The following is a 426,544-nucleotide window of genomic DNA, read 5'->3' as shown; positions in this document are numbered from 1 at the left end:
CCCCGCGCGGCGGCGGACTCGGGGCCCTGGGCATCCCGCGCGGCGGCGGACTCGGGGCCCTGGGCATCCCGCGCGGCGGCGGACTCGGGGCCCTGGGCATCCCGCGCGGCGGCGGACTCGGGGCCCTGGGCATCCCGCGCGGCGGCGGACTCGGGGCCCTGGGCGTCCCGCGCGGCGGTGTCCCCGTGGGCTGGGGTGTCGTCCTGGGGGCCGTCGGTTCTCGCCGCCGGTGTGGTGCGGTGGTGGGTCATGGGGTGCTGCTCCCTTCAGGGGTGGTGGAGGGAGCGCCGTGGGGTGGCGCGGCCTGCTGGAGGGCCGGAGCAGGGTGCGGCGAGACCGTGGCCGCGGTCTGCTCGGCGTGGCGGAGGAACGGGAGGGAGTGTCCGGCGTAGTGGGGGCCGGCGTGGGAGTGGCGAGGCAGTTCGACGACGGTCAGGCCCTGGTAGCCGGTGGCGGCGAGGGCCGCCAGGACCGGTGGGAAGTCGATCTCCCCGTCCCCGAAGGGGAGGTGCTCGTGGACACCTCGTCGCATGTCCTCGATCTGGACATGACGCAGCCAGGGTGCGGCGGCGCGCACGCAGTCGGCGGGAGGGAGGGGTTCGAGGCACTGACAGTGGCCGATGTCGAGGGTGAGGCCGAGAGGTTCGGGGTCGCCGAGCATGCGGCGGAGGTGGTGGAAGTCGGCCAGGGTGGCGAGGAGGTGCCCCGGTTCGGGCTCGACGGCGAGCGGAACGCCGGCGGACGCGGCGGCGTCCAGGACGGGCGTCAGGGCCCCGGTGAGGCGCTTCCACGCGGTGTCCGTGTCGGTACCGTCCGGGACGATCCCGCTGAAGCAGTGGACCGCGTGGGCGCCGAGGTCGGCCGCGACCCGTACGGCCCGGAGGAGGAGGTCGGCACGGCGGGCCCGGTCGCCGGGGTCCGGGTCCAGCAGGGACGGACCGTGCTTGCGGCGCGGGTCGAGCACATAGCGGGCGCCCGTCTCCACCGTGACACCCAGTCCGAGCGCGGCCAGCCGGTGTGCGACCCGGCGGGTGCGGGCGGCGAGGTCCGGGGCGAGCGGGTCGAGGTGCATGTGGTCGAGGGTCAGTCCGACGCCGTCGTATCCGAGGTCGGCGAGAAGGGTGAGCGCGTCGTCGAGCCGGAGGTCGGCGAGACCGTTGGTGCCGTAGCCGAAGCGGAGGGAGGAGGGGGCCGGCTCTGCCGGAGTGGCTCGACTGGCGGAGGCTCGGGCATCGGAGCTCATGTGACGCTCACCTTCTTCCCGAACCTCGCTCCGAGTGGGGCGAGGGCCGCGATGAGGAGGGCGGTGGCCGTGCCCCGGGAGCGGGCGGTCAGGGTGGCCTGGAGGGGGATGGTCGCGCGGATGCCGGCGCCGACTGCTCGCTGGGTGAGGGGAGGTGAGGGATTGAGAGCGGCGTGGAAGTAGGGCCGGGCGGTGGTCGCGGCGTAGGCGGTCGCGAGGGCGGTGGTGAGGTGTGCCGCGCGCTGCCGACCCGGTTCAGGTCGTCGGGGATGGGCGGATCGCCGGCCCGGCGCGACGTGGGCGGCTGCTTCCCGGCGGTCTTCCGGAAGGCTCGCGAGGCGGTGCGTGACCAGGCGGGTCAGCAGGGCCGTCGTCGCGAGTGCCGCCAGCGGAGCCAGGGGTGAGCCGCCCCGGGCCTCCTGGCGGGAGACCGTCGTGACGGCCAGGGTGTGGGTGCCGAGGAGGGCGGCGGAGGGCAGTGCCCGGCAGGTACGGCCGGTCGTGGCCGCGGCTCCCAGGAGCAGGTCCAGTCCGCGGGCCGCGCCCATGGCTACGGGCCCGGCCGGGGTGTGCTTCAGGGTGAGGTCGTACGCCCACACGGTCGCCGCCAGGGGCGCGGCGACGGCCAGGGCCGGGCGGCCGGCGCGGGCGGCCAGGGCCAGTCCGGCGCCGGTGAGGGCACAGGCCGCCGTGAGCGCGGCGGCGGGGCGGATGCGGCCGGAGGGCAGGGGGCGGTGCGGGCGTTCGACGGCGTCCACCTCGCGGTCCGCCCAGTCGTTGAGGGCCATGCCGGCCTCGTACAGGCAGAGGGAGGAGCCGATGGCGAGCAGGGTGCGGGCGTTGGGCGGTGCGCCGGCCGCGGCCGTGCCGGCGAGTGCGTCGCCGGGCACGCTGATCAGGGCCGGGAGACGGAGGAGTTCGGCCCAGGCGCGTCCCCGTGCCGGGCGGCCCCCACAGCCGCAGGGCGTTGTGGCGCCGGCGTCCCCTTCCTGGAAGGTGTCACGCGTACTGCCCGAGCCTCCACAACGGCACTCGCGTCGCCTCACCGGAGGTCCCCCATCCCGTTGGTCCGCTCCTCCCGGCCGAGCTCGCGGCCCTCTCCGGCGCCCTGCCGGAGACCCGTGCCCTCCCCCGGGCCCGCCGCCCGAAGGCGCTGGGCGAAGCCGGTCAGTGCCTCGTACTGCTCGGCCAGGCCCGAGGGCGCGTCCCCCACCGGGTCCTTGAAGTAGAAGGCGAGGGCGTCGAGCGGGCCGGACAGGCCCGACTCGTGGGCACGGGCGGTCAGCCGGGCGAGGTCGAGGACGAGGGGTGCGGCCAGGGCGGAGTCGCAGCCCTGCCAGGTGGTCTGGAGGATCATGCGGGTGCCGAGGAAGCCGTCGAAGGCGATGTGGTCCCAGGCGGTCTTCCAGTCGCCGAGGGCGGGGACGTCGTCGATGTGGGTCTCGCCCTGGGGGGTGGTGCCGAGAGTGTCGGTGAGGACCCGTTCCTTGCCGGCATTCTTGGCCGCCGCGGCGGCAGGGTCGGCCAGGGCGGCGCCGTCGCCGCCGCCGAGCAGGTTCGTGCCGGACCAGGCGCGGACGGTCAGCGCCCGCTGGGCGAACATGGGGCCGAGCACCGAGCGCAGGAGGGTCTGGCCGGTCTTGCCGTCGCGGCCGGCGTACGGCAGGCCGCTGCGTTCGGCCTCGCGGGCGGCGGCGGGGTGGTGCATGCCCTCGGAGGGCGTGAAGTTGACGTAGGGGCAGCCCGCGCGCAGGGCCGCCAGCGCGTACAGGGTGCTGGCCGGCAGCGGTGCGTCGGGCCCCTGGCAGGCGGGTTCGGTGGAGGCGACGTTCACCACCACGGCCCGCTCCAGCTCATGTCGGTGGACGAAGTCGCGGATGTCGTCGGCGAAGGCCGTGATCAGTTCGGCCTCACTCCTGGTGTCCCCGGGAGTGGGGCCACCGGGCCTGATCTCCCGTTCGGCGGCGGTGAGTTCGGCGGCGACTGCGGTGGCGACGCCCGGCGGCAGGACGCCGCCGGCGGTCAGGGTCTCGGCGCGTTTGGGCAGGGGGCAGTCGACGGTGTCGTGGCCGCCGAAGACGAGGTCGGACAGCGCGGGCAGACCGCTGTCGGTGAACGCCGGTGTCTCGGTCACCATGCCGGTGGGCGGATGCAGTCCCGCGGCGACGGCGGCGCACCCCGTGACGACGGTGGTGGCGACGGAGCCGCGGGCTCCGATCAGCCACACCCCCACACGCGGTCGGGAGAGGGACGCGGACATGTGCAGCCTCCTGATCGTGCGCGAACCCGGGGGGAGGGACAGGAGACGGCGGGCGGGGGTCCGGCGTCCCCCGCCCGCCGCCGTTCAGTCGCCCTTGACGGGCAGTTCCTTCAACTGGATGTGGCGGAAGGAGACCTGGTCGTCGGCGCCATGGTTCTGGAGGCCGATGTAGCCGTCGGTCAGGCTCCGCTGCGGGTCCTTGTTGGTGAAGTCGTTGATCTTGACTCCGTTGAGGAACACCTGGAGGCGTTCGCCCTGGACCTTGATCTCGTAGGAGTTCCACTGGCCGGGTGGCCGCAGAACCTGGTCACGGGCCTTGATGTTCGCCGACTTGAACGAGTAGACGGAGCCCGTGGTGCGGTCGGCCGCGTCCGTGGCGTCGATCTGGATCTCGTAGCCCTTGTTCACCGCGGACCAGGGGTCGTCGGAAGCGGGGAAGCCCACGAAGATCCCGGAGTTGTCGTCGCCTCGCATCTTCCAGTCGAGCTTGAGGGAGTACGACTTCAGCTCCTTGGCCTGGTACCAGAGCAGGCCCATGCCGCCCTCGGACTCCATCACGCCGTCCTTGACGACGAACTTTCCGGGGCCGGCCTGCTTCCAGCCGTCCAGGGTCCGGCCGTTGAAGATCTTCCGGTAGTCCTTGCTCGGCTTGCAGTCCGCCTTCACCTGGCCGGTGGCGTACTGCAGGCCGCCGAGCAGATGGGCGCGGAAGGCCTCGTCGGCGTAGGACTCCTTGGTGTGGCCGCCGCCGGTGTAGAAGGACCGGCCGCCGCCGTAGCTCTGGCACCAGGCGATCGGGTGGTCGCCCTTCATGTTCCCGCCCTGGTAGGTGGTCTCGTCCAGGGTGGCGAGGACTTTGGCCTGCTCACGCGGGTTGGTGCGGTAGTTGTACCACTCGTCGGTGCGCTCCCAGGCGTCGCCCAGGTGCGCGGTGGAGGGGTGGTCGTGGTCCTCGACGCGGACGGTGGCCTTCTGGATGGCCGGGTGCGAGTCGAAGTAGGCGCCGACGAGGCCGCCGTAGAACTCCCAGTCGTACTCGGTGTCGGCGGCGGCGTGGATGCCCATGTAGCCGCCGCCGTTCTTCACGTAGTTCTCGAACGCCTTCTGCTGCTCGGCGTTGAGCACGTCACCGGTGGTGGACAGGAAGGCCACCGCGTCGTACTTGGCGAGGTTGGCCGTGGTGAACTGCTTCGCCTCCTCGGTGGCGTCGACCGTGATGCCGGCCGGCCCGCCGAGCTCCTTCAGCGCGGCGATGCCGGCCGGGATGGAGTCGTGGCGGAAGCCGGCGGTCTTGGAGAAGACCAGGACCTTCTTGCCGCCCTTGAACGGCTCCTTGGAGAACTCGAAGTCGTCCAGGTCGTACAGCGCGCCCGCGCCGCCCTTGAAGACCAGGTAGATGTCCGTGGTCTTCTTGGGCAGCGACCGCAGCGGCACGTCGACGTTCTGGAAGGTGTCCCAGCCGCCGGTCGGCGGGATGTACGCCGATCCGTGCAGCGGTCCGTCGGGCGAGCCGGTGCGCAGTTCGATGAAGCCGCCCTCGCCTCCGGAGGAGGCCCGCACGGTCATCTTCTTCTGTCCGTCGAACCGGTAGGGGCTGAAGGAGATCCAGTCGCCGTCGTCGATGTCGCCGACGGTCTTGCCGCCGTTGGCCCCGGTCTTCTCGATCACCGAGACGCCCGACTGGGTGGTGAAGTGCTCGCCCTGGCGGTGCAGCGGCTGGAGGACGGTGCGGGCGGTGCCGGTCAGGGCCTCCTGGCCGTTCGCCCCGCCGTCGGTGTAGCTGGCGCCGACGACGCCGTAGATGTCGGCGTTGGGGTCGTGGCCGCCGTCACCGGGGGGCGGCTTCAGGGTGCCCTCGCAGCCCATCTCGCTGGTCAGCTCGTGGGCGTGGGAGTCGTGGCCGAGGCTGTAGACGACCTTGACCTTGGAGCAGTCGACCGTCTCCTCGGGGTCGGTGACGGTCACCTTGAACGGGACGGGCTTGCCGAATTCGGCCAGGGTGCCGTTGCCGGGTACGTCGATCCTCACCTTGGGCTCGGTGTTGCCGACCACGATCCGGACGCTGGCGTTGCCGGTGTTGCCCTCGGGGTCCTTCGCGGTGAAGGTGGCGCTGTAGGTGCCGACCTTCTTGTACCTGTGCGTGGGGTTGAGGCCCTCGCCCTTGGTGCCGTCGCCGAAGTCCCAGCTGTAGGTGAGGTCCGGGGAGTCGGCGTCCTTGGCGGAGCCGGTGAACTTGACCTTCAGGCCGGCCGCCCCGGACGTCTTGTCGGCGCTCACCTCGGCGATCGGTGAGAAGCCGTCCTCGGCGTTCTCGATCCGGTACAGCGCGGAGTTCTCGTCCCCCTGGAACCAGGAAACGCCGTAGTCGAGGACGTAGAGCGCGCCGTCGGGGCCGAACTCCATGTCCATGATCTGGGTGCCGGTCCACGGGAATTCGTTGATCTTCGCCACGGAGCCGTCGTCGTTCTGCTCGATCCGCTTGATCCAGCGGCGGCCGAACTCACCCGCGAAGAAGTCGCCGTCGTACGCCTCGGGGAACTTCACGCTGGAGTCGAGCTCGGGGTCGTAGCGGTAGACCGGGCCGGCCATCGGGGACTCGGAGCCGTCGCCGAACTCGGGCAGGGAGCCGCCGTCGTACGGGATCCAGGCGGCCTGCGCGGGCGGCAGGTCGACCAGGCCCGTGTTGTACGGCGAGGTGTTCTTCGGGGCGGCGCAGTCGAACTTCTCGCCGGATTCCTTGGTGGCGAAGTCGTAGTCGACGTAGGCGTCGTTGTCGCCGGTGCAGAACGGCCAGCCGAAGTTGGCCGCCTTGGTCACCTTGGCGAACTCGACCTGTCCTGCCGGGCCGCGCTTGGGGTCGGCGGCGCCCGCGTCGGGGCCGTAGTCGCCGACGTACACGATGCCGGTCTTGTCGTCGACGCTCATCCGGAACGGGTTGCGGAAGCCCATCGCGTAGATCTCGGGACGGGTCTTCTCGGTGCCGGGGGCGAAGAGGTTGCCCTCCGGGACGGTGTACGAGCCGTCCCCGGCGACCTTGATGCGGAGGATCTTGCCGCGCAGGTCGTTGGTGTTGGCGGAGCTGCGGCGGGCGTCGAAGGCCGGGTTGCGGTTCGGCCGGTCGTCGATCGGCGTGTAGCCGTCGGAGGCGAAGGGGTTGGTGTCGTCGCCGGTCGACAGGTAGAGGTTGCCGTCCGCGTCGAAGTCGATGTCGCCGCCGACGTGGCAGCAGGTGCCGCGGGAGGCGGCGACGTCGAGGACCTTCTTCTCGCTGGCCATGTCCAGCGTGCCGTTGGCCTTGAGGACGAAGCGGGACAGGCGGTTGACGCCGTCGAACTTCTTGAAGTCCTCGGCGGTGCCGGTCTCCGGGGCGTCGCCCGCGGGAGTGTCGAGGGGCGGGGCGTAGTAGAGGTAGATCGCCCGGTTGTTCTTGAAGTCCGGGTCGATGCCGACGCCCTGGAGGCCTTCCTCGTCGTGGCTGTAGACGGGGATCTTGCCGGCGACCTTGGTGACGCCGCCCTGGTCGGTGAGGCGCAGCGTGCCGTCGCGCGAGGTGTGCAGGACGCTGCGGTCCGGGAGCACGGCGAGCGACATGGGCTCGCCCGTCTCGGGTTCGCCCTTGGCGAGCGGCACCTGCTGGAACTGGCCCTCTGCGGCGGCCGGTTCGTCCTGTTCCGCTTGGCCGGGTTGGGCCCCGGCGACGGTGGCAGGGGTTCCCACGGCCAGCAGCAGGCCGGTGAACAGGGCGACGGCGGTGCGAAGCCTGGGGCCTCTGGGGGTGCGGGTGCTTCTTGGTCTGGTTCTGTGCACGAAGTCCCTCCGGGAACGGGGTGGGCCGTACGGAACGGGTGCGAAGACGTGCGGTGCGGGCGCCGGGGTGCGCCGTCACCCCGGAAGTGCGTGTGTCCTGAACGCTTCAAGGAAGGTAACCGCGTCCGTCCGGGGCGAACACCCCTTGTACCAGGATCGGTTGAGCTTTCCCCCTGCACAGGACAAAGCAGGATCCGGGCAGGTCGGAGGGGGGACCGGCCGGTGGAACCGGTCCCCGTCCCGACCAGCGCCGGGTGCCTGGTTCAGCTGTTGAACGCGGCGTCGAAGGACGCGCTGGGCGGCTCGAAGTCGAAGGCCTTGAGGCGGGTCAGCGCCTCGGGCGCCCCCTGGAGCCGGTCCATGCCGGCGTCCTCCCACTCGACCGAGATCGGGCCCTGGTAGTCGATGGAGCGCAGCATCCGGAAGACGTCCTCCCAGGGGACGTCGCCGTGCCCGGCGGAGACGAAGTCCCAGCCGCGCCGGGGGTCGCCCCAGGGCAGGTGGGAGCCCAGCCGGCCGTTGCGTCCGTCGAGGCGCTTGCGGGCCTCCTTGCAGTCGACGTGGTAGATCCGGTCGCGGAAGTCCCAGAGGAAGCCGACCGGGTCGAGGTCCTGCCACACGAAGTGGCTCGGGTCGAAGTTGAGGCCGAAGGCGGGGCGCCGGTCGACGGCTTCGAGGGCCCTCTGCGTGGTCCAGTAGTCGTAGGCGATCTCGCTGGGGTGGACCTCGTGCGCGAACCGCACGCCCTCCGCGTCGAAGACGTCCAGGATCGGGTTCCAGCGGTCGGCGAAGTCCTGGTATCCGCGCTCGATCATCGCGTCGGGGGCGGGCGGGAACATGGCGACCAGGTGCCAGATGGCGGAGCCGGTGAATCCGATGACGGTGTCGACGCCGAAGGCGGCCGCGGCGCGCGCGGTGTCCTTGATGCGGTCCGCCGCCCGCTGCCGGACCCCTTCCGGGTCTCCGTCGCCCCACACCTCTCCCGGCAGGATCGCCTGGTGGCGTTCGTCGATGATGGCGTCGCAGACGGCCTGTCCGGCCAGGTGGTTGGAGATGGCCCAGCACTTGAGGCCGTACTTGTCGAGCAGCGCCCGGCGGCCGTCGAGGTACCCGGGGTCGGAGAGTGCCTTGTCGACTTCGAAGTGGTCGCCCCAGCAGGCGAGTTCGAGCCCGTCGTAGCCGAAGTCGCGGGCGAGCCGGCAGACCTCTTCCAGCGGCAGGTCGGCCCACTGGCCGGTGAACAGCGTGAACGTACGCGGCATGCGCGTCAGCCTCCTCAGGCCGCGATCGGCGTGTAGACGGAGTTCTTCTCGGCGCTCTCCTCCACGGCCGCGAGCACGCGCTGCACCTGGAGCCCGTCGGCGAAGGAGGGTTCGGGGCGGCGCCCCTCGGCGATGGCGTGGACGAGGTCGCGGGCCTGGTGGACGAAGGTGTGCTCGTAGCCGAGGCCGTGGCCCGGCGGCCACCAGGCGTCCAGGTAGGGGTGGTCGGGTTCGGTGACGAGGATGCGGCGGAAGCCCGCCTCCGCCGTGGGTGCGGTGCCGTCGTGGAAGGACAGCTCGTTGAGCCGTTCCAGGTCGAAGGCGAGCGACCCGCGCTCCCCGTTGAGTTCGATGCGCAGGGCGTTCTTGCGGCCGGTGGCGTAGCGGGTGGCCTCGAAGGAGGCGAGGGCGCCGGAGGGGAAGCGGGCCGTGAACAGGGCGGCGTCGTCCACGGTGACCTCCCCCGTGCCGGCGGCCGAGACGGCGGACAGGCCGCTGGTCGCGCCGGTGGGCAGGGGCCGCTGACGTACGAAGGTCTCCGTCAGTGCGGACACCCCCGCCAGCCGCTCCCCGACCAGGTACTGCGCGAGGTCGATGATGTGCGCGCCCAGGTCGCCGAGCGAGCCCGAGCCGGCCTGCTCCTTGCGCAGCCGCCAGGTCAGCGGGAACTCGGGGTCCACCAGCCAGTCCTGGAGGTATGTCACGCGGACGTGCCGGAGCCTGCCCAGGCGGCCCTCGGCGACCATGCGGCGGGCCAGGGCGGTGGCCGGCACCCGGCGGTAGTTGAAACCGACCATCGCCACCTGCCCGCGCCGGTGGGCCTCTTCGGCGGCCCGCACCATCGTCGTGGCTTCCTCGACGGTGTTGGCGAGGGGCTTCTCGCACAGGACGTGCTTGCCGGCCGCGAGGGCGGCGAGGGCGATCTCGGCGTGGCTGTCGCCGGGGGTGCAGATGTCGACGAGGTCGACGTCGTCGCGCTCGACGAGGGCACGCCAGTCGGTCTCGGTGGACGCCCAGCCGTGGCGGTCGGCCGCCGCCCGCACGGCGGCGGCGTCCCGGCCGCAGATCACGGCCTGCACGGGGTTCAGCGGCAGATCGAAGACACGGCCCGCGGTGCGCCAGCCCTGGGAGTGGGCGGCGCCCATGAAGGCGTAGCCCACCATCCCCACGCGCAGGGGTGGCTTGCCTGCCTCGGTCCCATCTGACTGCTGCTGCGGCTGTCCCATACGGGTGTCCTCCTCGTCGTGGTCGGGGTGGCGCACGTGGGGGGTGCGGGCGGAACCGGTCACCGGAAGCCGGTGGGCATGTACTGGTCGACGTTGGTCTTGTCGACGACGGCCGAGTAGAGGGTGATGGACGCGGGGATCTCGAACTCGGCCATGCCGCCGATGCCCTTGCCCTGGCCGAGGGCGCGGGCGAGGTCGATCGCGGACGCGGCCATGGTCGGCGGGTAGAGGACGGTCGCCTTCAGCACGCCGTTGTCCTGCTTGATGGCCTGGAAGGCGGACAGGGCGCCCGCGCCGCCGACCATCAGGAAGTCGTCGCGCCCGGCCTGCTCGATGGCGCGCAGCGCGCCCACGCCCTGGTCGTCGTCGTGGTTCCACAGCGCGTCGAACTTCGACTGCGCCTGGAGCAGCTGGGCCATCTTGGCCTGCCCGGACTCGACGGTGAACTCGGCGGCCTGACGGGCGACCTTCTTGATGTTGGGGTAGTTCTTCAGGGCGTCGTCGAAGCCCTGGGTGCGCTGCTTGGTCAGCTCCAGGTTGTCCAGGCCGGCCAGTTCGATGACGCGGGCGCCCGACTTGCCCTTGAGCTTCTCGCCGATGTAGTGGCCGGCGTTGAGGCCCATGCCGTAGTTGTCGCCGCCGATCCAGCAGCGGTACGCCTGCGGGGTGTTGAAGATCCGGTCGAGGTTGACGACCGGGATGCCCGCGCGCATCGCCTTCAGCCCGACCTGGGTGAGGGCCTTGCCGTCGGCCGGGAGCACGACCAGGACGTCGACCTTCTTGTTGATGAGGGTCTCGATCTGGCCGATCTGCTGGGCGGTGTCGTTGGAGCCCTCGGTGATCTCCAGGGTGACGTCGGAGTACTTCTCGGCCCGCTTCTTGGCGTTGTCGTTGATGGCGTTCAGCCAGCCGTGGTCGGCCTGCGGTCCGGCGAAGCCGATGGTGACCTGCTTGCCGGGCTTGTCGTCGGCGGCCGGCTGGTTGTCGCCCGCCGGCTCGTCCTTCGATTCGGACGGCTCGTTGCTGGTGCACCCCGTGAGGAGGGCACCGGCGGAGACGGCGGCGGCTCCGAAGAGCAGTCCTCTGCGGCTCGTGATCTCGGTCATGGCGGTGAACCCTTTCCTCAGGTCGTGCTCGCGGTACGGCGCTGGACCAGCACGGCGGCGACGATGATCGCGCCCTTGGTGATCTGCTGGACGTCGCTCTGCAGGTTGTTCAGGGCGAAGATGTTGGTGATCGTGAAGAAGATCAGGACGCCGAGGACGGAGCCGGTGATGGTGCCGCGGCCGCCGGTGAGCAGGGTGCCGCCGATGATGGCGGCGGCGATGGCGTCGAGTTCGTAGAGGTTGCCGTTGGTGTTCTGTCCGGAGCCGGACAGGACGATCAGCAGGAAGGCGGCGATGCCGCAGCACAGCCCGGACAGCAGGTAGAGGTAGAGCCGCTGGCGGCGGACGTCGATGCCGGCGAGCCGGGCGGCCTCCGGGTTGCCGCCGACGGCGACCGTGCGGCGGCCGAAGGTGGTGCGGTTGAGCACCAGCCAGCCGATGACGGTCACGACCGCGAAGACCAGGACCAGGGGCGGGATGCCGAGGACGTAGGCGTCGCGTTCGCCCAGGTCGAGGACGGACGGCACGGTCACGATCTGCGTCTTGCCGTCGGTGATCTGGAGCGCGAGGCCGCGGGCGGAGGCCAGCATGGCGAGGGTGGCGATGAACGGCACCATCGCGCCGTAGGCGATGAGCACCCCGTTGACCAGGCCGCAGCCGACTCCGACGATGAGCGCCGTGAAGAGGATGCCGGCGAAGCCGTACTCCTGGGTGGCGACCGTGGTCGCCCACACCGAGGCGAGCGCGACGATCGCGCCGACCGACAGGTCGATGCCGCCGGAGATGATGACGAAGGTCATGCCGACGGTGACGACGCCGACCACGGAGGCCTGGGTGAGGACCAGTTGCAGGTTGCGGGTGTCGAGGAACTCGTCGGGCTTGGTGATGCCGCCGACGAGGATCAGCACGGCGAGCACGCCGAGCAGGGAGAGGGTGCGGACGTCGGCGCGGGCCATCAGGCCGCGCCAGGCGGGGGGCTGGGCCTGGGGCACCTTGTCGGTGCGGCTGTCCCGCGGCGGGGAGACGGGCTGCGTCATGACGCCGGACTTCCTTCCATGACCAGGTCGAGTACGCGGTGTTCGTCGAGTTCGCGCGCGGGCGCCGTGTGGACGACACGGCCTTCCCGCAGCACCAGGACGCGGTCGGCGAGGCCGAGCACCTCCGGCACCTCGCTGGAGACCAGCAGCACGGCCAGACCTTCGTCGGCCAGCCGGCGGACGACCGCGTACAGTTCGGCGCGGGCGCCGACGTCGACGCCGCGGGTGGGTTCGTCGAGCAGCAGCACCCGGCAGCCGCGCAGCAGCCAGCGGGCCAGGACGGCCTTCTGCTGGTTGCCGCCGGACAGGGTGCGCACGGGCACCGACGGGTTGTCGGGCCTGAGCGACAACTCGCGGGTCGCGGCCCGGGCGGCGCCGAGTTCGGCGCCCCGGTCGATCCAGCCGCCGCGCGAGAAGCGGGACATGGAGGAGACCGACACGTTGCGGGTGACGGACTCCAGCATCAGCAGGGCCTGCGCCTTGCGTTCCTCGGGGGCGAGCCCGAGTCCGGCCCGGACGGCGGCCCGGACGCTGCCCGGCTTCAAGGGCTTGCCGTCCACCAGCACCTGACCGGACGTCGGTTTCCTGGCGCCGTAGACGGTCTCCAGGATCTCGGATCGGCCCGAGCCGACGAGTCCGGCCAGGCCGACGATCTCGCCCGGCCGGACCTCCAGGTCGAGGGGTTCGAACTCCCCGGCGCGGGACAGGCCCCGGACGGTGAGCACCGGTTCGCCGGGCGGCGGGGAGACGGGCCGGTCGGGAAAGACGTACTCGACGTTGCGGCCCGTCATCAGCGCGACGACCTCGCGGGTGGGGGTCGTCTTCGCGGGCAGTCCGTTCGCCACGGCCCGCCCGTCCTTGAGCACGGTCACCCGGTCGCCGATGCGGCGGATCTCCTCCAGGCGGTGCGAGATGTAGACGACGGCGACACCTGCGGCGGTCAGGTCGCCGACGATGCGGAAGAGGTTGTCGACCTCGTCCGGGTCGAGGGCGGCGGACGGTTCGTCCATCACGATGAGCCGCACGTCGTGGGAGAGAGCCCGGGCCATGGACACGATCTGCTGCTGCGCCGCGGACAGCTCCCCGACGAGCCGGGCCGGATCGATCTCCGGGTGCCCGAGTCGCTTGAGCAGGGCGGATGTCGACTCCTTCGCGGCCTTCCCCCGGACGACGAACCCGGCGGTGGTCGGCTCGTGGCCCAGGTGGACGTTCTCGGCGACCGACAGGTGCTCCACCAGGTCGAGTTCCTGGTAGATGGTGGCGATGCCGAGGCGCATGGCGGCGATCGGAGAGCGGAGTGTGACCGCCTCGCCGCGCCAGCGGATCTCGCCGGTGTCGGGCTGGTGGGCGCCGGCCAGGACCTTGATGAGGGTCGATTTCCCGGCGCCGTTCTGGCCGAGCAGGCAGTGCACCTCTCCGGCCTGGACGTCGAGGTCGACGCCGTCGAGGGCCCGGACTCCGGGGAACGACTTGGTGATGCCGGACATGGTGAGCAGCGGTGGTTCTGGTGCCATGCGGATTCCCCTTGGCGGGCGTGCGGGCCGGTTGCAGGGCGCTGTTCGGGCAGGCGTGTTCGAGGCAGGGCGGAGCAGGAAGCTGTGCTGGTGAGCCGTGCTGTCGAGAAGGACTACGCGGGTGAGAACAGGTGGTCGCTGATGAGCCGGGCCGCGCCGATGACTCCGGCGGCGGGTCCCAACTCGCCCAGGACGATGGGCAGGTTGCCGGTCGCGAGGGGCAGCGACTGGCGGTAGACCTGGGTGCGGATCGCGGCGAGCAGGGTGTGGCCGAGGCCGGTCACCCCGCCGCCGATCACCACCAGGCCCGGGTTGAAGAAGCTGACCAGGCCGGCGATGACCTGGCCGGTGCGGTTGCCGCCCTCGCGGATCAGGTCGAGCGCGGTGGCGTCGCCGGCGGCGGCCGCGGCGGCGACGTCGACGGCGGTGAGCCCGCCGTTGGTCTCCAGCCGCGAGGCCAGTTCGGCGGAGAGCCCCTGCTGGGCGGCCTCCGTGGCGTCACGGGCGAGGGCCGCCCCGCTGAAGTGGGCCTCCAGGCAGCCCCGGTTGCCGCAGGCGCAGGGGCGGCCGTCGGGCACGGCCTGGATGTGCCCGATGTCGCCGGCGCTGCCCGTCGTACCGCGGTAGACCTCACCGCCGACGACGATGCCGCAGCCGATGCCCGTGCCGATCTTGACGCAGAGGAAGTCGGCGACGGTGCGGGCGACACCCGCGTGCTGCTCCCCCATCGCCATGAGGTTCACGTCGTTGTCGACCATGACCGGGCAGCCGAGTTCCTGGCTGAGCGCCTCCCGCACGGGGAAGCCGTCCCAGCCCGGCATGATCGGCGGGGCCACCGGGATGCCCTCGGGGAAGCGGACCGGGCCCGGGACGCCGATGCCGGCGCCGTCGAATCCTTCCGCGAGCCCCGAGGCCTTCAGCTTGGCGGCCATGGCCAGGACCTGCTCGAAGACCGCGACCGGGCCTTCTCGCACGTCCATGGGGTGGTTGATGTGCCCGAGCGTCTCCAGTTCGGCGTTGGTGACGGCGACGTCGACCGAGGTCGCGCCGATGTCGACGCCGAGGAAGCGCAGCCCGGGGTTGAGCCGGATGTTGTGGGAGCGGCGGCCACCGCGCGAGGCGGCGAGTCCGTCGGCCACGACCAGCCCCGTCTCCAGCAGCCGGTCCACCTCCACGGCGAGCTTGGACCGTGAGAGGTCGACCTGGTCACCCAGCTGGGCGCGGGAGTTGGGGCCGCCGTCGCGCAGCAGCTTGAGCAGTCGGGCCTGGTGGGCGTTCCCGGGTCGTGCGGTCATACGTCTCACGAGCCCCTCCCCGCCTCAATCGGCCTGTGCGCGCCGGTTTTCCGCCACATCAGTGGCTTGCTTTCGGAGGGAACGTAGCAGCGGCTGCCGAAGGTGGGAAGAAGTCGCGCAGGAATTGCCCTCTACTTTTTCCACTCACAGGACAAAGGCGCGGTGCTGTCTGCCTTACCTCCCAGGTAATGGACCGTCAGAGCGGCCCGGGTCAGGGTGGCATCAGTCCTGGTCACCCCAGAGGGAGGTCCCGCATGACCGGCACCCCTGCTCCCGAATCACTGCTGAAGGCGGTGCCCTTCGCCGACGGGCTGGGCATCGCTCTGGAGGAGGCCGCCCCCGCCCGGGTCAGGGTCGCGCTGCCCTGGGCCGCGGAGTTGTGCACGGTGGGCGGCGCCCTGCACGGCGGTGCTCTGATGACGCTCGCCGACACGGCCGGCGCGGTCTGCGCGTTCCTCAACCTGCCGCCCGGCGCGAGCACCTCGACCGTGGAGTCGAAGACGAACTTCTTCCGCGCCGTGCGGTCCGGCACCGTCCACGCCGAGGCACGACCCGTGCACGTGGGGCGCTCCCACATCGCCGTGCGGACGGACCTGCGCGACGAGGACGGCACCCTGGTGGGTCAGACGACGCAGACCCAGGCGGTGCTGACGGCCGGCTGAGGCCCAGGGGGCTGGCCGCAAAGTCCCGTCGTCCGCCCGGAGGGCGGGCCCTGCGGCGGGCGTCGCGGGGCAGGCGGGACTTTGCGGGACACCCCCTAGGAACGCGCCCGCGCGTGGTACGAGCGCCTCGTGTGCTCCGTGTGTTCGCGCATCAGGCGGGTGGCCAGCTGTTCGTCGCGGTCGGTGATCGCGGCGATGAGCGCGCGGTGTTCGATCCAGGACTGGTGGCCCCGCTGCCGGGCGACCGGCGTGTAGTACCAGCGGACGCGGCGGTCGACCTGGGCGGCCAGTTCGGCGAGGACGGCGTTGCCTGCGAGCTCCATGACCTTCGCGTGGAAGCGGGCGTTCATGGCGACGGCCCCGTCCACGTCGTCCGCCTCGACGGCCTTCTCGCCCTCCGCGCACAACGCTTCCAGCGCGGCGATGCCGGCGCTGTCCGCGCCCGCCGCGGCGAGCCGGGCCGCCTCGGCCTCCAGGAGCGTACGGACCGTGAGGAGCTGGTCGGCCTCCTCCTCCGTAGGCTCGTGCACGAACGCGCCCTGGGCGGGCCGCAGATCGACCCACCCCTCGGTGTTGAGCCGCTGCAACGCCTCGCGCACCGGCTGCCGGGAGACCCCCAGATGCCCCGCGAGCTCGCTCTCCACGAGGTGCTGGCCGGGCTGGAGGGCGCGGGTGGTGATGAGTTCGAGCAGTGCCTCGTAGACGCGGTCGCGCAGCGGACCCGGGCGTTCCAGCTTGGGTACCGCCCCCTGGGGCAGTCCTGTCGACAGCATCGCGGTCCCCCTCCTCGGCAGGGCCGTGCACAGCGCGGCGGAAGCCGGTGTCGCCACAGACTCAGTATCGATTGTCTTTCGTCTACAGTCTACGGCGCACAAGAGCCAGGGCTTCGGGGAGTTGACCGCGTCACACCACAAGGGGGGCTCACGGGCAGCGGACGACCTGCCCGGCGTAGGACAGGTTCCCGCCGAAGCCGAACAGCAGGACCGGGTCGCCCGCGTCGACCGCACCCTGCTCGACCAGCTTCGACAGGGCGAGCGGGATGCTCGCGGCCGACGTGTTGCCGGACTCCGTGACATCGCGCGCGACGACCGCGTTCACGGCGCCGATCTTCTCCGCGAGGGGTTCGATGATGCGCAGGTTGGCCTGATGCAGTACGACCGCCGCGAGGTCGGCCGGCTCCAGCCCGGCCCGCTCGCACGCCCGTCGCGCGATGGGCGGCAGCTGGGTCGTCGCCCAGCGGTAGACGCTCTGCCCCTCCTGCGCGAAACGCGGCGGCGTGCCCTCGATCCGCACCGCGTTCCCCATCTCGGGCACCGAGCCCCACAGCACCGGCCCGATGCCGGGCTCGTCGGCGGCCTCCACGACCGCGGCCCCGGCCCCGTCGCCGACGAGCACGCAGGTCGTGCGGTCGCTCCAGTCGGTCACCTCGGACATCTTGTCGGCCCCGATGACCAGGGCCCGGCTCGAGCCCCCGGCGCGGACGGCGTGGTCGGCGGTGGCCAGGGCATGGGTGAAGCCGGCGCACACGACGTTGAGGTCCATCGTGGCGGCCTGCGGAATGCCGAGCCGGGAGGCGACCCGGGCGGCCGTGTTGGGCGAGCGGTCGACGGCGGTGGAGGTGGCGACCAGCACCAGGTCGATGTCGGCGGGGGCCAGCCCGGCCGCCGCGAGGGCCTTGGCGGCGGCGTGGGCGGCCAGCTCGTCGACGGGTTCGTCGGGGCCGGCGATGTGGCGCGTGCTGATGCCCACCCGGCTCCTGATCCACTCGTCACTGGTGTCGACCATGCCCGCCAGGTCCTCGTTGGTGAGTACCTTGGCGGGCTGGTAGTGGCCGACGGCGGCGATGCGCGAGCCGTTCATGTGGGCGGTCCCCCTCGTGGAAACTTGGGTAGCGGGATCCACCAGTCTGATCAGTGACTCGCGGGTACGGCGGCAGCCAAGACGACAGGAAACAGGTGCCCCCGTTGTCAGCTTCGGTCAGGACCTCGGACGACCGAGCACCTGTCGCACGTCTAGCCCGTGAAGAGCTGCGTCGCTTTCCGGACGAGTTCGTACAGCCCGTAGGCGAGCGGCACGCCCACCCACACCCAGGCGAAGGCGATCAGCCACCGCCGGTCCGGGCTAGGCGGACTCTGGCTGCTGTCGCTGGACATGGGCGGCCTCCTTCGGTGCCGGGACATGATGACGCGGGTGGACGGGCCGGACGAGTTCGTTGGCGACGAAGCCGACGACGAGCAGCCCGATCATGATGACGAACGACATTCCGTACAGGGACGCGCCGTGCCGGCCGGCCTCCTCCTGCCGGTCGGCGATCCAGTTCACGATCAGTGGTCCGAGCACCCCGGCCGTGGACCAGGCGGTGAGCAGCCGCCCGTGGATGGCGCCCACCTGGTACGTGCCGAACAGGTCCTTCAGGTACGCCGGAACGGTCGCGAAGCCGCCGCCGTAGAAGGACAGGATCACCAGTGCGCACAGGACGAACAGGGGCTTGGAGGAGTCGCCGAACAGGGCGATGAGCGCGTACATCAGCGCGCCGACGCCCAGGTAGACGCGGTAGATGTTCTTGCGGCCGATCAGGTCGGACGTCGAGGACCAGGCGATGCGTCCCGCCATGTTCGCCGCCGACAGCAGCGCGACGAAGCCGGCGGCGGCCGTCACCGACACGGGCGTGGAGGTGTCCGCGAAGAAGTCCGTGATCATCGGGGCGGCCTTCTCCAGGATGCCGATGCCGGCGGTGACGTTCATGCAGAGCACGATCCACAGGCACCAGAACTGCGGGGTGCGGATGGCCCGGTTCGCTGAGACCTGCGGGCCGGCGAGGACGCTCGGCCCGCTGTCCACCGGCTTCTCCGTGCGCGGCACCCGCACCAGCAGCACGCCGAGCAGCATGAAGACCGCGTACGTCAGCCCGTGCACCAGGAAGGCCAGCGCGATCCCGGAGCTGTCGGCGCCGAACGACTTCAGCATCTGCGCGGACCACGGCGAGGCGATGAGCGCGCCGCCCCCGAAGCCCATGATGGCGATGCCGGTGGCCATGCCGGGCCGGTCCGGGAACCACTTGATCAAGGTGGAGACCGGTGAGATGTAGCCGATGCCGAGGCCGATGCCGCCGACGAAGCCGTAGCCGAGGACGATCAGCCAGTACTGCTCGGTGGCCGCGCCCAGCGCGGAGAGCAGGAAGCCGGACGAGAAGCAGACCAGGGCGACGGTCATCGCCCAGCGCGGCCCGTTGCGCTCGACGAGCGTGCCGCCGAACGCGGCGGACAGGCCCAGCATGACGATGCCCAGCTGGAAGGGCAGCGCGCTCTGCGTGCCGCTGAGGCCGAGCGCGGACTCCAGGGGCGGCTTGAACACGCTCCAGGCGTAGGCCTGGCCGATGGAGAGATGTACGGAGAGAGCGGCGGGCGGAACGAGCCAGCGGCTCCAGCCCGGGGGCGCGACTGGGGGACTCATGAACCCGGAACGGTAGGCAGTCGCAGGGGGGTTGAGAAGGCGGCGCGTCGACCGTATGCGGTGAGCGGTATCCAGCATGCGACGAACGGTCGTCGCACGGACCCTTGCTGACCCAACGTCCATACTGTAGACAATATTTCGTCGACACAAGCTGGCACCGGCGTGAGCCGGCCACTCGGCAGTCACCTCCGCGGTATCCCTCAAACCGAACGGAGTGTTCCCGTGAAAGTCGCAGTTCTCGGCGCCGGTGCCATCGGCGCCTACGTCGGCGCCGCGCTCCACCGCGCGGGTGCCGATGTGCATCTCATCGCCCGTGGACCGCACTTGGCGGCCATGAGGCAGCACGGAGTCCGGGTGCGCAGCCCTCGCGGCGACTTCACCGCGCACCCCCACGCGACCGACGACCCGGCCGAAGTCGGCCCGGCCGACTACGTCTTCCTGGGCCTGAAGGCCAACGCGTACGCGGCGTGCGGGCCGCTGATCGCGCCGTTGCTGGGCGACACGACGGCGGTCGTGGCCGCCCAGAACGGCATCCCCTGGTGGTACTTCCACCGGCACGGCGGCCCCTACGACGGCCACCGCGTCGAGAGCGTGGACCCGGACGGCGCGGTCAGTGCGGTGCTCGCGCCCGAACGGGCCGTCGGATGTGTCGTCTACGCGGCGACCGAGCTCGAAGGGCCGGGCGTCGTACGGCACTTGGAGGGCACGCGGTTCTCCGTCGGCGAGCCGGACCGCAGCGTGTCCACGCGGTGCGTGGCGTTCAGCGAGGCCATGCAGGCGGGCGGGCTGAAGTGTCCGGTCGAACCGGAGCTGCGGGGCGACATCTGGGTCAAGCTGCTCGGCAACATCTCCTTCAACCCGATCAGCGCGCTGGCCCGCGCGACCATGCGGCAGATGTGCCTGCACGGCGGCACCCGCAGGGTCATCGAGATCATGATGACCGAGACGCTCGCGGTCGCGAACGCCCTCGGCTGCGAGGTCGGCGTCTCCGTCGAGCGCCGGCTCGCGGGCGCCGAGCGGGTCGGCGACCACCGGACCTCCACGCTCCAGGACCTGGAGCGCGGCAAACCGCTCGAACTCGACGTACTCCTCGCGGCGGTCGTCGAGCTGGCGGACATCACCGGCGTGGAGGTGCCCACCCTGCGCACCGTGCACGCCATCTCGGACCTGCTCGCGCTGAGGAGCGCCGCATGAGCAAACGCGACCGAAGCCCGAAGACCTACACCCGGCTCACCCACCCGCTGGTCAGGGACTCGCGCGACGAGCCCTTCCGCCGGGCCACCTGGGAGGAGGCCCTGGACCGGGCCGCCCGGGGACTGGCCCGCAACCGGGGCGCGTTCGGCATGTTCTCCTGCGCCCGGGCGACGAACGAGATGAACTACGTGGCCCAGAAGTTCGCCCGGGTCGTCATGGGCACCAACAACGTCGACTCCTGCAACCGCACCTGCCACGCCCCGAGCGTGGCGGGCCTGTCGGCGGCGTTCGGCTCGGGCGGCGGGACGTCGTCGTACGAGGAGATCGAGCACACCGACGTCATCGTGATGTGGGGCTCCAACGCCCGCTTCGCGCACCCGATCTTCTTCCAGCACGTGCTGAAGGGGATCCGGAACGGCGCCCGGATGTACGCGGTCGATCCGCGCCGGACCTCGACCGCCGAGTGGGCGGAGAGCTGGCTGGGCCTCAACGTCGGCACCGACATCCCGATGGCGCACGCGATCGGCCGCGAGATCATCCACGCGGGCCTCGCGAACGAGGCGTTCATCGCGCGGGCGACCACCGGCTTCGAGGAGTACAGGGCGCTGGTCGAGCCGTGGACGCTGTCGCTCGCCGAGAAGGTGACGGGCGTACCGGCGGCCGCCATCCGCGAGCTGGCGCACGCCTACGCCCGCGCCGAGCGCGCCCAGCTCTGCTGGACCCTCGGCATCACCGAGCACCACAACGGCACCGACAACGTCCGCGCCCTGATCAACCTGTCCCTGCTCACCGGGCACGTCGGCCGCTACGGCGCCGGCCTGCAACCCCTGCGCGGGCAGAACAACGTGCAGGGCGGCGGCGACATGGGCGCGATCCCCAACCGCCTGCCCGGATTCCAGGACATCCTCGACCCGGACACCCGGCTGAAGTTCGAGTCCGCCTGGGACACCGTCATCCAGCCCCACTACGGGCTGAACCTCACGGAGATGTTCGAGGCCATGGAGGACGGCACCCTCAAGGCCGTCTACTGCGTCGGCGAGAACCCGGCCCAGTCGGAGGCCGACAGCGAGCAGGCCGTACGGCGTCTGAAGGCCCTCGACTTCCTCGTCGTACAGGACATCTTCCTCACCAAGACGGCGGAGCTCGCGGACGTCGTCCTGCCGGCCACGGCCGGCTGGGCGGAGACCGACGGCACGACGACCAACAGTGAGCGGCGCGTGCAGCGCGTCCGCAAGGCCGTCACCCCGCCCGGCGAGGCCCGTGAGGACATCGACATCATGTGCGACCTCGCGGCCCGCCTCGGCCACGACTGGAAGTACGCCGACGCCGAGACCGTGTGGAACGAGCTCAGGTCGGTCTCGCCCGACCACTACGGCATGACGTACGAGCGTCTGGAGGAGCACCAGGGCATCCAGTGGCCGTGCCCGGGCACGGACCGGCTCGAACCGACCTATCTGCACGGCCGGTTGTGGGAGCCGGACCCGGAACGGCGCGGTCGGCCGGCACCCTTCGGGATCGTGCAGCACGACCCGCCCGTGGACCTCACCGACGAGGAGTACCCGATCCGGCTCACCACCGGTCGGCGGCTCGACTCGTACAACACCGGTGTGCAGAGCGGCGGTTACTCCTCGCCGCTGCGGCGCGGCGAGTACATCGAACTGTGCCCTGAGGACGCCGAGCGCTACGGGGTGGTGGTCGGCGAGCAGGTCCGGGTCACCTCGCGGCGCGGGTCGGTGACCGCGCCCGTGTGGGTGGACACCGCGCTGCGGCCCGGGCTCGCCTTCATGACCATGCACTTCCCGGACGAGGTGGACACCAACGCGCTGACGATCGAGGCGAACTGCCCGATCGCGGGGACGGCGGAGTTCAAGGCGTCGGCGATCCGGATCGAGAAGCTGCCCGTCGCGACCATCGTGAGGTGACGTAAGTGGACCTGCACTTCGGCGACAGCAAACCGACGGACGACGAACGGGCGGCCGTCGACGCCCTGCTCGGGCCTCCGGAGTCCTCCTGGGAGGGCGCCGACCGCTCCGACGCGGATCTGAGGTGGGCCCGCGGCGGGCGCGAGGCCCGGGACCGCCGCGACCTGCTGTTGCCGGGGCTGCACGCGATCAACGACCGGGTCGGCTGGATCAGCGACGGCGCCCTCGACTACCTGTGCCGGCGGCTGACGGTGCCGCCGGCGGAGGCGTACGGGGTCGCCACCTTCTACGCCATGTTCTCCGTGAAGCCGCGTCCGGCGACCGTGCTGCACGTGTGCACGGACCTGGCGTGCGCGGCGGCCGGGGCGCCGGAGCTGTGCGCGGGGATCGAGGAGCGGCTGGGCCCGGGCAGCGGGGTCGCGGTCGAGCGCAGCCCCTGCCTCGGCCTGTGCGAACGCGCCCCGGCCGTGCTCGCGATCAGGGCCGGGGACCCGGTCCGGACGGCGGTGTCGGCACCGGCGACCGTCGAGGAAGCCGTCCTCGCGGCGAGCGCCCCCGATTCGGCGCCGGAGGAGCCCCCGGCCGCGCTCGCGGTGCCCCAGGCCGGACAGGACGGTCTGATGCTGCTGCACCGCGTCGGCGTGGTCGACCCGGCGTCCCTGGACGACTACCGCGCCCACGGCGGCTACACCGCCCTGCGCCGGGCCTTCGAGCTGGGTCCCGCCGGAGTCATCCGCGAGGTGACCGACTCGGGCCTGGCCGGGCGCGGCGGCGCGGCCTTCCCGACCGGCCGCAAGTGGCAGGCCACGGCGTCCCAGCCGGACCGTCCGCACTACCTCGTCTGCAACGCCGACGAGTCCGAGCCGGGCACCTTCAAGGACCGCGTGCTCATGGAAGGGGACCCGTACGCGCTGGTCGAGGCCATGACGATCGCCGGGTACGCGACGGGCGCCCACAAGGGCTACCTCTACCTGCGCGGCGAGTACCCGCGCGCCCTGTACCTCCTTGAGCACGCGATCGCGCAGGCACGCGCGCGTGGACTGCTCGGCGACGACGTCCTCGGCCAGGGCTACGCCTTCGACATCGAGATCCGGCGCGGTGCGGGCGCCTACATCTGCGGTGAGGAGACGGCCCTGTTCAACTCCATCGAGGGCTACAGGGGCGAGCCCCGCTCGAAGCCGCCGTTCCCCGTGGAGAAGGGCCTGTTCGGCAAGCCGACGGTCGAGAACAACGTCGAGACGCTGGTCAACGTGCTGCCGATCCTGACGAGGGGCGCCCCGGCGTACGCGGCGATCGGCACGGGCAGGTCCACCGGGCCGAAGCTGTTCTGCGTGTCGGGGAGTGTGGAGCGGCCGGGCGTCTACGAGCTGCCGTTCGGTGCGACGCTGGGCGACCTGCTCACCCTGGCCGGGGTGCGGGACGGGCTGCGGGCGGTGCTGCTCGGCGGGGCGGCGGGCGGTTTCGTGCGGGCCGACGAGCTGGACATCCCGCTCACCTTCGAAGGGACACGGGAGGCGGGCACGACGCTCGGCTCGGGGGTCGTGATGGCCTTCGACGACAGCGTGCCCCTCCCCCGGCTGCTGCTGCGCATCGCGGAGTTCTTCCGCGACGAGTCGTGCGGGCAGTGCGTGCCCTGCCGGGTCGGGACCGTGCGGCAGGAGGAGGCGCTGCACCGGATCGTGGAGCGCACCGGCGCCGCCGCCGCCGGGGACATCGCCCTGCTCAGGGAGGTCGGCCGCGCGATGCGGGACGCCTCGATCTGCGGTCTCGGGCAGACCGCCTGGAACGCCGTGGAATCCGCCATCGACCGTCTGGGGGCGTACGAATGACCGTCACACCGCTGGGGATCCCGCGCCGCATGCTGGAATTCACGATCGACGGGGAGGAGGCCAGGGTCCCCGAGGGCTCGACGATCCTCGACGCCTGCCGGGCGGCCGGGAAGGACATCCCGACCCTGTGCGAGGGCGACACCCTGCGGCCGAAGAACGCCTGCCGGGTCTGTGTCGTCGAGGTCGAGGGGGCGCGCACCCTGGTCCCGGCCTGCTCCCGCGAGGCCGAGCCGGGCATGGAGGTCCGCACCGACACCGAGCGCGCCCGGCACAGCCGGAAGATCGTCCTCGAACTGCTCGCCTCCTCGGTCGACCTGTCGACGACACCGCGGGTCGCCGAGTGGCTCAAGGAGTACGAGGCGAAGCCCGACCGCTTCGGCCCGGACGCGGCCCGCCTCAACGAGGAACCGAAGGTCGACAACGACCTGTACGTCCGCGAGTACGACAAGTGCATCCTCTGCTACAAGTGCGTCGACGCCTGCGGCGACCAGTGGCAGAACACCTTCGCGATCTCGGTCGCCGGGCGCGGTTTCGACGCCCGGATCGCCGTGGAGCACGACGCCCCGCTGACCGACTCGGCGTGCGTGTACTGCGGGAACTGCATCGAGGTGTGCCCGACGGGCGCGCTGTCCTTCAAGTCCGAGTTCGACATGCGCGCGGCGGGTACGTGGGACGAGTCGCGGCAGACGGAGACGACCACGGTGTGCGCGTACTGCGGAGTGGGCTGCAACCTGACGCTGCACGTGCAGGACAATGAGATCGTGAAGGTCACCTCGCCGCACGACAACCCGGTGACCCACGGCAACCTCTGCATCAAGGGCCGCTTCGGCTACCAGCACGTACAGAACCGGGGCTGATCAGGACATGGGACGAGTCACGGAACGACGCAAGGTGCTCCGCATCCGCGACGGGGCGGTCTCCAGCCGTCCGGACACGCTCGTCGCCGAGGAGCCCCTGGAGATCCGGCTGAACGGCAAGCCCCTGGCGATCACCATGCGCACGCCGGGTGACGACTTCGCGCTGGCGGCGGGCTTCCTGGTGAGCGAGGGGGTGCTGGGCGGGCAGCAGGACCTCCGGAACATCGTCTACTGCGCCGGGGCCACGGCCGACGGCTCGAACACGTACAACGTGGTCGACGTGCAGACGGCCCCCGAGGTGGTGATCCCGGACATCACGCTGGAGCGGAACGTCTACACGACGTCCTCCTGCGGTCTGTGCGGCAAGGCGTCGCTGGACGCGGTGCGCACCACGGCCCGCTGGCCCATCGCCGACACTCCCCCGGTCCGGGTCACGCCCGAGCTGCTCGCGAGCCTGCCCGACCGGCTGCGCGCGGCCCAGCGGGTCTTCGACCGCACCGGGGGCCTGCACGCGGCGGCCCTCTTCTCGCAGGAGGGCGAGCTGCTGGACGTCCGGGAGGACGTGGGCCGCCACAACGCGGTCGACAAGCTGGTCGGCCGCGCCCTGCAGAACGGCGACCTGCCCCTCTCGCGGACGATCCTGCTCGTCTCGGGCCGGGCCTCCTTCGAGCTGGCGCAGAAGGCCGTGATGGCCGGTATGCCGGTCCTGGCGGCGGTGTCGGCCCCGTCCTCGCTGGCGGTGGACCTGGCCGCCGAGACGGGCCTGACGCTGGTGGGCTTCCTGCGGGGCAGCTCCATGAACGTGTACGCGGGTGAGGACCGTATCGCCCTGCGGGCCGCGGCCGCCCAGGGCTGAGCAGGTTCCCCCGCGACACGGCGGCGGGGCCCCGACCGGCGGGGAGCGCCCCCTGCGCCGCAGGGGCCCCGTCTCGGCCCGGCCCCGGCGGAGCAGCCGTCAGTCGTCCGTGCCGGATATGCGCCGCAGCATGCCCGTGAACTGCTCGCGTTCGGCCTCCGACAGCGGGGCGAGCAGCTCGTCGTTGGCCGCGCGGGCCGCCTTCTCGCAGCGTGTCAGCAGCCGGGCTCCCCGGGCGGTGAGGGACACCGCGTTCTTCCGCCGGTCCTTCGGGTCCGGCTCGCGCACCACCAGGCCCGCGGCCTGGAGGTCGTTCAGAATGCCGACCAGGTCCTTGGGGTCCAGCCCGACCCCGCGCCCGAGGTCGGCCTGGGCGACGGGGGCCAGGTCGCGGACGGCGGACAGCACCACGTGGTGCCACATCCGCATGTCCTGCTCGGCCAGCGCCTCGGCCACCAAGGAACGGCCGCGGGCGGCGGCACGGCCGAGCAGCCAGCTGGGCAGGGAGCGGATCGCGGGGAGGGGAGCTTCCGACATGGCCGCAGCCTAGCCAAGAAATCGTTGGTTCTCCCTATGATCGTCCTATACCGTTGGGCACCCCAACGATTACGTCGGGGTGCCGAACGACAGCCGGAGGTGCGATGCGCCGCGTCCGCTACGAATCCCGAGGCGGCCCCCTGTTCACGGAGGAGGCACCGGTCCCCGAGCCCGGCCCCGGGGAACTGCTCGTGCGCGCGGAGGCGATCGGCGTCACGCTCCCGGTCGTCCGCAAGGTCACCGAGGCGGCGGAGCCGGTCCCGCTCGGCGGCGAGATCGCCGGGGAGGTCACGGCCGTCGGCGAGGGCGTCACCCGCTTCGCCACCGGCGACCGCGTGACAGGGCTCTGCTTCGGCCATGGTTACGCCGACTTCGCGCTCCTGCACGAGGCCATGGCCTCCCCGGTCCCGGCGGACGCCGACGCCGTCACGGCCGTCGCCCTGGTCCGCAGCGGCCTGGTCGCCCTCGGCGCCCTGGAGGCCGCACGGCCCGAGCCGGGCGAGGCGGCCCTGGTCACCGCCGCGGCGAGCGGCGTCGGGCACCTGGCCGTGCAACTGGCCAGGACGCGGGGCGCCGGGTGGGTCGTGGGGGCCGTCTCCGATCCGGCCAAGGCCGGCTTCGTCCGCGGCCTCGGCGCCGACCACGTCGTCACCTACGGCGACGACACCTGGGGCGCCCCGGTCGACTACGCCCTGGACGCGGTCGGCGGCGAGCTGCTCACCGCGGCCCTCGCCGCACTCGCCCCGGAGGGACGGCTGGTGGCGTACAGCTCGGGCGGCGGCACCGTCCAGGCGTACGACCTGCTCGTGGGCGCCAAGTCGGTGATCGGGTTCCAGATGGCCCGTATCGCCCGCGGGAAGCCGGAGTTGTACGAACAGTGGCGGGAGGAACTGTGGCGGCTGTTCGCGGCCGGAGAGGTCCGGCCCGCCGTGCACGGGGAGTTCGCCCTTCAGGACGCGGCGAAGGCACACGGGGAGATCGAGGCGAGGGCCAACCTCGGCAAGGTCGTCCTGATCCCTTGACGCACGCTTCTTGTAGGGGTCTGTGAAGCCAAGTACCGTCTGTGGCCCCACACATGGGACGTGGGATGTCCGGTTGACCGAATGTCCGCTCCCCGGACTTCTGTCCCCGGATTTCTGTTCCCATGCCTCGGTGGTCCAGCCGACAGACGCATGAAGGGCAGGTCGCACCATGCCGTCAAGTCTTCGCGCACGTCTGAGATCCACCCTGACAGCCGTTCTCACCGCCGCGGCGCTGCTCGCGCCCGCGAGCCCGGCCCATTCCCAACCCTCCCCAGCTTTACCGGAGTTCGACCAGCAGGTCCTCTTCAAGGCCTCCCAGGACCCCGGCTACGCGTGCTTCCGGATCCCGGCGATCGTGCGGACCACGGCCGGCACGCTGCTCGCCTTCGCCGAGGGCCGCGTCCTCAACTGCGGTGACGCGGCCGACATCGACATCGTCCTCAAGCGCTCCACCGACGGCGGCCGCACCTGGGGACCGCTCCAGGTCGTCAACGAGGGCGCGGGCGACACGCACGGCAACCCGGCGCCCGTCGTGGACCGCACGACCGGCCGGATCCTGCTGGCAGAGACGTACAACACGGGCCGTACGGACGCCGGCAACTGCACCGTCCCCTGCGACCGCACCCCGCACCTCCAGTACAGCGACGACGACGGCCGGACCTGGTCCGAGCCGCGCGACCTGAGCGACCAGATCCTGCCCGGCCACTGGAACTCCTGGTACGCCACCGGTCCCGTGCACGGCATCCAGCTCACCCGCGGCAAGCACGCCGGGCGGCTGGTGTTCGGCGTCAACACCGAGACCTGGAACGGCAGCCGGGTCAGCGCCAACCACGCCGCGCTCATCGTCAGCGACGACGGCGGCGACCACTGGCGGATCGGCGCCACGGACTCCTGGCCGATAGCGCAGGACGGCATGTTCCGGCAGAAGCCCTCGGAGGTGACGCTCACCGAACGGGCCGACGGGGCCGTCCTCGTCAGCGGACGTGAGCAGGACGGCACCGATCTCGGGCACCGCTCCCAGACCCTCAGCCTGGACGGCGGCGACAGCTTCGTCACTCCCTTCCGCGCCCTCCCGGACCTCTACACCCCGCAGGTCCAGGGCGCGACGCTGCGCCTCGGCGACCGGCTGCTGCTGTCCGCCCCGGCCGATCCCGACCGCCGCCGGACGATGATGGTCCGCTCCTCCTACGACGGCGGGCGCACCTGGGACAGCGTGGACCGGGGCACGGTCGTCACCACGGACTGGTCGGGCTACTCCGACATGGCGGCGGTCGACTCCTCGACGGTGGGCCTGCTGTACGAGGGCGGCGCGGTCGACGCCCGCGACGAGATCCGCTTCGCCCGTTTCACCGAGGACTGGCTGGAACCGCGCCGTGGCGCCGACCCGACGACCCGCGACGCGGCACCGGGCGCGCGGCCCGCGGCCGTGCTCGGCGATGCCGGGCGGACGGCCGGTGTCCGCGGCGGCGCGCTGTCCTTCGACGGCGCGGACGACGCCGTACGCCTGCCGTACCGGTCCCGACTGCCGCTCGGCGAGGGGGACTTCACGGCCTCCCTGTTCTTCCGCTACACGGCCACGACCGGCGAACAGCCCTTCCTGTGGATGGGCGGCATCGGCACCACCCAGCCGCAGGTCTGGCTGCGCGGGGAGCCGGCGAGCGACCGGGTCCGGGCGCTCATCACCACCCGGTCGGGCGCGGCGACCGTCCTGACGGCCTCGGTGTGGACCGCCGGCGCCCACAACGACGGCCGCTGGCACCACCTGGTCCTGCGCCGGGGCGGCGGGCAACTGACCCTCTTCCTCGACGGCACGCCGATCAGCACCCCGGACGTGCCGGGCTCGGTCAGCCGTAACTCCCCGTTCGGCGTGCACATCGGCCAGCGCATGGACAGCCGGGCGTTCCTGACGGGGGCGATCGACGACGTCCGCGTCTGGAACCGGGCCCTCACCGACAGGGAGTTGGGCGCCGGGAGGAACACGGCCGCGAGGGGCACAGTGCTGTGGCTCCCCATGGACCAGGTGAGCGGCAGCAACTAACGTCACGGCACGTGCCCGACGACGCAGAAGCAGCACGAGCACGACAGCGCACGGGAACCGGGATCGGCCTGCTGCTGGTCCTGGTTCTCGGGGCCGCGCTGCTCATCGCCCTCCCGGAGGACGAGAGTCCGGACGACGCGGCCGCCTGCCGGGCGCGCACCGTCCGCTCCTGGCGGGCGGACGACGGCCTCACCGCCGAGTTCGCCCGCTACGGCGACGACGCGACCCGCACCGACGACTGGACCGGCGGCGACGGCACCCACTCGGTGCGGCTGCCGGACGGCCGGGTGCTGTGGCTGTTCTCGGACACCTACCTGGGCCGGGTGTACGGCCCGCCCAACCCGGCCGGCGAGTCCCACGCCTGGCGGGACACCACCGCGCCGCTGGTGCGCAACTCGGCCGTGCTGATGCGCGACGGCCGGCTGGAGACCACCCTCCCCGCCCCGCTCTTCGCCGACCCGGCGCCGGGCCAGTGGCGCTGGCCGGTCGCCGCCCGCGTCGAACCCCGCTCCCCCGGCTCCTCGGAGCAGGTCGTCCGGGTGCTGCTGTGGGTGCGCACGGCCGGCCAGGCCCCGTGGATCTACGGCGTGCCCACCGCGACGGAGGTGGCCACGCTGTCGCTGCCCGATCTGCGCCTCGAGTCGGTCGTCAAGGTGCTCGACCAGCAACTGGTCCCGGACCCGTCCCGGCGGGTCCTGTTCGGCACGACGCTGGTCGAGGAGGACGGCTGGACGTACGTCTTCGGCGGCGACGACGGCCAGGCCGCCTCCCGCCCGGCCTCGCACGCGTACGTGGCGCGGGTGCCGGAGGGCAGGCTCGGGGACCCGGCGGCCTGGCGCTACTGGACCGGCTCGTCCTGGGCGGCCGCCGCCCGCCCCCGGCCGGTGCTCGGGGACGGGCAGCGCAGGGGCGTGGGCAGCGCGTTCTCGGTCGTCCGGGACGGCGGGACGTACGTGCTGTTCACGATGGCCGCGGGCACGAAGGGCCTGACCACCGTGGCCTCGTACTGGGCGTGCTCCCCGTCCGGGCCGTGGCACGGGCCCGCGAAGGAGTTCAGCCCGTCGCTGCCGCAGGGCCAGGTGGCCGCCTACAACCCGCAGGCGCACCCGGTGCTGAGCGGCGACGGGCGTCTGGTCCTGAGCTACGACGTCAACTGGCTGGAGACGACGGGCGCCGCCGCCCAGCTCAGCCGGAACGTGTCCCTGTACCGACCGCGGTTCGTGACGCTGCGGCTGGCTCCGGCCCGGTGACCTCCGGGCGGGGGTCGTGGGAGCGGCGCTTGGCGATCACCGCGCAGACCATCAGTTGCATCTGGTGGAAGAGCATCAGCGGCAGCACGGCCAGCGAGGCCTGCGGGCCGAACAGGACGCTCGCCATGGGCAGTCCGGCGGCCAGGGACTTCTTCGAACCGGCGAACTGGAGGGTGATCCGGTCCTCCCGGACGAAGCCCAGCGCCTTGCCGCCGTACCAGGTCAGCAGCAGCATCACGGCGAGGATCACGGCCTCGACGACGAGGAGCCCGCCCAGCCGGAGGGGGCTGACCTGCTGCCAGATGCCCTGGACCATGCCCTGGCTGAACGCGGTGTAGACGACGAGCAGGATCGAGCCGCGGTCCACCAGCGCCAGGACCTTCTTGTGGCGGGTGACGAGGCCGCCGATCCAGCGGCGCAGGAGCTGCCCGGCGAGGAACGGCACGAGCAGTTGCAGCACGATCTTCAGCAGTGAGTCGGCGGAGAACCCGCCCCCGCTGCCGCCGAGCAGCGAGGCCGCGAGCAGCGGGGTGGCGATGATGCCGACGAGGGAGGAGAAGGAGCCCGCGCAGATCGCGGCGGGCACGTTGCCGCGGGCCATCGAGGTGAAGGCGATCGAGGACTGCACGGTCGACGGGACGAGCGTGAGGAAGAGCAGGCCCTGGTACAGCGGGTCCGTCAGGATCACCGGCACCAGTCCGCGGGCCGCCAGGCCGAGCAGCGGGAAGACGAGGAAGGTGCAGGCCAGGACCGTGACGTGGAGCCGCCAGTGGCGCAGCCCGTCCAGGGCCTCACGGGTGGACAGCCGGGCGCCGTAGAGGAAGAACAGCAGGGCGATCGCCGCTGTGGAGGCACCGGACGCGACATCGGCGACCGTCCCGCGTGCAGGGAACAGCGCGGCGACACCCACCGTCGCGAGGAGGAGAAGGATGTACGGGTCGATCGGCATCCGACGCGGCCGGCGCAGGCGTTTCACGGTGCTCCACTTGCTCGGGACTTACGGGCGGTACATACGTGCGGTACTCACGTGCGGTACGGGGACGGTACGGCCCCCTTCCATCCTGCTCCCCGCGTCGGCGATCGGGAATCCCGCATACCGCTCTCACTGTCATCACGTTCCGCGATAGCCTGACAGGCATGTACGAGCCCTCCCATCTGCGCACCTTCCTCTCGGTGGCGCAGACGCTGAGCTTCACGCAGGCCGCCAGGCGGCTCGGGCTGCGGCAGTCCACCGTCAGCCAGCACGTGCGGCGGCTGGAGGACGCCACCGGGCGGACGCTGTTCACGCGGGACACGCACTCGGTGGAGCTCACGGAGGACGGCGAGGCGATGCTCGGGTTCGCGCGCCGGATCCTGGAGGTGCACGAGCAGGCGACGGCGTTCTTCACGGGCACCCGGCTGCGCGGCCGGCTGCGCTTCGGCGCGTCGGAGGACTTCGTGCTGACCCGGCTGCCGGAGATCCTCGAAGGCTTCCGGCACGACCATCCGGAGGTCGACCTGGAGCTCACGGTCGAGCTGTCGGGCACGCTGCACGAGCAGCTCGCCGCCGGGAAGCTGGACCTCGTCCTGGCCAAGCGGCGGCCGGAGGACCCGCACGGCGAGCTGGTCCGGCACGACAGGCTGGTGTGGATCGGCGCGGAGCGCCTCCGGCTCGACCCGGACCGTCCCGTGCCGCTCATCGTCTATCCGCCGCCGGGCATCACCCGCGCGCTCGCCCTGGAGGCGCTGGAGCGGCAGGGCCGCGAGTGGCGCGTGGTGTGCACGAGCGGCTCTCTCAACGGCCTCGTCGCGGCGGCCCGGGCGGGGCTCGGCGTGATGGCCCACTCCCGCGGCCTCATCCCGCCGGGCCTGGTCCGCGTCCCGGACCGGGCGGGGCTGCCGGAACTCGGGCAGGTGGACTTCGTCGTGGTCCACGGCCGGCGCCGCCCCTCAGCCCAGGGGGCGGCGGACGCCCTGGCCGCGGCGATTCTGTCGGGCGGTGACCGACTGAACCGGAGTGACGAAATCCGCCTCCGGGGCGCTGACAGAAGAGACGGCCGGGCACCGCGCACGAGGAGCCTCGGGCCGTAACGGGTCGTACAGATTCGGTGGAGATTACGGCTCCGAAACTTACTCAACCGTCAGGATTCTGTCCGACCCTTCCCCATGTGAGCGCATTTTCCCTCCCTGACCAGCGCGGACAAGAGCGCTGCTCGCCTTCGCCACCCCTCCCGCCCTCTGCCCGGTTGGGGTAGCTTTCACCGCGCTGTGCGGAGCGTCACTCGACAAGAGCGCTGAGGAGCGGGGAGCGGGGTTTGCGCGAGTTCACCAACCCTCCGTTGGCGTTGGCACCTCCGGTGGGCGGTCTGGCCGACGTGGTCTTCCAGCATGCCCAGGAGGACCCGCTGCACATCGCGCTGGGCCGCAAGGACGAGTCCGGGCAGTGGCGGGACGTCACCAGCGCCGAGTTCCGCGACGAGGTGCTCGCCCTGGCCAAGGGCCTGCTGGCGAGCGGCATCCGGTTCGGCGACCGCGTCGCGATCATGTCCCGTACGCGCTACGAGTGGACGCTGTTCGACTACGCGCTGTGGACGATCGGCGCCCAGGTCGTGCCGGTCTACCCGACGTCCTCGGCCGAGCAGTGCTTCTGGATGCTGTACGACGCCGAGGTGACGGCCGCGGTCGTGGAGCACGAGGACCACGCGATGACGATCGCCACCGTCATCGACCGGCTGCCGCAGCTGCGCCGCCTGTGGCAGCTCGACTCCGGCGCCGTGCACGAGCTGTACGACGCCGGCGCGAGCCTCGACGACGAGGTGGTGCACCGCCACCGGCAGGCCGTCACCCCCGACTCGGTCGCCACGATCATCTACACCTCGGGCACCACCGGCCGCCCCAAGGGCTGTGTCATCTCGCACGGCAACTTCATGTACGAGGCGGACACCGTCATCGAGCGCTGGGAGCCGGTGTTCCACTCCAAGCGGGGCGACGAGGCCGCCACCCTGCTGTTCCTGCCGCTCGCCCACGTCTTCGGGCGGATGGTCCAGGTCGCCGGGATCCGCGGCAAGGTGAAGTTCGGCCATCAGCCGCAGCTCAACGCGGCGGCCCTGCTGCCCGACCTGGCCGCGTTCAAGCCGACGTTCTTCCTGGCCGTGCCGTACATCTTCGAGAAGGTGTTCAACGCGGCCCGCCGCAAGGCCGAGAAGGAGGGGCGCTCCGGCCCGTTCGAGAAGGCCGTCGACGTCGCCATCAAGTACGCGGACGCCATCGAGGCGAAGGCCTGGGGCATCGGCCCCGGCCCCTCCGCCGGTCTGCGCATGCAGCACCAGCTATTCGACAAGCTCGTCTACGCCAAGATCCGCGCCGCGATGGGCGGGCGCATCAAGCACGCCATGTCGGGCGGTTCCGCCATGGACCGGCGGCTCGGCCTGTTCTTCGCCGGGGCGGGGGTGCACATCTACGAGGGGTACGGCCTGACCGAGTCCACGGCCGCCGCGACCGCCAACCCGCCCGGACGCACCCGGTTCGGCACGGTCGGGCAGCCCATCCCGGGCATGACCGTGCACATCGCGGACGACGGCGAGATCTGGCTGCACGGCCAGAACGTCTTCCAGGGCTACCTCAACAACCCCAAGGCCACCGACGAGACCCTGCACGACGGCTGGCTGGCAACCGGCGACCTCGGCGCGCTCGACGAGGACGGCTACCTCACCATCACCGGCCGCAAGAAGGAGATCCTGGTCACATCGGGCGGCAAGAGTGTTTCCCCCGGCGTGCTGGAGGAACGCGTCCGTGACCATCCACTGGTCAACCAGTGCATCCTCGTCGGCAACGACCGTCCGTACATCGCCGCCCTCGTGACCCTCGACCAGGAGGCCGTGGAGCACTGGCTGACGATGCGGGGCAAGCCGCAGATGTCCGCGGCGGAGCTGGTGCGCGACGCGGATCTGGAGACGGAGGTGCGGCGCGCGGTGGTCGCGGCCAACACCCTTGTCTCGCAGGCCGAGTCGATCCGCACCTTCCGCATCCTGGCCCAGCCGTTCACCGAGGAACACGGGTTGCTGACCCCGTCCCTGAAGCTGAAGCGCAAGGCGATCGAAAAGGCGTACGAGAAAGAGGTCGAGGCGCTGTACCGGGCGTGAATTGCCAGGTGACAGGTGAATCGCACGCCTGAATTCTCCCGTCAGGAATGCATCACGGCTCGTGATCGTTGACGATGGGATGTACACCTGACCACAAACCGAAGGATCGAGAGCTCGTGAGCAAGGTCCCCCCGATCATCCTGAACAACGGCGTCGAGATGCCCCAGCTGGGCTTCGGCGTCTGGCAGGTGCCGGACGACGAGGCCGCATCGGCCGTCGCGACGGCGCTGGAGGCCGGGTACCGCAGCATCGACACCGCGGCGATCTACGGCAACGAGGAGGGCACGGGCAAGGCCATCGCCGCGTCCGGTCTTCCGCGCGAGGAGCTCTTCGTCACCACGAAGCTCTGGAACGCCGACCAGGGGTACGACTCCACGCTGCGCGCCTTCGACACGTCGCTGGAGAAGCTCGGCCTGGACTTCGTCGACCTGTACCTGATCCACTGGCCGCTGCCGGCCCGGGGTACGTACGTCGACACGTACAAGGCGTTCGAGAAGCTGCACGCCGACGGCCGGATCCGGGCCATCGGTGTCTCCAACTTCCTTCCCGAGCACCTGGAGCGGCTGATCGGCGAAACGTCGGTCGTCCCGGCCGTGAACCAGATCGAGCTGCACCCGCACCTCCAGCAGAACGCCGCCCGTGAGTACCACGCGGAGCAGGGCATCGCCACGGAGGCCTGGTCGCCGCTCGGCCAGGGCAAGGGCCTGCTGGAGGTCCCGGCGATCGTGGCCATCGCCCGGAAGCACAACCGCACCCCGGCCCAGGTCGTCCTGCGCTGGCACATCCAGCTGGGCAACGTGGTCATCCCGAAGTCCGTGACGCCGGCACGGATCAAGGAGAACATCGAGGTCTTCGACTTCAGCCTCGACACGGAGGACCTGGCGGCCATCAGCGCCCTCAACGAGGACCGCCGCCTGGGCCCGGACCCGGCGACGTTCGACGGCGCCTGAGAGTATCCGCCCCTCACCCTACGACTGCCCGCAGCTTGCTGAGCTGCGGGCAGTCGTGCCTCCCCCAGTGCCTTGAGGGCCTGGGAGGTACCCCCAGGGCGGCACGGGTGGGCGCAGCGGCACCCCGCTACGCCGGGCTGCGCACCCACCCGCCCCCAGCACCAACGCCCAGCACCCGTGTCAGGCAGGTCCTAGCCCGCCCGAACCGCCGTGTGCACCGTATGGGCCTCCAGCACGAACACGTCCGCCCGACGGTGCAGACTCGCCTCGTCGTCCGGGTCGAGCAGCCGGTCGAGGGTCGCGAGATCCTCCGCGTCGAGCCCGTCCGTGAGCCTCTCGCGCATGTGTGACAGGGTCGCCACGACATAGCCCCGGGCCCGCTCCGAGGCGGGTGCGGGCAGGTCGAGCAGGAACGTGTGCGTCCTGGTGTGCTTCAGCCCCGCGGCGGCGAGCAGGGCCGGCCAGTCCTCCGTCACCGCGACATGGCCCGGCAGCTCCGCACGCATCCGCGTGAACCACTCCGCCTCCACCGCGTCGATCCGCGCCTGGAGCCCGGGCCGGCCGATGCCGATGTCGCGCGGCAGGTACCGCGAGGGCAGACCGCCCTCCATCAGGGCCAGCGTGCCGCCGGGCGCCAGCCGCGCCGCGAAGGCGGTGAGCGCGGCCCGCTGGTCGCCGAGGTGGTGCAGGCTGCGGCTCGCCCACAGCAGGTCGGCGGGGTAGTCCAACTCGTCCAGCACGTCGGGGAGTTCACCGGCGATGGTGCTGAAACGGTCGGCGACCCCCAGCCGCTCGGCCCGTGCCCGCGCCCGTTCCAGCAGCGGCTCGGAGCCGTCCACCGCGACGATCCGGGTGCCCGGGAACGTCTCGGCGAACAGACACGACACGACGCCCGGCCCGCTGCCCGCGTCGACGATCAGGCCCGGCTCGGTCACCTCCTGCGCCAGCCAGGCCATGGCCCGCTCGTACAGGGACGCGAACAGCTCCGCCTGCGACTCCAGCCTCGGGCCCATCTCGGCCCAGTCGATGTCCGTGGGGCCGTGGTGGTGGCCATGGCCCTGCCCGTGCGCGTGGTTGTGGTCGTGATCGTGGTCGTGCGCCATGGTGGTCAGCCTCTCCCTCGGATGCCGCCAGCCTGCGCCGACGCACCGGGAGAAGGCCACTGCTCTTGCCGCTCCCGCAAAAGGGATCCGCCGGGGCCGTAGCCCCGGCGGATCCGTGGGGACGAGGTGTCAGCCGGTCAGGACAGCGGCGGGTACGCGTTCTGCATCAGCTGCCGGAACTGGGCGGAGAACCAGTGCCCGGACAGCGGGGCGTCCGGCAGGGCACCGGACGGGCTGTTGCCGTTGCGCGGGTTGCCCTCGTACGTCGGGTCGCACATCCGGTCGAAGCCCTTGCCCTCGGGGTTCGGGATCTCCTTGCTCGCCCCGTCGGACTCGCCCGGCGGCTTCATCCACACGTAGGCGTCGATCCCGGCGGCCGGGCTGGCCTGCGGGCGCTCGCCGAGGCCGGCTCCGGACTGGTTGCACCAGTTGCCGGGGTTGATGCGGCGGTCGTAGCGGCCGCCGTCGACGTAGGTGTCGACGGTGGTCTGGGCGCCGGGGCCGGTGGGCCGGGCGGTGCCGCCCCAGCCGTTGCGGGAGGTGTCGATCAGCATGCCGATGCCGGAGTTGAAGCCGACCGAGACCAGTTGGTTGCGGAAGGCCTGGGCGAAGGACAGCTCGTCGACGTAGCGGTTCCAGTCGACCCACTTGGACTCGCGGACGGACTTGCCGGCCACGTTGTCGCTGATCGAGAAGTGGTCCTCCTTCAGGGCGCTGTAGTTCGCCGTGTTGGTGATGAAGCCGTGGACGTCGTTGACGGTCGCGCCCTCGGCGGTCGCCGCCTCCTTGAACAGCGTCGCGGAGGGACCGAAGTTGTCGTCCCAGCCGATCCAGCCGTGGTGGCCGGCGTCGACGTAGTTGTAGACGTTCGGCACGTCGCCGAGCTTGTTCAGCGCGTAGCCGACGCCCTTGATGTAGTTGCCGTTGGCCTTCATCACGTCGCACTGCGGGGTGGCCGTCGGGCGACTGCCAGTGTTGGTGACGAGGTTCGGCAGCGAGTCGATCTCGACGGTGGTGACGATCCGCAGCGAGGAGTACTTCGAGTCGGCGAGGATCGCCTTGATCGGGTCGATGTACTCCGTCTTGTAGCGGCCGATCTCGTCGGGCTTCAGCTCGCCGTTGGAGGCGAGGGCGGCGCAGTCACGGCCGGGCAGGTTGTAGATCACGAGCTGGACGACGAGCTCGCCCGAGCCCTTCTGCCGTAGCGCCTCGTCGAGGTGGGCGCGCAGGCCCATCTTGCCGCCGGCGCCGTTGATCGCGGCGATCCGGTCCAGCCAGACACCGGTCGGCTGGTTGGCGATCCGGCTGCCGCCCGGCTCGGCGGCGGCGTTCGCGGACCACTCGGGGTTCACGTACACCTTGGCGCCGTCGTAGGGGTTGTTCACCCGGTTGGCGGGGCCGCCCGGGTCCGGCGGATCCGTGGGGCCGCCGGGGCCGCCGCTGTCGACGTTGCAGGTCACACCGTCGAGGGTGAAGGTGGCCGGGATCGCGTTGCTGCCGCTGTAGGAGCCCTGGAAGCCGAAGCTGACCGAACCGCCCGTCGCGAGCTGGGCGTTGTAGCTCTCGTTGGCCACGGTGACGTCGGCACCGCTCTGGCTGATCTTGGCGTTCCAGCCGCTGGTGACCTTCTGGTTGCCGGCGTACGACCACTTCAGCGACCAGGACGACTTCGCGGCACTGTTGTTGGTGATGGTCACGGCGGCGGTGAAGCCGGTGTTCCACTGGTTCTGCACCTTGTAGTCGACGGTGCAGGGGACGGCGGCGGTGCCGATGCCGTCCGGGTCGACGGCGAACGCCGTGCCGGTCGCTCCGGCGACCAGGGCCATGGCGGCCAGTAACGCTGTTCTCGTACGGCTCATGAGTGCGGGTTTCCCTTTCGGTGGTGGGGGTGTCAGCCGTTCAGGGCGCGCTCCGACAAGGACATGAGGAACCCGGCACCGGCACTCGCGCAGCCGGGGACGACCGCGAGGTCGTGTCCGCGAAGTCCCGCCTGCCCTGCGGGCGGACGACGGGATTTCACGGACGCGCCCTAGGGCGGCGGCTATAAGTACTGAACGCGAGGGGTGTCGCATGAGCGACTCCGTGCAGGTCGGGCCCGCCGTGACGGACGCGTCGACTGATGGAACCGCTCCCACTGGTGTCAAGGAAGGTAGCGCCAAGTGTCGGCAAAGAACAGGGGAGTCACTGACTTTCGCTCAACACACGACGTCGAATCTTTTCGACTCTTCAAGGACCTTGACCGATACCAGACCCGTCCTCACTATGGGAGCGCTCCCACTGGTTCAAGCCTTGACTTCTCCGAGCCGCAAGGAGGAACCAGCACCATGCATCCCCCACCCCGGAGGCGGAGAGCGGTGCGGCGTCTGTGGACCGCCGCGCTCGCAGCTCTCGCACTTCCGTTGACGATGCTCTCCTCAGGGTCGACCACCGCGCAGGCGGCCGCACTTCAGTGCAGTGTCGATTACAAGACGAACGACTGGGGCTCCGGCTTCACCGCGGACCTGACCCTCACCAACCGCGGCACGGACGCCATCGACGGCTGGACGCTGACCTACGCCTACTCCGGCAACCAGAAGCTGGGGAACGGCTGGAACGGCACGTGGTCGCAGTCCGGCCAGAACATCACCGTCAAGAACGCCCCGCACAACGCGCGGGTCGCCGCGGGCGCCGCCGTCTCCACCGGCGCCCAGTTCAGTTACAGCGGCAGCAACACCGCGCCCACGTCCTTCGCGGTCAACGGCACCCCCTGCACCGGTGCCCACCAGCCGCCGATCGCCGTGCTGACCAGCCCGGCCGCCGGCGCCGTCTACACCCAGGGCGAGTCGGTCCCGCTGGCAGCCACCGCGGCCGCCGCGGACAACGCCACGATCAGCAAGGTGGAGTTCTACGACGACACCAAGCTGCTGGGCACGGACACCAGCGCGCCCTACGCGCTGTCCGTCTCAGATTTGACCGTGGGCAGTCATTCCCTGGTGGCGAAGGCCTACGACAGCATGGGCGCCTCCGCCGACTCCACCCCGGTCGGCATCACCGTCGCCTCCGGACCCACCGTCGTCGCCTCACCGCTCCAACTGGGCGTCCAGTCGGGCAAGTCGGGCACGTACGAGGTGAAGCTGTCCAAGCAGCCGGCGTCCAATGTGACGGTGACGTCGGCCCGGGCGAGCGGCAACTCGGGCCTGTCGGTCACGGGTGGCGCCTCGCTCACCTTCACCCCGCAGAACTGGAACACCGCACAGAAGGTGACCGTCACCGCGGCCGGCTCCGGCACCGGCTCGGCCGTGTTCGAGTCGACGGCAGCGGGTCACGCCAAGGCCTCGGTCACCGTCACCCAGCTCGCGGCGAGCAAGGCGTACGACGCCCGCTTCCTCGAGCTGTACGGGAAGATCACCAACCCGGCGAACGGCTACTTCTCCCCCGAGGGCATTCCCTACCACTCGGTCGAGACGCTGATCGTCGAGGCGCCGGACCACGGCCACGAGACCACCTCGGAGGCGTACAGCTACCTCCTGTGGCTCCAGGCCATGTACGGCAAGGTGACGGGTGACTGGTCCAAGTTCAACGGCGCGTGGGAGCTCATGGAGAAGTACATGATCCCCACCAAGGCCGACCAGCCGACCAACTCCTTCTACAACGCCTCCAAGCCGGCGACCTACGCGCCCGAGCTGGACACGCCGGGCGAGTACCCGGCCAAGCTCGACACCGGCGTCTCGGTGGGCCGGGACCCGATCGCGGCCGAGCTGAAGAGCGCGTACGGCACGGACGACGTCTACGGCATGCACTGGCTCCAGGACGTCGACAACGTCTACGGCTACGGCAACTCGCCCGGCAAGTGCGAGGCAGGCCCGTCGGACACCGGCCCGTCGTACATCAACACCTTCCAGCGCGGCTCGCAGGAGTCGGTGTGGGAGACGGTGCCGCAGCCGACCTGCGACGCCTTCAAGTACGGCGGCAAGAACGGCTATCTGGACCTGTTCACCGGTGACGCCTCCTACGCCAAGCAGTGGAAGTTCACCAACGCGCCGGACGCCGACGCGCGTGCCGTGCAGGCCGCCTACTGGGCGGACCTGTGGGCGAAGGAGCAGGGCAAGGGCGGGCAGGTCTCCGGGACCGTCGCCAAGGCGGCCAAGATGGGCGACTATCTGCGCTACTCCATGTTCGACAAGTACTTCAAGAAGATCGGCAACTGTGTCGGACCCTCGACCTGCCCGGCGGGCACCGGCAAGGACGCCTCGATGTACCTGATGTCCTGGTACTACGCCTGGGGCGGCGCCACCGACACCTCGGCCGGCTGGTCCTGGCGCATCGGCTCCAGCCACGCCCACGGCGGCTACCAGAACCCGCTGGCCGCCTACGCGCTCGGCAACTACGCCCCGCTGAAGCCCAAGTCGGCGACGGGCGCGGCCGACTGGGCCAAGTCCATGGACCGGCAACTGGAGTTCTACCGCTGGCTCCAGTCGGACGAGGGCGCCATCGCCGGCGGCGCGACCAACAGCTGGGCGGGCCGGTACGCGACCCCGCCCGCCGGGAAGTCGACGTTCTACGGCATGTACTACGACGAGAAGCCCGTGTACCACGACCCGCCGTCCAACCAGTGGTTCGGCTTCCAGGCGTGGTCCATGGAGCGGGTCGCCGAGCTGTACCAGCAGACGGGGAACGCGCAGGCCAAGACGGTCCTCGACAAGTGGGTCGACTGGGCGCTGTCCGAGACCACGTTCAACCCGGACGGCACGTTCCGTGTCCCCTCGACGCTCCAGTGGTCGGGCCAGCCCGACACCTGGAACGCCTCCAGCCCCGGCTCCAACAGCGGGCTGCACGTCACCGTCGCCGACTACACCAACGACGTCGGTGTGGCGGCCGCGTACGCCAAGACCCTGACGTACTACGCCGACCGCTCCGGTGACACGGAGGCCGCGGCGGCGGCGAAGAAGCTGCTGGACGGTATGTGGGCGAACCACCAGGACGACCTCGGGGTCGCCGTCCCGGAGAACCGCGCGGACTACAACCGGTTCGACGACCCGGTGCCCGTCCCGAGCGGCTGGACGGGCACGATGCCGAACGGCGACGCGATCAACTCGTCGTCGACGTTCGAATCGATCCGGTCCTTCTACGAGGACGATCCCGCCTGGTCGAAGATCGAGAGTTATCTCGCGGGCGGTGCGGTGCCTTCGTTCACGTACCACCGGTTCTGGGCTCAGGCGGACATCGCGTTGGCCATGGGCTCGTACGCGGAGCTTCTCGAATAGTCCCCGCCGGGCGCTCCGCGGGTTCGGCGGTTGTTGTCTGCGCGCCAGTGTGTGGCTGGTCGCGCAGGGCCCCGCGCCCCCAGAACAGCGTCCGAAGCTCTGCGTACTCGGCCCTGCACCTGACGCGGGGCCACGGCCGGGCGACTCCACCCGCACGGGAGCCGCCCGGCCCTCGCACGTTCTCTCCCCTCACGGAAGGACCCCCACCGTGCGAAGAACCCGCATACTCACCGCCGTGCTCGCCCTGGCGGCCGGATTGTTGTCGGGCGCTCCTACAGCCCTGGCAGCCGACCCGCCGTCGCCGAAAATCACCGCCGACACGTACACGTGGAAGAACGCCCGCATCGACGGCGGCGGTTTTGTCCCCGGCATCGTCTTCAACCGGTCCGAGAAGAACCTCGCCTACGCCCGGACCGACATCGGCGGTGCCTACCGGTGGCAGGAGGCCTCGAAGACCTGGACGCCCTTGCTGGACTCCGTCGGCTGGGACGACTGGGGGCACACGGGGGTCGTCAGCATCGCGTCCGACTCCGTCGATCCGGACAAGGTGTACGCGGCGGTCGGTACGTACACCAACAGCTGGGATCCGAAGAACGGTGCGGTCATGCGCTCCTCCAACCGGGGAGCGAGCTGGCAGAAGGCGAACCTGCCGTTCAAGCTGGGCGGCAACATGCCGGGGCGGGGCATGGGCGAGCGGCTGGCCGTCGATCCGAACCGCAACAGCGTGCTGTATCTGGGCGCGCCCAGCGGCAAGGGGCTGTGGCGGTCGACGGACTCGGGTGTGACCTGGTCGCAGGTGGCGAACTTCCCCAACGTCGGCAACTACGTGCAGGACCCGAGTGACACCAGCGGCTACGCGTCGGACAACCAGGGCATCGTCTGGGTCACCTTCGACGAGTCCACGGGGACGTCGGGCAGCGCCACGAAGACGATCTATGTGGGGGTCGCCGACAAGGACAACGCGGTGTACCGCTCGACGGACGCGGGCGCGACCTGGCAGCGGCTGGCCGGGCAGCCCACCGGCTACCTCGCCCACAAGGGCGTGCTGGACGCGAAGAACGGCCATCTGTACCTCGCCTACAGCGACAAGGGCGGACCGTACGACGGCGGCAAGGGCCAGCTGTGGCGGTACGCGACCGGGACCGGGACCTGGAAGGACATCAGCCCGGTGGCGGAGGCCGACACGTTCTACGGCTTCAGCGGGCTGACGGTGGACCGGCAGAAGCCGGGCACGGTGATGGCCACCGCGTACAGCGCCTGGTGGCCGGACACGCAGATCTTCCGCTCCACGGACAGCGGCGCGACCTGGACCAAGGCGTGGGACTACACCTCGTACCCCAACCGCGAGAACCGCTACACGATGGACGTCTCGTCCTCGCCGTGGCTGACCTGGGGCGCCAACCCGCAGCCGCCCGAGCAGACGCCGAAGCTCGGGTGGATGACGGAAGCCCTGGAGATCGACCCGTTCGACTCGAACCGCATGATGTACGGGACGGGCGCGACGATCTACGGTACCGAGAACCTCACGAACTGGGACAGCGGCGGGAAGTTCGCCGTCAAGCCGATGGTGCAGGGGCTGGAGGAGACGGCGGTCAACGACCTGGCATCACCACCGTCGGGCGCGCCGCTGCTGAGCGCGCTGGGTGACATCGGCGGCTTCCGGCATACGGACCTGACGAAGGTCCCGTCGATGATGTTCACACAGCCGAACTTCACGACGACCACGAGCCTGGACTTCGCCGAGTCGAACCCGAACACGGTCGTCCGGGTCGGCAACCTGGACTCCGGCCCGCACATCTCGTTCTCGACGGACAACGGCGCCAACTGGTTCGCGGGGACCGACCCCTCGGGCGTGAGCGGCGGCGGCACCGTCGCGGCCGCGGCCGACGGCAGCCGGTTCGTGTGGAGCCCTGAGGGCGCCGGCGTGCACCACACGGCGGGCTTCGGCACCTCGTGGCAGGCATCCGGCGGGATCCCCTCCGGGGCGATCGTCGAGTCGGACCGCGTCGACCCGAAGACCTTCTACGGCTTCAAGTCCGGCAAGTTCTACGTCAGTACGGACGGCGGCGCGACCTTCAAGGAGTCACCGGCGACGGGGCTGCCCGGCGGTGACAGCGTCCGCTTCAAGGCCCTGCCCGGAGGGAAGGGCGACGTCTGGCTGGCGGGCGGCGCGAGCGACGGGGGGTACGGCCTGTGGCACTCGACGGACGGCGGCACGAGCTTCACGAAGCTGTCGAACGTCGAGCAGGCCGACACCATCGGCTTCGGCAAGGCCGCCCCCGGCGCCTCCTACCAGACGCTCTACACCAGCGCGAAGATCGGCGGCGTGCGCGGCGTCTTCCGCTCCACGGACAAGGGCGCGAGCTGGACCCGCATCAACGACGACGCCCACCAGTGGGGCTGGACGGGTGCGGCCATCACCGGTGACCCGAGGGTGTACGGCCGGGTGTACGTGGCGACCAACGGCCGTGGCGTCGTCTACGGCGACAGCTCCGACGGCGGCACCACGGGCCCCGGGCCCGGACCCGACCCGGCCGGTGCCTGCAAGGTGACGTACAAGGTCACCAGCCAGTGGTCGGGCGGCTTCCAGGCGGACGTGCAGGTCACCAACACCGGCACCGGCCCGTGGAACGGCTGGTCCCTCACCTGGTCCTTCACCGACGGCCAGAAGCTGACCCAGGCATGGAACGCCGAGGCAGCGCAGTCGGGTTCGACGGTGACGGCGAAGAACGTCGGCTGGAACGGCAACGTGGCGGCGGGCTCGTCCGTGAGCTTCGGCTTCACGGCGAACGCGTCGGGCGCGAACGCGAAACCGACCGCGTTCAAGCTGGGTGACCAGGGCTGCACGGTGGCCTGACCCCGCTGCCGAGGGCGTATGCCGGAGACGGCATACGCCCTCGGCCTTCTCAGGGGGTGTGGACCGTCGGCCTGGGAGCCGTCGGCATGTTGTTCCCGATGAAGAAGCTCGGGTGCGGGGGCTGGTTGTAAGCCGTGTTCTGCCACGCAAGGGCGGTGCGGTACTGCGTGTCGTGGAGCAGGGTCGTGATCTTCGTGCTGGTCTCGTGCGGGGTCGAGTAGATGCGCAGGGCCTTGTTGTCGCTGGTGCGCCAGACGACCTCCTCGCGCCAGTCACCGAGGATGTCGCCGGAGAGCGCCGGTGTGGACTTGGTGCCGTTGTTGGAGGAGACGCCGGACCCGGTCAGCAGGCGGGTGTCGCCGGAGGTGCCGTACTTGTCGATGCGGGTGCCGTCGAGGAGTTCGCGGACGGGGTCGCCGTCCCACCAGGACAGGAAGTTGATGCTGGACGGCTCCCGGCCCAGGGACGCGCCGGTCGCCGAGCGCAGGGTCGTGTCGGCGGCGGACCAGGCCTCGGCGCCCGCGCTGCCCGCGTACACGTCCGCGGCGACGCCACGGCCGTTGTCGGAGCCCGACGCCGTCTGCCACAGGACCTGGCCGGTGCGGGCGTCGGCCATCCAGGAGCCCGGCTTGCCGGAGTCCTCGGAGACCTTGAAGTACTCCAGACCCGCGCGGGACGGATTGAGGTCGCCGACATGACCGGCGTCGCCGTGGCCCAGCTTCGTGGTCCACAGACCGTTGCCGTTGTCGTCCACGGTCATGGCGCCGTAGACGATCTCGTCCTTGCCGTCGTTGTCGACGTCGGCGACGGACAGGCTGTGGTTGCCCTGGCCGTCGTAGCCCTTGCCGCTGTTGGTGGAGGAGCTGGTGTCGAAGGTCCAGCGGCGGGTGAAGGAGCCGTTCCGCCAGTCCCAGGCGGCGATCACCGTGCGGGTGTAGTAGCCGCGCGCCATGATCAGGGAGGGGCGCGAGCCGTCGAGGTAGGCGGTGCCGGCGAGGAAGCGGTCGACGCGGTTGCCGTAGTTGTCGCCCCAGGAGGAGACGTTGCCGCGGGCCGGGACGTAGTCGACGCTCTGCATCGCCTTGCCGGTCTGGCCGTTGAACATGGTCAGGAACTCGGGGCCGGAGAGCACGTAGCCGCTGGAGTTGCGGTGGTCGGCCGAGGAGGACCCGATGACCGCGCCGGTGCCGTCGCGGGTGCCGTCGGCGGTCTTCATGGCGACCTCGGCCTTGCCGTCGCCGTCGTAGTCGTAGACCTGGAACTGGGTGTAGTGGGCGCCGGAGCGGATGTTGCGGCCCAGGTCGATGCGCCACAACCGGGTGCCGTCGAGCTTGATGCCGTCGACGATGGTGTTGCCGGTGTAGCCGGACTGGGAGTTGTCCTTGGCGTTGGTCGGCTGCCACTTCAGGACGATGTCCAGGGCGCCGTCCCCGTCGAGGTCGCCGAGGGAGGCGTCGTTGGCCTCGTAGGTGTACGCCGAGTTGCCCGGGGCCGTGCCACCGGCCGGCGGGGAGAGGGGGACGTCCTTGTAGCCGGTGCGGAACTGGATCGCGTGCACCGAGTCGCCCTGCTCCACGCCGTTCACGATCGCGCGGACGGTGTAGTCGGCGTGCGAGGGGGCGCCGGAGTGGAAGTAGTTCGTGGAGCCGGTGACCGGGGTCGGGTTGACCTTCGTACCGGCCCGGTAGACGTTGAACGACACGTCGTTCGGGTCGGTTCCCAGCCAGCGCCAGCTGACCAGGTTGCCGCTGCCTGTGTGGACGCTGACCACGCCCCGGTCCAGCTTCTCGACCTGGCGGGCGGTGGCGGCCGCTGCCGTGTCGTCGGTGGCGAACGTGGTCAGGCCGGCGCCGACGAGCGCCGCCGTGGCCGCGGCGACGGGGAGGAGCAGACGGCGTCTGCGGTGCCTGTGCGGGTGCTTCACGGGACGGACCTCCTGGAAGGACGGGCGGGTTCCGCCTCTCAGTCGCCGCCGGGTGCACGGGAGTTGCCGTACCGCTGCGCCAGTTCGGCCACGGTCCGGGCGATCTTCGACCGCAGTTCGTGCGGAGCCAGCACCTCGATGGCCGTGCCCAGGCGCAGGAACTCGGCGTGGGCGTGGTCGACGGACTCGATGGGGACCGTGGCGCGTGTCCAGCCGTCGTCGTCCGCACGTCCGTCGCGCCGTACGGCCTCCCCCGCCGGGCCGGTGAGCGTCGTTCCCGGGGCCAGCCGCACCACCGCCTCGCCGCGATGGAGCCGGTCGTGGAAGCCGCGCTGGTACGCCGCCCAGTACGCGGCCAGGTCGAAGCCCTCGGGACGGGTGAACTCCTCGCCCTGGGCGGCGAGTTCCAGGATCTGGTCGACCCGGTAGGTACGTGGTCCGGGCCCGGCGACGACGTACCAGCGGCCCGCCTTCAGCACCAGCCCGTACGGCTCCAGGCGGCGCTCCACGTCGGTGGGCTCGCGCCAGCGGCGGTACAGGACGTGCAGCACTCGGCTGCTCCAGACGGCGTCCGCGACGGCCGGGAGGTGAGGGGTGTCGTCGGCGTCCGCGTACCAGCCGGGGGTGTCCAGGTGGAAGCGGCCGCTGATCCGGTCGGCGTGCGCGCGCAGCTCCGCCGGCAGGGCGGCGCGCACCTTGAGCTGGGCGGCGGCGAGCACGGAGCCGAGTCCGAGCTGGGCGGCGGGGCCGGGGGCGCCCGCGAGGAAGAGGGCCTCGGCCTCGTCGGCGGTGAGGCCCGTCAGCCGCGTGCGGTAGCCGTCGAGCAGGCGGTATCCGCCGTCGTGGCCGGCGTCGCCGTACAGCGGGACCCCGGCGGCCCCGAGGGCCTCGACGTCCCGGTAGACGGTACGGACCGAGACCTCCAGTTCCTCGGCGAGCTGTGCGGCGGTCATCCGGCCGCGGGTCTGGAGCAGCAGGAGGATCGAGACGAGCCGGCTGGACTTCACTGACACAGGATGTCAGGGAAGCGGCTCTAGCGTTCCGCCATGCCCTTCACGGAGAAACTCCTGACCGTGCCGCCGCCGATCGAGGTGGCGGGCCGGTGGATCAAGCGCTATCACGTCACCGCCGACCCGGAGGGCATCGCGCCCGAGGTGGAGAAGGCGGCGTACGCGCTCCTGCCCGAGCTGCTGCCGGAGCCGGACGGCACCCCGCCGGCGACATTCGTCGTGCTGCACCGGGGCGGTGACGACGGCGCCTATCTGAACGCGTACAGCTGGGTGTGGGACAACGTCCTGCACTTCGGCGGCGCGGCGGCGGGCCAGCCGGTCCTCGGCTGCCCGGACCGCGACCCCACGCACTTCGTCAGGCCCGGCATGCCGTGGATCGGCTGTGTCTGGGAGCTGCCGCCGATCCTGCACGAACGCGACGCCTGGGTACGGCACATGCTCGCCCCGGACGTCCCCGACCTCGACGCCTATCTGGCCGACCGTCTGCCCGAGGGAACCACTGGAGACCGCTCATGAGCAGCCCGCACGACTTCGACTTCTTCCACGGCACCTGGAACGTGCTGCACCGCCGCCGCACCGGCTTCCTCGACCCCGGCAGCGACTGGGAGGAGTTCCCGGGCCGGAGCGAGTGCCGGCCGCTGTTCGACGGGGCCGCGAACATCGACGAGATGGACGTGCCGCACCTGGGCGCGAAGGGGCTGACGCTGCGGCTGTTCGACCCGGTCCGCGAGGAGTGGTCGCTGAACTGGGCGTCCAGCCGCAGCGGGACCCTCTCCCCGCCGGTCTTCGGCCGTTTCCAGGGCCCGAGGGGCGAGTTCCAGGGCGACGACACCTACGACGGCGAGGACGTGCGCGTGCGGTTCGTCTGGTCGGGCATCTCCCCGGCCACCGCCCGCTGGGAACAGGCGTTCTCCGTGGACGGTGGAGAGACCTGGGTGACCAACTGGATCATGGAGTTCACCCGGACGCGAGCCCCCCTCACGGCTTCCGGAACGCCCGGAGCGTGAAGAACGGGTCGGGGCGGGGTCTGTCCTGGTCGGGGAGTTCCCCCAGCCGGGTGGCGAAGCCGTCGGCGAGCGGGTGACCGGGCGGCAGGGTGACGAACCAGCCGCGCCGCAGGTCGGCGACCGCACGGCGCGGGCTGCGGCCCTGACCGTGTCCGCGGAAGCGGGCCTGCCCGGCCGGGACCAGGCCGTGGCCGGCGGCGTAGGACTCGACGTCCGCCGCCGCGTCCTGGACCGGGCTGGGCGGGCGGGAGGACAGGACGACATCGATGTCACTGCCCACGTTGTGGGAGGCGGCCTTGTCGACCGTGGTGACGTAGACGCCGCCGGGTCGCAGCACCCGCGCGCACTCGCCGATGATGGTCCGGACGTCGGCGGGCCCGGCGGCCAGGTGCAGCAGCCACACGCTGCACACGGCGTCGAACTCGCCGTCCCGGAAGGGCAGCCGGCGGCTGTCGCCGAGCACCACGGCACCGGGCAGCCGGGCGGTGGCCTGCCGGGCCATCGCCGGGGCGAGGTCCACGCCGGTCACCCGCATGCCCTCGCGCGCGGCCGCGAGCCGGCGGGTCACGATGCCGGTGCCGCAGGCGACGTCGAGCAGGCTGCGCGTGTCCGGCGGCACGAGACCCAGCACCGCCGCCGCGGCGGCGGCCGCCCTGGGCTCGCCGCCGCGCGAGGCGTCGTACCGCTCCGCTTCCTTGTCGTAGTCGAGCACCCGGTCAGTGTGCCCCGTGCCCGGGCGCCAGGTCCTCCACCCTGCGGGCGAGCTCGAAGTCCTTCTCGGTGACGGCGCCGCCCGCGCTGTGGGTGTGCACGGACAGGGACACCGAGTTGTAGCCGAGCGTGAGGTCGGAGTGGTGGTCGAGCTCCTCCTGGACCTGGGCGATGTGCACGACCATCGCCGTCGCCGCGAAGTGCGAGCCGAGCCGGTAGGAGCGGGTGAGGCGGTCCCCGTCGAGCGACCAGCCCGGCAGCTCGGCCAGCCGGTCCTCGACCTCCTTCTGCGACAGCGGTTCGACGGGCATGGGCAGCGCTCCTTCCCTGGCTCCGGTTTCCTCTTCTCCCTCCTCAGCCTGCCACAGCGGGGCGTGCGAGGCCCTGGTCGGAGCGGCGTGCCTGTCCGCCGCGACCGGTTCTCGATTACGGTCCCGGCATGACCACTCATCCGTCCACCACCGACCAGGGCGTGGGGCCGCTGCTGCGGGCCTGGCGGGAGCAGCGCCGGGTCAGCCAGCTGGAGCTGGCCCTGCGCGCGGACTCCTCGGCCCGGCACATCAGCTTCATCGAGACGGGCCGCTCACGGCCCAGCGAGGAGATGGTGCTGCGGCTGGCCGAGCACTTGGACGTGCCCATGCGCGAGCGCAACGCGCTGCTGCTGGCGGCCGGTTACGCCCCGCGCTATCCCGAGACGCCCCTGGGCGACCCGGCGCTGGGCGCGCTGCGCGAGGGCATCGAGCGGCTGATCGGGGGCTACGAGCCGTATCCGGCGCTGGTGGTGGACGCGCTGTACAACGTCGTGGCGGCCAATCGGGGGATCATGACGCTGATCGACGGCGTCTGCGAGACCCTGCTCGAACCGCCGCTGAACGCGATGCGGCTCGCCCTGCACCCGCGGGGCCTGGCGCCGCGCATCCGCAACCTGCGCGCCTGGCGCGGGCACCTGCTGGAGCAGATGGAGCGGCAGATCGCGCTGCACCGCTCCGAGCCGCTGCGGGCGCTGTACGAGGAGGTGGCGGCGTATCCGGTGCCCGCCGCGGATCCGGCGGAGGAGCCCTCGGAGCCGGTGCCGTACTTCGCGCTGCCGCTGCGGATCGAGCACGAGGGGCGGACGCTGTCGTTCATCTCCTCGATCTCCACGTTCAACACACCGATGGACGTGACGGTCGCCGAGCTGGCCATCGAGACGCTGCTCCCGGCCGACCCGGCGACGGTCAAGTACCTTCAGTCGCTCCTGCCCTGACGGGCCCTCAGCGCCGAGTACTGGAGGGCGGCGAACGCGGCCACGACCAGGGACTGGAGCACCGTCCACACGGCGCCCGCCGTGCTCGGCGTGAGCCACAGCGCCAGGGCCACGAGGCTCACGGCCGTCCAGGCGAGGTTGGCCTCCACGACGGCCCGCACGCCGAGCGCCGGCGGCTGCGGGCGGGAGGCCAGCACGCCCACGCCCGCCGCGTAGGCGGTGAGGAACGCGCCCAGGGCGAGCAGCAGCGTGGAGTCCACCCCGAGGAAACGGCCGAGCGGGCCGGAGAACGCGAGGTAGGCGAGCGCGTTGGCGCCGGTCACCGCCGCGTCCAGGGCGAGGAAGAGGCGCAGCGCCGACTGCGGCGCGCTGGTCCGGGCGAGCGTGGCGAGGGGGGTCGCGGACATGGTGCATCACTCTCCGTCAGGTCGTGGTGCGGCGGCAGGTACCCGCGTCCCGGGCCGGAGTGCGCCGGCCCGGAACCCGGTGCGTTCACGATCCCGTCCCGGGCGCGCCCGGTCGATTACCCCCGGGGTAATGCCCCGGCGACACGTCCGTTTCCCGCGATCTTCTCGCCCGCGGCCCTGTGGAACCGACGTCGGAACGTGACAGACTGATCGCAGGCTTGGGCACGTTGGGGAGGCGTGGCGTGAGTGAACGGCGGGCCGCACCGACCGTGGGCCAGGTGGTGCTGGGCAAGAGGTTGCAGGAGCTGCGCGAGGCCGCGGGCCTCAGCCGTGACGAGGCCGCCCGGGTGCTGCGCGTCGCCCCGGCGACGGTCCGGCGGATGGAGACCGCCGACGTGGCGCTCAAGATCCCGTACGTGCAGATCCTGCTGACCGCCTACGGCGTGCCCGAGGACGAGGTGACCGCGTTCGTCGAGCTCGCCGAGGAGGCCAACCGGCCGGGCTGGTGGCAGCGGTTCCACGACGTGCTGCCGGAGTGGTTCAGCCTGTACGTGAGTCTGGAGGGCGCCGCCCGGATCATCCGGTCCTACGAGCCGCACTTCGTGCCGGGGCTGTTGCAGACCGAGGGGTACGCGCGTGCGGTCCTGAAGGCCGGCACCATCGGCAACTCCGGGCCGGAGGCCGTGGAGCGGCACGTGTCGCTGCGCATGGAGCGCCAGCGGCTGCTGGAGCGGCCCAACCCGCCGCACCTGTGGGTGATCATGGACGAGACGGTGCTGCGGCGCCCGGTGAGCATCGACGGCCAGGTGATGCGGGACCAGCTCGACAAGCTTCTGGAGTACTCCGAGCGGGACCGCGTCACGCTCCAGATCGCCGAGTTCAAGGACGGCCCGCACCCGGGGACGTACGCGCCGTTCTCCCTGTTCCGCTTCGCCGAGCCCGAACTGCCCGACATGGTCTTCACCGAGTACCTGACCGGCGCGCTCTACCTCGACTCGCGCAAGGAGGTCTCCGCGCATCTGGAGGTCCTCGACCACATGACGGCGGGTGCCGCCTCCACGCAGCGCACGGAGAAGCTCCTTCGGGAGTACCGCGAGACCTACTGAGCTTCAGCGCCGGGCCGGCCGTGACAGCCACAGCGCGACCGCCTCCGAGATCGGCTGCCCGGTCTCCAGTTCCACGAAGCCGAACTGGCCGCTCTGGTTGCACTCGAGGAACCACCAGAAGCCGTCCTCGTCCTCGGCGAAGTCGAAAGCGGCGTACGCCAGTCCGGCCCTGTCGAGGTAGTCGTGCACCGACTTGCGGATGCGGTCGGGCACCGGCACCGGCTCCCAGGTGTGCTCGGTGTCGCCGTAGCGTCCGTCGACCTGGTCCGGTTCTGCCGTCTTCCGTGCGGCGAACAGGCTGCTGCTGACGCAGGTCAGACGAATGTCCGCACGCTTGGGGACGTACCGCTGCAACAGCGCGGGCCCGGCCGCGACACCCGAGAAGTCCGAGTCGGGTCCGATCAGGGTGGTGGGCAGGGCCAGCGGGGGCTCACCGGGGGGTGGCCCCGAGGCGGACTTCACCACCACCTCCCCGTACTCCTCGGCGAACTGCCGTGCCAGCCGCGGGAAGGTGGTGACGACGGTCGGTGGTACGGCGAAACCGCTGAGCTGAGCGGCCCTCAACTGCCACGGCTTCAGGCGGGCCCGGTCGGCGTCGCGTGGGTGGTTCATCCATCGCGCGGAGGCGGAGTAGAGCATGCCGAACAGCGCCTGGCGGGTCTCGGCAGTCAACCACGGGGAGGGCTCAGCCGCGTGTGCGGCCGGCTCGCCGGGTCTGCGCACCCATACCGATCGCAGACCCCCCATGCTGACCACATGTCCGTTCGCCGACAGGAGGCCCTCGAAGTCGCCCCGGGTGTAGTGGGCGGACAGCACGGTGTCGTTCGGCAGGTCGGCGGGGTCCAGCCGCATGACGGGCACCGCCGCCTCGTGCAGCTTGGTCACCACCATGTCGGCGGTGACGTCTTCCTTGGACGTGAGGATCAGTACGGTCATGGGGACGGGTCGTCAGTCGTCGAAGTGCGTCTTGGAACCGGCGGTGGATGCCGTCGTACCGACCACCAGGAGGAGGTCCGGGTCACTGACGGCCGGGCGGCCGTCGGGAAGCACGTTCAGCTGGAGCGACTCGTCGAAGCGGTAGGGCGTCACGGCCGTGGGACGTGACCTGGGGCGGGCGTAGTTGAGGGTGAACGGTCGCACTCGGTACCTCCGGGTCTCATCCACACCGTCGGCATCAACGGCGTGCAATTTCTTCACTACTTACACACCGAAAGAGGCGCCGGAATCGTCACAGGGACATGCGGGAGTGCGGCGACACCTCCCAGGAGGTGTCGTCACACTCCCTAGCCCTTGCCCCCGTCCGCCGGGCCGTTGCCGGGGTTCCCGTTGCCCGGCGTGCTGCCGCCCTTCCCGACCGTGCCCGCGCCTTCGGGGGGCCTGCCCGGGACGCCGGACCTGCTCGGCGCGGTCGTCGGCCGGGCCAGCCGCGCCGCGCAGTACCCGTCGACCTCGTCCTCTCCGCCCGCCGCCGCGACGAGCCGCTGCCATGCCGTCGCGTCGAGCGTCCTGCCGCGGTCCTCGACTCGTTCGAATGCCCGGCAGTGAGCCTCGGTGTCCTGTGCGGAGGGCGAGCCGTCGCGCCGTCCCGGGACGCCGGAGGAGGCCGACGAGGACTCGTCTCCCGGCCGGGCGGGGGTGAGCACCGAGGGGTGCGTCCCCTCCCCGGTACCGCTCACCGACGAATCGTTCGAACCGATGGCCCCGACCGCGACACCGCCCAGAGCGATGCTGGTGAACACGGCGGCGGCCGTCGTCTTCACCGGGTGCCCGGTACGCCGCCGCGCGGGAAGCCGCCAGTCGTCCCGGTACCGGGTACGCGCCCGGTGCTCTCCCGTGTCGCGGGCGGTCCGGAAGGCTGCCACGGCCCGGCGCTCGGCTTCGGGGTCGGGATCCCCCGCGAGCAGGGCGGCGACGAGGACGGTGTGCAGCGCGGTGTCGTCCCGCGGATCCCACGGGCCGGCCACGGCCTCGCCGGGGCACACGCGTCGACGGCCTGTGATTCCGTCGCGGCTCAACCGATCACCCATGTCCGTTGTCCGTTCCTGCCTGAGCTGTTCGATGAGTCCGGCATGCCGGTGTGTGATGCCGGGGTGTCCGACCACTGACGTCGCCGTGACGGATGTCGATCCTCCGGCGTCCGGGAAGCTTCGTCCGTCACCCCCTCGGCGGCCTCCGTCCCGAGGCGCAGTTGGCGGGCGAGGCGTTTCAGCCCCCGGTGCGTGGCGGTGCGCACCGCGCCGGGGCGCTTGCCGAGGACGCGCGCGGCCGCGGGGCCGTCCAGGCCGACGATGACGCGCAGGAGCACGGCCTCGGCCTGGTCCCGCGGCAGCCCTCGGACCAGGTCCAGTGCCCGCTCGGTGGAGACGGCCTCCAGCGCCTAGTCATGGGTGCTGTGCGGGCCGGGCAGGTCCAGTACGTCCTGCCCGATCGCCCCGGGCCGGGGTCGCGCGCGCTGGCGGCGCACATGGTCCAGTGCCCGGTGCCGGGCGATGGTGGCCGTCCAACCGCGGAAACCCGCCCCGTCCCCCTTGAACCGTCCGAGGTCCCGGGCGATCTGCAGCCAGGCGTCGGACGCCACGTCCTCCGCGTCGTCGCCGACGAGTCCGCGCAGATAGCCGAGCAGTCCGGGCTGCACCAGCCGGTAGGCGACCGCGAAAGCGGTCTCGTCCCCGTCCTGGGCCCGCGCGACGGCCGCGCCCAGTTCCCCGTCTTGGGCCTGTGCGTAGCTCGGTTTCCGTTCCTGACCCAAGATCGTCCTCGTTCGCACCGGGTTCGTTGCGAGTCTGTGCCGGCCGACGCACCCCGCCCGCCGCGACACCCTCATGGACACAAGCGCGCGACTTCACAGAAGTGTCACCGCGCACCAGATGTCCCTCCCCTCACACCGTGTCCCCCGGCCTCTCTCGGACTCCCGTACGATCCGTCAGCCCGGCTCGTCGATGCTCACCGGCCGGTCGTCGCGCAGCTCGGCGAAGAGCTTGTTCGCCTTCGCCTCGTCCCACGTCAGGGCACTGCTGCCGGCCGTGACGGAGCCGGGGCCGGCCACGGGGACGTTCAACTGCCTGCCGCTGCCACCCGAAACGCTCTTCATCGCCCGGAACAGCGAGAGGAGCGTGGGCAGTTCCATGTCCTTGTCCACCACGAGGGCATCCAGTCCCGCGCTCAGGGCCGGATACGTACGGAACGGGTCGAGCACGACGCCCGGCGCGGCGGCCTTGCGGGCCAGGGCGGAGAGGAACTGGCGCTGGTTCCGGGAGCGCCCCAGATCGCCGTCCGCCTCCTGGTGCCGCTGGCGGACGAAGGCCAGCGCCTGGGAGCCGGTCAGGTTGTGACAGCCCTTCTTCAGCCGCAGTCCCGACTTCGGGTCGTCGATCGTGCGGTCCACGCACATCTCCACGCCACCGACCGCGTCCACGACACCGACGAAACCCCCGAAGCCGATCTCCGCGTAATGGTCGACGCGCAGCCCCGTGTTCCGCTCGACGGTGCGGACGAGCATCGCGGGACCGCCGAGGGAGTAGGCCGCGTTGAGCTTGTTCTTCGCCGCCCGGTGGAACTTGCCGGTGTCCGGGTCGACGTACGAGGGGATGGTCACCCAGGAGTCGCGTGGCAGGCTCACCATCGAGGTGCCGTGGGCGCCGGTGTGCAGGAGCATCATCGAGTCGGTTCGGCTGCCTCCGGCCGTGCCGGTGTGCAGTTCCTTCCTGGCCTGCTCCGACAGGCCGTCCCGGCCGTCCGAGCCCACGATCAGGTAGTTCGTCCCCTTCCCCCGCAGCGGACGGTCCGCGGCCCCGCTCAGATCGACGGACCGGTCGAGCCGGTACTCGGCCCAGGCGCACGTGCCCGCGCCGGTGAGGGCCAGGGCGCACAGCAGTGCCGCCAGCAGGCGCACGGTCCGGCGGGCCCGGCCGGGGCGCTCCCGGGGCGGCCGGGTACTGGTGGTACGGCCACCGCGCTCGGCCTCACGGACCTGGTCCCGGTCCGTCTCGTCGACAGGACTGCCGTACGTCGTCACCTCCGGTTCCGGATACGGAGACGGAGACGGAGACGAAGGCGGACGGGGTGACGGAGACGACCCGAGGCTCGCACCGTCGTGACTGCCGTACGGGTACGGCCCGAGGTCGGAACCGTCGTAGCTTCCGTACGGGTACGGCCCGACGATGTACCCCTCGTACGGCCGGACCGGCTCCTGGAGCGGTGGCGTACCGCCCTGCCACACCGGTCCCGTGATCACCCGAGGCACGTGTGCCTCCCCGGTGTCGTTCCGCCGGCCGGTTCCGGGCCACATGCCCGGCCCGTCGCTCATGGGACGAACCACTCCTTCATCACCTCGATGACAACTGTCGTTCGGCTTCCGGCCTCCTGAGCTGCTGGGTGGCAGCCGTGCCGGAACGCTGCATGCGATGCCACTTGAGCCGGGTGCCGAGCAGCAGGGCGACCACGGACTGGATGACGACCAGGTACATCAGCTGCCGGTAGACGAAGAGCTGGAACGGCATCGACCACAGCACCCGCAGCCGCTCGCCGTCGAGTCTCAGCGCGTAACCGGCACAGGCCAGTTGAACCCCGAGGAAGGCGAGCCACACGCCCGTCGCCTGCACGGGGTCGGCGAAGAGGGCCCCGTACACCGCGAAGAGGTCGACGACCGGTGCCAGCAGCGGCAGGACCACCTGGAAGACGGTCAGATAGCTCAGCCCGCGGCGGGCGAAGCGTCCGGCCGCGCCCACTTCGACGACGGCCCGGCGGTGCTTCCACATCGCCTGCAGGGTGCCGTAGCACCAGCGGTAGCGCTGCCGCCACAACTGCCGCAGCGTGGTGGGGACTTCGGTCCAGGCGACGGCCGACTCCTCGTAGACCACCCGCCAGCCGGCCCGCCACAGGGCCATCGTCAGGTCGGTGTCCTCGGCGAGGGTGTCCTCGCTGACCCCGCCGACGCCCATGAGCGCGTCCCGGCGGAAGGCCCCGATGGCTCCGGGAACCGTCGGCATGCACTCCAGCACCTCGAACATGCGCCGGTCGAGGTTGAAGCCGAAGACGTACTCCAGGTGCTGCCATCTGCCGAGCAGTCCGCGGCGGTTGCCGACCTTGGTGTTGCCGCTGACGGCACCGACGGCCGGATGCGCGAGCGGCTGGACGAGCCGGTACAGGGCGTCGGGCTCGAAAACGGTGTCGGCGTCGACCATCACCACGATGTCGTGGGACGCGTGGGCCAGACCGGTGTTGAGCGCCGCCGCCTTGCCCGAGTTGGGCTGCCGGATCACCCGTACCCGGGGGTCGTCGATCCACGTGGCGAGATCCGCCGTCCGGTCCGTGGAGCCGTCGTCGATCACGACGACCTCGAGGTACGGCTGCGTGGAGGCGAGCAGCGAACGGACGGTGGACTCGATGCCGGCCTCCTCGTTGTAGGCGGGCACGAGCACCGTCACGGGCGCGTTGACCTCCCGCAGCCACGGTGCGCCGGGGCGGGGGCGGGTGAGGCGCCGGACATGGGCGCGAGCGAAGACGGTGAGTGACAGCAGCCGCAGCAGGCCCAGCGCTCCGGCCACGACCAACACCCAGGTCATGATGTGCGTGAAGGTGTTTCCGGTTGCCACGGCCCAGTTGAGGGCCTTGCCCTGCCATCGCTCGGCGGTGGACACCGGGGTGTCCGCAGGCGGCATGCCGACGGCGTCCGTCACGGTGGTGAACCGGTCGGCGTGCGGGTCGTCGAGCAGTTGCTTCGTCTCGTCGTACGCCAGTTCCGTCTGGCTGAACTGCCGGATCAGCCCGTGCGCCGGATCACGGGCCGGACGGTCGGCGGCGACCAGCACATAGCCGTCCGCGGCGGCCTTCCGGGCCGCCTGCCACTCGGCGCCGCACAACGTGTCGACCTCGCTGGTCATCGGCATCCGCAGCAGGTCGGTGCGCACGCCCGCCGTGCCCGCGAGCGTCTTCCGGGTGAGGCCCAGTTCCATCGCGAAGCGGACGCGCGACGACGAACCGAGGTCGGCTCCCGTGTAGGTGTTCGAGCCGATCTCGTGGCCCTCGTCGAGGATGCGCCGGATGAGGTCCGGGTGGCGTGCCGCCTGGGCGCCGAACACGAAGAAGGTGGCGTGCGCGTGGTGCTCGCGCAGCAGATCCAGCAGGCGGGGTGTCCACTCGGGATCGGGTCCGCCGTCGTAGGTGAGGGCGACGGTGCGCGCGGGCGCCGCGGCGGACGACACCTCGTCCCCGTCGATGGCGCGCAGGACTGGGCCGCTCTCGTCCACGGACCTCGGCGCCGGCTCGGTGCACGGGCGGCGCGTCTTGGCGGCGTCCACCTCGTGAACGGTCCAGCCCTCGAAGAGCAGGATGGCGAAGATGACGGGCAGGGTCAGAGCGAGCAGCCGCCAGTGTCCGCGGGGGTCGCGCGAACGGGCGTGCCGGCGATGTGCCGAGCGGCTCACGCAGCCGCCCCGGGTATGGCGTTAATCACAGGTGAGCCGGGGCGGGTTTCGCGGAGGCCGACGACCGTGGTGACCGCTGCGCGAGCGGCGGACCGGGGCAGAACCTGGACGGGGCGAGCGGTACCGCCTCGCCGGACCGCTGCCGCCCGGCGTCTCCCCGCGGTGCACGCACGGCTCTGTCCGCGCCCGCTCCCAGGAGTCCGCCCGAGACCGCAGGCATCGGCGCCGCACGTCGGCCGGACCGCGTGGGCGACGGATTCGGCCATGGGCCACGCTGCCTTCACATACAGGTCGGCAACGTCGAGACCCGATGAACGGGCATGAGATTTCTGGTGGTTTGTCTTGTGGTCGTGCTCGTGCATGGGCGGCGAGTGTAGCCACATCCGACGCTCCGGGTGGGCCGGAAACAGGCGGCGCAACGCCCCGAGGCGGGGACGGTGACACTCGGCGCCGCCGGTGCGCTGGACTGAGTGGGTGCGGCGAAGTCTGTCTTCACATCCGGCGCCTCCCGCAACGGTCCTTCGAGTGCCACGTCTCGCCCAAGCGGCGGTTTTCAGCCACTCTGCCCCGGACGGACCCCGCCGACGGGTGTACCTCTCGGCCCGCCCCTAGCGTCGGGATCGCGGGGCGCACGGGAAGGAGGTCCGATGCCCGGATTCGAGGTGCTGTACCAGGCGGCCGCGCTGTGCCTGATGTTCCCCGACGACGACTTCCGCGCCCGGCTGCCGCTGCTGCGCGAAGCCGCCCCGCAGCTACGGGAGTTCGCCGACCACGCGGCGCTCAGCCCACCGCGTGAGCTGGCGGCGCACTACGTCGAGGTCTTCGAGGCGCAGCCGGACCACAGCCTGTATCTCAGCGCCTGGCGCGAGGCGGCACCGACGCCCTCCGAGGAGCTGTACCGTGCGCACGGCCTGGAGACGACCGGCGAGGAACCGCCGGACTTCCTCCCCGCGGTCCTCGAGTGCGCGGCCCGCACCGGCGACACCGGGCTCCTGACGGACCACCGCGACGGTCTGGACCGGCTCCGCTCCAGGCTCACCCGCTTCGGCACGCCGTACGCGACCGTCCTGGACGCGGTGTGCGTGACCCTGCCGCGCGACGCGCCGGGACGCTAGCTCCCCTCGTCACCTAAGCGGCGCCGCCCTTCTCGTCCCGCCGGTCCTTCTCCTCGTCCACGATCTCCGCGTCGACGACTCCCTCCTCTTCCCCTTCCTCGTGCCGGGCGCCGGAGGATTCGTCGGTGGGTGTCTGCTGGGCCTGGGCGTACATGGCCTGGCCCATCTTCTGGCTGACCGAGGCGAGTTTCTCGACGCCGGTGCGCAGGGCGGCGGTGTCCGCCTGCTGTTCCAGCTGTCCCTTCACTTCGGTGATGGCCGACTCGACCTCGCTCTTGGTGTCGGCCGGGATCTTGTCGCCGTTGTCGCGGAGGAACTTCTCGGTCTGGTAGACGAGTTGCTCGGCCTGGTTGCGGGTCTCGGCGGCCTCGCGGCGCTTGCGGTCCTCCTCCGCGTACTGCTCGGCCTCGCGCATCATGCGGTCGATGTCGTCCTTGGGCAGGGCCGAGCCGCCGGTGACGGTCATCTTCTGCTCGCGGCCGGTCGCCAGGTCCTTGGCGGAGACGTGCATGATGCCGTTGGCGTCGATGTCGAAGGCCACCTCGATCTGCGGCACACCGCGCGGCGCCGGCGGCAGGCCCGTCAGGTCGAAGACGCCGAGCTTCTTGTTGTACGCGGCGATCTCCCGCTCGCCCTGGTAGACCTGGATGCCGACCGAGGGCTGGTTGTCGGCGGCCGTGGTGAAGATCTCCGAACGCCGGGTGGGAATCGTCGTGTTGCGTTCGATGAGCTTCGTCATGATGCCGCCCTTGGTCTCGATGCCCAGGGACAGCGGCGTGACGTCGAGCAGCAGTACGTCCTTGACGTCGCCGCGCATGACACCGGCCTGGAGCGCGGCACCGAGGGCCACGACCTCGTCCTGGTTGACGCCCTTGTGCGGTTCCTTGCCGGTGAGTTCCTTGACCAGGTCGGTCACCGCGGGCATCCGGGTCGAGCCGCCGACCAGGATCACGTGGTCGACCGCGGAGAGCTTCACACCGGCGTCCTGGACCGCCTGGTGGAAAGGCGCCTTGCAGCGGTCGAGCAGGTCGGCGGTGAGCTCCTGGAACTGGGCCCGGGTCAGCTTCTCGTCCAGGTGCAGCGGCCCCTCGGCGGAGGCCGTGATGTAGGGCAGGTTGATCGTCGTCTCGGTGGAGCTGGACAGCTCGATCTTGGCCTTCTCGGCGCCCTCGCGCAGCCGCTGCACCGCCATCTTGTCGTTGCCCAGGTCGACGCCGTACTGCCCCTTGAAGCGCTTGACCAGGTACTCGACGATCCGCTGGTCCCAGTCGTCGCCGCCGAGGTGGGTGTCGCCGTTGGTGGCCTTCACCTCGATGACGCCCTCGCCCATCTCCAGCAGCGACACGTCGAAGGTGCCGCCGCCGAGGTCGAAGACGAGGACGGTCTGGTCGTTCTCCTTGTCCAGGCCGTACGCCAGCGCCGCCGCCGTCGGCTCGTTGATGATCCGCAGCACCTTCAGGCCCGCGATCTCACCGGCCTCCTTGGTGGCCTGCCGCTGGTTGTCGTCGAAGTACGCCGGGACGGTGATCACCGCGTCGGTGACGTCCTCGCCGAGGTAGGACTCCGCGTCCCGCTTCAGTTTCTGGAGCACGCGCGCGGACAGCTCCTGCGCCCGGTAGCGGGTGCCGTCGATGTCGCCCTGGTCGGGGAAGCGCCAGTGCGCGTCACCCATGTGGCGCTTGACCGAGCGGGCGGTGCGATCCACGTTCGTCACGGCCTGCCGCTTGGCCACCTCCCCGACCAGCACCTCTCCGTTCTTGGCGAACGCCACGACCGAGGGTGTGGTTCTGGCTCCTTCCGCGTTGGCGATGACAGTGGGCTCGCCGCCTTCCAGCACGGCGACCACCGAGTTCGTGGTTCCGAGGTCGATCCCGACCGCACGTCCCATCGCTGTCCCCTTCCGCCAGGGCGCTCTCACAATCCAGCACAAAACTTGAGTGCGCTGTTGTCAATGGCGCGAGGGGGTGAGGGGCCCGCGGAGCGCCACGGCCCGCCGGGGCCGGTCGGTGACGAGGACGTCCACGCGCGGGTGGGCGAGGAAGGCCCGCATCAGGGTGTCGTCGTTGACGGTCCACACCATGGTGAACAGGCCCTGCCGGGTCGCCTCCCGCAGCACGGTGGTCCTGGCCAGCCGCTGGTGCACGGCGACGCCGTGGGCCCCGCAGGCCCGGATGCGGCGGGCCGGGAACAGCTCGCTCAGCCGGGTCCCGGGCAGCCGGGCCAGGGCCAGCTCCCTGCGGTCGCGTCCCAGGGACAGCGCGGTACGCACCCCGGGGAAGGCCTGCGCGACGGCGGCCACGGAACAGTCCTCCAGCGTCGTCACGACGAGCCCGTCCGCGCCGAGCAGGGCCACCGCCCGGTCGATCACCTCCCGCTCGTAGCCCACCTCCTTCAGGTCCAGGTGCGCCACGAGCTTCCCGGCGATCAGCGCCATGACCTCGTCCACCACCGGCACGTCGTATCCGGCCCGCTCGCTCAGCTCGGCGTGTGTGAGCGCGGCCAGCGGCGGCCCGGTGTGCCCGGCCCGGGGGTCGTGGTAGACGACGAGGACGCCGTCCCCCGTGCGGCGGATGTCGAACTCGACGTACTCCGCGCCGGACTCCAGCGCGTCCTCGTACGCCTGCCAGGTGGCGGGTCCGGCGCGCTCGGAGCCGCCCCGGTGGGCGGAGACGGCGGGGCGTGGCGTCATGGTCGTCGGCTCCCGGAGGGCGAGCGTGGCGGCGGGACGGGTACGGCGTCGTCGTCGGACGCCGGCAGCAGCGAGCCGGAGCGGGTGCGGATCCGTCTGAGCAGGACGTAGCCGATCAGGACCAGGGTCACGAAGGGGAGCCAGGCCAGCGCGTAGGCCGTGCCGTAGGCGCGCAGGTCGAGGATGGAGCGGTGCTCGTCGACGTTCGTGCCGTTCACGCCGAAGAAGGCCAGCAGCAGGGTGGGCGGCAGGGCGATCAGCGTGGCGGCGGCGACCAGGCCGGAGACGGTGCGGTCCCGGCGGTCGTCGCGCTCGGCGAGTTCGGCGTCCAGGGCGGCGGAGCGGGCGCTGATCACCGAGGTCAGGCGCTCGACCATGCGGGCCGAGTTCTCCAGGCTGTCGCGGATGCCGAGCGCGTCGCCCAGCGAGGACTGGAACGCCTCCATGACCATCTCGGGGATCAGCAGGCTGTCGACGTAGGCCTCGACGCCGAAGGCGAGGTCCAGCTGGAGTTCGTTGACGCCCGCGGAGAGGCGGGTGATCAGGGAGCGGATCTCGGTGGGCGAGTCGGTCAGGGCCCGCTCGTTGGCCTTCATCGTCGCGAAGGCCGCGAGGCGGGTGCGCTGGAGCACGGCCAGGGCGGAGATCATGCCGATGGCGACGAGCATCAGGCCGTTCTCGACGTGCGGGGCCCAGCCCGCCTGGACGGAGACGCCCCGGCCGAGGGCCGACAGGGTGACGCCGTGGTTCCTGACGTGCGGCGCCAGGCTCGCGTCGTACGGGGTGGCGGGGTTCCAGGGCATCCGGCCGCGGTAGACGATCTCGTTCAGCAGGATGGCCTTGCGGGCCTCGTCGGCGCTGAGCAGCTCGCGCTGTAACCGGCCGCCGGGGAAGACGAGTTGGTGCACGTTCTGGCCGAGGGCGAGCGGCCGGCCGCCGAGTTGCCCGGTCAGCACCGTCAGGAGCGGGCGGTCGTCGAGTTCGATCCGCTCCCGGTCGAAGCAGGTGGTGGCCAGCCAGGCGGCGAGGTCGCCGGCCGTGGTCTCGCCCGCGAAGGCGCAGTCCAGGACGAGTGTGGCGTCGCCGCGCGGGGTGGTGACGACGAGGATCCGCAGGGACGCGAGGCCCAGGCCGTGGTCGCCGTGCGGCAGCCGCAGCCGGCGTGGCGCGACCTGTTCGTCGAGCACCGGAACGGGGAGCACGTCCTGGCTGGTCATCAGGTGGGAGGCGAAGCGGCCGTAGTCGTAGCGGTCGACGAGGGCGCCGAGGACGGTGTCGCGGGGGCGCAGCCGGCCGGAGAGGCTGAACAGCAGCAGGACGCGGGTCCGGTCACGAGTGGCGGAGTCGAGCACCGTCGCGCTGGTTGACGTTCCCGGCAGCATCGCGTTCCTTCCGGACCGTCGGCGTCAGAGCGTCTGGTTCATACCCCGGGCGCGATGGGCGAATCGACGACGTCGCGCGGACCGCCCCTGGTGGGCGGGCCCGCGCGACGCGGGTGGGGCTGTTTCAGGCGAGCTTGGCGGTCAGGGTGATGGGCGTGGCCTTGAGGGCCTGGCTGACCGGGCAGCCGACCTTGGCCTCCTCGGCGGCGGCGAGGAAGGCCGCCTCGTCCATGCCGGGGACGGTGCCCTCGACGGTGAGGTGGATGCCGGTGATGCCCTCGCCGGGCTGGAAGGTGACGTCGGCGGAGGTCACCAGCTTGGTCGGCGGGGTGCCGGCCTTGTCGAGGATGTTGGAGAAGGCCATCGAGAAGCAGCTGGAGTGGGCGGCGGCGATCAGCTCCTCCGGGCTGGTCTTCCCGCCCGGCTCCTCGGTACGGGCCGCCCAGGAGACCGGCTGCTCGGCGAGGATGCCGGAGGAGTCGAAGGTGACGACGCCGTTGCCCTTGAAGAGGTTGCCTTCCCAAACGGTGTGTGCGGAGCGCGTGGCTGCCATGTCGCATCCTTTCGATGAGTATCCGGAACCGTGACCGGTTCCTGGCCACCATCCGATCACACTCCGGTTCAACTCACGCGGAAGACCGGACCTCTGGCGCTGAACGGCAGCCGTGCTCCCCGCGGGATCAGGTACGCGTGTTCGCGCCGCACGCGCAGGACGTCGCACCAGCCGTCGGTGATGATCAGGACGGGCGCGCCGGGCGGGAAGTCGTCCGCGCGGTGCAGCAGGTCGATGCCGGGTTGCAGGACGGTGCCGCCGCGGCCGTGCACGCGCACCCGGCCGGCGATCTCGGTGACCGGCAGGTAGCCGGCGTCGTGCGGGGCGGCGTCGCAGAACACGACCCGGGCGGCCGGTACGTCCCGGGCCTCGGCGTAGGAGGCGATGGCGCCCAGTGCCTTGCCGAGCAGGACGCGGTCCATGGAGCCGGAGGTGTCCAGGACCACCCCGAAGGTGCAGCGGGCGATCTCCTCGGGCGGGAAGTACCGCCCGGCGCGCGGGATGCCGGGCGTGGCCGCCTGGCGCCGTGAGGGACGGGCGAAGGAGCGGACGGGCTCGGGGCGGGGCACGAACTCGTCGAACCAGCGGGCGAGCCGCGCGTCCCACGGCAGCGGCGGGTGGCTGAGCGCGCGGATCTCCTCGACCAGGCCGCCGGGCAGGAAGCCGCGCTCCTGCCGCTGGTGCAGGTCGAGGCCCTGGGCGAGGCCCCGGCGGTAGAACTCGTCGAGGTCGACGTAGTCGCGGGGCGAGCCCAGCGGGGCGCCGAGGATGTCGCCCACGCCCTTGCCGCGCAGGGTGGCCAGGCGGCGCTTGCGGCGCAGGTCGCCGGCGATGCGGTCGTAGACCTCCTCGGCGGACAGGCCGGAGAGCTGCGGGTCGTGCAGCAGCCCCTCGGGCATGGTGCCGATCTGCATCTCGGTCAGCCAGCCGTTGATCACGTAGTCGCAGGCGACATTGAACAGGTAGGGGTCGCGGGTGCCGCAGCGGTCGCCGTGGCGCAGGGCGGCGTGCAGCATCTCGTGGGCCAGGACGAACCGCCACTCCTCGTCGTCGAACTGCCGCAGCGGGTTGACGTAGATCTCGCCGGCCTCGGCGTTGACGGCGGCGATCGCGATGCCGTGGGCGCGGGCGAGTTCGGCGTCGGCGACCAGCTTGACGCCGGACGCGATGCCGCCGAGCAGCGGGTAGGAGGAGATGAACCAGCTCAGCGCCCGCTGCCAGGGACGCAGCAGGGGCGCCTCGCCGTCCAGGCTGTCGCGGCGGCCGCCCGCCATGTCCATCGCGGCGGACACGGTCCGGGTCAGGGCGCCGGCGAAGGCCAGCTGCCAGTCGGGCGGCCGGGACCAGCCCACCCAGGGCACCAGCACCTGGTCGGGCGCGTCGCCCGCCGTACCGCAGCGCTCGTACACGGGGGGCAGGCCGTCGCGCCGCCAGCGGGCGGCGAGCTGCTCCTCGTCGCCGTCCGGGTAGGAGGCGGGCAGGTGCTCCGGGGTCTCGCCGACGGTGAAGCCGAGCAGGAAGCGGTTGACGACGACGCAGCGGGCGGCGAGGTCGTGGCGGTCGGGCTGGACGCGGTCGCCCTTCACCGCCGGGACGTGCCCGAAGCCGAGGTGGAGGACGGCGTGGGCGAGCGCCCAGGCCCAGGCGGCGGGCTCGGCGAGCCGGTCCGGGTGGACGTGCAGATCGCCGTCGGAGTCGACGACCACGAGTCCGTGGCGGGGCGCGAGGCGGCACTCCTCCTGGCGGCAGACGTCGAACTCCACGGCGGCGAGGGCGGGGTTCGTCCGCATCAGCCGCATTCCCTCGGCGAAGGCCTCGCCCGCGAGGTCCCGCTTCTTCTTCCGCTGGTCCTTGCCGCGGCCGCGGCTCACCGGCGGGCCTCCACCAGCCGCGGCATGTCGCGCGCCGCCTCGACGAGGAACCAGGAGGGCAGGACGGGGTTGCCGTCGCCGTCGGAGGCGATGACGGTCTGGGCGACCTCGACGGATATCTCGGCGAGCTGCACCAGCAGCGACTTGGCGCGGTAGGCGGTCTGGCGGCCGTTCGCCGACATGTGGTCCTTGCTCGCGGGCAGTTCCTTGATCAGGCGGCCCCTGAAGGAGTCGGCGAGGTAGAAGAGCAGGTCGCGGTCCTCCGGGCGGTTCGGCCAGCGGGCGTCGCCCTTGAGGATCGCCTCGATGCCGAACCGGCTGCGCACGATCTTGACGTAGCCGCAGAAGGCCTGCGCGTGCGCGGGCGTCAGCGTGCCGTGCGCGAGCACCCGCAGCGTCTCCTCGTCGAGGTCGCGGCCGAAGGAGTGCAGGGCGTCGGAGAGCATGTGCCAGGAACGGGGCGTGGAGAACGGCTCCTCCGTCTTCGGCGGCTTGGACCACAGGTGGTCGGGCCGGTCGGTGAGGTGGTCCACGACCCAGGGGTGGATGCCGTTGCCGCCGGCCCACGTCAGCCAGTCCTTGACGGAGGCCTCCAGGTGCACGTGGGTGAGGCGGTTGACGAGCGCGGAGGCGATGGGCCGGGCGAGCGCGTTGTCGGTGGCACGGTTCCCGGCGCCGATGACGATCGAGCCCTTGGGCAGTTCGTAGGTGCCGATACGGCGGTCGAGGATCAGCGAGTAGAACGCCTTCTGCACGTCCGGCGTGGCCGCGTTGAGCTCGTCGAGGAACAGGCAGTACGGCTCGTCCCGGGCGATCGCCTCCGGCGGGCAGAACACCGAGCGGCCGTCGCGGATCTGCGGTACGCCGATGAGGTCCTCCGGCGCCAGCTGGGTGCCCAGCAGGCTCACGCACTCCAGTCCGAGCGACTCGGCGAACGCCCGTACCAGGGAGGACTTCCCGATGCCGGGTGCGCCCCAGATGAAGACCGGCCGGACGGTGGCGAGGCCGAGCAGCAACTCCGGGATGCGGGCGGGAGTGACGGTGACGGCGGCCTGCAACGCAGGTTCTCCTCGAAAAGGGATGCGGGAAGACGAACCGCACCAGTGTGTGCGTACGGCTCCCCGGGCGCAGCCCAATTTCAGGCGGCGCGTTCCTCGCTGCTCTCCAGCGGCACCTGAGGGCCGTCCGACTCGCGCATCCAGCGGCGCAGTACGCGGTGGACGTGTTCGGCGCCGACGAGTTCCTCCCCCTCGTCGACCGGCGGGGAGAAGCCGAGCGGCGACAGCAGGAAGGGCTTGCCCTGTTCGCCGCCGAGGCCGCCGTGGGAGCCGATCTGTTCCTCGAAGGCGAGGACTTCGCCGTCGGCCGGGTCGTGGAAGGAGTTGACCATGATGTCGGCGGTGTGCGGGAAGGAGTGCGTACGGCGTACCGCGTCGGCGGCGCCCGGGCCGAACGGGGCGAGCGGGCCCGGGTTGTCGTCGAGGTCGGCCAGCGGTATCTCGGCGCCGTACGCGCCGAGGACGACCCCGCCGTGCTCGTCGCTGCGCACCAGCAGGAAGCCGATGCCGGGGTGGTTGGCGAGGGTCGGCAGCAGCGCGGGGTGGCGGGCGTCGATCTCCTCCTTGCTCATGCGGTGCGTGACGTCCGGGAAGGAGACCAGGCCGAGGTTGCCGGAGGCCAGCACGATCGGCTCCGAGCGCCGCGTGGGGCGGTGCTCCTCGCCGTGCTCCGCGACGGGGATGCGCAGTGCGGCGCGCACCGCCGCGCGGGCCTCCGTCCCGCTGCGGGTGCGCTCCGCCCGGCGCGGCACGGGCAGCCCGCAGCCGGCCCGCACCAGGTCGCCGAGGGTGAGGCCGTAGCGGGAGCGGAAGGTCTCTCCGGGGCTCTGGCCGTGGTCGGACAGCACGACGATCCGGTAGGGGCGCGGGGCGTGCTCGGCGACGTTCTCGATCAGGGCGAGGGAGCGGTCGAGGCGTTCGAGGACCTTCTGCGCGTCGCGGCTCGCCGGGCCGGAGTGGTGGGCGACCTCGTCGTAGGCCACGAGGTCGGCGTAGACGGCGGTGCGGCCGGCGAGCATGTCGCCCGTCACGGCGGCCACGACGACGTCCCGCTCGACGACGGTCGCGAAGGCCCTCACGAGCGGGTAGAGGCCGCCGCGGGAGACACGCGGGCGTTGTTTGCCGAGGCGGGTCCGGGTGGACTGGCCGATCTCCCGGCCCACCTCGGCGACGAAGGACAGGGCCGTGCGCACGGCGTTGGCCGGGTCGGAGAAGTAGGCGAAGTAGCCTGCCCGGGAGCGGTTCTCCCGGCTGCGGCGGCCGGCGATGGACAGCACGAGGGCCTGTTGTCCGGCGCCGCCGCTGAACAGGTTGCCGCGGCTGGCGCCGTCGACGGCGAGCAGGCCGTCGTGCCCCGCGTATCCGGCGGCGCGGCGCTGGAGCTCGGCGGCACTGGTCGGGCGGTTGCATACGACCACCTCGCGGGTGTCCTTCTCGTACCAGCGGAACGCGGGGACGTCGTGGTTGCTGCCGTGCAGGATGCCGAGCTGGCTGGCGCCGGTCTGGCTGGACCAGTCGGTGCGCCACGGGGTGAGCCGGTGGGTGGTGCGGGCACCGTCTCCGATGCCGAGCCAGCGGGCGACGGTGGGCATCAGGCCCTTGGCGACCGCGTCCAGCAGGACGTCGTGGCCGACGCCGTCGAGTTGCAGGAAGACCGTGCCGGGGGTGGGCGGGCAGGGCGGTCCGGACCTGCGGCGGCGGTCCGAGAGGCGGTACAGCCTGCGGCGGTAGGCGTCGTCGTCGCGCACGGCCAGGGCGGCGCCGGTGGCGGACGCCACGGCGGACATCACGGCGGCGACCACGACGGCGGTCTCCGGGGCGGCGGTGCCGCGCTCCCCGGGGTCGAGGCGCAGGGCGAGCAGCAGCAGCGCGCCGTTGAGGAAGAACACCAGCAGCCCCAGCACGAGCGCCGGTACGAGGAGCAGGAGCCGGACGAGCAGCGGCCAGACCACGGCCGACAGCAGACCGAAGGCACCGGCGCCGAAGGCCGCCTTGACGGCGATGTCGGTCGCGCTGTCACCGTCGGCCGACCGGAGCCGGAAGTCGGGCAGGATCCCGGCGAGCACGAGCATGGTGAGGGTGGAGACCGCCCACACGGCGACGCTCCGCCCCACCTGACTGGCGACCCGCCGCCACCGCACGCCCCGCACGCCCAGCCACCTCACGTCCCGGCCCGTCGCGACCACGGCCCCTCACCCACAGTGCCACAACGCACCGGGGACGCCCCGTGTCCCCCGGACCGTCGCGTCAGCGCCCGTCGTAGCCGGCGGTCGGCATCGACAGCCTGCGGTGCACGCACGCCTTCATCGCCGCGTCGTACGCCGGCTCCGCGTGCCCCACGGTCTCGACCCGCACCCCGCGCCGCACACACTCCGCGGTGAACTCCTCGACGGAGGAGAGCGCGCTCTCCAGCACTCTCCGGCTGGGTGCCACGAACAGGTCGAGGCCGGGCCGGACGCCGTCCCACAGCGCGCCGTGGTCGGGACGCAGCCCCCGGACCAGTAACTCCCGGCTGATCACATAGCCCCGCTCGGCGGCCCAGCGGGCGCACATCGCGTGCTGGCTGCGGGAGTCGACCAGGAACGGATCGTCGTCGAGCTCCTCCAGCGGCGTCAGACTCGCGATCGCCGTGACCCGGACCGGCACCATGGCGTCCCCCCTCACCTCCGGTTTCGCCGCCGACCCTACTCCTGCACGTAGGCTTCGGGGAGTCGCGCGAAGGGGGCAAAGAAGTGCCGGTGGAGATCACCTGGTGGGGTCACGCCACTTGCACGGTCGAGGACTCGAACGTACGCGTGCTCACCGATCCGCTGTTCGCACGCCGGCTCGCGCACCTGCGCCGCCGGCGCGGGGACCTGCCGCCTCCCGGCGCCCGCCAGGCGGACGTCGCGCTGGTCTCGCATCTGCACGCCGACCACCTGCATGTGCCGTCGCTGATGCGGCTCGCTCCGGACACGCGCCTGCTCGTGCCCCGGGGCGCGCACCGGGCGGTGCCGGGACTGCGCCGGCTCGCGCACCTGCGGGTCACCGAGGTGGCGCCCGGGGACGAGACACCGGTCGGCGACATCGTCGTACGGGCCGTGCCCGCGCGGCACGACGGGCGCCGGCTGCCGCTGGGACCGCACCGCTCCCCCGCGCTCGGCTACGTCGTCGCCGGTGAGGCCCGGACGTACTTCGCCGGGGACACCGGGCTGTTCGACGACATGGCCGAGGAGGTCGGGCCGGTCGAGGTGGCGCTGCTGCCGGTGGGCGGCTGGGGGCCGTACCTGGGCGAGGGACACCTGGACGCGGGCCGGGCGGCCCAGGCGCTGGCGCGGCTGGGGCCGCGCAGTGCGGTGCCGGTGCACTACGGCACGTACTGGCCGATCGGGATGGACGCCGTGCGCCCCCACGAGTTCCACGCGCCGGGTGACGAGTTCGTGCGGCTCGCGGCGCGGCACGCGCCCGGCGTGGCGGTGCACCGGCTCGGGCACGGGGAGAGCGTGCGCCTCGAGGTCGCGCGGTGATCCCGACCGCGCCCGTGGCGCAGGCCGCGATACCCCTGCTCGCGGCGTCCGCCGTCACCCCGGCGTCCGTCGTTCCGGAATCCACGCAGCAGGCGATCGGCTATCCGTCGCTCTTCCTGCTGGTGCTCATCGGGGCGCTGGTGCCGGTGATCCCGACGGGTGCGCTGGTGAGTTCCGCGGCCGTGGTCGCCGTCCACCAGACGGCGCCGTTCTCGCTGGCGATGGTGTTCGTGACGGCGTCGCTGGCGGCGTTCCTCGGGGACGCGGCGCTGTACTGGCTGGGGCGGCGCGGGATGAAGTCGAAGAACGGCTCGCGCTGGCTGGAGGCGCTCCGGGCGCGGGCCCCCGAGGACCGGCTGGAGCAGGCGCAGACGAAACTCGCCGAGCACGGTGTGGCGGTGCTGGTGCTGTCCCGGCTGGTGCCGGCGGGCCGTATCCCGGTGATGCTGGCCTGCCTGATGGCGAAGTGGCCGATGCGGAGGTTTTCCCGGGGGAACTTTCCGGCCTGTCTGGCTTGGGCCGTGACGTATCAGTTGATCGGAATTCTCGGGGGGTCGTTGTTCGATGAGCCCTGGGAGGGTGTCGTGGCGGCGATCGGGCTGACCTTGCTGATCAGTGTGGTGCCGAGTGTGGTGCGGCGGGTTCGGTAGCGCCGTACTGATTTGCGGTTGTTCTCGGGGTGCGGGTTGTGGGGGTTGATCGCGCAGTTCCCCGCGCCCCTCACCTACCTAAGCACCCTTGAAGCGCCCACCGGCATGTCCCACAGGTTCTCCCGGGGCAGACCCGTCTTCTCCCAGGCCGCCCGTACCCGCGTGAGGGGCTCCAGGACCGGCTCCGCCGAGAGGACGAAGGTGGCCCAGTGCATGGGGGCCATCCTGGTCGCTCCCAGGTCCTGGGCCGCGCGGACCGCCTCCTCCGGGTCGCAGTGGACGTCGCTGAGCCACCAGCGGGGGTCGTAGGCGCCGATGGGGAGGAGGGCGAGGTCGATGCCCGGGTAGCGGCGGCCGATGCGGGAGAACCAGTGGCCGTAGCCGGTGTCGCCCGCGAAGTAGACGCGCTGCCCCTCCTGGTCGGTGAGGACCCAGCCGCCCCACAGGCTGCGGCAGGTGTCGGTGAGGGTGCGCTTGGACCAGTGGTGGGACGGGACGAAGTCGAAGCGGACGCCGTCGAGTTCGGCCGCCTCCCACCAGTCGAGCTCCGTGACGCGGGTGAAGCGGCGGCGGTGGAACCAGCGGGCGAGACCGGCCGGGACGAACACGGGGGTGTCGCGCGGGAGCCTGCGCAGTGTGGGGGCGTCCAGGTGGTCGTAGTGGTTGTGGCTGATGACGACGGCGTCGACGCGCGGCAGCTCCTCCCAGGGGACGCCCACCGGGGTGATGCGGGCCGGGGTGCCGAGGATCCGGCGGGACCAGACCGGGTCGGTGAGGACGGTCAGTCCGCCGATCCGCAGGACCCAACTGGCGTGGCCCGCCCAGGTGACGGCGACCGTGCGGGCGTCGACGCGGGGCAGCGGGCCGGGTGCGTAAGGGAGCCGGGCGATGTCGGCGAGGCCTTCCGGGCCCGGTCGCACGGCGCCCTCGCGGGCGAAGCGGGCCATGGCCCTCAGGCCGGGGAGCGGCGCGGTCAGCCGGTCGTGGAAGGTGCGCGGCCACACCCGGCGTTCGGCCAGTGGTCTCGGCTCGGCCGGCGGCGGGTACGGGGGCGCGAGGGGGGACGGGAGGGCCGTGTCGCCGGCTTCCCGGGTGGTCGTGCTCGCGGTCGACTCGGACTGCTGCGTCATCGAGGAGGCTCCCATCGCTGAGCTTCATCGCGGAGATCGTCGAAGGCCGACTTCAGTTGGATCAACGAGCGTTGCACGTGCGGCAGTTCCAACGGCGTGGGTGAGGTGAGGCATTCCGCGCGTTCCGTGTCGGAGCCGGCCAGCAGTGCGCCGGTCGAAAGCCGCACGCGCGGGGCTTCGAGCTCGTCACCGAAGCGGTGGCCGCCCGGCGCGGGCATACCGAGCCGGGCGGCGAGGAAGTCCTCCAGTTCCTGGGCGTCGCCGACGTCGTGCGCGGTCAGCGCGGGGCGCAGCGGGGAGAGGTCGACGTACAGATGGCGGCCGGCCTGCGGGGGCCGGGCGAGGGCGCCGGCCGCGACGACGGCGGCGTGCGCCTCGGCGGCCAGGCGCGCGTGCAGGCGCACGGCGGTGGCGACGCGCGCCGTGACCGCTTCCGGTTCCGCCAGGGCGTACGCGGCCGCCGCGGCGATGGGAGCGGCGACCCGGGCGTCGAGCGCGGTGAGCACATCGAGCACGCGCGCGTGGAGGCCGTCGGCGTCCTCGCCGGCCGGGAAGCGGACCGCCGCGGCCGGCCAGCCGGGCGGGAGCAGGGCACCGGCCAGGTCGGTCACGACGGTGACCCGGTCGGGCAGCATCTCGGCGGGGCTGAGCAGCACGGTGTCGTGCGGGTCGTGCAGGGTGTCGCGCCAGGTCTCGTCGCTGACCAGGTGCAGGCCCTCCCCCTGGGCGGCCTCGACGGTCTCGTGCAGCAGCTCGGGAGGGGCGACGGTGCCCGTCGGGTCGTCGGCGACGGACAGGACGAGCAGGCGGGGATCACCGCCCTCGGCACGGACCCGGCGCACGGTCTCCAGCAGGGCGTACGGGTCGGGCACGCCGCCGCTCTCCGGCGGGGTCGGCACGTGGAAGGCGGGGCGTCCCAGCAGGCGGGCGTACGGCGCCCACCAGGCGGCGCAGGGTCTCGGCACGAGGACGTCACCGCCGAGGGCGGCGGTCAGGGCGAGCAGCAGCGCGGGCGCGCCGGGCCCGGCGGCCACGCGGCCGGGGTCGCAGTGCAGTCCGCGCCGGTCCCAGTAGCCGCAGGCGGCCTCGCGCAGAGCCGGTCCCCCGCCGACCGGCTCGTGGTCGCCCCGGGACGCCGCGGCGGCGAGCACCGCGGACAGCTCCGGCAGTACGGGCAGTCCGTCGTCGGGGAGCGGCGGCCCGAACCGGACGGGGCCGTGGCCTTCCGGGTCCGTCCGCCGCATCCGTACCTCCGCAGTGCCTGGTGCCGTGTCCTGTCGGCCTCGCCCGTACCCTCGGCCACTGAGTACCCACGGTGCCGCCGCCCCATGGGCGCCCGGGCGGTTGTGACGGTCACAGCATGAGCAGGCCGGGCCGGGGAAACATGGGGGCTTCCGAAGCGGTGGTGCGCGCCGTGCGTCAGCGGTACGGGTCGCTCTCCCGGTTGCGCAAGCGGTGCACGGCGGCGCCGAACGCGCCCGCGATCAGCACCCCGCCCGCGACCAGGGCGGGGACCGAGTCGGTGAAGGCACCGCCGTCGCCGGCGCGTACCCCGCGCGGTACGACCGCTTCGCCGCACTCGGTGTGGTGGTGGCGCGGTTCGGCGCGCGGTTCCTCCGGGCAGGGCTCGTGGGTGGGCTGGTGAGGGGGCTTGTGCGTCGGCTTGTGAGAGGGCTCGTGGTGGCCACCGCCGTGGGCCACCGTGAACGTCGCGCTCCACTCCTTGCCCTCCCCGCCGGGAGCGGCCGGGCAGGTGCCGTCGACGGTCCACGCCGAGTCCTCGCCGAGGGCGTCCGGATCGCCCTCGAAGTTCTCCGCGGGAGCGATTCGGGCCGTCCCCCGGTAGGCCGGGCCGGACACCTCGTCGTCGTTGCCGGTCACCTTGCGCAACGGGACGGTGCCCTCGTCGAAGGCCTGCGAGGTCGCGTCGATGCTGTCGGGCGGCGGCCCCCCGGTCGGATCACAGCTGACCGAGATGGTGAGCGTCCCCCCGGGCTCCACGGCGGCCGGGCTGACCTCGGCGGCGGGTTCGGCGGCCACGACCGGCGCGAAGCCCAGCAGGGCGGAGCCGGCCAGGACGGCGAGGGAGAGTGCGTGGCGGGTGCGGCGCATGGAGCGAGCTCCTTCGGGCGACGGCAGAAAAGCCCTCCTGCCATCACAGCCAGCCCGCTACGACGCCGCGCGCGGCCGTGCCCCATTCGCGGGACAGTGCCACCCCATCAGGTGAATCGGAGCAGCTCGGTGTTACGCCACATCCCGCATGACCTGCTCCCGGACCCGACCGCAGCACCGGCTGATCAGCCGGGACACATGCATCTGCGAGATCCCCAGCTCCTCGGCGATCCGGCTCTGCGTCATGTCCCCGAAGAAGCGCATGTACAGAATCGCCCGCTCCCGCTCCGGCAGCGCCGCCAGCCGCGACTTCACCGCCTCACGGTCCACGACCGTGTCCAGCGCCGGGTCCGGCGACCCGAGCGCGTCGCTCAGGGAATACCCGTCCTCGCTGCCGGGCAGCTCCGCGTCCAGGGACAGGGCGGTGAAGCTCTCCAGGGCCTCCAGTCCGGTCTTGACGTCCTCCTCGCTCAGCTTCGTGTGCTCGGCGATCTCCGCCATGGTGGGCCGCCGGCCGGAGATGGTCTGGGACAGCTCCTGGGAGGCGAACCGAACGCGGTTGCGCAGGTCCTGGACCCGGCGGGGTACGTGCAGGGTCCACATGTGGTCCCGGAAGTGGCGCTTGATCTCGCCGGTGATGGTGGGCACGGCGTAGCTCTCGAAGGCGTTGCCGAGCTCGGGGTCGTACCGGTCGACGGCCTTGACCAGGCCGAGGGCCGCGACCTGGCGCAGGTCCTCGAAGCTCTCGCCGCGGCTGCGGAAGCGTCCGGCGAGGCGGTCGGCCATGGGCAGCCAGGCCTCGACGATCTCGTCGCGGAGCGCGTCGCGCTCGGGTCCGTCGGGGAGTGTGGCGAGCCTGCGGAAGGCGTCGGCGGTGTCGGGGGCGTCGTCGTGGGGGTGCTGCTTCGCGCTGGTGTGGATCGGCATGATGCGTCGCAATTCCCTTGAAGGTGCTCTGGGTTGGACGGTCACCGTGGGAGCGCATCACCTGCACGGACCAGGAGCGCCGGTGGCGGCGCGATCGGCCGCTCCCACGGACGTGCCTCCTGTCCGAAGCACTGAGGTGCGCCTGCCCCCGGCCCCCGCCCGCAAACCCGGAGAGGTTTTCCGCCGTCGCGCAGGGTGACTCGTACCGATGGCTCTGTCCCCATACGTCCGGGAGGTCGTACATGAGCACCAAGGTCTCCGACCACGTCCTCGAGCGGTTGCGCGAATGGGGGGTCGAGCAGGTCTTCGGCTATCCGGGCGACGGGATCAACGGCCTGCTCGCCGCGTGGGGCCGGGCCGAGAACGAGCCCCGTTTCGTGCAGTCGCGGCACGAGGAGATGTCGGCTTTCCAGGCGGTCGGGTACGCCAAGTTCAGCGGCCGTCTCGGGGTGTGCACGGCCACGTCCGGACCGGGCGCGATCCATCTCCTGAACGGCCTGTACGACGCGAAGCTGGACCATGTCCCGGTGCTGGCGATCGTCGGCCAGACGCACCGCACCGCGATGGGCGGCTCCTACCAGCAGGAAGTGGATCTGCACACGCTGTACAAGGACGTCGCCTCCGACTTCGTGGAGACGGTGACGGTGCCGGAGCAACTGCCCAACGTGCTGGACCGGGCGATCCGCACCGCGTACGCGCGTCGCTGCCCCACCGCGATCATCATCCCCGGTGACGTCCAGGAACTCGACTACTCGCCGCCGACGCACGAGTTCAAGATGGTGCCCTCCAGCCTGGACCGCAGTTCGTGGACGGCGGTTCCCTCCGACGACTCGGTGCGCCGGGCCGCCGACATCCTCAACTCCGGGGACAAGGTGGCGATCCTGGTCGGCCAGGGCGCGGCCGGCGCGCGGGCCGAGGTGGAACGGATCGCCGAGCTGCTCGGCGCCGGTGTCGCCAAGGCGCTGCTCGGCAAGGACGTCCTCAGCGACGAACTGCCGTACGTCACCGGCTCGATCGGGCTGCTGGGCACGCGTCCGTCGTACGAGCTGATGCGGGACTGCGACACGCTGCTGACGATCGGATCGTCGTTCCCGTACACCCAGTTCATGCCGGAGTTCGGCAAGGCGCGGGGCGTGCAGATCGACATCGATCCGCACATGGTCGGGATGCGCTACCCGTACGAGGTGAACCTGGTCGGCGACGCGAAGGCCACGCTGGAGCGGCTGATCCCGTTGATCGAGGAGGGCCGCGGGCGCGAGTGGTACGACACGGTGTGCGCCAACGTGACGCGCTGGCGGGACGTCATGGAGCGCCGGGCCGGACTCGACGCCGACCCGATCAACCCGGAGTACGTGGCCCGCGCCCTGGACCCGTTGCTTCCGGACAACGCGATCGTCGCCTCCGACTCGGGTTCGACGGCCAACTGGTACGCGCGGCACCTGACCATGCGGCCGGGCATGCGGGGTTCGCTCTCCGGCACGCTGGCGACGATGGGGTGCGGGGTGCCGTACGTGATCGGCGCGAAGTTCGCCCACCCGGACCGGCCCGCGATCGCGCTGGTGGGCGACGGGGCGATGCAGATGAACGGGATGGCGGAGCTGATCACCGCGGCGAAGTACCGCCACCAGTGGGAGGACCCGCGGCTGGTGGTCGCCGTGTGGAACAACCAGGACCTGAATCAGGTCACGTGGGAGATGCGGGCCATGGAGGGCGCGCCGCAGTTCCTGCCGTCGCAGCAGCTCCCGGACGTGCAGTACGCCGCGTTCGCGCGTTCCCTGGGGCTGACCGGCATCCGGGTGGAGAAGCCGGAGGACGTCGAGGCGGGCTGGCGTGCCGCGCTGGAGGCGGACGGTCCCGCGGTGGTCGAGTTCCTGACCGATCCGGCCGTCCCACCGATCCCGCCGCACGCCACCTGGGAGCAGATGGAGGCGACCGCCGCGTCGATCCTGAAGGGCGACTCGGACCGGGGATCGGTGGTCAAGCAGGGCTTCAAGGCGAAGGTGCAGGAGTTCCTGCCGGGGCGTGAGAGGAAGAAGTAGCGGTCGCCGCGGCCGTGTGGGGCACGCCGGCCGGTTCGCGCCGGTCGGTGTCGTCCTGCGGCAGCAGCAGTTCCTCGTAACGGCCCAGCACCAGCACCACTCCGAGCATGAGTAGCGGAATGAGCACAGCGAGCATCGCCATGACGTGTCCTTCCCCAGAGAGGTGTGGGGGGGTGTGATCCGGGTCTCCCGCAGGCCGTGGCGCAAACCAGTGCGGACGGCACCGATCCGGGGCGGCGAACCCGTGTCGGCTCCCGGTGTTCGGGTACGCGGTGCGGACCCCCGACCGTCTGGAGGGAGACATGCAGCGAGGCAGCGACCGGCTGAGCGTCCACCGAGACGACGAGATGAAGCACGAACTCCAGGGGCTGCTCAGGTCCGGGCACCCCACCCGCAGTGAGGAGTGGCACGACCCGGAGCCGGCCGCCGAGGACGACCCCGAGGTCGCGTACGGGCCGGTGACGCCGAGCCGTGCGCCGACGTCCCTGGAGTCGGTGCGCCTGGAGCTGGCCCGGATCCTGGGCCGCCGGGTGTTCCCGGCGAGCGCGCGCGAACTGGCCCGCGAGCTGCGCGGCCACCAGGCGCCCGACGCCCTCGTCGAAGCCCTGGAGCGGCTGCCGCGCCAGGAGCGCTACGGCAATGTCCAGGAGCTGGCCCAGGCCCTGATCCGGGCCCGGGAGACCGGGCCGGAGGAGTACGCGTAAGGACCGCACCGGGGGCACCGCGGGCGGGTCGGCCCGCCCGCGGTGCCCCCGCCGGAGGGGGAACAGAGGGAGGGCCTTCAGTGATGGCCGAGCTGGTGAAGGACGTGATGACCCCGGGTGTGGTCGCCGTACGCCCGGACGCCTCGCTCGTCGAGGCGGCGCAGTTGATGCGCACCCAGAACATCGGCGACGTGGTGGTGGCGGACGGGCAGGACGTGGTCGGCGTGCTCACCGACCGTGACATCACGGTGCGGGCGGTGGCCGACGGCGCCGACCCGATGACGGTGAGCGCGCAGTCGGTGTGCACGTCGGACCCGGTGACGGTGACCCCGGACGACCCGGTGTCGACCGCGGTCAGGCTGATGCGCGAGCACGCGGTGCGCCGGCTGCCGGTGGTGGAGAACGGACTGCCGGTGGGGATGGTGAGCCTCGGCGACCTGGCCGAGGCCGAGGACCCCGCGTCGGCGCTCGCCGACATCAGCCGCGCCGATCCGGACGCCCGGGGAGGTGCGTGAGCATCGACCAGGCGAAGGAGATCAGTGCCACGGGGGTCACCGTCGACGTCGGGGACGTCACGACCCGCTACCTGCTGTACGGGCTGCTGCCCGGCTGGTTCGTGCCCGGGGTGGCCGACTGGGTGATGCACCGGCGGACCCGCATCGAGGAGACCGCCGGCGCCAAGGAGTCATTGATCCACTCGCTGATGATGGCCGAGGTCGGCATCCCGATCGCGCTGACGCTGCGCTACGAGGTCAACCCGCTGCTGCTGAGCGTGCAGCTGGGCGGGGCCGCGGTGCACGAGGCGACGGCGCTGTGGGACGTCCGTACGGCCGTCGAGAGCGAACGGGAGGTCAAGCCGGTCGAGCAGCACATCCACAGCTTTCTGGAGTCGCTGCCGTTCGCTGCGCTCGCCTCCCTGATGTGCCTGCACGCCGACCAGGTGAAGTCGCTGCTGCGCGGCGGCCGCGGGGACCCCGACGCGTGGCGGCTGGTGCCGCGCCGGCGGCCGCTGTCGCGCGGCTACCTGGTCGGCATCGCCGCGGCGATCGGCACCTGCGTGCTGCTGCCGTACGGCGAGGAGTTGCTGCGGTGCGTGCGCACGGGCCGCAGGAACCGCAAGAACGACAAGAACGCGAGGAGCGACGCGGCGCGCTGGAGCGCCGCACGCTCCGGGAAAGGACGTTGAGCATCATGCGTATCGCATTTCTGGTGGCACCCGAGGGCGTCGAGCAGGTCGAGCTGACCGATCCGTGGCAGGCCGCGAAGGACGCCGGTCACGAGCCCGTGCTGGTGTCGACGAAGCAGGGGGAGATCCAGGCGTTCAACCACCTCGACAAGGCGGACACCTTCCCCGTGGACGAGGTCGTGGGCGAGAGCGCCCCGGGCTCGTTCGGTGCTCTGGTGCTGCCGGGCGGCGTGGCCAACCCGGACTTCCTGCGGATGGACGGCAAGGCCGTCGCGTTCGTCCGGGACTTCTTCGAACACGGCCGTCCCGTGGCCGCGATCTGCCACGCGCCGTGGACTCTGGTCGAGGCGGACGTCGTACGCGGCCGGACGCTGACCTCCTGGCCGAGCCTGCGGACCGACATCCGCAACGCGGGCGGCACCTGGGTCGACGAGCAGGTGCAGGTCTGTGACCACGGCGCGAACAAGCTGGTCACCAGCCGCAAGCCGGACGACCTGAAGGCGTTCTGCGAGACCTTCCTCGACGTCTTCGCCGAGGAGGCCGCCTGATGGCCTCGCCCGCCGACCGGAAACAGGAACAGCGCGAGGCCTTCAAGGCGGACGATCCGGCCGGCGGGCCGCTCACCACCGACCAGGGAGTCGAGGTCGACCACACCGACGACTCCCTGGCCGCGGGCGAGCGCGGTCCGACGCTGATGGAGGACTTCCACTTCCGGGAGAAGCTCACCCGCTTCGACCACGAGCGGATCCCGGAGCGGGTGGTGCACGCACGGGGCGCGGGGGCGTACGGCTATTTCGAACCGTACGAGTCCTGCGCGGAATTCACCCGTGCGGCGTTCCTCCAGGACCCGGCCGTGCGGACGCCCGTGTTCGTACGGTTCTCGACCGTGCAGGGCCCGAAGGGCTCGGCGGACACCGTGCGGGACGTGCGCGGCTTCGCGACCAAGTTCTACACGTCGGAGGGGAACTACGACCTGGTCGGGAACAACTTCCCCGTCTTCTTCATCCAGGACGGCGTCAAGTTCCCCGACTTCGTGCACGCGGTGAAGCCCGAGCCGCACAACGACATCCCGACGGGCGCGTCCGCGCACGACACCCTGTGGGACTTCGTGTCGCTCCAGCCCGAGACGCTGCACGCGATCATGTGGCTGATGTCGGACCGGGCGATCCCGCGCAGCTACCGCATGATGCAGGGCTTCGGCGTGCACACCTTCCGGTTCGTCGACGCCGACGGCAAGGGCACGTTCGTGAAGTTCCACTGGAAGCCGCGGCTCGGCGTGCACTCCCTGGTGTGGGACGAGGCGCAGGAGTGCCAGGGCCGCGACCCGGACTTCAACCGGCGTGACCTGTGGGACGCGATCGAGGCGGGCGAGTACCCCGAGTGGGAGCTGGGCGTACAACTCGTTCCGGAGGAGGACGAGTTCGCGTTCGACTTCGACCTGCTCGACCCGACGAAGATCATCCCCGAGGAGCAGGTTCCGGTGCGGCCGATCGGCCGGATGGTGCTGGACCGCAACCCGGAGAACTTCTTCGCGGAGACCGAGCAGGTCGCCTTCCACACGGCGAACGTCGTCCCCGGCATCGACTTCACCAACGACCCGCTGCTCCAGGCGCGGAACTTCTCCTACCTGGACACCCAGCTGATCCGGCTCGGCGGGCCCAACTTCTCGCAGCTGCCGGTGAACCGGCCGGTCGCGCCGGTGCGCAACAACCAGCGGGACGGCTACCACCAGAGCGCGATCCACTCCGGCACGAACTACTTCCCGAACTCGCTCGGCGGGGGCTGCCCGGCCCACGCGGGCGCCGGCGGAAGCGCCTACACGCATTACGCCGAACGGGTGGACGGCCACAAGATCCGGCGCCGCAGTCCCAGTTTCCAGGACCACTACAGCCAGCCGGCGCTGTTCTGGAACAGCATGGCGGACTGGGAGAAGCAGCACATCGTCGAGGCGTTCCGGTTCGAGCTCGGCAAGGTGGGCGCGCGGACCGTGCGGGCGCGTACGGTCGAGCACCTGGCCAAGGTCGACGGGGAGCTGGCCGTGCAGGTGGCACGGGGGGTCGGGGTACCGGCTCCGTCCGGTGTGGAGTCTTCTGACAAGCCGGCCTCCCCCGCGCTCAGTCTGGAAGCGCTGCGCGGGGACGGTTCGATCCGGACCCGGCAGATCGCGGTGCTCGTCACGGACGGGGTGGACGCCGAGCAGATCACCTCCGTGCGGGAGCGGCTGGCCGCCGAGGGGGCGATCGTCGAGGCGCTGGCCGCGACGGACGGAACGATCACCGGGTCCGACGGCGAGACCTACGCCGTCGACCGTGCGCTGCCGACCGTGGCGTCCGTGCTGTACGACGCCGTGCTGCTGCCCGGCGGGCCCGTCGGCACCCCGCCGACGGCGGCCGACCCCGACGCGGTGCGGTTCGTGCGGGACGCCTTCCGGCACGGCAAGCCGGTGGGCGCGCTCGGCTCGGGCGTGGGCGTCCTGTCGGCGCTGGAGCCCGAGGGGCTGAAGCTGTCGACGGAGTTCCAGCGCGTGGTCACGGACCAGGGCGTGGTGACGGACACCTCGCCGGGTCCGGCGAGCGAGGAGTTCCTGAACGCGTTCGTGGACACGATCGCGGCGCACCGGCATTGGGGACGAGGGCCGGTGCGGCACTGAGCCGGGGGCCGGAGCAGGGCCGGGCCGCGCTTGTGGGGGCGCGGCCCGGCTCGCTTTGTGCTGCGAGGGGGGGCGTCTGGTGGCGCGGCGGTTGGGGGGGGCGGCTCGGGTTGTGCCGATGCCGACCCGCTCGCGAACCGCCAGTGCGCGCCGGATCGCGGGGTTGTGCGGTGCGGGCCCGGCGTCTTGCGCTTGTGCGGTGCGGGCCGGGTCGCGTTGTGCCGGTGCGGACCCCCGCGCGAGATGCGCCGGTACGGGGCGGGGGGCGCGCTTGTGCGGTGCGGATCAGGCCCGGTGGCGGCAGTGCGGAGCAGCTCGCCTCATGACGGGGCGAACCCGGTCGTGACGGGCGGTGCCGGCCCGCGCGCAAAGCGCCGACGGGGCCGGGGGCACTTGTACGGTGCGGATCAGGCCCGGTGGCGGCAGTGCGGAGCAGCTCGCCTCATGACGGGGCGAACCCGGTCGTGACGGGCGGTGCCGGCCCGCGCGCAAAGCGCCGACGGGGCCGGGGGCACTTGTACGGTGCGGATCAGGCCCGGTGGCGGCAGTGCGGAGCAGCTCGCCTCATGACGGGGCGAACCCGGTCGTGACGGGCGGTGCCGGCCCGCGCGCAAAGCGCCGACGGGGCCGGGGTCCGCTTGTGTGCTGCGGGCCAGGTCGGGCTGTGGCGGCATGGGCCGGGACCCGGTGTGCCGCGGTGCCGGCCTGGGGCGCGTTATGCCGCTGCCGGCCGGGGTGCGTCGCTTCCGTGCTGGTCCGGCAGGGTTCAGGTGCCGGGGGTCGTGGGAGTCGTCGACTCCCCGCTCCCCCGCTCCCGGGCCCCTTCGCGTGTGCGGCCCGCGGCCACCGGGCGGCGCGGGTTGCGGCGCAGGAACTCGCCCTCGAGCTGCGCCATGCGTTCGTTGTGGGCCCGCAGCGCGTCGTTCGAGCCGTACAGCAGCGTGTCGTGGCGCGTGCGGTGGATGGTCTCCAGCTCCTTCATGAGCTGCTGGTCGTCCAGCCGGTCAGGGTCCACTCCGGTCATGGTGTTGCCCCGCTCGTCGTGTTCGTTCATGCGGTCCGGGTACCCGCCCCGGGAGCAACTGAGCACTACCCCCGAGCGGCATCCGGGAGGGAGCCATGGATCTCGCCTTTCTGCACCCACTCTACGAACACCCCGGGCCTTGGGCCTCGGTGTACGTCGACACCTCCCGGCATACGGAGGACACCCCCCACGAGCGTCAGCTCACGGCCCAGGCGATGGCCAGGCAGCTTTCCGAGCAGGGCGCCGACGAGGCGACCTGCCGGGCCGTACAGAGCGCCATCGAGGACCTGAAGCACTCCTCCGACCTGCACGGCCGGGCGCTGTTCGCCCGCGCCGGCGAGGTGGTCCTCGACCCGCCGCTGGCCCGTCCCCCGCAGGGTGGCGACTGGGCCGAATGGGCCCCGCTGCCGCGTGTCACGCCGCTGCTGGAGCTGGTCGGCGAGGACCCGGTGTGCGTGGTGGCGTACGTGGACCGCAAGGGCGCGGACTTCGAGCTGCGCAGCGGACTGGGCAGCGAGGGCGCCGGAAGCGTCACCGGGCGCCAGTGGCCGGTGCACCGGACGAGCTCCGTGGACTGGTCCGAGCGGCATTTCCAGCTGCGGGTGGAGAACACCTGGGAGCACAATGCCGCGGAGATCGCCGACGCGCTCGCCGTGTGCCAGGAGGAGACCGGCGCCGACCTGCTGATTCTCGTCGGTGACGACCGTGAGCGGCGGTCCGTGCACGAGCGGCTGCCCAAGCGGCTGCACGACCTCGTCGTCGAGGCGCCGCACGGCAGCGGCAGCCGGCTCCTCGACGCGGACGTGGAGCGGGCCCGCGCCGAGCATGTGGCGCGGCAGGCCGAGGCGGAGCTGGAGCGGTTCCGGGCTGCCCGGAGCCCGGACGACGAGGGCCGCGCCGGAGCCGTGGAGGGCGTGCCCGCGCTGGTCGAGGCGGCGCGCGAGCGCCGTATCGACGAGCTGCTGATCAGGCCGGACGGGCCGGACGCGCACCGCGAGGTGTGGATCGGCGAGGACCCGGACCAGCTGGCGGTGCGGCGTACGGACCTGAAGATCCTCGGCGAGCAGCACTCCTGGCCGGCCCGGGCGGACGACGCGCTGATCCGGTCGGCCGTGGCCACGGACGCGTCGGCACTGGCCGTTGCGGAGCGCGAGGTTCCGGTCGGCGGTCTCGGGGCGCTGCTCCGCTGGAAGTGAGCGGGGAGCCGGGCCCCTAGCGGGCCCGTTCCACCCGGCGTTCGTCCCAGACCGGGTCCGGGGTCTCCCGGACCCGGCCGTCGCTGCCGAAGACGAGGTAGCGGTCGAAGGAGCGGGCGAACCAGCGGTCGTGCGTGACCGCGAGGACCGTCCCGTCGAAGGACTCCAGGCCCTCCTGGAGCGCCTCCGCGGACTCCAGATCCAGGTTGTCGGTCGGCTCGTCGAGCAGCAGCGCCGTCACGCCCTGGAGCTCCAGCAGGAGGATCTGGAAGCGGGCCTGCTGGCCGCCCGACAGGCGGCCGAACGTTTGCTCGGCCTGGTTCGTCAGCTCGTAGCGGCGCAGCCGCGACATTGCCGCACCGCGGTCCTGTGCGTACTCCTTCCACAGGATGTCGAGCAGCGTGCGGCCCTCCAGCTCCGGGTGCGCGTGCGTCTGTGCGAAGTGACCGGGGACGACCCGGGCCCCCAGTTTCCAGTTCCCCGTGTGCGCCACGTCGTCTCCGGCGAGCAGACGCAGGAAGTGGGACTTTCCGGAGCCGTTGGAGCCGAGGACGGCGACGCGTTCGCCGTAGAAGACCTCCAGGTCGAAGGGCTTCATCAGGCCGGTCAGTTCCAGGTTCTCGCAGGTGACGGCCCGGACGCCGGTGCGGCCGCCCTTGATCCGCATCCTGATGTCCTGCTCGCGGGGCGGCTCCGGGGGCGGGCCGGCCTCCTCGAACTTGCGCAGGCGGGTCTGGGCGGCGGCGTAGCGCGATGCCATCTCATGGCTGACGGCGGCGGCTTGACGAAGCGTCAGTACCAGCTTCTTCAGCTGGGCGTGTTTCTCGTCCCAGCGCCTGCGCAGTTCCTCGAAGCGCTCGAACCGCTGTCGGCGCGCCTCGTGGTACGTGTCGAACCCGCCGCCGTGCACCCAGGCGTCGGCGCCCGCCGGGCCCGGCTCCAGGCTCACGATCTTCTGGGCGGCGCGGGCCAGCAGCTCCCGGTCGTGCGACACGAACAGCACGGTCTTGCGGGTCTCCTTGAGCCGCTCCTCCAGCCAGCGCTTGCCGGGAACGTCGAGGTAGTTGTCCGGCTCGTCGAGCAGCAGCACCTCGTCGGTACCGCGCAGCAGCGCCTCAAGGACGAGCCGCTTCTGCTCACCGCCGGAGAGGGTGCGCACGAGCCGCCACTGCGCCTTGTCGTACGGGATGCCCAGGGCGGCCGTGGTGCACATGTCCCACAGCGTCTCGGCCTCGTAGCCGCGGGCCTCCGCCCAGTCGGCGAGGGCCTGGGCGTACTTCAGCTGGGCGGCCTCGTCGTCGACGGTCATGATGGCGTGCTCGGCGGTGTCCACGGCGCGGGCCGCCTCGCGGATGCGGGGGGTGGCGACGGACACGAGCAGGTCCCGTACGGTCGTCTCGTCCCGTACGGATCCGACGAACTGCCGCATCACGCCGAGGCCGCCACCGACGGTGACGGTTCCGCCGTGCGGCTTGACCTCACCGGCGAGCATCCGGAGCAGGGTCGTCTTCCCGGCCCCGTTGGGTCCCACGAGGGCGACGACGGCCCCCTCCCCCACCCGGAACGAGACATCACCCAGCAGCGCCCTTCCGTCAGGCAGGTAGTACTCCAGGTGCGCGGCTTCGAGGTGACCCATGGGCGCGATTCTGTGGGGACGACGGCACGCCGGGCAAACGCATTTCCGAGCCCGCTGCGCCGGGGGCAGCCGGTGCCGCCGTCAGACCCGGTCCAGCGGCCGGTGCGGACCGGTGGGCAGTTCCGCCTCGATCGTGTCCCCGGGACGCACCACGCCCCCTTCCCGCACCACGCTCATGATCCCGGCCTTGCGCACGACGTTCCCCGCCTCGTCGCGGCCGACGACCCGCTTCAGCAGCCCGTCCTGGTAGTTGTCGATCTGAATGCACGGATTGCGCAGACCGGTCACCTCAAGGACCGCCGTGTCGCCGATGCGCAGCAACGTGCCGACCGGCAGACCGAGCAGGTCGATGCCCCGCGTGGTGATGTTCTCGCCGAGTTCGCCGGGCGCCACCTTGAACCCCTCTTCACCGACCTCGGTGAAAAGTTCCTCATGCATGAGGTGCACTTGGCGCAGGTTCGGCTGGGTGGGATCCTGTGCGACGCGCGATCGGTGTTTGACCGTCACACCGGCGTGCACGTCCCCCTCCACCCCGAGGCCGGCGAGCAGCCTGATGCTGTCCCGGTTCGGCTTGGTGAACGAGTACTCCCCGTTGCTGCTGACCGCCGTCACTAGCCCGCTCATGCCTCGGATCCCCCTCTTCGGTCACGATGATCACCCCGAGCCTGCCCGTGGACGGCCGGTGTGTCCACCCCCTCGGGGTACCCGCATGCCATGACGCCCGCCGTTCCGGACCCCGTCCTGCCCCGCCCGAGCCTGAGCGCGCCCCGCGGCGCCCTGTGGTGCGCGGCCGCCGCCGCCCTCGCCGCGACCCGCACTCCCCGTGCCCGCCGCGCGGCGATCCGAGGACTGGCCTCGCTCGGCCTCGCCTCCCTCACCGTCAGCGCCCTCGGCAAGCGCACCCTCCACCACGCCCGCCCGGCCCCGGTCCCGCTGATCGGGCAGCTCAAGCGGCGGCCGACGAGCATCTCGTTCCCCTCGGGGCAGGCCGCGGCCGCCGCGGCCTTCGCGACCGGTATCGCCTTGGAGTCCCCCGCCTGGGGCACGGTCGTCGCCCCGGCGGCCGCCTCCGTCGCCCTCTCCCGCGGCCACGGCGGCGCGCGCTTCCCGAGCGACGTCCTGACGGGCGCCGCCCTGGGCGTGGGTGCCGCGTTCGCCGTGCGGGGCATGGTGCCGACGCGTGGCCAGGTCGCCCCGCCGGCCCGCCCCCGCGCCGAGGTCCCGGCACTGCCGGACGGCGCGGGACTCGTACTGGTCGCGAACACCGCCGCGGGGAGCGCCGAGCGTGCCCCCGCCCTGCGGGACGCCCTTCCCCGGGCCGAGGTCGTCGAGTGCGAGCCGGGGGACGTGCCCGCCGAGTTGGAGAAGGCGGCCGCCCGCGCCAGGGTCCTCGGCGTGTGCGGCGGCGACGGCACGGTGAACGCCGCCGCCCGCGTCGCGCTCCGCTTCCGCCTGCCCCTGGCGGTGCTGCCGGGCGGGACGCTGAACCACTTCGCCTACGACCTGGGCATCGAGGACGTACGCGATCTCGCCCGCGCGCTGCGTGCGGGCGAGGCCGTGCGGGTGGACGTGGGCCGGTACTCGTGCGGCGGGAAGCACGGCGTCTTCCTCAACACGTGCAGTGTCGGCGTCTACCCGGAGCTCGTGCGCGAGCGGGAGCGCTGGTCGCACCGGATCGGCGGCTGGCCCGCCGGCGTGCTCGCGGCCCTGCGCGTGCTGCGGGCCGACCGGCACCCGCTGGAGGCCGAGTTCCAGGGCCGTACGCGCCCGCTGTGGCTGCTGTTCGCCGGGAACGGCACCTACCACCGCATGGGACTGGCGTCCGGGCGCCGGAAGGACCTCGCGGACGGGCAACTCGACGTGCGGGTCGTGCACGGCGGACGCCGGCCGGCGGTCCGGCTGCTCGCCGCCGCCCTCGCGGGGCCGCTGACCCGCTCCCCCGCCCACGCCGCCGTCCAGGTGGGGCGGCTGCGGCTGGACCACGTGGCGCCCGGCACGCTCCTCGCCTACGACGGTGAAGTCATCGAGGTGGAGGGCCGCGTGACCCTGGAGAAGCTGCCCGAGGCACTGACCGTCTACCGCCCGATCCCTTCCATCTGACCAGCTGACAAACCGTCAGTCCATATAGCGGGAATACGGTCTCACCATGCGGCCGGACTGCGTACGGTGATCCCCTGCCGACCCGAACGGAAGAGGGGGCATCCGCCATGCCGGAACCACGGGAGACCGCTGTCTACACGCACGGGCACCACGAATCGGTGCTGCGTTCGCACACCTGGCGCACCGCCGCCAACTCGGCCGCGTACCTGGTGCCGTCGCTCCGCCCCCACATGAAGATCCTGGACGTCGGGTGCGGACCGGGCACCATCACCGCCGACCTGGCCGCGCTCGTGCCCGACGGACAGGTCACCGGCGTCGACCGGGAGCCGGAGATCCTGGAGCGGGCGCGTGACACGGCTGCCGAACGGGGGCTGGCCAACGTCGGCTTCGCGGTCGCCGACGTGCACTCCCTGGACTACCCGGACGACACGTTCTGCGTGGTGCACGCCCACCAAGTGCTCCAGCACGTGGGCGATCCGGTGCGGGCGCTGAGCGAGATGAGGCGGGTCGTGAAGCCCGGGGGCCTCGTCGCCGTGCGGGACGCCGACTACGAGGCCATGACCTGGTTTCCGGCGTCCGAGGGGCTCGACGACTGGCTGGACCTCTACCGCCGGGTCGCCCGGGCCAACGGCGGTGAGCCGGACGCCGGGCGCCGGCTGAAGGCGTGGGCGCTGCGAGCCGGGTTCACGGACGTCACGGCGACCTCCGGCACCTGGACCTTCGCCACGCGGGAGGAGCGGGCCTGGTGGAGCGGGCTGTGGGCCGACCGGACACTGGCGTCGGCGTACGCGGACCGGGTCCGGCTGGGCGGGCACGCGAGCGAGGCGCAACTGCGGGCCGTGGCCGACGCCTGGCGGCGGTGGGGGGAGCGGGAGGACGGCTGGTTCAGCGTTCTGCACGGAGAAATTCTCTGCCGAAAGGACGCCTGAAATACAGATTCGGGGACACCCTAAAAGCAGGAGGTTCGAATTATGGTTCCCATCCTGCTGGTACTGCTTCTGGCTTTGATCCTTTTCGGTGCCGGATTCGCAGTAAAGGTACTCTGGTGGATCGCGTTGGCGGTTCTCGTTCTGTGGCTGCTGGGATTCTTCGTCCGTGGTACGTCGGCGACCGGAGGCAGGGGCCGGTGGTACAGGTGGTGAATTAGCCCCCGTCCCGGGGAAGCAGCGGTCCGAGCGGCCCGAGGTCCAGATTGAGGTCCTCGGGCCGCAGTCCGTAGCGGTCGCGCAGTTCCGCCATCCGCTCCTCCAGCAGCATGAGCGTGAGCCCGATCCGCTCCTCCTGGTCCTCGCTGAGGTCCCCCACGTCGAACCGGCGCAGCGCCTGGCGCTCCATGAGCTGGCGCAGCAGTTCCACCACCGTGAGCACGAGTTTGACCAGGTCACGCTCGACGGTGTCGGGTTCCAGGTCCAGCCGGTTGCGGCGCGGCCGCGGATCCTTCTCGGGCTGGTCGGACGACGTCACAGCAACTCCTCGAACGGGGAGGGCACCTGGGCGTTCACCGAGCTGATGAGCGCGTTGAGGTCGATACGGACGAGGTCGACGTCGGCGATGCGCAGGGTGATGTCCCCCGTGATCACGACGCCGCCGGCGAGCAGCCGGTCGAGCAGGTCCACGAGGGCGACCTCACGGCGTTCCACTACGGTCACGGCTTCTTCCCGTCGGTCATGTGGCCTCCCCGGCGAACGAATAGGCCGCCCAGGGGCCGGTGAGTTCGACGCGCATTCCCGGCATCTCGCCCTTTGTGCGGTCCACCATTTCCACGAATTCCTCGGAATGCGCGCGCGGTACGAGATATGCGGCGTTCAGTACGTTCCGCCCGGTCGCTTTGGAAAGCGCCGGGTTCTGCGGGGGATGCAGCCGGGAATCCTCCGCGAAGGCGGAAAGCTCCTCGTGCAGCCTGTTCGAGAAGCTTTCCGCCTTCTGCCACATCTCCTCGTGCGACCTGGTCTGCATACGCCGCTGCCGCAGGTAGTCGCGACCCGACGCGGCTTTCTGCGCGGGCCGGGGGGTCTCCTGCGGTTCGGACTCGGCGTACACCTTCACGCCCCACTCGACCCGGCCCTCCAGCCGTTCGAGGGTGCGCCGGAAGTCCTCTTCGCGGGCCTCGATCATCGTCCGTACGCCGCTGTCGTCCCGGAAGACGGTGCCGAGCCGCAGCGGCAGCGGGGTCGTGACGGTGGTGAGCGCGTCGATGACGCCCTGGTGGGCGCGGGCGGTCTCGGTGAGCCAGTCGAGGTCCTCCAGATGGGCCCGGAGCGGTTCCTCCGCGAAGTCCCGCTCCGGTACGTGGCTGACCACGGCGACGAGGCCGTGGTGGTTCAGCGCTCTGGGCGGATCACCCGCCACCCCCGACAGCTGGGACTGGAGCGGCGTGCCGAAGGGGCGGCAGACGGCGTAGACGTACCGCAGTCCGGTCACGGTGCCTCCTTCTTCTGCGCACGGCCGGGCTCCAGTTCCTCCAGCCGGGCCAGCCTCTCGCGCAACTCAGCGTTCTCACGGGTCAGTTCATCACGGCGGGCCCGCGAGCTCAGTGCCGGGTCGGTTTCCCACCAGTCGATGCCCATCTCCTTCGCCTTGTCCACCGAGGCGACGATCAAACGCAGCTTGATGGTGAGGAGTTCGATGTCGAGCAGGTTGATGCGGATATCGCCAGCGATGACGATGCCCTTGTCGAGCACCCTCTCCAGGATGTCGGCGAGGTTGGCGCCGCTTCCGTGGCCGTAGGGTTCGGGCATCCTGCTGGGCGTTGTCATCGACGGCTCCCGCCTTCGGCGTACTCGTCCTCGTCGGCCTCGGCCTCCTCGGACTCGCCTTCAGGCTCTTCCTCGGCTTCTTCCTCGGGCTCTTCCTCGTCGTACTCCGACTCGGCTTCGTCCTCGTACTCGCCCTCGGGTTCCTCCTCGTCTTCCTCTTCCTCGTCCTCGGCGTACTCGCCCTCGGGTTCCTCGTCCTCGGGTTCCTCGCCCTCGGGGCGCTCCTCCTCGGACTCCTCCTCGGCGACCACGTCCTCATGGCTGCGGACGACCTCGCCGTCGCGGATCTCGCCGCGCCAGCCGTCCTCCGCCTCGCCCTTGATCGTGATGAAGCGGACGAAGTTCTTCAGGTCGAGCCGGGCGCGGCGGCCCTGGGCGCGCCAGATGTTGCCGGTCTTCTCGAAGAAGCCGGAGGGGTAGTACTCGATGACCAGCAGGACGCGCGTCAGCGTGTCGGTGAGCCGGTGGAAGGAGACGACGCCCTTCGTGGTGCCCTTGGCGCCCTCGGAGGTCCACGCGATGCGGTCGTCGGGCACCTGCTCCGTCGTCTGCGCCTTCCAGCTGCGGTTGGACCAGAAGACCTTCAACTGCCAGTCCGAGGTGGTGTCGTCGGCCTTGCTCGCGGCCTTGACACCTTTCGCGAAGGTGCTGAAGTCCTGGTACTGGGTCCACTGGTCGTACGCCGTGCGCAGCGGCACGCCGACATCGATGTGCTCGATGATGACGGTCGGCTTGTTGCCGGAACGGCCCTTGCCCTTGCCCTTGCCCTTGCCGCCGCCCAGGTTCTTGAAGGCACCTGTGACCTTGTCCTTGAGGCGCGAGCCGCCGGTCTCCAGTGCGGCGCGCACCGGGCCCTTGCCCTCGGCGAGCTTGCGGCCGCCGTCGAGGGCGAGCTTGGCGAAGCCCGGGCTGTTGCCCTCGGCGATGTCGTTCAGTCTGTTGGTGGTGTTGCCGAGCTTGCGGCCCACGCCGGTCAGCATGCGGGTGGCCTGCGCGGCGACGTACTCCTGCAACTCGGCCTTCAGCCGGTCGGCGGCCTCGCTGTGGGCCACGTCGGTGAGCGGGTTCTTCTTCGCTCCGTTCGCGGCGGAGGTCGCAGATCCGATGGTGTCGGTCATCCCTCACCGCCTCCCTTCGGCAGCCGGGTCCGGGAGCTGCCGCCCCTGTTCCCGGCCGTGGTCTTCTTCGCCGCCGTCTTCTTGCCCGCGGTCTTCTTGGCCGGGGCACTCTTCGTCGGGGCCTTGCGCGCCGTCTTCTTCCCGGGTGCCTTCTTGGCCGGGGCCTTCTTCACCGCCCCTTTCGGGGCCGGCTCCGACTCCTCGTCCTCCTCCGATCCGGAGTCCTCGGCCTCGGCCTCGGGCTCCTCGCCCTCGGCGTCCTCGGCGTCGCCCTCAGGCCCTCCGGGAACCACGCCCGACAGCTGGTCGCGCACCTGGGCCGTACGGCCGTGCAGCCGGTCGGCGAAGGCGTCGATCTGCCGCTCGACCATGGCGCCGGAGGCCGCCTTGCCGACACCGCGCAGGTCCTGCCGCAGCTGGTCCCCGATCTCCTTGAACTGCGGGTTGTTGCGCAGCTGCTGCTGGACCACGTCCGCGACCATGCGCGGACTGAGGTTCATCTTCTTCCCGGCCACCAGGCCGCCGACGGCCACCGCCATCTTCAGTTTCTTGGTCCGTCCCAGGAGGTATCCGGCCCCCACGGCGAGACCCAGTCCCACTCGGTTCATTGTGTTGTCCCGTTGCCCGTTCCCGCGCTCCCGCGCGAAGCGATCTCCAACCGGTCGAGGAGGTCGTCCTCAAGGCTGTCGAACTCCTCCTCCGTGATCTCACCGGCCTCCAACTGCTCCTCCAGGCGGGCCAGTTCGGCCCGGATGGTGGCGGGGTCGTAGTAGATCCGCTCGGCCTCCTGGAGCACCTGTCTGATGGCCCAGGCGCTGCCGCGCACCGGTGCGAACGGCAGCAGCAGCACCTCCGAGATCAGGCCCACGTCGTCACCCCACTCCGGTGTCCGTGCCGCTCGCCACGGTGCTCGCCGGCTCGGTCGGGCCGGGCTCGACGAAGCTGTACGGCGGCAGCGGTCCGTTGATCCGCACCTCCAGGTGCGGCAGTTCCTTGCGGGCCTCTTCCACGGCCGCCAGGAAGTTCTCGGCTGACTCCCGGTCCACCAGGAACGACACGTTGGCCAGCCAGCCGGTGGACTCGGGGCCCACGCTGACGGCATCGGCGGACGGTTCCAGGAGGCGCTGGAGCGCGGCGGCGTCCTCGCCCTCCCGGGCCTTGACCGCGGCCGCGACCATCTCGCCCAGCCGGATCTTGTCGTCGTAACTGCCGCCGCCGGACTGCCGGTTGGCCTCCGCGAGACCGCGGATGTCCGGGTTCTCGGCCATCACCTGGTGCAGTACGGCCTCTTCGACGTGGTTGGCCTTGACGTTGTACTCGACCCGGCCGTCCAGGGCCCGCAGGCGCTCCTTGTAGTGCTCGGCACGCTCGGCGAGGACCGCGGTGATCGAGTTGTCGTCCGGGGCGACGCTGCCGAACCGCATGGGCAGCACACACCCGGCCGCGCCCGCCTCGCTGAGCACGTTCTGGTGGGCGAGCAGGTCCTTGCGCTTGGGCCGCAGCCCTTCGGGCGCCTCGCTGACGACGGCCGCCAGGTCGCCCTCGCGCAGGATGCGCACCGGGCGTGGCGGGTCGCCGACACCGCCCATGCCCTCGGGGAGCCCGGCGTGCGAGCTCGCCGCGATGCCGTAGACGTAGGTGCTCACTCCTGCTCCTCCTTCCGGCGGGCGGACGTGCTCTTACGGGCTCGCGGACGGGACTCGGTCTCCTGCTCGGAGCCTTCGGAACGCGCCTGCTTGAAGGCGTCGGAGATGGTTTCGGCGGCGCCGGACAGCGCCCCCTTGGACTTGCCGCGCGCGCCGGACTCGGTCATCTCCCCGACCAGGTCGGGCAGGCCCGGGTCCTTGCGCGGCCCGGCCTCCAGGTCGAGCCGGTTGCACGCCTCGGCGAAGCGCAGGTAGGTGTCGACGCTGGCGACGACGACGCGAACGTCGATCTTGAGGATCTCGATGCCGACCAGGGAGACTCGCACGAATGCGTCGATGACGAGCCCCCTGTCCAGAACAAGTTCAAGCACGTCGTAGAGACCGCTGCTGCCGCCTCCGCCGCCGGTCTGCTGTGCCGGTACGACTGTCATGCCGGATGTCCCTCCTTGTCTGTGGGTGCGGGTCCGGTCGGGCGGTCTAGTGACCGCCGGTCCTTCGCGGGTCGGACCGCCCCCGCTCGTAGCGGCGGACGCGGCGATAACCCGTGAGCTGTCCCTGGGCGTCGAGCTCCACCTGATAGCTCGCCATCAGGCTCATCGTGTCGGGCACGCGCTCGAGTTCGAGGACCTCGACCTCCAGCGCCCAGCCCTGGTCGGTCTGCTCGAAGGACGACACGGACTCGGCGGTCATGCCGGTGAGCTCCGCGAGCTGGCCGCGCGCCTGGCGCAGCACCTCCATGGGGCTCGGCCGGTCGGCCGCGTTGTCAGTGGGTTTGCGCGCGTTCTCAGATGTTTGGGACTTCTGTGAATCTTGTGACTCTTGCGTGTTTCTTGTGTTCGACATGGCCACCTCCCCCTCCGTGTGGCCGCAAGAGTGTTCGCCAAACCTCTACGGGCGCATGCATCTGCCACCCGTCGGCGGCCACGGGTGTGGCTCAGCCGCGCAGGGCGTTCAGCCGCCGCCGGGCCGGGCCCAGCGCCCGGCCGCGGTTCAGCAGGCCCGACCAGGGGTTGGTGCGGGCCTGCTCCACGGCGTCGGCGATGGTCCAGCGGCGGGCGTGCAGCTCCGGGTCGTCCAGCTGGTCCCAGGTGACGGGGGTCGCCACGGGGGCACCCGGCCGGGGCCGGACCGTGAAGGGCGCCACGGCGGTCTGCGCGTAGGCGTTGCGCTGCACGTCGAGGTAGAGCCGCTCCCCGCGGTCCTTCTTGCGGGCGGCGGTGGTGAGCCGGTCGGGGTGGGCGTCGGCGAGGGTGTCGGCCACGTCCCGGGCGAAGGAGCGCACCTCGTCGAAGTCGTGCCGGCCGTTCAACGGCACGATCACGTGCAGTCCGCGCGATCCGGTGGTCATCAGCGCCGAGGGCAGCTCCAGCTCGTCCAGCAGCTCCCCCAGCAGCCGGGCGGCCTCGCGCACGGCGTCGAAGTCGTCCTCCGCCGGGTCGAGGTCGAAGACCAGCCGGTCGGGGTGGTCGACGCTGTCGGCGCGGGAGAGCCAGCGGTGCAGGGTGACGCTGGCCTGGTCGGCCAGATAGAGGAGGGTGGCGGTGTCGTCGCAGACGACGTGGCGGACGGTGCCGCCCTCCTTGGCCACCTCGACGCGGGTGATCCACTCCGGGTAGTGGTCCGGGGTGTTCTTCTGCATGAACGTGGGCCCGTCGAGCCCGTCCGGGTGCCGTTCCAGCATCAGCGGACGGCCGCGCAGGTGCGGCAGCATGAAGGGCGCGACGGCCCGGTGGTAGTCCACCAGGTCGCCCTTGGTGTACTCCTTGGCGTCCCCGCCGCCGGGGAAGAGCACCTTGTCCGGCCGGTGGACCTCCACGGTGCGCCGGCCCGCCCGCACCCTGCGCGTGCCGTCGCCGCCGCTCACGGCACGACCGCCTCCTCCACGAGCAGCCGCCCGGCCGCCGCGATCGACTCGGCGTCGATGCCCGCGGCGTGCAGCTGCTCGTCCGGCGAGGCCGAGCCCGGCATGCTCCGCACGGCCAGCCGTACCAGGCGCGGTACGGGGCGTCCGTCGCCGAAGGCCTCCAGGACCGCGTCGCCGATGCCGCCTTCCGGGTGGTGGTCCTCCACGGTCACCAGGCAGCCGGTCTCCTCGGCGGCCTTGCGCAGGGCGGCCCGGTCGACGGGCTTGACCGAGTACAGGTCGATCACCCGCGCCTGGATGCCCTCCCGCTCCAGGGCGTCGGCGGCGGCCAGTGCCTCGTGCACGGTGACGCCCGCCGCGACGAGGGTCAGCCGGTCGCTGTCGGAGGAGCGCAGCACCTTGCTCCCGCCGACCGGGAAGTCCTCGTCCGGGCCGTAGATCACCGGGCTCTCGCCGCGCGAGGTGCGCAGGTAGCGGACGCCCTCCAGACCGGCCATCGCGCCGACGAGCCGCGCGGTCTGGTTGGCGTCGCAGGGGTACAGCACGGTCGAGCCGTGCACCGCCCGCATCATCGCCAGGTCCTCCAGGCCCATCTGGCTGGGCCCGTCCTCGCCGATGGCGACGCCCGCGTGCGAACCGACGAGGTTGATGCCGGAGCCGCTGATCGACGCCATCCGGATGAAGTCGTACGCCCGGGTCAGGAAGGCGGCGAAGGTGGCGGCGTAGGGCACCCAGCCGCGGGCCGCGAGCCCGACCGCCGAGGCGACCAGCTGCTGCTCGGCGATGTAGCACTCGAAGTAGCGGTCGGGGTGCTCCTTGGCGAAGAACTCGGCACGGGTGGAGTCGCCGACCTCGCCGTCCAGGGCGACGATGTCGCCGCGGCCGGTGCCGAGCGCGGCCAGCGCCTGCCCGAAGGCGTTGCGGGTGGCGACCTCCTCGCCCTTGTCCCACGTCGGCAGTTCGAAGTTCCCGGTGTGGACCGAGTGCAGCATGCGGGCGGCGGGCGGCTCCTGCACCCGGACGCGGATGTCGCGGGGGCCGCCGAGTTCGGCGATCGCCTCGTCGGCCTCGGGCAGCGGCTTGCCGTGCAGGCCCTCGCGGTCCTGGACGCCCTCGACGCCCTTGCCCTTGAGGGTGCGGGCCAGGATCGCGGTGGGCTGGCCCTTGGTGGACGCGGCCTCTCCGTAGGCGCGGTCGATCGCGTCCACGTCGTGCCCGTCGACCTCGATGGTGTGCCAGTCGAAGGCCTGGAAGCGGCGGGCGTACGCGTCCAGGTCGTGGCCGTGCCGGGTCGGGCCGCGCTGGCCGAGCCGGTTGACGTCGACGATCACCGTCAGGTTGTCCAGGTGCTCGTACCCGGCGTGCTCGGCGGCCTCCCACACGGATCCCTCGGCCAGTTCGCTGTCGCCGCACAGCACCCACACGCGGTAGCCGGTGCGGTCCAGCCGCTTGCCGGCCAGCGCGATGCCGACACCGACCGGCAGGCCCTGCCCGAGCGAGCCCGTGGCCGTCTCGACCCACGGCAGACGCTGGGGCGTGGGGTGCCCTTCGAGGCGGCTGCCCAGCTTGCGGAAGGTGAGCAGTTCCTCGTCGTCGATGGCGCCGGCCGCCTTGTACGCGGAGTACAGCAGCGGCGAGGCGTGTCCCTTGGAGAGGACGAAGCGGTCGTTGCCGGGGTGGGCGGGGCGGTCGAAGTCGCAGCGGAAGTGGCGCGCGAGCAGGACGGCCATCAGGTCCGCCGCGGACATGGATGACGTCGGGTGCCCGGAGCCCGCGGCGGCGGCAGCGCGGACACTGTCCACGCGCAGCTGCTGTCCGAGGTCGGTGAGTTCACCGGTGTTCATGAGTCTCCTTTCGCGGAGTCGTCCGGGGCGTCGGATCGCTTGACGGGGCCGGGGGCGGTGTCGGGACCCGGGGGCGGCTGGTCGGCCGGGGGCTGTGGGGTGGGCCCGGGCTGCTTCTTGGCGGGCTCACCGCCGGGCTGGTTCCTGGCGGGCTCACCGCCGGGCTGCCCCTTCGCGGGCTCGCCGCCGGGCTGGTTCCTGGCCGGTTCCCCACCAGGCTGGCTCTTCGCGGGCTCACCGCCGGGCTGGTTCCCGGCCGGCTCCCCACCGGAGCGCCCCTTCGCAGGCTCACCACCCAGGTGCCCCTTCGCGGACCCGCCCCCGACCGGTCCCTTTGCAGGCTCGTCGGTCGGCCAGTTCCTGGCCGGTTCGGCGCCGGGGCGGCCCTTGGCCAGTTCCTCTTCCGACCGGCGCTGCGCGGTCCCGGATCCGGGCCGGTCCTGCGTCGCCCTGGATCCGGGCTGCCCCTTCGCGGGTTCTTCTCCGGCCCGGCCCTGCGAGGATCCGGCGCCGGTCCCCCCGTCGTGGGTGTCGGCCGCGATCGCCGCCCCGGGCCCCGACCGGGCACTCTCCTCCTGCCGCCGCTCCGGCCCGCCCGGCACCCGGGCCAGCTCCGGCGAGGAGGTGTCCAGCGGCACGGACCAGGACCGGACGAGTCCCAACTGCACGGCCTGGCGCGGCAGTACCGCGTCCAGCAGCCAGTCGGCGGCGACCCGGACGCGGTTGCCGGGCATCGCGGCGAGGTGGTAGCCCCGCGTCACCGCACCCGCCGGCACCCCGGACAGGGGCACACCGAGCGGGTTGGCGGCGGCCTTGGCACCGCCCAGGTCGACGACGAAGCCCAGGTCGCGATGGCGGTAGGGCTTGCGCGCGCCGCCGAGGCCGAGCGAGGCGGCGACGTTCTCCGCCGCGACCTTGCCGTGCCGCCAGGCGTGCTGCGCGGTCATCGGCGTGTAGCTCCCCGGCTTGTCCAGATCCGGCACGGCGGCCACGTCACCGCAGGCGAACAGCTCGGGCCGGCCCGGCACCTGGAGGTGCGGGTCGACGAGCAGCCGCCCCTTCTCCATCGGCAGCCCGAGGGACTCGACCAGCGGGTCGGGCCGTACGCCCACGCACCACACCAGCGTCCGGGTCTCGACGAACTCGCCGTCGGTCAGTACGACCCCGTCGGGCGTGGCCTCCTTCACGGAGGTGCCCATCCGCACGTCCACGCCCCGCTGCCGCAGCACCCGGTCGGCGGTGGTGGACAGTTTCTCGTCCATCTCGGGCAGCACCCGCGGCGCCACGTCCAGCAGCATCCAGCGGGGCCGCATGCCCTGCCGCAGCGGGTGCTTGCGGACCTGCGCGTCGGTGAACATCTGCCCGTGCGCGGCGACCTCGGTGCCGGTGTAGCCGGCGCCGACCACGACGAAGGTGCACCGGGCGGCGCAGCTCTTGGGGTCGTCGGCGGCGGCTGCCAGCTCCACCTGCCGGGTCACGTGGTCGCGCAGGTACAGCGCCTCCGGCAGCCCCCGGAAGCCGTGCGCGTACTCGGCGACGCCGGGGATCGGCAGCAGCTTGTTGACGCTGCCGGCGGCGAGCACCAGCCGGTCGTAGGCGAGTGTGCCGCCCTCGCCCTCGGGGCCGGTGTAGTGCAGGGTCTGTCCGTCGAGGTCGATCCGGTCGGCCTCGCCCAGCACCAGCCGTACATTCGGCAGCGTGTCCGAGAGGGAGACCGTGACCCGGCGCGGCTCCAGGACACCGGCGGCGACCTGGGGAAGCAGGGGCAGATACAGGAAGTAGTCGGTCGGGTTCAGCAGGGTGATGTGCGCCCGGCCCCGGGTCATCCGGGACAGGGTGCGTGCCGTGCGGTACCCGGCGAATCCGGCACCGACGATCACGATGCGGGGTCGACTCACGGTTGGCTCGCCTCCGGCGCTGTCGCGTAGCTCGGGAGCCTTCCGCGTCCCCCTGGCCAGGGCACCCAAACGTGCGCCGGGGCCCTCTCGGCCGAACGCCGCCGGTTTCCGGACCCGCGCCCGGGTACCCGGTGCGGGATACGGACCGCCGATGTCGCGGAGGCACTCCCCCATGCCCGAGTACGGTTATTTCCTCTCGTGCGAGCAGTACGGACCCGCCGAGCTGATCGAGCAGGCGCGGATGGCCGAGCAGGCCGGATTCCAGGCGCTGTGGATCTCGGACCACTACCACCCGTGGAACGACGAGCAGGGCCAGAGCCCGTTCGTGTGGTCGGTGATCGGCGCGCTGTCGGAGGCGGTGTCCCTGCCGGTCGAGACGGCGGTGACCTGCCCGACCGTGCGGATGCACCCGGCGGTGGTGGCGCAGGCCGCGGCGACCAGCGCGGTGATGACGGACAACCGCTTCCGGCTCGGCGTCGGCTCGGGCGAGGCACTCAACGAGCACATCCTGGGCGACCACTGGCCGCCGGCCCATGTCCGTCTGGACATGCTGGAGGAGGCCATCCAGGTGATGCGCCGGCTGTTCACGGGCGAGGAGGTCAACCACCACGGCCCGCACTACACGGTGGAGAACGCCCGCCTGTACACGGTCCCGGACGAGCCGATCCCGATCGACATCTCCGGCTTCGGCCCGGCGGCCACGCAGCTCGCGTCCCGCGTCGGCGACGGCTACATCACCATCCAGCCGGACGAGGCGATGGTGGAGCAGTACCGCAAGGGCGGAGGCGGCGGAAAGCTGGTCAGCGGCGGCACGAAGGTCTGCTACGACACCGACAAGGACGCGGCCGTGAAGACCGTCCACCGGCTCTGGGCGAACGAGCAGCTGCCCGGTGAGCTGGGCCAGGTGCTGCCCTCGCCGAAGCACTTCGAGCAGGCGCAGCAGCTGGTCACCGAGGACATGGTGCGTGAGAACCGGGTGTGCGGCGACGACGTGGACGAGCACGTGGCCGAGCTGAAGCAGTTCGCCGACGCGGGCTTCGACCGGGTCTACGTCAACCAGATCGGCCCGGACCTGCGCGGCTTCTTCGACTTCTACCGCACGAAGGTGCTGCCGCAGCTCCAGCAGGCGGTCTGACGGAGGGCCGGACAAGCGTGGACACCCCCCACTGCCCTAAGGCGTGGGGGGATTCCTACCGGCGAGCCTGCCCGGCCAGTTTGCGTGCGGCCAGGACTCCCGCCGCCCCCACGGTCAGGGCCGCGCCCATCCGCCGCCGGTTCCGTGAGATCCACTGCTGCGGGCTGTCGTGCACGGCCTCGTCGTCGAACCGGCCGTGCGCGCCGAAGTCGTGGCCCTGCGGCCCGTCCGCCGGATCCCACAGGTTGGCCGGCTCGTCGTGCCGCTCCTCGTCCTGCTGCGACGAGAAGCCCGTGCGCGCCAGATAACGGTCCAGCAGCCCGGGGGCCACGGCGTTGGCGAGGAGCGTGGCGGCCGTGGTGGCACCCACCCAGTACTCGCGGCGCCCCGCGTGCGACGCCGCGTACACGATCGCCCGGGCCGCGATCTCCGGCTGGTACACGGGCGCGACCGGCCGGGCCCTGCCCTTCATGCGGTTCAGCACCCACTCGAACTGCGGGGTGTTGACGGCGGGCAGCTGCACCATCGTCGTACACACCCCACTGCGCGCGTGCAGCAGCTCGCAGCGCAGGGACTCGTTGAACCCCTGGATCGCGTGCTTGGCGCCGCAGTACGCCGACTGGAGCGGGATGCCCCGGTAGGCGAGCGCGGAACCGACCTGCACGATCGTGCCGCGGTCGCGCGGCAGCATGTGGCGCAGGGCTGCCCGGGTGCCGAACACATAGCCCAGGTAGGTCACTTCGGTCACGCGGCGGAACTCGTCCGGGTCGATCTCCGTGAAGGGCGCGAAGACCCCGGTGAAGGCGTTGTTGACCCAGACGTCGATGGGCCCGAACGTGTCGACGACCTGCTGGGCGGCATCGTCGACGGCCTTGGCGTCGGAGACGTCCACGCCGATGACGAGGGGCTCGCCCCCGGCGCTCCGCACGTCGTCGGCCGCGGCGGCGAGCCCTTCACTGCCCCGGGCCAGCAGGGCGACCCGGTCGCCCCCGGCGGCGAAGGCCCGGGCCGTAGCCCGTCCCACGCCGCCGCTGGCGCCGGTCACCACGACGACGCGGCCGGGCGGTGTTTCTGCCGTGCTCACTTCGGATCACGCCCCGCGGGGAGGCACGTCGGGGTCGTCCGCCGGCCGCGGGGGCACGACGCCGGGGGCGGGTCCACCGGCGGCTCCGGCGACCGGGCCGGCGGCGGGCGGGGCCGGCGGCACGGGCGGCACGCCGCCGGGCACTCCGGTGCCCGGTGCGGTGGTGCTCCCGTGTCCCGGCGTCATGCCGACCGCGTGCGCGGGGCCGGGCGGGGAGGCGGACGGCCGGGCCATGCCGCGCAGCACGTACGCCGCGACACCCAGGATCGCGGCGGTGATCAGCGCGGCGGCCCAGTCGGGCAGGCCGAGGGCGAGGGCCAGTCCCACGGCGAGCGCGAGGGCCGCGCCCGCGTACAGGGCGAGGGCGCCGGACGCGGCGTACAGCGCGGCCTTGCGGCGCTGCTTGCGCGTCTGCTCGCGCAGTTCGTCCCGGACGGTCTCGCGCGCCACCTGTGCCAGCTCGTCGACCAGATGCTTGTCCAGATGCTCCAGGTGATCCAGCGGCTTCATGCCCGGCCGGGTACCCTCGCCCCCTCGCGCGTAACTAGGCTCCTCCCCATGGAGATTCTGGGTGCCACACTGCGCGTCTGCGTCGACGACCTCGAGACCGCGATTCCCTTCTACGAGCGGCTGGCGGGCGGCAGAGCCCAGCGCTTCGAACGGGGCGGTGTCCAGGTGGCGGCGATCGGCTGCTTCCTGCTGATGAGCGGGCCCCCGGCCGAACTGGAGGTGCTGCGCAAGGTGGCCGCGACGATCGCCGTGACGGACGTCGAGGAGACCCACAAGGTGCTGACCGAGGTGGGCGCCCACATCATCGCGGGCCCCATCGCCTCACCGGCCGGACGCAATCTGATCGCCTTGCATCCGGACGGGTCGGTCTACGAGTACGTGGACCGCCAGGCGTGATCCCGGCCGGGGCCCGGCTCAGCGCCGCCGCCCCGGCTCCTTGATCATCTCGGCGGTGATCGCCCAGCGCTCGTGGTCGCGCCAGTCGCCGTCGACGAAGAGCATCTTCGGCGAGAAGCCCTCCAGGCGGAATCCGCAGCTGCGGGCCAGGGCGATCGACGCGGCGTTCAAGGGCTGGACGTTGATCTCCAGCCGGTGCAGCCGCATCGGGCCGAACGCGTAGCGGACGACGAGGTCCAGCCCCTCGCGCATCAGCCCGCGCCCGGCGGCGTGCGCGAAGGCGCCGTAGCCCAGCGTCCCGCACTGGAAGCCGCCCTCGACGATGTTGTTGACGTTGATGAAGCCGCCGATGGCCCCGTCGCTCTTCTCACAGACCAGGAACCCGGCCTTGGAGTGATCCTCGATCAGCCGCCCGGCGTACGCGGTGTACGCCGGGGTGGTGTCGGGCGGGAAGAGCCAGGGGTGGTGCAGGTCCTTGCTCTCCCGCGCGCGGGCGGTGAACTCGGCGGCGTCCTCGTAGGTGAAGTGGCGTATGCCCACCCGGGGGCCTTCGGCGAGGTAGCGGGATGCGTGGTGCGGCATCCCGCCACAGTAACCGCGCCGGCTGTGTCTCCTCAGGACCCGGCGACTCAGGACCCGCCGACTCAGGACCCGCCGACTCAGGACCCGGCGACTCAGGACCCGGCGACCGGCAGCCGGAGCACCCCGGGCTCGCGCGGCCCGCCGACCACGGTCACCGGCTTGATCCCCCGGTTGCCGAAGTACGCGTCGTCGCTCGCCGCGATGACGAACCGCAGCCGGTGCCCGGTCTCGTACCGGTGCACGATGCCGGGCAGCGTGACGGTGAAGCTCTTCGTCACGTCCGGCACCCGGACCGGCGCGACCAGGCGGCGCACGAGGGTACGGGCGCCGTCGGGCGCGACGTCGTAGATCTTGGCGAAGAGGACCAGCTTGTCGGCCGCGTCGCCGGAGTTCTGCATGCGTTCGGCCTTCGGCGAGTGCACCTTGAGCGTGGCCCGGGGTGCGCCGACGACGTCGAGGGGGCGGTCCAGCGGCTCGCTGGTCCAGTCGAGGTAGGTGCCCTTGGTGTCGCGTGGTGGCGAGTCCGGCACCCCGATGAGACCGGCCAGCGAGCTCTCCGAATGGCTCGTGGGGATCGCCCAGTTGGTGTAACCGCGAGTGCCGCGGGCGATCTTGTTGCGGTTGTCGACGAGCTTGCCGTCCCCGGAGAGGTAGAGCGTGCGGTTGAGCGCCGGGAGGCGGTCGGCGGTGGCGTAGGTGCGGTTCGGGTCGGTCACCCAGTCGCGGTAGTAGGCGAAGGCCGGGCCGGTGTCGGCGTGCGTCCGCTTGCGCAGGTGGCGGTCGAACCAGGCGAGGACGCGCCGGCCGACATAGCTGGTCTCCAGGTTGCCCTTGGACAGGTCGAATTCACCGGTGGCCGGGCCGGTGGGCCCGCCGCTGTGCCCCCAGGACTGCCAGATCATCTTCACGGGGGTGCCCTGGGCCCGGAGCGTCCGGTACGTCGCCGTGGCCTCGTTGAGGTTGAAGAGGGTGTCGGCCTGCCCCTGGATGAGCAGGGTGGGCGTCCTGACGCGGCGCAGGTACGACACCGGGGAGACGCGGCGGGCGAAGGCGAGCAGCTCGGCGGTCCGGTCGGCGGGGTAGCTGCCGGAGTTGAGGGTGTGGATGGTCCGGCAGGCCTGGGTGACGAAATGCAGACAGGTCAGGGAGTTGATGCGGGAGGGGTCGAGGCTGGGCTGGAGCAGGGGCTGGCCTTCGCCGATGAGGTAGAAGCCGTTGGTCCACTGCCATTTGAAGACGCCGGGGACGCCGCTGCCGCCGACGGCGTTGTTGGGGTCCAGCGAGTACGCCAGGTCGTGCCAGGTGATCATGGGGACCAGCGCGTCGAGGCGGTGGTCGACGGAGGCCGTCGCGAGCTGGACGGCGCCGCCGTAGGAGCCGCCGATCATGCCGACACGCGGGTCGCCGGGGGCGTCGAGGGTGACGAAGTCGGCGGTGCTGCCGTCGTCGGCGGCGCGTTTGCCGCCCAGGAAGTCGACGAGCTGCGCGGCGGCCGCGCCGTCGATGTCCGGGTCGTCCAGGGAGATGAGGCAGCCGCTGCGGCCGAAGCCGAGCCCGGAGTAGACGAGGGAGACGTAGCCACGCTGGGCGAAGGCCTTGCCGATGCTGTCCGTCGAGCCGTCCGACTTGCTGCCGCCGAAGCCGTTCGTGCCGAGCACGGCGGGTGCCGGGTGTTCCCGGTCCACGCCCGCGGGGCGGTACAGGTCGGCGTCGACCGTGCAGGAGCGGCCGCCGGCCTGGACGGTGAACTTCAGCGGGGTGACGGTGTAGGGGTCGGCCGCGGAGGCGGGTGGGCCGATGGCGAGGGGGGCGGCCAGGGCGGCGCCCAGAGCGAGAGCGAGGGGAGCGCGGGATCTGGGCACACGTCGGGACACACGGACCTCCACGGTGAGGGGCGACGACAACCTGGACAACCCGGATACCGACCAGTAGGCACAGGCCGGTAGCCATGGTGTGACACGTGTCAGGGAATCTCAATCACCGAAACGAGGGTTCTTGACAGGATTTCAGTAGCGGCGTGCTCAGCTCAGGGCCGGCGCGTCGAACGTCAACGTGCCCGTGGAGGCGTCCAGTTCGGCCGGGACCCCGAGGGGTATCGTCAGCGCGCCCTCGCGGTGTCCGAACCCGAACTCCTCCACGACCGGGACGCCGAGGTTGCCGAGCCGGTCGGCGAGCACCGCGCGCAGCTCCTCGTACGGGCCGCATGCCGCCCAGGACCCGAGCACGATCCCGGCGACCCCGTCCAGCCAGCCGGTACGAAGGAGTTGGGTCAGATACCGGTCGACGCGGTACGGGCTCTCGCCCACGTCCTCGATCAGCAGCAGCCCGCCCCGGGCACCCGCGAGGGCGTGCGGGGTACCGAGGTCGCTCGCGAGCAGGCTGAGGCAGCCGCCCAGCGTGACGCCACGGGCCCGTCCGGGCACCAGCGCGGAGCCGCCCGGGGGCAGGGCGGTGACGGTCCGCACGGACTCGGGCTCGAAGAGGGTCGCCCGGAGGTGTTCCTGCGCCCGGGCGTTCTTGATGAAGTCGACACCGGCCGCCGCCGGGCCGTGCAGAGTGGCCAGTCCGAGGCGGGTGGCGAAGGCCTGGTGCAGGACGGTGATGTCGCTGAACCCGGCGAACACCTTGGGGCCCGCCGCCCGCATCGCCTCCCAGTCGAGCAGGTCGGCCATGCGCTGCGCCCCGTACCCGCCCCGGGCGCACAGCACCGCGGCGACGGCCGGGTCGCACCAGGCGTTCTGGAGGTCGGCGGCCCGCTGGGCGTCCGTACCGGCAAGGTAGGCGAACTCCCGGTGGCGGCCGAGCACATGGGGCGCCACGACGGGGTCGAGGTCCCAGCCGCGCAGGACGTCGAGCCCGGCCTGGAGCCGCTCCTCGGGCACGGGCCCGCTGGGAGCGACGACGGCCACGCGGGCTCCGGGGACGAGCCGGGGCGGTCGCAGCAGGGGTCTCACTTGGCGAGCTCCAGGATCGGGACGCCGGGTGTATTCAATCCGAACACCTGGGCGTACAGGGAGAGTTCGGCTTCGAGGGCGCGCACCATGGTCTCCACCCTCCGGAACCCGTGTCCCTCCCCCTCGAAGGCGAGGTAGGCGTGCGGCACCGGCCGGTCACCGAGCCGGGCCAGGAACCGCTCGCACTGGACGGGCGGGCAGATCACGTCGTCCAGGCCCTGGAGGAGCAGGAAGGGCACGTCCAGGCGGTCGGCGTGGGTGGCGGGGGAGCGCTCCGTGTAGCGCGCTGGCACGTCGGCGAGCGGCCCGATCAGGCTCTCCAGGTAGTGCGACTCGAAGTCGTGGGTCTCGCCCGTGCCCCAGCCGGTGAGGTCCAGGATGGGGTACTTGATCGTGCCGCAGGCGTAGACGTCGGTCGTGGTGAGCGAGGCGGCCGCGGTCCAGCCGCCCGCGCTGCCGCCCCGGACGGCGAGCCGGTCGCGGTCGGCGGTGCCCTCGTCGGCGAGGGCCAGGGCGACGGCGGCGCAGTCCTCGACGTCGACCACGCCCCACTGCTCGCGCAGCCGTTCGCGGTACGCGCGGCCGTACCCGGTGGAACCGCCGTAATTGACCTCGGCGACGCCGATGCCGCGGGAGGTGAAGTACGCGATCTCCAGGTCGAGCACGAGCGGTGCGCGTCCGGTGGGCCCGCCGTGCGCCCAGACGACGTACGGCGGCAGCTCGTCGGCGGGGGCGACGCAGCCGGGGTGGTGCGGCGGGTAGATGTGGGCGTGGATGTCGCGTCCGTCGGGGCCGGTGAAGGTGCGGATCTGCGGCTCGGGGTAGTAGGCGGGGTCCACGGCGTCGTCGTGCTCGGCTCCGACGACGCGGGCGTGGCCGGTGCGGGCGTCCAGCTCGACCACCTCGTAGGCGCTGCGCGGACTGGCACCGACGGCGACGACCCGCTCGCCGTGCGCCGCGAGGGTGGCGGCGAACTCGGTCCAGGGCCCGGCCGCGTCGACGACCTCACCGGTCTCGGGGTCCAGGATGCCGAGGGCGGTGGCGCCCCGGCCGTGCACGACGGCGATCAGGCCGCTGTCGAGCGGCGCGAACCATCGCATGCCCGGTTTCCACAGCGCCCCGGCGAACTCCTCCTCGCGCGGGCACAGGGGCTCCCCGTCGAGGTACAGGTTCCACCAGCCGCTGCGGTCGCTCGCGTGCAGCAGGCGACCGTCGTGGGTCCACTCGGCCTGGGCGACGGACTCGCCGGGCCCGCCGGCGACGGTCCGGGCGCCGTGCAGAGTACCGTCGGGCCCGACGTCGGCGAGGAGCAGCTCCGTGCCGTCCCACGGCATGCGGGGATGGTCCCAGGCGAGCCACGCCGCCCGCCGTCCGTCGGGCGACAGCTTCGGCCCGGTGACGAACCGGTGCCGGTCGTCGGTGAGTTCCCGTACGGCGTCGCGGTCCCGGGCGGCGGAGCCGTCCAGCGGTACGGCGGCCAGGACGCGGCGCACATCGGCGGGCCCGGGGCCGGTGAACTCCTCCAGCACGCACCACACCTCGCCCCGCTCGGGCCGCAGTCGCGGCTCGGCCCAGCGCAATCCCGCGCCCACGTCGGACACGGGCGTGAGCGGACGCGGCTCGCCGCCCGGCTCGAACCGGTACAGCCGCTGGTCGGCGAAGTTCACGAACACCACCAGCGGGCCGTTCTCCCCCGGGAGTGCGGCCCACGGATGTCCGCCGTACTCGACGACCCGGCTGCGCACGTTCCACGGCGCGGGCAGCACCGACTCCTCCGTGCCGCCCGCCCGTCGCCCGCCACCACCCCTCCAACGAGGCGCTTCGCGCCCCACCTCCTGATTGTGCCGCCGCACCAGAGTGCGCCGGCCCGCCTCGGCGGGGCGCGGTTCGGTCCACCACACCTCGTCGCCGACGAACCCCACGTACTCCGGGTGCCCGTCGTGCGCGGCGGCCAGGGCCGCGTCGATGGGCGAGGGCCACGCCCCGTACGCCAGTGTCCGCACCGTCTCCCCCGCTCCCCTAGGCCGTCCGCAGGAACCGGTCGAGCACGCGGACGCCGAAGTGCAGCGCCTCGACGGGGACCCGCTCGTCGACGCCGTGGAACATGGCGTTGTAGTCGTAGCCCTCCGGCAGCTTCAGCGGTGTGAAGCCGTAGCCGGTGATGCCGAGGCGGGAGAACTGCTTGGCGTCCGTGCCGCCGGACATGCAGTACGGCACCACGTGCCCCTCCGGGGCGAACTCCTCGACGGCGGCCCGCATCCGGGCGAACGTCGCCGAGTCCACCGGCGCCTGGAGGGCCACCTCGTGGTGGTGGAACTCCCACTCCACGTCCGGCCCGGTGAGCAGGTCGAGGGTGTCGCGGAACTCGTCCTCCCCGCCGGGCAGATACCGGCCGTCCACGTGGGCCACGGCCTCCCCGGGGATCACGTTGATCTTGTAACCGGCGTCCAGCATGGTCGGGTTGGCGCTGTTGCGGACGGTCGACTCGACGAGCCGGGCGGCCGGTCCGAGCTTGTCGAGCAGCCGGTCCACGTCGGTCAGGTCGGGCTCGATGCCGTAGAGGGCGGCGAGTTCGGTGAGGGCGGCGCGCACGGTCGGGGTCAACCGCAGGGGCCACTCGTGCTCGCCGATCCGGGTGATCGCGGCCGCGAGCCGGGTGACCGCATTGTCCGTGTTCACCTTGGAGCCGTGCCCGGCCCGGCCGCGCGCGGTGAGCTTCAGCCAGGCGGTGCCCCGCTCACCGGCCGAGAGGGGGTAGATCTGCCGGCCGGCGCCGTCGTGGAAGGTGAAGGCGCCCGACTCGCTGACGCCCTCGGTGCAGCCCTCGAACAGCGCGGCGTGCCGGTCGGCGAGGAACCCGGAGCCGTCCTCGGCGCTGGCCTCCTCGTCCGCGGTGAAGGCGATGACGATGTCCCGCCGGGGGCGGACGCCCTGGCGCGCCCAGGCGCGGACCACGGCCAGGATCATCGCGTCCATGTTCTTCATGTCGACGGCCCCGCGCCCCCAGACGACCCCGTCGCGGATCTCCCCGGAGAACGGGTGCACGGTCCAGTCGGCGGCCGCGGCGGGTACGACGTCCAGGTGGCCGTGGAGCAGCAGCGCGTCGGCCGAGGGGTCGGTGCCCTCGATGCGGGCGACGACGTTGGTGCGGCCCTTGGTGCGCTCCAGGAGCGTCGGCTCGATGCCGGCCTCGGCGAGCCGCGCGGCGGCGTACTCGGCGGCGGGCCGTTCCTGGCAGTCGCCCCCGCCCCGGTTGGTGGTGTCGATCCGGATCAGGTCGGACGTGAACGTCACGACCTCGTCCAGCGCCTGCCCGTCCGCCTGCTCAGCCATACTGCTCCTCCACCGCGGCCGAGACGATCGTGGTGACCGCCTTGAAGGCGCGGATGCCCTCGTACATGGTCTCGCTCGTGTAGGCCACCTTCCGCTCCCCGATCCGGTCCACACCCGGCACGACGGTGGCGGCCATGGCCAGGTGCTCGGCGTCGAACTCCACGGCGACGGTGAACGGGCCGCCGCGCACGGGTTCGTGACGCACCGCCAGCGACGCCGCCTCCTTGGCCGCCGCCCGGATGTCGGCCGCGGTCCTGGCCGGCGTACGGCAGACGGCGGCGTACCGCGAGACATGGTCCTTCACGGCGACCTTCAGCGCCTCGGGCGCGTACCCGAGCGCGTCCTCGCAGGCGACGTCGTCCCCGGTGACCAGCACGACCGGCACCCCGAACTCGGCGACGACATGGGCGTTGAGCAGCCCCTCGCTCGCGGGTACGTCGTTCAGCCACACGCCGGTGATCTGGTTCGCGAGGTAGGTGTGCGCGAGGACGCCCTCCATGCCGGCGCCCGCGTGGTAGCCGACGAACGCGATGCCGTCCACGTCGCCGTGCTGCACGCCCTCCACCATGGACAGCGCCTTGTGCCGGCCGGTGAGCAGCTGGGTCCGTTCGTCCAGTTGCTCCAGCAGCAGGTTGCGCATGGTCCAGTGCGCCTCGTTGACGATCACCTCGTCCGCGCCGCCGTCGTAGAAGCCGAGCACGGCGGCGTTGACGTCCGAGGTGAAGAGCGAGCGGCAGCGCTCCCACTGCGAGGCGCCCGGCAGCACGTCGTCGGGCCAGGTGACGCCGGTGGCGCCCTCCATGTCGGCGCTGATGAGGATTCTCATGACGAGCCGTCCCACCGGATGGAGATCTTCATGGTTCGTCACGTTACGCGCTGCGGGCGGAACCGGCTACGACATGTCACCACCGTATCGGCAGGTCGGTGATGAACGCGGTGAGCCGGTCGGCGAGCAGGCGGTTGTCACGGGCCGAGTAGTGCCAGTGGCAGCCCGTGTGGTCCAGGCCCGTGTCGTCGAGGCGCCAGTAGCGGACCCGGCGGTCGCCGGCGGTGGTGCGTTCCTCGACTACCTGCTCGACGTGTCCGGCGAACGGCCCGGCGCCGACGGCCAGGAGGGTGGTCCCGGGCCCGTAGCGCGTTCGCAGCTTCTGGAGGAAGCCGCTGTAGGCGCTCCGGTAGGCGGCGGCGAGGCTCTCGTCCGTCCACGGCTCGCCCGGGTTGACGGGCGTCGAGAAGTCGTTGGTGCCCAGGTGGACCACGACGAGCCGCGGCCGCCAGGTGCCCGGGTTCCGCCAGACGTCACCGGGCACGTTCAGCAGCGCGCGGTCGTAGAAGGAGCGGTAGTTCACCTCCGGCGTCCCGCCGTTGTAGTTGCGCACCATCCCCAGGCCCGAATACGCGTTGATCTGGTAGTCGGCGCGCAGCCGCCGGGCGGTGAGGGCGCCGTAGCTCACATCGGCGTTCGTGGTGCGCGCGACCTGCTCGCCGGTGCAGTCGCGGGAGGTCGAGAGGTTGCCGTAGCCCGCCGTGAGGGAGTCGCCGACGAACTCGATCTGGCGGCTGCGCGCCGCCGGTCTGCCGAGGACGGCACCACCGGGCGCGGCGACGAAGCCGCCGAACGAGCTGGTGCTCCAGGGGGTGTCGTTGCGCTTGACGAGCCGGACGGTGTGCACCCCGTCGCGCAGACCGTCGACCCAGTGGGTGGTCCTGCCCGGCGTGACGAGGGTCGCGACGGTGGCTCCGTCGATCTGGACGTCGTAGTCGGCGGCCGGGTCGTCGAGCACGACGCCCACACCGGTGCCGCGGAACCGGCCCTCGAAGTACACGCCGGGCCAGCTGTACTGGAACACGTCTCCGGCATCTTTGACCCGCCCGGCGGTGTGCACGCCCGCCCGCACTCCGTCCTGGTCCGGCGGGGCGGCGGTGGCGACCGCGGTCGGGCCGGCCAGCGCCATCGCCGCCGTAGCCGCGACGAGCATCCGCAACCAGGGCATCGGCATGACTGTCCTCCGGGGGACGAGGCAGGTGCACGGATCGGGGCGACATGACCGTACACCGACAAAAACCCCGCCCACCAGACCGCGTAGCGCTCAGCTCCGCAGCCGGTCGAAGCCGAAGGGCACGAGGGCCTCGGGCCGCCGCCCGGTGGCGACGTACTGGGCGAGCCGGTGACCGGTGACCGGGCCCAGGGTGACCCCGAGCATGCCGTGGCCGGTGGCGGCGTAGGCGTTGTGGTGCCCCGGGACGCGGTCGATCACCGGGAGTCCGTCGGGGAGGAACGGGCGCCCGCCGACCCAGGGGTCCCGGATCAGGCCGACCAGGTCGTCCGGGTCGTCGAACCAGCGGCCCAGGTAGTGCCGGCTCGCGAGGGCGACCGCGGCGATACGGCGCCAGTCGAGACGGTTGTTGTTGCCGCTGAACTCCATCGTGCCGCCGATCCGCGTGGTGCCGGCGATCGGTGAGGCGACGGCCCGGCGCTCGCCGAAGTACAGCGTGTGCCGGGGCGCCGGATCCAGGTCCACCGAGAAGCTGTAGCCCTTCCCGGCCTGGAGGGGCAGGCGGTGCCCCAGGAACCCGAGCAGATCCGGCGAGCGCATGCCGGCGGCGACGACGACCGCCGAACAGGGCGTTTCGGTGTCGGCGGTGCGCAGGGCGGTGACCCGGCCGCCCGCCGACCGGAACCCGGTGACCTCGGCGTTCTCGTGGATCTTCACACCCGCGGCGGCCAGTGCCTCGCCGAGGGCACGCGCGAACGCCTCCGGGTCGACGACCCCCTCCCCGGCGACGAGGTAGGCCGCGCGCACGGCCGGTGAGAGCGCCTCGTCCAGCAGGTGTGCCTCGGCGCCCGTGACGATGTCGTCGGGCACCGGATAGTGCCCGTCCGCCATCTCCCGCTGGATCGCGAGGTGGTGCCGTGCCTCGGACGGCGACAGGAAGGCGTGCACCATCCCGGGCCGGGTCAGCGTCGTGTTCACTCCGGCCCCGCGCATGCCGTCGAACAGGTCGAAGGTCTCGCGGTTCAGCTCGGCGACCGCCGCGTAGCCGCGCTTGAAGACGGCCGGTGTGCTGCTGCGCCAGAACCGCCACAGCCACCGTACGAACGCCGGATCAGGGAGCGGCCGCAGGTAGAGCGGGGAGTCCGGGCGGCCCAGTGAGCGCAGGGCGTAGCGCACCACGCCCGGGGCCGGCACCGGCGTCGAGTGGCTGAGGCAGACCCAGCCGGCGTTGCCCCGGGACGCCCCGGACCCGAGCCGGCGCCGCTCGACCACCTCCACCGGCAGCCCCGCGGCGGCCAGGTAGTAGGCGGTGCACAGCCCCACGACACCGCCGCCCACGACGACGACCGGGTCCGCCGTACCCGCCACGGCGCTCATGTGGCGTTCCCGTACGACGCGAGGAACTCCCTGGTGCGGGCCTCGGCGGGAGTGTCCAGGACGTCCTGGGGCCGGCCCTCCTCCACGATCCGGCCGCCGTCGACGAACACGACGTGGTCGGCCACCTCCCGGGCGAAGGGCAGTTCGTGGGTGACGAGCAGCATCGTCATCCCGTCGGCGGCCAGTTCGCGCATCACGCTCAGCACCTCCCGGGTCGCCTCGGGGTCCAGGGAGGAGGTGGGCTCGTCGAAGAGCAGCACCTCGGGCCTCAGGGCGAGGGCCCGCGCGATGGCGACGCGCTGCTGTTCGCCGCCGGAGAGCTGCTCGGGCTGGGCGAGGGCGCGGTGGGCCACCCCGACCCGGCGCAGCAGCGCCACGGCCCGCTCCAGGGCCTGCGCTTCGGGCACTCCCGCCTTGCGCTGCGCGAGCACCACGTTCTCCACGGCGGTCAGGTGCGGGAACAGGTGGAACCGCTGGAAGACCATGCCGACCGTGCGGCGCAGCCGGGGCAGGTCGCGGCAGACCATGCGGCCGCCCTGGTGGACGACCTCACCGGCGACTTCGACGGTGCCTTGGTCCGGGCGTTCCAGCAGGTTCACGCAGCGCATCAAGGTCGTCTTCCCGCCCCCGCTCTGCCCGATGACGCTGACGATGCTGCCCCGGCCGACCTCCAGGTTCACCCGGTCGAGCACGAGCCGGCCGTCGAAGGACTTGCACAGCCCCTCGATCCGTATGACGGCCTGGGAGGAGGCCCGGGCGGCGGGCGTCGCCGCGGCCACTGACTCGGTCATGCGGAAACCTCCTTCACGGGAACGGCGGCGGCCGGCTCGGCGGCCAGCAGGGCACGGGCCGCCCGCAGGCGCCGCCGTCGCCACGGCGACAGGGGCACTCCCGACCGGACCTTCCGCTCCAGGAGCAACAGCAGCTGGGACAGCGGGTAGCAGAGAGCGAAGTAGATCGCCGCGATGACCAGGTACACCTCCAGGGCCCGGAAGGTGGCCGAGGTGATGAGCCGCCCCTCGGACATCAGCTCCGCGGCGGAGACGGTGACGAGCAGCGAGGTGGACTTGAGCAGGTCGACGAGCATGGTGTTGGTGCCGGGCAGGGCCAGGCGGAGGGCCTGCGGCAGCACGATGTGGCCGAAGATGCCGGTCCTGCCGACACCCAGCGCCTCGCCGGCCTCGGTCTGCCCGGCGTGCACACCGCTGATCGCGGCGCGGAAGATCTCGGACAGGTAGGCGGCGTAGAAGACGATCAGGCTGAGGCAGCCGGCCGTGAAGACGTCCAGCCGGATTCCGGCCGAGGCGAGGCCGAAGTAGGTCAGGAAGATGATGGCGAGCAGCGGGATGTTCTTGAACACCTCGGTGTAGACGGCCGCGAGGGCACGCGCCGGCCAGGCCTTGCTGAGCCGGAGCAGCGCCACGGCCAGGCCGAGCAGCACCGCACCCGCGAAGCTGACGACCGTGTAGGACACGGTGCGCCCGAGCGCGGAGATCAGATCGGGCCGGTAGTCGGACCAGGGGACCTCGAAGAGACCGGACATGGCGGCTGCTTTCACTGGGCGATGGACGGGGGCGTCCAGTCCTTGGGCCGGTCCACGCCGCGGCGGGCCGTGGCGACGTCGGCGGCGGGCACGAGGAACTGCTTCGGGTCGCCGCCGTACTTGCGGACGAGCTTGTCCAGCTCGCCGTTCTCGTACATGGCGTCGATCTGCGCGGAGATCGCCCGCTCCAGCTTCGTGGCCTTCTTCGGCAGGTAGAAGCCGGTCTGGTACGGCTGGAAGTACGCGTAGGCGGGCTTGGCCTTCACCTGCGCGGCGGTCGGCGGCGTCAGGTACTGGGTGTCGATCTTCAGTTCCGGGCGCTGCTTCTGCGCCGCGATGATGATCAGCGGGTCGAGGAAGCCGACATCGACCCGGCCGGCGCCCAGGTCGTCGAAGACGCCGTTGGCGTCGGGGTAGGCGTGCAGCTTGCCGCCCGGCACGGCCTGGATGGACTTGACCCAGACGTAGCCCTCGACGGTGCCCAGGTTCAGGCCTTCCAGGTCACCGACCGTCTTGTACGTCTTGCCGCTGCGCACGGCCATCGCCGGGGGCGAGTAGTAGGGCGGATCGGTGAACAGCCCCTGTTTCTGCCGGTCGGCGGACCAGGCGACGCCGCCGATGGTGATGTCGACCCGGCGGGACTGCACCCCGGCGAGCATGCCGGCGAAGTCCGTCACCTCGGGCTCGATCTTCAGGCCCAGCTTCTTGGCGGCGGAGGCGAGAATGTCGCCGTCGAGTCCGACGATTCTGCCGCCCTGGACGCTGGTGTAGGGCGCGTAGGGCTGGACGGCCACCTTGATGACGCCGGGCGTGAGCGTGCCCAGTGCGGCGGTGTCGGCGGACACGTTCTTCGGGGCGTCGTCCCCGCCCGAGCCGCAGGCGGCGGTGGACATCAGGAGCATCGCGGACAAAGCGAGAGCAAGCGAGCGCGCACGGATCATCGGCCCGGGCCTTCCGTCTCGGTGCTGAAGGATTCCGCCGATTCACCACACTGGTGCCCCCCGGCGGGGAGGTGATTGGGCCCATACGCTAGGCACAGGTCCGCCGCGCGTCACCGTTCACTTCGTACGAACTTGTCGCCGGAATGCCTGCCTCCCCTGTACGGTGCGTCCAACCCGGACCGCCCCTGGCGGGAGGAATCGCCCATGCTGAGCCCGTCACTCGCGCAGGAGATCGCCGGCGACACCTCCGCGGTCATCGGCTTCAACGTGCTGATCACCGACGCGGAGGGCATGGTCATCGGCAGCGGCGACAGCAGCCGCGTCGGCAGCTTCCACGAGGCGTCCGTCGAGGTCGTCCGCACCAAGGAACCCGCCACGCACAACGCGTCACAGGCCCAGTCGCTGCGCGGGGTCCGGCCCGGGATCACCCTGCCCCTGGTCACGGACGGGCGGGCGGTGGGAACCGTGGGGATCACCGGCACCCCCGCACAGGTGGGCCGCTTCGGTCTGCTGGTGAAGCGGCAGACGGAGATCCTGATCCGGGAGTCCGTGATGCTGCGCTCCCGGCTGCTCGCCGAGCGGGCGGCCGAGAAGCTGCTCACGGACATCGCCTCCTACGACCCGCTGGTCGTGGAGGGCGACCTCCTGATGTTCCGGGCCGCCGACCTCGGCTTCGACCTGCGGCTGCGCCGGGTCGCGGTGGCCTTCGAGGTGACGGTGCCCGACCCTGGCGCCCGTCGCGGCGCCAGGCCCCGGGACGTGGCGCTGGTCCGCTCCGAGCTGCTGCGTACGGTCCGGGACGTCTTCGCCGATCCCCAGGACATCGTCGCCGGGACGGCCCCCGGCTGGATCGGCGTCCTGCACCGGCTCCCGGCCCGGGCCCCGGCGGACGCGCCGGCCGCCGACTGCCGCCGGGTCACGGACGTCATCGCCTCCCAGGACGGGCTCACCGCCCGCGCGGGCATCGGCGAACCGGCCACGTCCGTCGGCGCTCTGCACGACTCGTACCAGGACGCGTGCGACGCGCTGCGCCTGGGCGCCCGGGTGGACGGCGGCTCCACCGTCCACTCGATCGGCGACCTGCGGGTCCACCAGCTCCTGACGGCGGTGAGCCAGTCCGCCCGCACCCGGCTGCTCGACCTGACCGCCGCGCGGCTGCGGGAGCAGCCGGACTGGCCGGCCCTGCGCGACACGATCACCGCCTGGTGCGAGAGCGGATTCAACCTCGTACGGGCGTCCGCGGCGCTGCACATCCACCGCAACACCGTCGTCTACCGCATGAACAAGATCGAGCAGCTCACCGGCCGCCCGCTGCGCGAGCACCGGACGGCCATGGCGCTGTACCTGGCGTGTCTGGCCGACCGGCTGGGCGGCCCGGACCGCTGACCGTCCGTCTCAGGCCGTACGCCCCGCCACCAGCCACCTGGAGGGCAGCTCGACACGCCTGCCGTCGGGGTGGAACTCCGTGGTGACCAGCGGCAGTTCACCGCTGGCCAGGACGGTGAGACCGGCCGAGCGCAGATATTCGGGCACGGCTTCGTCGGAGACCTCGCCGGGTGCGAGGCCGTGCCGGAACACGGGCGCGAGCTTGGGCGGCGGACCGGCCGGGCCGCTCGCCAGCCCCAGCAGCACCGCCTTGGCCGCCCCCGAGAGCTCCACGAGGAAGGCCCTGCCCCGGTCGCCGACCAGCGTGGCGATCCCGTCGACCAGCGACTGCCGGTCGTCCGGCTCGCACTGGTGCAGTACGCCCCGCATGTAGACGTTGGTGTCGCCGAACTCCGCGTGCAGGGCCTGCGCCGCGCTCTTCTCGGCGGCGTCCAGCTGCCGGTAGGAGGCCTGCCCCGCCGGGTCGGCCCGCCGGGCGTGGTCGAGGGCCGCGGCGGACAGGTCGGCGCCCACGACGCGCGGGAAGCGGTCGGCGAGGAAGCGGGTCTGGGTGCCGTTGCCGCAGCCGAGGTCCACCAGCGGCAGCGCGGGATCGGCCAGGTGCGGTTCGAACAGGGCGAGATGCGGCCCGACGGTCACGGCCGGCTCGGCGTCCCACATCACGGCCCCCGGCTCGGCGGACGCCTCCCGCCAGAACCCCTCCCAGGCCTCCCGGTACCGACTCGTCACGCTCATGCCCAACTCCCCAGGGTGTCGACGCGGTGCTGTTCAGCGGCGCGGCAGGGTCAGTTCGAACCAGACCGTCTTGCCGGTCCTGGTCCGGCTGGTGCCCCATGCGCGGGACAGCGTGCTGACGATCCGCAGACCGCGCCCGGCGTCGTCGAGCGGGCCCGTGCCGAGCAGCGTCGGCAGCTCGTGGTCGTCGTCGTCCACCTCGCACAGCAGGGCGTCGCCGCGGACCAGGCGCAGTTCGACGGGGCGGGCGCGGGAGTGCCGTACGGCGTTGGTGACGAGTTCGCTGACCATGAGCTCGGCGGGCGCGGCCAGCTTGGCCAGGCTCCAGTCGTGCAGTTGCTCGCGGACCGCCGCGCGGGCCCGGCCGACCTCGGCCGGGTCGAGGGCGAGCCGCCACTCGGCGACGTCGTCCGGCTCGATGCCGTTCAGGCGGGCCATGAGCAGCGCCACATCGTCCTTGCGGCCGCCGCGCCCCGCTTTTGAGAACGTCACGGCGAGGGCGCGGATGATCGTGTCGCAGGCGTCGTCCATGGAGGCGGCCGGATGGGCGGCCGATGCGCAGAGGGTCGCCAGTCCCACGCCGATGTCCTCGCCGCGTACCTCGACCAGTCCGTCGGTGCACATCACCAGCCGGTCGCCGGGCTCCACGCGCAGCCGGACCGCCTCGAAGGGCACGCCGCCGACACCGATGGGCGCCCCGGTGGGCAGGTCCAGCAGTTCGCTGCGCCCGTCGTCGGCGCGGACCAGGACGGGCGGGATGTGACCGGCGTTGGCGAGGTGCAGTTCGCTCGCGATCGGGTCGTAGACGGCGTACAGGCAGGTCGCGAGGTAGCCGTCGCCGAGGCGCTGGGCGAGGTCGTCGAGGTTGCGCAGCAGCTGGGCGGGCGGCAGGTCGAGCCCGGCCATGGTCTGCACGGCCGTGCGCAACTGGCCCATCATGGCGGCGGAGTTCAGTCCGTGGCCCATGACGTCGCCGACGACGAACGCGGTGCGGCCGCCGGGCAGTTTCACCGCGTCGAACCAGTCGCCGCCGACCCGCCCGAGCAGCGTGCCGGGCAGATAGCGGGTGGCGATGTCGCAGCCGGCCATGCGGGGCGGGATGTGCGGCAGCATGCTGTCCTGGAGCGTCTCGGCGACGTTCTCCTGGAACGTGTACATGCGCGCGTTGTCGAGCACGAGGCCCGCGCGGGCGGCGAGTTCCGCGCCGGTGACCCGGTCCATGTCGTTGAAGACGGGCCGTTCCGGGTGCCGCAGCAGGATCATGAAGCCGAGCACGACCTGGCGGGCCTTCAGGGGTACGACCAGCATGGAGCGGCCCGTGATGAGCGGCCGGATGTCGCGCTTCTCGAACTGCGCGGCGATGGCGTGGCCCGTCTCCTCGCTGATGCGCGGCACGAGCACGGGTTCGCCGGTCGTCATGCACTGGAAGAACGGTGTGTGCGCCGGGAACGGCATGGCCTCGCCGACGGGCACGACGTCGTCCCAGCGGCCGGGTTCGTCGGTGTGCTCGACGGCGACCCGGTGCCACATGGTCGTCGTGTCGGGCACGCCCTCGGGGAACCCCTCCCCGGCGACGACCTGTTCCCGCAGGTAGGTCCCGGCGACGTCGGTGAAGCGGGGCACGACCGCCCTGCTGACCTCGATGATCGTGCGGGACAGGTCGAGGGAGGTGCCGATGCGGCCGCTGACCTCGTTGAGGAACTCCAGTCGCTCGCGGACGGCGGCGTACTCGAGGTCCTCGCCCTCGTCCCGCAGTTCCCGCGGCACGGGCTCCCCGGCGGCCAGGGCCCGCGCTGCCCGCTCGCGGCGTGCCTTACGCTCGGCGCGCCGGGCGACGCCCCAGTCGGGGGTGACGGGCACCCGGTCGTTCTGGCTGAACTCCAGCACGGGGTAACCGAGTTCGAGGACCTGCCCGACGATGCGGGCGCTCTCGCCGACGCTCATGCTGGGCAGGATCTCGGGCAGCCGGCGGGCGAGGTCCCCCGCCCCGGGCAAGTCGGTGTGCGGCGCGAAGCCGGGCGCTATCCGCTGGAACCCCCCTTCGCCGGTGTCACCGGCGTGCAGCCCGTCCCCGTCGGCGGCCAGCACGAGCAGCCGCTCGGGTCCGGGGCCGACCAGCGGGTAGGCCCACCACAGGACGTCGACCCGCTCACTGCCGGGTGCGCCGAGCCGGGCGCGGCCCGCCGCGGGGTAGGACAGCCCGCCGTCGAGGGACGCTTCGAGGCCGGGGCCGGGTCCGTCGTCGGCCTCGTACGGGGTGGTGTCCTGGTCCTCGGGGAGTGCGCCGGAGACGGGGAGCAGGTCGAGGGCCGCGCGGCCGATGGCCTCGTCCTTGGGGACACCGAACAGGCGCCGTGCGCCCCTGCTCCAGTGCGACACGAGGCCTTCGCGGTCGACGACGACCACGGCCAGGGGGACACGGCCGGGGGCGGTGGCTTCCGTCACCGCGCCCTGCCCGGCTCCGCGGCCGGCGGGTGTGTCCCTCTCGGTGCCACGGTCCATGGCCCAGGCCCTCTCTCCCCACGGATCCGCAAGATCTGTGCCAGCGTCACCACCGTACGGCGACCGCCGGTTGCCATGTGCGGCAATGCGGGAATTCCTCGCGCGGGGTTCGCACCGGCGTGCGACCCCGCGCGCCGTGCGGCTTCAGTCCTCGTGTCCGAGCTGGAGGTCCCGCTCGGTGCGGCCGCCCCCGGCCACCTGGAGCACGGTGGCGACGGGCGGGTAACCGGCGGCGATGACGGTGTACTCGCCGGAGGACAGGTCGACGAACCGGAATGTGCCGTCGGGGCCGGTGGTGAGCGTGTCGACGACGTTGCCGGCGACGTCCAGCAGGGTCACGCGCGCGTCCTCGACGGGCCGGCCGCCGCCGGCCCGGACGGTGCCGCGCAGGACGGCGCCGCCGGCCAGTTCGATGTCCCGGCGGGTCTCGCGGGCGGCCTGGACGGTGACGGGGAGCGCGGCCGGGCGGAAGGCGGGGGCGCTGGCGGCGAGGGTGTACTCGCCGGCCACCAGATCGGTGATGACGTACCCGCCCTCGCGGCCGCTGCGGGTGGTGGCCACGACCTCGCCGTGCACATTGGTGAGCGTGACGCCGGCGTCCCGCACGGGGGTGCCGTCGGCGGTGACCACACTGCCGACGAGGTTCCCCGCACCGCCCAGGACGATGTCCAGTTCGACGGGGCGTTCGCCGACGGTCACGGAGACCGCCTGCGGCTGGTGGCCGCCCGCGGCGGCGATCAGCACGTACGCGCCGGGGCCCGGGGTGGCCAGCGCGTAGCGCCCGTCCTCGCCGCTGGCGCCCCGCCCGGTCTGCTGTCCGGTGACGTCGATGAGCGTGAGCGCCGCGCGGGGCACGACGGTCCCGTCGTGGTGCTGCACCGAGCCGCAGACGGGAACCCCGGCGCTGTGGGCAGCGCGGGCCTGCGGGATCGGGGTGCTCCCGGGCGCCGTGTCCGGGTCGGTGACGGATGCGTGGTGGGACACCAGGGGTTTCTCCTTGAGGAAGAGGGCGATGACCAGCCCGAGGGCCAGCACCGGCACCAGGCAGAGGAAGATCCGCGGCATGGCGTCGGCGTACGCCCCGATGTAGCCCTCGCGCAGCGCCGGGGGCAGGCCGTGCACGAGCTGCGGGGTGATGGACTCGGGGTCGGGGAGCCGGTCGCCCGCACGCGCGGGCAGGTCGCGGGCCAGGGCGTGGGCGAGCCGGTCGGCGAGGAGGGTGCCGAAGACGGCGGCTGAGACGCCGCCGCCGATCTGCCGGAAGTAGTTGTTGGCGCTTGTGGCGGTGTCGAGATCGGCCGGGCGCACCGAGTTCTGCACGGCGAGGATCAGCACCGGCATCACCATGCCGATGCCGGCGCCGAGGACGGCCATCCAGATGCTGTAGTGCAGCCGGGGCGTGTCGGCGTCGAGGCGGGACAGCAGCCACATGCCGGCGACGGAGAGGGCGCCGCCGAGGATCGGGTAGGCCTTGTAGCGGCCGGTGTGGCTGATGAGCTGTCCGGCGATGACCGAGGCGCCGACGATGCCGGCCATCATGGGCAGCATGAGCAGGCCCGACTCGGTGGCGGAGGCGCCGTCGACCATCTGGAGGTAGGTCGGCAGATAGCTGGCGGCACCGAACAGCCCGGCTCCGGTCACCAGCCCGATCAGACCGGTGACGTTGAAGACGGAGTCCCTGAACAGCCGCAGCGGGATGAGGGGTTCGGCGGCGAAGCGCTCGGCGACGAGGAAGCAGACGGTCGCCACGGCCGCTCCCGCACCGAGACCGAGGATCATCCGCGAGTCCCAGGCGTACGTGGTGCCGCCCCAACTGGTCAGCAGGACCAGGCAGGTGGAGGCGGCGGTGAGCAGCAGCGCGCCGAGGGCGTCCAGCCGGGCCTTGCCGGCCGGTTTCGGGAGCTTCAGGGCGACAGCGACGACGACCAGCGTGACCAGGCCGAGGGGCACGTTGACGTAGAAGCACCAGCGCCAGGAGAGGTGGTCGGTGAAGTAGCCGCCGAGCAGGGGTCCGGCCACGGAGGCGAGTCCGAAGGCGGCGCCGACCAGGCCCATGTAGCGGCCGCGCCGCCGGGCGGGCACGATGTCCGCGATGATCGTCTGGACACCGATCATGAGCCCGCCCGCACCGACGCCCTGGAGGGCCCGGAAGGCGATGAGCTGGTCCATGGTCTGCGCCCGGCCCGCGAGCGCGGAGCCGGCGACGAAGACGACGATCGCGAACTGGAAGACGCCCTTGCGGCCGAGCAGGTCGCCCAGCTTGCCGTAGATCGGCAGTCCGACGGTCGCGGTGAGCAGGTAGGCGGTGATCGCCCAGGACATCCGGTCCAGGCCGTGCAGCTCACCGACGATCTTCGGGAGCGCCGTGGCGACGATCATCTGCTCCAGGGCGGCGAGGAGCAGGGCCAACATGAGTGCGACGAAGACCAACCGCACCCTGCGCGGGCTCAGTTCGGCGGTCGGGGCCGGTGGCGGGGAGGGGGGTTCGGGAGGTGCCACCGCCGGTTCGTCCTGCGCCAGAGTGATCCCGCCCACCTACCGCTCCCCTCGTCGCGCTGCCGCACAATTCCCGCGTAAAAGCGACAACTACGAGCAAGCGCGACGAGTTACGGCACACGACGGAGCCGAAGGGAGATCACCCGAACCGGTGAGGGTCACAACGACCCCTGGGAATTCCCGGTTTGGGGAGGCTGCGCATCGGCCTCCCGTTTCGAGGGAGGCTACTTCTCGACCTCGGCGGCGAGCCGGGCGAGCAGCGCGTCGTAGATCCGGCCGAGACCCTTGGGCGCGAAGGTCTTCTCGAAGAAGCCGCCGATGCCGCCGGCGCCGGTCCAGGTGGTGGTCACGACGACCCGGGACTTGCCGTCACCGGCCGGGGTGACGCGCCAGGTGGTGACCATGGAGGAGTTGCGGTCCTTCTCGACCAGCTCGCCGTCGGTGGGCTCGCTGACCTCCAGGAGGCAGTCGCGCACGCGCTTGCTGGTGGCCTGGAGCTTCCAGTGGACGAGGGTGCCCTCGCCGTCACCGCCCTCCCGGACCTCGTACTCGCTGAACTGCTCGGGCAGCAGCTTCGCGCGCGTGCCGCTGTAGTCGGCGATGGCGTCGAACACCGTCTCCGCGTCCGCCGCGACGATCCGCTCCGTAGTGGCCTCGACCTGCGCCATCGCTTTCCTCCAGGACATGGGTTCTCGGGGGTCGGGGGCAAGCCAACCACCCCGCTGCCCGGCCCCCCAAATCGGGGTCGCCCAACCCGGTCGAACACGTTCGGAAAACACCCTCGCACGATCAAGGGAACATGTGTTCTATTCTGTGAGCAGTGCTACCGAGGAGGCGTCATGCGCTGGGACAACCTCACAGAGGACTCCGAACACAGCCGGGCCGACTCCGCGCTGTTCGGCGTGGACGCAGTCACAACAGTCCAGTTCGACACGCCCGAGTTCCGTGGAATCACCTTCCACGAGATCCGGGCCCGCTCGATCATCAACCGGGTGCCGGCGGTCTCCCGGATGTCGTTCCAGTGGACGGTCAATCCCTATCGCGGCTGCTCACACGCGTGCGTGTACTGCTTCGCGCGCAAGACGCACAGCTACCTCGACCTCGACACGGGTCTCGGCTTCGACTCCCAGATCGTGGTCAAGATCAACGCGCCGGAGCTGCTGCGCCGCCAGCTCGGCTCGCGCCGCTGGCAGGGCGAGCACATCGCGATGGGCACGAACGTGGACTGCTACCAGCGCGCCGAGGGCCGCTACCGCCTGGTGCCGGGCATCATCTCGGCCCTGCGCGATCACGCGAACCCCTTCTCGATCCTGACCAAGGGCACGCTCATCCTGCGCGACCTGGACCTGATCAAACAGGCCGCGGAGGTGACCGATGTGGGCATCTCCGTCTCGGTCGGCTTCACCGACCAGGAGCTGTGGCGCACCGTCGAACCGGGCACGCCCGCGCCGGAGCGGCGCCTGGAGGTCGTACGGACCTTCGGCGAGCACGGCATCGGCTGCGGTGTGCTGATGGCGCCGGTGATCCCGTTCCTCAGCGACCAGCCGGCACAACTCCGGGCGACCGTGCGGGCGATAGCGGACTCCGGCGCCACGTCCGTCACCCCGCTGGTGCTGCACCTGCGGCCCGGTGCGCGCGAGTGGTTCATGACCTGGCTGGAACAGCACCATCCGCACCTGGTGGCGCGCTACCAGCGGCTCTACGCGGAGGGCTCCTACGCCCCGAAGTGGTACCAGCGCCGGATCACCCGTCAGGTGCACGAACTGGCCGAGGAGTACGGCATCGGGCCCACGCGCGCGGGGATGCCGCGCCGGATCCGGCCCCCTGAGCCGGCCGAGGAGCCGCCGGTGTCCGGTCCGACTCAACTCTCGCTCATCTAGGAGCCTTTCTCCCACGGCGGCGGCTTGACCTTGCGCGTCGAAAACCGATCGGTTTACAGTGAGGTGAAACCGACCGGTTTCTCGCCCTGGAGGCGAGCTGCGACGAGGCCCACCAGGGAGTGTCGGATGACTACCGCGCGCGACGCCGAGGAGCAGTCGGCAGAACTCAGGCTTCCGGCGAAGCTGGCCGCACATCCGTCGGTGCGGGCCCTGCTCGCCCGGCGCGCGGCGGGTGACGTCGCGCGCCCGCCGGCGGTGATCGACGCGGCCTGGCTGCGCGAACTGTGCCTCGCGGCCGGTGCGGACGACGCGGCCGCTGTCAGCCTGGACCACCCCGACCTGGCCGGCGAGCGCGAGCACGCGCAGTCCGCACTGCCCGGCACCCGCACCCTGATCGCGATGGCGTTCCGGATGAACCGCGACAACTGCCGGTCCCCCGCCCGCAGCGTGGCCAACCAGGAGTTCCACCAGGCCGACGAACAGGCCAACCACGCCGCCCGCAGCGTCACCCAGGCACTGCAGGACGCCGGATACCGCGCACTCAATCCCTCGGTCGGCTTCCCCCAGGAGATGGACCGCTTCCCCAGCGAGCGGATCTGGGTGGTGGCGCACAAGACGGTCGCGGTGGCCGCGGGGCTCGGCGTGATGGGCCTGCACCGCAACGTCATCCACCCGAAGTTCGGCAACTTCATCCTGCTGGCGACCGTCCTGGTGGACGCCGAGGTGAGCAAGTACGGGCAGGCGCTGGACTACAACCCCTGCATCGACTGCAAGCTGTGCGTCGCCGCCTGCCCGGTCGGCGCCATCAGCAAGGACGGGTCGTTCGACGCGCTGGCGTGCACCACGCACAACTACCGTGAGTTCATGAGCGGGTTCACCGACTGGGCGCAGACGGTGGCCGACAGCGAGGACGCCGCCGACTACCGTTCCCGGGTCTCCGACTCCGAGAGCGCCTCCATGTGGCAGAGCCTGACCTCGCCCCCCGGCTACAAGTCCGGCTACTGCATGGCGGTCTGCCCCGGCGGCGAGGACGTCCTGGGCCCGTACCTGGAGGACCGCAAGACGTTCATGGACACCGTGCTGCGACCGCTCCAGGACAAGGAGGAGACCCTCTACGTCCTGCCGGGCTCACCCGCGCAGGAATACGCCCAGCGCCGCTTCCCCCACAAGCCCGTCAAGGAAGTCACCGGCGGCTGGCAGCCCCCGGCGAAGCGAACGCCCTGATCCGCCGGAGTAAGTCATGAGCGGCATTCACCCCTTCCGCGTCCTGCGCGCCGGACCTCTGTGGATCACCAACGGCGTCATCACGGGCGTCCTCGCGCTGCTGTTCGCCGTGCTCTACGTCGGTGCCAACATCGATCCGGTCGACCACATGAAGAAACTGCCCGTCGGCCTGGTCGACGCCGACAAAGGAGCCACTGCCGGGGGCGAGCACATCAACCTGGGAACGCGGATCACCGAGTCGATCATCAAGTCCCCGGCGAGCGGGGGCGGGATCGACTGGAAGGTGATGGGCGAGAAGGAGATGAAGGAGGAGCTCGGCGAGGGCAGGCTGTACGGCGCGCTCGTCGTCCCCGCCGACTTCTCCTCCTCGGCCACCGCACTCACCAGCACCGCGGCCACCGGAACCACAGGCACATCGGCTCGCCCGACGCTGACGGTGCTGACCAACCAGTCCGCCGGCAGCATGGGCTCCAGCCTGGCCCGGGCGGCGACGACGCAGGCGGCCGAGAGCGCCTCGCGCCAGGTGGGCGAGGAACTGACCGCGCGGAACGCGGCCGGGCAGGCGAAGCTCCCCGTCGCGGCGCGCGTCCTGCTCGCCGACCCGGCCGCCGTCACGGTCAGGGACGGGCATCCACTCGACTCGCACAGCGGTCTGGGCCTGACGGCGTTCTACTACGCGCTCGTCCTGGTGGTCTGCGGCATGCTCTCCGCCAATGTCATCAGCGGCCAGGTGGACCACGCCCTCGGCTACACCCACAACGACATGGGCCCGCTGCGCCTGCACCGCCCGCTCGTCCGGGCGACCCGGGTGCAGACCCTCGCCATCGGCAGCACCGTGATGATCGGTCTGTCCTCGCTGATGGGCACCCTGGTCATGGCGGGCGCGATCGGCCTCATGGGGATGGACGCCGCCCATCTGCCGCTGCTGTGGCTGTACTCGGTGTGCGCCATCGCGGTGTGCGGGATCGGCGCGCTCGCCCTCCTCGCCGTCTTCGGCACGCCCGGCATGCTGGTGGTCACGCTGGTCTTCATCGGGATGGCGGTGCCGACGGCCGGCGCCACCACCCCCATCGAGGCACTCCCCGGCTTCTACCGCTTCCTCGCGGAGTTCGAGCCGCTGCGGCAGATCACCGGCGGCCTCCGCTCGATCCTCTACTACGACGCCCAGGCGGACGCTGGCCTGACCCGGGGCTGGGTGATGATGGGCGCCGGCCTCGCGGTGGCCGCGCTGTTCGGTTTCGGCGTGACCGCTTGGTACGACCGCACGGGGATGGACCGCATCCCGGTCGAGACCAAGCCCGGGAAGACCGCCGTCCCGGCCCAGGGGGCCGCCCGCCCCGGCACACCCTGAAAACCGATCGGTTTTCATTTCCTCCACATCGAGTTAACCTCGCGGTATGACCACCGAGGTGAAGGCAAGTACCAGAGAGCGGCTGCTGGAGGCGGCGGCCACGCTCACCTACCGGGACGGTGTCGGCATCGGCGTCGAGGCGCTGTGCAAGGCGGCGGGGGTGTCGAAGCGCTCCCTCTACCAGCTCTTCGAGAGCAAGGACGAGTTGCTGGCAGTGAGCCTGGAGGAGCGCGCCTCCGCCTTCGTGGCGACCCTCCTGCCCGCGGCGGACGACGGCCGGTCGCCCCGCGAGCGGATCCTGCACGTCTTCGAGCAGGTCGAGTCGCAGGCGGGGACGCCCGAGTTCCGAGGCTGCCCGTACCTGGCTGTTCAGATCGAGCTGAAGAACCAGAACCACCCCGCGAGCCGGGTGGCCCACCGGATCAAGGCGAACCTCACGGAGTTCTTCCGCTCCGAGGCCGAACGGGGCGGAGCCGGCGACCCGGACCTGCTGGCCCGGCAGCTCAGCCTGGTGTTCGACGGCGCCAGCGCCCGCGCGGGGATCGGAGCCGACAAGCTGACCGGGCTCGTCGCCCCCACCGTGACCACCCTGCTCGACGCGGCAGGCATGCGCTGATCCACGCCGGAGGCCCACACGGGCGACCTGGCACGACTTGCACGAGGAAACCGATCGGTTTACGGTGGTGAAACCGATCGGTTTTCCATGTTCTGGAGGTAGTCGTGACAGCGATCAAGGGCGCCAACGTCTTCGTCACCGGAGGCAGCCGGGGTATCGGCAAGGTGCTGGTCGAGGAGCTCTACGCGCGCGGCGCCGGCAAGGTCTACGCCACGGCCCGCGACCCGCGCTCGGTGACGCACCCCGATGCCGTTGCGCTGGCCCTCGACGTCACCGACCCGGCATCCGTGGCAGCCGCCGCCGAGCAGGCCCAGGACGTCACCATCCTGATCAACAACGCCGGCGCCTCCGCCGGCGCTTCGTACCTCGACTCCCCGATGGACGACGTGCGCCGGGATCTGGAGACCAACTTCTACGGCCCGTTGCTGGTCACCCGGGCCTTCGCGCCGGTCATCGAGCGTAACGGTGGGGGCCACATCCTCAACGTCCACTCCGCTCTGTCCTGGCTGGCCGACGGCACGCCCTACAGCGCCTCCAAGGCCGCCCTGTGGTCGCAGACCAACTCCCTGCGCCTGGAGTTGCAGCCGCGCGGCATCGCGGTGACCGGGCTCCATGTGGCCTACGTGGACACCGACATGACGTCGGGCATCGACGCACCCAAGGCCGACCCCCGCGACGTCGCCGTGGCCGCGCTCGACGGCATCGAGTCAGGGGCGCACGAGGTACTGGCCGACGACACCACCCGCTGGATCAAGTCGCAGCTGTCCGCAGACCTGGAAGCCATGTACGCCCAGCTGAAGCGCTAGGCCTTTGCAAGGAACCGGTCCCGGGAGCCGGCGGCGGCCGGTTCTGAGCACACACGTCGGTGCCATGGTCCACGATGGACCGATGAGTGAGCTGACCAGGATTCCCGCGCCCGACGGCGTCGCCGCCGCGGCCCAGTACAGCCATGTCGTCATGGGCACCGGCCGTTTCGTGGCGATCGCGGGGCAGCTCGCCCTCGACGAGCAGGGCCGGCCGGTCGGAGAGGGTGACCCGGTGGCGCAGGCCCGTCAGGTCTTCGAGAACCTCCGGCGCTGCCTGGCCGCCGCCGGGGCGACCTTCGACGACGTCGTCAAACTCACCTACTTCGTCACGGACATGGCCCACATGCCCGCCATCCGAGCGGCCCGTGCCGAGCACATACCCGACGACCGGCTGCCGGCCGCGTCGGCGGTGCGGGTCGCGGGGCTGGTCGGGCCCGAATTCCTGCTGGAGGTCGAGGGGTTCGCGGTGGTGGCGAAGTGAGTTCTTCGACAAAGGTGCTTCGCGTACGGGAGATGACGCTCGCCGACTGCGACCGCGTCGCGGAGATCCGCATCCGCGGCTGGCAGAGCGCGTACCGGGGGCTGATACCGCAGTCGTACCTGGACGGGCTCAGCGTCGCGGAGGACGCCGAGCGTCGTCGCGAGCGCCTGGCGCAGGCCGACGGCAGCGTGGTGAACCTGGTCGCCGAGGACACCGGCGGCGAGGTCGTGGGCTGGGCCTGCCACGGACCGTACCGGGGCGGCGAAGCCGTCACCGGCGACGCCGAGTTGTACGCCATCTACGTCCATCCGGAACACCTGGGGCAGGGCGCGGGGCAGGCCCTGCTCGCGGAGGCCGTCGCGCGCTGCACCGCCGCGGGCCACGGCCGTCTGCTCCTGTGGGTCCTCAAGGGCAACGGCCGGGCCCGCCGCTTCTACGAACGGGCCGGCTTCGAGGCGGACGGCGCGGAGGAGCCCTTCGAGGTGGACGGTGTCACGGTCCCTGAGGTGCGGTACGCACGCGCACTCCCCCGCTGATCTCACCTCTGCTTCGGAATCCTCCCCAGGGCCCGCACCGCCGCCTCCGCCAGCACCGGATGCGCGAGGGCCTCGTCCAGCACGGGTCTGGCCCGGGCGTCGCCCAGCGTGCCGAGCCCGTCCACGCAGGCGAGGGCCACGCGGCGGTACGGGTCGTGCGGGCGCAGCCGTCGCCGGAGGGTGGTGATCAGGGCGGGCACCGCCTCCGGGGCGCGCAGTTCGACCAGGAGCCGGACGGGGTGGAGGGCGTAGGCGACGCGCAGTTCGTTGGTGGCGAGGGCGGCGGCGGCGCGGGCGGTGCGCGGGTCGCCGAGGCGGGCGAGGGCGTAGGCGGCGGAGGCGCAGCGCGGCGGATCACGGTGGTTGAGCAGCAGCACCAGGGACTCGAAGGCCCGCCGGTCCTGGGCGAGTCCCAGCCGGAAGGCGGCCAGCTCCCTCGCCCACAAGGGCTGCCCGGGTTCGGTCAGCACCGCGGCCAGGGCGTCGAGGTCGTCGGTCGCCACGAGCCGCTCGAAGGCGGGCGACGCCCCCGACTCCTGCCGTAAGCGCTCCGTGAGTGATCGCAACTCTTCGTCCATGACTCAGAGATTAGAGGCGGCGCGAGCTGCTCGGGACGTACATCACAAACACGAGGGCTGGCGCGCTCGTTACCCGCCAGTTAAGCTCAGACGAGCGAGTTACCCACTCGTATCTCCTCGCGGCGGTCTGGTGACGCGGCCGTCGTGAGAGCAGTCGGTTCGGTACTTCAGGTACCGCAGTACGGCTCGGCCCCGGGACAGGGCCGGTCGGACCCGCCGTTCCCCGGGCGTGTGCACGCCCGCGGCGACGGCACCGGGCGTGTGCGCTCGCAGCCCGGCCAACACCCGCATTCCTCACGTACCCGGTGCGCCCGGGATCCGGCTCACGCCGGTCCGTCTTCGGCGCACCCGGGCGCGTTCCGAAGTCGTCACCCTCATTCCAGGAGTCCCGCGATGGCCACTCCCCTTTCCGACCCGTCCCTGTCCCCGCTGCGCACCATCGCAGTCGTCGGCCTCGGCACGATGGGCACCGGCATCGCCGAGGTCCTCGCCAAGGCCGGCCGCGTGGTCGTCGGCATCGACATCAGTGAGGCCCAGGCCGCGAAGTGCGTCGCCGCCCTGGAGGCCTCCACCGCCCGTGGCGTCGAGCGCGGGCGGCTGACCGAGCAGGACCGCGCGGAGATCCTGGACCGCGTCCGCACCTCCACCGACCTGCGGGCCGCGGCCGACGCCGACCTGGTCATCGAGGTCGCGCCGGAGTCGTACGAGATCAAGCAGCAGATCTTCCGGGAGCTGGACGGGATCGTGCGCCCCGAGACCATCATGGCGACCGGCACCAACGCCCTGTCCGTCACGCGGCTCGCCGCCGACTCGGCCCGTCCTGAGCGGGTGCTCGGCCTGCACTTCTTCAACCCGGCCCCGGCGATGCGGCTGGTCGAGGTCGTCTCCTCGGTGCTGACCGCGCCGGCCGCCGTCACGGCGGTCACCGATCTCGCCCTCGACCTGGGCAAGGAGCCCGTCGCCGTCGGCGACCGCCCCGGGTTCGTCGCCGACGGGCTGCTGTTCGGCTACCTCAACCAGGCCGCCGCGATGTACGAGGCGAAGTACGCCTCCCGCGAGGACATCGACGCCGCGATGCGGCTGGGCTGCGGCCTGCCGATGGGCCCGCTGGCGCTGCTCGACCTGATCGGGGTCGACACCGCCCGCACGGTCCTGGAGGCGATGTACGCGGCGTCCCGCGACCGGCTGCACGCCCCGGCGCCGATCCTCAAGCAGCTGAGCGAGGCGGGCCTGACCGGCCGCAAGGCGGGACGCGGGTTCTACACGTACGAGACGCCGGGCAGCGGCACCGTCGTGCGGGACGCGCTGACCCCTCTGGAGGGCGGCGACCTGGCCCCCGGCCGGGAGGTCCGCTCGGTCGGCGTCGCGGGGTCGGGCACCATGGCCTCCGGTATCGCCGAGGTCTTCGCCAAGGCCGGGTACGGGGTCGTCCTCGCCGCCCGCAGCGAGGAGAAGGCCCAGGCCGCGAAGGCCCGCATCGGCAAGTCCCTGTCCCGCTCGGTCGACAAGGGCCGGATGACCGCCGAGGCCGCCGCGCAGACCCTGGACCGGATCACTCCGGCGGGCTCGTACGACGCCTTCGCCGACGTCGACCTGGCCGTGGAGGCCGTCGCCGAGGACCTGGAGGTCAAGCGGCAGCTGTTCGCCGCGCTGGACAAGGTGTGCAAGCCGGGCGCGGTGCTGGCCACCACCACCTCGTCCCTGCCGGTCGTCGCCTGCGCCCGGGCCACCTCGCGCCCGCAGGACGTGATCGGCATGCACTTCTTCAACCCGGCCCCGGCCATGAAGCTGGTCGAGGTCGTCCGCACGGTGCTGACGGCCGACGACGTCCACGCGACGGTCCGCGAGGTCTGCGGCCGGATCAGGAAGCACGCGGTCGACTGCGGGGACCGGGCGGGCTTCATCGTGAACGCGCTGCTCTTCCCGTACCTGAACAACGCGATCAAGATGGTGCAGGAGCACTACGCGTCGCTCGACGACATCGACGCGGCGATGAAGCTGGGCGGGGGTTACCCGATGGGCCCGTTCGAGCTCCTGGACGTCGTCGGGCTCGACGTCTCGCTCGCCATCGAGAAGGTCCTGCACCGCGAGTTCCGCGACCCGGGGCTCGCCCCGGCACCGCTCCTGGAGCACCTGGTGGCCGCGGGCTGCCTCGGCCGCAAGACGGGCCGTGGCTTCCGCGAATATGCCAAGCGCTGAGGGTCCCGGCGACTGGTTCCGGTCCGGCGCGGAGTGGGGCGGCCTGCTCGGCCCGGACCGGCTCCACGAACCAGGTCACGCGCAGCGAGCTGCGCACATGCAGTACGTTCAGGGCATGTCCCAGCCCGCCAAGTCCTCACGTACATCGGCCACGACCGACGCGCCGGAAAGTGCCGCAGGCTCTCGCGCCGCCGCCCAGCGGCTCAAGATGCGCCGGGAACTGGCGGCCGCCGCGATGGAGCTGTTCGCGACCAAGGGGTACGAGGCGACCACCGTCGACGAGATCGCGGCCGCGGCCGGGGTCGCCCGCCGCACGTTCTTCCGCCACTTCCGCTCCAAGGAAGAGGCGATCTTCCCCGACCACGACGACACCCTGGTCCGGGCCGAGGCGGTGCTCAACGCCGCGCCCGCGCACGAGCATCCGCTCGACACGGTGTGCCGCGGCATCAAGGAAGTCATGAAGATGTACGCGGCCCGTCCGGAGATCTCGGTCGCCCGCTACAAGCTGACGCGCGAGGTGCCCACCCTGCGCGAGGCGGAGATCGCGTCGGTGGCCCGCTACGAGCGCCTGTTCACCCGCTACCTCCTCGGCCACTTCGACGAGCGCGCGCACGCCGACGACGCCAACGACGACCCGCTGCTCGCGGAGGTCGCCGCGTCCGCCGTGGTCACCGCCCACAACCACGTCCTGCGGCGCTGGCTGCGGGCGGGCGGACAGGGGGACGTGGAGGCGCAGCTGGACCACGCCTTCGCGATCGTGCGCAAGACGTTCGGCACGGGCATCGGGGCCGGGCGCTCCACGGAGCCGCAGCCGGCCGCGGCCACGGCCTCGGCGCAGGGCGAGGTGCTGGTGACGGTCGCCCGCACCGACGCCCCGCTGGACGAGGTCATGCGGACGATCGAGCAGGCCCTCAAGGAGCGCTGAGTCCCCTTCTCCGTGTGATCTCCCTGTGATGACGGCCACCCCCCGGGGTGGCCGTTTTGGCATGTCAGGAGCCGTTTTGAGGGCCCTCAGGGATACCGTTCGATCGATCATCGCTCATTTGTCAAGTAAAGATTTCATCTGAGAGAAACTTCTGGCACTCAGTGCCTTGCGGGGTGACACGCGGTGTCATACGTTGAAGAGGTCCGGGCGATGTCCCAGCAAGCCCAGCGCCTGCCCGTCCGGACGCCTGCGTCACAGGCAACCTCCCGCGCCACCAGCGCTGCCGAACAGCACCACCGCCGAACCGACGGCACACCCTCGACCCTCAGCAGCACCGACGTAACCATCGGCGCCCCTCCCTCAGGGCGCTCACCGCCGGAGGCAACACCGTGACCGTTAAGGACATCCTGGCCGCGATCCAGTCGCCCGACTCCACGTCGGAGGACTTCGCCGCCCTCCCGCTCCCCGAGTCGTACCGCGCGATCACCGTGCACAAGGACGAGACGGAGATGTTCGCCGGGCTCGCCACGCGCGACAAGGATCCCCGCAAGTCGATCCACCTGGACGAGGTGCCGCTGCCCGAGCTGGGCCCGGGCGAGGCCCTGGTGGCCGTCATGGCCTCCTCGGTCAACTACAACTCGGTCTGGACGTCGATCTTCGAGCCGCTGTCGACGTTCGGCTTCCTGGAGCGCTACGGCCGCACCAGTGAGCTGGCCAAGCGCCACGACCTGCCGTACCACATCATCGGCTCCGACCTGGCGGGCGTCGTCCTGCGCACCGGCCCGGGCGTCAACGCCTGGCGGCCCGGCGACGAGGTCGTCGCGCACTGCCTGTCCGTCGAGCTGGAGTCCAGCGACGGCCACAACGACACGATGCTCGACCCCGAGCAGCGCATCTGGGGCTTCGAGACCAACTTCGGCGGCCTCGCCGAGATCGCGCTGGTCAAGTCCAACCAGCTGATGCCGAAGCCGGACCACCTGAGCTGGGAGGAGGCCGCCGCCCCGGGCCTGGTGAACTCCACCGCCTACCGCCAGCTGGTCTCCCGCAACGGCGCCGGCATGAAGCAGGGCGACAACGTGCTCATCTGGGGCGCGAGCGGCGGACTCGGCTCCTACGCCACCCAGTTCGCGCTGGCCGGCGGCGCCAACCCGATCTGTGTCGTGTCCTCGCAGCAGAAGGCGGACATCTGCCGGGCCATGGGCGCGGAGGCGATCATCGACCGCAGCGCCGAGGGCTACAAGTTCTGGAAGGACGAGAACACCCAGGACCCGAAGGAGTGGAAGCGCTTCGGCAAGCGCATCCGCGAGCTCACCGGCGGGGAAGACATCGACATCGTCTTCGAGCACCCCGGCCGCGAGACCTTCGGCGCGAGCGTCTTCGTCACCCGCAAGGGCGGCACCATCACCACCTGCGCCTCGACCTCGGGCTACATGCACGAGTACGACAACCGCTACCTGTGGATGTCGCTCAAGCGGATCATCGGCTCCCACTTCGCCAACTACCGCGAAGCCTGGGAGGCCAACCGGCTGATCGCGAAGGGCAAGATCCACCCGACCCTGTCGAAGGTGTACTCCCTGGAGGACACCGGCCAGGCCGCCTTCGACGTGCACCGCAACCTCCACCAGGGCAAGGTCGGCGTGCTGTGCATGGCCCCCGAGGAGGGCCTCGGCGTGCGCGACCACGAGAAGCGCGCCAAGCACGTCGACGCCATCAACCGCTTCCGGAACATCTGAGGTCACAGATGACTGAGCGTCAGCCCGCCGAAGGCAAGCGGGAGAAGGACCGGCCGTGGCTCATGCGCACCTACGCCGGTCACTCCACGGCCGAGGCGTCCAACGAGCTGTACCGGCGCAACCTCGCCAAGGGCCAGACGGGTCTGTCGGTGGCGTTCGACCTGCCGACGCAGACCGGCTACGACTCCGACCACATCCTCGCCCGCGGCGAGGTCGGCCGGGTCGGCGTGCCGATCGCGCACGTCGGTGACATGCGGCGGCTGTTCCAGGACATCCCCCTGGAGCAGATGAACACCTCGATGACCATCAACGCCACGGCCATGTGGCTGCTGGCGCTCTACCAGGTCGTCGCCGAGGAGCAGGGTGCGGACATCACCAAGCTCCAGGGCACGACCCAGAACGACATCGTCAAGGAGTACCTGTCCCGCGGCACGCACGTGTTCCCGCCGGTGCCGTCGCTCCGGCTGACGACGGACATGATCGCGTACACGGTCTCCCACATGCCGAAGTGGAACCCGATCAACATCTGCAGCTACCACTTGCAGGAGGCGGGCGCCACACCGGTCCAGGAGATCGCGTACGCGATGTCCACCGCGATCGCCGTCCTCGACGCCGTGCGCGACTCGGGACAGGTGCCCCAGGAGCGCATGGGCGACGTCGTCGGCCGGATCTCCTTCTTCGTGAACGCGGGCGTCCGCTTCATCGAGGAGATGTGCAAGATGCGCGCATTCGGCCGCATCTGGGACAGGGTCACCCGCGAGCGGTACGGCATCGAGAACCCCAAGCACCGCCGCTTCCGCTACGGCGTCCAGGTCAACTCCCTGGGCCTGACGGAGGCGCAGCCGGAGAACAACGTCCAGCGGATCGTGCTCGAGATGCTGGCCGTGACCCTCTCCAAGGACGCACGCGCGCGTGCCGTGCAGCTCCCCGCCTGGAACGAGGCGCTCGGCCTGCCCCGGCCCTGGGACCAGCAGTGGTCGCTGCGCATCCAGCAGGTGCTGGCGTACGAGAGCGATCTGCTGGAATACGAGGACATCTTCGAGGGCTCGAAGGTCATCGAGGCGAAGGTGGACGAACTGGTCGAGGCCTCGCTCGCGGAGATCGACCGCATCCAGGAGATGGGCGGCGCGATGGCGGCCGTCGAGTCCGGCTACCTCAAGTCGCAGCTGGTCGCCTCGCACGCGGAACGCCGGGGCCGGATCGAGTCCGGCCAGGAGAAGATCATCGGTGTCAACGCCTTCGAGGGCACCGAGCCGAACCCGCTGACCGCCGACCTGGACACCGCGATCCAGACGGTCGACCCGGAGGTCGAGGCCCGCGTCATCGCCGCGCTCCAGCAGTGGCGCGACAGCCGCTACCAGCCGCCCTTCAACCACCCGCGGCCCTGCAAGGCGCTGGAGAAGCTGAAGGAGGCCGCCCGGGGCACCGAGAACCTCATGGAGGCCACCCTGGAGTGCGCCCGCGCCGGGGTCACGACCGGCGAGTGGGCCGGGGCCCTGCGCGAGGTGTTCGGCGAGTTCAGGGCGCCCACGGGTGTCTCCTCCGCGCCGGTGGCCGTCCCCGCCGAGGAGGGCAGCACGCTGGCCCTGGTGCGCCGCAAGGTGGACCTGACGGCCAAGGACCTGGGGGTGGGCAAGCTGCGCTTCCTGGTCGGCAAGCCGGGCCTGGACGGACACTCCAACGGCGCGGAACAGATCGCCGTACGCGCGCGTGACGCCGGCTTCGAGGTGGTCTACCAGGGCATCCGGCTGACGCCCGAGCAGATCGTGGACGCGGCCCTCGCCGAGGACGTGCACGCGGTCGGCCTGTCCATCCTGTCCGGCTCGCACGCCCAGCTGGTGCCGGACGTGCTCGAACGGCTGCGTGTGGCCGGTGCCACAGACATCCCGGTGATCGCCGGTGGCATCATCCCGAACGGGGATGCCGAGCAGCTCAGGGCAGCCGGAGTGGCCGCGGTCTTCACCCCGAAGGACTTCGACATCACCGGAATCATCGGCCGCATCGTCGACGAGATCCGGAAAGCGAACAAGCTCGACCCCCTGGAGGTCTCCGCATGACCACGGTCAACCGCCTTCGCCCCCGGCGTTCCTGCCTGGCGGTACCGGGCTCGAACCCCCGCTTCCTGGAGAAGGCGCAGGGCCTCCCCGCCGACCAGGTCTTCCTCGACCTGGAGGACGCGTGCGCCCCGCTCGCCAAGCCGGAGGCGCGGCACACCATCGTCAAGTTCCTCAACGAGGGTGACTGGACGGGCAAGACGCGGGTCGTGCGCGTCAACGACTGGACGACCGAGTGGACGTACCGCGACGTCGTGACGGTGGTCGAGGGCGCCGGCCAGAACCTCGACTGCATCATGCTGCCGAAGGTCCAGGACGCCCAGCAGATCGTCGCCCTCGACCTGCTGCTGACCCAGATCGAGAAGACCATGGGCTTCGAGGTCGGCAAGATCGGCATCGAGGCGCAGATCGAGAACGCCCAGGGCCTGAACAACGTCAACGAGATCGCGCAGGCTTCCCAGCGCGTCGAGACGATCATCTTCGGCCCGGCCGACTTCATGGCGTCCATCAACATGAAGTCGCTGGTCGTGGGCGAGCAGCCGCCCGGCTACCCGGCGGACGCCTACCACTACATCCTGATGAAGATCCTGATGGCCGCCCGCGCCAACAACCTCCAGGCGATCGACGGCCCCTACCTCCAGATCCGCAACATCGACGGCTACCGCGAGGTCGCCCAGCGCGCCGCCGCCCTCGGCTTCGACGGCAAGTGGGTGCTGCACCCGGGCCAGGTCGAGGCGTCCAACGAGATCTTCTCGCCGTCCCAGGACGACTACGACCACGCCGAGCTGATCCTGGACGCGTACGACTACTACACGTCCGAGGCGGGCGGCAAGAAGGGCTCCGCGATGCTCGGCGACGAGATGATCGACGAGGCCAGCCGCAAGATGGCCCTGGTCATCGCGGGCAAGGGACGCGCCGCCGGCATGCGGCGCACCAGCAAGTTCGAGATCCCGGAGGCCTGAGCGCGATGCAGTTCGGACGCACCTACGAGGAGTTCGAGGTCGGGGCGACGTACAAGCACTGGCCCGGCAAGACGGTCACGGAGTACGACGACCACCTGTTCTGTCTCCTCACCATGAACCACCACCCGCTCCACATGGACACGAACTATGCGGAGAAGACGACGGATTTCGGCAGGAACGTCGTCGTGGGGAATTACATCTACTCGCTGCTGCTCGGCATGTCCGTGCCGGACATCTCCGGCAAGGCGATCGCCAACCTGGAGATCGAGTCGCTCAAGCACGTGGCGCCGACCTTCCACGGCGACACCATCTACGGCCAGACGACCGTGCTCGACAAGTGGCCGTCGAAGTCGAAGAACGACCGCGGCATCGTGCACGTCGAGACCAAGGGCTACAAGCAGGACGGCACGCTGGTCTGCGTGTTCCGCCGCAAGGTCATGGTGCCGACCGAGACGTACATCAAGGAGCGCGGCGGCGAGCAGCCGGGCCGCCCCGAGCTCAAGGAGCAGGAGAAGTAGCCATGGCGCGACTCGCCCAGACCGCCGGTCTGACGGACATCCAGCAGGAGATCCTGTCCACCGTCCGGGACTTCGTGGACAAGGAGATCATCCCGGTCGCGACCGAGCTGGAGCACCGCGACGAGTACCCCCAGCAGATCGTCGACGGGCTGAAGGAATTGGGCCTGTTCGGCCTGATGATCCCCGAGGAGTACGGGGGTCTGGGCGAGTCGCTCCTGACGTACGCGCTGTGCGTGGAGGAGATCGCCCGCGGGTGGATGTCGGTGTCCGGCATCATCAACACGCACTTCATCGTGGCGTACATGCTCAAGCAGCACGGCACGCAGGAGCAGAAGGACCACTTCCTGCCGAGGATGGCGGCCGGCGACATCCGCGGCGCCTTCTCGATGTCGGAGCCGGCCCTCGGCTCGGACGTGTCGGCGATCACGTCGAAGGCGGTGAAGGACGGCGACGAGTACGTCCTGAACGGCCAGAAGATGTGGCTGACCAACGGCGGGACGTCGTCCCTGGTGGCCGTTCTGGTGCGAAGTGACGAAGGTCACCCCGAGGGCACCGCGCCCCACAAGTCGATGACGACCTTCCTGGTCGAGAAGGAGCCCGGTTTCGGCGAGGTCCGCCCCGGCCTCACCATCCCCGGCAAGATCGACAAGATGGGCTACAAGGGGGTCGACACCACCGAGCTCATCATGGATGGCCTGCGGATTCCCGCCGACCGCGTGCTCGGCGGGGTCACCGGCCGGGGCTTCTACCAGATGATGGACGGCGTGGAGGTCGGCCGCGTCAACGTGGCGGCGCGTGGCTGCGGTGTCGCTCAGCGTGCGTTCGAACTGGGCGTCCAGTACGCGCAGCAGCGTCACACCTTCGGGAAGCCGATCGCCCAGCACCAGGCGATCCAGTTCAAGCTGGCCGAGATGGCTACCAAGGTCGAGGCCGCGCATGCGATGATGGTGAACGCGGCACGCAAAAAGGACTCCGGAGAACGAAACGACCTTGAGGCTGGGATGGCGAAGTACCTCGCCTCCGAGTACTGCAAGGAGGTCGTGGAGGACGCCTTCCGGATCCACGGCGGCTACGGCTTCTCCAAGGAGTACGAGATCGAGCGCCTCTATCGTGAGGCACCGATGCTGCTGATCGGTGAAGGTACCGCCGAGATCCAGAAAATGATCATCGGTCGGCGATTGCTCGAGGAGTATCGATTCCAGGGCTAGATGTCCGGATACGGGGTGTTTTCTTGGAGAAGAAGATCACACCCCGTCAGCACTCTTCGGCCGCCGACTCGGCTGCCTGGCTTACCCAGTTAGGGCCCCGAGCCGCTACGATCGCCGGAAAGCCGCCGTCCCCCGTCAGAGTGCGGCATCATCCGCTACGAAGGTCATCCATGCCCCACAGCCAAACCTCTGCATCTCGCGACAGCCGGGCCGGCGTACGCCTCGCGCGCGGAGCATCGCCGTGGCTCCTGCCGACCGTCGCCACCGCAGCCCTCAGCCTGGCCCGTGCCCGCCGCTCCGGCGCGGCCAAGGCCGTCGCCGTTCCCGCCACCGCGCTCGCGGCGGGAATGCTGTGGTTCTTCCGCGACCCCGAGCGCGAGATCGGCGAGGGCCGGGTCATCTCGCCCGCCGACGGTGTGGTGCAGAGCATCATGCCGTGGAAGGACGGCCGCACCCGCGTCGCGATCTTCATGAGCCCGCTCAACGTCCACGTCAACCGCGCGCCGCTGGCCGGCACGGTGACGTCGGTCGAGCACGTGCCCGGTGGCTTCGTTCCCGCCTTCAACAAGGAGAGCGAGAACAACGAGCGTGTGGTGTGGCACTTCGACACCGAGCTCGGTGACATCGAGATGGTGCAGATCGCCGGCGCGGTCGCGCGACGGATCGTCCCGTACATCCCGCAGGGCACCAAGGTCGAGCAGGGCGAGCGCATCGGCCTGATCCGCTTCGGATCGCGCGTTGACATCTACCTTCCGGAAGGTGTCGACGTCGCTGTCGAGGTTGGTCAGACCACGACTGCGGGGGTGACTCGAATTGACCGTGATTGATCCCGACACACAGGCCACGAACTGGGTCGCCGAGGACGAGGACGACGACGCGGAGGAACTGCCGCTGTCTCTCCGGCTGTCGATAGCGGACACGCTCACGCTCGGTAACGCGACGTGCGGCTTCATGGCGGTGTACTTCACCACCACCGGCATCCTCATCCCGCACCTCTCGGGTGACAACTCGGGCATGGCCCGCAACAGCGCGGCCACGGCCGTGATACTGATGCTGTGCGCGGCTGTCTTCGACCTGTTCGACGGCCTTGTCGCCCGCAAGCTGCGGTCGTCGCCGATGGGTGCGGAGCTGGACAATCTCTCCGACCTGATCAGCTTCGGTCTGGCGCCCGCTTACTTCGTGCTCGTGTACGGCATGGTCGCGAGTGACGCGCATGAGCGGGTCGCGGCGGTGGGCGCGATCGTTGTGCTGTTGGCGGTGGTGCTGCGGCTTGCCCGCTTCTCGTGCGTCACCGTGAAGGACGGCACGTTCCAGGGCATGCCCTCACCGTTCGGTGCGCTCACGGTCGTCTCGATCGTGCTGCTCGAGCTGCCGTTCGAGGCGACGCTGCTGGCGGTCGTCGGTACCGCATGGCTGATGGTGAGCCGGGTCGAATACCCGAAGCCGCGGGGCATCCTCGCGGTGGCGGTGCTCGCCTGGATCGTGTCGGCCATGGGCATGCTGGCGGCGTGGGCGTTCGACGCGCCGGGCGGCCAGGTACTGCTGCAGATGGGCTGCGCGCTGCAGATCGTGATGGCGGCGACGATCCCGCTGTTCGCCACGGCGCGCCGGGTGAACACCTTCCGCGACAACCGGAGGGAAGCGCGGGCGGCGCAGCTGCCCTGATCTCGTCCCTCCACTGACGGGTGTGGCCCGAGCCTCCGAGGCTCGGGCCACACCCGTTTCGCGTTCAAGGGCATCCCCTTCATTGCCCTTTACTGGTCAACTACCTCCACTTTAGGCCGATTTGCGGGAGAAACGCAGGAAGAGGAGGGTGGAACAGGGGGTTGTCAGAGAGTTTCTCCCCCTTCCAGACCGGGAGACGGCCATGCCCGCACCCACCCTCAGAGAGCACCAGGTCACGCTCAAGTCCAAGATCCCCGCGAACGTCGACGACACGGTGACACTGCCCGTCCGGGAGTACGACGGCACCAAGCCGAGCCACCCGCCCAAGACGGTGCTGATGCTGCACGGCAGGAGCGTGCCGGGACTGGCGGCGTTCGACCTCGCCCCGGTGCCCGGCGGCTCCTCCACCCGGTACAGCTGGGCACAGGAACTCGCGGACGACGGCTACGACGTCTTCCTCATGGACCTGCAGGGCTCCGGCCGGTCGCCACGCCCCAGGATGGACGATCCGTGCAACGCCAACCCGACGCAGCAGCAGGCCCTCGTCCCCAACCCCCTCCAGGCGCCCTGCCCTCCCCCTCCCCCGTACCCGCGCCAGCTCGGCAATTCGGAGAGTGAGTGGGCGGAGCTGGACGCGGTCGTCAAGTTCATCAAGGGCCTGCCCGGCAGGAACAAGCCGATCCGCTTCATCGGCTACTCCCTGGGCGCGGCCATCATGGGCTCCTACACCCTCCAGAACCCCGGCAACGTCGAGAGCCTGCTCCTGCTCGCCCCCGTCTTCCCTCCCAAGGGACGGTGGTCGGGCAACCCCGCCGACCCCTTCGGACGCCCGGCCGAGGCCCAGACGCTGCCCGTGTCGACGCCGGCCCTCACCTGGGGCTTCCCGATGCACGTGGGCACCAAGACGGGGTTCAGGACGGGGCTGGACGGCAACCCCGCCCTGCGGGAGCCCGGCATCGTGGACCTCGCCTGGGAGGCCTGCATGGAGAACGACCCTCTCGGCAGCAAGTGGGGCCCCGAGGTGGCACCGGGTGAGTACGAGGGCATCCTGCGGTACCGGAACACCTACTGGTGGGGCTGGACCAACGAGACGGTGCCGCACCAGAACCCGGCCGGCACACCCGTCCTCGGTGAACGGGTTCCCGTGCTCATCATCTACGGGGAGCAGGACCGGACCGCCAACAGCCCCGCGACCCTCCCCGACGCCGTCCGCTTCTCGGTGCCGGCCCTCTACGCGGCCGTCCCGGGACCCAGGAAGCTGATGTTCTGCCTCGCCGGCTCGGGCCACACCCTGGTGTGGGAACTCACCGCAAAGACCGTGCACCACATGTCGAAGCAGTGGTTCAAGAACGGCCAGGTGGAGGGTCTCGGCAGCGGCAGCTACTTCAGGGAGCCGGACGGTGACCTGATCCCCCTTCCGTGACGGGTCAGGTCAGGAAGTCCCGCCCGATCCGCTCCGCCACCCGCTCCAGGATCGGCCCGGCCTCGGCGATGCACTTCGCCACGTCCGGCTCCGCGTCCGTCAGGGGGTAGGCCCGCCGGATTCCGGCTCGGCCCAGGGCCTCCGGGGGGAGGGCGAGGCGGCCGCAGACCGCTACGACCTCCTTGCCGGCCGCGCGGGCCGCCGCGGCGACGCCCGCCGGGGCCTTGCCGTGGAGGGTCTGCTCGTCGAGGGAGCCCTCGCCGGTGATCACCAGGCCGGCGCGGTCCAGGGCGGGGGCGAAGCCCAGGACGTCCAGCATGACCTCGATGCCGGGGCGGAAACGGGCGCCGAGGAGCAGCGCGCCGTAGCCGATGCCGCCCGCCGCGCCCGCGCCGGGCGAGGCGGCGTACCGGGCGGCCTTCGGTCCGGCCGGCTCCTCCAGCACCTTCGCGAAGTGCGCGAGGGCGGCGTCCAGGGCCGCCACGTCGTCCGGCGAGGCGCCCTTCTGCGGGCCGTAGACCGCGGGCGCGCCCTTCGGGCCGGTCAGCGGGTTGTCGACGTCGCTCGCGAGGACCAGCTCGATGCCGGTGAGGCGGGGGTCGAGGCCCGACAGGTCGGCGGTGGCCAGACCGGCCAGGCCGCCGCCGCCCGGGGGTACCGGTTCGCCGTCCGGGTCAAGGAAGCGCGCGCCCAGCGCGGACAGCATTCCGGCGCCGCCGTCCGTGGTGGCGCTGCCGCCGACCCCGAAGACGATCGTGCGGGCACCCGCGTCCAGCGCGGCCCGCAGCAGCTCGCCGGAGCCGTACGTGGACGCCGTGAGCGGTGCGAAGACCCCGGCGGGCAGCCGCTGGAGACCGCTCGCCTCGGCCATCTCCACGACCGCGGTGCCGTCGCGCAGCGCGAAGGCCGCCGTCACCTCGTCGCCGAGCGGACCGGCGACCCGTACCTCCCGGCGCTCGAACCCGGCGGCGACCGCCGCGGCGACCGTTCCGTCGCCGCCGTCGGCCACCGGCAGCGCCTCGACCTCCACGTCCGGTACGGCCCGGCGCAGCCCGGCGGTCACCCGTTCGGCGACCTCCACGGCCGTCAGCGACCCCTTGAACTTGTCCGCGGCGACGAGCACCCGCTGTGTCTTCCGGGCATCGCTCACTGCAGCGTCCGCCACTTGCACTCCCCTTGCTCTCCGGGCCCTCACGCACGTCAAGGCCAGTCGCGCCGCTGCGACCTTAACCGGAGGACGCCCCGGCCGTCAGCTTCTGCCCACCCCGTGGACCGATGCCTCAAGGGGCGCGGGGCTGTGTCATACATGCGGCTGCCGCCGCGCGGGCGCGACCGACCACGACGCACCGGCAGCCGCGAGCACACCGCAGTCCCCCGCCCCTCAGGCGCGCCGAAAACGGGTAGACCATAACCATGCCCCCAGCGCACACCCGGACAGACCTCCCCGACCGCATCCTCGGCGGCTGGCAGGGCCGCATCGCGGGCAACATGCTCGGCAAACCGGTCGAGCAGGGCGAGGTCTGGACGCGCGACCGCATCGACCGCTACCTCCGGCAGGCCGCCGCACTGCCGCTGACCGACTACCTGCCCGAGCCGATCAGCGAGAGCGACGGCTTCGAGCTGCGGCCCGAGTGGCGCCAGTGCGTGCGCGGCCGCATCCACGGCAGTTGCCGTGACGACGACGTCGACTACGCGATCCTCGGCCTGGACCTGCTGGAGACCCACGGCTTCGGGTTCAGCACCGAGCAGGTCGGAGACCTGTGGCTGCTGCGGCTGCCGTATCTCCAGACGTTCACCGCCGAGCGGGCCGCGTACCGCAACCTCGCGAACGGGCTCAAGCCGCCGCTGACGGCGACGTACGACAACCCGTACCAGGAGTGGATCGGGGCACTGATCAGGGCCGACATCTTCGGCTGGACCTGCCCGGGCGCGCCGCGCCGGGCCGCCTCACTGGCCCGGCGGGACGCGGTGCTGTCGCACACCGGCAACGGGGTCTACGGGGCGATGTGGGCGGCGGCGCTGATCGCGGCGGCGTTCACGGCGCCCACGGTGCGGCACGCGGTCGACGAGGCCCTGGCCGTGATCCCGGCGAGCAGCCGTCTGGCCCGCACGGTGCGCCGGGTCGTCGCCCTGCACGACACCCGGATGTCCTGGGAGGACACGCTCGCCACGGTCACCGACGAGACCACCGGGATGGGCTGGATCCACACCGTCCCGAACGCCGCCGTCCTCACCGCCGGCCTGCTCTACGGCGACGGCGACTTCACCCGCACCATCACGCTGACCGTCCGCGGTGGCCTGGACACCGACTCCAACGGCGCGACGGCGGGGTCGGTGGCCGGGGTGTTCGGCGGGGCGGGGGCCATCGCGGACCAGTGGACGGTCCCGCTGGAGGACACGGTCCGCAGCGCGGTGTTCGGCTTCGACGGGGTACGGATCAGCGAGCTGGCCGAGCGGACGCTGCGGCTGGCGGAGCAGGACGCCTGACCGGATCGAACCGGCCATTCCCGGGCCGGGCCGGGGCGGCAGGCCCGTTCTTCCGCTTCACGCCACGGACCCTGCGAGGGCTCAGCAGCGGCCGCTGCCGCCGAGTGCACAGGCCGTTCCGCTTGAAAGCGCTTCCATCCGGCTGTTTCCGGCCACTTGACCGTGATCCCGGCTATACCGATCAAACCCGAACGTAAAGTGATCCAACCATCGGCTAGCTCGATCATTTCCAGTCATTAGGTAGGCGCCCCGCGCCCGACAGAAAGCGTCTGATTGTCATGTCTCGTCTCAGAACCGCTCTTCGTGCCACCGCCACCGCGACCGTCCTGACCGCCGCCGTGCTCGCCGCGCCGGGGGCCGTCGCCGCCGAGCAGTCCCCGGCCTCGGCCGCCGCCAACGTGTGCGGCAGCGGCTACACGCTGCGCAAGGCGATCCCGCTGCCCGTCGGCGTCGACCCCGACCTGCGCAAGGCGACCCTCTTCGCCTACGAGAACGGCGGCAAGGGCTGCGCCATCCTCGACAACAACGTCGGCAGGGCGCAGTACATGTCCGTGCAGGTCTGCAAGGTGGACGGCTCGGCCTGCGACGCCGACACGGGCACCTTCAGCGAGTACGCGGGCCCGGTGTACGTCTCCAGCTTCGCCTGCGCCCCGGTGACCGCCAAGATGGGCTCGTCCTCCACCAGCCTCTACGTCAACTACAAGTCCAGCTACGTCTTCCCCTGCGGCTGAGCCGTCATCGGGTGGTTACCCTGCCCCAATGACCACCTCTTCTGACTTCGCCGCCTACATCGCGTCCCTGCCCCGGGTCCTGGCCGGCGCCGCCGCGCTGTTCCGGGACGGCGAGGGCCGGGTGCTGCTCGTCGAGCCCAACTACCGGGAGGGCTGGGCGCTGCCCGGCGGCACGATCGAGTCCGACGACGGCGAGACCCCGCGGCAGGGCGCGCGGCGCGAGACGGCCGAGGAGATCGGGCTGGACCGGGAGCTCGGCAGGCTGCTGGCGGTGGACTGGGTGCACGGCACGGGGCGTCCGCCGCTGGTGGCGTACCTGTACGACGGCGGGGTGCTCGGCGAGGACGAGCTCAAGGCGATCCGCCTCCAGGAGGAGGAACTGCTGTCCTGGCGGCTGGTCCCGCGCGAGGAGCTGACCGAGTACCTGCCGGGCGCCCTCGGCCGCCGTGTCCTGGCCTGCCTGGACGTCCTGGCGGACGGCTCGGGCACGGCGGAGCTGGAGAACGGGCACCGGGTGCACTGACCGGATGCGGCCGTTCACCCTCGACGTCCCGTTCGATAACCGCTCGCCGCTGTCGTACGGCCCGGCCTACCCTCGGTGCCATGGCCAAGCCCCTCGTCGCGCTCCTCACCGGCGCCGGTATCAGCACGGACTCCGGGATCCCGGACTACCGCGGACCGAACGGGCTCTGGCGGCGGGATCCGGAGGCCGAGAAGCTCGTCACGTACGAGTACTACATGGGCGACCCGGAGATCCGCCGCCGGTCCTGGCGGATGCGGCGCGAGAACCAGGCCCTTCAGGCGGAGCCCAACGCCGCGCACCGGGCGGTGGCCGAACTGGAGCGGTCCGGGGTGCCCGTCCGGGTGATCACACAGAACGTGGACGGGCTGCACCAGCTCGCCGGTATGCCCGCCCGCAAGGTCCTCGAACTGCACGGCACGGCACGGAGTTCCGTGTGCACCGGCTGCCACGCCCGCGGCCCGATGGCGGACGCGCTCGCACGGGTCGAGGCCGGGGAGGACGACCCGCCGTGCCTGGAGTGCGGCGGCGTCCTGAAGCCGGCGACGGTGATGTTCGGCGAGCGGCTGGACCCGGTCGTCCTCGGCGAGGCGGCCGCCATCAGCAAGGCCTGCCAGGTGTTCGTCGCCGTCGGTACGAGTCTCCAGGTCCAGCCCGCCGCCGGCCTCGCCGGCGTCGCCGCCGACCACGGGGCCCGGCTCGTCATCGTCAACGCCGAGCCGACGCCGTACGACGACCGTGCCGACGAGATCGTCCGCGAACCCATCGGCACGGCGCTGCCGGAGCTGTTGCGCGGCCTCACGGCCGAGACGCCGCCAGCAGATCCTCCAGGCGCGTGAGCGTGTCGCGGGCCTGGTCGCGTTCGGCATCGGTGAGGTCGAGCGCGGCGGCCCGGGCGAGGGCGGTCGCCGTCGTCTGCTCGTCGCCGAGCCGCCCCGCGATGTCCGCGCGCAGGACGAGGAGCTGAAGCAGCTGTAGGCGCGTCGGCGTCTCGTCGGTCAGGCGCAGCACCCGGTCGACGACCTTGGCGGCGCCCGCCGCGTCCCCCTTGGAGTCCGCCAGGAGGGACGCGTGGTGCAGGGCCCGCGCGAACGTCTCCTCGGGGGCGGGCCCGTGGTGCCGCTCCCCGCCCGTGCGCTGACCGACCCGGACGCAGTTGCCGCCCGGGTCGGTCATGAGGAACTGCCGCACGCCGTACGACATGTCCTTGAGCGGCCCGACGCGCGGCAGGCCCCGGGTGGGAATCCGGCCGTACGCCGCCTTGAGCCCGGCCCGGAACGCCCGGTACAGGCCGTCGACGTCGTCGGTCAGGACGTAGCAGGTGCTGATCGAGCCGGTCGGCTCGTAGTGCTTCATCGCGAAGAACTGGAGCTCGATGCCGCCGTGTTCGACGACCGCGTACGGGTTGGGGCTGCGCTGCTGGTACGTCACCTCGAAGCCGAGGGCGGTGTAGAAGTCGAGGACGGGTTGGAGGGTCTGGCACGGCAGGATCGGGATCGTCTTCTCCGGCATGAGCCCACTCTAGTCAAATTTGACCAACCGGGTGCCTGAAAGAGTGGTGCCTAAAAGAGTGCGGCCCCCCGCTCGAAGTCCAGCAGGCGCTGCTTGCGCTCCAGCCCGCCCCCGTACCCCGTCAGGCTCCCGTTCGCGCCGATCACGCGGTGGCAGGGGACGATGATGCCGATGGGGTTACGGCCGTTGGCGAGGCCGACGGCGCGCGAGGCGGCCGGGGCGCCGAGGGCGTCGGCGAGTGCGCCGTAGGTGCGGGTCTCGCCGTACGGGATGCGGCGCAGCCGGTCCCAGACGCGGCACTGGAACGGCGTGCCGGTCAGGCGGAGTTCGACGGTGAACTCCTTGAGCTCGCCCGCGAAGTAGGCCTTCAGCTGTTCCTCCGTCTCCGCGAACAGGGTGTCGTCGCGCGTGCCGAAGGTCTCCTCCGGCGGGCGGTGGCGCTGGTCGGTCATGTAGAGGCCGCACAGGACGCCGTCGTCGGCGACGAGGGTGAGGGGGCCGTAGGGGCTGTCGGTCACGGTGTGGTGCTTCATCGAACGTCCCTAAACCGGTAGGAAGTTGATCGGGTGGCTGTCGGTCGCCCAGAGGTACTGGACGGCGTAGGCACGCCAGGGGCGCCAGGCCGCCGCGCGGGCGGTGAGCGCGGCGGGTGTGGAGGGCAGGCCGAGTTCCTTGGCGGCGCGGCGGATGCCGAGGTCGGTGGGGAGGAAGGCGTCGGGGTCGCCGAGGGCGCGCATGGCGATGACGTCGGCCGTCCAGGGGCCGAAGCCGGGCAGCGCGAGGAGCTGGGCGCGGGCCCGCGGCCAGTCGCTCTCCACGCCGAGGTGGAGGTCGCCGTCGGCGAGCCGGCGGACGAGGGTGGTGAACGTCGTGCGGCGGGTGCGGGGCATCGCCAGGGTCTCCGGGTCGAGCGCCGCGAGGGCCTCGGGGGCCGGGAAGAGGTGGGTGAGGCCGCCCTCGGGGTCGTCGACCGGTTCGCCGTGCGCGGCGACCAGGCGGGCCGCGTGGGTGCGGGCGGCGGCGGTGGAGACCTGCTGGCCGAGCACGGCCCGGACCGCGAACTCCGCCTCGTCCACCGTGCGCGGGACGCGCCGGCCGGGCGCCTTGTCGACCAGCGGCGCCAGGACCGGGTCCGCGCGCAGCTGCTCGTCGATCGCGACCGGGTCGGCGTCCAGGTCGAGCAGGCGGCGGCAGCGGCTGCCGGCGACGGTCAGATCACGCAGGTCGCTGAGGGTGAGGCGGCAGGCGATGTGGTCGGGGGTGGGAGTGAGGGCCACGATGCCGTGGCCGTACGGCAGCCGCAGTGTGCGCCGGTAGGAGCCGTCCCGCCACTCCTCCACGCCGGGTACGGCCGTGGCGGCGAGGTGGCCGAAGAGGTTGTCGGGGTTGAGCGGGGCGCGGAACGGCAGCCGCAGGGACAGCGCGCCGGGGGTGCTCGCGCCCTGCCGCTTCGGGGCGCGGGCACGCAGCTCGCTCGGGGACAGGGCGAAGACCTCGCGGACGGTGTCGTTGAAGGTGCGGATCGAGGCGAAGCCCGCGGCGAAGGCGGTCTGCGCCATCGGCAGGGTGGTCGTCTCGATGAGCAGCCGGGCCGTCTGGGCGCGCTGGGCGCGGGCGAGCGCGAGCGGCCCCGCGCCCAGTTCGGCGAGCAGCTGGCGCTCGACCTGCCGGGCGCTGTAGCCGAGCCGGGTGGCGAGGCCGGGCACGCCCTCGCGGTCCACGACGCCGTCGGCGATCAGCCGCATGGCGCGGGCCACCAGGTCGGCGCGCTGGTTCCACTCCGGGGAGCCGGGGCTGGTGTCGGGCCGGCAGCGCTTGCAGGCCCGGAACCCGGCCTGCTGGCAGGCCGCCGCGCTCGGATGGAAGACCATGTTCTCCGGCTTGGGCGGCACGACCGGGCAACTGGGACGGCAGTAGATGCGGGTCGTCAGGACGGCCGTGAAGAACCATCCGTCGAACCGGGCGTCCTTGGACTGGACGGCGCGTACGCAGCGCTCGGTGTCGGTGTGCATCCCCATCTGCATGCGTCCAGCATCGGGCACCGGGCGTGGCGGGTCTGGCGAGAATCCGACATCGACGTGCCCGTGCGGCGCCCCGCGGAGACCGGCGAAGACGGAACGGATGAAGATTCATTCATGTGTTCGTGCGGGACCGGTACGATGAGGTCATGGGTCATGGAGCCGTCATTCCCGCGCAGGACGCCACCGAGCGCGTACGCCTGGACGCGGACAACGTCACGAAGGTCGCCACCACGCTTCAGGCCCTGTCCACGCCCTCCCGCCTGCTGATCCTGGCGCGGCTGCGGGAAGGCCCGCTGCCGGCCACCGAGTTGGCCGCCGAGGTGGGCATGGAGCAGTCGGCCTGCTCGCACCAGTTGCGGCTGCTGCGCAATCTGGGCCTGGTGGTGGGCGAGCGGCGGGGCCGTTCGGTCGTCTACGCGCTGCACGACCACCATGTCGCCGAGCTGCTCGACCAGGCCGTCTACCACGTGGAGCACCTGCGTCTGGGCATCAGCGACGCCGCCGACTGAGGCGGCGCCGCCGTTTACCGCTCGCCTACTCCGTGGCCGTCGGCCACCGCGACGCCGCCATCGCCTCGCTCACGCGCGTCAGCGGACGCAGCCGGTAGGTGTACGCGTAGTCGCGGTTGGCGAAGAGCTTGAACTCGTCGTGGGGGTGCGCGCCCCAGCTGTTGTCGCCGCCCACGCCCGTCTGGCGGTGGTTGACCCGGAGGACCACCGCGTCCCTGGGGTTGAGCTGGTAGTCGTGGCGGGCCCCGACCGACAGGTCCTCGGGGGTGAAGTGCGAGGCGTTGACCTCCAGCAGCGGCTCACCGGACACGAGCAGTCCGCGTCCGCTGCCGTCGGTCAGCGCGGCCCAGCGGACGTCGGTCTTGTTGCCGTTCTCCTGGGGGCGCAGGTAGGAGGTCCACTGCCCGGAGACGGTGCCGGAGTACAGGCCCACGTCGGTGGCGTTGTTGCGGTCCCACATGTTCTCCTCCGGGCCCCGGCCGTAGTAGTGCAGCCGGTCCAGGCGGCGGGGCAGGAACAGCAGGGTGCCGACCTCGGGGATGTACGGCAGGTTCGGCGCTCCCGGGTGGAGGGTGTTGTCGACCTTGATCTCGCCGTTGCCGAAGACGGTGTACGTCGTGCTGTACGTGGACTCCGTGCTGGTGGGCAGCGTGCCGGTGAACGTGACCTCCACGGCCCGGTCGTCCAGCGGCCGCACCCGTACGTCCGCCACCTTCCGCTTCGCTCCGGCGTCGCGCCACGTCTGGTTGCGGGTGTGGTGGCCGTTGCCCCGGTCGTTGTCGGTGGGCGCCCGCCAGAAGTTCGGGACGGGGCCGGAGGTGATGAGCCGGGTGCCGCCCGCCTCGTACGACGTGATGGTGCCCGTGCTCTTGTCGACGGTGACCGAGAAGCCCTTGCCCCTGACCGTGACGTCCTCGTCCCGGTCGGTGTACCGCAGGGCGGGGACGCTGCGCAGCGGCAGCGGTGTCACGGCCGGGCTGTCCGTGTCGAGGGCGAGCTGCTGCTTGGCCACCTCGAAGCCGGCTTTCGCCCACTTGGTGGGCTCCCTGGTGGTGAAGGAGAGCTGGAGGAAGTACTCCGTGCCCGGTTCGGGCTTCGCCGGCAGCCGCACCGGCACCTTGATGTCCTTGCCGGTCAGCGGCGCGACGTTCAGCTGGTCGCGGGTCAGCCTGCCGCGCTGGACGACCTTGCCGTCGGCGACGAGGGACCAACGGCCGTCGAACTCGCGGAGGTTGGTGAACAGGTACTCGTTGGTGAGGGTGACGGCGCCGGGGCCGCCGGAGGCCGGGGCGGCGTTGATCGCCTGGTAGATCTGCTTGACCTCGGCGGACTTGCCCGTGAGGCCGCGGTCGGCGGTGATGATGCCGTCACCGGCGAAGGCGCCGTCGTTGGGGTTGTCGCCCCAGTCGCCGCCGTAGGCGTAGAACGTCTTGTCGCGCGGGCGCTTCTCGCTGAAGCCGACGGTGGCGGCGTCGAACCAGAACCGCACGCCCTCGTCGTCCGGGCCGCGGCTGTCCGAGGCCAGCTCCGCGGCGCTCAGCGCGCGGGCGTAGACGCGGGCCCGCCGGATGGTTCCGCTGAACTCCCGGGTCGGGTTGTCGACGTCGGTGGCGAGCGTGAGGGAGGCGGTGTTGTTGCCGGGACGCCTCGTGGTGGTCCGGGTGCCGCGCACCTGGCCGTCGACGTACAGGGTGAGCGTCCCCGCGTCCGCGTCGAAGACACCGGCGACGTGGTGTTCCTTGCCCGTCCAGCCCTCGGGCAGCGCCCAGCTCGCGGTGACCCACTGGCCGCCGCCGTGGATGAAGAACTCCAGGTTCTTGTCGGTCTGTTTGAGGGCGTACTGGGTGTCGCCCTTGGCGATGAGGGGCTGGTGCCCGCCGGTCACGTGCGGGGTGACCCAGGCCTCCAGCGTGAGGGAGCCGGTGAGGTCGAGGCGGGCGTCGCGGGGGAAGACGGTGCCGCCGGAGACGCCCTTCGCGCGGTCGAAGCCGGCGGCGGGTGCGATGACCTCGCCGCGCAGTGCGCCCGGGCCGGACTCGGTCAGCAGCTTGCGGGTCGGGACCGGCCAGCTCAGGGCCTGGTCGACGAAGTCCCAGATCCAGCCGCCCTGGAGGACGTCGTAACGGCGGACGATGTCCCAGTACTTCTTGAAGTTGCCGTTGGAGTTCCCCATGCCGTGGGAGTACTCGATCATCACGTACGGCCGGGTGTCACCGGTGTCCTTGGCGCGCTGCTCGACCCGCTGCGGGCTGTCGTACATCTCGGAGCGGATGTCGCTGATGCCCGGGCGGTCGTCGCCCTCGTACTGGATGACGCGGGTGGGGTCGTAGGAGCGGATCCAGTCGTACATGGCGTTGAACGTCGTGCCGCCGCCCGCCTCGTTGCCGAGGGACCAGATGACCACCGAGGCGTGGTTCTTGTCGCGGTGGACCATGTTCTGGGCGCGGACCACGCACGCCTCGGTCCACTCGGGATGGCCGCTGCCCGGGAACTCGTCGCGGATGCCGTGGGTTTCGAGGTTGGTCTCGTCCACGAGGTACAGGCCGTACTCGTCGGCGAGTTCCAGCCAGAGCGGGTTGTTGGGGTAGTGCGAGGTGCGGACGCTGTTGATGTTGAGCCGCTTGATGATCTCGATGTCCTCGATCATCTGCGCCCGGGTGAGCGCCGAGCCGGTGACGGGGTGCATCTCGTGCCGGTTGGTGCCGCGGAAGGAGACCGGCTTGCCGTTGATGCGCATCAGGCCGTCCTTGAGCGCGAACTCGCGGAAGCCGACCCGGTGCGAGAGCGTCTCGACGACCTTGCCGGACGGGTCGCGCAGTCGCAGCACGGCGGTGTAGAGGTTCGGGTGCTCGGCCGACCAGAGCTTCGGCGAGGGGACGGCTCTGGACGCCTCGGCGGTGGCCTCGTCGCCGTCCGGGACGTCGACGGGCTGGTTCAGGGGCCGCGACCAGACGGCGTGGCCGCGCGCGTCGTACAGCTGGGTCTCGACCGTGTAGCGGCCCGCGCCCTTGCCGCCGTAGTCGCGGACGTGCGCGGTGACCTTGAGCTCGGCGGAGGCGTAGTCGTCGCCGAGCGGGGTGTCCAGTTTGAAGTCGCGCAGGTGCACGTTCGGCGTGGAGTACAGGTGGACCGAGCGGAAGATGCCGCTCAGCCGGATCATGTCCTGGTCCTCCAGCCACTCGGCGTCCGAGTAGCGGTACACCTCGACGGCGATGTGGTTGGTGCCCGGCTTGAGGTGGGGGGTGATGTCGTACTCGGCGGAGGTGTAGGAGTCCTCGTGGTAGCCGGCCAGCTCGCCGTTGATCCACACGTAGTGGGCGGACTTGACGCCCTCGAAGTGCAGGAAGGTGCGGCGGCCCGACCAGTTCCGGGGGACGGTGAACGTACGGCGGTACTGGCCGACGGGGTTGTAGCGGGTCGGGGCGGCCGGCGGCTGGGCGTCCTCGCCGCCGCCGTTGGGGCCCCACCAGGGGTAGGTGATGTTGACGTAGATCGGGAAGTCGTAGCCGTGCAGCTGCCAGGCCGAGGGCACGGGGATGGTGTCCCAGCCGGAGTCGTCGACGTCGGTGCGGTAGAAGTCGGCGTCCCGGTCGTCGGGGCGGTCGGCGTAGGCGAACTTCCACTTGCCGTCGAGGCTCAGCCGGTACGGCGAGCGCTCGCGGTCGCCGGCCAGGGCCTGCCCGAGGTTCGCGTACGGCATGAGCGTGGTGTGCGGCGGCTCGGTGCCCACGCGGTACACGGCCAGGCCGTCGTTCCACTCCGGAGGGCCGTCCGCCGCCGGGCGCCGGCCCGCTGCCCGCGCGGCGGCGGGCGACGCGGACAGGGCGAGCGCGCCGAGCACGGCGGCGCCCCCTTCGAGCAGACGGCGACGGCTGACGACGGGCCGGTCGGCGGGGGACGAGAGCGGGTGCGGCATGACCGTGGCCTTCCTCGGTTCGACAGGGTGCTGCACGGACTGAGGGCACGTCAGATGTGATCCCCAACTCCCGTGATGGGCGTTTCTGTTGGGACGCATGCAACTGACGGTGACGAAGCAACTGCTGAGCAGGCACACCCTAGGACTCGAACACAACCGAAGCAATGACCCCGTCGGACTTTGTGCGGTCCTGATGGTTCTCTGGAGCCAAGCGCCTTCAGACCCCGAGGAAGGTGAGCACCTCGCTCGTCAGCCGGGCGGGGGCGTCAAGGGGGACGAGGTGGCCGGACTCCGGGACGGGCACCAGCCGCGCGCCCGGGATCAGCCCGGCCAGCTCCTGCCCCTTGGCGAAGGGGATCCAGGTGTCCTCGGTGGCCCAGCAGACCGTCACGGGCAGGTCGACGGTGGGATAGAGCGGCTGGATGTCGTCGGTGTAGCGCTGGTCGGCCTGCGCGATCTGGCGGTAGAAGGCGGCCCGGCCCCGCTCCCCCGTCCAGGGCCGCACGAGCGCGTCCAGCGCGGCGGGCCGCAGGCCGATGTGGCTCGCGGACGTGACGTACTCGCGCACCAGGGCCTGGTGCAGCGCGGCCGGGAGCTGCTCGAAGACATGGCTGTGCTCGCGGACCAGCCGGAAGAAGGGGGAGCCCCAGGGTTCCAGGGCGACCGGGTCGACCAGGGCGAGCCGCCGGTAGCGGGCCCCGTGCAGCAGATGGGCGCGCAGGGCCACGCACCCGCCGAAGTCGTGCGCGACGACGGACGGCTCCTCCAGGCCCCAGTGCGCCAGCAGCTCGGTGAAGATCCGGCCCTGGGCCCCCAGTGAGACGTCCTGGTCCGGGTGCATGTCGGAGGTGCCGTAACCCGCCATGTCCCACACGTGCACGTGGTGCCCGGCGGTGGCGAGCGCGGGAGCGATCTCGTGCCACACGTACGAGGAGAAGGGCGTCCCGTGCAGCAGCACGACCGGCTCGCCGCCGGGATCCCCGAGCCGGTCCCAGCGCACGGTCCCCGACGTGGTGGCCAGGCTCTCCCGCAACGTCCAGTCAGCCAAGATTCCCGCTCCCTCTGTCCGTGTACGGACCCACGAGTATTTGTCATTCGGCGCGACAGTGTCGCTTCTCCGACCGTAATGTGACCTCATCGGACAGCTTGCGCAACAGATCTTGGCCGGACCTTTTGCCGCGCCGGAAGGAGCGGCTCGGATGAACGGGTATGCGACCCCGGATCACGACGCCGTCACGGCCGCGCCCGGGGGGCTGCTGGACCTGCTGAAGGTCGCGGCCGTGGTCCTGGACGGCGGCGGGCACATCGCCCTGTGGAGCCCCGAGATCGAGCAGCTGCTCGGCTACACCGCCGAGGAGGCCCTGCGGCAGCGCGCCGACAGGCTCCTGATCGCGCCCGAGAACCGCCCCCGGGGCAGGGAACTGTTCGCCCAGGTCAGATCGGGCGACCGCTGGGCCGGAGTCTTCCCGCTGCGGCACCGCGACGGCACGGAACGCGCCGTGGAGTTCCGGACGATGCGGCTCCTCGACAGCGAGGGGCAGCCCCACCTGCTGGGGCTCGCCACGGACGCGACGACGGTGAGGAAGGTGGAGCGGGACCTCGCCCTTTCCCACAGTCTCGTCCACCAGACCCCGCTCGGCATCGCCGTCTTCGACAACGACCTGCGCTGGGTCGGGGTCAACCCCGCGCTGGAGCGGATCAACGGCGTGCCCGAGGAGGCGGTGCTGGGCCGCCGGCTCGGCGAGGTGCTGCCCGGCCTGGACGTCGAGGTCATCGAGGCCCGGATGCGGCACGTCCTCAAGACCGGCAGACCCCTGCTCGACCAGCAGACCGTCGGCCGCACCGCGGGGGACGAACAGGACCGCGCCTACTCGGAGTCGTACCACCGCATCGAGGACACCGACGGCCGGGTGCTCGGTCTGGCGATGGCCGTGCTGGACGTCACCGAGCGCCAGCAGGCCGCGGCCGAGGTCGCGCAGGCACGCCAGCACCTGTCGGTGATCGCCGACGCCGGGGGGCGGATCGGCACCACGCTGGACCTTCAGCAGACCGCCCGGGAGCTGGCCGACGTGGTGGTGTCGCACCTCGCGGACCTGGCCGCCGTGGACGTCCTGGAGTCGGTCGTGGCCCACGGCACCATCGCGCCGGTGTCGGGCGGCGCGCCCGCCGAGTTCCGGGCGCTGGCCGTCGCGGCGGGCTACCCGACCGACGCCATCCACGCCGCCGACCCGGTCGGCGAACTGGCCACCTACGGTTCCTCGCGGATCATCACGCAGTGCGTCCGCAGGGCCCGCCCTGTCCTGGTCGAGCACGTGGACACGAAGATGATGCGGCGCATCGCCCGGGACGCGCGGGCCGCCAAGACCTTGCGCGAGGCCGGCGCGCACTCCTACATGGCGGTGCCACTGATGGCCCGGGGCAAGGTGCTCGGCACCCTCACCCTGTACCGCACGGTCGACGAACGCGCCTTCGACGACCGGGACCAGGTGCTCGCCTCCGAGCTCGCCGCGCGCGCCGCGATCTGCATCGACAACGCCCGCCTCTACGGCCGGGAACGCGGCACCGCCCTGACGCTCCAGCGCAGCCTGCTCCCGGCCACGCCCGCCGAGCGGGAAGGGCTCGACATCGCCGCCCGCTACCGCCCGGCACTCAGCGAGGTCGGCGGCGACTGGTACGACGTGCTGCCGCTGGGCCCGGGCCGCACCGGGCTCGTGGTGGGCGACGTCATGGGCAAGGGCGTCCAGGCCGCGGCGATCATGGGGCAGCTGAGCACGGCGACGCGGGCGCTGGCCCGGCTGGACCTGCCGCCCGCCGAGCTGCTGCGGCACCTCGACGACATCGCCGGTTCGCTCGGCGACGCGATCGCCACGTGCGTGTACGCGGTGTGCGACCTGCGGGCCGGCATCTGCTCGCTGTCCAGCGCCGGTCATCTGCCGCCCGTGCTCGCCGGGCCGGACGGCGGCGCGACACTCGTCGACGTGCCCGGCGGCGTGCCGCTGGGCGTGGGCGGCGTGGAGTTCGGCACCGTGGAACTGGAGCTCGCGCCGGGCTCCCTGCTCGCCCTGTACACCGACGGGCTGGTCGAGAAGCGCGGGGAGCCGATCGACTCCGGCCTCACCATGCTGACCCGCCTCCTGGGGAACGCGGGGCCCAGCCTGCAACGCACCAGTGACAGCCTCCTGGGCGCGCTGAGCCCGGAGCCCGACGACGACGTCGCGCTGCTGCTGGTCCGCACGCGCCCCTGAGCGCGCGGTGGCAACTGTTGGCGTCTTCTTGTGAGTTACGTGTTTCTACATCTGATCCGGGCCACCGGCCAGGGGATCGAGGAACGTCAGTACCGAGGCGTCCTCCTCGATCAGCGGGGTGAGGGCGGCGTTGAACGGGGCGCCGTACGGGGCGTCCAGGTGTGCCTTGAAGGCGTCCTCGTCCCGGTAGACCTCGAAGATCCAGTAGGCGCGCGAGTCGGCCGACTTGGTGTAGACGTCGAAGGCCAGGTTGCCTTCCTCAGCGCGTACCTTCACGGCGTAGTCCCGGATCAGGGCGGCGACCTCGTCCTCCGCTCCCTCTCGGGCGGTGAACTCGGCGAGCAGGGTTTTCGTCATGGTTTCCTGTCCTTTCAGTGGGTGGCGTCGAGGTGCCGGACGAGGGCCTCGTCCGTCGCGAACCGCGCCGGCGGGTCGTGCCACGGCGGGTTCGGGCCGGCAACCGAGCACGTCTGGGCCGCGACTCGCGTGGCGAACAGACAGGCTGCTTCGACATCGCCGAGGCACAGGTCCGTCAGCCTGCCGCCGAGGAGTCCGCGGGTGCCGAGGTGGTGCAGCAGTCCCGCGGTGAAGGAGTCCCCCGCACCGACCGTGTCGACAACCTGCGTCGCCACCGCGGGCACCTGCACCCGTGCTCCGTCGAGTGAGGCGAGAGCACCATCGGCGCCGCGCGTGATCACGACGAGCCGCGCCCCCGCCGCATGCCAGGTGTCACACGCCTGCTCGGGCGACGTCCCGGGCAGCAGGAGCTCCAGGTCGTCCTCGCTCAGCCGCAGCACATCCGCGAGGCCGCACCAGTGCGCCAGCCGGGCGCGGTAGACCTCGGGGCGCACCAGCAGGGGGCGGACGTTGGGGTCGATGCTGATGGTGGCCCGGGGCGCTGCCGCTGCCAGGAAGTCCTCCACCACGCTTGCTCCGGGGTCCTTGACCAGGGCGAGTGACCCGGTGTGGACGCAGGTGGTGCCGTCCAGATCCACCCCGGCCAGTTCCGCGCTCGTCCACTGCCAGTCCGCGGTGGCCTGCGCGTGGAAGGAGAACGTGGCCTGCCCCTGGGCGTCCAGTTCGGCCACGGCCAGCGTGCTGGGCTCGGCGGCCTCGACGGCGTGCGACAGGTCCACGCCGGATGCCTCGAGGTGGGTCCGGAAGAGGCGGCCGAACACGTCACCGGACAGCCGTGCGAGGAAGCGGGCCGGGGTACCCAGCCGCGCCAGGGCCACCGCCGTGTTGGCTGGTCCGCCGCCCGGCAGGACGCGCAGGGCGAGTTCGTTCCGGGGTCCTGCGGATTCGGTGAACGCGTCGGCGACGCACTCCCCCAGGACGGTGATCCGACGCGGGCACATGGGCGGCTCTTCTCTTGGGACACGCCGGCGAAACGGGCACGTTGCGGGCGGTCCCTGGACCGGTTCGGGCGGGTGGCGGCCACGGCGTTGCCGATTTGTGACGGGTGCAAGGCATTGACGTTGCCTGGAGGCGGAGTCCATCATCCTCGCCAAGCAGTGTCAACGCTGACATGAGTCAACGATGACACCTCGGGCGGCATGCGCCCGATGCCGGCCGCTCGTCCGCAATCCCGCAGGAGTCGTCCATGCCACGTATCTCTCGTCTGCCTTCCTCCTTGCTCAGAGCCGCCGCGTGCACGGGCATCGCGGCCCTCACCCTGACCGCCTGTGGATCCGGATCCGGATCGGGCACGGCGAACGCCGGATCGGGCAGTGTCAAGGTCGGTCTGATCACCAAGACCGACACCAACCCGTTCTTCGTGAAAATGAAGGAGGGCGCGGAGAAGGCCGCCAAGGAGAACGGTGTCGAACTGTCCACCGCGGCCGGCAAGTTCGACGGGGACAACGCCGGTCAGGTCACCGCCATCGAGAACATGGTCGCCGCCGGAGTGAAGGGCATCCTGATCACGCCGAGCGACTCCAAGGCGATCGTGCCGGCGATCGAGAAGGCCAAGGCCAAGGGGGTCCTGGTCATCGCCCTGGACACCCCGACCGACCCGGAAAGCGCGGTAGACGCCCTCTTCGCCACCGACAACCTCAAGGCGGGGGAGCTGATCGGCCAGTACGCCAAGGCCGCGATGAAGGGCAAGACCGCGAAGATAGCCGCCCTCGACCTCGCGCCGGGTGTGTCCGTCGGCGTTCAGCGGCACAACGGTTTCCTCAAGGGCTTCGGCGCCACCGACAAGGACGTCGCCTGCGCTCAGGACACCGGCGGCGACCAGTCCAAGGGCCAGACGGCAATGGAGAACTGTCTCCAGAAGGAACCCGGCATCAACGTCGTCTACACCATCAACGAACCGGCCGCGCTGGGCGCGTACACCGCGCTGAAAGCCAAGGGCCGGGAGAAGGACGTGCTGATCGTCTCCGTCGACGGCGGCTGCACGGGCACCCAGGCCGTCAAGGACGGCAAGATCGCCGCGACCTCGCAGCAGTACCCGCTCAAGATGGCCGCCGAGGGCGTCAAGGCAGTCGCGACGTACGCCAAGGACGGCAAGAAGGCGTCGGGTTACACCGACACCGGCGTCACCCTGATCACCGACAAGGCGCAGGACGGGGTCACGTCCAAGGACACCGCCTACGGCCTGGACAACTGCTGGGGCTGAGCCACCGACACCCAGCGGGCGCCGTAGCCGCCGCTGTTCAAGACCCCTCAGCGGGGCGGCCGGCCCCTCCTCCCCGACCGGGGACGGCCGCCCCCTCGTCCTCCTGCCGTCCGACAAGGACCGACAAGGACTTCTGTCTTCCGACAAGGACCTCGCATGACCGCCACGTCCACGCCTCCGTCCACGCCACCCTCCACGTCCACGCCGTACGCCGAGCTCAAAGCGCCGACCACGGTCCGCAGACTGCTCACGCAACCGACCACCGGCCCGCTGGCCGCCCTCCTCCTGGCCTGTGTCTTCTTCTCCGTCTCGACCGACCAGTTCCTCACCGGCGGGAACTTCTCGCTGATCGTGCAGCAGGTCATGGTCGTCGGCACACTGGCCATCGGCCAGACGCTGATCATCCTCACTGCGGGCATCGACCTGTCCTGCGGAGCCGTGATGGCGTTCGGCAGCATCGTGATCGCCAAGATGGCGGCCGAGGGCTCCCTGCCGCCGCTCGCCGCGATCGCGCTGGGCCTGGTCGTCTGCGGAGGCTTCGGCCTGCTCAACGGCGCGCTGGTGCAGAGGATCCCGCTGCCGCCGTTCATCGTCACCCTCGGCATGCTCAACGTGGCGTTCGCGCTGACCCACATCTACTCCGAGGAGCAGACGGTCACCAACCTGCCGGGCCCGCTGACGGCTCTCGGGCAGACGTTCCCGCTCGGGAACACCGACATCACATACGGCTCGTTGGTCACCATCGGCCTGTTCCTGCTCCTCGCCTACGCGCTGAGCAGCACCGGCTGGGGCCGGCACGTCTACGCCCTGGGCAACAGCCCGGAGGCGGCCCGGCTGAACGGCATCCGCACCTCCCGCCTGACCATCGGCGTCTACACCGCGGCCGGCATCCTCTACGGCATCGCCGCCCTGCTGCTCATCTCCCGCACCGGCGTGGGCGATCCCCAGGCCGGCCAGACCGACAACCTCGACAGCATCACCGCCGTGGTCCTCGGCGGAACCAGCCTCTTCGGCGGACGCGGCTCGGTCCTGGGCACGTTCATCGGCGTCCTCATCGTCGGCGTCTTCCGCAACGGCCTTCAGCTGATGGGCGTCGCCTCCATCTACCAGACCCTCATCACCGGAGTCCTGGTGATCCTCGCGGTGACCGTGGACCAGATCTCCCGGAAGAAGGCCCGATGACCACCACCACTGAGACCCCCGTTCTGCAGGCCCGGGGTCTGGTCAAGCGCTACGGTCACGTCACCGCGATCGACGGCGCCGACTTCGACCTGCTGCCCGGCGAGGTCCTCGCCGTCATCGGCGACAACGGCGCCGGCAAGACCAGCCTCATCAAGGCCCTCACCGGCGCGGTGGTCCCCGACGCGGGCGAGATACGCCTGAACGGCGAACCCATCACCTTCTCCGGTCCGCAGAGCGCACGCGCCCACGGCATCGAGACGGTCTATCAGGACCTGGCCGTGGCCGCCTCCATGGACATCGCCTCCAACATGTTCCTCGGCCGCGAACTGCGCCGTCCAGGCATCCTCGGCAGCGCCTTCCGCATGCTCGACAAGAAGCGCATGCGTCAGGAGGCCGCCGAACACATGGCCGACCTGAAGATCGGCCTGCGCTCGCTGACCCAGTCGGTCGAGACGCTCTCCGGCGGGCAGCGGCAGGCCGTCGCGGTCGCCCGCGCCGTCGCCTGGGCCCGCAGTGTCGTCGTCATGGACGAACCCACCGCCGCCCTCGGCGTCAAGGAGTCCGGACAGGTCCTCGACCTCATCCGCCGCGTCCGCGACAAGGGCATGCCGGTCGTCCTGATCAGCCACAACATGCCCCACGTCTTCGAGATCGCCGACCGGATCCACGTCCACCGGCTGGGCAGGCGCGCCGCCGTGATCAAGCCCTCCGACTACTCCATGGCGGAGGTCGTCGCCATCATGACCGGCGCGCTCACCGTCGATGAGGCCGGAGATACTGTCGTAGCGGATTCCGCGGCAGCGAAAGCCGCCGGAGTCCAGGCCACCTGACAGCCCAACCCCGCTCTCGCATGTTCCGGCCGAGGCCGCGGCCGGAGCCCGGGAGCACTCAGGAGACGGTTTCCTCCATGGCAGCGAGCCGCCGCCCCACCCTTGCCGATGTCGCACGAGAAGTCGGCGTCAGCGCCAAGACCGTTTCGCGCGTCCTCAACGAGGACGGTCCCGTCTCGGCGCAGACGCGGGAACAGGTACTCGCCGCGGTGGCCAAGCTGGGCTTCCAGCCGAACCTCATGGCACGCAACATGCGCGTCGGCGGCCCGGACACCACCATCGGACTGGTCATCCCCGACCTCGGCAACCCCTTCTTCGGGGCCGTGGCCCGCGCCATCGAGGACACGGTCCGCGAACGCGGGCTGACCCTGCTCATGGGCTCGTCCGCGGACGACCCCGACCGCGAGCGCGCCCTGACGGACAAGTTCCTCGCCCGTCGCGTCAGCATCCTCATCGTCGTGCCGTCCGTCGGCGCCGACCACTCCCACCTCACATCCCACCGCACGGCGGGGCTGCCCATCGTCTTCCTCGACCGCCCAGGAGTGGGCCTGCCCACGGACAGCATCGTCAGTTCCAACCGTGCCGGGGCCCAAGAAGGCGTCGCCCACCTCATCGCCCACGGCCACCGCCGCATCGGATTCGTCGGCGACCTGCCCGTCAAGCTGTACACCCGCCGCGAACGCCTCGCCGGATACCGCGCGGCCCTGCGGGCAGCCGGCCTTCCTCACGACCGCTCGCTCGTCGCCAACGCCCACGACCAGCCAGGGGCCGAGGCCGCGACCGCCCAACTCCTCGAACTGGCCGATCCTCCCACCGCCCTGTTCGCCGGGAACAACATCATGGCGCTCGGCATCGTCGCCGAACTCGCCCGCAGCAAGCGCAAGGACGTGGCAGTCGTCGCCTTCGACGACGTCTCACTCGCCGAGGCACTCGAACCGGCCCTGACCGTCGTCGCGCAGGACCCCGAAGAGCTCGGCCGCAATGCCGCGGCCACCGCCCTGGCCCGCCTCGACGGCGACTCTTCCCGGGCTCGCACCATCACCGTTCCCACTCGGCTGATCGTCCGGGGCTCGGGCGAGCAACCTGCGCCCAAGCCGTAGGGCCGTGGGCGTCAGCCCAGTTGCCGGGCGAACGCCTCGTACGCCCGCTCGTCGAAGAGGACGAACCTGACCTCCTCGACGTCCGTCCGCGCCGCGCGCACCGTGTCCACCGCGATGCGCGCGGCGTCCTCCAACGGATAGCGGTAGACGCCGGTGGAGATCGCCGGGAAGGCGACGGTCCGGGCGCCGAGTTCGTCGGCGACTCGGAGGGACTCGCGGTAGCAGGAGGCGAGGAGGGAGGAGCGGTCCTCGGTCGCGCTGAAGACCGGGCCGACCGTGTGGATGACCCAGCGGGCGTCCAGGTCGCCCGCGGTGGTGGCGACCGCCTGGCCGGTGGCGAGGCCCTTGCCGTAGTGGGAGGCGCGCAGCTTGCGGCACTCCTCCAGGATGGCGGGGCCGCCGCGCCGGTGGATCGCTCCGTCGACCCCTCCCCCGCCCAGCAGCGAGGAGTTGGCCGCGTTGACGATGGCGTCGACGCTCTCGCGTGTGATGTCGCCCTGGACCAGTTCGATGGCGGTCATGTCTGCCTCAGTCGCTTCCAGACGGCCTTCGCCGCGTTGTGCCCCGACATGCCGTGTACGCCGGGGCCCGGCGGGGTCGCCGACGAGCAGATGAAGACGGCCGGGTGGGGCGTGTGGTACGGGAACAGGGTCGGTTTCGGGCGCAGCAGGATCTGGAGGCCGGAGACGGCACCGGAGGCGATGTCTCCGCCGACGTAGTTGGCGTTGCGGGCGGCGAGTTGGGGCGGGCCCGCGGTGGCGCGGGCCAGGACGCGGTCGCGGAATCCCGGGGCGAACCGCTCCAGTTGGCGCTCGATGGCGTCGGTGAGGTCGCCGGTCCAGCCGTGCGGGACGTGGCCGTAGGCCCAGAAGACGTGCTTGCCCGCCGGTGCCCGGGTGGGGTCGACGACGCTCGGCTGGACCGTGATCAGGAACGGTTTGTCGGGGGCCCGGCCCTCCCTGGACGCCGCGCGCAGGGCCGTGGCGATCTCCGCGCGGTTGGCGCCGATCTGCACCGTGCCGGCGACCCGGGCCTCCTTCGCGGTCCACGGCACCGGGCCGTCCAGCGCGTAGTCGATCTTGAAGGCGCCCGGTCCGTAGCGGTAGTCCGCGTAGTGGCTGCCGAAGCCGGCGATGCGGGCCAGGGCGGTGGGTGACGTGTCGAAGACGTACGCGCGGGCCGGCGGCAGGTCGTCGAGGCGCTTGACCTCGTAGTCGGTGTGGACGCTGCCGCCGAGGTCGCGCAGGTAGGCGGCGAGCGCGTCGGAGATGGCCTGGGAGCCGCCGCGGGCGACGGGCCAGCCGCGGGCGTGTGCCGCCAGGGCGAAGACCAGGCCGATGGCGCTGGTGGCGAAACCGCCGAGCGGTGCCATGACATGCGCGACGAGCCCGGCGAACAGCGTCCGGGCCGGTTCGTCGCGGAAGCGGCGCATCAGCAGGGTCGACGGGGGCAGGCCGACCAGGCCGAAGCGGGCGAGGGTGACCGGGTCGCGGGGCAGCGCGGTGAGCGGCAGGGACATGAAGTCGCGGACCAGCGCGTCCCACCTGGGCAGGAAGGGCTCGACGAGCCTGCGGTACGCCCCGGCGTCGCGCGGCCCGAAGGAGGCGGCCGTCTCGCCCACCGACCGGGCCAGTACGGCCGCCGAGCCGTCCGGGAAGGGGTGCGCCATGGGGAGCTCGGCGTGCAGCCATTCCAGGCCGTAGCGCTCCAGCGGCAGGGCGCGGAACGCGGGTGAGTTGATGGCGAGCGGGTGCGCCGCTGAGCACGGGTCGTGCCGGAAGCCCGGCAGGGTGAGTCCCTCGGTGCGGGCGCCGCCGCCCACCGTGCCCTGGGCCTCGAACACGGCGACGGAGAAGCCGCGGCGGGCCAGCTCCACGGCCGCGGTCAGTCCGTTCGGCCCCGCACCCACTACGACGGCATCGAGCATCGACGGCACCTTCGGACCCCTTCGTCAGCCGACGGCCACTGAGGATCAGGATAGGCCCGGGGACTGACGGTCACCGGCCGCGGGTGGATTCGCGCGGGAAGGACGACCGGAGCGCCGCTCGGGCAACCGGACGCGCACGGTCCGTGACGGTCAGGCCCCGCCCGCCAGCAGCGCCACCACCCGGCGGGCCGTGGCCGCGTCGCGGGCCGCGGTGAAGGGCAGGGCGTTGCCGCCCGTGATGCGGAAGGGCTCGCCCGCGAGGGTCAGGTGGGCGCCGCCCGCCTCCTCGACCAGGAGCAGACCTGCCGCGTGATCCCATGCGGCCTCCCACGAGAAGGCGGTGGCGTCGGACTCGCCCTGTGCGATGGCGAGGTACTCCAGCCCGGCCGAGCCGCACGAGCGCGGAGCCACACCGTCGGTGCGCAGGCCGAGCAGGGCGTGCTTCTGCTCGTCCGTCGTGTAGTCCGGGTGGGAGGTGGCCACGCGCAGGTCCCGGCCGGGCTCGGGCACGCCGGCGAACAGCCGCTCCCCGTCGAGGTGGGCGCCCTTGCCCCGCTGGGCGGTGGCGAGCCGGTCGGTGGCGGCGGCGTAGGTCCAGGACGCGAGCAGGGTGCCGCCGTGGGCCAGCGCGACCAGGGTGCAGAAGCCCGGCTCGCCGCGCACGAACTGCCGTGTCCCGTCGACCGGGTCGACGATCCAGACCGGGGCCTCGCCGCGCAGCGCTTCATAGGACGCCGGATTCGCGTGGACCGCCTCCTCGCCGACCACGACCGAGCCGGGCAGCAGGGCGACCAGTGCCTCGGTCAGGTACAGCTCGGCCTTGCGGTCGGCGTCCGTGACCAGGTCGTGCGGGCCGGCCTTCTGGTCCACCTCGTGTGCGGCGAGCCGGCGCCAGCGGGGCATGATTTCGGTGGCGGCCGCCCTGCGGATCTCCTCCTCGACGTCGGAGGCGTGCCGTGCGAGAAACTCTTCGATGGTTTCGGTGCTGTCGATCACCTCTCCATCACAACACGCGGCACTGACAATCCCCACCCGCCCCGTGCACTCCGGGTGGCATGGCGATGAACAGCGACGGGTCGGCGCGGAATCCACAGCCAGAGGGGCACGGCAGCCAGAGGGACACGGCGGGATCACCGCCCGACCGCGTACCCCTGCATGCCGCGCGGGTTCGCCGCCGCCGACAGGACGCCCGTCCCCGGGTCCCGCGCGACCGCGCACAGCCGGCCCTCCGACCAGGGGCCGCCGACGGTCACCTCGTGGCCGCGCCGCCGCAGCTCCTCCACGACGGCCGGGTCCGTGCGGGACTCCACGGTGACGCTCCCCGGGCGCATGCCGCGCGGGTAGAAGGAGCCGGGGAAGCTGTCGTTGTGCCAGTTCGGGGCGTCGATCGCGCCCTGGAGGTCCAGCCCGCCGCGCACCCGCGCGCGCAGCGCGACCGCCAGGAGGAAGTGCAGCTGCCACTGGTCCTGCTGGTCGCCGCCCGGTGTGCCGAACGCCATGACGGGCACGCCCTCGCGCAGGGCGATCGAGGGCGTCAGCGTGGTGCGGGGGCGGCGGCCGGGGGTGAGGGAGTTCGGCAGGCCCTCCTCCAGCCAGGCCATCTGGAGCCGGGTGCCGAGCGGGAAGCCGAGTTCGGGCACGACGGGGTTGGACTGGAGCCAGCCGCCGCTGGGCGTGGCCGAGACCATGTTGCCCCAGCGGTCGACGACGTCGAGGTGGCAGGTGTCGCCGCGGGTGGTCCCGTCGGCGGTCACCTCCGGTTCGCCCGGCACGGGGGACGTGGGGCTCTTGGCGACCGTCGGCTCACCGACGCCCAGGGCGTCGAAGCCCTCCTGGGCGGCGGCCGCCACACGCGCGTGCGCGCACAGTCGCGGGGTGCGTCCGCCCGGGCTGCCGGGCCGCAGGTCGTGGCTCGCCTCCTCGCCGACGAGGGCGCGGCGGGCCGTGTTGTACTCGGCGGACAGCAGGTCGTCGAGCGGCACGTCGGCGGCGTCCCCGTACCAGGCCTCCCGGTCGGCCATGGCGAGTTTGCAGCCCTCGACCAGCAGGTGGACGTAGTCGGCCGAACCGTACCGGGGCAGCTCGGGCGGGAGGAGGGCGAGCTGCTGGAGGAGGACCGGGCCCTGGCTCCAGGGGCCCGGCTTGCACACGGTCCAGCCGTTCCAGTCGTAGGACACCGGTGTCTCGTAGGTCGCGGACCAGCCGGCGAGGTCGGCGGCCGCGAGGGTGCCGGTGTGGCGTTCGCCGCTGGTGTCCATGGTGGGCTGCCCGGCCTGCCGTACCAGGGCCTCGGCTATGAAGCCGGAGCGCCACACTTCCCGCGCGGCCTCGATCCGCGCCTCCCGGCTCCCGGCCCCGGCGGTCTCGGCGAGCAGGCGCTTCCAGGTGGCGGCGAGCGCGGGGTTGCGCAGCAGTTCGCCGGGGCGCGGGGCCTTTCCGCCGGGCAGGTAGACCTCCGCCGAGGAGGTCCATTCCGTCTCGAACAGATCGCGCACGGTCTCGACCGTCTCGCCGACGCGCTCCACGGGCGCGTGCCCGTGCTCGGCGTATCCGATGGCGTACTGAAGGACGTCGGCGAGGGACTTGGTGCCGTGGTCGCGCAGCAGCACCATCCAGGCGTCGAACGCACCCGGCACGGCGGCGGCGAGCGGCCCGGTGCCGGGGACGAGGTCGAGGCCGAGGCCCCGGTAGTGGGCGACCGACGCCCCGGCCGGTGCGACGCCCTGCCCGCACAGCACCCGTACCTCGCCGCCGGACGGGGCGAGCAGGATCGGCACCTCGCCGGCCGGGCCGTTGAGGTGCGGCTCGACGACATGCAGCACGAACGCGCCCGCCACGGCCGCGTCGTAGGCGTTGCCGCCGCCCTCCAGGACGGCCATCGCCGACTGCGAGGCTAGCCAGTGGGTGGAGGACACCATGCCGAAGGTGCCCTGGAGGGTGGGGCGGGTCGTGAACATAGGGCCTCTCGTCTCGTTCACCTGTTTGCCGGTGATCTCCCTTCTCTACCCGGGCTGACGGAGCGGATAGCGGGATGCTGGTGACACCATGCGGATGTTCTGTGTCCTGGCCGTCCTGGTGGCCGCGAACCTGCTCAACAATTGGCTCGCGCCCGGCGCCTACGTGCCCACCTGCGTGGCCGCGGCTGCCGCGCTGCTGCTGATCGCCCGGTGGGACGGTCTCACCCGCGCCGATCTCGGGCTCGACAAGGTTGCCCTCTACCGGGGGCTGCGGTGGTCGTCGGTCCTGGTGGGCGCGGTTCTCGCCGTGTTCCTGGTCGGGCTCGCCCTGCCGGTCACCAGGGAGGCCTTCGAGGACGAACGCGCCGCCGGCCTGACCGTGGGGGAACTGCTGTGGCGGGTGCTGATCCGGGTGCCGGTCGGCACCGTGCTGCTGGAGGAGATCGCCTTTCGCGGCGTCCTGTGGGCCATGGTGCGGCGTCGGCGCGGTACCGCCTGGGCCACCGCGGTGTCGTCATCGCTGTTCGGGCTCTGGCATGTGCTTCCCTCGCGCGGGCTGAGCCGGGCCAACGAGGCCGTGGCGGTCCTCGGCACCGGACCGGCGGGCACCGCACTGTCGGTCGTGGCCGCCGTGGTCGCCACGACCGCCGCCGGGGTCGTCCTGTGCGAGCTGCGGCGCCGGTCCGGGAGTCTGCTGGCGCCCGCTGCGCTGCACTGGGCCCTCAACGGCTTCGGCTACGTGCTGGCCTGGGCCGTACCTCGATGGAGGGGCGCGGGGGACGTGCCGTGAACCTCGGACAGCCCCGCGTCAGCCGTGGGATGTCGTGCCGTTGAGGACCTGCTCGCGGAGGATGTCGGCGTGGCCGCAGTGCTGGGCCAGCTCGCGCAGCGTGTGGAGGTAGACCCAACGCAGCGGCAGCGGTCCCCGGCGGTTGCCCCGGAGGAGGTCGTCCAGCGTCAGCTCCGCCGTGGCGCGACGGGATGCCGCGCATGCCTGCTGGTAGGCGTGCTGGACCGAGGCGACCGTGTCGTCGTCGTGGAGGTCGAACGACTCGTCGGGCGAGTCGGGAATGCCGATCTCGGCACGGGACCGGCAGGTGATCCCCTCGTCGAACCAGACCTTCTCGACGAACGTGGCGTGCTTGACCAGGCCGAGCAACGTGGTCTTGGACGTGACCAGCGACCGGCGTGCCTGCTCCTCGGTCAGCCCGTTCAGACTGTCGTGCAGCGCGGAGCGGTGCTCATCGAGGAACGTCTCGAACTGGTCGCGGAGCGTTGCGTGGAAGACGGCGGGTTCCGTCGACTGCTGGAAGACCATGTCCGCAACGATAGGCCGCCCGGCCTCTGTGCGACCCGTGCGATGACAAACCGCCCAGTGACCGCTGAACCGACCGAAACCACAACCGTCGACAGTGAGTCACCGTCACCACGCAGCCACGGAGCGAGTTCACACTTTCGCACCACACAGAGTCATGTGAAACTGTCGTCCCGTCCGCCGTGCGGACCTGATCCGCACCGTCCGTCCCCCACCAGAAGGGCGCCGTGCGTTCCCTACCTCTGCCCCTGGCCCTGACCGCACGCCTGTCCCCGGTGGCCGTGCTCGCCGCGGCGGGCTGGGCACTGTCGTCCGGCCCGCTCGCCGCGCCGCAGGCCGCCGAGCACAAGCCGGCCGACGAGAAGACCGAGACCCAGTCCGCGTCCGCCCCGTCGACGTCGACGGTGTCGAAGACCTACTCGGCCGCGCCCGCGCCGTGCGACAGCGTCGCCAAGAAGACGGTCGAGTCGCTGGTGCCGGGTGCCAAGACGGCGGGGAAGGAGATCCCGTCCACGGACTCGGAGTTGCGCCGCACCTGCTCCTGGAACGCGCTCAAGGGGTACAACTACCGCTGGCTCGACGTGTCCTTCGAGGTGATGGGGTCGGACGAGGCGGCGGAGAAGGCCTACAAGGGGCGCATTGAGGAGAAGAGCGGCGGAGGCGCCGTCCCCGGTCTTGGCGACACCGCGTACTCCATCGTCAACCTCACCACCGAGGACAAGCAGGAGACCCGCGAGGGCCAGGTGTTCGTCCGCGCGTCCAACGCGCTGGTGGTCATCACGTACAACGGCAGCGACTTCGAGTCGAAGAAGGCCCCGAGCACGGACACGATCAACAAGGGCGCCATCAAGGCCGCGAAGGAAGCCGTGGCCGCGCTGGAGGGCGGCAAGGGCTGACCGTCCTCCAGCGTTCGAATGGGCGGTCAGACGATGGTCCGGTCCCTGCCCCGTGCCGCCATCAGCACCAGGTACAGCAGCATCGACGTGCCCAGGCCCACCGCCCAGCCGTAGTCGGCCAGGCCGGCCAGGGCCGGGATGGGACGGCCGTCGATCAGCGGCTTGAAGCTGGCGCCGCCGACGGCGAGGACACCTCCGGCCACGAAGGCGACGACGGCCCGCCAGTTCCAGCCGCCCTCGTACCAGTAGCGGCCGCCCGTGCGGTACAGGTCGGCCAGGTCGAGCCGGGCGCGGCGCAGGATCCAGTAGTCGGCGATGAGGATGCCCGCGACCGTGCCGAGCAGGCCGCCGACCAGGCCGAGCCAGGTGAAGATGTAGCCCTGCGGGTCGGAGTACAGCTTCCACGGGAAGATCAGTACGCCGAGGACACAGGTGGCGAGGGCTCCGGCGCGGAAGCTGATCTTCCGGGGCGCGATGTTGGAGAAGTCGAACGCGGGCGAGACCAGGTTGGCCGCGACGTTGACGGACAGCGTCGCCACCAGGACGGTGACGAGGGCGAACAGCAGGCCCACCGTGTTGTCGGTCTTGGCCGCGAGCTGTACCGGGTCCCAGATCGCCTCGCCGTAGACCGCCTGCGAGCCGGAGGTGACCATCACGGAGAGAAACGCGAACAGCGTCATCGTCGTCGGCAGACCGAGGGCCTGACCCCACGTCTGCGCCTTCTGGCTCTTGCCGTAGCGGGTGAAGTCGGGAATGTTCAGCGACAGCGTGGACCAGAAACCGATCATGCCCATGAGCGCCGGAGCGAACAGCTTCCAGAAGTCCGGGCCCCAGCCGAGCTTCGACGGCTGGTCGAGCAGCGGGCCGAAGCCGCCCGCCTTGTCGCTCATCCACCACAGCATCACGAACGCGCCGACGAGCACGAAGGGCGCCGCCCAGTTCTCGAAGCGGCGGATGGTCTCCATGCCGCGGTAGATGATGACCACCTGGAGCGCCCAGAAGATCGCGAACGACAGCCACATGGTCCAGGCGTAGCCGCCGACCTTCGCCGCGTCCGTCCAGCCGCTGCCGACGAGCTTGCCGGCCAGGAAGTAGATGGCCTCGCCGCCGATCCAGGTCTGGATGCCGAACCAGCCGCACGCCACCAGCGCCCGTACGACGGCGGGCAGGTTGGCCCCGCGGATGCCGAAGGAGGCACGGGCGAAGACCGGGAAGGGTATGCCGTACTTGGGTCCGGCGTGCCCGGTGAGCAGCATCGGTATCAGCACGATCACATTGGCCAGGGCGATGGTGAGCACCGCCTGCTTCCAGTCCATGCCGACGGCGATGAGTCCGGAGGCCAGGGTCCAGGAGGCCGTGTTGTGGGCCATGCCGACCCACAGCGCGGAGAAGTTGTAGGTGGTCCAGGTGCGCTTCTCGACGGGGACCGGCAGCAGGTCCTCGTTGGCGTAGGGACCGGTCGGTGCCGGGGCGCCCGGGGCGATCTCCACCCGGCCGTCGGCGGTGGTGACTTGGGTGGGCGGCGGTGGGGCCGTGGGAGCGGTATCGGTCATGGGCCAGGCCAATCAGGGGAGGTGGGACGGGAAAGGCCATGCGGGTGATGCCGATTGGGGGGTGCGCTCGGGAGCGTCCTGGCCCCCTTCCCCCCGGGCCGGGGGAAGGGGTGGATCCGAGGGGTGCCGCGAAGGGGATCAGCCGTTGACGGCCGGGATCACCCGTGATCCGTACGCGTCGATCACGGCTTCCTGCGCGTCGTGCATGTCGTAGACGGCGAACTGGTCCACGCCGAGGGCGCGCAGCGCGGTCAGCTTCTCGACGTGCTTCTCGACCGGACCGATCAGGCAGAACCGGTCGACGATCTCGTCGGGCACGAACTGGGTGTCGGGGTTGTCGGCGCGGCCGTGGTGGGAGTAGTCGTAGCCCTCCCGCGCCTTGATGTAGTCGGTGAGTTCGTCGGGGACGGCGGCGGAGTGCTCGCCGTACTTGGACACCAGGTCGGCCACGTGGTTGCCGACCATCCCGCCGAACCACCGGCACTGGTCGCGCGCGTGCGCGAGCGCCTCGGGCGAGTCGTCCTCGGTGACGTAGGCCGGGGCGGCCACGCAGACGGTCACCGCCGAGGGGTCCCGGCCGGCGGCGACGGCCGCGTCCTTCACGGCCTTGACCATGTACTCGGTCAGATACAGGTCGGCCAGCTGGAGGATGAACCCGTCGGCCTCCTCGCCGGCCATCTTCAGGGCCTTGGGGCCGTACGCGGCCATCCACACGGGGAGTTCGGCGCCCGGCCCGATCCACGGGAACCGGACGACCGTGCCGCCGCCGAGGTCGGCCTCCTGGCCGCTGCCGAGGGCCCGGATGACCTTCATGGCCTCGCTGATCCGGGCCAGGGTGTTGGGCTTGCGGCCGGCCACGCGCATCGCCGAGTCGCCGCGGCCGATGCCGCAGACCGTGCGGTTGCCGTACATGTCGTTGAGGGTGGCGAAGGTGGAGGCGGTGACCTCCCAGGTGCGGGTGCCCGGGTTGGTCACCATCGGCCCGACCTTCAGTTTCGTGGTGTTGGCCAGGATCTGGCTGTAGATCACGAACGGCTCCTGCCACAGCACGGCGGAGTCGAAGGTCCAGCCGTAAGAGAATCCGTTCCGTTCCGCGCGTTTCATCAGGCTGATCACCCGCGAGGCCGGCGGGTCGGTCTGCAGGACGAGTCCGAAGTCCATCCGCACCACTCCTAGTTGAGGTACTGACAGGTGGAACGCGGGGTGAAGACGCCGTGCCCGGCGTGCCCGGTGTACTCCCGCTCGGTGATGACTGGCTCGCCGCGCGAGAGGACCGTCTCGACCCGGCCGGTGACGCGTGTGCCCTCGTACGCCGAGTAGTCGACGTTCATGTGGTGCGTCTCGGCCGACATGACCTGCTCGGCGTGCGGGTCGTAGATGACGACGTCGGCGTCGGCGCCCGGCGCGATGGTGCCCTTCTTCGGATAGAGGCCGAACATCCGGGCCGGGGTGGCGCAGGCGATCTCGATCCAGCGGCGGCGGGAGATGTGCCCGTCGAGGACCGCCTGGTGGAGCAGGTCCATACGGTTCTCGACGCCCGGGAGGCCGTTGGGGATCTTGGAGAAGTCTCCGCGGCCGAGTTCCTTCTGGCCGGTGAAGCAGAAGGGGCAGTGGTCGGTGGAGACGACCTGGAGGTCGTTCGTGCGCAGCCCCCGCCACAGCGCGGCCTGGTGCTCCTTCGGCCTGAGCGGGGTGGAACACACGTACTTCGCGCCCTCGAAGTCCGGCTCGGCGAGGTTGTCGGTGGACAGGAACAGGTACTGCGGGCAGGTCTCGCCGAAGACGGGCAGTCCCTCGTCGCGGGCCCGGGCCAGCTCGGCGACCGCCTCCGTCGCCGAGACGTGCACGACGTACAGGGGCGCGCCCGCGACCTGCGCGAGCTTGATGGCGCGGTGGGTGGCCTCGGCCTCCAGCAGGGCCTTGCGGACCTCGCCGTGGTAGCGCGGGTCGGTCTCGCCGCGGGCCAGCGCCTGTTCGACCAGGACGTCGATCGCGATGCCGTTCTCGGCGTGCATCATGATCAGGCCGCCGTTCTCGGCGGAGCGCTGCATGGCGCGCAGGATCTGGCCGTCGTCGCTGTAGAAGACGCCCGGATAGGCCATGAACTGCTTGAAGGAGGTGACACCCTCCTCGATCAGCAGGTCCATCTCCTTGAGCGTCTCCTGGTTCACGTCGGAGACGATCATGTGGAAGCCGTAGTCGACGGCGCAGTTGCCCTCGGCCTTGGCGTGCCAGGCGTCCAGGCCTTCGCGCAGGCTGTGCCCGACGCTCTGCACGGCGAAGTCGATGATCGTGGTCGTGCCGCCCCAGGCTGCGGCGCGGGTGCCGGTCTCGAAGGTGTCGGAGGCGAAGGTGCCGCCGAAGGGCAGCTCCATGTGGGTGTGGGCGTCGACGCCGCCGGGGATGACGTACTTTCCGGTGGCGTCGATCGTCCGCTCTGCTGTGAAGGCCTCGGCGGCGGGGGTGCCGGAGGCTGCGAGGGCGGCGATTCGGCCGTCCTCGATCAGGACGTCGGCGTGGATCTCGTCGGATGCGGTGATGACGAGGCCGCCGCGGATGACTGTACGGCTCATGTCGTGGTCGCTCCTCGCAGTCGGTACGTGCCGGTTCTGTGTGGCTGGTCGCGCAGTTCCCCGCGCACCTGACGTCGCTCCCCTCGCGGGCGTTCTAAGGCGCTGTCAGCGGCCCGTACGCCCCCGGCGCCCGGTCCCTGTAGAACTGCCAGCGGTCGCGGACCTCGCGGAGTTTCGCCATGTCCAGGTCGCGGACGACCAGTTCGGGCTCCTTGTCGCTCGCCACCTCGCCGACGAACTGGGCCTCCGGGTCGACGAAGTACGACGTCCCGTAGAAGTCGTTGTCGCCGTACTCCTCGACTCCGACCCGGTTGATCGCACCGATGAAGTACTCGTTGGCGACGGCCGCCGCCGGCTGCTCCAGCTGCCACAGGTAGGCCGACAGGCCGCGCGAGGTGGCCGAGGGGTTGAAGACGAGCTCGGCGCCCGCGAGGCCGAGCGCCCGCCAGCCCTCGGGGAAGTGGCGGTCGTAGCAGATGTAGACGCCGACCTTGCCGACGGCGGTCTCGAAGATCGGCCAGCCGCTGTTGCCCGGACGGAAGTAGAACTTCTCCCAGAAGCCCCTGACCTGCGGGATGTGCGTCTTGCGGTACTTGCCGAGGTAGGAGCCGTCCGCGTCGATCACGGCGGCGGTGTTGTAGAGGACGCCGGGCTGTTCCTCTTCGTACATCGGCAGGACCAGGACGATGCCCAGTTCCCTGGCGAGGGCCTGGAAGCGGCGGACGATCGGGCCCTCGGGGATCTGCTCGGCGTACTCGTAGAAGGCCGGGTCCTGGACCTGGCAGAAGTACGGTCCGTAGAACAGCTCCTGGAAGCACAGGACTTGAGCACCCTGGGCGGCCGCGTCGCGGGCCGCCTGCTCGTGGACCTGGATCATCGACTCCTTGTCGCCGGTCCAGGCGGTCTGGAAGACGGCGGCGCGGATCACTCGGCTCATCGGGACCTCCGGTCGCTCGGTGTGCCGTGAGCCTAGGAAGCCGGGACGTGCTCTTTGAGTTGCACCGTGTCACGTCTGCGGGCGTGCGGCGTGTCACCGTGTCACTCTGTTGTGAGCCCATGTTTCACCGCCGTTTTCCCAGGTGGTCGGGTGTTTCACTGCTGTTGCGCGTCGTGCGCGAGGAGTGCGATGTGCACCGAGGCGGCCTGCTCGAAGTCGTCCAGGTCCACTCCGAGGCGGACCTGTATGGATTCCAGGCGGCGGTAGAGGGCGGGCCGCGAGACGTGGTGGAGCTGGGCGGTCCGGGACTTGTTGCGGCCGGTGGCGAGGTAGGTGCGCAGCACGGACAGCAGGTCCTCCTCGGTCTCGCACAGCAGCCCGTCCAGCTCCCGCTCGGCGAAGGACTGCACGTGCGGGTCGTCGCGCAGCAGGCGGATCAGGCCGCGCAGGTGGACGTCCCGCAGGCGGACGACCGGCGGGAGGTCCAGGGCGGCGGCGGAATCGGCGACGGCGTCCGCCACGTGCCGGGCCTCGCGCAGTCCGGCGGGGACGTCGTCCCAGGCGACCCGGGGGTCGGCCGCGGCGACGACCGTGCGGGCCCGGCCGGACTCGGTGCGCAGCCGGGCCGCGAAGTGCGCGGCGAGGGCGCCCGCGTCCTGGTCGCGGGGCAGGCTGAGCAGCACGGCGGTGGCTCCGTCGGCCAGTTCGGCGACCAGCCCGGGCAGGCCCAGCAGGCGCAGCAGCCGGTCGAGCCGCGGGGTGTCGCCGTCGCGGACGACCAGCGGCACGAACGTCCGCCGGTTGACCGGCAGCCCGGCCGCGCGCGCCCGGGGCAGCAGTTGCCGTGCCGGTACGACGCCGCTGACCAGGTCGGTGAGCAGGCTCTGCGCGGACTGCTCCTCCCAGGAGCACGCGGCGCCGCCGCCGAGCATGCGGTGCAGGACGAGGGCCTCGGCGGCGCGGTCGGCCAGCAGCCGTCCGGTGGCGGTGTCCCCGCGGTAGCCGCACAGCACGATCCGGCCCCAGCGCTCGCCGCGTCCGCCCAGTTCGGCCCGGATCCAGCCGTCGCCCTCGGTGCCGCCGGCCTGGCGGGCGATGCGCTCCCAGTCGCGCAGCACGTCGTCCACCGCCGGCCGCTCCCCCGCCGTGCCGAGGACCCGGTGGGCGAGGTTGGTGACCACGACCGGGCAGGCGCTGTGCCGGGCGACCTCGTCGAGCAGGCGTTGCAGCGGGGCGCCCGCGGTGATGAGGGCGGTGAGTTCCGTGCGGACGGCCTCGGAGAGGCTGACGGCGGCGAACTTGCGCCGTACGAGCCGTGACTGGACCTCCTCGGTCAGTTCGGCGAAGGGGAAGGGCCGGTGCAGGACGACCATCGGCAGCCCGCACCGCTCGGCCGCCCGGCGCATCACGGCCGGTGCGGCGGGGAAGGCGCGGCCGAGTCCGAGGACGACGGCGGCGGCGTCCGCGCGGTGCAGCGACCGGACGTACTCGGCCTGCTTCTCCTCGTCGCCGGCGAGCAGCACGCCGGTGGTGAGGACCATCTCGCCGCCGCTGAGCATCACGCCGACGTCGGCGGCCTCGGCGACGTGCACCCAGCGCACCGGCCGGTCGAGATGGCTCGCGCCGGCCACCACCTCGGGCTCCCCGGCGAGCACCCGCTCAAGGGTGAGGACCTGGCGGACCGACAGGGCCGGTTCCAGGGGCTCCCAGATGTCCGGGGTGGTGGTCATGGCGGACTTCCCTTGTCTCAGGTCACTGCTACTGGATGCTCCTCAGAGCGTTCTCGAGGATCGCGGCGCCCTCCTCGGCCTCCGCGACGTTGAGGGACAGCGGCGGCGCGACGCGCAGCGAGCTGGTGTTGTGGCCACCGCCCTTGCCGATCAGCAGACCGCCCTCGCGGGCCGCCTCCAGGACGGCCGCCGCGGCCTGCGGGTCGGCCTCGTCGGTCCCCGGCCTGGTGATCTCGATGCCGATCATCAGCCCGCGGCCGCGCACCTCCCGTACGGCCGGCACCTGCGCGGCGGCGGCCCGCAGCCGCTCGATGAGCAGGCCGCCGACGCGCCGGGAGTTGCCCTGGAGGTCGTGTTCCAGCAGGTAGGTGAGGTTGGCGAGGCCCGCCGCCATGGTGATCTGGGTGCCGCCGAAGGTGGAGATGCTGTTGGAGTCCAGGCAGTTCATGATCTCGGAACGGGCGACGACACCGCCGATGGACATGCCGTTGCCGATGCCCTTGGCGAAGGTCATGATGTCGGGCGGCCCGTTCCGCCCGTGGGCCTGCCAGCCCCAGAAGTGCTCGCCGGTGCGGCCCCAGCCGGTCTGCACCTCGTCGGCGATCCACAGGATGCCGCGCTCGTGCAGCACCTCGCGGAAGGCGGCGTACAGCCCGTCCGGCGGTGAGGTGAAGCCGCCGACGCCCTGGATGGGTTCGGCGATCAGCGCGGCCGGCGCGCGGGTGTGCCCGAGCAGGTCCACCAGGTCGTCGACGCAGGCCGCGATGAAGTCGTCGTCGCTGAGGGAGGCGTACGGGCCGCGGGTGCGCACCCCGCCGTGGACGTAGAGCGTCTGGAGCGGGGACAGCGAGGTCGGGGACCAGCTGCGGTTGCCGGTGATGCCCACCGAGCTGAAGGAGCGGCCGTGGTAGCTGTTGCGCATGGCCAGGATCGTGTTGCTGCGCCGGTAGGCCGTGGCCAGCAGCAGGGCGGTGTCGTTCGCTTCGGTCCCGGAGGTGGTGAAGAAGACGCGGGCGTCCGGGATGCCGCTCAACTTGGCCACCCGCTCGGCGAGTTCGACCATCGGCCGGTTGAGGTAGAGGGTCGAGGAGTGGACGATCCGCCCGGCCTGCTCGCTCACCGCCTTGGTCACCTCGGGCAGGGCGTGCGCGGTCATCGTGGTGAGGATGCCGCCGAAGAAGTCGAGGTACCGGTTGCCGTGGGCGTCCCAGACGTGGCGGCCCTCGCCGTGGGTGATCTCGAGCGGGTCCTCGTAGTAGAGGGCGAGCCAGTCGGGGAGCACGGCCCGGTGGCGGCCCAGCAGGTCGTCGGTCACGGCTGCACCAGTCCTTCGTAGGCGTCGGGGCGGCGGTCGCGGTAGAAGGCCCACGTCTGCCGCACTTCTTCGATCAGGTCCAGGTCCAGGTCCCGGATCACGAGCTCCTCCTGGCTGTCGCCGGCGAGGTCTCCCACGAACTGCCCGCGGGGGTCGACGAAGTAGCTCGTCCCGTAGAAGTCGTTGTCGCCGTACTCCTCCTGCCCGACGCGGTTGATCGCGGCGATGTAGTACGCGTTGGCGACGGCCGCCGCCGGCTGCTCCAGCCGCCACAGGTGGGACGACAGGCTCCGGTGGGTGGCTGAGGGGTTGTAGACCAGCTGGGCGCCGGCCAGGCCGAGCTCCCGCCAGCCCTCGGGGAAGTGGCGGTCGTAGCAGATGTAGACGCCGACCTTGCCGGCCGCCGTGTCGAAGACGGGCCAGCCGAGGTTGCCGGGCTTGAAGTAGTACTTCTCGCGGAAACCCTTGAGCTGCGGGATGTGGTGCTTGCGGTACTTGCCGAGGTAGGTGCCGTCGGCGTCGATCACGGCCGCGGTGTTGTAGTAGAAGCCGGGCTGCTCCGCCTCGAACACCGGCGCGACGATCACCATGCCGGTCTCGCGCGCGAGCGCCCGCATGCGCCGTACGGTCGGCCCGTCGGGCACCGGCTCGGCCCAGCGGTAGTGTTCCGGCTCCTCGACCTGACAGAAGTAGGGGCTGTTGAAGACTTCCTGGAAGCCGATGATCTTCGCGCCCCGGCGGGCCGCCTCGCGGGCGTGCTCCTCGTGTTTCGCCACCATGGACTCGGTGTCGCCGGTCCAGGTGGCCTGGACCAGGGCGGCACGTACGACGTTGGCCATGAGCTGCTCCTTCGACGCGACGTCAGCGCCTCTACGCCCGTAGAAGCGGGCCGTAGAGCCACGAACGTAAGCCTCTCGCACGGGCTTGCCAAGACCATCGTCCCCAACCCGCGGCGCCGGGCGCGATTCGCACTCCTGTGGGTGAGTCGCCGGGGGCGCGGCCTCCCCGGTCAGGCGGGGAATCCGGCGACCCGGAGGGCGTGCAGGAGGTCCCAGCGGCGCTCGTCCGACACGCCCCGCGCGGCCTCCAGCAGGAGCGGTACGAGGGTCTGCGGGCCGGGCTCGGCGCTGCGGGCCGCCTCCTCGGGGGTGCGGGCTCTGACGTACGCGTCGAGCAGCGCCCGCACCTCGCGGTGACGCCCCTCGGTGACGAGTCCGAGGACGGCCTGCCCGATCTCGCCCGGGGGCCGGGCGACCCCCTGCCGCAGGATCTGGCGTCCGTCTGCCGTGCGCCCTGCCGCGCCCAGCGCGTCCGCCGCGGCGACCAGCCGCCCGGCGGGCAGCGAGGCGGCCTCCCACAGCAGGGTCTGCCAGTCCGCACCCAGCCCGGCCCGCTCCAGCTCGTGCGCGAGCAGCGGGAACCGGGCCGGGGCCCAGGTCGCGGCCTCGACCAGCAGGGCATGCGCCTCGCCGCTGCGCCCCTCCTTGCGCAGCCGCGCGAGCGCCTCGACGGCTCGCACGACGTCCCTCCGCTCCGCACCGCCGTCGGCCACGGCCCGCGGCTCCGTCCGCTCCTCCCCCACCTCTTCGGCGGCCCCGGCGAACCGCGCACCACGCGGCTTACGGCGGCCGGTCACGGGGGCGGGTTCGGGGAGCAGCGGCACGGCAGCGGGCGGCACGACGACGGGTGCGGCGTCCTCCTCGGCCATCCCGGCGAACCGGGCACTGCCGCGGCGGCGCTTGCGCTGCTTGGGGGTGACGGGCTGGGGGGCCGGGGGCTCGGGGGCGGCGGGCGAGCCCTCAGTGGCGGCTTCCCATGAGGTGTGGCCGGTTTGAGCAGGGCCGCCCTGGAGGGCGTCGGCGGCGTGGCCGACTGCGGCGGCCCGGGAGGCGGCCCCACCTGCCGGATACGCACGGCTCTGGGCCTCGGCCCCGCCGCCCGAAACCCCGAAGACACCGGACGCCCCACCGACCCCGGCTTCCCCAGAGACAGCCCGACCCGCCGCATACTCACCGCCACGGGCATCCGCCCGGCTGCCCGGAGCCGCGAACGCACCGGACGCCCCACCGGACGTCCCTTCCCGGGACGTGGCCCCGCCCGCCGGATGCGCACGGTCCTGGGCCTCGGCCCGGCGTTCCGCCTCCGCGCTCGCGTCCGAATGCCGGGGGTCATAACGACCGGCGGAACCCGTCACGGCTGACGGCGGCTCCTCGCGGTGCCCGGGCGTGGCAGGCGCTCCGGTGTCGTACGGGCCGCCAGGAGCCGATCGCATACGGCCCCGGTCCGATACCGGGCCACCACCCTCATGGCCGCGGGTGCTGTCCGACGCCGGACCATCACCCTCGTACCCACGGCCACCGCCCGACGCCGGACCATCACCCGCATACCCACGGCCACCGCCCGACGCCGGACCATCACCCGCATACCCACGGCCACCGCCGGATACCGGCCAGTCGTCCGTATACGCACGATCCCCTGCCGACCGACCACCATCCGCCGCCACACCGGGACTCGCCCCCGTGCCGGGCCCTGGTCGCGAACTGCCGTCCGCCGCCGTGGAATCACCGCCGTTCGGCCTGCGCCATGCGCCCGACCACGTGCCGTCGTCCTCGGAAGAGCCGCCGCCGCGCGGGCCGCGCCGTCCGCCTGAGGTCGCGTCCTCCGTCGTGCCCGCGTCGCCGGGCAGACCCGCGGCGGCCCCCGGCACGCCGGCACCCCGTCCGTCCCCGGAGCCCCACGCCGAGTGGGACACCTCGCGGCGGTCCAAGTCGGCCATCCGCGCCCGGAGTTCCGCGCAGCGCGCTGTCGCGCGCTCATGGTCGTCGTGGGCCCAGGCGAAATCGAGGCGGAGGGCGTCGGCCTCCTCGCGGGTGGCGGCGGTGGCGAGGAGGCGGATCAGGTCCGCCTGGCGTTCGGCGGCGTATTTCTGCTCGCGGAGCATGACGTCGAGCCGGTCCCGGAGGGCGTCGCGGCCGCCGGGCCCGGCGTCGTACGCGGCGAGCGCGGCGGCGTGCAGGGACCGGGCGCGTTCCGTCTCCGGGCCCGCGCCCCCGGGGCCGTACTGCCCGGCGAGGTCCTGCAACAGCGCCTCGACCACGTCCCAGGGCGGCATCTCACGTCCGTCGAGACAGGCCCGCATGCCCTCGGGGTCACGCTGCCAGAACACCGCACACCAACCCCCGGACGGGTCCAGGCGTGCCAGCAGACCGTCCAGGTAATGCGCGAACTCCCGTACTTCATCCGGGAGCCGATCCGCCGCCATCGCTCAACTCCCGCTAGACCGGAGCACTCCGGTCAGTAGGCAACACCAGTCGTGTTACAGCGGTGCTACGGGGAGTTTTCACACGGGGCGCAGGAGCCTCATCGTCACGTCGTCAGACGGGCACCAGCACGCACTGCCCGGCCAGTTCGTCCATCGACAGCCCGAGCGTGCCCGCCAGCGCGGCCACCGTGAAGAAGGCCGGGGTCGGAGCCCGCCCGGTCTCGATCTTGCGGAGCGTCTCCGGCGAGATGCCCGCTCTCGCGGCGACCTCCGTCATGCTCCGGTCGCCACGCGCCGCACGCAGGAGCCGGCCGAGCCGCTCGCCGCGTTCGCGCTCTTCGGGGGTGAGAGGGGTGCGCACCATGCCCCCATTCTAATACCGGTATAGTAATTGGCATGGTTGAGCTGAAGACCGATACCTCCATCGACGCGATGTACGAGGCGGGCCAAGTCGTCGCCCGCGCCCTGACGGCCGCACAGAAGGCCGCTGACGTGGGCGTCTCCCTGCTGGAGCTGGACGAGGTGGCGCATGACGTGCTGCGCGAGGCGGGAGCGACCTCGCCCTTCCTCGGCTACCGGCCGTCCTTCGCGCCGACCCCCTTCCCCGCCGTCCTCTGCGTCTCGGTCAACGACGCGATCGTGCACGGCATCCCGACCCGCTACCGGCTGCGCGACGGCGACCTGGTCTCCATCGACTTCGGCGCGGAACTGGGCGGCTGGGTCGGCGACTCGGCGCTCAGCTTCGTCGTGGGCACCCCGCGCGAGGCCGACCTGCGCCTGATCGAGACCGCCGAGCGGGCCCTGGAGGCCGGCATCGAGGCCGCCGTCGTCGGCAACCGCATCGGCGACATCGCCCACGCGATCGGCACCGTCTGCCGCGCCGCGGGTTACGGCATCCCCGAGGGTTTCGGCGGCCACGGCATCGGCCGCCGGATGCACGAGGACCCCGGAGTTCCGAACGAGGGCAGGCCGGGGCGTGGGATGCGCCTGAGGCACGGCATGGCGCTGGCGATCGAACCCATGGTCATCGCGGGCGGCATCGACACCTTCCACCCGGCCCCCGACGGCTGGACCCTGATGACGGACGACGGCTCCCGCGCGGCCCACGCGGAGCACACGGTGGCGATCACGGACGCGGGCCCGAGGATCCTGACCGCACGTTGAGATCGTCCTGACCGCACGCTGACGCTGAGATCTGCCAGGCTTACCCGGATAAGCCCCGAAGGTGCCCCTTGTCCACGATCGTGCGAAGGTGTTCTACGAGCGCGCCCCAGGTGTAACCGGCTGCCACCCGGGTTACCCGACCCCGGCACGTCGACCAGCGAGGGCGTCCCCCGCCCGCGCGCCGGGGACGCCGGGAACGGAAGGCCCATGAGCAGCGGCTTCACCAGCCCGGAGGGCTACGGCTCGGATCCCTTCGGAGAATTCCTCGCACGCTTCTTCGGCGGACCGCGTCCGGGTCCCCGGCAGATCGACATCGGCCGGCTGCTCAGCCAGCCGGCCCGGGAGCTCGTCCGCGGCGCCGCCCAGTACGCCGCCGAGCACGGCAGCCGGGACCTCGACACGGAACACCTGCTGCGGGCGGCGCTGGCCACCGAGCCCACCAGGACTCTGCTGACCAAGGCCGGCGCGAACCCCGACTCGCTGGCGTCGCAGATCGACGAGCGGTCGGGCCCGGCCCAGCACACCCCGGACGACGCACCGCCGCCGACCGCGCTCTCCCTCACCCCGGCCGCCAAGCGCGCCCTGCTGGACGCGCACGACATGGCCCGGGCCCGCGGCTACGGCTACATCGGGCCGGAGCACGTGCTCAGCGCCCTGGCCTCGAACCCCGACTCGGCCGCCGGGCACATCCTGAACGCGGCCCGCTTCGCCCCCTCCAACCCGCCCGAGGCACCGGAGGCCCCCAAGGCCGAGCGGCCACGCCCGACGAACACGCCGACCCTCGACAAGTACGGCCGTGACCTCACAGACCTGGCCCGGCAGGGCCGTATCGACCCGGTGATCGGCCGGGACGAGGAGATCGAGCAGACCGTCGAGGTGCTCTCCCGCCGCGGCAAGAACAACCCGGTGCTTATCGGTGACGCGGGCGTCGGCAAGACCGCCATCGTGGAGGGGCTGGCGCAGCGCATCTCCGAGGGCGACGTGCCCGATGTGCTGACCGGGCGCCGCGTGGTCGCCCTGGACCTGACGGGCGTGGTCGCGGGCACCCGTTACCGGGGTGACTTCGAGGAGCGGATGAACAACATCGTCGGCGAGATCCGCGCCCACTCCGAGCAGTTGATCATCTTCATCGACGAGCTGCACACGGTCGTGGGCGCCGGTGCCGGTGGCGGCGACGGCAGCTCCATGGACGCCGGGAACATCCTCAAGCCGGCCCTCGCCCGCGGCGAGCTGCACATCGTGGGCGCCACCACGCTGGAGGAGTACCGCCGGATCGAGAAGGACGCGGCGCTGGCCCGCCGCTTCCAGCCGATCATGGTGCCGGAACCGACCGCGGCGGACGCGATCGAGATCCTGCGCGGCCTCCAGGACCGCTACGAGGCCCACCACCAGGTCCGCTACACGGACGAGGCCCTGGTCGCCGCCGTCGAGCTGTCCGACCGCTACCTCACCGACCGGCGGCTGCCGGACAAGGCGATCGACCTGATCGACCAGGCCGGTGCCAGGGTCCGGCTTCGCGCCCGCACCAAGGGCACCGACGTACGGGGCATGGAGCGGGAGCTGGAGCAGCTGACCCGGGACAAGGACCAGGCGGTCGCGGACGAGCAGTACGAGCAGGCCACCCAGTTGCGCGACCGGATCATGGACCTGAAGCTGCGGATCACCCAGGCGGGCGGCGACCACGAGATCGACGAGGGCCAGGACCTGGTGGTCGAGGCCGAGGCGATCGCCGAGGTGGTGTCCCGGCAGACCGGCATCCCGGTCAGCAGCCTCACCCAGGAGGAGAAGGACCGCCTGCTGCGCTTGGAGGAGCACCTGCACGAGCGGGTGGTCGGCCAGGACGAGGCCGTGCGGGTGGTCTCGGACGCGGTGCTGCGCTCCCGCGCCGGGCTCGCCAGCCCCGACCGGCCGATCGGCAGCTTCCTGTTCCTCGGCCCGACCGGCGTCGGCAAGACGGAGCTGGCCCGGGCGCTCGCCGAGGCCCTGTTCGGCAGCGAGGACCGCATGGTCCGCCTCGACATGAGCGAGTACCAGGAGCGGCACACGGTCAGCCGCCTGGTCGGCGCCCCGCCCGGCTACGTCGGCCACGAGGAGGCCGGCCAGCTCACCGAGGTCGTCCGGCGGCACCCGTACTCGCTGCTCCTGCTGGACGAGGTGGAGAAGGCCCACCCGGACGTCTTCAACATCCTGCTCCAGGTCCTCGACGACGGCCGGCTCACCGACTCCCAGGGCCGCACGGTCGACTTCACCAACACCGTCATCGTGATGACCAGCAACCTCGGCTCCGAGGTGATCACCCGCCGCGGCGCCTCCGTGGGCTTCGCGTCGGGCGGCGCGGACGCGGACGAGGAGGCCCGGCGCGAACAGATCCTGCGCCCCCTGCGCGAGCACTTCCGCCCCGAGTTCCTCAACCGCATCGACGAGATCGTCGTCTTCCGCCAGCTCAGCACGGAACAGCTGCGCCGGATCACCAACCTCCTGCTGGACCGCACCCGTTCCCTCGTACAGAGCAAGGGCATCTCCGTGACCTTCACCGACCGAGCGGTGGAATGGCTGGCCGAGCACGGCTACCAGCCGGAGTACGGCGCCCGCCCGCTGCGCCGCACGATCCAGCGCGAGGTGGACAACGAGTTGTCCCGGCTGTTGCTGGACGGCAGGGTCGCGGAGGGCGGACAGGTGACGGTGGACGTGGAAGACGGCCGCCTGACGTTTCAAACGCAGGTGAGTGCAACGTCCTCATAGGGGCGCGGGGCTGTATCGAAGTGCGGCTCCGCCGCGTGGGCGCGACCAGCCCCCACGCCCCGTCGGACGGCCCTCAACGCACAGACCGCACCACCATCGCCGATCCCCCACCCCGCCGCACAGTCTCGGCCGCGGCCAGCCACTTACCACCCGGCAACCGCTGAACCCCCGTGGCCGCCCCGATCTCCGGGTTGGCCTTGAAGGAGTGCCCGATCGCTTCGAGCTGCTTCCTCACGCCACTGTCGAGACCCGGCTCCAGCTCGGTCTGCGCGGCATTCCGTTGACTGGCCCGCGGCGCCGCGATCGCGTCGACGAGCGGCAACCCCCGGTCGAGGAACCCGGTGAGCGTCTGCAGAACCGTCGTGATGATGGTCGCCCCACCCGGCGACCCCAGCGCCACCACGGGCTTGTCATGCCGGTCGAGAACGATCGTCGGCGACATGGACGATCGCGGCCGCTTCCCCGGCCCCGGCAGGTTCGGGTCGTGCACCGCGGGGTTCGCCGGGGTGAAGGAGAAGTCCGTCAACTCGTTGTTGAGGATGAATCCCCGCCCCGGCACGGTGATCCCGCTGCCACCCGTCTGCTCGATGGTGAGGGTGTAGGCGACGACGTTCCCCCATTTGTCGGCCACCGTCAGGTGCGTCGTGCTGTCCCCCTCGTACGTCGTCGGAGCGGCCGTACCACCGGAGCCGCACGCCTTCGGGTCGCGCGGATCACCCGGCGCCACAGGGCTCGTGAGCACCGCGTTGTCCTTGATCAGGCACTCGCGCGAGTCGGCGAACCGCTGGGACAGCAGTCCCTTCGTCGGTACGTCCTCGAAGGCCGGGTCGCCCACCCAGCGGCCCCGGTCCGCGAAGGCGATCCGGCTGGCCTCGATGTAGCGGTGCAGATACTTGGCCTGGTCGGCCTTCGACAGGTCGGTCCGCTCCAGGATGTTGAGCGCCTCGCCGACCGTCGTACCGCCGGAGGAGGACGGTGCCATGGAGTAGACGCCGAGGCCGCGGTACGAGGACTTGGTGGGTGCCTGGAGCTTGGTGCGGTAGGCGGCCAGGTCCCTCTCGGACAGGTCGCCGGGGCGGGCGTTCCAGCCGGAGGACGGGTCCACGGGGGGTTTGTTGACCGTGTCGACGACGTCCCGGCCGATGTCCCCGCGGTAGAGGGCGCCCACGCCCTTGCGGGCCAGCTCCGCGTAGGTGCGGGCGAGGTCGGGGTTCTTGAAGGTGGAGCCGACGACGGGGAGCCGTCCGCCGGGCAGGAACAGCTCGGCTGTGTCGGGGAAGTAGCGGAAGCGGGTCTCGTTGGACGCCGTCTGCGAGCGGAAGGTCTCGTCGACCGTGAAACCGTCACGGGCGAGCCGCTCGGCCGGCTTCAGGACGCTCGCGAGCCGCTTGCTGCCCCACCGGTCGAGCGCCGTCTGCCAGGTGGCGGGCGTGCCCGGGGTGCCGACGCTCAGGCCGCTGCTGACGGCCTGGGCGAAGGGGACGGGCTTGCCGTTCTCGACGAACAGGTTCTTGTCGGCGGTCAGCGGGGCGGTCTCCCGGCCGTCGATGGTGCGGACCGTACGGGACTTGGCGTCGTAGTAGACGAAGTAGCCGCCTCCGCCGATGCCTGCCGAGTAGGGCTCCGTGACGCCGAGCGCGGCGGCCGTGGCGACGGCCGCGTCGACGGCGTTGCCGCCCTTGCGCAGGACCTCGATCCCGGCCGCGGAGGCGTCCCGGTCGACGCTGGAGACGGCGCCGCCGTAGCCGACTGCCAGGGGCGTTTTCTCACCGCCGGTGCTCTGCGCGGCGGGCGGCGCCGCCCCTCCCACCGACACCACCACGGCGGCAGAAACCGCCAGGATTGTCAGATTCCGTGCGACAGGGCGACGCATCCGCACCTCCAGTCAAAGGCCGTTCGCGCAGCTTAATTCATCGCCATGGCCGCGTCAGGGATGCCTCGAACACCGGTGCGTCGAGCCCGCTACCATGCGCGCCCATGAATGACGACGTGCGCAACATCGTCCTGGGCGTGGTCGCGGCGGGTATCAGCGCCGCGCTCGGCTGGGTGGCCCGCACCTACCTGTGGAAGCGCAAGCTCCGCCGGAAGCAGGCCTTCTTCGGACTGCCCGACAACTCGGAATCGCTGCTGGTGGTGAACCGGGGCGCCGCGGGGCCCGAGTTCGCCGTGATGCGCTACGACGTGTTCGCACTGCTCGAACTCGCCGCGCTGATCAAGGACTGCAACGCCCACGCCCAGATCCTGCCGCACGACACGGCACGTCAGGGCTTCGGTGAGCGCACCGAGTTCTGCGTGGGCGGACCTGCGTCCAACCGCCGCATGGCGGCCCACCTGTCCTCTCTGCTTCCCGGTGTGCGGGTGAACGTCGACGCCGAACCGAGCCCGGACCGGGGCTCGTTCCTCATCGGCTCCGAGCGCTACCGCGTGGAGAACGGCAGGGAGGAGTACGCGCTGCTCGCCCGGCTCACCGCCGAGCGGAGCCCGCACACCCGTCCCGTCTTCCTCTTCTGCGGCCAGACGTCGATCACCAACCAGGCCACCACCCGCTATCTCGCCCGCAACCACGAGCGGCTGTCCCGCAAGCACGGCAACAACTCGTTCGTACTGCTGCTGAAGGTGATCAACTCGCAGGCGTACGGGCCGGACGTCGTCGAACTGGTGGAGGACGTGACGCGCGCGGCACAGACGCCGCTCCCGGCCCCGGCTCCACGCAACAGCCACCGGGCCTCCTGAAGTCCTCCACTTCTCAACAATCGTTACTGGCACGTAACTTACCGACGGGTTACCACTGGTAAGGGGGCGAGGTTACCGTTCGGTCACTTTGCACTGACACGAGTGAGGAGTGACCCGTGGGACTCCACCGCAAGGCCCTGCGCACCACCGCCGTAGGCGCCGTCTCGGCGACCCTGGTCGCCGGCACAGCCCTCGGAATCGCCCCCACCGCCCAGGCGGCGCCGAACCCCATCCGGTTCGTCGACATCACCGGCGACGGCGGCACCGTCCTGAAGGCCAACGTCGTCACCCCGGCCGGCGCCGACGGAACGCACCGCTACCCGCTGCTCGTCATGCCCACGAGCTGGGGTCTGCCCCAGGTGGAGTATCTGGCCCAGGCCCAGAAGCTCGCCGACTCCGGGTACGTCGTCGTCACCTACAACGTGCGCGGCTTCTGGCAGTCGGGCGGCGAGATAGAAGTCGCGGGCCCGCCCGACGTGGCCGACGCCTCGAAGGTCATCGACTGGGCGCTCGCCAACACTCCCTCGGACGCCGGGCACATCGGCATGGCGGGCGTCTCCTACGGCGCCGGCATCAGCCTGCTCACCGCCGCGCACGACAAGCGAATCCGCGCGGTCGCCTCGCTGAGCGGCTGGGCCGATCTGATCGGCTCGATCTACTCCGGGCGCACCCAGCACGTCCAGGCCGCCGCCCTGCTGGACGGCGCGAGCGTGGTGACGGGCCGGCAGAGCGCCGAACTCCGGCAGACCTTCGACGACTTCTACGCCTCCAACCTGGCGAAGGAGCCGGAGCTCATCGCCTGGGGGAAGAAACGTTCCGCTGCGACCTACGTCGACCAGATCAACAAGAACGGCGCGGCGGTCATGCTCGCCAACGCCTGGGGCGACACCGTCTTCCCGCCCAACCAGTACGCCGACTTCTACGAGAAGCTGACCGGCCCGAAGCGGCTGGAGATGCGGCCCGGAGACCACGCCACCGCCGAGCTGACCGGCCTGTTCGGGCTGCCCAACGACGTGTGGAAGGACACCGAGCGCTGGTTCGACCACCACCTCAGGGGCGAGGACAACGGCATCGACCGCGAACAGCCCGTCCAGCTCAAGTCCCGCTCCACGGGCGGCTACGAGGGCTACCCCGACTGGAAGTCGGTCGCCGCGACGAACCGGAAGATCGACCTCGCGGGCACGACCACGATCCGCACCAACGTGAACTCGGGGGCCGACGGCGGCGTCGTCTTCCTGTCCAGCATCCTCGACCAGGTGGCCCAGCTTCCCCCGGTCGCCTCCATTCCGCTGCTCCCCCGCCGCTGGGCCGCCGTGTGGCAGTCGGAGAAGTACGCCACGGCCCAACAGGTCCGCGGAACGGCGAAACTGCACACGACCCTCACCCCGACCAAGGAGAGCGGCACCCTCGTCGCCCACCTGTACGACGTGGGGCCGCTCGGCCTCGGCAAGCTGGTCTCCCACGCGCCGTACACCTTCCACGGGCGCACCCCCGGAAAGCCGTTCGGCGTCGACCTGGAGCTGTTCTCCACGGCCTACGACGTCCCGGCCGGGCACCGCCTCGCCCTGGTCGTCGACACGGTCGACCCGCTCTACATCGAGCACAACCCGTCCGGCGCGCAGCTGACCTTCTCCTCGCCGGCGAACGACCCGTCGTACGTGTCGGTTCCGCTGCGCGAGCAGTGATCTCCGGCTGCTGCCGGACGGGCCTGGCCGATGTGAACCGCCGCCCCCGTGGCCTACAGGGCCGTGGGGGCCGCACCCGGCGGGAGTGGCCCGCGGAGCGGGCGGGCGGTCTGCTCACCCCGGGCGGGATCGGCGGAATTCGGCGAAGTCCCCCTCTCCGACAGGGATGAAGGGCACATCGTAGTCGAGGTCCGACGCGATGAGCCGTCCGGAGCCCCGCCGTTCAGTGCTTGAGGATCTTGGAGAGGAAGTCCTTGGCGCGGTCGCTGGTGGGGTTGGTGAAGAACTCGTCGGGGGTGCGGTCCTCGACGATCCGGCCGTCGGCCATGAAGACGACGCGGTTGGCGGCCGACCGGGCGAAGCCCATCTCGTGCGTGACGACGATCATGGTCATGCCGTCGCGGGCCAGTTGCTTCATGACCTCCAGCACCTCGTTGATCATCTCCGGGTCGAGGGCCGAGGTCGGCTCGTCGAAGAGCATCGCCTTGGGCTCCATGGCCAGGGCGCGGGCGATGGCCACGCGCTGCTGCTGGCCGCCGGAGAGCTGCGCCGGGTACTTGTCCGCCTGGTCGGCGACACCGACCCGGTCGAGCAGTTCGCGGGAGCGCTTGTCGGCGTCCTCCTTCTTGCGCCCGCGCACCTTGACCTGCCCCAGGGAGAGGTTCTGCAGGACGGTCTTGTGGGCGAAGAGGTTGAACGCCTGGAAGACCATCCCGACGTCGGCGCGCAGCCGCGCGAGGGGCTTGCCCTCCTCCGGCAGCGGCTGCCCGTCGAGGATGATCTGTCCGGACTCGATGGTCTCCAGACGGTTGATCGCCCGGCACAGGGTGGACTTTCCCGACCCCGACGGGCCGATGACCACGACCACCTCCCCCCTGCCGACGGTGAGGTTGATGTCCTGGAGGACATGCAGCTCCCCGAAGTGCTTGTTGACGTCACGCAGCTCGATCAGCGGATCGACGGCCATGCTCAGCCCTACTCACTCTCAGCTGTGTGGTGGTTGCCGCAACGTATCCAGGCAAGATCGGACTTGAACGGCGACACGCACTTTTCGATCATTAGCCGTATTTACGGCGGACTTTGGGCCAAAGGTTCTGAGGCTCAGCGGTTCTGAGGATCAAGGGTTCTGAAGACCAGTCTCACGCCTCCGCGACTTCCGCGTACAGCTGGGACAGCTCGGGCACGCCGTTCGCGGCCCATTCGTGACCGGAGTCCACGACGTCGAACTCCCGGCCGGAGGCGAGCCGCACGACGGGCTGCCCGTCGGACCGGATCTCCCAGGCCGCTCCGGGCACGGTGAGCACGATGACCGTGCCCAGGTAGAGCCCGGCGTCGTTGCCGAGCCAGGTCAGGGTCTCCTCGTCGTCCCGCCAGAGTGGCACGAGCTGGTCCAGCGCCTCCAGCGAGGCCGCCGAGTCGTCCAGCCGGACACCCGCCCGGGACGCCTGGGAGCGGAGCAGTTCACACTCGGCAAGGAGTTCCGCGATGCCTGCCGGATCGGGAACCCCGAGCTTCCGGCGCCGGTTGCCCAGGAAAGGGATGTTCATACGTCCAGCGTGTCATTCGTACCGCCGTACGCACCACAGGCGCGCGGGCTCGCCGGTACCTGACAAGTTCACGCCGAGTTCGTGCAGGGCTCGTTGACGTGCCTCTGCCGTCTCCCTAGTTTCACCGTGCGTCGTGGCTCGTCCGTCCCGGCTTTTGTCGTGTCTTCTGTTCCGTCCCTGCGTTTCGTCTTGTTGCGTCGTGTGTCGATGAGCGGGAGGAGTCGGCCGTGCGCCGATGTGTCCGGGGGATCCTGATCGTCCTGGCCCTGTGCGGGGTCCTGGTGCCGGCGGTGCCTGCGCAGGCCGTCGAGGAGCGGCGGGCCGCGCCGGTGCCGCTTGAGCGGCTGTTCGACAACGTCGCCGTCAGCGACGACGGACGGCCCGCGCAGGCCGACTTCGACGGCGCCGGTGCCTCCCTGTCGGCGCGGGACCTCGCGGCCGCGGGCTGGACGCCCGGCCGCGGCCTCACCGTCCAGGGGGCCCGGCTGACCTGGCCGCGGCGGCAGCCCGGCGAGCCGGACAACGTCCGCGCGGCCGGCCAGGACGTACGCGTCACGGGGCGCGGGGACGCCCTCGCCTTCCTGGTGGCGGGCACCTCCGGCACCGAGGTGGGCGGCCCGGGCGTGATCACGTACGCGGACGGCACCCGCTCCGGGTACCGGCTGACCGCGCCCGACTGGCGCACCGGGCCGCTCGCCACGAAGGCGGTGGCCCTGCCGCACATCAACACGCCCGGCGGGCAACTCGCCGAGCGGGCCCGCCTGTACGTCGTGACGGTGCCGCTGGCGCCGGGGCGCCCGGTCGCCTCCGTCCGGCTGCCGCGCGCGTCCGGACTGCACGTCTTCGCGGTGTCGGTCCGCACCGCGACGCGGGGCTGGACGGGCAGCTGGACGACGTCCACGTCCGGCTACACCGCCGTGGGGCCCTGGACGGACCGGACGCTGCGCCTCGTGGTGCACACGTCGGCCGGCGGGCCCCGGGTGCGGGTGCGGTTCGACAACACCTTCGCGGCGGCGCCGGTACGGATCGGCAGCGCGACGGTCGCCGTGCAGGAGTCGGGCGCGGCGGCGCGGGGGACGCCGGTGCCGCTGTCCTTCGGCGGCGCGGGGGACGTGGAGATCCCGGCCGGGGCCCAGGCGTACAGCGACCCTCTGGGCTTCGCCGTCCCGGCGGACGCCAACCTGCTGGTGAGCTTCCACCTGCCCGGCACGGTGGCGGTGGCGCCCGTGCACCGGCTGGCGCAGCAGCGGTCGTACGTCAGCGGGCCGGGCGACCACGCGGCGGACGGCTCCGCGGACGCGTACACATCGGTGATCACCAGTTGGCCGCTGCTCGCGGGGGTCGACGTGAGCGGCGGGCCCGGGTCCGTGGTGCTGCTCGGGGACTCCATCACCGACGGCGACAAGTCCACGGTGGACGCGAACCGGCGGTGGCCGGACGTGCTGGCCGGCCGGCTGCTGAGGCAGACCACGGTCCCGCGCTACGGCGTACTGAACCAGGGCATCTCGGGCAACCGCGTGGTCACCGACCGGTATCCCGGCGACGGCGTGTCCACGGACGCGGCCGGGGTGAGCGCCCTGCACCGGTTCGACCGGGACGTCCTCGCCCAGCCGTCCGCGCGGACGGCGGTCGCCTTCGAAGGCGTCAACGACGTGCGCTGGGGCACGTCGGCGGAGCAGGTGATCGCGGGGCTGCGGGAGCTGGCGGCACGCGGGCACGCCCGGGGCGTCAGGATGCTCGCGGCGACGATCCTGCCGTGCGAGGGCGAGGCGCGGTGCACGGCCGCCGTCGACGCCGAGCGGATCGCGGTGAACGAGTGGATCCGGGACGGCGGGGTCTTCGACGGTGTGCTCGACTTCGACGCGGTGGTCCGGGATCCGCAGCGGCCGTCCCGGATGCTGCCCGCGTACGACAGTGGGGACCATCTGCATCCGGGCGACGCGGGGCTGGCGGCCCTGGCGGACTCGGTGGACCTGCGGCTGCTCTAGCGAGTGACGTGTGGGACAGGTCGCAGGCGGTTCCTAGGGCCTGTTGTTTGGATCAGACCGCAGGTAACTGACGGTGCTGGTCGATGCCGGTGAGCGGGGTCTGGTGCGTGCAGCCGCAAGGCGGAGGAGGGCGTCGATGCGGAGCATCGGCAACCGACGTCAACGCGGCAGATGTGCGTGCCAGACCCCGCGTCTGCGGCGTGATCCAAACGACAGGCCCTAGACGTCGAGGTCCACCACGACCGGCGCGTGGTCCGACGCGCCCTTGCCCTTGCGCTCCTCGCGGTCCACGTACGCGTCCTTGACGGCCTTCGTGAACGGCTGGTTGGCGTACACCAGGTCGATGCGCATGCCGCGGTTCTTCGGGAAGCAGAGCTGGCGGTAGTCCCAGTACGTGAACGGGTGCTCGTACTTGAGGGGCCGCGGGACCACGTCGGACAGGCCGGTCTCCCGCAGGGAGGCGAGGGCGGCGCGCTCGGCCGGGGTGACGTGCGTGGAGCCCTCGAAGGCCGCGCGGTCGTGGACGTCGTCGTCCGTCGGTGCCACGTTGTAGTCGCCCATCACCGCGAAGGGGCGGCTGCCGGACGCGTCTCCGGCGACGGCGGCCTTGAGGGCCTCGAACCACTGGAGCTTGTAGGCGTAGTGGGGGTGGTCCACCTCACGGCCGTTCGGCACGTAGACCGACCAGACGCGGAGCGGGCCGCACGTCGCCGAGATGGCACGGGGCTCCACCGAGCCTTCGAAACCGGGGTCGCCGGGCAGGCCCTTGACGACGTCCTCGATGCCGACGCGGGAGAGCACCGCCACGCCGTTCCACCGGCCGGTCGCGTGGACCGCCGCCTCGTAGCCCAGCTCGCGCAGCTGCTCCGTCGGGAACTGGTCCTCGGCGACCTTGGCCTCCTGGAGGCACAGCACGTCCGTGCCGCTGCTCTCCAGCCAGGCGAGGAGCCTCGGCAGGCGGGCGGTGATCGAGTTCACGTTCCAGGTCGCGATGCGCATGTCCCACAACCTACCCGGCGGGTCTGACAACGCGGCCCGGTCCCCTGGAGCCTCAGACCTCGGCGGAGTCTCCAGATGTCAGCCGCAGGTGCTCCGAGCCCCCGAGCTGCCCGATCTGGCGGTCGTAGATGGGGCGCGCCAGGTCGGTGAGCAGGGCGTCGTGGATGTCGTAGGCGCGCTGGGGCCTGACCTCGCGGACGTAGTCGATCACCTCGGAGATCTTGCTCCACGGGGCCATCACCGGGAGCATCAGCGTCTCGACCCGGTGGCCGGGGACGGTGAGGGCGTCGCCGGGGTGGAAGACCTTGCCGCCGTCGACGAGGAAGCCGACGTTGGTGATCCGCGGGATGTCCGGGTGGATCACCGCGTGGAGCTCGCCGTGGACCTGGACCTCGAAGCCGGCGGCGGTGAAGGTGTCGCCGTGGCCGACGGTGTGCACGCGGCCGGGGAACGCCGAGGAGATCTTCTCGGCGACGGACTTCAGGGTCCAGATCCGCGCGGCCGGGTTGTCCTCCATCGCGGCGCGCAGCCGGAACTCGTCGAAGTGGTCGGGGTGCTCGTGGGTGACGAGGATCGCGTCCGCGCCGAGCGCGGCGTCCTCCTCGCTGAACCCGCCGGGGTCGAGGACGAGGGTGCGGCCGTCCTTCTCGAGGCGGACGCAGGAGTGCGACTTCTTCGTGAGCTTCATGATTCCATCCTGCCTCCGCGCTCCCCCGCGGTCTCACTCACTCCTGGGGCGTGGTCTCCTCGCGGATGACCTGCTGGGCGACCTTGAACGCGCTGTTCGCCGCCGGGACGCCGCAGTAGACGGCCGCCTGGAGCAGCACCTCCTTGATCTCGCCCGGGGTGAGGCCGTTGCGCAGCGCCGCTCTGGTGTGGAAGGCCAGCTCGTCCAGGTGGCCGCCGGCGACCAGGGCGGTGAGGGTGACGCAGCTGCGGGTGCGGCGGTCGAGGCCGGGGCGGTCCCAGACCTCGCCCCAGGCGTAGCGGGTGATGAACTCCTGGAAGTCCCCGGAGAACTCGTCGGCCTGCGCCAGCGCCCGGTCGACGTGCGCGTCGCCCAGCACTTCGCGGCGGACCTTGAGCCCGGCGTCGTAGGGGTCGGGCCGTCCCTGGGGCTGCTGCGGTACGACCGGGGCGATCTCGGCGACGGGCCCGGTCTGGAGTGGCTGGGAGGGGGCGGCGGACAGGACCGGCTTGACGGCGGCCGCGGGCAGGGCGGTCTGGCCGGTGGAGGTCTCGAAGGCGGGCTGCCAGGCGGTGGAGAAGTGCCGCACCAGGAGGTCGGTGACGGCCGCGGGCTGCTCCACCGGAACCAGGTGGGAGGCGCCGGGGACGACGGCGAGGCGGGCGTCCGGGATGCCGGCGACCAGGGTGCGGGCTTCGGCGGGGCCGGTGACCTGGTCGTCCGATCCGACGAGGACCAGCGTCGGCACGCCCACCCGTCCGAGCTCGGCCCGGACGTCGAACGAGGCGAGCGCCTCGCAGGCGGCGATGTAGCAGCCGGGGTCGGTGGTGCGCACCATCTGCACGGCCCACTCGGTGATCGCGGGCTGCGCGGCGGCGAACCCGCCGGTGAACCAGCGGTCGGGGGCCGTGCGGGCGATGGGATCGAGCCCGTTCGTCCGGACGATCACCCCTCTCTGCCGGAACTCGTCGGCCGTGCCGAAGCGCGGCGAGGCCGCGATCAGCGCGAGGGAGGCGAGCCGCTCAGGGTGGCGCAGGGCCAGCTCGATGCCGACGGCGCCGCCGAGGGCGCAGCCCGCGTAGCCGAAGCGCTGCACGCCCAGCGCTTCGAGGGTGGTCAGCAGCCGTGTGGTGAGGTCCGTGACCGAGCCCGCCGGGTACGCGGGAGCGCCGCCGTGTCCCGGCATGTCGAACCGGAAGACGCGCCACTGCTTGATCAGCTCGGGGATCTGGCGGTCCCACATGTGCCACGTGGTACCCAGGGAGGGACCCAGGATCAGGACGGGAGCCTCTTCTGGCCCGTCAAAGCGGTATTGCAGGGTGTTCGACGGTGTCTCACTCACGCCTCAGACCCTCTCACGTATCACGAGGCCCCTATGACGGGGGTTACGACTGCACAGGTCTGACCAGGTGGAAGACCTCCCTGGCCACGTAGCGCTTGAGGCCTTGGACTGTCTCGCGCCGGGTTTGCCCTCATTGCTGCGGCGTTCGTAGTAGTCCTGGGTACGCGGGTCGACGCGCAGGCGGGTCTGCACGGCCCGGTGCAGGGCCGCGTTCGCTTGCCGGTCGCCGCCCCGGTTCAGGCGACGGTACTGCCGACTGACACCATCACCGAGCGCGGCTGGCCGCCGCTGATCTGGACCAGGGCGGACAGATACCGGTTCTGCACCGACCCGGCCCAGGTCGAGCAGTACATGCGCAGCGCGGTACGCGAAAAGCCCGGGGAGATCCGTCGGCTGATGACCGGCACCGTCGCCCCGCAACTGGCCGCCGCGCCCAAGGTCAGGTGGATCGGCTATGCCAGCACGATGCTGAACACGATCGAGACGAACCTCGACATGCTCGACACCTCCGAGCACTGACCTTCCCCCTTCCCCTCTTTGCCGGGGCGGGGCCGCGCAGCGGGCCCTGATCGAACCGCTGTTGCCGGTTCCGACCTGCGAGACCTCGACCGGCGGTCGGCCGGAGAAGCACCCGCGCCGCGAGATCGTCGACGCAATCCGCTACGTCGTCGACACGGGCTGCAAGTGGAGCGCGCTCCCGCGGGCTTTCCCGCCGTGGCGCACGGTTTACGGGTTCATGGACCGCTGGGCGGCTTCCGGGGTGGTCGGGCGGATCCGCGACCAGCTCCGCAAGCAAGCGAAGAACACCGGTCACCATCTCTGCCCTCGAACGAGGAAGCCGCCGCGATGACACCCTGACCCACGCCTACCGCGAATGGCTTCGAGCCGCTTGAGGAGCAATAGGAGCGTCATCGTCCCCGGGCCGCCGCTTCGCTCGTCTCCCGGATAGGCCATACTCCACCTCCCCCAACCGCTGGCGCAGGCGTTCCCCCCGCCAGGGCAGGGGGGACGGCACACACGGAACGCGCGGCGTCCAGCGGCTCTGCATGCCGGCCACCATGCAGGCGAAGCCGGGTGCCCTGCAAACCGGCAAACCGCGTCATTCCGAAGAGACGCGAAACTCGAATTCGGGACGGTCCCACAGCACGGCGGGCGGGTTCGCGAGCGCGGTCCCGGTCCGCACTGCGCCGACGCGGTGGTAGAAGTCCTCGGCGGGAACATGCGACACGACCTTGACACGGTCGAGCCCGGCGGCACGGGCCTCGGACTGCATGTGCGCGACGAGCAGCGACCCAATACCCCGTCCTTGCGCTTCGTCGGCGACGAACAGCAGGTCGAGCTCCGGTGGGGCGAGAACGAGCGAGTAGAACCCGAGGACCCGGCCTCCACGCTCGTCGCCGTCGACGGCCACAAAGGCGCGGTGGGCCTCGATGTAATCAGGCCCGACCCGGTAGCCCGCGACTGCGGCTGCGTACTGACCAGCGTAGGCGCCTGAGCCACGCACGAGCCGCGTGAGCCGTTTGGCATCCCGCGCAACGGCCCTCCGAATCGTGATCGGCTGGCTGATCGGGGAAGTGCGTGAACTCATCGGGAGAGTCTTTCGCACCGGGGGCGTGCCGTCATGCGGCGGGTCGGCTGCTCGGGCAGGGTTCCTGCACCGCCCCCGGGAACCGCCTGCCCAGGCCCCGATCGACCAAGTCACTGCCGCCGCATCGGCCGCCCGCCGACAGCAGCTGGGACGCCCGAACCGCTGCGGAGGAGCCGGAGAACGGGGTGGTCAACCGCTGCCTCCCCTGGGTCTGCCGCAGCGAGGGCCAGCCTGTGCAGGACGACCAGCCCTGTCAGGACGGACCCCAGCGGGGCCCCGCGTCCGGTCCCGCATCGGCGAGACAGGTGGCGATGGCCTGGAACGCCGTCCGCCACACCTCGTCCTTGTCCCGCTCGACCCAGTGAGGCCGAGGGGTCTTCAGCGGCAGTGTGCCGCTGCCCCGCGCCACCGCTCGGCCGGTGGCGTCGAACAGCAGGGCCTTGGTGTCAACCGCGTTGCCTTCTCCCTCCGGGGAGCGGTCGGCGGCGGCCCGCCACGGGGCCGCTCCCGCACAGCTGACGGACGACGAGGTCGCGTAGCTGAGCGCCCTCGGCTGACCATGGACCTCGGTACCACCAGCGCCTCGGGGCCACTGGGTCCAGGAAGCGTCGCCTACGGGGAAAGGGACGCTACTTCTTCGTTCCGGAGTCCGTGTGCAGACGGCTGCGGATGGCCTCTGCGGCCTCAAGTGCCGCGGCTCGAAAGCGGGGTGAGAGCGCGAAGAAGCTGAGATAGCCGTGGACGAGGTCGGCTTCGCGGTGCAGGACCACCTCCGTGCCCGCCTGCCGTAGCTTCTCCGCGTAACGCTCGCCCTCATCGCGGAGCGGGTCGAATCCGCCGGTGGCGATGTAGGCAGGCGCGATCGGCGCGTCCACCTCACCCAGAAGGGGGGAAAGGCGCGGATCGGAACGGTCGGCTGCTTGGGCGTACTGGTCCTGGAACCAGTCGATTTCGCGGTCGGTGAGCAGAAATCCTTCGCCGAACAGATCCCGCGAAGGATGGCGCCCGGTGAAGTCGGTGGCGGGGTAGAACAGGAACTGGTGTGAGGGGCGCGGGCCTTCCCGGCGGGCGGCGAGCTGGGCGAGTACGGCCGCGAGGTGAGCGCCGGCGCTGTCGCCCCCGACGGCGATGCGCGCCCGGTCGGCCCCCAGGGCATCGGCCTGTCGGTGAGCGTGCTCGAACGCGGCCAGCGCGTCGTCGAGGGCGGCCGGGAAGGGATGTTCCGGGGCCAGACGGTACTCGACCGACATGATCTTCACCTGCGCGTGGTGCGCGAGGAAGGACACAAGGGAGTCGTAGGAGGTCCGGCTGCCGATGACCCACCCTCCGCCGTGGAGGAACACCAGCAAGGGGGCCGGCGTACTGAGGTGGCTCGGCGTGTGGAGCGTCGCGTGGAGGTCGCCACCGGTGGTGTCGATGGCGAGGTCTTCGCTGATGACGTCTTCGAAGCGGGGTCCCTCCAGCGCGTGCCGGCCGCTCTCGAGGGCTGCGCGGGACTCCTCTGGCGAATCGTTGACGACGAGTGAGACGCCGCTGCGCCGGCTCATCCCGGCCAACAGCTGGGCGTCGAGGGCGAGTGTCTGACCGTCGAGGCGGACAGCAGGGCCTGCTATGCGTCTCTTGACGGTCTCGGGGAGCCGGAACACGAGCCGCATGACGGTCTTCTGGATCCGCGCCGGGAGGGTGGGGCCGCTCGCATCGGTTCGGGGTGGGGGCATTTGCGTAACCTCGGGTTCTTGCTGCGGTGACAGTGCTACGGCATCTGCGGGGCGGTGCGTGCCCGTGCCTGGGGGGTGGGGAGGCTGCGCAGGGCGAGCATGCCGCCGATTCCGGGTATCACGGCGAGTGCGACGGCCGCGGTGGTGCGCTGTGCCTCCTGGCGGGGGACGACGAGGGCGACGAGGATGCCGGCGGCCGCCGCGGTCAGGACCATGGACGTGATGAGCCAGGCACTGCCGAGGACGCCCATGACGGCTGCTGTGGCCATGCCGAGAACCGGCACGGCCAGCCCGAGAGTGGCGTAGCGGCGGCAGATGCGGTGGAGCAACTGGGCGGTGGTCGCGGAGGGTGCTTCGGCTGCGGATTCCTGCGTTGCCTTGCGCACCGCGGGCGGGAACATGCTCGCGGCCACGGTCACCGGCCCGATGGCGATGATGGCGGCCAGGACGTGCAGGACGAGGAGGGCTCTACTCATGGAAGTGCCTTTGACGTGACGAGGTGCGGTCGGTGCGGTTGGAGCGGTCGGTGCGCAAGGCTCGACGGCTGCATGGGTCGCCGGCCGGCACGGATGCGGGGTGCTCATCGGCCGGTACTGCTGTGACGGCCGGTGCTGGAGGCGGGGCCCGGGGCCGGCCGGCGTGAACTGGTCAGGTCGGTGGCGAAGTCCCACAGGGCGGCGCCGAGTTGGCGGGAGTGCAGCTGGGGAGACGCCTTTGCGGGCCGTGTGCGGGTGTAGTAGGTGCCCGCCAGGGTGCCGGTGCTCGAGGCGAGGTGCACCAGGCGGGCGCCGCCCTGGTCCGGGGTGTCGGTGAAGGGACGTGCCAGCGCCTTCATGACGGCACCGCGCTTGCCCAGGGAGCGGCCGAAGTCGGAGGCGATGATGCCGGGGTGGAAGTCGCCGACATCGATGCCGCGGTGGCGGCGGCCGTATTCACGCAGGAGGATTCCGGCTGCCAGCTTGGAGCGGGCGTAGGCGCGGTGCCCGGACACTCCCGGGCGGCCGCGGGCCAGGTCCTCGAGAGAGTGCAGTCCGATGACGGCGTTCTTGTGGGAGCGGGAGTTGGTGACCAGGATGCGCCCGCCCCACAGGTGCTCAGCGAGCAGCAGCATCAGCAGCCACGGGCTGAGCACGTTGACCTGGAAGGTGGCGTCGATGCCGTCGGCGGTGTGCCGGTCCGGCATGACGGCACCGGCGTTGGCGGCCAGCACGTCGATGTGGTGCGTGGCACGCGTGAGCTCGTCGGCCAGGCGGTGAACGTCCGCCAATTCCTCGAAGTCGGCCGTGTACCAGGGGGCGTCGAGGGCCTCGGCCACCTGCCGGGTGCGCCGTTCGTCGCGCCCCACCAGATGGACGAGGGCGCCTTGCGCGCGCAGGCGGACCGCGGCGTGCGCTCCGATCCCGGAACTGGCGCCGGTCAGGACAACGGTCTTGCCTCGCAGGTTCACGCCGCACACCCCGTCCGCGCGCTGCTGACGGTGGCAGCCCCCGTGCGGCCCGCCCACCACGGCGGATCGCCCAGCGCGCAGATCGCCGCATCCTGTCCCGTCACGGCGCGGGATCCCGATGACAGGCCGTCGCCGGCCGCGCCTTCCCCGACGCTCAGGCCGGTCGTGGTCGTGTCCCACGCTTCGGCCCGGCGGACCAGTCCCGTCGCCTGACGGCCGCGGGCCGGAGCCTGGCCGACGACCTGGTACTCCAGGCCCCTGTCGGCTCCGGCGACGAGCAGTCGCATGACCCCACACACCTCCACATCGGTTGGACTTGGCGAACCTCTCGCTGCCTGAGCAGGCACAGGTCCTGCGCCTCGTCGGCAAGGCGCTTCCCTCTCAGTTTCAGCTCAGTTTCAGCCTGGCTGAAACTTGGGGCATGACTGTGCATGGCGAAAGAGGAGGGATGGGCCGCCATCCGCGCCCGGCGGCTTCCTTCATGTTGAGACCAAGAATGAGTTACAGTCAAGCTGAAACTTCTTCTGTCCTGGTGGATCCAAGGTCTGACGATGACGAACCACACCCCGAGAGCGGAGGCCGGCCCCGTGCCGCCGACCAGCCCTGCCTTTCTCCTGGCGGCGCTGGGACGACACATCCGCGACGACGTCGAGCGATCACTGAAGCCCACCGGGTACACGCTGCGCCACCTGGCGGCTCTGGGGCACCTCCAGCGCGAGCCGGGGATCTCCTACAGTGAACTCGCCCGCCGAGCCGGAGTGACCGCCCAGAGCGCACAGGCCACCGTCCGGCAGCTCGAGCAGCGCGGAGCCGTCGAACGCAGGAGCTTCCCCGGCCGCGGCCACACCGCGGAGCTCCACATCACCGACAAGGGGTACGACCTGCTTGATGCAGGCAAACGCGCCTATGCGTCAGCGGACAAAGACCTGAACCAAGTCCTCGGTAGCGAGCAAATCACCGTTCTGACCCGCTTCTTGCTGACCGCGCTCTCCGCGCACCAGCCAGGCTCGTAGCCCACGGTCCGGGGAGCGACCGACCCGCATCGCTGCCTCACGCCAGACAGCTCTCGACCGCAGCGGCGGCGCCGGTGAAGACCCCCTTTGGGCGACGCTGCCGTGGTCTGACGGTCCCGGATCCGCCGACGCGGGCGAAGGTGCCCCGGGTGTTATTCAATGAGGTGTGCGGTCAGGAATCCGAGGACCCTGTCGCACGGGTTCTGGCCGGGCCCCGGCGCCGTGCCGGGGTTGGCGAGCGAGCCGAGAGAGTCGCATGGACGCCACACCCTCACCCTCGTCTTCGTCGCCGTTCGACATGGTCAGCAGCGCCTTGGGGCAGTACATCCCGCGCGGCGCAGCGGCGGAGGCCGCCGGTTCTGCCGTCTCGCAGGGCGACCGCGCCGCCCGCCAGCACGTACCCGCCAACCCGGCGCCCGGCCGTCAGGAGCAGATTCTCGGCGCGGTCAACCTGGACGGGGATCTGAGGATCACCCGCTGCAACCTGGACGCCCCCGTCTTCGCGGGGCTGGACGCCGTGACCGGGTGCTCTTTCGTCGATCTTCTGCCTCCCGGGGACGTACCGACGGTCACACGGCGGTTGCGGCAGGTCCTCGAGACCGGTGAGCCGCACGTCGCCCGGGTGCAGCGCCTTCGGCGCGGCGACGGGTCAGAGCTGGTGGTCTCGATGAGCATCCTGGCCGCCGCGGCGCCCCAGGAGGGCCTGACCGTCACCCTGATCGCCATGGCCAGGAGGCTGCACCTGTACGCCGCCGAGACCGCGATCGGCACCTCGCTGGACATCGGCGAGACCGCCCAGTCGCTGGCGGAGTCTCTGCTGGCCTGGGGAGACGTGGCCGCCATCGACCTCGACTTCGCCGTGTGGACGGGCGAGGGGGTCGCCGGACAGCAGCACGGGCGCGTCCGGCTGCGGCGGGCGGCCCTGGTGCCGGACCGGGTGTGGCCGGACGGCTACGTGACTCCGGGCGACGATCTTCCGGGTGATGCGAGTCGCCTGCTGTCGCTGGCGATACGGCGGGACGACGCGGCTCAGGCCATCGTCATCCCCGACCGGGAGGCGATCGAGCGGGTACTCGGCAGTCCGCGGCTGGTGCGTGCCCTGGTGCCCGGTGACGGGGCGGCGGCCGTGGCGTGCATACCGCTGGTCCTGGACGGCACGCCGCCCGTCGTTCTCGGGGTGGCGGAGGTCTGGCGGAGGGCGGACCGCCCCTTCGGCGACAGCGAGCTGCTCGACCTCCAGGAACTGGTGGCCCGGACCTCTCATCACGTCGACCTGGCCCGTCAGCACCAGCGCGAGCACACGCAGGTACTGGCGTTGCAGCGCCGGCTGCTGCCACGGACCGGCGGCGACACCATCGAGACCGCCAGCGTCTACCAGCCCGCCACCCCCGACAGCGCGGGCGTCGGCGGTGACTGGGTGAACAGCTTTCCGCTGCCGGACGGCCGTACCGCGCTGGTGGTCGGTGACGTCGTCGGTCACGGCCTGGGCGCCGCCGCGACCATGGGACAGCTGAGCATGGAGGCCCGTGCGCTGCTGTCCGCGGGGCTGGCGCCCGACGAGGTGCTGGAGCACCTGGACGAGACCGTGACGCTGCTGGACGACGCGGATTCCGGGCTGGCGGCCGGCTACAGCGCCCTCGGATCGACCTGCTGCATCGCCGTTTACGACCCGGTCAGCCACCGCGTGGCGCTGTCCAGCGCCGGCCACCTCCCCCCGGTCCTGGTGCCCCCGGACGGGCCCGCCGCCCCGCTCGCAGTCCACCCCCACCCCGGCCTGGGCACCGAGTTCGCGCTGCGGGAGCCGTTCGACGTGCAGGCGTTCGCCGCTCCCCCGGGCTCACTGCTCGCCCTCTACACCGACGGCCTGGTGGAGGATCCCTCCGTATCGATCGACGAGGGCATCGGCAGGCTGGCGGACGCCGTGTCCGCGGTGCACCCCTGGGACGCCCTGCCGCAGGCCGCGCGGGGCCTGGTCTCCGCACTGGCGCCCGTGCGCCGGCGCGACGACGTGACCCTGCTGGTCGCGCGCATGATCGGCTACCGCAAGGGGGACACCGCGACCTGGCGTCTGCCCGCCCGCGACGACGCGGCCGCCCGGGCCCGCACAATGGTCTCCGCGCTGCTGAGGCGATGGCAGACCAGAGCCGACACCCTGGACAAGGTGGTGCTGGTGGTCGACGAGCTGGTCGCCAACGCGGTCCGCTTCGCCGGCGGCCCCCTCACGGTACGGCTGATCAGGACGGGTCACGGGCTGCTGTGCGAGGTGGGCGACACCGGCAACGGCAGGCCGCGGCTGGGCCGCAGCGAGCTCCTCGACGACAGTGGTCGTGGCTTGCAGGTCGTGCACAGACTCACCACCCGGTGGGGGGTGCGGTGGACGGAGACCGGCAAAGTGGTCTGGGCGGCATTCGGGACGTGACGCGGTCGCCGACGGATCGGGCGGCGTGCGCTTGTCAGGCGGCGCCACCGGCGTACGGGCGGCACACCGGTGGCAGGGGCGGCACAGCCGGTGGCACCGGCGGCCTAACCGGTGGCAGGGCGGCACAGCCGGTGGCACGGACGGCCTAACCGGTGGTACCGGTGGCAGGGGCGGCACAGCCGGTGGCAGGGGCGGCACAGCCGGTGGCACCGGCGGCCTAACCGGTGGTAGGGGCGGCACAGCCGGTGGCACGGGCGGCCTAACCGGTGGTACGGGTGGCCCGCCCCCTGACATGGTCGGCCCGCCCCCTGGTGCGGGTGGCGCGAGCTCGCACTACAGCCACTCCCCCTGGAGGGCCGTGGCCGTGAGGCCCGGGGCCGCCGCGTACAGGACGGCGCGGTCGCCCGGTTTCTGCCCGGCGTCGTGCGCCCTCCGCAGGATGTCGAACACGGCGGCGCCTCCGCGGTTGCCGCTGGTGTAGCTGTCCCGGCTGTGGTCCAGCAGCCCCGAAGGCCACCCGTCGGGCATCGTCTGCTCCATGTACTCCAGCACCCGCGTCCCGCCGGGGTGCGCGAGCAGCACGTCGGGGTGCCAGGAGTCGGGGTCGTCCTGGTAGCGGTGGTGCAGCCACTCCCACATCGCGGTGACCGTCTGCTGTACGGCGCGCGGCCCGCGCCGGTCCATCACGAAGTGGGTGCCGTCCGCCCGTGTCTCCAGGCGGTGCAGGTCCTGGGTGCCGGGCAGAGTGTGGTGCCAGGCGGCGTCCAGCCGCAGCACCGACTCGGGCCTCGGGCGGCCCGTGACCACGGCGGCGACCGCGGTGTCCGCGAACAGCAGCCGGACGATCAGGGACTCCAGGGTGTCGTCCGAGGGCTGGTAGGTCGTGCTCAGCGCCTCCGCGATCACGACCAGGACCACCCGGTCGGGGTCCGCGGCCACGAGATCCGCCGCCAGCGCCAGGGAGCGGGTCCCGGCGATGCAGGCCCACTGCGTGGCCGGCAGCAGCATCACGTCGTTGCGAAGCGGGAGTTGGTTGGCCAGGGCGACGTCCAGCCCCGGCAGCGCCGGAGTGGTCGAGTGGCTGGTGATCAGGCAGTCGACGTCTGCGGCGTCCAGCCCGGCGATCTGCAGGGCCCCGCGTGCCGCGCGCTCCCCGTAGGACTGCACGGCCGCCCAGGCCGGCGCGGTGCGCTCCTGGACGGTCTGCGGCGCGGGTATCGCCTCGAGTGCGGCGATCACGCGGTCCACGTCCTGCTCGGTGAACCCGTCGCGGACCAGCGCCTCTCGGGCCGGCCCGACGCCGGCGGTCCGCAGGCCGCTCCCGTCGCCGGGCGCGACGGCGGTCTCCAGCGGCAGCATCCACCCGCGGGTCTCGATGCCCGTGCTGGCCGCGATGCCTTCGATCCGCGGCGCCCACGCAGCGTCCGGGTGCCGGCCGCTCACTTCCGCCACGATTTGACTGGTTTCCACGGCGTGCTCGCCGTGTATCACGGCAGGAGGGCAGAGGTAAGCGGCCATAATCGGCACCTTTCTAAGGGGATTGAGAGGGATCGAGGTAGAACACCACGAGTGCTGTGTCATGGATCACTTCGGCACTTCGCATCCAAGTCGATGCCGGTTCGCTCCACTTCGGGTGCCGACATCCGCGTCGAGCATGGACGCTAAATGGACATTTCCGCTGTGATGCACGCAACTTAGACAGCCGTCGGAGTGCGTGACCTGACACACACTCCGAGGAGGTTCCGCCGGCCGCGGCAGGCGGCGGAGCGCTGTCAGTGGCGGGTGGCAGCATCGGGCGTATGACGGACACCACGGCATTCGACTGGCGGTCATTCCTGCTCAGGTGGAGCGGGGAGTGGGCGGATTCCCTGCCGGACGACGAGACGCGGGGCGAGGACGACGAGACAGCCCGGCGGGCGCGGTGGCTGGGGTTCCCGCCCGCGTCCGGCGAGCGCATCGCAGCCATGGAAGAGCGCCTCGGCCGGCGGATGCCCCCGTCGTTACGGGAGTTCCTCAAGGTCAGCGACGGGTGGCGGCACGCGGGCGAGTTCGTGTGGCTGCTGGCGGGGACCGAGGACGCGCACTGGCACAACAACGAGTCGGAACTCGCGGACCTGTTCGAGGAGTACCTGGACGAGCACGCCGGGCCCGAGGAGCGGCGGGAGGCGGACATCTGGCGGCGCGGGCTGCAACTCGACGTCGAGTCCGACGTCACCCACGTCCTCATGGATCCCGAGGACGTGGACGAGGACGGGGAGTGGGCTGTCTACACATGGGCGAGCTGGCGGGCCGAGCCACCCGAGCGGCACGCCAACTTCCTCGAGTTCATGCGGGACATGTACCGGGAGTTCCACGGCCTGCGCGCGCGAGGCAGTGACGAGGAGCCGGTGTTCGTCAACGACACGACGGAACAGCTGGACTCCCTCGTGCGGGAGGCCCGGCTGGAGGCGCTGCGCGGCGGCTGGGAGCAGGCAGGGAAGGCGCTGGACGAGGCCAAGGAGTACGGCAGACCGCGGGCCGCCGGGCTGGGCGACCAGATACGCCGCCTGCTCGGACAGACCTACATGGTGTATTTCGAGGACGTGGTGACGGACCCGCGGTACGCGCCCGATCTCCTGCCGCCGCTGGTCGCCGAGCACGCGGCGCACTCGTACCGGGACGACTCCACGCTGATGTTCCATCTGCGGGGCGCCGGCGAGGACGTGGTGTCACTGGCTCACACGACGCTGGATCAGGTGCGGAACGGCACGTACCGGTACACGGCGGCGGGGCCGTTCGGGGAAGCGGTCGAGCGGGCGCGGGAGTTGGCGCGGTGGGGAGACACCGACGGGGCGTGGCGGACGCTGAGAAACGCTGTGCCCCTGTGGGAGCCGCTGGGACCGGACCACCTGGCGCCGCTCGGGTGGGTCGCCGACCCCGTGCTCGGGCCCCTGCTGACCCCGGAGCGGGGCCGCGAGCTGCTGTCCACGCCGAGGGGCGGGCAGGCGGGTGAGGCGCCGAGTCCGGCGGCCGGGCTCGACCCGGGCGGCCTGGCGTGGCTCGCGGAGCCGGACCCGGGCAACAACCGCACGTCGTACCGGTTCGTCCTGGTGGAGGGGGTGGAGCCGGAGGAGCTGCCCGGGCGTCTCGCGGACGGGGACGGCACCGTGCTGAACGAACCCATGACCTTCTGGGAGGCGCGCGACAGATCGCTGCGCGACCGAGGCGAGTTCTCGTCCTACGACGACAGGGCCCTCATGGCGGTCGGCCGGGCCGGCACCGGCTGGAGCTTCGCCTTCGACGGCGACCCCGCCCCGTTCCACCGGCAGCGGTTCGTCTCGCCGGCCGAGGCTGCCAGCGCGGGCGCCCGCGCGGTGGTGGTGTGGAGCGGCTTGAGGACATGGCGTGGGGAGCCGTTCTTCCACCTTTCGGTAGCGCGGGACGGCACCGAGCAGTACGCGTTCACGTACGCGGACGGCGAGGTCCGGTCAAGCGGGGAGATACCCCGTGCGCTCGATCCGAGCCGGTTCTTCGGTGACGTGGAGGACGGCGCCGGGGCGGAACGGTCGTTGCTGGAAGCGGTGGCCGGGGAGTTCCGCGCCCGTCTGCCGCGTCATGCCCTCGTTGACGGGCGGCTGCACACGTTCGTCACCCGTTCATGGACGCGGCCGCCCGGGGACGGAGAGACGTACGCGGTGATCCGTATGCACCGTGGAGCCCCACGCCCGGCTGGCGGTGAGCGGCCCGGAGACGACGGGCCGCACTGACGGCGTCGGCTGTCACGGTCAGGAACGGGCTCCGGGACCTGCCGGATGACCGGTGGGCTCGGCGTTCTCGGTGGCGGCCCAGGAGGACAGGAGTCGCAGGGCGTCGTGCTCGGGTGTGCCCGGGGCGGCGCTGTAAGCGGTGAGGGTCAGGCCGGGCTGGGCGGGCAGTTCCATGGCGTCGAAGTCGAAGGTGAGGACGCCGACGGCCGGGTGGCGGAAGGATTTCCGGCCGGTGTGGTGCAGGCGCACGTTGTGCTTGGCCCAGGCGGTGCGGAACTCCTCGCTGCGGGTGACGAGTTCGCCGATGAGTCCGGTCAGGTCACGGTCGTGGGGTGCCCGTCCCGCCTCGGTGCGCAGCAGGGCGACGGTGGTGTTCACCGACTGATCCCAGTCGGGAAAGAAGTCGCGGCCGTCGGGATCGAGGAACTGGAAGCGGGCGATGTTCGCCGTCGCAGTGGCGGGGTCGGGAAAGAGCGGGGAGTACAGGGCGCGGCCGAGGCGGTTGGCGGCGAGGATGTCCAGGCGGCCGTTGCGGATGAAGGCCGGGGAGTCGGTCATGGAGTGCAGGACGCGCAGGACGCTGTCGGGAAGTGGGCCGCGGGTCCGTTCGCGCCGGGTGGGGCGTTTGGCGGCGGCCCGGGCCAGGTCGTGGAGGTGGGCGCGTTCGGCGTCGTCGAGTTGGAGGGCGTTCCCGACGGCGTCGAGGACTTCCTCCGAGGCACCCGCGAGGCGGCCGCGCTCCAGCCGGATGTAGTAGTCGATGCTGACGCCGGCGAGCATGGCGACCTCTTCGCGGCGCAGGCCCGGCACACGCCGGTTGCCGCCGTAGGCGGGCAGGCCGGCCTGCTGGGGGGTGATCCTGGCGCGGCGGGAGGCCAGGAACTCGCGGATGTCGCCCTCGGTACTCACGCGGTCCAGGCTAGGGGGGACGGCGCAGGTGTGGGGGGTCCTGTCAGTACCGGTAACGACAGACCCTTCTCCAGCCCATCGGCCTTCGGTTTCCTCGGTGGTGAAGCGGTCGGCAAGACCCCCGACGTCCGAGAGAGACACCATGGAATTCGTCAGGCAGCAGGACACCGTCAAGGCCCCCGCGGACTGGTTCACCGGCGACGTCTGGTTCGACGTGATCCACGCGGGAAAGGAGCCGTCCCGGATGCGTGCCAACCTGGTCCGCTTCTCCCCCGGCGCCCGTACCCACTGGCACTCCCACGTGCTGGGCCAGACCCTGCACGTCGTCTCCGGCACCGCCCTGATCGGCACCCGTGACGGCACGGTCTTCGAAGCGCACCCGGGCGAGACGGTCACCTGCCCTCCGAACGAGGAGCACTGGCACGGCGCCACCCCCGGTCGCTTCATGGAGCACATCGCCATGTGGGAGGGCAAGGGCGACGGCAGCGAGGAAACCACCTGGAACGAGCCGGTCACCGACGAGCAGTACAACCGCCCCCGCAGCCGCTGATCACACAGCAGTAAGGACTTTCGATGACCGACCAGCCCCGGCAGATCGGCGGCGGACGCCGCACGATCGGCGACGTCGCTCCGAAGCTCGCCGAACTGACCGACGACGTCCTGTTCGAGGACGTGTGGAACCGCACCCAACTGGCCGCCCGCGACCGCAGCCTGATCACCGTGGCCGTCCTCCTCGCGGGCGGCGACACCGACCAGCTGCGCTTCCACCTCGGACGAGCCAAGGAGAACGGCGTCACCGAGACCGAGCTCATCGAGGCCATCACCCACCTCGCCTTCTACGCCGGCTGGCCCAAGGCCATGACGGCGATCACGGTCGCGAAGCAGGTCTTCTCGGACTGAGCGAACGGAAGGGACACTGTCACCATGCGAGTCGAAGGAATGGTGCGCTCATGAGCCGCATCCTGGTGACCGGTTCCGCGGACGGCCTGGGACACGCCGCAGCCGATGCGCTGCTGTCCGCCGGACACGACGTCGTGGTGCACGCCCGGAACCGGCAGCGCGCGGCGGACCTCGACACGCTGGTCACCCGTGGGGCCGAGCTCGTGGTGGGCGACTTCACGGAACGTGACGCCGTCCGGCGTATCGCCGGGGAGCTGAACGACGCGAAGCCGCTCGACGCCGTCATCCACAACGCCGGTGTGTGGAGCGGACCGGCGGTCATGCCGGTCAACATCATCGCGCCCTACCTGCTCACGGCCCTGCTGCGCGGCCCGCGCCGACTGGTGTACCTCAGCAGCGGCTCGCATTTCGGCGGGCGTCCCTCGCTCGACGGGGTCGACTGGAGGGGCAGGAGCGAAGGCTCGTACGCCGACAGCAAACTGTTCGTCACGACGCTCGCCGCCGCGGTGGCTCGCCTGCGCCCGGAGGTGTTGAGCAATGCGGTCGATCCGGGCTGGGTGCCCACGAGGATGGGCGGACCGGGCGCACCGGACGATCTGGAGCTCGGCCATCGGACACAGGAGTGGCTCGCCTCCAGCGACGAGCCCCAGGCCCTGACCACCGGCGGCTACTGGTACCACCGCGAGCAACTGCGACCGCACCGCGCCGTCCACGACGAGGCGTTCCAGGACCGCCTCCTGCGGACGCTGGCCGAGGAAACGGGCACCGCGCTCTGAGCGGTCAGGAGCATCGGCCGTCTCAGAGGTCGCTCGCCATGCCCAGCCCCGTCAGGGCCCCGACCGGGTCCAGGTCGGGGGTGCCCCGGGGCCACCAGTCCTCCTGGCCCGGCTCGGACTCGTAGGCGTACCACAGGCCCTCGCGGCCCAGGCGGAGCTGGACGTGGCCGTGCGGGTGGGTGAGGTGGTTGCGCCAGGGGCGGAAGGCGGGCAGGTCGGCGGCGAGGAGCAGCGGACGGGCCCGGTCGAACCGGCCGGCCGGCGGGTCCCACGGCTCCTCCAGTACGGCGAGGCCAGCCGGTCCCCCCTGGCGCCAGGCGGCGACCGCACGGGCCAGCTCGGACGGGGTGCGGCCCGCCGCGGTGGCCAGGGAGGAGTAGAGCGCCCGGGTGCCCGCGGTGAGTCCCGAGCCGGGGCGGGCCGCGGCCAGGCGGACCGCGTCTTCCCAGAGCGTCAGCCGCCCGACCGGGTCGCGGCCCGTGGTGAGCAGGGCGTGGGCCCGCGCGGCGGCGTCCGTGGCCAGCTGGTCCAGCGCGAACGGGTCCGGGCCGCCGGGGGACGCCGGGTAGGCCGGGGGCTGTTCGGGGTGCGGGGGCGGCGGCAGCGGTGCCGGCAGGGGCGGGAGGGCGTGCGGCGTGACAACGTCACTGGCCCGCACTCCGGGGAGGGGCGCGGGCCCCTTGTCCTGGGCGGCGCGCGCCGCGCGGGTGGCGCTGAGCCGGGACAGCGCGTCGAGCAGCTCGCGTTCGCCCCGGCCTCGCAGCAGGAGCAGGACGAAGGGATCGGCGTCGAGCAGCCGCGCCGTCTGGTAGCAGAGGGCGGCGGCGTGCTTGCAGGGGTGGCCCCGGTCGGGGCAGCTGCACCGCGGCTCCAGGTCGCCCGGGCCCGGCAGCAGGGGCACGCCGCAGTCCGCGAGGGACTGCGGCATCTCCTTGTCGAGGAGTGCCGCGATGTGCCCGGGCCGGTCGGCGGCGGCGTCCAGGAAGCGCTCCCAGTCGGAGTCGTCGAGTGTGCGCAGCCGCACCTGCACGCGGTACGGACGCGGGCGGCTGCCCCGCACGTACGCCAGCACCAGGCCGGGCGTCACGGTGATGGCATCGACATGCCCCTGCCCGGCATAACCCCGCCCGCGCTCCAGCCGCTTGACGTCCAGCGCGCCCTGCTCCAGCGCGGCGACCCACGCGTTTCCCCACCAGCTCTCGGCGAAGCCCTTGTCGTCCGGCTCCCGGGGTGGGAAGGCCGGGAAGGTGCGGCGGAGTTCGTTGTCGCGGTTGGGAGCGGCCATGGAGTGGGGAGCCAGGGGGCTGTGGAGGTCGCCAGGAGTCCGGGGGGTCGGGGGCGGGGTGGTGGAGGGGGTGGGGGCATGGGGCGGCGCGGTGGCTGTGGCGGCGTCGGGGATGCCGGTGTGGGGTGAGGGCGAGTCCTCATCGCCGGTCTCGTCCGGGGCCTCGGGCGTCCCGCCGGGGTCCGTCTCGGGCATCCGGAAGGCGTCGGACAGCATCTGCCGTACGTCACGCGTTTCCCCGCCGGCGGAGTCCCCGCGCGCCCGCCGGAGGGCCGCCGCCCGCTCGTCCACACGGCTCTGGCGTGTCCCGCGCCTGCGCCGGGCCCCTTCGCTCTCCGTCTCCTTCCGTGCCCGCCGCGCGTCCTCCCGAGCGGCGCGCAGCGCCTCGCGTGCGATGTCCGCCGCGCGGGGGGCCGGCTGGTCGGTGCCTCCTGAGGGAGCGGTCACCGTGCTCTCGGGTGGGGCGGAAGGCCGGTCCTCCTCTCCGGTGCGGGTGTCGGCCGAGTCCGTCGGGGCCGGGGTCTCCCCGGCCTCTTCCCGGTGGTCGGAGCCGTCCGGCCCGGCGGGTCCCGACGTGTCCCGCGAGGTGTCTCCCGGCTGATCGGCGAGCACCTCGGTATCTGCGTCCGGCAGCGCGCCCATGTCCCTCGCCGGGCCTTCGCCGCCCCCGGGCTTGGACACCGCCCTTCGCAGTGCCTCACGGGCGACGTCCGCCGGGTGGGGGGCCTCCTGCCCGACGGGGGTCGGGGCAGGAGAGGGCGCGGGACGGGAAGCCGGTGCCGGGTCGGACGCGGCCCGCTCGCGGGCCGCCCGCAGGGCCCGGCGGGCCTCGTCGGCCGGGCGGGGCGTCATGGCGTGCTCCGCAGGGAGACCAGGTCGGACAGCTCGCGGTCCGTCAGTTCGGTGAGGGCCGACTCGCCGGAGCCGAGGATCGCGTCGGCGAGGGCGCGCTTGGCCTGGAGCATCTCGGCGATGCGGTCCTCGATCGTGCCCTCGGTGATGAGGCGGTGGACCTGCACGGGCTGGGTCTGGCCAATGCGGTAGGCACGGTCGGTGGCCTGTTCCTCGACGGCCGGGTTCCACCAGCGGTCGAAGTGGACGACGTGACCCGCGCGGGTGAGGTTGAGGCCGGTGCCCGCCGCCTTGAGGGACAGCACCAGGACCGGGGTCGAGCCGGCCTGGAAGCGGTCCACCATGCGCTCCCGCTCCGGTACCGGCGTGCCGCCGTGGAGCAGGTCGACCGGGACCGCCCGGGTGGCCAGGTGGGAGGTGATCAGGCGGGCCATCCCGACGTACTGGGTGAAGACCAGAGCGGATCCGTCTTCGGCGAGCAGGGTGTCCAACAGCTCGTCCAGCAGCGCGAGTTTGCCGGAGCGGGCGGCGAGCCGGTCGCCGCCGGCCCGGGCGGGCTCCTCCTTCAGGTACAGCGCCGGGTGGTTGCAGATCTGCTTCAGTGACGTCAGGAGCTTCAGCACCAGGCCCCGGCGTGCCATGCCCTCGGCGGTCTCGATGGCGAGCAGCGACTCACGGACCACCGCCTCGTACAGCGCGCCCTGTTCGCGGGTGAGCGGCACCGGGTGGTCGGTCTCCGTCTTGGGCGGCAGCTCGGGGACGATGCCCGGGTCGGACTTCTTCCGGCGCAGCAGGAAGGGCCGGACCAGGCGGGCCAGGCGCTCCACCGCTTCCTCGTCCTCGCCGTTCTCCACGGCACGGGCGTGGCGGGCGCGGAAGGACTTCAGCGGGCCGAGGAGGCCCGGGGTCGTCCAGTCGAGCAGCGCCCACAGCTCCGACAGGTTGTTCTCGACGGGCGTGCCGGTCAGGGCCACGCGCGCGGGGGACGGGATCGTGCGCAGCGCCCTGGCCGTGGCCGAGTAGGGGTTCTTGACGTGCTGCGCCTCGTCGGCGACGACCATGCCCCACGCCTGCCCGGCCAGGGCGGGGGCCGCGGAACGCATCGTGCCGTACGTGGTGAGGACGAAGCCGCCGTCCAGGTCCTCCAGGCTGCGGTCCGGGCCGTGGAAGCGGCGGACGGGGACGCCGGGTGCGAAGCGGGTGATCTCCCGCTGCCAGTTGCCCAGCAGCGAGGCCGGGCAGACCACCAGGGTCGGCTCGCGGCGGGCCCGCTTCAGGTGCAGGGCGATGAGGGTGACGGTCTTGCCGAGGCCCATGTCGTCGGCGAGGCAGCCGCCGAGGCCGAGGGAGGTCATCAGGTCGAGCCAGGCCAGGCCCCGGAGCTGGTAGTCCCGGAGGGTGGCGTGCAGGCCGGGCGGCGGTGCGGCCGGGCGTACTCCCGCGGTGAGGCGGTCGCGCAGGGCGGCCAGCGCGCCGGCCGGTACGGCCTCGACCGTCTCGCCGTCCACGTCGGCGGTACCGGTGAGGGCGACGGACAGCGCGTCGACCGGGTCGAGCAGCCCCAGGTCCCGCTTGCGGGCCTTGCGGACGAGGGCCGGGTCGACCAGGACCCACTGGTCGCGCAGCCGGACGACCGGGCGGTGGGCCTCGGCGAGGGCGTCCATCTCGCTCTCGGTGAGCGGGTCGCCGCCGAGCGCCAGCTGCCAGCGGAACTGGAGCAGGTCCTCGCTCTCGAAGAAGCCGGTGCCGTCGGTCGCCGAGCCGGGGGCCGGCCGGACCACCGCGGCGGCCGAGAGGTCCTGGGCCAGGTCCCTGGGCCAGTGCACGGCGACGCCGGCCGCGGCGAGCCGGGTGGCCGCGACGCCGAGCAGGTCGCTCAGCTCCTCCTCGGCCAGCGCCAGCACGTCGGGCACGTCCTGGTCGGAGAGCCGGTCGAGCGGGGGCCAGACCCGGGCCGCGCGGCGGACGGCGAGGGCCGCGTCCACCCGGGCGCGCGGGCCGAAGGCGTCGTCCGCCTCGCCCGCCCACAGTGCCGCCGCGTCGGCGATGAGGGTGGGGTCGGCGAGGCTGTGCACCTGGACGATGGCGGCGCCGGCGCCGCGTGCGCCGCCGTCGAAGGCGTTGTCGAACAGGTCGTACGCCGAGAGGTCCAGCCGGAGCGAGATCCGCACGCCGGCGTCCATGCCGGCGGCGACCTCGGCGGCCCAGTCGTGTGCGTCGGGCAGGTGCTGGGCGTCGCGGGCCGCGAAGGGTCTGCCGGTGGCGTGGGGTGCGGCCGGGGTGCGCGGCAGGGTGTCGGCGACCGCGTCGAGGAAGGCGCGTACCAGCGCTTCCCGTTCGGGCAGGCGGATGGGGCCCGGGCCGGGCAGCGGGACGGCGTGCCCCTCGTACGGCAGGGCGGCGGCCACCGCGCGCAGGTGCGCGATGTCGTCCTGGTCCAGCGGGCCGGCGCGCCAGGCGTCGTGGCCCGTGGGGGTCAGGCCGGGCAGCAGCCGGCCGCGCGCGGTCAGCCGCAGGGCGTGCAGGGCGGCCGCGCCCCAGCAGGCGGTGGCCGGGTGAGCCGCCGGGTCGTGCCGGGCGCGCACCAGGAGCGGCAGGGCCTCGTCCAGCGGGAGGGTCAGCGCCGGGGCGGTCCGCCGCCGGACTCCGGCGCCGTGCCGTCGTACGACGGTGAGCTCGGTGTCCTCGGTGAGCTCTGTGACCTTTGCGGGCAGGGGCTCCCCTTCGGGGTCCCAGAAGGCGATGCGCCCGTCGCGCGGGACAGGCGCGGGCAGGAAGACGGCCGGGAGCCGGACCGGGACCGTCCGCTCCCCCGCCCGCTCGGCCGTCACAGCCGTGTCGCCCATACGTCCTGCCACCTCCCGCCCGCGTTTCGGATCAGCTGTCTCCGACTCTACGGGCGGGGTCTGACAATCGGCCCCGGCGGCCGCGCCGGCCGAGCCGGGCTTCGGATCAGGGCACCGTCCGGGACACCGCGTACACCCAGGGGTACGCCGGGTTGGACAGGTCCACCACCACGTCGTGCGTGGGCGCGGGGTTCTTCTGCCGGTGGACGAAGCCGTACCACGAGTCGCCCTCGGGGAACTTCCAGCCGGTGACCTTGCGGTCGCGGGCGCCGATGGTGATGTGGTCCTTCTTCAGGTCCTTCCGGGTCACGCCCAGGCCCGTCAGATAGGCGTCCAGACCGGCCGCGTTGGTCTCGAACTGGGCGTACAGGCGGCTGGTCTTCCAGTTGTTGGTCTCGTAGTACGCCACGTGCCAGGCCGGGTGCGGGACGGGCACCTGGTAGATGCGGCGCTGGAGCTTGGACGGCCAGCCCTCGGTCAGGCCGGTCGCCGAGTACTTCGCCTCCTTGTCCTTGCCGCTGTCCCGGCTCTGGTTCGCGGAGATCACCAGGTAGCCGGCCGGGATGCCGATGAGCAGCACGATGATCAGCAGGGTGAGCGCCCTGCGGCGGATCATGTGGCGGCGGTCCTCGGCCGGGCGTTCCTCGCCGTCAGGCCAGGAGCCCTGGTGCGGCAGGGATGCGGTCACAGCGTCTCCTGGGTACTGCGGCGGGACTGCGCGTACCGCTCGTAGCGCTCGTACCGCTCGACCCGGCGGCGCTTGGCGCGCCGGAAGCGGCGGGCGACCAGCCGGGCGAGGTCGGCGGCGCCGACCATGCCGGCCTCGGGGCCGAGCTGGGCCCGGGCGATACGGGCCTCGGGGCGGTAGCCGCGGCCGGTCAGGTGCCTGCGGAACGCGTCCCTGGCGGGGCCGATCAGCAGGTCGTCGGCGGCCGAGACGCCGCCGCCGATGACGAAGCAGGAGGGGTCGAGGGCGGCCGCGAGGTTGGCGATGCCGACGCCGAGCCACTGGCCGATGTCCTGGAGCAGCTCGATGCACATGGCGTCGCCCTCGCGGGCCAGCTCGGTGATCATCGGGCCGGTGATGTCGCCGATGTTGCCCTTGACGTGCTCGATGATCCCGTAGGCCACCGGCGAGTCGGCCGCTGCCAGCTCGCGGGCCTCGCGGACCAGGGCGTTTCCGGAGCTGTACTGCTCCCAGCAGCCGCGGTTGCCGCACGGGCAGCGGTGGCCGCCGGGCACGACCTGCATGTGGCCGAACTCGCCGGCGACGCCGTACTTGCCGCGCTTGACCTGGCCGTCCTCCAGGATCGCGCCGCCGATGCCGGTGCCCAGCGTGATCATCACGAGGTGGTCCTCGCCGCGGCCGGCGCCGAAACGCCACTCGGCCCAGGCGGCGGTGTTGGCGTCGTTGTCCACGAGGACCGGTACGGAGAGCCGGCCCGAGAGGCGGTCGCGGAGCGGTTCGTTGCGCCAGGACAGGTGGGGGGCGAACAGCACGCGGTTGCGGTCGGCGTCGACCCAGCCGGCCGCGCCGATGCCGACGGCGTGCACGTCGTGCCGGTCCGAGAGGTCCAGGACCAGCTCGGCGATGGTGTCCTCGACGACCTTGGGGCTCTTGGACTTGTCCGGCGTCTCCGTGCGGACCTTCTCCAGGATGTTGCCGTCGGCGTCCACGACGCCCGCCATCACCTTCGTACCGCCGATGTCGATGCCGACCGTCGGCACGCGGGGTGCCGTCAGGTGTGAGCGGCGCTCCCGGGTGCCGACCGTGCGGAGCACGGTGGCACGGCGGGAGCCGATGGGGGCGGTGAAGTCGCGGTAGGTGCTCATCGCCGCCGATTCTGCCTCACGGGGAGGCAGGGTGCGGAGCGGGGGAACAACCCACCATTGCCGTGTGCGGGTGCGTGGGGGCTGATCGCGCCCACGCGGCGGAGCCGCACATCGATACAGCCCCGCGCCCCCAAGAAACGCGCCCTGCTCAAGTCCTCACAAGGAGCTGGAACTCGAACGAGTAGCGCGTCGGGCGGTAGGTGTGTGTGCCGTATTCCACTGCGCGGCCCGTGTCGTCGAACGTGACGCGTTGCATGGTGAGCAGCGGGGCCCCCGTCTCCTCCGCCAGTCGTTCCGCCTCCACCGTCGTCGCCGCGCGGGCGCCGATCGACTGGCGGGCGCTGTGCAGGGTGATGCCGGCCGCTCGCATCAGGCGGTAGAGGCCGGTGGTCTCCAACTGGGCGGTGTCGAGGTCGATGAGGCCGGGGGGCAGGAAGTTGCAGAGGTAGGCCATGGGCTCGCCGTGGGCGAGGCGGAGGCGTTCCACGCGGTGGACGTCGCTGTCCTCGGCGACGCCGAGGGCGGCGGCGACCTCGGCGGAGGCGGGGACGAGCGTGTTGACGAGGACCTTGGTGGCCGGGCGCTGGCCCGCCGCCTCCAGGTCGTCGTAGAGGCTGCTGAGCTCCAGCGGGCGCTTGACCTGGCTGTGCACGACCTGGGTGCCCACACCGCGGCGGCGTACGAGGAGGCCCTTGTCGACGAGCGACTGGATGGCCTGGCGGACGGTCGGCCGGGACAGGCCGAGCCGGGCGGCGAGCTCGATCTCGTTGCCCAGCAGGCTGCCGGGGGTCAGCGTGCCGTGCTCGATCGCGGCCTCCAACTGCTGGGACAGCTGGAAGTACAACGGCACGGGAGAGCTGCGGTCCACGCTCAGCTCGAGCTGCACGGTCGGGTCCACTTCTGGTTTCGGCACGGGCCGAGCGTAGCTCCGTGCGTTGTTGACGGGAAGTTGTGTAGTCAGATTGTCCGGACATTCAGATTGACAGGGGCGGGCTGGGCACGCACTTTGTTTTCATGCGCATCGGCGTCATCGGAACGGGCCGTATCGGCACAATCCACGCGAACACCCTCAGCCGGCACCGCGACGTCGGCTCCCTGATCCTCACGGACGCGGACGCCTCGCGGGCCCAGGACCTGGCGCACCGGCTGGGCGAGACGGCCGCGCCCGGTGTGGAGGAGATCTTCCGGTGGGGGGTCGACGCCGTGGTGATCACGACGGCGACGTCGGCCCACGCCGAACTGATCGGTCGGGCAGCACGCTCGGGCCTGCCGGTGTTCTGCGAGAAGCCCATCGCGCTGGATCTGCCGGGGACACTGAGCGCGATCGCCGAGGTCGAGACGGCCGGGACGGTGCTCCAGATGGGCTTCCAGCGCCGCTTCGACGCCGGATACACGGGCGCCCGCGAGGCCGTGCGCTCCGGCAGGCTGGGGCGGCTGCACACCGTGCGGGCGCTGACCAGTGACCAGACGCCGCCGCCCGCTACGTGGCTGCCGCTGTCCGGCGGGCTGTACCGGGACACGCTGATCCACGACTTCGACGTGCTGCGCTGGGTGACGGGCCGGGAGGTGGCGGACGTGTACGCCGCCGGATCCGATGCCGGCCCCGCGATGTTCCGCGCGGCAGGCGACGTCGACACCGGTGCCGCGCTCCTCACCCTCGACGACGGCACGCTCGCCACGGTCACCGGCGCCCGCCTGAACGGAGCCGGCTACGACGTGCGCATGGAGCTGGCCGGGGAGCTCGACCAGATCGTGGTCGGCCTGGACGACCGTACGCCGATCGCCTCCACCGAGCCGAGCGGGCCGCCGGCCGCGGACAAGCCCTGGACCGGCTTCCTGGAGCGCTTCGGCCCCGCCTACGAGGCGGAGCTGAACGCGTTCGTCGAGGTCGTGCGGGGCGAGCGGGCCAACCCCTGCGACGGGCGCGAGGCCCTTCAGGCGCTGCGCGTCGCCGAGGCGTGCGAGCTGTCGCGCCGGGAGCGCAGGCCGGTGCACCTCGCGGAGATCCCCGGCGGGACCGCCTCCCCCTTCGTGTGACGGCGGGCCCGCGAGGCGGTCAGCGGCCCTCCTGTTCCTCCTCCAGGAGTCCCGCGTCGTACGCCAGCAGCGCGATCTGCACCCGGTTGTTGAGGTCGAGCTTGGCCAGGATGCGGGAGACGTGCGTCTTGACCGTGGCGACGCTCATGAACAGGCCGGTGGCGATCTCGGCGTTGGACAGGCCCCGGCCGACCGCGACGGCGACCTCGCGCTCACGGTCGTTGAGGGCGGCCATGCGCGCACGCGCGCGTGTGCGGCGGGTGTCGGCGGCGGTGCCGACCGCGTGCAGCATCAGCTGGCGGGTGACGGTGGGCGACAGGACCGGGTCGCCGGCCGCGACCCGGCGTACCGCCGCGAGGATCTCGGTGGGCGGGGTGTCCTTGAGGACGAATCCGGCGGCGCCCGCGCGCAGGGCCCGCAGGACCTGTTCGTCGGCGTGGAAGGTGGTGAGGACCACCACCTGCGGAGCGTCCTTGCGGGCGCGCAGCCGCTCCGTGGCCGTGAGACCGTCCACCGTCGGCATCCGGATGTCCATGAGCACGACGTCCGGGCGGGTGCGGTCGACGAGCGCCTCCACCTCGCCGCCGTCGGTCGCCTCGCCGACGATCTCGATGTCGTCGGCCCCGCCCATCATGAAGGACAGTCCGGCCCGCACCAGCGGATCGTCGTCGACGAGGAGCAGTCTGATCGCAGTCATGGGCCATACGTAATCACGGCCGGGGCGGACGCGGGGACCGGACGGGCGCTGGTCGCGCCAACGCCTCGTCCGGAGCGCGGTGTTGACCGGCCGCGTGCTCAGGCGCGCAGCGTCACCCCGAACAGGGCGCGCAGGCGGCTGATCTCCCACCAGACCACCGCCGTCACCGAGGCGGGACCGCCGATGACGGCGAGGGCCTGGATCACCGGCGGTCCGGGCGGCAGGCCGCCGGCGAGCAGGCTGATGGCGGCGAACTCCCACACCAGCGTCCCGGTCAGCAGGGCGGGGAGCGCGGCGTGCACGGCCGCGGTGTTGAAGCCGGTGCGGACGGCCGGGCCGGTGGCGAACCCCACGAAGAACAGGAGCCAGGCCAGGGGCAGGGCGACCGCGAGGGTCATCCAGGGGGCGGTGCCCGCCGAACCGGAGGAGGGCGTCTGGTGCCGGTCGAGCAGGATGATCGCCCCGCCGAGCAGCGGGACGGCCGTCACGGCGCCGATGTACCAGCCGGCCGACCGCAGGGCGGCCCGCACCCGCACCCGCATGGCCGACCTGGTCTCCGCGGACGCCCACCGGAACAGCACGGCGATCACGACGGGTGCGCTCAGGAGCAGCAGGGGCGGGGTGACCGCCAGTCGCATCATGTACTGCTCCTGGACCTCGGCGACGTCCTCCGGCTTGCCGTACACGGTGAGCAGCAGCAGGGACATGGCGGCCGCGGTCCAGGCCCGTACCTTCTGCACGCGCGTCACGTGCCGGTCGTCCACGGCCCGATGTGTGTGCGGGAACAGCCGGTGGGCGAGGTTGCGGGCCGAGCGCGCGAACGAGTAGCACAGCACGAGCGGCAGGAACGCGAACCAGGTGCACGGAGCGAGCAGCACCAGCCACATGCAGCCGGAGACCCGCGGCTGCCCCTGCCGCAACAGCTCGCGGACCGACGGCCATTCGCCACCGCGCAGACCGCCCCGGCCCGGGCCCCGAATGCCCGGCCGCGGCTGGGGGACGTACGGGTACGGCTGCGGGTACGGGTGCGGGTACGGCTGTGGGTGCGCGTGCGGGTGCGGGGGGTACGGCTGGGGGTGCGGGTAGCCGTACGGTGCCGGGCCCGGCTGAGGCGGCGCGTAAGGGGGCGGCATGTAGGAGCCGTTGGCCGGTGGTGGCGGATAAGGGCCGCCGTTCGGCGGCCCGGGCGGCTGGTACGGATTGGTGGGTCCCCCGAAACTCACGTGCAAGTCCCTTCCGTTACTCACGGTGCTGAAGGCGGCACAAACATCGGCCATCGCCACAGCCAAGTCAACTCGCTTTGGAGCTTGGGGTCATGGGGTCGGTACGCACGCGACCCCGAACTGCCGAAAAGTCAGCGGCCCCACGGCAGCCACGCCCGCACCTCGAACCCGCCCTGCGGGGTGCGGCCGTGCTCCAGACGGCCGCCCGTGAGGGTCGCTCGTTCCGTCAGGCCGATCAGGCCCTGGCCGGAGCCGGGGACGTGCGGCACCTCGCCCTCGGGGGGCGGGTTGTGCACGGAGACGGTGAGGCCGTCGCCCGGTGCGCCGGTGACGGACACCGTGACCTCCGTGCCGGGGGCGTGCTTGCGGGCGTTGGTCAGGCCCTCCTGGACGATCCGGTACGCGGTCCGGCCGACGGAGGACGGGACGGTGCCGGCGTCGTCGACGCGGTGGTCGAGGGTCACCTTCATGCCGGCCTCACGCGACTCGGCGACCAGTGTGTCCAGCGCGCCGAGCGTCGGCTGCGGCCGGCCCGTGTCGTCGGGCTCCCCCGCCCGCAGGACTCCGATGATCTCGCGCAGGTCCTGGAGGGCCTCGTGCGCGCTCTCCCGGATCACCCCCGCCGCCCGAGCCGTCTCCGCCGGGGGTGCGTCGGGCCGGAACTCCAGGGCGCCGGCGTGCACGCTGAGCAGGGTCAGCCGGTGGGCGAGCACGTCGTGCATCTCCCGCGCGATGGCCTCACGGGCGAGCCGCTGCGCCTGCTCGGCCCGCAGCCGCGCCTCCGTCTCGGCCCGCCGGGCCCGGTCCCTGAGGCTCACCATGAGCTGCCGCTTGGACCGTACGAACATGCCCCAGCCGACGATCGCCAGGGTGAGCACCATGGCGAAGGGCACGCTCACCAGGTAGGGGACGTCCGCGTCGGGGCGCGCCCAGTAGTACAGCGGGGCCAGGGCCGCGTTGATGCCGCCCACCCAGGCCACGTAGCGGAAGGGACGGTGCACGGCGAGGGTGAACAGGGCGATCAGACCCGCCCCGCCCGCCGTCTCCGAGAGGAAGGTGATGGGAACCATCGCCACGGCGAGCCCCAGCGGCCAGCGGCGGCGCAGCCAGACGGCCCCGCAGGCCAGCGCCCCGGTCAGCTGGTCCACGACGGCCAGCCATTCCGGGACATGGGGGTTGTCGTTGAGCGCCTCGATGGCGGCCGCGCCCACCAGCACGGCCACCACGAAGCAGGAGAAGTCGACGACCCAGTCGCGGGCGGTGCGCCGGGGCCGTCGCCCGGCCCGTGCGGCGTCGGGGTCGAGCTCGTGCAGCAGGGCGGACGGGACGAACCATCTGCGCCCGGTGAACAACGCAGGTGTCTCGCCCGTCAGCACCGGGGAGGCCTGCCCCGCGTTGTCACCACTCACGGTCGACAAATCTACGCAGGTCCGGGCCCGTTCACCTCACCTTGGCCGCAATCGTCGACCAAAGTCACCGCACCGCAGACTTTCGGCGCCGCCGGCGGGGTCCGGACAGGGACTTCCGTCCGACGGACGCTCGCCCCGCGGCCGATGTGCGTGGGGGGTCCGCGGGGCGAGGCTCGTGCCATGAAGCAGGTGCTGGAGATCCTCGGCTTCCTCGCCCTCGTACAGGGCGTGGCGGGCCTGGTGCACGAGTTGACCGACTGGAACTGGGGCCTCGTGCAACGACTGGGGTTCCTCGACGGCTACGAGATCTACGCGAGCGTCGTGCTGCTCGTGCTGGGCGTCGCCCTGTTCGCGGCGGCCGGGAGCCGGAAGTCCGTCTGAGCACGCGGGCGGACTTCCGGCCGGCGTTCACGGAGGTGGCCGCCCGGCTCAGCAGCCGTAGTCGACCAGGTCGAACGACTCGTAGTGGTCGGCCGTGTAGTAGTCCTCCCGGTTCTCCTCACCGGTGACGATGCGCCGCGCACCGCGGGTGGAGGAGCCGGGGGTGATGACCGTGTACTCGTGGTAGTAGCCGGACGACTGGCTCGGCAGGATGCCTTCCCGGTTCTGGAAGACGGTGCCGTCCTGCTCGAACGGGAAGGGGCCGCCCTGCTCGATCAGGTCGAGCGTGTCGTGGGCCTGGGACGGCAGATCGCCGTAGCAGATGCTGCCGACGGCGGTGGGGGCCGCGTCGGCCGTGGTGGCGGAGACGGTACCGCCGACGAGGAGGGCGGACAGGAGGGCGGCTGCTGCGCCGAGCCGCGAGGCGCGTGGGGGGAAATTCATGCGCACATGATGACGCGCGTAGACAGTGGCATGTCAATGACAAGCCCGGAGATTTTCCCGTCAAGTCCGATGAGTTAGCGGGAAGTTAACCTTCCCCCGGCGCCCCCACGGGCTGTTCACCAGGGCCGGTGAGGACGCCGGGGCGGGCGGCTACGCGTCCTCCGGCAGCGCGTACTCGCCGTACTCCGGGCGGCCCGCCACCTCGTACGTCTGGATCGAGACGCCCGTGCTGGTGACGCTCCCTCCGGCGTGCCGGAAGGCGGTCGGTACGGCGCCCTCCGGGAACAGCCGGAACCCGGCGCCGAGCACGACCGGGAAGGTCAGCAGGTGCAGCGAGTCGACGAGGCCGTGGGCCAGCAGGGACCGGACGAGGGCGCCGCTGCCGTGCACCTGGATCTCGCCGTCGGTGCGCTCCTTCAGGGCCGTGACCTCCTTGGCGAGGTCGCCGGTGAGCACGGTGGTGCCCGCCCACTCGGGGTCCTTGAGGGTGGAGGACGGGACGTACTTCGGCAGGGCGTTGAGTTTCGAGGCGACCGGATCGGCGGGGTCGGTCACCTTCGGCCAGAACGTGTTGAAGATGTCGTACGTGCGGCGCCCGAGCAGGAAGGCGTGCGGCCGTGCGAAGACCTCGTCGATGAAGCGGCCGAAGTCCTCGTCGGCGTACGGGAAGCTCCAGCCGCCGTGCGTGAAACCGCCGCGGGTGTCCTCATGGGGGCCGCCGGGGGCCTGGTAGACGCCGTCGAGGGTGACGAAGAGGGTGGAGACGAGCTTGCCCATGGCGGGTGCCCTTCTTCTCAAGAAACGGTCAGGGTCTGTTGTCATCGGTTCAGACCCCGTAGGCGTCCGCAACTCATCGCTGGGCCGTACGGCTCCCGCGGCGCGGATCCACAGGCCCCCACCTCGACGTCCGTTCACCGCCAGCAGCGCTGCCGGCCGGCCGGTGGGATGGACCCATGACTTCTCAAGGAACACTCGACGGCAGGACGGCTCTCGTGACGGGCGCGAGCCGTGGCATCGGCGCGGCGACGGCCCTGCGGCTGGCCCGGGAGGGCGCGGACGTGGCGGTCGGCTATGTGAACGGCAAGGAGGCGGCCGAGGACGTCGTACGGGCCGTGGAGGCGCTGGGGCGCCGGGCGGTGGCGGTGCGCGCGGACGCGGCGGACGCCGCCGAGGCGGTCGGTGCCGTGACCGCGGCGGCCGAGGCGCTGGGCGGCCTGGACATCCTGGTGAACAACGCGGGCGTGGGGGTGCTCGGGCCGCTGGAGACCCTGTCGCTCGCCGACGTGGACCGTGTCCTCGCCGTCAACGTGCGCGGTGTCTTCCTGACCTCCCAGGCCGCCGCCGCGCGCATGCCCGAGGGCGGGCGGATCATCACGATCGGCAGTTGCATGGCCCAGCGCGTGCCGGGGCCCGGCGGCACGCTCTACGCCACGAGCAAGGCGGCCCTGGCCGGTCTGACCAAGGCCCTGGCCAGGGAGCTGGGCGGGCGCGGGATCACGGCGAACCTCGTCCACCCGGGGCCGATCGACACCGACATGAATCCGGCGGACGGGCCGTACGCGGCCGGTCAGGCGGCGATGACGGCGCTGGGGCGGTTCGGCACGGCGGACGAGGTGGCGTCGATGGTGGCGTACCTGGCCGGGGCGACGTACGTCACCGGTGCGGAGTTCGCCGTGGACGGCGGGCACGCGGCGTGAGGAAGGGGGCACACCGGTACTGAGACAGGGGGCGCACCGGTGCTGTCGGGCCGGTGCGCCCCCTGGAACGGGTCGGCTCAGCCGCCCAGTTCCTGGTGACGCGCCGCGAGGCGCCGCGCACCGTCCTCCGTCAGGGAGCCGAACAACCGCAGCCGGGAGATGCCGCCGTCCGGGAAGATGTCCACGCGCGCGTGCGTGCCGACGGCCGGGACCGGGAGTACGAAGCGGTGGGCGGTGTCGGGCTGGAGGCGCGTGCGGGGCAGGATCTCCCGCCACTGGCCGTCCTCGCCGTCGCGCACGGACACCGAGGCCCAGCCGGCGCTGTTGCCCTTGAGGTACGCGGTGTCGATCTCCACGGCTCGGATCCGGGACTGGGCGGCCAGCCGGTAGCGGATCCAGTCGTGGCCCTGGTCGCGGCGGCGCCGGGTCTCCCAGCCGTCGTCCATCTTGCGGGAGCGTCCCGGCTGGATGGTGTTGGTGGCGGGTGAGTAGAAGAGGTCGGAGGCGTCCTCGACCTGGCCGCCGTTCTCCAGGGCGACGACGTCGAAGGTGCCCAGCGCCTCCAGCCAGGCGGGGTCCGGGACGACCTCGCCGTGCACGCGCAGGCGGGCGATGCCGCCGTCGGGGTGCTGGTTGACCCGCAGGTGGGTGAAGCGCTGCTCGACCGCGACGGGGAAGCCGTTCGCCGCGTGGCCGCCGACCGGGGTGCGCGGAACGAGGGTCGTCCACTTCACGTCGTCCCCGAGGAGCTGCTCCGGCGACGGGGAGCCCGGCACGCAGGTGCCCTCGACGGACACGGCCTGCGGGTAGTTGCCGCGGAAGTGCGCCGTGTCGACGACGATCCCCCGGACCACGCCCGGGGCGCCGAGGCGGACCAGCGCCCAGTCGTGGTCCTCCGCGGTCGGCCAGGGGTGCTCGGCGGAGGCGCCCCGGCGGCGGCGCGTCTCCCAGCCGTCCATGATCTTGCCCTTGTGCCCGAAGTGCTCGGGGTCGAACTCGGCGCGACCGGGCACCAGCAGGTTCTCGCGCTGGGCGAAGAACTCGTCGTTGGCGGCGATGACACCGGCGCCGAGGCGCCGGTCGGCGAGGTCGGCGTACTGGGTGAAGGGGAAGTCGGCGGTGCGGTAGTCCGCGTACGGGTCGCCGCCTCCGTAGGGGTTCGCGTCGCCGGTGAAGCTGGGAATCGCCGTCACGGTGATCAGGTGCCTTTCTCGTCCGGGATGGGGATCAGTCGGTTCGGGTGAGGAGCCGCCCCTTCGGTTCGGTGAACTCGCCGTCCGCGACGATGCGCTGCCCGCGCAGCCAGGTGGACTTCACGACGCCGTACAGGGTCCTGCCCGCGTAGGCCGTGACGTGGTTGCGGTGCTGGAGGGCCACGGGGTCGACGGTGAAGGTCTCGTCGGGGGCGAGGACGGCGAAGTCGGCGTCGCGGCCCGCCGCGATGGCGCCCTTGCGGTCGTCGAGCCCGACGAGTTCGGACGTCCGTGCGGACATCCAGCGGACCACGTCCTCCAGGCCGTGCCCGCGCCTGCGGGCCTCGGTCCACACCGCCGCCAGGCTCAGCTGGAGCCCGGAGATGCCGCCCCAGGCCGTCGCGAAGTCGTCGGTCTTCAGGTCGGCGGTGGACGGGGAGTGGTCGGTGACGACGCAGTCGATGGTGCCGTCGGCCAGCGCCTGCCAGAGCAGGTCCTGGTTGGCGGCCTCGCGGATCGGCGGGCAGCACTTGAACTCGCTGGCGCCGTCGGGGACTTCCTCGGCGGTGAGGGTCAGGTAGTGGGGGCAGGTCTCCACGGTGACGCGGACGCCCTCCGCCCGCGCCGCGGCGATCATCGGCAGGGCGTCGCTGGAGGAGAGATGGAGGACGTGCACGCGCGCGTCGAGGGCCTTCGCCTCGCGGATGAGCTGGGCGATGGCGGTGTCCTCGGCGTCCCGGGGACGGGAGGCGAGGAAGTCGGCGTACCTGGGGCCGGGCCGCTGCGGGGCGGAGGCGAGGAGGCGGGGGTCCTCGGCGTGCACGATGAGCAGGCCGCCGAAGGCGGCGATCTCGGCCATGGTGCGGGCGAGCGGGTCCCGTTCGAGGTGCGGGAACTCGTCGACTCCGGACGGCGACAGGAACGCCTTGAAGCCGAAGACGCCGGCCTCGTGCAGCGGGCGCAGGTCCTTGATGTTGTCGGGCAGGGCGCCGCCCCAGAAGCCGACGTCGATGTGCGCCTTGTCGGCGGCAACCCGCTGCTTGGTCCGCAGGTGCGCGACGGTCGTGGTCGGCGGGAGGGAGTTGAGGGGCATGTCGACGAGGGTCGTGATGCCGCCGCCCGCGGCGGCGCGGGTGGCGGTCCAGAAGCCCTCCCACTCGGTGCGGCCGGGATCGTTGACGTGCACGTGGGTGTCGACCAGGCCGGGCAGCAGGACGTGGTCGCCCAGGTCCTCCAGGCGGGCGGTCTCCGGTACGGGCGCGTCGTACGGGAGGACGGCAGTGATCTTGCCCGCGGCGACCGCGACCGACGCGGCGCGCGTCCCCTCGGGAGTGATGACACGCGTCGAGCGAAGCACCAGTTCAGCGTCGGACACCCGGACCCCTTTCTTCAACGTTCTGTTGAAGGAGTCTTCACTCCCGTTCCGGCCCCGTCAAGGGCACACTGCTACAGGACACACCACTACCTCCTCCCCTGGACTTTTCCACGAAGCGGAATTAACATCCCGGGAAGCGAAATGCTACCCGAAAGGAACGCGCCGTGCCGACGTCCAGCGCCAGCACCACCGGCTCCGCCCGGTCCTCCGCCAACGGCGGGGTCCAGTCCCTGGAGCGCGCCTTCGACCTGCTCGAACGGATGGCGGACGCGGGCGGCGAGGTCGGCCTGAGCGAGCTGTCCGCGAGCAGCGGGCTGCCCCTGCCGACCATCCACCGCCTGATGCGCACGCTGGTGGCCTGCGGGTACGTACGGCAGCAGGCCAACCGCCGGTACGCGCTCGGCCCGCGCCTGATCCGCCTCGGCGAGTCCGCCTCCCGGCTGCTGGGCACCTGGGCACGGCCCCATCTCGCCCGGCTGGTCGAGGAGACCGGCGAGACGGCGAACATGGCGCTGCTGGACGGGGACGAGATCGTCTACGTGGCGCAGGTGCCGTCGAAGCACTCGATGCGCATGTTCACGGAGGTCGGCCGGCGCGTGCTGCCGCACTCCACGGGCGTGGGCAAGGCCCTGCTCGCCGGTTTCCCGCCGGAGGAGGTGCGCGCCCTGCTGAACCGTACGGGCATGCCCGCCGCGACGGAGAAGACCATCACGACGCCCGACGGGTTCCTCGCGGCGCTGGAGGACGTGCGCCGCCAGGGCTACGCGATCGACGACAACGAGCAGGAGATCGGCGTCCGCTGCCTGGCGGTCTCGGTGCCCGACTCCCCCACCGCCGCGGCCATTTCCATCTCCGGCCCGGCCGGCCGGGTCACGGAGGCGGCGACGGAGAAGATCGTGCCGGTCCTCCAGCAGGTCGCCGGCGAACTGTCCGAGGCCCTGGCGACCCAGAACCCCGCCTGACCGATTCACGACGACTCGGTCACGAGTCCGTGGGACCGGCCGGGGCGAAGGCCGTGGCGAGCCGGTCGAGCAGGAGCGGCGCGGTGGGGTGCGGGTCGCGGTGGGGTGTGATCGTGTAGACGCCCCGGGTCGGGGGATCCACCAGGCTCACCGTGGTGACGTCGGTGCGCAGCGCGCGCGTCAGGACGCCGGGTATCAGCGCGATGGCGTGACCGGTGGCGACCAGGGCCAGCTTGCCGAGCAGATCGGCCGCGGCGAGGTCGATGCGGGCGCTGACTCCGGCTCGGGCGGCGTGCTGGCGCAGGAGCGCCGCCGAGCCGTCGTTGTCCTCGACCCAGGTCTGTTCGGCCAGCGTCCGCATGTGCACCGGGCCGCGCCCGGCCTGCGGATGGCCGAGGGGCAGCGCGACGACCATCTCGTCCAGCCCGAGGAAGCGGCGCTCGACCCTCGGGTCCTGGGGCAGTCCCGGCGGTGCGTCCGTGACGACGGCGAGGTCGAGGTCGCCGGCGATCACGCGCTGGTGGAGGTCGGGGCTCAGACCGGGAAGCAGGCTCCAGCGGACCGCCCGGGCGTGCTCCAGCAGGGCCCGGATGGCCTCGGGCACGATCCCCGCGGCCAGTGAGGGTGTCGCACCGACGGCCAGGGGCCGGCTGACCGCCCCGTCACGGGCGTCACGTACGGCGCGGACGGCGCGGTCGGCCTCGTTGAGGGTGGCGAGGGCGTGGCGCCGGAAGACCTCGCCGGCCGGCGTCGGACGCACACCGCGCGCATGCCGCTCCATCAGCGGCACGCCGAGCTGCCGCTCCAGCCCGGCGATCTGCCGGGAGACCGCCGACTGCGTGTGGTGCAGCTCGGCGGCGGCCGCGGACAGCGACCCGAGCCGGCACACCGTCACGAAGGTTCGCCACACCGTCAGGTCCATGACCCCAGTATGACCAGCCGGTATGCGCGTCCGACAGTGCTGGCATGCGAGATCTGCGCTTTTCGCAGCCTCCGCGTTGCACCACTCTGGCGCCCATGACCACACCGCACACGATCGCCGTCCTCGGCCTGGGACGCATGGGCGACGCGATCGCGACCCGACTGGCCGCTCAGGGCCGCACCGTCATCGGCTGGACCCGTTCCGGACGCGCCTCGGGCGCCGTCAGGACGACCGGCGACCCGCGCGACGCCGTGGCGGAGGCCGGCCTGGTGCTCCTGGCGCTGTTCGACGGTCCGGCCTGCCGGCAGGTCCTCGACGACGTCCGTGGCGCGCTGCGAGCCGACACCATCGTGGTGAACACCAGCACCATCTCCCCCGCCGAAGCGTCGGAACTGGCCCGGCGGCTCGGCCCGTCCTACGTCCACGCGCCCGTGCTCGGCTCGGTTCCGGCCGCCTCCGCCGGTGCCCTGCGCATTCTCGCCGCCGCCGGGCGGGATGCCCTGGACCGGGCCCGGCCGGTGCTGGAGACGCTGGGCTCGGTGCTGCCCGTCGGGGATGCCGCCACCGCCGCCGCGCTCAAGCTGATCGCCAACAACGGCCTCGCCGGCGCGGTCCTCGCCCTGCGCGACTCACTGCGGCAGGGCGACGCCCTAGGCCTGCCCCGCGACCAGGTGCTGGACGTACTCGAACTCGGCCGGCTCGGCGGGCTCGTGGCGCACAAGCGGGCCTTTCTCACCGGCGAGCCCGTCACCGCCGCGGCCGAGTTCACGATCGGCGCGCTGGCCAAGGACATGGCTCTGCTGGCCGCCGCGTCGGACACGCCGTTGCGCAGCGCGGCCGGCCTGGCGGACCTCCCGGCCGGCCCCGAGGCCGACATCGCCACCGCCGCCACCGTCCCCGCCGTCGAGGACGCCGTGCTCGAACCGCTCCGCGCCTACGTCCGCGGGCACGCCACCGGCGACCCCGCCCACTTCCGTGACGCGTTCCTGCCCACCGCCCACGTCGAGGGGCTCCGGGACGGCGCGTTCGTCTCGTGGCCCCTGGAGGAGTACTGCGCTCTCTTCGAGGGCCGGCCGGCCGCGGACGAGCCGGCCCGCTCCCGCCGCATCGACACCGTCGACGTCCACGGCACCGTCGCGACCGCGACCATGACGCTCCTGCACGGCGCGGACACCTTCACCGACGTCTTCCTGCTGGTCCGCGTCGGCGACAGGTGGCGGATCGCCAACAAGGCCTATCACCGGCATTCCTGACCGGCTCTGGCGTGCCCTTCGGCCTGATCCGGACAGAGCCCCTAGCCCTGCCCGCGCACCGGCCCGCCGAAGAGGTCCACGGCCCGGCGGACCTCCGCCAGTTCCGGGGCCAGCGCGCTCACCGAGCCGATCGCGCCCGCTATCAGCAGGAGGGAGCGGCGCAGCCGCGGGATCTCGGGGGTGCCGTCGGCCGCCATGGCGTCCAGGGCGGCGAGTTCCTCCTCGGCGATGGTCCGGTCGGCGAACTCGCCGGGATGGGCGGCGAGCCGACGGCGCAGCCGGGCGACGGCGGAGCGCAGCTCCGTCACGCGCGGATCATCGTCGCCGCCGGTCACAGACCCCTGCCGCCTCTGCTCAACGCTCCGCAACACAGTCCTCCCCCTCGCACTCCGTCGTGCGCGTGCCCCTCCGACGCGAAGTCCCCCACACCGGGCGCCGGTCGGCCGCCCGGCCGGTCGGTGCGGGCGACAGTAAACGACGCGGACCACCAGGCGCCAGTCCATTGCGTCATCGACTTGCTCCGCTGCGTGACTTTCCGGTCCGGGTCGTGCGGTATGCAGGATCCATGACGACACGTAAGACGACGAAAAGGACGCCTGCGGTTGCGGGGGTACTGCTCGCCGCCGGGGGCGGGCGGCGGCTCGGCGGGCGCCCCAAGGCACTGCTCACCCACCGGGGACGGCCGCTCGTGGAGCACGCGGTGCGGGTGCTGCGCGAGGGCGGCTGCGAGCGGGTCCACGTGGTGCTGGGCGCGCGGGCGGACGAGGTCCGGGCGCGAGCCGCGCTGCCGGGATGCGTCCTGGTCGGCAACCCCGACTGGGAAGAGGGCATGGGGACGTCCCTGCGGGCCGGACTGGACTCGCTCGCCGGTACGGGCGCGGCGGCCGCCCTGGTCTCACTCGTCGACCAGCCCGGTATCGGCCCGGAGGCGGTGGCCCGGGTCCTCGGGGCGTACGAGGACGAGGAGTCGCTGGTGTCGGCCGCGTACGACGGAATGCGCGGGCATCCGGTCCTGTTCGGGGCGGCTCACTGGGCGGGCATCGCCGCGACTGCGACCGGGGACCAGGGGGCACGGGCCTATCTGAAGGAGCGCGAGCCGGGGATCAGGCTCGTCGAGTGCGGGGACGTGGCCCGGCCCTTCGACATCGACACGGAGGCCGATCTGGCCCACCTTGAGTGAAGGGGGTGGCACGGAGAGCCACCTTGCCTCGACTCTGAGAATCTCGACATCAACAGATGATTGAACTTCCACCATGAGGAAACTAGTATCCACTGTTCAGAAGCGCCCGAGGCCCCCGCGGGCGCCGAACGCCGTATCCGGGAAGACTGGCACCCGGTGCCGAACCGCCGGTTCGTCTTCGTAGCTCGCTGAAGGAAGTGACAGTTCATGTCCGCACCAGCGCCGTCCCCGCTGGCCGTCGTCGACGCCGAGCCCCTGCCCCGGCAGGAGGAGGTCCTCACCGAAGCGGCGCTCGCCTTCGTGGCCGAGCTGCACCGGCGGTTCACGCCCCGCCGTGACGAACTCCTCGCCCGCCGCGCCGAGCGGCGCGCCGAGATCGCCCGCACCTCCTCCCTCGGCTTCCTCCCGGAGACCGCCGCGGTCCGCGCCGACGACTCCTGGAAGGTCGCCCCGGCCCCCGACGCCCTCGACGACCGGCGGGTCGAGATCACCGGCCCCACCGACCGCAAGATGACCATCAACGCCCTCAACTCGGGCGCGAAGGTGTGGCTCGCGGACTTCGAGGACGCCTCCGCGCCGACCTGGGAGAACGTGGTCTCCGGCCAGCTCAACCTGATCGACGCCTACACGCGGAACATCGACTTCACGGACCCGAAGTCGGGCAAGTCGTATGCCCTGAAGGCGAACGAGGAACTCGCCACGGTCGTCATGCGCCCGCGGGGCTGGCACCTGAACGAGCGCCACCTCGTCGACGCGGACGGCACCCCCGTGCCCGGCGCGCTCGTCGACTTCGGCCTGTACTTCTTCCACAACGCCAAGCGCCTGCTGGGCCTGGGCAAGGGCCCGTACTTCTACCTGCCCAAGACGGAGTCGCACCTGGAGGCCCGCCTCTGGAACGAGGTCTTCGTCTTCGCGCAGGACTACCTCGGCATCCCGCAGGGCACCGTGCGCGCCACCGTGCTGATCGAGACGATCACGGCCGCGTACGAGATGGAGGAGATCCTCTACGAACTGCGCGACCACGCCTCCGGGCTGAACGCGGGCCGCTGGGACTACCTGTTCTCCATCGTCAAGAACTTCCGGGACGGCGGCGCCAAGTTCGTCCTGCCGGACCGCAACGCGGTGACGATGACGGCCCCGTTCATGCGCGCGTACACCGAACTCCTCGTCCGTACCTGCCACAAGCGCGGCGCGCACGCGATCGGCGGCATGGCGGCGTTCATCCCGTCCCGCCGGGACGCGGAGGTCAACAAGGTCGCCTTCGAGAAGGTCCGCGCCGACAAGGACCGCGAGGCGAACGACGGCTTCGACGGCTCCTGGGTCGCCCACCCCGACCTGGTGCCGATCGCCATGGAGTCCTTCGACAAGGTCCTCGGCGACAAGCCCAACCAGAAGGACCGCCTGCGCGAGGACGTCGACGTCAAGGCGGCCGACCTGATCGCGATCGACTCGCTGGACGCCAAGCCGACGTACGCGGGTCTGGTGAACGCCGTGCAGGTCGGCATCCGCTACATCGAGGCCTGGCTGCGCGGCCTCGGCGCGGTCGCGATCTTCAACCTCATGGAGGACGCCGCCACCGCCGAGATCTCCCGCTCCCAGATCTGGCAGTGGATCAACGCCGGTGTCGTCCTCGACAACGGCGAGCAGGTCACCGCCGACCTGGCCCGCAAGGTCGCCGCCGAGGAACTCGCCGGCATCAGGGCCGAGATCGGCGAGGAGGCCTTCGCGGCCGGCAACTGGCAGCAGGCGCACGACCTGCTGCTGACGGTCTCGCTCGACGAGGACTACGCCGACTTCCTGACGCTCCCGGCGTACGAGCAGCTCAAGGGCTGACTCAGTCCGCGGAAGGCTCGGCGGACGGCTTGTCCGAGTGGCCCAGGGGCTTCCCCGGGGCCACTCGGTCGCGTACGGCCCGCTTCACGGCCGTCGGCTCGGGGAAGCCCTGCTCCCGCCGGTCCCAGACGACCTCGCCGTCGACGCGGACGACGAACACGCCGCCCTTGCCGGGCTTCAGCGCCAGTTCCGTCAGCTCGGACTCGAACGTCGTGAGCAGTTCCTGCGCCAGCCAGGCCGCGCGGGGCAGCCAGCGGCACTGGGTGCAGTACTCGATCTCTACACGGCCACTCATCCGAGATGCACCGACCAATCCTGTTCGGCCGCGGGCTTGCCGTGCAGGTCGGGGACCTGCCGGAGCCACGCGGGGCGTCCTTGCCGGCTGCGCGCCGCCCGGCGGGCCTCCTCGGCGGCGAGCTCCTCCCGGCCGGGGAAGTCGGTGGGCAGCCAGGCCTCGGAGGCCCGCACGCGCGCGTGGACGTACGACACGTAGGCCTCGCGTGCCTCCCGGGCAGTGGCGAAGCCCGGCTCGTCCGCGAGCCAGGCGTCCGGGACCTCGGCGAGGATCCGGCGCAGCAGCTCCTCGGTCACCCTGGGAGCCAGCTCGGCGTCGGCGGCCCGGACGTCGGGTCCGTAGTGGCCGAGGGCGTGGTGCCGGAAGTCGTACACCTTGGCGGGGTCGGTGCCGTCCCAGCGGTGGTGGAACACGAGCGCGGCACCGTGGTCGATCAGCCACAGGCGCGGCGGCGCCACGCCCAGGGTGGGCCAGACCATCAGGTTGGAGCTGTGGACCGTGCGGTCGACGTTCACGGTCAGGGCGTCGAGCCAGACGATCCTCCCCGCCTCCAGGGGATCGACGGGGAAGACCCGCGCGATGTCCGGCGTGAAATCACGGGCGCCCGGCAGGTAGTCCATGCCGAGGTTCACGCCCCCGCTGGCCGCGTGCAGGCCCCGCACCTCCTGGTGCGGCTCGTCCCGCGCGATCACCGGGTCGAAGTGCACCAGCACCAGCTCGGGGAAGCGCAGCCCGAGGGCGCGGGCCAGCTCCCCCACGATCACTTCGGCGACGAGCGCCTTGCGGCCCTGGGCGGAGCCGGTGAACTTCACGACGTAGGTGCCCAGGTCGTCGGCCTCGACGACTCCGGGTACGGATCCGCCGGACGTCAGGGGTGCGACGTAGCGGGTCGCGGTGACCTCTCTCAGCATGTCCTCGGGCCTTGCCTCCCCGGCAGTCCGTCCATGGCCGTCCGCTCCTTGCCGCCGGCCTCCGCCGGCATGAAGCGAGCATAGTAAGCGAGGGTGATCGCCGGTACGCGGCTGGACGCCGGGCGCCCCCCGAGGTGTCACAGGGCGGGCGTTACGCTGTGGATCATGCCGGACGACTCCCCTCTCATACAGAGTCTGCGCACCGCCCTCGCCGCCGCTCCCGCGGACGTACCCCTGCGGTTGCACCTGGCCCAACTCCTGCTGGAGGCGGGCCGTTCGGAGGCCGCCGTCGCCGAGGCGGCCGTGGCCCTTCAGCACGCGCCGGGCGACCCCCAGGCCCGTGACCTGATGGCCCGGGCGATGGGCGCGCCGGCCCCGGCGCCGGCGCAACCCCTGGACCGGCGGCCGGGATTCGACTGGCGGGCCGCCGAGGAGCAGGTGGGGGACGTGGTGCCGCCGCGGTTCGTCGAGGCGCCGGTCCGCGCGGACGGACAGGACGATCCCGGCGGCGCCGAGGCGTGGGACGTGGAGACGCCCGGCGGGGTGCGGCTGGCCGACGTCGGCGGCATGCAGGAGGTCAAGGACCGCCTGGAGGCGGCGTTCCTGGCGCCGCTGCGCAACCCCGAGCTGCGCAAGCTGTACGGCAAGAGCCTGCGCGGCGGACTGCTGCTATACGGGCCGCCCGGCTGTGGGAAGACGTTCATCGCCCGCGCGGTCGCCGGGGAACTCGGCGCCGCGTTCCTGTCGGTGTCGGTCAACGACGTGCTCGACATGTGGATCGGCAACTCCGAGCGCAACATGCACGAGGTGTTCGAGACCGCCCGCCGCCAGGCGCCCTGCGTGGTCTTCCTGGACGAGCTGGACGCCCTCGGCGCCAAGCGCAGCCGCACCGCGCACAGCGGCATGCGCAACACGGTGAACCAGCTCCTCACCGAGCTGGACGGCATCGACTCGGCGGCGAACGAGGGCGTGTTCGTGCTGGCCGCCACGAACGTGCCCTGGGACGTGGACAACGCCCTGCGCCGTCCCGGCCGGCTGGACCGGACGATCCTGGTCCTGCCGCCCGACGGTCCGGCCCGGGAGGCGATCCTCCGCTACCACCTGCGGGACCGGCCCATCGAGAACGTCGACCTGGGCAAGCTGGTCAAAGCCACGGACGGCCTGTCGGGCGCGGACCTGGCGCATGTCTGCGAGGCGGCGGCCGAGCGGGCGCTGCTGGACTCGGCGGGCACCGGGACGGTCCGGATGATCGGCATGAAGGACTTGCTGGCCGCCGTCAAGGAGGTCGTCCCGTCGGCCGAGCCGTGGTTCGCCTCCGCGCGGAACGTGGCGATGTTCGCCAACGAGGGCGGGATGTACGACGACCTGGTGGCCTACCTGAAGAAGAGGCGCAAGCTGTGACCGCCACCGTGCACCCCGCCGTGGAGCGGGCCGACCTGCTCATCGACCTCAAGCGGTACGCGGAGGCCCGCGAGCTGCTGGCGCGGCGGCTCGCGGAGGACCCCGACGACGTCCGGGCCTGGGTCAAGCTCGCCCGCAGCCACCTCGGGGACGAGCAGGACGGGCCGAAGGCCCTGGAGGCGACGGAGCGGGCGCTGGCGCTGGACTCCGAGGACATCGGAGCGCTCGTCATGCACGCGCACGCCCTGCGTGCCGCGGGCCGCTTCCTGGAGACCGAGGGCGTGCTGCGCGAGGTGATCCGCCTCGCCCCCGAGAACTGGTACGGCTACGCGCTGCTCGCCAACTGGCTCTGGCGCATCAGGGCGATCCGCTCCGGGCGGGCCAACGGCGGCCAGGTCAGGCGCGAGGACCAGGACGCCGCCCTGCGGGAGGCCGGCGAACTCGCCCAGGAGGCCATCCGGTTGGGGCCGGAGGAGGTGTTCGCCTACGAGGTGGCGTGGCTGATCGCCGACATGGCGGGCAACCGGACCGTCGCCGATCAGCTCGACGAGGCCATCTTGCGGCTCGATCCGCAGCACGAGCAGGCCCTGGCCCGGCGGACGAAGAAGGCGGCGACCGCTCCCGGCGTCAAGGCGGCGGAGGCCGCCACCCTGTACGCCGACGCGCTGGCCACCGCCCCGGACTCCGCCCCGATGCGCAGCGGCCTGGACGACGCCTCCTACCGTCTGCTGCGCGGCATCCGCTGGCCGGCCCTGCTCTGCCTGGCTCTCGCCGGGGTGGGCATCGACCTGTTCGCGACCGGGGGCGAGACCCAGCGGGAGCTGCCGCTGCCGCTGGGCCAGCGGCTCTGGGACCTCGTCCCCATGGCCGTGGTCTGGACCCTGGGCGCCCTGCTGAGGTACCGGAGGCTGCGCGCCGGCGTCCAGGTCAATCTGCGCTCGCTGCTCCGCCGTCGTACCTGGCCCCGTGTCGCCCTGACCCAGGCGGCGTGGGCCATGGTCTGCGCGCTGCTGATCACCCAGGTCCCGTGGACGGAACGCACGGTCCCGCAGGTGCTGTTCTGGGCCGGTCTGCTGCCGACGGTGGCGACGATGTGGTTCGACCGGGGCAAGGACGGCTGAACGGGTATCCGCGATCATGATCGGTATGGACACTCGTTTCCTCGGCATACCGGAGATCGTCGAAGCCCCGTCTGTGGCGGTCGTGGTCGACGTGATGCGTGCTTTCACCGTGGCGGCTTGGGCGTTCGGCCAGGGAGCGGAGAAGATCGTTCTCGCCGAGTCGCTGGACGAAGCCCTGGGCCTCAAGGCTCGCCACCCGGACTGGGCGGCGCTCAAGGACGGTCCGCCCGCGCCCGGGTTCGACCTGGTCAACTCGCCGGGCCTGCTGCGGTCCGCCGACCTCGGCGGACGGACCGTCGTGCAGAAGACCACGGCAGGAACGGTCGGCGCCCTCGCGGTCAAGGAGGCGTCGCTGGTGCTGTGCGCCGGCTTCGTGGTGGCGGAGGCGACGGCTCGGCTCTTGAGGACGCGCAGGAGTGACAGCGTCACGTTCGTGATCACCGGCGAAGACGGGCAGGCCGATGAGGATCTGGCGTGTGCTCAGTACATCGCTCGCAGGGCCACGGAGGACGCGACGGACGCTGCCGGGTTCGTCCGCCGCGCTGCCGAGTCGCGTGCCGCCGCCGAGTTGGCGCAGGGGGTGCGTCAAGGAGTCCACTCCGACGACGTCGCACTCTGTCTCCAGGTCGACCGGTTCCCCTTCGCCATGGTGGCGGCCTTGGAAGGCTCACTCATGGTCCTGAGGCCTGCGCACCCCGCCGAGTGACGGTGCGGAACGATCACCCGTCGCCTTCCAGGTCCCCCTCCGTCTCCAGGTACACCTGCCGCAGCCCCTCCAGCACCGCCGGGTCGGGCTTCTCCCACATGCCGCGGGACTCCGCCTCCAGCAGGCGTTCGGCGATGCCGTGCAGGGCCCAGGGGTTGGCCTCCTGGAGGAACTCGCGGTTGGCCGGGTCCAGGACGTAGGTCTCGGTGAGCTTGTCGTACATCCAGTCGGCGATCACGCCGGTGGTGGCGTCGTAGCCGAAGAGGTAGTCGACGGTGGCGGCGAGTTCGAAAGCGCCCTTGTAGCCGTGGCGGCGCATCGCCTCGATCCACTTGGGGTTGACCACGCGGGCCCGGAAGACCCGGGAGGTCTCCTCGACGAGGGTGCGGGTGCGGACCGTCTCGGGGCGCGTGGAGTCGCCGATGTACGCCTCGGGGGCCGTGCCGCGCAGGGCCCGGACCGTCGCCACCATGCCGCCGTGGTACTGGAAGTAGTCGTCGGAGTCGGCGATGTCGTGCTCGCGCGTGTCCGTGTTCTTCGCGGCGACCTCGATGCGCTTGTAGGCGGTCTCCATCTCCTCGCGGGCCGGGCGGCCGTCCAGTTCACGGCCGTAGGCGTAGCCGCCCCAGACCGTGTAGACCTCGGCGAGATCGGCGTCGGTGCGCCAGTCGCGGGAGTCGATGAGCTGGAGCAGGCCGGCGCCGTACGTGCCGGGGCGCGAGCCGAAGATGCGGGTGGTGGCCCGGCGTTCGTCGCCGTGGGAGGCGAGGTCGGCCTGGACGTGGGCCCGTACGTGGTTGGCCTCGGCCGGCTCGTCCAGCGAGGCCGCCAGGCGTACGGCGTCGTCCAGCAGGCCGATGGTGTGCGGGAAGGCGTCCCGGAAGAAGCCCGAGATGCGGAGGGTGACGTCGATACGGGGGCGGCCCAGCTCCTCGTACGGGACGGGCTCCAGGCCCGTCACCCGGCGGGAGGCGTCGTCCCAGACGGGGCGGATGCCGAGCAGGGCGAGGGCCTCGGCCACGTCGTCGCCCGCCGTGCGCATGGCGCTGGTGCCCCACAGGGAGAGTCCGACGGACGTGGGCCAGTCGCCGTTGTCGGTGCGGTAGCGCTCCAGGAGGGAGTCGGCGAGGGCCTGGCCGGTCTCCCAGGCGAGGCGGGAGGGGACCGCCTTGGGGTCGACCGAGTAGAAGTTGCGGCCCGTCGGGAGGACGTTGACCAGGCCCCGCAGGGGTGATCCCGAGGGGCCCGCCGGGACGAAGCCGCCCGCCAGCGCGTGCACGGTGTGGTCGACCTCGGCGGTGGTCGCGGCGAGGCGCGGCACGACCTCGCGGGCCGCGAACTCCAGGATGGCGGCGACCTGTTCACCGTGTTCGGCGGGGACAGCGGCCGGGTCCCAGCCCGCGTCCTCCATGGCCTGGACCAGGGCGCGGGCCTGCTCCTCGGCCTCGTCGGCACTCGTGCGGGTCGCGGCGGACTCGTCCAGGCCGAGGGCCTCGCGCAGGCCGGGCAGGGCCGTGGCGCCGCCCCAGATCTGGCGGGCGCGGAGGATGGCGAGGACGAGGTTGACGCGGTCGGCGCCCTGCGGCGGGTTGCCGAGGACGTGCAGGCCGTCGCGGATCTGGGCGTCCTTGACCTCGCAGAGCCAGCCGTCGACGTGCAGGAGGAAGTCGTCGAAGCCGTCGTCGTCCGGGCGGTCCTCCAGGCCGAGGTCGTGGTCGAGCCGGGCGGCCTGGATGAGCGTCCAGATCTGGGCGCGGATCGCCGGGAGCTTGGCGGGGTCCATGGAGGAGATCTGGGCGTACTCGTCGAGGAGTTGCTCCAGGCGCGCGATGTCGCCGTAGGAGTCGGCGCGGGCCATGGGCGGGACGAGGTGGTCGACGAGCGTGGCGTGGACGCGGCGCTTGGCCTGGGTGCCCTCGCCGGGGTCGTTGACCAGGAACGGGTAGATCAGGGGGAGGTCGCCGAGGGCGGCGTCGGGGCCGCAGGCGGCGGACAGGCCGGCGTTCTTGCCGGGCAGCCACTCCAGGTTGCCGTGCTTGCCGAGGTGGATCATCGCGTCGGCCCCGAAGCCGCCGTCCTCGGTCCGGGCGGCGATCCAGCGGTAGGCGGCCAGGTAGTGGTGGGAGGGCGGCAGGTCCGGGTCGTGGTAGATCGCGATCGGGTTCTCGCCGAAGCCGCGCGGGGGCTGGATGAGGATCAGCAGGTTGCCGAAGCGCAGGGCCGCGAGGACGATGTCGCCCTCGGGGTTGCGGCTGCGGTCGACGAACATCTCGCCGGGGGCCGGGCCCCAGTGCTCCTCCACCGCCGTGCGCAGTTCCCCGGGGAGCGTGGCGAACCAGCGGCGGTAGTCGGCCGCCGGGATCCGCACCGGGTTGCGGGCCAGCTGCTCCTCGGTGAGCCAGTCCTGGTCGTGCCCGCCCGCCTCGATCAGCGCGCGGATCAGCTCGTCCCCGTCACCGGAGGCCAGGCCCGGCACCTGAGCGTCCGTGCCGAAGTCGTAGCCCTCGTCGCGGAGCCGGCGCAGCAGGGCGATGGCGCTGGCGGGCGTGTCCAGGCCGACCGCGTTGCCGATGCGGGAGTGCTTGGTCGGGTAGGCGGAGAGGACCAGCGCGAGGCGCTTGTCGGCGGGCCGGATGTGGCGGAGCCGGGCGTGGCGTACGGCGATTCCGGCGACGCGGGCCGCGCGCTCGGGGTCGGCGACGTAGGCCGGGAGGCCGTCGGCGTCGATCTCCTTGAAGGAGAACGGGACGGTGATGAGGCGGCCGTCGAACTCGGGGACGGCGATCTGGCTGGCCGCGTCGAGCGGGGAGACGCCCTCGTCGTTGTCCGCCCAGTCGGTCCGTGAGCCGGTGAGACACAGGGCCTGGAGGATCGGTACGTCGAGGGCGGTGAGCGCGCCCGCGTCCCAGGACTCGTCGTCGCCGCCTGCCGATGCCTCGGCTGGCTTGGTGCCGCCGGCGGCGAGGACGGTGGTGACGATGGCGTCGGCGGCGCGGAGTTCCTCGATCAGCTCGGGCTCGGGGGCGCGCAGGGAGGCCACGTACAGGGGCAGGGGCCGACCGCCCGCGTCCTCGATCGCGTCGCACAGGGCGCCGGCGAAGGCGGTGTTGCCGCTCATGTGGTGGGCCCGGTAGTAGAGCACGGCGACGGTCGGGCCGTCGGTGTCCCGGCCCTCCCGGGGCAGCGGGCCCCAGGTGGGGGCGGCTTCCGGTGCCTCGAAGCCGTGGCCGGTGAGCAGGACCGTGTCGGAGAGGAAGCGGGCGAGCTGCTCCAGGTTGGCCGGGCCGCCGTGGGCGAGGTAGGCGTGGGCCTCGGCGGCGATGCCGATGGGGACCGTGGAGGACGCCATCAGCTGGGCGTCGGGGGCCTGTTCGCCGGTCAGGACGACGACGGGACGGCCGTCGGCGAGGAGCAGGTCGAGTCCGTCCTGCCAGGCCCGGATGCCACCGAGGAGGCGCACGACGACCAGGCCGACGCCGTCGAGGAGGGCGGGGAGGTCGTCGAGGGCGAGCCGGGAGGGGTTGGCGAAGCGGTACGGGACCGGACCGGCGGCCGCGCGGGCGCTGAGCAGGTCGGTGTCGGAGGTCGACAGGAGCAGGATGCGGGGGTTCGGGAGTCGTTCCCCGGATGAGTGCAGCATGCGGCGGCTGGCCTTCCTCGGGGTGTCCGCGCCCCGGGCGGGTGGTGGGACGGCGGGAGTTCCTGGCTCGCCCGGCCCGTGGGGGCCGGGCTCACAGTGGCGGGACCGCGCCGGATTCGCACCGGGCTTCCTCCCCTGTCGCCGTCGTGGCGTCGGCGGACCGGATGATCCACCGAGGAGCATAGTAAGGGGCGGGCGAAAAGGGCGGGGCATACACCGGGTGTGATGGTAGGTATGCTCGCCGCCATGTCCACGCCTGCCCTCCGTTCATCGCCCCAGGCCACAGCGGTCTCCCGGGACCGCGGTGACGCCTGCCCGGGGACGCTGCGGCTGCACGCGGCGGACGACGGCGCGCTGGCCCGTGTCCGGGTCCCCGGCGGGGTCCTGACCCTGCGGCAGGCGCGGGCGCTCGCCGACGTGGCGGAGCGGCTGGGCGACGGTGACCTGCATCTGACCTCGCGCGGCAACGTGCAGCTGCGGGGTCTGGACGGCGGCTGCGGCGGGGAGTTGGCCGGGCTGCTGGACGCCGCCGGGCTGCTGCCCTCGCGCGGGCACGAGCGGGTGCGCAACATCGTGGCCTCGCCGCTGTCCGGTCTCGACGGGCGGGGCGCGCTGGACGTACGGCCCTGGCTGACGGCCCTCGACGCGGCGCTGTGCGCGAGCGAGGCGGCACAGGACCTGTCGGGGCGTTTCCTGTTCGCGCTCGACGACGGACGCGGGGACGTGGCCGGTCTCGGTGCCGATGTGACGGTACGGGCGACGGCCGACGGTGGTGCGCAAGTCGGCCTCGGAGTGGCCGGAGAGGCGCTGCACGTCACCGCCGAGGAGGCGGCACGGGCCGCGCTGCTGGCCTCGGAGACCTTCCTGGAGGCGGCCCGGGCGAGCGGGGCGCAGGTCTGGCGCGTGGAGGAACTGTCCCTTGCCGAGGGCGAGTTGCTCGATGCGGTCGGCCGGCGTCTGACCGCCGAGGGCATCCGCCACGAGCGGCGCGGCCGGGAGACCGGCCACGCGGAGGGACCGCCCCCGGGAGTCGTCGGTGACGGCCTCTCCGTGCACGTACCGCTGGGCCGGCTCTCGGTGCGCCAATGGCGGGAACTGACGCAGGTGGCCGCCGGTGAGCTGCGTCTGACGCCGTGGCGCGGTGTGGTTCTTCCCACACCGCGGACCCGCGCCGACGAGTCCCTCGCCCGCCTCGCCGCCACCGGCCTCGTCACCGACCCCGGCTCCCCCTGGCTGCGCGTCGGCGCCTGCGTCGGCAGGCCCGGATGCGCCAAGTCGCAGGCGGACGTGCGGACCGACGCGGCCGGTAGCCTCGGCGCGATCGCCCCGCACGGCCTGCCCCTGTACTGGTCCGGCTGCGAACGCCGCTGCGGGCACCCCCGGGGCGACCGCGTGGACGTGGTCGCCGAACCGGGAGGCGGCTACCGGCTCTCCACCGCCGTACGCGGCGAGGAACCCCGGACCACCTCGATGCACGACCCCGCCCGACTCGCCGCCGCCCTGGCGGAGATCACCTCATGACCCGTACGACGACCGAGAGCAGCGAGAAGACCACCGTGACCACGTACGACTACGAGAAGGACGGCGCGGCCATCTACCGCCAGTCCTTCGCCACCATCCGCGCGGAGGCGGACCTCGCGGCCCTGCCCGCCGACGTCAGCCAGGTCGCGGTCCGGATGATCCACGCCTGCGGGATGGTCGACCTCGTACGGGACCTGGCCTACACGCCGGCCGTGGTCACCCGGGCCCGTGCGGCCCTGCGCGCGGGCGCGCCCATCTTCACCGATGTGCAGATGGTGGCCAGCGGAGTGACGCGCAAGCGGCTGCCCGCCGGCAACGACGTGCTCTGCACGCTCTCCGACCCGTCCGTGCCGGAGCTGGCCGCGAAGCTGGGCACCACGCGCAGCGCCGCCGCGATGGAGCTGTGGCGGGACCGGCTGGAGGGCTCGGTGGTGGCCGTCGGCAACGCGCCGACCGCGCTGTTCCGGCTGCTGGAGATGATCGAGGAGGGGGCTCCGCGCCCGGCCGCCGTGATCGGTGTGCCGGTCGGCTTCGTCGGGGCCGCCGAGTCCAAGGACGCCCTGGCCGCGCATCCGTCCGGTCTTGAGCACCTGGTCGTGCGCGGCCGTCGCGGGGGCAGCGCCATCGCCGCCGCCGCGCTCAACGCGATCGCGAGTGAGGAAGAGTGAGCGGCGAGCAGTCCACAGCGGGGCGGCTGTACGGGGTCGGGCTCGGCCCCGGTGACCCGTCCCTGATGACCGTACGGGCCGTGGAGGTCATCGCCGAGGCGGACGTGATCGCGTACCACAGTGCCCGGCACGGCCGTTCCATCGCCCGCTCGATCGCGGCGAAGCACATCCGCGCCGACCACATCGAGGAGCGGCTGGTCTACCCGGTCACGACCGAGACCACCGACCATCCCGGCGGCTACAAGGGCGCGATCGAGGAGTTCTACGCCGAGGCGTCGGCCCGGCTCGCCGCGCACCTGGACGCGGGGCGGACGGTCGCGGTCCTCGCCGAGGGCGATCCGCTCTTCTACGGCTCCTACATGCACATGCACAAGCGGCTCGCCGACCGCTACGACACCGAGGTGATCCCCGGCGTCACGTCCGTGTCCGCCGCCGCCGCGCGGCTGGGCACGCCGCTCGCCGAGGGCGAGGAGGTGCTGACCATCCTGCCGGGCACCCTGCCCGAGGAGGAGCTGGCCGCACGGCTCGCCTCGACCGACGCGGCCGTGGTGATGAAGCTGGGGCGGACGTTCACCAAGGTGCGGAGCGCGCTGGAGGCTTCGGGACGGCTGGGCGACGCCCGGTACGTCGAGCGGGCCACCATGGACGGGGAGCGGCTCGCCGAACTGGCCGACGTGGACGTGGAGTCGGTGCCGTACTTCTCGGTGGCCGTGCTGCCGAGCCAGGTGGACACCGAGCGGCCTCAGGCCCGGGAGCGGGGCGAGGTCGTCGTGGTCGGGACCGGGCCGGCCGGTCCGCTGTGGCTGACGCCCGAGACCCGGGGTGCGCTGGCCGCCGCCGACGACCTGGTCGGCTACACGACCTACCTCGACCGGGTGCCGCGGCGGCCCGGCCAGATCCGGCACGGCTCGGACAACCGGGTCGAGTCGGAGCGCGCCGAGTTCGCCCTCGACCTGGCCCGGCGCGGGCGGCGGGTCGCGGTCGTCTCCGGCGGCGACCCGGGCGTCTTCGCCATGGCGACGGCCGTCCTGGAGGCCGCGTCCCAGAAGGAGTACGCGGACGTTCCGGTGCGGGTGCTGCCGGGCGTGACCGCCGCCAACGCGGCAGCGGCCCGGGCGGGCGCCCCGCTCGGCCACGACTACGCCGCCATCTCGCTCTCGGACCGGCTCAAGCCCTGGGAGGTCATCGCCGAACGGCTGCACGCGGCGGCCTCGGCGGACCTGGTCCTCGCCCTGTACAACCCCGGCTCGCGCAGCCGCACCTGGCAGGTGGGCAAGGCACGCGAGCTGCTGCTGGAGCACCGGGCGCCGGACACCCCGGTCGTGGTGGCGCGGGACGTGGGCGGCACCGGCGAACGTGTCCGGATCGTACGACTGGCCGACCTCGATCCGGCCGAGGTCGACATGCGCACGATCCTGCTGGTCGGCTCCTCCCAGACCCGGGCCGTACGGCGCGGGGACGGCGAGGAGATCGTGTGGACGCCGCGCCGGTATCCGGAGGCGTGAGAGAACGCGGCGCCCGGCTCGCCTCCGGCTTGGAGGCGAGCCAGGCCCGTTCTCAGCCGCCGGCCGGCAACCCGCGCCCCTGGAACCACTCCCCGACCCACCGGGCCGCCTCCTCCGGCCCGGGCACGACCGGGACGCCCTCGGGGACCGGGGGACGGCGGATCACGAGGACCGGGAGTCCGGCCTCCCGGGCTGCCGTGAGTTTCGGTGCGGTGGCCGCTCCGCCGCTGTCCTTGGTCACCACGACGTCGATCCGGTGCCGGCGCAGCAGCTCGCGCTCGCCGTCGAGGGTGAAGGGGCCGCGGTCGAGCAGCACCTCCATGCGGGACGGGTGCGGGACCTCGGGCGCGTCCACGGAACGGACCAGGAACCACAGGTCGTCCAGACCGGCGAAGGCGGCCAGGCCCATGCGGCCGGTCGTGAGGAACACGCGCCGGCCCAGCGCGGGCAGCAGGCGCGCGGCCTCCTCCAGGGAGCCGGCGTCGTGCCAGGCGTCGCCCTCGACGGGGACCCAGCCGGGGCGCCGCAGGGCGAGCAGGGGAACATGGGCGGTGGCGGCGGCCCGCGCCGCGTGGAAACTGATCGTCCCGGCGAAAGGGTGGGTGGCGTCGATGAGCACGTCCACCCGGTGCTCGCGCAGCCACGCGGCCAGCCCCTCCGCCCCGCCGAAGCCGCCGATACGGACCTCGCCCGGGGGCAGGCGGGGGCTGGCCACGCGCCCGGCGAGGGAACTGGTCAGGGTCAGGCCGGGCGTGTCGTGGAGCAGTTCGGCAAGACGGCGGGCTTCCGTGGTGCCGCCGAGAATCAGTACGCGCATGGAAGTCCAGGTCCGTTCATGAGCAGCGAAGTGAAGGGCGGCCGCAGGGCCCAGCTGGAGCACACCGGCCTGCGGCCCGGCTGGACCACCGGCGCCTGTGCGACGGCGGCCACGACTGCGGCGTACACCGCCCTGCTGACCGGCGAGTTTCCCGACCCCGTGACGATCACCCTGCCGAAGGGGCAGACGCCGTCGTTCGCGCTGGCCGTCGAGGAGCTGGGCGACGGGCACGCGACGGCGGGGATCGTGAAGGACGCCGGAGACGACCCGGACGTCACGCACGGCGCGCTGGTCCGGGTCACGGTACGGCGGCTGCCCGCCGGGGCCGGGGTCGTGTTCAAGGCAGGCCCCGGGGTCGGCACCGTCACCCGCCCCGGCCTGCCCCTGCCCGTCGGCGAACCGGCCGTCAACCCGGTCCCCCGCCAGATGATGCGCGACCACGTCACCGAGGTCGCCGCCCGGCACGGCGGCTCGGGCGACGTCGAGATCACCGTCTCCGTCGACCACGGCGAGGAGATCGCCCGCTCCACCTGGAACCCCCGGCTCGGCATCCTGGGCGGCCTGTCCATCCTCGGCACGACCGGCATCGTCGTCCCGTACTCCTGCTCGGCGTGGATCGACTCCATCCGGCGGGGCGTGGACGTCGCGCGGGCGGCGGGGCGCAGGCATGTCGCCGGGTGCACCGGGTCGACGTCGGAGAAGACGGTCGTGGCCGAGTACGGGCTTCCCGAGGACGCCCTGCTCGACATGGGCGACTTCGCGGGCGCCGTGCTGAAGTACATCCGCCGCCACCCCGTCGACCGCCTGACGATCTGCGGCGGCTTCGCCAAGCTCTCCAAGCTCGCCGCCGGGCACCTCGACCTGCACTCGGCCCGTTCCCAGGTCGACAAGGGCTTCCTCGCCGAGCTGGCCCGGCGCGGCGGCGCGGACGAGGCGCTGGCCGCGGAGGTGGCGGACGCCAACACCGGGCTCGCCGCGCTCCAGTCGTGCCTGGCCGCCGGGGTGCCGCTCGGCGACCTGGTCGCCACGACCGCCCGCGACGAGGCCCTGGCCGTACTGCGCGGGGCGCCGGTCGTGGTCGACGTGATCTGCATCGACCGGGCGGGGACGGTGGTCGGGCGCAGCGCGCCGGCCTGACGGCGGGGGCCGTAGACGTTCACCGCTGTCAGCACACGTGGCGTTCCCGCTCCGGCGAGTACAGGTGGCTGTCGCGGAATTGTTCCGCCCCGAGCGTCCGACCCACCATGATCACGGCGGTGCGCAGCACACCGGCCTCCTTCGTCTTCCCCGCGATCTCGTCGAGGGTGCCGCGGATGACCAGCTCGTCCGGGCGGGAGGCGTAGGCGACGACCGCGGCGGGGCAGTCGGCGCCGTAGTGCGGGAGGAGTTCGGCGACCACGCGGTCCACGTACTGGGCGGCCAGGTGGAGCACGATCAGCGCGCCGCTGCGGCCGAGGGTGGCCAGGTCCTCTCCCTCGGGCATGGCGGTGGCCCGGTTGGCGACACGGGTGAGGATCACGGTCTGGCCGACGGTCGGAACGGTCAGCTCCCGCTTCAGGGCAGCGGCCGCGGCGGCGAAGGCGGGGACGCCCGGGACGACCTCGTAGGGCACCCCGGCCGCGTCCAGCCGCCGCATCTGCTCGGCGACCGCGCTGAACACGGCGGGGTCCCCGGAGTGCAGCCGGGCCACGTCGTGCCCCTCCTCGTGGGCGCGCAGCAACTCGGCGGTGATCTGGTCCAGGTCGAGCCGCGCGGTGTCCACCAGCCGGGCGTCCGGCGGGCATTCCGCGAGCAGTTCCCGCGGGACCAGGCTGCCCGCGTACAGACAGACCCGGCAGTCGGCGAGCGTGCGGGCGCCGCGCACCGTGATCAGGTCGGCGGCGCCGGGGCCGGCACCGATGAAGTACACGGTCATCTGTCTGCTCCTGAAGAATGTCCTGAAGAGGTGTCGAGCATTTTCCGTACGGCCCACTGGGTCACGGGCATCGCCTGCCGCCACCCGGTGAACCCTCCCACCGGCACGGCGTGTGCCACGGCGAGCCGCACCAGTTCGCCGCCGTGGCGCCGGTGGGCGTCGGCGAGCAGCGCCTCGGACTCCAGCGTCACGGTGTTGGCGACCAGCCGCCCGCCGCCGGGCAGCGCCGCCCAGCACGCGTCGAGGAGGCCGGGCGCGGTGAGACCGCCGCCGACGAACACGGCGTCGGGGGGCGGGAGTTCGGCGAGGACGGCGGGCGCGGCGCCGGTGACGACGCGCAGTCCGGGCACGCCGAGCCGGTCGGCGTTGCGGGTGATCCGCTCGGCGCGCGCCGGGTCCCGCTCCACGGTGACCGCGCGGCACGAGGGGTGGGTGCGCATCCACTCCACGGCGATCGAGCCGGAGCCGCCGCCGATGTCCCACAGCAGTTCGCCGGGTGCGGGGGCGAGCACGCCGAGCGTGGCGGCGCGCACGTGCCGCTTGGTGAGCTGCCCGTCGTGCTCGTACGCCTCGTCCGGGAGCCCGGGCACGGCGCCGAGCCGCAGGGCGCCCGGGGCGCGACGGCACTCCACGGCGACGATGTTGAGCGGATCGCCGAGCGGCCGTTCCGCAGGCCAGTCGTCGGCGGTGACCTCGTCGGTCGTGCGTTCCCTGTCGCCGCCGAGCTGTTCGAGGACGCGCATCCGGCTGGGCCCGAAGCCCCGGTCGCGCAGCAGGGCGGCGACCTCGGCGGGGGTGGTGGCGTCCGCGCTGAGGACGAGGAGCCGCCGGCCGTCGTGCAGGGCGGCGGCCAGTCTGGCGGCGGGCCGGCCGACGAGCGTGACGACCTCCACGTCCTCCAGCGGCCAGCCGAGCCGGGCGGCGGCGTAGGAGACGGAGGAGGGGTGCGGCAGGACGCGCAGCGCGCCGGTCTCCTCGGCGAGGGCGCGGCCGATGCCGTAGAACATGGGGTCCCCGCTGGCCAGTACGGCGATCCGGCGCCCGGCGTGCGCGGCGAGCAGGCCGGGGACGGCGGGGCGCAGCGGCGAGGGCCAGGCGACGCGCCGCCCCGTGCACTCCGGGGGCAGCAGGTCCAGCTGGCGGGGTCCGCCGATCAGGACCTCGGCCTCGCGCAGCGCGGTGCGGGAGGCGTCGGGCAGTCCGGCCCAGCCGTCGGCCCCGAGCCCGACGACGGTCACGGCGGCGGTCGGTGCGTCAGGTGCGGGGGTCACTGCGCGGTACCTCGGGGTTCGGGGGCAACAGAGCCGCACTCTACTGGGCGCTGACCAGCACGCCTGTGCTCGGGTACACCGTCGCGCCCACTCCCCGGCTGCCCGCCCGGCTCCCGCGGCAGGAACACCCCGGCTCCCCGTGCTCGTGTGCCGGACCGGCCATGCCCCGTCCGGGCGCCGCCTGCCAGGGGCTCGGTCCCGACAGGTTCGGTTACCGTTCGGGCGGAATCCGGCGAGACGTGGGGAGGCACGATGAGGTCGGGCGGAGGGCAGGGGCCGGGGAACGTGACGTGGCTCCTGATGGGTGTCGTGACGCTCGTCGTCGGAGTGGCCATGACGCTGGAGGTCCGCGGCGCGCTGGACCGGGAGCGGGAGTTCCGTGCCGCTCCGGCCTGTGCCTCCGTCCCGGTGAAGGCGTCGGGGTGCCGGTGGGAGCAGGAGTTCACCGTCCGGAGGGCCGACCTGAACCGCGGGAGGCGGAACGGCTCGCCGGAGGCGGAGCTGCTGCTGCCCTCCGGCAAGCCCTGGCACGTGACGTTCCGGCAGACCGATCCGGTCGTGTCGGAGCTGACGCCGGGCGAGGAGGTCGTCGGCCTCGTCTGGCACGGGCAGGTCGTCGAGGTACGGGACGCCGACGGGCGGCGGCAGCAGACGTCCCACGGACCCGTGGGCTGGTCCGAGGACCGCCTCGGCGGTGCGCTCGCCTGCTTCGCGTTCGGTCTGCCCGCCTTGGCCGGCGGGGCGTGGCCGCTGTTCGCGCGAGGCGACCGGCGGCACGCGACGGCGGGAGGCGTGGTGCGGTGGCACGGCGTCTGCATGGGCGTCGCGGCCCTCTTCACCCTGTGGGCGCAGTCCGCCAACGGCTGGCCGTTCTGGGCGGTCCCGGCGATCTGGGGACCGCTCGCGCTGCTCGGCCTGGCCTCCATGACGGCTTTCGTCATCGCCGCCCTGCGGGGGGACATGGACGACGAGACCCCGTCCGTGCATGGGCCGAACCCGACGGCGACGGCGTGAACCGCCCTCAGGCACCGCGCAGCGGGTTGGGCAGCGGCAGGTAGCGCGCGTCCGCGCCGTCCGCGCCCGTCCAGCGGAGCAGCAGGTTCGTCTTGCCGGGGAGGGTGGGTGAGGCGAGCAGGGCGGGGATCTCGGGGAGGTCGTGGCGGGCGAGTTCGCGGCGGGCGGCGGGCCAGGGGTCGAAGCCGGGGTGGCGTTCCGCGAGGGCGCCGGCGATCTCGCCGAGGTGGTTGACGACCAGGCAGTACACGAGCCGCTCCCAGCCGGCTCCCCGCTCCACGTCCGGCAGCAGTTTCACGCCCTCGGCGTCCCGGTACAGCGCCTGCACGGGTGTGCCGCCGGCGTCCACGGCGACCAGGGTGTTCTGGAGGTGCGCCTCGATGACGACACCGTGCCGGGCGAAGGCCGTCAGAGCCGGGGGGACCACCTGCGCCAGGTACGCGGACCACCAGGCCTCGGGGTCGGCGGCCCGGTCGAGCGGGCTGCCGTCGAAGCCCTCGACGAGACCGGCGGCGAGCAGCGGGGTCGCACCGGGCAGGAGACGGCCTTCGAAGCCGTCCCGGAGGAGGACGGCCAGGGCCTCGAAGGCGAAGTCGGCGGTGCGGTACCCGCGGTCGCCGAGCCAGGCCGGGGGGCCCTCGAACGTCTCGAAAGCGGCGCGCACGGCCGCCTCGGTCCGGCGCAGGGCGAGCAGGTCGTGACGCCACAGCCGGCGGATGTCGTTGGTGATGCGCACGTCCAGGCTGAACTTCAGGAAGAGGTCTGGCCCGGGCGCGTAGAGCGTGCGGATCGCGGCCGTCGGCCAGGTGTCGAAGGCGGTCGTGCCGAGCCGGACGAGTCTGCCGTCCGCGAAGGCGTCGGCGAGCTCCGGACCGGCCAGGTCGAGCTGCCAGGGGTGGGCGGGCAGCAGGCGGTAGCCGGGCGGGGCCGTACCGAGGGCGTCGAGGGCCGAGGTGTCGCCCTCCTCGACGACGGTGTCCTCGCGCAGCCCGAGCAGGGTCAGCGGGAAACGGGCGTACGCCTCGGGCGCGTACGGCAGCCAGCCGGCGGCGGGGCCGCCGCCGCGCGCCTTGGGGGCCGGGTGGTGGGTGTGGCCGGTGAGGAGGCACTGCTCGGAGCGCAGATAGGGGTCGTCGGGCGGGGTGGCCCGGGCGCGGGCGGCCAGCAGCGCGGCCACGGCGTCCCGGCTGTCGATCATCTCGGCGGGCAGTTCGTGGTTGGACAGACCCGTGTGCCGGCGCAGTTCCTCGGCGACGAGTTTGACCAGCTCGGTGTGGCCGACCCGGTGCCAGCCGCCGGCCACACGGATTTCCGGCTCGGCGGGCCGCCGCGTGCCGCGCACCCGCAGCAGACGGTCCCCGCCGGGCAGGTGGTGCACCCGGTGCTCGCCCGTCTCGCTCACCGGCCGCGCCACCTCCCGCAGCAGGCAGTTCAGCAGCGGCACGGCGGCGTACGCGTCGGCCCGTTCGGCGAGACCGTCGGCGAGGGGACCTCCGGCGACCGGGTCGTCCAAGGCGGAGTCGCCGGAGGCGGATGCTCCGGGGGCGGAGTCGTCGCCGTCGGGCGGGGGCATGAGGTCCACGCGTTCCACTCGTTCCCTGCGGTCCTTCCGGATTTCCGGATCTCCGGGCGGAGATGATCAGTATGCGTGCCGTCGTCATCCCGCCGTGACGCCCTATTCGTACCCGAGGAGCCCGCCCGTGCACCGTTCCCCCACCGCCGAGGCCGAGGTCGCCGACGAACTGGCCGTCGTACGGCCCGGCCTCCTGCCGCGGTACGAGGCCGAACTGCCCGGTGCCCGGGCGGCCGTGCTGTCCCGTCTGTGGCGCGGTCTCGCCCACGATCCGCTGCCCTGGGTCACCCGCCGCGAGCAGGGCGGGGACGGGCTGACGCTGTACCTGTCCGACGGCCGCCGGCTGCACGGCCCGCGGCCGGATCCGTACGCGACCGGCGCCTACGTCACCGTCCTGCGACTCGACGAGGCGGAGTACGACGATCCGGCCGGGCTGGTGACGGACCTCGCCGTACCGCACTCCGCGTCCTTCGCCGCCGAACTCGCGCACAGCGTCGCCTCCTTGGCGCTGTCGAGGGCGGGACAGGAGGGGCACGCCACGGACGGGTGGCCGGAGCGCGACTGGGAGTGGGAGCAGCGGATCGTCGACGGGCATCCGTTCCATCCCACCTGCCGGTCCCGGCCCGGTTTCTCGGTGGCCGAGCAGCTCGCCTACGGGCCCGAGCACCGGCCGCTGGTGGAGCTGGGGCTGGTGCCGGTGCGGGCGGAGGAGTGCCTGGTGACGGGCGCGTGGCCGCGGGATCTGCGGGAAGAGGGGCGAGTGGTGCTGCCGGTGCACCCGTGGCAGGCGGCGCACGTGCTGAAGCGGGTGTGCGAGGAGCGGCGCGCCGGGTATCCCCTGATGGCGCTGCGGACGCTGGCGCTGCCCGGCGGGCCGCACGTCAAGACCTCGCTCAGCGCCCGGCTGACATCGTCGGTGCGGGACATCTCGCTGCCCTCGGTCGCCGCGTCCGCGGTGCTGTCCGAGTTCGCGGAGACGCCGGCGGCGCACACCGACGGACTGCTGCACGTGACCCGCACCCTGGGCGCGGCGGCGGCCGGCTCCCCCGACTTCGCGGCCGTTCTGCGGGAGCCGCCGGAGGCCTACGCGAGGGGCGGCGAACGGGTCCTGCCGGTGGCGGCGCTCGCCACCACCGAACTCCCCCGCTCCCCCGCCTGGCTGGCCGGTTTCGCCCGCCTCGCCCTCACCGTCGGTCTGCGGCTGCTGGAACTGGGGGTGGCCCTGGAGGCGCACGGCCAGAACCTCCTGGTGATCCTGTCCCCGGCGGGTGATCCGCTGCGGCTGGTCTACCGTGACCTGGCCGACATCCGCGTCAGCCCGGTCCGTCTCGCCCGGCACGGCATCGCGGTGCCCGATCTGCCCGCCCGTATGGTCACGGACGACGAACGCACGCTCCGGCGCAAGCTGTTCGGCTCGCTGGTGGCGGGAGCGCTGGCCGGCACGGCGGGGTCGTGGGCGGCGCTCACGGCGGCGCTGGAGACGGCCGTACGGGAGCTGCCCCGCACCCCGGACCTCGCGGCGCTGCGCGCGGACCCGCTGCCCACCAAGGCGCTGACGCTGATGCGGCTCTCGCCGCAGACGGCCGGGGACCAGTGGGCGGAACTGCCCAACCCCCTTTCCTGAGGCCCAAGTGCCGGATATGCCATCAGAAGGCCCGTGCCACACGGGCCTTCTCTCATGCCTCGCGGAGCGCCTTCGCCAGCGTGCCCTCGCCGCTCACCTCGACCCGGCCCTCCCGCACGGCCCGGGCCAGGCTCAGCTCCCCCCGGCTGAGAGCCGTGCAGGTGCCGGTGTCCAGGACCAGCCGGGCGTCCGGCTCCCCGGGGGCGGGCCCGTCGCCGTACACGGGTCCCTCCTCGGCACCGGCGTGCAGATGGAACAGCCCCTCCTCCAGACGGACTTCGACGAGGCCTTCCCCGTCCAGCAGGCGCAGCAGGGGCAGGGCGAACCAGTGCGCCCGTACCGCGTCCGTGGGCCGCCGCTCCCCGAGTTCCGCCTGGCCCCACTCCCCCAGCGCCTGGAGCACGGGCAGCAACTCGCGCCCCCGGGCGGTGAGTTCGTACACGAAGGCCGCGCCGGGCGGGGGCAGCCGGCGGCGGGTCGTGAGGCCGTCGCGCTCCATGTCCTTCAGCCGCGAGGCGAGTACGTCCGTGCTGACGCCGGGCAGGTCCGCGTGCAGGTCGGTGTAGCGGCGGGGACCGGCGAGGAGCTCCCGGACGATCAGCAGGGTCCAGCGGTCGCCGACGGCGTCGAGGGCGCGGGCGGCGGAACAGTACTGGTCGTAGCTTCGGCGAGGTGGCATGCGACGCAGTCTAGACAAGTTGTTGGACTTTCCAAGCGGCTACTTGGTAAAACCAAGCAACACAAGTCGGCGAGGGGAAGCGGCGCATGGAATTCCGGCAGTCGAACAAACTGAGCGAGGTCTGTTACGAGATCCGCGGCCCGGTGATAGAGCACGCCAACGCGCTGGAGGAGGCCGGTCACAGCGTGCTGCGCCTGAACACCGGCAACCCCGCGCTCTTCGGGTTCGAGGCGCCGGAGGAGATCCTCCAGGACATGATCCGGATGCTGCCGCAGGCGCACGGCTACACCGACTCGCGCGGCATCCTCCCCGCCCGCCGCGCGGTCGCCCAGCGCTACCAGACACTGGGCCTGGAGGTCGGCGTCGACGACGTCTTCCTCGGCAACGGCGTGTCCGAGCTGGTGTCGATGGCGGTCCAGGCACTGATCGAGGACGGCGACGAGATCCTCATCCCCGCCCCGGACTTCCCCCTCTGGACGGCCGTGACGACCCTCGCGGGCGGCAAGGCGGTCCACTACCTCTGCGACGAGCAGGCGGACTGGTACCCGGACCTGGACGACATGGCCTCGAAGATCACGGACCGCACGAAGGCCGTGGTCATCATCAACCCCAACAACCCCACCGGCGCGGTCTACCCGAAGGAGATCGTCGAGGGCATCCTCGACCTCGCCCGGCGGCACGGCCTGATGGTGTTCGCCGACGAGATCTACGACCAGATCCTCTACGACGACGCCGTGCACCACTCGGCCGCCGCGCTCGCTCCCGACCTGGTGGTGCTCACCTTCTGCGGCCTGTCCAAGACGTACCGCGTGGCGGGCTTCCGCTCGGGCTGGCTGGTGGTGACGGGACCGAGGCAGCACGCGAAGGACTACCTGGAGGGCCTCACGATGCTGGCCTCCATGCGGCTGTGCGCCAACGCGCCCGCCCAGTACGCCATCCAGGCCGCGCTCGGCGGCCGGCAGTCCATCCGCGACCTCACCCTGCCGGGCGGCCGCCTGCGCGAGCAGCGCGACGTGGCCTGGGAGAAGCTGAACGAGATTCCCGGCGTGACGTGCGTGAAGCCGAAGGGGGCGTTGTACGCCTTCCCGCGCCTCGACCCCAAGGTGCACAGGATCCACGACGACGAGAAGTTCGTCCTGGACCTGCTGCTGCGGGAGAAGATCCAGGTGGTGCAGGGCACGGGCTTCAACTGGCCGACCCCCGATCACTTCCGGATCCTGACCCTTCCCTACGCCGACGACCTGGAGGCGGCGATCGGGCGCATCGGGCGGTTCCTGGGCGGGTACCGGCAGTAGGCGCGATTGTCAGTGGCGGGTCGTAGCCTTCCAGCAGGTGGGGCGAGTGCCCCGGGGCCTGGGCCAGGGAGGAGCACGCCGTGACGCGACCGCCGACCGCCGCGCAGCGGCGGGTCATCGACGCCGCCGATCCGGTGACCGGCCGGCTGCGGGGTACGGAGGCACAGCTCGCGGCGCTGGTGAAGCGGGGGCTCGCCTTCCGGCACCCCCGGCCGCCGCACGACCACTTCCTGACACCGGAAGGCCACCGCGTGCGGCAGGGCGTCATGCAGGTGCCCGAGCCCGCCGCCGAGGCCCCCGCCACCGCCGGTGTGTTCACCGCGCGCGTCGGCGGCGAGGAAGCCGCGCCGGAGACAGGGCCCGCCCGGCGCCGCGAGGTGCACAGCGCCTGGCAGGGACTGCTGGAGCTGCGCCGGATGACCAACCCGGACGGTGCCGTGGACCGGCCGTGCGGCTGGGAGCGCACGCATCTCGTGCAGGCCGCCGCGCTGGCACTGGAGGCGGCCGGACACCGCCCTGCCGGGCGGGACGACGGGGGTTACCGGGTGCGGGAGACCCCGCAGCCGGAGGCCGTCGCGGTGTACGAGCCGGACGGCGAGGCGCTGCGGACCTGCGCGGCCACCTTGGAGGGGGCAGGCTGGCAGGTGAGCGAGCACAGCGAGCCGCGCACCGGGACCCGCTATCTCCTGGCCTCGCCGCGCCGGGCGTGATGAGCATGCCAAGATCGGGGGATCGTTGCGTGCGCCACGAGTGTCCGGTGCGAGAGGGGAAGCCCATGAGCGAGCCGTTTTCCGTCCCGGTGACCGTCCGCGGTTACGAGACCGACGTGCAGGGTCATCTCAACCAGAGCGTGTACCTCAACTACGCGGAACACGCCCGCTGGTCGTTACTGCGGGCCGCGGGGATCAGCCAGTCCGCCCTCATCGGCAGCGGTGTGGGACCGGTCGCCCTGGAGACGACCATCCGCTACAAACGGGAGCTGCTCGCGGGTGACGAGGTCGAGGTGACCTGCGCCTTCGCCTGGGGGGAGGGCAAGACCTTCCGCATCGGGCAGACGGTCCGCAAGACCGACGGCACGGTGGCGGCCGAGATCACGGCCGTCGGCGGCCTGATGGACCTGAAGGCCCGCAAGCTGGTCACGGGCCCCCAGGAGTACTTCAGGAAGCTGGCGTCGGAGCCGGGGGTGTTGGGACTCTAGGCCGCCTTCTTCCAGACGGTCATGTCCACCATGAGGGAGGCGAGCTCCGGCAGCGCGGTCGACTTCGTCTGGACCACGAGCAGGGCGATGTCCCCGGAGGAGTGCTTGACGCAGATCTGACTGCCGGCCGCCACCGAGGCCAGCGTCCAGCGGTGGGGGCGGCCGGCACCGCCGAGCAGGAGCCGGCACTCGTCGAGGGAAACCGCCTTGTCGGTGAACATCTGGACGAAGACGCTGGTGTCGCTCTCCAGCTCGCAGCTCGGGTTCTCACAGGTGAAGCGGATGTCTCCCTTACGGTCGTCGCGCCGGAGCGGCCTTTCGAAGCTGAGCGAGTTCTTCGCGTTCAGCAGCAGGGGGGCCTGCGCGATGACCTGCGGTGACTTGGAAACCTCCGGGGACGGACGGGACGCTTCCGGTGGCCCGCCACCCGCCCCCGACACGGACCCGGACACCGAGGGCGACGGCGTCGACGACTCGGGCGCGGACGACCGTCCGGACTTCTCCGGGCCGGGCGTCGACGGTGCGCCCGCCACCCAGTCGCGGAATCTGTTCCCCGCGTCCGCGACCGTCCACGCCAGGCCGGTCAGTACCAGCGCCCCCGCCGTCACGGCCGCGGCCGTGATGAGTGCGCCACGCCGTCTGCGCGCCCGTCTCTCCTCCGGCCCCGGCGGTTGCGCCTGCGGCTGCGTGACGACCAGCGGCTGCCTGTGCACCCGTGTCGGGTCGATGGTCGCCGGGGAGACCCGGGTGGCGTCGAGGTCCGCCGGGGAGGGAACCGTCACCTCCGGCCCCATGACGTCCCGCCAGACGGCCGGTCCCGCCCCCGCGTCGGCGTCCGCGCCCAGCCGCTGCCGGCACCACTCGACGATCTCCGCCAAGCCCGCCCGATCCCGCGGGTCGGCGGCCAGGCACCGGGCCATCAGCGGACGGAGCCGCTCGGGCAGCGCGGTCAGGTCGGGTTCGTCGTGCACGATCCGGTACAGCACACCGACCGCGGAGCCCTCTCCGTACAGCGGCCGGCCCAGCGCCGCGAACGCCGCCGTCTGGCCCAGCGCGAAGACGTCGGTCGCCGCCGTGACCTCACCCCCGGACGCCTGCTCGGGAGCCATGAAGTGCGGCGTCCCGACGGTGGAGCCGGTAGCGGTGTGAGAGGTGAAGTCTGCGGCCAGCGAGATGCCGAAGTCGATCACACGCGGCCCGTCGGCGGCCAGCAGCACGTTCGACGGCTTGAGGTCCCGGTGCACGATGCCCGCGGCGTGGATGGCCTGGAGCGCCTCGGCCACCCCCGCCATCAGCCACAGCACCGCGGGCACCGGGAGCGGTCCGCGCCGGGCCACGGCCCCCGTCAGGGACGGGCCGGGCACGTACACCGTGGCCGCCCAGGGCGGTACGCCGTCCGCGTCGGCGTCGATCAGCTCGGCCGTGTACGCGCCCCGGACCCGCCGGGCCGCCTCCACCTCCCGGCGGAACCTCCGCCGGAAGGCCGGGTCGTCGGCCAGCTCCGGGCGCACCACCTTGAGCGCCACCGGCCGGCCGCCCCGCGTGTGCGACAGGTAGACCCGGCCCATGCCCCCCGCGCCGAGCCGGGCGGCCAGACGGTATCCGGCCACCATGGGCGGATCGTCCGCCTGCAACGGCTGGAACACCTCGGTCGCGTGGTTCATCGGTCCGTCTCCCCCTCGGCCCCTGTCCTCTGCCCCCCCGGTCAACGGTGAGTTGACCGAGGCAGAAGCCTAAGCGGAGTTGGGAGCTGTTCCGGCCGATCTCACGGTGCTGCCGGGGTCCGGGGGACCCCCGTGATCTCCTCGCCCGCCTCCATCGGGTGGGTCACGTCGTGGGCGTCCCGGTCGCGCGGGCCCAGGTGGTTGAAGACCAGGTTCAGCAGGACCGCAGCGACACAGCCCGTCGAGATGCCCGAGTCCAGGACGATCCGCGCCGTCTCCGGGAAGGCGTGGTAGAACTCCGGCGCCGTGATGGGGATGATGCCGACGGCCAGGGAAACGGCCACGATCAGGACGTTGTTGTCCTTCTCCAGGCCGGCCCGGACCAGGGTCTGGATGCCGCTGGCCGCGACCGAGCCGAACAGGACCACGCCCGCCCCGCCCAGGACCGGACGCGGTACGACGGCGATCAGCGAGGCGGCCATCGGGCACAGGCCCATCAGCACCAGGAAGCCGCCCCCGGCCGCGACGACGTAGCGGCTGCGGATCTTCGTCATCGCGACCAGGCCGATGTTCTGTGCGAAGGCGCTGCACATGAAGCCGTTGAAGAGCGGGCTGATCGCCGAGCCGAGGGTGTCGGCACGCAGGCCGGCCGCGATGGTCTTCTCGTCGGCCGGGCGGTCGACGATCTCGCCCAGCGCCAGCATGTCGGCGGTCGACTCGGTCATCGACACCACCATCACCACGCACAGGGAGAGGATCGCGGCGAGCTGGAACTGCGGGGCGCCGAAGTGGAAGGGGGTCGGGAAGCCGACGATCGCCGCGTCCGAGACCGGGCCGAAGTCCGTGGCGCCGAACGGGATCGCGATCAGTGTGCCCGCGACCAGGCCGAGCAGCACCGCGATCTGCTTGACGAAGCCCCGGGTGAAGCGCCGCAGCAGCAGGACGACGACGAGGGTGCCGGCGGCCAGCCCGAGGTTGGTCGCCGAGCCGTAGTCGTGCGCCGCCGGGTCGGGGCCCTGCGCCCAGCCGAAGGCGACCGGGAGCAACGAGATGCCGATCAGGGTGATGACCGTGCCCGTCACCACCGGTGGGAAGAAGCGGACCGCCTTGCAGAAGACGGGGGCAGCCATGAAGCCGAGGAGTCCGGCGACGATGACCGCGCCGAAGATGACCGGCAGGGCGTCGGACTTGTCCTCGGTGGAGGCGACGATCGCGGTCATCGGGGCGACACCGGCGAAGGTGACGCCGTTGACGAACGGCAGCCGGGCGCCGATCTTCCAGACGCCGATGGTTTGCAGGAACGTGGCCAGGCCGGCGGTGAACAGGCAGGCGCCGGTGAGGAAGGTCAGGTCGGTGGCGGAGAGGCCGATGGCCGCGCCGACGATCAGGGGTGGGGCGACGACTCCCGCGTACATCGCGGCCACGTGCTGGAGGCCGGTCGTCGCCATCTTGAGCGCGGGGAGTTTTTCGTCAACGGGGTGGTCGGCCACGGCGGCTTCCCTCCGGTCGGTTACACGGCTGCGCCGGATGACGGCCGCGGGTGTCAAGGAGGTGGTGCGGGTGGTCGTGCGGGACCGGGCATGCGGCGGACGGGGTGGCCGTTCCGGGGCGCGCGCGTGTACGCACGCCCCGGAGACGGCCGCCGTGGACCCCGCTCGGGTCCGCGGCCACCGGCCGGGAGCCGTCCCTCCCGGCCGGAGTCATCCGGGTGTTCAGCCCTGCGCGGCGATCCTCGCCAGCCGCTGGGCCTCGTCCCGCGTGGAGCGGGCGACGGCGTCCTCGTCGGCCGTGAGCAGCCGCCCGTCCTCGACGATCTGCCGGCCGTCCACGAAGGAGGCGGTGACCGGGGCCGCCGCGCCGAAGACCAGGGCGGTCACCGGGTCGGCGATGGAGGCGTGGGCGAGCGTGTCCAGCTTCCACAGGACCAGGTCGGCGAGCTTGCCGGGCTCCAGGGAGCCGGTCTCCGCCGCCCGGCCCAGCACCTGGGCGCCGCCGTACGTGCCGAGGCGCAGCGCCTGGCGGGCGTTCAGAGCGGCCTCCTTGTGCGCGCCGAGGCGGTTGATGAGGAGGGCGTTGCGCAGCTCGGTGTGGAGTTCGCCGGACTCGTTGGAGGCGGTGCCGTCGACACCGAGGCCGACCGGGACGCCGGCCGCGAGCATGTCGGGGACGCGGGCGATGCCGGCCGCGAGGCGGGCGTTGGACGACGGGCAGTGCGCGACGCCGGTCCTCGTGCGGGCGAAGGCGGCGATGTCGGAGTCGTTCATGTGGACGCAGTGCGCCATCCACACGTCCTCGCCGAGCCAGCCGGTGGACTCGAAGTAGTCGGTCGGGCCCATGCCGAACAGTTCGTGGCAGAACTTCTCCTCCTCCACGGTCTCGGAGCCGTGGGTGTGGAGCCGTACGCCGAGTCGGCGCGCCAACCGGGCGCCGTCCCGCATCAGTTCGGTGGAGACGGAGAAGGGCGAGCAGGGCGCGACGGCGACCTGGGTCATCGCGTCGAAGGAGGAGTCGTGGTGCCGCCGGACGGTGTCCTCGGTGGCGGCCAGCGCCCCGTCGAGCGTCTCGACGGCGAAGTCCGGGGGCAGGCCGCCGTCCTTCTCGCTGCGGTCCATGGAGCCGCGGGCGAGGGTGAAGCGGACGCCCATGTCGCGGGCGGCGTCGATGATCGCGCCGGAGAGGTCGCCGGAGCCCTGCGGGAAGACGTAGTGGTGGTCCATGGCGGTGGTGACGCCGCCGCGGGCCATCATCGCGAGCGAGCCCCGGGCCGCCGCGCGCACCATCGGCTCGTCGATGCGGGCCCAGACGGGATACAGCGCGACCAGCCAGTCGAAGAGGTTGTGGTCCGTGGCCAGACCCCGGGTGATCCACTGGTAGAAGTGGTGGTGGGTGTTGATCAGTCCGGGGGTGACGAGGTGCCCGGAGGCGTCGATACGGCGTACGACGTTCTCCAGGCCCTCGGGGGCTTTGCCCGCGCCGACCGACTCGATGCGGTTGCCGGCGAGGACGACGTGCCCGGAGGCGTACTCGGTGTCGTCGGCGTCGACGGTCGCGATCGCACAGTTCTCGATGACGATGCGCTGGGCTGCTGCCATGGTTCGTCCTTTGCGCTGAGGTGGAGGGGGCACGGCAGGACCCTGGGATTTTGAGTGCCGTGGCCGGGGACATGGGTTCCCCGGCCACGGGTGCCGAAAGAGGGAACGTCAGAGGTTGGTGAGGTCCACGGGGATCCTCGCCTCGCAGCCGTCCCGCAGGATCGTCGCCTCGATCAGGCCGTAGGGGCGGTCGGCGGCGTAGTACACGGCACCGTCGGCGGTATCGTTCTTCAGCCCGAACGGCTCCAGATCGACCAGGAAGTGGTGCTTGTTCGGGAGGGAGAAGCGGACCTCGTCGATCTCACCGCGGTTGTCGATGATCCGCGCGCCCATCTGGTACAGCGTCTGCTGGAGCGAGAGCGAGTACGTCTCGGCGAAGGCCTGGAGCATGTGCTTCTTCGTCTGCTCGTAGGACTTCTCCCAGTGGGGCATGCGCTGGTCGTCGTCGGTCCAGTTGAACCGCCAGCGGCCGGAGACCTGGGTGGCCAGGATGCGGTCGTAGGCCTCCTTCAGCGTCGTGTACTTGTCCTTGACGTAGCCCCAGAACTCGGAGTTGGTCGAGTTCATCACGACGAGGTCCTTCAGGCCCGAGATGACCTCCCACGACGAGCCGTCGTAGGTGATCTGGGTCAGCCGGGTCTCCTGGCCCTTGCGGACGAAGGAGTGCTTGGCCTCGTCGGCGCCGGCGTCGGAGGTCTCGATCCGCTCCCAGGCGTACTCCTCGATGCGGATCCGGGCCCGGTGGATCGGCTCCTGGCTGGTGACGAAGTGGCGGGCGAGGTGGATGCCGAACTGCTCGGCGGACTCGATGCCGTGCTCCTTGGCGAACGCGTACACCGTGTTCTTGGTGGTGTCGGTGGGCAGGACGTTGGCGTTCGAACCGGAGTAGTGGACCTCGTCCATGTCGCCGCTCAGCGACACCGAGACGTTCAGGTCCTTGATGTGGTGGGTCGCGCCGTCCCGCGTGATCTTGACGACTCGGTTCTCGGCCTTGCCGTACTGGTTCTGTCCCAGAATGGTGGGCATGAGTAGCTAGCTCCCTCGGTATACGGAGTAGCCGAACGGGTTGAGCAGCAGCGGTACGTGGTAGTGCTCGCCCGGTACTACGGCGAAAGTGATCGCCACCTCCGGGAAGAACACCCCGGCGCCGCTGTCCCGATTCGCGGGGGCGTCCTGCTGCGCATCGGCTTGCTTCTTCGCGAACTTCGCGTTCTCTTCGAAGTACGCCTCGACGGCGAAGTCGAGCCGTACGTGGGTGGTCCCCTCCGGCAGGGCCGGGAGGTCCTTGCACCGGCCGTCCGCGTCGGTCGCGGAGCCGCCGAGCGCCTGCCAGTCCGCCGCGCGCCCGCTGCGGGCGGAGAGCCGGACGGCGACGCCCTCGGCGGGGCGGCCGGCGCTGGTGTCCAGGATGTGCGTGGACACGGACGCGGTGGCGGAGGTGCTCATGCTGCTGTCAGTCCTCTTCGACGAGTCGGGCCAGGCGGATGCGGTTGATCTTCCCCAGTTCTGTGCGGACGATCTCCCGCTCCCGCTCCGGCGTGTTGCCGATCCGTTCCCTGACCGCGTCGCGCATCTGCTCGCCGGTCCGGCCGGTGGCGCAGATCAGGAAGACGTGGCCGAACTTCTCCTGGTAGGCGAGGTTCAGCTCCAGCATCTCGGCCTTGAGCGCGGCGGAGGCGCCGGCCATGCCGCGCTGCTCCCTGGCCGAGGTGGGGTCGCCCGGTTTCGGGCGGCCGATGGGCGGGTGGCCGGCCATCGCCTCCGCGAGGTCCTCTGGCGTGAGTTCCGCCATGGCGGCGTCGCTCGCGGCGTACAGCGCCTCGGGGGTGGCGTAGGGACGGGCGGCGAGCAGCCGCTTCGCCCACGCCGTGGAGGCGCACGCCTCGTGGAGCGCGGTGAAGGCCGCGTGCTCCTCGAGGGCGTTGAACCGGGCCAGGCCCGGCGGCGTGGAAGTGGAAGTCACGGGAGCCTCCGTGGCCGGGGACGGCCTTCGTGCTGAACGGGCGTGCCGATAGCTAACGCCCTCCCGCGACAGCACGTCAACAGTTTGTTGAAAATTCCGTGTGTCGAAACCCGGCGAGGCGGCGAAACCGGGCATGAGCCCGGTCAGGGCAGCCCGGTCAGGTGCTCTTCTCGCGGTTGAGGTAGTTGTAGACGGTGAAGCGGCTGACGCCCAGGGCGCTCGCCACGGTCTCCACCCCGTGCCGTACGGAGAAGGCGCCGCGCGCCTCGAGTATCCGTACGACCTCCTGCTTGGCCTTGCGGTCCAGGTCGGCCAGCGGCATGCCCTTGCGGCGCTCCATGGCGGCCAGGATGTGGTCGAGGGAGTCGGCGAGCTGCGGCAGCCGTACGGCGACGGCGTCGGCGCCCTCCCAGGACAGGACGACGTCGTCGGGGCCGGCCTCGTCGGGCGGGATCATCTCGCCGCCCATGGCGTCGACCAGGGGCTTCACGGCCGCGATGAACGGCTCGTCCCCGGCGCCGCTCATGCCTGGCCCTCCTCGATCACGTTGATCTGGAGCGAGACCCGGGTGGCGCCCGCTTCCAGGGTCTTGCGGAGCAGGGCGTCCACGGCGGTGAGCACCGCGTCGGCGCCACCCTCGGCGGTGTTGCCGAACGGGCCCACGTCCACGGCGTCCAGTTCGGCGGCCTCCACGATCTCGCGGGCGACCACCGCGTGCGCGGGCGCCTCGTCGAGGTCGAAGGGCTCGGTGGTGAACTCCACTCTCAGTCGCATGCTGCCCCCAGAACCGTTGTGACCTGTGCGACCCTAGCCGACCCCGGGGCGGACCGGACCGGCTGCGCGGGCACTCCGCGTTCCGCGCGCGGGCACCCGTCCTCCATCGGTCTCCATCGTCCTCCACCGCCGGGGGTCGTTGCCGGGAAGAGGAGGCTGAGCACACGGCGCCCAGCGCCCACCGCGGGCGGCGATGGGCGCTCGGCGTGACCGTTACCCGGCGGGGTGAGCCTCGCTCACCTGCGGTTTCAGCCCCAGATGTCGTACTGCTGGAAACCGGTGCCGACCGAGACCCGGGGAGCGAAGATCTCGGAGGTCGCCTTCGCGGTGCCCTTGTAGAGGTAGAGCGTGCCGCCGGGGGTGCGGGCCAGGAAGTCGGCGTTGCCGTCGCCGCTGATGTCGCCGACCGCGTCGAAGGCGTTGTAGCCGGTCCAGGCGCTGCGCACCTTGATCCGGGAGGAGAGGGCCTCGGAGCCGGCCTTTCCGGTGCTCTTGTACAGGTACAGGTCGCCGGTGCCGGACTGGCGGGCGAGCAGGTCGGCTCTGCCGTCACCGGTGAAGTCGCCGTGGCCGCGCACGGAGTTGTACTGGTTCCAGCCGGTGCGGACCGAGAAGCGCGAGCCGAAGGTGCCGTTGCCCTTGCCCGGGTAGATCCACATGGTCCCGCCGGAGTCCACCGACAGCAGGTCGGGCAGGTAGTCACCGGTGACGTCGCCCGGCACGATGATCCGGGTGCGGGTCTTCCAGCCGGTGGCGATCTTCGTGTCGGTCCACGAGCCGCCCGTGCGGGCGCTGTTGAGCACGAAGTGCTCCCAGTACACGTCACCGGTGGAGCTGACCCGGTAGATCAGGTCCTGGTAGCCGTCCCGGTCGAGGTCCGTCTGGAGGACCAGGTTGACGCCGCTCCAGTTGCCCCAGGAGGCGCGGGCGCCGAAGGAGCTGCCGTTGGAGTCCTTCTCGTAGCCGGTCTTCGTGGCGGACTCCCGGACGAAGATGTCGGCCTTTCCGTCGGCCCTGCCGTTGAAGGTGCTCAGGTTCGTGTCGTCGATCTGCCTGTAGGCGGAGCCGGCGTAGGCACTCATCCTGGTGAAGACGCTGTAGTAGCCCTTCTCCACGCAGTTCCTGCCCCAGGAGACCACTCCGGCGATCCTGCCGCCCACCACGAGCGGGCCGCCGGAGTCTCCGTTGCACGCCGCGCTGGTACCGGTGTCGCTTCCGCTCTGCGTGCCCGCGCAGACCATGCGCCCCGGGACGTAGGCCACGTCGTAGACGCCGGCGCAGGTGCTGTCGGAGCGCAGGGTCAGCGTGGCCGTCCGCAGCGTCTGGGACAGGTCCTGGCTGGTGGAGCTGGTACGGCCCCAGCCGTAGACCTTGGCCTGGGTGCCGGCTGCGTACGAGGCGGTGTCGCCGTGGGCGACCATGCGGATCGGGGTGGCCTTGACCGGGACGGCCAGGGTGAGCATGCCGAGGTCGCTCTCGTACCTCCCCACCTCCCTGTCCACCGGGTCGTACCCCCATTGCCACCACTGGCGCAGCACGGCCGTGGCCTGGCCGCCGTGCAGGTCGGTGGTGCCGGTGGAGTCGGTGGTGGGCAGTTGAGCGGTACCCGTGACGACGGCGCCGTGGGCCTGCCAGTCGTAGTTCCTGTTGTCGTTCCTGAGGCAGTGGGCGGCGGTCAGGATCTTCGTCGGTGCCACGACCGCGCCACCGCAGAAGAAGCTCACGTCGTCGTCGGCCTCGGGGGTGCTCCTGTCGTCGTGGTACCAGAGCTGGGCCATCCACGGGGCCGTGCTGATGGTGGTCTCGCCGCCACCGATGATCTTCGGGTCGATGCCCGACGTGCTCGTGCCGGAGCTCAGCGACGACTTCTCGGTCGTCCGCACCGGGGTGTCGTCGCCGGCGAGGGCGCCCGCGATGCGCTTTTCCAGGGTGGAGAGCGAGGGCGAGCCGATGACCGGCTCGGCCGTCGGGTTCGGCACGGCGGTGGCGGCCCCGGCGGAAGAGGTCATCAGCGCGGCGGCGACGGCCGCGGCGACGCCGGCGGCGGCGACGGGCAGGGCGATGCGTATCCGGCGTCTGTGACGGCCGCCGGACTGTGTCGTGGTCAAGGAAGTCCCCCCCAGAGGAACATGAGACAGGAGGGACGCGAGTCGCGTCCTTCCTGCTCAGCGCCGAAAGGCCGGCCTCCGTCACTCTCCCGCCACACCGGCGTGCGCTGGTCGCGCTGGCGTGCGTGCGCCCGCGGGTGACAACACCGCGCCCAACGCACCTCCCGCCCCTTGACAAGCCACGACACTCGACGGCAGTCTTCCGGTAAGCAGAAAGCAACTTCCACAATACGAAATTTATGGAAGGGAGCGCGGCCGATGGGATTCGCAGACCAGCGCTTCAACGTCAACCTGTCGATCCTCTTCACGGAACTCCCGCTCCTGGAGCGTCCCGCGGCCGCCGCCGCGGCCGGCTTCACGGCGGTCGAGCTGTGGTGGCCCTGGGTCGACTCGCCCACCCCTGAACAGTCGGAGCTCGACGCGCTGAAGAAGGCCGTCGAGGACGCCGGCGTCCAGCTCACGGGCCTCAACTTCTACGCCGGTGAACTGCCCGGCCCCGACCGCGGCGCCCTGTCGGTCCCGGGCGAGGAGTCGGAGAGGTTCCGTGCCAACATCGACGTGGCGGCCGGCTTCGCCGCCTCCCTGGGCTGCACGGCGCTCAACGCGCTGTACGGCAACCGCGTCGAGGGCGTGGACCCGGCCGAGCAGGGCGCGCTCGCGCTGGAGAACCTGGCGCTCGCGGCCCGGGCCGCCGACCGGATCGGCGCGATCCTGCTGATCGAGGCGCTGAACCAGATCGAGTCGCCGGCGTATCCGCTGGTGTCGGCACCGGCCGCCGTCGGCATCGTCGACAAGGTCAACGACACGACGGGGCTGGGCAACGCCCGCTTCCTCATGGACCTCTACCACCTGTCCATGAACGGCGAGGACCTGCCGCAGGTGATCGAGCGGTACGCCGCGAAGACCGGCCACGTGCAGATCGCCGACACCCCCGGCCGCGGTGCCCCCGGGACGGGCTCGCTGCCCCTCGAAGACCTCCTCGACCAGCTGAACAAGGCGGGTTACGACGGCTGGGTCGGCCTCGAGTACAAGCCGGGCGACCGCCCGAGCGCCGAGGCCTTCGACTGGCTGCCCCGCTGACCCCCGTACCGAAAGGCACACCATGAGCAACGCACTGCCCAAGATCGCCTGGATCGGCCTCGGCATCATGGGCTCCCCCATGTCCGAGAACCTGATCAAGGCGGGCTACGACGTCACCGGATTCACCCTGGAGCGGGAGAAGCTGGACCGCCTCGCCGCCGCCGGCGGCACGGCCGCCGGCTCGATCGCCGAGGCCGTGCGGGACGCCGATGTCGTCATCACGATGGTGCCCGCCTCCCCGCAGGTCGAGGCCATCGCCTACGGCCCCGACGGCATCCTGGAGAACGCCGGGTCCGGCGCCCTGCTGATCGACATGTCCTCGATCACCCCGCAGACCTCGGTCGACCTGGCGAAGGCGGCGAAGGACAAGGGCATCCGCGTCCTGGACGCCCCGGTGTCCGGCGGGGAGGCCGGTGCGATCGAGGCCGTGCTGTCCATCATGGTCGGCGGCGAGCAGGCCGACTTCGACCAGGCCAGGCCGGTCTTCGAAGTGCTCGGCAAGACCATCGTGCTGTGCGGCCCGCACGGCTCCGGCCAGACCGTGAAGGCCGCCAACCAGCTGATCGTCGCCGTGAACATCCAGGCGTGCGCCGAGGCCGTGGTCTTCCTGGAGAAGTCCGGCGTGGACCTGAAGGCGGCCCTGGACGTCCTGGGCGGCGGCCTCGCGGGCTCGACCGTGCTGACCCGCAAGAAGGACAACTTCCTCGGCCGGGACTTCAAGCCGGGCTTCCGGATCGACCTGCACCACAAGGACATGGGCATCGTCACGGACGCCGCGCGCAATGTCGGCGCGGCCCTGCCCGTCGGCGCCGTGGTCGCCCAGCTGGTCGCGTCGCTGCGCGCGCAGGGTGACGGCGGCCTGGACCACTCGGCGCTGCTGCGGGCCGTGGAGCGGCTCTCCGGCGCCCGGATCTGACGCTCGTAAGCCCTCGTAGACCCTCGTCGACCTTCATAGCCCGAGGTCCCTCGTACCCCGGGCGGCGCCGCCGCTGACACCTGTCCTGTCGCGCCCAAAGGGGCGGCGCCGCCCGGCCACGGACACCCACGCGGCCCCTCTCCTCGCGCACTTCCACGCCGCCGACCCCGACTACGGGCGGCGCGTGGAGGAGGCGGTCCGCGTCCTGCGCGAGGACTGAACTCCCTGACCGCGTCCCACCGCCCGGGGCGACCCGGATGAGGGGTGGTCGCCCCCGGCACGGACGCGGGCAGGGCACGGACCGCGGCGGAGTGTGAGCCAGTGCGGTGGTCAAGGACCCGGACGGGCTTCTCGACCTGAGGGAAGACCGTTCCGGACTCCGTCGCACCCGCCGCGGTCCCAGTACCAGCACCACCCCACCCCGCAGACCCCGTCCGGCGGCGCGAACGTCCTGTCGCGCCCAGCCTCGCGCCGTCGGACGGCCAGCCTCTGCCCCCGGCGTGCGGAACCGCCCCCGCGGCAGCAGCCTGAAGGCATGGCACATCCAACCGAGCACCCGCACGTCGTGGTCCACGCTCCCGCCCTGGACGGATCGCGGCGGGTCACGCGTGGCGATGATCCTTTGGGCATCGCCACGCATGTCGACGACGTGGCGGAGATTCTGCGGCTGGCCGACCTCTACGTCACCGACATCGAGGAGAACGACCTCGTCGAGTGGCAGGGCGGTGGCCCGGACGACTGGCCGGGACTCTCGGAGCACCACGGCACGTGAGCGCGTACGGCACCGGTCGTACATCCCGTACGGAACCCTCAAATGAACCTCTGAACCCGGCCCCGGGGGCTTCAACGGCCCCCGGGGCCGGGCACATTCTCGACACACGGGACCCGCCGGCACGGGGGCGGCGGGCCCCGGCACGGGGGTGAAGCCATGGGCGACGGTACGGCGGTCCGGCTGGAGCCGCACGAGATCGCACTGCTGGGGGGCGGCCCGCGGGCCGCCGTCACCGTCGCCGTGGTGGACCTGTATCTGCGGGGCCTGGTGGAGGCGGACCGGCCGGGGACGATACGGGCGGGCATCGCGGACGCCGTGAGCGCGGAGCGGGCGCCGTCCCCCCTGGCCCAGGCGGTGCACGCCTGTCTCCACGAGCCCGCCGGCCTCCGGACGTTGACCAAGGATCCGGACGTACGGCTCGCGCTGGCTCTCGCGCGCATCCCGCTCGCGGATGCGGGCCTGCTGCGCTACCCGCTGCTCGGCCCGACGCGCGGCGCCCGCCGCCATGTGCGTGACCTGCGGCAGCGCCACCCGCTGCCCGCGAGCAGGCGCGGCCTGACCGACCACGACCGGCTGCTGGCCGTCGCGCTGCACGGCGAGGCGGCCCTGCGGCTGCTGGTGCCGCGCTTCGCCCTGCGGGCGGGTCTGATCCGCCGGGCCGAGGTGGGCGGCAAGGGCCTCCTCAAGCACTCGCCGCGCGGTACGGGCGGTGGGGGCTATTCGTACTGCGGCGGAGGCGGGGGTGGAGGCGGCGGGGACTGACGGGGGTCCGCGCACGCGTGAGGGGCGGTCCGTCCTCCCGGACGGGCCGCCCCTCACCTGCCTTCGCGTCAGACCTTCAGTGTCCTGATCGACGTCGGCGCGTGCCCCGGCTCCGTGGCGAGTTCCTCGAACTCCACGACGTTGCCGATGTCGTTGGTCGTCGACATGGAGATGTTGGTGACGCGCTCCAGGATCGCCTCGACGACGACCGGGACCCGGTACTCGGCGGCGAGCTTCCTGGCCTGCTCGAAGGCGGCGCCGAGTTCGGCGGGGTCGGTGACGCGGATCGCCTTGCAGCCGAGGCCCTCGGCGACCCTGACGTGGTCGACGCCGTAGACGCCGAGCTCGGGCGCGTTGATGTTCTCGAACTCCAGGTTGACCTGGAAGTCGATGTCGAACGCGCGCTGTGCCTGGCGGATCAGGCCCAGGTAGGAGTTGTTGACGAGGACGTGCACGTACGGGATCTTGTGCTGCGCGCCGACGGCCAGTTCCTCGATCATGAACTGGAAGTCGTAGTCGCCGGAGAGCGCGACGACGGACGCCTCCGGGTCGGCCTTGGCGACGCCGAGCGCGGCCGGGATGGTCCAGCCGAGCGGGCCGGCCTGACCGCAGTTGATCCAGTGGCGGGGCCGGTAGACGTGCAGCATCTGGGCGCCGGCGATCTGCGAGAGGCCGATGGTGGAGACGTACCGGGTCTCCGGGCCGAAGGCCTTGTTCATCTCCTCGTAGACCCGCTGCGGCTTGATCGGGATGTCGTCGAAGTGCGTACGGCGCTGGAGGGTCGCCTTCCGCTCCTGCGCCGAGGCCGCCCAGGCGGAGCGGTCGGGCAGCCTGCCGGCCGTCCTCAGCTCGCGCGCCACCTCGACGAACAGCTCCAGCGCGGCCTTGGCGTCGGAGGGGATGCCGTAGTCGGGGGCGAAGATCTTGCCGATCTGGGTGGGCTCGATGTCGACGTGGACGAACTTCCGTCCGGCGGTGTAGACGTCGAGTTTGCCGGTGTGGCGGTTGGCCCAGCGGTTGCCGATGCCGAGGACGAAGTCGGACTCCAGGAAGGTCGCGTTGCCGTAGCGGTGCGAGGTCTGGAGACCGACCATGCCGGCGTTCAGCTCGTGGTCGTCGGGCAGGACGCCCCAGCCCATGAGGGTGGGGACGACCGGAGTGCCGGTCAACTCGGCGAATTCGACGAGCAGTTCGGCGGCGTCGGCGTTGATGATGCCGCCGCCCGCGACGATCAGCGGCCGCTCGGACGCGTTCAGCATCCCGATCGCCTTCTCGATCTGGGCGCGGGTCGCGGCGGGTTTGTAGACCGGGAGCGGCTCGTACGTCTCCGGGTCGAACTCGATCTCCGTCAGCTGGACGTCGATCGGCAGGTCGATCAGGACCGGGCCGGGGCGGGCGGAGCGCATCAGATGGAAGGCCTGCTGGAAGACGCCGGGGACCTGCGCGGCCTCCAGCACGGTCACGGCCATCTTGGTGACCGGCTTGGCGATCGAGGCGATGTCGACGGCCTGGAAGTCCTCTTTGTGGATCACGGCGGTCGGTGCCTGGCCGGTGATGCACAGGATCGGGATGGAGTCGCCGGTCGCGGAGTACAGGCCCGTGATCATGTCGGTGCCGGCCGGGCCGGAGGTGCCGATGCAGACGCCGATGTTGCCCGGGTGGGTGCGGGAGTAGCCCTCGGCCATGTGCGAGGCGCCCTCCACGTGGCGGGCGAGGGTGTGGTGGATGCCGCCGGAGGCCTGGAGCGCCGCGTAGAAGGGATTGATCGCCGCGCCCGGGACACCGAACGCGTCGGTGACGCCCTCGCGCTTGAGGATCTCAACTGCCGCGCGGGCAGCGGTCATTCGAGCCATCGAGTACTCCTGCTTCGGCTGTCGGATTCGCACTCCCGTCGCGCCCCGCGGTGAGCTCTTCCGTATTGCGGAAAAAAACTTCTACTATCTGGAATGAATGTATGTGGGGCGGGCGAAGGGCGTCAAGAGAGGGGGCAAGCGGCGGACAGGCAGGGCCTCGCCGGCGCACGATGGACGCGCTGTCCCGATGTGACGCCGTACTGGAGTGGCCATGGCCGAGAGCGTGCCGGTGCGCTGTCCGTCCTGCCGACGAGAGCACCGCTTCACGGCACCGCCGTACCCGTGCGTGTGCGGAGCGGCCGTCGCCCCGCGGCTCGACCCCGACGGGACGGTGACACCCGTCGCCCATCGCGTCTGGCAGGACGACTGGGTGACGGTGCGGTGCGCGTCCTGCGGCCGGTGCGGGGAGTGGCCGCAGCCGGAGGTGGGGTGCCCGTGCGGGGTGGTGCTGCGGGTGCCGGTCGTGGAGGGGCGGGAGGTGGCCGGCCGGGGCGGTTCGACGGGCCAGGACACGGCAGCCGACGACGGGCTCAGGCCTGACCGGGACATCACCGCCGACGCGGACGCCGAGGCCGCCGGCCGGGACGGCGCGCCGGGCGCGGGCGGTACGACCGGCCCCCGCGACGCCACAGCCGCCGCCGAGCGGGCCGCCGCTTCTGTCGACGCCGACGGGGCCCCGGCCGCTGCCGCCGCCGGAGCCGCCGCCGACGCTGGGGCCGGAGCCGGAACGGGATCCGCTGCCGGAGCCGGAGCCGGAGCGGGATCCGGAGCCGGAGCCGGAGCGGGAGCCGGAGCGGGATCCGGAGCCGGAGCGGGATCCGGAGCCGGAGCCGGAGCGGGATCCGCTGCCGACGCCGCTGCTGGAGCCGGAGCTGCTGCCGACGCCGGAGCCGGTGCTGGTGACGGTGCCGGAGCCGGTGCTGGTGACGGTGCCGGAGCCGGTGCCGGAGCCGGTGCTGGTGACGGTGCCGGAGCCGGTGCTGGTGACGGTGCCGGAGCCGGTGCCGGAGCCGGTGCTGGTGACGGTGCCGGAGCCGGTGCTGGTGCCGACTCCTCCACCGACGCTGCCGCCCGGCCACCCTTCCGCTCCGTCACGATCCGTACCGCCCTCGACGCCGTCACGGCCGCCGCGCTCTATCTGCGCTGGCTCGGCTACCGGCGTGTCCGGCGGGCGGACCAGCGGCCGCCGTCCGGGATCGGCATCGCCGCCCGTGGCGTCGTCGCGCTGGTCGACCCGGCCGTGCGCCCGGCGACCCTGCGGGACGTGGAGTGCCTGTGGCTGACGGCCATGACGGAGTCGGCCGACTGCCTGTACTTCTCCCTCGCCGGGTACGCGGACGACGCCCGGGCCCGCGCCGACACCCTCGGCATCCCGCTGTTCGTCCTCGACCTCACCGGCACACCACGGCCGGTGAACGCCCCGGCCGACGCACTGGACGCCACCGGCACGGAGAACCGGGCGCCCTGACACACAGGAACAGTCAGCCGCAGGCAGGTCAGTCGGTGCCGGGTTTGCTGAACTCCTCGATCAGCACGGGGTACTGCTTGCCACCGTTTCCGGCGGCGATCGAGCGGTCCGCCATAGCCTTGAACAGCTTCGGCAGTTCGGCGTTGACACCCACCGCCTCGCTCTCCTCGATCAGGTGCGCCATGGCCCGCGCGTCGGTCTCCAGGGCCGACACCTCGGCCGGGAAGGAGCCGCTGTCGATCTGCTCGGCGTATCCGGGCAGCCATTCGGCCACACCGGTGGCGATCCGCTGCGCGAACGGCGCGTACGTCGCGGCGTCGACACCGGCCGTCCTGAGCATCGCGGTGCCCTGGAGCCAGGCGTTCAGGACGCTCCACATCATGGCCAGTCCGGCCACGTCGTACAGGGACGCCAGGCCATGGTCCGCACCGAGGTGGGTGACGGTGCCGAGCGCGTCGAGGGTCGGCTTGTGGGCATCGAAGGCCGCCTGGGGGCCACTGTGCAGGATCACCGCCTCGGGCGTGCCGACGGTCGGCGGGACGGCCATGACGGCGCCGTCCAGGTAGCGGGCACCGCGCTGCTCGGCCCATCGAGCGGTCTCCCGGGCCTGGGCCGAGTCGCCCGAGGTCAGATTGACCAGCGTCGTGCCGTCGAGTTCGACATCGCTCGTGCCGAACAGTTCCCGCACGGCCTGGTAGTCGGTGACGCAGATGATCGTCAGGGAGCCGGCCCGGACCGCGTCGCCGACGGTCGGTGCGAGCCGTGCGCCTCGGGCCACCAGCCCGTCGGCCTTGGATGCCGTGCGGTTCCACACGGTTGTGGGGTGCCCGGCTTTCAGGAAGGCGCCGGCGAGTGCCTGGCCCATCAGTCCGAGTCCGATGACTGTCACGGGTGTGTCGGTGTTGTTCATGGCAGCATCGTCAACGTTGATACCGGTGTGAAGGTCAAGCGAGGTTTCGATGCGTATCGGGGAACTGAGTCGTCGGACGGGCGTCAACGCCCATCAGTTGCGCTACTACGAGGCCCAGGGCCTGCTGGAGGCGGACCGCGGTACGAACGGATACCGCGAGTACGACGAGAACGCCGTACTGCGGGTGAGACAGATCCGCCACCTGCTCGGCGCCGGCTTATCGTCGGAGGACATCGCTTATCTGCTGCCCTGCGCGGTCGGAGAGGCCCCGGAGCTGCTCGGGTGTCCCGAACTGCTGGCCGCGATGCGGTCGCGGCTGCGCCGGCTGGACGATCAGATGGCCGCGCTCGCCCGGTCCCGGAACGCTCTCGCCGACTACATCGACGCGGCCGAGCGCATGAGCGACCGGACCTACCCGCCCTTCGACGGTGCCGACCCGGGGCGCGTGCCCGCCTGACGAACTCGTGGAACGAAGGGAACGAAATCTGGCCGGGCTGACGCTCCGTCAAGCGTGGTTGGACTGGGCCCGGTCCATGAGTGCCGCAGCGGTGGCGCGGGCGAAGGCCTCCGGGTTGTCCAGCATGATGTTGTGTCCGCAGTCCGGGACCGCGACGACGGACACCCCGGCTGCGGTGAGTGCGTCGGTGCCCGGGAGCGGGCCGTCGGCCTCGGGGAGCAGGAAGGTCCGGGGGATCTTCAGGTCCAGCAGGAGTTCACGCATGGTGGGGGCGGTGCCGCGGACGAGGTGGACCGCGCTGCGGTGCAGGGCTTCCCGGCCGGCCAGACGCATCGTGGACCACCAGTGGGGACCGACCCGGTCGCGGACCTCTTCCCACCCGCCCGCCAGGAACTGCTGCTCGGTGTAGGCGGCGATCCCGCTGCTGCCCGACGATCCGGCGGCGCGCGGTATCGGGTCGAGGTTGGCGTCGACCAGGACCAGACGGGAGACCAGGCGGGGATGCCGGGCGGCCAGGACGATTGCCACGGAGCCGCCCATGCTGTGCGCGATCAGCTCCGCCCCGGTGACGCCCGCGGCGGTGAGCGCCGCGGCGAGCGCGTCGGCGTGTGCTTCCAGGGTGTAGTCGAAGCTCGTCGGCCGGTCGCTGATGCCGTGCCCGAGCAGGTCGATCAGCAGCGAACGGTGGCCGGCCAGCAGGGGATGGACCGCGATCTCCGTGAAGTAGGCGGGAGATGTGGCGCCCAGGCCGTGCACGTAGACGCGTGGCGGTTCCTGTCCCGGCAGTTCGACCCAGCGGATCCGGTCGCCCTCGGGCGTCACGGCGGCGTCGCGCACGGTCTGCTCCCCTTGCGGTCCAAGTCGGTGGAGGGACGAGGGTATCCACCGGATCCCGGTGCCCGCCGCGCCGCATACTCACCCCATGCGTATCCGCCCGGCGACCGCCGCCGAACTCCCCGCCCTCCAGGACGTCGAACGTGCCGCCGGACTCCCCTTCCGCGACCTCGGCATGCCGGAGATCGCCGACGACGAACCGCCCGCGCTCGCCGTGCTGGAGCGCTACCGCGCGGCGGGCCGCTGCTGGGTCGCCGTGGACGAGCGGGACGACCCGGTGGCGTACCTCGTCGCCGAACCCGTGGACGGCGCCCTGCACATCGAGCAGGTCTCGGTCCACCCGCGCGCCGCGCGCCGGGGCGTGGGCCGTGCCCTCCTGGCGTACGCCGCCGACCGCGCCCGCGAGGAGGGCCTGGCCGCCCTGACGCTGACCACCTTCGCGGAGGTCCCGTGGAACGCCCCCTACTACGCCCGTCTCGGCTTCCGCACCCTCACGGAGGCGGAGCTCACCCCCGGCCTGCGCGAGATCCGCGCGACGGAGGCCGAACACGGCCTCGACCGCTGGCCCCGCGTGTGCATGCGCGCACCACTGTGACCGAACCGCCGTAATCCGCGCGCGGCCCGGCCCGCACTGCTGCCACGATGCGCCCCATGGGCGACATCGAACCCGGCACGCTCGTCGTGCGCCACGCCGAGCCGCCGGACCACACGGCACTGACCGGAACCGACCCGCTCGCGGCGGCCGGAGACCGGGCGCGCCGCGCGAGCATCCGGCGCTGGTGCGAGCAGGGCCGGGCCCTGCTGGCCGAAGACGCGCGCGGCCCCGTGGGCTACGCCGTGCTGGAGTACACCTTCTTCGAGCAGGGCTTCCTCACCCTGCTGACGGTCGCGCCCGCCGCACGCCGGCAGGGAGTGGCCACACGGCTCCTCGCGGCCGTCGAAGCCGCGTGCACCACGCCCAAGCTGTTCACCTCGACCAACTTCTCCAACCAGCCCATGCAGCAACTCCTCCTGAGGGCCGGCTGGCAACCCGCCGGTCTGGTCCACGGCCTCGACGACGGCGACCCCGAGCTCTTCTATCTCCGCCCGCCCGCGAACCTCTCCCGCAGCTCCACCTTGCGTACCTTCCCGGACACCGTCATCGGGAAGGAGTCGAGGAGCTGAAGTCGGCTCGGGATCTTGTAGTGGGCCAGGCGGCCCTGGCAGAAGGTGTGGAGTTCGTCCAGGGTGAGCGGGTCGGCGGGGTCGTGGGGGATGACGCAGGCGAGGACCTCCTCGCCGTAGTGGTCGTGCGGGACGCCCACGACCTGGACGTCCTGGATCTTGGGGTGGGCGTAGAGGAACTCCTCGATCTCGCGGGGGTAGATGTTCTCCCCGCCCCGGATGATCATGTCCTTGATGCGGCCGACGATCTCGACGTAGCCGTCCTCGCGCATCACGGCCAGGTCGCCGGTGTGCATCCAGCGGCCCGCGTCGACGGCCTCGGCGGTCTTCTCCGGCTCGTTCCAGTAGCCGAGCATCACGCTGTAGCCGCGGGTGCACAACTCGCCCGCCCTTCCGCGAGGTTGGGTCACGCCCGTCGCGGGGTCGACGATCTTCACCTCGATGTGCGGCAGCACGCGGCCGACCGTGCCGGTGCGGTGTTCCAGGTCGTCGTCGCGGCGGGTCTGCGTGGAGACGGGCGAGGTCTCCGTCATGCCGTAGCAGATGGACACCTCGGCCATGTTCATCTCGTTGACCACCCGCTTCATCACCTCCACCGGGCAGGGCGAGCCCGCCATGATGCCGGTGCGCAGGGAGGAGAGGTCGTACGACGCGAAGCCGGGGAGGTTCAGCTCCGCGATGAACATGGTCGGGACGCCGTAGAGCGAGGTGCAGCGCTCCTGCTGGACCGCGTCCAGGGTGGCCTTCGGGTCGAAGGACGGGGCCGGGATGACCATGCAGGCGCCGTGGGACGTGGCGGCGAGGTTGCCCATGACCATGCCGAAGCAGTGGTAGAAGGGCACCGGGATGCAGATCCGGTCCTGCTCCGTGTAGGCGATCGACTCGCCCACGAAATAGCCGTTGTTGAGGATGTTGTGGTGGGAGAGGGTGGCCCCCTTCGGGAAGCCCGTCGTGCCCGACGTGTACTGGATGTTGATCGGGTCGTCGCAGGACAGGCCGTCGTCCTCCAACCGGGCGCCGGGAGTCCCCCGCCCGAGCAGCGCGTCCCAGCTCGGGTCGCCCAAGTACACGACCTCGCGCAACCCGGCGCAGCTGCCCCGCACCTCCTCGACCATCGCCCGGTAGTCGCTCGTCTTGTGACCGAGGGAGGCGAACAGCAGGGAGATCCCCGCCTGGTTGAGGACGTACTCGACCTCGTGGGTGCGGTAGGCCGGGTTGATGTTCACCATGATCGCGCCGATACGGGCGGTGGCGTACTGGACCAGGACCCACTCGGGGCAGTTGACCGCCCAGATGCCCACCCGGTCACCCTTGGCGACACCGGAGGCGAGGAGCGCGGAGGCCAGCTCGTCGACGGCCGCGCCGAACCGCGCGTAGGTCCAGCGCCGCCCGGACGGCACGTCGACCAGCGCCTCACGGTCCGGCCAGGTGGCCACGGCGCGGTCCAGGTTGGCCCCGATGGTGTCGCCGAGCAGAGCCGTCCCGCTGGTTCCGTGGCTGTACGAGTTCACCGGAAGTCCTCCTCGCGGTACTCGGCGTCCGACCCGGCCGCCGTGGCCTCGCGCAGCTCGATGCGGCGGATCTTGCCCGAGACGGTCTTGGGCAGGTCGCCGAACTCCAGGCGGCGGACGCGCTTGTAGGGGGCCAGGGCCTCACGGGAGTGCTCGAACAACACCTTCGCGGTGTCGGGGCCGGGCTCCCAGCCGGCCGCCAGGACGACGTACGCCTTCGGCACCGCGAGCCGCAGCTCGTCCGGCGCGGGCACGACGGCCGCCTCGGCCACCGCCTCGTGCTCCAGCAGCGCGCTCTCCACCTCGAAGGGGCTGATCTTGTAGTCGGACGCCTTGAAGACGTCGTCCGCGCGGCCGACGTAGGTGATGTAGCCGTCCGCGTCGCGCGCGCCGATGTCGCCCGTGCGGTAGTAGCCGCCGGCCATCGCCTCGGCCGTGCGGTCCGCGTCGCCGTGGTAGCCGGTCATCAGGCCGACGGGGCGGTGCGACAGGTCGAGCGCGATCTCGCCCTCGCTCGCGCCCGGCGCGCCCGAGACGGGGTCCAGCAGCTCGACGCGGTAGCCGGGGCTCGGCCGGCCCATCGAGCCGGTCTTGAGCGGCTGGCCGGGGCTGTTGGCGACCTGCACGGCCGTCTCGGTCTGGCCGAAGCCGTCCCGGACGGTGACGCCCCAGGAGCGGCGGACCTGCTCGATGACCTCCGGGTTGAGCGGCTCACCGGCGGCGACGACCTCCCGCGGCGGGGTGCGCAGTTGCGTCAGGTCGGCCTGGATGAGCATGCGCCAGACGGTGGGCGGGGCGCAGAAGGTGGTGACGCCGGCCCGGTCCATCTCGGCCATGAGACGGGCCGCGTCGAAACGCGTGTAGTTGTGCAGGAAGACGGTCGCCTCGGCGTTCCAGGGAGCGAAGAGGTTGGACCAGGCGTGCTTGGCCCAGCCGGGCGAGGAGATGTTCAGATGCACGTCACCGGGCTTGAGGCCGATCCAGTACATGGTCGACAGGTGCCCGATCGGGTACGACGTGTGGGTGTGCTCGACGAGTTTGGGCCGGGCGGTGGTGCCCGAGGTGAAGTACAGCATCAGCGGGTCGTCGGCCCGGGTCGGGGCGTCGGGTGTGAAGGCGGCGGGGGCGCCGTAGGCGTCGTCCAGCGGCAGCCAGCCCTCGGGCACGGCTCCCGCGTCTGTCGCGGCGATGCGGGTGTAGTCGCCGGGGACCTCGGCGAACTTGCCGGTGTCCTCGGGGCGCGCGATGACGTGCCGGACCCGGCCGCGGTCGACGCGGTCGCGCAGGTCGGCGGGGCCGAGCAGCGGGGTGGCGGGGATGACGACGGCCCGCAGTTTCATGGCCGCGAGCGCGGTGATCCACAGTTCGGCCTGGTTGCCGAGCATCACGAGGATCCGGTCCTCGGCGCGCACGCCCCGGGCGCGCAGCCAGTTGGCGAACTGGTCCGAGCGTACGGACATCTCCCCGAAGGACAGCTGTGTCTCGCGGCCGTCCTCCTCGACGATGTGCAGCGCGGTGCGGGCGTTGCCGTCCGCGATCTCGTCGAACCAGTCGAGCGCCCAGTTGAAGCGGTCGGGACGGGGCCAGCGGAAGCCCTCGTAGGCCGTGCCGTAGTCCTCGCGGTGTTCCAGCAGGAAGTCCCGCGCACTGCGGAACACCTCCGTCGCCGATGCCATTCGTCCTCCTTGGTGCCGGACCATTGCCGGGCGGCTCCGAACCATCGTGTAATCCGTGATGCAGGTCTCACTACCCCCGAACGGGGGGTGCGCCCGCACAGGCGCCGTAGTGGCGGGGCGAACAGGTGACAGCAGACGCGACCGACGCGGTCGCGATACGGAACGCGCTGCTCCGTCTGCGGCGCGCCACCGGCCTCCCGGTCGCCTTCGGCGGCCTGATGGAGGCCGGGCGGCAGATGCGCATCAGCGAACTGAGCGGCACGGCGACGCACGCCCTGCGTTCGCTGGTGGTGACGTCCGGGAACGGGCTGGGCGGCAAGACGGTGGTGCTGGCCCGGCCGTGCGTGGTGACGGACTACTCGGCGTCGCGGCAGATCAGCCACGAGTACGACGCCCCGGTGGCGGTGGAGGGACTGCGCTCGGTGCTGGCCGTGCCGGTGGTCGTGCGGCACTCGGTGCGCGGGGTGCTGTACGGGGCGCTGCGCACGGCCCTGCCGCTGGGCGGGCGCATGCTGGACGAGGCCGTCGAGGCGGCGCGGGACGTGGAGCGGGCGCTGGTCGTGCGGGAGGAGGCCCGCTCGCTCGCCGCCGGGGGCGGGGCGGGTGCGGGACGTGAGCAGGTGCGGGAGGCGCACGCGGCGCTGCGGGCACTGGCACCCAAGATCGCCGATCCGGAGCTGCGGGCCGAGCTGCTCGACGCGTGTGCCCTGCTGACGGCCGATTCCGTCCCGTCGGACCGGGTCCGCCTCGCGCCGCGGGAGGTGGACGTGCTGGCGTGTGTCGCCGCGGGGGCCACGAACGCGGTCGCGGCCGAGCGGCTGGGCGTGACGCCCGAGACCGTCAAGGGGTATCTGCGGTCGGCCATGCGGAGGCTGCGGGCCCGGACCCGGGGCGAGGGTGGGGCCGCCGCACGCCGGGCGGGATGGTTGCCGTAGGTTTGCGATGTTTTCCGTTACCCTTGCCCGTTCGATATGCCGACGGGTTCCCGGCCGGGCGCCTCCGGCCTGTTCCGCCGCATTCGGGAGCCCGATGAATTCGCGCGCGGACCTGCGCTGTTATTTCCCTCACCACGCCGTCCGTCCGAAATTCAAAGAGCTGTTGCCTAATATTGGCCAGGACACGACACACGGAGGGGAGCGGTGACCGTGCGACGGGACTTCCAGGAGCCTCCCAGGAGCCGCCCCGACGTGGTCATCGGCCGGGAGGACCTGTTCACGTCGGCACGCGAACAGCTCGGCCGAGGCGGAAGTGTGCTGCTCCACGGCCCTGCGGGAATCGGAAAGTCCACGGTCCTTCGGGCGCTGGCCGCGGATTACGCCGGCGCGGCCCGGACCGTGTTGCGCTGTTCGGCCACCGAGTCCGAATCCCACCTGCCCTTCCTGGCGCTGGCCGACCTGTTCGGCCTGGTCCTGGACGAGGTCTCCGGCGCGCTGCCCGCCGCCCAGCGCACCGCCCTGGAGTCCGCGCTCACCGGGCGCGGCGAGTCCACCCTCCAGCGCGACGGACTCGCGCTGCGCCTCGCCGTGCTGTCGGCGCTGCGCGCCCTGGCCGCCAAGGGCCCGGTGCTGGTCGTCGCCGACGACCTCCAGTGGCTGGACGCGGCCAGCGCCGAGCTGCTCGGTTTCGCCGCCCGCCGGCTGGGCGACACGCCCGTGCAGATGCTGTGCGCGGTGCGGACCGAGGGCCAGGAGTACGACCGCCATCTACGCGCGTCCCCGCCCGACACGCTCGCCGTCCGGCTGGGCCCGCTGACCCGTGCGCAGGTCTCCGCGCTGCTCGACCACCGCGGCTACACCCCCCTGTCCCGCTCCACGATCCGCGACATCCACCGCACCAGCGGCGGCAACCCGCTCTTCGCGCTGGAACTGGGCCGCGCCCTGGCCGAGAGCCCGACCCGGCCCCGGCCCGGCGAGCCGCTGCCCGTGCCCACCTCGCTGCGGGCGCTGGTGCTGAGCCGGCTGGAGATGCTGTCCGACGAGGCGCGCCGCACCCTGCTGGTGGCCAGTGCCGGTGCCCGTCCCACGCTGGCGCTGCTGCACGCGGCCGGCCGGGAGCACGCCGAGGCCGAGACCGCCCAGGCCGCCGCGCTCGGACTGCTGGCGACGGAGCCGGAGGGCCCCGCCGTACGGTTCGCGCATCCGCTGATCTCGGCCGCGCTGTACGCGGAGGCCCCGGCGCGGGAGCGGCGGGCCGTGCACGCCGCGCTGTCCACGGCCGCCTCCGACCCGATCGAGCGGGCCCGGCACCTGGCCCTGGCGACCACCGGCACCGACCCTGACGTGGCCGCCCGGCTCGCGGAGGCCGGTGCGCTGGCCCGGGACCGGGGGGCGCCGTCGGTGGCCGCCTCGCTCGGGCTGCTCGCGGCCCGGCACACCCCTGCGGACAGCACGCCCGGCCCGGACGAGCGGCGGCTCCAGGCCGCGGAGGACGCCATCACCGCCGGTGAGGCCGACCTCGCCCGGGACATCGCCCGGGACGTGCTGACCCGGGCCGGCGTGCCCGCGGAGCGGGTGCGGGCCTGGATGGTGGTCATCGAGGCGGCCGGGCAGGCGCTCGGCGACGTCGACGCCGTCTTCCCGCAGGCCCTGGCCGACGCCGGCGACGACCCGCGGCTGCTCGCCCTGGTCCACTACCAGCTGGCCTGGCGCGGCCTGGTCGTCGAGGGCGACTTCGCCGAGGCCCGGCAGGAGGCCGCGCACGCGGCGGAGCTGGCCGCCCGCGGCGAGGACCGGCGCACCGAGCTGATGGCGCTGTCCTTCCAGGCCTCCACCGAGACGCTGATGGGCCACCCGGGCGCCCCCGAGACCGTCAAACGGGCACTGAGGGAGCCGCAGGACGCGTATGTGGCGTGCCACCACAACGGCGCCGGCTCGGCCCGGTTCCGCTGGCTGATCATGAGCGACCAGCTGCCCGAGGCGCGGGCGACCATCACCGCGCTGCTGCGCGAGGTGCGCAGGCGCGGCATGGTCGAGAGCGAGGTGCACTTCCTGCGTTTCCTCGCCGACACGGAACTGCGCTCCGGGCACTGCGGCCGGGCCCTGGACCTGGCCCGCGAGAGCCTGCGGCTCGCCCGGGACGCCGGGATCGGCGAGGGCGCCTCCGCCATGCTCGCCTCCCTCGCGGAGGCCTCCGCCGGGGACGTCGACCGGGCGCTGGTCCTCGCCCGTGAGGCGGCCGACCACGCCGAGGTCGACGGTGACCAGATGTACCTGTCCCGCGCCCTGGCGGCGCTGGGCTACGCCCAGTTGGTGGCCGGGGACCCGGCGGGCGCGGTCCGTTCGCTGCGCCGGGTGCGCGAGCTGGAGCAGGGCCTCGGCATCAACGACCCGGCGCGCGGCCGCTGGCACGGCGACCTCGCCGAGGCCCTGGTGCGTATCGGCGAACCGGGCGAGGCCCAGGACGTGATCGACACGGCACGGGTGCACGCGCTGCGGCTGGGCCGGGAGAGCGTGCTGGCCGTCCTCGACCGGGCCGAGGCGCTGGTGCGGGCGGCCCGCGGCGAACACGAGGCCGCCCTGGTCCGGCTGACGTCGGTTCAGGACCGGCTCGGCAGGCTGGGCTACGGCCTGGAGGAGGCGCGGGCCGCCTTCGCGCTGGCCCGGCTGCGCGCCCAGAGCGCCGCTTTCCCCCGCGGCGGGACTCCCCTGCCGGGGCCGGCGTCGTACGACGAGGCCGCCCGGCTGTTCCGGCGCTGCCGGGCACTGCCGTGGCTGCGGCAGGTCGACGCGGCCGCCGCGGCCGGTCCCGCGGCGGTGGAGCCGGCCTCCGTGGCACCGCCCGTCGCGCTCGACGCGCTGGAGGGTCTCGCGTCGATGGAGCGTCAGGTCGCCTCGCTGGTGATGGAGGGCGCGACCAACCGGGAGATCGCGGCCCGGCTGTTCATCAGCGTCAAGACCGTCGAGGCGACCCTGACCCGGGTCTACCGCAAGCTGGGGATCCGTTCACGGGTGGACATCGTCCGGCTGGCGGCGGGCCGCCGCCCGACCTGACCCCACCTGCGTCCACCAGGGTCTACAGGGCCCGACCGAGGGTTTTCCCTGCCCAACTCCCTTAGGGGAGTCCCTCATTGGGAGCCCGCCCTCGCGGGCTCTAGCTTTGTCGCGTGCCGCTCGCCGGGCACACGGAGATCCGAACAACGGAGTCAGGGTCACCGTGCACCACCCACCCGCGCGACCCCCCACCGGCAACTCCCCGAGGAGACCCATGTTCGGGTTCAACCGTGTCAAGAAGGCCGCCGCCGTCGCCACGGCGACCGCTGCCGCCGCCGCGACCGCGCTGCTCTCCGCCCCCGCCGCCGTCGCCGCGCCCCAGCCGATCGTCGGCGGTACCACGACCACGACCACCGCGTACCCGTTCGTCATGCAGATCACGGACGCCTCGCAGAACCAGTTCTGCGGCGGCACGCTCGTCTCGCCCACCAAGGTCGTCACCGCCGCCCACTGCATGGTCGGCGAGACCACCAGCAGCGTTCGGGTCGTCGGCGGCCGCACCTACCTCAACGGCACCAACGGCACGGTCGGCAGAGTCAGCAAGATCTGGATCCACCCGAACTACACCAGCGTCACCGACGGCGAGGACGTGGCCGTGCTGACGCTGTCGACGTCGATGCCGTACACACCGGCCAAGTACGTCTCCTCCTCACAGACTTCGGTGTACGCGGCCGGCACCACCGCCCGCATCCTCGGCTGGGGCACCACCTCCTCGAACGGCAGCTCCTCCAACCAGCTGCGCACCGCGACCGTTCCGACCGTGTCCGACTCCAGCTGCGGCAGCTCCTACGGCGCCGACTTCGTGCGGAGCGACATGGTGTGCGCCGGATACACCTCCGGCGGCGTGGACACCTGCCAGGGCGACAGCGGCGGCCCCCTGCTCATCGGGGGCGTCCTGGCAGGCATCACCTCCTGGGGCGAGGGCTGCGCCCAGGCCGGTTACCCGGGCGTCTACACCCGGCTGACCACCTTCTCCAACCTGGTCACGACGCAGCTCAACTCGTGACCGGGCAAAGCTCCTGAGTATCCCTCAGGTGACATACCAGGGGGCGTTGCGGGCCTCCACGAGCGGCCCGCAACGCCCCCTCTCCACGCGTGGGGCAGGCCCCGCGGTCATGCGGCGCGTACGGCGCCGAAGCGGATGTCGTACGGCGTCTCCGGGTGCATCGTCCGCAGCATTCGCTCCCCCTCGGCGGTGACCTCGTCCCGCTGCGCCCCGGTGAGCCTGCCGAAGGGCTCGATCACCAGCGCGTGCTCCTCCAGTCGCCACAGGCCCGCGAGGAACCCGTCGACCAGGAGCGTGCAGTAGGCGAAGTTGCCCTGCCAGGAGCGGCCCCTGTACTCGGGCGGGACGACACGGGTGCGGTCGGCGTGGGAGAGCAGCAGATTGTCGAACTCGGGCAGGAAGCGCGGCGGGGCCGGGGTGTCCGGGTCGGGGCGGGGGGCGTCCGGCAGGTCGAAGAGCTCGACGCCGCCCTCGTCCCGGAAGGTGACGAGTCGCGGGCGGAGGCGTTCGAAGGCGTCGCGCAGGCGGGTCAGTCCGGCCCAGGCCTGCATGTCCCGCACGGAGGCCGGGCCGAAGGCGGCGAGGTAGCGCAGGACGACCGCGTCGGGCGTGGCGGCCGGTCCGGCGGGACGGCCCAGCCAGTGCTCGGCGGTGGTCAGACTGACCTGACCGCTCCGGCCCCACAGGCCTCGCGGGGTCACCTGCACGAGCGGCAGCCGGCACCGGGCGGCGACGGACAGGGCCTGCGGGTCGGCGTCCGGCCACTCCCGGAGCAGGGCCTCGCGCAGCTGCTTCATGGTGCGGGGCTCGGTCTCGACGAGCTCGCGGGCGAGGGCGGCGAGCCGGTCCAGGTCGACACCGGCGAGTCCCTTGCGGAACTGCGTCAGCTCCCGGTCCCGGGCGGGCTGCACCAGCGGACGCAGCGTGAGGCAGTCGTCCGCGGTGTGGGTGTGGACGGTGGAGCGCATCGTGACGATCCGGACGACCTCGCGGTCGGCCATCAGCCGGGACAGCGCCTCGGGGGCGAATCCGTCGAGGCGGGCGGCGAGCGCGTAGTACGGGGGCTTGACGTTCTGCGCCTGGAGACCGACCAGGTGCTCGACGGCCGCGGCGGCGGAGATCCGGGCCGGGCGCAGGAGCAACTGGCGGTCCAGGGTGGCGCGGTTGAGGGCCCGGGTACCGAGGTGCGGTGCCGTGCCGGCGACGCTCGGCTTGGTGTTCGTCATGGGGGCACGGTAGCGAGAGTTGCGGACAGGTTCTGGCCGCGACGGGGAGTGGGTCAGAAAGTGATGAGCGCCTTGAGGACGCGGCGGTCCGCCATCGCCCGGTAGGCGTCCGCGGTCTGGTCGACGGTGAAGCTCCGGTCGAAGACGCGGCCCGGTTCGATGGTGCCGTCCAGGACGTCCGGCATCAGCTCCTCGATGTAGGCGCGGGCCGGGCTCGCGCCGCCGGTGAGGGTGATGTTCCGCATGATCGTGGACGGGCCGAGGGGGCCCTCCTCGTACTGCGGGACGCCCAGCCGGCTGATGGTGCCGCCGTCCACGACCGCCGCCAGGGCGGTCTGGAGCGTCTGGAGGGTGCCGACGGCCTCGATGACCTTGTCCACACCGTCGCCGCGGGTCAGCTCGCGGACGCGGGCGACGCCCTCCTCACCCCGCTCGGCGACCACGTCGGTGGCGCCGAACTCGCGGCCCAGGTCGGTGCGTGCCTCGTGCCGGCCCATCAGGATGATCCGTTCCGCGCCCAGCCGCCTGGCGGCGATGACCGCGCACAGACCCACCGCGCCGTCCCCGACGACCAGGACCGAGTCGCCGCGGCCGACACCCGCGGTGACGGCACCGTGGTGGCCGGTGCCCATCACGTCCGAGAGCGTCAGCAGTGAGGGCAGCAGCGCGGAGCCGGCGTCGACGGGCAGCTTGACCAGGGTGCCGTCGGCCTGGGGGACGCGCACCGCCTCACCCTGGCCGCCGTCCACGCCGTCGAAGCCGTACCGGCCGCCCTGCCGGCACGAGAAGTGCAGGCCCTTGGCGCAGTAGTCGCAGGTGTTGTCGCAGTACGTGAACGGCGCGACGACCAGGTCACCTGTCTTGATCCCGGACACCTCGGAGCCGGTCTCCTCGACCACGCCGAGGAACTCGTGTCCCATCGGGCGGCCGGTGCCGGTAACGGGCAGGGACTTGTAGGGCCACAGGTCGCTGCCGCACACGCACGACAGGACGGTGCGCACGACGGCGTCGGTGGGCTGCTGGATCTTCGGGTCGGGCCGGTGCTCCGTCCGGACGTCGCCGGCGCCGTACATCATGGCTGCGCGCACGGGTTCTCCTCATCTCGCGGGTTCCTTGACGTCACCCACCGTGCGCCCCCGCACGCCCGCCAGGGAGACCGGGCGCTTCCGGGGGGTGAACAGCGGTGGGTATGACAGGGCCCCCCTCGCGGATACCGCCCTGGTGGCGGCGTTGCGACACTGGGTCCATGGCATCGGAGCAGCACACCAGCGGCGACGAACTGGGGCGCTTCCTGCGCGCCCGCCGCACCCAGACCAGCCCCGAGAGCGTCGGGTTCACCCCGGGCGCGGGCATACGCCGCACGCCCGGTCTGCGCCGCGAGGAGCTGGCTGCCCTCGCCGGCGTCAGCATCGACTATTACATCCGTCTAGAACGCGGCAAGGAGACCCGGCCGAGCCCCGGCGTCGTCGACTCCCTCGCCCGTGCACTACGCCTCGACGACGAGGAACACCACCATCTGCGCGAACTCGCCGCCCGGGCCGCCAACTACGCTCCCGAGCCGCCTCCCCCGCCGAGCCGGACCGTCCGGCCGCACCTGAAGCTGCTCCTGGAGACGATGCGGCCCCACCCCGCCTACATCGTCAGCCGCAGCATGGACCTGCTCGCCTGGAACCCCGGCGGCCTCGCCCTGTACGCCGGTATGGCCGACTGGCCCGCCAGGCAGCGCAACCTCGCCCGCTACCTCTTCCTGCACCCCACGGCTCGCGAGCTGTTCCCCGACTGGGAGCCCCTGGTGCGCGCGTGCGTCGCCCGGCTGCGCGCCCAGGCCGGCACCAGCCCCGACGCCCCCGACCTGGTCGGCCTCGTCGGCGAACTGGTGCTCAAGAGCCCCGACTTCGCCAAGCTGTGGGAACGCTACGAGGTCATCGGCCGCAAGAAGACGCAGAAGACCTTCCACCACCCCGAGGTCGGTGTCCTGACCCTCAGGGGCCAGAACATGCACCTCGAAGGCACGCCCGGCCAGCGCCTCTGCGTCTACACCGCCGAACCCGGCAGCCCCGACCACGACGCGATGCTCCTCCTCGACATGACCGCACCCGAGCCCGCCCGGCACGCGGACGCGAAGAGCGGCCGGCCACGCCCCGCGCAGTCCTGACCCGAAGCCCCTGCCTGCTGTCTGCCGTCCGGGCTCACGCGCCGGGTCCCGGGTCCGGCTGGACGGCTGACTCGATGCCGGCTCGGGCCGCCTCCAGCTGGGCGGCGAACGCGATGCCGAGGAAGAGCGCGACGGCGGTGAGGTTCGCCCACAGCAGCAGGGCGATGAAGGCGGTGAGCGGCCCGTACACGGCGCCGAAGGCACCGCTCTCCTCGACGTACAGCGCGAGCAGCCACGTGGCCGACACCCACAGCAGCAGATGCACGGCCGAGCCGAAGGCCAGCCAGGTGTAGCCGGGCTGGACGCGGCGGGGCGACCAGCGGAAGATCACGGCGGAGGCCACCCAGGCCAGCGCGAGCCCCACGGGGATGTCGAGCACACCCCACCACCGCGACCCGCTGTCCTCCCAGCCGGCCGAGTCCGCCAGGGCGTCGCCCACGGCCTCGCCGGCGACGAGTACGACGAACCCCAGCACCAGGGGCAGACCGGCGGCGAGCGCGAGAACGATCGCGCGCCCGTACTTGCGCGGGAAGGGACGGTCGCGCTCGATGCCGTAGATGCGGTTGGCGCCGCGCTCGATCTGGCCCATGGCCGAGGCGAGGTTCAGCAGCGCGAAGCCCAGACCGAGCCACAGGGCGAGCGTGCCCCAGACATTGCCGTGCGCGGTGCGCCGCGTCCCTTCGAAGGCGTCCTCGACGATCTGCGCGCTGGCCCCCGGCACGATCCGGCCGAGCGTCTGCTCGATGACCCGGCCCACGCCCTCCGTGTGCACCGACGTGGCCAGTCCGACGAGCGCCACGGTGCACGGGACCAGCCCGAGCACGACCTGGAAGGCGAGGGCCCGCGCGTTGGTGAAGCCGTCCGCGTACCGGAACCGTGCGAAGGCGTCGGCCAGCAGCCGCAGCCCTCCGTAGTGGCGCAGGGCGGTGAACGCCTCGTCTCCGGAGAGCTCTTCTCCGATCATGTCCCGGGTCTGCGGGACGTGGACGGCGGTACCCATGGCGTGCACGCTCCTTGTCGTAGGGCGGCTCCCTGGCGGAGGCTGCTCCCTGTCCGGTCCGGTCGTCTTGTGAACGTCTCCCCTCAGGGGAGATCGGGATCACAGAAACGGCGAGGGAAAGGTCACAGCCTCGTCCACTGCTGCTCCTCTGTGTCCGTGTCCTAGCATCCGAGCATGACGGTCCTGCCTGACGACGGGCTCGAGCTGGCCGGCGACTTCCCTGATGTGCCCCATGAGCAGTGGCAGCGCCTTGTGGCGGGTGTGCTGCGCAAGTCGGGCAAGGAAGTGGAGGGCGCCGAGGCCGAGGAAGCCCTGTCCACCGCGCTGGAGGACGGGTTGCGCACCCGGCCTCTCTACACCGCGCACGACACCGCGCCCGAGCCGGGCCTGCCCGGATTCGCTCCCTTCGTGCGGGGCGGCCGGGCCGAGGGGAACACGCTCGGCGGCTGGGACGTACGGCAGCGGCACGCGGTGGCCGACGGCGGCGCGGTGCTCGCGGATCTGGAGAACGGCGTCACCTCCCTGTGGCTGGCCGTGGGGGACGGTGGCATCCCGGTGCCGGAGCTCGGCCGGGTCCTCGACGGTGTCCACCTCGACCTCGCCCCCGTCGTCCTCGACGCGGGACGTGAGACCGAGCCCGCCGCGCGGGAGCTGCTGCGGCTGTACGAGGAGCGGGGCATTGCCCGGGAGGCGGCGCACGGCAATCTGGGCGCCGACCCGCTGGGCCAGGAGGCCCGCAGCGGGCAGCAGGTCGACGTCGCTCCGGCGGCGCAGCTCGCGCGGCTGTGTGCCGAGGGGTACCCGGGGCTGCGGGCGCTGACCGTGGACGCGCTGCCGTACCACGAGGCCGGCGGCTCGGCCGCCCAGGAGCTGGGCTGCTCGCTGGCCACGGGAGTCGCGTATCTGCGGCACCTCACCGAGGCCGGGCTGAGCGTCGAACAGGCCTGTGCGCAACTGGAGTTCCGGTACGCGGCGACCGCCGACCAGTTCCTGACGATCGCCAAGCTGCGGGCCGCGCGCCGGCTGTGGGCGCGGGTCGCCGAGGTCTGCGGGGCGCCGCGCGCGGGGGCGCAGCGCCAGCACGTCGTCACCTCGCCGGTGATGATGACGCGCCGCGACCCGTGGGTGAACATGCTGCGCACCACCATCGCCACCCTGGCCGCCGGGGCGGGCGGGGCCGACTCCGTCACCGTGCTGCCCTTCGACCACGCCCTCGGCCTGCCGGACGCGTTCGCGCGCCGTATCGCCCGCAACACCTCGACCATCCTCATCGAGGAGTCGCACCTGTCCCGGGTGATCGACCCGGCGGGCGGCTCCTGGTACGTGGAGCGGCTCACCGACGAACTCGCCCACGCGGGCTGGGAGTTCTTCCGGCGGATCGAGCGGCTGGGCGGCCAGGCGGCGGCCCTGCGGTCGGGGGACCTCGCGCAGGACCTCGCCGACACCTGGCAGGCCCGCCGTGCGAAGCTGGCGAAGCGGCGCGAACCCGTCACGGGCGTCAGCGAGTTCCCGCACCTCGCGGAGAAGCCGGTGGTGCGCGAGAGCGCGCCCGAGCCGCCGTCCGGCGGGCTGCCGCGGGTGCGCCGCGACCAGGAGTTCGAGGCGCTGCGCGCCCGCTCCGACGCCCACCTCGCCGCGACCGGCTCCCGGCCCCGGATCTTCCTCGCCGCGATCGGCCCGGCCGCCGCGCACACCGCGCGCCTCACCTTCGCCTCGAACCTCTTCCAGGCGGGCGGCATCGAGCCCGTCACGGAAGGCGCCTTCGAGGACAGCGGCGCGACGGAGGCCGTGCTGTGCTCCAGCGACGCGCTGTACGAGGAGCAGGCCGGGACCACCGCCCGGGCTCTGAAGGCCTCCGGCGCACGGCATGTGTTCCTTGCGGGCCGCCCCGGGCAGTACCCCGGTGTCGACGCGTACGTCTTCGCGGGCTGCGACGCCGTGGCCGTGCTCTCCGCGACCCTCGACCGCATGGGAGTGTCCTGATGACCGCCCCCTCCGACCGTTCCGTCCCCGACTTCTCCGGGATCGAGCTGGGGACCCCCGCCTCCGACGGCGGCCCCGACGAGTGGCGTACGGCGGTCAAGAACGCCTCCGGCGGTGACGACCTGCTCTGGGAGACCCCGGAGGGCATCGCGGTCAAGCCGCTGTACACCGGGCGTGACCTGGAGGGCCTGGACTTCCTGGACACGTACCCGGGCACGGCGCCGTATCTGCGCGGCCCGTACCCGACGATGTACGTCAACCAGCCCTGGACGATCCGCCAGTACGCCGGTTTCTCCACGGCCGAGGAGTCCAACGCCTTCTACCGGCGCAACCTCGCGGCCGGGCAGAAGGGCCTGTCGGTCGCCTTCGACCTGCCCACGCACCGGGGCTACGACAGCGACCACCCGCGCGTGACCGGTGACGTCGGCATGGCGGGCGTGGCCATCGACTCGATCTACGACATGCGGCAGCTGTTCGACGGGATCCCGCTGGACAAGATGACGGTGTCGATGACGATGAACGGTGCCGTGCTGCCGGTGCTGGCGCTGTACATCGTGGCGGCGGAGGAGCAGGGCGTGCCGCCGGAGAAGCTGGCGGGGACCATCCAGAACGACATCCTCAAGGAGTTCATGGTCCGCAACACCTACATCTATCCGCCGAAGCCGTCGATGCGGATCATCTCCGACATCTTCGCCTTCACCTCGCAGCGGATGCCGCGCTACAACTCCATCTCCATCTCCGGCTACCACATCCAGGAGGCGGGCGCGACGGCCGACCTGGAGCTGGCGTACACGCTCGCGGACGGCGTGGAGTACATCCGGGCGGGCCGCGAAGCCGGCCTGGACGTGGACGCGTTCGCGCCCCGGCTGTCCTTCTTCTGGGCGATCGGCATGAACTTCTTCATGGAGGTCGCCAAGCTGCGGGCGGCTCGCCTGCTGTGGGCGAAGCTGGTGAGGCAGTTCGACCCGAAGAACGCCAAGTCCCTGTCGCTGCGCACCCATTCGCAGACCTCCGGCTGGTCGCTGACCGCGCAGGACGTGTTCAACAACGTGACGCGCACCTGCGTCGAGGCGATGGCGGCGACGCAGGGGCACACGCAGTCGCTGCACACCAACGCCCTCGACGAGGCGCTGGCCCTGCCCACCGACTTCTCGGCGCGCATCGCCCGCAACACGCAGTTGCTGCTCCAGCAGGAGTCCGGCACGACCCGGGTCATCGACCCCTGGGGCGGCAGCGCGTACGTGGAGAAGCTGACGTACGACCTGGCCCGGCGGGCCTGGCAGCACATCCAGGAGGTCGAGGCCGCGGGCGGCATGGCCAAGGCCATCGACGCGGGCATTCCGAAGCTGCGCATCGAAGAGGCGGCGGCCCGCACCCAGGCCCGGATCGACTCCGGGCGGCAGCCTGTCATCGGCGTCAACAAGTACCGCGTCGAGACCGACGAGCAGATCGACGTCCTCAAGGTCGACAACTCCTCCGTGCGCACCCAGCAGATCGAGAAGCTGCGGCGGCTGCGCGCGGAGCGGGACGAGACGGCGTGCCAGGACGCGCTGGACGCGCTGACCCGGGCCGCCGCCGGCGAGGGCAACCTGCTGGAGCTGGCGGTGCGCGCGGCCCGCGCGAAGGCCACCGTCGGGGAGATCTCCGACGCCCTGGAGAAGGTGTACGGCCGGCACGCGAGCCAGATCCGTACGATCTCCGGCGTGTACCGCAACGAAGCAGGGGAGTCCCCGTCGGTGGACCGCACCCGAGCCCTGGTCTCCGACTTCGAGGAGGCCGAGGGCCGCCGCCCGCGCATCCTGGTCGCGAAGATGGGCCAGGACGGCCACGACCGCGGCCAGAAGGTGATCGCGACCGCCTTCGCCGATCTCGGCTTCGACGTGGACGTGGGCCCGCTGTTCCAGACCCCGGCCGAGGTCGCCCGGCAGGCCGTCGAGGCGGACGTCCACATCATCGGCGTCTCCTCACTGGCGGCCGGTCACCTCACCCTCGTCCCGGCGCTGCGCGAGCAGCTCGCCGAGGAGGGGCGCGAGGACATCATGATCGTGGTCGGCGGGGTGATCCCGCCGCAGGACGTCCCGACGCTGCTGGAGATGGGCGCGGCGGCGGTCTTCCCGCCCGGGACGGTGATCCCGGACGCGGCGTACGACCTGGTGAAGCGACTGTCGGACGGACTCGGGCACGACCTGTGATCGATGTCGACGCGTATGTGAAGGGCGTACTCGACGGGAAGCGGGCGATCATCGCCCGGGCCATCACGCTCGTCGAGTCGACCCGCCCTCAGCACCGGGTGCTGGCCCAGGGGTTGCTGACCGCGCTGCTGCCGCACAGCGGGCGGGCCCGGCGGATCGGGGTCAGCGGGGTGCCGGGCGTGGGCAAGTCGACGTTCATCGACGCGTTCGGTTCGATGCTGACGGGGCTCGGGCACCGGGTGGCGGTGCTCGCCGTCGACCCGTCCTCCAGCCGTACCGGCGGCTCGATCCTCGGCGACAAGACGCGCATGGAGCGGCTGGCCGTGGACCCGGCGGCGTTCGTCCGCCCCTCCCCCACCGCGGGCACGCTGGGCGGGGTCGCCAAGGCGACGCGTGAGTCGATCGTGGTGATGGAGGCGGCGGGCTACGACGTCGTCCTGGTGGAGACGGTCGGCGTCGGGCAGTCCGAGACCGCGGTCGCGAACATGGTCGACTCCTTCCTGCTGCTCACCCTCGCCCGCACGGGCGACCAGCTCCAGGGCATCAAGAAGGGCGTCCTGGAACTGGCCGACGTGATCGCCGTGAACAAGGCGGACGGGCCGCACGAGCGCGACGCCCGTGCCGCCGCCAGGGAGCTGGCGGGCGCGCTGCGGCTGATGCACGGCAAGGACGCGTTCTGGACCCCACCCGTGCTCAGTTGCAGCGCCCGTGAGTCGAGCGGCCTGGACACGGTGTGGGAGCGCCTGGAGCAGCACCGCACCCTGCTGGACTCCACGGGTCGCCTCGCCGCCAAGCGCCGCGACCAGCAGGTCGACTGGACCTGGAGCATGGTCCGCGACGAACTCCTCGGCCGCTTGCACGCCGATCCGGCGGTACGGGCGCTGGCGCCGGTGCTGGAGCAGCGGGTCCGGGAGGGTGAGCTCACCCCGACGCTGGCCGCCGAGCGGATCCTCGGCGCGCTCGGCGGTGGCTCCGAGGCGGCGGGTTCCTAGACCGGAAGCAACCGGAACGGCGAATTCGCATACCCGGCTTGCATGACTATGCAAAGTGATACATACTCTTTCTATGTCCAAGGTCCTCACCTCCCTGCCCGCCGGCGAGCGCGTCGGCATCGCCTTCTCGGGCGGTCTCGACACCTCCGTCGCGGTCGCGTGGATGCGCGACAAGGGCGCCGTCCCGTGCACCTACACCGCCGACATCGGCCAGTACGACGAGCCCGACATCGCGTCGGTGCCCGGCCGTGCGAAGACCTACGGTGCCGAGATCGCGCGTCTGGTCGACTGCCGTGCCGCGCTGGTCGAGGAGGGCCTGGCGGCGCTGACCTGCGGCGCGTTCCACATCCGCTCGGGCGGGCGGGCGTACTTCAACACCACGCCGCTCGGCCGTGCCGTCACGGGCACGCTGCTGGTGCGCGCGATGCTCGAGGACGACGTCCAGATCTGGGGCGACGGCTCGACCTTCAAGGGCAACGACATCGAGCGGTTCTACCGCTACGGCCTGCTCGCCAACCCGCACCTGCGGATCTACAAGCCCTGGCTGGACGCGGCGTTCGTGACCGAGCTCGGCGGCCGCAAGGAGATGTCGGAGTGGCTCGTCGCCCACGGGCTGCCCTACCGCGACAGCACGGAGAAGGCGTACTCCACGGACGCCAACATCTGGGGCGCCACGCACGAGGCGAAGACCCTGGAGCACCTGGACACCGGCGTCGAGACCGTCGAGCCGATCATGGGCGTGAAGTTCTGGGACCCCGAGGTCGAGATCGCCACCGAGGACGTGACGATCGGCTTTGAACAGGGCCGCCCCGTGACGATCAACGGCAAGGAGTTCTCCTCCCCCGTCGACCTGGTCATGGAGGCCAACGCCATCGGCGGGCGGCACGGCCTGGGCATGTCGGACCAGATCGAGAACCGGATCATCGAGGCCAAGAGCCGCGGCATCTACGAGGCCCCGGGCATGGCCCTGCTGCACGCCGCGTACGAGCGTCTGGTCAACGCGATCCACAACGAGGACACCCTCGCCCAGTACCACACCGAGGGACGGCGGCTCGGCCGGCTGATGTACGAGGGCCGCTGGCTGGACCCGCAGGCGCTGATGATCCGCGAGTCGCTCCAGCGGTGGGTCGGCGCGGCCGTCACCGGCGAGGTGACGCTGCGCCTGCGGCGCGGCGAGGACTACTCGATCCTCGACACGACCGGCCCGGCGTTCAGCTACCACCCGGACAAGCTGTCCATGGAGCGCACCGAGGACTCCGCGTTCGGTCCGGTGGACCGGATCGGCCAGCTCACCATGCGCAACCTGGACATCGCCGACTCGCGCGCCAAGCTGGAGCAGTACGCCGGCATCGGCCTGATCGGCACCGGCAGCCCGACCATCGGCGCCTCCCAGGCCGCCGCGACCGGGCTGATCGGCACCATGCCGGAGCTGCCGCAGGGCGGCGCCGAGGCCATCGCCTCCCGGGGCGCGGTCTCCGAGGAGGACGCGTGGCTGGACCGCGCCGCGATGGACTCCGGCACGGACTGATCGGTTCGGGTGCCCCGTGTGACGACGGGGCATCGGACAAGGGGCCGGCCCGGCACGCACAGTGCCGGGCCGGCCCTTTTTTCTGGCCGAACGGCCGAGGCGCGAAACCGCGTACCCGGGTCACAGTGGAGCCACTTCCCACCGATCCCCCAGGAGTACGAGATGCAGCGCGGTTTCCTCGCCGGTGCCGTCGGCGGTGTGGTCGCCATGGCCGCCGGGGGCGGGGCCCTCACCCACCTCCTGGCCGGCGAGGACGTGCAGCACACCACGATCGACGCCGTCCCCCGCCGGTTCTACGTGAAAGTGGACGGCCACCCGGCGGTGGAGAGGACGATCCTTCAAGCCCGTATCGAGGGCTGGTACCACCCGCTGCCGTGGGTCGGTGAGGCCATCGGCGAGGTGTCCTGCCCGGCGCATCTGAAGGCGGTGCCCGGTGCGACCGGGACGTGCACGGCGCGGGCCGGGGGCGAGCGGGTCTCGATTCCCGTCCGCGTGATCAGGGTCGAGGGAGACCCCGCGACACCGCGGGTGACGTGGAAGTTCGAGCGCTGACCCGTCCTGCTGCGCAGGGTGACGGCTCACCCTGCGCAGGCCGCGGACCGGCCGCCCTTCAGCGCGTGCTGCCGGCCATCTCCCGGACAGGCGCGTCGAGGGCGTCCAGGCTGCGCAGGATGTCCTCCACGCGCTGCTTGGCATCGCCGAAGAGCATCTGGCTGTTCTCCCGGAAGAACAGCGGGTTCTGCACACCGGCGTACCCGGCGGCCATCGACCGCTTGAAGACGACCACGTTGGCGGCCTCCCACACGTGCAGCACCGGCATACCCGCGATGGGGCTGGCCGGGTTGTCGGTGGCGGCCGGGTTGACGGTGTCGTTGGCGCCGATGACCAGGACGACCGAGGTGGCGGCGAAGTCGTCGTTGATCTCGTCCATTTCCAGGACGATGTCGTACGGCACGTTCGCCTCGGCGAGCAGCACGTTCATGTGCCCGGGCAGCCGGCCGGCGACCGGGTGGATGCCGAAGCGCACCTCGACGCCCCGCTCGCGCAGCTTGCGGGCCAGTTCGGCGACCGGGTACTGGGCCTGGGCGACGGCCATGCCGTAGCCGGGCGTGATGATCACCGAGGAGGCGTCGCGCAGGAGTTCCGCGGTCTCCTCGGCGCTGATCTCGCGGTGCTCGCCCTGCTCGCCCTCGTCGGCCGCCGCGGCCGGGGTGCCGAAGCCGCCGGCGATCACCGAGATGAAGGACCGGTTCATCGCCTTGCACATGATGTACGACAGGTAGGCACCGGAGGAGCCGACCAGCGCGCCGGTGACGATGAGCAGGTTGTTGGCGAGCAGGAAGCCCGAGGCGGCGGCGGCCCAGCCGGAGTAGCTGTTGAGCATGGAGACGACCACCGGCATGTCACCGCCGCCGATCGAGGCGACCAGGTGCGCGCCCAGGGCGAGGGCGATGACGGTGACCGCGATGAGCAGGCCGATGTGGGGGCGTGCCACGAACGCGACGGTGAGCGCGACGAACGCGACCAGGGCGCCCACGTTGAGGACGTGCTTGCCGGGCAGCGTGAGCGGGCGGGAGTTGATGCGTGCCGAGAGCTTCAGGTAGGCGACGACGGAACCCGTGAAGGTGACGGCGCCGATGAACACCCCGATGAACACCTCGGCGTGGTGGATGCCGAGCAGCGAACCGGTGAGCTCCTCACCGCCGTGGTTTCCGGCGTCGACGTCGAGGTAGCCGTTCCAGCCGACGAACGCGGCGGCGAGACCGACGAGGCTGTGCATGATGGCGATCAGCTCCGGCATGCCGGTCATCTCGACCACCCGGGCCCGCCACAGTCCGATGCCCGCGCCGACGGCCGTGGCGACGGCGATCAGCACGAGTCCGGTGGCGGTGATGCTCTTCGAGGCGAGACCGACGGTGGCCGCCAGGGCGACGACCATGCCCGCGATGCCCCAGACGACTCCCGAGCGGGAGGTCCGGTGCTGCGAGAGCCCGGCGAGGCTGAGGATGAACAGCAACGCGGCGACGACGTAGGCGGCTTCTGAGGCCGTGACTGTGGTCATCCGTGATCAGCCCTTCGAGAACATGCCGAGCATCCGGCGGGTGACGGCGAATCCGCCGAAGATGTTGATGCTCGCCAGCAGGATCGCGGCGAACGACAGCACGGTGACGGCGGTGTTCCCGTGCCCGATCTGGAGCAGCGCGCCGACCACGACGATCCCGGAGATGGCGTTGGTGACCGACATCAGCGGGGTGTGCAGCGCGTGGTGCACGTTGCCGATGACGTAGAAGCCGATGACGATCGCCAGCACGAACACCGTGAAGTGGCCGATGAGCTGGCTCGGCGAGAAGGCCGTCACCAGGAACAGCGCGAGCGCCCCGGCACCGACCAGGGCGTACGAGGACCACGCGGGGCGGGCGGGCTTCGCCGGCGGCGTGGAGGGCGCCGCCGGTTCCGTACCGCCGGCGGGGGCGGGTGCGGGTGCGGCCGACACCTGGACCGGGGGCGGCGGCCAGGTCTTCTCGCCGGCGCGGACCACGGTCATCGACCGCTGCACCACGTCGTCGAAGTCGAGGACGAGACGGCCGTCCTTGCCCGGGGTCAGCAGCTTCATCAGGTTGACGACGTTGGTGCCGTACAGCTGCGAGGCCTGGGCCGGGAGCCTGCCGGGCAGGTCGGTGTAGCCGATGATCGTCACGTCGTTGTCGGTGACGACGGCCTTCCCGGCGACCGTGCCCTCGACGTTGCCGCCCTGGGCCGCCGCCATGTCGACGATCACGCTGCCGGACTTCATCCGCGCCACGTCCTCGGCGGTGATCAGCCTCGGCGCCGGGCGGCCCGGGATGAGCGCGGTGGTGATGATGATGTCGACGTCGGCGGCCTGCTCGGCGTAGAGCTGCGCGGCGAGCCGGTCGTAGTCCTCCGAAGTGGCCCTGGCGTAGCCGTCGGTGCTGACCTCCTGCTCGACGCCCACCGCCAGGAACTCCCCGCCCAGCGAGCGGACCTGCTCGGCGACCTCGGGCCGGGGGTCGGTGGCGCGGACCACGGCACCGAGGCTGCGGGCGGCGCCGATCGCGGCGAGTCCGGCCACACCGGCACCGGCCACCAGCACCTTGGCGGGCGGCACCTTTCCGGCGGCCGTCACCTGGCCGGTGAAGAACCGGCCGAAGGCGTGCGCGGCCTCGACCACGGCCCGGTATCCGGCGATGTTCGCCATCGAGCTGAGCACGTCCAGGGACTGGGCGCGCGAGATGCGCGGCACGGCGTCCATGGCGAGCACGGTGATCGGCCGCCGCGCCAGCTCGTCGACCAGTTCCGGGTGCAGCGCGGGGCCGATGAGCGCGATCAGCGTCGCCCCGTCCCGCAGCCGGCCGATCTCCTCGCTCGAGGGGCCGTTCACCTTGAGCACGATCTCCGCCTGCCACGGGTCGCCGAGCCGGGCGCCCGCCTCCTCGTAGGCCGCGTCGGCGAAGCGGGACGAGGCTCCCGCCCCCGGTTCGACCACCACCTCGTAGCCGAGCGCGGCAAGTCTCCCCACGGTGGCCGGCGTCGCCGCCACCCTGGTCTCGCCCGCAGTGGACTCGGCGGGTATGCCGATCCGCTGGGGTTCCGGTTCCGCTGGGACCATCGTCTGCCTCTCCGTCGTTCGGGTGCCTGTCCTCCTTGGTGCCCGCATCCTGCACCTTCGACGCGGCATAGGCGGCGGGCCGCGGTCACATGGCCGAGGAGGTCGTCCTCACACCGCAGGGGGCTTGCCGTGAGGCGCTTTCGGGGGTACGGGATCGATGTGACGCCAGGGACGGGAGAAGGCTCGCGGGGCAGGCGGGGTGTGACGCGTCAGGTGAACAGGTCGGTCGTGCGCTGCTGGATCTCCTGTGGGGTCAGCTCCTCGATCGTCTGGGAGATCATCCAGAGATGGCCGAACGGATCGGCGAGACGGCCGCCGCGCTGCCCGTAGTGCTGGTCGGCGACCGGATACACCACGCTCGCCCCGCCCCGCAGCATGGCCTCGGCCACGGCGTCGGCGTCGGACACGTCCAGGGCCATGATCACCGGGCTGCCGCCGAGCGAGTCCGGCGCCGGGTCGCTCTCGTCGGCGTCCTTGACCGCGATCACCGCGGCGCCGAGCCGCAGCATGGCGTGCACGATCTTCCCGTCGGGGTCGGTGTACCGCTCGATCTCCTCGGCGCCGAACGCGGTCCGGTAGAAGTCGATCGCCCGGGGCCCGTCGGAGACCACGAGGCGGGCGTAGAGGCGGGTGAGGGACGGCTTGTCGTTCGTGTTCGTCATGCCTTCACGATGGCCGGTCCGGGCGGCCGTGGATTGTAGAAAACGGCCGGCCGGGCAGGACCCGTCACCCGCCGAGCGGAACGTGGTTGCGTTCCAGGGGCGAGCGCGGCGCGTACGCGGTCGGGGTGATCCCGGCGAGCGCGCGGAACTCGTGGATCAGATGCGCCTGGTCGTGGTAGCCGCACTCGGCGGCGAGGACCGCCCAGTCCCGCTCCCCGGGCCCGGCGTTCACACGGCCCAGCAGCCGCTGGAAGCGCCGTACCCGCGCATACCGTTTCGGCGGGAGGCCCAGCTGTTCGGCGCACCTGCGGGCCAGCCGCCGGGAGGTCCAGCCGAGCCGGTCGGCGACCTCACCCACCGGGGTTCCGCGGTCGAGCAGCACCGCGGCGTAACGGACCGCCGGGTCGGGCGCCAGGGGACGTTCCGACCGCCGCAGCAAGGCCGTCTCCAGCTCCCGCAGGCACGCCTGCGGGTCGCCGGCGGCCATGGCCTCCAGCAGCCGCTCGCGCAGCACGGCACCGTCCGCGCCCCACAGCTCGTCGAGCCCGGCGAGCCGGTCGCGGAGCGCGCTGACCGGCACGGAGAGGAACGGATACGCCCCCGCGGGACGGAACGCCACCCACACGACCGCGCGCTGCTGCGCCGGGTCGATCACCGCCGGCCCCGTGTACGGCCCCTGGAGAGCCGCGCCCCGGGTCCGCCTGTCCGACGAGCCCAGGGCGTCCCCGTCGAGGTTCACCAGCAACTGGGCCCCGCCCGTCGGCAGGGACAGCTCGGCGGAGTGCGCGAACCGTCCCTCGGCGTAGCCGAGCGCACCGACGAGCGGCGCGAGTGCCGGCGCCGACGGCCGGACCGTGAGCGAGACGGGAGTCTCCTCCGCCGTGGGAGCCATACGCCCAGCCTAGGATCCCCGCTACACCGCCAGCCACACCGCCTGGTCGGGCCCCAGCAGGCCGTCCTCAAGCCGGCCGCTGGTCAGGAGGATCCCGGAGTGTGCGGGCAGCTCGTACGGCTCGGTGGAGAGGTTGACCACGCACACGAATCCGGGGTCGCGGCTGAAGGCCAGCACCCCCTCGGGGGCGTCCAGCCAGGTCATCGTGCCGTCGCCGAGGGCGGGGTGGTCGCGGCGGACGCGCAGGGCCGTGCGGTAGAGCTCCAGCATGGACGCCGGGTCGCCGGTCTGGGCCTCGACGCTCAGTCCGGCCCAGTCGGCGGGCTGCGGCAGCCAGGGGTCGGCGGTCGCACCGGCGGGGCTGAAGCCGTAGGGGGCCTCCTGGCCCGACCAGGGGATGGGCACACGGCAGCCGTCACGGCCGCGGTCGGTGTGCCCCGAGCGCTCCCAGATCGGGTCCTGGAGGGCGGACTCGGGCAGGTCCTCGACCTCGGGGAGGCCGAGTTCCTCGCCCTGGTAGACGTAGGCGCCGCCGGGCAGGGCGAGCATCAGCAGGGCGGCGGCCCGGGCACGCCGGGTGCCGAGCTCCGGGTCGAGGGAGCCGTCGGGCTCGAACCGGGCGTTGGCCATCCAGCTCCGCGCGGCGGTACGGCCGTAGCGGCTGGGGTGGCGCATGACGTCGTGGTTGGAGAGGACCCAGGTGGCGGGTGCGCCCACCGCGCCGAGCATGGCCAGGGAGTCTTCGATGACCGCGCGCAGGTCCTTGGCGTCCCAACCGCACATGAGGAAGTCGAAGTTGAACGCGGTGTGGAGGCCGTCCCGGCGGACGTACGCCGCCAGCCGTTCCGGTGTGTCGGCCCAGGCCTCGGCGACGAAGGAACGGTCGCCGGGGAACTCGTCGGCGACCTTGCGCCAGCCCCGGTATATCTCGTGCACCTCGTCGCGGTCCCAGTGCGGATGGTCGAGGTGCTGCCGGATCTCCTCCCGGCGGGTGAGCGGGCCCGTCACCGCGGGTTCGGCGCGGGGCGGCAGGTCGAGCAGCTCCGGGTGTTTGACCAGGCCGTGGGCGACGTCGATGCGGAAGCCGTCGACGCCCCGGCTGAACCAGAACCGCAGGATCGACTCGAACTCGGCGCGGACCTCGGGGTGCTGCCAGTTGAGGTCGGGCTGCTCGGGTGCGAACAGGTGGAGGTACCAGTCGCCGTCGGGCAGCCGGGTCCAGGCCGGGCCGCCGAAGCAGGACACCCAGTCGTTCGGGGGCTCGGCGCCACCGGGTCCGCGGCCGGGGCGGAAGACGTAGCGCTCGCGTTCCGGGCTGCCCGGTCCGGCCGTCAACGCCGCCTGGAACCAGGTGTGCTGGTCGGAGGTGTGGTTGGGCACGATGTCGGGGATGACGCGGATCCCGTGCGCGTGCGCTTCGGTGATGAGCCGCTCGGCGTCGGCCAGGGTGCCGAAGCGCGGGTCGATGGCGCGGAAGTCGGCGACGTCGTAGCCGTGGTCGGCCATGGGGGACTCGTACCAGGGGTTGATCCAGATGGCGTCCACGCCGAGGGACTTCAGATACGGCAGCCGGGAGCGGATGCCGGCGATGTCGCCGACGCCGTCGCCGTTGTCGTCGGCGAAGCTGCGGACGTAGACCTGGTAGATGACGGCACTGCGCCACCAGGGTGCGGTGAAAGACACCTGCTGTGACTCCTTCTGTGGGGGCGTGTCTACTTCGCGGCGCCGGCCGTGAGTCCGGCGACGATCCGGCGCTGGAACAGCAGCACCAGCACGACCAGCGGAATGGTCACCACGACGCCCGCGGCCATCTGGCTGCCGAACGGCGTCTGGTACGTCGTCGCCCCCGAGAACTTGGAGATGGCGACGGTCGCGGTCTGCATGCTGGGCTTGTTGGTCATCGACAGGGCGATGAGGAACTCGTTCCAGGCGGCGATGAAGGTGATGATCGCGGTGGTGAAGATGCCCGGCGCGGCGAGCGGGACGATGACCTTGCGGAAGGCCTGGCCGCGGGTGCAGCCGTCGACCATGGCGGCGTGTTCCAGCTCGTCGGGCATCTGCCGGAAGAACGTGGTCAGGTTCCACACGGCCAGCGGCAGCGTGAAGGACATGCTGGGCACGATCATGGACTGGTAGGTGTTGATCCAGCCGATGTCGGTGAACAGCTTCAGCAGCGGTACGACGATCGACACCACCGGGAACATCGAGGTGGCGATGATCAGCGTGAGGATCAGCCGCTTGAAGCGGAACTCCAGCCGGGCCATCGCGTACGCGGTGAACGTGGCCAGCAGCAGCGACAACGCGGTCGTGATGCCGGCGACGACGAGGCTGTTGAGCAGCGCCCTGGTGAAGCCCTGTCCCGGGCTGAACACCGACCGGTAGTTCTCGAACGACACCGAGGAGGGGAACAGGGACGTGCTGAAGATGTCGCCGGTGCTGCGGAGGCTGGAGACCAGCATCCAGTAGAACGGGGCCAGGCAGTAGGCCACCACCAGGGCGATGCCCAGATGGGGCAGCCACTGCCGCCACTTGGCCGTGAGGGTCATGCCGTCACCTCCCGGACGCGGCGGCGCGGGGCCCTGACCGCGTGGCTCTTGCGCTTCTTCGTCCCGCCGGCGCCCCCGATGAGGTCGGCGCCGAGCAGCCGCACGAAGGCGAGCGCGATGAGGAAGACGTAGAGGAAGAGGAGGACCGCGTACGCGGAGGCCGGTCCGAAGCGGACGTTGGACGCCTCGTTCTGCGCGAGCATCGACAGCGTCTCGACGGAGCCCTTCTGGGCGCCGATGAGGATGTAGGGCAGGTCGAACATCCGCAGCGCGTCCAGGCAGCGGAACAGCACCGCCACCATCAGCGCGGGCTTCACCAGCGGCAGGGTGATGCGCCAGAACTGCTGGAGGGCGCTCGCCCCGTCGAGCCGGGCCGCCTCGTAGACCTCCTTCGGGATCACCTGGAGGCCGGCCAGGACCAGCAGGCCGATGAAGGGGGCGGTCTTCCACACGTCGGCGATGACGACCGCGATCTTGGCGGAGAAGCCGTCGGCGGTCCACAGCACCTGGTGGCCGAGGAGGACGTTGGCGATCCCGTTCGCGTTGAAGATCCACTTCCAGAGCAGTCCGGAGATGGCCGTGGGGATCGCCCAGGGGACGAGGATGCCGGCCCGCACCACGGCCCGGCCCCGGAAGGCCCGGTGCATGACGATCGCCATGGCGACGCCGATCAGGGTCTCCAGCGACACCGTGACGACGGTGAAGAAGGTGGTGTTCCAGAAGGCGTTCCAGAAGCGGTCGCCGGCCTGGGTGAAGATGTCGGTGTAGTTCTTCAGCCCGACGAACGGCTCGGTGTTGCTGATGAATCCGGTCTTCGGGTCCAGCCCCTTCGGCCCGTACAGGGACTCGTCGAGTGCCATGAGCGTCGGGTAGAGGACGACGACCGTCAGCACCAGCAGGGTCGGGGAGACAAGGAGCGCGGCCAGGCGGCCGGTGCCCGCCGTGGCCCGGGCGCGTGGACGACGCCGGGGGCGTTCGGTGGCCGGGGGCCGCCCGGGGCGGCGGCGGGCCGCCGTCCCGGGTGCGTGCGGGGCGGTGTCGGGCGGGATCGCGGTGCCGGCCATGACCCGCGACCTCACTGTGCCGTCAGCTTCTGGAGGTCCCCCTGGAGGTCCTTCAGCGCCTGTGCGCTGCTCTTCTTGCCGGTGAGCGCGGCGTAGACCTCGTTCTGGATCGCGGCGGTCACGTCGCCGTACTGCACGACGCGCGGGCGCGGCACGGCCTTGGTGATCGACTGCTTGAGGTCGGGCAGGTACGGATACTGCTTGTCCAGGGCCGCGTTGTCGTAGAGGTCGGCGTAGGGCGGGGCGAGGGAGGCGTTCTTGAGGAAGTAGGTCGCGCTCTCCTCGCTGGTGAAGAACTTCATGAAGTCCAGTGCCGTGGCCTTGTTCCTGGCGAAGGACGACAGGGCCAGGTTGGAGCCGCCGAGGCTGGAGGCGCCGGGGCCGTTCAGGCCGGGCAGGGGTGCGACGGCGAACTTGCCCTTGATGGAGCTCTTCTGGGCGAGGGAGTACACGTAGGGCCAGTTGTTCAGGAAGATCAGCTTGCCTGCCTGGAACGCCTGGCGGCCGTCCTCCTCCTGGTAGGTGATGGCCTCCTTGGGGATCGTCTTGTCCTTGAAGGAGTCGACGAGGAAGTCCAGGCCCTTCTTGGCCTGCGGGGTGTCGACGTCGGGCTTGCCGTTGGCGTCGACGATCTGGCCGCCGGCGGAGTTGACGGCCTCGGCGAAGTTCACCGTGAGGCCCTCGTACTTCTGGAACTGCCCCGCGTAGCAGGACATGTCCTTGGCTTCGGGCAGCTTCCTCACCTTGGCGCAGGCTGCGGTCATCTGGGCCCAGGTGGTGGGGGGCCGGGTGACGCCGGCCTTCTTCAGCAGGTCGGTGCGGTAGAACAGCAGGCCGCCGTTGGAGCTGCCGGGGACGGCGTAGAGCTTGCCGCGGTACTTGGCCGTCTCCACCACCGGCTGGAGCATCTTGCCGAGCGGGAACTTGTTCGCGGGCAGCGGCTCGATCCACTGGTGGGCGGCGAACTCCGACGTCCACACGACGTCGGTGGCGAGCACCGTGTAGGCGTCGGACTTCGTCTCCGCGTTCTGGATCATCTGCTGGCGCTGCGAGTCGGCGTCCGTCGGCAACTGGATGAAGGTGACCTTCTCCTCGGGGTGCGCCTTGTTCCAGCGATCGATGATCGTCTGGACGGTACCGGTGGTGTCCTTGCCGGCGACGTACGTGATGGGGCCGCGGCCCTTGAACGACGCCGCCGCGGCCGGCTCGGACTGTCCGGATCCGCTGCCGCCGGACGAGCCGCAGGCGGTGAGGAGGAGTCCGGCGGCGGTGAGCGCTGCGGAACACTGAATCGCTCTGGCGGTGCTGGTCTTCACTGTCTCTCCTGGTCGTGACGTACCGACGTGTCTGTTCCCCCGGAAGGGCTTTGGTCATGAGATTGCGTTGCCACGGCATTCTGCTGATAAAAACCGCAGTTCACAGCAGGCATGAGGCGTCCCTCCGGGGCGACTTCGAACCTGACGAGACAACGTTTGCACGCTAGGAGTGCTCTGCCGGGAAGTCAATGCGTTACGCCGTGGTAAGAAGGCAAGAAGTTGGTGAGACAGCGCTGTCACAAGCTGCCGGTCACGGGAGTGTTCCTGTTAGCGTCCGGCGCATGTCACCAGGTCAGCGGCACCCCACGATGGCTGACGTCGCCGAACGGGCCGGGGTCTCCACCTCCACGGTGTCGCGCACCCTGCGCGGCCTGTCCACGGTCTCGCCCGAGGTCCGCGCCCGCGTCGAACGGGCCGCCCGGGAGCTGAACTTCGCGGTCTCGCGCCACGCCGCCAGCCTCGTGACGGGCAGGACGTGCAGCGTCGCGGTGCTCGTGCCCACGCTCAGTTCGTGGTTCGTGGGCGCGGCCCTGTCGGGCCTCGCGCTCGTCCTGCGGGCGGCCGGCATGGAACTGACGGTCTATGTGATCCCCGGCATGGCCGAGCGCACGGCGTTCTTCGAGCATCTCCCCGCGCGGCGCAACGCGGACGCGCTGCTGGTGTTCTCCTTCGACCTCACCGAGGAGGAGACCGCCCGGCTGGACAGCCTCGGCATGCCGGTCGTGTACGTCAGCCAGCACGTCGAGGGACGCCCGAGCGTCTACGTCGACGACGTGGCCGGCGCCCTGCGCGGCACCCGGCACCTGCTCAACCTCGGCCACCGCCGGATCGCCTACGTGCGGACGGTGGGCACCGGTGGCTTCTCCTTCAGCTCGCAGGAGCGGCTGGTCGGTTACCGGCAGGCGCTGACCGAGGCGGGCCTGCCCCTGGACGACGAGCTGGTGGTCGCCACCCCGGCGGGCGACAAGCGCGGGGCCGCCGAGGCGGTCGGCAGGCTGCTGGGGCTGCGGGAGCCGCCCACGGCGGTCTTCGCCGAGCAGGACGAGGTGGCCGTCGCCGTCATCTGGACGCTGCGCGCGACGCGCGTCGAGGTGCCCGGGCAGGTGTCCGTCGCCGGCTTCGACGACCAGCCGGTGGCCCAGTGGTTCGATCTGACCACCGTGGCCCAGTCGCCCTCGGCCATCGGCCGGGAGGCCGGCGCACTCGCGCTGGCGCTCGTCAACGACCCCGGCGGGGACCGCCGACGGCACGTCGTGCTGCCCACCCATGTGATCCCCCGGACCACCACCGCCCCGCCTCCGGCCCCACGGAACGCGCCCGAGAAGTCGGCCCAACTGCCGTATCCCTGACGGGAATCGCCGTGCCCGCCGGGCGCCCCGAACCTAGACTCGGCCGGAACAGCGAGGGGGCGGTTGCGCATGACCACCGGAGAGAACACCGTCGGGGACGTCTTCAGCGCGGGAGCGGAGGAGTTCCACAGCTGGTCCCGGGTGCTGTGGGACCCGGTCGGCGAGGCGACGGCGGACGTGGCCGCCCCGGCCGGCGGGGAGTCGGTGCTGGACGCCTGCTGCGGGGCCGGGGCGTCGGCGCTGCCGGCCGCGCGGGCCGTGGGGGCGGCGGGCCGGGTGGACGCCGTGGATCTCGCGGACGGGCTGCTGGCGATCGGGGAACGCCGGGCGCGCGAGGAGGGCCTGGCGAACATCCGCTTCCACCGCCACGAGGTCACCTCGTGGCCCGTGCCCGACCCCGGCTACGACGTCGTGCAGTGCGGACTCGGGGTGTTCTTCTTCCCGGACATGGACCGGGACTCGGCCGCGCTGACGCGGATGCTGCGTCCCGGGGGCCGGTTCGTCGTGACGGTCTGGGAGAAGGGCGCGCTCGGCGGCTGGCAGTCGGCGCTCCGGGGCGCGGTCCTGACCGAGCGCGATCTGCCCCGCCCGCCGCAGATGGAGCAGCTGGCCCGGATCGACACGGCCGGCACCCTCGCGGCGTGGCTGACGGACCTGGGCGGGAGCGAACCCCGGGTCGTCCAGCGGCACTTCGAGGCCCCGCTGTCCCCGGAGACGGGCTGGGAGCTCGCCACCGGCAGCGGGGCGCGCCGGATGCTGGGCGGGCTGTCACCGGCCGCCGTCGAGCGGGTGCGCGCCCAGTTCACCGCCCGGCTCACCGCGGACTCGGTCACCGACCTCGACGCACGCGTCCTGACGGGCACGGCCCTCATCCCCGGCTGACCGGCCGCCCGGGCGGGGCGGCGGACAGGAGGCCGCGGTCGGCCCGCGCCCGCAGGGGCCGCACACGGCCGCTCGATTCACGGCGGTCCGACTCCCCCTGCCCCCCGCGCACGGGCTCGGAGCTCGCCACCGGCAGCAGGGCGCGCCGGATGCCGGACGGGCTGTCACCCGCCGCCGTCGAGAGGGTGCGCGCCCAGTTCACCGCCCGGCTCACCGCGGACTCGGTCACCGACCTCGACGCACGCGTCCTGACGGGCACGGCCCTCATCCCCGGCCGACCGGCCGCCCGGGCGGGGCGGCGGACAGGAGGCCGCGGTCGGCCCGCGCCCGCAGGGACCGCAGACTCCGCTCAGTTCGAGGGTGTGCTCCAGTTCCGTGAAACCCGTGGTCTCGGCGAGCCGGGCGGCCCACTCCTCGACGGCCTCCGCGTCCACGGGCCGACTGCGGCCGCAGCGGCGGCAGATGAGGTAGTGGCGGTGCTCGCCGGCCGGGCGCCCCAGGTAGAGCCGCTCGCCGCCCTCGTCGCGCACGACGTCGACCAACCCGGCGCGGTCCAGCTCGCGCAGGGTGCGGTAGACGGTGGTGAGCCCGACGGTGCTGCCGGAGCCGGTCAGCAGGGCGTGCAGTTCCTGCGCGGAGACGAACTCGCGGCAGCGGCCCAGTGTGCCGAGCACCGCCCGGCGCTGCCACGTACTGCGCAGGCCCGGGGTGTGGATGCGCTCCACGGCCGGGCTCTCCTCCGCTTCGCCCACCACTGGACTCCTTGCTCGACCGGCGCGTTCGTCGACCCCCCATGCTAGATGAACATGGTTTTCATGGCGATGACCGACTCGGGCCGCCCCGTGTCACGCCTGCGCAAACCGTTGACGGAGTTAAGAGCCCCACTTATCTTCTGATCGAATTCACGAACCGCGTTCGAAATCACGGACGCAGACTCGGACAGAGGCGGCGGCGACGCTGCACTCCCCCCTGATCCGGAGAACTCCCTTGAGACGTAAGAGACGCACTGCGCCACGGCTGCTCCTGGCCGTCCTCGTCGCCCTCGCCGCCTGCCTCGTGGGGACCGGCGCGCCCGCGCAGGCCGCCGTGCCCGACTCCCCCGGTGTCACGTACACCAACCCGATCGCCGAGAAGCGGGCCGACCCGCACATCTTCAAGCACACCGACGGCTACTACTACTTCACCGCGACCGTGCCCGAGTACGACCGCATCGTGCTGCGCCGGGCGACCACCGTCCAGGGGCTCAAGTCGGCCCCCGAGACGACCATCTGGACCAAGCACGCCAGTGGCGTGATGGGGGCCCACATCTGGGCGCCCGAGATCCACTTCATCGACGGCAAGTGGTACGTGTACTTCGCGGCGGGGGCCACGAACGACATCTGGGCGATCCGCATGTACGTCCTGGAGGGCACGGGCGCCAACCCGCTCACCGCCGCCTGGACCGAGAAGGGCCAGATCAGGACCCAGTGGGAGAGCTTCTCCCTGGACGCCACCACCTTCGTCGTGAACGGCGTGCGCTACCTGGCCTGGGCACAGCGCGACCCGTCCGTGAACAACAACACCGACATCTACCTCGCGAGAATGGCCAACCCCTGGACGATCACCGGCACTCCGGTGATGCTGTCGCGGCCCACCTACTCCTGGGAGACCGTCGGGTACAAGGTCAACGAGGGCCCGGCCGTGATCCAGCGCGGCGGCAAGGTGTTCATGACGTACTCCGCCAGCGCCACCGACAGCAACTACTGCCTGGGCATGCTCACCGCCTCCGCGGGCGCGAACCTGCTCAGCCAGGCGTCCTGGAGCAAGAGCCCCACGCCGGTGTTCGCCAGCAACGCGGCGACCAGCCAGTACGGCCCGGGCCACAACTCCTTCACCGTGTCCGAGGACGGAAAGAGCGACATCCTCGTCTACCACGACCGCAGCTACAAGGACATCAGCGGCGACCCGCTGAACGACTCCAACCGCCGCACCCGCGTGCAGAAGGTCTACTGGAACGCCGACGGCACCCCGAACTTCGGCATCCCCGTGGCCGACGGCGTCACCCCGCAGCGCTTCTCCTCGTACAACTTCCCGGACCGGTTCGTACGCCACTACGACTACCGGGCCCGGATCGAGGCGAACGTCACCAAGCTCGCCGACTCGCAGTTCCGGGTCGTGCCCGGACTGGCCGGCAGCGGAACCGTCTCGCTGGAGTCGGCGAACTTCCCCGGTCACTACCTGCGGCACAGGAACTTCGAGGTGTGGCTGGAGAAGAACGACGGCAGCGCGCAGTTCGCGTCCGACGCCACCTTCCACCGGCGCGCCGGGCTGGCCGACTCGGCGGGCGTCTCCTACGAGTCGTACAACTACCCGGGGCGATACGTCCGCCACTGGGAGTACCTGCTGAACGTGCAGGCGCCGAGCACGGCGACCGACCGGGCGGACGCCACCTTCTACGCCGAGTGACCATGGTGCGGTCGCCCGTAATGCCCTGATTGTCTTCCCGGTGGGCGGGCACTCAGGGCGTGTGCACACACTAGACGGCATGCGACCGCGCAAAGTTCTGCTGACCGGGTGGTTCAGCTTCCGGGACGGGGAGGCGACCGCCGGGGACGTGCTGGCCCTGCGCCGGGTCGAGGACGTACTGCTGGGCACGGGCATCCCCTACGACGTCGCCTGGAGTCCCGGCTTCCGTCCGGAGGCACTGCATCTGGACCGACTGTGGCCGGAGGACTACTCCCACCTGGTGTTCGTGTGCGGCCCGCTGCACGGGCCGCAGATCGAGGAGCTGCACCGGCGGTTCGCGCACTGTGTGCGAATCGCCGTCGGCACGTCGGTGATCGATCCCGCCAGCCGGGCCGTGACCGGCTTCCACCGGGTGCTGCCCCGGGACGCGCCCGACAGCGAGCCGGTGGAGGACCTCGCGGCCCGCGCCCCGGAGGCGCCGGCCCGGCCGGTCGTCGGGGTGATCCTCACGCACGGGCAGCACGAGTACGGAGACCTGCGGCGGCACGGGCAGGTCGCCGAGGAGGTGACGCGCTGGCTGGCCGGGAAGGACTGCGGCCGGCTGGAGCTGGAGACGCGGCTCGACACGCACGACTGGCATCTCAGTGCCACCCCCGCGCAGCTCCAGTCCGTGCTGGCCCGGCTGGACCTCGTCGTCACCGACCGGCTGCACGGGCTGGTCATCGCGCTGCGGGTCGGCACCCCGGTGCTGGCGGTCGACCCGGTCGAAGGCGGCGCGAAGATGACCGCGCAGGCCCGGGCCTGCGGCTGGCCCGCGCTGGTGCCCGCCGAGCGGCTGGACGTGCGGCAGCTGGACCGCTGGTGGGACTGGTGTCTGACCGGCGGCCGGGTGACGGCACGGCAGATCCGGGACGGGTTCCGCGAGGGCACCGTGCCGGACAGCGCGGACCGGCTCGTCGAGGCGCTGGCGCGGCCGGTCCCCGGTTAGCTCCGGGACCTCACGGGGCACCCGCTTGTACATCCCCGCTGTACGTCCTCCGCCGCACGTCCCCCTCGGGGCGCAAGACGGTCCGGCCGCCCGGAAGGAGAAAGCGCGTGTCCATCGGCCGACTTCCCGATAACGAGCAGCGCATCCTCGACGAGATGGAACGCGCGCTGCGCCGCGACCGCCGCCTCGACCGCCGACTGCGCACCCTGCGCCTGAGCCGCCGTCCCGACCCCGCCCGGCTGCTGGCCCGCCTCGGCTCCTACCGCCCCCGTGTCTGGACCGTGGCGGTCCTGCTCGCGGTGTCGGTCGGGCTGATGGTGGCCGGAATGGTCACCTCCGAGCCTGGGGTCATCTGGGCGTTCGCCGTCATCTGGCCGCCGACGCTGTTCGCCGTGTTCCGGCTGATGTGCCGGTGGTGCGGAGGCTGAGCGGTTTGCCCTCCCGGGGCGCCGGGGACCCGGTCGGCAGGAGGTGAAGCGTCGTGCCAGAACCCGGAAGCAAGAAGTACGACACCCGGCGGGCCCGGCTCCGCAAGGACGCCGAGCAGTCCGGGATCTCCGATCAGGACGCCAACGCGGTCGCCAACGAGGAGTTGCAGGAAGGCGAGGCGTGGCGCAGCAGCGGCCCGCGCACCGAGCGTGGCCGGGGCCCCAAGGGCGAACGCCCGGAGGGTTCCGGCTGAGAGCCGCGATCCCGGGCCGGTTCCGCCAGGCCCACTGAGCAGGGCCCCGTACGCCGGACACGTACGGGGCCTTTTCACGTGCCGGATGACGTGCCGGCCCGTTCGCCCCCTGTTCTCCCCCGTGATCAGCCCGTGTAGCGGCGGGCCTTGGAAGCGCGCTGGGCCGGTTCCAGCAGGCGCAGGCGGGACTCGACCTCGTGCGGCAGGACGCGGCGTTCGCGCAGGACCCAGGGCAGGGCGGCGGCGGCCTCGGCGAAGGCGCGCAGGGAGGCGGTGTCGCGCGGCACCGTACGGGCCAGGTCCACGGTCCTGCGCAGGGCGGGGCCGGCCGGGCGGCGCAGCCAGGTGAACCACAGGGTGTTGCGGATGCCGTGGGAACGGCGCAGGGTGGCGTCCCGGGCCACGGACGGGTGGTGGTGCACGACCAGGTCGTCGGCGTACGTCAGCCACCATCCGTCGGCTGCCAGGTCCGCGGCGAGCAGTTCCTCCTCGCCGCCCAGCCACAGCCGCGGATGGAAACCGCCCGCCGCCCGGAAGGCGTCGGTGCGCAGCACGGTCGCGGCGGCCAGGAACGAGCCGAGGGCCGGTCCGGGCAGCCAATCGGGCCCGGGGACGGGCGAGTCGCGCAGTTCCTCGACGATCGGGTCGTCCGTGCCGTCCGGTTCGACGACGATCCGGGCCGTGACCGAGCCGAGCGCCGGATACCGGTCGAGCAGGTCGGCGGCCCCCGTCAGCGATCCCGGCGCCCACCAGGAGTCGTCGTCGCAGAAGGCGACGTAGGGCGTGCCGACCTGCCGGATCGCCAGGTTGCGGCCGACTGCGCCGAGGTTGTGGCCGGGCCGCAGCAGCCGCACCCACGGGTGATGGCGGGCGACGGCGTCGGCGGTGCCGTCCGTGGAGCCGTTGTCGGTGACGATCACCGGCGGGTTCTCCGGCAGTTCGGCGAGATGGTCGAGCGTGCGCAGCAGCTCCCGGCGCCGGTTGTGGGTGATGACGACGACGGTCGTACGGCTGTCGGTCATGCGGCGGCTCCCTCCAGCAGGCGCGCGGCCCGCTCCACGTGCGGCGGCAGGGGTTTGCGGGCGCGCAGGGCGGCGGGCAGCCGGGCGAGCGTCCCGCGCAGGGCCTGCCGGGCGTGGTCGTCGTGCCGGGCCTCGGCGGCGAGGGCGCCGGTGCGGGCGAGTGCGTAGGGCACGGGGCGGCGCAGCCAGGCGGTGAGGAGTTCGTTGCGGCGCTGGACGACCGGGCGGCCGTTGCGGGCCGAGGGCGCGGGGTGGTGGTGGGCGACGACGTCCGGGCAGTGGGTGACGCCCCAGCCGCGGGCGGCCATGTCGTAGGCGAGGAGGGTCTCCTCACCGCCGAAGAACAGCAGCCGGTGGAAGCCGCCCGCGTCGAGATAGGCGCTGCGCCGGACGACGGAAGCGCAGGCGAGGAAGCCCAGGACCTGGGTGCCGGGCAGGTCGGCGGCCCTCCCGAGGGGCGAGGCCGCGAGCACCTCGTTGAGCGGGTCGGGATCCGCGGTGGGGCCGACGAAGGTGCGCGCGGCGATGAGGCCGAGCCGCGGATGCTCCTCGAACAGGCGGGCCGCCCTGGTCAGGGCGCCGGGCGCCCACCAGGAGTCGTCGTCGCTGAACGCCACGTAGGGGGTGTCCAGGGCACGGGCACCGTGGTTGCGCGCCAGGGCACCGTGGTTGAACGGCAGCGCCAGGACCTGGACCTGCGGGAAGTCGCGGGCGAGCATGACGCGTGTGTCGTCCGTCGAGGCGTTGTCCGCGACGAGGATCCGGGGTCGTTCGGGGAGCGCGACGAGGTGGCTCAGGGCCTCGGCGAGGGTGGCGCAGCGGTTGCGCGTGGCGATGACGATGCCGACGGGCGTGGCGTCCGGGTACGGGATGGTCATCGTGCGGTGCCCCTCACGGGTGTCGGGTGCCGGGAAGTTCGTCGACGGCGCGCAGGACGTCGTCCGGGGTGATGCGCAGGAGCGCGGGGTCGGGACGGCGACCGTGCGGGTCGCCCTCCGGGCCGTACCACAGCGCGCGGTGGCGGGGGCCGGCCGGCGGGCCCCAGCGGCTCGGCGCGACGGGGCCGAAGAGGGTGACGGAGCGTGTGGCGTGGGCGACCGCGAGGTGGGCGATGCCGGTGTCGCCACTGATCACGGCGTGCGCGTCGGCGACGAGGGCGGACAGCCGGCCGAACGGGAGGCCTCCGCCGAACACGTCGGTGTCGGGCAGGCCGGCCTGCTTGGCGAGCCGGGCGACGAGGTCGCCCTCGTCGGCGCCGCCGGTCACGACGACCCGCAGCCCCCGGGCGCGCAGCGCGTCCGCGACGGCCGCGTACCGCTCGACGGGCCAGCAGCGGGCGGGTGACCCGGCGCCGGGGTGCAGCACGACCGCGCCGGGTGCCGGGGAGGCGGTGCGCGGGCGGGGCAGGTGCAGGTCGCCCGGGTCGGCGTCGATGCCGTACGCCTGGAGCAGCCGGCACCAGCGGTCGCGTTCGTGTTCCTCCGCGTACCAGGGCGGGCCGTCGATCTCGGGCGTGTCCGGGTGGGCGAAGGCGAGCAGCTTCAGCGGGCGCAGCTCCATGAGCAGCCGGTGGCTGGGCGGCCCGTTGCCGTGCAGGTCGACGGCGACGTCCGGCGGCGGACCGCTCCAGTCGAGCGAGCGCGGCACGCCCCGCCCCGGCGCGGAGGCGGGCAGCAGCCGGTCCACGGCCCCCGTCGCCTCGGCGACCGGCTCCAGCTCGGCCGGGGCGGCCAGCACGAGCTCGTGGTCCGGGTGGGCCCGCCGAAGCGCGCGCAGCGCGGGGACCCCGGCGAGGAGGTCGCCGAGGCCCAGGGCCCGCAGGACCAGGAGGCGGGGTGTCGTCGGCTCGGGCGCCGTGTCCGGTGTCATGCCAGCAGACTGCCTCGTGCCCTCCGCGTCCGCCCCCGCGGTCCCGCTCATCGGGTGCGTCATCGTGCTCCTTCCGCCGCCCGTTCCATGAGGGCCGTCGAGGAGCGGCCGTCGAGGTAGGGCAGGAGGACCGCCTGGCCGCCCCACTCCTGGAGGAGGGCGGCTTCCGGCAGGTCGGCGGCCGCGTAGTCGCCGCCCTTGACCCAGACGTCGGGGCGCAGGTCGGCCAGGAGCCGCTCGGGGGTGTCCTCGTCGAAGACGGCCACCGCGTCGACGCAGGCCAGGGCGCGCAGGACCCGGACCCGGTCGGCGAGCGGGTTGACCGGGCGGCCACCGCCCTTGCGGCGCCGTACCGACTCGTCCGAGTTGACGCACACCACGAGGCAGTCGCCGAGCCGCCGGGCGGCCTGGAGCAGACCGACGTGTCCGGCGTGCAGCAGGTCGAAGCAGCCGCCGGCGGCGACGACCGTGCCGTGTGCGGCGCGGATCCGGGCGGCCAGCGCGTGCGGGTCGTCATCGCCGGGCGGCGGTGCCGGTTCGGCGTCCGCGCTCGGTACGGCGGCCGCGCCGCCTTGTGCGACGAATCCGCTCGCCGCGGCGACGGCGCCCTCGACGGCCTCGGCGACCAGGAAACCGTCGGCGAGCAGCCCCGCGGCCGTCGCGGCGAACCGGTCGCCGGCCCCGCAGCTGTCGCCGGGGTGTACGGCGGGCGCGGGGACGAGCAGCGGGTGCTCACCGTAGGAGAGCAGGGCGCCGCGGGCGCCGAGGGTGACCGCGACGGCGGCGGCCCGCCAGTGCCGTACGAGGGCGGCGGCGCTGTGGGCGGCGGCGTGCAGGTCACGGCGCGCGGTGCCGTCCTGCGGGGCGAGGCCGTGGGCCTCCTTCTCGGCCGGTGTCACCAGCCGGGTGCCGGGCACGGGCGGACCGCCGCGCGGGTGCGGGTCCCAGACCAGCGGCGGGCGGGCGGCGAGGACGTCGCGGAGGGCGTCGGCGGTGCCGCGGCCGTAGTCGGAGACCAGGACGGCGGGCGCGGAGCGGACGGCTTCGCGGGCGGCGTCGGTGGCCTCGCGGGTGCGGCCCGCGCCGCGGTCCAGACGGACCACCGGGCGGTCCTGCGCGAGGACGCGGGTCTTCTCGGACAGCGGGCCGGTCAGGGGCAGCGGGACGAGGGTGAGCCAGGGTTCCAGGAGGCGGCGCAGTGCGTGGCTGGCCGGGTCGTCGCCCACTCCCGCCACCAGCGTGACGTCGCGGCCGTCGCGGGCCGCGAGGTAGGCGGCGAGTGCCGCGCCGCCGGGCCGGGTCCGCTCCCCGCAGTCGTCGACGACCGGCACGGGCGCGTCGGGCGCGAGCCGTTCGGCGCGGCCGGTCACGTCCCGGTCCAGCAGCGCGTCACCGACGACGACGAGCGGTGCCTTGCCGTTCATGTCACCTCCTGCCGTCGCCGTCGCGCCGTGTCCCGCGTTCCACCGCCGCGTCGAACGCCGCGCACACCATGTGCACCGCCACGAGGTGCAGTTCCTGCACGGTGGCCCCGGTCGGTGCCTCGACGCACAGGGACTCGTCGCTGCCCGCCATCAGCGGGTTGGGCGCGGGGCCGGTGAGGGCCCACACCCGCACCCCGGCCGCGCGAGCGGCGTCCGCGGCGGACAGCAGGTTGGCGCTGGCGCCGGACGTGGACAGCAGCATCAGGACGTCGCCGGGACGGCCGTGGGCGCGCACCTGACGGGCGAACACCTCGTCCACGCCGTAGTCGTTGGCGATGGCGGTGGTGCTGGAGGTGTCGGCGTGCAGGGCGATCGCGGAGAAGGCGGGCCGGTCGTCGCGGTAGCGGCCGACGAGTTCGGCGGTCAGGTGCTGGGCCTGGGCCGCGCTGCCGCCGTTGCCCGCGGCCAGCAGCCGGCCGCCGCCGGTGAGGACGGCCGCCAGGTGCTCGCCCCACCGCTCGGTGATGTGGGCCGAGGCGCGGAACGCGGTCAGGGCGTCCTGGAGTTCGTCGCAGTGCCCGGTGACGGGCGGGTGCACGGTCATCACGCCACCTCCTTCTGCTGTGCGTGTCCGGCGAGGACCTGGCGGTGGACCTGCTCGACGCCGTCGGCGACGCGCCGCCAGGTGTAGTGGGCGAGGACGCGTTCGCGGCCGGCACCGCCGTAGCGGCGGCGCAGCGCGTCGTCGGTGAGGAGTTCGCGTACGGCGGCCGCGACCGACTCGGAGTCCTGCGGAGGGACGAGCCGGCCCGTGGTGCCCTCGGCGACGCTGTCGCGGTGGCCGCCGACGTCGGTGGCGACGACGGGCACGCCGCAGGCCATCGCCTCCAGCGGCACGATGCCGAACGGCTCGTAGACCGGGGTGCACAGCACCAGGTCGGCGCTGCCGATCAGGGCGGGCATGGCGGCCGGGTCGACCGCCCCGAGCAGCCGGACCCGGTCGGCCACGCCGGTGCTGCGCGCGAGCCGCCGCAGCCGCCGCGCCTCCGGGTCGTCGGCGAGCCGGTCGGCGGCCGGTCCGCCCGCGATGAGGAGTTCGGCGTCCGGGATCCTGGCGAGGGCCCGTACGGCCTGGTCGTAGCCCTTGCGCGGGACGAGGCGGCCGCAGGCGAGCAGCCGGTGCCGCTCGCGGCGTGCCGGGACGCCCTCGGGCGGTACCCCGGGCCGGAAGTGCTCGGCGTCCACACCGCAGGGCACCACGGACACCTGCCGGCGTGGCACGCCCAGCTCGGCCAGTTCGTGCACCTCGTCGGTGCAGGTGGCCAGGACGCGGGCGCAGCCGCGGCCGATCTGCCGCTCGATGCCGACCCGTTCGGGCGGGCTGGTGTCGAGCCGGCCCTGGTGACGGCGCTTGACGGTGCCCAGGGCGTGGAAGGTCTGCACGACGGGCACGCCGTGCGGGTGGGCGCCGATCCGCGCGGCCATGCCGGACATCCAGAAGTGGGCGTGCACCACGTCCGGCGGCTCGTCGGCCCAGGCGCGCGCCAGCCAGGCGCCGAAGCCGGGCATGTACGGGAACAGTTCGTCCTTGGGGACGGCCTCGGCCGGTCCGGCGGGCACGTGCTCGACGACGGCGCCGCCGGGCAGCGGCACCCGGTCGGGCAGGTCGGGCGCGTCGCGGCGGGTGTAGACCGTCACGTCGTGGCCGCGCCGGGCCAGTTCCTCGCTCAGGCGGGCCACGTACACGTTCTGGCCGCCTGCGTCGACGCCGCCGAGCGCGGCCAGGGGGCTCGCGTGCTCGGACACCATGGCGATCCTCATCGGGCCACCTCCTTCAGCAGCCGCTCCCAGTCGTCCAGGAAGCGGGACAGCCCGTAGCGGGCGAGCGCAGCCGCCCGTGCTCCCTCGCCGACCATGCGCGCGTGCAGCGGGTCGGCGACGAAGTCCCGTACAGCGCGGGTCAGTTCGTCGATCCGGTTGGAGACCACTCCGGCGCCGTCCGGTACGGCCTCGGTGACCTCGGTGGTGGCGAGCGCGACCACGGGCATGCCCAGGTGCATCGCCTCCAGCAGGGACAGGCCGAGGGAGGTCCAGCGGACGGGGTGGACGTAGACGCGTCGCCGCGCCATGGCCGAGTGGAGTTCGGCCTGGGTGAGTTCGTGGGAGCGGCAGCGCTCGGCGGGGATGCCGAGGTGGCCGGCGAGGCCCTCGGTGCCCATGCCGAAGACGTCCAGCGGGGCCGCTTCGGCGAAGTGCGGCAGCAGGTCGGTGCCGGTGGTACGGCCGCGCCGCAGCGGCTCGTTGACGGCGACGGCGGCGCGTTCGAGCTCCCCGGTCCACAGCGGCCCGGGGTCGACGATGCCGTGCTCGATGACGGTGCTCGGCGTCGGACCCGCGTCCCACATCAGGCGGTTGAAGTGCGTGACGTGGACGAGGGTGACGCCGGGGATGTCCGCGGCCGGGTGGCGGGTGTCGGGCACGTCACCGTGCGGGGCGTTGTGCTCCAGGTACACCAGCGGCGGGCGGCGGCCCAGCCACCGGTCGACCAGGTCGAGTTCGTGCGGGCGTTGCAGCACGACGACGTCGATCTCCTCGTCCCGCAGCCGCTCGGGCGGCACTTCGACGACCGAGTCGGGCCAGTCCCAGGTGCGGGCGCGGCCGAGTCCGTCGGGGCCCCGGTCGGGGGTGACGGGGAGGATGTAGGTGTGCGGGCCCTGCACGAAGGCGGTGGTCCACGACCCGTGTACGTGCCAGAGCAGGATCCTCATGCCGTCTCCCCCATCAGCTTCTCGACGGCGTTCACCACGTCGTGCGCGGTGACGGTGTCCAGGCAGGGATGGCCCGGTACGGGGCATTCCCGTGCCCTGCTGCCGGCGCACGGGGCGTCCTGGTCGCCGAGCAGCACGTACGGGACGCCGTAGGGCCGCCAGCGCTCGGCGGGGACGACCGGGGCGAACAGGGACACGACCGGGGTGCCGACGGCGGCGGCCAGATGGGCGGGGCCGGTGTTGCCGGTGACGACGGCGTCGGCGCCCGCGAGGACGCCGGCCAGTTCCGCGGCCCCGGTGCGGCCGCCGAGGTCGAGGGCGTGCGAGCCGGCGACGTGCGCGGTCAGGTCCCTCTCCCCCGCACCGCCGGTGACCACCACGCGGTGCCCGGCGGCGGCCAGGTCGTGCGCCGCCTCGGCGCAGCGCTCAGGGCTCCAGGCGCGGGCGGGGACGCTGGCGCCGGGGTGCAGGACGACGTACGGCTCCGGGCCGGTGAGCCCGGCGGTGTCGGGCGGCGGGAGCACCCGGGGCCGGCCGTCGTCGGCCGGCGGGAACCCGGCGGCCTCGGCGAGGTCGAGCGCGGCTTCGACCTCGTGGGCGTGCGGGGCGCGGTGGTGGCGTACGTCGAGGAGGGAGCCGGGGTAGTCCTCGCTGTCGGCGGCGATGAAGTCCACGCCGGCCAGGCGCAGCAGCAGGGCCGTCGGCAGGGGCGACTGGTGGAAGGAGGTGAGGACGAGTGCGGTGTCCGCGTCGATGGTGTCGATGAGCAGCTCGACCTCGCCGCGGCCGACGGGCGGGGGTGTGAGGCCCACCCAGGGCGCGTCCCAGACGAGGATGTCGTCGACACCCGGCAGCAGCCGGGCGGCGGGCGCGCCGCGCGGTCCGCACAGCAGGGTGACGGTGTCGGCGCGGGCGGCGACCGCGCGGATCGCGGGTCCGGCGAGCAGGACGTCGCCGAAGCTGTCGAGTCGGGTGACGAGTGCCTTCACGCGTCCCTCCCCTGTCCGGGGCCGGCCGTGTAGGCCTCCTGGATCGGGCGTTCGTCGGCGAGGACGCGGCCCTTGGGCGGCCCGTCCAGGACGGCGCGGACGGCGGTCAGCAGGTCCGGGGCCACGTGGTCCGCGGCCGCGGTCTCCTCGGGGCGGGTCTGGACGTTGGGGACGAGGATGCCGTGGGCGCCGGCGCGGCGGGCGGCCTCCACGTCGGCGCCGATGTCGCCGATGACGACGAGGTCGGCGGGCTTGGTGCAGATCCGTCCGGCCGCCCACAGCACCATGCCGGGCTGGGGTTTGCGGCAGTGGCAGCCGTCGTCGGGGCCGTGCGGGCAGACGGCGAACACCTCGAAGGGGCCGAGGAGTTCGTCGACGCGGTGGTTGACACTGCGGACGTCGGCCTCGGTGAGCAGCCCGCGCGCGACGCCGGACTGGTTGGTGACGACGCCGGTGCGGATGCCGCGTGCGCGCAGCAGGGCGAGCGCCTCGCGGGCGCCCTCGACGGGGCGTACGAGGTCGGGGTCGGCGTTGTAGGGGACGTCGTGGACGAGGGTGCCGTCGCGGTCGAACAGCACGGCCTTGACCGGGCTCATCGTGCCACCTCCTGCCAGGAGGGGGCGTGGCGGTGGCGCAGGGCGCCGGTCAGCCGGTGCCAGGTCGCGGCGGGCGGGATGAGCACGCTGGTCGCCAGCATGGTCGTCACCTCGTGGCGGGTGCGCGGGCCGGGGGCGATGCGGGCCCGGGCGAACTCCGCCGTGCCGGCGGCCCAGCCGAGCGCGCCGGCCGCGGCGGCCCGGCCGTGTCCGGTGGCGGCGAGGGCGCACGCGGCGACGCCCGCGGTGGTGATCGCCGCGTGCTTGCGGATCCGGCCGCGCGGCGCGACGGCCTTGTCCCACCAGTCGGGTCCGTGCAGCTGCCGCATGAGGGCGTCGTCGGCGTTGCCGCGCTGCTGGCGCACGGACACCCAGCGGTCGGCGGGGCGCACGGGGTGGCGGGTGGTGCGGCGGCCCTGCCGGATGCGCCAGCCCGCGTCGAGGAGGCGCAGCGCGAGGTCGGCGTCCTCGCGGAAGGCGCGCCGGAAGCGTTCGTCGAAGCCGCCGGCCTGCTTGAGCGCGTCGGTGCGGTAGGCCATGTCGGCGGTGATCCAGTGGGCGCGGGCGAGTCCGGCGGTGCCGCGTTCCCAGTCGGTGGGGCGGCGTTCGCCGGGCAGGGGGACGGTGATGTCGCCCTGGACGCCGGCGATGTCGGGCGTCGCATCGGCGAGGTCCTCGGCCAGTTGGTCGCCCCAGTGCGGTCCGACCTGGACGTCGTCGTCGAGGAACACGGTCCACGGCGCGGTCACGGCCCGCAGTCCGGTGTTGCGGGCGGCGGCGGGCCCGCGTCCGCCGCCGGTGAGTACGGTGGTGCGCTCCCGCAGGTCGCCGAGGACGCTCAACGGGTGGTCCAGGATTCCGGGTTCGGGCTCGGGCCGGTCGTCGACGAGGACGATCTGCTCGGGGCGCGGCCCGGTCGCGGCGGCGAGCGCGGCGAGACAGTCGGCGAGGGTGTCCCGTACGAGGGTGGGGATGACGACGGCGTACGAGGTCATTCCGCTGCCCTCCCCGCGTCGAACATCCGTCCCCGGCGGACCGCGTACGGGCCGATGGCCAGCAGGTCGACGGGCGCGGAGCCGAAGCACTCCAGGGCGTCGCGCGGGTCGTCGACCATGGGCCGCCCGGCGGTGTTGAGGCTGGTGTTGACGACGACGGGCAGTCCGGTGCGCTGCTCGAAGGCCCGCAGCATCCGCGCCACCAGTGGTTCCCGCCGTTCCTCGACGGTCTGGATGCGGGCGGTGCCGTCGACGTGCACGACGGCGGGGATGCGGTCCCGCCACTCCTGGGCGACGTCGTGCACGAACAGCATGTACGGGCTGGGCAGCGGGCCGCCGGAGAACAGGTCGGCGGCGCGGTCGGCGAGCACCATCGGGGCGACGGGCCGGAACTCCTCGCGGCCCTTGACGTGGTTGAGGCGTTCCAGGTTCTCGGCGCGGCCGGGGTGGGCGAGCAGGGAGCGGTGCCCGAGGGCGCGCGGCCCGTACTCGCTGCGGCCCTGGAACCAGGCGACGACACCGTCGCGGGCCAGTTCCTCGGCGACGGTCTCGGCGATGTCGTCGGGCTTCTCGTAGGGGATCGCCGCCGTGTCGAGCCAGGCGCGCAGTTCGTCGTCGCTCCAGCCGCGGCCGAGGCCGGCGCCGGGCATCGGGTCGGCCTGTCCGGTCTCCGTCGCAGCGAGGTGCAGGGCTCCGCCGAGCGCGGTCCCGGCGTCCCCGGCGGCGGGCTGCACCCACACGTCCCGGTACGGGCCCTTGGCCGCGATCTTCGAGTTGGCGACGCAGTTGAGGGCGACGCCCCCGGCCATCGTGAGTGCCTCGCCCCCGGCCTCGCGGTGCAGCCAGTGCACGAGCTCCAGCAGGACCTCTTCGAGGACGGCCTGGGTGCTCGCGGCGAGGTCGGCGTGGTCCTGGTTCCAGGGCTCGCCCTTGGCGCGGGGCGGGGCGAAGGACGCCCAGTCGACGCCGTGGGCGCGGAAGCCGCCCTGGCCGGTGGGGTGGACGTACTGCCGCAGCTGCGGCAGGAAGCGCGGCGTGCCGTAGGAGGCGAGGGCCATCACCTTGTACTCGTCGCTGCTGCGCAGGAAGCCGAGGTGTTCGGTGAGGTCCTCGTAGACCAGGCCGAGGGAGTCGGGCAGCGCCTGCGAGGCGAGGGTGTCGAGCTTGCCGTCGCGGTAGCGGCCGGCCAGGTGGGAGGCGGCCTCGCCGCGGCCGTCCAGGACGAGGACGGCGCTGTCGGGGTGCGGGGAGGCGGGCCCGGCGGAGGCGGCGTGCGCGACGTGGTGGGGGACGAAGACGACCCGCTCGGGGTCGAGGCCGGGCAGGGCCTCGGCGAGGAACTCGGGGGCGCGGCGCGCGTACTCCAGGCGCAGCGGGTCCCACGGGTCGTTCAGGCCCATGTCGCGGGCGGGCCGGGCGAGCTTCGGGTCGAAGGAGTAGGTGACGGCGTCCAGGTCGCCGGGGCGCAGGCCCGCCTGCTCCAGGCACCAGCGGGCGGACAGCTCGGGCAGTTCCCACGCGGAGAACGGCAGCGGGCGCTTGCCGTGCTTGCGCCGGCTGAAGCGCTCCTCCTCGGCGGCCGCCACCGTCCTGCCGTCGACGAGGAGGGCGGCGGCGGGGTCGTGGAACAGGGCGTTGATACCGAGGATGCGCATGGGCTCCATCCCGAGCTGTGTGGCGTGGTCCGGCGTCTCGGCGAGTGCCGCACTGCGGTTGTCTCAAACACTTGGAGACAACTCACCGCTCAGTGGGCTGATTTTTCACCGTATGAAGCGTTAAAACAGCGCACTGTGATCGTGCTCAGGCGGCCACGGAGCGCGAGAACCAGCCAATGGTCCGTTCGAGTCCCTCGCCCCAGCCGACGCGGGGCTGCCAGCCGAGTCGTTCCCGGGCCAGCCGGGTGTCGGGGCGGCGCCGGGCAGGGTCGTCGACGGGGCGGTCCACGAACCGGATCCGGGAGGCGGAGCCGGTGATCTCCACGATCCGGCGGGCCAGCTCCAGCATGGTGATCTCGTCGGCGCCGCCGATGTTCACGGGCCCGGTCTCGGCGGAGGCGGCCAGGGCGAGCACGCCGTCCACGGTGTCGTCGACGTAAGTCAGCGAGCGCGTCTGCCCGCCGTCGCCGGCGACGGTCAAGGGCATGCCGTCCAAGGCCTGGGCGATGAAGGTGGGGACGGCTCGGCCGTCGCCGGTGCGCATGCGGGGCCCGTAGGTGTTGAAGATGCGGACGATGGCGGTGTCGGTGCCGTGCACTCCGCGATGGGCGGTGACCAGGGCCTCCGCGAAGCGCTTGGACTCGTCGTAGACGCTGCGCGGGCCGATCGGGTTGACGTTGCCCCAGTAGCCCTCGCGCTGGGGGTGCTCCAGCGGGTCGCCGTAGACCTCGGAGGTGGAGGCGAGGACGAACCGGGCGCCGTCGGCGTGGGCCCGCTCCAGCGCGAGGCGGGTGCCGGTGCTGCCGACGTCGAGGGTCTCCAGCGGCAGCCGCAGGTAGTCGGCGGGCGAGGCGGGACACGCGAAGTGCAGGACGAGGTCGAACCGGCCGGGCAGCGCCTGCCAGGCCGCCGGGTCGGTGGCGTCACCGCGGATGAAGCGGAAGCCGGGCCGTTGCTCCAGGTCTATTACGTGGGCGCGGGAGCCGGTGGCCAGGTTGTCCAGGCACACGACCTCCGTACCGGCGTCGGTCAGCCGTGCGCACAGATGGGACCCCACGAATCCGGCGCCGCCGGTCACCAGGGCCCGGCGCCAGGCACGTCCGCTCACAGGACTCTCCTTCCACTGGCTTTCACTTGCGTGTCGGCGCGAGTAACCAGGCGAGGAGCCAGAACACTATAAACCGGACGTATACACGGTGTGTATAGTCCCGGCATGCCTTCTCTGACCAAGAAGATGAAGAAAACGGGGATCGCGTTCCGAACCGCCGGAACGCTCGCGGCGACCGCCGCCCTGACACTGACCCTGAGCGGCTGCTCAGGGCCCGACACCACGGCTCCCAGCACCGTCCGCGCACGGGCGGCGACGGACGTCCAGGCAGCCCGCTTCGGCACCGTCGACTGCCGTGAGGTGAAGTGCATCGCGCTCACCTTCGACGCGGGGCCGAGCGAGCACTCCGCACGCCTGCTGGACATCCTCGACGAGAAGCAGGTCCCGGCGACCTTCTTCCTCCTGGGCAAGCGCCACATCGAGAAGTACCCGGAGCTGGTGCGGCGGATGGCCGACGAGGGCCACGAGGTGGCCAGCCACACGTGGGACCACAAGATCCTGACCCGGCTGAGACCCGAGGAGATACGCGAGGAGCTGGAACGCCCCAACCAGGAGATAGAACGCCTCACCGGCCGGCGCCCGACCCTGATGCGCCCGCCGCAGGGCCGCACCGACGACACCGTCCACGAGATCTGCCGCGAACTGGGCCTCGCCGAGGTGCTGTGGAGCGTGACGGCGAAGGACTACCAGACGACCGACTCCGACCTGATCACCCGCCGCGTCCTCGCCCAGGCCTCCCGGGACGGGATCATCCTGCTGCACGACATCTACGACGGCACGGTGCCGGCCGTACCGGGGATCATCGACGCGCTCAAGGAACGGGGCTATGTGTTCGTGACGGTGCCGCAGCTGCTGGCACCCGGGAAGGCGGAGCCGGGCAAGGTGTACCGGTAGCGCGCGGCGGACCGGGGCTGGGCCGAGTGGGTGAGCCGGGGGCGAGCGGGGTGCTGAGCTGTGGGGAGTCCCTACGATCGTGGCGTGGTGAACATCCTGCTCGAACGCACGGTCCCGCTTCCCCTCGACGAGGCGTGGCGGCGGATCACGCTGTGGCCGCGGCACGGTGAGGTGGTGCCGCTGACGGCGGTCAGGGTGGATCCGCCCGGACCCACCCGCGTGGGCACGGTGATCGTGGCCCGCTCGGGTGCCGGGGCGCTGGCCTTCGACGACCCGATGGAGGTCACGGTGTGGCAGCCGCCGCAGGACGGGGCGCCGGGGAGGTGCCGCCTGGAGAAACGGGGCCGGGTGGTGCTGGGCTGGGCGGAGCTGGAAGTGCGGCCGGGGCCCGGGGGGCGGACCCGTGTGGTCTGGCGGGAGGAGATCCGGCTCCGGCTGCTGCCGTCGCTCTTCGACGGCGTACTGCGGCGCTCGGCGCGGTACGTGTTCGGCCGCGCGCTGAACCGTTTGCTCCGTCGTCCCTGAGGTCCCTGACGTCCCGGCGGCAGCCGGGGCGGAACTTTCGTCCAAGACAGGAGCGGCCCGGTCGGCGACCGTAGGGGCATGCGCAGTTACGAAGCGGAGAGCGAATCCGGCTGGGACGTCGTCCTCCCCCGCGACGGCCTGTCACTCGACGGCGTCCGGATGGCCGGGTTCCGTGACCGGGCTGCCGCCGGGCTGGACCTGCGGGTGCTGCCGCGACCGGCGGTGGTCGTCGTCATCGGGGTCGGGGAGAGCCCGTTCTCGGTGGAAGGTGCCCGGGGGCACGAGGACTTGCCGAGCTTCGCCGCCGCACTGACGCCCGGCCCGGCCCGGATCCGCGCCGAGGGCGTCGAATGCGTCGAGATGCGGCTGTCGCCCCGGGCCGCCTATGCCCTCCTGGGCGTCTCCCCGCGCGAGCTGGACGGCTCCGTCACCGGTCTGGAGGGCCTCTGGGGGCGGGCCGAGCGACAGCTGCGGGAGCGGCTGGCCGACGCCCCGACCTGGCAGGAACGGCTCACGCTGGTCGACCGGTTCCTCGCCGAACGGGCCGCGCGGGCACCGGCGATGGCGCCGGAGGTGGCCGCCGCCTGGGACACCATCGTGGCCCGGCGCGGACGCGTGCGGATCGGCGACCTCGCCGCGGCCTGCGGCTGGAGCCGCAAGCGGCTGTGGTCCCGATTCAGCGCCCAGATCGGCCTCACCCCGAAGCGCGCCGCCATGCTGGTCCGCTTCGACCACGCCGCCCGCGCCCTCACCGCGGGCGAGAACGCCGCCGACGTCGCCCTGGCCTGCGGCTACGTCGACCAGCCCCATCTCCACCGCGACGTACTGACGTTCGCGGGCTGCACGCCCACCGCCCTCGCCAGCGGGGCGACCTCCGCCGGCTGACCGGACGAAAACCACGTAGGAGAGGAAGACCTGTGGCGAACACCCATGCCCCGGCACCGGACATGACCGATCGTGACCGTCTCGTACGCCTCGTCTTCGGCAGCATGGCCGCGCAGACCGTACGCGCGGCCGTCCGGCTGAGGATCGTCGAGCTGGTCGGTGACACCCCACGCCCGGCAGCCGACGTGGCCGCCGACGCCGGAGCCGAACCGCAGCCCATGACCCGGCTGCTGCGCGCCCTGGCGGGCCTCGGCCTGCTGAGGGAACACAGCTTCGGCACTTTCGCGGTGGCCCCCGCGGGCGCGCTCCTCGACCCTTGCCGCCCCGACTCGCTCGCCTCCTTCGTGCGGATGTTCACCGATCCGGCGATCATCCGTGCCTGGGAGCACCTGGACGACAGCGTCCGCACCGGCGACGTCGCGTTCGACACCGTCTTCGGCACGGACTTCTTCAGCCACCTCGGCCGGCAACCGGAGCTGTCGGCGGAGTTCAACGCCGCGATGAGCCAGGCCACCGCGGAAACCGCCGCCGCGCTGCCGCAGGCCTTCGACTTCGGCCGGTTCGGCTCGGTCACGGACGTCGGCGGCGGCGACGGCACGCTCCTGGCCGGCGTACTCGCCGCCTTCCCCGGCCTCACCGGTGTCGTCCACGACACGAGCGAGGGGCTCGCCCAGGCCCCGGAGAACCTCCGGCGGCACGGGCTCACGGAACGCTGCTCCCTGGTCGCCGGGGACTTCTTCCGGTCGGTGCCCGAGGGCTCGGACCTCTATCTGATGAAGAGCATCCTGCACGACTGGCCGGACGACCGGGCGGTCACGATCCTGCGCCATTGCCGCGCCGTACTGCCGCCGGGCGGACGGGTCCTGATCCTGGAACCGGTGCTGCCCGCGGTCGTCGCGGCCGGCGGTGACGGAAGCACGTACCTCAGCGACCTCAACATGCTGGTGAACGTGGGCGGGAGGGAACGCACCCGCCGGGACTTCGAAGACCTGTGCCACGCGGCCGGTCTGTCCCTCGCCTCCGTCAGCCCGCTCCCGGACGCCGAACCGTTCTCCCTCCTGGAGGCCGTGGCCCGCTGAGCCGCCTCAGGCCACCGACCCGATCCGCCCCACCGCCTGCGACTCCGGCTCGTGGTGGATGGGCGTGTGGGCCCCGGTCAGCGAGACCCCGCTGCCGCCGCGCCTGGCCGCGACGATCTCCGAGGCGATCGACAGGGCCGTCTCCTCGGGCGTGCGGGCCCCGAGGTCCAGGCCGATCGGGGAGTGCAGTCGGCTCAACTCCAGTTCGCTGACGCCGACGTCACGCAGGCGGGCGTTGCGGTCCAGGTGGGTGCGCCGGGAGCCCATGGCGCCGACGTACGCCACCGGCAGGCGCAGCGCCAGCTTCAGCAGGGGCACGTCGAACTTGGCGTCGTGGGTCAGTACGCACAGGACCGTGCGGGCGTCGACGTCCGTGCGCTCCAGGTAGTGGTGGGGCCACTCCACGACGATCTCGTCGGCCTCCGGGAAGCGCGCCCGGGTCGCGAAGACGGGGCGCGCGTCGCACACCGTGACGTGGTAGCCCAGGAACTTGCCGACGCGGACCAGGGCCGAGGCGAAGTCGATCGCGCCGAACACGATCATGCGGGGCGCCGGGACCGAGGACTCGACCAGGACCGTGAGCGGTGCTCCGCAGCGTGAGCCCTGCTCTCCGATCTCCAGGGTTCCGGTGCGTCCGGCGTCCAGGAGGGCGCCCGCCTCGGCGGCGACCGTGCGGTCCAGTTCCGGATGGCCGCCGAGGCCTCCGTCGCAGGAGCCGTCGGGACGGACCAGCAGGGCCCGGCCCGTCAGTTCGCGCGGTCCCGACACGATCCGTGCCACCGCCGCCGCCTCCCCGGACGCGGCGGCGGTGAGCGCGGACGCGATCACCGGGCGGACCGGATCGCCGGCCCGGACCGGGGTGACCAGGATGTCGATGACGCCGCCGCAGGTCAGGCCCACGGCGAAGGCGTCGTCGTCGCTGTAGCCGAAGCGCTCCAGGACGGTTTCGCCGTCCCGCAGCGCCTGCTCGCACAGCTCGTAGACCGCGCCCTCCACGCAGCCGCCGGAGACCGAGCCGATCGCCGTGCCCTCGGCGTCCACCGCGAGCGCGGCGCCTGGCTGCCGGGGCGCGCTGCCGCCGACGGCCACCACGGTGGCCACGGCGAAGTCACGGCCCTGCTCGACCCACCGGTTCAGCTCCTCGGCGATGTCCAGCATCTGTCTCGGTCTCCTTGGGGTCGCGGCGGGCGGGGCGTCAGTGGACGCCCAGCCAGCTCTCGATCGGGTTGAGGGCGAAGTAGACGAGGAAGATCGCCGTCAGGACCCACATGAAGGCGCCGATCTCACGCACCTTGCCCTGGGCGGTCTTGATGGCGACGTAGGAGATGACGCCCGCGGCGACACCGGTGGTGATGGTGTACGTGAACGGCATCAGGACGACCGTCAGGAACACCGGGACGGCGGTGGCCCGGTCGGCCCAGTCCACGTGCCGGGCGTTCATCAGCATCATCGCGCCGATGACGACGAGGGCCGCGGACGCGACCTCCTGCGGCACGATCGCCGTGAGCGGCGTGAAGAACAGGCAGGCCGCGAAGAACAGGCCGGTGACGACCGATGCGAGGCCGGTGCGCGCGCCCTCGCCGACGCCCGTGGCCGACTCGATGAACACGGTCTGGCCGGAGCCGCCGGACACTCCGCCGATCGCGCCGCCGGCGCCGTCGATGAACAGCGCCTTGGACAGACCCGGCATCCGGCCCTTGTCGTCGGCGAGCTTCGCCTCGGTGCCGACGCCGATGATGGTCGCCATCGCGTCGAAGAACCCGGCCAGCACCAGCGTGAAGACGATCATGCCGACGGTCATCGCGCCGACCTCGCCCCAGCCGCCGAACTCCACGTCCCCGAAGAGCGAGAAGTCGGGCATGGACACCGCGCCGCCGTGCAGCTCGGGGGCGCCGGCCGCCCACTGCTTGGGGTCGATGACGCCCGCGGCGTTCAGGATCGCGGCGACGACCGTGCCGCTGGCGATGCCGATGAGGATGGCACCCGGGATGTTCCGGGCCTGGAGCATGAAGATCAGCAGCAGGGTGCCGGCGAAGAGCAGCACCGGCCAGCCGGCCAGTTCACCCGCCGGGCCGAGCGTGACGGGAGTGGCCTCCCCCTGGTGCACGAAGCCGGACTTGTAGAAGCCGATGAGGGCGATGAACAGGCCGATGCCCATGGTGATGCCGTGCTTGAGCGCCAGCGGGATCGCGTTCATGATCATCTCGCGCAGGCCGGTGACGACCAGCAGCATGATGACCACGCCGTACATCACGCACATGCCCATCGCCTGCGGCCAGGTCATCTCGGGCGCGACCTGGGAGGCGAGGACTCCGGAGACGGAGAGACCGGCGGCGAGGGCGAGCGGCACCTTGCCGACGAGACCCATCAGCAGGGTGGTGAGGGCCGCCGCGAACGCGGTCGCGGTGATCAGGCCCTGCTGCCCGAGGGTGTTCCCCGCCGCGTCCTTGCCGGACAGGATCAGCGGGTTGAGCAGGAGGATGTACGCCATCGCCATGAAGGTGGTGACGCCGCCGCGCACTTCGCGCGCGACCGTGGACCCTCTGTGGGATATGTGGAAGTACCGGTCGAGCCAGGACCGTCCGGCCGGGACGCGGGTGCCTTCACCCGCGTCTTCGGCTGTGGTCCTCGGCTCTACTGACTGCTGGGTCATGTGGGCCTACTCCCAAGTTTCATAGGGGGTTGGGACGCACGACCCGGGGGACGGCCCGAGACGAACGAAGGGGGTCCGGGGGACGCGTTCCCCCGGACGGGACTCTCCTGCTCAGGCCTCGGAGAGTGACGTGCCCGTCAGGTGCTCGGGCCGTACCGGAGTCCGGTTCAGCTCGAGCCCGGTCGCGTTCCGGATGGCCGCGAGGACCGCCGGGGTCGACGACAGGGTGGGTGCCTCGCCGACGCCGCGCAGCCCGTACGGGGCGTGGTCGTCGGCGAGTTCGAGGACGTCGACCGGGATGGTCGGCGTGTCGAGGATGGTCGGGATCAGGTAGTCCGTGAAGGACGGGTTCTTCACCTTCGCCGTCTTCGGGTCGACGATGATCTCCTCCATGACGGCCACGCCCAGGCCCTGTGTCGTGCCGCCCTGGATCTGGCCGAGCACGGACAGCGGGTTGAGCGCCTTGCCGACATCCTGGGCACAGGCCAGCTCGATCACCTTGACCAGGCCGAGCTCGGTGTCGACCTCGACGACGGCGCGGTGCGCGGCGAAGGAGTACTGGACGTGCCCGTTGCCCTGTCCGGTGCGCAGGTCGAAGGGCTCGGTCGGCCGGTGCCGCCACTCCTCCTCGACCTCGACGGCGTCCTCGCCGAGGACCTCCACCAGGTCCGCCAGCACCTCGCCGCCGTCGGTGACGACCTTGCCGCCCTCCAGGAGCAGTTCGGCCGTGGCCCAGGCCGGGTGGTACGACCCGAACTTGCGGCGGCCGGTCTCCAGCACCTTCTCGCGGACCAGCTCACAGGCGTTCTTCACGGCACCGCCGGTGACGTACGTCTGCCGGGAGGCCGACGTCGAACCGGCGCTGCCCACCCGGGTGTCGGCGGGGTTGATGGTCACCTGCGTGACGCCCAGTTCGGTGCGGGCGATCTGCGCGTGGACCGTGACACCGCCCTGCCCGACCTCGGCCATGGCCGTGTGGACGGTGACGACGGGCTCGCCGCCCACGACCTCCATCCGGACCTTCGCGGTCGAGTAGTCGTCGAACCCCTCGGAGAAGCCCACGTTCTTGATGCCGACCGCGTAGCCGACACCGCGTACGACGCCTTCCCCGTGCGTGGTGTTGGACAGACCGCCCGGCAGCTCCCGCAGGTCGGCGCCCTCGCTGGACTCCCACTGGCGCTCCGGCGGCATCGGCATCGCCTTGACGCGGCGCAGGAGTTCGGCGACCGGGGCCGGCGAGTCGACCGGCTGCCCGGTCGGCATGAGCGTGCCCTGCTCCATGGCGTTGAGCTGCCGGAACTCCACCGGGTCCATGCCGAGTTCCTTCGCAAGCCTGTCCATCTGCGCCTCGTAGGCGAAGCACGCCTGGACCGCGCCGAAGCCGCGCATGGCGCCGCAGGGCGGATTGTTGGTGTAGAGGGCGACGGCCTCGATGTCCACGTCGTCGATCACGTACGGGCCGACCGACAGGGAGGAGGCGTTGCCGACGACCGCCGGGGAGGCGGAGGCGTAGGCGCCGCCGTCCAGGACGATCCGGCACTTCATGTGCGTGAGCTTGCCGTCCCTGGTCGCCCCGTGCTCGTAGTAGAGCTTGGCGGGGTGGCGGTGGACGTGCCCGAAGAAGGACTCGAAGCGGTTGTAGACGATCTTGACCGGCTTGCCCGTGCGCAGCGCCAGCAGGCAGGCGTGGATCTGCATGGACAGGTCCTCGCGGCCGCCGAACGCGCCGCCGACGCCGGACAGCGTCATCCGCACCTTGTCCTCGGGCAGGCCGAGCACGGGCGCGATCTGGCGCAGGTCGCTGTGCAGCCACTGGGTGGCGATGTAGAGGTGGACGCCGCCGTCCTCCTCCGGCACGGCGAGGCCGGACTCGGGGCCGAGGAAGGCCTGGTCCTGCATGCCGAAGGTGTACTCGCCCTCGACGATCACGTCCGCCCGCTTGCGGGCCTCCTCCACGTCACCGCGGACGATCGGCTGGCGGTGCACGATGTTCGGGTGCGGGACGTGCCCGGCGTGGTGATCGTCGCGGCCCTCGTGGACGAGGATCGCGTCGGGCGCGGTCGCGGAGGCCTCGTCGGTGATGACGGGCAGTTCGCGGTAGTCGACCCTGATCTTCGCGGCCGCGCGGCGCGCGGTCTCCGGGTGGTCGGCGGCGACGATCGCGACCGGCTCGCCGTGGTGACGGACCTTGCCGTGGGCGAGGACCGGCGTGTCCTGGATCTCCAGCCCGTAGTTCTTCACGTCGGTCGGCAGGTCGTCGTACGTCAGCACGGCGTAGACGCCCGGCGTGGCCAGGGCCTCGCTGGTGTCGATGGACACGATCTCGGCGTGCGCGACGGTCGAGCGGAGGATCTGGCCCCAGAGCATGTCCTCGTGCCACATGTCGGACGAGTACGCGAACTCGCCGGTGACCTTGAGGATGCCGTCCGGGCGGAGCGTGGACTCGCCGATGCCGCCCTTGGTCTGCGAGCCCTGGGTGATCTTGGTGGGCGTTCCGCTGGGGGAAGACATGATCAGACCGCCTCTCCCTGCCGGGCGGCCGCCAGGCGGACCGCGTCCATGATCTTCTCGTAGCCGGTGCAGCGGCACAGGTTGCCCGACAGCGCCTCGCGGATGTCCGCGTCGGTCGGGGTCGGGTTGCGCTCCAGCATCTCGTCGGCGGCGACCAGCAGGCCGGGCGTGCAGAAGCCGCACTGGACGGCGCCGGCGTCGATGAACGCCTGCTGGATCGGGGAGAGTTCGGTGCCCTCGCCGGTGTGCGAGTCGCCCTTGGCCTGCCACTGCTGGGCGTTCTGCAACGACGTACCGCACGCGTCACTCGCGCAGGAGCGCTGCTTGGCGTAGTCGGCGAGGCCCTCGACGGTGACGACCTCGCGGCCCTCCACCTGCCCGGCGGCGACCAGGCACGAGCACACCGGCACGCCGTCCAGCCGGACCGTGCACGATCCGCACTCGCCCTGCTCGCAGGCGTTCTTCGAACCCGGCAGGCCGAGCCGCTCCCTCAGCACGTACAGCAGGGACTCGCCCTCCCACACGTCGTCGGCTTCCTGCGGACGGCCGTTGACCGTGAAGTTGACGCGCATTACGCAGCTCCCTCGGTGGTGCGGCGGGTGCCGCGGTAGGACTCCCAGGTCCAGGTCAGCGTGCGGCGGGCCATGACGCCGACCGCGTGGCGGCGGTAGCTCGCGGTGCCCCGGACGTCGTCGATCGGGTTGCAGGAGGCGGAGCACAGGTCCGCGAACTGCTTGGCGACGGACGGGGTGATGATCTTCCCGTTGTCCCAGAAGCCGCCCTCCTCCAGAGCGGCGTTCAGGAACTCCTCGGCGGCCTTGGCCCGAACGGGGGTCGGGGCGGCCGAACCGATGCCGGTCCGCACGGTCCGCGTCTCGGGGTGCAGTGCCAGACCGAAGGCGCACACGGCGATGACCATCGCGTTCCTGGTCCCCACCTTGGAGAACTGCTGCGGCCCGTCGGCCTTCTTCACGTGCACGGCGCGGATCAGCTCGTCGGGCGCCAGTGCATTGCGCTTGACGCCCTTGTAGAACTCGTCGATGGGGATACGCCGTGACCCGCGCACCGACTCGACCTCGACCTCGGCGTCCGCGGCGAGCAGGGCGGGATGGGCGTCGCCGGCCGGGGAGGCGGTGCCGAGGTTGCCGCCGACGCCGCCGCGGTTGCGGATCTGCGGGGAGGCGACCGTGTGCGAGGCCAGGGCGAGCCCCGGCAGCTCGGCGCGCAGGTTCTCCATGATCGCCGTGTAGGGCACGGAGGCACCCAGCCGCACGCTCTCCTCGCCGACCTCCCACTCGGAGAGATCGCCGATGCGGTTCAGGTCCATGAGGTACTCGGGCCGGCGGTGGTCGAAGTTGATCTCGACCATCACGTCGGTGCCACCCGCGATCGGCACAGCGGTGGGATGCTCGGCTTTCGCGGCGAGCGCCTCCTCCCAGCTGGCGGGGCGAAGGAAGTCCATGACCGGCTCTCTTCTTCGTCTTCGTGTGGGGCGTTCAGATTGAGCCAATCCGTGTGCGGCGGTCCCGGCTCGTTCATGTGCTGTTAACGCGTAGTGGACCCAGTACACAGCGCGGTGCTCCGGCGGGGTCAGTCACGGAAACCATGAAGGAGTTGGCTGGCCAGGACGGGCATCTTGTAGATTCGTATGAACGGAGGCCATCAGAAACCTCCTCGTTTTCCTGTGGAAACGCGCGACACAGCCGCGTGACCTGGGACACAGCCGGGACACGTCCGGAGGGCGACGAACCTCGCCCACCAGCCCACCGAACAGACGTTCACCGCGAACCCCACCAAGATCCACCATAGATTTCGAGACAAAGAACGGCGGCGACGAGAATGCGGCTGCGCGCACTGCTGGACACCGACGCGCTGGGCCTCAAGCTGCTCGGCGGCGAGGACGAGCTGGACCGCACCGTGCGCGGTGTGATGACCACCGACTTGCGCGACCCCAGCCGCTACCTCTCGGGCGGCGAGCTGGTGCTCACGGGCCTGGCCTGGCGCCGGGACGCCGCGGACTCGGAGCCGTTCGTCCGGATCCTGGTGCAGGAGGGGGTCACGGCCCTGGCCGCGGGCGAGGCCGAGCTCGGGAACGTACCGGACGACCTGGTCGCGGCCTGCGCCCGCCACCGCCTGCCGCTCTTCGCGGTGCACGAGTCGGTGGCGTTCGCGACGATCACCGAGCACGTCGTACGGCAGGTCTCCGGCGAGCGCGCCGGAGACCTCGCGGCCGTGGTCGACCGGCACCGCCGGATGATGACCTCGGGCCCGGCGGGCGGCGGCCCGGACGTCGTCCTGGACCTGCTGGGCTCCGACCTCGACCTGCGCGCCTGGGTCCTCTCCCCCACCGGCCGCCTGATCGCGGGCCCGAAGGCGTCGCGCCCCGCCCTCCCCGCCGAGGCCTGCGGCCGGCTGGCGGCGGAACACCTCACGGCCACCCGCACGGGCCGCCGCGCCCCGCACCGCGTGCTCCTGGGCGGCACCACCTACTCCCTGTTCCCGATCCGCTCGACGGGCCGCTCCCCGCAGACCGCCCGGGACGCCCGCGAGACCGTGCTGTCCGACTGGCTGCTGGCCGTGGAGGCGGACGCCGGGGACTGGGCGGAGGAGCGCCTCGACCTGCTCTACGGCGTCACCCAGCTGATCGCGGTCGAGCGGGACCGCCGCGAGGCCGCCCGCACGGTCCGCCGCCGCCTCGCCCAGGAGGTCCTGGAACTGGTCCAGACGGGCGCCGCCCCCGGCGAGATCGCCGCCCGCCTCCGGGTGGCCGCCCCGGTCCTGCTGCCCGGCCTCGGGACCGCGCCGCACTGGCAGGTGGTCGTGGCCCGCGTCGACTGGGACGGCGCGGAGATCGAGGGCGGCCCGGTCGCCCAGGCCCTGCTGGAGGAGATCCTCGTCGACCCCCTGTCGGCAGGCCCGGAGCCGTCCGACCGCATCGCCGTGGCCCACACCGGCGACGAGGCCATCGCCCTCGTCCCGCTCCCGGCCGTCTCGACGGAGCACGACGGCTCGGAGACCGGCGTCCTCGCGGACGCGCTCCTGGAGTCCGTACGGGACCCCCTGACGGCCGGCCTGAACGACGACGGCCGCCTCACCCTGGGCGTCAGCGCGGCCGTGCACTCGGCGGAGGGCCTGCGCGGCGCGCTGGAGGAGGCCCGCCACGCCCGCCGGGTGGCGGCGGCCCGCCCCGGCCGGGTCTGCGCGGCGGGCCACCAGGAACTGGCCTCCCACGTCCTCCTGCTGCCCTTCGTCCCGGACGACGTCCGCCGCGCCTTCACGGCCCGCCTCCTGGACCCCCTCCGCGACTACGACCGCCGGCACAGAGCCGAACTGATCCCCACCCTGGAGGCCTTCCTGGACTGCGACGGCTCCTGGACCCGCTGCGCCGCCCGGCTCCACCTCCACGTCAACACGCTGCGCTACCGGGTGGGCCGAATCGAGCAGTTGACGAGCCGCGATCTGTCGCGCCTGGAGGACAAGCTCGACTTCTTCCTGGCGCTGCGGATGAGCTGAGACGCGGGGCGCCCCGGCGCGAACACGGGGCGCCCAGGAGTCCCACGACTTTGTGAAATCCTTCACCCACCCTCTTGGCCCGGCGCCGCGATTCGTGCTGAGATGCCGCCACCACTCAACAGCTCGATGGCGTGCTCGGGGAGGGCAACGTGGCGCATACCGCCATGTCTGGTAACGGAACGACCGCCGGTGACGATCCCCTCCAGACCGCGGTATGGCGGCTGCGCTCACGCGCGTGCTGGACCGACGCGGCCGCCCTGCTGCTACCGGACACCCCCGCGGCGGCGCTGCAACGCGCGTCGCTGCTGGTGGAACGGTGTCTGTACACGGAGCAGGGCTGGGAGGAGGCCGAGGACGCCCTGCGCACCGCCGAGGCGCTGGCCCACAGCGACGACGAGCGGGGCGCGGCCGCTTGTGAACGCGGGTACTTGGCCTACGCCGCGACGGTGCTCGCGGTGCGCGACCGGGCCGACGAGGCGCGGGCGGCGCTGGGGCGGGCGGCGGCGCTGATCCCTCCGGGGGCTCCGCAGCGGGCCCTGCTGGACTTCCGTCGCGGGTTGCTCGCGGAGAACCTGGCGCGTTCCCCGCAGGCGGCGCGGGCCGCGTACCGCCGCGCGCACGCGGGGGCTACGGCGCAGTCCGACCCGTTGCTGCTGTCCTTCACGTGGCGGCACCTGGCCGGACTCGCGTTGTGGGACGGGGAGCTGGCGGAGGCCCGGCACGGGTTCACGGAGTCGCTGCGGATCCGCGAGGAGCTGGGTTATCTCGTCGGTACGGCGCCGGCGCTGGTGTCGCTCGCCGACACGGAGACCGAGCCGGAGGCGTCCCGGCTGCGGGAGGAGGCGCGGCGGTTGTTCCGGTTGCTCGGGGGCGTGCCGACGTGGCTGGCGCGGCAGTTGGCTCCGCCGGCGGCGGGGGCGGCGACGGCTTGACGGTGCTGAAAGGCGCCCGGTGTTGCTGCCGGGGCCCGGGGGGGGTGCGCAGCTCGGCGCGACGAGGTGCCGCCGGTGGCTGCCGGGCGGGATGGGTCCGCAACCCGGCGGAGCGGGGAACGCTGCGCCCACCCGTGCCGCCCTGGGGGCACCTCCCAGGCCCTTAAGGCACTGGGAGGCACGATTGCCCGCAGCTAGGCGGGACTGCGGCCCGCAGCCCAGCGGGCAAGCGGCGCGCACCCCACTCAGCCCGCGCCCGCGAAGTGCTCCCCCACCAGCGCCCGCACGACCTCCAGATCACGGGCGATCAACGCGTCCAGCAACGCCGTGTGTTCATGCGCGTCCGCCACCAGATCGGCCCTTCCCCGCATCCCCGGCCCGCTCCCCACAAGCGGCCACTGCGCCCGCCGGTGCAGGTCCTCCGCGATCTGGACCAGCTGCTCGTTCCCGGAGAGGGACAGCACCGCCCGGTGGAACCCCCGGTCGGACTCCGCGTAGGTCGCGCGGCAGCCGGAGGACGCCGCGCGGACCGTCGCCTCGGCGAGGGGACGCAGCTCGGCCCAGCGCTCCGCCGGCACCGTCCGGGCCAGCCGCAGCATCACCGGCACCTCGATCAGCGCCCGCACCTCGGCCAGCTCCGCCAGTTCCCGCGCCCCCCGCTCGACCACCCGGAACCCACGGTTCGGCACGACCTCGACGGCACCCTCGATGGCCAGCTGCTGCATCGCTTCCCGCACCGGTGTCGCGGAGACGCCGAACCGCTCGCCCAGCACCGGAGCCGAGTAGACCTCCCCGGGCCTGAGGTCCCCGGCGACCAGCGCGGCCCGCAGCGCGTCGACGATCTGCCCGCGCACCGAGGACCGCTGAACGACGGGCCGGCCCCGCGGAGCGGACGGCGGGGCGGACGGCGCGGCGGGCTCACTGTGCGTGTGCTCCCCCCGGACCACCTCGGAAGCCGCGCCGCCCCCGGGCCTCACCCGGCCCGCACCGGCCGCCCCGGACTGCTGCGGCACCCGCACCTGCCCGCCCTGCCCACCCGGCACCCCCGCCCTCGGCACCTCCGCCCCGGCGGAGCCCTGCGCGCCCTGCTTCACGGCTCGGCTCCTCCTCCGGACGTATCGGTACTTGGGGTCATTACGGCGGGTTGTTACTCGTCCGTCAAGCACCATAAGCGCACCGGCCGTCAGTTCAAATCCCGGCAATCTTGGGTAAGGTAAGGCTTACCTTTAAGCGACCCGTGCAACAGACCGTTCAACAGACGCGGACCGGTGATCCCATGCCCCTGCCCCCTTCGGCCCTCTCCGGCGCGTACGCCCGTCTGGCCGAGGTCCTCCCGGGGCTGGCCATCACCGAACTGACCGCCGGGGACGACGCCCCCCGGGGCGGCAACTGGACCACCGCCGCCGCGCTCGCGGAAGCCGGCCCCGGTCTCGACGCCTTCCTGTCCTGGGACGACGCCCAGATCCGCCGGGACTACGACCGGCAGGCACGCCCCGACGTGATCGCCAGCTTCGGCCTGCACCGGTACGCCTGGCCGGCCTGCCTCCTGATCACCGTCCCCTGGTTCCTGCACCGCCGCGTGCCCCGCTACCCCGTGACGCACGTCTCGTACGACCGCACGGCCCCCGGCCACCCCGTCGGTCACCTGGCCGTCCGCCCGGCCGGGTTCGCCTGCCTGCCCGGCGACGAGGCCGCCGCGCTGCCCGGCGCCCGGGTCGTCCCGGACGAGGAGGCGCTGCGGGCCGAGGTGCGGTCGGCGGTCGCCGAGCACATGGAGCCGGTCCTGGCCGGTTTTGGCCCCAGGATGCGGCGCCGCGGCCGGGCCCTGTGGGGTATGGCGACGGACGAGATCGTCGAGGGGCTCTGGTACGTCGCCCAGCTGCTCGGCGAGATCGAGGAGCGGCGTGCGATGCGCGAGCTGGAGCTGCTCCTGCCGGGCGCGACCAAGCCGTACGTGGGCACGGCGGCCTTCCGTGAGCTGACCGGCCCCGGAGGCGAGCCGCTGCGCACCCGGGACCGCGCGAGCTGCTGCATGTTCTACACCCTGCGCCCCGAGGACACCTGCGTCACCTGCCCGCGCACCTGCGACGCCGACCGGGTCGACAAGCTGCTGGCCACGGCCGGCTGAGGCACCCGGGGCAGACGCGGGCAGAGCGGCCCGCCACCACCCCGTACGATCATCACGGAACCGGCCACCCACATGCGCGCAGCCGGTTCACAACTTCCTCACGGGTCACAGGAACGTTCCGGAGAACCACCCGTGCGGGTAGTCCTTTTCGAACTCAACTCCCGCCTTTCAAGCGGAAGTTCGAGCAGAATGCCGCCACGGGCAATCCCCTGCACTTCCTTGGCGGCCTCTTGCCCCGAAACCCCCTGAGGGCCGGTGGGATTGGGCCACTATGGCGGGCGTTACGCCCTATCCCAATGCAAGGGACCACCCAGATGAGACTGACCGACATATCGCTGAACTGGCTGCTTCCGGGCGCCGTGCTTCTCCTGGGCATGCTGGCGGCGGTGGCGGTTCTCGCGCGCGGCAAGCGCTCCTCGGTCAAAGACACGAGCGCGGACGACTCCTGGGAGCGCAGCGAGGAACGCCGCAGACGCAAGGAAGCCCTCTACGGCACCCTCTCCTACCTCCTCCTGTTCTGCTGTGCGGCCGTCGCCGCCCTGCTCTCCTTCCACGGCCTGGTCGGCTTCGGCGAGCAGAACCTCGGACTGTCCGGCGGCTGGCAGTACCTCGTCCCGTTCGGCCTGGACGGCGCGGCGATGTTCTGTTCCGTCCTCGCGGTGCGCGAGGCCAGCCACGGTGACGCCGCGCTCGGCTCCCGGATACTGGTCTGGACGTTCGCCTTCGCCGCGGCCTGGTTCAACTGGGTGCACGCGCCCCGGGGCGTCGGCCACGCGGGTGCCCCCCACTTCTTCGCGGGTATGTCCCTGTCGGCGGCGGTGCTCTTCGACCGCGCGCTGAAGCAGACCCGCCGGGCCGCCCTGCGAGAGCAGGGCCTGGTGCCCCGCCCGCTGCCGCAGATCCGCATGGTGCGCTGGCTGCGGGCCCCCCGGGAGACCTACCGCGCCTGGTCGCTGATGCTCCTGGAGGGTGTACGCAGCCTGGACGAGGCCGTCGACGAGGTGCGCGACGACAAGCGCAAGAAGGAAGAGGCCCGGCAGCGGCGGCGCGACCAGCAGCGTGTGGAGCGGGCCCAGCTGAAGGCGATCAGCCGCGGCCACCGCGGCCACTTCGGCCGTGGCGGCGGACGCCAGCTGGAGGTGCAGGTGGAGCGCGGCTCCTCGCAGGTCACCGCGGAGCCTGCCATATCCGCGCCGGAACCCCTGCCCGTGCGCTCGCGTCCCTCCCTTCAGCCGGTGCGCAAAGGAGCTGACCCGGTGACCGTCGACCTCACCGCGGAGGACGACACCATGGCGCTGCCGCGTCTGGACTCCCTGGAGCGCAAGCTCAAGGACCTGGAGCAGCAGTTCGGCTGACCGGGCCGCAGCACAGCGGCGAAGGGGCGTGGCCTTCGGGCCGCGCCCCTTCGGCGTTCACGCCGCCCCGGCCTCCAACTCGAACCAGACGGCCTTGCCCACTCCGTGCGGCCGGACCCCCCAGGCGTCCGCGAGGGACTGCACCAGGAACAGGCCCCTTCCGTTCGTACCGTCGTCGGCGACCGGTACGCGCAGCCGGGGCCTGCGGGCCACGAAGTCCCGTACCTCCACCCGCAGTCCGCGGGGGCCGACGGTGGCCGTGAGGACCGCGTCGTGGTCGGTGTGGACGATCGCGTTGGTGACGAGTTCGCTGGTGAGCAGTTCCGCCACGTCCGACTGCCCCTGCTTCCCCCACTGCCCCAGCAGTTCCCGCAGGGCCCTGCGGGCTTCCGGGACGGCCCGCAGGTCCGCCCGCCCGAGTCTGCGCCGCAACTGCGGTGCCGGTTCCCGCTCCGTGACGTCGTCGGTCCTGTCCTCCACCGTCTTCGCCGAGACGCCGCCGATCGCTATGGGACCGCCTCGTCGTGCCTGCCTCTCCATGACCCCCGCCCGCGCGCCGATGTCGGTTCCCCTCCTGCTCGAACACGTTCACGGGGATCCATGCCCCGTCGGGGACACGGCAGTCATGTCGAATCGTCAACGACCGGATGTTCGGCCATGTGGCCGGGGCCGGCGGGCCGGGCGGAGGGGCCCTGAGCAGTACGACGGCAAAGAGGAGGGGGACAAGAGGGTAGCCGGAAGACGTCCCGCGGCGGATCCTGACCGCCGGAGATCGGACGAACTGCCCATGGCCGGCTGCCGATCCTTCCGTACGCGGCGAAGGGGTGGGGCGGCTGGTCCCGGGGCGCGGCGGTCCGGTGAAGTTGGCCGAAGTACGACGGTCTCCCCCGGGTTCCCGGCCGGTAGGGACCGTCCGCCCCGCGGCGGAGCACGGCCCAGGCTCACGACCGGAACGGCCCACGCCCACCACCGAGACGGCCCATTACCCACGCCGGGAGAGCCCACGCCCACGCCAAGACGGCCCACGTCCACCGCGGGAGGGCCCACGTCGACATCGCGACGGCCGCGACACACCCCTGGCGGGACGATGGGCGCGCCGACGGGACACTCAATCGCGGGCGACGCCGCTGCCGTCGGACTGAACCACCTCATGGGGCACGGCAGCCGGGACGCCGTCGGTGGCGGCGGACGGGGGTGGCACTTCGCCGGAGCCGCGTCGGACGAGAAGACTCGGCAGGGTCACGGTGCGTGGACGGGCGGTCGGATCGGTGATGCGTTCGAGGGCCAGGAGGGCAGCCTGCCTGCCCAGTTCGAACGGGTCTCTGGTGATCGCCGAGATGCCCAGTCCGGCCGACAGGTCGTTCTCGTCGAGCGCGACGAAGGCGGTGTCGCGACGGTTGACGATGCGGTCCAGCAGGACGCCGCTGCTGATGCCGAGGTTGAGAGCGAGCACGGCGGTCGGGGGCTCGGACATCCGCATCAGCTCGGTGACGGCCGCGTTGATCTCCTGCGGGCTGGTCAGGCCGGTGACCACGAGGTCTTGAGGTTCCGGGACCGCGTGGCGCGCGAGGGCGGCGCGGTAGCCCGAGAGCCGTTGGGCGGCGCGGAAGGAGTCGGCCCGGCCGGCCAGGGCCGCGATCCGGCGGTGGCCGAGGCGCAGGAGTTGGTCTGTGGCTTCGTCGACCGCCTGGTCGTCCGTGGTCATCACGACGTCGACGTCCAGGCCGTTGGCCGGGCGGCCCACGAGTACGACGGGTGTGCCGTAGGTGTACTCGGGCCGCAGAAAGTCGCGGTCGTCGCCGTCGGGCATCATGAGCAGGGCACTGACCCTGCGGTCGATCATGATGCGGGCCAGCTCGGGCTCGCGGGCGGGGTCGTCGTCCGTCGAGCCGATCAGCAACTGCAGCCCGGCCCGGCGCAGTTCCGCCTCGGCACCCGCGGCGACCCAGGCCTGGAAGATGTTCGTGAATCCTGCCGTGACGAGTCCGACCACACCCGCGGGGCTGCCATGGCGCAGGTTCCGGGCCATGGGGTTGGGCGAGTAGCCGAGCCGGCGCACGGCTTCCATGACCCGCTCCCGTGTCGCGGCCTTCACCACGTCCGGCTTCTGCAGCGTGCGGGTGACAGTAGCCGTGCTGACCCCGGCTGCACGCGCCACATCGGTGACCGTGACCCGCTGATGATCGCCACTACTCAAAGTAACTCCACTACATCGCACAGCGACATATCCGTGACTGCCGTTCCGCGAGATTGTAATCGTTGACATTGGCTTGTTACGAGGAGCATACTCCCGGACAACACAAATGTTAACGATGACATTTGAGAGGAGCCGGATATGCGTGTGTGGTCTCGGGCTGGCACGGTGGCGGTGGCGATCGCCGTGGTGGCCGCAGTGCCGGGCTGTCAGGACAACAAAGGCGCCAACGCCGACCCCAAGGCGCTGACCTACTGGGCGTCCCAGCAATCTCCGAGCGTCGAACGCGACAAGGAGATCCTCAAGCCGGAGCTGCGCAAGTTCACCGAGCGCACGGGCATACGCGTGAACCTGGAGGTCATCCCGTTCACGGACCTGCTGAACCGCATCCTGACCGCGACGACGAGCGGCAAGGGCCCGGACGTGATCAACCTGGGCAACAGCTGGGCGCCCTCCCTGCAGGCCACCGGCGCGCTCGTCGAGTGGGACGACGCCATGATGGCCAAGATCGGCGGCGCGAAGCGGTTCACCCCGGTGTCACTGCAGACCGGCGGAGCCGAAGGGCAGACACCGACGTCCGTCCCGCTCTACAGCAAGGTCTACCAGCTCTACTACAACAAGAAGCTCTTCGAGCGGGCCGGTATCGCGAAACCGCCCGCCACCTGGAAGGACTTCGTCACCACGGCCAGGAAACTGACCAAGGACACCGACGGTGACGGCCGCACCGACCAGTGGGGCCTGGGCGTGCGCGGGCAGGCCAGCACCATCGCCGTGCACTACGCCTACATCCTCGGCTCGGCCCGGGGCGCGGAGTTCTTCGCGGGCGACAAGCCGACGTTCGACTCACCGGCCGCCGTCGAGGGCATCCAGCAGTACCTCTCCTGGATGGGCAAGGACAAGATCGTCAACCCGTCCGACGCGGAGAACGCCGACTGGGCCGACGTCTACGAGGCCTTCGCCGATGACCGCATCGGCATGATGCTGGTGCAGACCCTCGGGCAGACACTCAAGGACTACGACCTCACCGACAAGGACTACGGGATCGCCCCCATGCCCGCCGGCACGGGGCCGGGCCGCAAGAACGTCGGGTCCTTCCTGGGCGGCACCAACGCGGCCATCCTCAAGTCGACCGACAACATGGACGGGGCGACCGAGCTGATCAAGTTCCTCACCGGACCGCAGGAGCAGGTCACCCTCAACGCCGCGTACGGGACGATCCCCCCGGTGAAGGACGCCAAGGGGAAGGCCTTCGAAACCGAAGAGGCGAAGATCGCCCGCCAGACCATGGCCACGCGTGCGATCCCCCTGCCCAGAGTGCCTCAGGAAACGCAGTTCGAGACGCTGATCGGAAACGCGGTCGTCAACTGGCTCTCGGACACGGCCACGGGCAAGCAGCCCGGCGACGAACAGATCAGCTCCGCACTCGAGGACGCGTCGGCCAAGGTCAGCGCGGGTGGATGAGCCGGTAACTCCCAGCAAGGCGGCACGCGACATGACCATCTACTCAGGTGCTCGCGCCGGGGCGGGCGACGAGACCCGACGGCGACACCGCAAGAACGGCGACAGAGCCCTCATCGACAAGGACGTGAGGAGCGGCAAGGATCCGGACAACGGCACCGACCGGAGAAACCGCCGGCGCCGCTGGATTCCGTACGTGTTCCTGCTGCCGGCCCTGGTCCTGGAACTCGTGGTCCACTTCGGTCCGATGGTGTCCGGTCTGACGATGAGCGCGATGAAGCTCACGCAGTACCAGCTCGCACACTGGTGGCAGGCCCCGTTCGCCGGAGCGGACAACTACAAGGCCGTGCTGGACTTCAACCAGCCGGTGGGCGCCTCACTGCTGAACTCCTTCCTCGTCACCCTCGGCTTCACCATCGTCGTCCTCGGCGCCTCCTGGTCCATGGGCCTGGCCGCAGCGGTATCGCTCCAGCGCACCCGCCGAGGCGTCGGGTTGCTGCGCACCCTGTTCCTCATCCCCTACGCCTTGCCGGCGTTCGCTGCTGTGATCACCTGGCGTTTCCTGCTCCAACGCGACAACGGCATGCTGAACCACATCCTCGTGGACCAGCTCGGGGTCCTGGACGACAACGCCTTCTTCCTGATCGGATCCAACTCGTTCTGGTCGCAGTGCGTCGTGGCGATCTGGCGCCTGTGGCCCTTCGCCTTCCTCATGATCATGGCGGGACTGCAGTCCATCCCGGACGAGGTCTACGAGGCGTCCAGCCTCGACGGAGCCGGTCCGTGGCGTCAGCTCCGGGAGATCACGCTGCCCATGCTGGCCCCCGTGAACCAGGTCCTCCTGCTCGTGATGTTCCTGTGGACGTTCAAGGAGTTCGAGACGCCGTACGTCCTGTTCGGCGGCAGCGCACCGGAGGAGGCCCGCCTCCTCAGCGTCGAGATCTACCAGAACTCGTTCGTGACGTGGAACTTCGGTCTGGGCTCGGCGATGAGCGTGCTGCTCCTGCTCTTCCTGCTGCTCGTGACCGGTGTCCACCTCGCCGTGACCCGAAGGAGGGCGAGTCTCTATGAGGCATGAAACCCGCGGATTCCGCATCTTCCGGCGCACCACCCTCACTCTTCTGACGGCGTTCGTCTGCGCCCCCCTCTTCGTCATGGTGAGCACGGCCCTCAAACCGCTGAGCCAGGTGCAGGGCGAGTTCCGGTGGATCCCGAGCGAACCGACCCTGACCCCCTTCTTCGACATGTGGACCACGGTCCCGCTGGCCCGGTACTTCGCCAACTCCATCGTGGTCGCGGGTCTGGCCACCGTCTTGTCCGTCGCCGTCGCCCTGCTCGCCGCCTACGCCATCAGCCGGTGGCGCTTCCGCGGTCGCGAGGCGTTCAAGGTCACCATCCTGTCCACCCAGATGTTCCCGGGCATCCTGTTCCTGCTTCCCCTCTTCCTCCTCTTCGTGATGGTGGACCGCTACACAGGCCTGTCCCTGGTCGGCAGCCGGCTCGGTCTGATCATCACCTACCTCACCTTCTCGCTGCCGTTCTCCATCTGGATGCTCGTGGGCTACTTCGAGACCATCCCCCGTGAACTCGACGACGCGGCCAAGGTCGACGGCGTGGGGCCGGTGCGGATGCTCTACAGCATCCTCGTCCCGGCCGCGCGGCCTGCGATCGTCGCGGTGTCGATCTTCTCCTTCATGGTGGCCTGGGGCGAAGTCCTCTTCGCGTCGGTGCTGACGACGGAGCAGACCCGTACCGTCGCGGTGGGGCTCCAGGCCTACGCGAGCGAAGCGAACGTGTACTGGAACCAGGTGATGGCCGCATCGCTCGCCGTGTCGGCGCCCATCGTGATCGCGTTCCTCATGCTGCAGCGGCACATCGCCTCCGGCATGACCGCGGGAGCCGTCAAGTGAAGCCCGTACTCACCGACGGCCGGCTCGGCACGCAGCCCTCGCCCACCCTGGTCGAGCAGGTCAACGCCGTAGAGCTCGCCAACGAACTGGCCGACGCGGAGCACTTTGTGCTCATCGACCTCGCTCACGCCCTCATGCTCACCCAGGAGCAGGTCTTCGACCCGGGACAGGGCCGAGCCATCGTCGCGGCCCTGCTGGAACTGCTCGAGAACAACCCGCGAGAGGCACTGGCAGGCGACCCGGCGATCGGCACCATCACCCTGCAGATCGAGCGGTACCTCGAAGAGAGGTGCGGCCCGGGCGGTCTCGACATCCAGCGGGCCCGCAGCAGGATCGACCAGAACGCCACCGGCCTGCGCATGGCGGACCGGAAGGGCGCCCTTGCGGTGATGAGCACACTCATCGGTCTGGGCGAGGCCCTCCTGGACGCGGCCGAGAGCCACGACGACGTTCTCGCCCCCGGCTACACCCATCTGCAGCACGCCCAGCCCACCACGCTGGGCCACTACTTCAACGCCCACTACTGGCCCCTCTCACGCAACCTCGCCCGTCTGAGTCAGGTCTACGAGCGTCTCAACGAGTGCCCGCTGGGCGGAGCCGCGCACAGCGGCACCGCGTGGCCGATCGACCGCGACGCCACCGCGGCCTACCTCGGCTTCGACCGGCCGGTCCGCAACGCACGCGACGCCGGAATGTCCTCCGTCGACGTCGGGGCCGAACTCGCCGGTGCCCTGGGACTGACGCTGTCGGGCATCAGCAGGTGCGCGTCGGACCTGTTCTACTGGTCGTCCTCGGAAGTCGGTATGGTCCGCCTCCACCCCTCGCTGTGCGGCACGTCGAGCATGATGCCGCAGAAGCGAAACCCCATCGCACTGGAGCGGATACGAGGCCTCGCGGGTGATGCCGCCGGCTGGGGGGCCAGTCAACTCGGGATCCTCCACTTCGCCACCTCCACCGACTCCGACCAGGCCTATGTGCACAACCGCATTCCCGGGTACTGCCAGGCCACGGCCGGGGCGGTCACACTCCTCACCGAGGCGGTGGCCACCCTCGAGGTCCACACCGGCCGTCTCGGTGAATCCGCGGGGCGCCACTGGTCGACCTCCAGCGCGCTGGCCGACGACCTGGTGCGCACCCAGGGGCTGAGCTATCGCGGCGCCCACGAGGCCGTGGCACGCCTCATCACCGCCCACGAGAGCGCGGGCGCGACCGACGGCGTCGTACGCGCAGACCTGATCGACCAGCATTTCCGGCACTACTCGGCCGAGGAACTGGCCGGCGTCCTCGACGCGCGGAACTTCGTCGAAAGCCGCACCAGCGCGGGCGGCACCTCGGCAACTCAGCGCAGGAAGCTGGCCGCACAAGCCGCCGAAGACCTCCGAGCCCATCGGCGCAGCGTCGAGGCGCGCATCAAGGAAGTCGAACAGGCCCGGGTCCGGCTCCTGCGGGATGCCACTTCACTCACCGCGGGATACGGGATCTGACACCTCACTCACCTCACCCACCGGAGTGTCCGACGAGAGGACCTGCCATGCCTTTCTGGTCTGCCACCATTCCCACCCGAACCCCGCACGGCGGCTCCGGCGTACACGTCTTCATCGTGGACGCCGACCACTACGAGGACGCCCGCCGCCACGCACTGGCGCGGGCCGATCTCCCTGACGCACGGCGCCATCGCCGCGACGCCGCTCTGGACCTCCAGGCCCTCACCGTCACGGAGATCCTTCCCAGTTGGAGGACCTGGGCGCTGCGCTAGCCGGCGCGAGCAGCCCTCCCGAACCGGGGACCAGGCCGCCCCGTACCTGGTCCCCTCGCCGTCGCTGGTCCGGCCGGAACTCCCCTGACACCGGCCGGACCGGTGATGGCCCCGTGACACTAGAGCCGGGGCACGTTGCGCAGGTTGGAGCGGGCCATCTGGACCATGCGGCCGACCCCGCCGTCCAGCACCATCTTGGAGGCGGACAGGGCGAACCCGGTCACCATCTCCGCCTTGATCTTCGGCGGGATGGACAGGGCGTTGGGGTCGGTGACGACGTCGACGAGGGCCGGGCCCTTGTGCTTGAAGGCGTCCTTCAGGGCCCCGGCGAGGTCCTTGGGATTCTCGACGCGTACGCCGTAGGCACCGCAGGCCTGGGCGACGGCGGCGAAGTCGGGGTTCTTGTTGGTGGTGCCGTAGGACGGGAGTCCGGCGACCAGCATCTCCAACTCGACCATGCCGAGGGAGGAGTTGTTGAAGAGGACGACCTTGACGGGGAGGTCGTACTGCACCAGCGTCAGGAAGTCGCCCATGAGCATGGAGAACCCGCCGTCGCCGGACATCGAGACGACCTGCCGCTCGCGGTCGGTGAACTGCGCGCCGATCGCCATGGGCAGCGCGTTGGCCATGGAGCCGTGGGAGAAGGAACCGATGACGCGGCGGCGGCCGTTGGGTGAGATGTAGCGGGCGGCCCAGACGTTGCACATGCCGGTGTCGACGGTGAACACGGCGTCGTCGGAGGCCACTTCGTCGAGTACGGACGCCACGTACTCGGGGTGGATCGGCGTGTGCTTCTCGACCTTGCGGGTGTAGGCCTTCACCACCCCTTCCAGCGCGTCCGCGTGTTTCTTCAGCATCCGTTCGAGGAAGCGGCTGTTCTTCTTCTCCTGGACCCGCGGGATGAGGCAGCGCAGGGTCTCCCGTACGTCGCCCCACACCGCGAGGTCCAGTTTCGAGCGGCGGCCGAGGTGTTCGGGCCGGACGTCGACCTGGGCGATCTTCACGTCGTCGGGGAGGAAGGCGTTGTACGGGAAGTCGGTGCCGAGCAGGATCAGCAGGTCGCACTCGTGGGTGGCCTCGTAGGCGGCGCCGTATCCGAGCAACCCGCTCATGCCGACGTCGAACGGGTTGTCGTACTGGATCCATTCCTTGCCCCGCAGCGCGTGCCCCACCGGGGACTTGATCTTCCCGGCGAACTCCATGACCTCGGCGTGCGCGCCGGCCGTGCCGCTGCCGCAGAACAGCGTGACCTTGTCGGCGTCGTCGATCATCTCGACGAGCCGGTCGATCTCGGCGTCGCCGGGACGGACCGTCGGCCGGGACGTGACGAGGGCCGTCTCGGCGGCCTGCTCCGGGGCGGGCTCGGCGGCGATGTCGCCGGGCAGGGAGACGACGCTGACGCCGGAGCGGCCGACGGCGTTCTGGATGGCGGTCTGGAGCAGCCGGGGCATCTGCTTCGGGCTGGAGATCAGCTCGCTGTAGTGGCTGCACTCGGCGAACAGCCGGTCGGGGTGGGTCTCCTGGAAGTAGCCGAGGCCGATCTCGCTGGAGGGGATGTGCGAGGCGAGGGCGAGGACCGGCGCCATGGAGCGGTGGGCGTCGTAGAGGCCGTTGATGAGGTGGAGGTTGCCGGGCCCGCAGGAGCCGGCGCAGGCGGCGAGCTTGCCGGTGATCTGCGCTTCCGCCCCGGCGGCGAAGGCGGCGGTCTCCTCGTGCCGGACGTGGATCCAGTCGATGGCGGAGTTGCGGCGGACGGCGTCGACGATGGGGTTGAGGCTGTCGCCGACGACTCCGTAGAGGCGTTTGACTCCGGCGCGGGTCAGGATGTCGACGAACTGTTCCGCGACGTTCTGTTTGGCCATGGTTCTCGTCTGCCCCTTCGGTCTCCTGGGATCCCTCCGGGTTCCATCAAGTCACAGGAGACGTCCTCACGCCTCCCAAACGGCCGCGGCCGTACGGTCGTCCGCATAGCCCTTGACCCGTACTTGGGAGTCCGCGAGGAACGCGGCGAGGCCGGGCGGCTCGGGGCGGGACCACCGCTCGGCGAGGTAGTCGCCCAGTTCGGGTTCGCCGCGCAGCGGGTCGGCGAGGCCGCCGCTGCACACGAGGAGCGTGTCGCCCGGGCGGGCGACGGAGGTACGGAAGCGGAAGGGTTCGCGGGGTGGTTCCGGGGCCGGTTCGTAGGGGCTGGGCGGGGTCGGGATGCCCAGGTCCATGGTGAGCCGGTCGCCGTCGGGCGTCTCGGTGGGGGGTGATCCGAACCCCACGACGGGTTCGCCCTTGATCTCGGCGACCTGGGGTTCTATGTCCTGCCACTCGCCGTCCCGCAGCCGGAACAGCCCGCCGGGCCCGACGCCGAAGAAGACGCGCGTGCGGCACTCGGGGTCGGCGGGCAGCAGCAGACAGCGCAGGCCGGCCGCGTACTCCTCCGGCTCGACGCCCTGTTCGGCGGCGCTGGCGCGGAGCTTGCCGAGGCTGCGGTCGGTGAGGCGGTGCAGTCCGGACTTCAGGTCGCCGCGCCGCCCCGCCCTTATGTCCTCCACCAGCCGCGCGTGACTGCGTCCGACGGCCCGCCCGATCCAGTGACAGGCCTCGGCGGCCGCCCGGTGCGCCCCCGGCGTGGCCCGGGCCCCGGTCGCCGTCGCCACCAGCAGCAGCGCCTGCTCACCGGTGCCGAACCGCGCGGTCAGCAGCGAGTCCCGCCGCGGCTCGCCCCGGTACCGCGCGGAGTCCCCCCGCACGGACACGGCCCGCACCGTGCAGGTCCCGTACCGGGCCCCGTCGAGCACGGTGTCCGGGACGAGGTCGTCCAGATCATCTGGATCGGCGAGCGGAAGTGCCGTGGGTTCGGCGTCGTAGGTGGGCGGCCTCGAGCCGACGTGGCCACGGGGCCCCGGGGAGGACTGGGGGCGCTCGAAGGCGGCTTCGGGCGGGTCCGGCGGAGGGTCCGTGGGCGGTGGGGGCGTGGGCGGGGATTCGGCGGAGGGGGGTGGCGTGGGTGGAGGGCCGGCGGGGCGTGGTGGTGCGGGCGGATCGGCTGGGGGTGGCGGTGAAGGCGGCGGATCGGCCGGTGCGGGGGATGCGGTACCACCGGGCCCGGGCTCGGCTGTGGGGCCCCTGGGCGGGGCGCCCGCCGTGGTGGAACGGGCCGCTTCGGGGCTCGGCCAGAAGGGAGGTGCCGGAGGTGGCGGAGGGACCGTCGGCGGGGCGGGGGGCGTCCGCTCCGGCCCCTGCCGTTTCGCCGCGGCCGGGAAGGTCACCGGGCCGGTGGGGCGCGCGGGCGGTGGTTCCCAGGGTGCGCGCTGCGGTGACGGGCCCGAGGCACGTGGGGCGCCCATGCCGTCGTCGGCCTCGGACCGAGGCGCCGGAACCACCGGATCCGAGACGGCCCCCTCCCCCGCCCCGGCTCCCGGAACACCCCTGCCGCCCACCGCCCCCGCCGCCGAGGCGAAGCGGTCGTCGAGGGAATCGGGAACGGGTGCGGGGCCCGTGTCGCCGGTGGAGTCGTCGTACAACTGCCCCCACCAGTCGTCCTCGGGACCGGTGGGCCTTCCCCCCTGCTGGCTCATGCCCTCAATTGTCCACCGCAAGGGCCGGATGGAAACGGGGCTTGGGGAAAAACCGGCCTTCCACGACCCCGTGAACGGCACGTCGAGTGAGCCGTAGAACGGTCATGCGATATGCGGGCTCATGACGGCGTATCGGCGGCCGCGACCTGCTGACCTGCGGGTCTGGACCACGACCACGCTTCTGACCTGCGCCTTCTCCCGTATTCCGGCAGTCTGGTCAGATGGGAGTGTGGGACCTCCTGCTGGTCGGGCTGGTCATCCTGCTCGGTCTGTACGGAGTGCTGCTGCCCGCGGTGCCCGGATCGCTGCTGGTGTGGGCCGCGGTCATGTGGTGGGCGCTGAAGGATCCGCAGCCCGTCGCATGGTGGGTGCTGGTGGGAGCCACGGTCCTGATGTTCGTCTCCCAGGGCGTGCGCTGGGCCCTGCCACCCCGGCGGCTGCGGGCGAGCGGCGCCACCCGCCGCATGTTGTCCTACGCCGGAGCGGGATCCACCCTCGGTTTCGTCCTGCTCCCGGTGCTCGGCGCGATCCCCGGCTTTCTGGCCGGTATCTACCTCGCCGAACGCCTCCGCCTCGGCCGCCACGCCGAGGCCGTCGCGGCCCTGCGCACGGCGATGCGCGCGGGCGGCTCCAGCGTGCTGGTGGAGCTGTTCACCTGCCAGTTGATCGCGGCGGCATGGGTGGGTGCCGTTTTCGGGGCGTGAGAACACACCCGGGAGACACCCGGGAACACACCCGGAGAACGGCCTCCGGCGCACCTCGGCGTCTACAGCACACCCTCGTGCGTCAGCAGCCGCACCTTGCGCTCCAGGCCGCCCGCGTAGCCGGTCAGTGTCCCGTCGGCACCGATCACCCGGTGGCACGGGCGGACGACCAGCAGCGGATTGGCGCCGATCGCCCCGCCCACGGCCCGTACGGCCGCCCTGGACGCTCCGATGCGCGCGGCGATCTCGCCGTAGGTCACGGTCGAGCCGTACGGGATGTCGTCCAGCGCGGCCCAGACCTTCTCCCGGAAGACGGAGCCGTCGGTGCGCCACGTCAGCCGGAACTCGTTCAGTTCCCCGGCGAAGTAGGCGGCGAGCTGCTCCCCGGCCTCGCGGAAGGGCCCCGGGTCCTGCCGCCAGTCGTCCCGCACCACGCGTCCGCCCTTCTGCCCGGGCACGGACAGCGAGGTCAGCGCGCCGTCCGGGGCGGCGGTCAGGAGCAGCGGCCCGAGCGGGGAGGCCACGTTCGTCCAGTACGTCGAGGTCATCGGAACTCCCACTTCCCTGCTGCGCGCAGGTGGTTCAGGGCGTACGAGCGCCAGGGGCGCCAGCTGTCGGGGACGTCGGCGCCGGGTGGGGCCACGTCCGGGTCGCCGAGGGCGCGGGTGCGGATCTCGGCGGTGGTGCGGGCGTCCAGGCCGGGCACGGCGCGCAGGGCGTCCTGCGTGTCGTCCCGGTCGGCGCCGGGGTCCAGGCGTACGGCGTGGTCGGCGAGGGCGGCGGTGAGCGCGCCGAGGGTGCCGCCGGGTTCGGCGCCGGCGAGGACGGCCGGTTCGGGGAAGAGGTGGGTGAGGCTGCCGCAGGGGGCGTCGAGGGCCTTGCCGTAGCGCCGCACGAGCCGTTCCGCCTCCGCCCGGCCGACCACCGCGCGTACCGCGAGTTCCTCCGGGTCGGCGGTGCCCGGCGAGCGCAGGCCGGGCCGGGCGGCGACCAGGGGGGCGAGCACCGGGTCGGCGCCGAGGCGCTCGTCGACGGCGTAGGGGTCGGAGTCGAGGTCGAACTGCCGCCGCAGCCGCTGCACGGCGGTGGTGAGGTCGCGGGGGTCGGTGAGGTGCAGCCGGACGTCGAGCCAGCCGCCCGGATGGGCACCGGATCCGGTCCGGGCGGTGCCGGGGCGTTCGTCGACGGCGACGATGCCGGTGCCGTACGGGAGGCGGAGCGTGCGCCGGTAGGTGCGCGCTCCGGGCGGGCCGCCGACCTCTTCGATGCCGGGCACGGCCTCGCGTTCCAGCAGGTCGAAGACGGGGCCGGCCTGGTACGGGCCGCGGTGGGCGAGCCGTAGCGGGATCCCGGCGTTCGGGGTGGCCGTACGACGGGTCCGGCCGCTCTTCCGCGCTGCGGCGGCGCGCAGCTCGCTCGGGGTCGACGCGTACACGGCCCGGATGGTGTCGTTGAACTGCCGGACGCTGGCGAAGCCCGACGCGAACGCGATCTCGGTGATCGGCAGGTCGGTGGTCTGCACGAGGACGCGCGCGGTGTGGGCGCGCTGGGCCCGGGCGAGGGCGACCGGCCCGGCGCCGAGCTCCGCGGTGAGCTGCCGCTGCACCTGCCGCGCGCTGTAGCCGAGCCGTCCGGCGAGCCCGGCGACGCCCTCCCGGTCGACCACGCCGTCGGCGATCAGCCGCATGGCCCGGCCCACCACGTCCGCGCGGACGTTCCACTCGGCGGAGCCGGGCACGGCGTCCGGGCGGCACCGCCGGCAGGCCCGGAAGCCCGAGCCCTGCGCGGCGGCGGCCGTGGCGAAGAACCGTACGTTGGCCCGCTTCGGGGTGACGGCGGGGCAGCTCGGCCGGCAGTAGATGCCGGTCGTCTCGACGGCGAAGAAGAAGGCGCCGTCGAAACGCCCGTCACGACTGCGTACGGCTTCGTACCGGAGGTCTTCCCCCGTGTCCTGGTCCCTTGTGTCGTCGTCCCTCACGCTGTCCAGTCTCCGCCGTCGGAGGGTCTGCCGCTGGCGGAAATCGGACACGGCGCTGCGGGCAGGGCGCTGCGGACACCGGGCGGCTAGGAACGCCAGTGCGCTCCGCGCTTCGCCTCCATCGCGGCTTTTCCGATCGCGCCCTTGCGCTTCCAGTCCTTGCGGATCTCCGCTCGGAGCCGGGCGTCCGTCTTGGCGACGATGCGCTGGTTCTCCCGCAGGAGCTTGCGGTAGCTGAGCAGCCGCCGCTCCGGAAGGTCGCCGTCCTCGACGGCGGCCAGCACGGCACATCCCGGCTCGGCCTCGTGGGCGCAGTCGTGGAAGCGGCACCGCTCGGCCAGTTCCTCGATCTCGGAGAACACCTGCCCGACGCCGCTCTCGGCGTCCCACAGCCCGACGCCCCGCAGTCCGGGCGTGTCGATCAGGACGCCCCCGCCGGGCAGCGCGAGCAGGTTGCGGGTGGTCGTGGTGTGCCGGCCCTTGCCGTCGACGTCCCGGGTGGCCTGGACGGCCATGACGTCCTCGCCGAGCAGCGCGTTGGCGAGGGTCGACTTGCCCGCGCCGGACTGCCCGAGCAGCACGGACGTACCACCGCCGACGATCGCCGCGACCACGTCGAGCCCGGCCCCGTCCACAGCGCTGACCGGCACCACCGGCACGCCGGGCGCGCTGGTCTCCACGTCCTGGACGAGGTGGGCGACGGTGACGGCGTCCGGCACGAGGTCGGCCTTGGTGAGGACGACGACGGGCTGTGCCCCGGACTCCCAGGCGAGCGCGAGGAACCGTTCGACGCGGCCGAGGTCGAGCTCGACGGCCAGGGGCACGGCGACGATGGCGTGGTCGACGTTGGCCGCGAGGATCTGTCCCTCGGACCGCTTGGAGGAGGTGGAGCGGACGAAGGCGGTGCGGCGCGGCAGGTAGGCGCGGACGTAGCGCGGGTTACCGCCGGGTTCGACGGCGACCCAGTCACCGGTGCAGACGACCCGCATCGGATCGTGCGGCGTGACGAAGGCGGTGTCGGCGCGCAGCACCCCGTCGGCGGTGACGACGTCGCACTGTCCGCGGTCGACCCGGATCACGCGTCCGGGCAGCAGTCCTTCGGCGGTGTAGGGGGCGAACTCGTCCGCCCATGCGTCGTCCCAGCCGTACGGGGCGAGCGCGGAGGAAACAGATGAGGCAGAGCTGGAAGTCAAGGGTGACCCTTCCCAGGTCGGCCCCGGCCCGACAGTCGGTCGGATCAGCCGGCGGCCTTGGAGGTGGACTTGATGAACTGGATGCGGGCAGCGCTCATCGCAAAGACAGCCATCGGTCAACACCTCCTCGATCCTCGACTCTTGGTGGTACTCGGCTCCCGGTGGAACCGCCGTCACGGTATCCCGTCACGGCCGAGGCGCGTCAACTGCTTTTCGCGCAGTCCTGGCCGTTCAGCGTGAAGTCGTACGGCGGGGAGTTCTTGCCGCGCCAGGAGGCGAGGAAGCCGAAGGCCAGGTCGCCGCCCGCGGGGACCGACTTGTTGTAGTCGGCGGCGGTCGCGGTGACGCGGGAGCCGTCCTGGGAGACGGCGGCGTCCCACATCTGGCCGACGTGCTGGCCGTCGCGGAAGGACCAGGACACGCGCCAGGAGTCGAGGGACTTGCTGCTGGTGACCGTGACGGTGGCCTGGAAGCCGTCGGGCCACTGGTTGACCAGGTCGTATTCCACCCGGCAGGAGGGGCTCTCGCTCTCGTCGCCCTTCGTGGGAGAGGAGGTGCCCTGCGGTTCGGTGTGGCGGTTGCTGCTCTCCGGTTTGCCGGGCTTCTCCGACTTGCTCGTGTCCTGGGTCGTCTTGCCTGCCGGCTTCGAGGTCGCGGGAGGCAGGGTCGGGGCGGACGGCAGGGGCGGGTCGGGGTTGGGGTTGGGGTCGGCCACCGGCTGACGGCCCACGTCGCCGCGCGCCCCGAGGTCGTCGCCGGAGCCGCCGAACGGCATCATCGAGACGCCGAGCGCGAGGACGGAGACCAGCACGGCGGCGACGAGGAGGCCGTTGCGGGCGACGCGCGCCTTCTGCTCCGCGTCCTCCGGTCCGTCGTTCGCCTTGTCCGACGGGCCGGGGCGGCCGGCGCCCAGCCGGACCTCGGCGGCGCGGCGGCGGCGCTCCAGGTAGGCGAGGCCGCCCCAGCCGATCACCCCGCCGGCCAGGGCCCCGGGCAGTCCGCCGCCGTGCAGGCGCAGACAGGCCGCGGCCTCGGCGCACTGGACGCAGGTGGCGAGGTGCCGGGAGAGGTCACCCGGCGTGTCGGCGGCGGAGGAGCGGGTGACGGCGTCCAGCAGCCGGGCGTAGCTGCGGCACTGGGCGTCCATCGGGGTGTCGAGGTGGTTGCGGTGGCAGCGGTCCCGGAACAGGGTGCGCACCTGCTGGAGTTCGTCGGCGGCGGTGGCCGGGTCGAGGCCCAGGCGGCGGGCGACCACGGACAGCGGCAGCGCCTCGACCTCGGCCAGCCACAGCAGTTCCGCGTCGGCCTGCTGGAGGTCGCGCAGTCCGCGCAGCGCGAGCGGGCGCGTCAAGGGCGGGCCGGTGTAGCGGTCGGCCTTGTCCGAGTTGAGCCACAGGCGCAGGTCGGGGTCGAGTTTGTGACCCTGCCCCTCCTCTTCCCAGGCCGCGGCCGTGGTGCGTACGGCGGTCAGCAGCAGGGGTATCCGGGGCAGCCGGGCCGCGCGGCGGCCGGCGCTTCGCAGCTGGCCGGTTTCGGCCGCGCGGGCCTCACGTGTGCCGTGTGCGAACGCCTCGCGGCCGAGCTGTGCGGCGGCGGTGGAGCCGGACGTGCACAGGTCGGCGTAGGCGAGGACCGCGTCCCAGCACTCGGAGAACAGCGCGGCCTCGGCGGCGTCCTGAGGGGTCGGCAGGTCGGGCATGGGTCTCCTGCATCCACAAGCGAGGTCAACTCACCGTATTGGCAATGGAGTTGGGGGGAACCTCGAAGGCAGGGCAAGAGCTTTTCACGCCACCCACACAACTGACAAGCGCCCTGTTCAGATAAACACGACAGGGCGGCGCGCCCCCACGGCTCCGGCGTCTGTATGCCGTACGGGTACGACCGCCCTGCGACTCAACGCCGTACCGCAATGATGCACGACGTCATCGAAGCGTTATCAAACAGCGGTGGGTTCGTCCGCCGGCAGGCTGTCCATGAAGGAGCTGACCGAGAAGACCGCGCGTCCGGCCCCGGGGGGACCGTAGCCGGGGGGCGAGGAGAGGCCGAAGTCCTCCATGGTCTGCCGGTACGCCTGGAGCAGGCGGATGTGGTACTCCAGGGGCGCGCCCTGGGGGTTGGCCTTGCCGAGCGGCGTCGTGGGCTCCGGGCACCAGGTGGTGAAGCGGGGCGTGATGCCGTGCGACATGAAGAAGCGCAGGCCCTCGGTGGTGGAGGCGATGGCCTCGTCGACCGTGGTGAAGCCGAACGGCTCGGCCATCTCCACGCCCGCCACGAAGTTGGGGATGACGTTGCGCGCGCCGAAGATGTCCGCCGAGTCGAGGATGCGCTTGTGCCACTCGTCGCGGCCGACGTAGCGCTCCTTTCCGGGGCAGTACATCTTGAACAGGTACTCGTCCCACACCTCGTAGTTGGGGTGGTAGATCTGCACGCCGTGGTCCTTGAACCGCTGTACGTCGTCGCGCGGCAGCGCCTGGGCCACGACCTTTCCGATCCAGCGGCCGGGGAAGCGTTCCTCGATGGCCTTGGCGTAGTGGCCGTAGAAGTCGGCCTCGTCGCGGCCGGAGACCGTCTTGGTGATGGCGCCGCCGGTGAGGGTGTAGGCGGTGGAGGCCTTCGCCGTGTCGTAACGGTCGATGATCTCCAGGGCCTCCAGGACCTCCTCGACGTCCTTCACCCCGGTGTACGGGCGCCCGGCGGCCTTGTGCTGGCGCCAGTTGTGGTTGATGTCGCAGTACTGGCACTCCTCCTTGGCGCCGAAGTACTGGCAGACCCGGAAGACGGTCAGGTAGATCAGGTAGCCCCACTGGATGGTCGGGGCCACCTCCATGACCGACTTCCCGCTCGCGAGGGTGTGCCGGTAGTACTCGGGCATCGGCGGCACGCCGACGTCGGAGATCCGCTTGCCGTCGAGGTAGAGGCCCAGGACGCCGTCCTCGTTCGCGGCGACGCGGTACGGGGAGGCGGGGTTCACGCGCACCGAGACGACGGTCCGGCGCAGGTCGTACGGGCCGCCGGTGAGGATGATCTCCTCGGGCGGCCGGCGCAGCGCGGCCTCGCCCAGCTCGGGCAGGGTGCCGTGGTCGAAGGAGAAGATGAAGTACGACTTCGGCTTGACCTCGCCGCCCTCGTTGTCGCTGAGCGCGGACGGGTCGAAGGCCACGCCGCCGCGGAGCAGGTCCTCCTTGAAGACGGCCTCCCGCGGAACATGCGGGAATCGCTCCATCAGATCCTCGACCAGCGCGGTACGGCTGCCGCTGCTCATCCCGTCTCTCCTCCCGGCTCGGACGTACGACTCCTCACGGTATGCCCATGGGTGTGCGAGGCCGGTACCGGGTCCCCCTGACTCGGATGTATGTCCCTTATGTTCGCGAGTTACCGCCGGCTCGCGATCAGCGGCGTGACGCCCTGTAACGTGCCGGCTCGCGGCGGATCACAGCCGCGGGCACGAAGGAGCGGGGATGCCGGGAATACGCAGCAGCAGGATCACACCACTGAACAGGATGGGCGGGCGGGCCGTCGACCCCTGGAAGTCGGTGCGGCGAACGGCCGGGCTGGTGGCGTTCGGATGGGTGTCCGCAGCGGGCACCACCGGCCTCGCGTACCTGACCTTGGGCCTGGAGGTGGTCCCCATCATGGTCGGGGTACTCCTGTGCTTCGCCTTCGCCTTGATGTTGCTCCTTCTCCACCGAGCCGTGTGGCTGACCGTACTGTCCGCGGTGCCCGCGTTGTTCGTGCTCGTCGGGTCCGTCCAGTACGCACCCGAGGCAGCCCTGGAACGGCGCGGCGTGCGCGAGAGCGTGGTGATCGTGGCCGACACCGCGGCCGGCACGTCGAGCGACAACCATCGCTTCACCCTCCGGGGGACGGACGGGAAGGAGCTGGAGGAGAAGCTGGGGTTCGACGGCGGCGCCTGGGCTCCGGAGGTGGGTGACCGGCTCGACGTCATCCGCGACCCCGAGGGCGCCGTCCCGATGGAACAAGCGGATGACGTCGACGCCGCGGGCCGGCTGGGCGGCCTGATCGGCGGCACGGTGGCGTGGACGCTGATGGCGGTGCTGGCGGGCTGGCGTGGCCATGTCCGCCGACGCCGAGGCAGGGACTCCCTGGTGTACCAGCTCCTGTGATCTCACCGGTGCCGGCCGGTCCGGCAGAACAAGTGCCTGCCCGTCCTTGCGGGCCTGCCGGGTACGCACCCGGGCGATGTCAGCCGCGGTGACGCTCCCGGCGCCGTCTGCGGTGACACGGACCGTGGGGAAACCCGGCCCCGTCACCGACTGCCCCACCCCCCTCAGGCCGCGCGCTCCAGCGCCGCCAGGTCGACCGCGTACGCCAGTTTCCCCCCGGCCAGCAGCCGTTCCGCCTCCTCGGCGACCGTCAGCCCGAGGCGGGCCAGCTCGTTGCCCTGGGAGCCCGCGAGGTGTGGGGTGACGAAGGCTCCGGGCAGGTCGTACAGGGGTGAGTCGGCGGGGAGGGGCTCGGGGTCGGTGACGTCGAGGATCGCGGTCAGGCGCCCGGCGCGCAGTTCCGCCACGAGGGCGTCGTGGTCGACCAGGGCGCCGCGCGCGGTGTTGATCAGCACCGCCCCGTCGGGCATCAGGGCCAGCTCGCGGCGGCCGATCATGTGGTGGGTCTCGGGTGTCTCGGGGGCGTGGACGGTGACGATGTCGGACGTGCGCAGCAGGTCGTCCAGCGGCAGCAGGGGGACGCCGAGCGCGGCGGCCTCCTCCTCGTCGACGTACGGGTCGGTGAGGGCGGGCCGCAGATCGAAGGGGCGGAGCAGTTCGAGGACGCGGCGGCCGATGCGGGAGGCTCCGACGACGCCGACGCGGCGGCCGTAGTTGCCGATGCCGGGGACGACGCCCCAGCCGGAGGAGGTGCGGGTGGCGCGCATCCGGTCGCGGGAGACGAGGACGTCCTTCCCCGCGAGCAGGATCATGGCGAGGGTGTACTCCGCGACCGGCAGCGCGTTCGCGGCCGCGGCCGAGGAGACGGCGATGCCGCGCCGCCAGATCCCGGGGGTGGCGAAGGACTTGACCGAGCCGGCCGAGTGCAGGACGGCGCGCAGCCGGGGAGCCGCGTCGAGGACCGCCTCGTCGAGCCGGGGGCAGCCCCAGCCGGTCACCAGGATCTCGGTCCGGGCCAGCGCCTCGCGCACGCCCGGGTCGGCGAAGTCCCGCGCCACGAGCGCCGGATCGATGTCCACCGACTCGCGCAGCCGCGCCAGCACCTCCGGCGGGAAGACCTGCGGCACGTTCTCGGCGGTCATGGCGAACAGTGCCTGGGGGCGCTGGCTCAAGGAGGTGACCTTCCGGCTCGGTGGCGCGCTGAGGGACGGTTCAGCGAGACACGCGTGGATGAGCGGCCCGGGACAGAAACCGCTCTCTACGACTTCTCCACGGTAGGCCGAGCCGGGCGGCAGGAGCAATGGAGGGCAGGAGCATGGAACAGCACGGCGAGGTAGGTTCCGGCCGGGGGCTCTCCCGGTCCCCGCTGTCTCGGGGAAGGACGACGCGATGAACGGGACCGTGACCAACTGGGCGGGGAACATCACCTACGCGGCCAAGGAACTGCACCGGCCGGGCTCGCTCACCGCGCTGCGCGCCCTCGTCGCGGACAGCGACCGGGTGCGGGTCCTGGGCAGCGGACACTCGTTCAACGAGATCGCCGAGCCGGGCGCCCAGGGCGTCCTGCTGTCGCTGGCGGACCTGCCCCCGGAGGTGGACGTCGACACGGCGGCCCGGACGGTCCGGGTCGGCGGCGGCGTGCGCTACGCGGAACTGGCCCGCCGGGTGCACACCGAGGGCCTGGCCCTGCCCAACATGGCGTCGCTGCCGCACATCTCGGTGGCCGGGTCGGTCGCGACCGGCACCCACGGCTCCGGCGTGCTCAACGGCCCGCTGTCGGCGGTCGTGCGCGAGGTGGAGCTGGTCACGGCGGACGGCTCGACGGTGACCATAGGCCGGGACGAGGAGCGGTTCGGCGGAGCCGTCACCTCGCTCGGGGCACTGGGTGTCGTCAGCGCGCTCACCCTCGACCTGGAGCCGGCGTACGAGGTAGCGCAGCACGTGTTCACCGAACTGCCCTTCGCGGGGCTGGACTCCGGGACGTTCGAGACGGTGATGGCGACGGCGTACAGCGTCAGCCTGTTCACCGACTGGCGTGCGCCGGGCTTCCGGCAGGTGTGGCTCAAGCGGCGCTCCGACCAGCCGCTGCCCGCCTTCCCCTGGGCCACTCCCGCCACCGAGAAGATGCACCCCGTGCCGGGGATGCCCGCGGTCAACTGCACCGAGCAGTTCGGCGTGCCGGGGCCGTGGCACGAGCGGCTGCCGCACTTCCGGGCGGAGTTCGTCCCGAGCAGCGGGGCGGAGTTGCAGTCGGAGTACCTGTTGCCGCGCGGGCACGCCGTCGAGATGCTGCACGCGCTCGACGCGATCCGGGAGACCATCGCCCCGGTCCTCCAGACCTGCGAGGTGCGCACGGTCGCCGGTGACGACCAGTGGCTGAGCCCCTCCTACGGGCGGGACACCGTGGCGGCGCACTTCACCTGGGTCGAGGACACTCCGGCGGTGCTGCCGGTGGTGCGGCGGGTCGAGGAGGCGCTGGCCCCGTTCGCGGCGCGGCCGCACTGGGGGAAGGTGTTCACCGTGCCCGCGTCCGCCCTGCGCGGGCTGTATCCGCGGCTCGGCGATTTCCGCGCGCTGGCGCGGGAGTTGGACCCGCGGGGGACGTTCGCCAACGCCTTCGTGCGGGGCGTGCTGACGGACGCGTAACGGGCTGGCCCTCCGGCCGTCCGGCGGCGGACGGCCGGAGGGTCAGGCCGTGGCGTGCGGCCGACCGGGTCCGCCGGTGGACGTGGCGCGGTCGGCCTCGTCCTCGGCGAGCAGGGAGAGCAGCGACGCCACGGTCAGGCCGGCCTCGGCGGGGTGCCGCAGCACCTTGCCGGGGTCGATCCGGTACGTGTTGGTGCGGCCCTCCCGGGTGTGGGAGAGATAACCGTCCTGCTCCAGGTCGGCGATGATCTTCTGGACGGCGCGTTCGGTGAGCCGGCAGTGGGCCGCGATGTCCCGGATGCGGGCGTTGTGGTTGTCGGCGATGGCTGCCAGCACGCGGGCATGGTTGGTGAGAAACGTCCATCCGGTGTGTGGCTCGGGCACTCCATCCATGCTCCAACTCTACCGACCAGGCGTACACGTATTCAAAAACACGTACTGCGTTTCATGTATTGGTTGACGGGTGTGGGGTAGAGAGGCAACGCTGGATAGTGGAGGAACGGCGAACAGACAAGGGAGAACGGGGCCATGCCGGACCCTGCGCACTCGGTGGCGGCGATCCCGCCTTGCATGGCGACCATGGACGTCATGCCGGACGGCGACCGGATGACCGTCACCGTGTGGGGTGAACTCGACCTGGGCAGCCGGCGGCTGCTGCCGGATCTGCACGACATCCTCACACTGTCGGGCAGCGGCATCGACCTGCGGCTGGACGCGGTCGGGTTCTGCGACTGCTCCGGGCTCAACACGCTGCTCGACCTGCGGCTGCGCGCCCTCGACGAGGGCAAGACGGTCAGCGTCCGCCCCTGCGGCCCCGCGGTCGAACGCCTGCTCGACCTGACCGGCACCCGGGAGCTGCTCGCGGCCCCGGGCCCGCGCCCCGACGCCGTACGCCCGGCCACCGACGGGCCCGGTCCGCCCACGGGCGACGAGGACCAGGACCTCCGTGCCGAAGTCACCCAGTTGCGACGGGCCATGCAGACCCGGCCGACCATAGACCTGGCCCGCGGCATCCTGATGGCCTCCTTCGGCCTGAGCCCCGAGGGGGCCTGGAGCGTGCTGGTCAGGACTTCCCAGAACACGAACACCAAGCTGCACCATCTGGCCCGGGAACTGGTGGACACCGTGCACGGCAGTACGCTGCCCGAGCCGGTGCGGCAGCAGCTCGCGGCGGCCGTCGCGAGCACGGCCCCCCGGAGCGAGGCGCCGGCGTGCCCCGCGAAGGGGCCCTGATCCGAGGCGTCACGGGACATCGCCTGAGGCATCATGAGCAGACTTCGATCAGCCATCACCGGCCCTCACCGCCCCTCACCTGGAGCGCACTTTATAAAGCCCCTTTCCTAACCCCTTGTCGAAAGTCCCGGCAGCCCATAGCCTTGCGCCGCGCCGGTGCCGAAGTCGACCCGGCCCGAGCCGGCCTGGGAAGGGATGGGCACCCCGGTGAAGCGCACATCACGCGACATCCGCACCGCGAACCGCTACGAGGTGCTGCGCCAGATCATCGCCGAGTCACCGACCTCCCGGCAGGAGCTGGCGGCCGCCACAGGGCTCAGTCTCGCCACGGTCGCCACACTCGTCGGTGAACTGCTCGACCTCCGCATGATCACGGAGGTCGGCTTCGAGGACTCGGCCGGCGGCCGCCCCCGGGGCCTGGTCGCGGTCAACAGCTCGGGGGGCGCGCTGATCGGCGTCGACATCGCCGAGACGTACGTCCATGTCGAGCTGTTCGACCTGGGGCTGAACGTCCTCGCCCGCGCCGAGGAGGACGTCCGCGCCGGCGAGAGCCTGCCGGAGCAGGTGGTGGGCCATGTGGCCGCCGCGGTCGGCTCGGTGGTCACCCAGGCCGGCATCGAGGGCGCCCGGGTGCTCGGGGTCGGGGTGAGCGTGCCGGGGCAGGTGGACCGCGCCACCGGCACCTCGGAGTACGCGCCCAACTGGGACTGGCACGACGTACCGCTGCTCGACCTGCTCACCGAGCACATCGCCTACCCCCTGTACCTGGACAACCCGCTGCGCGCCAGCGCGGTGGCCGAGCTGTGGTTCGGGGCCGCGCGCGGGCGGGGCAACGCCGTCGTGGTCAACCTCGGGACCGGGGTGGGCGCCGGGCTCGTCCTGGGCGGCGGGCTGCACCGCGGGGTGAGCAACAGCGCCGGTGAGTGGGGCCACACCACGATGGTCCTGGACGGACGCCTGTGCCGCTGCGGCAATCACGGCTGCGTGGAGACGTACGTCGGCGCGCGCGGCATCATGCTGAACCTGCGCGAGATCGGACCCGACAGCGCGCTGCTGCACCCGGACGACCAGACGGCGACCATCGACGCGCTGGCCCGCGGCCTCGCGGCGGACGACCCGGTGGCACGCCGGGCCGTCCATGAGACCGCGCGCTATCTGGGCGCCGGCGTCGCCGACCTGGTGAACCTGTTCAACCCCGAGATCGTCGTGCTGAGCAGTTGGGTCGCCCGCACCCTGGGCGAACCGCTGCTGCACGAGGTGCGCGAGGCCGTCGCCCGGCACGCGCTGCCGCGGCCGCTGGCCGCCACCGAGATCGTCCTCTCCCCGATCCCCACCGACCCGGTGTGCCTGGGCGCGGCGACGTTCGCGCTCGAAGGGGCGCTCCAGACCGTCGGGCAGAAGAACGGCAAACGCACCACCTCCGCGAGAAGCACCACCCCCGCACGGAGCCGCACCACCGCTCCACCCTCCTAGCGGCGGAAGCAACTCCTCCGCCACTCCCGCATGTTCGAAATCGCGAACCGGACACAACGCTTCGAACAGACTTCGTCCAACCCCTTGCCGAAGCCTTAGCCGAAGCTCTAGCGTCCCGCACCGCACCCCTCTTTGAGCCATCTGGCGCGAGGCCCCCCGGGCCGTGAGCCATCAGGCAGTGAGCCGAAGAGCCGCAGCCGCACTCGAGACAAGGACGTCAGCATGTCGGCATCGAGCAACATGAACTGGGACCGCCGCAACGTACTGCGGGCCGCGATGGGCCTGGCCGCCGCCGGCGGACTGGCCGCGTGCGGCAGCAACACCGGCCGCAGCAGCGGAGGTTCGGGCGACGGCCTCGTCCAGTACTTCCACGCGTACGGCGAGGCCGGCGTCGAGCAGGCCGTCAAGCGGTACGCGAAGGCGTACAAGGACGCCAACGTGACCACGCAGTGGATCACCGGCAACAACTACGAGCAGAAGCTCTTCGCCGCGCTGCTCACCAAGAACGCGCCCGACGTCTTCGAGTTCCACCCGCAGATCCAGATGGTCAAGAGCGGACAGGTGGCGGACCTGACCGACATCCTCGGCCCGGTCAAGGACGACTTCAACCCGGCCGACATCAAGTCGCACACGGTCGACGGCAAGATATACGGCATCCGGATGATCGACGACCCGCAGTTCCTCTTCTACCGGCCCTCGCTGTTCGAGAAGGCGAAGATCGAGGTGCCGACCACGCTCGAGGAGCTGATCGAGGCCGCCGACAAGCTGACCACCAGCAAGGTCAAGGGCCTCTTCCTCGGCAACGACCTGACCTCGGTGGACCGGCCGCTGATCTGGTCGGCAGGCGCCGACACGCTCACCGCGGACAACAAGCCCGCCTTCAACACCGACGCCGTCGCCGAGGGCCTCAAGCAGCTGCGCGGTCTCTTCACCAGCGGCAACCTGCTCCTCGACGCCCCCGCCGACTCGTGGGACCCGTCCGCCCTCATCCAGGGCCTCACCGCGATGCAGTGGTGCGGCATGTGGGCCATGCCGGCCATGCAGAAGGCGCTCGGCGACGACATCGGAATCTTCCCGTTCCCGAAGGTCGGCTCGGCCGGCAAGCAGTCGGTCTACAACGGCGGCTGGTCGATGTTCGTCAACGCCAAGAGCAAGAACGTCGACGCGGCCAAGGAATACGTCAAGTGGCTGTGGCTGGACAAGAAGGACTACCAGGAGGACTTCGCCACCTCCTACGGCTTCCACATCCCGCCGCGCACCTCGCTCGCCGAGTCCGCGACCAAGCTGAAGTCCGGCCTGCCGGCCGAGGGCGTCAAGCTCTTCAACGAGTTCGGTCACTTCGACAACATCGGCTGGACGCAGGCCATGATCGCCGCGTTCTGGGACGTGATCGCCAACACCGTCCGCAAGAACGGCGACCCGAAGGCCGCGCTCGACGCCTGTGAGAAGAAGGTCAACGCCGAACTCAAGAAGCTCTTCGGATAGACCACCGGACGGATCTCGACATGTCGACCACCACCACACGCGGGGTCGCCCAGCCCGCCCCGGCCAAGGTCTCCGAGACCCGGCCGCGGCGGGGCCTGCGGGCGAGCAGCACCTTCAACTTCTGGCTCTTCACCGGCCCGTTCCTGATCGGCCTGGTGATCTTCGTCTTCGTGCCCATCGGCTGGAGCATCTGGCTCAGCTTCTTCGAGGCACGCTTCACCGTGACGCCGAGCGAGTTCGTCGGCTTCGACAACTACAAGCAGATCCTGACGGACACGAACTTCCGGAACTCCCTCGTCACGTTCACCGTGTTCGCCGCGTTCATCGTGCCGGCCACCTGGGCCATGTCGCTGGGACTCGCCCTGCTGGTGAACCGGCTGCGGTTCATGCGGGCGTTCTTCCGTTCGGTGTTCTTCCTGCCGACCGCGGTCAGCTATGTCGCCGCCGCGCTGATCTGGAAGATGTCCATCTTCAACGGCGTCCGCTTCGGCCTGGCCAACACCGTCCTCGGCTGGTTCGGCATCGACAACGTCGCGTGGCTCGCCAACCCCGACCCGCCCTGGTACTGGCTGGTCATCGTGACCGTCCGTCTCTGGCTCCAGTCGGGCTTCTACATGATCCTCTTCATCGCGGCGCTGCAGAACATCCCGCGGGAGCTGTACGAGGCCGCCGCCATCGACGGCGCCAAGCCGGGCTGGCAGACCTTCCGGCACATCACGCTGCCGCAGCTGCGGGCCACGTCCACCGCGGTGATCCTGCTGCTGCTGATCGCCGCCTACCAGGCCTTCGACGAGTTCTTCAACCTGCTCGGCAAGGCCACCTGGGGACAGCCGCCGCTGGTCGAACTCTACAAGATGGCCCTCGGCCAGAACCAGAACTACGGCGCGGGCAGCGCGGGCGCGGTCGTCCTGACCCTGCTCATCTGCGTCGTGACCCTCTTCCAGGGCAAGATCATGGGCTTCGGAAGGGGTGAGGAGACCAAGTGACCACCACAGCACCCGACGTCAGGAAGACCGCCGAGCCGGGCAAGGTCAAGCGCGGCGGAGTCATCGGCAACACCGGCCTGTACATCGCGACCGGAGTCGCGGGCCTGCTCTTCCTCATCCCCTTCTACCTGATCGTCCGCAACGCGCTGATGACCGACCCGGAGATCACGGGCGAGGAGTGGAAGTGGTTCCCCACCTCCATCCAGTGGAGCAACTTCAGCGAGCCGTTCGACGACGTCACCGTCGACTTCGCCCGTTCCCTGTGGAACTCGGTGGTCGTCGCCGTCCTGCACACCTCGGGCATCCTGCTGATCTGCTCGATGGCCGGGTACGGACTCGCCCGGATCCCGTACAAGCACGCCAACAAGGTGTTCTACGCCGTCCTGGTCACCCTGATGGTTCCCACGGCGGTCACCTTCGTGCCGAGCTTCGTGCTGGTCTCGTCCCTCGGCTGGGTGGACAGTTACCGGGGTCTCATCATCCCGGGCCTCTTCAGTGGTTTCACGTGCTTCCTGTTCCGGCAGTACTTCCTGGGGTTCCCCAAGGAACTGGAGGAGGCAGCGCGCGTGGACGGGCTCGGCTACTGGGGCGCCTACTGGCGGATCGTCGTGCCGAACTCGCTGAACTTCTTCGCGGCCATCGCGACGATCACCTTCATCAACGGCTGGAACGCCTTCCTGTGGCCCCTGGTCATCGGACAGGATCCGAGTGCCTGGACAGTCCAGGTGGCGCTGTCGTCGTACATGACGAACCAGACCGTCAACTACCACCTGATCTTCATGGCCACCGCCATCTCGATCCTGCCCCTGATCTTCGTCTTCCTCTTCCTCCAGCGCTGGCTGGTGCAGGGGATCGCACAGACCGGCATCAAGGGCTGAGCTAGGAGACCGATGTCTTTCCGCACCACCGCCGACTACGTCGAGGACGTCTCCCCGGGCAGCGGGGCCCTGCCGCCCCGCGCCTGGTACGCGTCCTCGGACGCGCGGTCCCTGTCCCTGAACGGCAGCTGGCGCTTCCGGCTGTCCGCGACGATCGACGCCGAGGACGACTCGTTCGCCGAGGAGGGCTACGAGGCCGGGGACTGGGCCGAGGTCACGGTCCCCGGGCACTGGGTACTCCAGGGCGACGGGGCGTTCGGGTCCCCGATCTACACCAACCACCTCTACCCCTTCCCGGTGGACCCGCCGCACGTCCCGACGGAGAACCCGACCGGGGACCATCTGCGCGTCTTCGACCTGCCGTCCGACTGGCCGTCGGACGGCGCGGCGGTGCTGCGGTTCGACGGTGTCGAGTCCTGCGCCCGGGTGTGGCTGAACGGCACGGAGCTCGGCGAGTTCAAGGGCTCCCGGCTGCCGCACGAGTTCGCCGTCGGGCACCTGCTGAAGCCGGGCGAGAACGTGTTGGCCGTGCGCGTGCACCAGTGGTCGGCCGGGTCGTACCTGGAGGACCAGGACCAGTGGTGGCTGCCGGGCATCTTCCGTGACGTGACGCTGCTGCACCGCCCGGCGGGCGGCGTGGGCGACTTCTTCGTGCACGCCTCCTACGACCACACCACCGGCGAGGGCACCCTGCGCGTCGACTCCGACGTCGACGGGCGGGTGACCGTCCCCGGCCTGGGCATCGATGTGGCCACCGGCGAGTCGGTGACGGTCGCGGTCGAGCCGTGGACGGCCGAGACGCCGAAGCTCTACGACGGTGTGCTGGCCACCGAGGGCGAGCGGGTGCCGCTGCGGATCGGCTTCCGCACGGTCGTCCTCGAGGACGGGCTCATCAAGGTCAACGGCAGGGCCGTCCTCTTCAAGGGCGTCAACCGGCACGAGTGGCACCCCGAGCAGGGCCGCGCGCTCGACCTGGAGACCATGCGCGAGGACGTGCTGCTGATGAAGCGGCACAACCTCAACGCCGTGCGCACCTCGCACTACCCGCCGCACCCGGCCTTCCTCGACCTGTGCGACGAGTACGGCCTGTGGGTCATCGACGAGTGCGACCTGGAGACCCACGGCTTCACCGAGCAGGACTGGCGGGACAACCCGGTCGACGACGACCGCTGGACCCCGGCCCTGCTGGACCGTGCCGCGCGGATGGTCGAGCGGGACAAGAACCACCCGTCGATCGTGTTCTGGTCGCTGGGCAACGAGGCCGGCACCGGGCGCGGACTCACCGCCATGGCCGAGTGGATCCACGACCGCGACCCCGAGCGGCTGGTGCACTACGAGGGCGACTGGAACTGCCGCGACACGGACGTCTACTCGCGGATGTACGCCTTCCACGACGAGGTCGACAAGATCGGGCAGCGGCTCGACGGCGGCACCCGCAAGCGCCGCGAGCTGCCGTTCATCCAGTGCGAGTACGGGCACGCCATGGGCAACGGCCCGGGCGGCCTCGCCGACTACCAGGAGCTGTTCGAGAAGCACGAGCGGCTCCAGGGCGGCTTCATCTGGGAGTGGATCGACCACGGCGTCAAGCACCCCGAGCTGGGCTACGCCTACGGCGGTGACTTCGGGGAGGAGCTGCACGACGGCAACTTCGTCTGCGACGGGCTGGTCTTCCCGGACCGGACGCCGTCGCCGGGCCTCGTGGAGTACAAGAAGGTCATCGAGCCGGTCCACATCGAGGGCGACGGCGCGAACGGCATCGTGCGGATCACCAACAAGCAGGACTTCGCCGACCTGTCCGCCCTGGCCTTCGAGTGGTCGTGCCAGGTGGACGGCGAGACGGTCGAGTCGGGTTCGCTGTCGGTGCCGGCGCTGGCGCCGGGCGAGAGCGCCGAGGTGAAGCTGCCGGAGCCGCCCGTGGACGGCCGCGGCGGCGAACGCCAGTGGACCGTGCGGGCGCTGCTCGCCGACAACACGCTGTGGGCCGCGAAGGACCACGTCGTGGCCTGGGGGCAGTTCGCCGCGGGGGCACGGCCGCTGCCGACCTTCCCCGCGACCGACCGGCCCGTGCGCGACGGGGACCGCTTCACGCTCGGCCCGGCCGCGTTCGACGCCCGCACCGGTGCGCTGCGGTCGATCGGCGGCGTCGGGGTGAGCGCCCCGCGGCTGGACGTGTGGCGGGCGCCGACCGACAACGACGACGGCGCGGAGTGGCAGACCGACACCCGCTACGGGATGCTGTGGCGCACGCTCGGCCTGCACCGCATGCGGCACCGCCTGGTATCGGTCGAGGCGGGCGACGACGCGCTGACGGTCCGCACCCGGGTGGCGCCCGCCGCCCGCGAGGTGGGCCTGGACACGGTGTACCGCTGGACGTCCGACGGCGAGCGGCTGCGGCTGACCGTGTCCGTGACGCCGGAAGGCGGCTGGACGCTGCCGCTGCCCCGGCTCGGCGTCCGCTTCGGGCTGTCGGAGGCCGACCGGGTCGAGTGGTTCGGCGGCGGTCCGGGCGAGGCGTACCCAGACACCCGGACGGCGTCCATGGTGGGCCGCTGGCAGTCGACCGTGGACCGGCTCCAGACGCCGTACGTCCGCCCGCAGGAGAACGGCGCCCGCGCCGACGTCCGCTGGGTGGAGTTCGGCGGTCTGCGGATCGAGGGCGATCCGGAGTTCTGGTTCACCGCCCGGCGCTGGACCACCGAGCAGCTGGACGCGGCCCGGCACCGCACCGACCTCACGCCCGGCGACACGGTGTGGGTCAACCTCGACCACGGGCAGCACGGCATCGGCTCGCAGTCGTGCGGCCCGGGTCCGCTGCCGCAGTACTTCCTGAAGGCCGAGCCGGCGGAGTTCGCGTTCGTGTTCTCGACCACCAGGTAAGAAATCGATGTAAGAACTCGATTAATCGATTGACCCATTGATCGACATTCCGACAGGGTCGGGACGTCATCCGCGGCCGGTCGGCCCTCGAAGCCGACCGGCCGCACCTGCTTTCCCCGCGAGGAAGTCGGTGAGCCGTTTGAGTGCCGCCATCGAGGTCCGGGGGCTGTCCCGCACCTTCCACACCACCGTCCGCCGCCCCGGCTTCCTGGGCGCCGTCAGATCACTGGTCAATCCGGAGCGGGTGGCCAAGCACGCCGTCTCCGACATCACCTTCGACGTGTCCCAGGGCGAACTCCTCGCCCTGCTCGGCCCGAACGGCGCCGGCAAGTCCACCACCATCAAGGTGCTGACCGGCATCCTCACGCCCACGTCCGGCGAGGCCCGGGTCGCGGGCGTGGTGCCGTACCGGGAGCGGGAGCGCAACGCCCGTAACGTCGGGGCGGTGTTCGGGCAGCGTACGCAGCTGTGGTGGGACCTGCCGGTGCGCGAGTCGTTCGCGATCCTGCGGGACATCTACGAGGTGCCGAAGGCCGAACACGCCGCCCGGCTGAAGGAGTTCGACGACATCCTGGACCTGTCGTCCTTCTGGGACACCCGGGTCCGCCACCTCTCCCTGGGCCAGCGGGTGCGCAGCGATCTGGCCGCCGCCCTGCTGCACGACCCGCCGGTGGTGTTCCTGGACGAGCCGACGATCGGCATGGACGTGGTGGTCAAGGAACAGGTACGGGAGTTCCTGCGCCACCAGGTGGAACAGCGCGGCCGTACGGTGCTGCTGACCACGCACGACATGACCGAGGTCGAGCGGCTCGCCGAGCGGGTGGTGCTGGTCAACCACGGCCGGCTGGTCCTGGACGGCACCCTCGACGAGATCCGCCGCGAGTTCGGCTCGACCTGGCAGGTGCGGGCCACACTCGCCGACGCGCACGCCGAGGTCGTGCCGCCGCCCGGCATCACGCTGCTGCGGCACAGCGGCGCGCAGGTCGTCTTCGGCCCCGACGGGGCGGACGCGCCCACCGTCCACCAGGCGCTGAAGGCCGTCATCGAGCGGTTCGAGGTGACGGACATCGCCCTGGACGAGGCGGACCTGGAAGACGTGATGCGGGCCGCGTACGTGCACGCCGGGGAGGTCTGACGTGGCCGCGCCGCACGCCTGGCGCTCCGCCCGCGTCACCCCGCTCGGCGAGCTCAACGCCCCGCCCCGGATGACCGCCGTCGCGCTCCGGCTGACCGTTCAGGTGGTGCTGGTCTGGTCGCTGTGGCGGGGCCTGTACGCGCAGACCGGCACGACCGCAGGGCTGAGCCGCGACCAGGCGGTGACCTACGCCGTGCTGGCCGTACTGGCGTCCCGGCTGCGGGAGCTGGACCAGTACGCGGGCCGGGACACCGTCCTCCAGCACATGCACTTCGGCACCATCGTCTACTGGTACCTGCGTCCGCTGCCGCCGCAGCGCTACTACGCCCTGCGGGCCGCCGGCGAGCAGTTGTACGGGCTCGCGTGGGCGCTGACGGGATACGTCATCTGCCTGGCGGCGGGGGTCGTCGAGCCGCCCGGTTCGGCCGCGGTGGCCGGGGTGTTCGTGCTGAGCATGCTGCTGGGCCAGTGGGTCCTGTACTACGTCATGCTCGTGCTCGACCAGTTGTGCTTCTGGACGGTCCGCAACACCGCCGCGATGCTCATCCTGATGTTCGCGCAGAACCTGCTGTCCGGGGTGTACGCGCCGCTGTGGTTCTTCCCGGACTGGTTCGTGACGATGAGCGCCTTCCTGCCCTTCCAGGCGACGCTGAGCGTGCCGCTGTCGCTGTACGTGGGGCGGATCCCCCTGTCCGACGCGGCCTTCCAGCTCTCCGTCCAGGCCGCGTGGGTCGTGGTGCTGGCGCTGTTCACCCGGCTGCTGTGGCGGCGGGCCGCCCGGCGCGTGATCTCGCAGGGAGGCTGAGATGTCGGTGAAGGCTCTGCGGATCGTGTGGCGCGTCACGGCGCTCAACTTCCGCGCGCAGATGGAGTACCGCACCGAGTTCCTGCTGATGATCGCGATCGGGGCGATCTGGCAGGTGTCGGTGATCGTGTTCGCCACGGTGCTGCTGTCCCGGTTCGCCGGGATGGGCGGCTGGGACAGCTCGGACGTGCTGCTGATCCCGGCGACCCGCATGCTGGCGCACGGGCTGTTCGTGCTGTTCCTGGGACGGATGCACTGGGCCGGCCGGCAGATTCAGGAAGGCCGGGTCGACATCTACCTGATGCGCCCGATGCCGGTCCACCGGCAGATGCAGCTGGCCTTCTTCCCCACCAACGCCATCGGGGACCTCACGGTCGCGGCCGGTCTGATGGTGGGGGCGCTGTCCCGCAGCGAGCTGGACTGGACGGCGGGCCGCATCACGTACCTGATCGCGGCCGTGCTCGGCGGCATGCTCCTGGAGGCGGCCCTGTTCACGGTCGTGGCCAGCGCTGCTCTGCGCTTCCCGGCCGCCGACCAATGGGGCCGCTGGCTGGAGGAACTCCTCGGCACGTTCGGCAGTTACCCGCTGAACGTCCTCCCCAAGGCGGTGGGCGGCCTCCTGACCTACGGTCTGCCGCTCGCGTTCGTCGCCTACTTCCCGGCGGCGGTCCTGACCGGCCACGGCCACACGACGGGGGTGCCGTTCTGGCTGGCGGCGGCGTCACCGCTGCTCGGGCTGCTGGCGTACTTGGGCTCCCGGCTGCTGTGGGGGTGGAGTCTGCGGCACTACAGCGGGGTCAACGGGTGACCGGCCGGACCCGCGGGGTCAGCCCTTGAGGTCGCGGCCCGACCCGCGGATCGGGGTGAACAGGGCGGTCACGGCGAGCAGGACGCAGGTGGCTCCGGCGGCCAGGGCCACCGGGGCCGTGCCCTGTTCCTCGGCGGCCCAGGTCAGCACGGCCGCGCCGATCGGTGCCGCCGCGTACTGAAGCGTCCAGAAGGCGGAGGTGACGCGGCCCAGGAGGTGCTCGGGGGTGACCTCCTGGCGCAGCGACATCGAGCAGGTGCCCGCCATGCCGGCGCAGGCGAGGAACGCGGCGCTCAGGGCCGCGACGACCGGCACGTCACGGGCCCAGCCGAGACCCGCGAAGGCCAGCCCGCACACCGCGACCGAGCCGGTCCACGTGGGCCCGAAGCCGAGACGGCGACGGAACCGGGCCACGAGCAGGGCACCGGTGATGGTGCCGAGCGCGCCGACCGCCATGACGGTGCCGACCGTGCCGTCGTCATGGCCGAGATCGTGCTTGAGGTGGTAGATGACCAGGTCGTTCAGGCCGAGCGTGAGGAAACTGAAGACGAACAGCAGGGCGGTGAGCGAGCGCAGCACGGGGTGGCCGTGGAGGAAGGCGACGCCGGTGCGCAGGTCCTGCCACAGGCCGGTGCGCTCACCCTTGTGCTGCCCCGGCCCCTCGTCCGGTGTGCGCGTCCGGAACCGTACGAAGAACAGGCACGCGGCCGACACACCGAAGCTGGCGGCGTCCACTCCGACCGCCGCGGCCGGGCCGGACCAGGCGGCGACCACTCCCGCGCACAGCGGACCGAGGACGCCCGCGCCGGCGGCCGTCGCGTTCAACCGGCCGTTGGCCTCGGTGAGTTGTCCAGTGCCGACCAGGCCGCGCACGACCGTGACGTAGCCGACCGCGAACAGCATGCCGACGGCCTCGCACAGCGGCAGCACCACGTACAGCAGCCAGATCTGTGGGCCGAACAGCCACACCAGCGGGACCACCCCGTACAGCCCCATGCGCACGAGGTCGCAGGCGATGAGCAGCCGGCGCCGGTCCACCCGGTCCACCACGGCCCCGGCGAACACCGCCGCCACGACCGAGGCCGCCCCGCCCACCGCCGTCAGCAGACCCATCCGCGCGACCGAACCCGTGGCCTCCAGCACCAGCAGGGGCAGGGCGATCAGCGCGAAGGAGTCGCCGAGCACGGAGAGGGTCTGTGCGGCCCAGAAGATGCCGAAGTCGCGCTGCCGCCACAAGGGGCGGGTGCCGGGTAAGCCCTCGTCGGCGACGTCCTCGCGCCGCGCCGCGCCGTGCGTCATGCCGTCTCCCCCGTGTCCCCGCTGTCCGGCTCCCCGGCGACCTCACGGCTCGGGCTCAACCCGCAGGCCTGCGAAAAGCGATACCAGTGTGCGGTGAGGAAGGGGTAGCGTCCACACTGTGAGGTCGCAGAGATCAACATGACCATCGTCCTGGGCGACACTCCTGACGACACCCTGGCCGCCTTCACCGCACGGGCGGCCGCCGATCCCGGCGTCGCCGGCCTGGTCCTCAGCGGCTCCCGGGTCCACGAGGGCATGCCGACAGTCCACTCCGACTACGACCTGCACGTGATCCTGAAGGATCAGCACGCCTCGCCGATCGCCGAGTTGGACTGGTTCCGCTCCGCCCACCTGGACCTCGTGGTCATTCCGCTGGCGGAGTTCCGCACGCGCGGCATGCCCGGCCGCCCGGACAGCTTCGCGCGCTACTCCTACGTCCACGCCGAGGTGCTGCTCGACCGGCTCGACGGGACCATCGCCCGGATCCTCGACGAGAAGCGGACACTCGGCGCCGACGAGGCGCGGGCCGCCGTCGACGGCTGGCTCGACGCGTACGTCAACCAGACCTACCGCTCCCTGAAGAGCTACCGTGACGGCCGCCCCGCCATGGGCCACCTGGACGCCGCCGAGTCCGTCCCCTACGCCCTGGAGGTGCTCTTCGCCCTGCACCGCCGCGTCCGGCCCTACAACAAGTACCTCCAGTGGGAGCTTGAGCGGCAGCCGCTGGGCGAGCCCCGGTGGGACGCGGGCCGGCTCCTGCCGGTCGTCCGCCGCATCCTGGCCGACGGCGACCCGCCCACCCAGCGGGCCCTCTTCGCCGGCATCGAGGAAGGGGCGCGCCGGGCCGGTCACGGCCGGGTCCTCGACTCCTGGGGCGAGGACCTGATGCTGCTGCGGCAGTCCTGACCGGCGTCAGTGGTCCGCGCAGCACGGTGTCGGGTCGGGGACCTCGAAGGGCACGAGGGTCCCGCCCGCGGCGGGCATGGCGGTCTGGACGAGTGCGCCGTCCTGCCACTGCGGGCGCACGTGGTCCCGTGTCGTCAGCGGGGTGCCGGGGCCGGGCCGGTCCGGCGTGCCGAGGACGGTCACGCGGTCGATCGCGGACCTGGACAGCACGTCCGCGACCGTCAGCGTGCCGGTGAGCGAGGTGACGCCCGGGTAGAGCACCGCGCGCCCCACCGGGTCCGGTACGCCGGGCAGCACCTCGTGGCCCAGGCCCGTGAGCCGCTCCAGGGCGGTGCGCCGGAGCGGCTCCGAGGGCAGGGCGAGGGACAGGACGACGCGGGGCCGTTCGCCGCGCACCAGGTGGGTGCAGCCGAAAGCGTCCTCGGGCAGGGCGAGTTCGGCGGCCAGGGCGTGCAGCAGGTGGTCGGCCGCGCGCAGCTCCCTGACCCCCGCGTCCACGGTGAGGGCGTACGGCGTCACGAGGGCAGGACCCACACGGGGTTGGAGTAGAACCACAGGTCGCGCCACGGGTCCGCGTCGCCGACGACGTCGAGGGCCGGGCCGGCCGGGTCGACGGCCGCGCCCATCGCGCCGACGGCGGACCGGTTGCCGTCGGTGCCGCGCAGCCGGACGTACACGGGCCGTTCCACGCGGCCGAGTTCGAAGGTCAGGCGGATGACGCCGGTGGTCTTGCCGACGTCGTACGCCTTGACGACCTTCGCGGTCGGGGCGGTGAAGGTGTCCCGGTCGGCGACCGGGCCCGTCACATCGCCCTGGATGACGTCGACGCGGGCCAGTTCGGGGACGAATCCGGCCCAGTTGGGGCCGCCGGCCGGGGCGACGTCGACGGTCAGCGTGACCTTCGTGCCCTTCTTCACGTGCAGCGCGCCGCCGAGCGTGGCCCAGCGGCCGCCGCCCGTCACGCGCACGTCCAGGGCGCTGACGAGCTGCCCGTGGTCGACCCAGATGCGGCCGGCACGGATGCCGTCCATCACGGCGGCGTACGAGAAGCCGTCGGCGCCCACGTGGGTACGGCTGTACTGGCCGGGCCAGTAGTCGCCCTGGGTGAGGTCGATCTTCCCGCCGTAGACCGGGTCGGTGTGCTTGCCGCCCGCCGCGTAGTCGCTGTCAGGGCCGCCGCGCACGGCGGTGTCGGCGTAGACCTGGTGGGAGTCGGAGTTGGCGGTGATCCACCAGGGTTTGCCCTCGGCGAGGAGGCTGTCCCACAGGCCGCCGACGGTGGCGGTCATCCAGTCGAATCCGCCCCAGGTGCGGTAGCTCTCCGGCGGGTAGCCGGGGAAGGAGTTGGCGCTGGGGTTGTTGTCGTAGATGCCGCGGGCGCGGGCCATGCCGAGCGGGGCGGGCAGGCCGGCGGCCTGGTGGCCGGGGGCGCCCTCGAAGCCGACGGCGATCCGGTGCCGGGTGCCGGTCGCGTCGCGCCAGGCGCGGATCTCGTGCGGGGAGTCGACGCCGCGCCGCGCCGGGTGGTTGGCGAGCATCAGCGCGTCCTTGACCTTGCGCCGCCTGACCTGGTCGGCGAGGAAGGTCAGGCCGGCGACGGCGAGTGCCTCGTTGGCGGGCGTGGAGTCGGAGGCGCCCTTGACGCTGCCGTCGTAGTCGGTCTCGAACTGCTTGAGGACGGCGACCTCGTTCCTGCCGGGGTGCACGAAGACCGTGCCGTGTTCGGCGGCCGGGATGTTCCACTCCAGGCCCTGGAAGACGAGGGTGTCCTGGTAGGCGTCGCGGGCCTCGCGGATGTCCGGGTTGACCTTCTCGACGCCGATCTTCGCGTGCGTGGCGTTGCCGTGGTCGGTGATGACCAGCCAGTCCATGCCGTGCCTGGCGCCCTGGCGGACCTGGTCGACGACGCGATACTTGCCGTCGTTGCTGTACTGGGTGTGGATGTGGTGGTCGCCGGCGAGCCAGAGGAAGCCGTCCCTGCGGCGGCCGGTGGACGAGGCGGCGGCGGAAGAGGCTGCGGCGGGCGTCGCCGGAGCGAGGACGCTCCCGGCCGCCAGGCCCGCGCCGAGCAGGCCGGCGCGGCGCAGCAGCGAGCGGCGCGAGCGCTGCTCGGGGGTGAGGGCCTCGTCGGGTACGGAGGTGTCGAAGGCGGCAGGCAGGGCCGGCGCGGCCTCGTGTGCGTGGTCGTGCCCGTGGTGGTGATGGCCGTGTGCGTGCCCGTGTCCCATGAAGCGCCTCCTGTGTGCCGCTGCCGTCCGCGGCTGCCTTCCGCGGCGCGTGACCGCGCCGCGTGTGGAGGATCGGGGCACAATGTGAACGTTGAACGACCGAGGGGTGATCGGCGGGCGACCCCGGAGCGGCGGATCACCTCGTCTCTCACTGTTTCCCCAACTGGCCTTGTCAGCCACACTGGTTGACATCAAATCTGAACACCGTTCATGTTCCGCTCCGCTTCCCCCTGACCGGAGACACCCCCACCATGAGACGACTCCTCGGCGTCCTCGCCGCTGCCGCCCTGACCCTCACCGGACTGACCGCGACCTCCGCGACGCCCGCCGCCGCCGCTGAGTCAGGCTCCTTCGACGTGCTGACGTACAACATCGCGGGCCTCCCCCTCGGGCTCGGCGACAGCGACCCCGAGACCAACACCCCGCTGATCGGGCAGCGGCTCGGCCCGTACGACATCGTGAACGTGCAGGAGGACTTCAACTACCACGCCTCGCTGTACGCCAACGACAAACACCCCCACCGCACGGCGACCAGCGGTGGCGCGGCGTTCGGTGACGGGCTCAACACCCTCTCGGACCACCCCTTCGAGGACTTCCAGCGGGTCAAGTGGAACAACTGCACCGGCACCAACTGCCTGACGCCCAAAGGCTTTTCGCTGGCGCGGGTGAGGCTCGCGGAGGGCGTCTTCGTCGACCTGTACAACGTCCACACCAACGCCGACTCGACCGACGACGCGCTGGCCGCCCGCCGGGCCAACGTCGAGCAGCTCTCCGCCTTCATCCAGGCCAACTCGGCGGGCAACGCGGTGATCGTCATGGGGGACACCAACACGCGGTACACCCGCACCGGCGACAACATCCGCACCCTGCTGTCCGAGAACGGCCTGACGGACGCCTGGGTGAAGCTGGTGAAGGGCGGTACGCCCCCGGCCCAGGGCAGCGACGCGCTGGTCTGTGACCAAGCGGCGCCGGCGAACGACTGCGAGGTCGTGGACAAGGTCCTCTACCGGGGCAGCGAGCTGCTGACGCTCACCGCGACCCGCTACGCCAACGACTGGAAAGCATTCCTCCGCTCGGACGGCAAGCACCTCTCCGACCACTTCCCGCACGCGGTCGACTTCTCCTACACGCTCAACTCGTCCCTGCGCGCGAGCGACTTCTTCGGCGGCCCGCACGGCACGGCCTTCAACGACGCGGACGACCTGCCGGCGACCCCCGCTCCCCGCACCCTCACCCTGCGCGGCGCCAACCGCCTGGACGGGGTGTCCCTGACCCACGACGGCGGTACGACCCTGGCCCACGGCGGCACGGGCGGCACGGCGACCTCGCTGACACTGGCCCCGGGCGAGCACCTGACCTCGGTGAAGCTGACGCAGGGCCAGAAGGACGGCCGTACCCGGATCTTCTCGGCGTCCTTCACCACGGACAGGAACCGCACCCTGTCCGCCGGCACGGCCACGTCCGCCGCGAAGACCTTCACGGCCCCGTCCGGCTGGCAGATCGTGGGCTTCACGGGCCGCGCGGGCGGGGAGATCGACAAGCTGGGGGTGATCTACGCGCCGATCCGCTGACCCCGTACTACGCTCTTCCCTCATGCCCAGAGCCGGCCTCACCCCCGACCGCCTCGTGGCCGCCGCGGCCGACCTCGCCGACGAGGCCGGCCTGGACCACGTCACCCTCTCCGCCCTGGCCCGCCGCTTCGGGGTGAAGGACGCGAGCCTGTACACCCACGTCCGAAACCTCAAGGACCTGCGCACGCGGATGGCCCTCCTCGCGGGCGGCGAGATGATCGACCGGATCGCGGCGGCGGTGGAAGGGCGGGAGGCCGGCCGGGACACGCTCGGGGCCTTCGCCGGCGCCTACCGGGCCTACGCCCTGGAGCACCCCGGCCGGTACGCGGCGGCACAGATCCGGATCGACCAGGACCTGGTCGCGGACTCCCCCGCGATGCGCCGCACGGCCGACGTCACCTACGGCATGCTCCGCGCCTACGGCCTGGAGGAACCCGACCTCACGGACGCCGTGCGCCTGCTGCGCAGCACCTTCCACGGCTACTGCGCCCTGGAGTCCACCGGCGCCTTCGGCGCGCCCCGTGACGTACAGGCGTCCTGGGACAGGGCGATCGACGCCCTGCACGTACTGCTCCAGAACTGGCCCCGCGAACAGAGGACGACCGATGCGTGACGCAGCCGACTCCATAGCGCGGACCTACGCCCTCGGCGCCGGGCCCTGGACCATGACACCGGTCACCCGGGGCGCACTGGGCCAGATCTGGAAGCTCACCGGAAACGGGTCCTCGTGGGCGGTGAAGGAGCTCCTCTTCGGCTGCGACGAGGCACAGGTCCGCCGCGAGGCCGCGCTCCGGGACTCCGCCGCGGACCTGGGCATCGCCTCGCCCCGTCTCCACCCCGACCGCGGGGGCGCGCACGTCTCCCGTCCCGGCTCCCCGGCAGGGTCCTGGGTGAAGCTGTACGACTGGGTCGACGGCACCCGGGCGGACGCGTCCGACCCGGACGTCCTGGACTGGTTCGGCCGGACCATGGCGCTGCTGCACCAGGCCGGTGAGGGCGCCGCCGAGACGCCGGACGACTGGTACGAGCGGTGTCCTGACGAGGCCGGCTGGGAGGACGTCCTCAAGAAGGTGCGGGACGCCGGCCTGCCGTGGGCGGACGAGCTGGGCCGGTTCGTCGCCACGTCCGCGCCCCGGCTGGCGCACTGGGTGACACCGTCGGCCCCCGACGGCCTCGTGACCTCGCACCTCGACCTCCAGCCCCAGAACGTCCTGATCGGCGCGGACGGGCCGGTCCTCCTCGACTGGGACAACGCGGGGCCGATCTCGGCGGAACGGGAGTTCGCGCGGGCCGTGTACGTGTGGTCGGGACGCAACGAGGTGGACATCGCATCCGCCCGGCGTCTGGCCCGGGCCTACCGGGATGCCGGGGGCCGGGCCGTGGTCACGGGCCCGGAGTCGTTCTCGATGCTCTTCGCCACGGACCTGAACTACGTCCATGTGCAGGCGGAGACGGCCGTCGATCCCGCCGTGACGGCCGAGCAGCGCGAGTTCGCGGGCGAGCAGGTCCTCACCTGCCTGCGCGCCCTGCCGGACCTCGCTGCCGTGTCGCTGCTGGTCGCCGCGCTCGACACCTAGCCGCCCTCGACACCTGACGGAACGGCCTGCGGAGCGACCTGACGGGCCACTTCCCCGTACGACGGAGTCGGCCCCGTCGGCGTCCGGCCGGCCCGGATCTCCGCCGCCGCCTCCAGGGCCGCGCCCAGCGCCCGCCGGTACAGCAGCGAGCCGAGGCTGATCCGGCGTACGCCGGCCTCGGCGAGGCGGGGGACGGAGGGGCCGTCCGGTGAGTAGAGGACGTTGAGAGGGGCGTGGACGCGGCGCACCAGGGTGGTGATCTGCCGAAGGTCGGTGAGGCCGGGGACGAACAGGCCGTCCGCGCCCGCCTGTCGGTAGGCGTCGAGCCGTGCGAACGTGTCGGTGAGGTCGCCGTCGCCGAGCCAGTGGGTGTCGGTGCGGGCGTTGACGAAGAGGCCGGGGACGGCCTCCTTCACCGCGGCGATCTTCGCCGCATGCAGGTCGGCGGGCCCGAGTCCGTCCTCCAGGTTGATGCCGACGACTCCCACGGCGTACAGCTCGCGCGCGAACTCCGCGACCTCGTCCGGGTCTTCGCTGAAGCCGCCCTCGGCGTCGACGGACAGCAGCCACGGCTCCGAGCCGAGGGCGAAGGCCAGCCGGAGCGTCTCCTCCCGGGTCGCGGCCTCGCCGTCGGGCAGTCCCGCGGCCACGGCGACGCCCAGGCTCGTCGTCGCGACCGCCCGGAACCCCTGCCCCGCGATGGCCCGGGCGGACGCGCAGTCCCAGGCGTTGGGCAGCAGGAGCGGCTCGTCGGCATGGTGGAGGCCGGCGAAGGCGGTGGCCGTCCGGGCGTGCCGTGTCTGCTTCGGGTGAGCGGTCATGGGGCCACGCTAGGCGCGGATCACTTCGGCGCCGACCGAAGTGCGGCCGACGGGAGACCGCCTCGGAGCCCCACCCTCCTCAAGCCGTGAGCGGCGCCACCTCGGCTCCCGAACCGTCCAGCAGGACCCGCGCCCCGTCCCCGTCGCGCCAGCGGACCTCGACCGTCCCTGTCCCGTCCACGCGCACGGAGACCAGCTCCGCCAGCGGGACCGGGTCCGCCTCGCCCGTCAGCCGGGCCAGGACGACGAACAGCGTGGCGCCGTCCCCGGTGACGCCGGTGAGGGCGTCGTCGAGACCGGCCGCGGGCAGGAGTTCGGCCCGCAGGCCCTCCCCCGCCGGCCAGCCGGTGACCCGTACGGGCGTCCCGGGCTCCGCGCCCGTCACCAGGTGCGCCCGGACCTCCGCCGCCCCGTGCGCCAGCACCACGCTCGTCACCCGGGCTCCTCCGCCCGCCGTGTGCCGCGAGGCCGCCCAGCCCTCGCCGACGCCCAGCGGTTCGATGCCGGTGCGGCTCGGGTCGTCGCCGACGAGCACGCTGTTGTCGTGGGAGGGGGACGGGGCCGTCACGGTCGAGTAGGCCAGGCGCGTGTAGTACGGGTCGTAGCGGACGTCCTCGCTGCCGTGGTTGTGGAGGCGGACCACACCGTCGGAACGGGTGGACTGGAGCAGCCAGTTGGGAGGGCCGACGGGGGTGACGGCGTCCGCGCGCTCGGCCGGGGCGGGCTCCTCCGTCGCCGTCCACACCTCGTGATCGCGCGGCAGGAGCAGGCCGAGGAAGCCCTTGCTCGCCCAGTACGGGGAGGCCGGGCCCGAGTAGCCCTGGAGGACCGACTCGTCGGGGCCGTGCCAGCCCAGGGACAGCAGGCCCCGGTCGTCCACCGCGCCCCGGTCGAGGAAGTAGCGCAGTGCTCCCGAGGCCAGGCGCCGGGTCTCGCCCGGGGAGAGCGGCGTACGGCCGGTCAGGGCGCCCAGCCACAGCGGTGCCGTCGTCGCGAAGCGGTAGGTGAGGGAGCGGCCCTGGTGCAGGGGGGCGCCGTCACCGCCGAACAGGCGGGCGTAGTCGGAAAGATGGCGTTCCAGACGGGTCCCGTACAGCTCCAGCAGGCGCTCGTCCCGTTCCAGCCAGGCGTGCAGCACCGGGTAGAGGTGCATCGCCCAGCCGTTGTAGTAGTCGAACTTGCGGCCGTCGCCGTCGGTGTACCAGCCGTCGCCCAGGTACCACTGCTCGATGCGCTCCAGGCCGCGGTCGATCGCCGCGCGGGACGCGTCCGGCTCGTGGCCGATCTCGGCCAGGAAGCCGCCCACCGTGACCGGGAACAGCTCCCAGTTGCAGGGCCAGGCCTCGGCGGTGAGCGCGTCGCCGAGCCAGGCGGCCGCCCGCTGCCGTACGCCGTCGTCCAGCCGGTCCCACAGCAGTTCCCGCGTCAGGCGCAGGGCGAGTGCGATCGACGCGGCCTCCACCAGGGGCTGGCTGCGGTCCTCGATGCGGGGCCAGACGCCCGAGACTCCGGCGGCCAGACCGTCGGCGTAGCGCTCCAGGGCCTTCTCGTCGCGGCGGAAGGCGGCCAGCAGCAGGGTGCGGGCGTAGCCCTCCAGGCCGTCGGAGAGGCGGCCCGACCAGCTCGTCCGGTCGCCGGGCAGGTGGTACAGCGCGCGGTCCCCGGTCGCGTACGGCTCGACGGCGGTGAGCAGGGCGTCGGCCGCCGACTCCCAGTGGGCGCGGGTGTAGCCGGTGTACGCGGAGGCCGTGCGGTCGGCGGGCGGAAGCTGCATCGTGTCTCTTTCGTGCTGGGACAGGTCGGAAACAGTTGAACCTGGAGCGCCCCGGTTCCGGTCGGGGCGCCCCAGGGGTTCATCCCACCCGCACCTTGCCCTTCGGCACCAGATGCCGGGTGACGAGTTCGTCGCGGACCAGGCCCGCGTAGGCCGTGGCACCGCGCACGGAGGTGTGCGTGTTGTCCCGCGCCTCGTTGGAGAGGTACAGGGCCTTGGAACCCTCCACGCCCAGGGACTCGACGAGCGCCTTCGTCTTCGCCGTGAGGTCGATCAGCGGGACGTTCCGCTCGGCCGCGACGGAGCGTGTGACCGCCGGGTGGTCGACGCCCAGGCCGTTGACCAGGAGCGCGGTTCCGTTGTTCAGCGTGCCGTCGGGGTTGAACCAGCGCCGCACGATGGGAGTGACAAGGACCGGCTGTCCGCCCCGCTCCCGGATGCCCGCCACCAGGGTCTCCAGGTTGGCCCGGTAGGTGGCCTCGTCCGTGGTCTTGTCGTTGTGGGCGAGCTGGACGAGGACCAGGTCGCCGGGGCGGATCAGGGGCCGTACGGTGGCCCACAGCCGCGGGTTCCCCAGAAACGTGACCGTACTCTCGCCGGAATCGGCGTAGTTGGCGACGGACACGCCCTTGCCGAGGTACTGGGGCAACTGCTGGCCCCAGCCGGAGTACGGGTCGCCGGGCTGGTCGCAGACGGTGGAGTCGCCGATCAGGAAGAGCTGGCGGGCGTGCCGGGCCGGGGTGACCTTGATGCCGGCCAGCGCGGGGGCGGAGCCGCCGATCCGCAGATCGAGGCCGGGGGTGCCGTCGGGGCCGGTGGGCTCCCCCTCGGGGGTGCGGACGTTCACGGTGAAACTGCGGGTGACGCGCTCGCCCGCCGGTGCCGGCGTCTCCGGCAGCAGGGACCGGCGGGTCTCGCCGCTGACGCTCGTGGCGGACGCGGTCTTCCCGCCGAGCACGACCCGCACGTCGTACGTGCCGGGCGGGACGTCGAAGTGGCAGGCGCCGGCGGTGCACTGCGCGAGGCCCGGCCTTCCGCCGGCCTCGTCCGCGTGGGCGGGTACGGCGGACAGGGCGGTGCTCAGCGTCACGGCCGCCAGCACGGCCATGTTGAAACGTCTCACTCGCAGCTCCTCCGTCACGGCGACAAGACCTGGCGGCTGAACGTATCGCCTCTGGCAAGCGCTTTCTAGCCCTCGGCTCGATTTGGCAAAGATGCTCCCTGCAAGCGCGCGAAAGCCCTTTCGCGAAATCGATTCAACTGTCACTGTCACTCTCGCTCTCCCCCACCACCCCCACTCCCCCCACCACCTCCCGAAGGAGGCCCCCATGTCCGGATCCGCGAACAGACCGGTCGGCCGCCGCGCCTTCGTCCTCGGCGCCACCGCCGCCGCCGGTGCGGCCCTCACCGGCACGGCGCACGCGGCCGGCTTCGGCTGGACCGACGACGGCTCGGACTACGTCGTCGACACCGGCGCCCACCTGGTCTTCAAGGTCAGCAAGTCCACCGGCGACCTGACCTCCCTGGTCTACCGGGGCACGGAGTACCAGGGCTACGGCGGCATGAACTCGCACATCGAGTCCGGCCTCGGCGCCTCCACCGTGAGCATCGGGCAGTCCGGCTCGACGATCCTGGTCTCGGTCACGCACGGCACGCTCAGGCACTACTACGCGGCCCGCAGCGGCGAGAACAACGTCTACCTGTGGACGAACAAGGCCGACACGTCCGTCTCCGCCACCCGGTACATCGTGCGCGTGAGGAAGGGCGCGTTCCTCAACGACGAGCCCGACTCGTACACGTACGCGCCCACCGCCATCGAGGCCTCGGACGTGTTCCGGAAGTCCGACGGGCAGACCCGCTCCAAGCACTACTCCAAGCGGCGCGTCATGGACTACGACCACATCGGCTGGTCCGCGGGCGGCGTCGGCCTGTGGATGGTGCGCAGCAACCACGAGAAGGCCTCCGGCGGCCCCTTCTACCGCTCCCTGCTGCGCCACCAGAGCGCGGACGGCGGCGGCCTGTACGAGATCCTCCACTACGGCCAGAACCAGACCGAGGACCAGCGGTTCGGTCTCCAGGGCCCGTACGTCATCGCCTTCACGGACGGCGGGGCGCCCTCCTCCGCGCTGTTCCCGGGCACGCTGACCACACCGTGGGCCGATTCGCTCGGCATCCCGGGGTACGTGCCGGCGAGCGGCCGGGGCAAGGTCACCGGCGTCGGGATATCCGGGCGGAACACGGCGTACCCGTACACGGTGGGGCTGGCCAACGCGGCGGCGCAGTACTGGGGTTCGGCGCGTTCCTCGGACGGCTACTTCTCCGTCCCGGGTGTGCTGCCCGGGACGTACACACTGACCGTCTTCAAGGGCGAGCTGGCGGTGTACACCACGTCGGTGAGCGTGTCGGCGGGCGGCACGACCACCCTGAACACGATCGCGGTCCCGTCCTCCAACGACCCGTCGAACGCGAGCGCGATCTGGCGGATCGGCGACTGGAACGGCACGCCGGGCGGGTTCAAGAACGCGGACCTGATGACGTACGCGCATCCGTCCGACGCGCGGGCCGCGGCCTGGACCGGGAACGTCGTCATCGGGAACGGCGAGACCGCGGCCTTCCCCTGTTACCTCTGGAAGGACGTCAACAGCGGGATCCTGGTGTACTTCCGGCTGACGGCGGCCCAGGCGGCCGCCGCGCACACGCTGCGGATCGGGGTGACGACGGCGTACGCCAACGGCCGCCCGCAGGTGACGGTGAACGATGCCTGGACGTCCGCCGTCCCCTCCCCGCCCACCCAGCCGAACACCCGGTCGCTGACCAACGGTTCGTACCGCGGCAACAACCACACGTTCACGTACAGCGTGCCCGCGTCCGCCTGGAAGACGGACCCGAGTCAGTACAACGTGCTCAGGATCGACGTGGTGAGCGGGTCGGGGGCGACCGGCTTCCTCAGCGCGGGGACGGCGATCGACGCGATCGACCTGCTGGCCTAGGGACAGTCGGGGTGGTCATGTCCCGCGCGTCCACTGCTGGTTGGTGCCTCCGTTGCACGTGTACGTGATGAGCGCGGCGCCGTTGGCGGTGGACGCGCCGTTCACGTCCAGGCACTCGCCGGTCGCGCGGGACTTGACGTTCACGTACGAGCCGGTGGTGGTCAGCGACCACTGCTGGCCCGTCGCGGAGGCGTTGCAGTTCTCCTGCGTGACCGAGCTCGCGTTCTCCTGCACGCACAGCGAGCTGTTCCTGACCATCAGCTGGTAGGAGCCGCTGCCGACGGACTTGAACCAGTACTTCTGGTTGGTGCCGCCGTTGCAGTCGTACTGCTTGAGCTGCGCGCCCGCCCACAGCGACTGGCTGGTCACGTCCGCGCACTTGGACGAGTGGCGGGCGATGAGGGTGTTGTACGTGGCGCTCGTGCCGGAGACGGTCCCGGCGGCCGTGTCGATGGTGACCTCCGGCGACCAGGACATGGACATCGTGGTCGAGTTGGAGAAGGTCAGCGGCAGCCACACGTACCGCGAGTCGTTGACGGTCCCGCCGAAGGAGTTGCCCCAGCGGTCGCCCAGGTAGAGGTAGGAGGTGCCCGAACCGCCCTGTACCGGAAGGACGAAGGCGGTCTGCGAACCGAACGTCGTCGAGTCGCCGATGTTCTTCATGGCCGACCAGGGTCCGGCGATGCTGGTGGCCGTGGCGTACTGCTGCTGGTTGGGGTTCCAGCCCGTGGCGCCCGAGGTCAGCATGAAGTACACGCCGTTCCGCTTGAACAGCGCCGGGGCCTCGCGGTGACCGCCGGGCCAGGGGTTGGCGACCAGGCTCGCGATGCCGGTGTAGTCGGCGGTGAGGCGGTAGATCTGGAGGTCGTAGTTCTCGCGGGCGGCGGAGATCATGTACCCGGCGCCGTCGGTGTCGACGAAGACCGTGATGTCACGGGACATGTGCTGGCCGAGTGGGCGGAAGCTGCCCTTCCAGGTGTAGTCGCCGTCGACGGTGTCGGAGACGGCGACGGCCGCGCGGGCCTCGCTGTAGTCGGTGCCGTTCTCCTTGTGCATCCACATCACGAACTTGCCGGTGGAGGCGTTGTACATGACCTTCGGCCGCTCGATGTTGGCGGTCGCCAGCTCCGGGTCGCCGGCCTCTGTCAGGACGTGGTTGCGGAACTCCCAGTTCTTCAGGTCGGTCGAGCGGTAGGCGTCGACGTACCGGAAGGTGTTGTCGGCGTTGCGGTGCTCGCCGAACCAGTAGTAGTACGAGCCGACCTTGATGACCCCGCCGCCGTGCGCGTGGACCGGGTTGCCGGAGGTGTCCTTGAACTGGGTGCCGTTGGTGATGGTCTGGGGCGCGGCCTGGGCGGGGCCCGCGGTGGCGAGAGCGCCGAACATGCCCAGGCACAGGGCGAGGAGGAGGGCGTACGCACGTCTCATCTCAGCCACCCGCCTTCACGGTGTCGGCGACCGGGATGCCGAAGTCCGGGGTGCCGTCAGGCTTCCAGCCGAGCTTCTGGATGCGGGTGTGGCGGTTGGGGTCGTTCAGCGGGTCGCCGTTGATCTCCTTGTACTGGCGGGCGTGGTAGACGAGCACGTCGGTGCGGCCGTCCTCGGCGACGGTGAAGCAGTTGTGGCCGGGGCCGTACTGCTTGGTGGTGTCGTTGCTGGTGAAGACCGGCGTCGGCGACTTGGTCCAGCTGATGGGGTCCAGCAGGTGGCTGTCGGCGTCCGCGGTCAGCAGGCCCATGCAGTAGTTGAAGTCGGTGGCGCTGGCCGAGTACGTCATGAAGAGGCGGCCGTTGCGCTTGATGACGTACGGGCCCTCGTTGACCTTGAAGCCGATGCGCTCCCAGTCGTACTCGGGGGTGGAGAGCCGCACCTGCGGGCCCTTCAGGGTCCAGGGGTTCGCCATCTCGGACAGGAAGATGCCGGTGTTGTTGTCCATTCCGGGCTCGTGCTGCGCCCAGGCGAGGTAGCGCTTGCCGCGGTGGGTGAAGGTGGTGGCGTCCAGGGAGAAGGTCTCCCAGGCCGTCTTCACCTGGCCCTTCTCCACCCAGGTGCCCTTGAACGGGTTGGGATGGGCGTTCTCCAGCACCCATATGCGGATCGCCCAGACGTCCTCCGCGGGCGCCGAGGCGAAGTAGATGTACCACTTGCCGCCGATGCGGTGCAGTTCCGGCGCCCAGATGTGCGCTCCCATGTCGCCCGTGGCGTGCGCGCGCCAGATCACGGACTCGTCGGCCGTGCCCAGGCCGTTCAGGGTGCGGGAGCGGCGCAGGATGATGCGGTCGTACTCGGGGGCGGTGGCGGTGAAGTAGTAGAAGCCGTCCTTGTGCCGGTTGATGTGCGGGTCGGCCCGGTTGCGGACGAGCGGGTTCACGAAGGGAGCCGGCTTGGGGGGCCTGGCCGGGGCGGCGGCCTGGGCCACACCCGGGACGGCGGGGACGGCGGCCAGGGCGCCGGCGGCTGCCGCGCCCTTCAGCAGCAGTCTGCGGCTGGGGGGTTCGGGCAGAGCGTGGTCGCGGTCGCGGCTCATGCGGTGGGGCCTGCCTCTCGCTGGGGGACACACGGCGTTGTCTGATGCGTCGTCTGACATTTCGAACACCATCTGTCATTACGAACGCCGAAAAGGTAAGGGTGTGCCACGAGGAGGTCAACGGGTCTGACGGGACGAAGAGAACCGGGTGTGGGAAGAGGGGCAACCTTTCCGGCCCCGGCGACGACTGGTGGGTCGACAGCGTGCATTTCCCTGAACCACGTAAGGACGCAACCGTGGCATCCCATTCCCGCCGCCGCCCCCGCCGCGAGCGGCGCACGGCCCTCGTCCTCGCCGTCGCCGTCGCCGTGACGGCGGTGGGCGTTCTGCTGTCCCTGGTGATGGCCCTCCGCCCTGACGGCGAGCCGAACGCCGTGCGAGCCGCTGCCGGGTCCGCCACCGGCAAGCAGTCGAGTGCCCCGGCCGCGACACCGGAACGGAAGGCCGAACCGAGCCCGAAGCCGAAGCCGAAGCCCAAGCCGTCCAAGGCATCCCCGACGCCGACCTCGACCACCCCGTCGGCGCGGCCCTCGCCCACCAGCCCCCCGCGGTCCTCACCGCGGCCGGCGTCCGGCACGGCATCGCTGGCGGGACGTATCCAGCCCCAGGTCACCTACAAGGGGGTGGCCACCCACTACGACGCCGCGGACGGCGACGGCGCCTGCCTGTACGGCCCGAGCCCCGACCTCATGGTCGCGGCGATGAACCACACCGACTACGAGACGTCCAAGGCGTGCGGTGCGCACGTCCTCGTCCGCGCGGCGAACGGCGCCTCCGTCACGGTCCGGATCACCAACGAATGCCCGCTGCCCTGCGCCCCCGGCCAACTCGACCTCAGCAAGGAGGCCTTCGCCAAGCTCGCCGGCCTCTCCGCCGGCCGGATCCCGATCACCTGGAGCCTGCTGAGCCCCAGCACCTCCGACACCGTCTCGATCCGCTACAAGACCGGCTCCAGCCGCCACTGGTGCGGCATCCAGGCACTCGGCCACCGCAACCCGCTGGCCCGCCTGGAGGTGAAGACCGGCAGCGGATGGAGCCGGCTGACCCGTACCGAGTACAACTACTTCCTCTCCCCCGGCGGCACGGGCTGCGGCGGCGCCCTGAGGCTCACCGACATCTACGGCGAACAGCTCACCGTCGACGGCATCGCGATCCGTCCGGACGCCGTACAGCCGACGCGTGTGCAGTTCGCCCGGCACTGAGCGGTGGAACGGCGACCGTCGATTTTCTGTTATCCGCCGCCCGCCCCCCGCGTCTCCCCTCCCGTGCGCAGTCTCACCCACACCACAGCAGCGGCCGCCGGTGTCCTCGCGGCGGTCGCCTCCCTGCTCGCCGCTCCCCCGGCGGTGGCCGCCGGTCCCCGGGACGTCACCGCCGACGTGCTGGCCGACCGGGACGTGACGCTCGGCGGTGACACGGTCGTCACCGTGCCGCCCGGGACGACGACGTACGACGGCGTGTTCCGCGGCGAGGGCACGCTCACGGTGCGCGGCAGCGGGACCCTGGTCCTCACCGAGGACAGCGACTTCGCGCTCCCTGAGTCCCGGCGGCGGCAGCGGGTGCGGACGCTGGGCGGGAACCACCCGTACGTAACCGTCGCCGACCCCGACCCGCCGGCGGTCACGGTGGAGCGCGGTGCGACGCTCCAGTACGGCGACGGCGGTACGACGGGACTGATCGGCCGCTTCCCGTACAACACCCCGGCGTTCCGCCTCAACCAGGACAACATCCGGGTCGACGGCACCCTGCGGCTGTCGCTGACGAGCGCTTACAACCTGGGCACCATCAGCGGCTCCGGGCTGATCACCCAGCCGAGGTTCCTGTGGGGCACCTGGGACGTGTCGGGCACGCACTCCTTCTCCGGGGTGATCGACAACGGTACCCAGCTGAACGCGGGCCGCCCGGAGTACGCGACCTCGCTCCCCAACGTCCGCAAGGTCCTCAACCAGGGCACCTGGACCGTCGACACGCCCCTGGGCCGGACCGTCACGATGGGCATGGACTTCTACCAGCGCGAGTACGGCAGCGACATCAACGTCCAGTCGCGGCCCGGCAGCAAGGTGATCCTCACCGGCCAGTACAGCTGGTCGGACCAGGGCGGCGACAGGGACCCGTCGCTCAGCGACCCGGCCCTGAACTGGACGCCGGCCCGCAAGAACGTCAACAAGCGCGGCACCAACATCAAGGGCGCGAACGTCCAGTGGGGCGACGGCACCACGAACAGGATCTTCATGCCGGGCACCGCCGAGACGGTCTACATCAACCTCCTGGCCGCCCGCTCCCGTTCCCGCCTCACCTTCGACTACGACGGCCCGGTGACGCTCGGCGCCCCCATCGGCGGCGGCGTGTTCCACGACACCCTCGCGTCCCCCGGCGCCGGCGACATCGTCATCGCCGGAACCCCCGGCAACGACGTGACCTTCGCGGCCGTCCAGTACTACGACGGCTCGACGGCGGTGGAGAAGGGGGCGGTGCTCCGGCTGGGCAGCGGGAAGCGCGGCGGCGACGGCGGACTGTACACGGCAGGCGCCCGCTACCGGGTCGTCAACGACGGCTCGCTCGTCCTGCGCAACACGAAGCGGCCTCTCGCCCTCTCCCGCATCGGCGGCAGCGGCTCGCTCACCCAGTCGGGAGCGGCCACGACGACACTGACGGGGCCCGCCGTCACGTACACCGGGACGACCACCGTCTCCAAGGGCACGCTGGCCCTGCGAAAGGGCGCCACGCTCACTCGCAGCAGGGCCATACGGCTCACGGCGGCCGGGGCGCGGCTGGACACGGGCCCGGCGGGTCTGCGCGTCGCGACCACACTCACCGGCAAGGGCACGGTCGCGGGAGCGGTGACGAACGACGGTGCCGTGACGACCGGCCTCACCGTGAACGGCGCCTACACGCAGAGCTCCAAGGGCACCCTGGTCCTGCGCGGCAAGCCGCTGAAGGTGACGGGGACGGTACGGCTGGCCGGGGATCTCGACGTCTCGGCCCTCGGAGGCCGGGGCCGGCCGGCTCGTGAGGTCACCGTCCTCGACCACAGGGGCGACGGCAGGATCTCGGGAACGTTCGAGGGGCTGCGGCAAGGCGCCCGTCTGAAGCTCGGCGACACCACCTACCGCGTCGACTACCGGGCGGGAGACGGGAACGACGTCGCCCTCACCGCGAAGACCGCCCCGAGTCCCTCCCCGACCGCGCCCGAGGCGTCCGCGTCCGGCGCCGCGGCGCCCCGGAGCGCCGGCGCGTCGGAGGACGTCGGCTTCGGCTGGTGGCCGTACGCCCTCGGGCTGGCCCTCGTCGTCAGCCTCGCCGTACCGGTGGCGGCGCGGCGCGGCCGGGGCCGCCGGCGTGCCGGCCGGCACGCGTCCCGCGCGCGGCGGTGAGGCCTACAGCTCGGACTCGCCCCACGCAGTGACGACCGCTTCGTCGCCGACGGACACCTTGCCGGGCCGCAGCACGGCGAACTTCGCGCCGAAGGCGATGCCGCCCTCGGACGCCCGCCGGTAGCCGGCGAGGGTGCGCAAGGGTTCCGGGCCCGCCCTGGCTCCGGATTCCTGCTCGACCAGGGTGACGGCGCACCGGATGGCGAGCTTGGCGTAGCCCAGTTCGGTGTCGCCGATGCGGATGCGGCGGGCGCGGTCCTCGGCGTGTGGTTCGGCCCAGCCGTCGAGCACGATGTTGGGGCGGAAGCGGTTCATGGGCAGCGGGCTCGCGCCGCGTTCGCTCAGTTTCCGGTTGAGGAGTTCGAGGGTGGAGCGCGAGACGACGTGCAGGGCACAGCTGTCGGCGTAGCCGGATGTGCCTGGTGTCATGCCGTCGGTCACCCGGTCGTGTTCCGGCGGTACGCGCACGAGCCGGCTCCGGGCGCCGAGCACCTCCGAGAGCCAGTCGGCTGCGGTGTCGCCCTGGTCGATGCCCTGGTAGGCGGTCCCGAACAGGTCCACCTTCCGCCGGGCGCCGGAGGTGTCCACGCGCAGGTGCAGGGCCTCGGTCCGCGGCGCGCTGAGCGTGAGGCGTTCGCCGTCGGCGGTGATGGCCGGCCGGATGACGGCCAGCCGGGGATCCCGGCGCTGGGTCCGGTACACGCCTTCCTCGCTGACGACCATGAAGCTGCGGTCGTGCGCCAGTCCGGCGGGTGTCAGCGGCGCCTGGACCGCCGAGATCCCGGCGCATCCCTTGACGGGGTAGTACGACAACTCGACGACGCGGGCCATGCCCTTCCCTTCTCCCGGCGGTGAGCCTCACACATCCGCGTCAGCGGCCGCTCGGCGCCTCCGGGAAACCGAGCTGGGGAGCCAGCAGCCGGGCCTCGGCCGCCCAGTCGGCGAGGAAGGCGAGGGTCAGGCCGCGTTCGCGGTAGCGGAGTCCGGCGGGGACGGAGCCCTGGCCGCCGTAGGCCGGCTGCTCGTCGTCCGCCCGGGCGAGCATCAGTGCGGTGAGCCAGTCGTACTTCACGGCGGAGGCGCACACGCCGAGCCGTACGAGCCGTTCGTCGCCCCGCCAGCCGCTCTCGCGCAGGCCCTGCACGTACGCGTCGTACGCCGCCTTGGCCAGGCCGGGGAGGTCGGCGGCGGGAACGAACAGGTCGAAGACGGAGTCGGGGAGGTAGTTGCCGAGGTCCTCACCGAGCGCGCCGTCCCCGGCGAACGCCCAGTCGAACAGGACGCTGTCGCGGCCGTCGGAGCGGACGTTGGCCGGCCACTGGTCGAGATGGCAGAAGGCTCGCGGCAGGGACTCCATGACCGTGAGGAACCACTCGCGGTCGTGGTGGAGGCGGACCATGTCCTCGCGCAGGCCCGCCGGGAAGTGCTCCCGGACCAGGGGATGCCGCCAGGCCTCGTCATCGTCGAGCAAGTCCTGGCCGGTCGTCTTGTCGGTGGTGTAGTCGCGCAGGAAGCGCCGCGACAGCCACGGCCGGTCCTCCCCGGCGCCCACCGCGCCCTGCGCGGCCCCGAGCCGGTGCGCGTGCTCGACGTGCCGGGCGAGCGGCCAGGCCGTCGCCGGTTCGCCCGGCACGTCCTCCAGCCACAACGCCAGGTCGCCGTCGGGGCGTTCGACACAGGCCAGCAGCCGGGGCGCGCGGATGCCGTGCCGCTGCCAGACCTGGGCGAGCCCCGACTGGTAGACGTACGCCTCCCGGCGCCAGAAGTTCCAGTGCCGGGGGTCGTTGGAGGCGGCCCACGTGGCGCTGGTCTCCTTCGTCCGCGTCAGCACCTTCAGGACGGCCGACCGGCCGCCGCCCGTGACGCGCCACACGCCCGCGGTGACGCCGTTCAACGGGTTGTGCGTGAGAGGTACGAGGGTCGTCCCTCCGGGGGCTGCGGAATCGAAGATCTCGCGAAACTCGGCTTCCGCCACGGCGACTTCAGGCATCCCGCAAGCTTACGGTGAGGTCCGTCCCGGACCGGCAGGAGGACACCATCGTGCGCGCACACCAGCACGCGGCCGGAGCCCGCAAAAGGGGCCCCGGCCGGCGAGCCTGACGATCACGCCATCGGCCGGTCCCGCGGCGGACTGACCACGAAGATCCACCTCGCGGCCGACGGCCGGTGCCGACCACCTGCGCAGACGTGGCATCCGCGCGGTGATTCCGGAACGCGCCGACCAGCAGGCCAACCGGCGGCAGCGCGGACAGGCGGGCGGCAGACCGCTGGCCTGCGACCGCGAGGCATACAAGCAGCGCAACACCGTCGAGCGGTGCATCAACCGCCTGAAGCAGTGGCGCGGCATCGCCACCCGCTACGAGAAGACCGCGACCGTCTACCTCGCCGGACTTCACATCGCGGGCATCTTCCTCTGGTCCGCCCGCTGATCCGAACGAAACCGCCCAGTCGACGAATCCGGCGCTGAGGTGCGGCCGGCCAGCGACTATCTGTGCGATCGGGTACTGGGCGATGTCAGCCCGCTGACGTGCCGCCGCCACAGCGGCCAGGCCCCCAGGAAGCGGATCGGGCTTCCGGGCGGCAGAACGATGAATCGATCGACAACATATGCCGGTCGCTGATATATATAGGCGACATGAATGAGCGACCGCTTCAGGAGCCGACGCTGCTCCTGCTCACTGCCCTGGCCGACGAGCCCAGGCACGGCTATGGACTGATTCAGGAGATCGACGCGATCTCCCAGGGCCGTGTGCGGATGCGCACCGGCACTCTCTACGGCGCGCTGGACCGGCTGGTCCAGCAGGGCCTGATCCGGGTCGAGCGCGAGGAGGTCGTGGACGGTCGGGCGCGCAAGGTCTACGCCCTCGCCGAGGCCGGCCGAGACGTGCTGGCCGCCGAGACGGAGCGGCTGCGCACTGTCGTCGCCGAGGCGGAGCGTCGACTGGCCGCCCGTCGCGCCCACGCCATCCGCCCGAAGGGGGCCCTGGCATGACGCAGCAGCACAGCTCACTCGCGTTCCGCTGGGCGCTGCGCCTCCATCCGGCCGCCTACCGCGCTGAGCACGAAGCCGAGTTGACCGCGATCTATGCCGAGGCGACGCAGGATGCCGGCCCGCTCGGTCGGCTGCGCGAGGCGCTCGATGTCGCCGGCCATGGCCTGCGGCGGCGCACCGGCCTGGGCTCCGACCGGATGGCGGGTCAGGTCCTGGCGCAGGCGGCCCCGCCGGCTATCGCCGTGGCGACGGGTAGCTTCCTGGCGGGCCTGTTGTGGCTCTTCGCCCCCGACGTCCGGACCTTGCCGGCGTCCTCGCAACCGAATGTGCTGAGCCTGGCCAACACGGGCCTCACGCCGCTGCTCTGGCTGGCGGCGCTCGCGGCTGTCTGGACCGGGCGCTGGACCGTGGCCCGTGTACTGGTCGTGCCGGCGATGGCACTGTGCCTGGCCGACGTCCTGCTGGCCGCGTTCTCCTCCTCCGGCTTCCACGGCACCCCCTCGATCGCAGTGATCCGACTGGCCGTGCCGCTGCTCACCGGCGCCGTCGTCCTCGCCGCACCCAGGGATCTGCTCGGCCCCTCCCTGTCACAGCGCCGCACGCTCATGGGAACCACCGCCCTGGCGGCCGTCCTGGTGTCGGGCGTGCAGCTCGTCGACATGTACTACCCCTTTACGCTGGGCGTTCACAGCGTCATCGGCCCGCTGTGGGCCGGGGTCCTGTGGGCCGGGGTCCTCGCGATCGCCCTGCTCTTCGGCACGCGTAACCGGTTGACCGTCGCGGGAGTGGCGGTGGCCGTGCTGCCCACCACACTGCAGGTGACGGTCCAACTCACCCCCGCGGGCGTGGTTGTCCTGCTCCTGGTCCTGCTCAGCAGCACGGTGCCCTTCCTCCGCGCGCGCCGGCGCCCCTTCCAGTCAACCCCGCCGAGCGCGGCATAGCTGGCTCCGGGACCCCGGGCCGCACCCCGGATCGGCCCGGCGCTTCTGCCGGGCCTCCTCAGGCTGGACGGCCACCCGCTACGGCAAGACCGCCACCATCTACCTCGCAGGACTCCAGCTCGCCGCCATCTTCATCTGGTCAGCAAGATGATCCGGAAGAAACGGCCTGGGCGGCCGCCTCCCGCCGCCCCCGCAGCCACACGTACACCGGAATCCCGGCGAACAGGAAGAGCACCCCCTGGTAGACGGCCGCGTACCCGGCGCCCGCGATCAGCCAGAACGAGAAGCCGAAGGAGAGGGCGGCGACGATCAGGTCGCGGGCCAGGCCCGCGGGGCGGACCCGTTCGCGGGTGCCGCGGGCCAGCCAGTAGAGCTGGGCGGCGGCCGACAGCAGGTACGGCACGCAGCCGGTGAACGTGGTGATCAGGACGAGGACGCGGAACGTGGTGTCCGGGCCCGCCGTGTAGTTGAGGGCGATGAGGAGCGTGCCGAGGACCGCGCAGGCCCAGACGCCGAAGCCGGGGACGCCGCCCTTGCCGACCCGGGCGAAGGGCGCGGGGAAGAGACCGTCGCGGGCGGCGGCGTACGGCATCTGCGCGGCCATGAGGATCCAGCCGTTGAGGCAGCCGGTGATCGAGACGACGGCGACCAGGGCGATGGCGGTGCCGCCCCAGGAACTGCCGGTGAGTGCGTTCACCGCGTCGGCGAAGGGGGCGCCGGAGTCGACGAGTTCGCTGTGCGGGACGAGGCCGAAGACGGCGACCGTGCCGAGGATGTAGACCAGCGCCGAGGCCAGCGTGCCGAGGACGCTCGCCCGGGCGACCGTGCGCCCGGGGTCGCGGACCTCGCCCGCGCTGACCGCGGCCGACTCCACGCCGAGGAAGCTGTACAGCAGCAGCGCGGCGGAGGCGGCCAGCGCCCCGGAGACGCTCTGGCCGGAGGCGTTGAACGGGCCGAAGTTGTCCGTGTCGACGAAGAACAGGCCGATGGTCGCCAGCAGCAGCAGCGGTACGAACTTCAGGACCGTGGAGACGACCTGCACCGTGCCGACCCACCGCGTGCCCGCGAAGTTCGCCGCGGCGGGCAGCCAGAGAGCGGCCATGGCGACGGCTGCCTGGAGGGCGTGGTTGCCGTGCAGGGGTATCAGGACGTCGACGTAGCCGACGACGGCGACGGCCAGGGCGGCGATGCTGACCCAGCACATCGTCCAGTACGACCAGGCCGACAGGAACCCGGCGAACTCGCCGAAGGCGTCCCGGGGGTAGACGTACAGCCCGCCGGTGACCGGGCTGCGCCGCGCCAGCCTGCCGAAGAGCAGGGCGAGTGCGACCGCGCCGACCGAGAGCACGACGAAGGCGAGCAGGCTGATCGTGCCGTAGGGGGCGACGGTGGCGGGCAGGGCGAAGATGCCGCCGCCGATGATGTTGCCCATGACGAGGGCCGTGGCGGCGGCGAGGCCGAAGGTGCGGCGGGGAGGGGGCGCCGGGGCCGGCTCGACGGTTTCGGCGGCCTCGGCGGGGCTGGGGACGGTCATGGGGGTTCCTGACGAGCGGAGAGGGGGGAGGGCCGTGATCGTAACCCGCCGTCCCACATGTTGGGCGACCTGTTCATGTACCGGACACAATCGGCTGGGGTCCGCCGCCGGGTCTCGACTACGGTCGTTCTTATGACCAGCACCCTCACCCTCGCCGAAGCCCTCGCCGCCGGGACGGTCGTCCTCGACGGCGGCATGTCCAACCAGCTCGAGTCGGCCGGGCACGACCTGAGCGACGAGCTGTGGTCGGCGCGGCTGCTCGCGCAGCAGCCGGAGGCGATCACCGAGGCGCACCTCGCCTACTTCCGGGCGGGCGCGGACGTGGCGATCACGGCCAGTTACCAGGCCACGTTCGAGGGCTTCGCCAAGCGCGGGATCGACCACGACCGGGCGGCCGGGCTCATGGCCCTCAGTGTCGAGTTGGCGCGTGACGCGGCCCGGCTCGCACACGTCTCCCGCCCCCTGTGGGTGGCGGCCTCGGCCGGTCCGTACGGGGCGATGCTCGCGGACGGTTCCGAGTACCGGGGGCGCTACGGCCTCACCGTCGACGAACTGGAGCGCTTCCACCGCCCCCGCCTGGAGGTGCTGGCCGCGGCCCGCCCCGACGTCCTCGCCCTGGAGACGGTGCCCGACGCCGACGAGGCCACCGCCCTGCTGCGCGCGGTGCGCGGGCTCGGGGTGCCGGCCTGGCTGACGTACTCCGTCGCCGGTGGCCGCACGCGCGCCGGGCAGCCGCTGGAGGAGGCCTTCGCCCTGGCCGCCGACGCGGACGAGGTGATCGCGGTCGGCGTGAACTGCTGCGCGCCCGAGGACGCGGACACCGCCGCCGAGATCGCGGCCCGGGTCACCGGCAAGCCGGTCGTCGTCTACCCCAACAGCGGCGAGACCTGGGACGCCGACGCCCGCGCCTGGACCGGCCGCTCCACCTTCACCGCCGACCAGGTGAAGGGCTGGCAGCAGTCCGGCGCCCGCCTGATCGGCGGCTGCTGCCGGGTGGGCCCGGAGGCGATCTCGGACATCGCCGGGTTCAGCGGCTGACGGCGGTCTCGCGCGCACAGGCGGCAGCTTCCCGGGGTTGCGGACGCGATAGGCGCCGGTGACGTCCGGCGATTGAGCCCTCCTCAGGTCCTCCCTCAGCGGGTGCGCCCTCGTCCGCAGGGCGGATACGGTCCGCCGTAGCGGACGAGGCGTGGCCGCCAGGTCCAGGGCCAGCATGTACGTCATGACGACAGCGACCGCCCCTCTCCCCGCCTCCGCACCCGCACCCGCACCTGTCTGGGCTCGCCGCGCCGCCCACGCCATCGCTTGGTGCGCCGTCCCGTCCGGCCTGTGGCGCATCGCCATGGCATCCGGTGTCCACGTGGGCTACAGCGACCAAGTGCTGCGCGACGTCTTCGACATACCGGGCTGGGGCATCGCATACGTCGTCGGCCTCTCCGTCCTCACTGAGCTGGCCGCTCTGTTTCCGCTGCTGCTCGTCAGCGACCGGTGGAGGCCGCTGCACCCCAGGGTCCTCGCCCCGCTGGCCTGGGCCGCCTCGGGCGTCCTGGTCCTGGTGGCACTGTGGCAACTCGTGGTCGCGTTCACCGTCGAGAGCCAGACGTACCTGTCGAGCGGTACGGCACAGACCGTCTGGGGGTTCACTTTCGCCCCGCTGTTCGCCATCCCGGCCCTGATGACCGCGGTGACCTGGTCGTACGCAAAGCGGCACCAGGTCGCCTTTCGGCACGGCACCCAACTCTGACACCGGTCCGCGCACACCACTCCTCTCCCTCCCTCCCCACTGCTAGCCTCCGTTCGGGGAACCGGTTGCCATGGCGTTGCCGCAGTTCCCGAGGGGTGGGTGCGGACCGGCGCCCGGAGAGACGAGGCAGTCATGACGAGGAAGAGCGGGGACGCGAGCCGCAGCACCATCCGGGACGTGGCGGCCCGCGCGGGGGTCTCGGCGTCGACGGTGTCCCGGGTGCTCGGCGGTGTGTACCCGGTGAGCGCGGCGACGCGCGGGCGGGTCATGCGGGCCGTTCGTGACCTGGACTACGTGGCGGACGCGCGGGCCAAGGCGGTCGCGGGCGTCGGCACGCCCACGCTCGCCTTCGTGCTGGAGGACATCACCGGCCCGTCGTTCGCGCACATGGCACACGGCGTCGAACGCGAGGCGACCCGCCTCGGCCACCTCTGCCTGGTGTGCAGCACCGAGGGCGACGTGCAGCACGAGCTGGAGTTCGTCGAGATGATGCGCGCCCAGCGCGCCGCCGCCGTGATCCTGGTCGGCGGCACCGCCGACACCCCCGAGTACCGCGAACGCACCCACCGCATGGCCGACTCCCTCGCCTCGGCCGGATCCCGCCTCGTCCTGTGCGGCAGACCGCCGCTGGACCCCGGCGCCCCGGTGGCCGTCATCGAGTACGACAACGAGGGCGGCGCCTACACCCTGGTCGCCCACGTCCTCGCCCAGGGCCACCGCCGGGTGCTGTTCCTCGGCGGCCGGACGGACCACACCACGGCCCTGGGCCGCGAACGCGGTTATCTCGCCGCCCACCGGGCCCGGGGCCTGACCCCCGACCCGGCCCTCCTGCTGCACGGCGACTTCACCCGGGACGCGGGCCACCGCCTGATGCGGCAAGCCCTCAAGGAGGACCTCGACTTCACGGCCGTCGTGGCCGCCACCGACATGGTCGCGGCGGGCGCCCTCACCGCCCTGCACGAGGCGGGCCTGACCGTCCCCGGCGACGTCTCCCTCGCCGGCTACGACGACATCCCCTTCGCCCGCGACCTGCACCCCGCCCTGACGACGGTCCACGTCCCCTACGAGGAACTCGGCCGCCTCGCCGTCCGCACGGCCCTCGAACACACGCCGGGTGCTCCGGACGAACACCTGCTGCTGGGCACGCACGTCGTCGTACGCGACTCGGTGGGGCCGCCGCCGGCCCGCTGAACATGTTTCAGGGCACGAACTCGCACCAGACGATCTTGCCGGGACTCCTCGCCCCCACGCCCCACTTGTCCGCCAGCTCCGAGACCAGCAACAGGCCCCGCCCGCCCTCGCAGGGCTCCTGGTCGTCCTGCCGCGGCAACACCGGCACGCCCTCACCGCTGTCGTGCACCTCGACCCGTACGCCACCGTCCTCGTCGTACGGCACCAGCCTCAGCAGGAACCCACGGCCGGGCGGCACGCCGTGCACCAGCGCGTTCGTCGCCAGTTCGCTCACACAGAGCAGCACGTCCTCCGCGCGCCCGTACCCGCCCCAGTCCTGGAGCGCCTCGCGTGCGAACGCGCGCGCGGCCGGAACGGACTGGCGCTCCCGGCGGTAGAACCGCTCGCGCGGGGACGGGGGTTGGAACAGGAGTGGAGTTTTGTCATTCACGGGACGACGGTCACACTCCGTGGCCATCATGGAACAGAGCGCGCACTCGTACAGCCATGTTGTACGTGCGCGCAACAGTGCAAGTACGCGCGCGGGTGGGGAGTTCGCCGCCATGAGCACCACGACACGGTCACGACGGTCACGCAGGAACGCCTCGGCGATGAGGATGGTGGGCGCGTTGCTCGCCCTCTTCCGGGAGGCGGCCGGGTACACGCAGAAGTCCCTCGGGGAGATCTTCGTCGTCGGCGAGCAGCAGATCGCGTCCATCGAGCAGGGCAGACGGCCACTGAAGATGGACCTCGCCGAGCAGTTGGACCAACTCCTGGATACCAAAGGGGCGTTGGTGGCTGCGTTGTCGGAGATGCCGGAGGTGGATCTCATCCCGTTGTGGGCGGAGGAGTTCCTGGATCGGGAGCGAGAGGCGATCGCGATCTCGTCCTACGAGAACCAGGTGCTGCCGGGCCTGCTCCAGACGGAGCCGTATGCGTGGGCGGTGTTCCGCAGTCGCGTGCCGTTCTACGACGAGGACACGATCGCCCAGTTGGTGGCGGCGCGCCTCGAACGCCAGAGGATCCTGCAAGGCAAGAACCCGCCCATCACCTGCTTCGTGGTCTGGGAGCCGGTCTTACGAGCGCCCATCGGCGGCAGGGAGGTCTGGGTCGAGCAACTGCGGCACCTGCGCGCGTGCTCGGAACTGCCGGGTCTCATGTTCCAGGTCCTGCCGCTGAATCGCACCAGCCACGCCTCCCTCGATGGCCCATTCGTCCTGCTGGAAACGCCCGAACACCAGCGGCTCGTCTACACGGAGAACCAGCGCGGCAGCCAGCTCATCGCTGACCCTGATGAGGTGGCGATCCTTACGCAGAAGTGTGCGATGCTGCGGTCACAGGCCCTCACCCCCGAGGACACGAGGGACCTGCTGGACCGTCTTCTGGGAGAGGCATGAGCAGCACCGCACCTGAGTGGTTCAAGTCCAGCTACAGCGGCAGCGAGGGCGGCAACTGCCTCGAAGTAGCCACCCAGCCCACCGCAGTCCACATACGCGACAGCAAGACCCCCACCACCCCCCACCTCACCATCACCCCCGCCACCTGGACCGCCTTCCTGTCGGCACTGGCTCCTCAAGAGTGACGGCGGCGGCGTCGGTCGCCCACAGGGCGAGTTCGCGGTCCCGGGGGCCGTACGCCGTGTAGGCCACGCCGTTCTCGGCGTCCGGTGCGCGGTCTCCGAAGACCCGCACCGGGTGGGCCGCGTCCCAGCGTTCCCAGCCCGGGTCGCCGTCCCTGGCGAAGCGCACCCAGGCGTCGTGCATCGCGTCGGCCAGGTCCTGCGGGGCGCCTTCTCCGGCCAGTTTGCGGGACTCCGGGACCTTCCCCGTGTCGAAGACGAAGCCGAGCTCCAGCGCGTGGCACGAGCCGAGGTCGGGGAGGTTCGAGGGCCAGGCGAACTCGTAGACGTACGACGGTTCCGTACGGGCGTCGGCCAGGTGGTGCAGGGGGACGCGGAGGAGATGGTCGGTGACAAGCTGGCCGACGATGTCCGCCGTGCGCGCCTCGGGGTGCAGGGCGCGGTAGCCGCGCGGGACCTCGCTGCCGCAGTGGCAGCGGGCCATGGCTCCCGCGAAGGCGACGGCTCCGAGGCGGTCGACGCGGTCCAGGAGGCCGCCCGGGACCAGCCACAGCCGGTACTCGTCGCGGGTCCAGCCCATCATCAGCTCGACGCCGGCGGCGGCGCCGCCCTCGGTGAGGGCCTCCAGGGGATTGCGCGGGACGGTGTCGCCGTCGATGACAATGCCGAAGGCGGGGCCGCCGACCACCGGGCTGCTGAGCTTGCCCACCTCGGCCTGGGTGTGCAGCAGCAGTTCGCGGTCGACGGCGGCGAAGGCCTCGGCGGTGGCGGGGATCTTCAGCCGGGAGGCCATACGGCGCACCATGCGCCGTACCTTGGCCCGCTCGGACGCCTCGGGCGGTCCGCTCTGGAGGACCGCCCGCCGGACCAGGCCCTGGGTCTGCGGGGCGGCGACGAGGGCTCCGATGCTGATCGCCCCGGCGGACTGGCCGAAGAGGGTGATGCGGCCGGGGTCGCCGCCGAAGGCCTCGATGGCCTCGTACACCCAGGTCAGGGCGGCGATCTGGTCGCGCAGGCCCGGGTTGGGGGGCGTGTCCGGGAACAGTCCGTAGCCTTCGACGCCCAGCCGGTAGTTGACGGAGACGCAGACCACGCCGTCGCGGGCGAAGGCGTGGCCGTCATAGACGGGGACGGCGGACGAGCCCCTGGTCAGGGCGCCGCCGTGCAGCCAGACGAGGACGGGGAGCCGGGCCCCGGGGTCCGGCTGCGGGGTCCAGACGTTGAGGTTGAGGCAGTCGTCGCCCGGCACGACCGGGTCGGACAGGTAGTGCGCGAACGCCTCGGAGTACGGGGGTTTCGGCGGGGTGGGGCCGAAGGCGCCGGCGTCGCGGACGCCCTCCCAGGGCGGGAGAGGAACGGGCGGGCGGAAGCGGCGGGGGCCGAACGGGGGCGCCGCGTACGGGATGCCGCGGAAGACCGCGACTCCCCGCTCGTAGCGGCCACGTACGGCCCCGTACGCGCTCTTGACCACGGGGTCCGCCTGGTCTGCCGTCATACCGCCCACCAGCCCTTCGCCGCGCTCGTGCACCGGGTGATACCAGAGCACCACATGGTCCACCGGTATTCCGGTGCACGAACCGGCTTGACGGCTATTTGGCGTACATCAGCGTGCCGAACCCGAGCTGGTCGAAGCCGCCGCTGGTGGTGCCGTAGTCACCTCCCCCGCCCTCGGGGGCGATGGAGAAGCACATCTGGGCGATGTACTTGTCGTCGAGGAGCAGGCGCCGGCCGTAGTGGTAGTGGAGCATCGCCCACACCGGGCGGACCTGGCCGCGGGATCCGGAGCCGATCACGGTCTGTGACTGCTGGGCGCAGTTCTGGCCGCTGCCCCAGGTGTAGGTGGTGTAGGGCACGTTCATGTTCAGGTTGTACTTCGCGACGTACTGGGCGGCCTTCATGAAGCGGCGGCCGTCGTAGGAGTACAGGTCTTCGCCCTGGTTCCAGGCCATCTCGCACAGGGCGCCCATCTGGCCCATGCCCATGACGGTGTGGCCCTGGTCGCGGCCGGACTCCTGCCACTGGCCGAGGTCGTAGCCCTCGACACCCGGGTAGAGGAACGGCACCGCGCGCCGGATCTGGCCGTTGCCGCCGCCGTTCTTGAAGTAGTTCACGGCCTGGTCGTACTTGGCGCCGTCGTCGCACAGGATCCCGATGGCCATGACCGAGGCCATGTTGCACAGGTCCCAGTTGGCCCAGTAGTTGGTGATGCAGGCGTCGTTGTGGCCGGTGAGGAACTGGTTGTTGAGCGGGTAGAAGACGTTGAGCATCATCGTCTTGAACCGGTTGAGGTCGAACCCGGCGTACCCGCGCATGAGCTCGGCGACGTTCGCGAACTGCCAGCCGTAGAGGCCTGCGGCCAGGAACCGGTCGGCGTTTCCGGTGATGCTGGTGAGCGTGGACGACCAGGCGTTGAGGATGCGCACGGCGCAGTCGGCGTTCGCGGCGGTGCCGCCGACGTGCCAGCGCAGCGCGTTCTGGTAGGCGGCGTGGATGTCGTTGTAGAGCTGGGGGTAGTTCTGGCCGTCGCCGCCGCGGATGATCGTGGCGGTGGGGCGGGGCGTCCAGGTGGACGCCGAGTGCGAGTTGGCGGTCAGTCTTTGCCAGCCGGAGGCCCAGGGGTCGTCGCCCGCGGCGACCCTGACCTTGGCGCGGTTGATGTCGCCGGCGTTGTGCAGCATGCCGGGGTGGGTGAAGGTCGCCGGGGCCGCGTCCGCCGTGGTGGCGGTGGCGGTGGCGCCGAGGGCGAGGGCCGCGGTGAGGCCGCCGGCGGTCTTGAGCAGACCGCGGCGGCTCACCTGGCCGCCCTCGTCGTGCGTGTGGGGGGAAGTGCGGCTCATGTGGGGTTCTCCGATCCGTGGAGGACTACATGGGGGTGATGCTCACCTCGTCGAACTCGGTGGTGCTGTGGGTCAGGGGGCTGCGGGAGCAGACCACCAGGCCCACGTAGTAGGGGGCGTCACCGAAGCCGGGGATGTCTCCCTCGGCGAGGGGGGTCCAGGTGGCGCCGTCGTCGGACGAGACGGATGCGGTGAAGCGCGTCCCGGTGCGCTTCAGCCGCAGCAGGCACGGGGCGGTGACCGCCGCGTTGCCCGTGAAGGTGGACCGCGCGGCGACGGTCGTGCGCAGCATCAGCTGGGCGCTCGTGCCGCCGGTGACGATCGTCCCGGCCGCCTGGTCGAACGGCGACAGGGACTTGGCCATGAGCAGGCCGACCCGGTCGCCGGTGGCTCCGGCGCGGGAGAGCAGGCGGGCGGTGACCTCGCAGTCACCGGTGACGGGCCGTCGTACGAACTGGCCGGTCATGCCCTGGTTGTTGACCGTGAGGTCGGTCCCGGCGCCCCGCACCACGAAGGTCCCGTCCTCGTGGGCGGTGCTGCCGGGGGTGCGGACGGCGACCACGCCCAGGGTGCCGTAGGCGCGGTCGTCGAGGACGACATCGCCCAGGTCGCCGTAGGTCCAGGGCGCGGGCGGCGGGGTGCCGACCGTGAGGGTGAGGGTGCCGGTGGCGTCCCCGGCGGCGTTGCCCGCCGTGGTGGTGACCTCGAACTCGCCCGTCTGCGTGGGTGTTCCGGAGATCAGGCCGGTGCGCCGGTCGACGCGCAGGCCGTCGGGCAGTCCGTCGGCGGTGAACCGTATCGGTTCGTGCGAGGCGCGCAGGAAGTGCTTGAAGGGCACGCCCTTGTTGGCGAACGCCGTGGTGGCGGAGGTGAGTTGCGGCTTGGCGGGTGTCGGCATCGTCGACGTGGCGGTCTCCGACAGGGGGCCGCGTCCGGCGCAGTTGGTCTTGGCGACGGCGTAGTGGTACGTCGTGCCGGGGGTTCCGGTGGCGTCGGCGTAGCGGACGCGGGTGCCGAAGCCGACCGCGCCGATGCCAGTGGCGATCGTCTCGTAGGGGCCGTCGGCCGCGGCGGCGCGCAGCACCTTGTAGCGGGCGGAGAGGTCCGGGTCGGTCCAGGCCAGTTCGACCGCGTCGGGGCCCGTGGTGGCCCGCAGGTCGCCGGCGGCGGTGGCCGGGCGGGGCACGGACCAGACCTCGCCGGCGGTCCGGGAGACGACGCTGACGTTGTCGAAGGCTCCGGTGCCGGTCTCGGCGTACGCCTCGTCGACGCCGAGGCAGGACGTGAGGGTGAGACCGACGTACGCGGTGACGCCCAACTCGACGTCGCTGGAGCCGACTTCGGTCCAGCGGATGCCGTCCGGGGAGATGGCGCCGGTGCAGCGGTCGCCCCGGCGGGTCACGCGGACCCAGTACGGCATGCGCATCCGGTAGCCGTCGCCCGCGCCCTCGACGTACGGAGCCTCCAGCGGGGTCGCCGACTCGGGCAGCGTGCCGAAGGAGGAGATCGGGAAGCCGGCGCTGGTGGTGATCGCCTGCTGCTGGGACGGCGGCACGGGTGTGCTGCCGGTGCCCTTGGTCCGGGCGCCCGCCTCGGGCCGTACGGACCACACGCCGCTCCAGGTGTGCAGCGGCAGGCCCTGGATCAGCATGGCGGCGTGCGCCGCGTCCGCGTCCAGGCCGGCCCGGACGGTCACGCCGATCTTGGAGTACTGGGAGCTGAGCGGATACACGATCCGCGCGGTGATCGTGCCGTCGCCGCGCAGCGGCAGGTACGCCAGGCGGTGGGTGTCGGCGGTGCCGGACGCCTCCAGGACGAACCGCTCGCCGTCGAAGACGGCCGAGCCGGGGATCCTCACGTCCCCGACGTCCCGCGTCTCCCAGGGGTCGGGCAGCCCGGGGACCGCCACCGCCCAGGCCGAACGGGCGCTGGTGCCACGGGAGTTGGTGGCGGTGATCCGGTAGTAGGAGGGCCTGCCCGCGCGGGCGTCACGGTCGGTGTGGGCCGGCGTGTCGAGGCCGGTCGCGATCGTCTCGTACGGTCCGTCGGCAGTGGTGGCGCGCAGGACCGTGTACGACTCGGCCCACGCCGACGGCACCCAGGTCACGGTGACGGACTTGTCGCCGCCCACCGCCGTGACACCGGCCGGAGCCGTGGGCCTGGCCGGGGACGGGGCCTTCGTGCCCGCGAAGGTGAGGGTGCCCCAGCTCGGCAGGTCGTCGTTGCTGCCCTCGACGACGCGGGCCCCGCCCGTGCCGCGGAAGACGGCCGCCTTGGTGTAGGGGGTGTCGAGGCCCCGGACTCCGGCGTAGTGCGCGTAGGTCATCTCGTAGATCGGCGGCAGGTTCCCGCGTCCGACTGCGGAGACGGACTTCTTGACGTACTTGCCGGTGCGGTCCAGGTCGGGGACGAAGGGCACGTCGCCGCCGAGGTTGTAGCGGGCGGCGTACTCGGCGTTCTCCAGCAGCCGGTTGCCGTCGAAGGCGTACAGGTCGACGCCCTGGTTCCAGGCGACCTGCGCGGCGTCCGCGAGCAGGCCGACGGCGAGCTGCTCGTGGCCCTGGTCACGGCCGGACTCCTGTCCCTGGCCGGCGTCGGTGACGATGCGGTGCGGGACACTGCCGTTGCCCGCGCCGGCGGCGGCGAAGCGCAGGGCGTCCTCGAAGAGGGTGGGCTCCTCGCAGAACACGCCGATGGCCAGGATCGACTGGACGGACGTCAGGTCCCAGTTGCCGTTGGCGTAGAGCATGTAGCCGGAGATGGCCGGATACCAGACGCGCAGGAAGGACTCCTCGCAGCGCGCGATGTCCTCCTTCGCCCAGCCGTCGTAGCCGCTGTGCCGCAGCAGTTCGGCGGCGTTGACGAACTTGAAGACCTGGAGGCCCGCGCCGAGCGGCCCGTCGGCGCCGGTGACGGCCGTCAGGGACGCCGACCAGGCGTTGAGGATGTCGCGGGACTTGTCGGCGTACGCCCGCTCGCCCGTAATGCACCACATCAGGGCGGTCTGGTAGGCGGCGGCCGAGTCGGCGACGGCCTGGTTCTGGAAGTTGGTGGGGCCGCGGCCCCAGGAGGTGATCTGGCCGGTGTTCTGGATGGCGTAGGTGGCCTTCGAGCGCGCGTGGGCGGCGAGCGCGAGGTAGCCGTCGTGGACCGGGGATTCCTTGGCGGCGACCGCGGCCTTCATGCGGGCCAGGTCCTCGGCGCTGTGCAGCAGCCCGGGGTGCGTGAAGGCGCGGAGCCCGGTGGTGCCGTCCTGGGCGGCGGCCCGGGCGGTGCCGGACGCGAGCAGGCCGCTCGCGCCCGACACCAGCAGCAGGGCGGCCGCGCCGCCGAGGAAGCCACGGCGGCTCGGTGCGGGGGTGCTCATGGACGTGCTTCTCACGGGGACGGTGCTCATGACGCGGCGGCCGCCGCGGCCTCGGCGGTGGTGAGGAACTTGAGGTTCGTCACGTGCTCGTTGACGAACATGGGCACGCCGTCCGAGGCCAGGTACCACTTCGGCTTGCCCGTGCTGTCGGCGATCACCCTGCCGTTGACGCGGAGGTTCTCGAAGGTGACGTCCTTGATCGCGTGCTCCGCGTCGAGGCCGGCGATGATCGAGAGGTCGGCGTTCTTGCCGTTGTAGCTGAGGTCCTTGATGTAGACGGACTCGATGCCGCGGCCTGCCGACGTGTTGTACTTCGGGTTGTACTCGACCCGCATGTGGATGAGCTGGCCCCAGCGGAAGTCCTCCACGCGGATGTCGTCGAACCTGACGTCCCGGACGATGTTGCTGTCGCCGACCATGAAGGCGATGGCGCCCTGGTAGGTCACCTGCGGCTCGCGGTGGTCGAGGATGTCGATGTTCTCGTAGCGCAGGTTCTCCAGCACCTCCGGGGTGTCGGAATTGCCGTGCACGCCGATGTTGATCGGGTGGGCGACGTCGGCCCAGAGGGAGCAGTTCCTGACGGTGATGTTGCGGGTGTCGCCGTAGAAGTCCCAGCGGTGGGTGTAGAGGGCGACGCTGTCGTCGGAGGTACGCAGGAAGCAGCCGTCGACCGTGACGTTCTCGGAGCAGTAGAGCTGGATGCCGTCACCCCAGCCCTGGTGGCTGAAGGCGCGCAGATTCTTGATGGTGAGGTTCTTGGACTCGGCGACCCTGATGTTCTCGTACCGGGGGTTGAGGATCGTGACGCCGTCGATCGTGACGTTCTCGCACTTGCGGACGAAGACCGCGCCGCCGGTCGTGTCGTAGACCACGCCGCGGCCGATCAGCCGGGAGTTCTCCACGCCCTCGAAGATCACACTGGAGGTGAGGACGGCACCCGGGGCCAGGTAGACGGTGGTGCCGCTGGGCACCTTCAGGGTTCGGTCGGGGTGGGTGTGCAGACCGGGACCGAAGTACATGACCTTCTTGTCGCCCTCGGTGGGCACGTCCTGCTCGATCGGGTTCGCGAACAGGTGCAGGCAGTCGAAGATCTTGTCGTCGATCTGGACGACCAGGTTGCGGGGCCGGTCCAGGGTGAAGCGCGCGGTGCTGCCGAGCACCTCGGGCTTGATGCCGTACGAGTCCGGGCGGATGCGGACCTTCTCGCCGCCGCCCGGGTTGTACGTCACCTCGACCTCGACCGTGCCGGAGAAGTCGAAGGCGGCCCAGGAAGAGTTCTGGGCTCTGTTGCTGCCGGTGTTCGCGTCGATCAGTGCGAGCTTGGCGAGGTAGACGCCGAGCTTCTGCCAGGTGCCGCCGAGCGGCCGGACTTTGACGGTGAAGGAGTTGTTGACAGGCACCTTCGGAAGCGTCGGGTGGATGACCACGCTGTCGCCGGTGGTGCCGGTCTCATCCGCCGCGGCGGCCTGCGCGGTGCCCGCGATGCTGCCGGCCAAGCCGGCGGCAGCGATGACACCGGCGGCCTGGAGGGTGGTTCGGCGTGACAGGGGCGCGTTCATGCGTAACTCCTTGCAAAGGTTCGGTAAGAGGGGTCACTTCAGTCCGGTCGTGGACATGCCGGCGACGAAGCCGCGCTGGGCGATCAGGAAGATCAGCAGGATCGGCACGACGTACATCACGGAGGCCGCGGCCTGGAGGTTGGCGACGGGTGTTCCGGCCGACGTCACGTAGGTGGTCATGACGGCGACGGCCAGCGTCGACTTGTCGGTCGACAGCAGTAGCTGCGGGGCGATGTAGTCGCCCCAGGACCAGGTGAAGGCGATCACGAAGCTCGCGGACAGCACCGGCCAGGACTGCGGCAGGAAGATCCGCCAGAAGATCATGCCGTAGCCGCAGCCGTCGACGATCGCGGCCTCCTCCAGCTCTCGGGGCAGCCCGGCGAAGAACTGCCGGAAGAGGAAGACCAGATAGGGGGCGGCGGCCAGTCCCCAGAACACCCACGGCCAGTACGTGTCGACCATGCCGAGCTTGGCGAAGATCAGGTACGTCGGCAGCAGGGTGATCATCTGGGGCAGCATCATCGAGCCGATGAGAATGCCGAACAGCGTCTTCTTGCCGGGGGCTTCCAGGCGGGCGAAACCGAATCCGACCCAGGCCGAGCTGAGCGTGACGAGCACGGCGTAGATCAGGGCGATGATCAGGGAGTTGCGGGCGTAGCCGAGGAAGTCGATCAGGTTGAAGGCATCGGCGAAGTTCTGCCACTGGAAGTCGGTGGGCAGCCAGTGCACGGGCGAGGCGGCCAGTTCCGCCGAGGTCTTCAGGCCGTTGAGGATCAGCCACCCGAAGGGGCCGATGAACAGCCCAGTGAGGGAGACGAGGACCGTGTAGAGGACGAGGCGGTTGGCGCGCACCCGCACTCGGGGCGCGGAGTTCGGCGGCAGGCTGGTGGCGGTCACTTCTTCGCCTCCGGGTCGACGTTGTAGAACACCACGCCGGACGTGAACTTGAAGATGAGTCCGGTCACGATGAGGATCAGAACGAAGAGCACCCACAGCAGTGCGGAGGCGTAGCCGTAGCGGCCGAGCGCGAAGTACTGCGAGAAGACGTGCATCATGTACAGGTAGTTGGACTGCGGCAGGGCGGTGACGCCGGCCGTGGTGCCGTCCGGTGACAGCAGCAGCGGCATGATGGTCTGCACGGAGGCGATCACACCGGTCACGGTCTGGAAGAGCAGCACCGGCGACAGCAGCGGCACGGTGATGCTGCGGAAGGTCCGCCAGGCACTCGCCCCGTCGATCCGGGCGGCCTCGTGGAGTTCCCGGGGCACGTCCTGGAGCCCCGCCAGCGAGATGATCATGACGTTTCCGGCCGCCCACAGCACGCTCATCAGCAGCACGAAGCGGGCGTAGGGATCGGCGAGCCAGCCCAGCGCGTCGAAGCCGAACAGGGTGATGACGCCGTTGGCGGCACCGGAGTTCTGGTCGAAGAGCGCCTTGAAGGTGAGGCCCACACCGACCGGGGGCACGACGGCCGGCAGATACAGCAGGGTGCGGAACAGCCCGCGCGCCTTGACCGGCCGGTTGACCAGGACGGCGAGCCCCAGCCCGGCGATGATCGACAGCGGCACCGACGTGAGCGCGAACAGGCCGGTGCGGCCCAGGGAGTTCCAGGTCTGCGGGTCGGAGAACAGCTCGGTGTAGTTGCCGAGGCCGACGTAGCGCCAGTGCGGCGAGATGCCGTCGTACGTGGTGAAGCTCAGCCACAGCGCGTACGCCATCGGCACGATCGTCAGCAGCAGGAAACCGAGGATCCAGGGCGCGGTGAACAGGTAGAAAGCGCGATGCCTGCGCGCGGTCATGGAGATCCGGGGCCGCCGGTCCGGCGCGGCGCGGCCGGCACTCGCGGCCGGGCGGGACCGTTCTGTGACGGGTATCTGGTCGACCGTCATCCCACCTGCTCCTTACCGCGCTTGAGCTGCTCGTTCATGGCCGAGTTCAGGCGGCCCGCCAGGGTGTCGACGGACATCCGGCCGTTCATCGCGGCCGGGGCCTCCTGGTTGAAGAGGGCGTAGAGCGAGTCCGCCGTGGCGTAGGGGGTGTAGGCGATCACCGAGAAGTGCTTCAGCTCGGCGTTCTGCACTTTCAGCACGCGCTTCTGGTAGTCCTCCTGGGCCGGCATCAGCGGGCGCAGGGACTTCAGCGTGGGGATGCCCCAGCCGCTGGAGGCGCGGGCCTTGGCCGGTCCCTCGCCGAAGAACCACTCGAAGACCCGCCAGGCGGCGTCCTTGTTCTTCGCCTTCTTCGGCATCCACAGTCCGGTGCCGGCCTGGCACGGGCTCACCCGCTGACCGCCCTCGAACATGGGGGCCGGGGCGAGGCGGGCGAGGGGCGCCAGCTTCTTGTCGGCGTTGATCAGGCCGCCGAGCCAGTAGCCGGAGTTGGACATGGCCATGCGGTTCGCCTGGAACGTGGGCCCGTCCCAGGTGTTGGGGTCCGGCTGGATGATGCTGGGACCGACTCTGGCCCGGCCGTACTCGATGTACCAGGTCAGTGCCTTGCGGGCCTCGGGGGTGGTGAAGTCGACCCGGGAGAAGTCGTCGCTGAACAGCCTCCCGCCCGCCGCGGCCGTCAGGCTCGCCAGGAGGTTGGGGGTGGACACGCCGTTGTAGCTGCCGCCGAAGACGGTCGTCTGGCCGCTCTTGCGGCGGGTGAGCCGCTCGGCGTTCTCCAGCCACTCCTCGAAGGTGACCGGCTCGGTCTCGGGCGGGTAGTCGACGCCCGCCTCGTCGAAGAGGGCGGTGTTGTACCAGTACATGGAGTCCTGGGAGAAGTCCTTCGCCATGCCGTAGCGGGGGCCCTTGCCCTGGGTGCGGCCGTCGAAGCGCCACAGGTCGTTGACCGGGTCCAGGTCGCCGACCCTGAGGACGCTGCTCCCGGCGAAGTAGGGGTCCAGGTCCTCCATCACGTCCCGCGCCGCGAAATAGGGCGCGTCGGTGGCGCCGACACCGCGGACCAGGTCGGGCGGGGCGCCGTTGGTCATCATGCCGATGAGCTTGGTGATGTCGTAGCGCACCGTGACGATCTTGACGCCGATGTCCTTCTGGGCCTGTCTGACCAGCTCCGGGGAGATGTCGTCGGGCTTGACCATCAGCGTGACCGTCTCGCCGCCGCCGCTGACGCCGCCGGAGACCCGCATCGCGCAGCCGTTCAGCGCCGCCGTGCCGGTCGCGGCTCCGGCCGCGGAGAGGGCGAGGAATCGGCGGCGGCTCAGGGAAGCACCAGCATGTGGGTGCATGAACGCACCACCTCCTTGCTTTTCCGGCTTGCTGTGGCAACCGGTTGTTGTGCGTGGGGCAGAGCTTCTTGCCGTCGGGATGGCGCGTCAAGAGCCTTGACGAATTTTCGAAAAGACTGTGTAACCTCGGTGTCATCAGCCAGAGCACCGGTGAGTCCTGTTTTCGGCCGTCGCGATCAAGCCGCCGACGGATGGTGGGATGCCCCTGACCAGGGGCGGTTGGGACCTCGTCTCGGCAACAAACTTAGGAACCGGTTGCCGAAGTGGTCGGCCGGGGGCTCGGGTACCGAGAGGGGCGCAGTCTGCCTCCACCTCCGTGCACTGAAACATCAGTAACCGATTACCACCACATGCCATGCCGGGCCCTCGGGGACGGAGGCTCCGACCCCCTCACTTACTGACAGCCGACGCCCCGGTCCTGCCGATTGACCACCGCTTCCCGGCGGACCTACGGTAGAAGGCGCTTTCTGAAACTGTTTCCATCCTCTGCTCCAGGAGTGTCATGCCCAGCCCTCAGCTGCCGCGGGCCGTGTTCGCGATGGACCCGGTTCACCTCCCGCTGCTCTTTCCTCCGCCGCTGATGGAGCGGCTGAGGCGCACGGCCGACATCGATCCCGGGTTGGTCGTGCGGGACTTCACCGATCCGGCCGCGGCCGGTGCACTGGCCTCCGCGGAGGTGCTGATCACCGGCTGGGGCTGCCCGCACCTGGACGCCGGCGCCCTCGCGGCGGCCCCGAGGCTGGACGCCGTCCTGCACGCGGCCGGGTCCGTGCGCTCCCTGGTCGGCGACGCCCTGTGGGAGCGCGGCGTGAAGGTGTCCAGCGCGGTGACGGGCAACGCCGTGCCCGTCGCGGAGTACACGCTCGCGATGGTCCTGCTCGTGGGCAAGGACGCCTTCGACCACCGCGAACGCTTCCGCCGCACGCACGCCTACCCCGGACCCGCGGAGACCGCGGCCACCGGCAACCTCGGCCGCCGGGTCGGTGTCATCGGCGCGTCCCGTGTGGGCCGCCGACTGCTGGAACTGCTGCGGCCGTTCGACCTCACCGTGCTGCTGCACGACCCGTACGTGAGCCCGGCCGAGGCCGCCGCCCTCGGTGCCGAGTCGCTGTCGCTGGAGGACCTGCTCCGACACAGCGACATCGTGAGTCTGCACGCCCCCGACATCCCCGAGACCCACCACATGCTCGACCGCGACCGGCTCGCCCTGGTGCGGGACGGCGGCGTGCTCATCAACACCGCCCGCGGCGCGCTGGTCGACCATGACGCGCTCGCCGACGAGCTGGTCTCCGGCCGGCTCAGCGCGGTCCTCGACGTCACGGACCCGGAGCCGCTGCCGGCCGGTTCCCCGCTGTACCACCTGCCCAACGTGTTCCTCACGCCGCACATCGCCGGCTCCCTGGGCAACGAACTGGAGCGGCTCGGCCGCATCGTGGTGGAGGAACTGGAGCGCCTGGTGTCGGGCGCGCCGCCGGCCCACGAGGTGCTGCGGGCGGATCTGGCGCGGGTGGCGTGACGCCGTGGCGGTCGGACGGTCCGGACTTACGGCGGATCGAGCAGGACCGGCACCGTTCCCCGGCGGACACGCCATGACAGGCGGCCCTGCGGCAGGACGGCGCGGCCTTGCGATCGGACGACGCGACCCCGCGACCGGGCGACGCGACCCCGCGGCCGGACGACACGGCCCCGCGACCGGACGGCGCGGCCCTGCGGCCAAACGCCGAGGAAGGAGCGCGAAGTCGAAGTCGACCGCCGGGCCCTCACTCGGGGGACGGCCTCGTCACTCCGAGGTCCTCGCGCATCGTGGTGCGCATCCTGGACAGGTCTTGCCAGCCCTGCTTGATCGCATCCCGCACGCCCTCGATGTCGTCGCCGTCGCGCGTGGTGCCGCGGGTGAGGCGGGCCAGGACGCCGTAGACGGAGTTCAGGTCCCTGTCGACCCGTCTCACCTCCGTCAGCACGATGTCCGGCACGATCATCTGGGCCTCGGCGTAGCGGCGACGGTAGTCCACGCGGGCCGCCTCCACCGTGGCCAGCGACTCCTGCGGGTCGTACCCGATGCGCAGTACGTGGGAGTGGTCGTTGAGGGTCGCCAGATAGTGGCGGGCGGCGGCGTTGAACTCCGTGTACGCCGCTCTGCGGGCCTCACGCCCCGACTCCGCTCGCCGGGCGGCCGTCTCGGCACGGCGTGTTCCTTCGAGTCGTTCCCACTCCTCGCGGCGGGACGCGTCTCCGCGGCGCTGGGTCAACAACGCCGAACCCAGCGTGCCGCCCACGCCCACCACCGCCGCAAGCAGGCCCGCCACAGTCGGGTCCATCGCGCCTCCCCCGTGCCGACAGCGCCTCCGTACCGCCACTCAGTGTGCCTGCCGGAGGCGCTCCGCCACAGAACGCGTTACGGCCGGTGACCAGCGGCCGGGGGATGCGACGCGGCTTGCCACGGCAGGGCAGGCGGTTCCGGCCACGTCATGCCGGGCAGGCGCATCCAGCCCCTGTCCACAGGCCCTCCAGCCCTGGAGTAACGATGGGATACGGTTTCCGCACGGCGCGGGCACGACCCCGGCAGCAGGCGCGGCCGGGCCCGCCACCGACCGGACGACAACAGTCCGGGCCACTACCGCGAAGGAGCCGCAAGGGTGAGTCAGCGCAAGGCGACGAGCGACGCCGGACGGGCGACCATTCGCGACGTCGCGGAGCGGGCCGGCGTCTCCGTGGCCAGCGTCTCGCGGGTGCTGTCCGGCAATTACCCGGTGTCGGAGGAGCTGCGCCGCAGGGTGATGAAGGTGGTCCGGGACCTGGACTACGTCACCAACGCCCATGCGCGTTCCCTGGCCGGCGGCGGCACACCGACGGTGGCGATCCTCATCAACAACATCACCGGCGCCGCGTTCGCGCATGTCGCCAAGGGCGTCGAAGGGGCCGCCACCCTGCGCGGCTGGCTCTCCCTGGTCGGCACCACCGGCGACGACCCCGAGCGGGAGCTGGCCCTGGTGAATCTGATGCGCCAGCAGGGCGTGGCCGCGGTGATCCTGCTCGGCGGGGCCTACGACTACGACGAGTACCAGCTGCGCATGGCCCGCTTCGCCCGCTCCCTGGACGCGGCCGGCTCGCACCTGGTCCTGGTGGGCAGGCCCCCGCTGGAGGGCGACGTCCCGGCGACGACCGTCGACTACGACAACGAGGGCGGCGCCTACGCGATGGCCAGCCATCTGCTGTCGGCCGGTCACCGGCGCGTCCTGGTCCTGCCGGGGCATGCCGAACTGACCACCGCTCAGGGCAGGTTGAAGGGAGCGCAACGGGCCTTCGAGGCGTACGGCGTGCCGTTCGACCCGGGCATGGTCCGGCACGGCCCGTACGACTACGAGCACGGGTACGAGGCCGTCGAGGCGGCCCTGCACGACACGCCGGACTTCACCGCCGTGCTCGCGGGGACGGACGTGGTCGCGGCGGGTGCCATGCAGGCCCTGCGCGCGGCGGGTCTGCGGGTGCCCGAGGACGTCTCGATCGTCGGCTACGACGACATCCCGCTCGCGTCCCAGCTCACTCCCCAACTGACCACCGTGCACGTTCCGTACGAGGAGATGGGCCGAGTCGCGCTGCGCGCGGTGGCCGACCGGCGCGAGGGCGGCGCGGGGCGGCGTAAGAGCGCCGACGGCGACCACCTGGTGCTGGGCACGCATGTCGTGGTCCGCAACTCGGTGCGGCCGCCGGGTCAGCGCGGATAGCGACCAGATGTAGTTACGTAACCGGTTACCAGGGGCTTCGAGGGCCGTTCGAGGTTTCGTCGGCGTGACCGAAGAGGCCCTGGACCGGCGCGCCTAGGACCCCACTGACCTGCGCGTATACGAGCCCGTGCGCGAGCGGACGCCGCGCGTCCGGGGTAACCCGGCAGACAATCCGCCGCAACAAATTTCCGCGCACCTCTTGCTAAGAGCCGAGCTACGCGCCTACGGTCCCAGCAACCGCTTACTACAGCTTCTGCTTACGCTTGGCCGAACCCCCCGCAACCGCGAGCCGACGGTTTCCGGCCGCCGTTCCTGGCCGGCACAACCGAGCCGCTGCCGTCCTCTCGTTCTGAGAACGCCTATTCCGAAGGATCACGGTCAGATGAACTTCACCAGCCCCCGGAGAAGGTTCGCCTCCGCCGCAGTCGCGGGTATCGCCCTGACAGGTCTCCTCTCCGCCTGCGGCGGATCCGGCTCGGGTGACGACGCCGCGTCGAAGTCCGGCCCGGTCACCCTCCCCTTCTGGGGCTGGGCCAACGGCCAGGAGGCGGTCGTCAAGGCGTTCAACGCCTCGCACAAGGACATCCAGCTGAAGTACACCAAGGTCACCGACCAGCTCACCATGCAGAAGCAGCTGACCAACGCGGTGAAGGCCGGCAACGCCCCCTGCCTGGTGCAGAACACCGCCGAGTACGTGACGAGCTGGGTCTCGCAGGGCGCGCTCGCCGACATCACGAGTTACGTCGAGGGCGAGAAGGACAAGTTCAACACCGGTGCCTGGGCGAGCGCTCAGGTGCAGGGCAAGCTCTACGGCGTGCCCACCAGCTCGGCCCCCCAGTTCACGATCTACCGCACGGACATCTTCGAGAAGTACGGCCTGAAGCCCCCGGCCACCTGGAACGACTTCATCGCCGCGGGCAAGGAGCTGAAGAAGCACGGCATCAAGATCACCAACTACGCCGGCGAGGACCCGAGCACCCTGGAGGTGCTCGCCATGCAGGCCGGTGCCCACTGGTACTCGATCGACGGCAACGCCTGGAAGGTGGACTTCCAGGACGAGGGCACCCTGAAGGCCGCGAAGGTGATCCAGGACATCATCGACAACGACCTGAACGCCAAGCTGTCCTTCGCCGACTACGCGGCCGTGCAGCGCAGCTACGACACCGGCGCCACCGCCACCCGGCAGATCTCCACCTGGCAGATGGCCGGCATGGTGCAGAACTTCACCAAGTCCTTCGGCGACTGGGCGCTGGCCCCGTGGCCGACGTACAAGGGGGAGGCGCCCAAGACGCCGGCGGGTACGAACCTGACCGGCAGCGTGACGCTGGTGACCGAGCAGTGCAAGAACCAGGAGCAGGCCGCGCGGGCCGCGCTGTGGATGTCCACGAACCAGGACGCGGTCAAGACGATGGCGAGCCCGGAGACGGGCAACGGCGTGATGCCGGCGCTGGCCGACAGCGAGACCTACGTCGGTGAGTCGATCTCACAGAAGCTGCTCGGCGAGAACTACGAGCCGGCGCAGAAGGTCGTGACGGACAGCCTGGGCACCGTCACCACCGACTGGACCTTCGGTCCCAACTGGACCGCGATGTTCACCGAACTCCAGGCGGGCTGGGCCAAGGTCGTCAACAAGGAGCAGAAGGTCACCGACCTGCTCGCGCACATGCAGGAGTGGACGGTCAAGGACCTGAAGTCCCGCGGTATCAGCGTCAAGGGCTGAGGCGTTCTCGATGATTCGCTCCATGCGCTGGAAGGGTGCCGCGTTCACGGTGCCCTTCCAGCTCGGCTTCGTCTTCCTGTACCTGCTCCCGATCGGCTACGCCGTCTACGAGTCGCTGTTCACGGAGAAGCAGTCCGGGCTCGGCCTCGGCGGCGCCACGACGGAGTTCGTCGGGCTCGACAACTACACGCAGGGCCTGACCGACTCGGCGTTCATGAACTCCATCCTGCGCGTGGTGCTCTTCGCCTGTGTGCAGATCCCGTTCATGCTGCTGATCAGCCTGCTGCTGGCGCTGTTCCTGGACGCGCTCACCTCCAGGACGGCGAGCCGGTTCCGGATCCTGCTGCTGGTGCCGTACATGATCCCGGGCGTGGTCGCGGCGATCGTGTGGGTCAACCTCTACAGCCCGGACGTCGGCCCGCTCACCCCGATCGGCAAGGCCCTCGGCTTCGACTGGAACTTCTTCGCTCCGTCGATGGTGTGGCCGTCCATCGGCAACCTGCTGACCTGGCACGGCATCGGCTACAACATGGTGATCATCTACTCGGCACTCCAGGGCGTGCCCCGCGAGCTGTTCGAGGCGGCCCGGCTCGACGGCGCCTCCGAGCTGCGGATCGCGCGCAGCATCAAGATCCCGTACGTGCGCGGGGCGCTGGTGCTGACGGGGCTGCTGTCGATCATCCAGATGCTCCAGATCTTCAACGAGCCGGCGCTGTTCCGGAACATCACGCCGCAGACGGTCAGCGACAGCTTCACCCCGATCATGATCATCTACAACCAGGCGTTCAACGCGGGCAACTACAACTACGCGGCCGCCCTCTCCGTGCTGCTCGCCCTGATCCTGGGCGTGGCCTCCTTCCTCTTCTACCGGCTCACCTCGAAGGAGGCCGACTGATGGTGCTGACCGAGCACACCACCGAGCGGCCCCCCGTCCGCAGCGTCCGGCGCCTCCCCCGCCCGGACGCGGCCTCCCGCGGGCGGGGTGGTCAGCGCTTCCTGCTGGTCGGGCTGATCCTGGCCAGTGTTTACAGCCTGTTCCCGGTGTGGTGGCTGATCGTCGCCGCGACCAAGGACCGCACGGCGCTGTACCAGAGCAACGGCCTGTGGTTCTCCGGCTGGCACCTGTGGGAGAACCTGCAACAGGTGTTCACCTACCAGGACGGCATCTTCCTGCGGTGGACGGCCAACTCGTTCCTGTACGCCGGGGTCGGCTCGCTCGGCGGCACGCTGATCGCGCTCGCAACCGGTTACGGCCTCGCCCGGTTCGACTTCCCCGGCCGCAACGTGATCTTCGCGTGTGTCGTGGGCTCGTTCCTGATCCCGATCGCCCTGCTCACGCTGCCGCTGTACCTGCTGTTCTCGGCGCTCGGCATGGTGGACACCCCGTGGGCGATGCTGATCCCCTGCCTGATCAACCCGTTCAGCGTGTACCTGGCCAAGGTGTACACCGAGGCCACGGTCCCCTACGAGCTGCTGGAGGCGGCCCGGATCGACGGTGCCGGCGAGCTGCGGATCTTCTTCAGCATCGTGCTGCGGATGATGACGACGGGCGGCGCGACGGTGTTCCTGCTGGCCTTCGTCAACACCTGGAACGCCTTCTTCCTGCCGCTGACCGTGCTGCGCGGCAAGGAGAACTGGACCCTCAACCTGGGCCTGTACAACTGGACGGGCACGCGCCTGGAGTCGGGCATCGACCTGACGGGCCTGGTGCTGACCGGCGCGCTGCTGTCCATCGTCCCGATGGCGATCATGATGGTCGCGATGCGCCGCTACTGGCGGTCGGGCGTGACGCTCGGCGCCCTCAAGTGACCGGCGGCCTCAAGTGACCCTCGCCCTCAGGTGATCCCCCTCGCCTCTCCCTGACTCCCGGGGGCCGCAGGTGACCCTGACTCCCCGCGGCCCCCGGGTGCCCATCCCTCCTCCCGGAGCCCTCCCGTGACCGTCCTGCACAACCCCGTCCTGCGCGGCTTCGCCCCCGATCCCTCCCTGATCCGGGTCGGCGACTGGTACTACGTGGCGACCAGCTCCTTCGAGTGGTTCCCGACGATCCCGGTCCACCGCTCCCGCGACCTGGCCCACTGGGAGTACGCGGGGCATGTCCGGGGCGCGGCCCCCGGCGGCTCGCTGGCCGGGGTGCCCGACTCCGGGGGCGTCTGGGCGCCGTCGCTGAGCTGGGACGGGGAAGGGTTCTGGGTGACGTACACCGTCGTGCGCTCGGTCGGCACGCCGTACTTCGACCTGGACACCTACGTGTCGACGGCCACCGACGTGAGCGGCGAATGGAGCGCGCCGCGCCGGGTCGCGAGCCACGGCTTCGACCCTGCCCTGTTCCACGAGGACGGCAGGCTCTGGCTGCTGAACCTCCAGAACGACCACCGGCCGGGCGGCCGGAGGTTCGCCGGGATCGTCGTCACGGAGCTGGACCGGGACACCCTGGCGGCCGTCGGGCCGACGCGTCTGCTGCTCCAGCACGACCGGCTCATCGAGGGGCCGAAGCTGGTGCGCCGCGCCGGCTGGTACTACCTGGTGCTCGCGGAGGGCGGCACGGGCTGGGAGCACGGGGTGCGGGTGGCCCGCAGTCGGGAGCTGACGGGACGGTACGAACTCGACGACCGGCCGCTGTTGACCACCCGGGACGCCCCGGACGCGCCGTTGCAGAAGGCCGGGCACGGCGAGCTGGTCGAGACGCCGGGCGGGCAGTGGCTCCTCAGCCATCTGACGGCCCGTCCGCTGCACACGCCGCAGGGCCGCCGCTGCCCGCTCGGCCGGGAGACCGCGATCCAGGCGGTGACCTGGGACGCGGAGGGCTGGCCCCGGCTGCGGCAGGGCGGCTGGCACCCGGCGGTGGAAGTGGACGTGCCGACGCGGCCGCACCCGCTGCCTCCCGCCGCCCCGCCCGAGGGCTTGTCCTGGCCGTGGAGCTCCCTGCGCGAGCCGCCGGACGCGTCCTGGGCCGACACGACGGCCCGGCCCGGCTGGATCCGGTTGCGCGGCCGGCACGGCCCGGAGTCCCGCTGGGCGAGCAGCCTGCTGGCCCAGCGCGTCACCGAGCACCGCGCGGAGGCCGAGGTCACCGTCGAGGCGCGGCCGGTCACCTTCACCCAGGCCGCCGGGCTGGTGCTCTGGTACAACCCCGAGGCGTACCTCAGCCTGGACCTGACCTGGGCGGAGCCCGAGGGCGAGCCGCAGTGCGGACAGCAGTGGAGCGCCGCGGGAGACGGCCGCACGGTGCTCAGCCTCGTCGAGCGTGACGAGGGCGGGACACGGCAGCTCGCGGTCGTCGAGGTGTCCGCGGGGGCACCGGTGACGCTCGGCGTGACGATCGAGGGAGCCGAGGCACGCTTCTGGCACGTACGGGACGGGGGGCGCACGGCGATCGGACCGGCCCTGGACTTCAGCCGGCTGTCCGACGACCACGGTTCCCGGCTGCGCTTCACCGGTGCGATGGCGGGCATCCACGCCCGGGACCTCGTGGACGCCTTGTTCACAGCGGACTTCAGGGGGTTCCGGCTGACCTGCACACCCGACTGAGGGCCTTGTTCGGGGTTTCGAAAGTTTTGACCGGCGAGAACCCGTGAATTCACTTGTCTTCCCGCCGTCATGCGCCGCACCTAGAGTAGGAAGCGCTTTCTGTCGGCTCGGGCTCCGGACCGCGGTGAGCAACGCTGGTCGAAACTTTCCACGGCCCTCGGGCGGGCCGGAGAGGTGGGTTCCCGATGGTCCGTACGGCGAGTGCGAGCGCGGCGGCAGGTCCGACGCTGGCGGTCGTGGCGCGCGAGGCGGGGGTGTCGGTGCCGACCGCGTCGAAGGTGGTCAACGGCCGCGAGGACGTGGCGCCCGAGACCCGCCGCCGCGTCACCGAGGCGCTCGACCGGCTCGGCTATGTCCGCAGACCCCGGTTCGACGCGACCAAGGCACCCCGGCTGGTCGACCTGGTCGTGCACTCGCTGGAGAGTTCCTGGTCGGGCGCGGTGCTGCACGGGGTGGAGGAGGCGGCGCACGACGCCGGCCTGGAGGTCGTGGTGTCGGCGGCCCTGACCCGCACCCGGGCCGGCCGCCCGGAGCGCGGCTGGCTGGACAAGCTGGTCGCCCGGGGCTCCTCCGGGGTCCTGTTCAACCTGGCCGAGCTGAGCGATTCCCAGTACGCCTGGCTGGAGCAGCACCGCATCCCGTTCGTGATGATCGACCCCGTCCAGGAACCGCCGGAGGGCGTGGCGTCGGTGGGCGCGGCGAACTGGCAGGGCGGTCTGACGGCCACGGAGCATCTGCTGTCCCTGGGCCACGAGCGCATCGCCGTCATCGCCGGTCACCGGCGCACGCTGTGCAGCAGCGCCCGGGTCGCCGGTCACCGCTCGGCGCTCGCGTCGGCCGGGGTCCGGCACCGCGCCGAGTACGTCCGGCACGCCGGCTTCGACGAGAACCTGGCCCGCCGCCGCATGCTGGAACTGCTCGACCTGCCCGAGCCGCCGACGGCCGTCTTCGTCTGCTCGGACCGGATGGCGCTGGGGGTTTACGAGGCCCTGGCCGAGCGGGGGTTGAGGGTCCCGGACGACATCAGTGTGGTGGGCTTCGACGACCTGCCCGAGGCGCGCTGGGCCTCCCCCGCACTGACCACGGTCCGCCAGCCGCTGTCGGAGATGGCCGCGACGGCCCTGCGGTCGCTGCTGCGCCTGATGGACGGCCACCATCCGGAGAGCACGCGGACGGAGTTGTCGACGCGGTTGGTGGAACGGGCGAGTACGGCGGCGCCGCGGGTGTAGTGCAGTCGACGGCGACCGGCTCGGCCTCCAGGGCGAGGACGCCATGAGCGACCGGCAGGCTTTCGGGACTTTGCGGACACACCCTTTAGGCCGGTTCCATCAGCCGTTTCAGGGCGGTGAGGTCGGCGGTCACCGCCTCCGCGTCGCGGTGGAAGTCCTCGTCGCTCATCCAGGGCTGCCGGCGCAGGGTGAACACCACCTCGCAGCCGGGGCCGTCGGCGATCACCCGCATCGGGTTGTGGACGGTCTGCCCCGAGGGCAGCGTGACGTCGTGGTCGAGCACGCCGAAGTCGTTCCTGGGCGTGAAGTCCACCACCACCCGCCCCATCTGCGACTCCCCCACCCACCGGCCGTCCACCAGCTCGATGGAACGGGCCAGTCCGGGGGCCCAGCCGGGGACGTTGGCGGGGTCGGAGACGTAGTCGTAGACCTCACGTGCGGGTCGGTCGACGGGGATGCCGAGGTGCCGGGACTGCCGTGTCGTGGTCGTCATGGCGGCGACGTTACGGGCCTGCCCGGGGGGCCGTCTTGAACGGATCGGACACCGGCCGGCGCGGTGTCCGATTCCTTCAAGACCGGGCGCCGCGGGCATGCCTACGGTAGGCCCATGACTGCACGATTCGATGCCATCGGCCTGGTCGTCTCCGACATGGCCGCCTCCGTCGCCTTCTACCGCCGGCTCGGGTTCGCCTTCCCGGAAGGTGCCGAGCACCAGCCGCACGCCGAGGCCGAACTGCCCGGCGGGCTGCGGCTGATGTTCGACACCGAGGAGACGGTCCGCTCCTTCCTGCCCGAGTGGCAGCCGCCCTCCGACGGCGGCCGGACCTCGCTGGCCCTGCGCTGCGACGGTCCGGCGGAAGTGGACGCGTTGTACGAGGAGCTGGTGGGCACCGGGTGCCACGGCGAGCTCAAGCCCTGGGACGCCTTCTGGGGGCAGCGGTACGCCGTCGTGCTCGACCCGGACGGCAACGGGGTGGACCTGTTCGCTCCGCTAGCCGCGGCGGGCGAGTAGCTCCCCCAGCGGGAGCCCCGCCAGCTCCCTGACGTCCCGGGCCAGATGGGCCTGGTCGGCGTATCCGGTCCGGGCGGCCGTGTCCGCGAAGGGGACACCGTCCCGGGCCAGCGCGAGGGCGCGGCGCAGCCGCAGGATCCGGGCCAGGGTCTTGGGGCCGTAACCGAACGCGGCCAGCGAACGGCGGTGCAACTGGCGTGCCCCGAGGCCGAGTTCGTCGGCGGTCGCGGCGACCGGGCGGCCCGCGTCGAGGGCGGTCACGACGTGCCGCAGCAGCG

At 71.9% G+C, this 426,544-nt stretch carries 371 protein-coding genes, 6 pseudogenes and 1 riboswitch (1 of these 378 running past the window's edge); of the genes and pseudogenes, 166 read left to right on the top strand and 211 right to left on the bottom strand.

What is annotated here, in order from left to right; genetic code table 11:
* The 11 genes and pseudogenes from ABFX81_RS04075 to ABFX81_RS04025 form a co-directional block, all read right to left on the bottom strand.
* Positions 1-251, bottom strand: a pseudogene (locus tag ABFX81_RS04075) (hypothetical protein); the annotation flags it as partial.
* The gene (locus ABFX81_RS04070; protein ID WP_086846109.1) at positions 248-1,243 is read right to left on the bottom strand and encodes a TIM barrel protein; all 996 of its coding nucleotides are present in this window, start codon (positions 1,241-1,243) and stop codon (positions 248-250) included. The gene ABFX81_RS04070 and the pseudogene ABFX81_RS04075, both read right to left, overlap by 4 nt.
* Complete coding sequence (locus tag ABFX81_RS04065) at positions 1,240-2,289, bottom strand: SCO3242 family prenyltransferase (RefSeq protein ID WP_086846113.1); 1,050 nt, start codon at positions 2,287-2,289, stop codon at positions 1,240-1,242. The genes ABFX81_RS04070 and ABFX81_RS04065 overlap by 4 nt, the downstream gene beginning before the upstream one ends.
* The gene (locus tag ABFX81_RS04060) at positions 2,286-3,503 is read right to left on the bottom strand and encodes an inositol-3-phosphate synthase (protein WP_086846115.1); all 1,218 of its coding nucleotides are present in this window, start codon (positions 3,501-3,503) and stop codon (positions 2,286-2,288) included. The genes ABFX81_RS04065 and ABFX81_RS04060 overlap by 4 nt, the downstream gene beginning before the upstream one ends.
* Before the next feature lie 84 nt (positions 3,504-3,587).
* Positions 3,588-7,310, bottom strand: a complete 3,723-nt coding sequence (locus ABFX81_RS04055; RefSeq protein ID WP_086846117.1) for a ThuA domain-containing protein — start codon at positions 7,308-7,310, stop codon at positions 3,588-3,590.
* Positions 7,311-7,573: 263 nt separating this feature from the next.
* Entirely contained in the window at positions 7,574-8,572 is a 999-nt protein-coding gene (locus tag ABFX81_RS04050) for a TIM barrel protein (RefSeq protein WP_086846119.1), read from the bottom strand.
* 14 nt (positions 8,573-8,586) lie between these two features.
* Positions 8,587-9,798: a Gfo/Idh/MocA family protein gene (locus ABFX81_RS04045; RefSeq protein WP_086846165.1), complete on the bottom strand. Its 1,212-nt coding sequence runs from the start codon at positions 9,796-9,798 to the stop codon at positions 8,587-8,589.
* Between the two features lie 59 nt (positions 9,799-9,857).
* Positions 9,858-10,904 carry a substrate-binding domain-containing protein gene (locus ABFX81_RS04040; RefSeq protein ID WP_086846121.1) on the bottom strand — a complete coding sequence of 349 codons (1,047 nt, stop codon included), beginning with the start codon at positions 10,902-10,904 and terminating at the stop codon, positions 9,858-9,860.
* Positions 10,905-10,921: 17 nt separating this feature from the next.
* Positions 10,922-11,941: an ABC transporter permease subunit gene (locus tag ABFX81_RS04035; protein WP_086846123.1), complete on the bottom strand. Its 1,020-nt coding sequence runs from the start codon at positions 11,939-11,941 to the stop codon at positions 10,922-10,924.
* A complete protein-coding gene (locus tag ABFX81_RS04030) occupies positions 11,938-13,455 on the bottom strand; it encodes an ATP-binding cassette domain-containing protein (RefSeq protein ID WP_086846125.1) in 1,518 nt (505 codons plus the stop codon). The genes ABFX81_RS04035 and ABFX81_RS04030 overlap by 4 nt, the downstream gene beginning before the upstream one ends.
* Before the next feature lie 113 nt (positions 13,456-13,568).
* Positions 13,569-14,750, bottom strand: coding sequence for an ROK family transcriptional regulator (locus ABFX81_RS04025; protein WP_059419725.1), 1,182 nt, complete (start codon positions 14,748-14,750; stop codon positions 13,569-13,571).
* 254 nt (positions 14,751-15,004) lie between these two features.
* Here ABFX81_RS04025 and ABFX81_RS04020 point away from each other — a divergent pair, with 254 nt between their 5' ends.
* Complete coding sequence (locus tag ABFX81_RS04020) at positions 15,005-15,412, top strand: hotdog fold thioesterase (RefSeq protein ID WP_086846128.1); 408 nt, start codon at positions 15,005-15,007, stop codon at positions 15,410-15,412.
* Between the two features lie 95 nt (positions 15,413-15,507).
* On the opposite strand, the gene ABFX81_RS04015 is transcribed toward ABFX81_RS04020, so the two are convergent.
* The 4 genes from ABFX81_RS04015 to ABFX81_RS04000 all read right to left on the bottom strand — a co-directional run bounded on the left by ABFX81_RS04015 (position 15,508) and on the right by ABFX81_RS04000 (position 18,865).
* Entirely contained in the window at positions 15,508-16,185 is a 678-nt protein-coding gene (locus ABFX81_RS04015; protein ID WP_086846130.1) for a GntR family transcriptional regulator, read from the bottom strand.
* A 148-nt stretch (positions 16,186-16,333) separates the two neighbouring features.
* Positions 16,334-17,272 (bottom strand): beta-ketoacyl-ACP synthase 3, encoded by a 939-nt coding sequence (locus tag ABFX81_RS04010; RefSeq protein ID WP_086846134.1) that lies wholly within the window; start codon positions 17,270-17,272, stop codon positions 16,334-16,336.
* Between the two features lie 152 nt (positions 17,273-17,424).
* Positions 17,425-17,565, bottom strand: a complete 141-nt coding sequence (locus ABFX81_RS04005) for an MFS transporter small subunit (protein WP_010045941.1) — start codon at positions 17,563-17,565, stop codon at positions 17,425-17,427.
* Entirely contained in the window at positions 17,534-18,865 is a 1,332-nt protein-coding gene (locus ABFX81_RS04000) for an MFS transporter (RefSeq protein WP_086846136.1), read from the bottom strand. The genes ABFX81_RS04005 and ABFX81_RS04000 overlap by 32 nt, the downstream gene beginning before the upstream one ends.
* 222 nt (positions 18,866-19,087) lie before the next feature.
* Here ABFX81_RS04000 and ABFX81_RS03995 point away from each other — a divergent pair, with 222 nt between their 5' ends.
* Genes ABFX81_RS03995 through fdhD form a run of 5 tightly spaced genes read left to right on the top strand, consistent with a single transcriptional unit; the run spans position 19,088 to position 25,523 of the window.
* Entirely contained in the window at positions 19,088-20,059 is a 972-nt protein-coding gene (locus tag ABFX81_RS03995) for a 2-dehydropantoate 2-reductase (RefSeq protein WP_086846138.1), read from the top strand.
* Positions 20,056-21,981: a molybdopterin-dependent oxidoreductase gene (locus ABFX81_RS03990; RefSeq protein WP_086846141.1), complete on the top strand. Its 1,926-nt coding sequence runs from the start codon at positions 20,056-20,058 to the stop codon at positions 21,979-21,981. The genes ABFX81_RS03995 and ABFX81_RS03990 overlap by 4 nt, the downstream gene beginning before the upstream one ends.
* Before the next feature lie 5 nt (positions 21,982-21,986).
* Positions 21,987-23,810 carry an NAD(P)H-dependent oxidoreductase subunit E gene (locus tag ABFX81_RS03985; RefSeq protein ID WP_086846143.1) on the top strand — a complete coding sequence of 608 codons (1,824 nt, stop codon included), beginning with the start codon at positions 21,987-21,989 and terminating at the stop codon, positions 23,808-23,810.
* Positions 23,807-24,667, top strand: a complete 861-nt coding sequence (locus ABFX81_RS03980; RefSeq protein WP_086846145.1) for a 2Fe-2S iron-sulfur cluster-binding protein — start codon at positions 23,807-23,809, stop codon at positions 24,665-24,667. Before ABFX81_RS03985 ends, ABFX81_RS03980 begins: the two co-directional genes overlap by 4 nt.
* 7 nt (positions 24,668-24,674) lie before the next feature.
* A complete protein-coding gene (fdhD, locus tag ABFX81_RS03975; protein ID WP_086846146.1) occupies positions 24,675-25,523 on the top strand; it encodes a formate dehydrogenase accessory sulfurtransferase FdhD in 849 nt (282 codons plus the stop codon).
* A 99-nt stretch (positions 25,524-25,622) separates the two neighbouring features.
* On the opposite strand, the gene ABFX81_RS03970 is transcribed toward fdhD, so the two are convergent.
* The gene (locus ABFX81_RS03970; RefSeq protein WP_086846148.1) at positions 25,623-26,060 is read right to left on the bottom strand and encodes a MarR family transcriptional regulator; all 438 of its coding nucleotides are present in this window, start codon (positions 26,058-26,060) and stop codon (positions 25,623-25,625) included.
* Between the two features lie 104 nt (positions 26,061-26,164).
* Here ABFX81_RS03970 and ABFX81_RS03965 point away from each other — a divergent pair, with 104 nt between their 5' ends.
* From ABFX81_RS03965 to ABFX81_RS03955, 3 genes are all read left to right on the top strand, one after another.
* On the top strand, positions 26,165-27,082 hold the full coding sequence (locus ABFX81_RS03965) for a zinc-binding dehydrogenase (RefSeq protein WP_086846150.1): 918 nt from the start codon (positions 26,165-26,167) through the stop codon (positions 27,080-27,082).
* Positions 27,083-27,251: 169 nt separating this feature from the next.
* Positions 27,252-29,120 (top strand): exo-alpha-sialidase, encoded by a 1,869-nt coding sequence (locus ABFX81_RS03960; protein WP_086846152.1) that lies wholly within the window; start codon positions 27,252-27,254, stop codon positions 29,118-29,120.
* A gap of 11 nt (positions 29,121-29,131) precedes the next feature.
* Complete coding sequence (locus ABFX81_RS03955) at positions 29,132-30,370, top strand: DUF4185 domain-containing protein (protein ID WP_086846154.1); 1,239 nt, start codon at positions 29,132-29,134, stop codon at positions 30,368-30,370.
* Here the strand turns inward: ABFX81_RS03955 and ABFX81_RS03950 are convergent.
* Positions 30,306-31,319 carry a bile acid:sodium symporter family protein gene (locus tag ABFX81_RS03950; RefSeq protein ID WP_346137768.1) on the bottom strand — a complete coding sequence of 338 codons (1,014 nt, stop codon included), beginning with the start codon at positions 31,317-31,319 and terminating at the stop codon, positions 30,306-30,308. The two genes, ABFX81_RS03955 and ABFX81_RS03950, sit on opposite strands and share 65 nt — an antisense overlap.
* A gap of 188 nt (positions 31,320-31,507) precedes the next feature.
* On the opposite strand from ABFX81_RS03950, the gene ABFX81_RS03945 reads away from it, so the two are divergent.
* From ABFX81_RS03945 to ABFX81_RS03935, 3 genes are all read left to right on the top strand, one after another.
* Entirely contained in the window at positions 31,508-32,440 is a 933-nt protein-coding gene (locus ABFX81_RS03945; protein ID WP_086846160.1) for a LysR substrate-binding domain-containing protein, read from the top strand.
* Between the two features lie 224 nt (positions 32,441-32,664).
* A complete protein-coding gene (locus ABFX81_RS03940) occupies positions 32,665-34,491 on the top strand; it encodes an AMP-binding protein (protein WP_086846161.1) in 1,827 nt (608 codons plus the stop codon).
* A gap of 158 nt (positions 34,492-34,649) precedes the next feature.
* Positions 34,650-35,441, top strand: coding sequence for an aldo/keto reductase (locus ABFX81_RS03935; RefSeq protein WP_428837141.1), 792 nt, complete (start codon positions 34,650-34,652; stop codon positions 35,439-35,441).
* Between the two features lie 191 nt (positions 35,442-35,632).
* On the opposite strand, the gene ABFX81_RS03930 is transcribed toward ABFX81_RS03935, so the two are convergent.
* Positions 35,633-36,544 carry a class I SAM-dependent methyltransferase gene (locus ABFX81_RS03930; protein ID WP_346137626.1) on the bottom strand — a complete coding sequence of 304 codons (912 nt, stop codon included), beginning with the start codon at positions 36,542-36,544 and terminating at the stop codon, positions 35,633-35,635.
* Positions 36,545-36,681: 137 nt separating this feature from the next.
* Positions 36,682-38,403: a glycoside hydrolase family 6 protein gene (locus tag ABFX81_RS03925; RefSeq protein WP_086854785.1), complete on the bottom strand. Its 1,722-nt coding sequence runs from the start codon at positions 38,401-38,403 to the stop codon at positions 36,682-36,684.
* A 465-nt stretch (positions 38,404-38,868) separates the two neighbouring features.
* Here ABFX81_RS03925 and ABFX81_RS03920 point away from each other — a divergent pair, with 465 nt between their 5' ends.
* Positions 38,869-41,787 carry a glycoside hydrolase family 48 protein gene (locus tag ABFX81_RS03920; protein ID WP_346137625.1) on the top strand — a complete coding sequence of 973 codons (2,919 nt, stop codon included), beginning with the start codon at positions 38,869-38,871 and terminating at the stop codon, positions 41,785-41,787.
* 208 nt (positions 41,788-41,995) lie between these two features.
* Positions 41,996-44,644, top strand: coding sequence for a cellulose binding domain-containing protein (locus ABFX81_RS03915; RefSeq protein ID WP_086850910.1), 2,649 nt, complete (start codon positions 41,996-41,998; stop codon positions 44,642-44,644).
* Between the two features lie 49 nt (positions 44,645-44,693).
* Here ABFX81_RS03915 and ABFX81_RS03910 read toward each other — a convergent pair whose 3' ends face one another.
* Both ABFX81_RS03910 and ABFX81_RS03905 read right to left on the bottom strand, forming a co-directional pair.
* A complete protein-coding gene (locus tag ABFX81_RS03910; protein ID WP_086850908.1) occupies positions 44,694-46,568 on the bottom strand; it encodes a rhamnogalacturonan lyase family protein in 1,875 nt (624 codons plus the stop codon).
* A 38-nt stretch (positions 46,569-46,606) separates the two neighbouring features.
* Positions 46,607-47,575, bottom strand: coding sequence for a WYL domain-containing protein (locus ABFX81_RS03905; RefSeq protein WP_086850906.1), 969 nt, complete (start codon positions 47,573-47,575; stop codon positions 46,607-46,609).
* 39 nt (positions 47,576-47,614) lie between these two features.
* Here ABFX81_RS03905 and ABFX81_RS03900 point away from each other — a divergent pair, with 39 nt between their 5' ends.
* Both ABFX81_RS03900 and ABFX81_RS03895 read left to right on the top strand, forming a co-directional pair.
* Positions 47,615-48,094: a hypothetical protein gene (locus ABFX81_RS03900; protein WP_086850904.1), complete on the top strand. Its 480-nt coding sequence runs from the start codon at positions 47,615-47,617 to the stop codon at positions 48,092-48,094.
* Positions 48,091-48,585 carry a hypothetical protein gene (locus tag ABFX81_RS03895; RefSeq protein ID WP_086850902.1) on the top strand — a complete coding sequence of 165 codons (495 nt, stop codon included), beginning with the start codon at positions 48,091-48,093 and terminating at the stop codon, positions 48,583-48,585. Before ABFX81_RS03900 ends, ABFX81_RS03895 begins: the two co-directional genes overlap by 4 nt.
* Here ABFX81_RS03895 and ABFX81_RS03890 read toward each other — a convergent pair.
* Entirely contained in the window at positions 48,557-49,297 is a 741-nt protein-coding gene (locus ABFX81_RS03890) for a class I SAM-dependent methyltransferase (RefSeq protein ID WP_346137624.1), read from the bottom strand. The genes ABFX81_RS03895 and ABFX81_RS03890 overlap by 29 nt on opposite strands.
* Before the next feature lie 4 nt (positions 49,298-49,301).
* Positions 49,302-49,607: a 4a-hydroxytetrahydrobiopterin dehydratase gene (locus tag ABFX81_RS03885; protein WP_059421762.1), complete on the bottom strand. Its 306-nt coding sequence runs from the start codon at positions 49,605-49,607 to the stop codon at positions 49,302-49,304.
* A gap of 128 nt (positions 49,608-49,735) precedes the next feature.
* On the opposite strand from ABFX81_RS03885, the gene ABFX81_RS03880 reads away from it, so the two are divergent.
* Positions 49,736-50,542, top strand: a complete 807-nt coding sequence (locus ABFX81_RS03880; RefSeq protein ID WP_086854244.1) for an MmyB family transcriptional regulator — start codon at positions 49,736-49,738, stop codon at positions 50,540-50,542.
* On the opposite strand, the gene ABFX81_RS03875 is transcribed toward ABFX81_RS03880, so the two are convergent.
* Positions 50,524-50,949 (bottom strand): hypothetical protein, encoded by a 426-nt coding sequence (locus tag ABFX81_RS03875; RefSeq protein ID WP_086854243.1) that lies wholly within the window; start codon positions 50,947-50,949, stop codon positions 50,524-50,526. The two genes, ABFX81_RS03880 and ABFX81_RS03875, sit on opposite strands and share 19 nt — an antisense overlap.
* 242 nt (positions 50,950-51,191) lie before the next feature.
* Here ABFX81_RS03875 and ABFX81_RS03870 point away from each other — a divergent pair, with 242 nt between their 5' ends.
* Positions 51,192-52,055, top strand: a complete 864-nt coding sequence (locus tag ABFX81_RS03870; RefSeq protein ID WP_086854242.1) for a Scr1 family TA system antitoxin-like transcriptional regulator — start codon at positions 51,192-51,194, stop codon at positions 52,053-52,055.
* Between the two features lie 3 nt (positions 52,056-52,058).
* Here ABFX81_RS03870 and tgmB read toward each other — a convergent pair whose 3' ends face one another.
* The 6 genes and pseudogenes from tgmB to ABFX81_RS03840 form a co-directional block, all read right to left on the bottom strand.
* Positions 52,059-52,991, bottom strand: coding sequence for an ATP-grasp ribosomal peptide maturase (gene tgmB, locus ABFX81_RS03865; RefSeq protein WP_346137623.1), 933 nt, complete (start codon positions 52,989-52,991; stop codon positions 52,059-52,061).
* Positions 52,992-53,003: 12 nt separating this feature from the next.
* The gene (gene tgmA, locus ABFX81_RS03860; protein ID WP_086854117.1) at positions 53,004-53,195 is read right to left on the bottom strand and encodes a putative ATP-grasp-modified RiPP; all 192 of its coding nucleotides are present in this window, start codon (positions 53,193-53,195) and stop codon (positions 53,004-53,006) included.
* A gap of 143 nt (positions 53,196-53,338) precedes the next feature.
* Positions 53,339-54,082: a hypothetical protein gene (locus ABFX81_RS03855; protein ID WP_346137784.1), complete on the bottom strand. Its 744-nt coding sequence runs from the start codon at positions 54,080-54,082 to the stop codon at positions 53,339-53,341.
* A pseudogene (locus ABFX81_RS03850) lies at positions 54,067-54,774 on the bottom strand (RNA polymerase sigma factor); the annotation flags it as partial. The gene ABFX81_RS03855 and the pseudogene ABFX81_RS03850, both read right to left, overlap by 16 nt.
* Positions 54,775-54,978: 204 nt before the next feature.
* Positions 54,979-56,361, bottom strand: a complete 1,383-nt coding sequence (locus ABFX81_RS03845) for an LCP family protein (protein WP_346137622.1) — start codon at positions 56,359-56,361, stop codon at positions 54,979-54,981.
* Positions 56,362-56,380: 19 nt separating this feature from the next.
* Positions 56,381-58,480, bottom strand: a complete 2,100-nt coding sequence (locus ABFX81_RS03840) for a glycosyltransferase (protein ID WP_086854120.1) — start codon at positions 58,478-58,480, stop codon at positions 56,381-56,383.
* A gap of 647 nt (positions 58,481-59,127) precedes the next feature.
* On the opposite strand from ABFX81_RS03840, the gene ABFX81_RS03835 reads away from it, so the two are divergent.
* Positions 59,128-59,595, top strand: a complete 468-nt coding sequence (locus ABFX81_RS03835; protein WP_086854121.1) for a molecular chaperone TorD family protein — start codon at positions 59,128-59,130, stop codon at positions 59,593-59,595.
* A gap of 13 nt (positions 59,596-59,608) precedes the next feature.
* Here the strand turns inward: ABFX81_RS03835 and dnaK are convergent, their stop codons facing one another.
* The 8 genes from dnaK to ABFX81_RS03795 form a co-directional block, all read right to left on the bottom strand.
* Positions 59,609-61,483, bottom strand: coding sequence for a molecular chaperone DnaK (gene dnaK / locus ABFX81_RS03830; protein WP_086854122.1), 1,875 nt, complete (start codon positions 61,481-61,483; stop codon positions 59,609-59,611).
* 60 nt (positions 61,484-61,543) lie between these two features.
* Positions 61,544-62,284 (bottom strand): glycerophosphodiester phosphodiesterase family protein, encoded by a 741-nt coding sequence (locus tag ABFX81_RS03825; protein WP_086854123.1) that lies wholly within the window; start codon positions 62,282-62,284, stop codon positions 61,544-61,546.
* On the bottom strand, positions 62,281-63,666 hold the full coding sequence (locus ABFX81_RS03820; protein ID WP_346137621.1) for a hypothetical protein: 1,386 nt from the start codon (positions 63,664-63,666) through the stop codon (positions 62,281-62,283). Before ABFX81_RS03820 ends, ABFX81_RS03825 begins: the two co-directional genes overlap by 4 nt.
* A gap of 124 nt (positions 63,667-63,790) precedes the next feature.
* Entirely contained in the window at positions 63,791-64,219 is a 429-nt protein-coding gene (locus tag ABFX81_RS03815) for an OsmC family peroxiredoxin (protein ID WP_037668927.1), read from the bottom strand.
* A gap of 68 nt (positions 64,220-64,287) precedes the next feature.
* Positions 64,288-66,018, bottom strand: coding sequence for a vWA domain-containing protein (locus ABFX81_RS03810; protein WP_428837140.1), 1,731 nt, complete (start codon positions 66,016-66,018; stop codon positions 64,288-64,290).
* A 68-nt stretch (positions 66,019-66,086) separates the two neighbouring features.
* The gene (locus ABFX81_RS03805) at positions 66,087-67,148 is read right to left on the bottom strand and encodes an AAA family ATPase (protein ID WP_086855133.1); all 1,062 of its coding nucleotides are present in this window, start codon (positions 67,146-67,148) and stop codon (positions 66,087-66,089) included.
* 80 nt (positions 67,149-67,228) lie between these two features.
* Positions 67,229-69,298 carry a phage holin family protein gene (locus ABFX81_RS03800; protein WP_346137767.1) on the bottom strand — a complete coding sequence of 690 codons (2,070 nt, stop codon included), beginning with the start codon at positions 69,296-69,298 and terminating at the stop codon, positions 67,229-67,231.
* A 97-nt stretch (positions 69,299-69,395) separates the two neighbouring features.
* Positions 69,396-69,797: a hypothetical protein gene (locus ABFX81_RS03795; RefSeq protein ID WP_086853807.1), complete on the bottom strand. Its 402-nt coding sequence runs from the start codon at positions 69,795-69,797 to the stop codon at positions 69,396-69,398.
* 83 nt (positions 69,798-69,880) lie between these two features.
* Here ABFX81_RS03795 and ABFX81_RS03790 point away from each other — a divergent pair, with 83 nt between their 5' ends.
* Both ABFX81_RS03790 and ABFX81_RS03785 read left to right on the top strand, forming a co-directional pair.
* Positions 69,881-70,654: an MBL fold metallo-hydrolase gene (locus ABFX81_RS03790; protein ID WP_086853805.1), complete on the top strand. Its 774-nt coding sequence runs from the start codon at positions 69,881-69,883 to the stop codon at positions 70,652-70,654.
* A gap of 35 nt (positions 70,655-70,689) precedes the next feature.
* On the top strand, positions 70,690-71,304 hold the full coding sequence (locus ABFX81_RS03785; RefSeq protein WP_428837139.1) for a DedA family protein: 615 nt from the start codon (positions 70,690-70,692) through the stop codon (positions 71,302-71,304).
* Positions 71,305-71,378: 74 nt separating this feature from the next.
* Here the strand turns inward: ABFX81_RS03785 and ABFX81_RS03780 are convergent, their stop codons facing one another.
* From ABFX81_RS03780 to ABFX81_RS03765, 4 genes are all read right to left on the bottom strand, one after another.
* Positions 71,379-72,434, bottom strand: coding sequence for an MBL fold metallo-hydrolase (locus tag ABFX81_RS03780; protein WP_346137620.1), 1,056 nt, complete (start codon positions 72,432-72,434; stop codon positions 71,379-71,381).
* On the bottom strand, positions 72,431-73,678 hold the full coding sequence (locus ABFX81_RS03775) for an aminotransferase class I/II-fold pyridoxal phosphate-dependent enzyme (RefSeq protein ID WP_346137619.1): 1,248 nt from the start codon (positions 73,676-73,678) through the stop codon (positions 72,431-72,433). The genes ABFX81_RS03780 and ABFX81_RS03775 overlap by 4 nt, the downstream gene beginning before the upstream one ends.
* A 175-nt stretch (positions 73,679-73,853) precedes the next feature.
* Positions 73,854-74,546 carry a hypothetical protein gene (locus ABFX81_RS03770; protein WP_086854752.1) on the bottom strand — a complete coding sequence of 231 codons (693 nt, stop codon included), beginning with the start codon at positions 74,544-74,546 and terminating at the stop codon, positions 73,854-73,856.
* Positions 74,547-74,678: 132 nt separating this feature from the next.
* On the bottom strand, positions 74,679-75,473 hold the full coding sequence (locus ABFX81_RS03765; protein WP_086854753.1) for a SigB/SigF/SigG family RNA polymerase sigma factor: 795 nt from the start codon (positions 75,471-75,473) through the stop codon (positions 74,679-74,681).
* 242 nt (positions 75,474-75,715) lie between these two features.
* On the opposite strand from ABFX81_RS03765, the gene ABFX81_RS03760 reads away from it, so the two are divergent.
* From ABFX81_RS03760 to ABFX81_RS03735, 6 genes are all read left to right on the top strand, one after another.
* The gene (locus tag ABFX81_RS03760) at positions 75,716-77,512 is read left to right on the top strand and encodes a thiamine pyrophosphate-requiring protein (protein WP_086854754.1); all 1,797 of its coding nucleotides are present in this window, start codon (positions 75,716-75,718) and stop codon (positions 77,510-77,512) included.
* A 302-nt stretch (positions 77,513-77,814) separates the two neighbouring features.
* Positions 77,815-78,216: a DUF2795 domain-containing protein gene (locus ABFX81_RS03755; RefSeq protein ID WP_086854760.1), complete on the top strand. Its 402-nt coding sequence runs from the start codon at positions 77,815-77,817 to the stop codon at positions 78,214-78,216.
* 83 nt (positions 78,217-78,299) lie between these two features.
* Complete coding sequence (locus tag ABFX81_RS03750; RefSeq protein ID WP_086854756.1) at positions 78,300-78,731, top strand: CBS domain-containing protein; 432 nt, start codon at positions 78,300-78,302, stop codon at positions 78,729-78,731.
* A complete protein-coding gene (locus ABFX81_RS03745; protein ID WP_086854757.1) occupies positions 78,728-79,402 on the top strand; it encodes a diguanylate cyclase in 675 nt (224 codons plus the stop codon). The genes ABFX81_RS03750 and ABFX81_RS03745 overlap by 4 nt, the downstream gene beginning before the upstream one ends.
* A gap of 5 nt (positions 79,403-79,407) precedes the next feature.
* Complete coding sequence (locus ABFX81_RS03740) at positions 79,408-79,950, top strand: DJ-1/PfpI/YhbO family deglycase/protease (RefSeq protein ID WP_086854758.1); 543 nt, start codon at positions 79,408-79,410, stop codon at positions 79,948-79,950.
* A complete protein-coding gene (locus ABFX81_RS03735; protein ID WP_086854759.1) occupies positions 79,950-82,052 on the top strand; it encodes a catalase in 2,103 nt (700 codons plus the stop codon). Before ABFX81_RS03740 ends, ABFX81_RS03735 begins: the two co-directional genes overlap by 1 nt.
* A 766-nt stretch (positions 82,053-82,818) precedes the next feature.
* Here ABFX81_RS03735 and ABFX81_RS03730 read toward each other — a convergent pair.
* A complete protein-coding gene (locus ABFX81_RS03730; RefSeq protein ID WP_010038687.1) occupies positions 82,819-83,106 on the bottom strand; it encodes a DUF6158 family protein in 288 nt (95 codons plus the stop codon).
* Positions 83,107-83,171: 65 nt separating this feature from the next.
* Between ABFX81_RS03730 and ABFX81_RS03725 the strand changes: the two genes are divergently transcribed.
* On the top strand, positions 83,172-84,272 hold the full coding sequence (locus ABFX81_RS03725; RefSeq protein WP_086846780.1) for a baeRF2 domain-containing protein: 1,101 nt from the start codon (positions 83,172-83,174) through the stop codon (positions 84,270-84,272).
* A 16-nt stretch (positions 84,273-84,288) separates the two neighbouring features.
* On the opposite strand, the gene ABFX81_RS03720 is transcribed toward ABFX81_RS03725, so the two are convergent.
* Both ABFX81_RS03720 and ABFX81_RS03715 read right to left on the bottom strand, forming a co-directional pair.
* Positions 84,289-85,908 (bottom strand): ATP-binding cassette domain-containing protein, encoded by a 1,620-nt coding sequence (locus ABFX81_RS03720; RefSeq protein ID WP_086846782.1) that lies wholly within the window; start codon positions 85,906-85,908, stop codon positions 84,289-84,291.
* Positions 85,909-85,989: 81 nt separating this feature from the next.
* Complete coding sequence (locus ABFX81_RS03715; protein ID WP_086846784.1) at positions 85,990-86,532, bottom strand: MOSC domain-containing protein; 543 nt, start codon at positions 86,530-86,532, stop codon at positions 85,990-85,992.
* 90 nt (positions 86,533-86,622) lie between these two features.
* On the opposite strand from ABFX81_RS03715, the gene ABFX81_RS03710 reads away from it, so the two are divergent.
* The 3 genes from ABFX81_RS03710 (at position 86,623) to ABFX81_RS03700 (ending at position 89,150) form a co-directional block, all read left to right on the top strand.
* A complete protein-coding gene (locus ABFX81_RS03710; RefSeq protein ID WP_346137618.1) occupies positions 86,623-88,008 on the top strand; it encodes a bifunctional phosphatase PAP2/diacylglycerol kinase family protein in 1,386 nt (461 codons plus the stop codon).
* A 107-nt stretch (positions 88,009-88,115) separates the two neighbouring features.
* Entirely contained in the window at positions 88,116-88,937 is an 822-nt protein-coding gene (locus ABFX81_RS03705) for a methyltransferase domain-containing protein (RefSeq protein WP_086851915.1), read from the top strand.
* 42 nt (positions 88,938-88,979) lie between these two features.
* Positions 88,980-89,150, top strand: coding sequence for a hypothetical protein (locus tag ABFX81_RS03700; RefSeq protein ID WP_059420075.1), 171 nt, complete (start codon positions 88,980-88,982; stop codon positions 89,148-89,150).
* A gap of 1 nt (position 89,151) precedes the next feature.
* Here the strand turns inward: ABFX81_RS03700 and ABFX81_RS03695 are convergent, their stop codons facing one another.
* From ABFX81_RS03695 to ABFX81_RS03635, 13 genes are all read right to left on the bottom strand, one after another.
* Positions 89,152-89,472, bottom strand: coding sequence for a gas vesicle protein GvpK (locus ABFX81_RS03695; RefSeq protein ID WP_086851917.1), 321 nt, complete (start codon positions 89,470-89,472; stop codon positions 89,152-89,154).
* Positions 89,469-89,657 (bottom strand): gas vesicle protein, encoded by a 189-nt coding sequence (locus ABFX81_RS03690; RefSeq protein ID WP_003994122.1) that lies wholly within the window; start codon positions 89,655-89,657, stop codon positions 89,469-89,471. The genes ABFX81_RS03695 and ABFX81_RS03690 overlap by 4 nt, the downstream gene beginning before the upstream one ends.
* A 16-nt stretch (positions 89,658-89,673) precedes the next feature.
* Entirely contained in the window at positions 89,674-90,429 is a 756-nt protein-coding gene (locus ABFX81_RS03685; RefSeq protein WP_086851919.1) for a GvpL/GvpF family gas vesicle protein, read from the bottom strand.
* Positions 90,426-90,764 (bottom strand): gas vesicle protein, encoded by a 339-nt coding sequence (locus ABFX81_RS03680; RefSeq protein WP_086560744.1) that lies wholly within the window; start codon positions 90,762-90,764, stop codon positions 90,426-90,428. Before ABFX81_RS03680 ends, ABFX81_RS03685 begins: the two co-directional genes overlap by 4 nt.
* Positions 90,761-91,882: an SRPBCC family protein gene (locus ABFX81_RS03675; RefSeq protein WP_086851921.1), complete on the bottom strand. Its 1,122-nt coding sequence runs from the start codon at positions 91,880-91,882 to the stop codon at positions 90,761-90,763. The genes ABFX81_RS03680 and ABFX81_RS03675 overlap by 4 nt, the downstream gene beginning before the upstream one ends.
* A complete protein-coding gene (locus ABFX81_RS03670; protein ID WP_086851923.1) occupies positions 91,879-92,490 on the bottom strand; it encodes a DNA primase in 612 nt (203 codons plus the stop codon). The genes ABFX81_RS03675 and ABFX81_RS03670 overlap by 4 nt, the downstream gene beginning before the upstream one ends.
* Positions 92,487-92,750, bottom strand: a complete 264-nt coding sequence (locus ABFX81_RS03665; RefSeq protein ID WP_086851925.1) for a gas vesicle protein GvpG — start codon at positions 92,748-92,750, stop codon at positions 92,487-92,489. Before ABFX81_RS03665 ends, ABFX81_RS03670 begins: the two co-directional genes overlap by 4 nt.
* A 4-nt stretch (positions 92,751-92,754) precedes the next feature.
* The gene (locus ABFX81_RS03660; protein WP_086851927.1) at positions 92,755-93,528 is read right to left on the bottom strand and encodes a GvpL/GvpF family gas vesicle protein; all 774 of its coding nucleotides are present in this window, start codon (positions 93,526-93,528) and stop codon (positions 92,755-92,757) included.
* Positions 93,525-93,959 carry a gas vesicle structural protein GvpA gene (locus tag ABFX81_RS03655; RefSeq protein ID WP_010038714.1) on the bottom strand — a complete coding sequence of 145 codons (435 nt, stop codon included), beginning with the start codon at positions 93,957-93,959 and terminating at the stop codon, positions 93,525-93,527. The genes ABFX81_RS03660 and ABFX81_RS03655 overlap by 4 nt, the downstream gene beginning before the upstream one ends.
* Positions 93,960-94,005: 46 nt before the next feature.
* Positions 94,006-94,371 (bottom strand): gas vesicle protein GvpO, encoded by a 366-nt coding sequence (locus ABFX81_RS03650; RefSeq protein WP_086851933.1) that lies wholly within the window; start codon positions 94,369-94,371, stop codon positions 94,006-94,008.
* A 91-nt stretch (positions 94,372-94,462) separates the two neighbouring features.
* Complete coding sequence (ligD, locus tag ABFX81_RS03645) at positions 94,463-95,392, bottom strand: non-homologous end-joining DNA ligase (protein WP_086851929.1); 930 nt, start codon at positions 95,390-95,392, stop codon at positions 94,463-94,465.
* On the bottom strand, positions 95,389-97,236 hold the full coding sequence (locus ABFX81_RS03640) for a transketolase (RefSeq protein WP_086851931.1): 1,848 nt from the start codon (positions 97,234-97,236) through the stop codon (positions 95,389-95,391). Before ABFX81_RS03640 ends, ligD begins: the two co-directional genes overlap by 4 nt.
* Entirely contained in the window at positions 97,233-99,134 is a 1,902-nt protein-coding gene (locus ABFX81_RS03635; RefSeq protein WP_346137617.1) for an NAD(P)/FAD-dependent oxidoreductase, read from the bottom strand. The genes ABFX81_RS03640 and ABFX81_RS03635 overlap by 4 nt, the downstream gene beginning before the upstream one ends.
* Before the next feature lie 172 nt (positions 99,135-99,306).
* Between ABFX81_RS03635 and ABFX81_RS03630 the strand changes: the two genes are divergently transcribed.
* Entirely contained in the window at positions 99,307-100,269 is a 963-nt protein-coding gene (locus ABFX81_RS03630) for a TIGR03557 family F420-dependent LLM class oxidoreductase (RefSeq protein WP_086841107.1), read from the top strand.
* A 55-nt stretch (positions 100,270-100,324) separates the two neighbouring features.
* Here the strand turns inward: ABFX81_RS03630 and ABFX81_RS03625 are convergent, their stop codons facing one another.
* Both ABFX81_RS03625 and ABFX81_RS03620 read right to left on the bottom strand, forming a co-directional pair.
* Positions 100,325-101,353, bottom strand: a complete 1,029-nt coding sequence (locus ABFX81_RS03625; protein ID WP_086841105.1) for an SDR family oxidoreductase — start codon at positions 101,351-101,353, stop codon at positions 100,325-100,327.
* 6 nt (positions 101,354-101,359) lie between these two features.
* On the bottom strand, positions 101,360-101,863 hold the full coding sequence (locus ABFX81_RS03620; RefSeq protein ID WP_086841103.1) for a phage holin family protein: 504 nt from the start codon (positions 101,861-101,863) through the stop codon (positions 101,360-101,362).
* Between the two features lie 48 nt (positions 101,864-101,911).
* On the opposite strand from ABFX81_RS03620, the gene ABFX81_RS03615 reads away from it, so the two are divergent.
* Positions 101,912-102,259 carry a VOC family protein gene (locus ABFX81_RS03615; RefSeq protein ID WP_059420053.1) on the top strand — a complete coding sequence of 116 codons (348 nt, stop codon included), beginning with the start codon at positions 101,912-101,914 and terminating at the stop codon, positions 102,257-102,259.
* 18 nt (positions 102,260-102,277) lie between these two features.
* Here the strand turns inward: ABFX81_RS03615 and ABFX81_RS03610 are convergent, their stop codons facing one another.
* The 11 genes from ABFX81_RS03610 to ABFX81_RS03560 all read right to left on the bottom strand — a co-directional run bounded on the left by ABFX81_RS03610 (position 102,278) and on the right by ABFX81_RS03560 (position 114,938).
* Positions 102,278-102,841 (bottom strand): GNAT family N-acetyltransferase, encoded by a 564-nt coding sequence (locus ABFX81_RS03610; RefSeq protein WP_086841100.1) that lies wholly within the window; start codon positions 102,839-102,841, stop codon positions 102,278-102,280.
* A 92-nt stretch (positions 102,842-102,933) separates the two neighbouring features.
* Positions 102,934-104,715: a CocE/NonD family hydrolase gene (locus tag ABFX81_RS03605; RefSeq protein ID WP_346137616.1), complete on the bottom strand. Its 1,782-nt coding sequence runs from the start codon at positions 104,713-104,715 to the stop codon at positions 102,934-102,936.
* Positions 104,716-104,862: 147 nt separating this feature from the next.
* A complete protein-coding gene (locus ABFX81_RS03600; RefSeq protein WP_086841096.1) occupies positions 104,863-105,795 on the bottom strand; it encodes an LD-carboxypeptidase in 933 nt (310 codons plus the stop codon).
* Positions 105,792-107,798: a prolyl oligopeptidase family serine peptidase gene (locus ABFX81_RS03595; RefSeq protein ID WP_086841094.1), complete on the bottom strand. Its 2,007-nt coding sequence runs from the start codon at positions 107,796-107,798 to the stop codon at positions 105,792-105,794. Before ABFX81_RS03595 ends, ABFX81_RS03600 begins: the two co-directional genes overlap by 4 nt.
* 16 nt (positions 107,799-107,814) lie before the next feature.
* On the bottom strand, positions 107,815-109,128 hold the full coding sequence (locus ABFX81_RS03590) for a M20/M25/M40 family metallo-hydrolase (protein ID WP_086841092.1): 1,314 nt from the start codon (positions 109,126-109,128) through the stop codon (positions 107,815-107,817).
* Positions 109,121-109,954 (bottom strand): M55 family metallopeptidase, encoded by an 834-nt coding sequence (locus ABFX81_RS03585; RefSeq protein WP_086841113.1) that lies wholly within the window; start codon positions 109,952-109,954, stop codon positions 109,121-109,123. The genes ABFX81_RS03590 and ABFX81_RS03585 overlap by 8 nt, the downstream gene beginning before the upstream one ends.
* Positions 109,955-110,030: 76 nt before the next feature.
* Positions 110,031-111,122, bottom strand: a complete 1,092-nt coding sequence (locus ABFX81_RS03580; RefSeq protein WP_346137615.1) for an SGNH/GDSL hydrolase family protein — start codon at positions 111,120-111,122, stop codon at positions 110,031-110,033.
* Between the two features lie 96 nt (positions 111,123-111,218).
* Positions 111,219-112,502 (bottom strand): NAD(P)/FAD-dependent oxidoreductase, encoded by a 1,284-nt coding sequence (locus ABFX81_RS03575; RefSeq protein ID WP_346137614.1) that lies wholly within the window; start codon positions 112,500-112,502, stop codon positions 111,219-111,221.
* Positions 112,499-113,293 (bottom strand): ATP-binding cassette domain-containing protein, encoded by a 795-nt coding sequence (locus tag ABFX81_RS03570; RefSeq protein ID WP_086841090.1) that lies wholly within the window; start codon positions 113,291-113,293, stop codon positions 112,499-112,501. The genes ABFX81_RS03575 and ABFX81_RS03570 overlap by 4 nt, the downstream gene beginning before the upstream one ends.
* On the bottom strand, positions 113,290-114,045 hold the full coding sequence (locus ABFX81_RS03565; protein ID WP_086841088.1) for an ABC transporter permease subunit: 756 nt from the start codon (positions 114,043-114,045) through the stop codon (positions 113,290-113,292). The genes ABFX81_RS03570 and ABFX81_RS03565 overlap by 4 nt, the downstream gene beginning before the upstream one ends.
* Before the next feature lie 11 nt (positions 114,046-114,056).
* Entirely contained in the window at positions 114,057-114,938 is an 882-nt protein-coding gene (locus ABFX81_RS03560) for a substrate-binding periplasmic protein (RefSeq protein WP_346137613.1), read from the bottom strand.
* Between the two features lie 252 nt (positions 114,939-115,190).
* Between ABFX81_RS03560 and ABFX81_RS03555 the strand changes: the two genes are divergently transcribed.
* The gene (locus tag ABFX81_RS03555; RefSeq protein ID WP_086841084.1) at positions 115,191-116,372 is read left to right on the top strand and encodes a sugar diacid recognition domain-containing protein; all 1,182 of its coding nucleotides are present in this window, start codon (positions 115,191-115,193) and stop codon (positions 116,370-116,372) included.
* 9 nt (positions 116,373-116,381) lie between these two features.
* Here the strand turns inward: ABFX81_RS03555 and ABFX81_RS03550 are convergent, their stop codons facing one another.
* The 4 genes from ABFX81_RS03550 to ABFX81_RS03535 form a co-directional block, all read right to left on the bottom strand.
* Complete coding sequence (locus ABFX81_RS03550) at positions 116,382-117,107, bottom strand: methyltransferase domain-containing protein (protein WP_086841082.1); 726 nt, start codon at positions 117,105-117,107, stop codon at positions 116,382-116,384.
* Positions 117,108-117,140: 33 nt separating this feature from the next.
* Positions 117,141-119,609, bottom strand: a complete 2,469-nt coding sequence (locus ABFX81_RS03545; protein WP_086841080.1) for a SpoIIE family protein phosphatase — start codon at positions 119,607-119,609, stop codon at positions 117,141-117,143.
* 144 nt (positions 119,610-119,753) lie between these two features.
* Positions 119,754-122,144: a DHA2 family efflux MFS transporter permease subunit gene (locus ABFX81_RS03540; protein ID WP_086841078.1), complete on the bottom strand. Its 2,391-nt coding sequence runs from the start codon at positions 122,142-122,144 to the stop codon at positions 119,754-119,756.
* A gap of 185 nt (positions 122,145-122,329) precedes the next feature.
* Complete coding sequence (locus ABFX81_RS03535) at positions 122,330-122,773, bottom strand: SRPBCC family protein (RefSeq protein ID WP_086841076.1); 444 nt, start codon at positions 122,771-122,773, stop codon at positions 122,330-122,332.
* Between the two features lie 171 nt (positions 122,774-122,944).
* Between ABFX81_RS03535 and ABFX81_RS03530 the strand changes: the two genes are divergently transcribed.
* The 7 genes from ABFX81_RS03530 (at position 122,945) to ABFX81_RS03500 (ending at position 128,999) form a co-directional block, all read left to right on the top strand.
* On the top strand, positions 122,945-123,985 hold the full coding sequence (locus ABFX81_RS03530) for an Rv2578c family radical SAM protein (protein WP_086841074.1): 1,041 nt from the start codon (positions 122,945-122,947) through the stop codon (positions 123,983-123,985).
* 126 nt (positions 123,986-124,111) lie between these two features.
* Positions 124,112-125,209 carry a 4Fe-4S binding protein gene (locus tag ABFX81_RS03525; RefSeq protein WP_086841072.1) on the top strand — a complete coding sequence of 366 codons (1,098 nt, stop codon included), beginning with the start codon at positions 124,112-124,114 and terminating at the stop codon, positions 125,207-125,209.
* A 16-nt stretch (positions 125,210-125,225) separates the two neighbouring features.
* A complete protein-coding gene (locus tag ABFX81_RS03520; protein WP_086841070.1) occupies positions 125,226-126,560 on the top strand; it encodes a DUF3533 domain-containing protein in 1,335 nt (444 codons plus the stop codon).
* Between the two features lie 46 nt (positions 126,561-126,606).
* Complete coding sequence (locus ABFX81_RS03515; protein WP_086845683.1) at positions 126,607-127,176, top strand: TetR family transcriptional regulator; 570 nt, start codon at positions 126,607-126,609, stop codon at positions 127,174-127,176.
* A 104-nt stretch (positions 127,177-127,280) separates the two neighbouring features.
* Positions 127,281-127,982 carry an SDR family oxidoreductase gene (locus tag ABFX81_RS03510; RefSeq protein WP_086845685.1) on the top strand — a complete coding sequence of 234 codons (702 nt, stop codon included), beginning with the start codon at positions 127,281-127,283 and terminating at the stop codon, positions 127,980-127,982.
* 82 nt (positions 127,983-128,064) lie between these two features.
* Positions 128,065-128,463 carry a Rid family hydrolase gene (locus tag ABFX81_RS03505; protein WP_086845687.1) on the top strand — a complete coding sequence of 133 codons (399 nt, stop codon included), beginning with the start codon at positions 128,065-128,067 and terminating at the stop codon, positions 128,461-128,463.
* A 32-nt stretch (positions 128,464-128,495) separates the two neighbouring features.
* The gene (locus ABFX81_RS03500; protein ID WP_086845689.1) at positions 128,496-128,999 is read left to right on the top strand and encodes a GNAT family N-acetyltransferase; all 504 of its coding nucleotides are present in this window, start codon (positions 128,496-128,498) and stop codon (positions 128,997-128,999) included.
* A gap of 2 nt (positions 129,000-129,001) precedes the next feature.
* Here the strand turns inward: ABFX81_RS03500 and ABFX81_RS03495 are convergent, their stop codons facing one another.
* A complete protein-coding gene (locus tag ABFX81_RS03495) occupies positions 129,002-129,577 on the bottom strand; it encodes an adenylosuccinate lyase (RefSeq protein WP_086845691.1) in 576 nt (191 codons plus the stop codon).
* Between the two features lie 393 nt (positions 129,578-129,970).
* On the opposite strand from ABFX81_RS03495, the gene ABFX81_RS03490 reads away from it, so the two are divergent.
* From ABFX81_RS03490 to ABFX81_RS03445, 10 genes are all read left to right on the top strand, one after another.
* Positions 129,971-131,776, top strand: a complete 1,806-nt coding sequence (locus ABFX81_RS03490; RefSeq protein ID WP_086845693.1) for a 3-hydroxybutyryl-CoA dehydrogenase — start codon at positions 129,971-129,973, stop codon at positions 131,774-131,776.
* Between the two features lie 115 nt (positions 131,777-131,891).
* Entirely contained in the window at positions 131,892-132,701 is an 810-nt protein-coding gene (locus tag ABFX81_RS03485) for a TetR family transcriptional regulator (protein ID WP_346137612.1), read from the top strand.
* Between the two features lie 389 nt (positions 132,702-133,090).
* Entirely contained in the window at positions 133,091-134,434 is a 1,344-nt protein-coding gene (ccrA, locus tag ABFX81_RS03480) for a crotonyl-CoA carboxylase/reductase (protein WP_086845697.1), read from the top strand.
* Between the two features lie 8 nt (positions 134,435-134,442).
* Positions 134,443-136,491 carry a methylmalonyl-CoA mutase family protein gene (locus ABFX81_RS03475; protein ID WP_086845699.1) on the top strand — a complete coding sequence of 683 codons (2,049 nt, stop codon included), beginning with the start codon at positions 134,443-134,445 and terminating at the stop codon, positions 136,489-136,491.
* Entirely contained in the window at positions 136,488-137,450 is a 963-nt protein-coding gene (locus ABFX81_RS03470; RefSeq protein WP_086845701.1) for an aldolase/citrate lyase family protein, read from the top strand. Before ABFX81_RS03475 ends, ABFX81_RS03470 begins: the two co-directional genes overlap by 4 nt.
* Before the next feature lie 5 nt (positions 137,451-137,455).
* Positions 137,456-137,968, top strand: coding sequence for a MaoC/PaaZ C-terminal domain-containing protein (locus tag ABFX81_RS03465; RefSeq protein WP_086845703.1), 513 nt, complete (start codon positions 137,456-137,458; stop codon positions 137,966-137,968).
* A gap of 2 nt (positions 137,969-137,970) precedes the next feature.
* Complete coding sequence (locus ABFX81_RS03460) at positions 137,971-139,176, top strand: acyl-CoA dehydrogenase family protein (protein ID WP_030242417.1); 1,206 nt, start codon at positions 137,971-137,973, stop codon at positions 139,174-139,176.
* 170 nt (positions 139,177-139,346) lie between these two features.
* Positions 139,347-140,003, top strand: coding sequence for a phosphatidylserine decarboxylase (locus ABFX81_RS03455; protein WP_086845705.1), 657 nt, complete (start codon positions 139,347-139,349; stop codon positions 140,001-140,003).
* Complete coding sequence (gene pssA / locus ABFX81_RS03450) at positions 139,990-140,841, top strand: CDP-diacylglycerol--serine O-phosphatidyltransferase (RefSeq protein WP_086845707.1); 852 nt, start codon at positions 139,990-139,992, stop codon at positions 140,839-140,841. Before ABFX81_RS03455 ends, pssA begins: the two co-directional genes overlap by 14 nt.
* A 202-nt stretch (positions 140,842-141,043) precedes the next feature.
* A complete protein-coding gene (locus ABFX81_RS03445; RefSeq protein ID WP_346137611.1) occupies positions 141,044-142,264 on the top strand; it encodes an alpha/beta fold hydrolase in 1,221 nt (406 codons plus the stop codon).
* Between the two features lie 4 nt (positions 142,265-142,268).
* Here the strand turns inward: ABFX81_RS03445 and ABFX81_RS03440 are convergent, their stop codons facing one another.
* On the bottom strand, positions 142,269-143,387 hold the full coding sequence (locus tag ABFX81_RS03440; RefSeq protein ID WP_086855309.1) for a glycerate kinase: 1,119 nt from the start codon (positions 143,385-143,387) through the stop codon (positions 142,269-142,271).
* A 290-nt stretch (positions 143,388-143,677) separates the two neighbouring features.
* Here ABFX81_RS03440 and ABFX81_RS03435 point away from each other — a divergent pair, with 290 nt between their 5' ends.
* From ABFX81_RS03435 to ABFX81_RS03420, 4 genes are all read left to right on the top strand, one after another.
* Complete coding sequence (locus tag ABFX81_RS03435; protein ID WP_346137610.1) at positions 143,678-144,751, top strand: ADP-ribosylglycohydrolase family protein; 1,074 nt, start codon at positions 143,678-143,680, stop codon at positions 144,749-144,751.
* A gap of 278 nt (positions 144,752-145,029) precedes the next feature.
* A complete protein-coding gene (locus ABFX81_RS03430) occupies positions 145,030-145,482 on the top strand; it encodes a hypothetical protein (protein ID WP_346137609.1) in 453 nt (150 codons plus the stop codon).
* A 28-nt stretch (positions 145,483-145,510) separates the two neighbouring features.
* A complete protein-coding gene (locus tag ABFX81_RS03425; RefSeq protein WP_346137608.1) occupies positions 145,511-146,005 on the top strand; it encodes an NUDIX domain-containing protein in 495 nt (164 codons plus the stop codon).
* An 80-nt stretch (positions 146,006-146,085) separates the two neighbouring features.
* Positions 146,086-146,841: an SIR2 family NAD-dependent protein deacylase gene (locus ABFX81_RS03420; protein ID WP_346137607.1), complete on the top strand. Its 756-nt coding sequence runs from the start codon at positions 146,086-146,088 to the stop codon at positions 146,839-146,841.
* Here ABFX81_RS03420 and ABFX81_RS03415 read toward each other — a convergent pair.
* The 3 genes from ABFX81_RS03415 to ABFX81_RS03405 are packed head-to-tail and all read right to left on the bottom strand — an operon-like array spanning position 146,801 to position 149,538.
* Complete coding sequence (locus ABFX81_RS03415) at positions 146,801-147,514, bottom strand: bleomycin resistance protein (protein WP_346137606.1); 714 nt, start codon at positions 147,512-147,514, stop codon at positions 146,801-146,803. The genes ABFX81_RS03420 and ABFX81_RS03415 overlap by 41 nt on opposite strands.
* A 50-nt stretch (positions 147,515-147,564) precedes the next feature.
* The gene (locus tag ABFX81_RS03410) at positions 147,565-148,047 is read right to left on the bottom strand and encodes a methylated-DNA--[protein]-cysteine S-methyltransferase (protein WP_346137605.1); all 483 of its coding nucleotides are present in this window, start codon (positions 148,045-148,047) and stop codon (positions 147,565-147,567) included.
* Between the two features lie 9 nt (positions 148,048-148,056).
* Positions 148,057-149,538 (bottom strand): AlkA N-terminal domain-containing protein, encoded by a 1,482-nt coding sequence (locus ABFX81_RS03405; protein ID WP_346137604.1) that lies wholly within the window; start codon positions 149,536-149,538, stop codon positions 148,057-148,059.
* Positions 149,539-149,681: 143 nt separating this feature from the next.
* On the opposite strand from ABFX81_RS03405, the gene ABFX81_RS03400 reads away from it, so the two are divergent.
* Positions 149,682-150,044: an ArsR/SmtB family transcription factor gene (locus tag ABFX81_RS03400; protein WP_086851380.1), complete on the top strand. Its 363-nt coding sequence runs from the start codon at positions 149,682-149,684 to the stop codon at positions 150,042-150,044.
* Between the two features lie 25 nt (positions 150,045-150,069).
* Here the strand turns inward: ABFX81_RS03400 and ABFX81_RS03395 are convergent, their stop codons facing one another.
* A complete protein-coding gene (locus tag ABFX81_RS03395; RefSeq protein WP_086851378.1) occupies positions 150,070-153,960 on the bottom strand; it encodes a glycoside hydrolase family 2 TIM barrel-domain containing protein in 3,891 nt (1,296 codons plus the stop codon).
* A gap of 217 nt (positions 153,961-154,177) precedes the next feature.
* Positions 154,178-155,008 (bottom strand): alpha/beta fold hydrolase, encoded by an 831-nt coding sequence (locus tag ABFX81_RS03390; RefSeq protein ID WP_086851375.1) that lies wholly within the window; start codon positions 155,006-155,008, stop codon positions 154,178-154,180.
* Positions 155,009-155,159: 151 nt separating this feature from the next.
* Between ABFX81_RS03390 and ABFX81_RS03385 the strand changes: the two genes are divergently transcribed.
* Positions 155,160-157,205, top strand: a complete 2,046-nt coding sequence (locus tag ABFX81_RS03385; RefSeq protein ID WP_086851369.1) for a SpoIIE family protein phosphatase — start codon at positions 155,160-155,162, stop codon at positions 157,203-157,205.
* A 45-nt stretch (positions 157,206-157,250) separates the two neighbouring features.
* Here ABFX81_RS03385 and ABFX81_RS03380 read toward each other — a convergent pair whose 3' ends face one another.
* Positions 157,251-157,562 (bottom strand): antibiotic biosynthesis monooxygenase, encoded by a 312-nt coding sequence (locus ABFX81_RS03380; protein WP_086851367.1) that lies wholly within the window; start codon positions 157,560-157,562, stop codon positions 157,251-157,253.
* Between the two features lie 14 nt (positions 157,563-157,576).
* Positions 157,577-158,563, bottom strand: coding sequence for a PfkB family carbohydrate kinase (locus ABFX81_RS03375; protein WP_086851364.1), 987 nt, complete (start codon positions 158,561-158,563; stop codon positions 157,577-157,579).
* Between the two features lie 245 nt (positions 158,564-158,808).
* Here ABFX81_RS03375 and ABFX81_RS03370 point away from each other — a divergent pair, with 245 nt between their 5' ends.
* The 4 genes from ABFX81_RS03370 to ABFX81_RS03355 all read left to right on the top strand — a co-directional run bounded on the left by ABFX81_RS03370 (position 158,809) and on the right by ABFX81_RS03355 (position 162,937).
* Positions 158,809-159,825, top strand: a complete 1,017-nt coding sequence (locus tag ABFX81_RS03370; RefSeq protein ID WP_086851362.1) for a substrate-binding domain-containing protein — start codon at positions 158,809-158,811, stop codon at positions 159,823-159,825.
* A gap of 156 nt (positions 159,826-159,981) precedes the next feature.
* Entirely contained in the window at positions 159,982-161,007 is a 1,026-nt protein-coding gene (locus ABFX81_RS03365) for an ABC transporter permease subunit (protein WP_086851360.1), read from the top strand.
* On the top strand, positions 161,004-161,837 hold the full coding sequence (locus tag ABFX81_RS03360; protein ID WP_086851358.1) for an ATP-binding cassette domain-containing protein: 834 nt from the start codon (positions 161,004-161,006) through the stop codon (positions 161,835-161,837). The genes ABFX81_RS03365 and ABFX81_RS03360 overlap by 4 nt, the downstream gene beginning before the upstream one ends.
* Before the next feature lie 77 nt (positions 161,838-161,914).
* Positions 161,915-162,937 (top strand): substrate-binding domain-containing protein, encoded by a 1,023-nt coding sequence (locus ABFX81_RS03355; protein WP_086851356.1) that lies wholly within the window; start codon positions 161,915-161,917, stop codon positions 162,935-162,937.
* An 11-nt stretch (positions 162,938-162,948) separates the two neighbouring features.
* On the opposite strand, the gene ABFX81_RS03350 is transcribed toward ABFX81_RS03355, so the two are convergent.
* The 4 genes from ABFX81_RS03350 to ABFX81_RS03335 form a co-directional block, all read right to left on the bottom strand.
* Complete coding sequence (locus tag ABFX81_RS03350) at positions 162,949-163,458, bottom strand: O-acetyl-ADP-ribose deacetylase (RefSeq protein WP_086851353.1); 510 nt, start codon at positions 163,456-163,458, stop codon at positions 162,949-162,951.
* On the bottom strand, positions 163,455-164,864 hold the full coding sequence (locus ABFX81_RS03345) for an FAD-dependent oxidoreductase (protein WP_086851351.1): 1,410 nt from the start codon (positions 164,862-164,864) through the stop codon (positions 163,455-163,457). Before ABFX81_RS03345 ends, ABFX81_RS03350 begins: the two co-directional genes overlap by 4 nt.
* Before the next feature lie 150 nt (positions 164,865-165,014).
* Positions 165,015-165,860 carry an inositol monophosphatase family protein gene (locus ABFX81_RS03340; protein WP_086851350.1) on the bottom strand — a complete coding sequence of 282 codons (846 nt, stop codon included), beginning with the start codon at positions 165,858-165,860 and terminating at the stop codon, positions 165,015-165,017.
* Positions 165,861-165,994: 134 nt separating this feature from the next.
* A complete protein-coding gene (locus ABFX81_RS03335; RefSeq protein ID WP_086851348.1) occupies positions 165,995-167,821 on the bottom strand; it encodes a gamma-glutamyltransferase in 1,827 nt (608 codons plus the stop codon).
* An 88-nt stretch (positions 167,822-167,909) separates the two neighbouring features.
* Here ABFX81_RS03335 and ABFX81_RS03330 point away from each other — a divergent pair, with 88 nt between their 5' ends.
* Positions 167,910-168,611, top strand: a complete 702-nt coding sequence (locus ABFX81_RS03330) for a CPBP family glutamic-type intramembrane protease (RefSeq protein ID WP_086851346.1) — start codon at positions 167,910-167,912, stop codon at positions 168,609-168,611.
* Positions 168,612-168,629: 18 nt separating this feature from the next.
* Here the strand turns inward: ABFX81_RS03330 and ABFX81_RS03325 are convergent, their stop codons facing one another.
* Positions 168,630-169,139, bottom strand: a complete 510-nt coding sequence (locus ABFX81_RS03325) for a mycothiol transferase (protein WP_086851344.1) — start codon at positions 169,137-169,139, stop codon at positions 168,630-168,632.
* A 224-nt stretch (positions 169,140-169,363) separates the two neighbouring features.
* Here ABFX81_RS03325 and ABFX81_RS03320 point away from each other — a divergent pair, with 224 nt between their 5' ends.
* Entirely contained in the window at positions 169,364-170,032 is a 669-nt protein-coding gene (locus ABFX81_RS03320; RefSeq protein ID WP_086851342.1) for a hypothetical protein, read from the top strand.
* Positions 170,033-170,058: 26 nt separating this feature from the next.
* Here ABFX81_RS03320 and ABFX81_RS03315 read toward each other — a convergent pair whose 3' ends face one another.
* From ABFX81_RS03315 to ABFX81_RS03275, 9 genes are all read right to left on the bottom strand, one after another.
* On the bottom strand, positions 170,059-171,585 hold the full coding sequence (locus ABFX81_RS03315) for an NCS1 family nucleobase:cation symporter-1 (RefSeq protein WP_346137603.1): 1,527 nt from the start codon (positions 171,583-171,585) through the stop codon (positions 170,059-170,061).
* Between the two features lie 138 nt (positions 171,586-171,723).
* A complete protein-coding gene (locus ABFX81_RS03310) occupies positions 171,724-172,746 on the bottom strand; it encodes a TIGR03842 family LLM class F420-dependent oxidoreductase (protein ID WP_346137602.1) in 1,023 nt (340 codons plus the stop codon).
* A gap of 11 nt (positions 172,747-172,757) precedes the next feature.
* Positions 172,758-174,158: a dihydropyrimidinase gene (gene hydA / locus ABFX81_RS03305; RefSeq protein ID WP_086855139.1), complete on the bottom strand. Its 1,401-nt coding sequence runs from the start codon at positions 174,156-174,158 to the stop codon at positions 172,758-172,760.
* 94 nt (positions 174,159-174,252) lie between these two features.
* Positions 174,253-175,095, bottom strand: coding sequence for a nitrilase-related carbon-nitrogen hydrolase (locus ABFX81_RS03300; RefSeq protein WP_086855138.1), 843 nt, complete (start codon positions 175,093-175,095; stop codon positions 174,253-174,255).
* A 155-nt stretch (positions 175,096-175,250) separates the two neighbouring features.
* Positions 175,251-176,825, bottom strand: coding sequence for a PucR family transcriptional regulator ligand-binding domain-containing protein (locus ABFX81_RS03295; protein ID WP_086855137.1), 1,575 nt, complete (start codon positions 176,823-176,825; stop codon positions 175,251-175,253).
* Positions 176,826-176,853: 28 nt separating this feature from the next.
* Entirely contained in the window at positions 176,854-178,140 is a 1,287-nt protein-coding gene (locus tag ABFX81_RS03290) for an aminotransferase class III-fold pyridoxal phosphate-dependent enzyme (protein ID WP_086855136.1), read from the bottom strand.
* Complete coding sequence (locus ABFX81_RS03285) at positions 178,137-178,979, bottom strand: nitrilase-related carbon-nitrogen hydrolase (protein WP_086855135.1); 843 nt, start codon at positions 178,977-178,979, stop codon at positions 178,137-178,139. Before ABFX81_RS03285 ends, ABFX81_RS03290 begins: the two co-directional genes overlap by 4 nt.
* A 170-nt stretch (positions 178,980-179,149) precedes the next feature.
* Positions 179,150-181,402 carry a hypothetical protein gene (locus ABFX81_RS03280; protein ID WP_346137601.1) on the bottom strand — a complete coding sequence of 751 codons (2,253 nt, stop codon included), beginning with the start codon at positions 181,400-181,402 and terminating at the stop codon, positions 179,150-179,152.
* A gap of 112 nt (positions 181,403-181,514) precedes the next feature.
* Positions 181,515-181,766: a helix-turn-helix domain-containing protein gene (locus tag ABFX81_RS03275; RefSeq protein ID WP_086854951.1), complete on the bottom strand. Its 252-nt coding sequence runs from the start codon at positions 181,764-181,766 to the stop codon at positions 181,515-181,517.
* A 32-nt stretch (positions 181,767-181,798) separates the two neighbouring features.
* Between ABFX81_RS03275 and map the strand changes: the two genes are divergently transcribed.
* The gene (gene map, locus ABFX81_RS03270) at positions 181,799-182,566 is read left to right on the top strand and encodes a type I methionyl aminopeptidase (RefSeq protein ID WP_086854950.1); all 768 of its coding nucleotides are present in this window, start codon (positions 181,799-181,801) and stop codon (positions 182,564-182,566) included.
* 207 nt (positions 182,567-182,773) lie between these two features.
* Positions 182,774-185,308, top strand: a complete 2,535-nt coding sequence (locus tag ABFX81_RS03265) for an AAA family ATPase (protein WP_086854949.1) — start codon at positions 182,774-182,776, stop codon at positions 185,306-185,308.
* A gap of 73 nt (positions 185,309-185,381) precedes the next feature.
* On the opposite strand, the gene ggt is transcribed toward ABFX81_RS03265, so the two are convergent.
* Positions 185,382-187,181 carry a gamma-glutamyltransferase gene (gene ggt, locus ABFX81_RS03260; protein ID WP_086854948.1) on the bottom strand — a complete coding sequence of 600 codons (1,800 nt, stop codon included), beginning with the start codon at positions 187,179-187,181 and terminating at the stop codon, positions 185,382-185,384.
* 104 nt (positions 187,182-187,285) lie between these two features.
* On the opposite strand from ggt, the gene ABFX81_RS03255 reads away from it, so the two are divergent.
* Together ABFX81_RS03255 and ABFX81_RS03250 are read left to right on the top strand one after the other, a co-directional pair.
* Positions 187,286-188,041, top strand: coding sequence for a hypothetical protein (locus tag ABFX81_RS03255; RefSeq protein ID WP_086854947.1), 756 nt, complete (start codon positions 187,286-187,288; stop codon positions 188,039-188,041).
* A gap of 116 nt (positions 188,042-188,157) precedes the next feature.
* Positions 188,158-189,726 (top strand): alpha/beta fold hydrolase, encoded by a 1,569-nt coding sequence (locus ABFX81_RS03250; RefSeq protein ID WP_086854946.1) that lies wholly within the window; start codon positions 188,158-188,160, stop codon positions 189,724-189,726.
* 223 nt (positions 189,727-189,949) lie between these two features.
* On the opposite strand, the gene ABFX81_RS03245 is transcribed toward ABFX81_RS03250, so the two are convergent.
* The gene (locus tag ABFX81_RS03245; RefSeq protein WP_086599465.1) at positions 189,950-190,693 is read right to left on the bottom strand and encodes an amino acid ABC transporter ATP-binding protein; all 744 of its coding nucleotides are present in this window, start codon (positions 190,691-190,693) and stop codon (positions 189,950-189,952) included.
* A gap of 172 nt (positions 190,694-190,865) precedes the next feature.
* Positions 190,866-191,273 carry a DUF6278 family protein gene (locus ABFX81_RS03240; protein WP_086854945.1) on the bottom strand — a complete coding sequence of 136 codons (408 nt, stop codon included), beginning with the start codon at positions 191,271-191,273 and terminating at the stop codon, positions 190,866-190,868.
* A 227-nt stretch (positions 191,274-191,500) separates the two neighbouring features.
* On the opposite strand from ABFX81_RS03240, the gene ABFX81_RS03235 reads away from it, so the two are divergent.
* Positions 191,501-193,261: an SGNH/GDSL hydrolase family protein gene (locus ABFX81_RS03235; RefSeq protein WP_346137600.1), complete on the top strand. Its 1,761-nt coding sequence runs from the start codon at positions 191,501-191,503 to the stop codon at positions 193,259-193,261.
* Positions 193,262-193,480: 219 nt separating this feature from the next.
* Here ABFX81_RS03235 and ABFX81_RS03230 read toward each other — a convergent pair whose 3' ends face one another.
* The 4 genes and pseudogenes from ABFX81_RS03230 to ABFX81_RS42150 form a co-directional block, all read right to left on the bottom strand.
* The gene (locus tag ABFX81_RS03230; protein WP_086853825.1) at positions 193,481-194,260 is read right to left on the bottom strand and encodes an exodeoxyribonuclease III; all 780 of its coding nucleotides are present in this window, start codon (positions 194,258-194,260) and stop codon (positions 193,481-193,483) included.
* A 52-nt stretch (positions 194,261-194,312) separates the two neighbouring features.
* Positions 194,313-194,948: an MBL fold metallo-hydrolase gene (locus tag ABFX81_RS03225; protein WP_086853823.1), complete on the bottom strand. Its 636-nt coding sequence runs from the start codon at positions 194,946-194,948 to the stop codon at positions 194,313-194,315.
* Between the two features lie 37 nt (positions 194,949-194,985).
* A complete protein-coding gene (gene pcaDC / locus ABFX81_RS03220; RefSeq protein ID WP_086853821.1) occupies positions 194,986-196,290 on the bottom strand; it encodes a bifunctional 3-oxoadipate enol-lactonase/4-carboxymuconolactone decarboxylase PcaDC in 1,305 nt (434 codons plus the stop codon).
* Positions 196,291-196,333: 43 nt separating this feature from the next.
* Positions 196,334-196,548, bottom strand: a pseudogene (locus ABFX81_RS42150) (transposase); the annotation flags it as partial.
* On the opposite strand from ABFX81_RS42150, the gene ABFX81_RS03215 reads away from it, so the two are divergent.
* The gene (locus tag ABFX81_RS03215; protein ID WP_346137599.1) at positions 196,507-196,809 is read left to right on the top strand and encodes a hypothetical protein; all 303 of its coding nucleotides are present in this window, start codon (positions 196,507-196,509) and stop codon (positions 196,807-196,809) included. The pseudogene ABFX81_RS42150 and the gene ABFX81_RS03215 overlap by 42 nt on opposite strands.
* Before the next feature lie 46 nt (positions 196,810-196,855).
* Positions 196,856-197,092, top strand: a pseudogene (locus ABFX81_RS03210) (transposase); the annotation flags it as partial.
* A gap of 297 nt (positions 197,093-197,389) precedes the next feature.
* Here ABFX81_RS03210 and ABFX81_RS03205 read toward each other — a convergent pair.
* The 5 genes from ABFX81_RS03205 to ABFX81_RS03185 form a co-directional block, all read right to left on the bottom strand.
* On the bottom strand, positions 197,390-197,878 hold the full coding sequence (locus tag ABFX81_RS03205) for a GNAT family N-acetyltransferase (RefSeq protein WP_346137598.1): 489 nt from the start codon (positions 197,876-197,878) through the stop codon (positions 197,390-197,392).
* Between the two features lie 629 nt (positions 197,879-198,507).
* Positions 198,508-199,425 (bottom strand): alpha/beta hydrolase fold domain-containing protein, encoded by a 918-nt coding sequence (locus ABFX81_RS03200; protein WP_346137597.1) that lies wholly within the window; start codon positions 199,423-199,425, stop codon positions 198,508-198,510.
* A gap of 206 nt (positions 199,426-199,631) precedes the next feature.
* Entirely contained in the window at positions 199,632-200,072 is a 441-nt protein-coding gene (locus tag ABFX81_RS03195; RefSeq protein ID WP_346137596.1) for a hypothetical protein, read from the bottom strand.
* A gap of 104 nt (positions 200,073-200,176) precedes the next feature.
* Positions 200,177-201,043 (bottom strand): SDR family NAD(P)-dependent oxidoreductase, encoded by an 867-nt coding sequence (locus ABFX81_RS03190; protein WP_346137595.1) that lies wholly within the window; start codon positions 201,041-201,043, stop codon positions 200,177-200,179.
* Positions 201,040-201,330 carry an NAD(P)-dependent oxidoreductase gene (locus ABFX81_RS03185; protein WP_346137594.1) on the bottom strand — a complete coding sequence of 97 codons (291 nt, stop codon included), beginning with the start codon at positions 201,328-201,330 and terminating at the stop codon, positions 201,040-201,042. The genes ABFX81_RS03190 and ABFX81_RS03185 overlap by 4 nt, the downstream gene beginning before the upstream one ends.
* 264 nt (positions 201,331-201,594) lie before the next feature.
* Between ABFX81_RS03185 and ABFX81_RS03180 the strand changes: the two genes are divergently transcribed.
* Together ABFX81_RS03180 and ABFX81_RS03175 are read left to right on the top strand one after the other, a co-directional pair.
* Positions 201,595-202,056, top strand: coding sequence for a MarR family transcriptional regulator (locus ABFX81_RS03180; protein ID WP_086854161.1), 462 nt, complete (start codon positions 201,595-201,597; stop codon positions 202,054-202,056).
* A gap of 256 nt (positions 202,057-202,312) precedes the next feature.
* The gene (locus ABFX81_RS03175; RefSeq protein ID WP_346137593.1) at positions 202,313-204,475 is read left to right on the top strand and encodes an ATP-binding SpoIIE family protein phosphatase; all 2,163 of its coding nucleotides are present in this window, start codon (positions 202,313-202,315) and stop codon (positions 204,473-204,475) included.
* Positions 204,476-204,808: 333 nt separating this feature from the next.
* On the opposite strand, the gene ABFX81_RS03170 is transcribed toward ABFX81_RS03175, so the two are convergent.
* Positions 204,809-205,993, bottom strand: coding sequence for a beta-ketoacyl-[acyl-carrier-protein] synthase family protein (locus tag ABFX81_RS03170; RefSeq protein WP_346137592.1), 1,185 nt, complete (start codon positions 205,991-205,993; stop codon positions 204,809-204,811).
* A 281-nt stretch (positions 205,994-206,274) separates the two neighbouring features.
* On the opposite strand from ABFX81_RS03170, the gene ABFX81_RS03165 reads away from it, so the two are divergent.
* Positions 206,275-208,221: an SMI1/KNR4 family protein gene (locus ABFX81_RS03165; RefSeq protein ID WP_346137591.1), complete on the top strand. Its 1,947-nt coding sequence runs from the start codon at positions 206,275-206,277 to the stop codon at positions 208,219-208,221.
* Between the two features lie 18 nt (positions 208,222-208,239).
* Here ABFX81_RS03165 and ABFX81_RS03160 read toward each other — a convergent pair whose 3' ends face one another.
* Complete coding sequence (locus ABFX81_RS03160) at positions 208,240-209,130, bottom strand: MmyB family transcriptional regulator (protein WP_086855450.1); 891 nt, start codon at positions 209,128-209,130, stop codon at positions 208,240-208,242.
* A gap of 142 nt (positions 209,131-209,272) precedes the next feature.
* Here ABFX81_RS03160 and ABFX81_RS03155 point away from each other — a divergent pair, with 142 nt between their 5' ends.
* From ABFX81_RS03155 to ABFX81_RS03145, 3 genes are read left to right on the top strand one after another with little or no spacing between them, the layout of a single operon-like run.
* Positions 209,273-209,680: a (R)-mandelonitrile lyase gene (locus ABFX81_RS03155; RefSeq protein WP_086855451.1), complete on the top strand. Its 408-nt coding sequence runs from the start codon at positions 209,273-209,275 to the stop codon at positions 209,678-209,680.
* A 23-nt stretch (positions 209,681-209,703) separates the two neighbouring features.
* On the top strand, positions 209,704-210,030 hold the full coding sequence (locus ABFX81_RS03150) for a carboxymuconolactone decarboxylase family protein (RefSeq protein WP_086855452.1): 327 nt from the start codon (positions 209,704-209,706) through the stop codon (positions 210,028-210,030).
* Positions 210,031-210,080: 50 nt separating this feature from the next.
* A complete protein-coding gene (locus ABFX81_RS03145) occupies positions 210,081-210,806 on the top strand; it encodes an SDR family NAD(P)-dependent oxidoreductase (RefSeq protein WP_346137590.1) in 726 nt (241 codons plus the stop codon).
* Positions 210,807-210,828: 22 nt separating this feature from the next.
* Here ABFX81_RS03145 and ABFX81_RS03140 read toward each other — a convergent pair whose 3' ends face one another.
* The 5 genes from ABFX81_RS03140 to ABFX81_RS03120 all read right to left on the bottom strand — a co-directional run bounded on the left by ABFX81_RS03140 (position 210,829) and on the right by ABFX81_RS03120 (position 218,508).
* Positions 210,829-212,943, bottom strand: coding sequence for an SWIM zinc finger family protein (locus ABFX81_RS03140; RefSeq protein ID WP_346137589.1), 2,115 nt, complete (start codon positions 212,941-212,943; stop codon positions 210,829-210,831).
* Complete coding sequence (locus ABFX81_RS03135) at positions 212,940-215,789, bottom strand: DEAD/DEAH box helicase (protein WP_346137588.1); 2,850 nt, start codon at positions 215,787-215,789, stop codon at positions 212,940-212,942. The genes ABFX81_RS03140 and ABFX81_RS03135 overlap by 4 nt, the downstream gene beginning before the upstream one ends.
* A gap of 106 nt (positions 215,790-215,895) precedes the next feature.
* On the bottom strand, positions 215,896-216,477 hold the full coding sequence (locus tag ABFX81_RS03130; RefSeq protein ID WP_086849859.1) for a sugar kinase: 582 nt from the start codon (positions 216,475-216,477) through the stop codon (positions 215,896-215,898).
* On the bottom strand, positions 216,474-217,622 hold the full coding sequence (locus tag ABFX81_RS03125) for an ROK family glucokinase (protein ID WP_086849857.1): 1,149 nt from the start codon (positions 217,620-217,622) through the stop codon (positions 216,474-216,476). Before ABFX81_RS03125 ends, ABFX81_RS03130 begins: the two co-directional genes overlap by 4 nt.
* A gap of 148 nt (positions 217,623-217,770) precedes the next feature.
* Positions 217,771-218,508 (bottom strand): GntR family transcriptional regulator, encoded by a 738-nt coding sequence (locus ABFX81_RS03120; protein ID WP_346137766.1) that lies wholly within the window; start codon positions 218,506-218,508, stop codon positions 217,771-217,773.
* 128 nt (positions 218,509-218,636) lie between these two features.
* Here ABFX81_RS03120 and ABFX81_RS03115 point away from each other — a divergent pair, with 128 nt between their 5' ends.
* Positions 218,637-219,659, top strand: a complete 1,023-nt coding sequence (locus ABFX81_RS03115) for a Gfo/Idh/MocA family protein (RefSeq protein WP_086849852.1) — start codon at positions 218,637-218,639, stop codon at positions 219,657-219,659.
* Between the two features lie 19 nt (positions 219,660-219,678).
* On the opposite strand, the gene ABFX81_RS03110 is transcribed toward ABFX81_RS03115, so the two are convergent.
* The 3 genes from ABFX81_RS03110 to ABFX81_RS03100 all read right to left on the bottom strand — a co-directional run bounded on the left by ABFX81_RS03110 (position 219,679) and on the right by ABFX81_RS03100 (position 222,988).
* On the bottom strand, positions 219,679-220,356 hold the full coding sequence (locus tag ABFX81_RS03110; protein ID WP_086849851.1) for a response regulator: 678 nt from the start codon (positions 220,354-220,356) through the stop codon (positions 219,679-219,681).
* 98 nt (positions 220,357-220,454) lie between these two features.
* A complete protein-coding gene (locus ABFX81_RS03105; protein ID WP_346137587.1) occupies positions 220,455-221,579 on the bottom strand; it encodes a hypothetical protein in 1,125 nt (374 codons plus the stop codon).
* A 131-nt stretch (positions 221,580-221,710) separates the two neighbouring features.
* A complete protein-coding gene (locus ABFX81_RS03100) occupies positions 221,711-222,988 on the bottom strand; it encodes a sensor histidine kinase (protein WP_428837131.1) in 1,278 nt (425 codons plus the stop codon).
* Positions 222,989-223,168: 180 nt separating this feature from the next.
* Here ABFX81_RS03100 and ABFX81_RS03095 point away from each other — a divergent pair, with 180 nt between their 5' ends.
* Positions 223,169-223,369 carry a hypothetical protein gene (locus ABFX81_RS03095; protein WP_086849849.1) on the top strand — a complete coding sequence of 67 codons (201 nt, stop codon included), beginning with the start codon at positions 223,169-223,171 and terminating at the stop codon, positions 223,367-223,369.
* A gap of 48 nt (positions 223,370-223,417) precedes the next feature.
* Here ABFX81_RS03095 and ABFX81_RS03090 read toward each other — a convergent pair whose 3' ends face one another.
* Positions 223,418-223,813 carry a guanyl-specific ribonuclease gene (locus tag ABFX81_RS03090; RefSeq protein WP_086849847.1) on the bottom strand — a complete coding sequence of 132 codons (396 nt, stop codon included), beginning with the start codon at positions 223,811-223,813 and terminating at the stop codon, positions 223,418-223,420.
* Positions 223,814-223,963: 150 nt separating this feature from the next.
* Positions 223,964-224,590 (bottom strand): dihydrofolate reductase family protein, encoded by a 627-nt coding sequence (locus ABFX81_RS03085; RefSeq protein ID WP_086849845.1) that lies wholly within the window; start codon positions 224,588-224,590, stop codon positions 223,964-223,966.
* Positions 224,591-224,766: 176 nt separating this feature from the next.
* On the opposite strand from ABFX81_RS03085, the gene ABFX81_RS03080 reads away from it, so the two are divergent.
* Positions 224,767-225,510: an SDR family oxidoreductase gene (locus ABFX81_RS03080; RefSeq protein ID WP_086849843.1), complete on the top strand. Its 744-nt coding sequence runs from the start codon at positions 224,767-224,769 to the stop codon at positions 225,508-225,510.
* Positions 225,511-225,587: 77 nt separating this feature from the next.
* Here the strand turns inward: ABFX81_RS03080 and alc are convergent, their stop codons facing one another.
* A complete protein-coding gene (gene alc / locus ABFX81_RS03075; RefSeq protein ID WP_086849841.1) occupies positions 225,588-226,703 on the bottom strand; it encodes an allantoicase in 1,116 nt (371 codons plus the stop codon).
* A 34-nt stretch (positions 226,704-226,737) separates the two neighbouring features.
* Positions 226,738-228,078 (bottom strand): allantoinase AllB, encoded by a 1,341-nt coding sequence (gene allB / locus ABFX81_RS03070; RefSeq protein ID WP_086849839.1) that lies wholly within the window; start codon positions 228,076-228,078, stop codon positions 226,738-226,740.
* Between the two features lie 164 nt (positions 228,079-228,242).
* On the opposite strand from allB, the gene ABFX81_RS03065 reads away from it, so the two are divergent.
* On the top strand, positions 228,243-229,040 hold the full coding sequence (locus tag ABFX81_RS03065; protein ID WP_086849837.1) for an IclR family transcriptional regulator domain-containing protein: 798 nt from the start codon (positions 228,243-228,245) through the stop codon (positions 229,038-229,040).
* A gap of 19 nt (positions 229,041-229,059) precedes the next feature.
* On the opposite strand, the gene ABFX81_RS03060 is transcribed toward ABFX81_RS03065, so the two are convergent.
* Complete coding sequence (locus ABFX81_RS03060) at positions 229,060-229,962, bottom strand: LysR substrate-binding domain-containing protein (protein WP_086849835.1); 903 nt, start codon at positions 229,960-229,962, stop codon at positions 229,060-229,062.
* Positions 229,963-230,057: 95 nt separating this feature from the next.
* Between ABFX81_RS03060 and ABFX81_RS03055 the strand changes: the two genes are divergently transcribed.
* A complete protein-coding gene (locus ABFX81_RS03055; RefSeq protein WP_086849832.1) occupies positions 230,058-231,215 on the top strand; it encodes a nuclear transport factor 2 family protein in 1,158 nt (385 codons plus the stop codon).
* Positions 231,216-231,256: 41 nt separating this feature from the next.
* Here ABFX81_RS03055 and ABFX81_RS03050 read toward each other — a convergent pair whose 3' ends face one another.
* Positions 231,257-231,523, bottom strand: a complete 267-nt coding sequence (locus ABFX81_RS03050; RefSeq protein WP_346137586.1) for a DUF5955 family protein — start codon at positions 231,521-231,523, stop codon at positions 231,257-231,259.
* 257 nt (positions 231,524-231,780) lie between these two features.
* Between ABFX81_RS03050 and ABFX81_RS03045 the strand changes: the two genes are divergently transcribed.
* Both ABFX81_RS03045 and aceB read left to right on the top strand, forming a co-directional pair.
* Positions 231,781-232,395: an NTP transferase domain-containing protein gene (locus ABFX81_RS03045; RefSeq protein ID WP_086849828.1), complete on the top strand. Its 615-nt coding sequence runs from the start codon at positions 231,781-231,783 to the stop codon at positions 232,393-232,395.
* Between the two features lie 207 nt (positions 232,396-232,602).
* Positions 232,603-234,228, top strand: a complete 1,626-nt coding sequence (gene aceB / locus ABFX81_RS03040; RefSeq protein WP_086849826.1) for a malate synthase A — start codon at positions 232,603-232,605, stop codon at positions 234,226-234,228.
* Position 234,229: 1 nt separating this feature from the next.
* On the opposite strand, the gene ABFX81_RS03035 is transcribed toward aceB, so the two are convergent.
* Positions 234,230-234,523 (bottom strand): SelT/SelW/SelH family protein, encoded by a 294-nt coding sequence (locus ABFX81_RS03035; protein WP_086849824.1) that lies wholly within the window; start codon positions 234,521-234,523, stop codon positions 234,230-234,232.
* On the bottom strand, positions 234,520-235,434 hold the full coding sequence (locus ABFX81_RS03030) for a HipA family kinase (RefSeq protein ID WP_086849822.1): 915 nt from the start codon (positions 235,432-235,434) through the stop codon (positions 234,520-234,522). The genes ABFX81_RS03035 and ABFX81_RS03030 overlap by 4 nt, the downstream gene beginning before the upstream one ends.
* 165 nt (positions 235,435-235,599) lie before the next feature.
* Here ABFX81_RS03030 and ABFX81_RS03025 point away from each other — a divergent pair, with 165 nt between their 5' ends.
* The 3 genes from ABFX81_RS03025 to ABFX81_RS03015 are packed head-to-tail and all read left to right on the top strand — an operon-like array spanning position 235,600 to position 238,662.
* Positions 235,600-236,835, top strand: a complete 1,236-nt coding sequence (locus tag ABFX81_RS03025) for an AAA family ATPase (protein ID WP_086849820.1) — start codon at positions 235,600-235,602, stop codon at positions 236,833-236,835.
* The gene (locus tag ABFX81_RS03020) at positions 236,832-237,956 is read left to right on the top strand and encodes a tetratricopeptide repeat protein (protein ID WP_346137585.1); all 1,125 of its coding nucleotides are present in this window, start codon (positions 236,832-236,834) and stop codon (positions 237,954-237,956) included. Before ABFX81_RS03025 ends, ABFX81_RS03020 begins: the two co-directional genes overlap by 4 nt.
* 25 nt (positions 237,957-237,981) lie before the next feature.
* Positions 237,982-238,662, top strand: coding sequence for a 2-phosphosulfolactate phosphatase (locus tag ABFX81_RS03015; protein ID WP_346137584.1), 681 nt, complete (start codon positions 237,982-237,984; stop codon positions 238,660-238,662).
* Positions 238,663-238,675: 13 nt separating this feature from the next.
* On the opposite strand, the gene cobN is transcribed toward ABFX81_RS03015, so the two are convergent.
* The gene (gene cobN, locus ABFX81_RS03010; protein WP_086849813.1) at positions 238,676-242,302 is read right to left on the bottom strand and encodes a cobaltochelatase subunit CobN; all 3,627 of its coding nucleotides are present in this window, start codon (positions 242,300-242,302) and stop codon (positions 238,676-238,678) included.
* Between the two features lie 56 nt (positions 242,303-242,358).
* Positions 242,359-242,435, bottom strand: a riboswitch (cobalamin riboswitch).
* A 101-nt stretch (positions 242,436-242,536) separates the two neighbouring features.
* Here cobN and cobG point away from each other — a divergent pair.
* Genes cobG through ABFX81_RS02995 form a run of 3 tightly spaced genes read left to right on the top strand, consistent with a single transcriptional unit; the run spans position 242,537 to position 245,996 of the window.
* The gene (cobG, locus tag ABFX81_RS03005; protein ID WP_346137764.1) at positions 242,537-243,823 is read left to right on the top strand and encodes a precorrin-3B synthase; all 1,287 of its coding nucleotides are present in this window, start codon (positions 242,537-242,539) and stop codon (positions 243,821-243,823) included.
* Positions 243,820-244,491 carry a precorrin-8X methylmutase gene (locus ABFX81_RS03000; RefSeq protein ID WP_346137583.1) on the top strand — a complete coding sequence of 224 codons (672 nt, stop codon included), beginning with the start codon at positions 243,820-243,822 and terminating at the stop codon, positions 244,489-244,491. Before cobG ends, ABFX81_RS03000 begins: the two co-directional genes overlap by 4 nt.
* Entirely contained in the window at positions 244,488-245,996 is a 1,509-nt protein-coding gene (locus ABFX81_RS02995; RefSeq protein WP_086849809.1) for a precorrin-2 C(20)-methyltransferase, read from the top strand. The genes ABFX81_RS03000 and ABFX81_RS02995 overlap by 4 nt, the downstream gene beginning before the upstream one ends.
* A 52-nt stretch (positions 245,997-246,048) precedes the next feature.
* Here the strand turns inward: ABFX81_RS02995 and ABFX81_RS02990 are convergent, their stop codons facing one another.
* On the bottom strand, positions 246,049-246,813 hold the full coding sequence (locus tag ABFX81_RS02990) for a cobalt-precorrin-6A reductase (protein ID WP_086849807.1): 765 nt from the start codon (positions 246,811-246,813) through the stop codon (positions 246,049-246,051).
* A gap of 18 nt (positions 246,814-246,831) precedes the next feature.
* Between ABFX81_RS02990 and ABFX81_RS02985 the strand changes: the two genes are divergently transcribed.
* On the top strand, positions 246,832-247,950 hold the full coding sequence (locus ABFX81_RS02985; protein ID WP_086849805.1) for a cobalt-precorrin-5B (C(1))-methyltransferase: 1,119 nt from the start codon (positions 246,832-246,834) through the stop codon (positions 247,948-247,950).
* A 28-nt stretch (positions 247,951-247,978) separates the two neighbouring features.
* Here ABFX81_RS02985 and cobM read toward each other — a convergent pair whose 3' ends face one another.
* Complete coding sequence (gene cobM / locus ABFX81_RS02980; protein WP_086849803.1) at positions 247,979-248,728, bottom strand: precorrin-4 C(11)-methyltransferase; 750 nt, start codon at positions 248,726-248,728, stop codon at positions 247,979-247,981.
* The gene (gene cbiE / locus ABFX81_RS02975) at positions 248,725-249,999 is read right to left on the bottom strand and encodes a precorrin-6y C5,15-methyltransferase (decarboxylating) subunit CbiE (RefSeq protein WP_086849801.1); all 1,275 of its coding nucleotides are present in this window, start codon (positions 249,997-249,999) and stop codon (positions 248,725-248,727) included. Before cbiE ends, cobM begins: the two co-directional genes overlap by 4 nt.
* Positions 250,000-250,284: 285 nt before the next feature.
* Between cbiE and ABFX81_RS02970 the strand changes: the two genes are divergently transcribed.
* On the top strand, positions 250,285-251,013 hold the full coding sequence (locus ABFX81_RS02970) for a hypothetical protein (RefSeq protein WP_346137582.1): 729 nt from the start codon (positions 250,285-250,287) through the stop codon (positions 251,011-251,013).
* A 7-nt stretch (positions 251,014-251,020) separates the two neighbouring features.
* Here the strand turns inward: ABFX81_RS02970 and ABFX81_RS02965 are convergent, their stop codons facing one another.
* Positions 251,021-252,604, bottom strand: a complete 1,584-nt coding sequence (locus tag ABFX81_RS02965) for an IucA/IucC family protein (RefSeq protein WP_346137581.1) — start codon at positions 252,602-252,604, stop codon at positions 251,021-251,023.
* 109 nt (positions 252,605-252,713) lie between these two features.
* Between ABFX81_RS02965 and ABFX81_RS02960 the strand changes: the two genes are divergently transcribed.
* Positions 252,714-254,210, top strand: a complete 1,497-nt coding sequence (locus ABFX81_RS02960) for an IucA/IucC family protein (protein ID WP_086854710.1) — start codon at positions 252,714-252,716, stop codon at positions 254,208-254,210.
* A gap of 52 nt (positions 254,211-254,262) precedes the next feature.
* Here ABFX81_RS02960 and ABFX81_RS02955 read toward each other — a convergent pair whose 3' ends face one another.
* Positions 254,263-254,889 (bottom strand): winged helix-turn-helix transcriptional regulator, encoded by a 627-nt coding sequence (locus ABFX81_RS02955; RefSeq protein ID WP_086854711.1) that lies wholly within the window; start codon positions 254,887-254,889, stop codon positions 254,263-254,265.
* A gap of 86 nt (positions 254,890-254,975) precedes the next feature.
* Here ABFX81_RS02955 and ABFX81_RS02950 point away from each other — a divergent pair, with 86 nt between their 5' ends.
* From ABFX81_RS02950 to ABFX81_RS02940, 3 genes are all read left to right on the top strand, one after another.
* Entirely contained in the window at positions 254,976-256,184 is a 1,209-nt protein-coding gene (locus tag ABFX81_RS02950; protein ID WP_086854712.1) for an aminotransferase class I/II-fold pyridoxal phosphate-dependent enzyme, read from the top strand.
* An 80-nt stretch (positions 256,185-256,264) separates the two neighbouring features.
* Positions 256,265-256,894, top strand: coding sequence for a hypothetical protein (locus ABFX81_RS02945; protein ID WP_086854713.1), 630 nt, complete (start codon positions 256,265-256,267; stop codon positions 256,892-256,894).
* 65 nt (positions 256,895-256,959) lie between these two features.
* Positions 256,960-257,382, top strand: a complete 423-nt coding sequence (locus ABFX81_RS02940; RefSeq protein ID WP_086854714.1) for a thioesterase family protein — start codon at positions 256,960-256,962, stop codon at positions 257,380-257,382.
* Here ABFX81_RS02940 and ABFX81_RS02935 read toward each other — a convergent pair.
* The 9 genes from ABFX81_RS02935 to ABFX81_RS02895 form a co-directional block, all read right to left on the bottom strand.
* Positions 257,379-259,046 (bottom strand): serine/threonine-protein kinase, encoded by a 1,668-nt coding sequence (locus ABFX81_RS02935; protein ID WP_346137580.1) that lies wholly within the window; start codon positions 259,044-259,046, stop codon positions 257,379-257,381. The genes ABFX81_RS02940 and ABFX81_RS02935 overlap by 4 nt on opposite strands.
* A 101-nt stretch (positions 259,047-259,147) precedes the next feature.
* Positions 259,148-260,536: a solute carrier family 23 protein gene (locus ABFX81_RS02930; protein WP_086854715.1), complete on the bottom strand. Its 1,389-nt coding sequence runs from the start codon at positions 260,534-260,536 to the stop codon at positions 259,148-259,150.
* Between the two features lie 222 nt (positions 260,537-260,758).
* Positions 260,759-262,138: an 8-oxoguanine deaminase gene (locus ABFX81_RS02925; RefSeq protein ID WP_086854716.1), complete on the bottom strand. Its 1,380-nt coding sequence runs from the start codon at positions 262,136-262,138 to the stop codon at positions 260,759-260,761.
* 108 nt (positions 262,139-262,246) lie between these two features.
* Entirely contained in the window at positions 262,247-263,164 is a 918-nt protein-coding gene (pucL, locus tag ABFX81_RS02920; protein WP_086854717.1) for a factor-independent urate hydroxylase, read from the bottom strand.
* Between the two features lie 6 nt (positions 263,165-263,170).
* Positions 263,171-263,584 carry a hydroxyisourate hydrolase gene (gene uraH / locus ABFX81_RS02915; protein WP_086854718.1) on the bottom strand — a complete coding sequence of 138 codons (414 nt, stop codon included), beginning with the start codon at positions 263,582-263,584 and terminating at the stop codon, positions 263,171-263,173.
* A 7-nt stretch (positions 263,585-263,591) separates the two neighbouring features.
* Positions 263,592-264,101, bottom strand: a complete 510-nt coding sequence (uraD, locus tag ABFX81_RS02910) for a 2-oxo-4-hydroxy-4-carboxy-5-ureidoimidazoline decarboxylase (RefSeq protein WP_086854719.1) — start codon at positions 264,099-264,101, stop codon at positions 263,592-263,594.
* A 157-nt stretch (positions 264,102-264,258) separates the two neighbouring features.
* Positions 264,259-264,627: a helix-turn-helix domain-containing protein gene (locus ABFX81_RS02905; RefSeq protein WP_086854720.1), complete on the bottom strand. Its 369-nt coding sequence runs from the start codon at positions 264,625-264,627 to the stop codon at positions 264,259-264,261.
* On the bottom strand, positions 264,624-264,875 hold the full coding sequence (locus tag ABFX81_RS02900) for a thiamine-binding protein (protein ID WP_086854721.1): 252 nt from the start codon (positions 264,873-264,875) through the stop codon (positions 264,624-264,626). Before ABFX81_RS02900 ends, ABFX81_RS02905 begins: the two co-directional genes overlap by 4 nt.
* Positions 264,876-265,123: 248 nt before the next feature.
* Positions 265,124-266,884, bottom strand: coding sequence for a trypsin-like serine protease (locus ABFX81_RS02895; protein ID WP_086854725.1), 1,761 nt, complete (start codon positions 266,882-266,884; stop codon positions 265,124-265,126).
* Between the two features lie 357 nt (positions 266,885-267,241).
* Here ABFX81_RS02895 and ABFX81_RS02890 point away from each other — a divergent pair, with 357 nt between their 5' ends.
* The 4 genes from ABFX81_RS02890 (at position 267,242) to ABFX81_RS02875 (ending at position 270,513) form a co-directional block, all read left to right on the top strand.
* A complete protein-coding gene (locus ABFX81_RS02890) occupies positions 267,242-268,063 on the top strand; it encodes a TIM barrel protein (RefSeq protein ID WP_086854722.1) in 822 nt (273 codons plus the stop codon).
* 22 nt (positions 268,064-268,085) lie between these two features.
* Complete coding sequence (locus tag ABFX81_RS02885) at positions 268,086-268,979, top strand: 2-hydroxy-3-oxopropionate reductase (protein ID WP_086854723.1); 894 nt, start codon at positions 268,086-268,088, stop codon at positions 268,977-268,979.
* A gap of 535 nt (positions 268,980-269,514) precedes the next feature.
* Positions 269,515-269,751, top strand: a complete 237-nt coding sequence (locus ABFX81_RS02880) for a hypothetical protein (protein ID WP_346137579.1) — start codon at positions 269,515-269,517, stop codon at positions 269,749-269,751.
* Positions 269,752-269,907: 156 nt separating this feature from the next.
* Positions 269,908-270,513: a TIGR04222 domain-containing membrane protein gene (locus ABFX81_RS02875; RefSeq protein ID WP_346137578.1), complete on the top strand. Its 606-nt coding sequence runs from the start codon at positions 269,908-269,910 to the stop codon at positions 270,511-270,513.
* 68 nt (positions 270,514-270,581) lie between these two features.
* On the opposite strand, the gene gcl is transcribed toward ABFX81_RS02875, so the two are convergent.
* Positions 270,582-272,366, bottom strand: coding sequence for a glyoxylate carboligase (gene gcl, locus ABFX81_RS02870; protein ID WP_086854543.1), 1,785 nt, complete (start codon positions 272,364-272,366; stop codon positions 270,582-270,584).
* Between the two features lie 1,063 nt (positions 272,367-273,429).
* Here gcl and ABFX81_RS02860 point away from each other — a divergent pair.
* A pseudogene (locus ABFX81_RS02860) lies at positions 273,430-273,834 on the top strand (hypothetical protein); the annotation flags it as partial.
* Positions 273,835-273,862: 28 nt separating this feature from the next.
* Here the strand turns inward: ABFX81_RS02860 and ABFX81_RS02855 are convergent.
* The gene (locus tag ABFX81_RS02855) at positions 273,863-274,744 is read right to left on the bottom strand and encodes an imine reductase family protein (RefSeq protein ID WP_086847925.1); all 882 of its coding nucleotides are present in this window, start codon (positions 274,742-274,744) and stop codon (positions 273,863-273,865) included.
* A 49-nt stretch (positions 274,745-274,793) separates the two neighbouring features.
* Here ABFX81_RS02855 and ABFX81_RS02850 point away from each other — a divergent pair, with 49 nt between their 5' ends.
* Positions 274,794-275,201: a MerR family transcriptional regulator gene (locus ABFX81_RS02850; protein WP_086847923.1), complete on the top strand. Its 408-nt coding sequence runs from the start codon at positions 274,794-274,796 to the stop codon at positions 275,199-275,201.
* Positions 275,202-275,249: 48 nt separating this feature from the next.
* On the opposite strand, the gene ABFX81_RS02845 is transcribed toward ABFX81_RS02850, so the two are convergent.
* On the bottom strand, positions 275,250-276,038 hold the full coding sequence (locus tag ABFX81_RS02845; RefSeq protein ID WP_086847921.1) for an alpha/beta fold hydrolase: 789 nt from the start codon (positions 276,036-276,038) through the stop codon (positions 275,250-275,252).
* Between the two features lie 85 nt (positions 276,039-276,123).
* Between ABFX81_RS02845 and ABFX81_RS02840 the strand changes: the two genes are divergently transcribed.
* Positions 276,124-276,630 carry a GNAT family N-acetyltransferase gene (locus ABFX81_RS02840; protein WP_086847919.1) on the top strand — a complete coding sequence of 169 codons (507 nt, stop codon included), beginning with the start codon at positions 276,124-276,126 and terminating at the stop codon, positions 276,628-276,630.
* Between the two features lie 56 nt (positions 276,631-276,686).
* A complete protein-coding gene (locus ABFX81_RS02835; RefSeq protein ID WP_346137577.1) occupies positions 276,687-277,199 on the top strand; it encodes a GNAT family N-acetyltransferase in 513 nt (170 codons plus the stop codon).
* On the opposite strand, the gene ABFX81_RS02830 is transcribed toward ABFX81_RS02835, so the two are convergent.
* Both ABFX81_RS02830 and ABFX81_RS02825 read right to left on the bottom strand, forming a co-directional pair.
* Positions 277,112-278,710, bottom strand: a complete 1,599-nt coding sequence (locus tag ABFX81_RS02830) for an AMP-binding protein (RefSeq protein WP_086847915.1) — start codon at positions 278,708-278,710, stop codon at positions 277,112-277,114. The two genes, ABFX81_RS02835 and ABFX81_RS02830, sit on opposite strands and share 88 nt — an antisense overlap.
* Positions 278,707-280,386: an AMP-binding protein gene (locus tag ABFX81_RS02825; protein WP_086847913.1), complete on the bottom strand. Its 1,680-nt coding sequence runs from the start codon at positions 280,384-280,386 to the stop codon at positions 278,707-278,709. Before ABFX81_RS02825 ends, ABFX81_RS02830 begins: the two co-directional genes overlap by 4 nt.
* 125 nt (positions 280,387-280,511) lie before the next feature.
* Between ABFX81_RS02825 and ABFX81_RS02820 the strand changes: the two genes are divergently transcribed.
* The 3 genes from ABFX81_RS02820 (at position 280,512) to ABFX81_RS02810 (ending at position 285,381) form a co-directional block, all read left to right on the top strand.
* Positions 280,512-281,321 (top strand): LuxR C-terminal-related transcriptional regulator, encoded by an 810-nt coding sequence (locus ABFX81_RS02820; protein WP_346137576.1) that lies wholly within the window; start codon positions 280,512-280,514, stop codon positions 281,319-281,321.
* Between the two features lie 204 nt (positions 281,322-281,525).
* Positions 281,526-284,375, top strand: coding sequence for an AAA family ATPase (locus tag ABFX81_RS02815; RefSeq protein ID WP_086849769.1), 2,850 nt, complete (start codon positions 281,526-281,528; stop codon positions 284,373-284,375).
* Positions 284,376-284,589: 214 nt separating this feature from the next.
* On the top strand, positions 284,590-285,381 hold the full coding sequence (locus ABFX81_RS02810) for a S1 family peptidase (protein ID WP_346137575.1): 792 nt from the start codon (positions 284,590-284,592) through the stop codon (positions 285,379-285,381).
* Between the two features lie 107 nt (positions 285,382-285,488).
* Here the strand turns inward: ABFX81_RS02810 and ABFX81_RS02805 are convergent, their stop codons facing one another.
* Both ABFX81_RS02805 and ABFX81_RS02800 read right to left on the bottom strand, forming a co-directional pair.
* Positions 285,489-286,607 (bottom strand): winged helix DNA-binding domain-containing protein, encoded by a 1,119-nt coding sequence (locus ABFX81_RS02805; RefSeq protein WP_346137574.1) that lies wholly within the window; start codon positions 286,605-286,607, stop codon positions 285,489-285,491.
* 53 nt (positions 286,608-286,660) lie between these two features.
* Positions 286,661-287,680 carry a zinc-binding dehydrogenase gene (locus ABFX81_RS02800; RefSeq protein WP_086850404.1) on the bottom strand — a complete coding sequence of 340 codons (1,020 nt, stop codon included), beginning with the start codon at positions 287,678-287,680 and terminating at the stop codon, positions 286,661-286,663.
* Positions 287,681-287,853: 173 nt separating this feature from the next.
* On the opposite strand from ABFX81_RS02800, the gene ABFX81_RS02795 reads away from it, so the two are divergent.
* Positions 287,854-288,762, top strand: coding sequence for an MmyB family transcriptional regulator (locus ABFX81_RS02795; RefSeq protein WP_086850390.1), 909 nt, complete (start codon positions 287,854-287,856; stop codon positions 288,760-288,762).
* Between the two features lie 34 nt (positions 288,763-288,796).
* Here ABFX81_RS02795 and ABFX81_RS02790 read toward each other — a convergent pair whose 3' ends face one another.
* Positions 288,797-289,762, bottom strand: coding sequence for a YhjD/YihY/BrkB family envelope integrity protein (locus tag ABFX81_RS02790; RefSeq protein ID WP_086850391.1), 966 nt, complete (start codon positions 289,760-289,762; stop codon positions 288,797-288,799).
* 174 nt (positions 289,763-289,936) lie between these two features.
* Between ABFX81_RS02790 and ABFX81_RS02785 the strand changes: the two genes are divergently transcribed.
* The 5 genes from ABFX81_RS02785 to ABFX81_RS02765 all read left to right on the top strand — a co-directional run bounded on the left by ABFX81_RS02785 (position 289,937) and on the right by ABFX81_RS02765 (position 297,009).
* Positions 289,937-291,745 carry a methylmalonyl-CoA mutase family protein gene (locus ABFX81_RS02785; RefSeq protein ID WP_086850392.1) on the top strand — a complete coding sequence of 603 codons (1,809 nt, stop codon included), beginning with the start codon at positions 289,937-289,939 and terminating at the stop codon, positions 291,743-291,745.
* Positions 291,745-293,937, top strand: a complete 2,193-nt coding sequence (gene scpA, locus ABFX81_RS02780; RefSeq protein WP_086850393.1) for a methylmalonyl-CoA mutase — start codon at positions 291,745-291,747, stop codon at positions 293,935-293,937. Before ABFX81_RS02785 ends, scpA begins: the two co-directional genes overlap by 1 nt.
* A complete protein-coding gene (meaB, locus tag ABFX81_RS02775) occupies positions 293,934-294,929 on the top strand; it encodes a methylmalonyl Co-A mutase-associated GTPase MeaB (RefSeq protein WP_086850394.1) in 996 nt (331 codons plus the stop codon). The genes scpA and meaB overlap by 4 nt, the downstream gene beginning before the upstream one ends.
* Before the next feature lie 73 nt (positions 294,930-295,002).
* Positions 295,003-296,457 (top strand): argininosuccinate synthase, encoded by a 1,455-nt coding sequence (gene argG / locus ABFX81_RS02770; RefSeq protein WP_086850395.1) that lies wholly within the window; start codon positions 295,003-295,005, stop codon positions 296,455-296,457.
* A 162-nt stretch (positions 296,458-296,619) separates the two neighbouring features.
* Positions 296,620-297,009, top strand: a complete 390-nt coding sequence (locus ABFX81_RS02765) for a DUF4333 domain-containing protein (RefSeq protein WP_086850396.1) — start codon at positions 296,620-296,622, stop codon at positions 297,007-297,009.
* Between the two features lie 58 nt (positions 297,010-297,067).
* Here ABFX81_RS02765 and pntB read toward each other — a convergent pair whose 3' ends face one another.
* The 8 genes from pntB to ABFX81_RS02725 all read right to left on the bottom strand — a co-directional run bounded on the left by pntB (position 297,068) and on the right by ABFX81_RS02725 (position 306,565).
* Positions 297,068-298,519 carry a Re/Si-specific NAD(P)(+) transhydrogenase subunit beta gene (pntB, locus tag ABFX81_RS02760; protein WP_086850397.1) on the bottom strand — a complete coding sequence of 484 codons (1,452 nt, stop codon included), beginning with the start codon at positions 298,517-298,519 and terminating at the stop codon, positions 297,068-297,070.
* A 6-nt stretch (positions 298,520-298,525) separates the two neighbouring features.
* Positions 298,526-300,085: a Re/Si-specific NAD(P)(+) transhydrogenase subunit alpha gene (locus ABFX81_RS02755; RefSeq protein ID WP_086850398.1), complete on the bottom strand. Its 1,560-nt coding sequence runs from the start codon at positions 300,083-300,085 to the stop codon at positions 298,526-298,528.
* Between the two features lie 209 nt (positions 300,086-300,294).
* Entirely contained in the window at positions 300,295-300,747 is a 453-nt protein-coding gene (locus ABFX81_RS02750; RefSeq protein WP_086850399.1) for a VOC family protein, read from the bottom strand.
* A 64-nt stretch (positions 300,748-300,811) separates the two neighbouring features.
* On the bottom strand, positions 300,812-301,639 hold the full coding sequence (locus tag ABFX81_RS02745) for a helix-turn-helix domain-containing protein (protein WP_086850400.1): 828 nt from the start codon (positions 301,637-301,639) through the stop codon (positions 300,812-300,814).
* A 21-nt stretch (positions 301,640-301,660) separates the two neighbouring features.
* On the bottom strand, positions 301,661-303,322 hold the full coding sequence (locus ABFX81_RS02740) for an alpha-amylase family glycosyl hydrolase (RefSeq protein WP_086850401.1): 1,662 nt from the start codon (positions 303,320-303,322) through the stop codon (positions 301,661-301,663).
* Positions 303,323-303,351: 29 nt separating this feature from the next.
* Positions 303,352-304,185, bottom strand: coding sequence for an ABC transporter permease subunit (locus tag ABFX81_RS02735; protein ID WP_086850402.1), 834 nt, complete (start codon positions 304,183-304,185; stop codon positions 303,352-303,354).
* Positions 304,182-305,249 carry an ABC transporter permease subunit gene (locus tag ABFX81_RS02730; protein ID WP_086850403.1) on the bottom strand — a complete coding sequence of 356 codons (1,068 nt, stop codon included), beginning with the start codon at positions 305,247-305,249 and terminating at the stop codon, positions 304,182-304,184. The genes ABFX81_RS02735 and ABFX81_RS02730 overlap by 4 nt, the downstream gene beginning before the upstream one ends.
* 11 nt (positions 305,250-305,260) lie before the next feature.
* Complete coding sequence (locus tag ABFX81_RS02725; RefSeq protein ID WP_346137573.1) at positions 305,261-306,565, bottom strand: ABC transporter substrate-binding protein; 1,305 nt, start codon at positions 306,563-306,565, stop codon at positions 305,261-305,263.
* Between the two features lie 308 nt (positions 306,566-306,873).
* Between ABFX81_RS02725 and ABFX81_RS02720 the strand changes: the two genes are divergently transcribed.
* Positions 306,874-307,914 carry a LacI family DNA-binding transcriptional regulator gene (locus ABFX81_RS02720; protein ID WP_346137763.1) on the top strand — a complete coding sequence of 347 codons (1,041 nt, stop codon included), beginning with the start codon at positions 306,874-306,876 and terminating at the stop codon, positions 307,912-307,914.
* A gap of 69 nt (positions 307,915-307,983) precedes the next feature.
* Positions 307,984-308,796: a class I SAM-dependent methyltransferase gene (locus ABFX81_RS02715; protein ID WP_346137572.1), complete on the top strand. Its 813-nt coding sequence runs from the start codon at positions 307,984-307,986 to the stop codon at positions 308,794-308,796.
* A gap of 164 nt (positions 308,797-308,960) precedes the next feature.
* Here the strand turns inward: ABFX81_RS02715 and ABFX81_RS02710 are convergent, their stop codons facing one another.
* The gene (locus ABFX81_RS02710) at positions 308,961-309,548 is read right to left on the bottom strand and encodes a transcriptional repressor (RefSeq protein WP_086854494.1); all 588 of its coding nucleotides are present in this window, start codon (positions 309,546-309,548) and stop codon (positions 308,961-308,963) included.
* Between the two features lie 271 nt (positions 309,549-309,819).
* Between ABFX81_RS02710 and ABFX81_RS02705 the strand changes: the two genes are divergently transcribed.
* From ABFX81_RS02705 to ABFX81_RS02690, 4 genes are all read left to right on the top strand, one after another.
* Positions 309,820-311,241, top strand: coding sequence for a family 43 glycosylhydrolase (locus ABFX81_RS02705; RefSeq protein WP_086854497.1), 1,422 nt, complete (start codon positions 309,820-309,822; stop codon positions 311,239-311,241).
* A 79-nt stretch (positions 311,242-311,320) separates the two neighbouring features.
* Positions 311,321-312,229, top strand: coding sequence for a polysaccharide pyruvyl transferase family protein (locus ABFX81_RS02700; protein ID WP_086854493.1), 909 nt, complete (start codon positions 311,321-311,323; stop codon positions 312,227-312,229).
* A 107-nt stretch (positions 312,230-312,336) separates the two neighbouring features.
* Positions 312,337-312,657, top strand: a complete 321-nt coding sequence (locus ABFX81_RS02695; RefSeq protein WP_086854492.1) for a DUF3040 domain-containing protein — start codon at positions 312,337-312,339, stop codon at positions 312,655-312,657.
* 53 nt (positions 312,658-312,710) lie between these two features.
* Entirely contained in the window at positions 312,711-312,911 is a 201-nt protein-coding gene (locus ABFX81_RS02690) for a hypothetical protein (protein ID WP_086854491.1), read from the top strand.
* A 125-nt stretch (positions 312,912-313,036) separates the two neighbouring features.
* Here the strand turns inward: ABFX81_RS02690 and ABFX81_RS02685 are convergent, their stop codons facing one another.
* The 12 genes from ABFX81_RS02685 to ABFX81_RS02630 form a co-directional block, all read right to left on the bottom strand.
* Positions 313,037-313,933 (bottom strand): glycosyltransferase, encoded by an 897-nt coding sequence (locus tag ABFX81_RS02685; RefSeq protein ID WP_086854490.1) that lies wholly within the window; start codon positions 313,931-313,933, stop codon positions 313,037-313,039.
* Positions 313,930-314,811: a glycosyltransferase gene (locus tag ABFX81_RS02680; protein WP_086854489.1), complete on the bottom strand. Its 882-nt coding sequence runs from the start codon at positions 314,809-314,811 to the stop codon at positions 313,930-313,932. The genes ABFX81_RS02685 and ABFX81_RS02680 overlap by 4 nt, the downstream gene beginning before the upstream one ends.
* A gap of 13 nt (positions 314,812-314,824) precedes the next feature.
* Positions 314,825-315,802 carry a glycosyltransferase family 9 protein gene (locus ABFX81_RS02675; protein WP_346137571.1) on the bottom strand — a complete coding sequence of 326 codons (978 nt, stop codon included), beginning with the start codon at positions 315,800-315,802 and terminating at the stop codon, positions 314,825-314,827.
* 59 nt (positions 315,803-315,861) lie between these two features.
* Positions 315,862-317,226, bottom strand: coding sequence for a D-glycero-beta-D-manno-heptose 1-phosphate adenylyltransferase (rfaE2, locus tag ABFX81_RS02670; protein ID WP_086852558.1), 1,365 nt, complete (start codon positions 317,224-317,226; stop codon positions 315,862-315,864).
* 1 nt (position 317,227) lies between these two features.
* A complete protein-coding gene (locus tag ABFX81_RS02665; protein WP_086852556.1) occupies positions 317,228-317,830 on the bottom strand; it encodes an SIS domain-containing protein in 603 nt (200 codons plus the stop codon).
* Positions 317,830-319,047: a glycosyltransferase gene (locus tag ABFX81_RS02660; protein ID WP_086852554.1), complete on the bottom strand. Its 1,218-nt coding sequence runs from the start codon at positions 319,045-319,047 to the stop codon at positions 317,830-317,832. The genes ABFX81_RS02665 and ABFX81_RS02660 overlap by 1 nt, the downstream gene beginning before the upstream one ends.
* Positions 319,044-319,994, bottom strand: coding sequence for a glycosyltransferase (locus tag ABFX81_RS02655; protein WP_086852552.1), 951 nt, complete (start codon positions 319,992-319,994; stop codon positions 319,044-319,046). The genes ABFX81_RS02660 and ABFX81_RS02655 overlap by 4 nt, the downstream gene beginning before the upstream one ends.
* On the bottom strand, positions 319,991-320,983 hold the full coding sequence (locus ABFX81_RS02650) for a glycosyltransferase family 9 protein (RefSeq protein WP_086852550.1): 993 nt from the start codon (positions 320,981-320,983) through the stop codon (positions 319,991-319,993). The genes ABFX81_RS02655 and ABFX81_RS02650 overlap by 4 nt, the downstream gene beginning before the upstream one ends.
* Positions 320,980-321,579: an HAD-IIIA family hydrolase gene (locus tag ABFX81_RS02645; RefSeq protein WP_086852549.1), complete on the bottom strand. Its 600-nt coding sequence runs from the start codon at positions 321,577-321,579 to the stop codon at positions 320,980-320,982. The genes ABFX81_RS02650 and ABFX81_RS02645 overlap by 4 nt, the downstream gene beginning before the upstream one ends.
* On the bottom strand, positions 321,576-322,574 hold the full coding sequence (locus ABFX81_RS02640) for a glycosyltransferase family 2 protein (RefSeq protein WP_346137570.1): 999 nt from the start codon (positions 322,572-322,574) through the stop codon (positions 321,576-321,578). Before ABFX81_RS02640 ends, ABFX81_RS02645 begins: the two co-directional genes overlap by 4 nt.
* Positions 322,571-324,229 carry a carbamoyltransferase C-terminal domain-containing protein gene (locus tag ABFX81_RS02635; protein ID WP_086852545.1) on the bottom strand — a complete coding sequence of 553 codons (1,659 nt, stop codon included), beginning with the start codon at positions 324,227-324,229 and terminating at the stop codon, positions 322,571-322,573. The genes ABFX81_RS02640 and ABFX81_RS02635 overlap by 4 nt, the downstream gene beginning before the upstream one ends.
* A 145-nt stretch (positions 324,230-324,374) precedes the next feature.
* Positions 324,375-325,337, bottom strand: a complete 963-nt coding sequence (locus ABFX81_RS02630; RefSeq protein WP_346137569.1) for an NAD-dependent epimerase/dehydratase family protein — start codon at positions 325,335-325,337, stop codon at positions 324,375-324,377.
* A gap of 126 nt (positions 325,338-325,463) precedes the next feature.
* Here ABFX81_RS02630 and ABFX81_RS02625 point away from each other — a divergent pair, with 126 nt between their 5' ends.
* The 4 genes from ABFX81_RS02625 to ABFX81_RS02610 all read left to right on the top strand — a co-directional run bounded on the left by ABFX81_RS02625 (position 325,464) and on the right by ABFX81_RS02610 (position 328,720).
* Positions 325,464-326,231 carry a polysaccharide deacetylase family protein gene (locus tag ABFX81_RS02625; protein WP_346137762.1) on the top strand — a complete coding sequence of 256 codons (768 nt, stop codon included), beginning with the start codon at positions 325,464-325,466 and terminating at the stop codon, positions 326,229-326,231.
* An 84-nt stretch (positions 326,232-326,315) separates the two neighbouring features.
* Positions 326,316-326,756: an SRPBCC family protein gene (locus tag ABFX81_RS02620; RefSeq protein ID WP_346137568.1), complete on the top strand. Its 441-nt coding sequence runs from the start codon at positions 326,316-326,318 to the stop codon at positions 326,754-326,756.
* A 78-nt stretch (positions 326,757-326,834) separates the two neighbouring features.
* On the top strand, positions 326,835-327,641 hold the full coding sequence (locus ABFX81_RS02615) for a helix-turn-helix domain-containing protein (RefSeq protein WP_346137567.1): 807 nt from the start codon (positions 326,835-326,837) through the stop codon (positions 327,639-327,641).
* Between the two features lie 62 nt (positions 327,642-327,703).
* Positions 327,704-328,720, top strand: coding sequence for a methyltransferase (locus tag ABFX81_RS02610; RefSeq protein ID WP_346137761.1), 1,017 nt, complete (start codon positions 327,704-327,706; stop codon positions 328,718-328,720).
* Positions 328,721-328,726: 6 nt separating this feature from the next.
* On the opposite strand, the gene ABFX81_RS02605 is transcribed toward ABFX81_RS02610, so the two are convergent.
* The 5 genes from ABFX81_RS02605 to ABFX81_RS02585 all read right to left on the bottom strand — a co-directional run bounded on the left by ABFX81_RS02605 (position 328,727) and on the right by ABFX81_RS02585 (position 335,346).
* Positions 328,727-329,878: an XdhC family protein gene (locus ABFX81_RS02605; RefSeq protein WP_086854380.1), complete on the bottom strand. Its 1,152-nt coding sequence runs from the start codon at positions 329,876-329,878 to the stop codon at positions 328,727-328,729.
* A 37-nt stretch (positions 329,879-329,915) separates the two neighbouring features.
* Complete coding sequence (locus tag ABFX81_RS02600; RefSeq protein WP_086854381.1) at positions 329,916-331,373, bottom strand: solute carrier family 23 protein; 1,458 nt, start codon at positions 331,371-331,373, stop codon at positions 329,916-329,918.
* 111 nt (positions 331,374-331,484) lie between these two features.
* Positions 331,485-333,884, bottom strand: a complete 2,400-nt coding sequence (gene pucD, locus ABFX81_RS02595; protein ID WP_086854382.1) for a xanthine dehydrogenase subunit D — start codon at positions 333,882-333,884, stop codon at positions 331,485-331,487.
* Between the two features lie 2 nt (positions 333,885-333,886).
* Complete coding sequence (locus ABFX81_RS02590; protein ID WP_086854383.1) at positions 333,887-334,456, bottom strand: (2Fe-2S)-binding protein; 570 nt, start codon at positions 334,454-334,456, stop codon at positions 333,887-333,889.
* Complete coding sequence (locus ABFX81_RS02585) at positions 334,456-335,346, bottom strand: FAD binding domain-containing protein (RefSeq protein ID WP_086854384.1); 891 nt, start codon at positions 335,344-335,346, stop codon at positions 334,456-334,458. The genes ABFX81_RS02590 and ABFX81_RS02585 overlap by 1 nt, the downstream gene beginning before the upstream one ends.
* A gap of 377 nt (positions 335,347-335,723) precedes the next feature.
* Here ABFX81_RS02585 and ABFX81_RS02580 point away from each other — a divergent pair, with 377 nt between their 5' ends.
* Positions 335,724-337,397 carry a PucR family transcriptional regulator ligand-binding domain-containing protein gene (locus ABFX81_RS02580; RefSeq protein WP_086854386.1) on the top strand — a complete coding sequence of 558 codons (1,674 nt, stop codon included), beginning with the start codon at positions 335,724-335,726 and terminating at the stop codon, positions 337,395-337,397.
* A gap of 149 nt (positions 337,398-337,546) precedes the next feature.
* Positions 337,547-338,329 carry a hypothetical protein gene (locus tag ABFX81_RS02575; RefSeq protein ID WP_086854387.1) on the top strand — a complete coding sequence of 261 codons (783 nt, stop codon included), beginning with the start codon at positions 337,547-337,549 and terminating at the stop codon, positions 338,327-338,329.
* Positions 338,330-338,574: 245 nt separating this feature from the next.
* Here the strand turns inward: ABFX81_RS02575 and ABFX81_RS02570 are convergent, their stop codons facing one another.
* On the bottom strand, positions 338,575-339,423 hold the full coding sequence (locus ABFX81_RS02570; RefSeq protein WP_346137566.1) for a GntR family transcriptional regulator: 849 nt from the start codon (positions 339,421-339,423) through the stop codon (positions 338,575-338,577).
* 182 nt (positions 339,424-339,605) lie between these two features.
* Here ABFX81_RS02570 and ABFX81_RS02565 point away from each other — a divergent pair, with 182 nt between their 5' ends.
* Both ABFX81_RS02565 and ABFX81_RS02560 read left to right on the top strand, forming a co-directional pair.
* Complete coding sequence (locus tag ABFX81_RS02565; protein WP_086846244.1) at positions 339,606-340,457, top strand: (2Fe-2S)-binding protein; 852 nt, start codon at positions 339,606-339,608, stop codon at positions 340,455-340,457.
* A 314-nt stretch (positions 340,458-340,771) separates the two neighbouring features.
* Positions 340,772-341,812 (top strand): DUF2637 domain-containing protein, encoded by a 1,041-nt coding sequence (locus ABFX81_RS02560; protein WP_086846242.1) that lies wholly within the window; start codon positions 340,772-340,774, stop codon positions 341,810-341,812.
* A gap of 57 nt (positions 341,813-341,869) precedes the next feature.
* Here the strand turns inward: ABFX81_RS02560 and ABFX81_RS02555 are convergent, their stop codons facing one another.
* Together ABFX81_RS02555 and ABFX81_RS02550 are read right to left on the bottom strand one after the other, a co-directional pair.
* Positions 341,870-342,352 (bottom strand): ATP-binding protein, encoded by a 483-nt coding sequence (locus ABFX81_RS02555; protein WP_346137565.1) that lies wholly within the window; start codon positions 342,350-342,352, stop codon positions 341,870-341,872.
* Positions 342,353-342,920: 568 nt separating this feature from the next.
* Positions 342,921-343,970, bottom strand: coding sequence for a LacI family DNA-binding transcriptional regulator (locus ABFX81_RS02550; RefSeq protein ID WP_346137564.1), 1,050 nt, complete (start codon positions 343,968-343,970; stop codon positions 342,921-342,923).
* Between the two features lie 177 nt (positions 343,971-344,147).
* On the opposite strand from ABFX81_RS02550, the gene ABFX81_RS02545 reads away from it, so the two are divergent.
* The 5 genes from ABFX81_RS02545 to ABFX81_RS02525 are packed head-to-tail and all read left to right on the top strand — an operon-like array spanning position 344,148 to position 349,130.
* Positions 344,148-345,467, top strand: coding sequence for an extracellular solute-binding protein (locus ABFX81_RS02545; RefSeq protein ID WP_086846238.1), 1,320 nt, complete (start codon positions 344,148-344,150; stop codon positions 345,465-345,467).
* A gap of 31 nt (positions 345,468-345,498) precedes the next feature.
* On the top strand, positions 345,499-346,542 hold the full coding sequence (locus tag ABFX81_RS02540; protein ID WP_086846237.1) for an ABC transporter permease subunit: 1,044 nt from the start codon (positions 345,499-345,501) through the stop codon (positions 346,540-346,542).
* On the top strand, positions 346,532-347,374 hold the full coding sequence (locus ABFX81_RS02535; RefSeq protein ID WP_086846235.1) for an ABC transporter permease subunit: 843 nt from the start codon (positions 346,532-346,534) through the stop codon (positions 347,372-347,374). Before ABFX81_RS02540 ends, ABFX81_RS02535 begins: the two co-directional genes overlap by 11 nt.
* Positions 347,371-348,858, top strand: a complete 1,488-nt coding sequence (locus tag ABFX81_RS02530; RefSeq protein WP_086846233.1) for a lyase family protein — start codon at positions 347,371-347,373, stop codon at positions 348,856-348,858. Before ABFX81_RS02535 ends, ABFX81_RS02530 begins: the two co-directional genes overlap by 4 nt.
* Before the next feature lie 47 nt (positions 348,859-348,905).
* Positions 348,906-349,130, top strand: a complete 225-nt coding sequence (locus tag ABFX81_RS02525; protein ID WP_086846231.1) for a hypothetical protein — start codon at positions 348,906-348,908, stop codon at positions 349,128-349,130.
* A 119-nt stretch (positions 349,131-349,249) separates the two neighbouring features.
* Here ABFX81_RS02525 and ABFX81_RS02520 read toward each other — a convergent pair whose 3' ends face one another.
* Both ABFX81_RS02520 and ABFX81_RS02515 read right to left on the bottom strand, forming a co-directional pair.
* Complete coding sequence (locus tag ABFX81_RS02520; RefSeq protein WP_086846228.1) at positions 349,250-350,992, bottom strand: pyruvate dehydrogenase; 1,743 nt, start codon at positions 350,990-350,992, stop codon at positions 349,250-349,252.
* A 66-nt stretch (positions 350,993-351,058) separates the two neighbouring features.
* Positions 351,059-352,699, bottom strand: coding sequence for a protein phosphatase 2C domain-containing protein (locus ABFX81_RS02515; RefSeq protein WP_346137563.1), 1,641 nt, complete (start codon positions 352,697-352,699; stop codon positions 351,059-351,061).
* 221 nt (positions 352,700-352,920) lie between these two features.
* On the opposite strand from ABFX81_RS02515, the gene ABFX81_RS02510 reads away from it, so the two are divergent.
* On the top strand, positions 352,921-353,403 hold the full coding sequence (locus ABFX81_RS02510) for a DUF456 domain-containing protein (RefSeq protein WP_346137562.1): 483 nt from the start codon (positions 352,921-352,923) through the stop codon (positions 353,401-353,403).
* Positions 353,404-353,465: 62 nt separating this feature from the next.
* On the opposite strand, the gene ABFX81_RS02505 is transcribed toward ABFX81_RS02510, so the two are convergent.
* The 5 genes from ABFX81_RS02505 to ABFX81_RS02485 form a co-directional block, all read right to left on the bottom strand.
* Entirely contained in the window at positions 353,466-353,951 is a 486-nt protein-coding gene (locus ABFX81_RS02505) for a methylated-DNA--[protein]-cysteine S-methyltransferase (RefSeq protein WP_346137561.1), read from the bottom strand.
* On the bottom strand, positions 353,948-355,381 hold the full coding sequence (locus ABFX81_RS02500; RefSeq protein WP_346137560.1) for a DNA-3-methyladenine glycosylase 2 family protein: 1,434 nt from the start codon (positions 355,379-355,381) through the stop codon (positions 353,948-353,950). Before ABFX81_RS02500 ends, ABFX81_RS02505 begins: the two co-directional genes overlap by 4 nt.
* A gap of 86 nt (positions 355,382-355,467) precedes the next feature.
* Complete coding sequence (gene rsgA / locus ABFX81_RS02495; RefSeq protein WP_086855496.1) at positions 355,468-356,574, bottom strand: ribosome small subunit-dependent GTPase A; 1,107 nt, start codon at positions 356,572-356,574, stop codon at positions 355,468-355,470.
* A gap of 202 nt (positions 356,575-356,776) precedes the next feature.
* Positions 356,777-358,273, bottom strand: coding sequence for a cellulose-binding domain-containing protein (locus ABFX81_RS02490; protein ID WP_346137559.1), 1,497 nt, complete (start codon positions 358,271-358,273; stop codon positions 356,777-356,779).
* Between the two features lie 237 nt (positions 358,274-358,510).
* Positions 358,511-359,836, bottom strand: coding sequence for a radical SAM protein (locus ABFX81_RS02485; protein WP_086850726.1), 1,326 nt, complete (start codon positions 359,834-359,836; stop codon positions 358,511-358,513).
* 196 nt (positions 359,837-360,032) lie between these two features.
* Here ABFX81_RS02485 and ABFX81_RS02480 point away from each other — a divergent pair, with 196 nt between their 5' ends.
* Positions 360,033-360,698, top strand: a complete 666-nt coding sequence (locus ABFX81_RS02480; protein WP_346137558.1) for a hypothetical protein — start codon at positions 360,033-360,035, stop codon at positions 360,696-360,698.
* A 164-nt stretch (positions 360,699-360,862) separates the two neighbouring features.
* Here ABFX81_RS02480 and ABFX81_RS02475 read toward each other — a convergent pair whose 3' ends face one another.
* Entirely contained in the window at positions 360,863-361,870 is a 1,008-nt protein-coding gene (locus tag ABFX81_RS02475; RefSeq protein ID WP_086850730.1) for an NAD(P)-dependent oxidoreductase, read from the bottom strand.
* A gap of 217 nt (positions 361,871-362,087) precedes the next feature.
* Here ABFX81_RS02475 and ABFX81_RS02470 point away from each other — a divergent pair, with 217 nt between their 5' ends.
* Positions 362,088-363,344 (top strand): FAD-binding protein, encoded by a 1,257-nt coding sequence (locus tag ABFX81_RS02470; RefSeq protein ID WP_086850732.1) that lies wholly within the window; start codon positions 362,088-362,090, stop codon positions 363,342-363,344.
* 42 nt (positions 363,345-363,386) lie between these two features.
* Here ABFX81_RS02470 and ABFX81_RS02465 read toward each other — a convergent pair whose 3' ends face one another.
* The gene (locus ABFX81_RS02465; RefSeq protein WP_086850734.1) at positions 363,387-363,737 is read right to left on the bottom strand and encodes a MarR family transcriptional regulator; all 351 of its coding nucleotides are present in this window, start codon (positions 363,735-363,737) and stop codon (positions 363,387-363,389) included.
* 135 nt (positions 363,738-363,872) lie between these two features.
* On the opposite strand from ABFX81_RS02465, the gene ABFX81_RS02460 reads away from it, so the two are divergent.
* From ABFX81_RS02460 to ABFX81_RS02420, 9 genes are all read left to right on the top strand, one after another.
* Positions 363,873-364,577 carry an ANTAR domain-containing protein gene (locus ABFX81_RS02460; protein ID WP_346137557.1) on the top strand — a complete coding sequence of 235 codons (705 nt, stop codon included), beginning with the start codon at positions 363,873-363,875 and terminating at the stop codon, positions 364,575-364,577.
* Positions 364,578-364,784: 207 nt separating this feature from the next.
* Positions 364,785-366,050 (top strand): ROK family protein, encoded by a 1,266-nt coding sequence (locus ABFX81_RS02455; protein WP_086850767.1) that lies wholly within the window; start codon positions 364,785-364,787, stop codon positions 366,048-366,050.
* Between the two features lie 222 nt (positions 366,051-366,272).
* Positions 366,273-367,535 carry an extracellular solute-binding protein gene (locus ABFX81_RS02450; protein ID WP_086850739.1) on the top strand — a complete coding sequence of 421 codons (1,263 nt, stop codon included), beginning with the start codon at positions 366,273-366,275 and terminating at the stop codon, positions 367,533-367,535.
* Positions 367,536-367,555: 20 nt separating this feature from the next.
* Positions 367,556-368,521, top strand: a complete 966-nt coding sequence (locus ABFX81_RS02445; RefSeq protein WP_086850741.1) for an ABC transporter permease subunit — start codon at positions 367,556-367,558, stop codon at positions 368,519-368,521.
* On the top strand, positions 368,518-369,399 hold the full coding sequence (locus ABFX81_RS02440; protein ID WP_086850743.1) for a carbohydrate ABC transporter permease: 882 nt from the start codon (positions 368,518-368,520) through the stop codon (positions 369,397-369,399). The genes ABFX81_RS02445 and ABFX81_RS02440 overlap by 4 nt, the downstream gene beginning before the upstream one ends.
* 12 nt (positions 369,400-369,411) lie before the next feature.
* A complete protein-coding gene (locus ABFX81_RS02435) occupies positions 369,412-372,276 on the top strand; it encodes a glycoside hydrolase family 2 TIM barrel-domain containing protein (protein ID WP_086850745.1) in 2,865 nt (954 codons plus the stop codon).
* 139 nt (positions 372,277-372,415) lie between these two features.
* Positions 372,416-373,411, top strand: a complete 996-nt coding sequence (locus tag ABFX81_RS02430; protein WP_086850747.1) for an ATP-binding cassette domain-containing protein — start codon at positions 372,416-372,418, stop codon at positions 373,409-373,411.
* Position 373,412: 1 nt separating this feature from the next.
* On the top strand, positions 373,413-374,216 hold the full coding sequence (locus ABFX81_RS02425; protein ID WP_086850749.1) for an ABC-2 family transporter protein: 804 nt from the start codon (positions 373,413-373,415) through the stop codon (positions 374,214-374,216).
* A gap of 1 nt (position 374,217) precedes the next feature.
* Positions 374,218-375,024, top strand: coding sequence for an ABC transporter permease (locus tag ABFX81_RS02420; RefSeq protein WP_346137556.1), 807 nt, complete (start codon positions 374,218-374,220; stop codon positions 375,022-375,024).
* 18 nt (positions 375,025-375,042) lie between these two features.
* Here the strand turns inward: ABFX81_RS02420 and ABFX81_RS02415 are convergent, their stop codons facing one another.
* Positions 375,043-376,323: an MFS transporter gene (locus ABFX81_RS02415; RefSeq protein ID WP_086850751.1), complete on the bottom strand. Its 1,281-nt coding sequence runs from the start codon at positions 376,321-376,323 to the stop codon at positions 375,043-375,045.
* Positions 376,324-376,461: 138 nt separating this feature from the next.
* Here ABFX81_RS02415 and ABFX81_RS02410 point away from each other — a divergent pair, with 138 nt between their 5' ends.
* Positions 376,462-377,229, top strand: a complete 768-nt coding sequence (locus ABFX81_RS02410; protein WP_086850753.1) for a hypothetical protein — start codon at positions 376,462-376,464, stop codon at positions 377,227-377,229.
* Between the two features lie 6 nt (positions 377,230-377,235).
* Here the strand turns inward: ABFX81_RS02410 and ABFX81_RS02405 are convergent, their stop codons facing one another.
* Positions 377,236-377,763 carry a hypothetical protein gene (locus ABFX81_RS02405; protein ID WP_346137555.1) on the bottom strand — a complete coding sequence of 176 codons (528 nt, stop codon included), beginning with the start codon at positions 377,761-377,763 and terminating at the stop codon, positions 377,236-377,238.
* Entirely contained in the window at positions 377,745-379,457 is a 1,713-nt protein-coding gene (locus tag ABFX81_RS02400) for a PHP domain-containing protein (protein WP_086850757.1), read from the bottom strand. Before ABFX81_RS02400 ends, ABFX81_RS02405 begins: the two co-directional genes overlap by 19 nt.
* 251 nt (positions 379,458-379,708) lie before the next feature.
* On the opposite strand from ABFX81_RS02400, the gene ABFX81_RS02395 reads away from it, so the two are divergent.
* The 3 genes from ABFX81_RS02395 to ABFX81_RS02385 are packed head-to-tail and all read left to right on the top strand — an operon-like array spanning position 379,709 to position 382,605.
* Positions 379,709-381,028: a jacalin-like lectin gene (locus ABFX81_RS02395; RefSeq protein WP_086850759.1), complete on the top strand. Its 1,320-nt coding sequence runs from the start codon at positions 379,709-379,711 to the stop codon at positions 381,026-381,028.
* A 22-nt stretch (positions 381,029-381,050) separates the two neighbouring features.
* Complete coding sequence (locus tag ABFX81_RS02390; RefSeq protein WP_086850761.1) at positions 381,051-381,641, top strand: WHG domain-containing protein; 591 nt, start codon at positions 381,051-381,053, stop codon at positions 381,639-381,641.
* Entirely contained in the window at positions 381,634-382,605 is a 972-nt protein-coding gene (locus ABFX81_RS02385) for an aminoglycoside phosphotransferase/kinase family protein (RefSeq protein ID WP_086850763.1), read from the top strand. Before ABFX81_RS02390 ends, ABFX81_RS02385 begins: the two co-directional genes overlap by 8 nt.
* On the opposite strand, the gene ABFX81_RS02380 is transcribed toward ABFX81_RS02385, so the two are convergent.
* The 3 genes from ABFX81_RS02380 to ABFX81_RS02370 all read right to left on the bottom strand — a co-directional run bounded on the left by ABFX81_RS02380 (position 382,602) and on the right by ABFX81_RS02370 (position 386,323).
* Positions 382,602-383,426, bottom strand: coding sequence for an isocitrate lyase/PEP mutase family protein (locus ABFX81_RS02380; RefSeq protein ID WP_346137554.1), 825 nt, complete (start codon positions 383,424-383,426; stop codon positions 382,602-382,604). The genes ABFX81_RS02385 and ABFX81_RS02380 overlap by 4 nt on opposite strands.
* Positions 383,427-383,505: 79 nt before the next feature.
* Entirely contained in the window at positions 383,506-385,200 is a 1,695-nt protein-coding gene (locus ABFX81_RS02375; protein WP_346137553.1) for a DUF2264 domain-containing protein, read from the bottom strand.
* A 79-nt stretch (positions 385,201-385,279) separates the two neighbouring features.
* Positions 385,280-386,323: a rhamnogalacturonan acetylesterase gene (locus tag ABFX81_RS02370; protein WP_346137552.1), complete on the bottom strand. Its 1,044-nt coding sequence runs from the start codon at positions 386,321-386,323 to the stop codon at positions 385,280-385,282.
* Positions 386,324-386,528: 205 nt separating this feature from the next.
* On the opposite strand from ABFX81_RS02370, the gene ABFX81_RS02365 reads away from it, so the two are divergent.
* A complete protein-coding gene (locus tag ABFX81_RS02365; RefSeq protein WP_086853193.1) occupies positions 386,529-388,190 on the top strand; it encodes a rhamnogalacturonan lyase B N-terminal domain-containing protein in 1,662 nt (553 codons plus the stop codon).
* 15 nt (positions 388,191-388,205) lie between these two features.
* On the opposite strand, the gene ABFX81_RS02360 is transcribed toward ABFX81_RS02365, so the two are convergent.
* Positions 388,206-389,618 carry a family 43 glycosylhydrolase gene (locus ABFX81_RS02360; protein WP_086853195.1) on the bottom strand — a complete coding sequence of 471 codons (1,413 nt, stop codon included), beginning with the start codon at positions 389,616-389,618 and terminating at the stop codon, positions 388,206-388,208.
* 1 nt (position 389,619) lies between these two features.
* Entirely contained in the window at positions 389,620-390,717 is a 1,098-nt protein-coding gene (locus ABFX81_RS02355; RefSeq protein ID WP_346137551.1) for a glycoside hydrolase family 43 protein, read from the bottom strand.
* Positions 390,718-390,953: 236 nt separating this feature from the next.
* Here ABFX81_RS02355 and ABFX81_RS02350 point away from each other — a divergent pair, with 236 nt between their 5' ends.
* Positions 390,954-391,919, top strand: coding sequence for an expansin EXLX1 family cellulose-binding protein (locus tag ABFX81_RS02350; RefSeq protein ID WP_086855118.1), 966 nt, complete (start codon positions 390,954-390,956; stop codon positions 391,917-391,919).
* Positions 391,920-391,982: 63 nt separating this feature from the next.
* On the top strand, positions 391,983-394,091 hold the full coding sequence (locus tag ABFX81_RS02345; RefSeq protein WP_086855119.1) for an autotransporter-associated beta strand repeat-containing protein: 2,109 nt from the start codon (positions 391,983-391,985) through the stop codon (positions 394,089-394,091).
* Between the two features lie 3 nt (positions 394,092-394,094).
* Here ABFX81_RS02345 and ABFX81_RS02340 read toward each other — a convergent pair whose 3' ends face one another.
* Both ABFX81_RS02340 and ABFX81_RS02335 read right to left on the bottom strand, forming a co-directional pair.
* The gene (locus ABFX81_RS02340; RefSeq protein WP_086855120.1) at positions 394,095-394,922 is read right to left on the bottom strand and encodes an MOSC N-terminal beta barrel domain-containing protein; all 828 of its coding nucleotides are present in this window, start codon (positions 394,920-394,922) and stop codon (positions 394,095-394,097) included.
* A 40-nt stretch (positions 394,923-394,962) separates the two neighbouring features.
* Positions 394,963-396,081: an aminoglycoside phosphotransferase family protein gene (locus ABFX81_RS02335; protein ID WP_086855121.1), complete on the bottom strand. Its 1,119-nt coding sequence runs from the start codon at positions 396,079-396,081 to the stop codon at positions 394,963-394,965.
* Positions 396,082-396,119: 38 nt separating this feature from the next.
* Here ABFX81_RS02335 and ABFX81_RS02330 point away from each other — a divergent pair.
* The 3 genes and pseudogenes from ABFX81_RS02330 to ABFX81_RS02320 form a co-directional block, all read left to right on the top strand.
* Positions 396,120-396,520: pseudogene (locus ABFX81_RS02330) on the top strand (transposase); the annotation flags it as partial.
* Positions 396,521-396,726: 206 nt separating this feature from the next.
* Entirely contained in the window at positions 396,727-397,083 is a 357-nt protein-coding gene (locus ABFX81_RS02325; RefSeq protein WP_086855123.1) for a PadR family transcriptional regulator, read from the top strand.
* Positions 397,080-398,024: a hypothetical protein gene (locus tag ABFX81_RS02320; protein WP_086855124.1), complete on the top strand. Its 945-nt coding sequence runs from the start codon at positions 397,080-397,082 to the stop codon at positions 398,022-398,024. Before ABFX81_RS02325 ends, ABFX81_RS02320 begins: the two co-directional genes overlap by 4 nt.
* Positions 398,025-398,163: 139 nt before the next feature.
* Here the strand turns inward: ABFX81_RS02320 and ABFX81_RS02315 are convergent, their stop codons facing one another.
* The gene (locus ABFX81_RS02315) at positions 398,164-399,558 is read right to left on the bottom strand and encodes an amino acid permease (protein WP_346137550.1); all 1,395 of its coding nucleotides are present in this window, start codon (positions 399,556-399,558) and stop codon (positions 398,164-398,166) included.
* A 132-nt stretch (positions 399,559-399,690) separates the two neighbouring features.
* Here ABFX81_RS02315 and mmuM point away from each other — a divergent pair, with 132 nt between their 5' ends.
* The 3 genes from mmuM to ABFX81_RS02300 all read left to right on the top strand — a co-directional run bounded on the left by mmuM (position 399,691) and on the right by ABFX81_RS02300 (position 402,493).
* Positions 399,691-400,596, top strand: coding sequence for a homocysteine S-methyltransferase (mmuM, locus tag ABFX81_RS02310; RefSeq protein ID WP_346137549.1), 906 nt, complete (start codon positions 399,691-399,693; stop codon positions 400,594-400,596).
* 175 nt (positions 400,597-400,771) lie between these two features.
* Positions 400,772-401,302, top strand: a complete 531-nt coding sequence (locus tag ABFX81_RS02305; protein ID WP_086855633.1) for a hypothetical protein — start codon at positions 400,772-400,774, stop codon at positions 401,300-401,302.
* 132 nt (positions 401,303-401,434) lie between these two features.
* Complete coding sequence (locus ABFX81_RS02300) at positions 401,435-402,493, top strand: substrate-binding domain-containing protein (protein ID WP_086855631.1); 1,059 nt, start codon at positions 401,435-401,437, stop codon at positions 402,491-402,493.
* Between the two features lie 7 nt (positions 402,494-402,500).
* On the opposite strand, the gene ABFX81_RS02295 is transcribed toward ABFX81_RS02300, so the two are convergent.
* A complete protein-coding gene (locus ABFX81_RS02295) occupies positions 402,501-402,950 on the bottom strand; it encodes an ATP-binding protein (protein WP_086855630.1) in 450 nt (149 codons plus the stop codon).
* An 85-nt stretch (positions 402,951-403,035) separates the two neighbouring features.
* Between ABFX81_RS02295 and ABFX81_RS02290 the strand changes: the two genes are divergently transcribed.
* Both ABFX81_RS02290 and ABFX81_RS02285 read left to right on the top strand, forming a co-directional pair.
* Entirely contained in the window at positions 403,036-403,869 is an 834-nt protein-coding gene (locus tag ABFX81_RS02290) for a helix-turn-helix domain-containing protein (RefSeq protein WP_346137547.1), read from the top strand.
* Entirely contained in the window at positions 403,866-404,054 is a 189-nt protein-coding gene (locus ABFX81_RS02285; RefSeq protein WP_086855629.1) for a DUF397 domain-containing protein, read from the top strand. The genes ABFX81_RS02290 and ABFX81_RS02285 overlap by 4 nt, the downstream gene beginning before the upstream one ends.
* On the opposite strand, the gene ABFX81_RS02280 is transcribed toward ABFX81_RS02285, so the two are convergent.
* The 7 genes from ABFX81_RS02280 to ABFX81_RS02250 all read right to left on the bottom strand — a co-directional run bounded on the left by ABFX81_RS02280 (position 404,002) and on the right by ABFX81_RS02250 (position 415,049).
* Positions 404,002-405,546, bottom strand: a complete 1,545-nt coding sequence (locus ABFX81_RS02280) for a carboxylesterase/lipase family protein (RefSeq protein ID WP_346137546.1) — start codon at positions 405,544-405,546, stop codon at positions 404,002-404,004. The genes ABFX81_RS02285 and ABFX81_RS02280 overlap by 53 nt on opposite strands.
* A 94-nt stretch (positions 405,547-405,640) precedes the next feature.
* A complete protein-coding gene (locus ABFX81_RS02275) occupies positions 405,641-406,888 on the bottom strand; it encodes an alginate lyase family protein (protein ID WP_086846400.1) in 1,248 nt (415 codons plus the stop codon).
* A gap of 25 nt (positions 406,889-406,913) precedes the next feature.
* The gene (locus ABFX81_RS02270; protein ID WP_086846402.1) at positions 406,914-410,255 is read right to left on the bottom strand and encodes an alginate lyase family protein; all 3,342 of its coding nucleotides are present in this window, start codon (positions 410,253-410,255) and stop codon (positions 406,914-406,916) included.
* A gap of 26 nt (positions 410,256-410,281) precedes the next feature.
* Positions 410,282-411,814: a glycosyl hydrolase family 28 protein gene (locus tag ABFX81_RS02265; RefSeq protein WP_086846404.1), complete on the bottom strand. Its 1,533-nt coding sequence runs from the start codon at positions 411,812-411,814 to the stop codon at positions 410,282-410,284.
* Between the two features lie 33 nt (positions 411,815-411,847).
* Positions 411,848-412,711 carry an ABC transporter permease subunit gene (locus ABFX81_RS02260; protein WP_086846406.1) on the bottom strand — a complete coding sequence of 288 codons (864 nt, stop codon included), beginning with the start codon at positions 412,709-412,711 and terminating at the stop codon, positions 411,848-411,850.
* A complete protein-coding gene (locus ABFX81_RS02255) occupies positions 412,708-413,703 on the bottom strand; it encodes an ABC transporter permease subunit (protein ID WP_086846408.1) in 996 nt (331 codons plus the stop codon). Before ABFX81_RS02255 ends, ABFX81_RS02260 begins: the two co-directional genes overlap by 4 nt.
* The gene (locus ABFX81_RS02250; protein ID WP_086846410.1) at positions 413,700-415,049 is read right to left on the bottom strand and encodes an extracellular solute-binding protein; all 1,350 of its coding nucleotides are present in this window, start codon (positions 415,047-415,049) and stop codon (positions 413,700-413,702) included. Before ABFX81_RS02250 ends, ABFX81_RS02255 begins: the two co-directional genes overlap by 4 nt.
* 502 nt (positions 415,050-415,551) lie before the next feature.
* On the opposite strand from ABFX81_RS02250, the gene ABFX81_RS02245 reads away from it, so the two are divergent.
* Positions 415,552-416,565, top strand: a complete 1,014-nt coding sequence (locus ABFX81_RS02245) for a hydroxyacid dehydrogenase (RefSeq protein WP_346137545.1) — start codon at positions 415,552-415,554, stop codon at positions 416,563-416,565.
* A gap of 244 nt (positions 416,566-416,809) precedes the next feature.
* Here ABFX81_RS02245 and ABFX81_RS02240 read toward each other — a convergent pair whose 3' ends face one another.
* Entirely contained in the window at positions 416,810-417,367 is a 558-nt protein-coding gene (locus tag ABFX81_RS02240; protein ID WP_086846412.1) for a hypothetical protein, read from the bottom strand.
* A 318-nt stretch (positions 417,368-417,685) separates the two neighbouring features.
* Here ABFX81_RS02240 and ABFX81_RS02235 point away from each other — a divergent pair, with 318 nt between their 5' ends.
* From ABFX81_RS02235 to ABFX81_RS02210, 6 genes are all read left to right on the top strand, one after another.
* The gene (locus ABFX81_RS02235) at positions 417,686-418,774 is read left to right on the top strand and encodes a substrate-binding domain-containing protein (protein ID WP_086846415.1); all 1,089 of its coding nucleotides are present in this window, start codon (positions 417,686-417,688) and stop codon (positions 418,772-418,774) included.
* A gap of 382 nt (positions 418,775-419,156) precedes the next feature.
* A complete protein-coding gene (locus tag ABFX81_RS02230) occupies positions 419,157-420,494 on the top strand; it encodes an extracellular solute-binding protein (protein ID WP_086846417.1) in 1,338 nt (445 codons plus the stop codon).
* A gap of 10 nt (positions 420,495-420,504) precedes the next feature.
* Positions 420,505-421,389 carry an ABC transporter permease subunit gene (locus ABFX81_RS02225; protein ID WP_086846419.1) on the top strand — a complete coding sequence of 295 codons (885 nt, stop codon included), beginning with the start codon at positions 420,505-420,507 and terminating at the stop codon, positions 421,387-421,389.
* Positions 421,389-422,303, top strand: a complete 915-nt coding sequence (locus tag ABFX81_RS02220; protein WP_346137544.1) for a carbohydrate ABC transporter permease — start codon at positions 421,389-421,391, stop codon at positions 422,301-422,303. Before ABFX81_RS02225 ends, ABFX81_RS02220 begins: the two co-directional genes overlap by 1 nt.
* Before the next feature lie 126 nt (positions 422,304-422,429).
* On the top strand, positions 422,430-424,025 hold the full coding sequence (locus tag ABFX81_RS02215; RefSeq protein ID WP_346137543.1) for a glycoside hydrolase family 43 protein: 1,596 nt from the start codon (positions 422,430-422,432) through the stop codon (positions 424,023-424,025).
* Between the two features lie 185 nt (positions 424,026-424,210).
* Complete coding sequence (locus tag ABFX81_RS02210) at positions 424,211-425,254, top strand: LacI family DNA-binding transcriptional regulator (protein ID WP_346137542.1); 1,044 nt, start codon at positions 424,211-424,213, stop codon at positions 425,252-425,254.
* Positions 425,255-425,339: 85 nt separating this feature from the next.
* Here ABFX81_RS02210 and ABFX81_RS02205 read toward each other — a convergent pair whose 3' ends face one another.
* Positions 425,340-425,747 carry an SRPBCC family protein gene (locus ABFX81_RS02205; protein ID WP_346137541.1) on the bottom strand — a complete coding sequence of 136 codons (408 nt, stop codon included), beginning with the start codon at positions 425,745-425,747 and terminating at the stop codon, positions 425,340-425,342.
* 114 nt (positions 425,748-425,861) lie between these two features.
* On the opposite strand from ABFX81_RS02205, the gene ABFX81_RS02200 reads away from it, so the two are divergent.
* A complete protein-coding gene (locus tag ABFX81_RS02200) occupies positions 425,862-426,266 on the top strand; it encodes a VOC family protein (protein ID WP_346137540.1) in 405 nt (134 codons plus the stop codon).
* On the opposite strand, the gene ABFX81_RS02195 is transcribed toward ABFX81_RS02200, so the two are convergent.
* Positions 426,246-426,544, bottom strand: partial view of a helix-turn-helix domain-containing protein gene (locus tag ABFX81_RS02195; RefSeq protein ID WP_086854576.1) — the end only. It continues 391 nt past the right edge of the window; 299 of the gene's 690 nt are visible here — the last part of the coding sequence; the start codon falls outside the window, past its right edge; the stop codon is at positions 426,246-426,248. The genes ABFX81_RS02200 and ABFX81_RS02195 overlap by 21 nt on opposite strands.

Source organism: Streptomyces coeruleofuscus (genome assembly GCF_039532725.1).
GTDB lineage: Bacteria > Actinomycetota > Actinomycetes > Streptomycetales > Streptomycetaceae > Streptomyces > Streptomyces coeruleofuscus.
The sequence above is the reverse complement of the archived record's forward strand: the minus strand, read 5'-3'. Positions and strand labels throughout refer to the sequence as shown.

Bases quoted from the DNA above. Each gene is read 5' to 3' on its own strand.
- ABFX81_RS02390 (WP_086850761.1), top strand. From the start codon at position 381,051: ATGCCCAGAGCCGGCCTCACCCCCGACCGCCTCGTGGCCGCCGCGGCC.
- ABFX81_RS02305 (WP_086855633.1), top strand. From the start codon at position 400,772: ATGTACGTCATGACGACAGCGACCGCCCCTCTCCCCGCCTCCGCACCC.
- ABFX81_RS03145 (WP_346137590.1), top strand. From the start codon at position 210,081: ATGAGCCGCATCCTGGTGACCGGTTCCGCGGACGGCCTGGGACACGCC.
- pucD (WP_086854382.1), bottom strand. From the start codon at position 333,884: ATGTCTTCCCCCAGCGGAACGCCCACCAAGATCACCCAGGGCTCGCAG.
- ABFX81_RS02925 (WP_086854716.1), bottom strand. From the start codon at position 262,138: ATGGCAGCAGCCCAGCGCATCGTCATCGAGAACTGTGCGATCGCGACC.
- ABFX81_RS04025 (WP_059419725.1), bottom strand. From the start codon at position 14,750: ATGACCGCACGACCCGGGAACGCCCACCAGGCCCGACTGCTCAAGCTG.
- ABFX81_RS03675 (WP_086851921.1), bottom strand. From the start codon at position 91,882: ATGACCGACACCATCGGATCTGCGACCTCCGCCGCGAACGGAGCGAAG.
- ABFX81_RS02585 (WP_086854384.1), bottom strand. From the start codon at position 335,346: ATGGACTTCCTTCGCCCCGCCAGCTGGGAGGAGGCGCTCGCCGCGAAA.
- ABFX81_RS02540 (WP_086846237.1), top strand. From the start codon at position 345,499: ATGACCATCTACTCAGGTGCTCGCGCCGGGGCGGGCGACGAGACCCGA.
- ABFX81_RS04040 (WP_086846121.1), bottom strand. From the start codon at position 10,904: ATGACCGAGATCACGAGCCGCAGAGGACTGCTCTTCGGAGCCGCCGCC.
- ABFX81_RS02470 (WP_086850732.1), top strand. From the start codon at position 362,088: ATGAACGGGACCGTGACCAACTGGGCGGGGAACATCACCTACGCGGCC.
- ABFX81_RS03175 (WP_346137593.1), top strand. From the start codon at position 202,313: ATGGACGCCACACCCTCACCCTCGTCTTCGTCGCCGTTCGACATGGTC.
- ABFX81_RS03170 (WP_346137592.1), bottom strand. From the start codon at position 205,993: ATGGCCGCTTACCTCTGCCCTCCTGCCGTGATACACGGCGAGCACGCC.
- fdhD (WP_086846146.1), top strand. From the start codon at position 24,675: ATGGGACGAGTCACGGAACGACGCAAGGTGCTCCGCATCCGCGACGGG.
- ABFX81_RS03280 (WP_346137601.1), bottom strand. From the start codon at position 181,402: ATGGCGGCGGATCGGCTCCCGGATGAAGTACGGGAGTTCGCGCATTAC.
- ABFX81_RS03425 (WP_346137608.1), top strand. From the start codon at position 145,511: ATGACCACCTCTTCTGACTTCGCCGCCTACATCGCGTCCCTGCCCCGG.
- ABFX81_RS02905 (WP_086854720.1), bottom strand. From the start codon at position 264,627: ATGAGCGGCGCCGGGGACGAGCCGTTCATCGCGGCCGTGAAGCCCCTG.
- ABFX81_RS03000 (WP_346137583.1), top strand. From the start codon at position 243,820: ATGACCCGTACGACGACCGAGAGCAGCGAGAAGACCACCGTGACCACG.
- ABFX81_RS03735 (WP_086854759.1), top strand. From the start codon at position 79,950: ATGGCCTCGCCCGCCGACCGGAAACAGGAACAGCGCGAGGCCTTCAAG.
- ABFX81_RS02675 (WP_346137571.1), bottom strand. From the start codon at position 315,802: ATGACACCGGACACGGCGCCCGAGCCGACGACACCCCGCCTCCTGGTC.
- ABFX81_RS04000 (WP_086846136.1), bottom strand. From the start codon at position 18,865: ATGAGTCCCCCAGTCGCGCCCCCGGGCTGGAGCCGCTGGCTCGTTCCG.
- ABFX81_RS03400 (WP_086851380.1), top strand. From the start codon at position 149,682: ATGGGTCATGGAGCCGTCATTCCCGCGCAGGACGCCACCGAGCGCGTA.
- ABFX81_RS03825 (WP_086854123.1), bottom strand. From the start codon at position 62,284: ATGACGCCACGCCCCGCCGTCTCCGCCCACCGGGGCGGCTCCGAGCGC.
- ABFX81_RS02610 (WP_346137761.1), top strand. From the start codon at position 327,704: ATGACCGATCGTGACCGTCTCGTACGCCTCGTCTTCGGCAGCATGGCC.
- ABFX81_RS03950 (WP_346137768.1), bottom strand. From the start codon at position 31,319: ATGCCGATCGACCCGTACATCCTTCTCCTCCTCGCGACGGTGGGTGTC.
- ABFX81_RS03385 (WP_086851369.1), top strand. From the start codon at position 155,160: ATGAACGGGTATGCGACCCCGGATCACGACGCCGTCACGGCCGCGCCC.
- ABFX81_RS03415 (WP_346137606.1), bottom strand. From the start codon at position 147,514: ATGCCGGAGAAGACGATCCCGATCCTGCCGTGCCAGACCCTCCAACCC.
- ABFX81_RS03460 (WP_030242417.1), top strand. From the start codon at position 137,971: ATGGCGCGACTCGCCCAGACCGCCGGTCTGACGGACATCCAGCAGGAG.
- ABFX81_RS03775 (WP_346137619.1), bottom strand. From the start codon at position 73,678: ATGCGGCGGACGGACCCGGAAGGCCACGGCCCCGTCCGGTTCGGGCCG.
- ABFX81_RS04030 (WP_086846125.1), bottom strand. From the start codon at position 13,455: ATGGCACCAGAACCACCGCTGCTCACCATGTCCGGCATCACCAAGTCG.
- ABFX81_RS02465 (WP_086850734.1), bottom strand. From the start codon at position 363,737: ATGGATGGAGTGCCCGAGCCACACACCGGATGGACGTTTCTCACCAAC.
- ABFX81_RS02835 (WP_346137577.1), top strand. From the start codon at position 276,687: ATGGGCGACATCGAACCCGGCACGCTCGTCGTGCGCCACGCCGAGCCG.
- ABFX81_RS03990 (WP_086846141.1), top strand. From the start codon at position 20,056: ATGAGCAAACGCGACCGAAGCCCGAAGACCTACACCCGGCTCACCCAC.
- ABFX81_RS03165 (WP_346137591.1), top strand. From the start codon at position 206,275: ATGACGGACACCACGGCATTCGACTGGCGGTCATTCCTGCTCAGGTGG.
- ABFX81_RS02750 (WP_086850399.1), bottom strand. From the start codon at position 300,747: ATGACGAACACGAACGACAAGCCGTCCCTCACCCGCCTCTACGCCCGC.
- ABFX81_RS03930 (WP_346137626.1), bottom strand. From the start codon at position 36,544: ATGGCGCACGACCACGATCACGACCACAACCACGCGCACGGGCAGGGC.
- ABFX81_RS03570 (WP_086841090.1), bottom strand. From the start codon at position 113,293: ATGACCGAGTCAGTGGCCGCGGCGACGCCCGCCGCCCGGGCCTCCTCC.
- ABFX81_RS02985 (WP_086849805.1), top strand. From the start codon at position 246,832: ATGAGCAGCGAAGTGAAGGGCGGCCGCAGGGCCCAGCTGGAGCACACC.
- ABFX81_RS03090 (WP_086849847.1), bottom strand. From the start codon at position 223,813: ATGAATTTCCCCCCACGCGCCTCGCGGCTCGGCGCAGCAGCCGCCCTC.
- ABFX81_RS02560 (WP_086846242.1), top strand. From the start codon at position 340,772: ATGAGACTGACCGACATATCGCTGAACTGGCTGCTTCCGGGCGCCGTG.
- ABFX81_RS02680 (WP_086854489.1), bottom strand. From the start codon at position 314,811: ATGACCATCCCGTACCCGGACGCCACGCCCGTCGGCATCGTCATCGCC.
- ABFX81_RS03485 (WP_346137612.1), top strand. From the start codon at position 131,892: ATGTCCCAGCCCGCCAAGTCCTCACGTACATCGGCCACGACCGACGCG.
- ABFX81_RS02415 (WP_086850751.1), bottom strand. From the start codon at position 376,323: ATGACGCACGGCGCGGCGCGGCGCGAGGACGTCGCCGACGAGGGCTTA.
- ABFX81_RS03115 (WP_086849852.1), top strand. From the start codon at position 218,637: ATGCGCATCGGCGTCATCGGAACGGGCCGTATCGGCACAATCCACGCG.
- ABFX81_RS02225 (WP_086846419.1), top strand. From the start codon at position 420,505: ATGATTCGCTCCATGCGCTGGAAGGGTGCCGCGTTCACGGTGCCCTTC.
- ABFX81_RS02990 (WP_086849807.1), bottom strand. From the start codon at position 246,813: ATGCGCGTACTGATTCTCGGCGGCACCACGGAAGCCCGCCGTCTTGCC.
- ABFX81_RS02340 (WP_086855120.1), bottom strand. From the start codon at position 394,922: ATGGCCCGCGTCGTCGAGTTGTCGTACTACCCCGTCAAGGGATGCGCC.
- ABFX81_RS02255 (WP_086846408.1), bottom strand. From the start codon at position 413,703: ATGACGGTCGACCAGATACCCGTCACAGAACGGTCCCGCCCGGCCGCG.
- ABFX81_RS03330 (WP_086851346.1), top strand. From the start codon at position 167,910: ATGCGGATGTTCTGTGTCCTGGCCGTCCTGGTGGCCGCGAACCTGCTC.
- ggt (WP_086854948.1), bottom strand. From the start codon at position 187,181: ATGCGTCGCCCTGTCGCACGGAATCTGACAATCCTGGCGGTTTCTGCC.
- ABFX81_RS02320 (WP_086855124.1), top strand. From the start codon at position 397,080: ATGACGCAGCAGCACAGCTCACTCGCGTTCCGCTGGGCGCTGCGCCTC.
- ABFX81_RS03815 (WP_037668927.1), bottom strand. From the start codon at position 64,219: ATGGCAGCCACGCGCTCCGCACACACCGTTTGGGAAGGCAACCTCTTC.
- ABFX81_RS04070 (WP_086846109.1), bottom strand. From the start codon at position 1,243: ATGAGCTCCGATGCCCGAGCCTCCGCCAGTCGAGCCACTCCGGCAGAG.
- ABFX81_RS03820 (WP_346137621.1), bottom strand. From the start codon at position 63,666: ATGCTGCCGGGAACGTCAACCAGCGCGACGGTGCTCGACTCCGCCACT.
- ABFX81_RS02245 (WP_346137545.1), top strand. From the start codon at position 415,552: ATGCCCAGCCCTCAGCTGCCGCGGGCCGTGTTCGCGATGGACCCGGTT.
- ABFX81_RS03935 (WP_428837141.1), top strand. From the start codon at position 34,650: ATGCCCCAGCTGGGCTTCGGCGTCTGGCAGGTGCCGGACGACGAGGCC.
- ABFX81_RS03490 (WP_086845693.1), top strand. From the start codon at position 129,971: ATGGCCACTCCCCTTTCCGACCCGTCCCTGTCCCCGCTGCGCACCATC.
- ABFX81_RS03095 (WP_086849849.1), top strand. From the start codon at position 223,169: ATGAAGCAGGTGCTGGAGATCCTCGGCTTCCTCGCCCTCGTACAGGGC.
- ABFX81_RS03770 (WP_086854752.1), bottom strand. From the start codon at position 74,546: ATGCGCCGCACCCGCCACGCACTCTCCCTCGCCGTCCTGGCCGGCTCC.
- ABFX81_RS02825 (WP_086847913.1), bottom strand. From the start codon at position 280,386: ATGGCATCGGCGACGGAGGTGTTCCGCAGTGCGCGGGACTTCCTGCTG.
- ABFX81_RS02375 (WP_346137553.1), bottom strand. From the start codon at position 385,200: ATGCAGCTTCCGCCCGCCGACCGCACGGCCTCCGCGTACACCGGCTAC.
- ABFX81_RS02935 (WP_346137580.1), bottom strand. From the start codon at position 259,046: ATGAACCACGCGACCGAGGTGTTCCAGCCGTTGCAGGCGGACGATCCG.
- ABFX81_RS03640 (WP_086851931.1), bottom strand. From the start codon at position 97,236: ATGAACACCGGTGAACTCACCGACCTCGGACAGCAGCTGCGCGTGGAC.
- ABFX81_RS02715 (WP_346137572.1), top strand. From the start codon at position 307,984: ATGACCACCGGAGAGAACACCGTCGGGGACGTCTTCAGCGCGGGAGCG.
- ABFX81_RS02850 (WP_086847923.1), top strand. From the start codon at position 274,794: ATGCGTATCGGGGAACTGAGTCGTCGGACGGGCGTCAACGCCCATCAG.
- ABFX81_RS03680 (WP_086560744.1), bottom strand. From the start codon at position 90,764: ATGACAACGCCCAGCAGGATGCCCGAACCCTACGGCCACGGAAGCGGC.
- ABFX81_RS02785 (WP_086850392.1), top strand. From the start codon at position 289,937: ATGACGGTCCTGCCTGACGACGGGCTCGAGCTGGCCGGCGACTTCCCT.
- ABFX81_RS02295 (WP_086855630.1), bottom strand. From the start codon at position 402,950: ATGGCCACGGAGTGTGACCGTCGTCCCGTGAATGACAAAACTCCACTC.
- ABFX81_RS03060 (WP_086849835.1), bottom strand. From the start codon at position 229,962: ATGGACCTGACGGTGTGGCGAACCTTCGTGACGGTGTGCCGGCTCGGG.
- ABFX81_RS03030 (WP_086849822.1), bottom strand. From the start codon at position 235,434: ATGCTGAGAGAGGTCACCGCGACCCGCTACGTCGCACCCCTGACGTCC.
- scpA (WP_086850393.1), top strand. From the start codon at position 291,745: ATGACCGCCCCCTCCGACCGTTCCGTCCCCGACTTCTCCGGGATCGAG.
- ABFX81_RS02505 (WP_346137561.1), bottom strand. From the start codon at position 353,951: ATGACCTCGACGTACTGGACGAACGTGGCCTCCCCGCTCGGGCCGCTG.
- ABFX81_RS03875 (WP_086854243.1), bottom strand. From the start codon at position 50,949: ATGTCCGCGACCCCCCTCGCCACGCTCGCCCGGACCAGCGCGCCGCAG.
- ABFX81_RS02720 (WP_346137763.1), top strand. From the start codon at position 306,874: ATGGCTGACGTCGCCGAACGGGCCGGGGTCTCCACCTCCACGGTGTCG.
- ABFX81_RS02240 (WP_086846412.1), bottom strand. From the start codon at position 417,367: ATGGACCCGACTGTGGCGGGCCTGCTTGCGGCGGTGGTGGGCGTGGGC.
- ABFX81_RS03750 (WP_086854756.1), top strand. From the start codon at position 78,300: ATGGCCGAGCTGGTGAAGGACGTGATGACCCCGGGTGTGGTCGCCGTA.
- ABFX81_RS03325 (WP_086851344.1), bottom strand. From the start codon at position 169,139: ATGGTCTTCCAGCAGTCGACGGAACCCGCCGTCTTCCACGCAACGCTC.
- ABFX81_RS02250 (WP_086846410.1), bottom strand. From the start codon at position 415,049: ATGCACCCACATGCTGGTGCTTCCCTGAGCCGCCGCCGATTCCTCGCC.
- ABFX81_RS04010 (WP_086846134.1), bottom strand. From the start codon at position 17,272: ATGAACGGCTCGCGCATCGCCGCCGTCGGCCACTACCAGCCCGCCAAG.
- ABFX81_RS02270 (WP_086846402.1), bottom strand. From the start codon at position 410,255: ATGAGCACCCCCGCACCGAGCCGCCGTGGCTTCCTCGGCGGCGCGGCC.
- ABFX81_RS03565 (WP_086841088.1), bottom strand. From the start codon at position 114,045: ATGTCCGGTCTCTTCGAGGTCCCCTGGTCCGACTACCGGCCCGATCTG.
- ABFX81_RS03925 (WP_086854785.1), bottom strand. From the start codon at position 38,403: ATGAGCCGTACGAGAACAGCGTTACTGGCCGCCATGGCCCTGGTCGCC.
- ABFX81_RS03055 (WP_086849832.1), top strand. From the start codon at position 230,058: ATGACCACACCGCACACGATCGCCGTCCTCGGCCTGGGACGCATGGGC.
- ABFX81_RS03710 (WP_346137618.1), top strand. From the start codon at position 86,623: ATGACGCCCGCCGTTCCGGACCCCGTCCTGCCCCGCCCGAGCCTGAGC.
- ABFX81_RS03230 (WP_086853825.1), bottom strand. From the start codon at position 194,260: ATGCGCATCGCGACCTGGAACGTGAACTCGATCACCGCCCGCCTGCCG.
- ABFX81_RS03025 (WP_086849820.1), top strand. From the start codon at position 235,600: ATGCCGGACGACTCCCCTCTCATACAGAGTCTGCGCACCGCCCTCGCC.
- rfaE2 (WP_086852558.1), bottom strand. From the start codon at position 317,226: ATGAACGGCAAGGCACCGCTCGTCGTCGTCGGTGACGCGCTGCTGGAC.
- ABFX81_RS03835 (WP_086854121.1), top strand. From the start codon at position 59,128: ATGCCCGGATTCGAGGTGCTGTACCAGGCGGCCGCGCTGTGCCTGATG.
- ABFX81_RS03780 (WP_346137620.1), bottom strand. From the start codon at position 72,434: ATGACGCAGCAGTCCGAGTCGACCGCGAGCACGACCACCCGGGAAGCC.
- ABFX81_RS03015 (WP_346137584.1), top strand. From the start codon at position 237,982: ATGGACACTCGTTTCCTCGGCATACCGGAGATCGTCGAAGCCCCGTCT.
- ABFX81_RS02545 (WP_086846238.1), top strand. From the start codon at position 344,148: ATGCGTGTGTGGTCTCGGGCTGGCACGGTGGCGGTGGCGATCGCCGTG.
- ABFX81_RS04035 (WP_086846123.1), bottom strand. From the start codon at position 11,941: ATGACGCAGCCCGTCTCCCCGCCGCGGGACAGCCGCACCGACAAGGTG.
- ABFX81_RS02880 (WP_346137579.1), top strand. From the start codon at position 269,515: ATGGCACATCCAACCGAGCACCCGCACGTCGTGGTCCACGCTCCCGCC.
- ABFX81_RS03475 (WP_086845699.1), top strand. From the start codon at position 134,443: ATGACTGAGCGTCAGCCCGCCGAAGGCAAGCGGGAGAAGGACCGGCCG.
- ABFX81_RS03395 (WP_086851378.1), bottom strand. From the start codon at position 153,960: ATGCCGCACCCGCTCTCGTCCCCCGCCGACCGGCCCGTCGTCAGCCGT.
- ABFX81_RS03285 (WP_086855135.1), bottom strand. From the start codon at position 178,979: ATGGCCAACGTCGTACGTGCCGCCCTGGTCCAGGCCACCTGGACCGGC.
- ABFX81_RS04060 (WP_086846115.1), bottom strand. From the start codon at position 3,503: ATGTCCGCGTCCCTCTCCCGACCGCGTGTGGGGGTGTGGCTGATCGGA.
- ABFX81_RS02950 (WP_086854712.1), top strand. From the start codon at position 254,976: ATGGAATTCCGGCAGTCGAACAAACTGAGCGAGGTCTGTTACGAGATC.
- ABFX81_RS03715 (WP_086846784.1), bottom strand. From the start codon at position 86,532: ATGAGCGGGCTAGTGACGGCGGTCAGCAGCAACGGGGAGTACTCGTTC.
- ABFX81_RS03420 (WP_346137607.1), top strand. From the start codon at position 146,086: ATGGCCAAGCCCCTCGTCGCGCTCCTCACCGGCGCCGGTATCAGCACG.
- ABFX81_RS03700 (WP_059420075.1), top strand. From the start codon at position 88,980: ATGGTTCCCATCCTGCTGGTACTGCTTCTGGCTTTGATCCTTTTCGGT.
- ABFX81_RS02665 (WP_086852556.1), bottom strand. From the start codon at position 317,830: ATGACCGTGCACCCGCCCGTCACCGGGCACTGCGACGAACTCCAGGAC.
- ABFX81_RS03980 (WP_086846145.1), top strand. From the start codon at position 23,807: ATGACCGTCACACCGCTGGGGATCCCGCGCCGCATGCTGGAATTCACG.
- ABFX81_RS02435 (WP_086850745.1), top strand. From the start codon at position 369,412: ATGTCTTTCCGCACCACCGCCGACTACGTCGAGGACGTCTCCCCGGGC.
- ABFX81_RS03360 (WP_086851358.1), top strand. From the start codon at position 161,004: ATGACCACCACCACTGAGACCCCCGTTCTGCAGGCCCGGGGTCTGGTC.
- ABFX81_RS03855 (WP_346137784.1), bottom strand. From the start codon at position 54,082: ATGGGTGATCGGTTGAGCCGCGACGGAATCACAGGCCGTCGACGCGTG.
- ABFX81_RS03615 (WP_059420053.1), top strand. From the start codon at position 101,912: ATGGAGATTCTGGGTGCCACACTGCGCGTCTGCGTCGACGACCTCGAG.
- ABFX81_RS03375 (WP_086851364.1), bottom strand. From the start codon at position 158,563: ATGTGCCCGCGTCGGATCACCGTCCTGGGGGAGTGCGTCGCCGACGCG.
- ABFX81_RS02385 (WP_086850763.1), top strand. From the start codon at position 381,634: ATGCGTGACGCAGCCGACTCCATAGCGCGGACCTACGCCCTCGGCGCC.
- ABFX81_RS03465 (WP_086845703.1), top strand. From the start codon at position 137,456: ATGCAGTTCGGACGCACCTACGAGGAGTTCGAGGTCGGGGCGACGTAC.
- ABFX81_RS03085 (WP_086849845.1), bottom strand. From the start codon at position 224,590: ATGGGCAAGCTCGTCTCCACCCTCTTCGTCACCCTCGACGGCGTCTAC.
- ABFX81_RS02400 (WP_086850757.1), bottom strand. From the start codon at position 379,457: ATGGGACACGGGCACGCACACGGCCATCACCACCACGGGCACGACCAC.
- ABFX81_RS03200 (WP_346137597.1), bottom strand. From the start codon at position 199,425: ATGAGCCGGCGCAGCGGCGTCTCACTCGTCGTCAACGATTCGCCAGAG.
- cobM (WP_086849803.1), bottom strand. From the start codon at position 248,728: ATGACCGTGTACTTCATCGGTGCCGGCCCCGGCGCCGCCGACCTGATC.
- ABFX81_RS02280 (WP_346137546.1), bottom strand. From the start codon at position 405,546: ATGACGGCAGACCAGGCGGACCCCGTGGTCAAGAGCGCGTACGGGGCC.
- ABFX81_RS02700 (WP_086854493.1), top strand. From the start codon at position 311,321: ATGCGACCGCGCAAAGTTCTGCTGACCGGGTGGTTCAGCTTCCGGGAC.
- ABFX81_RS03555 (WP_086841084.1), top strand. From the start codon at position 115,191: ATGCTGAGCCCGTCACTCGCGCAGGAGATCGCCGGCGACACCTCCGCG.
- ABFX81_RS03545 (WP_086841080.1), bottom strand. From the start codon at position 119,609: ATGGACCGTGGCACCGAGAGGGACACACCCGCCGGCCGCGGAGCCGGG.
- ABFX81_RS02275 (WP_086846400.1), bottom strand. From the start codon at position 406,888: ATGAGCCGCACTTCCCCCCACACGCACGACGAGGGCGGCCAGGTGAGC.
- ABFX81_RS03630 (WP_086841107.1), top strand. From the start codon at position 99,307: ATGCCCGAGTACGGTTATTTCCTCTCGTGCGAGCAGTACGGACCCGCC.
- cobN (WP_086849813.1), bottom strand. From the start codon at position 242,302: ATGCTGCACTCATCCGGGGAACGACTCCCGAACCCCCGCATCCTGCTC.
- ABFX81_RS03535 (WP_086841076.1), bottom strand. From the start codon at position 122,773: ATGGCGCAGGTCGAGGCCACTACGGAGCGGATCGTCGCGGCGGACGCG.
- ABFX81_RS02810 (WP_346137575.1), top strand. From the start codon at position 284,590: ATGTTCGGGTTCAACCGTGTCAAGAAGGCCGCCGCCGTCGCCACGGCG.
- ABFX81_RS02360 (WP_086853195.1), bottom strand. From the start codon at position 389,618: ATGAGACGTGCGTACGCCCTCCTCCTCGCCCTGTGCCTGGGCATGTTC.
- ABFX81_RS02895 (WP_086854725.1), bottom strand. From the start codon at position 266,884: ATGACCTCTTCCGCCGGGGCCGCCACCGCCGTGCCGAACCCGACGGCC.
- ABFX81_RS02890 (WP_086854722.1), top strand. From the start codon at position 267,242: ATGGGATTCGCAGACCAGCGCTTCAACGTCAACCTGTCGATCCTCTTC.
- hydA (WP_086855139.1), bottom strand. From the start codon at position 174,158: ATGAGCCGTACAGTCATCCGCGGCGGCCTCGTCATCACCGCATCCGAC.
- ABFX81_RS03045 (WP_086849828.1), top strand. From the start codon at position 231,781: ATGACGACACGTAAGACGACGAAAAGGACGCCTGCGGTTGCGGGGGTA.
- ABFX81_RS03610 (WP_086841100.1), bottom strand. From the start codon at position 102,841: ATGCCGCACCACGCATCCCGCTACCTCGCCGAAGGCCCCCGGGTGGGC.
- ABFX81_RS03245 (WP_086599465.1), bottom strand. From the start codon at position 190,693: ATGGCCGTCGATCCGCTGATCGAGCTGCGTGACGTCAACAAGCACTTC.
- ABFX81_RS02285 (WP_086855629.1), top strand. From the start codon at position 403,866: ATGAGCAGCACCGCACCTGAGTGGTTCAAGTCCAGCTACAGCGGCAGC.
- ABFX81_RS03310 (WP_346137602.1), bottom strand. From the start codon at position 172,746: ATGGACTTCGGACTCGTCCTGCAGACCGACCCGCCGGCCTCGCGGGTG.
- ABFX81_RS03275 (WP_086854951.1), bottom strand. From the start codon at position 181,766: ATGGTGCGCACCCCTCTCACCCCCGAAGAGCGCGAACGCGGCGAGCGG.
- ABFX81_RS03300 (WP_086855138.1), bottom strand. From the start codon at position 175,095: ATGAGCCGAGTGATCCGCGCCGCCGTCTTCCAGACCGCCTGGACCGGC.
- ABFX81_RS02605 (WP_086854380.1), bottom strand. From the start codon at position 329,878: ATGCTGGACATCGCCGAGGAGCTGAACCGGTGGGTCGAGCAGGGCCGT.
- ABFX81_RS03515 (WP_086845683.1), top strand. From the start codon at position 126,607: ATGACCACCGAGGTGAAGGCAAGTACCAGAGAGCGGCTGCTGGAGGCG.
- ABFX81_RS02580 (WP_086854386.1), top strand. From the start codon at position 335,724: ATGCGGCTGCGCGCACTGCTGGACACCGACGCGCTGGGCCTCAAGCTG.
- ABFX81_RS04020 (WP_086846128.1), top strand. From the start codon at position 15,005: ATGACCGGCACCCCTGCTCCCGAATCACTGCTGAAGGCGGTGCCCTTC.
- pntB (WP_086850397.1), bottom strand. From the start codon at position 298,519: ATGACCACAGTCACGGCCTCAGAAGCCGCCTACGTCGTCGCCGCGTTG.
- ABFX81_RS02555 (WP_346137565.1), bottom strand. From the start codon at position 342,352: ATGGAGAGGCAGGCACGACGAGGCGGTCCCATAGCGATCGGCGGCGTC.
- map (WP_086854950.1), top strand. From the start codon at position 181,799: ATGGTTGAGCTGAAGACCGATACCTCCATCGACGCGATGTACGAGGCG.
- ABFX81_RS03110 (WP_086849851.1), bottom strand. From the start codon at position 220,356: ATGACTGCGATCAGACTGCTCCTCGTCGACGACGATCCGCTGGTGCGG.
- pucL (WP_086854717.1), bottom strand. From the start codon at position 263,164: ATGCCCACCATTCTGGGACAGAACCAGTACGGCAAGGCCGAGAACCGA.
- ABFX81_RS02490 (WP_346137559.1), bottom strand. From the start codon at position 358,273: ATGCCCGACCTGCCGACCCCTCAGGACGCCGCCGAGGCCGCGCTGTTC.
- ABFX81_RS02640 (WP_346137570.1), bottom strand. From the start codon at position 322,574: ATGACCTCGTACGCCGTCGTCATCCCCACCCTCGTACGGGACACCCTC.
- ABFX81_RS02325 (WP_086855123.1), top strand. From the start codon at position 396,727: ATGAATGAGCGACCGCTTCAGGAGCCGACGCTGCTCCTGCTCACTGCC.
- ABFX81_RS03720 (WP_086846782.1), bottom strand. From the start codon at position 85,908: ATGGGTCACCTCGAAGCCGCGCACCTGGAGTACTACCTGCCTGACGGA.
- ABFX81_RS02795 (WP_086850390.1), top strand. From the start codon at position 287,854: ATGGCATCGGAGCAGCACACCAGCGGCGACGAACTGGGGCGCTTCCTG.
- ABFX81_RS03195 (WP_346137596.1), bottom strand. From the start codon at position 200,072: ATGAGTAGAGCCCTCCTCGTCCTGCACGTCCTGGCCGCCATCATCGCC.
- ABFX81_RS03225 (WP_086853823.1), bottom strand. From the start codon at position 194,948: ATGAAGCTCACGAAGAAGTCGCACTCCTGCGTCCGCCTCGAGAAGGAC.
- ABFX81_RS02730 (WP_086850403.1), bottom strand. From the start codon at position 305,249: ATGGCCGGCACCGCGATCCCGCCCGACACCGCCCCGCACGCACCCGGG.
- ABFX81_RS02450 (WP_086850739.1), top strand. From the start codon at position 366,273: ATGTCGGCATCGAGCAACATGAACTGGGACCGCCGCAACGTACTGCGG.
- ABFX81_RS03035 (WP_086849824.1), bottom strand. From the start codon at position 234,523: ATGAGTGGCCGTGTAGAGATCGAGTACTGCACCCAGTGCCGCTGGCTG.
- cobG (WP_346137764.1), top strand. From the start codon at position 242,537: ATGCTCGCCGCCATGTCCACGCCTGCCCTCCGTTCATCGCCCCAGGCC.
- ABFX81_RS03355 (WP_086851356.1), top strand. From the start codon at position 161,915: ATGGCAGCGAGCCGCCGCCCCACCCTTGCCGATGTCGCACGAGAAGTC.
- ABFX81_RS02685 (WP_086854490.1), bottom strand. From the start codon at position 313,933: ATGACCGACAGCCGTACGACCGTCGTCGTCATCACCCACAACCGGCGC.
- ABFX81_RS03135 (WP_346137588.1), bottom strand. From the start codon at position 215,789: ATGGGCGACACGGCTGTGACGGCCGAGCGGGCGGGGGAGCGGACGGTC.
- ABFX81_RS03760 (WP_086854754.1), top strand. From the start codon at position 75,716: ATGAGCACCAAGGTCTCCGACCACGTCCTCGAGCGGTTGCGCGAATGG.
- ABFX81_RS03185 (WP_346137594.1), bottom strand. From the start codon at position 201,330: ATGCGACTGCTCGTCGCCGGAGCCGACAGGGGCCTGGAGTACCAGGTC.
- ABFX81_RS02840 (WP_086847919.1), top strand. From the start codon at position 276,124: ATGCGTATCCGCCCGGCGACCGCCGCCGAACTCCCCGCCCTCCAGGAC.
- ABFX81_RS03295 (WP_086855137.1), bottom strand. From the start codon at position 176,825: ATGACCACCACCCCGGACATCTGGGAGCCCCTGGAACCGGCCCTGTCG.
- ABFX81_RS03590 (WP_086841092.1), bottom strand. From the start codon at position 109,128: ATGGCTGAGCAGGCGGACGGGCAGGCGCTGGACGAGGTCGTGACGTTC.
- ABFX81_RS02395 (WP_086850759.1), top strand. From the start codon at position 379,709: ATGAGACGACTCCTCGGCGTCCTCGCCGCTGCCGCCCTGACCCTCACC.
- ABFX81_RS03795 (WP_086853807.1), bottom strand. From the start codon at position 69,797: ATGGTGCCGGTCCGGGTCACGGCGATCGCGAGTCTGACGCCGCTGGAG.
- ABFX81_RS04005 (WP_010045941.1), bottom strand. From the start codon at position 17,565: ATGTCCAGCGACAGCAGCCAGAGTCCGCCTAGCCCGGACCGGCGGTGG.
- ABFX81_RS02485 (WP_086850726.1), bottom strand. From the start codon at position 359,836: ATGAGCAGCGGCAGCCGTACCGCGCTGGTCGAGGATCTGATGGAGCGA.
- ABFX81_RS03740 (WP_086854758.1), top strand. From the start codon at position 79,408: ATGCGTATCGCATTTCTGGTGGCACCCGAGGGCGTCGAGCAGGTCGAG.
- uraH (WP_086854718.1), bottom strand. From the start codon at position 263,584: ATGAGCACCTCCGCCACCGCGTCCGTGTCCACGCACATCCTGGACACC.
- ABFX81_RS03435 (WP_346137610.1), top strand. From the start codon at position 143,678: ATGCCCCCAGCGCACACCCGGACAGACCTCCCCGACCGCATCCTCGGC.
- ABFX81_RS02510 (WP_346137562.1), top strand. From the start codon at position 352,921: ATGGGAGTGTGGGACCTCCTGCTGGTCGGGCTGGTCATCCTGCTCGGT.
- ABFX81_RS03845 (WP_346137622.1), bottom strand. From the start codon at position 56,361: ATGAGCGACGGGCCGGGCATGTGGCCCGGAACCGGCCGGCGGAACGAC.
- ABFX81_RS03410 (WP_346137605.1), bottom strand. From the start codon at position 148,047: ATGAAGCACCACACCGTGACCGACAGCCCCTACGGCCCCCTCACCCTC.
- ABFX81_RS02265 (WP_086846404.1), bottom strand. From the start codon at position 411,814: ATGAACGCGCCCCTGTCACGCCGAACCACCCTCCAGGCCGCCGGTGTC.
- ABFX81_RS03140 (WP_346137589.1), bottom strand. From the start codon at position 212,943: ATGACGCCCCGCCCGGCCGACGAGGCCCGCCGGGCCCTGCGGGCGGCC.
- ABFX81_RS03265 (WP_086854949.1), top strand. From the start codon at position 182,774: ATGAGCAGCGGCTTCACCAGCCCGGAGGGCTACGGCTCGGATCCCTTC.
- ABFX81_RS02800 (WP_086850404.1), bottom strand. From the start codon at position 287,680: ATGTACGGCGCCGGCGACGTCCGGACGGAGCACCGGCCCGACCCGAAG.
- ABFX81_RS03705 (WP_086851915.1), top strand. From the start codon at position 88,116: ATGCCGGAACCACGGGAGACCGCTGTCTACACGCACGGGCACCACGAA.
- ABFX81_RS02625 (WP_346137762.1), top strand. From the start codon at position 325,464: ATGAAGAAAACGGGGATCGCGTTCCGAACCGCCGGAACGCTCGCGGCG.
- argG (WP_086850395.1), top strand. From the start codon at position 295,003: ATGTCCAAGGTCCTCACCTCCCTGCCCGCCGGCGAGCGCGTCGGCATC.
- ABFX81_RS02335 (WP_086855121.1), bottom strand. From the start codon at position 396,081: ATGCCTGAAGTCGCCGTGGCGGAAGCCGAGTTTCGCGAGATCTTCGAT.
- ABFX81_RS03520 (WP_086841070.1), top strand. From the start codon at position 125,226: ATGAGCGGCATTCACCCCTTCCGCGTCCTGCGCGCCGGACCTCTGTGG.
- ABFX81_RS03895 (WP_086850902.1), top strand. From the start codon at position 48,091: ATGAGCAGCCCGCACGACTTCGACTTCTTCCACGGCACCTGGAACGTG.
- ABFX81_RS02290 (WP_346137547.1), top strand. From the start codon at position 403,036: ATGAGCACCACGACACGGTCACGACGGTCACGCAGGAACGCCTCGGCG.
- ABFX81_RS02565 (WP_086846244.1), top strand. From the start codon at position 339,606: ATGCCCCTGCCCCCTTCGGCCCTCTCCGGCGCGTACGCCCGTCTGGCC.
- ABFX81_RS03525 (WP_086841072.1), top strand. From the start codon at position 124,112: ATGACTACCGCGCGCGACGCCGAGGAGCAGTCGGCAGAACTCAGGCTT.
- ABFX81_RS03345 (WP_086851351.1), bottom strand. From the start codon at position 164,864: ATGCTCGATGCCGTCGTAGTGGGTGCGGGGCCGAACGGACTGACCGCG.
- ABFX81_RS03505 (WP_086845687.1), top strand. From the start codon at position 128,065: ATGAGTGAGCTGACCAGGATTCCCGCGCCCGACGGCGTCGCCGCCGCG.
- ABFX81_RS02210 (WP_346137542.1), top strand. From the start codon at position 424,211: ATGGTCCGTACGGCGAGTGCGAGCGCGGCGGCAGGTCCGACGCTGGCG.
- ABFX81_RS02600 (WP_086854381.1), bottom strand. From the start codon at position 331,373: ATGACCCAGCAGTCAGTAGAGCCGAGGACCACAGCCGAAGACGCGGGT.
- ABFX81_RS02900 (WP_086854721.1), bottom strand. From the start codon at position 264,875: ATGCGACTGAGAGTGGAGTTCACCACCGAGCCCTTCGACCTCGACGAG.
- ABFX81_RS04045 (WP_086846165.1), bottom strand. From the start codon at position 9,798: ATGGGACAGCCGCAGCAGCAGTCAGATGGGACCGAGGCAGGCAAGCCA.
- ABFX81_RS03650 (WP_086851933.1), bottom strand. From the start codon at position 94,371: ATGTCGAACACAAGAAACACGCAAGAGTCACAAGATTCACAGAAGTCC.
- ABFX81_RS03080 (WP_086849843.1), top strand. From the start codon at position 224,767: ATGACTTCTCAAGGAACACTCGACGGCAGGACGGCTCTCGTGACGGGC.
- ABFX81_RS03945 (WP_086846160.1), top strand. From the start codon at position 31,508: ATGTACGAGCCCTCCCATCTGCGCACCTTCCTCTCGGTGGCGCAGACG.
- mmuM (WP_346137549.1), top strand. From the start codon at position 399,691: ATGACCAGCACCCTCACCCTCGCCGAAGCCCTCGCCGCCGGGACGGTC.
- ABFX81_RS02805 (WP_346137574.1), bottom strand. From the start codon at position 286,607: ATGACGAACACCAAGCCGAGCGTCGCCGGCACGGCACCGCACCTCGGT.
- ABFX81_RS02745 (WP_086850400.1), bottom strand. From the start codon at position 301,639: ATGGCTCCCACGGCGGAGGAGACTCCCGTCTCGCTCACGGTCCGGCCG.
- ABFX81_RS03730 (WP_010038687.1), bottom strand. From the start codon at position 83,106: ATGAACGAACACGACGAGCGGGGCAACACCATGACCGGAGTGGACCCT.
- ABFX81_RS03960 (WP_086846152.1), top strand. From the start codon at position 27,252: ATGCCGTCAAGTCTTCGCGCACGTCTGAGATCCACCCTGACAGCCGTT.
- ABFX81_RS03455 (WP_086845705.1), top strand. From the start codon at position 139,347: ATGCCCCACAGCCAAACCTCTGCATCTCGCGACAGCCGGGCCGGCGTA.
- ABFX81_RS02380 (WP_346137554.1), bottom strand. From the start codon at position 383,426: ATGACCGCTCACCCGAAGCAGACACGGCACGCCCGGACGGCCACCGCC.
- ABFX81_RS03755 (WP_086854760.1), top strand. From the start codon at position 77,815: ATGCAGCGAGGCAGCGACCGGCTGAGCGTCCACCGAGACGACGAGATG.
- ABFX81_RS02445 (WP_086850741.1), top strand. From the start codon at position 367,556: ATGTCGACCACCACCACACGCGGGGTCGCCCAGCCCGCCCCGGCCAAG.
- ABFX81_RS03655 (WP_010038714.1), bottom strand. From the start codon at position 93,959: ATGACAGTCGTACCGGCACAGCAGACCGGCGGCGGAGGCGGCAGCAGC.
- ABFX81_RS02655 (WP_086852552.1), bottom strand. From the start codon at position 319,994: ATGAGGATCCTGCTCTGGCACGTACACGGGTCGTGGACCACCGCCTTC.
- tgmB (WP_346137623.1), bottom strand. From the start codon at position 52,991: ATGACCGTACTGATCCTCACGTCCAAGGAAGACGTCACCGCCGACATG.
- ABFX81_RS03370 (WP_086851362.1), top strand. From the start codon at position 158,809: ATGCCACGTATCTCTCGTCTGCCTTCCTCCTTGCTCAGAGCCGCCGCG.
- ABFX81_RS03240 (WP_086854945.1), bottom strand. From the start codon at position 191,273: ATGAACATCCCTTTCCTGGGCAACCGGCGCCGGAAGCTCGGGGTTCCC.
- ABFX81_RS02200 (WP_346137540.1), top strand. From the start codon at position 425,862: ATGACTGCACGATTCGATGCCATCGGCCTGGTCGTCTCCGACATGGCC.
- ABFX81_RS03500 (WP_086845689.1), top strand. From the start codon at position 128,496: ATGACGCTCGCCGACTGCGACCGCGTCGCGGAGATCCGCATCCGCGGC.
- ABFX81_RS02875 (WP_346137578.1), top strand. From the start codon at position 269,908: ATGGGCGACGGTACGGCGGTCCGGCTGGAGCCGCACGAGATCGCACTG.
- ABFX81_RS02230 (WP_086846417.1), top strand. From the start codon at position 419,157: ATGAACTTCACCAGCCCCCGGAGAAGGTTCGCCTCCGCCGCAGTCGCG.
- ABFX81_RS02940 (WP_086854714.1), top strand. From the start codon at position 256,960: ATGAGCGAGCCGTTTTCCGTCCCGGTGACCGTCCGCGGTTACGAGACC.
- ABFX81_RS02410 (WP_086850753.1), top strand. From the start codon at position 376,462: ATGACCATCGTCCTGGGCGACACTCCTGACGACACCCTGGCCGCCTTC.
- ABFX81_RS03125 (WP_086849857.1), bottom strand. From the start codon at position 217,622: ATGAGCACCTACCGCGACTTCACCGCCCCCATCGGCTCCCGCCGTGCC.
- ABFX81_RS03920 (WP_346137625.1), top strand. From the start codon at position 38,869: ATGCATCCCCCACCCCGGAGGCGGAGAGCGGTGCGGCGTCTGTGGACC.
- ABFX81_RS03530 (WP_086841074.1), top strand. From the start codon at position 122,945: ATGCGCTGGGACAACCTCACAGAGGACTCCGAACACAGCCGGGCCGAC.
- ABFX81_RS02660 (WP_086852554.1), bottom strand. From the start codon at position 319,047: ATGAGGATCGCCATGGTGTCCGAGCACGCGAGCCCCCTGGCCGCGCTC.
- ABFX81_RS03180 (WP_086854161.1), top strand. From the start codon at position 201,595: ATGACGAACCACACCCCGAGAGCGGAGGCCGGCCCCGTGCCGCCGACC.
- ABFX81_RS02645 (WP_086852549.1), bottom strand. From the start codon at position 321,579: ATGAGCCCGGTCAAGGCCGTGCTGTTCGACCGCGACGGCACCCTCGTC.
- ABFX81_RS03585 (WP_086841113.1), bottom strand. From the start codon at position 109,954: ATGAGAATCCTCATCAGCGCCGACATGGAGGGCGCCACCGGCGTCACC.
- ABFX81_RS03550 (WP_086841082.1), bottom strand. From the start codon at position 117,107: ATGAGCGTGACGAGTCGGTACCGGGAGGCCTGGGAGGGGTTCTGGCGG.
- ABFX81_RS03335 (WP_086851348.1), bottom strand. From the start codon at position 167,821: ATGTTCACGACCCGCCCCACCCTCCAGGGCACCTTCGGCATGGTGTCC.
- ABFX81_RS03255 (WP_086854947.1), top strand. From the start codon at position 187,286: ATGAATGACGACGTGCGCAACATCGTCCTGGGCGTGGTCGCGGCGGGT.
- ABFX81_RS02365 (WP_086853193.1), top strand. From the start codon at position 386,529: ATGTCCGGATCCGCGAACAGACCGGTCGGCCGCCGCGCCTTCGTCCTC.
- ABFX81_RS02515 (WP_346137563.1), bottom strand. From the start codon at position 352,699: ATGAGCCAGCAGGGGGGAAGGCCCACCGGTCCCGAGGACGACTGGTGG.
- aceB (WP_086849826.1), top strand. From the start codon at position 232,603: ATGTCCGCACCAGCGCCGTCCCCGCTGGCCGTCGTCGACGCCGAGCCC.
- ABFX81_RS02520 (WP_086846228.1), bottom strand. From the start codon at position 350,992: ATGGCCAAACAGAACGTCGCGGAACAGTTCGTCGACATCCTGACCCGC.
- ABFX81_RS02355 (WP_346137551.1), bottom strand. From the start codon at position 390,717: ATGAGCCGCGACCGCGACCACGCTCTGCCCGAACCCCCCAGCCGCAGA.
- ABFX81_RS04015 (WP_086846130.1), bottom strand. From the start codon at position 16,185: ATGCTGTCGACAGGACTGCCCCAGGGGGCGGTACCCAAGCTGGAACGC.
- ABFX81_RS02460 (WP_346137557.1), top strand. From the start codon at position 363,873: ATGCCGGACCCTGCGCACTCGGTGGCGGCGATCCCGCCTTGCATGGCG.
- ABFX81_RS03765 (WP_086854753.1), bottom strand. From the start codon at position 75,473: ATGCCGATCCACACCAGCGCGAAGCAGCACCCCCACGACGACGCCCCC.
- ABFX81_RS03315 (WP_346137603.1), bottom strand. From the start codon at position 171,585: ATGACCGATACCGCTCCCACGGCCCCACCGCCGCCCACCCAAGTCACC.
- ABFX81_RS03205 (WP_346137598.1), bottom strand. From the start codon at position 197,878: ATGAGTTCACGCACTTCCCCGATCAGCCAGCCGATCACGATTCGGAGG.
- gcl (WP_086854543.1), bottom strand. From the start codon at position 272,366: ATGGCTCGAATGACCGCTGCCCGCGCGGCAGTTGAGATCCTCAAGCGC.
- ABFX81_RS04050 (WP_086846119.1), bottom strand. From the start codon at position 8,572: ATGCCGCGTACGTTCACGCTGTTCACCGGCCAGTGGGCCGACCTGCCG.
- ABFX81_RS03670 (WP_086851923.1), bottom strand. From the start codon at position 92,490: ATGAACCGAGTGGGACTGGGTCTCGCCGTGGGGGCCGGATACCTCCTG.
- ABFX81_RS02590 (WP_086854383.1), bottom strand. From the start codon at position 334,456: ATGCGCGTCAACTTCACGGTCAACGGCCGTCCGCAGGAAGCCGACGAC.
- ABFX81_RS02635 (WP_086852545.1), bottom strand. From the start codon at position 324,229: ATGCGCATCCTCGGTATCAACGCCCTGTTCCACGACCCCGCCGCCGCC.
- ABFX81_RS03810 (WP_428837140.1), bottom strand. From the start codon at position 66,018: ATGCGGCTGATGCGGACGAACCCCGCCCTCGCCGCCGTGGAGTTCGAC.
- ABFX81_RS03365 (WP_086851360.1), top strand. From the start codon at position 159,982: ATGACCGCCACGTCCACGCCTCCGTCCACGCCACCCTCCACGTCCACG.
- ABFX81_RS03445 (WP_346137611.1), top strand. From the start codon at position 141,044: ATGCCCGCACCCACCCTCAGAGAGCACCAGGTCACGCTCAAGTCCAAG.
- ABFX81_RS02205 (WP_346137541.1), bottom strand. From the start codon at position 425,747: ATGACGACCACGACACGGCAGTCCCGGCACCTCGGCATCCCCGTCGAC.
- ABFX81_RS03965 (WP_086846150.1), top strand. From the start codon at position 26,165: ATGCGCCGCGTCCGCTACGAATCCCGAGGCGGCCCCCTGTTCACGGAG.
- ABFX81_RS02735 (WP_086850402.1), bottom strand. From the start codon at position 304,185: ATGACCCTCACGGCCAAGTGGCGGCAGTGGCTGCCCCATCTGGGCATC.
- ABFX81_RS02535 (WP_086846235.1), top strand. From the start codon at position 346,532: ATGAGGCATGAAACCCGCGGATTCCGCATCTTCCGGCGCACCACCCTC.
- ABFX81_RS02525 (WP_086846231.1), top strand. From the start codon at position 348,906: ATGCCTTTCTGGTCTGCCACCATTCCCACCCGAACCCCGCACGGCGGC.
- ABFX81_RS03380 (WP_086851367.1), bottom strand. From the start codon at position 157,562: ATGACGAAAACCCTGCTCGCCGAGTTCACCGCCCGAGAGGGAGCGGAG.
- ABFX81_RS02855 (WP_086847925.1), bottom strand. From the start codon at position 274,744: ATGAACAACACCGACACACCCGTGACAGTCATCGGACTCGGACTGATG.
- ABFX81_RS02755 (WP_086850398.1), bottom strand. From the start codon at position 300,085: ATGGTCCCAGCGGAACCGGAACCCCAGCGGATCGGCATACCCGCCGAG.
- ABFX81_RS03885 (WP_059421762.1), bottom strand. From the start codon at position 49,607: ATGCCCGTCGAACCGCTGTCGCAGAAGGAGGTCGAGGACCGGCTGGCC.
- ABFX81_RS03155 (WP_086855451.1), top strand. From the start codon at position 209,273: ATGGAATTCGTCAGGCAGCAGGACACCGTCAAGGCCCCCGCGGACTGG.
- ABFX81_RS02220 (WP_346137544.1), top strand. From the start codon at position 421,389: ATGGTGCTGACCGAGCACACCACCGAGCGGCCCCCCGTCCGCAGCGTC.
- ABFX81_RS03150 (WP_086855452.1), top strand. From the start codon at position 209,704: ATGACCGACCAGCCCCGGCAGATCGGCGGCGGACGCCGCACGATCGGC.
- ABFX81_RS03495 (WP_086845691.1), bottom strand. From the start codon at position 129,577: ATGGACGAAGAGTTGCGATCACTCACGGAGCGCTTACGGCAGGAGTCG.
- ABFX81_RS02885 (WP_086854723.1), top strand. From the start codon at position 268,086: ATGAGCAACGCACTGCCCAAGATCGCCTGGATCGGCCTCGGCATCATG.
- ABFX81_RS03470 (WP_086845701.1), top strand. From the start codon at position 136,488: ATGACCACGGTCAACCGCCTTCGCCCCCGGCGTTCCTGCCTGGCGGTA.
- ABFX81_RS03560 (WP_346137613.1), bottom strand. From the start codon at position 114,938: ATGTCCACCGCCGCCTGCGGCTCGGGCGGGGACGACGCCCCGAAGAAC.
- ABFX81_RS02790 (WP_086850391.1), bottom strand. From the start codon at position 289,762: ATGGGTACCGCCGTCCACGTCCCGCAGACCCGGGACATGATCGGAGAA.
- ABFX81_RS03350 (WP_086851353.1), bottom strand. From the start codon at position 163,458: ATGACCGCCATCGAACTGGTCCAGGGCGACATCACACGCGAGAGCGTC.
- dnaK (WP_086854122.1), bottom strand. From the start codon at position 61,483: ATGGGACGTGCGGTCGGGATCGACCTCGGAACCACGAACTCGGTGGTC.
- ABFX81_RS03970 (WP_086846148.1), bottom strand. From the start codon at position 26,060: ATGTCGGAAGCTCCCCTCCCCGCGATCCGCTCCCTGCCCAGCTGGCTG.
- ABFX81_RS03900 (WP_086850904.1), top strand. From the start codon at position 47,615: ATGCCCTTCACGGAGAAACTCCTGACCGTGCCGCCGCCGATCGAGGTG.
- ABFX81_RS03725 (WP_086846780.1), top strand. From the start codon at position 83,172: ATGGATCTCGCCTTTCTGCACCCACTCTACGAACACCCCGGGCCTTGG.
- ABFX81_RS03430 (WP_346137609.1), top strand. From the start codon at position 145,030: ATGTCTCGTCTCAGAACCGCTCTTCGTGCCACCGCCACCGCGACCGTC.
- ABFX81_RS02765 (WP_086850396.1), top strand. From the start codon at position 296,620: ATGCAGCGCGGTTTCCTCGCCGGTGCCGTCGGCGGTGTGGTCGCCATG.
- ABFX81_RS03620 (WP_086841103.1), bottom strand. From the start codon at position 101,863: ATGAAGCCGCTGGATCACCTGGAGCATCTGGACAAGCATCTGGTCGAC.
- ABFX81_RS02420 (WP_346137556.1), top strand. From the start codon at position 374,218: ATGTCGGTGAAGGCTCTGCGGATCGTGTGGCGCGTCACGGCGCTCAAC.
- ABFX81_RS02955 (WP_086854711.1), bottom strand. From the start codon at position 254,889: ATGCCACCTCGCCGAAGCTACGACCAGTACTGTTCCGCCGCCCGCGCC.
- ABFX81_RS02315 (WP_346137550.1), bottom strand. From the start codon at position 399,558: ATGACCGTCCCCAGCCCCGCCGAGGCCGCCGAAACCGTCGAGCCGGCC.
- ABFX81_RS03580 (WP_346137615.1), bottom strand. From the start codon at position 111,122: ATGCCCTGGTTGCGGATGCTCGTCGCGGCTACGGCGGCGATGGCGCTG.
- ABFX81_RS03880 (WP_086854244.1), top strand. From the start codon at position 49,736: ATGACCACTCATCCGTCCACCACCGACCAGGGCGTGGGGCCGCTGCTG.
- ABFX81_RS02480 (WP_346137558.1), top strand. From the start codon at position 360,033: ATGCCGGGAATACGCAGCAGCAGGATCACACCACTGAACAGGATGGGC.
- ABFX81_RS02300 (WP_086855631.1), top strand. From the start codon at position 401,435: ATGACGAGGAAGAGCGGGGACGCGAGCCGCAGCACCATCCGGGACGTG.
- ABFX81_RS03575 (WP_346137614.1), bottom strand. From the start codon at position 112,502: ATGAGCGCCGTGGCGGGTACGGCGGACCCGGTCGTCGTCGTGGGCGGC.
- ABFX81_RS03405 (WP_346137604.1), bottom strand. From the start codon at position 149,538: ATGCAGATGGGGATGCACACCGACACCGAGCGCTGCGTACGCGCCGTC.
- ABFX81_RS02615 (WP_346137567.1), top strand. From the start codon at position 326,835: ATGCGCAGTTACGAAGCGGAGAGCGAATCCGGCTGGGACGTCGTCCTC.